Here is a 452798-nt window from a genome sequence, read left to right as displayed (position 1 = left end):
CCATAATCGCTGTCGTTGGCCATCGCCAGCGCCTCTTCAAGGGTATCAAACGCCACCACCGGTAGCACCGGACCGAATGTCTCTTCATGCACGATATCCATCTCCTGGCGCACGTCCAGCAGCAGCGTCGGCGGATAAAAATAGCCCCTGCCCGTCACCGCTTTCCCGCCAAGGGCGACGCGCGCGCCCTGGGCGACCGCTTTTGCCACCTTCTGCTCAACGCGCGCCAGCGCGGCGGCGTTAATCAACGGTCCCATTGCGATATCGTCGCGAGACGCCGGATCGCCAAACTGCACCGCCTTCAGCGCTTCGCCCAGACGGTTAACGAAGCGATCGTAAATGCCTTTTTGCACGTACACGCGCTCAACGCAGTTACACACCTGCCCGCTATTAATGACCCGAGAATCCACCACTGCCTTAACCGCCAGCTCAAGATCCGCATCGTCCATCACGATAGCGGGCGCTTTCCCGCCCAGCTCCAGACACACTTTGGTGATGTTTTTCGCCGCCGCGGCCATAATCTTCTCGCCCGCGGCAACGCTGCCGGTCATGCTGACCATCGCCACTTTCGGATTGCTCGCCAACTCCTGGCCCACGGTTTCGCCGCGCCCCAGCACCAGGTTAAAGACCCCTTTCGGCAGGCCGATATCATGGACGATTTGCGCAAAAGCGATGGCGTTATTCGGCGTAAATTCACTCGGTTTAATCACGATGGTATTACCGGTAATGAGCGCCGGCGCCAGCTTGCGGGCAATCAGGAAGAACGGAAAATTCCACGGCAGGATGCCGGTCGTCACACCCAGCGCGCGCTTAAATACCAGAATGTTCTCCCCCGTGCGGTCGCTCTGCACAATTTCACCTTCATAACGGCGCGCCCACTCGGCCATATAATCAAGATAATCGGCGGTAAAAGAGACCTCCACCGCCGCCAGCTGCTGGATTTTTCCGCCCTCAGCGACGATCAGCGCGGCGATCTCTTCCGCACGTTCGCGGATACCGGCGGCGATTTTGCGCAGCCATCTCGCGCGCTCAATCGCTGGCAGGGCCTCCCAGCCCGGCTGCGCGCGCTCGGCGGCGAGAATCGCGCGCCGCGCATCCTCCGCGCTGCCGTCGGGGATCCGCGAAAGCAGCGCTTCCGTTGCCGGGTTGATCACATCAATCCACGCATCACCGCGGCCGGGTTCAAACTGGCCGTCAATATACATAGGGTGTTGAACGGGTGCTGTCATGGTCTGCTCCTCAGGATTATTGTTTTTAACAGGTGAACTAGATGTTAAAAATTATCGTCCGTCAGGCAAAGAGACAGCATGAGGGCTTGTTTTTGTGAGATATTTCATAAAAAGAGACGAAGCTAACGCGCAAAAAATCACAATTCAATAACACGAGCTGCCCGTTTGCGATACCGCCAACGCAAACGGGCAAATTTCCCGACGCGACGACCAGGCCATGCGTCCAGAGAAGGGAGAAACGCGGAGCGGCAGCGATGAAAAGCGCTTTATGGTTACCTAAGCCAGCTGCCGCGCGCTTAGCGCATCGGAGAGCAGGCGGTCGTCGCGCAGCGTCTGCCACGCCTGAGCAATGTGCGGCGGAATATCCACATGGGCGATAAAACCCTTGCCCAACGGGCCGTAACCCTGCGGGTTATCCGCCAGCCGCGGCGGCTCGCCGAGGATCAGCGCCAGATAGCGCCCCACCGGCCACAGCCCACTATCTTCCCCGCAAAACGTGACACCGTCACGCCCGTTGCACAATACTGGCGCGCACCCCGGCGTGCTGTACCACGTCGGCGCTCGCGGGGCGTCTTGCCAGACGCGGGCAAACGTCGCCATCGTTCTGCGCTGCATGGTCGGATCCTGAATCACCACGCCCGTACGATGGGCAATGCCCCTCTCCTCAAGCATTTGCCGGGTAAAGTGCGCGTTCTCTCCGCAGTTGGTGGAGCGATCCTCCACCACGATGTGTTCGCGCGGAATAGCCCAGAACTGATGGGCGATGTCGGCCAGGATATGCGCTTCGGCGCGATCCCTTACCGCAATGGCGCGGTAGCGCGGGTCGTTCAACACCGACTGGTATAAAAACGAAGTGGAGTGACCGATACCGCCGCTGATCAGCAGCGGAACCGCGTGCCGCGCCGCCAGCCGGCAGGCGAAATCGATGGTCGGGATCACCGCGTTGCCAGCCAGCACCACCACCTCTATTTGCGGGTCACGGGGCAAATCATCCTGCGCCAGCCAGGCGCCCAGCTGGTTCGCCGCGGCCAGTACCGCCTCGGGTAGCGATGGAAAATGTTCTGACATGTTCTCTCCTGTTAACACTCTCAGCCGTAGATTAGCGGCCACCATCTTAGACGCTGGCGCGAACTTTGGGTAATAAAGCGCAAATAGCGCACCCACGCCTCTTAAGCAACAAAGTCAACACATCTGAATAGCGTTTTATTCACTTTTTGAAGAGGGTCAAGAATCTAATAAATAGGGAGAAAGGGTTACAACTACGGCTTTAATGCACAAACATGCATATTCATCCATGAAGAGCCTTGTTTTGCGTTTTTTTATTCATAAAAAGCTGAATCCCAGCCGCAACAACAGCATATTCTGCATTTTTGCCAAATACCGCCCCATTAAATTGGTGATAACATTCTCGTTACAGAGTTTATAGCTGTACCTTTCCACGGTTAACAAAATAATTATCACTGCGAAACAGGACTCTTATGGAAAAGTTATCTTACGCTTCTGAAAGTAGTACATCTCCATGGACCACCTACCTGCGTCAAATCGATCGCGTCGCGCCCTACCTCGGCGATCTCGCTTTCTGGATTGAAACCCTGCGCCATCCGAAACGCGCGCTCATCGTTGATATCCCGGTGCAAATGGACGATGGTACTATCCGCCACTTCGAAGGCTATCGCGTTCAGCACAACCTCTCGCGCGGACCGGGTAAAGGCGGCGTGCGCTACCATCCTGATGTTGATCTGAATGAAGTGATGGCGCTTTCAGCCTGGATGACCATCAAGTGTGCGGCAGTTAATATTCCCTACGGCGGCGCCAAAGGCGGCATCCGCGTCGACCCGTTCTCATTGTCGGAAGGTGAACTGGAGCGTTTGACCCGTCGCTATACCAGCGAGATCGGCATTATTATCGGGCCGCAAAAAGATATTCCGGCGCCGGACGTCGGCACCAACGGCAAAGTGATGGCCTGGATGATGGATACCTACTCCATGAACCACGGCACTACCATCACCGGCGTGGTCACCGGCAAGCCGATTCACCTCGGCGGTTCGCTGGGCCGTGAAAAAGCCACCGGCCGCGGCGTATTCGTCACCGGTCGCGAAGTGGCTCGCCGCAGCGGTATCGAAATCGAGGGTGCCAAAGTCGCGCTACAGGGTTTTGGTAACGTGGGTAGCGAAGCGGCCCGCCTGTTTGCAGGCGTCGGCGCGCGGATTGTGGTGATTCAGGACCACACCGCCACCCTGTATAACGAGGGCGGTATTGATATGGCCGCGCTGACCGCATGGCAGGCCGAGAACAAGCAAATCGCCGGTTTCCCTGGCGCCCGCGAAATTGCCAAAGAAGCGTTCTGGACGACGCCGATGGATATTCTGATCCCGGCGGCGCTGGAAGGCCAGATTACGCGCGAGCGCGCCGAAACCCTCAGCTGCAAACTGGTGCTCGAAGGCGCTAACGGCCCGACCTATCCGGAAGCGGACGACGTGCTGGCCGAGCGCGGCATCGTGGTGGTGCCTGACGTTATCTGTAACGCCGGCGGCGTCACCGTGAGCTACTTCGAATGGGTGCAGGATATGGCCAGCTTCTTCTGGAGCGAAGAAGAGATCAACGCCAAAATGGACCGCATCATGACCGATGCGATCGTTCACGTTTACGAAAAAGCAGTGGAAAAAGCGTGCTCTTTACGCACCGCCGCCTATATCGTGGCCTGTGAGCGGATCCTGATGGCGCGTAAAGATCGCGGTATATATCCGGGATAATCCCCCCTTCTCAGCCCGGTGAATGCCGGGCTTGAGACCAGGCTCCTCCTTTCCCTTCCCAAGGCTTCTTCCACAATAAACGCACATACCGTTAACCTGTTTTTATCAAACGGGCTTGAATTCTCGTTTTTGCCAGGCAAAAATCATTAGAGTTCTAACGATATTGCAGATTGACCTATGGATAGCCGACAGCTTAACTTTTCCCATCTTTTGTATCTCACCGCCCACCATTGGCGGCTGGCGGTCAACCGCCGGCTTAAGGGCCTCGGCATGAGCCAGGCCAGTTGGGTCGCCGTTTCCGCCATCGCGCGCCACGAACAGCCGCTATCGCAAAGCGAGCTGGCCCAGGAGCTGGGCGTCGAAAGCGCAACTCTCGTGCCGCTGCTCAACCGTCTGGTCGATGTTGGCCTGGTCGAGCGGATTAAAACCGAGCGCGATAAACGCAAACGGCTGCTGATCGCCACCGCTAAAGGCCTTGAGGTGTATCAGCAGGTGAAAACGGTGGCCGATGATTTACGTGAGGAGATCCTCACCGCCATCACCCCCGAGGAACAGCGGCAGACGCAGCGGGTCCTGGAGAAGCTGCTGCGCGAGGTCGAAAAAAAATAATGCCTCGCCGTAAAGACAATCCCTATGTGCCCCACGATTGGGCCCCGCACGAAAAACCGGCGATCCTCGGTTCGCCGTCCACCCCGATCCACAGTACGCCAAAACGGATTGCCTACGGGATCGTCGGGCTGCTGGTCTGCCTGACCGGCGCGCTGGGCAACGCGGTGGTGACCGCCAATCTACAGCTGTTGCAGGGGACCTTTGCTGCCTGGTCGACGGAGATTGCCTGGCTCCCGGCGGTCTACGTAATGACCAACGTCTCCATCAACCTGCTGCTGGTGAAGTTCCGCCAGCAGTTCGGCCTGCGCGCTTTTACCGAAGGTTTTCTCGTCCTCTACGTGCTGGTGACCTTCTTCCACCTGTTCGTCAACGACCTCAGTTCCGCGCTGATGGTGCGCGCCGCCCACGGCATGGTGGCCGCGGCGCTAAGCTCGCTGGGGATTTATTATCAAGTGCAGGCCTGGCCCGCCCGCCATCGGCTCAAAGCGCTGACCATCGGCATCACCGGTTCATCGCTGGCGATCCCGCTGGCGCGCCTGTTTTCAACCGAGCTGCTGCAAATTGACGAGTGGCGCGGGCTGTACTTCTTTGAACTGGGGCTGGCGCTGGTGTCGCTGGCCTGCGTAATCGCCCTCAAGCTGCCGCCAAGCGATCGGAAAAAGGTGTTTGAGAAAAAAGACTTCATCACCTTCTTCCTGCTGGCGCCGGGGATGGCGCTGGTCACCGCGGTACTGTCGCTGGGACGGCTGGACTGGTGGTTCGAAGCGCCGTGGATCGGCTGGGCGCTGGCGGGGGCGGTGGTGCTGATTGTCTCCGCGATTGCCTTTGAGCATAACCGCAGCAACCCGCTGCTCAATATCAAATGGCTCTCCAGCGGCAGTATTCTGCGCCTCGGGCTGATTATGCTGCTGATCCGTATCGTGCTGGCGGAGCAGAATACCGGCGTCATCGGCTGGCTGCAGTACGTCGGCCTGCAGAATGAACAGATGACCAACCTGGCGTGGTCGATTTTCGCCGGGATCCTCTGCGGCATCGTCGCCAGCTGCCTGACGCTCAACCCGCAGCGTCTCTACTGGCCTACCGCCACAGCGCTGGCGTTAATTATGGTTGGATCGCTGCTCGACAGCCAGTCGACGATCCTCACCCGCCCGGAGCAGCTGATGTTCAGCCAGTTTCTGCTGGGCTTCGGCAGCGCCTTCTTCCTCGCCCCGGCGATGCTGGCGGGGATTGGCGGGGTCATTGCCGACCAGCGCAACCTGGTGAGCTTCTCGGTGCTGTTCGGCATGAGCCAGAATATCGGCGGCCTGCTGGGCTCCGCCATTCTCGGTACTTTCCAGACCTGGCGGGAAAAGTTTCACTCCAGCCAGCTCGCCGACCAGCTCACCACGCTCAATCCGCTGATTACCGAGCGTTTGCAGCAGTACAGCCAGATGTATCAAAGCCAGATTGGCGACAGCACCCTGCTCAACGTTCAGGCCACCACGCTGCTGCAAAACGCCGCCACGCTGCAGGCTAATATTCTGGCTTACAATGATACCTATCTGCTGACGGCGGCGATTTCAGCCGCCACGCTGGTATGGGTTTTCTGGCGCTTAATAAGATTACGTATTACCGCCCGCATCGCGCTGAAACGCGCGACGGGTAGCAAATAAAATTTACTCTGGAGTCATTATGAGTCAGCAGGATGCGGCCAAACAGCAGGCCAACACCCGAAATAATATTCGCATCGTCTCGATTTTCACCGCCGCCGCCATTGGCATCGTTGGCGTACTGGTTATTCTCTACGCCTGGCAGCTGCCGCCGTTTACCCGTGAAAGCCAGTTTACCGATAACGCCTACGTTCGCGGACAAACCACGTTTATCAGCCCGCAGGTCAACGGTTATATCACCGAGGTGAAGGTTCAGGATTTTAATCAGGTTAAAGCCGGCGACGTGCTGTTCCAGATTGACGAGCGCATCTATAAGCAGCGCGTCCATCAGGCACAAGCAACGCTGGCGATGAAAGAGGCGGCGCTGAAGAACAATCAGCAGCAGCGCAGAAGCGCCGAGGCGGTTATCGCACGTAACGAAGCGGCGCTGCAGAACGCCCGCGCGCAGAATCTGAAAACCCAGGCCGATTTAAAACGCGTTCAGGAGCTGACCGCCGACGGCTCGCTATCGATTCGCGAACGCGATTCCGCCCGCGCCAGCGCGGCGCAGGGCACCGCGGATATCGAGCAGGCCAAAGCGACGCTGGAAATGTCGCGCCAGGATCTGCAATCCACCATCGTTAACCGCGATTCGCTGCTCGCCGACGTCGCCAGCGCAAAAGCGGCGCTGGAGCTGGCGCAGATCGACCTGCAAAACACCCGGATTATCGCGCCGACGGATGGACAGCTCGGGCAAATCTCCGTCCGCCTTGGCGCTTACGTCACCGCCGGGACGCATCTCACCTCGCTGGTGCCGCCGCAGCACTGGCTGATCGCGAATCTGAAAGAGACCCAGCTGGCGCAGGTGCGCGTCGGACAGCGAGTAACTTTTACCGTTGATGCGCTGAACAGCGAGAAATTCACCGGCACGGTGCAGAGCATCTCGCCGGCGACCGGCGTCGAGTTCAGCGCCATTTCCCCGGATAACGCCACCGGTAACTTTGTCAAAATCGCCCAGCGCATTCCGGTACGCATCGCCGTTGATGAGGGGCAGAAGAACGGCCAGCGTCTGCGGCCGGGGATGTCGGTGCAGGTCACCATCGATACCCGCGCGGAGAAACAGCAATGATCCGCCCGCTCGCTCTCGCCGTTATCCTTGCGCTGGCCGGCTGCCAGTCCGCCGACGTTCAGCAGGCCGCGCCCGGTCTACAGATCCCCGCCGCCTGGCGGGCGGATGTCGGACCCTCCAGCCCCGTTGAGGGCGTGTGGTGGCGCAACTTCCACGACAGTACGCTCAATCTCTACGTTGACCAGGCGCTGCGCTACAACAGCGACGTGCTGATGGCTCGCGAACGAGTCAATGAGTACCAGGCCCGGGCCTACGCCGCCGATAGCAGCCTGTTTCCCTCGCTTGACGCCGGACTGACCGGCACCCGCGCGCGGTCTCAGTCGGCCGCTACCGGCCTGCCCGTTCACAGTACGGTGTATAAAGGCGCGCTGACCGCCAGCTACGATGTCGATATCTGGGGCGCCAACCGCAGCGCCTCCAGCGCGGCGCAGGCCAGCCTGGAAGCGCAAAAAGCCGCGGCCGCCGCGGCGAACCTGACCGTCGCCTCTTCGGTGGCGGTCGGCTACATCACCCTGCTGTCGCTGGATGAACAGCTGCGGGTGACGCAGCAAACGCTAAAATCGCGCGAAGATGCATTCAATCTGGCGAAGCGCCAGTTTGAGACGGGCTATACCTCACGCCTGGAGCTGATGCAGGCGGACTCCGAACTGCGCTCCACGCGCGCGCAAATCCCGCCGTTGCGCCATCAAATCGCCCAGCAGGAAAATGCGCTCAGCCTTTTGCTCGGCGCCAATCCTGGCGCCGTTAAGCGCAACGCGTTCGCGCAGCTTTCGCCGCTATCGCTACCGTCCCAACTGCCGTCAACCCTGCTCAACCGCCGACCGGATATCGTTCAGGCCCAGCGTCAGCTGGTGGCCGCCGACGCCACCCTGGCGTCATCGCAGGCGCAGCTGCTGCCGTCCATCAACCTTACCGCCACCGGCAGCCTGCAGGATCGCACCCTGCCGGACCTACTGGATAATCCGCTACGCTTATGGAGCCTCGGCGGCAGCATTCTGGCGCCGCTGCTTAACCGCCAGGCGCTGAATGCCCAGGTCGACGTATCGATGGCCCAGCGCAATCAGGCGCTGTATAGCTATGAAAAAACGGTGCGCGGCGCGCTTAAAGAGGTCAATGACAGTCTCGATGCGATTGGCCGCTACGGCGAGCAGCTCTCGGAGCTGCAGGCGCAGGAGAAGGTGGCCCAGGAGACGCTGCGCATCGCGCAAAACCGCTATCGCAACGGTTATTCATCCTATCTGGACGTACTCGACGCCCAGCGTACGCTGTTTTCCACCCAGCTCAGCGTGGTACAGGTGAAAAACAACCTGCTGCTGGCGCAAGTCGATTTGTACCGGTCGCTGGGAGGCGGCTGGTCTGATTCATCAGGGACGTAAGACGGGAAATCTGACATGCAACAACAGTGGTCGGCAGTAGATAATTATCTCGTGGAAGCGTTAATTCCCAACGATCCGCTCCTCAGCCAGGTCCTGGAGAATAACCAGCGCGCCGGTCTTCCGGCGATCGACGTCGCCGCCAATCAGGGGCAGTTCCTGGCCCTGCTGGTGCGCATGACGGGCGCCAAACGCATCCTGGAGATCGGCACGCTCGGCGGCTACAGCACTATCTGGATGGCCCGGGAGTTGCCCGCCGATGGTGAATTGCTCACCCTGGAGGCCGACGCGCATCATGCCGCCGTCGCGCGCGAGAACCTCCGTCTGGCGGGCGTGGACGATCGCGTTGCGGTGCTGGAAGGCCCGGCGCTGACCAGCCTCGAAAAACTGGGCGATCGCCCGCCGTTCGATCTCATTTTTATCGACGCGGATAAGCCGAATAACCCCAACTATCTGCGCTGGGCGTTGCGCTATTCCCGCCCGGGGACAGTGATTGTGGGCGATAACGTAGTGCGCGACGGCGAAGTGACGAACCCGGATAGCGCGGACGACCGGGTGCAGGGGGTCAGAGCGTTTATCGACATGATGGGCAGCGACCCACGGCTAACGGTCACGGCCCTGCAAACGGTGGGCAGCAAAGGCTGGGACGGGTTCACCCTCGCGTGGGTGAACGCCTGACGTGACTCGCTGACCACGGCAGCCCGCGCCACCGGGGTCAGTGACGGCTTAGGCCGCGATCTGCTCCATCGCCTGCAGCACCCGCTTATCGGAAATCGGATACGGCGTGCCGAGCTGCTGGGCGAACAGGCTGACGCGCAGCTCTTCAATCATCCAGCGGATCTCCTGCACATCGTCATCCTGACGGCGCTGAGGCGGTAGCTTATTCAACCACTGCTGCCACCTCTGCTGGAGGCTCTCCACTTTGAGCATCTGCGCGCGATCGCGGTGCGGATCGATCGCCATTTTCTCCAGCCGCTTTTCAATCGCCTGCAGATAGCGCAGCGTATCACCCAGGCGGCGGAAGCCGTTGCCGGTGACGAAGCCGCGATACACCAGACCGCTCATCTGCGATTTGATATCCGACAGCCCCAGCGCCATGGTCATATCCACGCGGCCTTTCAGGCGTTTATTGATGTTAAACACCGCGGTCAGGATCTGCTCAACCTGTTTGGCGATTTCCACCACCGTCTCGTTGAGTTCAGCGCGCACCTTTTCATGCAGCGCGGCAAAGCCCTCTTCGCTCCATACCGGCCCGCCCGCTTCGTCAATCAGCTTATCCACGCCGCAGGAGATACAGTCATCGATCAGATCCAGCACTTTGCCGTAGGGGTTGAAATAGAGCCCCAGCTTGGCTTTATTCGGCAGCTTCTCGTGCAGGTATTTAATCGGCGACGGGATATTCAGCAGCAGCAGGCGGCGCAGGCCGCGCCACATCTCCTGCTGCTGCTCGAGGGGATTATCAAACAGCTTGATCGCCACGCTGTCGCGTTCGTCCACCAGCGCCGGCCAGGCCTTAACTTTATAGTTGCCGCGCTTCTGCTCGTAGCTCTCCGGTAGCCGGCCAAAGCTCCAGATATGCAGCCCGCTCAGCTCGATACCGTCATCGGCGACCGCGGACAGCGTCTCCTGTACCTTGCCTTTCAGGGCATCTTTCAGATCCTGCAGCGAGCGCCCTTCATGTAGCTTCTTGTTTTTGTCGTCCACCACCCGGAAAGTGATTTTCAGGTAATCGGGCACCTGCTCCCACTGCCAGGCCTCGCGGTCGATAGTCACGCCGGTCATCCGCCGCAGTTCGCGCTCCAGAGAATCCAGCAGCGGCAGCTCCAGCGGCGTCGCGCGGCCTAAAAACGCCTCCGCGTAGTTCGGCGCAGGAACGAAGTTACGCCGTACCGGCTTCGGCAGCGATTTAATCAGGGCGATAATTAGCTCACGGCGCAGCCCCGGGATCTGCCACTCAAATCCGGCTTCTTCCACCTGGTTGAGCAGCGGCAGCGGAATATGCACCGTTACGCCGTCGGCGTCGGCGCCCGGTTCAAACTGATAGGTGAGACGCAGCTTCAGGTTGCCCTGGTGCCAGAAGTTCGGATAGTCGAGCTTGCTGACCTGCTCCGCGCCTTCCTTAATCAGCATGCTCTTTTCAAAGTTGAGCAGATCCGGCGTCTCGCGGCTGGCCTGCTTCCACCATTTATCGAAGTGGCGCGCGGAGATGACGTCATGGCTGATGCGCTGGTCGTAGAACTCAAACAGCGTTTCGTCATCGACGAGAATGTCGCGGCGGCGCGATTTATGCTCCAGCTCTTCAATCTCGTTACGCAGCTTGAGGTTTTCGCGGAAGAAGGCGTGGCGAGTCTGCCAGTCGCCCTCCACCAGCGCGTGGCGGATAAACAGTTCGCGGCACAGCGCCGGGTCAATCTGGCTGTAGTTGACCTTGCGGGCCGCGACAATCGGCAGGCCGTAAACGGTCACCTTCTCCGTCGCCATCACCGCGCCCTGCCCGCGCTCCCAGTGGGGTTCGCTGTACGAGCGTTTGATCAGATGCTGCGCCACCGGCTCGACCCACTCCGGCTCAATGCGCGCGGCGATGCGCCCCCACAGGCGGCTGGTTTCCACCAGTTCGGCGACCATCGTCCATTTCGGCGGCTTTTTGAACAACCCGGAGCCGGGGAAGATGGAGAAGCGAGCGTTACGCGCGCCGGTAAACTCCTGCTTGTCGGCGTCTTTCATACCGATGTGCGACAGCAGGCCGGTCAGCAGCGCGGTGTGAATTTCGCGATACTCCGCCGGCTCGCTTTTCACCGGCAGGCCGAGCTCTTTGACCACCTGACGCAGCTGAGTGTAGATATCCTGCCACTCGCGCACGCGCAGGTAGTTGAGAAAATCGACCCGGCACTGGCGGCGGAACTGGTTCGAGGAGAGCGCTTTTTGCTGCTCGCCAAGGTAGTTCCACAAATTCACAAAGGCAAGGAAGTCGGACTCTTTATCGTGGAAACGACGATGCTTCTCGTCAGAGGCCTGCTGCTTGTCCATCGGCCGCTCGCGCGGATCCTGAATCGAGAGCGCCGAGGTGATGATCATCGCCTCGCGCACGCAGCCGTGTTTTTGCGCCTCCAGTACCATCCGCGCCAGACGCGGGTCAACCGGTAGCTGGCTGAGCTGGCGGCCCATCGGCGTCAGCTTATAGGCGGTCTGCTGTTCGTCGGTGGTAATCGCCCCCAGTTCCTCCAGCAGGCGTACGCCGTCCTGAATATTGCGCTTATCCGGCGCTTCAACAAACGGGAACGCGGCAATATCGCCCAGGCCCAGCGCGGTCATTTGCAGAATAACCGACGCCAGGTTGGTGCGCAGAATTTCCGGGTCGGTAAACGCCGGGCGCGACAGGAAGTCGTCTTCCGAATAGAGACGAATACAGATCCCTTCGGAGACGCGGCCGCAGCGGCCCTTACGCTGGTTAGCCGACGCCTGGGAAACAGGCTCAATAGGCAGGCGCTGTACTTTAGTCCGGAAGCTATAGCGGCTGATACGCGCGGTACCGGGATCGATAACGTACTTGATGCCCGGCACGGTCAGCGAGGTTTCCGCGACGTTGGTGGCCAGCACGATCCGCCGCCCGCTGTGGGCCTGGAACACACGGTTCTGCTCACTGTTGGACAACCGCGCGTACAGCGGCAGCACTTCGGTATGGCGCAGATTCAGCTTATTGAGCGCATCGGCGGTATCGCGGATTTCGCGCTCGCCGCTCATAAAAATAAGGATATCGCCGGGGCTTTCGCGCCCGAGCTCATCAACGGCGTCAAATATCGCCTGCAGCTGATCGCGCTCGGTGTCGTCGGCGTCTTCAACGATGGGTCGATAGCGCACTTCTACCGGGTAGGTGCGCCCGGACACTTCGATAATCGGCGCGTTGTTAAAGTGGCGCGAGAAGCGTTCCGGGTCGATGGTCGCCGAGGTGATAATAATTTTCAGATCCGGGCGACGGGGCAGCAGTTCCCGCAAATAGCCAAGCAGGAAGTCGATGTTGAGGCTGCGTTCGTGCGCTTCATCGATAATAATGGTGTCGTACTGCATCAGCAGCCGATCCTGCTGGATTTCCGCCAGCAGAATACCGTCGGTCATCAGCTTAACCATGGTGTTATCGCTGACGTGATCGCTAAAGCGGACTTTATAGCCGATGCAGCCGCCCGGTTCCGTTTGTAGCTCTTCGGCAATACGGTTGGCGACGGTACGCGCGGCCAGACGGCGCGGCTGCGTATGGCCGATTAACCCTTTAACGCCGCGTCCCAGCTCCATACAGATTTTCGGCAGTTGGGTGGTTTTGCCCGAGCCGGTCTCCCCCGCCACAATCACCACCTGGTGGTCGCGCACGGCGTCGAGGATCTCCTGCTTTTTCTGGCTGACCGGCAGGTTTTCCGGGTAGGTTATCGCCGGTCGAGCGGCTTCGCGCAGCAGGACTCTCCCTGCCGCCTGTTCAATTTCTTGCGCCATCTCCTGAAGGATGGCCTGCTGGGCATCAGGATTTTTAACCTTCTTCACGCCGTGCAGGCGACGGGCGAAGCGCGACTTATCGCGCAGCATCAGGCCATCAAGCCGTGTAACGAGCTGAGAGAAGGTTATTTTTTGTTGTTCTGTCATAGCGTTATCGGGCAGCGCACTGCCGGGAAAAATCTCTTTTGATGTATTGCGTTAGAGTACCACATCCGCGCAATTCGTGCCTTGTTCAAAAAAACTGAATACAGAGTTCGATTTATTGCGCTTTCTCTGCGGCATGATTGTGAATAGAGTGTCAACAAGCACCAGGGCAACGGCCCGTCAATCACATTAAAAAAGGAAACACCCATGAGCAAAGTATTAGTTCTGAAATCCAGTATTCTGGCAGGGTACTCGCAATCTGGTCAGCTGTCCGACTATTTTGTTGAACAATGGCGTGAAAAGCACGCGCAAGACGTTATCACCGTGCGCGACCTGGCTGCAAACCCAATCCCGGTACTGGACGGGGAACTGGTTGGCGCTCTGCGTCCGAGCGATGCGCCGCTGACGCCGCGTCAGCAGGAAGCGCTGGCGCTTTCCGACGAACTGATCGCTGAACTGCAGGCGAACGATGTGATTGTTATCGCGGCGCCGATGTACAACTTCAACATCCCGACCCAGCTGAAAAACTACTTCGACCTGGTGGCGCGCGCTGGCGTGACCTTCCGCTACACCGAGAAAGGGCCGGAAGGTCTGGTGAAAGGTAAACGCGCGGTCGTCGTCACCAGCCGCGGCGGTATCCATAAAGATACCCCGACTGACCTGGTAACGCCGTACCTGTCTACTTTCCTTGGCTTTATCGGCATCACCGACGTGAACTTCGTGTTCGCTGAAGGCATCGCCTACGGCCCGGAAGTTGCAGCGAAAGCGCAGACCGATGCGAAAGCCGCTATCGACAGCGTTGTTGCCGCATAAGATTTGCCTCCTCCCGCCCCGGCGGGAGGAGTGTTTCACTTTTTCTCGTAGCGCAAATACCCCACCACGCCACCGCCGCCGTCTTTTGGATGATTCACGCCGTCGTTGACCTCCACGCAGGGAAAGTCAAAAGGCGACACGCCGTCAATGCAGGCCACATTCACGCCATACTGCTGCGGGTTTGAACGCCGTTGATGAAAAGTATAGATCCCACACACTGAGCAGAAAAAGTGCACGGCTTGACCGGTATTAAAACGATACTCCGTGAGCTTATCCCGTCCGCGGATAACATCGATTCCTGAAAGCGGCGCGGAGACCGCGACCGCCCCACGCATCCGGCAATATGAACAGTTACAGCGGCGAACGGTGTTGAAGCCATCGCTAAGCTCAACGGTAAACGCCACCGCGCCGCAGTGGCACTGAGCGGATAATTTCTCTGCCATGATTTTCCCCCTCAGGATGAAGATTTCGGCCGTAAATTCTCATCAAACGCCAGCCGCTTTCTGTCCGGCTCTGCCTCTTTGAGCGGTTCCACCTGATGCAGCGTCTGTTTGCAGCGCTCCACCAGCATCTGATACTCCCGCGTCCCCTGCTTCTTCCAGGCCAGCTCCTGTTCGCTTAATGTACGAATGGCTTTCGCCGGACTGCCGACAATCAGATGGTTGGCGGGCATTTCGGCGTTGGCTTTGACAAAGGCCGAAGCGCCGACGATGCTGTTTTCACCAATGCTGGCCCCGTCGATGATCACCGCGCTCATGCCTACCAGCGCGTTGCGCCCGATGGTGCAGCCGTGCAGAATCGCGCCGTGGCCGATATGCCCCTCTTCTTCCACGACCGTATCCTGGCCGGGAAAGCCGTGCATCACGCAGTTATCCTGGATGTTGGCGCCATCTTTCACCACGATGCGGCCAAAATCGCCGCGCAGGCTGGCGTTAGGGCCAACGTAGACCCCTTTGCCGAGGATCACGTCGCCAATCAGCACCGCGGTGGGATGAACGTAGCTCTCATCCGGTACCACCGGCGTCATACCGTCAATTTGATAAATGGGCATAGCCTCTCCTTATACGCCTGCGAGTCCGCCAAAGCGCTGGAAATAGAGCGGTCCCGGCGCGGGAAGTTCCCCCACCGAGCTTTCGCCCTTCTCGCCGACAAACGCCAGCGCGCCGGGGGCAACGCGTTGATAAATATTGATGCACAGCTGGCGCGCGGTTTGCCCGGCCCAGTGCGCGGGGAGCAGCTCTTCGGGCAGCAGCGGGTCTTTCAGCACTACCCGGCGATAGAAGTGAATCAGTAGGAGTTGAATCTGGAAACTGCGTTCGGGCGTCAGCTCCGCGGGCTCGCAGTCGCGAAGCAGCGGCAGCAGCGGTCGAAACAGGGTGATAAATGTTTCATACATCGCGTTCTGATCGGTAAGATGCCAGCACTCTTCAACGCGAGCGCGCAGCGCCGCCCGGGAGAGCGCCAGCGGGGAATGCGCTTCGAAACAGATAACGTTTTCCGCCACGCCCGCTTCGTGCAGCAGAGACTGTACGTCCGCCAGCTTTTGCGACGGCGAAGCCAGCAGGCTCGGCGCCAGCGCGCCAAATCCCTGCCACAGCAGCTGTTTTTTGACTTCCGCCAGGGTGCTTTTTTCCAGCCCTTCCGACAGCAGCAGCAGCCAGGTGCCATCCCACTCCGGCGCGCTGGCGCGATAGATTTTATGCTCCGCCCGGCGGGTCAGCCGCAGGCCTTTGTCGCTGAGGCGGTAGAAGCTGCGGCGACCAATGCGCACCACATCGAGCCACTCTTCTTTATTCAGGCGGAACAGCGCGGTACGCACGAATCGTTCGCCGAATCCAAGCCCTTCCAGCAGCGCCGCCACGCTGCCAAGCCAGACCTCTCCGCCGCGCTGGAGCAAGGCGTCGCCGTATAAAGAAGCAATAAGCGAGGTCCCGCTGATGGGCATCGCGGTGACGGCCTGCTGAATAAAGGTGTCGAGTTTACTCATCTGATTCATTCTGTTGTGATTTTTATCCTTTTTGAATCATAGCACAGGAAATCCCGGAGGCGGTGCTGGCGCACCTGTCCGGGCTACCGGCCCGCAGACGGCGATGAACACGTAGCCCGGCTAAGCGCAGCGCGAGCCGGGAAGAGGCCGAGCTGGTACATCAACCCCCGCACACTCCCCGGGTCGCGGCGTAAACGCCTTACCCGGGCTGCGGGAGTTGTGTCGTCGGGTAGCCCGGACAGGCGCAATGCGCCGCCTCCGGGAGAACACGTTATCCGTTAGCGGCAGCCTTGCGCAGGTCGAACACGCGGCAGGCCTTACCCTCGGAGCGCGGAATGCTGCCGCAGTTAACAATGCTGATATCGGTCGAAATCCCCACCATCGATTTGATCCGGTGGCGCAGCTGATGACAAATCTGACAGCGCTGCTCGTGGTTCAGCGCCAGACCGCTCTCTTTTAGCTCCACGCGCACCGAAAGTGAATCAAGATGGCCCCGGCGGTTAACCTCCAGCTGATAGTGCGGCGCCAGATGTTCGAACTTGAGGATCTCCTCCTCTAGCTGCGATGGGAAAACGTTCACGCCGCGGATAATCAGCATATCGTCGCTGCGCCCGCTGATGCGATCCATCCGGCGCATCGTGCGGGCAGTACCCGGCAGCAGACGGGTCAGGTCGCGGGTGCGGTAGCGGATCACCGGTAGCGCTTCTTTGGTCAGGGTGGTGAACAGCAGCTCGCCGTGTTCACCGTCCGTCAGCGGCGTGCCGTTGTCCGGATTCACCACTTCAGGGTAGAAGTGATCTTCCCAAATCGTCGGACCGTCGGCGGTTTCCAGGCACTCCATCGCCACCCCCGGCCCCATCACCTCCGACAGGCCGTAGATATCCAGCGCCGAAATCCCCAGCCGACGCTCGATTTCCGTACGCATCGCGCGGGTCCACGGCTCCGCGCCGAACACTCCCACCCGCAGGGAGCAGCCGCTGGCGTCGCCGCCCATCTGGCGCTCCAGCTCTTCAATCAGGTTCAGGCAGTAGGACGGCGTCACCATAATCATATCCGGCTTAAAATCGCGGATCAGCTGGGCCTGCTTTTCGGTCTGGCCGCCGGACATTGGTATCACCGTCGCGCCTAAACGCTCCGCGCCGTAGTGGGCGCCCAGTCCGCCGGTAAACAGGCCATAGCCGTAGGCGACATGGATTTTGTCTTTCGCCGTGCCGCCCGCCGCGCGCAGGGAGCGGGCGACAATATTGGCCCAGTTATCAATATCGTTTTGCGTATAGCCCACCACCGTCGGCTTGCCGGTAGTCCCCGAGGACGCGTGGATGCGCACCACCTGCTCCATCGGCACCGCAAAGGTATCAAAGGGGTAGTTGTCGCGCAGATCCTGCTTGGTGGTGCAGGGAAACTTGCTCAGATCGCTCAGTTCGTGGAAATCGTCAGGATGAACGCCCGCCGCGTCGAATTTACGGCGATACATCGGCACATTGTCGTAGGCGTGCTTCAGGGTCCACTTCAGACGCTGGGTTTGCAGGGCCTGCAGCTCGTCGCGCGATGCGCTTTCAATCGGGTCTAATTGCGTTATCGTTGTCATTTTGTAGGGTACTCGCAGGTAGATTCGCTCACACTCGCTCAAGGATCATGGCAATGCCCTGACCCACGCCAATACACATCGTACACAGCGCATAGCGCCCGCTGCGGCGCTGCAGCTCCAGGCTGGCGCTCAATGCCAGCCGGGCGCCGCTCATCCCCAACGGATGGCCTAAGGCGATGGCGCCGCCGTTGGGGTTAACATGCGGGGCGTCATCCGCCAGCCCCAGCTGTCTGAGCACGCCCAGCGCCTGGGCGGCGAAGGCTTCATTCAGCTCAATCAGATCCATATCTTTTATGCTCAGTCCGGCGCGCTCCAGCACTTTACGTACCGCCGGCACCGGCCCGAGTCCCATCAGCTTCGGCTCGACGCCCGCCGTCGCCATGGCCACAATACGCGCCCGCGGCGTTAGCCCCTGGGCGATGGCCTGCTGCGAGCTGGCGATAATCAGCGCCGCGGCGCCGTCGTTGACGCCGGAGGCGTTTCCCGCGGTCACCACGCCCCCTTTGCGGAACGGCGTTTTCAGCCGCGAAAGCTGTTCAAGGGTGGTCTCCGCCCGCGGATGCTCGTCCTCATACACGGTGCTCACCGCCCCCTTGCCGCCGATAATCGGTACCGGCACGATCTCCTGCGCCAGAATGCCGTCGCGCTGGGCCCGGGCCGAACGCTGCTGGCTGCGGTACGCAAAAGCGTCCTGATCGGCGCGGCTGATATTTAACAATTCAGCTACATTCTCCGCCGTTTCCGGCATGCTGTCAGTGCCAAATCGCTGCTGCATGAGCGGGTTCACAAAACGCCAGCCGATAGTGGTATCAAACAGCTCGGCCTGGCGCTGATACGCGGCGCTGGCTTTGCCCATCACAAACGGCGCGCGCGACATCGACTCGACGCCGCCGGCGATCATCAGATCCGCCTCTCCGGCTTTGATGGCGCGGGCGGCGAAGCCGATAGCGTCGAGACCGGAGCCGCACAGGCGGTTAACGGTAGTGCCGGGTACGGTGTGCGGATAGCCCGCCAGCAGCGTCGCCATATGGGCCACGTTACGGTTGTCTTCGCCGGCCTGGTTGGCGCAGCCGAGAATTACATCGTCAATTGATGCCGGATCGAACTTCGGGTTACGGCTCAGCAGCTCGCGCAACGGGATAGCGGCCAGGTCGTCAGCGCGCATGCTGGCCAGCGCCCCGCCGTAGCGGCCAATCGGCGTGCGGATCCCGTCACAAATAAAGGCGTCGCGCATCAGACTTCTCCTGTGATTGCGCCGCCGATGCGGTGCGATTTACCGCGAAACAGGGCGACCACTTTTTGCTGTTGGTTAACGATCTCAATGTCATAGACCCCGGTCAGTTTGCCCTGCTGCTTGACCCTCGCCGTGGCGGTCAGCAGCTCGCCGACAAAGGCCGGACGGAGAAAATCGATGCTCGCCGCCGAGGCGACCGCCGCCAGCCCCTGGCTGTTGCAGGCGTAAGCGAAGGCGGTATCGGCGAGCGAAAACAGCTGTCCACCGTGGCAGGAGTGGTGGCCGTTGAGCATGTTCGGGGTGACCGCCATGGTCATCTGCGCGTAGCCGTCATCCATCTCGATAATCTTGATCCCCAGCGCTTGCGCACAGTTATCGTTCTCATACATCGCGCGGGCGTTGCGCCAGGCTTCATTGCTCATGATGTTTCTCCATCAGCGCCTTCTGACGCAGCAGGGAGCAGGGCCGATAGCGCTCTTCACCATAGTGCCGCTGCAGGTTTTCCAGCAGGCGCAGCACCCGGCCCCAGCCAAGTGACTCTCCCCACGCCAGCGGGCCGCGCGGGTAGTTAACGCCCAGGCGCATGGCGGTATCGATATCCTCCGCGCTGGCGACCCCTTTTTGCAGCGCGTCCAGCGCTTCGTTAACCAGCATCGCCACCGTACGCCACACCAGCAGGCCGGGATAGTCAGCGATCTGCAGCACTTTTTTGCCCTGCTGTTGAAAATAGAAAGTTGCTTTATCGGTCGCCGCCTGTGACGTGGTTTCCGCGCTGGCCAGCACCACCGTATCACCCGCGCAGTGGTCGTAGACCACTACCGGTCGGCCGTGCTGAAGGCTTAACGCCAGGGCGGTTTCACCGGTCGTTTCCAGCAGCAATATCTCGTCCAACTCAGTGACAACGTCACGTTTTATGCGTTTTGCTGCGCGTTCTGCTGATACGGCGGCCAGCGCCCGCTCGGGTTGGGCCTCAGCAGGCCAGCGGTAGACCCCCTGCCCGCTCTTTTTCCCCAACCGCCCAGCCAGCGCCAGCTCCTGCTGCAGCAGCGACGGCTGATAGCGACGGTCCTGCCAGCAGGCGTTAAACACCGAACAGGTCACCGCAAAGTTGACGTCCTGACCTATCAGGTCGGTCAACGCCAGCGGGCCCATGGGGAAACCGCCGCCGTCGCGCAGGGCGGCGTCAATCACCTCCGGCGCGGCAACCTGCTCTTCCAGCGCTCGCCACGCTTCGGCATAAAAAGGCCGCGCCACGCGGTTGACGATAAAACCGGGCGTTGAGCGGCAGCGAACCGGCTGTTTTCCCCAGTCGCTAACCCACTGACAAAGCTGTTCGACGACTTCCGTCGAGGTGGCCAGGCCACTGACCACTTCCACCAGCTTCATCACCGGGGCCGGGTTAAAGAAGTGCAGCCCGGCGACCCGTTCCGGGTGTTTTATCCCGGCGGCGATGGCGGTGATCGATATCGACGAGGTGTTGCTAACCAGCAACGTCGACGGGGAGCAGATCGCCGCCAACTGTTCGAACAGCGCCTTTTTGACCTCCAGACGTTCGGAGGCCGCTTCGATAATCAGCTGCGCGTCAGCCAGGTTGCTCAACTCCGCCGCGGGAACCAGACGCGCCAGCAGCGCATCGGCCTGTTCCGTCGCCAGCTTGCCGCGGCTGACGCGGGAGGCCAGCCGCTGGCGAATCCCGTCGATGGCGCGAACCACCGCCTCAGGGGCGATGTCGAAAATCAGTACCGGATGCCCGGCGGCGGCGGCCACTTCGGCAATCCCGGCGCCCATGGTGCCGCTGCCTATCACCGCAACGGTAGGTAACGTTTTGCTCATCGGCTATTTCCCGCTGAATTGAGGTGGACGCTTCGCGAGGAAGGCGCTGACGCCTTCGCGATAGTCGGCGCTGCGTCCGGCCAGGCGCTGATAATCGCGCTCAAGATCGAGCTGCTGATCCAGGGTCTGGGTTTCCGCAAGCTGAAGCGCCTTCTTAATCAGACCGAGGCCATAGGTCGGCTGGGCGGCCAGGTGCCGCGCCAGCGCCAGGCCGGTATCTTTCAGCTCGGCATCGTCCACCACCTGCCAGATCATCCCCCACTGCGCGGCCTGCTCTGCGCTCAGGCTATCGCCCAGCAGCGCCAGCCCCATCGCCCTCGCTCGACCCGCCACCCGCGGCAGAAACCAGCTGCCGCCGCAGTCAGGCACCAGGCCGAGCTTGCTGAACGCCATGACGAACTTCGCCGAACGCGCCGCCAGAACGATATCGCAGCCCAGCGCCAGCGTGGCCCCCGCTCCCGCCGCGACGCCGTTTACCGCGCAAATCACTGGTTTCGGCAGCGCCGCCAGACGGCGCACCAGCGGGTTATAGAAACGCTCAACCGACAGGCCGAGATCCGGCGCAGGACCGCTGGGGTCGACGTTGCGGTCATTTAAATCCTGCCCGGCGCAAAAGCCGCGCCCGGCGCCGGTCAGCAGTAAACAGCGCACATCGTCATCACGTTCCGCCTGCTTCAGGCACGCCGCCAGCTGCTGGTGCATCAGGTCGTTAAAACTGTTCAGGCGGTCCGGGCGATTAAGGGTAATCGTCATCACGCCCTGTTCCACTTCGCTGAGAATGAAAGCTTCCACGATTAGCGTCCTTTAAATTCCGCAGTACGTTTATGTAAAAAGGCGTCAATACCTTCGCGGCGATCTTCGGTCGCGCTCAGTAAGGTAAACAGCTGACGCTCCTGCTGAAGCCCGGCCTGCAGACTCACCTCCTGCGACAGCCGCAAGGACTGTTTAGCCGCGCGCAGCGCCAGCGGCGAGTGGCGAGCCACGGTTGCCGCCAGGCTAAGCGCGTATTCATCGGTAAGCGCTGGCGGATACACCTCGCTCACCAGCCCCGCCCGCAGCGCCTGATGGGCATCGATGCTTTCGCCGCTCAAGACCATCCGGCTGGCCAGCGCCTTACCGACGCTGCGGATCAGACGCTGGGTGCCGCCCGCGCCCGGCATCATGCCGAGGGTGATTTCCGGCAGGCCGAAGCGGGCGTTATCGCCGGCGACAATCAGATCGCAGATCAGCGCCAGCTCGCATCCGGCGCCGAGGGCATAGCCGTTAACCGAAGCGATCAGCGGTTTGCTGAAGGCGTCGATACGCGCCCACAGCCGCGGGCGAATATCATCGAGCGTGGCGGGCAGATCGTTTTCCGCCATTTCGTTCAGGTCGGCCCCTGCGGCAAAGAAGCGTTCGTTACCGCTGATGACGCAGACGCCAACCGTCGGGTCCAGCGCCGCCGCGTCGAGCACATCGGCGATCTGCATCAGCAGCGCGTTATTGAGCGCGTTGCGCGCCTGCGGGCGATTGAGCGTCAGCTGCAGTACGCGCGCGTGGCGGGCAATAAACAGTTCACTCATGCCATCCCCCGCGCGTCGAAGTCGACGATCACATCGCCGCTGGTGGGGAGCGCCTGGCAGCTCAGCACGTAGCCTGCCGCCACCTCGTCGGCTTCAAGGCTGTAGTTCGCGGCCATCGCCACCTCGCCGCGCAGCACTTTGCATTTACAGGTGGCGCAGACGCCGCCCTTGCAGGCAAACGGCAGGTCCGCCCCCTGGCGTAGCGCGGCGTCAAGAATGCTGTCGTCCTCGGCGCTCAGGGCTATGGTGCGGTCGCGGCCATCCTGACGAATCGTGACCGAGCGGCCCTCCGCCTGGACGCCGGCAGCCCGCCTGGCGCCGCTGCCCGGCGTATTGAAACGTTCCAGATGGATGGCTTTCTCCGGGACGCCCAGCTCGCGCAGGGTCATTTCCGCTTCATCCATCATCGCCGCCGGGCCGCAAATAAAGGCATGGTCAAAGCGGCTGAAGTCCAGCAGATGGCCGGCCAGTTCGCGCAGCTTGTCGCCATCGATGCGCCCCTGCAGCAGGTCGCTGTCCATCGCCTCCTGGCTGAACAGATGCACCACCTGCAGGCGCTGCGGATAGCGGTCTTTCAGGTCGGCCAGCGCCTGGCGGAACATCATGCTGTGGCTGCTGCGGTTGCCGTAAATCAGCGTGAAGCGGCTGTCGGTTTCGCAGGCGAGAGTGGCGTCAACGATCGCCATCATCGGCGTAATCCCGGAGCCGGCGGCAATCGCCAGGTAGTCGGCCCGACGCCCGGCCCGCGGCTGGTAGCCAAAGTGGCCCTGCGGCACCATCACCTCCAGCGCCATCCCCGGTTGAATGTCGCTCTGGGCATAGCGCGAGAAGCGCCCGCCGTCGATAGCTTTAACCGCCACGCTGATTTCACCCGGCGCGCGGCTGCGGCAAATGGAGTAGCAGCGCCTAAGCTCTTCGCCGCCGAGGCGGGCCTTCAGCGTCAGATGCTGGCCCGGACGAAAGGCATAGGCGTCGCGCAGCGCGTCGGGTATGGCAAAGGTGATGGTGACCGCGTCGCGGGTTTCCGGTTCCACTTTCGCCACGGTAAGCGAATGAAATGTCGTCATCGCAACCTCAAATACATTTAAAGTAATCAAAGGGTTCCCGGCAGCTGTCGCAGCGATACAGCGCTTTGCAGGCCGTGGAACCGAATTCGCTAATTAGCGAGGTGTGGCGGCTACCGCAGCGCGGGCACACCACCTCGTCTGGCATATGGGCATGGCAGGCATGATCCTGCGGCGGACTGATGCCGTACTGGCGCAGACGTTCGCGGGCCTCCGGCCCCATCCAGTCGGTGGTCCACGGCGGGTCAAGCTGCAGCACGATATGCACCGGCGCGAAGCCGTTTGCCGTCATCACCGCGCGGATCTCCCCCAGCAGATGTTCGGTGGCCGGGCAGCCGGAGTAGGTTGGCGTGAAGCCAATGACCCACCCCTCGCCGCGGCGCTCCACGCTGCGCACCATGCCGAGGTCGGTAATGGTCAGCACCGGGACTTCCGGGTCGGGAATCGCGCTTAACACGCCCCACACCGCGTGGATCTCCGGAGGAGCGATATCAACCAGACGTTGCATAATCCCCTCCTGCTACCAACGCTGACCGGGATAGGCGCGCTGTAAATACTGCATCTCCGCCAGCAGCGGCCCGAGATGCTCGCTGTGCAGCCCCTGCTTGCCGCCGTGGCGAAACGGCGCTTCCTCGGGGATCTGCAAACCGGCATCGCTCAGCGCGGCGCGGACCGTCGCCTGCCATTCAGCCTGCAACTCGCGCGGGTCGACGGCGATGCCCTGCGCGCTTAGCTCAATCTCCAGCGCATCGGCCTGGAACAGCTCGCCGGTAAAGCGCCACAGGTTATCGACCGCGTCCTGCATTCTCTGCGCGGAAAGCGCCGTGCCGTTGCCGAGGCGTTCCAGCCAGCCGCGGCTAAAGCGCTGATGGTAGCGCACCTCTTTCAGCGCCTTGGCGGCGATGGCGGCGAGCTGCGTATCGCGACTGCTGACCAGGCGGCCATAGAGCGCCACGTGCCAGACATCGATAAAAAACTGGCGAGCAAGAGTGTCGGCAAAGTTGCCGTTTGGCTGCTCCGCCAGCAGTAAATTGCAAAACTGGCGTTCGTTGCGGCCAAAGGCCAGAGTGTCTTCATCGCCGCTGCCGGCCAGTTCGGCGGCGTAGCTAAGAAAATTGCGCGCCTGCCCCAGCAGGTCGAGGCCGATATTGGCCAGCGCCAGATCGATCTCCAGCTCCGGCGCGTGGCCGCACCACTCGCCCAGACGCTGGGCCAGCACCAGGCCGTTATCGCCAAGGCGCAGGGCATAAGCTGCAACGGGGTTGTCGTTGTTCATCGCCGCCTCACATATGTTCCATGCCGTCGGGCACGGTGTAGAAGGTCGGATGGCGGTAGATTTTGCTCTCCGCCGGATCGAAAAATTCACCGCGCTCTTCAGGCTGCGAGGCGACAATTTCGCGGGCCTTCACCACCCAGATTGAGCAGCCTTCGCTGCGGCGGGTATAGGCATCGCGGGCGTTTTCCAGCGCCATCTGATCATCGGCGGCGTGCAGGCTGCCGACGTGGCGGTGCGACAGCCCCTGCTTGCTGCGAACGAACACTTCATATAACGGCCAGTCGTTTTTGCTCATCTTCCTTCTCCTTACGCGGCGTCGCGGGCCCGTTGTTTTTGCGCGTGCGCCAGCGCGGCTTCCCGCACCCACGCGCCCTCTTCCCATGCCTTGCGTTTAGCGGCCAGGCGTTCGTGGTTGCAGATCCCGCGCCCGGCGATCGTCTCGTTAAATTCCTGCCAGTCGATGGCGCCAAAGCGGTAGTGGCCGGTGGTTTCATCCAGCCGCAGATCCGGGTCCGGCACGGTCATGCCGAGGATCTCCACCTGCGGAATGGTGTTATCAACAAAGCGCTGGCGCAGTTCGTCGTTCGAGTGGAGCTTGATTTTCCACGCCATGCTGCGGGCGCTGTTTGGCGAGTTATCGTCGTTTGGACCGAACATCATCAGCGCCGGCCACCAGAAGCGGTTGATGGCGTCCTGCAGCATCTGCCGCTGCGCGTCGCTGCCCTGCGCCAGCGCCATGCAGGCTTCAAACCCCTGACGCTGGTGAAAGCTCTCCTCTTTGCAGATCTTGACCATGGCCCGGGCGTAGGGTCCGTAGGAGGTCCGGCACAGCGCCACCTGATTGACGATGGCCGCGCCGTCCACCAGCCAGCCGATCACGCCGATATCCGCCCAGCTCAGGGTCGGGTAGTTGAAAATGGAGGAGTACTTCATCTTGCCGTCGAGCATTTTCTGATACAGGTCTTCGCGGGCGCAGCCGAGGGTTTCCGCCGCGCTGTAGAGGTACAGACCATGCCCGGCTTCATCCTGCACTTTCGCCAGCAGAATCGCTTTGCGCCTAAGGGTCGGCGCGCGAGCGATCCAGTTGCCTTCCGGCAGCATGCCGACAATTTCCGAGTGCGCGTGCTGGCCTATCTGGCGGATCAGCGTTTTACGGTAGGCTTCCGGCATCCAGTCCAGCGGTTCGATGGCCGTCTCCTGTGCAATGCGCTGCTCAAAGCGTTGTTCTTCTGTCACGTCATCACCTTTATGATTCCAACAAATTCGGTTTAAATTAATTTATGAATCACTTTGTTTTATAAAAGTTACATTCAGGTTAAATAAAACCACAAATTTTGTTTGCCTTTTCTGTGACGCCCACCGCAAAAGCTTTTGTAAAATGCATTAATAACAACCAATTAAGTAAATCGCGCAGATCGATAGCGATCGCATTGTTAATAAATTATTAAATTGGAACTTGATTTTTATGATTCATCAAAGAACTATCTATAGATATTTCACGTAACACATCTGGAGATGAACCATGCAGCAGTTAGCCAGCTACTTGTCCGGCACGTGGCAGACCGGCCGGGGCCACGCGCGCACCATCCATCATGCCATCAGCGGCGACGCGCTCTGGGAAGTCACCAGCGCGGGTCTGGATATGGCGCAGGCGCGGCGCTTCGCGATTGAGCGCGGCGGCAAAGCGCTACAGGCGATGACCTTTATTGAGCGCAGCGCGATGCTCAAAGCGGTCGCCAGACATCTGCTGGAACAGAAGGCGGCGCTGTACGCCATCTCCGCCGAAACCGGCGCCACCCGCAGCGATAGCTGGGTGGATATCGAAGGGGGCATTGGCACCCTTTTCACCTACGCCGGTCTCGGCAGCCGCGAACTGCCGGACGATACCCTGTGGCCCGAAGATGAGCTGATCCCGCTGTCAAAACAGGGAGGCTTCGCCGCCCGCCACGTTCTGACCTCGAAGTCCGGCGTGGCGGTGCATATCAACGCCTTTAACTTTCCCTGCTGGGGCATGCTAGAAAAACTGGCGCCAACCTGGCTTGCCGGCATGCCCGCCATCATCAAACCGGCTACCGCCACCGCGCAGCTGACGCAGGCGATGGTCAAAATGATTGTCGACAGCGGGCTGGTGCCGGAGGGCGCAATCAGCCTGATCTGCGGCGGCGCGGGCGATCTGCTCGACCATCTCGATAGCCAGGATGTCGTCACCTTTACCGGCTCGGCTCGTACCGGACAGCAGCTGCGGGTGCACCCCAACCTGGTCGCAAAGTCCATTCCCTTCACCATGGAAGCGGATTCGCTGAACTGCTGCGTGCTCGGTGACGACGTCACGCCTGAGCAGCCGGAGTTCGCGCTGTTCATTCGCGAAGTGGTACGAGAGATGACGGCGAAAGCCGGGCAAAAATGTACCGCCATCCGGCGGATTATCGTGCCGCAAGCGCAGGTGAAAGCGGTGAGCGATGCGCTGATTGCGCGTCTGCAAAACGTGGTGGTCGGCGACCCGGCGCAGGAAGGCGTAAAAATGGGCGCGCTGGTGAACTACGAGCAGCGTCAGGACGTACAGGATAATGTCAACCGTCTGGTAGCCGCCGGATGCGACGTGCTGCTGGGGGGCCAGGCCGATCTCCGCGCCGCCGGGGCCTTCTTCCCGCCAACGCTGCTGTTCTGCCCGCAGCCGGATGAAACCCCGGCGGTACACGCCATTGAAGCGTTTGGTCCCGTCGCAACCTTGATGCCCTATCAGAATATTGAGCACGCCATGAGCCTGGCGCGGGCCGGTGAAGGTAGCCTGGCCGGTACCCTGGTGACCGCTAGCGGCGAACTGGCGCGGGCGTTTATTCTCGGCGCCGCCCGCACCCACGGGCGTATTCAGATACTGAACGAATCCTCTTCCGCAGAATCGACCGGCCACGGCTCCCCGCTGCCGCAGCTGGTTCACGGCGGCCCGGGGCGCGCCGGCGGCGGCGAAGAGCTGGGCGGCCTGCGGGCGGTGAAGCACTATATGCAGCGCACCGCGATTCAGGGCAGCCCGACGATGCTCGCGGCAATTGGTCAGCAGTGGGTACGCGGCGCGGAGGTGGTGGAAGACCGCATTCACCCGTTCCGTAAATATTTCGAAGAGATCCAACCGGGCGACAGCCTGCTGACTCCGCGCCGCACGCTGACCGAGGCGGATATCGTCAACTTCGCCTGCCTGAGCGGCGATCACTTCTACGCCCATATGGATAAGATTGCCGCCGCGGAGTCGATTTTCGGCGAGCGCGTGGTGCACGGCTATTTCCTGATTTCCGCCGCTGCCGGGCTGTTTGTTGACGCCGGAGTCGGTCCGGTGATCGCCAACTACGGGATGGAAAATCTGCGCTTTATCGAGCCGGTGAAGCCGGGCGATACCATCCAGGTACGCCTGACCTGCAAGCGCAAAACGGTGAAACGCCAGCGCAGCGCGGAGGAGAAAGCGACCGGCGTCGTCGAGTGGGCGGTAGAGATTTTTAACCAGCACCAGCAGGCGGTAGCGCTCTACTCCATCCTGACTCTGGTGGCCCGCCAACAGGGGGATTTTGCGGGGTAAATGTTAGAAATTCGCCCATCTTTATCGCCATCTTCATGCCTCTGCGGAGGCATTTTTTATAACTGGCAAAACTGACAAACAACCTGGCAAAAGCAGGCAAACGCCTGGGCGCTGAGCGCTGTTAGGTTAAGGATACACAAGCCGACATTCGCAGCGGCACTGCACAACACAACAATAAGGTGAGGTCTCAATGGCGATTCTTTCCCCCCGCAAGACGGCTCTGGCGTTGGCTGTCGCCCTGTTTTGCGCCTGGCAAAGCCCGGCTTTCGCCCACGGCGGCGAAGCCCATATGGTCCCGATGGATAAAACCCTGCAGGACTTTGGCGTGGACGTTCAGTGGGATGACTACGCGCAGATGTTTACCCTGATTAAAGACGGCGCTTACGTGAAGGTAAAACCGGGGGCGAAAACGGCCATCGTCAATGGAAAAACCCTGGAGCTGCAGGTGCCGGTAGTGATGAAAGACGGCAAAGCGTGGGTTTCTGATACCTTTATCAACGACGTGTTTCAGTCCGGTCTTGACCAGACTTTCCAGGTGGAAAAACGCCCTCACCCGCTGAACTCGCTGTCAGCGGCGGAAATCAGCGCCGCGGTCGCCATCGTTAAAGCCGCGGCGGATTTCAAGCCCAATACCCGATTCACCGAGATCTCCCTGCGCGAGCCGGATAAAAAAGCGGTGTGGGATTTTGCCCTCAACGGCACGCCGGTCAACGCCCCGCGCACCGCCGACGTGATCATGCTCGACGGCAAGCACGTTATTGAGGCGGTGGTGGATTTACAGAATAAAAAGGTCCTTTCATGGACGCCGATTAAAGACGCCCACGGCATGGTACTGCTGGATGATTTCGCCAGCGTGCAGAACATCATCAACGCCAGCAGCGAGTTTGCCGAAGTGTTGAAAAAACACGGCATCGACGACCCGAGCAAGGTGATTACCACCCCGCTGACCGTCGGCTACTTCGACGGTAAAGATGGCCTCAAGCAGGACGCGCGGCTGCTCAAAGTAGTGAGCTATCTTGACGTTGGCGACGGGAACTACTGGGCGCACCCGATTGAAAACCTGGTGGCGGTGGTCGACCTCGAGCAGAAGAAGATCATCAAAATCGAAGAGGGGCCGACGATCCCGGTGCCGATGGCGGCCCGCCCCTATGACGGCCGCGACCGCGTTGCGCCAACGGTGAAACCGCTGGAGATCATTGAGCCAGAGGGCAAAAACTACACCATCACCGGCGATATGATCCACTGGCGTAACTGGGATTTCCATCTGCGGATGAACTCCCGCGTCGGGCCGATTTTGTCTACCGTGACCTGGAACGACAACGGTAAAAAGCGCCAGGTGATGTATGAAGGATCGCTCGGCGGGATGATCGTCCCCTACGGCGACCCGGACGTGGGCTGGTATTTTAAAGCCTATCTGGATTCCGGCGACTACGGCATGGGCACCCTGACCTCGCCTATCGTCCGCGGGAAAGACGCGCCGTCCAACGCGGTGCTGCTGGATGAAACCATCGCCGACTATACCGGCACGCCAACCACTATCCCGCGCGCGATCGCCATCTTCGAACGCTACGCCGGGCCGGAGTATAAGCACCTGGAGATGGGCAAACCGAACGTCAGCACCGAGCGCCGCGAGCTGGTGGTGCGCTGGATCAGCACCGTCGGCAACTACGACTACATCTTTGACTGGGTATTCCACGAAAACGGCACCATCGGCATTGATGCCGGGGCGACCGGCATCGAAGCGGTCAAAGGCGTACAGGCGAAGACCATGCACGACCCGAGCGCCAAAGAGGATACCCGCTACGGCACGCTGATCGACCATAATATTGTCGGCACCACCCACCAGCATATCTACAACTTCCGCCTCGATCTTGACGTCGACGGCGAGAACAACACGCTGGTGGCCATGGACCCGGAAGTGAAGCCGAATACCGCCGGCGGCCCGCGCACCAGCACCATGCAGATCAATCAGTACACTATTGCTAGCGAGCAGAAAGCGGCGCAGAAATTTGATCCAGGCACCATTCGTCTGCTGAGCAATACCACCAAAGAAAACCGGATGGGTAACCCAGTGTCGTATCAGATTATCCCCTACGCGGGCGGCACGCATCCGGTCGCCACCGGGGCGAAATTCGCCCCTGATGAGTGGATTTACCATCGTTTGAGCTTTATGGATAAACAGCTGTGGGTCACCCGCTACCACCCCACCGAGCGCTTCCCGGAAGGCAAGTACCCTAACCGTTCGATTCACGACACCGGCCTCGGCCAGTACGCGAAAGATGACGAGTCGCTGGACAACCATGATGACGTGGTGTGGATCACCACCGGCACCACCCACGTGGCCCGCGCCGAGGAGTGGCCGATTATGCCTACCGAGTGGGCGCATGCGCTGCTGAAGCCGTGGAACTTCTTTGACGAGACGCCGACGCTGGGCGAGAAGAAACAGTAACCACATCACGGCCTCAGCGATGGGGCCGTTTTTATTTATCCGCGACCAATGCACATGCAGCGGGCAGTAGGAGCGGTATAGCCTGTTTTTCAACTTCTTTTGCTATATATGTTAGAAGTCGACGATAAACTTATATGGCATAAAAGCCTGCAACGATTATCAATGAGAATGGCTTTATGTCGCTTTACGATCTCAAAACCGAAGCGCAGGCATTGCCGGAGTCCTGGCACTCCCGGATCCTGGGCCGCGTTGGGGCAACGAATCTCAAAGTCCTGCGCATGGATGCCCACTCAGTCGCTGAGGAGGTGCATGAATATGACGAGGGATTACTGGTTATTGACGGTCGTCTGGAACTGAGCGTACAGGAGAAAAAAATCTCCGTCGCGCCCGGCCAGCTTTATATAGCCAAAGCGGGCATTCCTCATACGGTGGAAGGCGGCAGCTTTGGCACCCTGGTGATTATAGATTTACCAGACAGCGGCTTCAGCGGCGTATCCCCTGCTGATTAAGTGAAATGCGCGTTTGGAGGATAAGCGAGTCATCATTTCATTTTGATTGACTAAGCCATTGCGCCCACGTTATAGCCAATGTCCGGGTATGCTCCTGTGGGGTTGAAGGTATTAGTCGCGGGATCGCCATAAACGTTGAAATCTTGCACGTGAAGCGCAGCGGCGCGAATGCGGGCCGGGCAGATAACACGCGCTATTTTTCATGATGCCCCTTTAATCACTGAGATCATCATGCTTGAACTTCGCCCTAATTGTGAATGCTGTGATAACGATCTGCCGCCAGAATCAGCGGATGCGTACATCTGTTCATTCGAATGCACCTTCTGCATTGACTGCGTGACCCAGCGGCTTCAAGGATGGTGCCCGAACTGCGGGGGCGAGCTGGTGCGCCGTCCAGTACGCCCCGAAGCTGCCCTCCTTCGCCACCCTGCCTCCAGCCAGCGCCGATATAAACAATAAGCCAGTTTGTCGCTTATCGCTGACGCTCCGGTTCGCCGCGAGCCCGCTCATCCTCGTTTACGTAGCGCGTTAAGTAGCGCCTGCGTTGCGCCGGAAGACGTCCCGGATGACGAACAAACCAGCCGAAACTCACGGTGTATGGCAGGCGTCACGGGTACCACGCACAGATTACGCAACGCCTCCGGCAGGGCTGATTCGGGTACAAGGGCGACGCCCATCCCTTCCGCAACCAGCTTACAGGCGCTAATCCAGTCACGTACCGTCACGCGGATATCAGAAAGTTGCAGACCCGCCTTTTCCATCAGGCTTTTTCCATTAACGACGCATCCGCCTGTCGCCAGAATAAAGGGCTGGTCTGCCAGCGCCTTTAGCGTTATGCCATACGTCCTGGCATGGTGTGCCAGCCGATGAGCGGCTGGCAGTACCGCTACCCATGCATCCTGCCCTAATACAACGTCTGCGCGCCCGGGGTCGGGATTCATGACCACCCCCAGCTCAACGGTATCTGCGGCCAGCCACTCCTCGACCTCCTCGTCCGAGCCTTCCAGGATGACGACCTCAATACCCGGATGCAGACGCTTAAAGTCGCGCAGCAGGCCGGGCAACAAGGTGGACGTCACTGATGGAAAGCTGGCCAGGCGAATGCGCCCGCGATTTAAACCCCGGCTCTCATCGGCCAGTTCGCGGATGGCATTCAGCTGCGAAAGCATGTTTCTTGCGTGTTCAACAACCTGCCCGCCCAGCGCGGTCACCCCGATATATCGTCGCTCACGCGTAAATACCGGAAATCCCAGTGCAGCCTCTAGCTGGGCGATGGCCTGGCTGGCGCCGGACTGAGTCATTCCTATCTCCTCTGCGGCACGCGAGATGTTGCCGGCATCCGCCACGGCCACCAGTAAGCGCCAATGTAAAAGATTCATCATGATTGTCAGTAGCTCAGCTAATAGTTAGTTTCTTTATCATTAATTTTACAGCGCATTCCGCGTCAAATACAGTGGATTCAGGACCTCCCCCGACGGCTTTTCACCTTTCACGGAGACAAAATGAAACTCTATTACGCCCCGGATACCTGTTCGTTATCGCCGCACATCGTGCTGTGCGAACTGCAACTTGAGTTTGAACTGGTTAGAGTCAACAACAGAAGCAAGATCACCGCTGATGGTCGCGACTTCCGCGCCATTAACCCTAAAGGGTATGTCGCCGCCCTTGAACTCGATGATGGGCAGATACTCACTGAGGGTCCGGCCATCGTGCAGTACCTCGCCGACCTAAAACCAGAATACGGCCTGGCGCCGCGCGCGGACAGTTGGGCTCGGGTGCGTCTGCAGGAATGGCTTAACTTTATCACCAGTGAAATACACGCTGGCTCGGCACCGTTGTTCAACCCCGCGCTGCCCGAAGAGGTCAGAGCGATTTTTCGTGAGAAGCTGTTCCGACAGTTCGATTTTCTTCAGGCGACTCTCAACGAAAAAATCTATCTGACTGGCCCCACTTTCAGCGTGGCTGATGCCTACCTCTTCACTGTGCTGGGCTGGTGTAAATTCTTCTCAATCCCACTGGATCGCTGGCCTGGGCTATTGGCGTACAGGGAAATGATCAATGCCCGTCCTGCGGTACAGGCTGCATTACTGGCCGAGGCGTCGCTTTAAGGTTGATGTGGGGATTTGGGTTCAGGCGTTACTGCGTAAAAACGTAGAGCCTTATGAACAGGCATTCATCAAAGAAGACCACGAAAAAGGGGTGGATAACACCGGGCAGATGATCAGCAACCGCTAAGGAAAGGTGGTGCTGAGGCCCGAGCGTTATGGCGGATAATTTTGTGCCACAGACGTACAAGGAGAAAACAGCCGGAGGCGGGCAGCTCCGGCTATCGACCTATCGCAGGACAAGATTGGCCTGTGGGGCGTTAAGCGCCGCGTTAAAGCTCTGCCTTGCTGGCCCTGCCAACCATTGTTCCAGCGTCATCATCATACCGAACTCCTGTTCAAGCGCCGGTATATCCGCCGAGCCTGCGACAATGCCATTGTCTACCAACGCCGTGAGCTGGCGAAGAAAAGTGTTCTGCGCTAACAGCTCGTCAGGAAAGCGGTGATAATGAACAGGATGACCGGCGGCATCTGAGAAAGCACGCTGCAAGTCTTCACCGGTCAACGCCTGGCTGGCCAGTTCCAGAGTCTGCCCCCGATAACGTTCAGGATTACAAAGAATCTGGGCATTAATGCGCCCCAGGTCTTGCAGCGCAATCATCTGCATCGCCTGATGGCGTTGCATGAAGAAGAAAAAATGGCCGCTGTTAAGTCCCATGCCGGGCAGCAGCATCATTTCCATAAAGCTTGCCGGGCGCGTGATGGTCGTGGAGAGCGGCAAGGCGCGAAGGTAATCTTCAATTGTCGATTTACTGTCAAAGTGCCCCATGCCGGTTGGGGCTTTTCCAGCCGCCCCGGACGAAGAATAGACGAGATGGCGGATACCAGCCGCCAGGGCGCTATCGGCAATGGCTTTTCCCTGCATAACCTCCTGCTCGTCGCTTATCTCGCCTGCCGGAGAACTGGTCTGAACGCTAAATACGCCCTGGATACCCGACATTGCACGGTCAATGGATGCGAGGTCGAACAAGTCGCCGATGGCGAGCGTGATTCCTTCTGTCGTCAGCGCTCTGGCCACTTCGCTATGCGGATTCCGTACGAAAGCGCGGACTTGACGTCCGGCCCGCCGTAACGCTCGGGCCACTGCGCCACCTTGCTGCCCGGTGGCGCCAAAGACGAGGAATTCTGCGGTATGTGTCATGGTGGTTCCTTAGTGTAACTATTGGCAGTCACAGTATGGAACCAGTGCTATTCTGTTCACAAGACGGCACATTTTTGGTCCTCAGTTACACAAAGATAACCATTAGGGATGTCCAGCGGAGAAAAATTATGGCGCGTGAGATTAATGGCAGACCCGTGTTCGAAACACCGGATGGACCAAAACTGACACCCTGTGCGCCGGGGAGTGTCCTGGCAAGACTGGGTGATAAATGGACAATCCTCGTTATCTCACTACTGGCACTTTCACAGGAGACGCCTATGCGCTTTAGCGCCATTCGGCGCGGCATTCCTGACATTTCGCAGCGTATGTTGACCCTGACTCTGCGTAATCTCGAAAGGGATGGCCTGGTTGCCCGGTATTATTACCCCGAGCTTCCACCACGGGTGGAATATCAACTGACTAACCGAGGCCGGTCGATGTTGGAGCCGCTGGCGGGGTTCACTGACTGGATCAGGGATACCTGGCAGGATATTGAGGCATCCCGGAAAGCCTTCGATGATTCAGAGGACAAACGGGCTGCCGCGTCCATGACCCGCTTGTAGTCGTAGGCTACCTTATGCCAGAAGAGAACCGTCAGCAAACCGAAGCAGGACATTTCGGAGGCTCGTATGGACAAATGAAATGTATAATCACATGTAAACTCAGGCGGGATTTTAACATTAAAGCAGTATCTTTCCCTGGAGAACCCTGATGTTTACTCATATGCGTATTGCTAAACCCGTCGCCAATCTCGAAAGATCATTTCTGATGTACAGCAAGGGGTTAGGTCTGCATAAGATTGCTGAATTCAACGATCATGACGGTTTCAATGGAATAATGTTAGGGAGGGGAGACTTAGACTGGCACATAGAATTCACTTTTTGCCGAAACCATCCCGTTCAACCTTTACACACAGAAGAGGATTTACTCGTTGTTTATTACTCTGAAGAAAAAGAATGGGATACGGCCTGTGAAAGAATGATCGGTGCTGGCTTTAGAATGACCACGTCATTCAATCCTTACTGGGATGCGAACGGAAGGACATTTGTTGACCTCGATGGATATAGGGTGGTTATACAAAACAAGGCGTGGGTATTGCCCCAATAAATATTGCAATGCTGCCGCCATCCTGCCGCAAGATAAACATTCGTTTCTCGCTCATAGCTGACCTCACGGCGCTTCAGACAGTCCGCTTGGTGCCAAAAGCGGCCCCTTATAATGCATGCCAGCCATAGCGCGACGCGAGAATTTTTGTCCCTGTTTAATGGCTAATCAGGACGTTCAGCGTCTTCTTCTTGTCGCGCATACACTACCAACCTCAAATGTCGGTCTTCATCCACAGTTAGTGATGTGAATTCAAAAGGCACAGGCTGTTCCTCTATCATTAAATGACGGATTCCATTGCATGGCGCGTGAACCTGATGTTGTCGCCACCAGACTTTGAACTCTGGCGAGACATGTTCCAACTCATTTACCAGTTCAGGTATATCCGTACTTTGGCTGGCTCGAGTGAAATCACGGCGAAAGCTTGACAGCATCAAGGGAGCCTGTTCATGCCAGGCAACGACACGTTTCTGAAGAGTGCAATCGGTGAAAAGTAGCCAGAGAAGGTTACGCCGCTCGGGTACATGACTACCAAAATTAAACAGTTCGTCGGCTAATGCATTAAAACCCAGAACGTCCCAGCGCAGATTGAGCACAAAAGCAGGGTGCGGAAGATCGTGCATCAGGCGCCGCACAAGGGGCGGCAGTACGCACCAGGTTTTCCCTGGTTCGGCCGGAGGACGCTCATGTGCGAGCATAAACAGGTGTCGGCGTTCAGCGGCATCCAGTTTCAGTACCCGTGCCAGATTATCCAGAAAGGTGGACGACACGCCAATATCCCGGCCCTGCTCAAGCCATGTGTACCAGGTAAGGCCGACGCCTGCAAGTGCCGCGACTTCTTCACGTCGAAGGCCTGGCGTCCGACGCCGGGTTCCGCTGGGAAGCCCTGCCTCGGCAGGTGAAAGGCGTTCCCGATGCGCCCGCAGGAAGGCTGCCAGGTCAGTACGTGATCGATTCAGGGTCCGCATCGTTTATCTCATTGCTTAAAGTAATAGTATAAACTGTTAAATTGTAATGGTTTAATGAAAAGAAGAGAATCTTTGCATACTTTCTTACATTGGATATGCAATATGAGTTCATCTCCCGGTCTTACCCTGTCTTCCAGACATGTTTCTTGTAAAACGCCTCCCTGGGCCGGTTTGTCCGTATTACTCCTTGCAGGATTCGTTACCATCTTTGATCTGTTTGTTGTTAACGTCGCCATCCCCAGTATCCAGACCGGGCTGGGCGCGAATTTTGCGCAGATTGGGTTTATTGTCGCCGGATATGAACTCGCCTTTGGCGTTTTGTTGATTACTGGTGGACGACTGGGGGACATGTTTGGTCGCCGTCGATTATTCATTGTTGGTATGGCTGGCTTTACGCTGGCCTCGGCTTTTTGTGGTCTGGCACCAGGGACAGATTATCTTATCTGCGCCCGGATTTTGCAGGGGCTGGCTGCAGCATTATTGTTCCCGCAGGTTTATGCCTCTATTCGCGTTAACTTTGAGGATAATGACCGGCGCAAAGCTTTTGGCTTGCTGGGGATGACGCTAGGGCTGGCCGCTATTGCCGGTCAGGTGCTGGGCGGATGGCTGGTACATGCTGACTTGTTCGGTCTTAGCTGGCGCATCATTTTTCTTATTAATCTGCCAGTTGGAGTCTTCGCCATTCTTGCAGCACGGTCAATTCCCGAATCCCGTGCCCCGCAGAGACCGCTACTGGACTGGACAGGCGTCCTGCTGGTCAGCTGCGGACTGGTGCTAGTATTGGTTCCGTTAATAGAAGGGCCAGTTCAGGGCTGGCCTGAATGGAGCCGCTGGGCACCAGGTCTAGCACTGGCTTTACTGGTGCTCTTTTATCGGCAACAGGAGCAACGTCGAAAGGCAGGCAAGTGGCCACTGGTAGATATGCGGCTGATGGCGAATGGCAATTTCTCGCTGGGAACAATGCTGGTGCTGTTGGTTTACTCTACCTCAAGTTCATTCTTTCTCTGTTTTGCTTTACTGGTACAGACGGGGATCGGTCTGGATGCCTTCGAGGCAGGAAGTATCTTTGCGCCCTGTAGCGTCGGTTTTGTTCTTGCATCCTTGGCTGCGCCACGACTGGTTGCTAGATGGGGAACATCTACGCTTTTTTTTGGCGCGTTAATCTATGCGGTCTTCATTGCAATAATGATTTTTCAGGTATGGACGTCAGGATCAGAATTGAAACCAGTGCAGTTAATTCCGGCACTTATTATGGTCGGTGCTGGCCAAGGTTATATTATGACGCCATTACTGAACCTGGTATTGGGTTTTGTTGAAGAAGCGAAATCTGGCATGGCAGCTGGAGTTATCTCAACAGTTCAGCAAATCGGGGCTGCCCTGGGCGTAGCCGTCGTTGGCATTCTGTTTAATGGTGCTCTTTCAAAAGCGACTGACCTGTCACAAGCTGGGCAGTATACTTCTGCGTTTGTTGCCGGGATGCTGTACAACCTCGCTGCGGCAGCATTAATCTGCCTGTTATTGATGATTTTAAAAAAAATGCAACGGACAGAAAATTGACCTGATTTCATCAGCGGCCTCCTGAGGCTGGCAGAAACGGATCGATTGGTCAGGTCTTCATAAGAATGATGTCCGCTTCACGCCCTGAGACATTTGACATGACCTACTCCCCGTTGATTGACACACGGTATTGTTAGCAAGATTCATGGCAACTCAATTACGAACGTCTGCTGATCGCTCATAAGGGACAACCATACTCAAATCTCCCACATTGCAGGAGATTTGAGTATGAACACGTCACCGTGGAACAAAGACCGTATCATCGGCCAAAAAAGACCACTTCAGATATCTCATATCTGGGGGATCCGAATCCGGCTTGAACTAGAAGGTAAAACGCGCGATTTGGCTCTCTTCAATATGGCCCTGGACAGTAAGCTACGAGGCTGTGATCTGGTCAAACTCAAAGTATCTGATGTTGCATATGGTAGCTCTGTTTCAAGCAGAGCTACGGTGTTGCAACAGAAAACCGGTAGCCCTGTGCAATTTGAGATAACCAAAGGGACAAGAGAAGCTGTTGCTGCATTGATAAAGCATGGCAATTTGCATAGTAAAGACTTCTTGTTTCGGTCTCGAGTCGGAACTAACCAGCCCATATCAACCCGGCAATACAACCGAATTTTTCATGGGTGGGTAGAAAAGCTTGGTCTCGATGATTCGCTTTATAGCACACATTCCATGAGAAGAACAAAACCTTACCTAATCTACAAGAAAACCAAGAATCTCCGGGTGATCCAACTTCTGTTGGGCCATAAGAAACTGGAAAGCACAGTCCGTTATCTGGGCATTGAAGTCGATGATGCATTAGAGATCTCTGAATCGATCGAAGTCTAAGGTTGTCAGGGCTGCAACAGCAGCCCTGTGCCAGGAGCGGAAGTTAACTACGGATAAAATTCAGCGCCCCACCCCCAGAGCCGCTGCATAACGGCAATAAGCTACACTTGTTCATTATTTCCAAAACAGGAAAGCCTTCCGCTGCTTCAACGGTGTGTGTTTGATATCGCGCAGTTGGGACATTTTGATCAACAACGAGCATGGCCAGCTAACGATGAAATTGATACTTGTTCGACACGCAGAAACAGAGTGGAATTTGGAAGGAATTATTCAGGGGCACAGCGATAGCTCCTTGACCTGTCGGGGTTTGCGTGAAACATCCGTCCTACTAGCAGCGTTTAGTGCAAGTGAGTATCAAATAGAGCGTGTTTACGCTTCTCCGCTTGGGCGTGCCTGGCAAATGGGGCAAAGCCTGGCTGAACACTTTCATTGTTCACTGACGGCTGAACCGGCCCTTAAAGAGCAGGCCTTTGGTCAGTTTGAAGGTATGCCGTTAGAACTACTCAGACAAAAACATCCAAACTATGCAAATGCGTTATTCAGGCTTGATGCAGAGTATTGTCCACCTGGGGGGGAGTCACTGGCGCATGCTTCTCAGCGAGTTATGCGTTTTTTACAAAACCTGGAAGATACCTCATCACATCAACAAACAATATGTATTGTGTCTCACGGGCATGTCAGTCAGGGCACTCTGGCAATTCTTAAAGAAGGGACTGTCAATAGTTTCCCTCGCTATGCTCACCCCCATGCAAGTTATTCTGTTATCGACCTGATTAATGGAAAATGTATCGGCCTAAAGTGGGGGATTGCTACACATTTACGTCACCTGAATTAGTGGCTACCTTCCAAGCATTGAAAACCCATCCTGCCAGAGTCATCATTATTTAAGCACAATGTCCGCTCCTCGCTCATAGCGGACCTTTCGCCCAGTTAGCTTGTCCGCTTCGTGCCAGAAGCGACCATGGCGCGTCTCTAGACTGTGATACGAGACATCTCAGTATTATCAATGCAGCCCAGGCCCTGTAACGTCGTATGGACGGCTACATCAAGTGGGGTATGAGGCTCAGCGCCTAAAAAATTCACCAGCTTCGTATTGTCCAGGCGGACCGACTGGCGCCACAGGTACCGCATCTCCAAAAGTTCGCGTAAGGTTGCGTTGAAAGGCGCAGCCAGGGACATAAACCACCACGGAAATGAGCGTATTTTGGCAACGCCGCCAAAGCGCGCCGCAGTGCGTTGAATCGCGCTGACCATTTCGCTGCCGTCGGCATCCCAATGGCCTTGCATATGGAAGCGCGCAAAGGGCTCAAGTTCCTCGCGTCGTTCCAGCAGCGCAGCTATCGTTTCCGCGACATCAGGTAAATAAGCCCACTGGTGACCGGTTGCAGGCGAACCAGGATTGGTAATGACGCCAGGCAGCTTGCCGGGTTTAATCAGACCTTTAGAAAACCAGTTATTACCGGCGCGTGGGCCAAAAAAATCCCCCGCGCGGACGATTAATACCCGCCCGCCCCGCTGCGAATAGGCCTCCAGTTCTTTCTCCATTTGTACCCTGATCGCTCCCTTCTTTGTGACCGGCATCTGCTGAGCATCTTCCCGTACTAGCGGAAAAGCGTCAGGACCATAGTTGTAAACGGTACCGGGAAGCACGACCAAGGCGCCGGCTCGTTCTGCTGCGCTAGTCGTGTTGCGCAGCATAGGCAGCACCAGATGCTCCCAGTTTCGGTAGCCGGGCGGATTGACGGCGTGAACGATCGCGCTACAGTCTGCTGCCGCAGCGGCGACCTGCTCCGGGTCGAGAGCGTCGCCGCCTATCCACTGGATGTCACCGCTTCGTTCACTGCCGTGAAATCCTCGTTTTAGCGCACGTACGTCCCATTTTTTCTGAATGAGCCGGCGAGCAGTTTCACCACCAATACCGCCGGTTGCGCCAAGTATTAAGACCCTGCCTCGGGTTACCATATTGTTTGCCTCTTTGCTGATTTGACCTTGACAGCGTACGTACAGGCAGAGCTAAATGGAATTGCATATCCTTATAGGGCAGCTATACAAATTTGTATGAACACATCTATCCCATGGGAGTGGTACCGAACATTTCTGGCTGTGCTCAGGGAAGGCTCGCTTTCCGGCGCATCGCGCCGGCTTTCGATGACGCAGCCCACGGCAGGACGGCATATCGCTGCGCTGGAGTCGGCTCTTGGCCAGGTATTGTTCACGCGTTCGCAAACGGGGTTGCTGGCGACTGAAACTGCGCTGGCGCTGAGGGTGCATGCCGAAGCGATGGAGAGCACGGCGAATACGCTAGCGCGCACAGCCTCCAACTTCAGTCATAACAGCGCGTCCATTCGCGGCGTCGTCCGCGTCTCCGCGAGTGACGTTATCGGCGTTGAGGTGCTACCGCCGCTTATTGCCAGGCTCCGGGAGTCTCACCCACAAATAACGATTGAATTAGTTCTGTCGAACCGGGTTCAGGATTTACTGCACAGGGAAGCTGATATTGCTGTACGCATGACGACGCCGGTACAGGAGCAGCTTATTGCGCGTCGTGTAGGCCGGATTGAACTTGGCCTACACGCATCGACTTCCTATCTGGCACGACATGGCACGCCTGAAAATAGCCAAGAACTGCTGAAACATGCGCTGGTTGGCTTTGATCAGAATACGCCTTTCATCCGTAAGGTACTGGAAAAATACCCTCAGTTAAGCCGGGATTCATTTTCCATGCGCACCGATAGCAATGTGGCTCAGCTTAATCTTATTCGCGCCGGTGCCGGCATTGGCATATGCCAGGTGCAGTTGGCCAATGGCTATATTCCACTGCAGAGGTTACTGCCGAATTTCTTTTCTTTATATCTTGATACCTGGATCGTCATGCACGAAGACCTGCGCAATAGTCTGTGCTGCAAACTGGTTTTCGATATTCTGGCAAAGGGATTAGAGGAATATATCTGCCAGAGGCAGGAACCGTGAATCGCCATGGAGAAAAGGCCGCTAGTTCGAACTCAGTCTGCTTACGCCGCCAATGAGATTGGCACCTCAGGGGGTCGCTGATCCTCACAATTCATCGTCGGCTGCCCTATAGCGACGCCCCCTGACGTCATAGCTGATTTTTCCTATGGCGAGTTTATTCATCGGTTAAAGCGTGCGCAATCCACCTGTGTGGTGTATGGATGGCTCGTGCCGGGTTTGTCGCCATTTTCTGTTTATCCGGGAGGATGCACCTACCCCTCTCCCGCGCGCCATCAGGTTCTGCACCTCAGGAACAGCATGGGGTATTGCCACACACCAGCTTCAACTCGAACGCCAGAACGCTTAACTTCATGTGCATCTCCGCCCTGCAAACAAGTGATACCATAGAAGGTATGAACCTGCTTCAGGAATGCTCATGAAACCGACCCTTAATCAGTTGATTAACTTTTGCACTGTTGCTGAAACCGGAAACATCGGCAAAGCCGCCGGTAAACTCAATATCTCGCAGCCTCCCTTAAGCCGGCAAATAGCCCAGCTGGAAACCATCCTCGGTGCAAAGCTGTTTAACCGGGCCGCTAAAGGTGTCAGTTTAACCCTTGCCGGAGAGCAATTTCTGGTGGACTGCCGCGCGGTGCTGGCAATGCTGGAGCTGGCCTGTAATAACGTACGGGCCGTAGAATCAGGGCAGAAAGGTGTGCTGAAATTAGGTGCAACAATGTATGCCAGCTATAGCGTTGTGCCTCATGTTGCCATGCAGCACCGGGAGACCTATTCTGATGTGGAATTGCATTTTCAGGAGATGGTCCCCTCTGATTTACACGCCGCATTAGAGGATGGCAGATTAGACGCGGCAATCAGCTTCTCCGAGACGGCCACTCCGGGAATTCATTCACTGGTACTCTTGCGTGAGCCGCTAATCGCCGCCCTTCCTGCTAATCACCCCCAGGTTCAAAGCGAGCATTTCAGACTTGAATCACTCTGTGATGACCCGTTCATCACTGTTCCGCGCCAGAGTGCACCGATGCTCTACGATTCCATCCTTCATCAGTGCCTCAAGGCCGGATTTAGCCCGCAAATAGGACTGGAAGCCTCCGTACAGCAGACTGTGATGAATTTTGTGGCCCGTGGCGTTGGCGTGGCGCTTATTCCCGCAAGTATGGAGAATGCCCAATTGCGTGGTGTGGTTTACCGTAGGCTGGAAAATCCGAATATGGTGGAGAATATGTTGATGTGGTCGACAAAGAACAAAAACCCGGCTTTACCGGGTTTTGTGAACCTGTGCCGCAGTATCAGGGATAAACTGGATGCAGCGCAGTCCGGACGGATTAACGATTAACTCTTACTGATGATGATTTCGATCACATTAGGTTTGCCACTCGCCAGTGCGGCCTCAACTGCCGGGGCGATATCTCCGGCACGGAGAACTTTTCTGGTTTCCAGTCCCATCGATGCACCCAGTGCCTGATAATCAACTGCCGGATTAATCAAATCCATTGCGATAAAGCGTTCTGTTTGCGCCGAAGTATAATCTGCCTGTGAACGCATGAAGTTTTTCAATACGTTATATTCCGTGTTATTCATTACAATAAAGGTTACCGGCAGTTTTTCATGTGCGGCCGTCCAGAGAGCCTGAGGGGAGTACATCGCAGCGCCGTCGCCCACAAAGCACACCACAGGCGCTCTTCCCAAACCGAGTGAATAGCCCACAGCGGCAGGCATCCCCCACCCCAGACCACCGCCGCGCAAAAAGGCATACTGATCCGCACGGCGACTGTTGAGTGATTTGCGAAGCGAGCCGCTGGTTGCAATCGCTTCGTCAACAATTGCCACATCTGGTCCGATCGCCCTTGCTGCCTCAAACGCAGCCACGAGTGGCGTAATTACCGTAGCAGATTGTTGTTCATTAACCTGCCCGAGCAGACTTTCTTTGCTCAATTCAAACTCATTAACCGCGTTTTCAAAACGACGTTGATAATCACTGCGATGGTTTGCCGTGGCTTTTTCCAGTTCGGGCAGTAGCACCCTTAACGATGATTTAATATCGCCTACCACTGAGAGTTCACTACTGTAGGTGCGTCCCAGGTCGCCCGCATCGGCTGATAACTGGAACACTTTACACTGGTCCGGTACTGCCTGACCTTCTGTATAAAGAATGGTGATAAGCGACTTACCGCCAAGTGCAAAAATAGCATCGTACTGGCCTAATGCTCTGTTAATTTCCGTCGCTTTAGTGGACAGATTACCCCGCCAGAGAGGGTGTGCTGTTGGGTAGGGGATCCGGTTTGGCCATGTTGAACCGTATACGTCAGCGGCAAGCATCTCAGCAAGAGCAACAACCTCGCTGGCCGCTTCACTTTGGTAAATTTCGTCGCCGGCAATCAGTGCGACTTTACCCGGAGTAAATGCCGCCAGCTTACTTGCCAGCAAAGGTAACGAACCTGCGACTGCATTGCGGTCAATAGTGGAAGGCGCCCCGATCCCGATACAGCTCATCGCCTCCATCACATCCATCGGAAGCGACAGGAAAACGGAGCCTTTCGGTGCAGCGTCTGAATCGTGGAAAGCCCGGCGAACTAATACCGGTAGCTGGTCAACGTGGGTAACCTCCTGTGACCATTTAGCGAACGTTTTCCCCATTCCGACCAGATCACCCAACAATAACGGATCGGTTGTCGTGTGGCGTAAATCCTGCTGCCCTGCTGTCACCACAAGTGGTGTCTGTGAACATTTTGCATTCAACAGGTTTCCCATGCCGTGGCCTAAACCACCGGCGGTATGCAGATTCAGAAATCCTGGTTTTTTTGCTGCCTGCGCATAACCGTCCGCCATGGCTACTGCACTCGCTTCCTGCAGAGCTAATACGTACTGAATTGACGGTTTTCTTAACAGCGCATCCATGAAGGGCAGTTCGGTTGTGCCTGGATTACCAAACACATATTCCACCCCTTCACTTTCCAGAACTTCTAACAATACATCACCGCCACGACGTGCATTGGCGTTTTGCACTTTAGTTATTGCGTTACTCATAGAATGATCACCTCTATCTGCGTATTCGTTCGCCCTGTCTGGCGGGTGATTCAATCTTAATAACAGGTATAACATCCTTTCCAATACTATAATGATGCCCAGCCATACCCTTCAAGGTATGGGAAGTCATTCGTTTTCCATTTGGTCAGTTTGAAGCATGACAGCAGCACCGTCCTGACGCGGCAATGATTGAAGAGGTAACAAACACGGCGCAATCAATAGCGCCGGACTATACAGGGCAATTTATCGCTTCGGGAAACCCTTCGAAGAAATGACTATTCCTTCAAAAATATCTAGCCTGAATATAGAGAACTCGATACCCTGTAATGCTTTGTGTTTTTTGTGAACAGGAAAAAGTATGCTTAATACGTTACCCGATTTACACAGAAGTTTTGCAGAGCACCTCAAGCTTCAATTTCAGTCTGACTCGCGGATTCACTCCCTTCTCGCCGGCGGCTCGATTATCCATGGCGGATTTGATAAATACTCCGATTTGGATTTTGTCGTTGTGGTCGATCCCCTCTACTATGACGAAATCATGGCCCAGCGTGTGGCGTTCGCCGGAACGCTGGGCCATCTCCTGCATGCTTTCAGCGGGGAACATGTCGGAGAGCCTCGCCTGCTGATATGCCTGTATGGTCCTGAACTCCTTCATGTCGATCTGAAATTTGTCACCCTGGAAATGCTCACTCAACGCGTTGAGGAGCCAGCCGTGTTATTTACCCGTGATAACCGTGCTCTGCAGCAACAACTGGCAAAATTCAGTGCTCACTGGCCTGATATGACGCCGGAGTGGTTCGAGTCCCGAGCCTGGATCTGGCTTCATTATGCGGTGGCTAAACTAGGAAGGGGCGAACTCTTTGAGGCGATTGGTATGCTGTCATTCTTCCGCGAGCAGGTACTGGGGCCAATGCTGCACCGCCGTGCAAATTTACCGCAACGTGGGGTTCGCCGCATTGAATCGCGCGGTATTGATCCTGACGGCCTGCTGACTTCCACGCTGGCAACGCACGATCGTGACTCCGTCAGCGTTGCTATCAGAATGGCCCTTGACGCTTATATCACTCTGCGAGCGGATGCTCTGCCTGAAAATATCGCAGACGATGCCGCGCAACGGGCGCTGTTGGCCATGCTGAAAGCGTATTCTGACAAAGTTTAATCCTGACTTCCGATCGCTTACATGGCCGGACAGGGGCAGCGAAAAACGCGTCTGACCGCATGGCAAAAAGCATAAATGCCCGGGAGGCATTTATGCTTTTACGATAATGACCACCATGCCGATATTCACAGGTCAGATATTCTTGCCGTCCTGAAAATACTCAGTGCATAAATAACGCGATTAAAATAATGATAGGGATTGGCACACCCAAAAAGAAAAGCAATATTGAACGCATAGGTTCCTCCCGCAGAATGTGTATTAGACGTTATAAATCACGCTGACGGCCGCCATAAGTTGCGCAGAGACTGGCAACAAAAGCGCCGATTAACAGAGAAATGAATGACCACAGGGTGACGTAGCTAGTGGTTTTTCTGGCGGCGTCTGCGGTCTGCTGCGCTTTATCTTTTGCCTCTTTTAAATTGGCCTGGGCTTTATCATAAACCGCCTGTACCCGCTGTTCGGCCTCTTTCTGACTGATGCCGGTATTCTGAGAAACCAGCTGCGCCACATACGTCAGATCGTCCTGGGGAAGCGCGCCAGAATTAATGCTATTAGCAAAAATACCCGTCACCTCGGCTAATTGAGCCGGTGACTCCGCCTTTGGCGGCACAGGATGATTCATTGCCATAACGTCATTGCCTGATGAATTTGCTGGCAGCCCGCTATTATCCGCCGGAGTGGCAGCGGTAGCCCTGAACAGTGAATGGGTAAAATATTCCATCGATGACTTCGATAACAGAGAGGCTCCGTCCCCCGCGTTATTCATGGCGGTTGCCGTCGCGCCGCCGGCAACGGAACCTATCACTTTTGCGCTACCGCCGATCAGCGAACTGATGGTGGTGGTCAACAGCACAGCGGAGACCAGCAGCGCCACGGCCCACGTCAGAAAGCCATGCGCCGTGTCGCGGAAATAGATTTCATTGGTATGAGTGTCTACCCATTTAGTCCGCAGCCGCCCGGCGAGGTATCCGCCCATGCCTGACGCCACTATTTGGGTAAACGTCAGCCATGCGATGGCGGCAATACCGACGGTTCCCGCCGCAAGTCCTTGATTTTCCCACGGGGAAATTGAGGTAAGGCCCAATCCGGCGCCAAGCATGAGCAGCATAAGCGCCAGCGACGCCGCGGCGGCGGCGCCTGCAAATATCGCCCCCCATGATACTGCGCTCGCGCTGTTAACCGCGGCCGCGGGTACCTGACTACTGATAGAGGTAGAGTCGTAGATATTCGTCATTTACGTTGTCCTTTGAAATAACTCATTAGCCCCGACGTCATTTGCTATAAACGTCCACTGCAGACATTAACCCGCCAGAACTACGGTAATATCGAGCGGGATAATTATCGCTCGCCGCTTAAATAGCGGGCGATTGACCAGGGACCAATTATCTAAATGAGTACAAATTGGTAGTGTATGAATTTAATCAACAATTTTATTTTAGTAGATGATTTTGTTTTAACCATTCTTTATCGCCAAAAATATTACCGCACAGCCGTAACCGACTGTAAATAAAGGGAATATTGGTGAAGATAGATTTTGCCGACAATATTTTTCGCGGAGCTATATTGCCCAGTTTTTATGGAATTATCTTAATTTTATACGGGTAATTCACTGAATGATCTTGGTTATTAAAAGTGGCGTACGTTTACGATTTGCATTATCGACGATTTAATACCACGGCCTGAACCGTAATACATTGCTGGTGGCCGATAGAAGTATATCAACTGAGCAAAAGGAACACGGGGAAGGTTTGCTTCCCTTCCCCGGTATATCGGCTTCGTATTCGTCTCGCCGTGGGCTAGCTCGCCCTTTTGCCTAATTAGCGAGCAGACAAAGCAAAGCGGTTCTCAAGCGCATGCGCTATTTCATCTTCTGTCAGCCACTGCTTCTCTACGCGGTCGGCGGTAATACTCTTAAGCATATTGCCGAGCAGAATAAAACGCCCCTCGGGCTGATGCTGTATCACCAGCAGCTTTTGTACAAAGACCGCATCGGGATGCGTGGAGTTAAGAAAATTGGCCGGAACAAAATCAATCCACTCCTGAGGTGACAGGTCAAAACCGTATTGATTGGCCCAGCTTCCCTCAACCCTCGCCTGCAGCAGATAGCTTCCGTTCGCATCACGCGTAAGCCGGAACGTATCAAAATCCTGGATGATGTCCGTATCAAGTTCGTCCAGGGCCAGCGGCGCGCGGATACCGTAGCTCCCAAAGCCAAGGTCGCAAAGCCACTGACGGCCATCAACTTCCGCGACCACCGCCATATGGGTTTTAGGCCTGCGCGCAGGATAGAACATGGGCCGCGCCGCGACAAACCTCCAGGCAATACCCAGCGCTTCCAGCGCCATCGTAAACAGCCCGTTGAGTTCATAGCAGTAGCCGCCCCGTCTCTGCCGTAAGAGCTTGTTGGCAATATCATCGGGCTCCATCGAAACGATTTTACCTGCCTGTACGTCCAGGTTCTCGAAGGGGATCGAAAAGAGCTGGTGGCGCATGAGCGCGTGCAGCGTCGCGGTATCGGCAGCCGCAGGCCCGCTATAGCCTATGCGGCGGAAGTAAAGGGAAAGGTCAAAACTGTCGCTGTGCATGTTATTTCCTTGGCTGGATTGTGTTGAGCCCACTATAGATGGCGCCCCGCAACGCCTGTATAGTCAGATTTATCAAAAATCAGACTATACAGATGACGATGTCCGACCCTCTCCCGCCGATTCCCCACTACCGCCGAATAGCCGATATGCTGCGGCTGACGCTTACTTCAGGCGCTTTGCGGGCAGGCGATCGCATTATCTCCGCGCGCAAACTGGCCGAGCGCGAGCAGGTCAGCCTTCCCACGGCGCTGGAAGCCCTGCGTCATCTTGAGGCGGAGGGGCTGATCGTCGCCCGACCGCGTTCAGGCTACTTTGTCCGCCAGATAAACACCGCCAAAGACGGACAGCGCGCAGCATCTTTATCCGGCCCGGTGCCGGTGACCATGTCCGCCATCGCCCGCTCGTTGTTCGGTAGCGCTGAAGCGCGTCTGGTGCCGCTTGGCGCCGCGCTACCCGATCCCGCCTGGCTTCCCGTCGAGGCTTTGCAGCGGGCGTTGCACACTGCCGGTCGTCGGCTTGATGCGCGCGGGCAGAGCTACAGCCTGCCCCCGGGAAGAGCGGACCTGCGCAGAAAGATTGCCGCCCGCGCGGCGCAGTGGGGCGCCCTTTTTGGCGCCGATGACCTTATCATCACCGCAGGCGCAACCCAGGCGCTACGCCTGGCGCTCCGCGCGGTATGCCAGCCGGGCGATGCGGTGGCGATTGAGCAGCCCGCCTATTTCGGCACGCTTCTGCTGCTGGAAGATCTGGGGCTGAAGGCGTTACAGATCCCCACGGACCCGATTAAAGGGTTATTACTGCCGCCGCTTAAAGAGGCCATTAAGCACCACCGTCCGGCAGCCGTTCTGGCCTCACCCACGGTGCAAAATCCGCTGGGCGCCAGCATGCCCGTCGCGCGTAAGCAGGCGCTGGTGGCCCTGCTTGCCGATCAGGGCATCCCTTTAATTGAGGACGATGTCTACGGCGATCTGGCCGGTGGCGCGCAGCGTCCGCCCGCGTGTAAAGCCTTCGACAAGGGCGGAAATGTGATTTATTGCAGTTCTCTGTCGAAAACCCTGGCGCCGGGCTGGCGAATTGGCTGGATTGCCGCCGGACGCTATTACCCGGCAGTGTTGCAGGCCCGCATGGCCGGGGAATGGGCGGGCGCGCCGCTGATAGAGGCCGCGGCGAACGAGATCCTCGCCAGCGGAAATTATGACCGGCACCTGCGGCACCTGAAGCTGCGGATTGCGGAAGGTATGCGGGCCATTATCGCCAGGGTTGACGCCTGCTTCCCACCGGGCACGCGCGTAGCGGCGCCCGAAGCCGGCTTTCTGATTTGGGTCAAACTGCCGTCCGGGATCGACGCCCTGGAAGTCCATCGTCGCGCCCTCGCCCTGGGTATTGGCGTCAGTCCGGGGCCGCTGTTTTCCCCGGGCGCAGCTGAACTGCAAAACTACCTGCGCCTGAACGGTGCGAACGAACCCACGTCCGCGCTTTTGCAGGCCGTGGAGCAGCTCGGTAGCTTATGCCATGAACTGGTCGGGGGCCGTTGACGCCGGACATTTCCGTCGAATTATCAACGCTGACAGGCGAGCATCTGGCTGGCTGTATGCTATTCATGGCGATATTTCCCCCGGGTTTTCCCGGCGCCCTGCCGCTCTCTGGCTGAGCAAGCCTCTGGTCAACGCCCTTCGCCCTGGCCAATCGGTTCTGTTGACTTATTCTGTAAAAAGATTACTTTTCAGGACATGAAGAAGATACTTATTATTGTCCCCGATGGCGGCATGCTGTTTGAATCCGCCGGTATTGCCGACATTCTGATGCAGGCTAACCGCCTGCACCCGGAAGGCGCTAAGGGCAACGGTTACCAGGTGCAGCTCGCGACAACCCAGCCGCATCAGGTGATCCATGGTCAGTCCGGTTTAAATCTGCTGGCCGATCATCGCCTGCATGAGATAGACCCCCGCGAGCCGCTTGATACCATCATGATTACCGGCAGAGGCCAAAACCCGCAGGAAGGGATCGCGGTCGTTGACTGGCTGCGGCTGGCTGCTCCCCATGCCCGCCGCATTGCGTCCATATGCGGCGGCGCGATGCTGCTGGCGCAAACCGGGTTATTGGACGGCAGACGCGCCACTACCCACTGGAAGCTGCTGGAAACCCTGCAGGCGGAATTCCCTCAGGTGCGCGTGGAAGGCGGCCCGCTCTATATTCAGGACGAGCATATCTGGACCTCCGGCGGGGTCAGTTCCGGCTTTGACCTGACGCTAGCGCTGGTTGAGGAGGACTACGGCTTCAGCCTGGCGCGCGATATCGCCCAGGACTTCGTCATGTACCTGCGCCGTCCCGGAGGCCAGCTGCAGTTTAGCCGCTACAACCTACAGCAGACCAGTACCCTGGGCCCCATAAACGATCTGCTGGCCTGGGTGCTTGAGAACCTCACCGCCGACCTCTGTGTGGAAAAACTGGCGGAAAAAGTGGCCATGAGCCCACGTAATTTCACCCGCGTATTTACCCGGGAAACCGGCGCGTCGCCGGCGCGCTACGTCGCCGAAGCCCGCCTGGCCGCGGCCCGGCAGCGTCTGGAGCAGACAGCCGAGACGCTGGATCGTATCGCCGAACAAACGGGATTTGGCAGCAGCATTAACCTGCGACGGCAGTTTGAAAAACAGCTTCACCTGACGCCGGGTGAATACCGCCAGCGTTTTCATTGCCGTAAAATGGCGTAAAGTGATCCTTTTCCGTCATTTACGCCAACCAGCGACCGGCCTACATTAACTTCAGAGACAACAACTAAGGAGTTGATCATGGTAAAGGTCGGTATTAATGGTTTTGGCCGTATCGGTCGCAACGTACTGCGTGCTGCCCAGGGTAACCCGGAGATTCAGATTGTGGCCATCAACGATCTGACCGACAGTAAAACGCTGGCCCATCTGCTGAAATACGACTCGCTGCTCGGTAAACTCGACGCCGACGTCACCGCCGGTGAGGGGCAGCTTGTGGTTGACGGAAAAACCATTACCGTCTTCAGCGAACGCGACCCAGCGAGCATCCCGTGGCGTCAGAGCGAGGTGGATATTGTCATTGAGGCCACAGGCTTCTTTACTGACCGCGACAAGGCGGCGGTACACATCCACAGCGGTGGCGCCAGGCGCGTGATTATCTCCGCTCCCGGTAAAAATGAGGATTTAACCATCGTGATGGGTGTTAACGATGGCCTCTATTCACCGGATAAGCACTACGTGGTCAGCAACGGTAGCTGCACCACCAACGGCCTGGCGCCTGCCGCGCAGGTGCTGCACCAGCATTTCGGTATTAAACATGGCCTGATGAACACCACCCACGCCTACACCAACAGCCAGGCGCTGCACGACCAGCCGGAAAAAGATCTCCGTGGCGCCCGCGCCGCCGCTCTGTCGATTGTGCCCTACTCCAGCGGTGCCGCGAAGGCGCTTGGCAAAGTTATCCCTGAGCTGGACGGCCGCTTAACCGGTTACTCGCTGCGCGTACCGGTTCCGGTGGTGTCGATTGTCGATCTGACCGTAACGCTCGAGCGGGATGTCACGGCTGAAGAGGTCAATAACGCGTTTCGTGAAGCCGCCGCGACGGGGCCGCTGAAAGGTATCCTCGGCTATAGCGATGAGCCGCTGGTCTCAAGCGACTACCGGGGCGATCCGCGTTCCTCCATTATCGATGGTCTGTCAACGCTGGTGATTGGCGGCAATATGGTCAAAATTCTGGCGTGGTACGACAATGAGTGGGGATTCTCCAATCGCCTCGTCGACCTTTCGCTGCTGATGGCAAAGCGTGAAGGCTAGCTCCTTGCCCACACGTCCCCTCTAAAATCCACGCCCGGCGTGGATTTTTTAGCGCTATCGCCGGTCCCATTCCGAAGAGCGCCGGAGAAGGCGGAAACTTAACCCGGCGCCCGCGGCAAGGCAGAGCGACATCGCCGCCAGCGCGACGATAAAAGCCTGGGTGATATTCGCCGCGCTTTTCCCGTTGTCCAACATGCTGTAAAAAAGGCCGCCAATCACCGCGACGCTCAGCGCCGTGCTGAGCTGCAGCGCCGAGCTGGTCACGCCGGCAATCATTCCCGAAAACGCCGGCGCAACGCGGCCGGTTACCATTCTGACCAGCGTTGGCATCGCCAGCCCCTGGCCGAGACCGGTAACAAAAAGCAATAGGGCGAGCGGCAACGCGGCGGGAGAACTGCCCGTCGGCGTATTGGCAATGACCCCTGCAAGACCTGCCAGCCCTAAGGTCTCGCATCCCATCCCGATTGCGCTCAGGTAATTGCCAACCAAGCGCCTGAGATAAGGCGTCAGCAACGGTCCGATCAGAAAGCCGACGCCAAAGGGCAGAAAAATCAGGCCCGCGGTCAGGGCGTTCAAATGCAACGCGCCTTGTAGATAAATGGAAAATAAAAGAAAGAAGGCGCCGATGGAATAAAACAGCAATACGATCGCCAGTCCCTGGCCCAGTCCCGGCGCGCGCAACACGGCAGGATTAAGTAGCGGCGAACCGCCATGCTGGCTAAGCCGATCCTCATAGCGCCATAACAATCGGGCCAGCAGTGGGAAAGCAAGCAATGACAGCCACGTCCACCACGGCCACCCTGCCTCTCGGCCTTCAGTCAACGGCACAATCACCGCGCTCAGCATCACGGTTGTCAGCAGCGTGCCGACGGGGTCCAGCCGCTGTGCAGATTGCGCCCGCGTCTCTTTCAGCAGCGGCACGCCAAAGAGGATGACCAGCAGCGCCACCGGCAGGTTAACGAGAAAAATAGTCCGCCATCCCAGGCCAAACAGGTTCGCTGAGATCAGAATGCCGCCTGATACCTGGCCGATAACGGAGGCCAGGCCAAACACTGCGCCATACAGACTCAGCGCGAACGGTTTTTCCGCTTCCGGGAAAATGGCCTGCACGGAAGCCAGCGCCTGGGGGGCCATAATCGCAGCCGTGGCACCCTGTAAAATGCGTCCGATAATCAGCACCCACGGTGACCAGGCTAAACCGCACAATAACGATGCAGCAGCAAAACCGATAAGCCCAAGGAAAAACATCCTGCCGCGGCCATAAATATCGCCCAGGCGGCCTCCGGTAATGAGGGTGACAGCATACACAGCCGCATAGGATGAAATGACCAGCTGTTCGGCGGAGAAAGAGGCGCCCAGCTCGCTCTGGATGGCAGGCAGCGCAACATTGACGATAAAAAAATCGAGCGGCGGCAAAAACGCGCCGACCAGCAAAATGACGAACATGGCCCAGCGGCGCGGCTCAGCTTGCGTGATGCGATGGGTCGACATAGAACACTCCATAGGGTTAGGTCGAGGAGGCAATAGTGATACCTACAAAGTTGTTTTGGAACTGACACTTTTGTATATTTGATGTTCATTTTTGAACGGTGAGACCATGAAATGGAATGGGGAGACGTCCGGGTATTTCTTGCAGTCCTTCGTCAAGGCTCCTTCGGTGAGGCAGCGCGAAGCCTTGGCGTGAGTCATCCGACGGTAGGACGCAGGATAAAAGCGCTGGAAGATGAAGCCCAGCAGGCGCTGTTCCGCCGTACAAGGGAGGGTCTGGTGCTAACGGACGCCGGCGACAGAGTTCTTAAGCTGGCTGAGGCGATGGAAAACTCCGCGCTGGCAATGGAACGACGCCTGGCGGGGAATCATGAACGTCTTGAAGGGATATTAAGGATATCTTCAGCAGAATGGTTCGCTAACTATGTTCTGGCCCCGGTGCTTGTCGAACTGACGCGCCGCCACCCGGCCATTGTGCCGGAAGTCATTGCAAGCTACCGCTTGCTCAATTTGTCGCGCCGCGATGCCGACATCGCGTTTCGCATCGTCCCGTTTACCGAACCGGATATTGTCCAGCGCCGCCTGATGAGTATGCCCTATGCGCTGTATGGAACAGCGGAAACCGCGCAGACGGTGCAGCACGATCCGGCCGCCGTGGGGCTTATTTTGATGAATACGGCACAATCTCACTTTTCTGATGTTGCCTGGCTGCTTGACGGCTTCCCCCTGTCGCGGCGGGTGTTCACCAGTACCAGTCGGGCCGTTCAGGCGCAGATGTGTCAGCGGGGAATGGGGATGGCCGTGCTACCGCAGCCTCTTGGCGATGCCCTCTCCGGATTGCAGCGCATTGGCACGCCGACGCCACCGCCATCTAAAGATATATGGGTCGGGTATCACTCTGATCTCCGACATATGGATCGCCTGCGGGCAATGCTGGATATTGTCGATGCCATGCTTGCCGATCCTGTTGCGGCCGGCACCTGAACAGCACCACGTTCGGTTCGCATCATACCCCTCTTCCCTCTTCATTATTTACCGCCTTGGCCGGGACAGGAAGGAGGCGACGCCAACCTCCAGTACAGGTCGGAAACGCTTTTTTAAGTCGCAGGCATAGCGCAGATTGCTTCAAAAAAATTACCGTATTTGGTATATTGTTTGTTTATTGCTTACTCACCTCTGCGGTGCCAAAAAGAACAAGATTCACCGCTACCCAGGATAAGAAAATGTTAGATTACCGCTTCCCGACAGCTTTGCAGATGGTTCTCAGCGTAGCAATGGCGGAGCAGTTGGGTGAACGCTCAACGAGTGCGATTCTGGCCTACGGTCTGGAAGCGAACCCGAGCTTTATCCGCAAACTCATGGTTCCTCTCACCCGTGACGGCATTATCGTCTCTACCCTTGGCCGCAACGGCTCTATTCATCTTGGCCGCCCGGCGGAAGAGATCACCCTGCGCGATATCTACGTCTCCGTCATCGAAGATAAAAAGCTGTGGGCGTCGCGTCCTGACGTCCCTGCCCGCTGCGTGGTCAGCGCGAACGCATGCTGGTACTTCAAATCTATCGCCGATGAAGCGGAGCAGGCTTCACTACAGGTACTGGCGCGCCACACCGTGGCAAGCGCGCTGGAAGAAGTGAAAAAAGCCGATACCAGCGGGTGCGATCCGGTGCCTGAACTTATCGCCAAGTATAAAGAAGCTCATTAATTTTCCTTCAGCGCAAAAAAAAACCGCCTTCACTGTGAAGGCGGTTTTTTGTTATCTGCCGCTCCCTACGCTGGCGAAACGTCCTTTACCGCTTTGCCGCGTGTGACGAATTTACGCAGCGTCACATAGAACACCGGGGTCAGGAACAGACCAAACAGCGTCACGCCCAGCATCCCCGAGAACACCGTGATCCCGGTGACGCCGCGGACCTCCGCGCCCGCGCCGTGGCCGAGGATCAGCGGGATGGTCCCGGCGATAAAGGCGATGGAGGTCATCACGATCGGGCGTAAACGCAGACGGCACGCTTCCAGCGCCGCTTCCATGATCCCTTTCCCCTGCATTTCCAGCTCGCGGGCAAACTCGACGATCAGAATCGCGTTTTTACAGGCCAGCCCCATCAGCACCACCAGCCCCACCTGCACGAACACGTTGTTATCGCCGCCGGTCAGCCAGACGCCAAACAGCGCGGAGAGCATCGTCATCGGTACGATAAGGATCACCGCCAGCGGCAGCGTCCAGCTTTCATACAGCGCCGCCAGCACCAGGAATGCCAGCAGTACCGCCACCGGGAAGACGATCAGCGCCGTATTGCCCTGGGTGGCCTGCTGGAAGCTCAGGTCCGTCCATTCAATATTCATCCCGTTCGGCAGTATCTGTTTAGACATCTCGTCAAGCTGCGTCATCGCCTGCGAGGAAGAAAGTACGCGAGGGTCGGCGTCGCCGATCAGATCCGCCGCCGGATAACCATTGTAGCGAATCACCGGGTCCGGTCCGTAGGTGGTGCTGATATTCACCATACTGCCGATCGGCACCATTTCGCCCTGATTATTGCGGGTGCGCAAATTGGCAATATCTTCCACGCTTTCGCGGAACGGCCCGTCGGCCTGCGCCATCACGCGCCAGGTACGCCCGAACTGGTTAAAGTCATTGACATAAGAGGAGCCCAGATAGGTTTGCAGCGTACCGAACAGATCGGTCAGCGACACGCCCTGCGCTTTCGCCTTATCCCTGTCGACCTGCACATCCAGCTGCGGAACGTTAGCCTGGTAGGTTGAGATCGGGAAATGCATCCCCGGCTTCTGCATAATCGTACCGGACATCGCGTTCACCGCGCTTTGCAGCGCGCCGTAGCCAAGGCCGGCGCGGTCCTGAATATACAGCGAATAGCCGGAACCCTGACCCAGTCCTAAAATCGGCGGCGGCAAAATCGAGAAGCCAAAGCCCTGCTGGATTTGCGCGATTTTGGCGTTAATCTCGGCGTTAATTTCCGCCGCCGAATGATGACGCTGGTCGAACGGCTTCAGGCCAAAGAAGACCGTCCCGGTATTCGGCGTGTTGGTGAACTGCAGCGCGTTGAGCCCCGGGAACGCGACCGCATAGTCCACGCCTTCGGTATTCATCCCGATTTCGCTCATTTTGCGGATCACCGCATCGGTGCGCGCCAGCGAAGAACCTTCCGGCATTTTCACGCCGCCGATTAAGTACAGCTTATCCTGGGTCGGAATAAACCCGCCGGGGACGATTTTAAACATGACGCCCGCGGCGCAGAGCAGCAGCAGATACACCGCAAACACCGCTCCGCGTCGTCCAAGCGTTTTGCCCACCAACCCCTGATAGCCGTTCGAGCTGCGGTGGAAAAAGCGGTTAAACGGACGGAAAATCCAGCCGAACAGACGATCGATAAGCCGGGTCGGGAAGTCCTTCGGCGCGCCGTGCGGCTTCAACAGCAGCGCGGCCAGCGCCGGAGAGAGCGTCAGCGAGTTGATGGCCGAAATCACCGTGGAAATCGCGATCGTTACCGCAAACTGTTTGTAGAACTGACCGGTCACGCCCGAGAGAAACGCCATCGGCACGAACACCGCGCACAGCACCAGCGCAATGGCGATGATCGGCCCGGACACTTCACGCATCGCCTGATGCGCCGCGGCAAGCGGAGCCAGCCCCTCCTCGATATTTCGCTCGACGTTTTCCACCACGACGATGGCGTCATCCACCACGATGCCGATAGCCAGTACCAGCCCGAACAGGCTCAGGGTGTTCAACGAGAAGCCCAGCAGATAAAGAATGCTGAAGGTCCCCACCACCGAGACCGGCACCGCGATCAGCGGAATAATCGACGCGCGCCAGGTTTGCAGGAACAGGATCACCACCAGCACCACCAGCACCACCGCTTCCAGCAGCGTTTGCACGACCGCGCGAATGGAGTCGCGAACAAACACCGTCGGATCGTAAGGCGCCGCCCATTGCATATCCTGCGGGAAACGCTTCGACAGCTCGTCCATTTTGGCGCGCACCGCGTTCGAGAGATCGATCGCGTTCGCCCCCGGCGACTGGAAGATACCAATCCCGACCGCGTCTTTATTGTTCAACTGGGAACGCAGCGCATAGCTGCCGGAGCCCATTTCGATACGCGCCACGTCGCGCAGGCGCACCAGCGAGCCGTCCTGCGCCGTTTTGAGAATAATATTGCCAAACTCTTCTTCGGTGTGCAGGCGCCCCTGGGCGTTAATGGAGATCAGGAAATCGCTCTCTTTCGGCAGCGGCTCGGCGCCAAGCTGCCCGGCGGAAACCTGGACGTTTTGCTCCTGCATCGCCGTCACCACATCCGAGGCGGTCAGCCCGCGCGCCGCCACTTTATTGGGATCGAGCCAGACGCGCATCGCGTATTCGCCCGAGCCAAAAATCTGAATTTGGCCGACGCCGGGCAGGCGCGCCAGCTCATCTTTCACTTTTAGCGTGGCGTAGTTACGCATATACAGAGAGTCGTATTTACCGCCGGGCGAAAACAGATGCACCACCAGCGTCAGCGTCGGCGACTGCTTCTGGGTGGTAATCCCTAAACGCCGCACATCTTCCGGCAGACGCGCTTCGGCCTGCGATACCCGGTTTTGCACCTGGACCTGCGCCTGATCCGGGTCGGTACCCGGACGGAAGGTGACGGTGGTTACCAGCACGCCGTCGGAGCCAGCGACGGATTTCATGTACATCATGTTTTCAACGCCGTTGATCGCCTCTTCCAGCGGCGTCGCCACGGTCTCAGCGATCACTTTCGGGTTGGCGCCAGGATACTCCGCGCGCACCTGCACGCTGGGCGGCACGACGTCAGGATATTCGCTGACCGGCAGCAGCGGGATGGCGATTAATCCGGTGATAAAAATCAGAATCGACAGCACCGCGGCGAAAATCGGCCTGTCGATAAAAAAGCGGGAAAAGTCCATGGGTCGGATTCTCAGATAAGGGATCAGTTAAGGGCGGTGCTGGCGGTCATGGCCACGGTTTTCGCGTTAACCGGCATCCCCGGCATAAACACTTTTTGTAAACCATCGACGATGACTTTATCGCCAGGTTTCAGCCCCTGCTGCACGATACGCAGACCGTCCGCCAGACGCCCCGGCGTAATATCGCGACGCTGCGCTTTACCCTCTTTATCAACGACATAAACATATTTACGATCCTGATCGGTCAACACCGCTTTGTCATCGATAAGCGTGGCGTTGAACTCGGCACTGCCCGGCAGGCGGACGCGGGCAAAAAGCCCCGGCGTGAACTGACGCTGGGCGTTATCCAGCAGCGCGCGCATCCGGATCGTACCGGTGCTCGGCGTTAACTGATTATCCAGAAAATCCACTTTACCCTGATGGGGGTAGCCCTCTTCGCCAACAAGGCCAATCTCCACCGGGAGCGCCAGGTGATTGCTCGACGCGCCCTGCCCGCTGCGGGCGAGATTTTGATAGTGAAGGTAGGTCGACTCGTCCACGTCAAAGTAGACGTAAACCGTCTTCTGCGATACCAGCGTGGTCAGTACGCTGGCGCTGTCGCCGGCGGTGACCAGGTTACCGCTGGTGATCAACGCGCGGCTGGCGCGGCCATCGATAGGCGCGGTCACTTTGGTGAAATCCAGGTTAAGCTGCGCGGCGTCGACCGCCGCCTGCGCGGCGCGGATGTCGGCCTGCGCCTGGGTGGCCGCCGCACGGCGCTGCTCCCACTCTTCGCGGGAAACCAGGTTGGTATTGACTAATTTATCGGTACGGTTAGCCTCGCTTCGCGCCAGGCTGGCCTGGGTTTTGGCTCTCGCCAGCGTCGCCTGCGCCTGTTCCAGCGCGGCGCGATAGGTTCTGTCATCGATAGTGAACAGCACCTCGCCCTTTTTCACCTCCTGACCGTCGGTGTAATTCACTTTATCAATGTAGCCGGAGACGCGGGGACGGAGCTGAACGCTTTCCACCGCTTCAATCCGACCGTTAAAGCTATCCCACTGACTGATGGATTTAACGACCACGTCAGCGGCGCTGACCGCGGGCGCTTGCGGCGCGGCGTTTTGCGCGACTCCCTCATCGCATCCGACGAGGAGCGCGGAGAGTAACATCACGCCCGGCACAGTCAGATGAAAGTTACCCCAGGTTTTTTGCAGGCTCATTATTTTTATTCCGGTATTGGTAGCCGCCGGGCAAGACGCAGCGGAAGACGCCGCGCCACTTCCTTTGTCCGGGCTGGCTTAAGGCCATTTGTGACGTTCATCGCCACAAAACTGTAACAATTGCGAATACACTATCGCGGCGATTGTAGGAAGGCGCTAAATTTAGTGCAAGAATAATTGTTGCACTTTATGTGCTATTCCTGGCACTGGAAAAAGGCGCGTTTTCACCGGGGATTTAAATGCAACAATAAAACTTGCAATTAATTCAAAAACGGGCCACCTTTAAATGCAACAGATAAAGATGCTCTTTAAGACGCTGCGTGGAGGAGACAAGATGAACACTGGCGCATTCATTCACGATTTACTCGGCTGGATCGACAACAATCTTGATAGCCGTCTGGACATTGACACCGTCTCCAGGCGAGCCGGCTATTCCAAATGGCACCTGCAGCGGATATTCAAAGAGCATACCGGCTATCCTCTCGCCGAGTATATTCGCGCGCAAAAGCTGCAAAAATCGGTTGAGCGTTTAGCCCAAAGCGACGAACCGATTTTGAACGTGGCGATTGCCCTGGGCTTTGACTCCCAGCAGTCCTTCAACCGCAGCTTCAAGCGTCAGTTTGGCCAGGCGCCCGGCGCATGGCGTCGCAGCATCGGCTGCGCGCAAACGCAGGGGTTACGCCAGCAATCAGCGCCCTTATCGGATAAAGGTTTACGCTCGCAGCGTTAACTCCGTTGCAGTCCCTACCCCGAACATTTTGGCTGGCGGCTTACTGCCAGCTTTGCCTCACGCCTTATCAAAGATGGGCGTCACTGCGGGCTCTGCCGCTCTTCGACCGGCAAAGTAGTGCGCGGGCGTGCTGCCCATCGTTTTTCTGAACATAGTGATAAACGCGTTGACCGACTCATAGCCCAGATTAGCCGCCACGTTTTGCACCGATACCCCGCTTGCCAGCTCCCGAAGGGCAATAATCAAATGCAGCTGCTGACGCCATCGCCCGAAGGTCAGCCCGGTTTCACGCAGCATCAGGCGGGCTAATGAGCGCTCGCTGAGCGCCAGCCGTTTTGCCCAAACTTTAAAGGTGCTGCGATCCTCTGGGTGGCTGACCAGCGCATCCGCCATGGCGCGGATCTTAGGGTGCGCCGAAACCGGCAGGCTTAATTTCTGCTGCGGCATGGCGGCAAGTTCATCGAGCGTCACTCTGATCAATCGGCCGACGTGGCTCTCCGCCGGGTAATAAACCTCCTCATTCGTTAAGCGGTCGACGAGCTCTTTAATCAGCGGCGAAATCGCCAGGGTGCAGCATTTCTCCGGCAGCGCGGCGGCGCCGGGTTCAATAAACAAATAGTTGAGATGCGCATTCCAGGTCGCTTTGGCGCTATGCGGGATCCCGCCGGGGATCCACACCGCGCAGTCTGGCGGCACTATCCAGATATCATTTTCCGCGCGACAAATCACCGCCCCGTACAGGGCCACGATCAGCTGGCCTTTGCGGTGAGTATGAACCGGCACTTCTGCCGCGTAATCAACGAAATCGATATGCCGCGCGACGGCCGGGCTCGGCGTACTATCGGGATCAAACAGGGTATGGGCGAGTCTGGATGGCATCTCATTGGCAACATTTAGGTATTTTTTGACAGAATAGGGTATTTAAGGACGTACGCAAAGCGGGAATAATTCCCGCCATGAATAAATTAACTTCCCCTCACAGCCATTTTTTGCACGCGATAAGCCGTTGGCCAGGCCGCATGGCCACACCCGCGCTGCTAAGCGACGCCCATGCCCTGCTCTATTCGGTCAGGAGTTTTGCCGCCGCGATGCTCGCCTATTACCTCGCCCTGGCGATTGGCCTTGAACGCCCCTCGTGGGCCATCATTACCGTCTATATCGTGTCGCAAACCTCGGTGGGCGCCTCCCTGAGCAGGAGCCTCTATCGCCTGGCGGGTACCGTGGCCGGCGCGGGGGCCACGGTGTTGATTGTGCCCACGTTTGTGAATACGCCGATTTTATGCAGCGTGATGCTGACAGGCTGGATCACCTTCTGCCTCTATTTGTCCCTGCTTGAACGCACGCCTCGCGCCTATGCTTTTGTGCTGGCCGGTTACACCGCAAGCCTGATTGGTTTTCCCGCCGTCGCCGACCCAGGCACGGTGTTTAACATCGCCATCATCCGGGTACAGGAGATCGCGATCGGTATCGTCTGCGCCGCGCTGATTCACCGCTACATTCTGCCTACCCGGATATCAGGGGTGTTCAACAGCAAATTAGCGCAGACGCTTGGGGCCGCGCGGCAGCGGATTGCCGACACGCTGGCAGGCAAGTCCGACGCACAGTCAGAACCGCTGCATCTGGCGCTGGCGCTGCAGTTTCTGCAGGGCATCAGCCACCACATCCCGTATGATTTCGCTCTTTCGGTACCGGTCCGCCAGGCCAGGAAAGCGCTCCATGACCGGCTGGCGCGGTTAGTCATTGTCAATGTTGAATTACGCGATCGTTTGCAGGCGATCGCGCTGATGCCCGCTGATACGCGGACGTTGCTGAATGATGTTCAGGCCTGGCTGACCTGCGACGATAGCGGAAAATGCAACAGCGCAGCAGATGCGCTACAGCAACGCGGCGCGCGGTTAGCGCAGCGGTACGCCGCGCAGGCGCTGACCTTTGAAGATGCGCTGCAGGTGAATTTCTTACGCTACCTCGCTGAGTCGATTGCCCTCCTGCAGCAGTGTGGGCGGCTTTCGGAGGCCATCCATCACGCCAGACCCGCAACAATGCAGGCGGAAGACCGTGCGGCGAAAGGGTACGTTTTCCATCGCGATCCCCTCAGTGCCGCCCGAACGGCGCTGGGCGCGTTTGTCATCATCCTGAGCGGCTGTCTGGCATGGATTTATTCCGCCTGGCCGGATGGCGGCACGGCGGTGTCGATTCTGGGGGTTTGCTGCACGCTGTTTGGCAGTTTCGACACCCCGGCTCCGCATATTGTGAAATACATTATCGGCTCTTTCTGGGGCGTCGTAATAAGCCTGCTCTATAGCTTCGCCCTGCTTCCTCCGCTCAGCGACTTCCCCGTACTGGCGGCGGTGCTTGCCCCGGCCTATCTGCTTGCCGGATCGCTACAGGCGCGGCCCCCCACCACCTTTATGGCGATGGGGATCACCCTGACGCTACCTGTGCTCTGCGAGCTGGGCGCGCGCTACAGCGGCGACTTTGCCGAGGCGGCCAACACCGCGATCGCCCTGTTTTTGGCAACCGGCTTTGCGGTTATCGGCATGAGTCTGCTGCAAACCGTGCAGGCGGACGCGGCGATAAACCGTCTGCTGAAACTGTGCCAACGCGATATTCGCCGCAGCGTGAACGACGCGTTTAGAGGCGATGAAACGCACTGGACCAATCTGATGATCGACCGGGCCGCCTTGCTGCTGCCGCGCTTGCCGCGCAGCGGGCGGTCATCCGCGCGGGCGCTTGAACACCTGCTGCGCTTTCTGCGCCTTGGCCTCTGCGTAATGCGCCTGCGCCGCTGCGAAACGCCCGCCGGCAGCGATATCCACGAGGTGCTTTATCCTCTTACCCGCACAACGGAGACCGAAGCCTTACGCAAGCGCATTGCCGCCATGACGGAGCGCTGCTTGCCCGCGACGGATGAACATTCACGCCAGTTTATCGACAGGCTGGTCGATCTGCACTGCGCGTTACGGACGCAGAACGAGGAACCGACGCATGATCAATGACATCAATATCGGAGGGGTTTTTATCCCCGGACTGCTGCTGACCGCGCTCATTGCCCTGGTCTGTACGCTGTTACTCGTGCCGCTTTTCTCTGTCAGCAGGCTGTACCGCCGCCTGCCCTTACGCCCGCTGCTTGATGTCTCAACCTATATCGTGACCTTTTTCCTGCTGTTGCAGGGCCTGACCACACTGGGGTTATTCGCATGAAATCTTTACTCTCTTTGCTCGGCCGTTACGCGCTGACGTTAATCGCAGTGGCGGTGGCGGCTTTCGTGGCGTTTATTTTCTGGAAACAGTATGCGCAGACGCCCTGGACGCGCGATGGCCGCGTTCGGGCAGATGTGGTGCAGATTGCGCCGGACGTTTCCGGGCCGGTAAGCAGCGTGGCGGTGCGGGATAATCAGTGGGTTAACCGTGGCGATGTACTTTACGCCATCGACCCGCGCTGGCTAAAGCTGGCAGTGCTCAGCGCGCAGGCCGACGTCGAGGCAAAGCGTCATGAGATGGTGATGCGCCAGGATGCGGCCAGGCGACGCGCCCTTATCAAAGGGGTCATTTCCAGCGAGGACATCCAGCAAACAGGCAGCGCAGCGCGCGTCGCGGCGGCCAATTACCAGGGGGCGCTGGCGGCGCTGGAACTGGCGCAGCTGAATTTATCCCATGCGACGGTGCGCGCATCGGTTGCCGGCTACGTCACGCATCTTCGGCTTCGCCCCGGCGATTACGCCACGGCGGGAGAGACAAAGGTCGCCGTGGTCGATGCGCACAGTTTCTGGGTGGTGGGCTATTTTGAAGAGACCAAGCTGCGTCATATTCGCATCGGCAGCGCCGCGCGCATTTCGCTGATGGGGTTTGACCCGCTCATTACCGGGCATGTGGAGAGTATCGGCCGGGGGATCGACGATAACAATGACGCGACGGGCGGGCTGGGACTGCCGGATGTCAATCCCACCTTCAGCTGGGTGCGGCTTGCGCAGCGTGTCCCCGTCCGTATCCAGCTAGATAAGATACCAGAGGGGATTGAGCTGGTGGCAGGGTTATCCGCCAGCGTTTCCATTGTGCCTGAAAGCCCTGACGGCGGACATAGCGGAGGATCGGGCTACGTGGATCAGGCTATCCACCCATGATGCGTTCGGACAGCGCGGCGGAGGCTGCCTTCACTTCTTCAGTCACTTCCACGGGCAGCCAGGCAACCGGTTCAGTGACGACCGTGCTCTGTGATACCTGGTATTCGTCCCATATCTGGCGGAGACGTGTCGGATTGCCGCCGGTTACCGAGCTGGGACTGGCGCGTATTGCGTCACCAGACTTCCCCAGTATTATTGCTAACTATGCCAACCAGTTTGCGGATGACCGGCCGGTAAAGAGCACCTCCATCGGCATTAAAGACAGCAGTGATAAATATGTCGCCGCCCTGTGCCTGAATGTGGATATGACGCTATTTCCGGGAATACAGCGTGCTCTGGCGCAGTTCACGGAGATTGAAAGCAGTGCGGTGGTCGAACATCTTGAGCCGGCTACCGGTTCCGAAGCCATTCGCTAGCGAATCGACAGCTATGCGGCAAAGCACGCGACCACGGCCAGAGCGCTCAACGTTGCTGACCACAAAGCCTTAATTCAGGCATTACGTCAGGAAGGGCTGCTGGAGGTACGTAAGTCTATGGACACCGTGGCCCAGCATCCGGGCATCTCCCGGGCGACGGCGTATCTGTATGCCCGCCAGGAGAACGGTTAAGCGCGCGTTCCCTGCGCTGACCGATACCGCTGTGATTGGTCCGGCGGCGAATCACTGCCAGAAGGGCCGACGGCCGACGGGCTTATCGCAGACGATTCTGGTCGCCGCCTGCACCCCGCCCATCGGTATATATACCAGTACCAGCGCGCCGATAACCAGTAACCCAGCCATAAACCACAAGCCGGCATTAAAATTCCCGGTCATATCATGCATTACCCCAATCAGCAGTGGGCTAAGCCCGGAGCCAATATTGCCCGCGCCGCTGATAGTCGCCAGCACAACCGCCTGAGCGCCGACGCTGATCGCCCGATCGGGCGTAGTCCAGAACAGCGTCATGGCGGTGAATGCTCCGGCTGAGGCCATTATCAGACCCGACAACTGAATCAGCGGATGAGCGGTCAGCGATGTCAGCAGCCAGCCAGCGGCGGAAAACAGGTAAGGGTAGATGGTATGACGCTTACGTTCTTTGAGGCGATCGGAACGTTTGCTCCACCACATCATCACCACGATGGTGCAAAACTGGGGGATCGCCGCCAACAGACCGACGGTAATATTGCTGCTGGAGGCATTAAAGCTTTTGAGGATTTGCGGCGTCCAGATATTGATGGCGCTGAGACTATTAGTGAGGCAGAAGTAGGCGAGAATATAGAGTACTACTACCGGGGTAAAAACTTCGCGCCACAGCGAAACGGGCCGGCGGGTCAACATCTTCCGGTTGACGCTGCGATCGCTTTCCATCATCCGTTGAAGAGTCTGTTTTTCATCAGCGTTCAGCCATTTTGCATCCGCCGGTTTATCATCAAGATAAAACCAGGTCACTACGCCAAGGATCACCGACGGCAGCCCTTCCAGCAGGAATAACCATTGCCAGCCCCTGAGGTTCATCACCCCGTCCAGCGCCAGAATATAGCCGGAAAGCATCGATCCGAACATCATCGTCAGCGGCATAGCGATCATAAATAGCGCGTTGGCGCGGGCCCGATACCAGGACGGAAACCACCAGGTGAGATACAGCAGAATACCCGGCACAAAGCCAGCCTCAGCAACACCGACAATCATACGTAGCGCATACAGCGTACCGGCGCTGGTGGCAAAAAGGGTACAGGTAGACGCCACGCCCCAGACCACCATAATGACGGCGATCCAGCGCCGCGCCCCAACCCGGCTGAGCATAATATTGCTCGGCACTCCGAACAGCACGTAGGTGACGTAAAACAGCGTCGCGGCAAGGCCAAACATCGTGGAGGTCAGCCCCAGATCCTGGCTCATGGTCAACCCGGCAAAACCGATATTGATGCGGTCCAGGAAGGAGAATACAAATAAAACGAACAGGAACGCCACCAGGCGGCGGAACAGCTTACTCATTACCCGCTGTTCATCGGCCGTCGCGTGATTCTCCTGCGCAGATTGAGCTAACGTTGACATACTTCTCTCCTTGACCGTTACAGGCTGTTGCCGAGCCGGAAACCTTCCAGAACATCGTCTTTACGGGTGTAAGAGAAACCATCGGCACCGATAGTGACCGCCATTTCGCTCGGCTCGCTGCGCTCTGTGACCGGCTGGGGGTTGCCATCCAGATCGAGAACCAGTGAGCCTTCGGTATACCAGCTCGCGGCCACCGGATTACCCCACCAGTCGCGGCGCTGGTTGTCGTCAACATCCCAGCTCATCACCGGGTTGTCCGGATCGCCGGTGTAATAGTCCTGGGTGTAGATCTCAATACGATGGCCGTCAGGATCGCGCAGGTAGAGATAGAAGGCATTAGAAACCCCGTGCCGGCCGGGACCGCGCTCAATCAGGTCTGATTTACGCAGCGCGCCGGGGGTATGGAGATCATAGCGCCATGTCAGGCGTTCAACATTTTGAACATCGTGGAAAAACTCATGGGGGAAGCCGAGCGGATCTTCAACGCGTACGGAATCGCCTATCCCGCGGGTGAATCCTTCTTTCCGGCATCCCCGGGCCCGGAACCAGGCCTCAGCCCTGTCGACATCTTCCCGACTACGCATCCGGAAAGAGAAGGCCGTCATGGCGGCAATAGGCCCCTGGCGCAGAACGAGGTTATGGTGAATAAACTCCTCGATGGAGCGCAGGTAAATATGCTGGTCGTCCTCTGCGGTGACCGTCAGGCCGAGAATATCGACATAGAATTCGCGGGCGGCCCGCAGGTCGGTAACCTGTATCTCCATATAAGCACAGCGCAAAATATCCGGTGCCGGTACAGTGGCTATTACATTTTCAATCGTCATTGTAGGGTCTCTCAGGGTTATCGATGTGCATATCAGCGCAATTTGCACCACGGCGACAGGCCACAGCCAGCCGCGGACACTTGCCCATGGGTTTATTATGCATTTATTAATATGTTAACGTTTTATTTATTTAAGCCTTTATCCAGGCGATATCAAGCAGTTTATTTTAAATTAATCCGGGCAAGGCTAAGGGGTACAAAGATAAAATAATGTTTAATTTCATTGTATTAGAAACATATCTAATAAATGTGTAAAAAGACAAATTCTCTGATTTGTGATCCAGACCAGATTATTAATATGTTAATAGTGTTGGCCTGCGATAAAAATGAGGACATTGTGGTTTAACTAATGATAAGCGAAAGCGAGAAACGCATGAATTCACTGTTTTCCTCATTGAGTATTATCCAGTTGAAAACCCTGCTGGTTATTCTTGAACAGCGCAACCTGACCCACGCTGCCGCGACCATGGGCAGCAGCCAGTCGGCCCTCAGTCGCCAGTTAGCCCATTATCGTGCCGCCTTTGATGATCCGTTGCTGGTTCGTCAGGGGAAACAGTTTCTGTTAACGGATAAAGCCAGTGCGCTGCTCGCCCCGCTGAGCCAGATATTACAAAATCTCGACTCGCTGGCGCAGCCGTTGATCTTCGATCCCGGGAGTTGTACCCGCCGGTTCTCCATTGCGGCCTCCGATTATGTCGCCACACACATTCTGCCGGACTTAATCCGTCACCTGGGGCAAGTCGCGCCACGGGTTTGCATTGATTATCTGACCTGGCAACCCAATCGTTACGACTGGCTGTCCAGCGGTAAGGTGGACCTCGCCACCACGCTGGTTGAAGATGCACCGCCGGAATTTCATGGCCGAATCATCGGCGATGATATTCCGGTCTGTTGTTTACGTAGCGATCACTCACTTGCCAGCGCGGAAAAAATTACCCTTAGCGATTATCTTAACTGGTCGCATATTAAAATTAGCGGCGGCGGCGATAAAGACGGTTTTATTGATAATTACCTGAAACGGCAACAGGTCAGCAGGGTAATTCGTCTGTCGGTTCCGTTTTTCTCCGCTGCGCTGGACGTGGCCGCGCAATCGGACAACCTGTTAACCATCCCCCGATATTTACTGGAGCACAGTGTTGGAACACGGCCATTAATCTGGCGGCCACTGGATTTCGCCACCTGGCGTTTTCGCTATTGGGTTGTCTGGCACCGCCGAACTCATAACTCCCCGGAACATCAGTGGTTTCGGCAATTTGTCTATCAGCACTGTCAGGCGTCGGCGTCGTTAAATCCCGGGAGTCAAAACATGTCATATTGACATGGCAACTATTCCCGGGCCGACATGTTCGCCGGTGCCGATGACTGCTAACGTAATAACAGATATCCGGAGGAGTATTTTTTACCACATCACTAGCGCCGCAAATTAATTATCAAAAGGACATCAGGAAGCCTGATTATTTATTTAATAACGGAGTTTACTCATCAGTCAGAGAGCATATGGAAGTGCATTACGCGCCATTCACCAGCCGCTAATCATGAATGAGGATCTTAATATGAATAATGACCAGAATACGCCGCAGCATATGACGGGCGGAGATGCTATCGTTAATGGCCTGAAACACCACCATGTGGATACTGTGTTTGCCTTACCCGGCGCGCAAATTTATGGACTGACCGATGCCTTAGCGCGCCACAGAGAAGCAATTCGCACGATTGGCGCCCGGCATGAACAAACCAGCGCCTATATGGCCTACGGCTATGCCCGATCCACCGGACAACCCGGGGTATGCGCCGTGGTCCCGGGGCCTGGGATTCTTAACGCCAGTGCGGCACTGTTAACCGCCCACGGCTGTAATGCGCCGGTACTGGCTCTGACCGGCGATGTCGAATCGGCTTACAAAGACCGTGGGCGCGGTCAGCTACATGAGCTACCACGTCAGCTTGATATCCTCGGTCATATCGGAAAATGGAGTGCCCACATTGAGCAGCCCTGCGACGCGCCGTGGCTGGTTGCCCGCGCGTTTCAGGAGATGACATCCGGCAGACAAGGGATGGTGGCGCTACAGGCGGGATGGGATTTCTTCACCCGTACGGCGCGGGTGGATGGTGTTGCGCCGCTGGCGCGGAAACCGAAACCGCCGGTAGATACTGATGCCATCGACGCGGCAGCGAAACTTCTCCAGAACTGCCGGGCGCCGATGATATTTGTCGGCAGCGGTGCTTCAGATGCAGCGCCGGAAGTGAGGGAGCTGGCCGAAACTCTTGGCGCGCCGGTGGTCAGTTTCCGCGGCGGCCGTGGGATTATGGCTGACGATCATCCGCTGGGGTTCAACGTGGTTTCCGGGGCGCGTCTCTGGCCGCAGACCGATGTGGCGATTGTGATCGGTTCACGCTTTGAGCTGCTGGATATTCGCTGGAATTACCGTCCTCAGGGACTGAAAATTATTCGCATTGATATTGATGCCGGCGAAGTGCGACGCCTGAAGGCGGATATCAATATCATCAGCGATGCGTCTGACGGCGCCCGGGCATTGATTAGCGCCGTTAGCGCAACCGGGACACCGCCGCGACGCGACCAGACGCTGGCGGAAACCAAAGAAATCGCCGCCGCATCCATTAAGAAAATCCAGCCGCAGGTCAGTTATTTACAGGCAATTCGCGAAGTACTGCCGCGCGATGGGATCTTCATTGACGAGGTATCACAGGTCGGATTTACCGCTATCTTTGGTTTACCGATCTACCAGCCGCGCACTTTTATTTCCTCCGGCCATCAGGGAACTCTCGGTTACGGCTTCCCGACGGCGCTGGGGGTTAAAGTAGCCAATCCCGGCATAGCGGTATTGTCTATCTGCGGCGATGGCGGTTTTATGTTTGCCGCTCAGGAGCTGGCAACGGCAGTGCAGTACAACATTAATCTGGTCACCGTGGTATTCAATAACCAGTCTTATGGCAATGTTTACCGCGATCAGCAGCAGAGCTTCGCCGGCCGTTTTATTGGTTCTGAGTTGGTAAATCCGGATTTCGTGAAGTTCGCTGAAGCTTTCGGCGTGCAGGGGATACGCGTCACTACGCCGCAAATGCTGCGCCAGGCGCTGGAACAAGCATTCGCCGCTGATAAACCGGTGTTAATTGAAGTAGCGGTAGCGCGCGGCAGCGACAGCAGCCCGTGGAAATTTCTCCACCCGCAGTTTAATGATTGACGAGAGACAAGGGCAAGGAAGCCTGAATATGCTACTTAATATATTCTGGCATTATTAAGCATGTTTACTGTTTTCTTGAGATTCCGGGAAAAGCAGGAAATGGCAGCCCGTACAAGCCTGGACCACGATACGGCGACCGCGCAGCACCGCCGCTCCAGGCTTCCGGCCACTCACGTATGATGGACGAGCCTATGCAGGTAGTGGGCGTTGTCTCTGACCAGGCCGACGCATTTGCACAAAGCTTGGAACAAGGGAAAATTATCACGACGTTAAGCGCCGATACGATGGCCGATGGCCTTGCCTGTCGTATGCCTCTGGCGGAATCATTTGCCATGATTCAGCGCGGTGCAGAACGCATTATAAGGGTCACAGATGATGAAGTTTGCCATGCCATTCGCATCTATCATGAAAGTGGCAGTGATACTGAGCGGAGCAAATATTGTTCACTATCTCCATGCCAGTATTTTGCAACAGCAGATCCCCACCCCATAGGGGACTGGGATAAGCCCTCGCGCATTCACGATATATACATGATCCATGTTGTCAGCTAACCCTGACTTATTCAACAAAGCCTGTTCACTAATATAAAGCATTACGGATAAAACTTTCTATCCCGCTCATGGAAGAGGTTTGTGATTGAGATATGGGTTTCCGGCTTTATCAATAATTTAAAACTGAAGACCAGTCAAAATCAGCAGACTTTTCTAAAGAACTGGGCCAGCCAGATAAATACCCAGGGGTTATGGGATTTTCGACACGATCTAAACTGGGAATGTAAGGTTTAATATCTATAACTGGACTACCATTTTCCGCATCAATCCAGGATACAATGAGCAATCCAGCGTTTAAATCAACATGCAATATTTCTGTTGTTGTAAACGCTATTGTATTCGGTCTTTGCGGAGAGCGAGTGGCAAATACTCCCATTTCATCTTCAGTATAAGGAGTTGATGTAATAACAGTCTGACGAGACGATTTATCATCGTAACCATCACACCACCATAATAGAGTAACATGACTATAGCCTTCTATTCCTTTTAATCCAGATCGGTAAGGAGGATGCAGAATGATTTTTACTTTATCATCAGCCAAAGTAATTCCACCTATTGCGTACAGATTAATTTCTTTCATATGAAATTCCTTTGCGTCAATATTTCACCATTTTATATACATAGTAGCCGTCGACGACAAAAACCATCCTGAATTAACTATTAAATAGATGCAACAGAAAAATAATGCTTTCAAGGTAAATGTTATTAACCGAGTGAAACGAGCTCTTCCGTAACTTGTAGTTCCCACTTTTCTGACGCCAGATCTTCAAGAATGCTGCTTGCAGCGCTTGCACTCTTGCAGATAGCCATAGTGCAAGATGAACTGCCCAGGTGCCGACAGTCAGCGCTCTGCACCACTACGTGCCGGATCTTCATCGTAAGATACTTCTGGCCACGCTCTGGAATACCGGCGCCCGGATTAACGAAGCGCAGGCGCTGTTTCACGGGCGCCGCCCTGTCCTTTTGTTCAACTGACCACGCTGAAACACCACACGGAAAAAGCAAGCACAACGGAGGGGAAATCACCGACCGGAACGTCCGCACCTGACTGAATGAAACTGTTGCTGCAGCCGCCGCTGAGCCTGCAGAGACAGAAATCGATCAGCTCGACGGAGATCTATACGAAAGTGTTTCCATTCGATGTCACTGCACACCAAAAAGTGCAGTTCGCGGTGCCGGAATCGGATGTGATATGCCCTGAGCATTTCGCAGCACCGAGACATATCAGCAATAAAGACTTCTACTTCAGCCATGCTGATGTTCTCCTTATTCCGGAAGTGATTTTTAGCTGTGAAAGAGATAAAAATCGCTGATGCTATATGAAACATTTTAATAATGACGAAATCGGATGTTATTCGTAATGACCTTTAATTTGAGATGAGATATAACGTGTTTCGAAGAAAATTAACATTTTAATAACGTAATTAAGGTTAAGCAAATGAAGCAGGTTGGCATTGTAGGTTGGCGAGGAATGGTCGGTTCTGTTTTGCTACAGCGAATGATCGAAGAGAACGACTTCGACAATATATCAGCGCATTTTTTCAGCACCTCCAGTGCGGGAGCCGCCGGCCCTGTCATTGATGGCATCAGCTACACACTTAAAGATGCTAATTCCGTGAGTGCGCTGGCCGAAATGGACATCATCATAACCTGCCAGGGTGGGGATTATACCAAAGCAATATACCCTAATTTGCTTAACCATGGCTGGGGAGGCTACTGGATTGACGCGGCCTCAGCGCTGCGGATGGATGAGAAAGCCTGCATTATTCTCGACCCCGTCAACCGCAACAATATCGATCGTGCAATTAAAGAAGGTATTAAACTTTTTGTCGGCGGCAACTGTTCCATTACGCTGAGTCTTATGGGGCTGGCTGGGTTGATAAAGGCTGACTTGATCGAATGGATGAGTGTGATGACCTACCAGTCCGCATCGGGTGCTGGTGCACAGTATGTACGGGAACTCATTGCGCAAAGTGCTTACATAAGCCGCCATTTATCTCCGGATGAGCTGGCATCCTCAGGTTCAGTGCTCCCGTTAGTTAATAAGGTCAGTGAATTGATTAACAGCGCTGATATGCCGACCCAGAACTTCGGTGCACCTTTGATGGGCAGCATCATTCCCTGGATTGACAGCGATTTAGGGGATGGCAACAGCCGTGAAGAATGGAAAGGTGAGGCTGAAACCAACAAAATTTTAGGCCTGTCTCCCGGTACGATCCCGGTAAACGGCTTATGCATACGCGTCGGCGTGATCCGCTGCCACAGCGCTGCTATAACCCTTAAGCTCAAGCGTGAAGTCAACGAAGAGGAATTTGCAGAATTAGTGATGAATTCCCACCCCTGGGTTAACTATGTGCCCAATAACAAGGAAGAGAGTGTCAGTACCCTGACACCAGCCCATATCAGCGGTTCGCTTAAGGTTGGTATTGGCCGTTACAAGAAAATGTCGCTAAACAATGAACCTATCTACTCGGTCCTGACGGTCGGCGATCAGCTATTGTGGGGAGCAGCGGAACCATTGCGCCGCATGTTGAATATTCTGTCTGGCAAAGCGTGAATCATATTATGTGGACAACACACCTCCCCCTAAACTCAACGGCATAAATACAAGCTGTATACGGAGCACTTGATGGTCACCACACATGTTTTTATCGCGGTCAGCCTTGATGGTTATATCGCCCGACAGGATGACGATATCGACTGGCTGTTGCAGCGCGATGACCCGACAGAAGATCACGGCTATGCCGCATTCATCGCGGACAAAGATTGGATCGTTATGGGTCGGGGCAGCTATGAGAAGGCGCTGACCTTTGACCAGTGGCCTTACGATCGCCCCGTGCTAGTTCTCTCCCGACAGCTAACCGCGACCGCCGTGCCCGAGGCGTTGAAGGACAAAGTGCAGTTCTCAAGCCGCACGCCAGGGGAAGTGCTTGCTGACCTGACGGTACAGAACGCGCATCGCGTCTATATAGATGGCGGGAAAGTAATACAGTCGTTCCTGCGCGAAGGGCTGGTCGCCGATATGATTATCACTACCGTTCCTGTCCTGCTCGGTTCGGGAAAACCGCTGTTCGGTTCCCTGACCAGGGATATCGATTTGACTCTGTTATCAAGCCGTAGCTTTCCTTCGGGACTGGTGCAGTCGCACTATCGGCTGACGTCATAAACTGTATATCAACATAGCGGCGACCGCTCTCAATCTGGCAGTGACTTTAATAGAAAAACTGACACCCAGAGAGAATGTTGAAAAAATAAAAGAGGGAATGGGCTTCAATCCCCTCAGTCAGTGAGTGAAAACCGCTATCCGCAACGTGGTCTGGGCCCGCTACCGCGGCCAGACCAGCGGAAACTCATCGGCGACAAGCGGCTCTCCGTCGCGAAGCTTAAGCCCCGGAAACGGCGGCGAGGTCACGCCGCCGCGGTCGGCGAATGTCGCATCATCCCCTACCCAACGGGCGGAAAATACCCGCCGCGCGCGGGTGCTTGAATTACCCCTGGCGCCATGCAGCGTGCGGAAATGAAAAGCGACTGCATCGCCCGGTTCCAGCGCCCAGCTAACGATATCGTAATCCTCCTGATGGGCATCGATATCCGGCAGCTCTTTAAAACGCGAGTGGGAATAGAGCTTTGAACCGTTAAACCGCGTTGGGCTGAACTCATCGTCCCAGCGATGGGAACCGCGAATGCAGCGCAGCGAAATCTCCTCCGCTACCGGATCGAGCGGGATCCACAGGCTCACGTTCTGCCGCCCTTCCACGCAGTAATAGGGCTGATCGTGGTGCCATGGCGTCACCGTACTGCCGCCGGGCTGTTTCACCAGCGTGTGCTCGTGGAAAAACTTCGCCGTCTGCGACCCCATCAGCACCGCGGCGATCTCCGCCGCCGGCGACTGAAAAACGAAATCGCGAAATTCCGGGATTCGTTGCCAGTTGCAATAGTCCTGAAAAAACGGCGCCGAACCGTCTTCCGGGATTACCGTTCGCGCATGGCCATATTCGCTGGGGTTCGCCATCAGCGCGGAGACGCCGCGCGACAGGCTGTCTATCCACGGCGTGAACACGCCTTTGAGTAGCACGACGCCGTCGGTCTGCCAGCGGTCGACGGTCTGTTGATCAATAAGCGAGGAATTCGGGTTTTGCATAGTCGCCATCCTGTGTTGATAAATCAGCGAAGTGAATCGGAGGGATCGGCGCGCATCCAGGCGCAAAGGTTATCCAGCATGGCCAGACAGCGTTCCGTCTGGGGGATGCTGATATATTCGTCCGCCCTATGGCCCTGCGCCATGCTGCCCGGCCCGCAGATAAGCGTCGCGACGCCCGCCTCGTCAAACAGGCCGCCTTCGGTGCCGTAGGCGACGGTGGTGAAATCATCGCTGCCGCACCACTGCGCCAGCCAGCGGGCGAACGCTGACTGCGGGTCGCTCAGCAGACCTGGATAGTGGCTCAGCGTCTGGAAATGAATGTCGCTGCACTGCGCCACCTTGCGCATCGCCGGAAGCAGCTGCTCGCGGGCATAATCGCCCAGGGCGTCGGTGACCGCCTGCGGACGGGTACCGGGTAAATAGCGAATTTCAAAGTCGAACCAGCAGGATTGCGGAACGATATTCAGCGCCTCGCCGCCGCGGATCGTCCCCACCTGCAGCGTGCCTGACGGCGGCGAGAACCGGCGGTCCAGGTGTTGCGAAAAGCTTTCGCCCAGCGCATCCAGCCGGTAAATCAGCTTCGCCGCGTAGCTAATCGCGTTAACCCCTTGCGGGGCGTAGGCCGAATGGCAGGCGTGGCCTTCCACGCGACAGCGCACCGCGAGCTTGCCTTTATGCCCATAGACTGGGCGCATGTCGGTCGGCTCGCCGATAATACACAGCGCCGGTTTCTCGGCGGAGGCGCGGAGAAAATCCACCAGGCTGCGCACGCCCAGACAGCCAACTTCCTCATCATAAGAGAATGCCAGATGCAGCGGCATCCGCAGCGGCGCGGCCAGAAACGCCTCCAGCGACGCCAGCACGCAGGCGATAAATCCTTTCATATCCGCGCTGCCGCGACCGTAGTAACGCCCGTCGCGTTCGGTAAGGGCGAACGGCGGCACCGTCCACGCCTGGCCATCCACCGGCACCACGTCAGTATGACCGGAGAGCATCACCCCGCCGGGGCCGGATGGCCCAAGGCGGGCATAGAGGTTCGCCTTGCGACCTTCGTCGTCATAAAACAGCTGCGACGTCACGCCGCGCGCGCGCAGAAAGTCGCCGATCCAGGCAATCAGCGCCAGATTCGACTCGCGGCTGGTGGTATCAAACGCCAGCAGCTGCCCGAGGATCTCACGCAGGCGGTTACTCATCGCCCGGCACTCCGTAGGTCGGCGCTTCGCGCGGGTCCAGCGCGCGGGTGATGTACGCTTCCATCTGCGGTTCATAGGCCAGCCACAGCGCTTCCAGCGCCGCTACCGGGCGATCCTCAGCCCAGTCGACGCGTAAATCCACCACCGGCCAGGCGTAATCCTCCACCACTTTCAGCGCCGCCGAGTGCTCCGGCCCGGCTTCGCCGCCCGCATCGATGCCCGCCTGCAGAGCCGCAATCAGGCGGCTGGCCAGTTCGCCGGTGGCGGCTTCGAACGCCGTCGTCATGGCGGTAATCACCTGCGGGTTGGCCAGCATATTCCCCGCCGCCACGCAGTTCTCACCCTGCGCCACCCGCCCGATGCCGAGCGTATGTTCGCCGCTGAACACGGCGCTCTCGCCGCTGGCGTCGATGACCGCCACCTGGCGATAATCGCTAAACCGGTCTTCGCCCAGCGCCTGCGTCAGGGCCTGCTGCGGCGTGAGCCCCGCCTCAAGCCCGGCAAGGATCTGCGGTCCGAGCGCGGGCAGCGTGATGTTCTGGCTGGACACCGCGCCAACGCCCGCCAGCAGCCACGGGCAGCGGGCGCCGACCGCAATGCTGGATGAGCTAATCGCAATGCCCAGTTGACCCGACTCCGGGCACAGGGCGGAAATTGAAAGGGTCATGGTGCCTCCTGCGCATGCCAGTCGTCAGGGATCACCGCCGTGACGTCAATTTCCATCAGCCACTGCGGCTGCGCGAGGGCCGACACCACCACGCCGGTCGAAATGGGAAACACGCCTTTGAGCCATTTCCCCACTTCCTGGTACACCGGTTCGCGGTAGCGCGGGTCGATCAGATAGGTCGTCGTTTTCACGATATGCGTCAGATCGCTGCCGGCCTCTTCCAGCAGCTGTTTAACGTTCTTCATCGCCTGTTCCGCCTGGGCGCGCGGGTCGCCCAGGCCGATCAAATTACCGTCAAAATCGGTACCCACCTGGCCGCGAACGTACACGGTATTTCCCGCGCGCACCGCCTGGCACAGATCGTTATTGAGCGTCTGATTGGGATAGGTTTCTTTGGTGTTAAACATCCGAATACGGGTATGGGTTGGCATAGGTCGCGTCCTCAAATCAGGCGTTAGCAGGAAGGTTGGTAGCGTTGATACTGGCGCTGAATGGCAATCTGATCGGCAATATATTTCGCATCGTGCCAGACGCCCCAGATAAAGGTTGAGCCACGGCGGGAGAGCCAAGGCAGGCCAAGGAAATAGACGCCCGGTTCGCTGGAAACGCCGCGATGATGCTGCGGGCGCTGCTGTCCATTAAAGGCGTTAACCTTCAGCCAGCGGTAATCGGTGGTGTAGCCGGTGGCCCAGATAATGCTGCGCACGCCCGCTTTTGCCAGGTCGAGTTCAGCGAGCGGCTGGGTCAGGCAATCGGGGTCAGGCAGAAAGAAGCGCGCTTCCGGCTCTTCCGGCAGGGTCAGTCCGTTGCGGGCAATGTACTCATCCGCAGCGTCGAGCAGCGCCAGATAGGAGGCGTCGCCGAGACGAATGTTGTCCGCCAGATCGTCGCGGAACACCGCCTTACCCTCGGTAAAGCCGTGCGTTTGCCCGACCAGGGTAATCCCCTGGTGCGCCAGCTGGCGAAAGTCAACGGTATGACCGCCGCGCGCGCCGCTAACCGCAATCGTCACGTGCTCTTTACCGGGCTGGTTGGCCGCCGCGTCCCACAAGCCTAATACCCCCAGCCACCAGCAAAAATCGCGCTGGCGGTAGCGGCGCGGCGGGCGATCGTGGGCGCCGACGGAGAGCCACACCGCGCGCCCCGCCCGGCGGAGTTCTTCGGCGATTTGTACGCCGGACGATCCCGCACCAACCACCAGCACGCCGCCTTCCGCAAGCTGCTGCGGGTTGAAATAGTGCGCGGAATGGATTTGCTCCACTGCGCTATCCTGCGGCGCGATGGCCGGTATCACCGGGCGCTGGAACGGCCCGGTGGCGGCGACAATACGCTGCGCCTCAAACACGCCCAGCGAGGTTTCCACGCGAAACCCCGGACGGCCGTTTAAGCGCTCTGCGCTAAAGACCTCAACGCCGGTTTTGATCGGTGCATTAAAGGTTTTGGCATACGCGGCGAAGTAGTCGGCAATCTGCTCTTTGGCGACAAAGCTGTCGGCGTCGCAGCCGGGAAAGGTCATGCCGGGAAACCGATCGTGCCAGGCCGGGCCGTTGGCCACCAGCGAATCCCAGCGGCCGCTGCGCCAGGCCTCAGCGATGCGCTTTTTTTCCAGCACCAGGTGGGGAATGCCGTGATGCGTCAGATGCTCGCTCATCGCGACGCCCGCCTGCCCCGCGCCCACCACCAGGGTATCGATCTCTGTAATCTGCTCTGTCATGTCTGTGTCCTTCAAGCACGGTTGTCCGGCTTATCCGCCGGGATTGACAGAGCTCAGGTTAAGTAAGTGTGATGAAATGGTAAATTATTATAAAACGATCGTCTGAATAGAAATTTACGAGGCTGGATAACGCAGCGGGAAAATAACGCTTGCGGCCGCGTTAATTACATTACGCGTGCTGATGGGGCGTTAATTCTATGCTGCGGCAATAATCCATAAACAGCTGCGTCGGGCGCGTGGGTTCATTATTGGCAAGGTGCGCCATAATTAATGTCGACGCGGGCATCTCGTCGGCAATATCCAGCTGCACCAGCTTTTCACCGTCATAGGTCATATCGCATAGCGGACGAGTCACGAGGACCGAAAAGCCTAATCCCTGCCCGACCATACAGCGCACCATTTCAATAGAGGGTGAACTGTAGGCCACTTCCGGGTGATAACCTTTCTCTTTAAATATTGAGACAAAATAGTTTTTGCTGGGAACCGCATCGAGCAAAATCATCGGCTCACGACTTAACTCTTGCAGCGTGACGCTTTTTTTCTGCGCCAGCGGATGAGAGGCAGGCAGTAAAGCATAGGGCTTGTGCGGAGCGTTCAGCAGCTCTTTATGAATGGAATGACCCAGTTCCAGATCGTAGACCAGCGCCAGATCGAAACGCCCGCGATGCAGGCCGTGCATCAGCTCATGTTGTTCGCCGTCGTAGAGCTGGAGAGTGATTTCGGGATACATTTTTTTAAATCCCGCCACCAGTTTTGGCATATACAGCGGCGCCACGGATTCAAAGCAGCCGACGGAAATCGTCCCGGATACCAGCTCTTTATCCGCCCGCGAGTTCTGCTCAAACTCGTACGACAGCCGCAGCAGCTCTTTAGCTTTATCGTAGAAGCGCCGCCCGCTTGAGGTCAGGGATACGCCCTGCGCGTGGTGGCGAATAAACAGCTGCTGGTCGAAGGTGCTTTCCAGGTTTTTGATAGCAATGGAGATCGACGGCTGGGCAATATGCAGCTGGCGGGAAGCCTCGGCGATACTCTCCGTTTCCACCACCGTCACGAAATACTTAAGCTGTTTGAGGGTAAATCGGTTCATCGCGTCACCATTGATAAAATATTGTCTTATTGCGAACGGGCTTAGTTTTACAATAAGCAGCCTGCAAGCATCGTGCCATACCGTTTGCGCTGTATATCGTCGGCAAATAACCGCCGCCTCTATTTAATTACCCGCCCTCTTTTTTGCCTGATTTCGCGTTTTGCACCATAAAGCATCGCCCTGCACCTTATTTGCCCGCGGCACGCCCCAATATTGCACAAATTACCGCTTTGCCAAAAATCAGGTTTAAAAATAACGGCGATTGTTTTTAAGTTGTTTCAATGCTGTTTCTCATTAATTGCGTTAAATTCCTTGGGGTTAATATAGCTGTATAGTTTTTTTAAACTTAAAGGCCAAAAATTTACTAATTGCCACCGGTCGAACAGTGCCAGCATAGTGTCAGGGCAAGATGAACGCCGGCGGCTCCCCATTTTAGAACAGGGGAATCGCCTTAATTTCCGTTAATTATGGCGAGTGAAATAGCCCATGACGTTTAACTGGAACTATATGTTAAGCCTGCTCAGCGATGTCGATTTCTGGCAGGCCACCTGGACCGTCATCAAATTAAGTTTGCTGACCTGGGCTTTCAGCATTGTGCTGGGATTTATTCTGGCGCTGGCCAAACAGTCGCCGCGCAAGCTGTTTAACGCGCCTGCCCGCCTCTATATCTGGCTGTTTCGCAGCATGCCGCTGCTGGTGCTGCTGATTTTTGTCTACAACATGCCGCAGGCGCTGCCCTCCTTCGCGCCGGTGCTGAACGACCCGTTCTGGGCCGGGCTGCTGGCGATGGTGCTGAGCGAAGCCGCCTATATTGCTGAAATTCATCGCGGCGGGCTGCTGTCGATTCCGAAAGGACAGAGCGAAGCCGCCCGCGCGCTCGGGTTGCGCTATGCCGGCACCCAGTGGCGCGTGGTGATCCCGCAGGCGCTGCGCGTCGCCCTACCGGCGCTGGCCAATGAGTATATCGCCATCGTCAAGCTCAGCTCGCTGGTGTCGGTTATCTCCCTGACCGAGATCTTAATGGTCGGCCAGCGCCTCTATTCGCAGAATTTCCTCGTCATGGAGACCATGGCGGCGGTGGCGTTTTACTACATCCTGATCGTCACGGTGTTTGATTTCCTGCTTAAGCGCCTCGAGACCTGGCTCGACGTCACGCAACGTAAAACCACGCGTCCGGTGGATGAAGAAATGCAGCAAATGGCCACGGCGCGACGTCCGGCAATGGCCCGCAGCGTTAGCGTCGCGCAGGAGCCGGCGCTGCAGGCGTCTAAGCTGCATAAAGCCTATAACAATGTCGAAGTGCTGGGCGCGGTCAGCCTGCAAATTCAGCCCGGCGAAGTCGTCTCCGTCATTGGCCCATCCGGCTCCGGTAAGACCACGCTGATCCGCCTGCTGAACGGCCTTGAGCAGATCGATAACGGCGAGATCAAAATCAACGGTCAACCATTTATTCACCTCAACCGCCAGGGGCAGCAGAAGCCGCGTTTTATGGAGAACAGCGAGCATCGCCAGAATATCGGCATGGTCTTCCAGAGCTTCAACCTGTTTCCCCACCTGACTGTGTTCGGCAACCTGCTGCTGGCGCCTCGCTATCACCATCTCGCCAGCGAAGGCGAGCTTAAGCAGCACGCCTGCGAACTGCTGCATAAAGTCGGGATGCTGGAACACGCGTGGAAATATCCGCATCAGCTTTCCGGCGGCCAGCAGCAGCGGGTAGCGATTGCCCGCGCCCTGATGATGCGCCCACAAATTATGCTGTTCGATGAACCCACCTCGGCGCTGGATCCGGAAAAGGTTAACGAGGTTCTGCAGGTTATCGAATCGCTGGCCCATGAAGGTATCACCATGGTGATCGTCACCCATGAGATGAACTTCGCCTTTAAGGTTTCCGACCGAATTGTGTTTATGGAAAAAGGACGCGTGGTCTGCGACGACACGCCTCAGGCAATGCGCGACGGCCAGCATCCGCGCGTGGACGCCTTCCTGAAAGATGTCTCTTTGGCTTAACGCCTCCGTTCCCGAAAGGAGAAAAATATGATCACGCAGTGGCAAATCGAACAGTTTCATCAGCAGGGTTTTCTGGTTGTTGAAGAGGTGCTCTCCGCCGAGGAGGTGGCTCTGCTGCAGACCGATTTTGACGCCTGGGTCGAAGAGAGCCGCCAGCATAGCGAGGCGTGGGGCGAAACCCTGGACGGCCGTCCGCGCTTCGACCTCGAAAGCGATCACGCGCCGCATCACCCCTCGCTGCGCCGGGTGAGTTCGCCCACCGAGATTTCCGCCGCCTACCGCCGCGCCGCCCTTGATTCGCGGATGGCGGCGATTGCCGGCCAGCTCATCGGCGGCAGCGGGACCCGTTTTCATCACAGCAAAATCAACTCCAAGCTGCCGCACACCGCTACGCAGGTGAAATGGCATCAGGATTTTCTGTTCACCCCCCACAGCAACGACGACATTATCACCGCCCTGCTGATGGTTAGCGAAGTGACGCCGGAAAACGGTCCGCTCAACGTGGTCCCGGGAAGCCACCAGGGGCCGCTGTGGTCCCACTGGCAAAACGCGCGTTTTACCGGCGCCGTGGACCCGCAGGTCGAAGAAGCCCACTGCCAGCAGCCGCAGGCCTGTTTCGGCCCGGCGGGTTCAGTGTGCTTTATGCATACCCGCCTGCTTCACGCCTCCAGCCCTAATGAAACCGACCTCCCGCGCACGCTGTTTATCAGCGTCTACGCAGCGGAAGATGCCCTGCCGTTCGGCGAAAATCCGCTGCCCAGCCTTCACGCCGGGCAGATGGTTGCCGGCGAAGAGAGCGGCCTGGTGCGTAGTACCGTTAATCATTTACGTCTGCCGCAAAAACCGCGCGGCGCATCCTTTTTCGTCCAGCAGGCCGGTACCGATCGCGCCAGCATGTAATTTGCCCACTCTTTGGAGGTTCTATGAAACGTATTAATGCTTTGCGCCCTGCTGTCCTGCTCCTTTGCGCCGCCGGCGCCCTGTCGTCCTTTAGCGCCCTGGCCTTCCAGCAGCCGGGGAAAATCACCGCCGGTTCGGATATGACCTTTTTCCCGTATGAATATATGGAAAACAACAAGCCCGCCGGGTTCGATATCGAGTTTCTCGCCGGGCTGGCGAAAACCATGGGCCGCGAGGCGGTGAATATTGATACCCGGTTTCCGAATTTGATTCCGGGTCTGCAGGGCGGACGCTTCGATATCACCAACTCGTCGATGTACATCACCGCCGAGCGTTTGAAGGTTATCGATATGGTGCCCTATCTGAAAAGCGGCGAAGCGATCCTCGCGCTGAAAGGCAGCGACTATCAGCCGAAAACGCCGGAAGAGTTTTGCGGTCATAAAATTGGCTCTATGGGCGCGACCTCATGGCTGGCGCAGCTGCAAAAGCTCTCCGCCGACTACTGCGTGAAAAAGGGCCTGAAGCCGATAGCGCTTAGCGAATATACCACCGACCCGCAAACCACCCAGGCGCTGCTGTCGCGGGCGGTTGAGGCGCAAATCACCGATGCGGCGGTGGCGCGCGGCGTGATTGATAAGCTTGGCGATCGGGTGACGATCTCTTCCGAAACCTTGATTTATCCGGTGCTCAACGGCTTTGGGGTGAAAAAAGGCAATAGCGAAGTGAAAACCGCGCTGGAGGAAGGGCTGAAGAGATACAGCGCGACGCCGGAATACGCCGCGCTGCTGAAGAAATATAACTTCCAGGCACCGACGCCGGAGGACCTGCAAACCCTGATGCCAAAAGCGGAGTAACGACATGGCCCGGTCTTATGAAGAACAGACCCGCATCGACCTGGCGGCGACCTTTCGTATCATCGCCCATCTCGGAATGCACGAGGCGGTGGCCAACCACTTTAGCGCGGCCCTCTCGGCGGACGGCAAAAAATTCCTGCTGAACCCGAAATGGAAACACTTTTCGCGCCTCCGCGCCAGCGACCTGCTGCTGCTGGACGCCGATGATGAAGCCTGCGCCCGGCGATCTGACGTCGACGCCACGGCGTGGGCGATTCACGGGCAAATCCACCAGCGCCTGCCGGAGGTGCGGGTGGTGCTGCACCTGCATCCGGTGTATACCACCAGCGTCGCTTGCCTCGAGACGCCGCATATCCCGCCGATCGATCAGAATACGGCGCGCTATTTTAATCGGCTGGCCGTCGATACGTTATACGGCGGTATGGCGGATACCACGGCGGAAGGCGCGCGTCTGGCGGCGCTGCTGGCCGATAAGCGCCGGCTGCTGATGGGCAATCACGGCGTGCTGGTGACCGCGCCGTCGATTGGCGAGGCTTTCGATGATATCTGGACCCTGGAGCGCGCCTGTCAGATTCTGGTGACCGCCTGGTCAACGGGGCAGCCGCTGAAGGTGCTCTCCGCTGCGGTAGCGGAGAAAACCGCGCAGGATTGGGAGGGGATCGCCGACTTTTCACGCCAGCATTTTGAAGAGATGAAGCAGATGATGATCGACGCCGACCCGTCATTGCTGGACTGACGGCTTACTCCCGGAGAAAAACGCCCGGTGGCGGCTGGCGCCTTACCGGGCCTGCAGGGTCGTGCCGGATTCAAGGCGCCGAGCAGCTTGTAGCCCCGGTAAGACATCAGCCGCCGCCGGGGAACAGGCGGCTAGTAACGCACGCAAACCGACTTCGTTTCGCACCAGTCGTCCAGCCAGTCGGGGCCGAAATCGCGGCCGGTACCGGACTGCTTCATGCCGCCGAACGGCAGATTGGCGTCGATCAGCGTATGGCTGTTGACCCACACCGTCCCCGCCTGCAGGCGGTCGGTGTAGCTCAGCGCCTGAGTCAAATCGCGGGTCCAGACGCTGGCGGTCAGGCCAAAATCGCTGTCGTTGGCCAGGAGCAGCGCCTCTTCGCCATCGGCCACGCGTACCAGATTCACCACCGGGCCGAACACCTCTTCCCGGCACAGGCGCAGCCCGGCGTCGGGGTTAATCACCAGCGTCGGGGCAATATAGTAGCCCTGCGCATCCGGCCCCGCGTGACCGCTAATTAGCTCAGCCTTCTGCTGACGGGCTTCATCAAGATAGGCGGCCACTTTGGCGCAGTGCGCCTGCGACACCACCGGGTTAATCTGGCTGCTCTCGAGCATTCCGGGTCCGACCTGTAGCGACTTCACCGCCTGCTCAAAGCCGCTCACTAGCGTATCGAACAGCGGCGCTTCGATATAAATTCGCGAACTGGCGGCGCACACCTGCCCTTGATTCAGGAAGCTGCCGGTCATTAAGCCCTCAATCACCCACTGCGGATCGGCATCTTTCAGCACGATAGCCGGGTTCTTGCCGCCCAGCTCCAGCGTGACCCGGGTCAGGCGATCGGCGGCCACGCGGGCAATCTGTTTACCGGTAGCGGTCGATCCGGTAAAGCTCACCTTGGCGACCAGCGGATGCGAGGTCAGCGCCGCGCCGCATCCGGCCCCGCTGCCGGTCACTACGTTAAAGACGCCGTCCGGCACGCCCGCCTCGGTTGCCAGTTCCGCCACCCGCAGCAGGGTCAGCGGGGTGGTCTCCGACGGCTTAATGACGATTGAACAGCCAGCCGCCAGCGCGGGCATCACTTTCCACATGCCGATCATCAGCGGGAAGTTCCACGGCACGATCCCGGCCACAACGCCCACCGGCTCCTTTTTGGTCCACGCCTGATAGCGCCCGCCCGCCGGGAAGGGAATCGATACGTCTAGGGTGCGGCCGCTGATTTTGGTGGTCAGCCCGGCGGTATAGCGCATCCAGTTCAGGGTGCAGCCCACTTCAAAGGCGCGGGAAATGTTAATCGATTTCCCCTGTTCAAGGGTCTCCAGCTGCGCCAGCTCCTCGCCGTGCTGCTCCACCAGATCGGCGAAGCGCAGCAGGATCCGTTCGCGGTCGGCGGGGGTCCGCCCTGCCCAGCTGCGGGAAACGAAAGCGCGCCAGGCGGACATTACCGCCCGATCGACATCCGCGGCGTTAGCGTCCGCGGTGCTGGCGATAGCCTGACCGGTGGCCGGGTTCCAGACGGTTAAACGCTGTTCACTCTCTGCCGCCTGCTGCGTACCGTCGAGGTACAAACCATGCTGTCTGTCTAAAAACTGCTGCACGCTGGCGAGTAGCGCGACCTGTGATGTGGACATACCCCTTCCTTATTGTTCGCGGATAGTGGTATCAGTCTATGCCGGGGTCGCGATTCACGCTTTTTTCTCTGTGACATTCGTTTTTGCCGCTGTGACAGCCGCCGCAATTAAGTCGATGACGCGGACAGAAAATGTGCAGCAGGTAATAGTTCTTTCATATACTCCGTCTTCTGCCCTTGCCTCCAGCATCATAAATGCAACAATGCAAAAACATTATTATTACAAAGGATGCGCGATGAATACGGCAAATCGTGGGCAGAATTACCAGCATTGGTTAGCAAAAATCAATCAGGTCTGCGGGCAGTTCGCCGCCCGTCCGCTGGATGATCATTTCCACGGTGAGATCGACGCCAGCTATGCCGGCGACCTGAAAGTCAGCACGGTGACCGCCCGCGGCATCAACCTCTACCGTACCCGACAAGAGATCCAGCGCGATAATGACGCCTGGTTTTATACCGTCTTCCAGCTCGCGGGCCAGGCGACGATCGAGCAGGATGGCCGCCAGGCGATGCTGGAGAGCGGCGATATCACCCTGATTGATGCGTCTCGTCCATGCTCGATTATCTGGCAGCAAACCTCGCGCCAGGCCTCCCTGCTGCTGCCAAGATCGCTGCTGGAGCAGCAGCTGCGCGGCAGTGAAATCAGCATCGCTACGCGGCTGGCGAAAAGCCTGCCGATGGTCCAGCTCAGCCAGCGCCTGCTACATGAAAGCATGAACAGCCCTGAACTCTCGGCCAGCGAAAGCAAAGCGGCGCTGGAGGCCATCGTCTGCCTGCTGCGTCCGATGCTGCATCATCAGGAAGCCCAGCCGTCCCGGCGCGATAAGCAGTTTCAGAAAATCATGGCGTTAATCGATGAGTCGATTCAGGCGGAACATCTGCGCCCGGAGTGGCTGGCCAGCGAAACCGGCATGTCGGTGCGCAGTCTTTACCGGCTGTTTGCTGAAAAAGGGCTGGTGGTGGCGCAATATATTAAGAATCGTCGGCTCGATTTGTGCGCCCGCGCGCTGCAAAGCGCCCATGATGATGAAAAGCTCGCGGGGATTGGCTACAGCTGGGGGTTCAGCGATCATAGCCATTTCTCCACCGCCTTTAAGCAGCGTTTCGGCGTCTCGCCGGGAGAGTATCGCAAGCGCTGCCGATAGCTATTTTTTCAGCCATTTGCCGTTAAGGCCCTTCACGTACTCGCCCGGCTGCGCCCTGGCGACCAGCTTCTGCCCGGCCATTTTCGCCACCTGATCCACCGGTAGATTATTGTCATCCGCCAGTTGCTGATAGCTGTCGCTGCGGGCGGCGTTGATCTGCTTCACCAGTTCAAGGGTTTCTTTATCCTGACGCAGCGGTTCAAGATAGCCATTGAGGGTTTCGCCGACCCGCCCCTGCTGGCGAGCTTCATTGAGGGTCAGGGCCAGCGCCTGAGCGCTGAACAGCACCAGCGCCAGCGTCGTGGTTATCAGTCGTATTCTCATCATCGCCTCAGAACAGATCGCTACGCGATTTGAGCAAATTCTCAACGTCTTTATCCAGCTTGATATGAATTTCATGCTCAATTTTGACATTCATATTGATGGTGATCGGCTCTTTCGATGCCGCGATTTCAATACGCGGCGTACAGCCCGCCAGCAGCGCGGTGGCCAGAAAAGCGGCGAATAGTTTGATCATTATTGTTGTTCCTTACAGGTATGACTGTCCTGACAGCGCGGCGCGGGCAGCCTGGCGTTCTGCTCCAGCCACGCCTGCAGATTGTCACCGAAACGCAAGCTGCGCCACAGGTCAAAAATATTCTCTTCATGGGAGTAGTTTAAGTGCACCGTATTACTTTTGCCCTCTACCCGGCTGGTACCGCTAATCGTTGCCTTCAGCGTCAGTACGCCGAGGTTATCGAGGTTGATCCGCGTCCACGATCTGGCCACCTCCATATAGCGCAGCCAGTTAATGGCCGCCCCGGCGGAGACGTTGTCGGCCACCAGCGCGTCCGCGGTGTCTTTATCGAGGCGCATCGTCATCGGCCCCGGATTGCTGAACCAGCCGTCTTTGATTATCCATTTATCGTTATCCAGCCACAGCGGCAGCGCGCCGTTAAACGGGCCAGAGACGGCGAACTGCTTCACTTTAATCGCGCTCACTAATTCGCTGCTGGAGATGTTTTGCAGACGCAGCAGCGCCGGGTCATGCTGCGGCATCCTCAACTGGTGCATGGTCAGCTTGCCGCCGAGAATATCGACGCTGACGTTGCTCAACTGTAAAGGCGCGTCGTCACTCCAGGGCCAGGCGCCCTGGAGATCCGCCGTCAGATTGCGCGCGGTGAACTGGTTGACGACTTCCCCAATGCGCAACGATACCGGATGGCGAGTGCCAAGCTGCCAGGTGCCGTCGCTAAAGCGGAACGGCAGCACAAAATCGACGCCGTTGATCTGGTTATCCGGCATCCAGGCGCTGCCGCCCTTGAGCACACCGTGACCGCCCGCCTCGAAGCCCTGCCCGGCTGCGGCGGAGAATGCCACCTGCGCGTAAAGCGTTCCCTCACGCAGGTTCATCTTCCACTCCGGCGGCAACAGCGGCTGGAAAACGGTCAGCGACTGTTTTGGCCACCATGCCTCGCCGCGCAGACGTTCGCCGTCCCAGCGCCCGGTAACGCGCACGGGGCCAATTTTTTGCGCATGCAGGGAGCCGTTGAACTGGAACCAGGTCGGATCGCGGCCGTCGATATTAAATTTCAGCGTCGACGGCGGCAGTTCGCTGCCGCCGCTGAAGGTGGTTTTCCCGGCATCCAGCGATAGCGCGCCGGTCAGTTTGGGATGCTGCTCATCGCGCAGCCAGTGGATCGGTTTTTCCAGGGTCAGACGCGGCGCGCTCACCAGCATGGAACCGTACTGCAGCTTATCGAACCCGGTCGACAGGCTGTTGAGCACGATGGTGCTGTCGGCCCATTCGCCCGCGCCTTTCACATCCCAGCGCGCCTGCATTGGGGTGAAATGGCCCTCGCCCCAGTAGCGCCACTGCCAGCGGCCATGGTCGGGCATAAAGTTGTCGGCCTGGCCGTCAAGATGCAGGGTAAAATCGCCCATCTCCTGTTCATGGGCGCGTAAAATAGCCTGCAGGCGGCCATCAACGCCCTGCTGCGTCACTTTGACGCCCGCCAGCGGCCAGCGGATTTCATCGATATTCAACGAATCGATGACCCGCCCGCGCGAACGCAGCAGCGCGCCGGGATGAAAGTTGAGCACCGGCGCGGTAAGCGGCCCGCTCAGCTGCGCGGGCAGTTTGGCGTAAAAAATCAGATCGCCGAGCTTAGCCTCGCCGGTCAGCTGTAGCGGCATGTGGCTGCTGTCCGTGCTCAGCTTGCCGGGGCCGATATTCAGCACGGCGTTGCCCTTCCCGGCCTGGCCCTGAGTGAGCACGTTAAGTCGCCCGCTGACCTGCATCTGCTCGGTGCCCTGCTGCCAGTTGCCCAGCGAAAGCGCGACGCGGCCGCTCAACGCGTTGCCCGCGTATTCGGTGTGCCAGCGGCCATCGCTGATGGTGATACGATCCGGAGCGATTTCCCACGGCAGGTCAAGCATCGGCTCCACCTCACCGCGCGGCGTGACCAGCAGTTGCCCGCGGTTCTCTTGCCACTCCAGTTCGGCATCGACCAGGCCGGGAGTTTGTGGAAATTCAAAGGTGCTGAACAGGTGGCCATCGACCGGCAAGCCGTCCGGCACCAGCGGCATCTGAAACTCGCCCACCAGCTTCACCGGCGCCTGATCTTCCACCAGACGCGCGGAGAAGTCGCTGACCGTCAGCGCCTGGCCGCGCAGTCGCGCCTGGAAGGTGACCTCTTTCCCGGCATAGCCGATATCCTGCTGCTGCGGCGTGAGCGACATCACCAGCCGCCCCTGCCATTTATCCCACGGCGACAGGCGCAGGTTGTCAATCGTCAGCCAGCTATAAGGGAGCATTGATTGCCATTCGGCGAGGGTTTTCGGCGCCCCCGGCGCGGCTTCGCTCTCCGGCAGCTTGTTCAGACAGGCGCTGTTAATATCCAGCTCGCCGATATGTAAACGCCAGCGGCTGGGACGCGAGAGCGAGGCATTGGTGACGCGCGCGATTTCGCAGTCGCCGACCAGGTAGCGGAGATCCGGAATGCGCAGCGCAGAGCGCGTCAGGCGCGGGCTTTCATTGAGGGAGATTCGGGTTCCCGTAGGTAGCCAGATACCTGCCAGCGTGGGCACCCAGTGGGTGAGCGTCAATAGCAAAGCCAGCGGTAGCAGCACGAGGGCTAATAATAGCGCGATGGCGGCTTTATATTTACCCTTCATGGGCAGCTAATATCCTGATTCGAAATGAGTAAAAGCCGAGAGGCCGTTATTGTGGCACGTTCGACCTGTGAGTTAAAGTTTCCATCCCGTTTAAGCGTAGTCGTCGCCATGTGATTCTCCAGCGGGTCATTTAGCCGGGGTTTAGTTTTCTCCTGCGACACTGCTTTATACCTGCGAACGTAAACGGATGAGGCTGTGGACTTAATTATCTCGCTGATGGAATACGCTCAGGGCCGCTATTCATTGGTTTTGCTGATGGTTTTCCTGCTGACGTTCGCTAAATCCTGCGCCGTCATCTCGCTGCTGATCCCGGGCACCTCGGGGCTGCTGCTGTTCGGCGCGCTGGCATCGGCCAGCCCGGGGCATTTCCTGTTAATGTGGATGAGCGCCAGCCTCGGCGCTATCGGCGGATTCTGGCTCTCATGGCTGACGGGCCGCCGCTATCGGCGCCATCTGTATCGTATCCGCTGGCTCAATGCCGAGCGCCTCGCTCGCGGCCAGCTGTTTCTGTGCCGCCACGGCGCGTGGGCGCTCTTTTTTAGCCGCTTTCTTTCTCCGCTGCGCGCCACCGTGCCGCTGGTAACCGGCGCCAGCGGCACCTCTTTCTGGCATTTTCAGCTCGCCAACGTCAGCTCCGGGCTGCTCTGGCCGCTGATCCTGCTGGCGCCAGGGGCGTTAAGCCTCAGCTTTTGATGAAAGGTATTGTCTTTTAAAGAGATTTCTTAACACCGCGATATGCTCTAGAATTATTACTATAACCTGCTGATTAAACTAGTTTTTAACATTTGTAAGATTATTTTAATTATGCTACCGTGACGGTATTATCACTGGAGAAAAGTCTTATGAAAATCGCTGTGTATAGTACAAAACAGTACGACAAGAAGTATCTGCAGCATGTTAATGATGCATATGGCTTTGAACTGGAATTTTTTGATTTCCTGCTAACCGAAAAGACCGCCAAAACCGCCAACGGCTGCGAAGCGGTATGCATTTTCGTGAACGATGACGGTAGCCGCCCGGTACTTGAAGAACTGAAAGCCCACGGCGTGAAGTACATCGCGCTGCGCTGCGCCGGGTTCAACAACGTTGACCTCGATGCCGCCAAAGAGCTGGGCCTGCGCGTGGTGCGCGTCCCGGCCTACTCGCCGGAAGCGGTCGCCGAACACGCTATCGGCATGATGATGTCGCTGAACCGCCGCATTCACCGCGCCTATCAGCGTACCCGCGACGCTAACTTCTCTCTGGAAGGGCTGACCGGTTTCACCATGCACGGCAAAACCGCCGGCGTTATCGGCACCGGGAAAATCGGCGTCGCCGCGCTGCGCATTCTTAAAGGCTTCGGTATGCGCCTGCTGGCGTTTGATCCTTACCCAAGCGCCGCCGCGCTGGATATGGGCGTGGAGTATGTCGATCTTGAAACGCTGTACAGAGAGTCCGATGTTATCTCCCTGCACTGTCCGCTGACCGATGAAAACTACCATTTGCTGAACCATGCCGCGTTCGAGCGAATGAAAGACGGGGTGATGATCATCAATACCAGCCGTGGCGCGCTCATCGATTCGCAGGCGGCGATCGACGCCCTGAAGCACCAGAAAATTGGCGCGCTGGGGATGGACGTGTATGAGAACGAACGCGATCTTTTCTTTGAAGACAAGTCTAATGACGTGATTCAGGATGATGTGTTCCGTCGCCTCTCCGCCTGCCACAACGTCCTGTTTACCGGTCACCAGGCGTTTCTGACCGCGGAAGCGTTGATCAGCATTTCGCAAACCACCCTCGACAATCTGCGTCAGGTGGCTGCTGGCGACGCCTGCCCTAACGCGCTGGTCTGATATTCCTTTCCCTTTTGTGCTCCCCCATGGCGGGGGGCACATTCAGATAATCCTCACAGAAATCGCCTGCGATAAAGTTACAATCCCCTTCATTTATTAATACGATAAATATTCATGGAGATTAAATGAACAAGTATGCTGCGCTGCTGGCGGTGGGAATGTTGCTATCGGGCTGCGTTTATAACAGCAAGGTTTCGACCAGGGCGGAACAGCTTCAGCACCATCGGTTTGTGCTGACCAGCGTTAACGGGCAGCCGCTGAATGCCGCGGACAAGCCGCAGGAGCTGAGCTTCGGCGAAAAGATGCCTATTACGGGCAAGATGTATGTTTCAGGCAATATGTGCAACCGCTTCAGCGGCACGGGCAAAGTTTCCGACGGCGAGCTGAAGGTTGAAGAGCTGGCGATGACCCGCATGCTCTGCACGGACCCGCAGCTGAATACGCTGGACGCCACGCTGAGCAAAATGCTGCGCGAAGGCGCGCAGGTCGACCTGACGGAAACGCAGCTGACGCTGGCGACCGCCGACCAGACGCTGGTATATAAGCTCGCCGACCTGATGAATTAATAGTTACCGCAGCTTCCGCCTGCCAGCGCCTGCTCGCTGCAGCGCTTGCCGTTCGGTAAGGCGCACATGCCGATAGCGGAGCCATCAAGCTGGCGGGCAACCGATAACGAGCCGCCAACCATGGCGCAGTTTGCCTGGCCGGAGCTGCTCATCGCGGCGCGCATCCCGGGCGACACGTGCGCCGCCGTCGCCTGCTGAACAGGCTCATCATGACTACTACACGCCGACAGTAACAGCGCAGCACATCCCACTAAAAACGCAGCTCGCATCTTCTCTCCCCCTCAGATACATCTTAAAATGAACAAGCCTAAGGATAATAGGCAGCTCAGCGCGCCGCGTCGAGAGGCGAAGTACGTATTTATGCGCTGTATTAACATTTATTAGCAAATTTTTTTGGCGTCAGAAGCCTCTCAGCATAAGCACATTCATCTCTGTACGACTGAAAAGCATCATAATGAGGCAATAGTTGCCCGACAGTAAAAGATGTAGTGCTTTGTTGTGCAAGAAGATTTCCTCCGCGATAGCACTATTCATAAAGCAGGGGCCGATATTTTTATGAATTGCATATCTTCATCCTTAGTTAAAATTAACGACCTGCGTTATTTTGATGGATTAATCAACGATAATATTAATCACCTGTTTTATCAAAATGCTGAAATGTCTTATCAGAATATTTGATATGAATCAGTTGCTTATTAATACTATTTGGTAAATACTACCTCAGTGACCACTAGTTGTTATGGCAACGCTATATAATATGTTCTGCTAATAGATGTTTTATTTCGTATCAAGAAATCCATTCGGCCCAGCCACACAGGCAATCAGAAATAGCCATTGCGGATGTGTACGCTTTTTTCTCAAGGTTTAGAGACCGGTGCCCATCCTGTATGCCGGTAATAAATCCCCACCTGCTTTCAGCCCTGCCCCAATTCTAATGGTATGACATAAATGGAAGATGCTGCAGAGGTGCCAGCGAAGAGCGCCAGGTTGCTTTATTATCGAATTCAGTGACCGCCTGAACGGCCACTGCTAAGAAAAGGCAGTTACACAGAACGTATGTACAGCCCCGTATATAACCAAATCTAGCTTTTAACAGCAATATCAACGGCTTCCCTGATTGACTTCAGCAATCCTGCTTTATCACGAAGTCCTATAAATTTTCTGTATACAGGCGCCTCCCAATTGCTCCCACATATCACGTTGACACTTAAATTATTTGAACCTTCGTGGAATGACACATCTACTGAAAAATCATTTGGATACTCAACTAATAATATATCTTCATCAATATAGCCTACTGGACCATCGAAATCCGTGATAAATAATGTATCATCAGTCACCACTCCACCTTTGAAATCTATATCTATACGATTGATACTCATTTCATGTACTCCTTGGCTTTTTGCTCCGATATTGGATGAGAGTGAACAACCCCCTGAGACTCTTTAACAACAACCCACTGGGTTTCTTTTCCAGCATAAGCACCAATTACATGATCATATTTTTTCACCTTCCATGTTGGGTGTTTGGCTGTCATTTGCCCATTTTTCCATGCGTCGATATCGATTTCAGCAATATTAACATCTGGTTTGAATTTAGCACTCCCTCCATTAGCTGTTGCATTAACAATATCCTTCCAGGATACACCTTTAGGGGGATAATGCTTGTGCTTATGATTAACTGATTTTGGCAGGCTACTTAACATAACATAAATCGGCTCAACGCCGGTTCCTGTCGCATCAGGTTGCCAGTAGATGAAGTCCTGCAGCGGCGGAACATCGGCTACTGGCAGTGAGGTGGTGACAATACTGTCCGCCTGTTTTACTTCCGTGCCGGTGTGAACCGGCGTCACTGGCACTGGCGTGCTGTTGCCGGTATGGGATGGCGCAGCGGGACCAAATGGTACAGGGTTGATCAGAATGCTCAGTGACGGAGCCCCGTCCACCGCCGGTACCATGATTTTATCAAGTCCGGAGGCCTTGTCGCGTACGCCACTCAGTACCGGTACAGTGGCAGATATGCCGCCTGTGCCAGTTTTCACCAGTTTCAGAGACTGGCGCCCATCCATTTCCATGGTGATAAATCCACGCACCGGCAGGTCAACGCTTTTCATCCCCGGATCGATGATCAGTTTACCAGCTGTAAACAGGCGGGCCTGGGCGGCCATTATCTCAATATCACGCCCGGGAACCTTACTGTCGTTACCGCCACCGGCACGGGGCGAGAAGAATATCGTCGATGCAGCAGCTACCATGGCACCAGCCGTTGTGGCAGTGGCGGCTCCTGCCACGCCCACAACACCCCGCCAGAGGGCTGATGAAATCCAGCCGGAGAATTCAGCGGTAGCCGTTATAACGGCACTGGCTACACCGGGAAGGGCAGCCGGTGCCCGTACCGCCACGGCGGCCATCTGTATCATTCCCGGCGCCCGGTTTAGCAATATTACCCCCGGTTTTAACATCAGAACGGAGACAGCTTTTACCATCTCCTGGGTGTAAACCGGGGTGCCCTGAATACCCACCTTCGCAAAAAGAGCCTTTGGCGCCTCCTCAGCCTTCAGTCGTTCAGCTTCCTCTTTCTCCGCCGCAACCCTGTCAGCTTCAGCCTTTGCTTTTGCAGCGGCCTCATGCGCCCTGGCTTCCTTGAGTTCCCGCTCAACTTCTGCCTGCTGGCGCTGCGCTTCTTCCTGCGCCAGCAGTGCGGCCTGATAAGTTTCCTCAGCCTTTTTAGCTTCCCTCTCCGCCTTTTTTCTGGCTTCGTTCAGTGCTTTTTGACGGCCAATTTGCTCCCCAAGCGCCGCAAGTTCCTGGTTGTTCTGATGTGCAAGGTCGGTGACGCTCGGCCCGGACCTGGCTTTTTGAAGAGCTTTGTCCGTCACGTCTTTCAACTGCTGCATGAGTCTGTCAAGGGATGCCTTTGCTGACTGCTGAGCTGCCGTAGCGGCACGGATTCTTTCCGCCTGCGCCGCCATCGTTTTTTCCAGATTTTCGGTTGACCATTTTGCGGTGGCTTCAATGGCCGCCGAGCATTCAGCCTGAAGACGGGAAAGCGTCTTCTTGCGCTGGTCAGCCAGTATACTGCCGCTACCAGGAACAATATTTGCGTGCCCGCCAGAAAAGCCTGCGCCGCCATCCCCGCCAATCACGGTCATCACCTCTTCACCGTCGGCATTAACGCCGAGGGAAACCATTCCTGGAGGAGCTGGTGTTAGCGGTGCCGGTTGATTTTCAGCCATCATTCTGTCTCCTGTCCGTCGCGGAGCTCCAGATCGGCCAGACGCTGGTCAATATCTGTTCGCGATTCCTGTTCTTGCAGCATCAGAGCTTTGTCTTCCAGACGAGCCTGACGTTCTTCCTTCAGAGCCTCAATAAGAAGTGCTACTACCCCGTTAATATTTAGGCTGAGGGCATCCTTCAGCACACGGCCATCGTTTAAAATCACTTCAGTCCGAGAGACGGTTTGAGGTAGAACAGCCTCCACCTCTTGCGCGATAACGCCAGCTTCGCTAACCCCCTGCTTCAGGTAGGTGTAACCACTGATGCGATTCAGTTTTTCAAACGCATTATCGATTTTTTCAACCTGGGTTTTCATGCGTGCGTCAGAACTGCTGTGCCAGGCGCCATTAGTATAGGCATGACCATCATTACGGAACTCGTACCAGCCCTGCGCGCCACCGTTGGCCACATGTAGGCCGAGAAAATGATGCTGGCCAATACGTTCCGAGTGATAGAGGTCTGCGGATAAATCTCCTGCCCCCTGAATGCATAAACCGTTCGTTATTCTGGCTGCGTTGTTATCTATCTGGCGATAACCTTTCGCGACAAACCATCCGTCTGAATTGCGTTTAACATACTGACCCGCATCAAGTTCATTGTTAGGACGGACGCGAAGCTCATTCCACTTTCCATGCCAGTCACGGTATGAAAGTAATCCGTAATCATCATGACCGGCGTTAACCCGAGCCCCCATAAGCATTCTTGTAACGACGCTGCCAGTCTTGAAATCGGTATACATAGGGGCAGAGTCATAGGTTTGACCGTTAATAAGCGCATCTGGCCCGGTCAATGTGGTAAAAACTCCCGCATTGTGAGAAACCATAGCCCCACCTGAAATATCCACGCCATTACGAAGAGCAACGCGCCCGGTTTTGAGGTTAAAGGATAATGGGCGAAGGGTATTCCATTGCCCGTCTTGCGCCTGCCCTTCAGGGGTGACGAGGGTGTGAAAATCATTCCCGTCATTGCGCAAGACGACTCCCGTTTTGCTACCTGCCAGGCGGAACGCGTTCTGCGATTTAGAAACGACTTCACCATCTGTCACCACACGTTTACGCAATGTGGTCAATGATTTCATTTCTGAAATATCGTCGTTAACGCCATTTAAAACTTGCGCATTACTTTTTTGGTCAACCATTTCTATATTCCTTATCGATGATTTAATTACTTACGGTATGAATAGCTGAATATATTTATCCAGCACTTCCACTTGGATTACTCCATTAACACCTAATTGCAATTCATTTAACTTAATTACCCGTCACGCTCATTCCAGAAAGCATTGAGAGGGTTAAATCATTAGATGTATACATATTCAATTTCTCCAGATTTCGATTACTGAAATGATTAAATTAATAAAACAGAAACTACATAGATACTCGCGTTCGCAACCAGCCATAGATAAACGATTCATTGGCATCATTTCTTTCAGCCAGCTCCAGATAATACTGCCCTTGACTACAGTTTAATGCCCGTAACAGTACAAGCTCTCCTTCGTTTCCTCTGCGAATAAGATAATGGCTCAAGGCATTTAAAGTTCTCGGCCCCATTACACCATCGGTCATAAGATCCGGATAAAGTGCCCCACGATGATTAAACGCATTTAACCAGCGTTGAAGCCATTTACCGGGTAGAACAGGCCCCATATTAACCCCGGCATCACACAGTTTTTCAGCGATCGCGGTAGATATTTCAGCAACATGATCGAACCGGGGCGCAATCCAGTAGTCAGCGTTGAGAATATCCAGCGCCTGCTGGCGCGTCAGTTTTTGCATATCGCCATCATAACCATGAGCCCGCGCGGTGACTTGAGTAATCCCCCAGTTTGTCGGCCCACCTCTATCATCAGCATGATTTACATAACCGCCCTCCTTTTCCAGAATGGCATTAAAAATCTCATCTTTATTCATCTATTCCTCATTTATCGATTAAATGCGCGATATTCCCTCTCACCAGGAGCACGGCAATAAAGACAAAAAAATTCACGGTAACAACCAACCAGTGGGTCGAGGTATACAAGCCGAAGAGATAACGAAACGGTATGCTGGCATAAGTGATGACCAGCAAATATGCCGTATACGATATCCATGGTCGATATCTTCGGTGCCGGACGCGCCGATAAAACATCAAGCTTAGGGTAATAAAAGCGCAGAGCGTTGCGTTTACCAGCGCGGGAAGATCATTTTCCATTCGGGCGCCCACTGTTGTTGCGGGTGAGTATTTTATACAGGTCGCTGAGATCCTGATTATTCAGAAAGGTAAGTATCTTAATAATCAGCGCCGATATCAGTACGGCACCTAACGCATCTAACGGTCTATCACTATATCCTGTCCAGATAGCCAACTTTGTCCCAATTAGCCCGGCGCCCAGGACACCAACAATGAAGGACGTCATAAAATAGGCCACTAGTCTAAAACGCGTTATATTAACCGCCGTCGCCACATAAAATACCGCGCCAGCAAACGCGCCAAATACAACGCCATAATCAATACCTGTCACCAGGCCAAACATACCGGCGCCCATTAATCCACCCGCAACAATTATCGACGTACCGGAAACAGGATCGGACATATACCCTCCCTTCTTTCACTATGAATAATGATGGTAAATAACGAAGCGCAGGGTCATTTTTCCTGGCACTGAGGCGTTACCTCGCCGTTACTTTCTTTCTTCTTTGCAAACCAAGCGCATAAATTGCCCTCTGACAGAGATAGCTGCCTGGTTCTATATAATCGTGTGCAAACTCGTGCTGATAAATAACGGTCGCTCGCACAATCTGTCGTTTATATTCCTCGCGCTGCCAGAAAATATCCTGCGCAACAAATTTAATCGGCAAAGCATCCTCAATACGGCTGGGCGTGTGGTGTCCTCCCTTTGCCTGAATCTGAGCGCGGGAAGGCGTGGGCCGGTGGATGAGATCGGAACTGAGGGTTTGCGGATTTTGTAAGTGGGCTCGCTGCGCGCGGCGTCGGCCGGCGGCGGAGCCATTAAACGCGGTTTTACGGGACATTGCGGTCTCCTTTAATGAGCTTTGGCGGTATGTACCCTTAATGGCTATACCCCAAAGCACATTGCGTCATGGCGCTGGCCTTTCAGCCACGTAGATTCCGTACGGAATCGTTGTATTTCATCATCAAGATGGTGCTGTACATCAGGTTGATGAAAAAAGAACACCTTAAGGTAACTTAAAAATAAATACCCATGGGTATACTTTATGGCGAATAAATCGCAATCCATTGAAAAATGAGAGATATTTTTTAACCTGTTGCCCAGCGACACCATTAAGAGCCGGAAAGGCCGAGGGAGCGCGCTGAACAGGGTGTGGCAGGGTTATGCGGGAAAAGACGCAGGTATGCCCGGCTTACACGCGGCATACCGGGTTAAAACTTATCGGCTGAACTCAGTACGAATGGCGACCTGCGTGGCAATGCACGCCTTTAAACGAAGCGTTTAACGCTGTGGCTATAAATCACGCGACCAATGATCTTCAGATACTGTTCATGGCTTTCGCCAATCGTCCAGTCTGCATATTTACTGTTATCCGAGTGAACAAGCAGGCCATCCGCCGTGAACTGAAGGCGCTTCACCAGCACCGCGCCTTTAAAGGAAAAGACGTAAATGCCGTCGCCTTCAAAGTAGTCTTTCGAGACATCGACAAAAATGTAGTCACCGGTCTCAATGGTGCCGGACATGCTATCGCCGGATACGGTGATCACCTTGATATGCTCTGCGGGCCTGTTACCAAAAAGCCGCAGCGCGCCGGCAGAGTTATAGGTGATACTGCTGACCGTTTCATCAACCTCGCTGGAGACAATGCAGCCCGGCCCGGCGCTGGCCTGGGCATCCAGAACCTCAATGACATATGGCATCTGTGGCGAATCCTCTACCGGTTCTCGCTCAATATCAATATTCCCGGTGATACCGTCCATCCATCCGCGGGGAAGATTGAACGAAGATTCAATAAGTTCGACCATCTCGTCAGCTATCCTTTTCTTTTGCTTTTTGCCTTCGGGGTAGAGCATTCTTGAGACGTAAGAAGGCTCCCGGCCAAGGGTTCGGGCCACATCAACGGCTTTGCCGCCGCATAAATTATCGCGGATATAGAGCAAGCGCTGCCGTCTGATTTCGTATTTATCCATCGCAAAGATTCTAACGCCATTTACCATCAGGTATCTAAAATATAGCAAAACCCAATTAAATTACCTATAGGTAATAAAAAACGGTCTGCTGCGGCTCCTTCGTCGCAGCGGAACCGCAACACTGCTACTTATGGAAAAATGACGCCATTGATTTTGGTGTAGGGTGTCGTTCATACGTGGACACCTATGTAATACGTTGAATTAATTTATCTGAACTATGGATTTTGTCGCTACTGGAGATCAAAAAATCATGTTCCTCCGGGGTCTATACTTAGACAGTAATTCGCAAACCCGGTCCCCCTGCCGGTAACCATGCAGGGAGAAACGAACTTTTACGCTACCGGTGAAATCGCGCCGATAGCGGTTGCGCAGAATGCAGAATAGATAAGCGAGTGCTCAGAAGGTATCAATGGGCATAAAAACATTTTTATCAAACATTTAGCAATGTGAGTATTGATATGATCACTATCGACGGTAATGGCGCGGTTGCTTCAGTCGCGTTTCGCACCAGTGAAGTTATCGCCATCTACCCGATTACGCCCAGCTCCACCATGGCGGAGCAGGCGGACGCCTGGGCCGGCAACGGGCTGAAGAACGTCTGGGGCGATGTTCCCCGCGTCGTCGAAATGCAGTCGGAAGCCGGGGCCATTGGCGCCGTACACGGCGCGCTGCAAACCGGCGCTCTCTCGACCTCTTTTACTTCATCGCAGGGTTTACTGCTGATGATCCCGACGCTGTACAAACTCGCCGGTCAGCTGATGCCGTTTGTGCTGCACGTCGCCGCACGCACCGTGGCAACCCACGCGCTCTCTATCTTTGGCGATCACTCGGACGTCATGGCCGTGCGCCAGACCGGCTGCGCGATGCTCTGCGCCAGCAGCGTCCAGGAAGCCCAGGATTTTGCGCTGATTTCGCATATCGCTACGCTGCAAAGCCGGGTGCCATTTATACATTTCTTCGATGGTTTCCGCACCTCGCACGAAATCAACAAAATCGCCCCGCTGGCGGACGATACCCTTCTCAGCCTGCTGCCGCAGGATAAAATCGATGAACATCGCCAGCGCGCCCTGAATCCCGAACATCCGGTAATCCGCGGAACCTCAGCTAATCCGGACACCTACTTCCAGTCGCGTGAAGCGACTAACCCATGGTACGACGCGGTTTACGAACACGTTGAAACGGCGATGAACGATTTTGCCGCCGCCACCGGGCGTCAGTACAAACCGTTTGAGTTCTACGGACATCCGCAGGCCGAGCGCGTTATCGTGATTATGGGCTCCGCAATCGGCACCTGTGAGGAAGTGGTTGATGAACTGCTGAGCCGCGGAGAAAAAGTCGGCGTGCTGAAAGTTCGCCTTTACCGGCCCTTCTCCGCCGCGCACCTGCTGGACGTTCTGCCGGAAAGCGCCCGCGCCGTGGCGGTCCTCGATCGCACCAAAGAACCGGGCGCCCTGGCTGAACCGCTGTATCTCGACGTGATGACCGCGATGGCGGAAGCCTTTAACCGCGGCGAGCGGGAAACGCTGCCGCGTACCATTGGCGGCCGCTACGGTCTCTCATCAAAAGAGTTCGGACCGGAGTGCGTGCTGGCGATTTTCAACGAACTGAGCGCAGCCAAACCCAAGCCGCGCTTTACCGTTGGCATCTACGATGACGTCACCAACCTTTCCCTGCCGCTGGTAGAAAATACCCTACCGTCGGAGGCGAAGCTGGAAGCCCTGTTCTACGGCCTCGGCAGCGACGGCAGCGTCTCGGCCACCAAAAACAATATCAAGATTATCGGTAACTCGACGCCATGGTTCTCGCAGGGCTATTTCGTCTATGACTCGAAAAAAGCCGGCGGCCTGACGGTCTCTCACCTGCGCGTCAGCGAGAAGCCGATTCGTTCTTCCTATCTTATTTCGCAGGCCGATTTCGTCGGCTGCCACCAGCTACAGTTTATCGACAAGTATCAGATGGTTGAGCGCCTGAAGCCCGGCGGTATTTTCCTGCTCAATACCCCATACAGCGCCGAAGAAGTCTGGTCGCGCCTGCCGCAGGAAGTCCAGGCCACGCTGAATCAGAAAAAAGCGCGGTTTTATATCGTTAACGCGGCCAAAATCGCCCGCGAGTGCAGCCTTGGCGCGCGCATCAACACCGTTATGCAGATGGCGTTTTTCCATCTGACGCAGATCCTGCCGGGCGATAGCGCGCTGGCGGAACTGCAGGGCGCGATTGCGAAAAGCTACAGCAGTAAAGGCCAGGAACTGGTCGAACGCAACTGGCAGGCGCTGGCCCTGGCCCGCGAGTCGCTGGCGGAAGTGCCGTTACAGCAGGTCGATGCCAACAGCCCGAACCGCCCGCCGGTCGTCTCCGACGCCGCGCCGGATTTCGTCAAAACCGTGACCGCCGCCATGCTGGCCGGACTCGGCGATGCGCTGCCGGTTTCCGCCCTGCCGCCGGACGGTACCTGGCCAATGGGCACCACCCGCTGGGAAAAACGCAATATCGCTGAAGAGATCCCTATCTGGAAGGAAGAGCTTTGCACCCAGTGCAACCACTGCGTTGCCGCCTGCCCGCACTCGGCAATCCGCGCGAAAGTGGTCTCCCCGGACGCGATGGAAAGCGCCCCCTCCAGTCTGCACTCCCTGGACGTTAAATCCCGCGATATGCGCGGCCAGAAATACGTTCTGCAGGTCGCGCCGGAAGATTGCACCGGCTGCAATCTATGCGTCGAGGTGTGTCCGGCAAAAGATCGGCAGAACCCGGAGATCAAGGCCATCAATATGATGTCGCGCCTTGAACATGTCGAAGAAGAGAAAGTGAACTATGACTACTTCCTCAATCTGCCGGAAATGGACCGTAGCAAGCTGGAACGTATCGATATCCGCACTTCGCAGCTGATCAGTCCGCTGTTCGAATACTCCGGCGCCTGCTCCGGCTGCGGCGAAACGCCGTATATCAAGCTACTGACTCAGCTCTACGGCGACCGGATGCTGATCGCCAACGCCACCGGCTGTTCATCGATTTACGGCGGCAATCTCCCTTCCACGCCGTACACCACCGATGCCAACGGCCGCGGGCCGGCGTGGGCCAACTCGCTGTTCGAGGATAATGCCGAATTTGGCCTTGGCTTCCGCCTTACCGTCGATCAGCATCGTCAGCGCGTCATGCGTCTGCTATCGCAGTTCGCCGATAAACTTCCGCCCGAACTTAACGATGCGCTGCACGCGGAGGCAACGCCTGAGGTACGCCGCCAACAGGTAGCCGAGCTGCGCAAGGTGCTGGCAAATGAAGAAGGTGCGAAGGAACTGTTAATCGACGCCGACGCGCTGGTCGAGAAATCTATCTGGCTGATCGGCGGCGACGGCTGGGCCTACGATATCGGCTTCGGCGGTCTCGACCACGTGCTGAGCCTGACCGAAAACGTCAATATTCTGGTGCTCGATACCCAGTGTTATTCCAACACCGGCGGCCAGGCATCGAAGGCTACCCCGCTGGGTGCGGTGACTAAATTTGGCGAGCACGGCAAGCGCAAGGCGCGCAAAGACCTTGGGGTCAGCATGATGATGTACGGTCATGTTTATGTGGCGCAGATTTCCCTTGGCGCGCAGCTCAACCAAACGGTAAAAGCGATTCAGGAAGCGGAAGCGTATCCGGGGCCGTCGCTGATTATTGCCTACAGTCCTTGCGAAGAACACGGTTACGATCTGGCGCTAAGCCACGATCAGATGCGCCAGCTGACCGCGACCGGGTTCTGGCCGCTGTATCGCTTTGACCCGCGTCGTGCCGATGAAGGTAAACTTCCGCTGGCGCTGGACTCCCGTCCGCCGTCAGACGCGCTGGCGGAAACGCTCCTGAACGAACAGCGCTTCCGTCGCCTGAACGCGCAGCAGCCGGAAGTTGCGGAGCAGCTATGGAAAGATGCGACCGCGGATCTACAAAAACGCTATGACTTCCTGGCGCAGCTGGCCGGTAAGGCGGAAAAACCCACCAGCGAAAGCTAATTCGCTGCCGTTTTTATCAGCGCATAAAAAAAGCCCGAATATTCATTCGGGCTTGTCGCTTTACCGCTCAATAAAAACCATTCTCAGGAACGGAGGGTAATATAAATTCTTGAATGACAATAAAAGGCATATAACGAGCGGATAATACGATACTAAAATCGATATGTATAATTTTTATTTTGTATATTTCCCACCAAATCATTCATTATAATTATCATCATTTCATCTGAATTATTTATTTTAGATTTTACTCATATCGTAACAATTGATACTTACCATATCTCTATTTGCTCCTTTAGCATGAGTTCACTTCCCAGGAGGAAGCTAAAACAAAAACCGTTAAAGGATTGTCCAAATGAAAAGAAAAGTACTGGCCCTCGTTATTCCAGCATTATTAGCTGCTGGCGCTGCTCATTCTGCTGAAATTTATAATAAAGACGGAAATAAACTGGATCTCTATGGCAAGGTAGACGGTCTGCATTATTTCTCCGATGATTCATCGAAAGATGGCGATCAATCCTACGTCCGTCTTGGCTTCAAAGGCGAAACCCAGATTAACGATCAGCTGACCGGCTACGGTCAGTGGGAATATAACGTTCAGGCGAACAATACCGAAGGCTCTGACAACCAGGCCTGGACCCGTCTGGCATTTGCTGGTCTGAAATTCGCTAACTACGGTTCATTCGACTATGGCCGTAATTACGGCGTACTGTACGACGTAGAAGGCTGGACCGATATGCTGCCAGAATTCGGCGGCGACTCCTACACCCAGGCCGATAACTTTATGACCGGCCGCGCTAACGGCGTTGCAACCTACCGTAACAATGACTTCTTCGGTCTGGTTAACGGCCTGAACTTCGCCCTGCAGTATCAGGGTAAAAATGAAAATCAGTCCGGTGATGAAAATCAAGAAGGCACCGCCAACAATAATGGTCGCAACGTCAAAAACTCTAACGGTGACGGATTTGGCCTCTCCTCCTCCTACGATCTGGGTATGGGCGTGAGCATCGCAGCGGCCTATAGTTCTTCCGACCGTACCAATGAGCAGACCCATTATTCTACAGCCGGCGGCGATAAAGCCGATGCCTGGACCGCAGGTTTGAAATATGATGCCAACAATATCTACCTGGCAACCATGTATTCAGAAACCCGTAATATGACCCCATATGGTAATAACAGCGATACTATTGCCAACAAAACGCAAAACTTTGAAGTGACGGCTCAATACCAGTTCGATTTCGGTCTGCGTCCGGCTATCTCCTACCTGCAGTCTAAGGGTAAGGATTTGGTTATGCAGGGCAATGCTGCTAACCCGGCAGGAAATACCGGTGACAAAGATCTGGTTAAATATGTCGACATTGGCGCGACTTATTACTTCAACCGTAATATGTCTACCTACGTTGATTACAAAATCAACCTGCTGGATGAAGACGATAGCTTCTATTCTAACAACGGCATCTCTACGGATGACGTCGTCGCGTTAGGTCTGGTTTACCAGTTCTAATGTCCGGGCCCGCTGGCAACGGCGGGCTTTGTCTTCCCCTCCCGGCGATCGACTGCATTCAAAGCAAAACAATATATCGATTACCTTAAAATAATCGTCCGTTAAATGATATATTGCTCCCTGGAATTGCCGTAGCCGTAAGAGGACGCCCGCCATGCACCATCACCCCGTAACATCATCCCGAATCACCTCCGTCGCCTATGATGAATCCGCCGGCATTCTTGAAATCCGCTTTCGCGATAACCAAACGCTGCAGTATATCGGTGTCCCGCCGCGCATTTTCCGCGACTTTCTGCTGGTGGTTTCTAAAGGCCGTTTTTACGATGGCGTCATTAAAGGAAAATTTACCGAACGCCGCTGCGCCTGATGACGAAAGTGTGATTGCGCGCAATGTACAATAATCGCCTGGATGACCTACACTTTAAGTGGTTACTTAAACAGGAGGTTTTATGAACAGAATGATTCTTGTGCCCATCGATATTTCTGATACAGAATTAACCGATCGCGTTATCAAGCATGTTGAAGCTGAAGCCAGAATCGATGATGCCGAGGTGCATTTCCTGACCGTCATTCCCTCCCTTCCCTATTACGCTTCGCTGGGAATGGCCTACACCGCAGAGCTGCCGGCGATGGATGACCTCAAAGCCGAATCGGAATCGCGGCTCAAAGAGATTGTGAAAAAGTTTAATATCCCCGAAGACCGTATCCATTTTCACGTTTCAGAGGGCTCGCCGAAAGATAAAATCCTTGCTATGGCGAAGTCTCTCCCCGCGGACCTGGTGATTATCTCTTCACACCGTCCCGATATCACCACCTACCTGCTGGGCTCTAACGCCGCCGCCGTTGTCCGTCATGCGGAATGTTCGGTGCTGGTTGTGCGTTAAACCGACTCTGCCCGCCGCCGTGCGGGCTTTTTGTCTTTTCCCCCGCCGGGCTTATTTAACCTTAAATGTGCTGACATTCCCTTCGCTAATCCGTACCATACACGCCACATGCTACGCACCAGCAGAATGCCACAATCATGCTGGCAGAACGCGTGCGCTTCTGATGCCACACTATGAATTGAGCCATTATTAAATGCTGCAGAATCAAGAAATTAGCAAGAAAGAAAAATACAACCTCGACAAATTGCAGAAGCGCCTGCGCCGTAACGTCGGCGAGGCGATCGCCGATTTTAATATGATTGAAGAAGGCGACCGCATCATGGTTTGCCTCTCCGGCGGTAAAGATAGCTACACCATGCTGGAGATTTTGCGCAATTTGCAAAAAAGCGCGCCAATCTCTTTCTCGCTGGTGGCGGTCAACCTCGATCAAAAACAGCCGGGCTTCCCGGAGCATATTCTGCCGGAATATCTTGAGCAGCTGGGCGTGGAATATAAGATTGTTGAAGAAAATACCTACGGCATCGTTAAAGAAAAAATTCCGGAAGGTAAAACCACCTGCTCGCTCTGCTCCCGTCTGCGCCGCGGCATTCTTTACCGCACCGCTTCTGAACTGGGCGCAACCAAAATCGCCCTGGGCCACCACCGCGACGATATCCTGCAGACCCTGTTCCTGAACATGTTCTACGGCGGGAAGATGAAAGGTATGCCGCCGAAGCTGATGAGCGACGACGGTAAACATATCGTGATTCGTCCACTGGCCTACTGCCGGGAAAAAGATATTGAGCGCTTCTCCCAGGCGAAAGGTTTTCCGATCATTCCGTGCAACCTGTGCGGTTCGCAGCCCAACCTCCAGCGCCAGGTGATTGCCGATATGCTACGCGACTGGGATAAACGCTATCCTGGGCGCATCGAAACCATGTTTAGCGCGATGCAGAACGTGGTGCCTTCCCATCTTAGCGACGTTAACCTGTTCGATTTTAAGGGCATTCATCACGGTTCTGCGGTGATTGACGGCGGCGACCTGGCGTTCGATCGTGAAGAGATCCCGATGCAGCCGGCCGGCTGGCAGCCGGAAGAGGATGACGCGCAGCTGGATGAACTGCGCCTGAACGTGGTGGAAGTAAAATAACGTCTTGCGTCTCAGGCGCGCGCCTGAGACGCCTTTGTCGCGCTTATTTCAGCAAACGAACCCGGCAGGCCTTACCTTTAATCTTCCCGTTTTGCAGCTGCTTAAACGCTTTATGCGCTACGCCCTGGCGCACGGCTACGTAGACATGCGCCGGATGAACGGCAATCTTGCCGATGTCCGCGCCATCAAGGCCGATATCACCGGTCAACGCCCCCAGCACATCGCCCGCGCGCATCTTCGCTTTTTTACCGCCATCAATGCACAGCGTGGCCATCTCTGCCTGCAGCGGCACAACAGTGCTATTCGTCGGCCCGTTCATCCAGTTGAGCTTCATTTGCAGCATTTCGGCAAGAATATTCGCGCGCTGCGCCTCTTCCGGCGCGCAGAGGCTAATCGCCAGACCGCTTTCACCGGCGCGAGCGGTACGACCAATGCGGTGCACGTGAACCTCCGGGTCCCAGGCCAGCTCATAGTTCACCACCAGCTCGAGCGACTTGATATCTAACCCGCGGGCGGCAACGTCGGTCGCCACCAGCACGCGCGAACTCCCGTTAGCAAAGCGCACCAGCGTCTGGTCGCGGTCGCGCTGTTCAAGATCGCCGTGCAGCGACAGAGCGCTCTGTCCGGCGGCGTTTAGCGAATCGCAGACGGCCTGACAATCCTTTTTGGTATTGCAGAACACCACGCAGGAAGCGGGCTGATGCTGGCTCAGCAGCTTTTGCAACAGCGTGATTTTACCGTGTTGCGAAGTTTCAAAAAACTGCTGTTCGATAGCCGGCAGCGCATCAACAGCATCAATTTCAATGGTCTGCGGGTTGTTCTGCACGCGGCCGCTAATCGCCGCGATCGCTTCCGGCCAGGTGGCGGAAAACAGCAGCGTCTGGCGCGAAGCCGGCGCAAAGCGGATCACTTCATCAATGGCGTCGCTAAACCCCATATCCAGCATGCGGTCCGCTTCGTCCATCACCAGGGTTTGTAGCGCGTCCAACGACACGGTGCCCTTTTGCAGGTGATCGAGCAAGCGCCCCGGCGTGGCGACGATAATATGCGGCGCGTGCTGTAGCGAGTCGCGCTGGGCGCCAAAAGGCTGGCCGCCGCAGAGGGTTAAAATTTTAATATTTGCCAGAAAGCGCGCCAGGCGACGCAGCTCACCGGCGACCTGATCCGCCAGTTCGCGGGTCGGACACAGCACCAGCGACTGCGTCTGGAACAGCGAGGCGTCAACGTGCTGGAGCAACCCGAGGCCGAATGCCGCCGTTTTACCGCTGCCGGTTTTTGCCTGCACGCGGACATCTTTACCCGCAAGAATCGCCGGCAAAGCCGCCGCCTGAACTGGGGTCATCGAAAGATACCCTAGTTCATTCAGGTTAGTGAGCTGGGCGGCGGGCAAAACATTCAGAGTTGAAAAAGCGGTCACAATTATTTCTCGCATTACATTTAGGGGCGGACAATCTGCTGGCGCGTATCGTCGCAGATCTCCGCTCCCGATGCGACAATTTAATCGGCTCATCGTCAGGCGGTGGGTCGGGTAACGGACGCGGGCGGGGTTTGGGATCGTGGACCGGTACAGGATCGTTGGGTTCCGGCGGAATGGGGATTGAGTTCAGCGGATGAATAGGCATATTGACTCCCGGTTATGGGCGGGTACACCAGTTAAGCGTAGAAGCTGAGAAACAGAGCGCAAAAAAAAGCCGACTCATTAAAGTCGGCGTCGTACGAATCAATTGTGCTATGCAGTAATTCAAAAAAGGAAGTAAGACAATATGGAGCGCAACGCCCATCGCTTGACGTTGCATTCACCTGCGAGAGAGATATTGCCCTGAATGGGTAGACGGTTTATTGATTTCGCTCAAACATTGCCGGGTTTTCATCATCATCACCGCGCCAAAAGGCGATTCTTTACAACCATTTACTACGATGCAACCACCATGTAACACCCCCAATGAGAACGACTAACATTATGCAGAAAATAGAAAAACCCATATGCCAGCTATTGCCGGGAATGCCGCCGAGGTTGACGCCAAAGAGTCCGGTTAAAAAAGTGCTGGGTAGAAAAACCATGGCCATCAGCGACATCGTATAGGTTCTACGTGATAGCGACTCCTGCATAATTTGCGCGATTTCATCGCTCATAATCGCCGTGCGGGCGATGCAGCTATCAATCTCATCCAGACCTCGCCCCAGACGTTCGGCAATATCCTGCATCCGTCGCCGATGGTCGTCCGTCATCCACGGCAGACGCTCGCTGGCAAGCCTTGCATACACATCACGCTGCGGCGCCATATAGCGGCGCATGACGATAAGCTGTTTACGTAACAGCGCGAGGAAACCGCGCGGTGGGACCTGCTGATCCAATAAATCATCTTCCAGATCGATAATCCGGTCGTGAAGCTGCTCGATAAACTCGCTGGCGTGATCGGTTAGCGCATCGCAAACATCCACCAGCCAGCCGCCGCCGTCAATCGGGCCGTTGCCCTCACGCAAATCGCCGAGCACATCATCCAGCGCCAGGACTTTGCGCTGCCGGGTGGAGACAATCAAACGCTCGTCCATATAAAGACGCATCGCGACCAGCTGGTCCGGGCGCTCATCGGTACTGCCGTTAATACAGCGCAGCGTGATTAATGCCCCATCGCCAATTCTCGTCACTCGCGGGCGAGTGCTCTCGCCGGCCAGCGCATCGCGCACGTTATTGGGCAGCAGCGGCGTTGATGCCAGCCATTCCGCGCTATCAACATGGGTATAGTTGAGATGCAGCCAGCAAGGATGCTCTTTATCAATGGTGTCACTATCGACCAACGGCTTTACGCCGCCCTGCCCGTCGAACACCCATGCAAAAACGGCATCCGGCACGTTCAGTTCCGATCCCTTAATGGCGTCCACTGGACCTCCGTTAACTCATGCACATTTCCGTAGTCTAGCCTTACGCGACGGTTACGCAAGAGCTAATCAGGGCATGCTGCTGAATTCACTGGCGAAAAGCGAGGAGCCTGAAAAAAAGAACCCGCCGGCGGCGGGTTGTGGATGTACTTTGCAATACTGTGTCTAACCTGCATTATTAGCCGCCGCCAGACGCTGGGCTGACGGGAAGGCAGGCTAGCAGGAGCCGTTCATTTTTTCTCTTCTGCGTATTGACGAGCGTTGTCATGCAAATGGGTACACATACTTTTTTCCTCCATTTTAGTAAGCAAAATAAGAATAGAGTGATATTGCCGCTTTGCAAGTTTAACCGTGACCTTTAGCGCTATTCAGATAGCGCAGCAATAGCAGCAGGTCTAAATCGTTGCGTAGATGAAATTTAGACATAATCTGGCGCTTGTGTGCAAAAACCGTTTTATTGCAAAGCGAAAGTTTTCGGGCAATCGCGTTCACCGTTAACCCCTGATAGATTGCCGCCGCGATAATTCGCTGCTGTGGGGATAGTTTCCTCTGCGGGCAACGCTCGCATCGCAACACCGATTTTTCTTCCGCTGACGGTGGGGGCAGAATCCATGAGAGTTTAATTTTCGCCATAACCTGAGAGATTTTCTCATCGCGCCCAACAAAGACGATCTCTTTCAGACAGAGCGGCAAAGCGGCTCTTCCCCGTCGATTTTGCCTGGCAACCAAACCAATCAGCAATCCCGGTTTCCGATTTAACAACTCGGGATGACATACGAATTCTGCTCCGCGACATAAATCCAGCACGACCACATCAGCATCCTGCACGATCCGTTGATTAAGCGATGCGGCACATTGCGTAGATAATGCGTACTCCGGGAAGAGGCCCTGTAATATAAAGTGCAATCCTAAATTAAAAAACTGATTATTATTTTTAATGACGATATTCAACATCGACTTAGCCTGCTGAAGAAAGTAAATCAAGTATTATCCAGACAGCTAACGATACGCAAAGTACCGCTATCGTCGATTTACAAAACACGATATAAATAAACATTATTTTTCGACCTGAGAACTGGCGCCCCACGAAATTTAAGCAGAAATAGCGTTCTGGCGCGGCGAATCAGCCCCGGCTAATTAAAATCGACCCGCCCCGTTGTGGATTACCCTCCCTCGCCTTGACTAAAAAAGAGATATTGCAAAAACGTTATATCATTCACATGGATATATTTATGCTCGCCGGAGCGTCGCCACTAAGGCTGGCTTACGATCAAGCATCGTAAAAACCCACGCTATTATGGCTGAAGTGAATTTTCATCTAAACACACTCATTAACTCAAGTTATTTTTCGGTGTCATTTTAGACTATTCATAGCTTGCCTTGTTGCTCCTCTCAACGGTTATTGGCTGGCAGAGGGGCGGACTCCCCGGCGGGGAAATGGGAGAGTGACAAACCATCCCGCGAAAGCATTCAACAAAACGTCACCTTCTGTGGGGCATCACGTTCGGCGCATTTCTTTTTGCGCAAAATGCTGTATTATGCGATTTATTGCAGCATTTTGCGGGTTTAGATTATGCACAAAACGGCCAGACAGAAATATCTAATTGATATTCTTAGCGAAAAAGGCCAGGTCACGATCAGTGAGCTGGTCGATAACCTGCAAGTTTCTGCAGATACGCTGCGCCGCGATCTCAGCGACCTCGAGAAACAGGGGCTGGCCCAGAAAAACCACGGCGGCGCTATCGCGCTCAATCTCTCCATCATGAATCGCCAGAACAGGAATACGCTGCTACCGGATATCAAGCAGCGCTTAGGTAAAATGGTGGCGGAGAAAATCCCCAGCGGATCCACGCTGTTCCTTGACGCGGGGAGTACCGTGTTGGCCGTCGCCGCTCAAATACAGGGCCCAATGACGGTTATCACCACCTCTTTGGATATCGCCCAGCACTTCAGCGCGCGTCCGGATATTCAGCTTATTTTGCTGGGGGGAAAATGGGATATGCAGCAGCGCCTGTTTGCCGGTAGCGCTACGGTTTCGCTGCTGGAACGCTATCGGGCGGATATCGCTATTCTCGGCGCCTGCGCGCTCCATGCCGATCTCGGCCTCAGCGCCAGCCAGGAAGCGGACGCCGAAGTTAAGCGCGCCATGCTGGCGGCCAGCGCGGAACATTGGTTGGTGGCCGATCATATGAAACTCAACCACTGCGAGCCCTGGCTGGTTGCCGGACTCGCCGACATCCATCAGCTCTTTCTTGACCGGCCATGGGAAGAACTGAAGGATAATGGCTCAATACAACTCACTATCGCTGATGCTTAAGAACGCGGAGATGCTTATGACTAACGGTAAGAACATTAATATTGCCCTGATTGGCTACGGCTTCGTCGGCAAAACTTTTCATGCTCCGCTGCTCCAGTCCGTCGACGGCCTGAATCTGGCGATTGTCGCCTCGCGCGATGAAGAGAAAGTGAAACGTGACCTGCCAAACGTCACCGTCATCGCATCGCCTGAAGAGGCCATCCAGCATCCGGATATCGATCTGGTGGTCATCGCCTCTCCTAACGCAACCCATGCTCCGCTTGCCCGTCTGGCCTTAAACGCCGGTAAGCACGTCGTCGTCGACAAACCCTTTACTCTTGATATGCAGGAAGCCCGCGAACTGATTGCGCTCGCGCAAGAGAAACAGCGGGTGCTGTCGGTGTTCCATAACCGCCGCTGGGACAGCGATTATCTGGCAGTGAAGCAGGTTATCGAACAGGGGCTCATCGGCAACGTGAAACATTTTGAATCCCATTTTGACCGCTTCCGCCCGGAAGTACGCGTCCGCTGGCGGGAGCAGAACGTACCGGGCAGCGGCCTGTGGTTTGATTTAGGCCCGCATCTGATCGACCAGGCGCTGCAGCTGTTCGGCCTGCCGCAGTCGGTGCAGGGAAACATCGCCACTCTGCGTGAAGGCGCGGAGATCAACGACTGGGCGCACGTGGTGCTGAACTATCCGCAGCACAAAGTGATTTTGCACTGCAGCATGCTGGTCGCGGGTGGCGTATCGCGCTTTACCGTCCATGGCGATAAAGGCAGCGCCGTCAAACAACGCGCTGACCAGCAGGAGAGCCAACTGCTGGCGGGCGTGGTTCCGGGCAGCGAAAGCTGGGGCGCGGACGACGATAGCCTGGTGGTGTTTGACGCAGACCTGCGCGCCAGTGAAATCAGCGCGCCACGAGGCGATCAGCGCCAGTACTATATTCACGTCCGCGACGCGCTGACCGGCAAAATCAACAATCCGGTATCGCCATTAGAGGCGCTCGCCGTGATGGCGGTGCTGGAAGCGGCAGCGCAATCCGCCGAGAGCGGTACAACGCAAACGCTCGCGCTGACCGCAGATGAACTGGCGGGTCTGCAATAAGCGCCGCGCAATATGTCTGAGGGGTTGTCGCCCCCTTTAATGCCAGCCTACAGTTTCACCCGCAGCAAATCGCTGAGCCGGGTGGTGTAGGCTGGCGACAGCATCTGCCGCTTCATCTCCCAGCTGCGCTCTATCCCCTGCCCGGCAAACCAGAGCCGGCCTTTTTCACGTCGGTTAACAGAATCAAGAACCGTCATCAGCCGTTCGCTATTCGCGCGCGGCCGATAGTCGTCAAACAGGCCTAACTGCGCCACCCCCTGGCTAAAGAAATCGCCCAGCATCACGCCGCACTTTTGATATCGGTATCCCTCTCGCCAGATGGCGTCCAGGCATTTTAGCGCCGCCGCGATGATATCCCGGCTATCCTGGGTCGGGATGTGGATTTCCGTGCCGGCATCATTGCCGTAATAGACTTCATTACCCGCAAACGGACTGGTCTTCACAAAAACGGAAACATAGCGGCAGAACTGATGCTCCGCGCGCAGCTTCTCGGCGGCACGGACCGCATGGCTGCATACGGCTTCGCGCATCGACTCGTATTCGCTCACCTTCTGACTGAATGAACGCGAGCAGATAATTTGCTGTTTAGTCGGCATATACTCTTCCTGCTCAAGGCAGGGCTCGCCTCTCAGCTCCCGCACGGTGCGCTCCATCACGACGCTGAAATGTTTTCGGATAAGCGAAGCGGGCGTCTCGGCCAGCTGAAGCGCCGTGTTGATCCCCATCTCATTGAGCTTTTTCGCGATGCGGCGCCCTACTCCCCAGACCTCGCCGACGACCACCTTCTCCAGCAGCTTTTTCTGCCTGACCGGTGAGGAGAGATCGACCACGCCCTCGAATTTTGGCCACCTTTTGGCCGCATAATTAGCCAGCTTAGCCAGCGTTTTCGTCGGCCCGATCCCCACCCCCACCGTCAGGCCGGTACACTGGAGTAATGTACTACGCACATGGCGACCAAATGACTCAAGCTCCTCAGAACGATGGATCCCGGTCAAATTCACGAACGCTTCATCAATAGAATATTGATAAACCGCGGGGGCCAGCTCTTCGAGAATCGTCATGACCCGACGGGACATATCGCCATATAGGGCATAGTTGCTGCTAAACACCGCCACCTGATGGCGCTCAAACTGTGATTTCACTTTGAAATAGGGTGCGCCCATTGGAATCTCCAGCCGTTTAGCCTCGTGATTCCTGGCGATGACGCAGCCATCGTTGTTGCTCAACACCACCACCGGACGCCCGCGTAAATCAGGGCGAAAGGCCGTTTCACAGCTGGCATAAAATGAATTCACATCGACCAGGGCAAACATCAGCGGAGCCTGTTGATACTGAAAGTAACGACACCAAAAATCTCCAGCGCCTCACCGTCGTTGTGCAGCACAATGGGTGGAAAATCCGGATTCATCGGCAAGAGTTGCATGATGGGGTGCGTACAGAGGCGTTTAACCGTGTACTCGCCGCCGACGGAGGCGATGATGATATCACCATGCTTCGCTTTCAGGCCGCGGTCCACCACCAGCAGCGTGCCTTCATAAATGCCGGCATCAACCATTGACGTGCCCGTCGCCATGACAAAATAGGTCGCCGCGGGATGGCTGATACAAAGCTCATTGAGATCGATCCCCTTCTCAATGTAATCCTGCGCGGGGCTGGGAAAGCCGCAGGGAACAAGGTCGCTAAACAGCGGAATCGACACGATCTTTCGCCATTCAACCGGTTGATAAAACATCATATTAGATTCACCCGTGATAATACTGTATTTATATACAGTATCAATAGTTCATCCGAGTTTTTCAAGTCGCCCGTCAGAGATTGATGCGAAGACGTTGAAGTTGCGCTGAATTTTGCATCCGGGTTTGCATAGGGCGCCTTCCCCGTACGTATTACAGATGGTTTTGTACTGCATGCTGGAAATTTCCGCTAATTGGGAGGAGGATAGAATCCGTTGATGCGTACTATGCTTATAGCCTGTTGTGGTCCACCCGACATACTGAACCGGAGATTCATATGTATTACACGTTAGGAGACAAAACTCTCCACTTTTATCGCTATCAGTGCCACTTTTATGTCGCTCATTGGGACGGAGGGCACGTGATGACGGAGAAGTTCAAGCCGTTTATTGCCTCAATCACCGAGAAAACCGGCATTGAGGCAAAGAACGTTGAGGCGGCGGCGCGGGACTACTTCAATAACGTCGACTGATATTGTACGCCATACCATCGCTATCAGCTTATTCGCATAGCGATGGTAACGATGGGCGATCGGCAGAAAGCGCAAAAAAGCCGTGTCACGCGATCGTAAAACAAAGCCTGTAGGATAAGCCCGGACGCCACCAGCGCTAAAACGAGGTGAAGAGATGGGAACAGTTAAAGCCAGCAATCTGGAACAGGCAAAGCAGCTTCTGCAGTCCGGCGACGCCATTAAACTCGAACTGGATTTCGAGCTCGACTCTGATGAATTTTTTAATTTTGCTATCGAGTACTGTACGAATGGAGCGAAGCTTACGCGAGCCGGCGATCGCTTCCTGATTTCACGTAAAAAAAAGTAGCCTGAGCGTTATCCCCGCCATTCACAGCATCACAGGGGCATTCGTTTTTAGCGCCTGTGATGCTCGCCAGCAGAATAAAAATATCCGCATAAATTAACCTGGAATATTGATACATCGCGCATTTTCGTTGCCGAGGGAGGAATAATGTAGCTGCGGTATCTTACCGAGGGTTAAACCGTGAAAAAACTATTAATATGCTGTTTGTTTGGCGAAACGGCAGGGATTATTGCTCGTAGAATGCAAAAAATTGCTGACGATCGGCAACTGGATTTATTAATCAGCGCCGTTGGGGTTGAAAACTTCTTTAGCGTCGCTCCGGCTTATGATGCCGTGCTGGTTGCCCCGCATATCCAGTATAAGGTCGAGCAGTTCACTCGCGCACCGCATGCACCACAAGACATTGCCGTTATTGAAAGCTTGCCCTATGCCTCATTTGATGGTGAGAAGATCCTTAACTTCGCCCTGAATACGCTGCTGTAATCTCTTTGCTGCCCGGCCAAAAGAACCCGCGACAGCACGGGTTCTTTGGAGATGAATTATCTGAACGGCGCGTCAAGAGGTACTTCGGCGTCAGGTTCATGGGTAATGCGGTTACGAAGATCGCGACGAATCATCTCAATGGCCCAGAACCAAAAAATATGCCCCAGCAATTCCGAAATATACTCATCGGCAGGAATATTCAATAAAGAAGGCGTCAGCCCCAGTAGCGGAAATGAGATCCAGTGAACGGCGATGGTGGCGACAATCCCCGCCCATGCTCCCTGCCATAATTTCACTTTCGGAAAGACTTCCGCGACGACACAATAACCAACGGCAAACACCAGCGAGAATATAATATGTGTGACCATCACCGGATTGATGATGTGTTCGGAGAAAGTATATACCGTATGCGTTGGGTCAATTCCCAGATAGTCGCGTAAGAAAAGATAAGGCGGGTTAAACTCATCTCTGCCGCCGGAGAAAGTACGCGGCGGTAATGGAACTTCAGCCCCCCATTTAACAAACGCCGACATAATTCCGGCAATCACCCCGACAAATAGCGCTACGCCATAACGACGTCGGGCTGGTGTTGTTTGTATAAAGAAATCCTTAATCGCCATAAAAATCACCATTAATTTATTACATTTATTTTCCCTGTGTCATATTTAAGGGCATTGGCGATTATCAACATTGATCGCGATCACACTTTTCTCAGGTGCCATGACGACCCATTATATACTGTCATTATGACCATAGGTCTACTACCAGCAGATAAAGAGCCCCTTTTATTCAAAGGAGGCTCCTTCCGGGACGATGCTTTTATTGCCCAAAACGGTAACTGATGCCCGCCATCATGGAGCTAACGTCGCTGCTCACGCCAATTTGATTTTCGTTACCCACATTGTTGACCCACTGGTACTCCAGACGTCCCGACCATCTGTCATTAAAGGCATATTCGGTACCGAAAGCCAGTACCGGGCGCACGCCGGTATCAAATCGATTTTTTCCATTCACATCGGATTCCGCGCGATAGCCCATCAGCCCTGCCCGGCCGTAAAGATCCCAGTCGCTGGTCAGGCTATAGCTGGCCTTCAACGAAAGCTGTAGCCCCTGACTTTTCATTTGCGAACCGGATGCGCCATGGCGACCATTGATGCCCATATTGCCTAAATAGTCATAGCCACCTTCAACCGCCAGCCAGGGGTTAATCTGATAGCCGGTAAACACACCGCCGCCGACGTTATCGCGGTCAACATCGACTTGCCGATCGGTGCTGGAATCGCCGTAGTGCGACCAGCCAAATTTAGATCCCGCGTACCAGGTTCCTGTCTCCGCAGCAGCAAAAGCGGCCGTCGCCGTAAAAGCATGAGCAATAATTAACGTAATAAGCGTCTTTTTCATAATCATCTCGTTGTCGACCCGTTGTCGAATAAATGTCATCGTCAAAAATTAAGTGGGCCTACAATAAAATATTAACGCCGCGCTGATAATCGTTTTCTTATTTAATTTTGGACAACCCGCCAGACTTAAAACCGCTCGGGTAATTTATTCACGCCAATCAAATACCCCCCGCGTTTAAACGTAATATAGTTACCACTTTTTAACGCCGATAATACGTTTAATACACTGCTACGTGATAAGTGTGTACGCTCCTGAATATAATCCAGAATAGATATGCGCATCCGCGTCTCTTCGGGAAGCTGCCCCATCTCCTGCAAATGGTTGCGAATAACGGCGTAGGTCCGCTGCTGGACGACTAATGCATCACGATAGAAAAGATAAGCCGTGTGGTACGACAACAATGAGGCGACATCTTCCCAGACGCCATGCTGGCGAAAGGTTTCCATCGCCTTTTGCGCATCAACGCGCAGTATTGTCGACTCGGTTTCCGCCCGCAGCTGATGGCCGCGTACCGGCTGGATCATCTCGGCAATACCAAACAGATGCGGGTGGTAAACCGTGACAATCAGCAGACCGTCCGAGGCTCTGAGGATAGAAAGCTCTCCGTTGAGGAAAAGGTACAGCTGCGGTTGATTTTTATGCGTCCAGGTCATACGTTTTCGCGGCACGACGATCATTTTTTCGGCTATTGGCGTCAGGAGCGCCGTTAAACGCTGGATACTCTCTTCCGGGCGGACGGGCGGTAGGATATGCATAGAAATACCTGATTAGTTCTGGTTTAAAAATTATAGAACGCAACAAGATTTCCGTAAGAATTGCGTGACTACGCATTTACTCACACCTGCAAAGACAAGAAAAGTCCGGCCTGATTTAAATTTAAACAAACTAAAAAGCTGCCCGCAGGCAGCCCGATCGAAATTGTAATAACACTTACGATTCAGATATCAAAGGCCCTTTTCGAGGGCCCGATCTTACTTCCGTAACTCAAGCGATGCTGAGTTTCTGGAAATATGCGCTGCGATATTATCGAATGTAATCATCGCGGATTTACAAAAAATGCATTTCGCGCCAAACGGATTTTTTTCAGAAACATCGTAGGTGGATGTTCTGTACTGCGACCCATGACAGCATGGGCATCTGAAATGAATGTGGTCAATCATGATGTTAGCCTCTTTTTGCTACAACATTCTCTACCGCAGGGACATTTAGCCATATTTCACAGAAAACGCCTTCCCGGCTTTTCTGTAACAGCGTGAAAACGCTGCTCTGAATGGTTGAGAATAACAATGACATCATTGTCATTACTGCTTATAGATACCTCTGAAGCGCACTTCAGACTGAATTCTATTACTGCACCAGCGATTTTTTAATGTTGTTCGTTTCTTAGTTTGCCCTAGGGCACGTAATGTTCGGTAGATTTCAATAAAATAATCTTGTGCTATTGGGATAACGCTATCTCTTATGCACTTTTGCACGCTAAACGGAAGATTCCGGGCCTACCCCTTCTCTATCGCCGTTTGCCGGTTTGTGAACCTGTCTACTCGGGTTTAGACCGTCATCGTTGTCGCAGGTTCAAAAAACTTTAAAATTATTCGCTTCACAGAGCTTAATTAATCACGATAGGGAGAGTCTAAAGAAGGATTATCTATGGATAACGCTTGAGATGAGAACTGCTTCACTAAACCGTTTATTACTGGATCTGTGTAGTAAATCGACCTGCTATTAATCACATAGATGACGATCGATAGCAAGCTTTATTTTCAGCGCTACCGCGAACGGATGGTCATAGCATAAAGACGTTTCCGCGGCCCTCGCCGGCTGGGCGCAGATAAAAAAGCCATGCCGCGAAATTAGGCCTCCTCGGCCGCCTGCTGCAAAACCACTTTGCTCCAGGCATAAAACGCGCGAACCGCAGGAGGAAGGTACCTATTTTGCGGATAAACCAGCGAAAGCGGTAAAGCACAAGAGACGTTATCCAGACAGGCAACCAGCTCGCCGCTGCGCAGGTACGGCCTGGCCAGATAGCTGGCGACGCGGATTAACCCAAGTCCTTGTATTGCGGCCTGTATGTAGGCGTCCGTATCATCGACGACCAGGGTCTCTTTCATGCGGATCGCGTAATCCTCCTCAGCAAGCGTGAAAAACCACTCGATGGTTCTGCCGGTGCGGTGATCCAGATAGCCAACAGCGCGATGCCTTTCCAGATCACCGAGCGTTTCCGGCTGACCATAAGCGGCAATATAGGCCGGAGAGGCCAGAACCCGCCATGAAAAGTTGGCGAGCGGCCGGGCAACCAGGGTCGTTGAATCGTCGATCCTGCCCGCGCGGATCGCGCAGTCATACCCTTCCTGAATGATGTCCTCCACGCTATCGCTTGAGCAAAGTATCAGCTCCAGACCAGGATGCTGCTGCAGAAAGGCCGGGAGCCTGGGGATAATACTCTGCCGCGCAAGGGACTGCGGCATGCCGACTTTGAAACGGCCTCTGGGCCGCGCGGACCGCCCGGGGAAAGAGGACTCCAGCGTGGCGATCTCAGCCAGAAGCCTTTTGCACTCGGCATAATAGTGGCGGCCGTCAGGCGTAACGCTAAGCTTGCGGGTCGTACGTTGTAAAAGCTGAATCCCCAGGTATGCTTCAAGCGTCTTAATCACCCGCGACACCGTAGAGCGCGGCAGCCCAAGCGCCTCCGCCGCTCTGGCGAAACTATGCGTATCCACCACACACATATAGACCTGCATTGATTCCAGCTTATCCATCTTTCCCCGTAAGGCATCTCGTGATTATTCCATTTCTACGAACAGTCTAACTTATCCCCGCGTACTTGTCGAATCAGGCTCGTCGGCCTAAGCTTCACCCAAAGCTCGTAATACCTTGATTAAATGAATAAGGAGTCAAAATGGAAGAGCATAATGTCGCTACAGATGAAAAAGTATTAGTGCTGGGATCGGGACAACTCGGGGCCGCCGTGCTCGACTCGCTGGTGCCGGCGGTCATTCAACGGAATGGCGCTATCAGCGTTATCGTGTCGCCCGGCTCGTGGGATGCGCGGGGAAAACTGCGCTCCGCGGCTCATCAAAAACTGGCCGACAGGGGGGCGGAATTTATCGCCGTCGACGTTGCATCCAGTACGCCAGCCTCGCTAAAAGACCTCTTTGCGAATTTTGCTACCATCATCAACTGTATGGGATTTGTCGCTGGGGCGGGTACGCAGATAAAAATTACCCGGGCGGCGCTGGAGGCCAGGGTGAAACGCTATTTTCCCTGGCAATTTGGGGTGAATTACGATGCGGTCGGAAAAGGTAGCGGCCAACCCGTGTGGGACGAGCAGTATGACGTCAGAACGTTATTACGCGCTCAGACCGCCACGGAATGGGTGATTATTTCAACCGGCATGTTTACCAGTTTTCTTTTCGAGCCGGCGTTCGATGTGGTCAATTTATCCCAAAATACCCTCAATGCGCTCGGGAGATGGGATACGCAAATCACCGTGACGTCACCTGCGGATATTGGCCGCCTGACCACCGCCATTTATTTGTTTGAACCCCGATTAATCAATGAAGTGGTCTTTGTCGCCGGAGAAACGACCTCTTATGGAAAACTGGCGGACACCGTTGAGCGCGTAACAAAGCGAACCTTTACCCGGCAGGTATTTACCCTGCCCACGCTACTGGAACAGCTGCGTATGAAGCCGGACGATCGGATGCTTCGCTATCGCGTCGCCTTCGCACGCGGAGATGGGATGTGGTGGCCGATGAGTGAAACCTGGAATGTACAAAATAATATTCCAACCCAGGATATTGAATCCTGGCTTAGAAGCGTTATTTAACCCATTTTCTTTCACAGGACATCTTGCGATGAGAATGGCTATCATCAGCACATAAGCCATCCTCATAGTATTAAGTGCGAGCGAGGCTCTTTTGCCCCGCTCTCAGTCCACGGTTAAGGCATCGACCACTTCTGCTACGCTTTTGACGCTGTGGATGTTGCCGATCCCCGTGCCGAGCGAGATATAGCCTTCATCAGCGTTGCCTTCCAGCATGCCGATACGCAAACCGCGTAATCCCCCCATGGCTTCGCCGAGCGCCTCGCGGCTGGCGCCGGCTTTATCCATCGACACCAGTTTTTCGGCCAGCCTGCCCGGCAGCGAGCGATAGTAATGCGGCAGCGTGCGGAAAAGCCGCAAATCAAGGCCATTGGCGGCAATAATTCTATTTTTGACCGAGGCTGGCACTCTGCTTTCTTCCGTCGCGATAAAAACCGAACCGGCAAATATCCCTTCCGCGCCGAGCGCGTGCGCTGCTCTGGCGGTACGATGGTCGGTAATACCGCCCGCGGCCATCACCGGAATGCGCTTCACCGCATCGGCAATCAGCGGCACAATTGAAAAGGTTCCCAGCGCGGTGCCCGGCAATGTCCCTCCTTCATCAAAGCCGGTCGCGACGATGATATCGGCGCCAGCGGCTTCAGCAAGGCGGGTATTTTCAGGCGTCGGATTGATATCACGGTAAATAACAGCAATACCCGCCTCTTTTAATTCGTTGAACAGCGCCGGTATGAGCGCCCCTTCGCCGTAACCGGTATACACCACGGCCCTGACGCCCTCTTCTTTTATCACCTGCAGAATAGGCGGGGTCCAGATATCATTTTCAGGCGTTGGGATCAGGTTCACGCCGAAAGGCTTTTCGGTCAGCCGTTTGGTTTTGCGGATCTCTTCGCGCATTTTTTCAGCGGTTTCTTCCGGCGTGGAAACCGCGGTCTCAGCGGTTAAACCGGCATTGGGCCCCAGCACGCCAAGCCCGCCGGCATTGCTGACGGCGGCGACTAAACGGGCATCGGTCAGCCACGATAGCGGCCCCTGAATCACCGGTTTTTCTATATTCAGGATCTGACAGATACGGTTATTTTTCATGGTGCAATATCCTTCACAATAGCGCTATGGCGCGGTTCATTTTCTTCGTGGAAGGAGTGTAGGCCGTTACATTATTTAGAAAAATAGCCAAAAAATTTCATCACTATTATAAAATCAGTAACAATAAAATCTCCCGATGTGGGCAAAAGAAGCCAGCTATGCAAATAAATCTCTTTGAATCGATTCGCATTTTTATTGAAATTGTCGAGGCGGGCAGTTTTACTCAGGCGGCGGAGCACCTGCAGATTCATCGTCCCGCCGTTACGAAAGCCTTGCAGCTGCTTGAGCAGCACTGCGGCACGCGTTTGCTGCAGCGAACAACGCGTCGTATTAACCTGACGCCTGACGGGGAAGCGTTTTACCGTCAGAGCAAACCTTTGCTCTCCCAGGCGGATGCGTTGCTGGAATCGTTTAGTACAGACCGGGTATTGCACGGCCAGCTGCGAGTCGACATGCCTGTCGCTTTTGCGACGTTATTGGTCGTTCCCCATCTGCCTGATTTTTATCGTCAGCATCCTGGCGTCGAAATCATCCTCAGTAGCTCAGACCGTCGTCAGGATATGCTGCGCGATGGGCTTGACTGCCTGCTGCGGGTGGGAGAACTGGACGACGGGGACTATATCGCCCGCAAGTTGGGCAGCATCAAAATGACGACCTGCGCCAGCCCGGCCTATATTGCGAGCCACGGCGCGCCGCAAACGCTGGAGGATTTGCAGGATCATCAGGCTATCAACTGGGTTAACAGCAGCAGCCGGCAAATTATGCCGTGGACCTTTGCGACGCCAGAAGGTATCGCCGAAATGACGCTTCCCGGTAAGCTGGTCATCGATAACTCTGAAACCTATTTATCGGCAGGCCTGGCGGGGCTGGGATTAGTCCAGGGGATGAACCTGTTTTTACAGCCTTATCTCGACCGCGGCCTTTTGGTGGAAGTCTTACCCGACAATCCCTCCCCCGATCGCAAACTGTCACTCTTGTACCCGCACCGCCATCTCTCACGCAAAGTGCGGGCGTTTACCGAGTGGCTAGAGAGCTTATTACAAAAGGCGCGATGCGACGTTAAACAGTAACGGTAGCGCCTGTCATCAACCAGAACGTGCCCCCGGAGAAGGTTACGCCCCTCAGGATTGACGGCTTAAATTCTCAGGGTATCAATCACCGCCCGCAGCGCGGGCGACACGTTGCGATGGGGATAATAGAGAAAAGAGCCTTCCAGCCGCTGGCTGTAGCGTTGCAAAACTCTGATAAGCGCGCCTCGCTCTAAGTCGTCGGCGACCAGCTCCTGCGGGACATAAGCCAGACCCAGACCCAACCTGGCGGCTTTTGCCTCCATATAGCTATCAGCAAAGGCCCACTGCCCCTGCGGACGGTGGGTGATTTTTTTACCGTCCTGATCGAGCTCCCAGGCGTACAGGCTGCCGTCGCCAAACTGATAGGCGATGCAGGGATGAATCACTAAATCCGCGGGCGTTTGCGGAAAGCCGTAGCGGCGAAAATGCTCGGGCGTGCCGACAACAACCATCTCCATATCGGGCGAAATGCGCACCGCCACCATGCCGCCGCCGACTTCCGGCCCCAGACGCACCCCGGCATCAAACCGCTCCGCGATAATATCGACAAACCGGCTTTCGCTGATCAGTTCCAGGCGGATATCAGGATAGCGTTGTTTAAAGACCGCCAGCTTCGGCAGCAGCACTTTATCAATGGCGTGCTGGCTGGCATTGATGCGGACGGTACCGGACGGGGTATGGCGATAATACGCCAGCGTGGATAGCCCCGAGTCTAACGCATCAAAGCCGGATTCGACGGTTCGATAGAGCTGCTCGCCCGCCTGGGTGAGCGAAAGTTTGCGGGTGGTACGCACCAGAAGCTGCACGCCCAGCCGCTCTTCCAGTTCACGAACGGAACGGCTGACGCCGGATTGCGCCAGTCCAAGCCGCTGCGCCGCGGCGGTAAAACTGCCCTCCCGCACCACCAGCATAAACAGGTACAGATCGTTATAGTTTTCCCGTTTCGCCATCGTTTCCTTCCCGCCATTCATAACAATATGATATCAATCTTAGCATTATTCACCCTCTAATCAGCACCATTACTGCTAACTATAATCGGCGCATGGCAACAAAACACCGCAGCGTTGCCCGTATGCAACCTGTACCTGGAACCTGTTTTAGGGGAAATATTGATGAAAGCATTCGCCAGAAAACTGACGGCCGCCATGCCTGCCATGCTGCTATGCGCATCATTCAGTGGAGTCACTACCATGAGCTATGCCGATACCATTCATCCAAACGCGCCCGTTTCGATGGTCGAAAAATGGGACAAAACCTTCGCGGAAAGCGCGAAAGTCGATCACCGTAAGGTGAGCTTCCCGAACCGCTACGGAATCACCCTGGTCGGCGATCTCTACATTCCAAAAGATCGCGGCGAGCGTAAGCTGGCGGCGATCGCAGTCAGCGGTCCCTTCGGCGCGGTGAAAGAGCAGTCCAGCGGCCTCTATGCGCAGATCCTGGCGGAACAGGGTTTTGTCACCCTGGCCTTCGATCCTTCTTATACGGGCGAAAGCGGCGGCTATCCGCGTAACGTTGCCTCTGCGGATATCAACACCGAAGATTTCAGCGCGGCGGTCGATTTCTTAGGTCTGCAAAGCGAGGTGGACCGCAACCGTATCGGGCTGCTCGGCATTTGCGGCTGGGGCGGCATGGCGCTAAACGACGCCGCGATGGATACCCGCGTGAAAGCGGTGGCCACCAGCGTCATGTACGACATGAGCCGCGCGATGGGCCATGGCGTTGGCGACGGTAAAGATCGCTATACCACCGCCGATCGCCGCGCCGTACTGCGCTACCTCAACGAACAGCGCTGGAAGGATGCGGAAAACGGCGCCTACGCGCCGGGCGGACATGATATTTACGTCGATGAGAAAGGCAACGCCAGCGCGGGCGATCGTATCTTGCCAGAAACCTTACCCGCCAACCCGAACCCGGTTTTGAAAGAGTTTTTTGACTATTACCGGATGCCGCGCGGTTTCCACGCCCGCTCCGTCAACTCAACCGGCGCGTGGAATGCGACCATGCCGCTGTCGTTTATGAATATGCCGCTGCTGAGCTATGCCAGTGAAGTCACCATCCCGACGCTGATCGTGACCGGCGAAAAAGCGCATTCCCGCTATTTTGCCGAAGACGCCTTTAAGGCCATCGGCAGCAAAGAGAAAGAGCTGATAATCGTCCCCGGCGCGAACCATGTCGATCTCTATGACAATGCGGCCGGTAAAATTCCGTTTGCCAAATTTGAACAGTTTTTCAAAACCAGCCTGAGATAACGACCGAAAGCCGTTCGAAATTCGCGGGCGGCGTTCCATCGCCCGCGCTTTACCTTTATCCACGTTTTCATCAATAGCGTCTGATCCGGCCGCGCCTGAAGCGGGCCGGGAAAATATTCCGGGATGCAGATCATGTCCACACTGAGCCGTACTACCCCCCCCACGCCAGCACACGCCCACTGGGGCGGCGTATTTGCCATGACGCTGTGCGTTTTTGTCCTCATCGCTTCCGAATTTATGCCGGTCAGCCTGCTGACGCCGATTGCCAGAGATTTAAACGTCACCGAGGGGCTGGCAGGCCAGGGCATTGCGATTTCCGGCGCCCTGGCGGTCCTGACCAGCCTGACTATCGCCAACCTTGCCGGGAGCCTGAATCGTAAATATCTCCTGCTGGGGCTGACGGTTCTGATGGCGGCGTCGGGTTTGATTGTCGCGCTGGCGTCCAGCTATGCGGTTTATATGGCGGGAAGGGCCCTGATTGGTATCGTCATCGGTGGATTCTGGTCGATGTCGGCGGCCACCGCCATCAGGCTGGTGCCGCAGCGCCAGGTTCCCCGCGCGCTGGCGATTTTCAATGGCGGTAACGCGCTGGCGACCGTCGTGGCGGCGCCGCTGGGCAGCTACCTGGGGTCAACCGTCGGCTGGCGCGGCGCCTTTTTATGCCTGGCGCCGCTGGCGATAGCCGCCTTCATCTGGCAGTGCGTCAGCCTGCCCGCGATGGCAAGCGATAACGCGAGCCGGCCGCGCGGCTCCGCGCTTCGCCTGTTCAGAACGCCCATCATCGCTATCGGCCTGCTGGCCTGCGGACTCTTCTTTATGGGGCAGTTTACCCTCTTTACCTACGTGCGGCCGTTTCTGGAAACGGTAACCGGCGTCAGCGCCTCTGGCCTGTCCCTGATTTTGCTCGCGATAGGCATCGCGGGTTTTATCGGCACCCTGGGCGTTTCACCACTCCTCACTGCCCGATTTTATCAGACCTTAATCACCCTCCCCTTACTGATGGCCGCGATTGCCGGAACGTTGCTGCTGGCAGGACACCACGCCTGGGCCGTAGCCATTCTGTTAAGCCTGTGGGGAATGCTGGCGACGGCGGCGCCAACCGGCTGGTGGACGTGGATAGCGCGGACGCTGCCCGACGACGCGGAAGCGGGTGGCGGATTGATGGTCGCCGTGATTCAGCTGTCGATTGCGCTGGGTTCGACGGCAGGAGGCGTGGTATTTGACCGCATGGGGTGGCAAAGCGCTTTTGGATTAAGTGGAATATTGCTGCTTGCCGCGGTCGGAATAACGGCGCTCACCGGCCGCCAGGCGAGGAAGTAGGCTAAGGCCGCGGGTTTTTCTCGCCGCGGGTCGTGCGTATAATGCGGTTTCAATACTCGCTGAAAAACTGCGGCTAAAAATATGAATCTCAATCGGTGTTGTTATTTGCTCCTGATCGCTGCGGCGATCGGCAGCATTTTTACGTCCTGGCCCTTTGCTATTTGGCTCCTGCTGGTCAACGTCCTGACGCTAGCGATTTACGGCGTGGATAAAATGGCGGCGCGCAGGGCCTGGCACAGGGTACCGGAGTCCACGTTGCTGGTGTTTGGGTTCGTGGGCGGCTGGGCTGGCGCAATAGCGGGTCAGCAGCTGTTCCGCCACAAAACGCAAAAGCAGCCGTTCAGGACCTGGTTCATCATCAGCGCGATCGCCAGTCTCGCAGGGATGGCGGCGATTTATGTGTTCTCTCCTTTTTCTTTTCACTAAGTTTTGGCGAGGCTAACGGCTTGCAAAAGCGCGGGAATGCACTCAACCCGCCGCTATTCGTAGTATATTGAGAGTATTGTTGATTATCAGGTGTCCCTTATGACCTACTCCATCGGTGAATTTGCGCAGCTTTGCGGCATTAACGCGACGACGCTCCGCGCCTGGCAGCGTCGCTACGGCCTCCTTAAGCCACAGCGCACCGATGGCGGCCATCGCCTGTACAACGATGACGATATCCAGCAGGCGCTTAAAATTCTCGACTGGGTCAAAAAAGGGGTTCCCGTCAGCCAGGTGAAACCCCTGCTGGCGCGTCCCGGCGCGCGGCGGACGAATAACTGGCTCACCTTGCAGGAGAACATGCTCCAGCGCCTGAAAGAGGGGAAAATCGAATCCCTGCGCCAGCTGATTTACGACGCCGGGCGCGAATCCCCTCGCCCCGAGCTGGTCACCGAGGTGCTGCGCCCGCTGCGCAGCCAGGTCTCCGCCAATGTACCGGCAATTATGACGCTGCGCGAAATCCTCGACGGTATCATCATCGCCTACACCTCCTTCTGCCTCGAAGGGGACAAAAAGGCGCCCGGCGATAACTATTTGATCACCGGCTGGCACCTGACAGACGCCTGCGAAATCTGGCTTGAAGCGCTCAAACGCACCGGACAGGGCCACCGCATCGACGTCCTTCCGGCGCCCCCCGCAACCCTGGCGCCGGAGATCCTGCCGGAGCGCAAATGGCTGCTGGTGACGACCGGTAAACTCTCTCCTGCTCGCCAGAAGCAGGTCGAACGCTGGCAGCAGCAGGTGGTCTCTCTGGAGATTGTCGCGCTGTAATTTAGTGCACCGCGGCTAACACGTCCTTCGTCATATCCCCCGTAAACCGATCCTCTGTACGTAAAATGCGCCCCCCTGTCCGCGTAAGGCGCGGCGGACATACCCTTTCGCCTCTCGCTAAAGCCTCAAAACCTGCGCTGCAAAGATAAAAATAACCATCTGATTTTTAATAAAAATAAAAAATACTCCAACCAAAACTTGGACAAATATTATTAATTGTGTAAGTTTTAAATACGCTATATTGATTCACTCTGGATGTGAGCCATGAGTCCTTCGCCCTCCGTTCTCAGTCGTTTTACTGAGTACTACGCCATGCTGGATACCCAGCCGCCCTCGGCGCTGGCCGCGCTCTATCATGCGAATGCCGTACTGATCGATCCGTTTGGCCAGCATCGGGGGCTGTCCGCGATCCAGGGGTATTTTTCCCATCTGTTAGCCAACGTGGCGCGGTGCCGTTTCGACATCGATACGCCGGTCTGCAACGCTCAGCGGTTTGCCGTCGCCTGGACCATGCACTGGTCGCATCCGCGCCTGGCCGGCGGGAAGGCGTTAGAACTTGCGGGCTGCTCGATGGTTACGGTTGAAGAGGAGCGGATTATTCACCAGCGCGACTACTACGACGCCGGGGAGATGCTGTACGAACATCTTCCCCTGCTGGGCTGGGCGGTACGCGGCGTCAAGCGGAGGGTGCGGACATGATGACGGTGCTTATCACCGGCGCCAGCTCCGGGATTGGCGCCGGACTCGCCAAATCCTTCGCCGCGGACGGCCACCCCGTCATCGCCTGCGGTCGCGATCCGTCGCGTCTGGCAGCGCTACAGCGGCACAGCCCCAACATCAGCCTCCGCTCATTTGATATGACAGACAGGGAGTCCTGTCGCCAGGCGCTCGCGGAGTGCCGGGCCGATCTGATCATTCTCTGCGCCGGGACCTGCGAATACCTCGACCACGGAACGGTAGATGCCGCGCTGGTGGAACGGACGATCGCCACCAACTTTCTCGGGCCGGTGAACTGCCTGGAGGCGCTTCAGCCGCAGCTGTCTGTCGGCAATCGCGTGGTGCTGGTAAGTTCAATGGCGCACTGGCTGCCCTTTCCTCGCGCCGAGGCGTATGGCGCCTCCAAAGCGGCGTTAACCTGGTTTGCCAACAGCCTGCGCCTGGACTGGGAGCCGAAAGGCATTGCCATCACGGTGGTCTCGCCGGGATTCGTCGATACCCCGCTGACGCGCAAAAACGATTTTTCCATGCCCGGCCAGGTGAGCGTGGAGCACGCGGTAAAGGCGATTCGCCGCGGTCTGGCGAAAGGTAAAAATCATATCGTCTTCCCGACAGGCTTTGGCATGCTCCTGCGCCTGCTGGCAGGGCTTCCCGAAGGTCTGCAACGCCTACTGTTGCGCAGGATGGTACGCTCATGAATATCGCGATTATTGGCAGCGGCATTGCCGGTCTGACCTGCGCCTGGCGCCTTGCCGGACAACACCAGGTCACCCTGTTCGAAGCGGCATCCACGCCGGGGGGACACACCGCCACGGTGGATATCGCCACGCCGCAGGGCACATGGGCCATCGATACCGGGTTCATCGTTTACAACGATCGCACCTATCCGCGCTTTATGGGGCTGCTCAGCGAGCTGGGACTCAGCGGTCAAAAAACGCAAATGAGCTTCTCGGTACACAACCCGCAGAGCGGGCTGGAGTATAACGGCCACAGCCTGAGCTCGCTTTTCGCCCAGCGGCGCAACCTGGTAAAGCCGGCCTTCTGGGGATTGCTGACGGAGATCGTCCGCTTTAATCGTCAGGCGAAACAGGCTCTGGCGGGGGCGTTCGACCCGGGCGCCACGCTACAGACCTTCCTTGAGCGGCACCGCTTTAGCCCCTTTTTCGCTCGCCATTACATTCTGCCGATGGGCGCCGCTATCTGGTCTTCATCGCTGCAGGAGATGCGCCGCTTCCCGCTGGCGCTGTTTCTGCGCTTTTTTGAAAACCACGGCCTGCTCGATATCCGCCAGCGTCCGCAATGGTACGTGGTGCCCGGCGGCTCGCGCGAATACGTGCGCGCCCTGCTGGCTCAGCGTGGCGATCGCCTGCGCCTTCGCCTCAATGCGCCGGTGCAAAACGTTATCCGTCGCCAGGAGGGCGTCACGCTCCAGCTGGCATCGGGGGAGCAGCATTTCGATCAGGCGATCTTCGCCTGCCACTCGGCCCAGGCGCTGGCCATGCTGGCGGACCCGACCTCCGCCGAACGCGAGATTCTGGGAGATATCGGCTGGCAGCAAAATGAAGTGGTCCTGCATAGCGATCCCCGCTGGCTGCCGACGCGCAAGCGCGCCTGGGCCAGCTGGAACTATCGCCTGAGCGAGCAGGATCAGGCCAGCGCCTGCGTCACCTATAACATGAATATTCTTCAGGGCCTGCCCGCCGACGCCCCGCTGTTCTGCGTCACCCTCAATCCGCCAACGCCGGTGGACCCGCGCTTCGTCTGGAAGCGCATGGTCTATGAACATCCGCTGTTTAATCCGCAAAGCTGGTCCGCCCAGATGCGCCGCGAGGAGATTAACGGCCGCCAGCGGAGCTGGTTCTGCGGCGCGTACTGGTATAACGGTTTTCATGAAGATGGCGTGCGCAGCGCCCTCGATGTGGTCAACGGCATCGCGGCGGCGGAGAACTTCTGAAATGAACAGCTGCCTCTATGAGGGCGTATTACGCCACCGCCGTCTCCAGCCGAAGGCGCACCACTTTCGCTATCGCATCTTTATGGCCTGGCTCGACCTGGACGAACTGGATGCGCTCGCGGCCGTCGGCATCCGCCGCAATCGGTTTGCCGCCGCCGCCTTTTACGATGCGGATTATCCGCTGGGCACGCCGTTAAAACAGCAGGTTCTGAACCGCCTGGAAAGTCTGACCGGCTGCCGCCCGGAGGGCCGCGTCATGCTGCTGACCCAGCTGCGCTACCTGGGCTTTCATTTTAATCCGGTCAACTTTTACTACTGCTATGACGGCGCCGGCGCCCTGCGCTGGGTGCTGGCCGAAGTACGCAACACGCCGTGGAATGAGCGTCATTACTACGCGGTAGACGGTCAACGGGCGCACCCGCTGGCGAAAGCGTTTCACGTCTCCCCGTTTAACCCGATGGACATGGTCTACTGCTGGCGCTTTAACAGCCCGGGTAAAACGCTGCACATGCATATTGAGAACCATCAGACCGCCAAAATCTTCGACGCCACGCTGGCCCTGAGCCGCGTGCCTTTGACGCGCGCCAGCCTGCGCGGGCTGCTGCTGCGCATTCCGTTGATGACGCTGAAAACCGTCCTCGCGATCTACTGGCAGGCGCTGCGGCTGTGGCTCAAGCGCGTGCCGCTGTATAACCATCCTGTCAGCAGGAGTGAACGCTCATGACCGATCCCGTCTTTGCGCTTGAACCCGATATTCCGCGCAACGTGCGTATCGCGCGCTGGTTGCTCTTTCGTCTGTTGAGCGGCATTCGCGAAGGTTCGCTCACCGTGCGCGAAGGGGCGCAGACCTTTCATTTTGGCGACCCCGCCGCCGCGCTGCGCGCCGAGGCGCGGGTGCTTTCCGCGGACGTCTACTGGCGCTTATTGACCGGCGGCAGCCTCGCTGCCGCGGAGGCGTGGATGGACGGCGACTGGGAGAGCCAGCAGTTGACGCAGCTGCTGCAGATCCTGGCGCGTAATGGCCAGGTGCTGGGACGACTGGAGCGCGGCTTCCGCCTGCTCGGCAAACCCGTGGCGCGGCTACGCCACTGGACGCGCCGCAACTCGCGCGCGCAGGCGCGGGAGAACATTGCCGCCCATTACGATTTGGGTAACGACTTTTACGCCCACTTTCTTGACGACGAACTGCTCTACTCCAGCGCGCTGTTTACCGACGACGGCCAGGATCTGACCCAGGCTCAGCGGGCCAAAATGGCGCGCCTGTGCGATCGCCTGGCGCTTACGCCCGGCGATCGTCTGCTGGAGATTGGCACCGGCTGGGGAGCGATGGCCGAATACGCCGCCCGCCACTACGGCTGCCGGGTCACCACCACCACCCTGTCACAGGAACAGTTCCAGTGGGCCAAAGCGCGAATTGCCCGCGCCGGGCTGGAGGATCGCGTCGAGGTGCTGCTCTGCGATTACCGCGATCTCACCGGCCAGTATGACAAGCTGCTGTCGGTGGAGATGATTGAAGCCGTGGGACAGCGCTATCTGCCGGCTTTCTTTCGCACCTGCCAGGCGCTCCTGCGTCCGGGGGGAAGAATGGCGATCCAGGCCATCACCATCCAGGATCAGCGCTATCGCGATTACAGCAAAAGCGTCGATTTTATTCAGCGCTACATCTTCCCCGGCGGCTTTCTGCCCAGCATCACCGTAATGAACGAACTGATGACGCGGCATACCGATTTTGTGGTGCGCGATCTGTTTGATATGGGACCGGACTACGCCCGCACCCTGGCCCACTGGCGCCAGCGTTTTACCCACGCCTGGCAGGACATTGAGAAGCTCGGCTTTGATGACCGCTTCCGCCGCATGTGGCTCTACTACTTCGGCTACTGCGAAGCCGGGTTTAACGCCCGCACCATCAGCGTTGTACAGCTCACCGCGGAGCGGGTATGAATCGCCCGGCGTCGCTCCTGCTGACGGCCATCGCGTTCGACCTCTACTGGACGCTGGTGGTGCTGTTTCGCGAGCGCGGTCTGTTCATCTGGCTGGCGCTGGCAATCCTCTGCTGGCTACGGCTACCGCCAGAATACCGTGCGTCTGCGCTGCTGCTGGCCGCCGCGGGCTGCGGGCTGGATACGATCTGGGCGCTATCGGGACTGGTCGATTTTAACGGCGATACCCTGCTGCCCCTGTGGATGGCCGCGCTGTGGCTGATGTTCGCCGTCGTCTGGATCCGCCTGACCTGTGCCGCGACGTTGCCAGGATGGCTGCTGGCCCTGGCGGCGGCCTTTGGCGGCCCGACGGCATACCTGCTCGGCGCCTATCTGGGAGCGATGACTTTGCTGGCGCCGACGGCGGCTGTCTTCGGTGCGATGGCCTGCGGCTGGCTGGCAATGATGCTCGTGTTCCATATGGTGATGGGGAGGCGGCAATGAGAACGGCTTTATTACTGCTGTGGCTGGCGGCATTCTCTCCAGTTGCTCACGCAGCCGACTGGCTGGAGTGGCCCCGCGTTGGCGAAGCGACCCTCAGTTGGGGGCCCTTCACCGTCTATACCTCGCAGCTACGCACGCCGGACGGCCGGTATGACGGCCCGCATCAGGATCGGGCGCTGATTATCACCTATCAGCGCAGCATCGATCGCGACGAGCTGGTCGAGGCTACCCGCGACCAGTGGCGGGCGCAGGGCATTCTGCAACAGGAGCCGCAAAGCGAGGCCTGGCTGCGCATGCTGCGAGGACTCTGGCCGGACGTCGCATCGGGCACGCAGCTGGCGTTCGTGGTGAGCGGCGGCGAGGGCCAGTTCTGGTATCGCGCCAGCGCCGCGCAGCCCACGTTTACTGCGCTGGGGCCGCGCCAGTCGGCAGCGTTCAGTACGCGCTTTCTCGCTATCTGGCTCGATCCCGGCACCACCTATCCCAAACTGCGTCAGCAGTTGATCGGAGGTACACCATGAAACGCATTCTGACCCTTGGCCTCGCGCTGCTGATGCTGGCGCTGGCGGGCTGCAGCGCTGAAGTCGCCGACTATCGGCAGCAGCAGCCGGCACTGGACATTTTCCGTTACTTTCAGGGCAAAACGGAAGCCTGGGGGATGGTTCAGGATCGCAACGGCAAGCAGCTGCGCCGCTTCCACGTGGCGATTGACGGCGACGTGGTTGGCGACACGTTGACGCTTCACGAGCGCTTTGTCTATGACGATGGCGAAAAGCAGCAGCGGGTATGGCGCATTCGCCGTATCGGCGCCGACCGTTATGAAGGCACCGCGGGCGACATCGCCGGGGTGGCGACCGGCCAGGCGGCGGGCAACGCTTTTCACTGGCGCTACAGCATGAACGTGACGGCCAGCGGAAGCACCTGGCTGCTGCACTTCGACGACTGGATGTTCCTGCAGGACGATGCGCATCTGTTCAACAAAACCGAGATGAAGAAATTCGGCATTACCGTCGCCACGGTGACCCTTTTCTTCACCCGAGCGGTACATTAAAAGAGGACAACGCCATGAACACGCAACCTGTCATTGGGATCAGCGGATGTTTAACCGGTTCAGCCGTGCGATTCGACGGCGGGCACAAGCGAATGGGCTTTGTAATGGATGAGCTCGCGCAGTGGGTGGCGTTTAAACCCATCTGCCCGGAGATGGCTATCGGCCTGCCCGTTCCGCGCCCGGCGCTGCGGCTGGTGCAGACGACCGAGGGGGAGCTTCGTATGCGCTTTAGCCATGCCCCGCACGACGACGTGACGGAGAAGATGGCCGATTTTGCCAACGCCCATCTCTCCACGCTGGGCGAACTGTCGGGATTTATCGTCTGCGCCAAATCGCCCAGCTGCGGCATGGAGCGCGTGCGTCTGTACGATGAAAAGGGCAACCGCGGGCGTAAAGAAGGCACAGGATTGTTTACCGCCGCGCTGATGGAGAAATACCCCTGGCTACCGGTTGAGGAGGATGGTCGCCTGCACGATCCTGCGCTGCGTGAAAACTTCGTCGAGCGGGTCTTCGCCCTGCACGAGCTGAATAGCCTGCGCAAAAATGGCCTGACGCGTCGTGCGCTGCTGGATTTTCATAGTCGCTATAAACTTCAGCTGCTGGCCCATCATCAGCCGGGGTATCGCGAGATTGGTCCGTTCGTTGCGTCGCTCCACGAGTGGCAGGATCTGGAGGCTTTCTTTGCGGTGTACCGCGATAAACTGATGGCGATCCTCAAGCAGCCCGCCTCGCGTAAAAACCACACCAACGTGCTGATGCATATCCAGGGCTACTTTCGTAACCAGCTGAACAGCCGCCAGCGCGGCGAGCTGCGGGAGGTGATCCTCAACTATCGCTCCGGGCTGCTGCCCATCCTTGCGCCGATAACGCTGCTTAAGCACTATCTGGCCGAATATCCGGATCGTTACCTACAGGCGCAGAACTACTTTGACCCCTACCCGCAGGACCTGGCCCTGCGCCTGACGGTGCATTGAGAGGGCTGAGCGAGCGGACAGGCTGGCGCGCCAGCCTGTTTCCCCTGGTGAATCCGTCAGCTTTTAGAACCACGCTTCAAACATGCCGCCGACGTTCAGCGAATCCAGCTGTTCGTCTTTGGTGCCGTTGACCTTCGCGGTGCGCTTGTTATCCACCTGGCCGCCGGTCACGTAGAAACGCAGCATCGGGCGGAACTCCGGCCCCATTCCGATGGCGATGTTCTGCGACAGCGTCAGCTTCCAGCCGTGGTTATCGCCGCCCTGGTCATAGTCGACGCGCTGGTAGCCCGCTTCCAGCCAGGTGGAGTGCACATCGTTCCAGAAGTACATCGGACGGACGATGGCGCCGTAGTTTTTACGGTTGTCGGTGTTGTCCTTGCCGTTGTCATAGTCGTGGAAGGCCAGCAGATATTCGATCTGCGCCTGCCGGGTGAATTTATGCAGCCCTTCAAAGCTGGCGTAGATAGCGGTCAGGTCATCGGTTTTGTTGTAGACGCTGTTATCCGAGTTATCGGAGTAGCGCAGGATCACTTTATTGACGCCGCTGTCGTTGGTGTGGCTCAGCACCAGCCCGCCCTGCCAGGCGTCGAGACGTTCGTCGCTGTCCACCGCTTTCGAATCGAAGCCGTAGTTGGCGTATACCTCAACGTCGATCGGCCCGGCCTTGATGTTGTGGGTTTTGGTGGTCAGGGCGTAGTGGCCGTTATCGCCGGTACCGGAGCCGCCGGTACAGGTGATGCGCGACGGGTTGGCCTCATCGGCCATCACTTCCGGGCTACAGGACTCCACCTGCGACACCCCCGCCACGTCAAACTGCACGCCGCCGATATCAAAGTTTTTCACCCCGGCGCCCTGGCCATCGTGGTTCATCCAGAAGTAGTCGTTGATCCCCTGCTGCGGACGCTGATGGAAGTCGCGGCCGGCCCAGATATAAGCGTTGGGGTTAGATTCCAGCACGTTGGTGACGCCGACGTAGGCTTTTTTCAGGTTAACTTCATCGCTCCAGTGGTCAAACATGACGTTGATATCCCAGATCGCGCCTTTACTGCTTTTGAAGGCTTTGGTTATCTGGAATTCGCCGCCGTTGCCTTCGTTGCCTAAACGACCGATCGCCGAGGCGCCGTTATAGGAGCCATCCACGCCGACAAACTTCTGATCGCCGGTCTGGAACTGCGCGCCGTAGCGGGCGTAGCCGCTGAACTTGAGGCCGAAGGGGATCGCCATATCCGGCGAGGCCGCGGTGGTCTGCGGGTTGGTAATGACATCCACTTTTTTATCGGCGGCAGCGTCGATTTTCGCCTGGCGCTCGGCGAGGGCTTTATCGACGGCCTTCGCCACAATGGCGTCGATCTGTTCCTGCGTGAACTCTTGGGCTATTGCAGAGGTAAACGGGAAAAAGGCGGCGATAACCGCCACGGGTAATGGAAGTTTTTTTATCATTGTCAAAATTATCTCAATATAGGTTAATTTTATTCAGATAATAACAATCCCATTCTGGGTAGACAGAATATCTCGCTATCATAAGAACATTATTTTAATTTTATACATCTACAGAGGCTTTACGCTATTAGGGTTATCCGACCTCCTCGCGCGTTGTTTAATAATGAGCTGCCCCCGGATAAATTATCATTTTGGATAATTTACGGGCCAGCAGCGGTGGTATTGATTGCGCCGGGCATGCGCCATAATTAACGTCGTTGTTTCAGCAGCTGGCGACGCCCTCCGTCCTCACGGTACCACCTTTTACCCCCAGGCGGCGGACAGCGTTGATGACGCCAGCGACCTGCGCTATTACCGTGGGAAACAGGAACGGCGCGGCGTTGGCCGCCGCCCCGGCACCGTCGAGTGGATGAATAAAACCGCTGGCTGCGCCCCGCTCAGCATAAGATTGCATGATGAACCCCATAATTTATGAAGCCAAAATTTAACAACTGTGACACATCCTCTATTCTCCCGGCCGGTTGCTCAATTACGTTATTTCACTCAGCGATTAAGAAAATGCTCAAATGTGAGCCATCTCGCAAATATTAGCGTCATTTACTCAACGCCTGGAGAACCATGTAAAGTACATTTTTTCGGGTGATGAAGAGAGAAACAATAAAATAAAAAATGATTTTTTCGCGCCCTGAATCTATCGGGATATAGCTGCTAAATCGTTAGTCAACAAGAGAGACAAGATAGTCTTGATGGGTATTTGCTTCGATGATCACAGAAGTAAAAAAACATAATAAATTAATTTAAAAACGTAATGGATTCTTCGAGATCATTTATGTCAGAAATTGTTACACATCCACACAACACACCGGAGTCTGCTCAGAATGAGTAAAAACATAATGCAAAGCCGCCATGACGAATATCATAAATTAACGCGCGGGGAACGTATTGGTTATGGAATGGGCGACTTCGCTCAAAACCTGGTTTTTGGCACAATAGGCGGCTTTCTGGCTCTTCACATGCTGACGGTAAATACCATCAGCACGGCAACGGCTGGGTTTATATTTCTTTTTGTCCGAATCATCAATGTCTTTTGGGATCCGATGGTCGGCACGTATGTTGACAAAAGAACGTCAAAAGCAGGCAAATACCGTCCCTGGCTGATAAGAGCCGGCGTGCCGCTGGTGATCCTTTCCGCGTTACTTTTTGCTCCCATTCCTGGCGTCCGAGGTTCAGTCCCTTTTGCTTTTATCGTCTATTTGGCTCTGGATTTAGTTTATTCGGTGGTGAATATTCCTTATGGTTCTCTTAACGCGTCCCTGACCCGGGATCCGGAATCGATTGATAAACTCACCAGTACCCGCATGATGCTGGCCAATAGCGCGAACCTTCTTGTCTATACCCTGTTCCCGATGTTTGTACAAATGGCCTCGCCAAAAGATCGTAGCCTTAAGGACACCGGTTTTTTTGGCATTGAGCTCAATCTGGGAAACTATACCGATCCATCAGCGAACTACGCCTGGTTCGGCGTTTACTCCGTTTATATGCTAATCGGCGCTGCGGCGCTTTTCATCTGCTATAAATTCACCAAAGAACGCGTTGTTGCGACGGCAGAACAGACTGCCAACGTCAAAACGACCGATCTGTTCCTTGAACTTAAACATAATCGTCCGCTGGTTATTCTCGGGCTGTTTTTCATGCTGGCGTTTACCTTCATGTTTTTCATGAACACGGTTAACGGCTTTTTCAATCAGTACGTTGTGGGTCATTCAGAGTGGATGGGGGCCGTCGGCCTTGTCGCCTCGATTCCGGGCATTGCCTTCCCTATTTTCTGGCCCAAACTCAAGAAAATTTTTGGTAAAAAAGGATTCTTCCACATTTTTCTGGCCATGTTTATTGTCGGTGAATTACTGACTTACGTCTGGTCACGGGAGGGTATGCATGATGCGCTTTGGCTTGCTTACATCGCGACCTTCATTAAACAGTGGGGCTTAACCTCGGCGACCGGCTTTATGTGGGCGCTGGTTCCCGAAGTCATCGCGTACGGCGAATTAAAATCTGGCAAACGGAATGCGGCGATCATTAACGCGATTATGGGGCTGTTTTTCAAGATTGGTTTTACTATCGGCGGCGCTATCCCGCTGTGGCTGCTGGCCGTCTATGGATTCAATGAAACCGGCGCCCAGCAAAGCGCCAGCGCTATCGACGGGATCATTATGACCGCGGTGTGGATCCCTATCGCGTTAGCCATTATATCGATGATCATCATTCAGGTTTATCCCATCTCTGACAAAAACGTTAACGATATCAACCGTCAGCTTGATGAGATACGCGTGTAGCTAAAAATTATAAATCCAGCCATTAAGTCACTTTTCATTTTAAAAAGGTGTAATGATATGTCTCTTATTCAAAACCCTATTTTACGTGGGTTTAATGCCGACCCCAGTATTATCCGCGTGAAGGATACCTACTATATCGCCAACTCGACGTTCGAGTGGTTCCCGGGCGTTCGTTTACATGAGTCAAAAGACCTGGAGCACTGGAATCTTCTCCCTTCGCCATTGTCAACAACCACCCTGCTGAATATGAAAGGCAATCCTTCATCAGGCGGGATTTGGGCACCGGCGCTCTCTTATGCGGATGGTCAATTTTGGTTGGTGTATACCGACGTCAAAGTCACCGAAGGCGCCTTTAAAGACATGACCAACTATCTGACCACCGCAACCGATATTCGCGGCCCATGGACGGATCCCATCAAGCTCAACGGCGTAGGTTTTGATGCTTCACTTTTCCATGACGATGATGGGCGTAAATATATCGTGCAGCAAACCTGGGATCATCGTGAGTATCGCCATCCCTTTGACGGCATCACCTTAACCGAACTGGATACCAGGACCCTAAAATTAAGACCAGAAACCGCGCGTACTATTTACCGCGGCACTGCCGTTGCGCTCGTTGAGGGCCCGCATCTGTATAAACTGAACGGCTATTATTATCTTTTTGCCGCCCAGGGCGGCACCGTATTTACGCACCAGGAAGTGGTTGCGCGTTCTAAAACCTTAGACGCCAACAGCTTTGAAACCGAGCCTGGTGAGGTCTTCTTAACCAACGTCGATACGCCAGACAGCTATATCCAAAAGCAAGGACACGGTGCCTTAGTTTCTACCCCAAGTGGGGAGTGGTACTACGCCTCGCTCTGCGCGCGTCCGTGGAATCGCCCGGGTGAGTCGGTCTACGATCCTCGCGGTTGGTCAACGCTGGGCAGAGAAACGGCTATTCAAAAAGTGTATTGGGATGAAGATGGCTGGCCGCGTATTGAAGGAGGGCATGGCGGGAAAACGTTTGTTGAGGGTCCAAAAGATGCCATTTATACCGAAAGCCCGGAAAACCATAGCCAGCACGACGACTTTACAACGGCGACGCTCGATCGCAACTGGAATACCCTGCGGGTGCCGTTCACAGAAAAAATGGGTACCACAGGCGATGGCAAGCTAACGTTAATTGGCCAGGGCTCTTTAGCGAATACCCACGACCTGTCGCTGATTGCCCGCCGCTGGCAGGCCTTCTATTTTGACGCGAAAGTTAAAGTCAAATTTAATCCATTTAACTACCAGCAAATGGCAGGATTAACAAACTACTATAACGATCGTCACTGGAGCTTTGTGTTCATTACCTGGAATGAAATTAACGGCAAGGTCATTGAATTAGGTGAGAATAACCGCGGGAAATATACATCATATTTAAAAGATGATGCTATCAAGGTCCCGGACCATGTTGAAGAAGTCTGGTTCCGCACGAAGGTCAGGAAAGAAACGTATAGCTATGAATATAGCTTTAATGGGGTTGAATTCACTGAAATCCCCGTCAGGTTAGATGCCGCGATCCTTTCGGATGATTATGTTCTGCAAAGCTACGGCGGGTTCTTTACCGGGGCGTTTGTTGGCCTTGCGGCAGTCGACTACTCCGGTTATGACGCCAGCGCTGAGTTTTATCATTTCGATTACCAGGAGCTGGGCGATACGTTAATCGCCAGTGACGCTTACAGCTGGGAAGCCAGTGAGTTACGTGGTTATTAGATAGCCCTGACCAGAGATGTGAAATGAGGAACTGGCGCGACAGGCCGCGCCGGTTCCGGGTATTGCGGGGGTGTTCTGGCCGCAGAATGGATATCCCGGATACCTTTTCGTCGATTATCTGTGGAAAAGAATATCACGGTGGATGCGATCCCAAGGTTATTCCGCCGTTTTTTGTTTCAACGCGGCGTAGCGGCGCTCGTTTGCGACGCGGTCTCCTCTTTATTTTCGCTGTCTTCCAGCCGCACCGCCGCGTTGTGCATCAGGGTATACAAGGCATCGAGCTGGCTGACATGTTTGAGTTCCAGGCGCTGCAGCACATCATCCAGCGCCGTCAGGTGCGCTTCGGCCTGGTAAAGCTGGCTCAGATCGTTAATAGACAATAATGATCTTTGCCCATTAATCTCTTCCCAGCGCCTGATTGCTGGCGCCGGGCAACGCGAGTTTACTGGCTAAACGCCCAAGTAGCAGAGGTTGCCAGCGCCCTTCGAAAGCAGCGCGCCCGCTTCCCGCCAGCCAGGTCGCAAAGGATTGCAGCTGCGGATTCATTGTTTTGTTGTCCTGAGCCGAGTTGCGGTTCGCATTCCCTCTCCCGCCAGGCTATATCTTAGACACTTTAATTCATACAGGAGTGAATATGATGGGCAAAAAGATTCTGATGCTGGTGGGCGATTACGCCGAAGATTACGAGACCATGGTGCCGTTCCAGGCACTACAAATGATTGGACATCAGGTTGCTGCTGTCTGTCCTGACAAAACCAAAGGCGACTACATTATGACCGCCATCCATGACTTTGACGGCGCCCAGACCTACAGCGAGAAACCCGGCCATCGCTTTGTTCTCAACGCCGATTTTACAAGCGTGAAAGAGGCGGATTATGACGCGCTGTTGATCCCCGGCGGGCGGGCGCCAGAATATCTGCGCCTGAATGCGGAAGTACTTAAACTGGTGCAAGCGTTTGACGCGGCGCGTAAACCGATTGCCGCCGTTTGCCATGGCCCTCAGCTATTGGCCGCGGCAGGCATATTAAAAGGCCGCACCTGCAGCGCCTATCCGGCCTGTGCGCCGGAAGTGCGGCTCAGCGGCGGACATTTTGCCGACATTGGTATCGATCAGGCGCATATTGACGGCAATCTGGTTACCGCCCCCGCCTGGCCCGCCCATCCGCAATGGTTGGCGAAATTTGCCGAATTGCTGCGGTAGAAAAACAACCGGATAACAGCCTCCATGAAGACCGTCTGAAGGAGGCGCTGGCGCTAAAATCGCGCCAGCTCCGGGCTAAATACCAGGACCCATCAGTGCTTCACGATATACATTGTGCGGCTATAGGCCACGTCCTCCGGATTGGCTATCGGATACCCTTTCAGCCACGGTTTAATCAGACGCCCGTTGGTGTACTGATATATCGGCGCGATGGGCGCTTTCGCCATAATGATTTTTTCCGCCGCGTTGTAATCGTCATTGCGCGCTTTTTCCGACGTTTCCAGCGCCGCCTGGGTCAGAATTTTGTCGTAGGCCGGATCGTTGAAACGGGAGATATTGCCGCTATGGGTTGAGGTCAGCAGCGACAGAAACGTCGACGGCTCGTTGTAATCCCCCACCCACGAGGCGCGGATCACATCGAAATTGCCGGTATTGCGGCTATCGATATAGGTTTTCCACTCCTGGTTTTGTAGCTTCACGTCGACGCCCAGATTTTTCTTCCACATTGACGCCACCGCGATCGCGATCTTCTGGTGGTTCTCCGAGGTATTGTACAGCAGCGTCAGCTTCAGCGGACGGTTTGGACCGTAGCCCGCCGCCTGCAGCAGCGCTTTCGCCTGGGCATTCAGTTCGGCCTGGCTCATGCTTTCGATTTGCGTCGGCTGCGGAGTAAAGCCTGCGGTCACGTCCGGAGTAAAGCGCCAGGCCGGTTTCTCGCCGGTACCCAGAATTTTCTCCGCCATCAGACGACGATCGATAGTCATGCTGAGCGCCAGGCGGACGCGCTCATCGGCGGTTGGCCCTTTCTGAGTGTTAAAGGCGTAATAATAAGTTCCCAGCTGCGGCGGAGTATAAACCTGCCCCGGAATATCCTTCAGCAGCTTCTGATACAGATTTTTCGGGAACGACTCGGTGATATCGATATCGCCGGCCAGATAACGTTTGGTGGCCGCTGACTCCTGGTTAATGGGCGTAAATGTGACCTGCTGGATCACCGTTTTGCCGTTATCCCAGTAGTGCGTATTGGGGACCACCACCAGCTTTTCATTCACTACGCGATCTTTTAAGACATACGCGCCGTTGCCAACCAGGCTTCCCGGACGCGTCCAGTTGTCGCCGCTCTCCACGTTAGCCTTCTGCACCGGATAGAAAGCAAAGCTGGCCGTCAGATTACTGAACCACGGCAGCGGTTTATCCAGCTGCACGCGCAAGGTACGCGCGTCCACGGCGGTGACGCCGAGGGTGTCCGGCGCGGCTTTACCATCAATAATATTTTGCGCATTGGCGATTCCGGCCAGCGCAGCAAACCAGGCAAACGGGGACGTGGTTTTAGGATCAACCAGCCGCCGCCAGCTATAAACAAAATCCTCTGCCGTTACCGGCGTGCCGTCGGACCAGCGGGCGTTATCGCGCAGGGTAAATGTCCAGACGCGATTATCATTGCTCTGCCAGCGAGTCGCCACGCCCGGGATCAGGTTGCCTTTCTCGTCCTGATTGACTAAACCTTCAAAAAGATCGCGGATAACCTGAATTTCAGGCAGACCGACGGCTTTCGCGGGATCTAAGGAGGCGGGCTCGTCTTTAATGTGCCGCACCAGCACCTGGTTTTCGGCTAAAACGGTGCCCGGCGGGACATCGGCTGCCCAGGCAAGAGAAGAGACGCTGGCTAACCACAGCGCGCCGCATGTCAATGTGACAGGATACTTCATAAGATCCCCTTTAAAATAAAAAACCAGAGCTGGCAGTGCGATAATTATTTGTTTCATCACCTGAAATTGCAAACGGCTTGTGAAAGAAAGTTGACGTCTATGCTGATTTCACCATTGCTGGAAACTATTTGATTCCGGGACGGTTTTACACAACACTGCTGAAAAATAATCGGATAACAGGATGCCCTATGCCCGTTTCTCGTCCTCGCCCCCAGCGCGGTGATTTTCCGCCAGGAACACAACGCTACGGCCAGTCTCACCTTGGCGCGCCGCTGCTGTGGTTCCCGGCGCCGCTGGCCGATAGCCGCAGCGGCCTGATTCTTGCCGGAACCCACGGCGATGAAGGTTCATCCATAGTCACGCTTTCCTGCGCGCTACGTACGCTCAAACCCGAGCTGCGCCGCCACCACGTGGTGCTGGCGGTCAACCCGGACGGCTGCCAGTTGGGGCTGCGCGCCAACGCGCGCGGCATCGACCTGAACCGGAATTTTCCGGCGGCGAACTGGAAAGAAGGCGAAACGGTTTATCGCTGGAACAGCGCGGCGGAGCAGCGCGATGTAGTCCTGCTCACCGGCGAAAAACCCGGTTCAGAACCGGAAACCCAGGCGCTGTGCCAGCTGATCCACCAGATCCACCCCGCGTGGGTGGTCTCGTTTCACGATCCGCTGGCCTGTATTGAAGATCCCGGCCACAGCGAACTGGGCCAGTGGCTAGCCGATGCGTTTAGCCTGCCGCTGGTGGGCAGCGTCGGCTATGAAACGCCCGGCTCCTTTGGCAGCTGGTGCGCGGATATCGGCCTGCCCTGCATTACCGCCGAATTCCCGCCGATATCCGCCGACGAAGCGACGGATAAATACCTGGCGGCCATGACGGACCTGCTGCACTGGCGCTCTCAAAGATGAAGCACGCCGGTGCTGAAATGCAGCGCCGGCTCGACGTCCACCGCCAGCCAGGTCGGGCCATCGAGGTCGGCAAAACGGGCAAGCGGCGCCAGCGGCAGCGCCGCGCTGATGGCTCTTGAGGTACACAGCATGCAGCCCAGCATCCGCGCAAATCCCAGGCGCTCCGCCTCCTGCGCCAACAGCAGCGCTTCGGTCAGGCCGCCAGTCTTATCAAGCTTGATATTGACCATCTCATAGCGGCCGCGCAGCGCCGCCAGGCTGTCGCGAGTATGGCAACTCTCATCGGCGCAAATGGGCAGCGGGTGGATAAAATTCTCCAGCGCCTCATCGGCCCCAGCCGGGAGCGGCTGTTCCAGCATCGCCACGCCGATATCCGCCAGCAGCTGGCAGCGCTCGGCCAGGCCATCGCCGCGCCAGGCTTCGTTAGCATCCACGATGAGCGTGGCCTGCGGAACCGCCTCGCGAATGGCAATCAACCGCTCGCTGATCAGATGGTCGTCGAGCTTCACTTTCAGCAACGTGGCCCCTTTCTCCCACAGCGCCGCCGCGCTGGCCGCCATCTGCTCCGGCGTGCCGATAACCACCGTCTGCGCCGTGACCATCCGCACCGGCAGGGCCACGCCTAAAAGCTGCGCGATGCTCTTACCCGCGCTGCGCGCCTGCCAGTCCCAAAGCGCGCAGTCCACGGCATTACGCGCGGCTCCTGGCGGCAGCAGGCGCTGGATCTCCTCACGGGAGACGCCGCGCTCAATCTGTTCGCCAATCGCCATAATCTGCGCCATCACCGAAGCAATACTCTCCCCGTAACGAGGATAGGGCGTGCACTCACCTGTGCCCTTGACGCCATTCTCTTCAATTTCCACCACCACGACTTTTGCCTCGCTGCGGCTGCCGCGGGCGATCACAAACGGGGTATGTAGCGGCCAGGCTTCTTCATAGACTCGCAGATTTCGCATTCCCTGAACCTCGCAGGTAAGTATTAAAAGGATTTGCCGTGCCGATGACGGATGTCATACACTAGCCGCGACGTTAACTATATGTAAACAGGAAGATAACCATGTCACAAACCGTGCATTTCCAGGGCAACCCCGTTTCTGTTCAAGGCACCATTCCGCAGGCAGGCGCTAAAGCGCAGCCGTTTACGCTGGTGGCCAAAGATCTCTCTGACGTCGCGCTGAGCCAGTTCGCAGGCTCCCGTAAAGTGCTGAACATTTTCCCAAGCATCGATACCGGCGTTTGCGCGGCATCGGTACGTAAATTTAACCAGCTGGCGTCTGAACTGAACAACACCGTGGTGCTGTGCATTTCCGCTGACCTGCCGTTCGCGCAGTCTCGCTTCTGCGGCGCGGAAGGCCTGAACAACGTTGTCACTCTGTCTACCCTGCGCGGCGCGCAGTTCCTGGCCGACTACGGCGTCGCTATCTCCGCGGGCCCGCTGGCCGGCCTGGCGGCGCGCGCTGTGGTCGTGATTGATGAAAACGACCAGGTTGTTTACAGCCAACTGGTGAATGAAATCACCGAAGAGCCGGACTACGACGCCGCCCTGGCCGCGCTGAAAGCGCAATAACGCCGCCAGGCCACGTAAGCCCTCGTTAACCGGGGGCTTTTTTATTCCCGCGCCGCATAGCGGGAGATAAAGCGCGCAATCGCCGGCCCGGTCAGTAAGATGGTGAACAGGCGCAGCGTCTGCATCGCCATAATAAACGACATATCCGCCCGCGTACCGGCGGCGATAATCGCCACCGTGTCCAGACCGCCCGGACTGGTCGCCAGGTAGGCGGTCATAAAGTCCAGCGGCAAAACCTGCGTCAGCCCAAAAGCCATCAGCGCGCACAGCAGGATCAGGCCAATAATCGATGCGAGGATCTGCGGCAGGGTTTTGAGCGCCAGCAGGAAAATCTGTTTATTAAACTTTAGACCAACGCTCCAGCCAACGGCGGCATAAGCCAGCGCCAGCAGCCACTCGGGAAGTTCAAGCTGCAGCCAACCTTCCCCCTGCGCCAGCGCCCCGATCAGCATTGGAAAGAGCATCGCGCCGGATGGAAAGCGCAGCCGTAGCCCCAACCACCCCGCTACCGCCGTCAGCAGCAGCGTGAGCGGTAACTGCCAGCTCACCGGAGGAAACCAGGCGACCTGCTGAGTCATCTCCTGCGCTTCACCGCCGAGCGCGACGCGAACGACGAGCGCCGCCGCCCCCGCAACAAACAGCACCCGCAGATACTGCATCAGCGCCACCAGCCGGACATCGGCGCCGTACTCCTGGGCCATAATCACCATCGCCGAGGCGCCGCCCGGCGAGCTCCCCCACGCCCCGGTGGCGCCGGGCAGGTCGCTGTAGCGCACCAGCAGCCATCCCGCCAGCGCGCTGATAGCGAGTGTAGAAAAGAGAATCAACAGCACCAGCGCCCAGTTCGCCAGCAGAACGCCGAAAATGGATGGCGTCAGGCTGCGGGCGATCATGCAGCCGATAATCGCCTGGGCGGCAATAAAAAAGGGACGGGGTACGCGAATTTCCGCGCCGCGCAGGCTGAGGATGATTCCGGCAATCATCGGCCCCAGCAGCAGCGCGGCGGGAAGGTGAAACCAGAACAATACAAAAGAGAGCGCGCTGGAGAGTACCAGCAGTTTCATCCATTGAAAAAAATCACTACGCCAGATCCGCATGCGTATTCCTGCCAAAAAGAGGGTAAAGACGAAGTATATACAGAATCATTCTACACCTGGACCCCGCCCTTTTCTGGAAATACCAACCGCCTGCCCGGGCAGGCGGTTGGTGAGCATTACTCGTCGCCTTTTTTCTGGCTCAGGCCATATTCGCGCAGCTTATTGGCGATCGCGGTGTGCGAGACGCCAAGACGCTTGGCCAGTTTACGCGTGCTGGGGAAGCTGCGATAAAGCTGGGTGAGCACCGAGCGTTCGAAACGGCGGGTAATATCATCCAGAGACCCCTCCATCGCTTCTTCGCCAACCGCCAGCGACGAGACGTCGTGATCCGGCAGCAGGATATCCTGAGGACGCAGCTCAAACCCGTCCAGCTGAGTCAGCGCGCGATAGATCGCGTTTTTCAGCTGACGCACGTTGCCCGGCCAGCTGTAGCGCGTCAGCACGCTATTTAAATCGGCTGAGAGTTTCGGCCGCGGAATGCCCTGCTCATCGGCAAAGCGCGCCACGAACAGTTCGGTCAGCGGCATGATGTCCTGCGGGCAGTCGCGCAGCGGCGGCAGATACAGCGTCAGCACATTCAGGCGATAATAGAGATCTTCGCGGAACAGCCCCTTTTGCACCAGCTCCACCAGGTTTTTCTGGGTCGCGCAGATCACCCGCACATCAACGTGGACCTCATGATCTTCACCGACGCGGCGGAAGGTGCCGTCGTTGAGAAAGCGCAGCAGTTTGGTCTGCATGCGCGGCGACATTTCGCCAATTTCATCCAGCAAAACCGAGCCGCCGTTAGCTTGCTCGAAGAAGCCCTTTTTCCCCTGGATGGCGTCGCCGAACAGCTCGCTTTCCACCGCGTCTTCCGGGATGGAGCCGCAGTTCAGCGCCAGATAAGGTTTCCCTGCGCGCGGACTCGCCAGGTGGCAGGCGTGGGCCAGCAAATCTTTCCCTGTGCCGGTATCCCCGACGATTAGCAGCGGCGCGCTGAGCATGGCCAGCTTGCGGGCCTGCTCGACGACATGGCGCATTTTCGGACCAACGGCGAGGATCTGGCTAAAGGCGCTGGTATCCTGAATGGTCATGGTTTGCAGCTGGCGCCCCATGCGGACCGTCGAACGCAGCATCGCTACCGCGCCGGTTAGCACCTTCTCGCCGTGCTCGCCTTCCAGGTAGACCGGGGTGATCTCCAGCAGAAAGTTCTGCCCGTTGACCACCACGTGTTCCGCATGCGACTCCTGAGGATCGTTTTCCAGCCAGCGCTGGACGTTAAAATCGGTAATCAGCTGCGCGACCGGATGGCTGCGCAGCTTATCCTGACTCTGGCCAAACAGCTGGCAGCTGGCCGGGTTAGCCAGTTCGACTTTTCCTTTGGTATCCAGAGACAGCACCGGTTCCGGCATCGCCACCAGCAGCGCGCTGAGCGCCAGGTGCTCCCGCTCTGACGGCATCCACGCCACGGTGCGCACGTCGGTGACGCCGGCGATACGACGAATTTCCGCCATCAGGCTGCTGAAGCTAGCGAACTCCAGCTCGGCGAAATTGAGATAAATTCGGCCAATAGGGTCAATGTCGATACCCCGCAGGTCGATACCGCGCAGCACCAGTAAATCAAGTAATTCACGAGTCAGACCAAGACGGTCTTCACAAAAGACTTCAAGACGCATAGGAGTTTTCACCCTAAAGAGGCCAATGACGGATGAATAATAGGACAGTTATGTGCTGGCGTGAAGCCAGCTGTCAACAATTATTGACAGTATGGCGGAAAAATGGCCTTTCTGCCGTAAAGTTATGCGCTACAGGGAGAATTCCCGGCTTGCGGCGCGAACGCCTTAGCCGGGCTACCAACTTATCAGGGCAACCGGCCATAGCCCGGCTAAGCGTAGCGCGAGCCGGGAATGCCCAAAAACGCTATTTCTCCGGCGCGTTTTTGCTCTTCTGCAGGGTATCTTTTAGCTGACCGATCAGCTCGCGACGAAAATCCCCCAGCCGCGGTTTATCGTCGGCGATCCACGGCAGCGGGCGGCAGAGTTCCATCGCCTTAATACCCAGCCGCGCGGTCAGCAGCCCGGCGCCAATCCCCTGCGCCGCGCGCGCCGATAGCCTGGCCGCCAGATCCTGCGACATCCAGTCCATCCCGACTTCCCGCACCAGCTCGCTGGCGCCGGCAAAAGCGATATTCAGCAGCACCAGACGGAACAGGCGCAGGCGGCTGTAGTAGCCCAGCTCAATACCGTAGAGGGTGGCGATGCGGTTGATCAGCCGTAAATTGCGCCAGGCGATAAACGCCATATCCACCAGCGCCAGCGGACTGACGGCGATCATCAGCGTCGACTCCGCCGCCGAACGGCTGATTTCACGCCGCGCCTGCGCATCCAGTACTGGCTGTACGATCTGCGCGTACAGGCTCACCACTTCACGATCGTTCTGCGTTTCGTGGATTGCCGCATACCAGCGCTGCAGGGCCGGGTGGGATTGATCGAGCCCCGCCTGCAGGGCCAGCTTCTCGCAAAAGGCGCGCCCTTTGCCGACCGCATGGCTGTGCATCAGATCCCGCACCTCATCTCGCTCGTGGGCACGCTGGCGTAGCCGCCACAGCCGGCGCCACTCGGTGGCCACCGAACCGACGCCCGCGCCGACGATCAAGGCGCCGGCAGCACAGCCGCCGAGGGCGATCCAGTCCTGCGTTTGCCAGGCGGTCATCGTCCACTGCACGCCCTGCGCCACCACGCTGACGCCAAAGATAGCCAGCCCGGCGCTAACCATTTTTCGCCACAGGCTGCGCTTAGGCCGCAGCGCAGACTCCACTACCGCTTCCGCCGCGCCCTCTTCATCTTGCAGAACGTCAAGCCGCGCGGGAGCGAATTTCGCCGCGTCGGCGCCGTCAAACGCGCGCGCGGACTTGAGAATTTGCGCCTTTTCCTCCTCCAGCGGGCCGTCGAAATCGATACGCGGTTTTAAGGGTTCGGTCATCGCAATTTATCTCCGATCAAAAATTCCAGCGCCGCATCGAGGCGAATATGCGGCAGCGGTTTATCAACGTCCATCACCTGAGGGCGGAAGTTTTCAAACTGAAAGCCCTGCTGTTCCCAGAAGGCCTGGCCCGGCAGACGGGCGGGCACCTCGCCGGGGTAGACGGTCAGCGGCTGGCCGTCGCTCAGCCTGTGGCCTCGCAGCGCAGGGATCTTTTCGCCGTTCACCTCAATAAGCCCGCTCTGCGTCGCCTGAATCGACGCCAGTCCCAGGCAATCCATACTGATGCCTTCAAACGCCGCGTTCTGCCAGGCGTCCTGTATCAGTTGCTGCAGCAGCGACACCATATTGCTGTGCTGATCGACGGTCACGTGATCGGCTTTAGTCGCGGCGAACAGCAGCTTATCGATAACCGGTGAGAACAAGCGACGAAACAGCGTGCGCTGGCCATAGTGAAAACTTTGCATCAGCTGCGTCAGCGCCAGGCGCATATCGTTAAACGCCTGCGGCCCGCTGTTCAACGGCTGCAGGCAGTCCACCAGCACGATTTGCCGATCGAAGCGCAGGAAATGATCTTTATAGAAGCCCTTTACCACTTTCTCGCAGTAGTATTTAAAACGCTCGCGCAGCATTCCGGCATTGGTCTGTTTGTCCGCCTGCGCCAGCTTAGCCTCACCGGCGGCATCCACATCCGGCCAGGGAAAAAACTGCAGCGCCGGGGCGCCGGCCATTTCACCGGGCAGCACAAAGCGCCCTGGCTGAATAAAGTGCATCCCTTCGCGCTTACAGGTATGCAGATAATCGGTCCACGCCGCGGCGATCTCCGCCAGACGGGTTTCATCGGCGGACGCCAGCGGATCCAGACCTTCGCATAGCTGTCGCCAGCGCGCCGACCACTCCGCCCTCTGCCCCTGCAGTAGTCCGGTCATCTGCCGTGACCAGGTCAGATAATCCTGGGCCAGCATCGGCAGATCCAGCAGCCACTCGCCGGGATAATCGACAATCTCCAGATACAGGGTTGAGGTCTCTTTAAAATGGCGCAGCAGCGAATCGTTAGAGCGATAGCGCAGAGCAAGGCGGATTTCGCTGACGCCGCGGGTGGGCGTCGGCCAGACCGGCGGCTGACCATAGAGCTGGGCCAGCCCTTCATCATAGGTGAAGCGCGGAATACCAAAATCCCGCTGCGGTACGCGCTTGACGCCCAGCAGGCGCTCTTCTCTGGCCGCGCTAAGCAGCGGTAGCCGCGCGCCGGCGTGAATATTCAGCAGTTGATTGACCAGCGCGGTGATAAAGGCGGTCTTGCCGCTGCGGCTAAGGCCGGTGACGGCCAGACGAAGATGCCGATCAACCCCACGGTTGATCAGCGCGTTAAATTCTGTTTTGAGTCGCTTCATCGCCATCCTGTTGAGCCTGAAGAACGAGGGAAATAGACATGAGGGCTAAAGAGATAATTATCAATAGATTGCATTAGCCCCGCTGCGACGGGGCCAACGATTATTTGCTGGCGCTTTTCGGCCTGGCTATCTCACTGAGGCCGCCGGCGTTAACCACCTGCGTGTAGCCCATTTCGCTCAGCAGCTGCTGAGCCTGGCCCGATTGCCGGCCAACGTTGCAATAAACGTGAATGGTATCGTTTTTATCCGGTACTTCCGCCGCAATCCGCGTTTTTAAATCCGCCAGTGGGATATTCACCGCCCCGACGACGTGCTCTTTTTGATACTGCTGCGGGACGCGGACATCGATCCAGTGCTCTGCCGCGAAGGCGGGTAAGGCCATCGCCAGCGCTAAACCCAGAAGGAGTTTTCGCATTTTATCATCCTGATAGTGTGAGTGTTTAGGCACTCATAACATACGCCATCCGCGACGTTTAGAAAACCGCTGCGCCGCCCGGCTGAGCATGGGTTCCAGAACAAGCATCAGCAGCATTTTCAGCGGCCGACGCGCGACGGATTTTACCGCCCAGCCAGCGACGCCCGCCGGGCCGTAGCGCAGCGCGGTGAGCAGCACCAGTTTGCCTGCGATTTTCAGACCCGGTTTGACTTTTTGCCCGGCCTGCTGCCATTTCATGTTCATCATTAACCTCAACTTTCAGTTATAGCTGGCGGAAACGACTGCGCAGCGAAAAGGTATCAGAGGTGACGTAGCGCTCCATTTCGCGCAGACGACGCTCCCCCGCTGCCAGTTCCTTATCCGCGGCGGCCAACAGCTCTCCGCTGCTCGGCGTTTTTTCACCATACAGCTCGCTTTCCGGCATCGGATCCAGCGCAAACGAGAGAATGATGTAGGCCACCACCACAAACAGGAACAGGCCAAAAATCATTGCCAGTACGGTAATCAGGCGCACCAGCTTTACCGGCACGTCCAGATACTGCGCAATACCGGCGCAAACCCCTTTCACCATGCCCTGCTGCGGAATGCGACACAGTTTTTTACTCAGATCCAGTCCGCCCATTATTTCTCTCTCCAGTTCGGGTGCTCAGCGTCAAGAATCGCCTCCAGCGCCTGAATACGCTCGCGCATGCGCTTCGCGTCATCGGTCAGCTGCAGCAGACGCTGCTGTTCATTCTGCGATAGGCTGCCGCTGGCGGTACGGTTGTTGTAATGCAGCCAGAGCCAGACCGGCAACACAAACAGCACAAACAACGTCAATGGGATGGCGAGAAAAAGCATGCTCATATGAACTCCTTGCAGATGGCGGCGGCACGTCTTGGTGCCGCCCGAATACGATTACTGATTATTTTGATTCATTTTGGCTTTTAACGCCGCCAGCTGCTCGCTGATTTCATCGTCCGCTTTCAGATCGGCGAACTGCTGATCCAACGACTTATCTTTGCCGAAGCGGTGGCTTTCCGCTTCTGCTTCCATATGGTCGATACGACGTTCAAATGATTCAAAACGCGCCATCGCCTCGTCAATCTTGCCGCTGTCCAGCTGACGACGAACGTCGCGGGAGGAGCTTGCGGCCTGATGACGCAGCATCAGCGCCTGCTGGCGGGCGCGGGTTTCGCTGAGTTTGTTTTCCAGCTCGCCAATCTCTTTTTTCATCCGCGCCAGCGTTTCATCAACTAGCTGCGCTTCGTTTTCCAGGCTAGCGATCAGGTCGGTCAGCTTTTGCTTTTCAATCAGCGCCGCACGGGCCAGATCCTCTTTCTCTTTGCGCAGCGCCAGTTCGGCTTTTTCCTGCCATTCCGCCTGCTGGGCAACGGCCTGTTCAATACGACGGCTCAGCTGTTTCTTTTCAGCCAACGCTCGCGCGGAGGTCGAACGCACTTCAACCAGCGTGTCTTCCATCTCCTGAATCATCAGTCGAACCAGCTTCTGCGGATCTTCTGCTTTCTCCAGCAGGGAGTTGATGTTGGCGTTCACGATGTCGGCAAAACGAGAAAAAATACCCATAATTTCAATCCTCATAGTTCTGGTGTCAGGCACCGGCCTGTGCCATGACTAATACAATTGCCGTGCCAAGTTTTTATCTTATTGATTTTAATGGAAGTGGTTGTTATCTGGCCAGCGCATTGCTAAAGTGACCTGGTGAATCACACTACTAAATGGCGAAATTCATCATGGCGGATTACAAGGACAACCTGCTCGGCGAGGCCAATAGCTTTCTTGAGGTGCTTGAGCAGGTCTCAAGACTGGCGCCGCTCGATAAACCGGTGCTGGTGATTGGCGAGCGCGGAACCGGCAAGGAGCTGATCGCCAGCCGTCTGCACTTCCTCTCTTCCCGCTGGCAGGGGCCATTTATCTCGCTCAACTGCGCGGCGCTCAATGAAAACCTGCTCGATTCGGAGCTGTTCGGGCATGAGGCCGGCGCCTTTACGGGGGCCAGTAAACGTCACCCGGGGCGCTTCGAGCGCGCCGACGGCGGTACCCTGTTTCTCGATGAGCTGGCCACCGCACCGATGCTGGTACAGGAAAAGCTGTTGCGCGTGATTGAGTATGGCGAACTCGAGCGCGTCGGCGGCAGCCAGCCGCTGCAGGTTAACGTCCGCCTGGTGTGCGCGACCAACGCCGACCTGCCGCAAATGGTGGAAGACGGGCTTTTTCGCGCCGACCTTCTCGACCGTCTGGCCTTTGATGTGGTGCAGCTGCCGCCGCTGCGCGAGCGCCAGAGCGATATCATGCTGCTCGCCACCCAGTTTGCCATCCAGATGTGCCGCGAGCTCGGATTACCACTGTTTCCCGGCTTTAGCGAACGCGCCGCCGAGACGCTGCAAAACTACCGCTGGCCGGGAAATATCCGTGAATTAAAAAACGTGGTTGAACGTTCGGTCTACCGCCACGGCAGCAGCGAACGCGAGCTGGATAATATTATTATTAACCCCTTCCGCCAGCAGCACACGGCGACGCCCGTCGAAGTGGAGAAGACGCCTGGCCCCACGCTGCCGCTCGATTTACGCGCTTTCCAGCAGGAGCAAGAAAAAAGCCTGCTCGAGAGAAGCCTCGAACAGGCGAAGTACAATCAAAAGCAGGCGGCCGAACTACTGGGCCTCACCTACCACCAGCTGCGGGCGCTGCTGAAAAAGCATCAGCTTTGACCTGTACGCGGAAGCAGCAGCGCGCTCAGCGCCATTGACCCAAGACAGAGCGCGGCGTTAAACCACAGCGCGTACTGCGCCGCGCTGGCCATCCCCAACGGTAAGAACAGCGCAAAAAGTGACGCTGTCACCGCTATCCCCATCGCCCCGCCGAGCGAACTCCCCATCTTATAGATCCCCGAGGCCACGCCGACCTTATTCTCAGGAGCGTTGACCACCGCGGTATCCGTTGACGGGGTGGCGTAGCAGCCCAGCCCAAAGCCAAACAGCACGTTGCTGAAAAAGACCGTGACGATATAGGTCGATTTATCGAGAAAGGTACAGGAGATAAGCAGAATGCCAACGGCGGTAAAGACCGGGCCGATCATCATCGGCAGACGCGCGCCGTAGCGTTGCAATAGCTTCTCGCCGACGCGGATCATCGCCAGCACGGTGACCAGGTAGCCAAGCGTCATCATGCCGCTCTCCAGCGGGCTCAGATGATGCCCCTGCTGGAGCCAGATACTGGCAATCATCATGGTACCGATGGCGCCGTTGAGCATAAAGTTTGACAGCACCGCCGCGCTGTAGGCCCGGTTGCGAAACAGCGCGAAATCAATCAGCGCCGCGTCGCCCTTACGCTGGCCGTTGCGGATAAAAAACAGCCCCGAGGCCAGCGCGCCGGCCAGCATCGCCAGCGAGGTTGCGCTGGTCCAGCCCCAGCCGTGGCCTTTGCTGATAAACAGATTTAACAGCACCAGCGCAAGGATCAGGCTAATCAGGCCGCTGATGTCCAGCTTATGCTGCTGCGCGCTGGCGCTACGGCTTTCCGGCGTACCGCGCAGCAACAACAGCGCCGCCAGCGCTACCGCGATGGAGAAAACAAAAATCCAACGCCAGCCCAGTCCGGTAGCAATCGCCCCGCCGACAAACGAGCACAGCCCGCTGCCGCCCCAGGAGCCGATGACCCAAAAGCTGACCGCCCGCTGGCGCGCTTTGCCCTCGTACCAGGTTTTAATTAACGCCAGCGTCGCCGGCATGATGCAGGCGGCCGACAGCCCCTGTAAAACGCGCCCGGCCAGGAACAGCGCGGGCCCCTGCGACAGCACCAGCATCGCGCTGCCGACAATGCTGAGGATCAGGCCGAACGAGGTCATACGCATGCGGCCGAATTTATCCGCCAGACCGCCGCTGGCGACCACGAAGCAGCCACTGAATAAGGCGCTCAGGCTCACCGCCAGGGTCAGGGTTTCCAGCGAAATATCGAGGCTGCTTTTCATCGCCGGAACCACGTTAATCACCGACTGGGCAAACAGCCAGAAGGTCAGAACGCTCAATACAATACCCGCCAGCAGACGATCGGTGCCGACGAACTGCGCTTCGCTTAGCGATACAGAACTCATAGCAGGGTCCTCTTCGTTGCGGACATTAACGCAAGTAGTGTTCCGTCAGGGCGCACCACAGCGCGGCGCCTTTCAGCAACAGCGCATCGTTGAAGTCGTATCCGGGGTTATGCACCATGCAGCGATCCGCTTCGTCCCCGGCCCCGAGGGTGAAATAGCAGCCGTTCGGATTGCGCTCAAGCATAAAAGCAAAGTCTTCGCTGCCCATAAACGGTTTCACCTCGCCGACCTGCGCCTCGCCAAACAGCGCGGTCGCCACCGTGCGTACCATCTCATTGGCTACCGGATCGTTCCTTAAAACCGGGCTACCGTTTACGTGGGTTAAGGCGGCGCTGGCGTTAAAGCTCTCGGCCTGAGCGACGGCGATATCGTGGATGCGCTGCAGGACGGTCTCGCGAACCTGTTCGTTCAAGGTGCGAACCGTGAGCTTCATTAACACCTTGTCGTTGATAATGTTCGGCGCGTGCCCGGCCTGAATGCTGCCCACGGTCACCACCGCCGGTTCAAACGGCGTGATGTTGCGGGAAACAATCGATTGCAGCGCCAGAGTGATATGACAGGCCACCAGCGTGGCGTCGACGGTATGCTCCGGCACCGCGCCGTGGCCGCCCACCCCTTTGACTTCAATATGGAGAGTGTCCGAGGAGGCCATCATCGCTCCATCGCGCAGGCCAACTCTACCTAACGGCTGCCCCGGCATATTATGCAGGCCAAAAATGGCATCGCAGGGAAACTGCTCAAACAGGCCGTCTTCGAGCATGACCCGACCGCCGTAGAGCAGCTCTTCGGCGGGCTGAAAAATAAGCTGTAGCGTGCCGTTAAACTGTCGGGTACGCGCCAGATATTCCGCGGCGTACAATAGCGTGGTGGTATGGCCGTCGTGGCCGCAGCCGTGAAAACGTCCATCGACCCGGCTGGCCCACGCCTTGCCGCTCATCTCCTGCATCGGCAGCGCGTCCATATCCGCCCTTAGCCCCAGGCGTTTTTTGCCGTCGCCCGCGCTTAAGGTAGCGACCACGCCGGTGCCCGCCAGACCGCGGTGAACCTGATAGCCCCATTCGCCGAGCAGGCGGGCAACCTCTTCGCTGGTTTTATGCTCTTCAAAACCGATTTCCGGCTGCTGATGGAAACGGCGGCGAAGCGCGACAAACTGCGCCTCGTTAACCTGTAATGCCTCAATAATCGGGTGTGTCATTTTTATTATTCCTGTGTTGTGTTTGCACGACACTTTCGAGTTTATGCATCCCTGACGGCTTTAAAATGCGCTTTTTTGTTTTATAGTGACGGATTATTAATGAGTGTTTTTCATACAAAACGGTTATGACAAAAAATGACGTGCTGTTTTTTGTCTCCAGGAGGCGACGGTGGACCATCATTCAGGCGACTTTCAGGTAGCGGTTCGTGATATCCGTCAGTGTCGCGAAGAGGAAACCGATGCGCTGACGTTGATATGGCTGCTGGAGGGCAGCGCCGAGCTCCACAATGAAGAGACGGGTCGATACCTTCAGCAGGATGAGCTGGCGATAGTCAACCGCAGCCACCGCTGGCGCCTGAGCAGCAAGACGGCGAATGTAGTGATGACGCTGTCGCTCAGCGCCGGGTGGCTAACGCGCCTTGATGGCGATTTTTTTGCGGCCGGCTACCAGATCAGCAGCGAAACGCGCGATGCCGAGGACACGCTACGTTATCTGATGCGCCAGCTGCTGGTCCTCGGCCTGGTCAATCCGCAGGCCCACTATCGGCTGGAGGCCAACCGCTGGCTTAGCGAAATCGCCCTTCTGCTGGCGTCACGCTTCAGCCGTCCTCTGACCGCCCAGGCGCCTCGCGGCGCCGAACGCTGGAGTCAGCGAATTAACCGAGTGGTGGCGCGAATCGACGCCAACTATCAACGGCGCCTGTCGCTGCAGGAGATTGCCGCCGCGGAGTTTGTTTCCGAGGCCTGGCTGTCGCGTCTGTTCCGCAAAGAGGTAGGCATCAGCTTTATGCAGTACATTACCGGGCTGCGCCTGCGCAAGGCCGCCGAGCAGCTGACGGCCACGCGCAGGTCGGTGCAGCAGATCGCCCAGCAGCATGGCTTCGCCAGCAGCCGGGTGATGAGCGACCTGTTTAAACGCGAGCACGGCCTGACGCCGCGCCAGTTCCGCCAGCAGCACCCGCAGAAGCCGGTCGAATCTCCCCGCCCGCACCTACAGCAGACCGAGCGATGGCAGCCGGTGTCAATCGATCGGCTGTACGCCCGGCTCAATGCGCCGCAAACCAACGGCCTGGATAGCCCGCCGCTGCGGCTCAATCCCCAGCAAACCCGCCATCTTGATGTGCGTGAACTGCCGGCGCGCGCCACGCCGCTGCGTCACACCCGCATGGTCGTGACCGTTCGTGAACTGGACGATCTGCTGCGCGAGGATGTCCGCCGCGAGCTGGAACAGCTGCACGGCGCGCTGCCGATATTCGCCATCGATATTCACGATCCGTTTCTCAGCAGCCGTCTGTTCAGCACCGGCTGGGACGATCCGCAAATGGCCGGCTACGCCTGCTGGTATAATCTGCAGCGCATATTTAGCTGGCTGGCGACAATGGGCTGGGCGGTCATACTGCATACCGGGCTCACCACCCGCGGCGATCTGCTGCAACGCTTTCTGCGGCTCTCCGCCAACCATTTTCCGCCGACAACCCTGGCCAGCTGGCGCTTCGTCTGGCACTGGTCCCCCCAGGCCAGCGACGAGGCGCGCCAGCACGCCTGGCGGCAACAAAAAGCGATCCTGCAGAGGCTATCGCCGCAGTCGGCGCTGGGGATCTGGCACCGTTTTCCCCAACAGGTAGAGGACGATCCCCTTCTGCGCTCACCGCTGCTGGCCGAGGCGGATTTTCTTGCCTGCCAGGCCGATGCCAACGAACTGCTGGATCTGGCGCAGATTGACAGCCAGAAGCTGGCCGCCAGCGAAAACTATCCGGTACACAAATTACGCAAGCTCCATAGCGCCCTACGCCAGCGGCATCTCCTGCTGCCGCTTTGGCTGCTCTCGTGGAATACCCTCACCGGCGATACCCGCGATACCAACGGCCGTTTCTTTCGCGGTGCGCTGCTGATGGACAATCTGCTGGGACTGGCGGATCGGGTTTGGCTGGCAGGGTTCTGGCTGAATTCCGGATTGCAGGGAGAAGCCCGGGCTAACGGCAAGCTGGATACCTCCAGTCTGGCGCTGCACTATCTCCACGGTCTGCCGCGACCGGTCTACTGGGTATTGTGGCTATGGCGCAGACTGCGGGGCGAGGTGTTGATCAACGACAAGAACTTGCTGCTGTTGCGCCATCACGGCCATTATCAGCTGCTGCTGCGCAACACGGTGGTGTTCAACCCCTGGCTCTCCAGCGAGGAGGCGTTTACCCAGCGCTTCAGTCAGCCCTGGAGCGTGCGGCTCCTCGGCCTTGAGGGGCGCTGGCGAATCAAACAGCATCTGTTCGATCAGCACCATGGCGCGCTCTTCCCGCTATTCGAGGCCTTTCGCAGCCAAAGCGGGCCGGACGAGGAGGACTATCGCTGGCTGATGCACCGGGCGCGCCCGGCGCTGCGCGTCAGCGAAGAGACGCCGGATAGCGACCGCTGGCAGCTTGTCGACACGCTGGAGAGCAACGCGCTGGCGCTTTATGAATTCACGCCGCTCACGGACTAAAAGTGACAGCGTCACATTGAGATTTCTTCCCGCAAGCGACCTGTGCCGTGGAAAATGGCGTTTGACTGCGCGGGAGCCGGTTCCCATGTAGTTAAAAAATTGTAACTAGCAAGATATCTTCATGTGAACTATCATCGGCGCATCATGACTCAATGGACTGAAAATAAAGATGATTCCGGTTAATCCTTCTACGCTTGGCCGCTATGCGGCGCACGTCAGCCTGGTCCATACCATGAAAAGCCACCGCGCGCCGGCGCTTTCGGTCATGATGATCTTTTCGGACCTGCTTATCCGCTCAACCGAAGATTCATATCGTCAACAGGGCTGGACAATTACGCCGCAGAACAGCGGCCTGGTCCTGCGTACCTATGTCGCCATCCATCACGATGGTGGAAAGCTGGAAATAAATCCCAAAGATTATATCGCCCGCTATAACCGCCTCCTTCCCCTCTAACGCCTCAACATCCAGCGAGCCGTGCGGATACGGCTCGCTGGAGAAACCGCAAATAAAAAGATACCATGTGGCGAATATCGGGGCTGCGACGCAAATAAGCGCCATGCTCAATACCCATAGCATCCTCAAGCCGTGCAGCAGATGAATCGAAAATACGCGTTGCTCAACCCCTTGCTTGCCTGATGCCAAACGTCGGGTGATTTACGAGGTATACTCGAAGTTAATAAGCGGTATGAACTTGAATCCGTTGGTCAAATAACCGACGCAACCATCGCTTATATTATCTCCATAAGCAATAAGGTGGTGGTAAATGTTATTTAATATTAATAAGATAGAGCCTTGCTCTATAATCAAAAAGAAACTATGCGCCTGAAATTGTCTTCTCTCCTGGCAGCGGTATCTATGCTGTGCGGGCAAGCTTTTGCCGCGCCCGCGCTGCCTGCGCACGCCGACATTCGCGATAGCGGCTTTGTGTATTGCGTCAGCGGTCAGGTCAACACCTTTAACCCACAAAAAGTCAGCAGCGGCCTGATCGTCGATACCCTGGCCGCCCAGCTCTACGACCGCCTGCTTGATGTCGATCCTTATACCTATCGTCTGGTCCCCGAACTGGCTGAAAGCTGGGAGGTGCTGGACAACGGCGCAACTTACCGCTTCCATCTGCGCAACAACGTGCCTTTCCAGACCACCGCCTGGTTCAAACCGACCCGCAATTTTAATGCCGATGACGTGATTTTCACCTTTGGCCGCATTTTTAATCGCGACCACCCGTGGCACAACGTTAACGGCAGCAGCTTCCCCTATTTCGATAGCTTACAGTTTGCCGACAGCGTGGAAAGCGTGCGGAAGCTGGATAGTCATAGCGTGGAGTTTCGCCTCAAACGCCCGGACGCCTCGTTCCTCTGGCACCTGGCCACCCACTACGCCTCGGTGATGTCGGCAGAGTATGCCGCGAAGCTGGCGCAGAGCGATCGTCAGGAAATGATCGATCGGCAACCGGTCGGCACCGGTCCGTTCCAGCTGGCGGAGTACCGCAGCGGTCAGTACATCCGCCTGCAGCGCCATCCGGCCTACTGGCGCGGTAAACCGCTGATGCCGCAGGTGGTGGTCGATCTCGGCTCCGGCGGCACCGGTCGCTTGTCGAAACTGCTGACCGGCGAGTGCGACGTGCTGGCCTGGCCCGCCGCAAGCCAGCTCTCTATTCTGCGCGATGACCCGCGCCTGCGCCTGACCCTGCGTCCGGGAATGAATATCGCCTGGCTGGCGTTTAACACCGCTAAGCCGCCGCTCGATAACCCGGAGGTACGCCACGCGCTGGCGCTGGCCATCAACAACCAGCGCCTGATGCAGTCGATCTACTACGGCACGGCGGAAACCGCGGCGTCCATGCTGCCTCGCGCTTCATGGGCCTACGATAACGAAGCCAGGATCACCGAATATAACCCCACCGAAGCCCGCGCCCGGCTGAAAGCCCTGGGGCTGGAAAAGCTCACGCTTAAGCTGTGGGTGCCCACCAGCTCGCAGGCCTGGAACCCCAGCCCGCTAAAAACCGCCGAGCTTATCCAGGCGGATATGGCGCAAATTGGCGTGAAGGTGATTATTATGCCGGTCGAAGGCCGTTTTCAGGAGGCCAGATTAATGGATATGAACCACGACCTGACGCTTTCCGGCTGGGCAACGGACAGTAACGATCCGGACAGTTTTTTCCGTCCGCTCTTGAGCTGCGCGGCGATTGCCTCGCAAACCAACTATGCTCACTGGTGTCATCGCGAATTCGACGAGGTGCTGCAAAAGGCGCTCACTTCGCAGCAGCTGGCCTCGCGCATCGAAGCCTATAAAGAGGCGCAGCGCATTCTTGCCGATGAACTACCGGTGCTGCCGCTGGCCTCCTCCCTGCGTTTACAGGCCTATCGTTACGATATGAAAGGCCTGGTGCTGAGCCCGTTTGGCAACGCCTCTTTTGCAGGCGTCTCGCGGGAAAAAGAAGACGAGGTGAAAAAACCATGATTATTTTTACCCTGCGTCGCCTGCTGCTGCTGCTGATTACCCTCTTCCTGCTGACCTTTGTCGGTTTTAGCCTGAGCTACTTTACGCCCCACGCGCCGCTACAGGGCGCCTCCCTGTGGAACGCCTGGCTCTTCTGGTTTGAGGGGGTGCTGCACTGGGATTTCGGCGTTTCCAGCATCAACGGACAGCTGATTTCCGAGCAGCTTAAAGAGGTCTTTCCCGCTACCATGGAGCTCTGTATCCTCGCCTTCGGTTTTGCGCTGGTGATCGGGATCCCCGTCGGTATGCTGGCGGGGATCATGCGCAATAAGTGGCCAGATACCCTGATCAGCGCCCTGGCGCTGCTGGGCTTTTCGATTCCCGTCTTCTGGCTAGCGCTGCTGCTGACCCTGTTCTTCTCCCTCACCCTGGGCTGGTTTCCGGTTTCCGGGCGCTTCGACCTTCTCTATGAAGTGAAATCGGTCACCGGCTTTGCGCTGATCGACGCATGGCTCTCTGATTCGCCGTGGCGTCATGAAATGATCGTCAGCGCGGCGCGGCACATGGTGCTGCCGGTACTGACCCTGGCGGTGGCGCCGACGACGGAAGTGATCCGTCTGATGCGCATCAGCACCAGCGAAGTGTACGACACCAACTATGTCAAAGCCGCCGCCACCCGCGGCGTATCGCGGCGGACAATTTTACACCGCCACGTCCTGCACAACGCCCTACCGCCGGTGATCCCACGCCTGGGGCTGCAGTTCTCCACCATGCTAACGCTGGCGATGATTACCGAAATGGTCTTTAGCTGGCCGGGGCTCGGCCGCTGGCTCATCAACGCCATTCGTCAACAGGACTACGCCGCGATCTCGGCGGGCGTGATGGTCATCGGCGCGCTGGTGATTATTGTGAACGTGATATCCGATATTTTGGGTGCGATGGCAAACCCACTGAAACATAAGGAATGGTATGCCCTACGATAGCACCTACAAAACAAAATTATTTATCAATTAAAAACAATAAATTAAACTTAAAAATTGTGTGACCATCCTGATTTTAATACACAATTTTGTACACATTATTTTTGACGACAGCTCCGACAGTCATCAGTTAGATGGCTGTCGGAGTTCCCTTCCTACGTTTCCTCCACACCTTCTATACTTTCAGTCCGAAGACTGGAGGTAACCATGTGCGGACGATTTGCCCAATCACAGACACGCGAAGAATATCTGGCTTACCTTGCTGAAGAGGCCGAGCTGGATATCGCCTTTGACCCCGAACCGATCGGCTGTTACAACGTCGCACCTGGTACCAAAGTTCTGTTACTGAGCGAACGTAACGAACAGCTGCACCTCGGTCCAGTTCACTGGGGTTACGCTCCAGGGTGGTGGGATAAGCCAGCGCTCATTAACGCTGCGTCGAAACCTCCGCGACAAGTTGGATGTTTCGGTCTCTATAGCAACATGGCTCGCTGTTTGCTATACCGACGACAGGTGTAAGTGAGTAAAATTAACCGGTAGACTTACTCTTTCCCGTTTTAAAAGGTCAAGAAATTATTTACGTATCGTGTGTAAAAAACATTCTATGGTGATGACTTGATACCAAATCCTTCATGAAAATTGCGGACATTTTATCCTTCGTAGTATGTTAAAAAATTTTATAATTTTCTCGAATTTCAGTTCATAAGTCTGCTAATCTCTTTTTAAACACCACAGCGAGAACTGAGATGCTTACAACTATCATTTACCGCAGCCATGCCCATAGTAGCATTTCAAGAACCTCAATCATGGAAATGGTTGAGCTCGCAAATGCACATAACATCAAAAGTGATGTTACAGGGATTTTGGTTTTCAATGGGATTCACTTTCTACAATTGTTGGAAGGACCTCAGCCCCAAGTCAATGAAATTTACAATAAAATCTGTAGCGATACTCGTCACTTTAATATTGTTGAACTCTTGAATGACGTTGCACCTTTCAGGCGATTTGGTAATGCGGGCATGGAATTAATTGATATTGATTTACATAGCCATGAAGACTGCCTGAAAGCAATTCTGAACAGAGGGACTACACAACACCAACTGCTTTATAATGATAGAGCATTGCGTTTTTTTCGGACATTCATAGAGTCCCAACAACAAGAAAAATACTATGAATTGCCGTCAGTTGCAGAATGGCAATTTTCCAGGGAATCTTTACTCCCTGAAAACCCTAGCGTTGTTAGTTCCTTTCTAATAAATCCCGTAGTAGACCCTCTAGCGAGAAAAGTCCATTCGTTCCAGTTCAGTAATCCCAAGACAACTGGTTTAGATGGAATAGATTTATTACAGTATGATTTGGAATCAAAACGACTTGCTCTTCTTGAGGCAGGTAGTTTTCTTCATTCTGGACAAAGGGTTTCTATAAGCCTGTCACCATTTACTATAATCAAGATTAGTGATGCCCCTTGCTCGCTGCTCAAGTATATTCAACAAAGCGGCCTTATTCCTGAGCAAATTATCATTGAGTTTTTAGAAAAGGACCTTTTCGCCAATATTGATGGCTTTTTATATGCAGTGCGAATACTTAAAAGTGCTGGTATAAGCGTTGCCATTAATGACTTTGGGTCAGGACATGCAGGCTTACTCCTCCTAACAAAATTCCAGCCTGAGAAAATTAAGATTCATAGTGAGCTAATTAGAAATATTCACAAAGATGGCGCAAAACAAGCTGTAGTTCAAAGCATAATAAATTGTTGTGATACTCTCGAGATAAGAATATGTGCTACTGGAATCGAGAAAGCTGAAGAATGGATGTGGCTTGAATCAGCAGGTATCACTTACTTTCAGGGAGAGCTTTTTTCAGGATACTCTGCTGATGGCTTGCCATTTGTATGTTGGCCGGACCCTACGGATATCTAGCAATAGCGGAAAGTTGTGATGAATTTAAAGGCGTTTACGGTCGTGAGCTTGAGACAAATAAACGCCTGACTGATTTTGACCACCTATACCCGCGAGTCCAGGACCGTAGCAACACGGGAATAAATGAGGCAAAATGCAAGGGTCAAAAGCCGAAAGGATTTCTACGGATAGCTCAGCGTCAGTAGACCCTTTCACTTGGCACCTGGTTTCCCGCGCGGTAGGTAATGTGAAGAGTCGGGAGCCAGAATTGATTGAGGCTACCAAAAACCTATAGCTTTGATAACGTCCCGCTTGATTAAGGATAGCGTTACATCGCCCCGTTGAACTCACAGTCAGAAGTGGACGCTGCTAACTCTGTACTGCTCAGCGGTGATGGCGTTATGGTGACAGGTAATGCCACTGTCCAGCAGGCAAAAGCGACCAATTCGCCACTCCTGGGGATAAACTGATTGAAGCTCTCGCGCAAAATCACTTATTCTTTTGCGTTGATATAATGTAGGAGATGAGTCATGACAGGCGAAAATCGTGGACGGGGAAGACCGCGAAAGACAGAAAGTACCTATGCAGATACTCGTAATGACTTGATCCGTAGCGGACTTGAACTGCTTACGCAGAATGGTTTTCTTACGACGGGAGTCGATGCCATCGTTAAAAACGCCAATGTTCCTAAAGGCTCATTTTATTACTACTTCAAGAGTAAAGAGGAATATGCACAGACCGTTCTGAATGCCTATAACAGTTTCTTCGAGCATAAACTCAAAAAACATCTACATGAATCATCCTGCACACCAATGGTACGTCTGGATAATTTCATCAATGATGCCTGCGAGGGGATTAAAAAATACAATTTCACCCGCGGCTGCCTGGTTGGAAATATGATGCAGGAGAGTCCGGGGCTTCCACAATCCTTTATTAAATTGCTACAGAATATTCTTGAGAGCTGGCAGGCACTTGTTGCGGCCTGTCTTTCCGACGCGTTATCTTTGGGCGAAATAAGTTCAAATATGAATGAAACACAACTGGCGGCTATTTTCTGGAGTGGCTGGGAAGGTGCCGTAATGCGTGCCAAACTATATTGTTCAACTCAACCTGTATGTGACTTCTGGAGCTATTTCAAAGCTTCAGTACACTATCTGCCCTCTCAGGAAGCCACAGCTGAACAGTAAAAAGGGGCCGCGGCCCCTAAAAAAGTAATAAACCCAAGCTGAGCCTGGTATCCATCTGATTAACTACATTGAATTACTGCCCGGCCACGAATTCCGCCACTCAGTAGTTTTTCGGCCACATTGATGGCTTCACTCAGCGGGTATACTGTAGTGAGGCTATCCAGTCTGGACTCTGGTAAATACTTGACCGCCCGCTGCCAGATCTCCGCTCTTTTTTCTTTCGCAAACATGACACTGTCAATCCCTTTAAGCGTGACGCCACGCAGGATAAACGGAGCCACATTCCCCATCAGCTCCATACCCTGTGCCATGCCGCAGGCCGCTACAATACCACCATACCGCACCCCGGCGCAGGCATTGCAAAGCGTGTGGCTGCCGACTGTATCAATGGCGGCAGCCCAGCGTTCTTTCTGTAACGGTTTTCCAGGGGAGGAAAGCTCGGAACGGTTAATAATCTCCTCTACACCGACCGTTTTATAAAGCCAGGCAGCTTCTTCCGGGCGACCGGTAGACGCAGTCACGCGGTAACCCATCGACGCCAGGATCATGGCCGCAATACTCCCGACACCTCCGCTGGCACCGGTAACAAGTACCGGACCATCTTCAGGCTTAATACCATGACTCAATAATGCGTCGACACACAGCATCGCGGTAAAACCAGCTGTTCCGATTGCCATAACATGTTTGCTGTTTGCGCCAGCCGGGAGCGGCGTCAGCCAGTCGCCATTTACCCGCGCTTTTTCGGAAAGTCCGCCCCAGTGTTTTTCTCCTACCCCCCAGCCGGTCAGAAGAACCTTATCTCCAGTCTGGTAATCTGGATGTGAACTGGCGGACACCGTACCGGAAAAATCAATGCCAGGCACCATTGGAAAGTGCCGGACGATTGGGCCACGGCCCGTGATGGCCAGAGCATCTTTATAGTTGATGGATGAATAGTCAACATTGACCTCCACATCCCCCTGCGGCAGCTCACTTTCAGCGATTTCAGCAAGTTGCGCGCTGTAGCGTTCATCTGCTTTGTTGATTAATAAAGATTTAAACACTATTACCTCGTCTTTCTGGCCGAAGGCCGTTTAGTTATAAAGTAGTCAATTAATAATATTGACCGATCGTCTAATAATCAACACTACTATCCCAGTGTTTTGTCATCACACAAGAATTATCATTCTTTTCATCAGGTTAAATCTGTCTTTTTTGATTAATATCAAGCCAGGTTCGGTTTTAAATTATAATGGCGGCAATGTTAGCGGTCCTGCAAGATACACAGTCGACGCTTCAGGGCGTAGCCTGAGGATGAGATAAAACAAGCAGGCTTAGAGAAGTTGGTCAGCTATTCGCTCACAGCTGACATTAAGCTCTTTAGTTTGACATTCCCGTATCAGAAACGAGGCTTTATCTCTCAGGCTGCACCAGACTATCCATTAGGATGTACTGAGCAGCTTTACGCGCATATTGATCAATCAGAGGTACTAGCCGAGTGAAATGCTCGCTGGCGCAGTGCGCATCAAGTGCCGTATGGTCAGGCCACTCTTCAATGAAAATAAAATGCCCCGGATCCTTTTCATCCCGGTACAAATCATAAGCAATACACAGAGGCTCTTGCTTCGTTGCCGCGATAAGCTCGCGGTATAAAGGGAGAACGGTGTCGACGCACTCAGTTTTGATAAAATCTTCGGCAATAACCTTTAGCATGTGAACTCCTTCATTAAAAATGGCCAGGGCTTTTGAGGGATAGTGCCAGTGTGAATAGCTATTTCATACAAAAGGTCCGCTTCTCGCTCTAAGCGGACTGTAGTAGCAGCATAACCACTACCGTTAATGGCCGAATCATCTAACTTTGAGCAGGTCACGGAACCTCGTTGTATAGCGCGGGGATAGCATTTCTCTCTTCATCTGCCATGCAGTCTGGATCCCCTGCCCTGCAAAATACAGAGTTCCCCGTCCGTCTTTCGCATTGATATGATCGAGAACTTCCATCAGTTTCTCGCTGTTCTGACGTGGTGCGTTATCATCAAACAGATTCAGCTGTGCCACACCCTGGCTGTAGAAATCGCCCAGCATCACCCCTGCTTTCTGATAACGATGTCCGTCTCGCCAGATTGCATCGAAGCATTTAGTCGCCGCGGTGATTATGTCCCGGCTGTCCTGGGTCGGGGTCAGCAGCTTTACTGATGCGCTGTTGCCGTAATATGGCTCGTTGAGCGCAAAGGGGCTGGTTTTGACAAAAGCGGAGATAAACCGGCAATACTGATGCTCGCCGCGAAGTTTCTCGGCTGCGCGCGATGCATAGCTGCATATCGCCTGTCGCATTTCATGATATTCAGTGATGCGGCCACCGAAAGAACGGCTGCACACAATTTCCTGCTTCACCGGCGCGAATTCCTCCAGACCGAGACAAGGCTCCCCGCGTAACTCTCGTACTGTTCGCTCCAGCACCACATTAAAATGCTTCCGGATAAAACGGATATCCGTATCGGCTAACTTAAGCACCGTGTCTATCCCCATAGACTCAAGTTTTTTACTGATGCGGCGCCCAACCCCCCATACTTCATCAACCGGCAATAGAGCCATTAACTTTCTCTGCCGTTCCAGGTTCGACAAATCAACCACGCCTCCGGTCTGCCGCTGCCACTGTTTCGCTGCGTGATTTGCCAGCTTAGCCAGGGTTTTAGTCTGTGCTATGCCGACGCCGACCGTGAGGTGCGTCCGGCGCAGAACCGTCTCGCGAATTTCCCGGCCAAAGTCGGTAAGGTCGCGACAGTTACGAACTCCTGTCAGATCGCAAAATGCCTCATCGATACTGTAAATTTCGCAGCGCGGAGACAGTTCTTCCAGCGTGGTCATCACACGATTGGACATATCGGCATAGAGCTCATAGTTGCTACTAAACGCGATAATGCCGTGCCGGCGAAACATGTCCTTTTGTTTGAAGTACGGCTCCCCCATTTTGACGAAGGGCTTCGCCTCAGCGGAACGAGCAATCACACACCCGTCGTTATTGGAAAGGACGACTACTGGCCGCCCTTTCAGGTCAGGACGAAACACCGTCTCGCACGATGCGTAAAATGAATTCACATCGCAAAGCGCAAACATCTTAGCCCGCTGATTTAATGATGTAAGTAACGACCCCGAACACGTCGAGAGTATCCTCGCTTCCGACAACTATCGGCGAATATGCAGGATTCATTGGGTTAAGCTGAACGCGTGGATGTAGTTGCAACTTCTTAACGGTGAATTCCCCGTCCACAGCGGCAATCACGATATCACCATGAACTGCGGTTCTTGAGCTATCCACGACCAGAAGATCCCCCTCCCCGATCCCGGCGTCCTTCATGCTGTCGCCCGCAGCTTTGACAAAATATGTCGCGCAGGGGTGGTTAACCAGCAGCTCGTTAAGGTCGATGCGTTGCTCAACATAATCCTGCGCAGGACTTGGAAAACCACACTGAACAAGGTCGCTGTACAACGGGATCAGGATGATTTTGCGTAACTCAACGGGCGTGTAGAACTGCATGATAGACTCGCTCACATAAACACTGTTTATATATACAGTAGATTTAGCTCAGCGACATATCAATATAGTTTCCGCCTATCAATTTCCGTCATTGGCGTAACCTATTGATGTAATAAGTACGGTAAGTCTTAAAATGTTTTCAGTGCTTAACTGTTTGATGATTTTGCGAACAGTGCGACGATAAAATTTTGCAGCTATGGCACCGCCTCCATAGCAAATTGCTCATCTGCGGGCTCTTGCATACGGTTACCAGGTAGGGCTCTGAAGTGCCTGATAGCAAAACTTCATTGTTTTGTAAAGATCAGCAACTATTTTTATGTAGTGGTGTCTTATATGTAATCAATAAAACACAGGCTCTTAAATGACTACTTTACTCGTTGCCGCAACACTCTTTACTGTCTCAGGACTCATGATGTTTGGGCTTTTACAACTGTGGGAAGGCATATCAAATAATCACGAAAAGTTTTGATAGCCATTAGGCTTAAAGCTCATCCCGTTACTGGCAGATATTTATAGATAGTCTTCACCCCTACACCTATCACATCGGCTATCTGCTGGCGTGTAGCTCCGTTCTCCAGCATCCGGCGGCAGCGTTCCACAACTTCGGTGGTCATTATCCGGCGGCGGCCACCGATGCGCCCCTGCTCCCTTGCCGCTGCTAAACCGGCGCGGGTACGCTCGACGATCAGCTCTCTTTCCATTTCCGCCAGTGCACTCATGACGTGGAAGAAAAAACGTCCTGCTGGCGTACTGGTATCAATGCTGTCAGTCAGGCTTCGGAAATTTACCCCGCGCGCCTGCAGCTCCGATACCAGAGTGATCAGGTCACGCACGCTTCGCCCCAGCCGATCCAGTTTCCAGACTACCAGCACATCACCCGGTCGCAGCCGCCGCAGCGCACGCTTTAACCCTGGTCGTCTGGCATTCTTTCCGCTGGCCGTATCTTCGAAAACCTGTTCACATTCTGCGCGTAACAGCGCGTTTTTCTGTAAATCGAGGTTTTGATCCCCGGTTGATACCCTCGCATAACCAATCAGCATGATGTAACCCTTTGAAATAGCTGATTGTAAAAAGCTCCAGTCTTTCGCTCAAACCCTCGTTTGCGCGAAGCCTCTTTTTGGAGCAAAAAACATGGCCTTTGATCCGCCACTTGGGAGCACGTCGCCCGCTGTGCTGCTCGACAACGCCACTCGCCTGGACGAACTCGTTAACGGGCCAGCGGGCACCGTTCCCGACCGTGCCGGGCAACCGCTGGACTCCTGGCGCCTGATGCTGCAAACCTTCGCTGCTATTGTCGAAAATACTCGCCAGAACCTGATCCCACTTGGCAAGCAATACCAGAGTGTTGAAAAGGCTCAGGCTGATATTGCCAGTATTCCAGAAGGCGCCACCACCTATGCACGCAGTCCGAATGATTCCGCTCTGGCGATCGAATACCGAAATGTCGCCGGGACACTGACGGCAACCGGGCGCAGAATGCCCTCTCAGGGCTCTGTCGATGCAATTATCCAGTTTATCGATAAGTTTATTGCCACCGGCACCGTCAGCGGTGACTTCTTCCCCTTCTTTGTCGATGGGGCCGGAAACGTGCCTGTGTACTGGGATAATGGTTTTGCGGCTTCCCGTATTGCCACATCGTTGTATCAGATGATCTATGAGGATGTTCATGCGCGGCTGGGGGATGCGCTGAATGCACCAGTGACAGGGGTTTCCCCAGGCTTTTTTCCGTTATTCATGGACCGCGCGGGAAATGTACCGGTGTACTGGAATGGCGGGCTGGATGCGTCGGCAATTGCGACGGGGCTGCTGGAAAAAATATGGGCTTATATCAACGGTATCATCGCCAGCGCGCTTAACCAGAATGTCCCTCTGGTATCCCCTGGCTTTGTACCGGGGATGATGGATGCCGCCGGGAACGTCCCGTTCTGGTTCCATGATGGAAAGCTTGATGCCAGTGGGGTCGGGCCGAACATTCGCGGGGATATGGTCAGCTGGTTTCAGGGGCGGATGTACACCGCCGCCTACAATATCCCGCTCCATACTGATGGCCGGACGCTCTGGCGCTGGAAAGCGAAGAAAGCACAGCTCAAAGCAGGCCTGGCAGTCCGTCCACATTTCATGCTGACGGGGGACAGCTGGACGCAGAATAACGAACTGGCCACAGCTATCGCCGGGCTGCTGCACAATGATTACGGTGATGCGGGTCTGGGCTGGAGAACGGTTAACTACGGGGCCGCGCGCGACGGTTCGGGAATATATCGATCAGAGGGATGGGATTTGTATGACTCGTCACCGACGAGCGGAGCGCCGCTTTATGGCTGTGGTATTGACGGCCAGTCAATCAATACCACAACGAGCACGGCCTATTTCAGGGTGACGAATGTCCGCTGCACTGACTGCCGGATTTACTACCAGGACCTGAACGGTAAGTTTCAGTACGGCTACGACGTTGGCGGGGTCACTCAGTGGACTGAGGTTGTCTGCGGGAATACCGGCGCGACAAAATCGGTGTTGCTGACAGGCATGGCCGACGAGGCCAGGACAATTTACGTCAAAACTGATGGCAATACCGGGCGTGTGGCCATCCACGGTTTTTACCTCTTGCGCGCCGGTGTGGCTGGCTGCGTGATGAGCAAGGCGGGTAACTCCGGGATTCTGGCCGATCAGTTTCTGCTGTTCTCCGACAAAATCTCTGAGTACCTCAGCACGATGCAGCCGGACGTCATTTGTATCGTCATCGGCAACAATGATTACCGTAATTCTGACGGGACACAGGTATTTAAAACCGCATTGCAGACGTACATCGCCGCCTGCCGCGCGGTGTTGCCAGACGTTGGTTTTATCCTGATGGCACCACCCCGCACGAACGGAACGGCGGTAACGCCGCTCGTTAATTTCCGTGACGTAATGCACGACATCTCGCAGACGCTGAATGTCGAGTTCTTCAGCATCTATGACCTGTTTGACACCTGGACAGAAATGAACAGCCTGGGCTGTTTCCTCGATAATCTTCATCCGAATGCTACAGGCAGTAATCTGGTCGCATCATCACTCAATAACGCACTGATTAAAGGCTAATTTATTATGAATACTGTTTATATCCCAAAACTCGGTGATGTCGTGATCCCCGGTACACATCCGAAAAAAGGTCATTTCATGCAGCCAGACCTTCCTGTAACAGCGGGGCTTAAAGGATTGTACATTCAGGGAGGAACAGCAGACCTGAGCATGAGGAATCGCGCCGACAATTCCGCCCCGCTGACAAAAATCGGAACCCCGACAATCCTCTCCGAATTTGGGGCGATTTGTAGTTTTGGAAACTGTTTTGATACCGGGAAGGTCTCAACCAAAAACCAGACGCATATCGTGATCTGTAAGCCGGTAAAGCCGACAGCGGCCACCGAAACGCAGCAGGCATTCATGATGGGGAACTACAGCTATTCCGGCGCACCGGCTGTCTACCGCGGCGACGGGCTTGCATTTCTGTTTTCCGGGCAAAGCCTTTACGGAGCGTTTGTTGAGGATAACGGTGCTACGCCGTTGAACATGATCAACTATTACAGCGCAGCGTACGACAGCGCCAGATGGGCCGCGTTTGTTGAGCTGGTTGACGGTGATAATAATGTGGCGAGGATTGCAGCCCGGCAGGGAGGCGCCCTGAACTGGCAGAACTCCAAAAACCTGACCAGCCGCACAGCTTATACCGACCGTACGATCCGCATCGGGTCGCATCATGCACCAGCTGCTTATCCAGCAGGGGCAAATATTACGATGGGGATGGAGTTGATTTTTGAAACAGCGCTGACTCAGGCTCAGGTCGCTTCAGTCCTAGATAGTGTAAGTGCATATCTTAATTCCGCCTGGGGGATTACAGATCTCTAATAGATGACGGCTATCATAATTGATAGCCGCTAATCACTTATATAACCTGCTCGTAAACCGACATATATGCCTGAGAGCATTGGTTACGCCGCCCACTGCTCTTTATGGAATCATTACGCCTTTTGTATTCATAAAGCCTCTCATGTTGTTTATTTGCTGAGTCATCTCAGCCACAGATAGCGCCTTACTGTACAATGCCAGCCCACCGATCGTTCCGGCTACCCCATTCGTGATTTGACTCCCAGTTGGTGCACCGTTGATAACAATGTTGTTTGAACTCACTGATCGGGATGGCGTGATAGTTGCACTGCTCGTTGCGCCACTACCGCGAACATACTCGATTTTTGTCGCAGAAATGCTCACCGCGAAGGCTGTCCATCCACCAGTAATCCCTCCCATATCCAACAGAGTACTGGTAGGAGACGCCACCCCTGATGCGACAAGGATAACTCCAGTTCCTGATGTTGACTGTGTCAAACGTAGGCCAGTGAACGGAGCCAGTGCCGGTGTTACCATTGAAAGAATGTTTGCTGCTCCTCCGACCGGGGTCGCCGGAATGTTTATCGCTATAACAAATGATAGCGCTGCGGTTTCTGCAACTGGCATGGTTGCAGATGAACCAGTTGGGGTACAAACCATACCTTGCGAATTAAATGCGGCCGCAGTAGTAAGGTTGTTACCAAGGCCACTAAAGTCCATGGCGTTTGCCATAGAATATGTTCCTGTACTGTCCTGTGTATTCATTGTCATGACAGGAAAGGCCAATGGGTAAATTTCATCATAGTTTGTGTTTTCTATTTGAAGTGGCATATTTATAGTCCAGTAGTATCGGTTATTGTGAGAACACCCATTTGTGCGAGAGAAACAGAACCACTTTGCGCTTGTACAATAATTGTCATTTGCGTAATGCCAGACGGAATTACAGACTCAAAATAGTAATAACCCCAATCAGTTGTTAAACGCCAGCCACGAATCCCTCCGAAATAAACATCACCTGCTGAGTCAGTCAGCGAATTGCCAGATTTCGCGTAGCAAGACATCCAGCTTGGTACCGCACCAGTGCCAGATATTTTCACCATGAATCCGAAACCGTATTTCTTGCCTGGTTCAACAGTGACCGTGCGGAAATAACGCGGATATGGTGAAGCGCTGCCGGTAACAGTCCAGACATTACCCTTAATGTTGTTTTCTTGCGTAATGGATATGCCCCCGGCGACATCAGCAGACCAGTCAGAAGGGAGTCCAGCAGATGAGTCGACAAATAACGGATTAGTTAAAATGTTGTTGCTGCTGGCCGGGGTTGTTACTGACTCTGCTTTTTGCGGTGTTGTAGGCGCCTGCCATTCTGCCATTGCGGTGGCTACGGCATTACCCATAGCTTTTGCACCTAGCGGTGTTGGATGCGAAACATCCTGGTTATAACCCGCAATCCATCCGCCAGTCAGCGGATCGGTAGTGGCCGCATGAAGGTCTACAAACGGGAGTCCATACTTCGCTGCATACTGACGACAGAAGTCGTTAATTTTGTAACGTGCCAAATTTTGCGCGTCAGTATTACCGCTTTGTGCTGACATTGAACATACAACAGGAATGATACCTGCGAACCTTAGTTGCCTGAATATATTGGTCATAGCCGGGAGTGTTTCAGACTCAATATCAATCCCTTTCACCACATCGTTACGACCGCACATTACAAGGCAGAAAGACGGTTTTGCTGCGATTGCTTTCGGTACATGAGTGGCTAACACTTGCGCGGCTGTAAACCCAGGTGTTGCTGATGTTCCGACATAACTATATCGTCCATTTGTCATCAACATAGCCCACGTAACCCAACTTTGAGCGTTGGTAAGTGGAGGATATAAAGTACCAGTAGCATTTGGCTGAGAGGATGATATCCCGTATGCGGGTATGGAGTCGCCAATTGTAAACACGTCATTCGGAAGTGCCCCGCGCTGGGTTGTCAACGGAACGCCATGTAAATCAACAGTCCTGCGGTCAGTGCGTAAGCCAAAAGCGATCCGGTAATTCTTACCTCCCCAGCCGTTAACGTAGGCAGAGCCATCTGATGGAATAGTTTGTGTATTCCCCATATCCATAGACTCCGTAACTGTCAGTGCGTTTGCCTTCGTTTTTCCGTAGAGAACCTTGTCGCCATTTAATTCTATAGCCATGGATTGACGTGAATTAATATCAGCCCAGACAAATCTGCCATCCCCGTAATTAACAACTTTGACTCCCGACGTTCTTCTTTCGGTTCCAGAAGCAATTTTATTAACATCATCAACAGATTCTTGCGATGGCATCTTCCTGCCAGTAGCTGTTAGTGTGCCGCCAGTATTCATTACCTCAATAGCAAGCGCGCTGTCATCTGGGCTGCGGTAATACGTGGTCGATCCATCAGGGATATTCGCGATATCCGCTTGCGCCGCTGCCAGCGTCATGTACTGGCGACTAAGTGGGATCAGGTTCTGCCTGACCTCATCATTTTTCGCCATGAATCCGCGCCAGGTATCCAGATCAACGCCCGCGCGATCTGGCACGGTGAGAGCATCCGAATTCACCAGGTTATCCAGGCGCTCGGCGTTATTGAGCAGCACTGCGGGAGACGTGCTCCCCAGCTCCGGGTTAAAGGCCATGTTTTTTTGCTCCAAAAAAGGCGTTCGCGCAAACGAGGGTTTGAGCGAAAAGAGTTAATAAGGGGGTTTTTATGGGGTATTACGCGACGTCGCCGGGGTATGTGGCGTCGTCGTAGGCGTAGAACGATTCAAGATATTCGTTGGCGGTCACCTGACAGGTGCCGTCAGACTGTGGGGCAATTCTGCCACCAGCGCATCATAGACATGCCGCGTTTGAGCCGCAGAACACCAGCCGGATCGCTCAATGGTTGCAGACGATAAATTGATTTTCAGCAGGTCATCAAACTCACTCAGATGCGGGACCGAAAGTTGATAATCCCCTACTCTGGTCGCCACCATCAGCCCGGAGGCCGAGCCATCCAGGTAACGGACCAGCGCGCGAGGGTTTTCAAAAGACCAGTCCAGCGGCTCCGTGACGGTGAAGGTCGTCACACCGCCAGTCGTTTTCATCTCCTCAACAAGACAGGAAATCGTGTTATTCCCCGGTATATCGTCGGTCAGCACAATACGATCGCCAACGTTGTAGCAGAGCGCGTCCAGTTCGGTTGTCGTCCGGAACGTTACCCGCTGCTGCAGGTATTTCATCAGGCGCCGCATCCCAATCTGGTAGGCATGATCCTGACTCAATACCCCGTCGAGTTTGTAATCCTCGATTTTCACCGGAGTAGGGTTATCGGGAGTGCGGCATTTAACCGTCTCTTCCGCCCAGGTGGTTCCGTTGATGTACGTTACGTCAACGCCGTCGTAATCATCGTCAGATGGAGCAGTGAAACCACTTTGCAGCTCTTCGACCATCTCATGCGGGGTGATCACACCTGTCCAGGGCTTAACCCCTTCCCTGTTTACGGTAGCCAGGCCATCACTTAGCAGAAAACGTGACTTCCCGGCGTTGGCGACCTTTTGCAGCATTTCCAGTGCCGAGATACTGTCGCCAGTAGCGAAATCAAAATATTCGCTACGCGGCGTCCAGTACGCAGACTCCAGCGCATTGATGGTATCGACATCCATCTCCAGCCCCAGCGAAATTCCCGACATGCAGCAGCGCGCCAGAAATGGTTCTGGCCGTTTCCGGTTTCATAGGCACGCGTCCCCACAACGTTTACGCGGCGGTCAGACTGCGCCGCCAGTTTACCGCCCGTTCTCGACGGTCACCGCCATCAGCGACACTCCGGGATAGGATGAAGGACGCGTCAGCAGGCGCCCGCGCAGTGCCTGCCAGTACATCGAATCCCTGGCATTATTGGAGCCCTGCTCGTTGCACCGTCGGCAGCGAACCTCTACAAGCCCCGGAGAACCGAGTGTGATCCGCTCAGTAAAGCCCAGACCGTTAACGTTTTCAGCGCATACTCGCCCTGTTTACTGACCCACCCTGAGCCGGAGCCGTAAATCCCGGTACTGAATTTCCCACTCAACATGCCGGAGTCGCTTTTTTGCCCTTGCCGTCAAAACCGCAGATGCCGTTCGGAAAGGAAAAATTCACTTCGAAACATATCCACCACTTCATTTTCAGGGCATACCAGGAACGGCCCCAGCCAGCTCAGCGTGTCGTTAAGGCCAGTGGCCTCATAGTCGATCATCGTCCTGGCGGTGAATCCCGGCCATGACTCATCAACTGCACCGTTAACCAGACGCGCCACCGTCGCCGTCGTGCCATCAGCGGACACAATCCTGTACTCATTCCGCGGTGAGCAAGTGAAAGCCGTTGCATCCCCTCCGGCAATCCCGGAGAATGCGGTGCCCGTGGCGCTGTTATAGGCGAGCGTCACGTTTTGCCGTTACCGCAGGGCTGCCGCCGGTTGACGCCGTGCCGGAGGTATAAACCGGAGCATCACCGAAAACAGTAGCTGGCAGCGAAGATGATGTGATTGCTCCTCCCGCGAACGGACTGGCCGCCTCGGTTATCAGTACGGTGCCGCCGTTATCCTGCGCGACCAGGCCGGAGCCAGTCAGCCCTTCGATGATGGCCGCCAGAAGTCCAGACATCGACACATAGTTCGCCACCAGCGACACCGCGTAAGCGATCCCCTGCCACGTGATCGTGAACGTGCTGGAGCTGGTCGAAAAGTCGTAGGTGGTAGGTGCTGCGCTGGCCTGAACTTTTGCCGCACTTCCCCCGGTGCCCGGCACCGCAGCCCTGGCCAAGGGTATATGACGCGATTAAACAGATCGTAATCGACGCTATTGAAACTGAGCGTCACCGGCATACTGACTACTGGCGCGATCTCCGTCAGCAGCGGACTCGCGATAACGCTGTACCCGGCCGCCGTTGATATCTGGTAGTTGGCGGGAGCCTTTATCTCAACAATCGCGCCTTCTACCCAGCTATCCGGCAGAGAATTGTCGTTATCGTCGTCATCATCGCTATCATCCGTGTCCAGCCCGGTAAACGTTACGTCGGCTCCGGCCACGGTCATGCTGTCTGCAATAATGTCGTCCGCATCCGGCGACGTCTGGGCCATGTCCAGCCCGGTGCCGGATGACGTCCCGCCGACCTCCGTACTGTTGAACCAGTTTTTCACTGCGCTCATCGCCAGAAACGTCTGCACCAGGGGGATAATGCGTGCTGCTGAATCCCCGCAGGGTCGATGCAGGCGTACTGCCAACGCGGATATCGCCATTGGTATAATCCAGAGTTCCGACACCAAGGCACAGCAGCATCTGTACGCGCATTTTCGTTGGATCGGCAGCATCAAAACCGGGTAACAGGCTGCACAACATAATCCGGATAAATACGCACGCGCCCAAAAAATTTCACGAATCGCATCACCCAGTTTCGCGCTGTTTGCTTTCGCGGGGTTCAGGTCGAGGCTTCGCCCTGAGGAAGACGTGTAGCCACCAGCATCAATATTACCCATCATGAACAGTGAGTAGGCCGCCGTTGCCACGGCAATACCGACACCTATCCATGCGATTGTTGCTACTTCAAGCCCGAAAGGAACCGGGTACATACAGACATCGTTTTCTGGCCGGATGATGCGAAACGCCCATTCGCCAGGTGGTACCGGCTGGCCATCCAGCTCAATGGCCAGCGGTGGAACATCCCGATCCTCATAGTCTTCGAGATTGGCAACCAGCCAGCTGCGAATGCTGGTAACGCCATGCTCATGAGTTTCGAGCGGTTCACCGGGCAGCCGCGACGGATAAAAACGAATGGTCATTGCCAGAACTCCACTTTGACAAATCGCCGCTTAAATCGCGGCAAAGGCAGAAATGTGACGTTCGTTCCCGGATTGCATTCCGCCACGTGCAGCAGGCCACCGATATTGACGACGATACCGACGTGGGTGACGGTTGAACCGGAATAGCAGGCAACCCCGGCACCTTCACAAGGTTCGCAACGTTCCAGTGAAAGCATCATCCGGCGCGCTTCGCGGTCGAGCCCGCCGTCGTCTTTGGTCACCCCGGCGAACTCAGGCCAGAGAGGCAGTCCAAGGTCCGCCCGTATTTCGTTCACGATCCCGAAGCAGTCGAGCTGCGGATACACTCTGCCGCCCTTCAGCCAGGTGACTGAAAGGTTACTTTTCAGGATGAAAACATGTAAATTACCTCGTTGATGCGAAATCAATACACTGTTGTTGCTTCCAGGTTTTCCGATGCTGCTGATTGGTGTACGCTTTTCAGAGCACAGCGATACCTCTAAAAGGAACAATAAATGTCAATCAGCTCAAACAGGACAGCGATAAGCAGGATTCAAAGAGGAATTGGCTGATCTGCGAAAAAAAATAGCGGATGAAAGCAAAAAGGAAGCACAACTACTAAGCAGTATTAATCAGTTACAGAGAAGTATCACCAGTTCAACTTCCCCATCGACTGTTTCCTCCAAAATGTCTCAAATATCCCGATATACAAGCGACATATCCAAATGCAATGCAAAAAAACGCCGAGTTATCAAAAAAAATTGCTGATAAAACTGCTGAACTTCATCGTTATGAGACACAATTGACTAAAGATGAAGAGTCCGAGCGCAAAAAGCTGGAAATGGCGCAAAAAAAAACGTGAAAAAGAACAACAGGATTTACACAAAAAACTTAAAGAAAAAATGGACTCGCAAATACGGACCCTTCATAGTCGTATGTTCTCCAGTAAAACTGGTATCCACGATGCCATTAATGATGAAGATGAATCTCCGCAATATGATGTTTTTATTTCTCACGCCAGTGAAGATAAAGACTTGTTCGTAAGGCCATTTGCGGAGTACCTGAAATCTCAGGGCGTGAAGGTCTGGTACGACGAATTCTCTCTCGCATGGGGCGACAGCCTCAGAAAGAAAATCGACAAAGGACTCGCGAATTCACGTTTCGGAATAGTTGTTATATCTAAAAATTTCATTAAAAAGCAATGGACAGAATATGAACTAAACGGATTAATCGCATCTGAAATTGAAGGAACAAAAAGGGTATTGCCAATCTGGCACGAAATATCTAAATCAGAAGTCATAAAATTTAGTCCATCTTTAGCTGATAAGGTAGCAATGAATACCGCAATACAGACATATGAGGAAATAGCGGATCAGTTAGTGACCCTCCTCCGATAAAACCCCAATTTTACAAAGTAATTCGAGCAGACGACACATATCGTATCCCTCACCATAGGGTGAGGGTCTTAGCCCCTCAGAATAGGCAATATCTTTCGCAAGTAGAGCCCATACCGGAGTTTTATCTGGAATAAGTAGTTTTTTTATTACGGCAAGTTCATAGCGAACTTGTAATAGTTCAGATTCAAGTCTTTTTATTCTTTCTTCAGTCATACCACCTCCGGTTAAGACGAATAACGCAGACCGGGGAATAAAGGGAGCGTATAGCGGTACCGCGGCCAGGCTGTATCGAGGACATTCATATAGCCCGCGGTGATCTGCACTTCTGTCGCCGTCCAGTATCCTGATTTAATCTGCAGCGTGTACGGTATCGCCGCAGGCGCCGCTAAATCTGTGGAGATATAACTCCGGTAAGTCAGCGACGCAGAAAGGCGGTTCGCCAGCGCATTGCGGATCGCCGTGGACACAACGCCGTCGATATTACACAGAGCAAACTTCAGGTCCTGCGTTCCGTCCTCGTTACGCGCCGGCAGCGCAATGTCAATCGCGCAGGCGGTAAATGTGATGCTGTCGCCGTTCTCCGTCGTTGCCGTAATATCCTCGTAACCCTGGCAGAGGTAGTGAACATCAGAACCGATAGTTATCTGCAGCGTTTCAATGATCACCTCCGGTCCGCTGCTGGCATAAAGGCGGTTAATCTGCGTCATGCTTTGGCCACTCCTTATTCAGCGCGATATCGAGCAGCGAGCTACCGACAATCCATTCCGGATAATTCCCCCACGGAGCCGGAATAAGCGGACGCTCCCATAACTCCAGAGTCGCTGAATACTTCCAGTAAATTGGCGCAACCAGCTCCGGCCCTTGATAAATATCCGTGAACCGGCACTTATAAAACTTAATACCCGCCGGCGTCTGCAGCTTCATCAGGAACCAGGCCGCACCATCAGATAATGCATCGCGGAACCAGGATTCAAACGCCAGTCCCTGAGCATCGCTTTCCATGAACCAGGAGATGCTGGCCTGCGTCGGCGTTGACGTATAAGCTCGCCTTTGCCGCGCGCGGCCGGTGGTTAGCTGGGTTCGTTTTAAAGGGCTTACAGGCTGGAATCCGTATCCTTCCTGTAATGGCATAGGGAGGCTGTCATGTGGATAATAGATATCAGCCATCAACTCATCCCCCTGCCAGGATATTTACTTCGCATCGCGTTACCCACCTTCCCGTCCCCCTTCAGCACTTGCGCTGCAACCTGATTAAGCGCATCTGTTGTCGCCCGCTTCTGCGTTTGTGCCATGGAGATAGCCATCTGATCAGGGGTTACACCAGCAGGTGAATGGAAATGCTGTTCTATCGGTGCGTGAATAGTGGTTTTCCTGCTGTTATCACTATTCACGTTCTGCACCCCGGTCCCAAAACCCGGTTTGCTGAGCGTCGCGTCCAGTCCGTTTTTGCGTAGGTTCTCAAGCGTGGAGTCCAGTCTTGCCGATGTATCAGCAGTCATGACCCGTTCCCCTTTTTCCAGCAACCATGTCCCAGTGGATGGAACGGAGTCAATGCCGTTGTGAGCCATACCTGTTAGTCCACCGCCGGCGGCCATAGCTGCTGAAATTGCCGTCACTGATGCTATCAGGGGAGTAGTTGCGGCCAAAGCAGCCGCCATAGCTGCTGGAGCCATAGCCCATCCAGTAACAGGTATAGCTGCTGCTGATGCGTATGCATTAATACCTGCCATTTGTGACATGGCAGTAGCTTGAGCAACCATAGATGCAGCTGCACTCACTGCCGCAGTTTTCCCGACAAGTAACTGCACAGCCTGATAAACCAGCCATTGCGCCGCCATTTTAGTTAATGCATCAATAACCGCCTGCCCCATCCCGGCCGCCATATTTTTAAATCCATTGCTCAGGCTTTCGGTTCCTTGCAACATCGCGGATAGATTCGAAGAGATCGCAGATTCAGTTGAACTAAAAATTGAAGTGGTCGCCGCTGTCACTGACTCATACAGCGTAGGAACGCTGTTAAGATATGACTGCATTCCGTTTTGGACGCCAAGCTGCCAGTTGCTATTAAGTTGATCAATCTGAGTGTAATAGGCGTGTTGCATGGCACGCCGCTGATCTAACGCTTGCTGCAAAGCTGCCGTCTCCTGGTCGTACAGATTTTGCGAGATCTGCCCTGTAGTTCTCTGATTAGTTAACTCAACCTGTTTCTTTTGGTAATCGCTGGCAATCTTTGCCAACTCTTGCAGGCGTTTCTGCTCCTGCGACAAAACAGTATTACTGTTCAGGCTGTTTTGTAGCCCGGTAGCATCATTTTGCAAACCAGATGAAAGCGTGTTTTTGTACGCTGTGAGCTTATCGGCATCCTTGCGTAAGGCGATTTCTTTTTCTAATGCGGCATTCTTTTCATACTGGTCAGTAATAGTCCGCTGGTTAGCTAACAGAGACTTCTGATCTGCCGTGAGGGTCTTTTTGATCTTGATATCAGCAAGTTGCCGCTCCCATTTAATAAGCGACTGCTGCGCAGTGCCAATCTTCTCCGTCGTGTCATACTGAGATTGCAGGGTGGCATATTGCTGATTGAGTTGGGCGAGTAGTCTGGTGGTGGCGTCCTCGGTGTAAGCCTTTTCTTTTTTGGGCTTATTCTTCTTAGCCGCAGCGTCTTCGGCATCTTTCAGGTTTTTTGCCAATTGCGCCCTTCTGGTAGCGTATGCCGCCCCCCCTTCCCACTGCGTTCCAGCATCTTTGCTACGGTATTCGTTATCAAACGCCTGTAGAGCTTTTTTCGCTCTCGTTACCGCATCAGCGCCAGCATCCGCCTGCACCTGAAGTTGCTTGAGATAGGATTTATTGGCTTGCTGCTCAGAAGCCTTATCCATCTCAGTGATAGCCTGAGTGTAATCCTTAATGGCCTGGGAGCCTTTAAGGCGTGACTGGTAGCTATCTTCATCGCGCTGTGTCCACGTCCCTGCATTTTGCCTCTGAGTTCGTTCCTGCGTTCTCCTTTGATACCAGCGAACATCTGCGTTATCAAAATAATCCCCACCAACGATCTCTTTAACGGTATCCCATGAACCAGAAGCACCCCGCCCAACGGAAGCCCAAAAGTTATCCCACCCGTTAGCCCCTTGATGGAGTTTTTTGGTTAATTCATCCATCTGACCGGATAGTGCTGCAAACGCAATCCTTTGGGCCTCAGCAATATTGCCGCTGGCAGCAGCTTCGTCGGCCTGCTTTCGTTGCGCTGCTGTCAGGAAACCCAATTTATCATCAAGATCGTCAATAGATTGGATTCCACCCGTGGATAATTTCTGGTACATAGCCAAAACGTCGCTAATGTCCTGTCCGCTTGCTTTGGCGTATTCGCTGGATGACTGGATTATTTTTGGGTACATCGCTGTGTTCTGGCTGATCGCCTGGGTCAGCAACCCGACAGCGTCAACGGAATCACTATAGGTGACTCCCAGACCAGAAACACCACGAGCAAGCGCGGTGGTCTGCGTTAAATTCAAGCCGCTGACATTGGTTAGAACATTTGTTGATTTATTTAAAGCTGATGCTTGTTTCTCGGCGCTATATAACGCCGCACCAAGAGCACCGACCGCCGCAACTGCCAGAGTAAAGGGGTTAATCAGACCAGCCACATAGCCGCCAACACCTTTAATCGCCGGCCCAATGCCGCCGAACATATCCTTAAGCTGACCGCCCTGCTGCATGAGCACCATAAACGGAGATTGCCCGGTAGAAAGCCCAACAACTATATCCGTCATCTGAGCGGGGATCATGCGCATTGCAAAAGCGGTTTGTCTGGCTGACATTCCCGTTTTTCCAAGCTGGGCCTGAGTGAGTTCAAGCTCGCCCCGCATTTGCTTTAATTTTCCGGAAAGCGAGTCATATTGCTCTGTTGAGAGCATTCCTTTGGATTTTGCGTTATCCAATAATTTCTGGTTGGTAGCAATCTTACGGAAACCATCAGATATAGGATCAAGTTGCGCAGCCAGTCGCTGTAATGCAGCCTTTTGCTCATCAGCGGCCTTAGCTGCGTCACGTTCTGCTTTAGCAACCCCAGTTAACTCGTTGGTGGCAGCATCAAGGCTTTTCGCTAACGTGCGATACTCCTCAAGATCAATCTGACCACGGTCAAAATATCCTTTAAGTTCGGAGTATTTTTTGCCGATTCTGTCTATGGCAGCACCCACTGGGTCAATCTGATCTCGGAGTTTACGAAATGCCTCTCGCTGCTCCTCAGTGAATTTTGTCGCTCTTCCTGTTGCGGCTGCGCCATCCCTCAGGCGTGAGTTGAGATTTTTAGTTGACCCCTCTAGATCGTCGGCGGCTCTTTCAGCCTCTTCACCTGCGCGTGTCATTTTTACCAAGGCTACTGCCAGGCTATCAGCTTGCTTCTCGGCCCCGGAACTGTCCAGGCGTATCGCTAGCCTTGATTCTTGTTCTGCCATTTACCTTTCTCCGGGTAATAAAAAACCCGCCGATTTAGCGGGTTACGAAATGTTTAAACAATAATAAAAAGCCCACCTGAGTGGGCTCTCGCGTCACAGAGACGTTTTCATGTTCATAGTTGGATTTAGAGGGGATTTGGTATACGCATAATTGACAACCACGCCATCCTTCAAAAGGATATCAAGTGTTGTCATCTCAGCGCTTGATGTTGTTTTCATGGTAAACGCCTGAGCTGAAGCTGACACCGCATTGTGTGTGTAAATCCACTTGGCCTCAGTCGCACTGATTACTGCCTTAGAAAAAGGCTGTCCAAACATACCGATCAACTCAGCCTCTGTTGTTTTACCCTTAACAATCCGGTTCACATTTTCAACAGATATTTGAGACCCACTTTCATATTGGTTTGTATAGGTGCATCCAAGCATTACCAGACAGAGCAAAGGAATCAATATAGCAAACTTATTCATTATAACTCCTATATTAAAAATAACTAATATCAACCCATACACCCTGTGGACGTAAGGAGACAGTTACACCTAGATATTTGGCAATATCATCAAGGATATCTGATATCACCTCAAACTCATCAATCGATTTCCATCTTCCATAATTTTCGAAAATAGAGGCATTCGCAGAATTTAATCTTTCAATGTAGGGAGTAAGCCATGAGAACTCAGACATGTCATCCTCATTACCATCCTTGTAATTAATTCCTTTTGCTGCAGCATCCCCTAAAAAATATGCTGCGAGTTTCAAAGTTATTTCAATCTCGGAATAAACTTCATTTAATGTTCTGTCTACGCTTTGATGAAACTGATAGTCAAATATAGAATCCCTTGCTTTATCATATAGTTTAGAAGCTTGTCTGAAAAAAGACGTTTTAAACATCTTGCTCTGATCTTCACCAATTTGCGCACTCAATCTAGTTGCGCAATATTCCTCCATCACAGATAACCAACACTCCCCTCTCAATTGCTCATGGATGTCTTTATAACGGTAACTCATCATCCGCCCCGGAAAACATTTGTTTAAGGCATTGCTATTTGAGACATGAGCACATTCATGCGAAATGATTCCAATAGCAGTTAGCCACTCCGGCGAATTGACTGGAGATACAACCCCCTCAATGTGAAGAGCATTAAAAACGATATGACATTTGGGCTCACCATCACGCATAACTCGAACAACCATAGCGACACCTACAACATCGCCATCAGATGGAGTTAAAGTATTTGAAGTCTCAATCCCTCTGTCAACTGAGTCTAATGCATATTGGTAATCATAATTTATTGAAATTCCAACTAAGGATGTAAGATCGATATACTTGCAGAGTATTTTAATGAATTGGCTTACAGCATTTCCAACTTCCTTTGCCGTTTCTTCATCTTTGTAACCACCAAGGCTAATGCCAAAATTGACATTTCCGATATCTTCGCTCAAAGCCCTATCCCCATCATTAACATTTGCACACAGGTTAGCACAGGAAAAGAAGGAGACATTGATATGACTACTTCACTTTTGCCTGTCTTTTCTGCTCTTCTTTGCCTGTCTTTTCTGCTCTTCTGCCCATGCATCCCGCCAAGCATCGTCGAGGGCAAGTATCGCAGCATCAAACTCGGTTCGGTCAATCAGTATGGAACGTGAGGCCAGATAGCGCTCGATATCACTCAGGGACAACGGGAGCGGCACGCCAGCCATTCCTGCATACTGCCTGCCGCGAGAAATCATAGCGTAAGCGTTGAGGATCTCCCCAGTTACAGCGTCAATCTCCGGCTCAGGGATTGGCGGGAGGTTTAATTTCTCCCGCCGCCACTTTGCTTTTTCGCCCTGCGCCCCCCCGAACTCCTTAAGCCACTTCTGCGCCTCTAAGGCTTTTTTACGGTTTCCTGAGTCTGTTGCTCTTTACCCTGAGCAATGTTCGCGGCCTCGGCCAGTATCAGCCAGTACAGCTCCGGGTGCTGTTTCAGCATTGCGGTCCCGAGTTCTGGGGTATAGTCGAGAGCAACCTCTGTACCATCTACCAACTGGCCCACACCTTCCCAGCCTTTCAGCAGGAACCGCGCTACGTTATCGATCAGCAGGTCATCAACAGAGTCGATATCGCCCACGCTGGCGAGATTAAATTCTTTGGTTCCTACCTTATAGCCTGCGTCCATCTTATCGATGTGGCGGCGCACCAGCGCGTTACGAGAGCGATATTGTGAATTCTCGCTACTGGCCACCAGCAGGCGAAGTTTGAACAACGATTCTTCTTCCGGTGAAAATTCCTTTTTGCTGTCTTCTGGCTTTTTGTAAGGGTAAAACCAGCGCTCGCCGTCTAAATCAATTTTTGGGGTAACAATCAGCATAAAAACTCCATGAAAAAACCCTCCGAAGAGGGCTAGTGTTAATCATCACCGCCAGTAGTGGCAGGAACGCGGGTAATGGTTGGCGGAGTATTGGCCGCGGTGATATCGAGCTGAACCTGGACAATATCGGTGCTGCCCGCATCGGGCCAGTCACCGGAAATCTGCACTTCCGGGAATTCGAAGATATAGGCACCTTCAGCATTCTCCAGGGTGAAACTAAACGGCACCGTTTCACCGGTGAACGTCTTCTTATAGATTTCCCAGGCTGCTTTTGACCAGGACAAAGTGACCTGACCTGACGGCGTAAACGTGGTCGGAATGTTAGCGCCGGCGAACGCCGAACCGGTTCCGATACAGCGCTGAGTCTGCATGTTGTTATCGAACTGGATGTTGAAGGTATCTACACAGAAACCATTGCCACCAGCAACACCATTCAGGCTAAGGGCTGTAACCTCTTTGAACGAATAGCGTAGCGCCCCGGCATTATCGACCGGCGCAGTAAAAAAGCTGGTATCGTCGCCTTTCGTTTCCCAGTCCAGTCCAGCAAAAGTGACCGTGGCGGTAATATCGCCATCATTCGGGATTTCAACCTGAAGCGTGGATACCTGGCATCCGCGGGCAATCTGCGCAATCCCCACGTCTTCAGCGTAGGAAGCCACGGAGAACGTAATGCGCCCGTTGCCCATCGTCAGCACGTTGTTTACCCATTCCGCACCAAAGCAGCTCGCCAGAAAAGCATCGTGCTGATTCCAGCGAAATTTGGTACCGACATCTCCGCCAACATCAATCGTGCCGCGCGATACGCCCTGGGCCATTCGGTTGCCGGCGATTTCGTCGTTATCGTTGGTATTCTGGGTCGGTGCAAGGCCATATGATGCACGCCTTAACAGATTCCACGCCCCAGTTGTGGGTGTAACACCCGGAGTGGTTTCGCGTATAAACGCGGTTACTACTTTTGCGCCTGAACTCACAGGAGCCTCCTGTTATTGTGCGCTACAGAGCGCGATATGGAATTTGGAGATTAAGCTGCGACCAGCCGTCGGCCTCGCCCGCCGGGACCACCGATACTGCGAAGTAACTCAGTCGTCCGTCATTCTGGAATTCGAAGTGCTGCGTTAGCTGGTCTGCGGTTTGAGTAATCAGAATCGTGCCGGTATAGATCGGAACAAATAGCTGAATGATGATGACGCCGGTTCGATGGACTACCGGCCCGGCCCCGATTTCGTTGGCTCCCGCCTGTCCTGAAATATTGGTGAAGCGTGCCCAGATATCGCGGCCACTCGGATCAAATATCGGCCCGTTGGGATAGTCCACCGCATCAGAAGCAATAGCGGTCTGCGCCGTCATTCGGGAAATGACAGCGTTTCTGATTTCTGTAAGGGTCATTTGTAGGCCTGAACGACACCGTTAAATGAAACTGCATAGACGCCCGCCGGGGCCTGCGTTGAGTGACCATTCTCCAGCGGCACGGAATAAGGCAGGTTCGACTGGATGTAAATCACTGAATAGGCTGGTGCCTGGTTGATGATGTTTTTGCCATTGAGAAAGGTCATCGTTCCACGCGGGTCTGGCTCAGACGGTACTGAGTGATCTGGTTCGCCAATACTGACAAAGTGGGATGCCCGGAACGTACCCGCACGGTATTCTGCCGGGCGCCGGATATCCATGCTGTCGTTAACACGGACTTTCTTCCTGAGTCGCCCGGTTTTGGTCAGATTTGCGGGGTCGGCATAAAGAGATTCGTTCCACTCACCTACCGCTTTGTTGTACTGAACCGCGGTGGCGTTGATAGCCCATAGCTCCGGGTTGCCAACAGGTGAGCGCTGGACGATTTCATTAAGCAGCTGTGTTGCGATGGTTCGCTGGCGCAATCTCACATCATCAGCCACCAGCCCGGCGAATGCCGTCGGGTCGATACTCCATCCCTTCGCCATATCACGCCCTCCGTAGCTGGATGGAGTACGCAGCACCGGCAGAATCAGCAGCGGCAGTGATGACCTCATAACGCTGAAGTACGCCAGTTATCGGATCCGGCGCCGTGACAAAGTGCCCAACCGCTGGCTTATCGGTTACTTCGTTAACCAGGGCGGTTAATTTCAGGTCACCATGCAGGATGTTAACGCCATCGATACGCCGGAGTTTGGAACGGGCCAACACTCCGCGCCCCGAATACGTCACCTGCGTTTCGCTGCCAGTTTCCGTTACCGGGTCCCAATCACCTCGAACGGTGTATGTTCCAGTGAAATCCTTAACAGCATCCTTCAGGTCGGTATCGAAGGCTGCGGCGACTTCGGTTTGCAGCTCGTCACGAATGCCCATATCACCCCCTCACCAGCCGCACCAGGGACTGATTGACACCGTATGGCTTAAGCATGGCCAACGCCAGTTGCAGGTCAGAATCAAACAGCGCTGTGCTGTTGGTGGCAAGCTCGGCAAACGTCTTTGACACAGAGACATCGTCAGCATCGACCGTCTTACTCAGTAACACCCCAGAATCAGTTTTCTGCTGATACAGCCCGCCATTTGCCGCCGACAGCGCCGTATAAGCGCCAGCCTGTTTCATATCGTCAGGAATAATGGTTTCGTGAGTTGCCTTATTGCATGGCAGTTTCAGGTTAAGTCCATTCATCCAGGTATTCGCCATCAGCACAGATTTGGCTTTTTTGCTTTCATCCGTCCAGGTGGCGCCCAAAATGGAATTAACGTCTTCAACAGTTATGAAGGTGAGCATCTATTACTCCGTTTCTTTCCAGCCGAGTGCCTTCCAGTTTTCAACCTCTTCAGGGTGGACATCTGCGGTTATCGGTGCGCCGGGGAATGCAGGATAATCCGTGACCATTACTACCAAGTGCTGCTCCTGCTGAGAATTGTTCGGCTCAGCCAGCTCGGCAGCAAATTTTTCCGCCGCTCGTTGAGCTCGCTGCTCTTTGGTTAATCCAGCCATACGACCTCCATTAAAAAAGGGGCCGAAGCCCCTGTTTATCAGCCCAGCAACAACGCTGAGTGCGCCGACTTAACTGCCGCTACGCCCCATGACAGGCCAACTTCGTAACGCACCTGGCGGTACTGACGGTACAGCGCCACCTGATAAGTAATGCCCGATACCGGGTCGGTAACGTTCATCACATCATCTGCAGTATCGCCACCCTGCGGCATTGCCGGAGTTCGGGATGCCAACAGGAAAGCATTACGATCAAACGCCATGTTTGCGGTGTAGGCACCACCAGCAGTAATAGCGGTATTATCGGCCAGCGCCTGACGTAAGCCCGGAGAAGCCAGAGTAATGGTCGTGGCAGTCGCCGCAGCAACCAGGTAGTTATTGTTATCCCCGTCAAACGTCACGATGTCGCCCGCTGCAAAAGCACCTGTGCCGGTATCAATGGCAATCAGAATATCGCCTTCAGCTTTTGCTCCATTCACCAGGTATCCGGCAGCCGGAGATGCAGCGCGTTTCTTAACATGCGCGGATTCGTGGATGTTGAATCCTTCCAGTCGCCCCACAATACCTTCGCGCAGAAGCGCATCAGTACCGGACTCGTTTACTTTGAACAGAACAGACTGTTTACCGCGGAGGTTTGCGATAGCCGAAGAACCGAGAACCATCTGCAGATCAGTTGTCGGCGAACCGTTGTCAGAGAGAACCTGGCGCGCATTTGCCGCATCCGACAAATCACCTGCAATACCGAAAGGAGCGGTGCCGGCCGTACCAACAGCACGAGAGGATGCGAAATACAGAGCCGCAAGATCTGCATCCATCTCATTAGCCAGCGCGCGAAAAGCCTGCTTAAACTGATCAGCAAGAATGGTGTTGTATGTCCCTGCGGGCCCCAGCGCCAGTTGTTCCTCACCGTTCCATTTGACCGGGGCCATTTTGGATTTGGTGATTTTGACATCAACGGTGCCGATCGTCTGGTCGCCGTCATTTGGCGCAGTAGCCCCCGGGGTAATATCAACAGTGGTTGCCGGTGGCGCAACCGGCGCAGTAACAGTCTGGTCCTTCGCCGCCGCATCAGCTTTAGCATTACGCGATACAGCCGGGATAAAACCGACCTGTTCGCGAGATACGGTATCCAGAGCCGTGAAGATAGTCGGGATCAACCCGGTAAGCGTATTAGCCATGTGTATGGATTCCTTGAAGATTAAAATATAGGGTTGGTTGAGCTATCCAGCTCCGGCACCAGCAGCCATCCGGCGGCTGGCAAAGAATTAATCGACGATGGTGATACCGTCTTTGAGAGTTGATTGCTGATCTGTCGGGCTCAAACTGGTAAAAGCACCGCGTTTCATCGTTTTCTGCCCGAGTGAATGCTGAGACTGGCGAGAGCCGCCTCCCTGGTTGCCGCTGGCCTTCAGAATGTGGTCTTTCTGTGGGTACTGCTCCACCAGGAACTCCAGCGCCTCATCAAATGCCGCCAGTTCGCCCGGCTTCGAGCGGGAATAAATTTTGTTGCCGGAGCCGTCATAGGCAACGACTTTCCCGTCCTCAACTTTGAAGGACTGACCGAACCGCGCCTGAAGCATATCTGCCGGGATTGCCACTTTATCTGCGATGAATTTCGAGCCAGAGAACCGGCCGCCGATCATTTCCTGATAAAGCTGGCCTTCAAGGGTCGTCGCACGCTGAGTAGCTTCATCAAGCTGGGCCTGGAATGATTTGGTGATATCCGCTTTAACCTGATCAACGGCGCCAGCGTCGATCAGTTTTTTCTGGTCGATTTTAGTCATCATCTCCAGCGCTTCGAGCGCCTTTGCCGGATCGCCGATTTTGGCAAACTTAGCCAGACCGGCTTCAGCGGCTTCTTTGGCTTCACGATGAGATTTTGCCTCGCCATTCAGAGAGGAGATTTTCCCAACGGCCTGCACAGCATCAAAACCAACTTCCTGGCCGTCATCGTGGACGTAGACGGGTAAACCGCTGGAATCGACTTCTGCATAGCTTTTGCCGTTAACTTCGACTGTTTTCAGTTTCATGTGGTTACCTTTTCGGTGGTCATCCGACCGTTGCACCGCTCACCATCCGGATCACGGCAATAAAAAAGGCCGCCCGGAGGCAGCCTGATTGAAGACTTAAAAAGTTTTAAAGTCTGGCGTTGCTGAACGCCTGAGCATCCAGGTTACGCAGTTGCTCCAGAGTCAGCCATTCGCCCTTGTCGTTGTAGAAGTCATCGGGCGACATGCCGCCGTCACGAATCAGCCGGGACCGGGTTACGCCAACGATCTGGGACTGTCGCGTGAACGACTGGCGCGAGAACCAGCCCTGATAATCGGTATCCAAAGGCACCTGCCCGTCCATGCTGGCGCGCGAGCTATCTGATATTTGCCCTACAGCAATACCCAGCTCATCAGACGATTTCAGGATGTAGGTTTCGACGCTGCGACAACAGAAATGGATTTTCCCGGGTCCCTGCAGATACGGCACCTTATGGCCGATCGGCTTGTTATCCAGTGTGTACTTGAGGCGGTCACGAATCCGACAGTCTTTAGATGTCCGGTTATCCAAAGTGGATAACCACTGTTTACCCTTCAAAATGTCATCGTTCGCATCTGCGAAGCTTTTCCTGGCCGTCGAAGCAAGATGGCCCACAGCCGTTTTTGCAATACTGCCGGCATTGGTGCGGCTCATCTGCAGCGTGCCATCCTGATAACCACGGTTAGCATGACCACGGACCTTTCTGGCGATTTGCTCATGCGTATCGCCAAGGAGAAAACCCTGCCGCACTGTATTGGATATTCTTGCCATCCTGTCAGCTTCAAGGTTATCTGCCCACTCCGAAAGCAGGCGCCCCTGAAACGGCTGTGCCATCGCTGCTGAGTAAACGGCATCCGGTGAAATGCCCACCAGTGGATGAAGCGAAAGAACATCATCGGGGATCGCAAACTGAAACAGGCTCAGCTGAAAGCCTGCTTCGTGCTGAGCGAGCAGCTGCAATTCTTCAGATAGTCCCGCGTACATTGACTGCACAGCCTCGCGATTGAGAGCCCTGACACTAACGAGCAGCGCTTCCAGTCGCGACACGGTAAAGCTGTCAGCATCCAGGCTATCCATCGCCACCAGCAATCTTGCGGTCAGCTCAGCGTCACTGTCATTCAGGATTTTTATCATCCTGTTTGCAACTCTGGTGCTGTACCGCGCTATCCATATCGCATGCGCTATCGATTCATCCTGAAGCTTGTCATTCGCCGTTGCCATTTGCACCACCCGGGTTACTCAGTCCGCCGGCCAGCGTGACCTGCTGATTTCGCAGCTCGTCGATTACCTCTTCGGGCTTCGCATCCGGATCGATAAATTTGAGGGCCTGCAAAACGCGAACAGCATCGACCTGACGTATATCACCACCCTGACGTAGCGACTGAACAGCTGTTGCAGCTGCGGCATCAAACGTCTGGGCTGAAACATCCAGTTCGGTACGTACATCGACATTGCCACCCTCTTTCTCACCCAGCCATTCCGCCATAATCTGCAGGATATTATCGAGCGCATCCTCAAGTGAACTTGCCATGGTGTAGAGAGGTGAATTCTCCTGCATCCGCTCTTCGTGAGTCTGGTCTAAGGATTTAGTCGATGTGTTTTCCGCGCGCAGCAGTTTTGCGCCGGCCTGACGCATCTGGTTTTCCAGATCCTCAAGGGAAATCTTACCGGCTTCAATCGCAGCCCCGGTATGCTCGACATATTCCAGTCCCTGCCGCTGGCGGTCATCGAAACGAGTCGCAGAAGAAGCACCTATCGTCAACGTTTCGCCATCAGCCAGACCGTAAGCCACCAGCAACGGCACACGAGCGACATGAAGGATGTTGTCCTGTTCACTCTGACTCTGCCAGTGCTTGATATTCAGTAAGGCGAGATTAAGCAGTGGCGGTGAGCCGCGCATAAAGCCTGTGCGTTTCGTGTAAAGCGTCACCAGGGGAATATCATCGCGACTGGTTTCCCACTCGTCGTGAATCTGCCACTGGCTTTCGCCGTTATCACCTTTATTTCGGCGATAAATTTCAACCTTGCCCGGCATGATATGGCGTATTTGCTCAACTTTCGTTTGCCCATAATCATCGCCATCAATAATGATGACCTCTCTGATACGCAGATCGGTCAGCACCACTTTCCCTTTAACCACTTTCGATTTCCAGCCGATGACCTGGCGAGGATTAAGCATCGTGGCATACGGGCGGGATCCCGCGGCTTTTTCGTCGGCTTTAGTTTTTACTGTCTCCGGGTCAATTTTCGGGAAATCCACCAGCGCATGTACCAGACCATACTGGAATCCAATGCTGAAAAATTGCTGTGCCCAAACATCGAGCCGGTTTCCTTCCATATCAATATCAGGCGACAGCTCCCGTATTTGTTCAGGAGAGTCCTCACTCAATACCGTCGGCTCAGCAAACACTCGCCCGATGTTTTGTTTAATGGCCTCTTCATAGGCAGGAAGTAACGTTGCCGAAGCTAAACGCTCCTTATAACTTTCAGGATCTTCGTTCGGCCATTTCGGGAGATACTTCTTGCCCTGCCGGCGCATTTCCAGCGTGCCGCCCATCAGCGCATCATTAATATCCCATGCCTCAACCATGTCGTTATAGTCGAGGTTGGGCGTTGAAATATCAGGCATGGTTTTACATCCGCAGTTGGGTGACTTTTCCAGTCGGTTTGATGATCGGGAATTGCTTCACAATGAAATACCCACCGGCATCGTTGGGGTGATCGTTATCCGCCGTTTTATCCGGCTCACCGTTTTCGCCCCAAACCTGTTGCTCAAGCGATTCTGTGTACACCGGGCACCGCTTTACATTCACTTTGTAGCGACGTTCACCGTTACCATTGCAGAACATGGCATTCATCGCGTTGATGCGGTCTTTCACTGGCGGGTTTGATGCATTAACAACCACATTGAAGCCGGCCTGCTTAAGCTGAGCGATATCCGTGGCGCTGGCATTGCTGGATTTGCGGGAATCGCCGGAAGCGTCCGGGTAAATATAGATTTCCCGCACCTTGCGATAATCGTTGCCGTCGTACAGCCAGAACCGTTCTTTGATGATGCGAATAATGTCCGGTGTGTCGTAAGCCTTAATGATTTCCGTAACTGCACAGGGAAGCCCAAGGCGCAGCACATGAACAATTCCGGCCATTTTCCCGACGTTAAAGTCCATACCGATGTACAGAGGTTCGCCGGGCTGCTCTTCCTCCTGGCAATTGTTCAGCTGACGGTCAAACTGATGGTAAATAGTCCCGCTGGTCAGGTTGGTAAACTGGCCGCGCAGATAAGCCTTAATCAGCTCCGGCGGATAAGACTCCATCAGGGATGGAATGTAGTCTGCCGGCAGGTTCTTTTCGTTGTCGAAGGTTGAGGCCTGAACCAGCCCGTATAGCGTTGAGAGCGAAGGTTTATCGCGTACAGCCTTTGCGAACTGTTGATAAACAAACTTAAACCCTTCTGGCGTCGTGGTGACGTCTATTCCATTACGCAAACCGGGCACGTTGTAACGCATACGCGCAATGATTTTCCGCCAGGCTAACTGCGCCTTTTTGGCGGGCATCACGTCGAGCTCATCTATCAGGGCATTACCAATTTTGAAACCAACGATGGTATGTGGCTTTTCCATCGAGCGGCATATCGTCGTACCGCGGAACTGCTTCCCGGCGTAGAAATGGACCTCTTTGTTTCCCTCATTGATTTTGACATTCAGCCCCCAGTCATAGGCCACCTCTTCAACCGTGGGATAAAAGATGTCGCGGATCTGCGGATACGTTGGTGCAAAGTAGCCCTGGTTGATTTTAGGGTGTTCCCACATCCCCTTGCAGATACCGCCGCAACCAACCCATGTCTTACCGCTGTTATGATGAATCGCCCCGTCAGCAGTAACGTAGCAGTTATTGTCGAGCACCTGGAGGTCAAAATATGGCTCAGCTTTCGACAGCCGTGATACACTCAATATGTTGCAGGTTTCGATTAAGGAGTTTAATTTTGACGCCTCTAGACCATGTAATTTGCGATTTGGCACATCCAGACCGCACTGTTTCAGAAGTGGCTGCGTTAGCTGGTTGTGACCGCAGCCATGTTTACCGCTGTATATCTCGGTACGGACTAACCCTGAAACAGCGTCAGAAGCCAGCCCCGCGGGAAAGCGCGAAAGACAAAATTCTTGCTCTTGCTGATGGCTGCAGAACGTCAGCAGAGATCGCAGAGAAGGTTGGTTGCACGGAAAAGCACGTTCAAAACGTTCTCCGGGTTCACAATGCTGAGCGCCTACCTCAAGGTGCCCGAAGCGGGGAGCAAAATCACGGCTTTCGCGGCGGCCGTATTGTTGATCTGGATGGGTATGCCATTGTTCAAGCGCCAGCGAAGCATCCACATGCGCGCCGTACCGGTCTGATATCAGAGCATCGTATGATTGCTGAGAAGAAACTCGGGCGTTATCTGCTGCCGACAGAAGTAGTTGACCATATCGACGGGCTTCATCTGCATAACGCCCCAAGCAATCTGCGAGTTTTTGATTCAAACGCTGATCACCTGCGTGCAACGATCTCGGGACAGAGGCCAAACTGGTCAGCAGAAGGCTTTGCGAAGATGCAAATACCTTCACCGATTCGTCCAAACTATCCACAGATCGATAGCTACCGTCAGCGCAGAGAATGCGGTGATGTCCGCTTGCTACAAATTCTCCTCGCTGCGTCACAATTCGGTATAGATTCGCCACACCTTTTGGGTACGCACCACCACTTAGCGAAAGCTCAAATCGATTATTCTCAGCCGACCATGATAAAACTCGCATTGGCCGAGTTATTTCCTGAATGGGCATAATCCCAAATTCTGTAACTATAGGAGTACTTCCCCGCAAGCATCCAAACCCGGCCACGTAAGCCTTAAACTTGTGCTGCATCGCAAGGAATTTGGCCTGAGGGATGTTAAGCGTCGGTGCTATCGCCATCCTCTTCCCTCACTCGTGCGTCGACTACGTTGATATTGATTGCAACTGGCGTTGGTTCGTCATCCTCCGGGTCAGCAGCCAGCTCTTTGCGTAATTTTTCGACCTCCAGCTGCCGGCGCTCAATTTCAATCTGCTGCAGACGCTGGGCGAATTCACTATCAGCCAGGCCGAGACGCTTCATCACCGCCTCGTACATTCGTTCTCGGCTGATGGCGGTTATCTCTACGCCATTTTTACCGAGCTTCACGCCGGAATAGGCAAGCGCAGCATCAGATGGCAACTTCGTGGTATCGGCAAAGAAGGGTTGCCCGATACCGTCACCATTACACCGGGGGCAATGAGGGTTGGGCTCGCGCTTGTGGTTGTAGCCGTAGCCGCCATCATCCAAAGGCTCACGACGTTTACGCTCAAGCGCTTCGAGTCGCTTTTCTTCGTACTCCACGGCATCTCGCCATTGGTACTGGTGACCAAAGCCCCAGCAGTAACGGCAGCTCCCGCGACGATACTGTGATAGCTGGTTTGCATCGAAGGTGGCCAGGCGCCACATCTGCTCAAGCACCTCATCAGCGCTGCCAAGCGTGCGCACAATGGATGCTTTCTGCTGCTGCGCAATGGCCTGCGCAACGTTAGGATTCGTCAGGAGCTGACGGCCATAGTTCGGGTCGCTGTAGCCTGCTCGCTCAGCGGCGGCCGTAGCGTTCTGGTCCTTGAGGTATTCGGCAATGAAGCGCTTTACCTTTGGACTCAGTTTGCTGTCCACCAGCTCTTCTGCGCACATTTCCTTTTGCGCAGTGCGCAATTTCTTCTGCGCAGTTTTTTGCGCAGTTTGCGCAGTGGGTTTCTTTATGTATCGGCGTGCTGTAGCGTAATTCAGTCCCTGCGCTTCACACCAATCCTTCGGTGATACGCCGGTTGCGGCATGTTCGGACAGGAACCGTTGCTGAAGCTCGCCCCAGTCCGGTTTTGCCATAGATTACTCCGTATTCTTTCGCACTGGTTCCGCCTTCAATATCTGGCTGATGCCATATTTAGTGATGAGTGCGGCTGTCTTTTCGTAATCAGGTTCGCGCTGGAACATCAGGCAGAATAAAGTCAGTGTCTTGAGGTAGAACGGCAGCCACCAGCGGCTTTTTACCTCTACTGAAATTGTGTATACCGGCATAGGCTCCCCTCTATTCGATATCCAATAAAAAAACCACCAGCAAATGCCAGTGGCTTAGGGGTGAAGTGATGGTCGGTGCTGCCACGGCGTACGCTAAAACGTCCGGCGGGGATTCACTGAAGTGAATCTAGTTTCCGACTTGCCCGTTTTTCACGGGACGCTTCTAGGGCGCGCAGGTCAGCATCCTGCATTCATCACAATTCGACATTATCACAGGCACTCAGTGAATGCCTGTGATAATGCCTTAGCTCGCTTGCTCTGCGATGGTATCAAACAGAGCCAACGCTTCCGTCGACTCCTGAACCGCTTTAATGGTCCGCGCCACCGCTTCTGATTCAGTTGTTACGCGACTGTATTGCTGGATAAATAGCTGATACTTGAGCGGTCTGTCCTGAACAAACTCTACAGCGACTTTTGCGGCGGCAGTGTCATAGTTCAGGATTGAAAGCAGGTTCAGGCGAATCTGCTGGGCGTCGGTAATTTCTGCCATACAAAACCTCTTTAAATAACATTTTCAATAAATGAGGTTAAACCAAGAATTTTCTGAATAATTACCGCTTACGCTTTTCGGGATTCTGCTGGTTTCTATACTCAAACCGACTTTGCTTCTCACGGAGCGAGGTCACTACCCGAAAGGCTCACGGATGAGCCAATCCTCTTAATCAGCTATAGATGTTACCTTGCAAAATTTGCTTACAGACCTGAGTAATGTCGGTATTATCAAGCTCATTAGCTGTTAGTTCAGCGCCCCGTCGCATTCTTGGATTTCCCTCTTCGGGGTTTTTTATCAGGTTCAAACCGATATTTCGGTTTAGCATTATCGAAGCTCTTCATTGAAGAGCTTCTGTAATACCTACTGCAGGGTCGTGTGTTCGTGACGGGGAATCGTCTTGCCGTTGGCGTTTATCGCATACGCCACTTCACCCTACTCCTGGTAACAGAAAAGGCCGCCGCGGCGACCTTTTTAACGTTTATATCAGCTTGATTTTTACTTCGTATCCATCAAGCCCATTCATTGTCTCAACTGGAATAAACTCGATTTCAGAAACCTCTTTACCAGTTTTTTTCCTGATTTCAGCGATCTTTTTCTTAATGAGCGCAGAAATCTCATCTTCGACTTTACGTTCAAATTCTTCATTTTTCATTCAAACACTCCTTAAGTGATCCCAACCTATTATAAATAATAGGTTATCTTCCCCGAGGATGCTTAGGGATCATCATGCCAGCCAGATATGTTACCTCCCTGCACATGCACAGAGAAGACCTGCGCCGGGCTTGGCAGGTCAATAAATGAGCAATCCATTAATTACGGGAGTATACTAAGTACCCACACATCCACCAGGTAATATTTATGACTATCTTTGATGATCTTAAGATGTACATGGATAAACAGGTGAAGGTGACTTGCCCCCACTGCTCTCACATCATGGAGCAAAGTTCCAGCAAAATACGTAAAAACATCACGTGTATTTGCCCTAAATGTGGATACTTTTTCCTTCCGGAGGAAGGGTGAAAGACATTAAAAAATTTCCTTCTTTGCTTTTTAAGCCATATCGCTTAGGACTTTCAGCTGCAAATGAAGAATCCTATCAAATGACAGATATCGAGCTTAAGGACTATCTGTTCACACTTACATGCATCATTATTTCAGGAATGGCGCTCAGCAGTAATTATCTTCCTGTAAGTCAAACGAACCAGTTCAGATTGCTCTATCAGCTCCTGGACGAAGAATATAGAAAAAAGATATAAATCATTTTTCTCAACTTAAAAAAGTAAGGTCAACTATGTCATACAATGTGTTTTCTGGCGGCAGAACGAAAGAGTCTGTTGCTTATGATCTGGCTTTAGCGCTAGCAGCTAAAGAACCTTCATCCTCAACACCAGGGGCACTAATAGAACGTATTGCAGATCTGCTGCCTGAATGTCGCTCAGTCGCAGAAAGCAAGTTCAATGCCGAGGTGCTAAGCCCCTTCACTTTAACAATTAGTTGCTAATGCTATTAGTTGTAAATGTTTGTTCAGCCTGTATTTTCAGGTTATACAGCTATTATCACTATTCGGTAATTGCAGTGTAATAGGCCTGCCAACGGTATTTATCTAACCTGAGCCGGCGAAGACATTGGGCGGTTTCTATATCTGCCTGCTCTTGCCCTGCTGATGCTGTTGCCATCCTTCATTACGGTGCATCTCGCAGTAGCCTGAGCGGTCGGTGGTTGTACCTGCGCATCCACGCTTACGGCAGGCACGGGGAATTAGTGCAGGCATGATTAAGTCCTTATGAGATTTGCATTATCACAGGCACTCATTAAATAGCTGCTGTAATGCCTTAGCCGAACTGTTCAGCAGTGGTATCAAAGAGCGGCAGCGCTTCAGTTGCTTCCTGCACTGCTTTCATCGTCTTTGCAACTACCTCAGTCTCTGATGTGACACGGCTGTATTGCTGGATGAATAACTGGTATTTAAGCGGACTGTCCTGAACAAATTCTACGGCGATTTTTGCTGCTGCTGTGTCGTAGTTCAGGGTTGAAAGCAGGTTGAGACGAATCTGCTGAGCGTCGGTGATTTCTACCATGTCTTACCTCTGTGCGATGTGGGGAGCATTATCGAAGCAACTATCCAAAGTGTCTTCTGTAATACCATGAAAAAAGCCACCCGGAGGTGGCCTTTGTGATGGCTATGAAAAAGGCCGCAAAAGATATGCGGCCTTTTGTCATGCACAGTTATCGATTAAATAAACTCTCAGGAGCCATCCGGGAGAGCATCACTTAAACGAGTAATTGACCCCCGACAGACTGGTGTTGGGACGGAGGTGCAATGAGAGTAGTGTGTTTCATTTTTTTTCATACCAGCAACCACACAATAATGGCAGTTCTTCTTGTTAATCGATAACTGCTATTCAATTAGTCTGGCCAGACGGATGATTATCCTGCCAGGGGTCATCACACTCACACGATGAAAATCTTTAAAATAAAACATTAGCCGGTTCACTCGCCTTCGAACAGGTGCAATGGCCTTGCACTGACGAAATTAGATTTAATCGTTCGTTGCCATCTTCCGTACAAACAAAATAGTCACAAAAAAATAAAGGTTAAAAAGTGAGCTATTTACTGTCCTGTGGTGTATGGTTAGCAATCACTCACGAGGATAAAACCATGTCTATGCTCAAAGACAAGATACGTACACTCAGGCCTGTAAAAAGCACCTGTCCTCACTGCTCTCGCCAGTCCACATATAGCCTGTCAAGGATTAAAAACGATATAACATTGATCTGCCCATACTGCGGAAATATTTTCCTCCCCTCAGAAAGTAAACCTATCAAGTAACTGATCGACTACTTTTCTGAAGCTTAAGTACACTCTTAGGCTTCAGAAATCGAAACGGCTCAGCAATCAGCATCAGGACGCGCTAAAGCTCGGCAAGCCCACATACAGGCTTCCTGCATTTTGGTGCGAGCAATATCAAGGCAACGTAACGCCTCATTACGCTCGGACTCTTCTTTAGTGAATATCCCTACCACTCCATCCATAGTGGAGTTGTGCTCTGTATCCAGCAGATTGCAAAAGTGACGACTCACATCTTTCAGGCGATTCATCCGCTCAATGTCGCCCGTGGTTAATGTGCGGTAGCACTTTACGGTACTGCCGACCTGCGGTTTAGCTTCGCTCATTTCGTAGCCTTTTCGGTTGGTTGCGGGCAGTTAGCCTGCACTGATTTGTTGTACGCCAGAATGTCGCGCTTGGTCTGCTTATCTAGCACGTCGATATCGTGGTCAGTCAGGTAGATGATCCGCACCCAGCTGCAGGCGGTATCAACCACTACCGGGGCGGGTAAACTTTTCGCGCAGCTCGCGATCAACATCGTCATCAGGCATATGGCTAACAGTCTGCTGTACATTGCTGGCCTCTCTGGTGGCTTCCTCTTTCCGTTCTGCCGCGGCGACGGTAGCAGCAGCGTTCTCTTCGGTTCGCTGCTGACTGACTTTCGCTTCTGCTTTACTTGTGCCGCGAGCATGGCCAATGCCGAACGCTCCAGCGATGGCGCCAAGAATGACAACCACCAGCCCCGTGATAGCTTCTATTCCCATGATCATCCCACCAGTACCGATTTTGCTTTCAGGAATCGGGCGCGTCGGTCATCAATTCCGTTTTGACCTCCGTTGATAATCTGGGACACGCGCACTAAATCACCGGGGTATTTCAAACACCCGTTTGAGGTATAAAACCAGGCTGCGCTGCGGGCCGCATTAATATCTTTCTCCAACAATTCAGGATTGCTGACTAAATCCAGTTTCAGTGCATTACCGCACTTTATGTAATTATCGAGGAAGGTGATCCCGATAATTCCACGTCCACGGTATTTCCAGCCATCGCCCGCAGCCTTATTGCCAAAGCGATTGCAATAGACCAGATTTGCGATCGCTCGTTGACGTTCGATCGGTAAAACCTTTTCGTAAGTTTTACGCCCCAGGGTGTTCGCCTGGTCCTGCGTGATGCGCTTTGCCTTCACAAAACCAGCCAGGCCGGCAACGCTATAGTTAAAACTTTCGACCATCTGGGTAAATGACGTGCTTTCGTGTCCACACTGCGCTATGAACATCGCCCGATCGAGTGGACTAGTGATGCTGAATTCGTTCATTGCAGTATCAAGGTGCGGAAACCAGCGCGCAGCTAACCCGGCGCTAATTCCAGCCGCCCTTTGAAATTGTGATTGGTTCATCAGTGCCTCAGTGCATCAGTGCATCAACCAGTCGCGCCACATTCCCCCTGAACCAGAGAACCGCGCCGCAGATAAGAATGTTAGCCAGCACTACCAGCCAGTGGGAAGAATCGTACAGGCCAAACAAGAAACGGAATGGGATGCTGGCATAAACCAGCACCATGAGATAAGCCAGAACGGATATGCCCGGACGGTGTCTCGCACTACCTCGTTGGTAGAACATCAATGCCAGCACAATGACGGCGCAAATGACTGCATTGGCCAGCGCTGAAGGATCATTTACCACTTGAACCTCCTCCCCGGAACCGGGTCAGCATATTGAACAAGCTATTTAGATCCTGGCTGTTGAGAAACGTCAGAACTTTGATGATAAGCGCTGATATTAATACGGCTCCCAACGCATCAAGCGGACGGTCGCTGTAACCAGTCCAGCTTGAAAGCTTGGAACCCACCAGACCAGCGCCCAGAACACCAACAATAAATGACGTCATAAAGTATGCCACCAGCTTACCGCGCGATATGTTAGCTGCCGTGGCCACGTAAAAAACCGCCCCGGCGAATGCACCAAATACCACGCCGTAATCTATTCCGGTAGCCAGACCGAACATGCTGGCCCCCATCAGGCCGCCGGCCGCAACTGAAGTACCAGAGACAGGATCGGACATTTAGCCCCCTCTATTGCTGTGAGTCCTCTCATGAACGAGGGGAATAAAAAAAGCCCGCTATGAGAGCGGGCTGAAAAAGTTGGCTTTCGAGGAGTAACGATAAAGAAAGGTTCCTGATAGTCCGAGCTACCGATTTACCAGAAAAGCATTTCCTTTTATGTCGTTACTGTAATTAACCATAGTCTGCCAAAGAGAATGAGTAAACCCAACAAGATGTTCGGTTTACTTACTTGCGATTAGATGTGGTGCCGGGTGCCTCCCGGTGAGCATGCCCCAACAGACATCACTCGCGTGGTATTCACAGGGCTTTCGCTCTATTAGTTGGACGCCCCTCCGCATAGGGGGATTCACCACAACAATACATTAGCCAGGCAACATTCACATAGTCAATACCCTGCAACAATGGGTACACACGCTTGATGAAACTTTTCAGCCATTCAGAACACGATTAATTAATGCATATGAAATCATTACGGCATTAATGATAAATACTCATACAAAACAATAAATTTAAAAGGAATTATCCGTTAGGATTTTTCCTACGCTAATTGCAAACTACGTTTTATAAAAACAAGAATGTCCATACTCTTTCCAGAGGTTAACTCACATGACAGCCATACTGATGATAGCGATAGCTGTAGTTCTTCTTTTAGTTGCTGTGGGATTTCTGATTTCTTACATCAAAGAAAGGCGTAGATATAAAAACACTTTCAAAAAAAGGTATTAATAATTATCCACTTTTTCAGAAGCAGGGGTAGTGATACCTGGGGATTGCCCCTGTGTTCTTACTGCAACCTTTCGACACAAAGTCCTGCCTTACAGTATCAATGCTCTCACCAGTTGTGTTCCGCTTACTGATAAGAAGTGCTTTACCTGCTTAGCAGGATCAGAAATCTGTTCAGGACTCTCGCGTATGAGCTTCAACGTGTAGTGCGGCACGCATTCACTCAAGAGCCCTGACCGGATTGCACAACCACACTCTCGCAGTGGTCCGCGCTCATGCCCTTGAGTCCCTGCCGCATCATCGCCGCTTATAACCGGTTCGCGTCTGGCACTCGCGCTGCTTTACCGGAGCTTCTTTTGATATAAGAACCTTGACCCGTCGCTACACAGGCTCGCTCAATGGCGACTCAGGGGAACATCACGACTGCTCCATTGCCTTTCGGCTGCGGACTTACCGTTTATTTATGCATTTTTTCACCCTCCAGAAACGACAAAGCCCCGACGTTTCCGCCAGGGCTCTTTTTATTCTTCATGCCGCCACTTAAAGTTAAGGCAGCATATCAAAGTAGACTCAAATATGACGCATTTAATCCAGTTTTGCAAGACTTGAGTCTAAATTTGTCGCCTTTTGTTGTGAACGTGATCGCGTAACCTGCAAAAGAGAATCGCTATCAAGGCGCAGCAAGGTCCTTTTCATCTCCTCCCACCGCTCCGTAAACGTTTCTGACCAGTTCTTAGGGGTCACGCCGACCAGGGAAGCAAGCTTTTGGTATTCATAAGTCTCCCGGCCTGCCAGCTCGGCTTTGACGTCCTGCGCCGCCAGCCAGATAAGCTGACGCAGTCGCTCTACCGTTTTCTTAGCAATGCGCACTCCGACCAGTTGCTGACTAAATTGCTCCCATGCCCACCGGATGATTGTCTCCTGATATTCCCACCTGGTGTTTTCACTGTAGTTCCAAAGAAGCCAGGCTTTTTGATGCTCATCCAGTGACAGTAGCGCACGGCGCCATGATGCGGTTGCGTACTCCACCGGCTGCACCAAAGGGATATGTGAGCCTTTGGCGTGTGATTGCTTTCCAGGGATCGGAGGGTTGTTCAGCGTCATCCACTTTTCCGTTTCCTCATCCCATACGCGCTGTTTTTTGCGTGGGAATGTGTTCGTATCGAACTGAGCATTCTCCAGCCAGGCCATGAGCTGACCTTTTGTCGCTCCGCTCAGATCGGCAGTGGCCACTATCAGTTGCTGGCGAATGTAAGATAAGTTTTTCATTAATCTCCCCCTGCTTTCTGATTGCGGATTTGGTTTCTGAGGATGCGATATGCCACCGGGAACGAGCCGCGATAGCGGACGATGTTCAACCGTAACCAGCGCTGGCGAATACATTCAGTTGTCTTCATGTTCATGCTTTTACCAGCCCTTCTTTTTTCCATACGGCCAGCGTTCTGAGCACACCTTCTGCATGCATCAGGCGCAGTTCGTCATAGGTGTAATCGGTTGTTTTCTTCCGTCCGTCGATCAAGTCGTGGCAACAGTTGCAGGCGATAGCCGCCTGAGTATCGTCAGGCTTGTATCCTGTGCCGCACGTACCCGCCAGCCGGTAATGCGCCAGTACGCTGGTTTCCGGGTTGCCGTTGCAGTAACCGGGGATCCTGACTGTACATTCGCGGCCGCGCGCCTCTTTACGTAGATTCGCCATACTCACCCCCACATCCGATTTCGGGTGCGAGAAGCCGGACGCGGAGGATTTTTGTCCTCCACCAGCTGCGCACTGACGGTCCATGTGATTAAATCCTGATTCAGGCTGCGCTCGACCCTTACGCCCCGCTGGCGATATTTCGCCATAAGCTCATCAGCTTGCTGAGTTGTGCAGTCATGATGGTGAAACCATGAATATTTCATCGGCATCACCCCGCGAAGCTTAAAAGCTGGTTTGCGGCGTTCTCGACTTCCAGCTGGCTGTTGAATGAACGGGAGAGGATCCACCGCCAGAGAACATCAAGCGATGCTTTGTACAATTCCTGAAATTCGCATTCGTCCATGCTGGCGAAAGAAATGCTGCGAGGGTGTTTTTTCAGCGTGCCGTCCGGCAGCTGTATGGCGTCATAGTGGCCAGCTTCGACAATGACCCACGCCCGGTAGGCATCGAAAGATTTGCAGAGGCTGATACTGCCGGCGCGCTTCTCGGCTATACGGTCGAGGTATTGCTCGGCGGCATCAAGCAATGCCGATTCACTCCCGCCATATGCCGCCAGGTATTTGGCGTAACCTGTTATAAGCCTGCGCTCGTTAGACGAGATCGCTCCGCCGGAAGGCTCCCAGTATTCAAAGCCGAGATTGAGTAAAGCGAAATAGCGGCGATGAAACGCCGGGTTGCGGACAAGCTTATAGTCAGCTTCCAGAACGGCGCCGAGCTTGCATTTTGATTGCAGGAAATCGCTGGTCTCCTGCGTTGCAGGGATCAGAATTCCTTGAGACTGTTTTATCAGGTGTAATTGTTGCGCCATGGGTTTCACTCCGTGGCGCTGTGATGCTCCGTTGCCGTTGTTCAGGCGGCAGCTAAATTATTGCAGCTTACTCTCGGTTTCGTCAATGCAACCAGCATCTTTAGACAGTTCTTTAAATTCTTCAATTGTCAGCAAAAACTGGTTTTTCCTTACCTTTTCGAGCCCGGTAATTTTTCCTTCCTCACTCGAAATTAAAAACTTCCCGCCTTGCCTGATTATGTCTACCACTTCGGCGATATCGAGCTCCACTTCATCCCCCTGAGCGACATACAGACGCAAAAATATAGTCCGGCGACAGCATCAAAGGGACACGCTTATTGCGATACTTTGGGAAATGCCAGTCACCAAAAAGGTCTATCAATAAAACCAGTCGTCGGCGCTTTCCCAGGTCTCCTGTAAAATTTCTGCAATGGTTTCTTTGTCACCATCTATGCCACCGAAAACACTGAGCCCATCAGCGCCTGCGCGACGAATAGATAATTTACAGTCATCATATTTTTGATTTAGTCGCCGTAGGAATTCGGCCTCTAACGCTGGTTCAGCACCGTTAGGTAGTTTTTTAGCTTTCTCGATGGTTACTTCGATTCTCATAGTATCACCCCATTCGATATACTGTATAAATAAACAGTACACCTAACTTACTGAATGTTCAATATCTTAAGAGCACAAACTGTTAATTTTTGTCAGTAATGTCACAAGAAAAACTGCCACATGATATTGAATTAAAAGATTATTTTTTCCTAAGCCTGACCGCCTTGAAGTAACGCGGAAAAGATACCCGCAACAACTGGACGTTTTGCTCTCGGAAAAACCGCACTCATTCCACTTTCCTTACCTTCAGTTTACTGATGTCATTACGATGTTTTAGCTTCGTTTTCCTCATTTTATGCCAATCCCAGTGCGGGGAAGACTATTCGCATGCCACTGCTCTGCCTAACTGCCGCATCGTAGTAAGGTAACTATCGTCTTGAGTCTAAACCATTAAGGCGCGTCATATCACCGCAGGTAGCACCCAGTGAAGGTTACGTATCCTAAAAAAAACATAAGGGTAGTTTTTTTGTTTTGAAGATAGCAAAATAGGTATCAAGTCCGTTTGTGGCAAGAAAAACAAGATATATCTACACATGATAAGGAGAGAGAAATGATAAAAGAAATAGAAATATCAAACTTTAAGAGCATAAAAAACATAAAGTTAGAAAAGTTGAAGAGAGTTAACTTTATTGCTGGGAAAAACGGAAGGGGGAAAACCTCAATTCTTGATGCAATATTTATAACAAATGATTTAACATCTCCTGATTGCCTTGTTAAACCTGTAGTATTTAGAGGTGGCACACCAAACCTTACAGCAGGTGAGTTATGGTATTCATACTTTAGAAACCTTAACAAAGAGAATAAAATTAAGATAGCAATTAACGACTATAATGGGGCTAAAGAGGAAACAATAATATCTATAGAAAGAAAAACTAAAGGCTTTCAAAATATAGGTCTCGTAACTAGTGATAGTATAGACAAAAACAACGTATCACCGACTTCCTTCCAAGGAGGTGAATCTCTAAAAATTAAAAAACACGATAGGACAAAAAACGAAAACTCATCTCTAAGAATAGATGTAACCCAACAGATTAACGGCTCGCAAATATCATCAAATGTTGTTAACCATGGAGGACCAATAGAACTAAAACCGACAACATACATTACAACCTCAAATGCAATAAACAATGCTAATACAATATTGGTCGTGGGCAATCTAATAAGAAACAAAGATATAAAAGAGATTGTCATAGATATGAAAAAAATAAATAAAAAAATAATAGATATACAAATTGGAATATTAGAAAATACTGCAGAAATACTTTTTGACACTGGTGAGAATAAGCTTGTTAGCCTTTCATCAATGGGAGAGGGAACCGGAAAGCTTCTAACACTTCTCGCAATTTCATATAGCACAAAAAATGGTGTAATCCTGATAGATGAAATTGAAAATGGCATACACTACTCATTAATGCCATCAATAATAAAAATACTTACTGAACAATCAATTAAAAACCAAAATCAAATATTTATCACAACCCATAGCCTTGATGTGATAAATACAATAAGTAACTTATACGCAAACAAAGAGATTTCGGATGAAATCCTTTCTTTTTCTAGAATAGGTTTCTCAGAAGCAAAAGATGAGACATTATTAAGTACATTCTCACTTCCGGAAATAAAATTATCCTCTGATGAAAATTGGGAGATAAGGTAATGGAAGATTTAAAACAAAAAAAAGAAATCATTTCAAAAAGAAAAATACTATTTGTTGAAGGCCGGGATGAGGTTTTATTCTTCTCTGCATTATCTAAAAAGATAGGATTGCACAGTGAAATCCAAGTCATAGATTTCCAAGGCAAGGCAAATATGAAGAACTTCATTTCCATGGCCTCTAAAACTGAGGGTTTCATTGAAACTGTAATATCGTTTGCAATAATTCGTGACGCTGACAAAAACTTCAAAAACACAGAAACCGAAGTTTCAGATGCAATAAAAAGCATATTCTACATTGAAAACACAAAAAATGGGGAAATGATACAGGGTAAGAATATCAAAGCTGGCTTTTTTATTATGCCCGGAAATGAAATGACTGGAGAGTTAGAGGATTTAGTTTTATCCTCCTTTAAGGGGAATAAAGTATCAGATAAAATTGAGAACTATCTTGATGAATTAAAATCAATCACGAAACCAGACGACGAAAGCTCACCATTTATTTTCCCAAAAAAATCATCCAAAGCAAAAATACAAATTTATTTCTCGAGCATGGAAGAATCAGATGCAAGAATGGGAATTTCAGCGGAAAGGAAATATGTTGACTTTGATCATGCATCCTTTGTTGATATTATAAAATTCATTCAATCTATGTGAATTAAATTATTGAAGAGGCATTTTATTTCATTATAAAATGCCTTCATTTAGTATATTTATTATACAAAGGAGGCAGCATATCATTGCCCACTAAAAAATCATAAGTATTCACTTATGAAGAGTGTATTTCCTTATTATTATTTATCGGTCAAGTAAAGAAAACATCTCTATCACAGCCAGACTTCCAATCTACTGTGAGTAACAAAACCCGGCACTAATTGCCGGGTTTTATATTCTTTTCCAAGTGCTTATGCGGCCTCCCTCGCCCTACACATCTCGGGCAAGTTAGCCCTCACCAGCGCCTCAGCAAACGGCGGCGGGACGGCATTACCACAGCGCGCGACCTGCTTATCCTTCGCATACTTCACGCCACGGTAATCCTGGTCAATGATATACCACTCGGGGAAGCCCTGCGCCCGGTAAAGCTCATGCGGCTGTAGCATACGCATTCCAATGTCGACGATGCGGTAAGTCACTCCGCCGATATCCACCAGCCCGTTGCTATCCTCACCGCAGTATTGCTGCAGGAACGCCAGCACCTGCTGCGCGCGCTCTTCGTCATAGTCCTCGATCGCCAGAGTCGTTTTAACCTCCCCTACGTGCTGGCCGCCGGCAGTGATAGTCAGCATCGGCGCATCAGTTCGCTGACCATCGCGGCAGGTTCCACGCAGCTTAACCAAGTGAGAAGCAACCACCGCATGATGGTCCACCGTCGTCACCGAGTGCGTGGGCTCATCCAGACCCACGCCGGCGCCCTGGTAGTTTCCGCCGTAGTGTTTAGCCAGAAATGCGCTCACCGTCGCGAACTTATTTCCACCTGCTGTAACGGTTCCCAGCGGATTCCCCAGTTGCAGCACCCGCGGCTCCTGACCGGGGCGCTCACCGTACCCCATTTGAATGAGCGTCGGCACAACCAGTTGCGATTTACCGCCGCCACCGGCAGTGATAATTGCGCTGGGCTCATCCACCCGGTGCCCGACGCTGGCGCCAAACTGACGCGCGATAACCGGAGCAACGACACAGGCGCGCGACTCTTTCAAGATGGTGTGAGCAGGTTTATCAAGCGGCCGTGGTTTCGCCTGGTACTCGCTGCCGCCATTTCCGGCCAGGAACGGAGCCAGAGCAGCTTCTACGATGCCCAAAGCGTGACCGTTGCCTCTAGGGCGTTTCGACGTACCAGCGGTCACCGTCGGTACCGGGTCGGTAACGGGCTGACCGGTGGCGCCGGTGCGGAATTTGGTCAGATGCGGTACTGCTAATGCGTAGCCGTGGGTTTTCGTAATCGTCTGCAGCGGTTCGTCCAGCGACTGGCCCCGGAAACAGTCATATTTTCCTTTGGTCGTCGTGTGGTTGCACTTCACGATGAACGGCGACGCGCTATCGATAACAAAGCGCTGTATGCCGCGGGCAATACGTTTCAGGGTATTAACAGCCAGCGGCTTTTTGCGATCGAAGATGCTCGGCGCGGGGATAGACCAGTCTATGCATTCCGCAGCTGTTCGCCACGGTGCCAGCTTGCCAACTAGCACCGCCGGTGATTTCGGATCTCCATGAGTGGCTTCCGGCCATACAATCGGCTTCCCATCGCAGCGCATCACCATGAAGAACCGCTTACGGATGGTCGGCGCGCCATAATCGCAAGCGCGCAGTTCGCGATACTCAACGATATATCCCAGACCTTTTACCAACCGTGCTGCATCCTCGCTATCAAGCGAAATATTCAGAAACTCGCAGCATTCGGCCAGCGCTGGATGGTTCGCCGGGATTCCGGTTGTCAGCATACCGACAAATGCCCGGAATGTTTCGCCGACGCGGTCTGGATCCGGGCGCATTTCTGCCGCGAGTAACGGACCCCACGTTTTAAACTCTTCGACGTTTTCCAGCATCATCACCCGAGGGTCAACATCTAGCCCCCAGCGCAGAACAATCCAAGCCAGCCCACGAATCGCCTTTTCTACCGGCTTGGCCCCTTTCGCCTTTGAAAAGTGACGGCAGTCTGGTGAAAACCATGCCAGCCCAACCCGGCGGCCGGCGGTCGCAACTTTCGGACGAACCGAATAAACCGACTCGCAGTAATGCAGCGTGTCGGGGTGATTAGTGGTGTGCATCGCGACAGCATTGAGATCGTGGTTTATAGCAATATCCACGCTGCGCACTATCGCCAGCTCGATTCCCGTTGAGGCGCCGCCGCCGCCAGCAAAGTTATCAACGATGATTTCGCTCTCTCTCACGCGTATTTCTCCATGGCGCAGGCCAGCGAACGAGCCGCGGCGATAATTGACGGTACCGGCATTTTTTCCAGCCACATCCGGTTGATGTGGTGCTGCAGGCGGCGCTGGTGGTGTGCCGGGAGTTCCCCGGCGTTTTCTACTTCTGACAGGACCATCGCTACTTCAGCGGGCCACACAGTTTCAGGCACGTCCACCAGCAGAAGGCTTTCAAGTTCCTGAATGCGTTTGCAGGCATATCCCAGTGAAGTTTCCACTACTTCTCCTCCGGCTTAATGATGTGCGCAGTAATATTCCGACCACAGTCGCAGCAGTAGAATGCTGTCCCGCCGCGAATGCCATTGGTATGCTGGCCCTCGAGAAATGAACCATCCCAAGAATAAAACTGTTTGAAATCCACAATTTCTTTCGTGTGGAATCCGTTATCACCTCCACAGTGCGGGCATGATGTTGGGTTGGCTCTAGCCATCTACTCCGCCTCCTCTGGTGAAGAAACCATTTCAATCTGGCAACCTGCTGCGCATTTCAGCGTTTCGCCACAAACGAACCATAGAGTGACGTCGTGATCATCAAAGTCGGTTTCCTTCCCCTCATACACCAAGGCTCTGAATTTCACGAAGTCGGCGCCATCGATATTTTCGTTCTGTTTAAACATACTTCACCCCGATAGGCTTGATGGTGTCCAGCAGCAGCCGGCGGCGCGTATTTTCTGCAAAGTGACGGCGCCCGATTTCTTTGTGGTAAAACTCGTTTTTGCCGACGACCCACATCCGCTCTGTCTGGTGCAGTTTTTTTACCTGCGGACCGTCTTTGGTGATCACGGTGCCGGTAAGGGTTTTTACGCTTGTCATACAGCCTCCCCGAGCACCCAGCGGAGAGCATCGGCGTATTCACCGCTGGCACCTTCAAGGGCTTCCGTGATTTCTTTGCGTGATTTTAGACGTGGCTTAGTTTCGCCAAGCACGGCGCGCTGACGCCTGGCTTTTTCATGGCCGGTAGTCCCAGCGGTCGCAGATTCAATCTCTTTCACTTTTTCCCGCTGCTCTTCCGGGGGAAGTGTGCCAAGCTGACGTGCCTGGGTAACGGTAACAGTACCAGACTCCACCGCTTCCCGGACGGCCTGGGTGGCATCGAGAAGGGACAGCGTTGCACGAACGGTCTGAACGCTGCAGCCAAACAACACTGCAATGTCGTCCTCATCGAGCCCGCGGTCGAGCGCGTCTGACATTTTTTTAGCCCGGCCAAGCGGTGTATCAGGTCGGCGAATTTCGTTTTCGCTGACCATGTATTTAGCCATCTGATTTGCTGATCCGCGCTTAACGACTCCGGGAACAAGCAGTGGATCTTTGCCTTCTTTCAGACGTAGTTTATTTGCCTCCAGGGTATGTTTAACTCGCTGACGGCCAACAACTACGCAGGTGAGCCCCGTTTCAGGGTCTTTCCAGACGATGATCGGCTCCAGTACACCCAGTTCCGCAATGTTCAGTACCATCCCTTCCTCGATCGGCAGGTGTACACGCTCATCGTAAAGTGGGTGGGTCTTATCGGTGACCAGGTGCAGGTTTTCAGGCTCGAAATTGAGCACGTTTGTTTTGCCGCTGGCACCGTATACGTCGATTGAATTTTTAGCCATGCATAGCCTCCTGCACATCCAAAAAACGCTGAAAAACGGGACTGCCCAGCAAGTTGTAATTCATCCCGATCGCTGCCTTTGGCGCTAGTCCATACCGTTTCATGTCAAAGTCGATAATGGCGCGCTGGTCGCGGAATAACCCTGATCGCCCGTGGCGAACAACCTCGCCGCTGGCCGCCGCTTCGCGGAAATACTTCAGGACGGTATCGCGGCTCAGGCCCAGTTTTTTCATTGCTTCGGTGGTCGTCAGGCGCCCCTGATGCTTAGTGATACGAATCACGGCACTGACGTACTCACGGCGCTCTGCTGTTGATAATGATCTAGCCATGGTTACGCCCTCTCCCAAGGCCAAACTTCGCGCGGATTTCAGCGATTTTGTTTAAGCCCTGCTCTTGTGTTAATGGTCTTCCGCCAAGCTTCTGGATCTGCTTAACCGGTTCCGGAATAACTTCACCCGCGTTCACCCGACGAACCATGCGCAACAGTTCCTCTGATGCTTTTCGGCGTAATTCGGAGTCGCTTAATCCCTTTGCGCGCATATCGGTATACAGACCGGTCACCATCCAGTAGCAGGCTTTGTGTTTCAGCGTTATCGGTTCGATTTTGTGTTCAGGCCATGGGTACGACTCAGCGTCCGGATACTGACCGCGAGTCCGGCAATACTGGTAAACCATATCAACCAGCTCACTCGCGTCTGGCAGGCCTACCGTTACCGCCTCCTCAGAACGGCACCAGGCAACAAACTGACCTGGTGATGGCATGAATGGTTTTTCCTGCTTGCGAGCAACCCGCATTCCGGCGTTAATCTGCTCTACCGTGGTGATCTCGTTCTCCTTGAACGCCAGGAGCCACTGGCGACGCATCTCGTTGAGGTCTTCCGCTGATTTGTTGGCCAGCGCCGGGAATACGGCGAGCAGTTGGCGAAACAGTTCGTTGAATACTTCAGCCGTCTTTGTCGCCTGATGTGCAAAGCTCTGCGCATCCCGCATTTCAGGCATGCTGGCGGCGATACGTTGGAAGTTCTTCCGATCGAAGTTATGCATGCTTTCTGCGATAGATTTCATTCGAGTACCCCGTCGATCCAGTCGGTATTGTCCAGCGCACTGGCGCCTGATGTGGTTTTTGATAGGCCAGGGCTGCGCAGGCGCTTAGTTGTCAGTTGATCCCACTGCTTGCGTAGTTTTGAAGGGCTGAGAATGTTTTTTTGCCAGAAATCGTCTTCATTGGCCCACTTGAACAGTTCGCAGATTTCGTAATGGCTGCGTTTGTCCTGCATGCGCATCAGACGGATGGTATTTGCCCATTCAACCCAGTTCGGTTCTGAGAGTGAGGCATTCACGGTGAGGGCTTTATCGAAAATCCATCGCGCGGCTTTGAGGTCGTCAGCTGTTCCCCAGGATTTTCCCGCAGGGGTATAAATCCCATAGGCCGCTTCTGGATGACGAGAGAGAAACTTCAAAGTTTCCTCGTTTCGGGATTCTTTAGAATTCCGAGACGAAGAAGATCTTTTACTATTGTTCTTGTTCTTGTATTGGGTGTCTCCCGTTTCCGGGAAAGGTTTTCCCGTTTTCGGTAACACTTTTCCCGATTCCGGGAAGAGTTTTCCCGTTTTCGGTTTGTCTAAAATCCACTCAGATAGCTCAGTATTTATACCGACAATTTTCATCACTCCCTGCTTATGAGCGAAGATAATTTTCCGCTCCGCGAGAGATTTGATTGTGTCGGAAATGTGCGACTCTCCGAGGTCTGTCAGCTCAGCAATCACCGTGTTTGTTACTCGGTCCTGCTTCTTGTTCCATCCATAGGTAAGCCAGATTACAGCCTCAAGACACTGCCACTCACGACCAGACATCCGCAGACGCGGCTTGAGCTTCTGTATCTCGTTTGCGATCTTGGTGTACCCGTTAGCCAGGTCGGCCATTTGACCTCCCGAACGCTCGGTTTTAATCGGAAAATTGATAACTTCAGCGGTATTTGACATACTTAATCCCGTGAATTGACCCAATTGATTCACCCGAAGACCGCCTGTGTTCGAGCACAACGGTCTTCCCCCTTTCAGAACAACCCAGCCTGATTGCTGCCCTTTCGCACGGAGCGCTTTGCTTCCCGGCGTGCGGCTGCGCTTGTCTGCTTCTCAGCCCATAACTTTGCGTGTCGCATAACATCGTCAAACATTCCCCCTTTTCGGCTTGCCTGTGACATCCGCTTGTACATATCGACCGCCTGGTATGCCCCCCCCCTGAGCCACTGCCTGCGTGAAGCCTTGGCGAAGCAGTTCCTCGCGGACGTTTTTCTCTATGAAGTTTTCCCAACTCATAACGCCTCCAGATTCGGACAAAATTTGCCATATTCATTTTTTCTGAATTCAGCAGCTACCTTTGCTGCCTCTAATTTGTCCTCGAAATATCCAAGACTAATGAGCTTTCCATCTTTAAATCCGCTCGCTTGCCATTTGCCGTATGGCTTATTCCAATAAACCCCTCTTTGTCCGCTTATATTTTTCTGGTTACGCCTGTTTCTCGAGTTCTCAACCCGTGTCGCAACCCGAAGATTTGATATTCTGTTGTCAGCTCTGTCACCATTGATATGGTCAATAAATGAGCCGCCAACCTCGCCATTCACTGCAATCCATGCCAGTCGGTGAGCGCCAAAGGCTTTCCCTTCGATACGAATTTTTATGTAGCCGGTTAATTCCAGACATCCGGCCAACTGACCAACTTTAATTCTTCCGTTCGAACTAACTTTCCAACGAAATTCACCTGAGTCCGGATCGTATTGGAGATATTCGAGTACTTTCTGCTGACTGATATGATTCATGGATACCCCGCTTACATCACGCCCAGCATTGAGCTCACGATTGTCATCAGCGTTCCTGTCTGCTCAGGCATCAGCCTGAATAGCGAAGCTATCCCCTCGCTTACCTCCTTCAATTTCTGGTGCTCTGGCGCATTCAGCATCACTGCCTGCTTTGCTTCGGCGCACTCCTTAATTGCTGAAGACAGGCGCGATAAAACATCGTCATGAGGAACTAGACGGTTGCGGTATTCCAGCGGGAGAACGGCCATGATTGCCGGCGAAAGAAGACGCACATACTCGCGGTATTTATCCGATTCGACCTGGTTATCCAGATAGCGGAATAATTTCTGCCGGGCACGGCTAAGGTCTTCGGGAAATTCGATCCCGTCACCGCCTTGCTGGCGCCACTCTTCGATGATGTATGCGGAAACAACATCCTGACCTGCAACTGATGCCCAGGCGCGAACGGCGGAACGAATGCCTTCATGGTCTATCACTCGCGGCTGATTTCGCTTTATCAGAGCGCCGGGGTTGAATCCGGTATTTTGTTGAAAGGGAAGTGTTTGCATAGTTATACCCTCTGATCCTGCGGCAAACCGTCGGTAGGGTTCGGGTACAAATCGGGGCGCAATTCGTGTGGCGTCACTCCGGTTGCTTTGAAGATAGTGAGAACGCGGCTTTGCGGTACCACGCCGTAATTTCTATTTTTCCAGTGACTAACCGTCATAGCTGAAACATCTAAACTTTCAGCTAGCTTGCTGGCATTCCCTGCAATATTTATGGCTTTGTCGAGAGCTTTCATAGGTGACTCCTGTGAAGAAACACGACAATTAAACAACAGGTTTAAATAACAGTCAAAGAAATTTCAACATATAGTTTATTTCGGGTGTTAAACGATTTGTTTATAATCTTGATATGAGAGAAAAAAACATCAAACCGCCAATGCTTTCTGATCGCCTTACCAAGGTGCTTAAAACCAGGAAGATGAGTAAGTCAGAATTAGCTAGAAGGGTTGGCGTGACTCCGCAAGCTGTGAATAACTGGTTCTCCAGGGGAGAGCTGGGGAGAGAGTCTGCTCAGCAGATTGCGGACGTCCTCAAAATCTCTATCGACTGGCTTTTGAATGGTGATCCGAATGACATTTTGACTATTGAACAAGTCAGAATGAAAAGGCTGAAACAATATATCGAGAACGGCTCGCTTAAGATAGAAGATGACCCATTCTTTGAAGAAATCCTTTCTGGAAAGAAATCAATCAATGACAATGTCGCAAGGCGTATTGAACGCGATTTCAGTCTCCCTTTCGGCTCTCTTGATTACGATCCAGAGCGAGCACCATCTAGTATAGTTGGGGACTTATCTTCAACTGAGATCGAACTTGTACATCTTTTCCGTCAGATGCCAAAATCGGCGCAAAAGGAAATGCTGCTACTTTTTAACAGCAGAGTGAGTGAGTACTCGTCTCTTTTTAGAGAGTTACTTGAACTGAAAGAACAGAAGTAGACCTAGCCCATTGCGTAGAAGCAGAAACCGGCACTAGCCGGTTTTTTTTGTGCCCATCGATCAAAATTAAACTACAAGTTGAAAATAGACTTGACGCAAATTTAAACCTGTTGTTTAATTTACTCCATCAACAACGCGCTGCGTTGCTCCGATAAACGTTCCGCTGGCCGGCGACAAGGCAGAGGTTGAAATGAGTAAGCAAGGCATCAGAGCCCTGATCATTTCGGCAGTTATAGGGTTCACCTTCTGGGTTTTATTCATCATATGCATTGCGGGGGTTATCTATGGCTAATCCAGTTCCAAACAGCGGTCGCGCAATACCAATGCGTAATCCGCGCACCGGCGCGCCCTGGTCTGTTTCATACGACCATGTTCGCAAAACCTATTTCCATGAACCGCAGGGAAATCTGCGCTTTATCCGTCAGCCCTTTTACTCAAGAGATCTTGCGCCCTATCTCGTTCCGGCAGGTACCCACTGATGAGCACAATGTTCGCACTGGTGATAACCGTCGGCATGCTAATTGGCGGTAATCAGGATGTTTTGCTGGGTGTATATGACAGCGAGCAAGCATGTCAGGAAGCTGCTATTGAACAAGGTGTAAAGGGCGAATGCCTGCCGTTGAAAGGCGTTCTGGCTGAACACCCCGCCGGATTCACCGCACAGATGTAGGAGGCGTTATGCAGAAACGATGTGGCGAATACGACGCCATGGCCAACGAGGCCTAACGTAAAACCCGCCGAAGCGGGCTGTACGTCCGGTGCCACCGACCAAAGTTACACCGGAAATTACCAAAACCAATGAACACCCGATGGGCGCTATCAATGGCCCGGGGATTCTAACACCCAAAATTGAGGCTATCACATGGAATATTTTTATCTGATAAAGGCAACTCAAAAATCGGGTAAAGCCGATGCCATTATCTGGCGTTCCGCAAAATCTGAAGCTCGCGCACAGCTGCAGTTAGACGTTGATCTGGAAGATGCAGAAATCGAAACCGGGCGCGGCAAAGACTACCTGAAACCAATCCGGACCGATTTCCCGGTATTTAATGACCTTCCCGCTGAAGGTGTTCTGGATTTTGAATGGTGCAAGCGCTATCAGCTCGGCGACGACCAGCGCACCTGGCAGGTTACTCCGGGGGCTGTTGCTGATTCAACCACCGTTGTTGAAGATGAGATCGTTAATGGTGATTCAGACGATAAGTTTTCAGGCGATGAAAACTCCCTCTACAACCTCGCAGAAATGCCATTCCGCATTCAGCTACTGGCACAGTACATGGCAGAAGAAGGCCATGTTTACCATATCAGCATCCCGCATCGCGGGCGGCTTTCCGCCATGGAATTGGATACAGATAATTCGGCAGTTCAGGATCTCATTCTTGCCGCTGAAAGTATTCCTGAAATAAAGAAATACGACATGCCGGCTTTGTGGAAATTTACGAGCGCAAATAAAAAGGTCTTCCCTGAAGGGAAGCGCCACGAACTTGGCAAGCGTATTCAGTTTGCGAAATTGTGGTTCGAAACTAATGCTATCGATCGCGGCATCCTTACCAGGGAATGGTCAGTTGGCAATCAGATTTCAGCAGTTCCCCATGCTGACCCTCACGCTACACCCGAACGCTATAAACGCGCCGTAACGCAGAATATCGCGAATCTGGCTATTGAGATCGCTATTGCTCAACTGTACCCGGATGCAGAGCCGGGAAAAATCAGCCGCCCTCAACTCATCGGCGCCAAAGACCTGGTAGACAGGAAAGAGGATGTCCATGTTAAGGCGCTCAAAATTATGAGCAAAACTACAGATATTCTCGATTATGACGCAAATAGCATTTTCGGCGTTACCCGTGCCATTAAATGGAATGGCGAAGAAAGCACGTCAGAACTGCGGGCAACGGTTCGTAACTGGCTCGCGGCAAATGGCATTTATGAAAACGGCGAGCGCTCAAAAGGCTATCCGGAGTGGGAAGAGGATCCGCGCGCGGGCCGTCAATCAAATGTCGTTGAACAACCTAACGAAGATCCGGCAGAAACCAAAAAACCTGAAATTGCCAAAGTCAGCGCTGGCCTGTACGCCGTTGAAGGCCTTATGGCCTCTCCTGCCCCAAAAAACGACAACAAAGAGGCCACCAGCGATGTGCAGATGGAAGAGGCTCAGCAGGTCAAAGACGAAGCTGATAATCCGGTACCGGCAGGCGAAAGCGCTAATGCAGATGCTGAAAAAACAGATGCCGTAAACGCACGCAAAATTTTAACTGAGCGCTGTCCTGAACTGGCCGCTGCGGTTCTGCAGGACCAGGAACCAACAATCACGCCTGAAGATTCCGCCGAAGAACCAGACCAGGAACTTACAGCGACAGTATGGCCAGAATACTTCGAGCCTGGCCGATATGAAGGTGTACCGAACGAGGTTTATCACACCGCCAACGGTATCAGCTCCACGATGGTTAAAGATGCCCGGGTATCGCTGATGTATTTCGAAGCGCGCCATGTCTCAAAAACTATCAATAAGGAACGCTCGCCGGTTCTGGATATGGGCAACCTGGTGCATGCGCTGGCACTGCAGCCGGAAGACATGGATAAAGAGTTCAGCGTCGAGCCCGAAATCCCGGAAGGTGCATTCACCACCACCGCTACGATCCGCGCCTTTATCGACGAGCACAACGCCAGCCTGCCGCCGCTGTTGAGCGCCGACGATATCAAAGCATTACTGGATGCACATAACGCCACCCTGCCCGCATCGTTCCCGCTTGGGGCATCCGTTGACGAATCCTATGCGTCATATGAGCAACTCCCGGAGGAGTTCCAGCGCATCGAGAATGGGACTAAGCATACCGCTACGGCAATGAAGGCCTGCATCAAAGAATACAACGCCACCCTGCCCGCGCCGGTTAAAACCAGCGGCAGCCGCGATGCATTGCTGGAACAGCTGGCAATCATTAATCCTGACCTGGTCGCGCAAGAAGCCCAGAAGGAGCAGCCGCTGAAAGTGTCGGGAACCAAAGTGGACCTGATGCAGGTCGTGAAATCCGTTAATCCTGACGCGGTATTCTCCGACGAACTACTGGATGCCTGGCGCGAGAACCCGGAAGGAAAAGTGCTGGTTACCCGTCAGCAGCTTAGTACTGCGCTGGCCATTCAGAAAGCACTCCTGAATCACCCGACCGCCGGGAAGCTACTGACCCACCCGAGCCGCGCTGTCGAGGTGAGCTATTTCGGTATTGATGAAGAAACCGGGCTGGAAATCCGCGTGCGTCCTGACCTTGAGATAGACATGGGCGGCCTGCGCATTGGTGCCGACCTGAAAACCATCAGCATGTGGAACATCAAGCAGGAAGGCCTGCGCGCGAAACTGCATCGGGAAATCATCGAGCGCGATTACCACCTGAGCGCGGCTATGTACTGCGAAACCGCAGCGCTGGATCAGTTCTTCTGGATTTTCGTCAACAAAGACGAGAACTACCACTGGATCGCCATCATCGAGGCATCCGAAGAGCTGCTGGAACTCGGCATGCTGGAATACCGCAAAGCAATGCGCGCCATCGCTAACGGTTTCGACACTGGCGAATGGCCAGCACCGATTACCGAAGACTACGCCGAAGAACTTAACGATTTTGATGTGCGCCGTCTCGAAGCGCTGCGCGTACAGGCATAAGGGGGATATGACGATGGAAAACACCAATATTGTTACCACTGAGCAACAGGCTCCAAATACCATTTCTGCAAGTAACGCCATCTTCAACGTGCAGGCGCTCGGCCAGCTAACGGCATTTGCAAACCTGATGGCAGATTCACAGGTGACGGTGCCAGCACATCTTGCGGGTAAACCAGCCGATTGCATGGCGATCGTTATGCAGGCGATGCAATGGGGCATGAATCCCTACGCAGTAGCGCAAAAAACACATCTGGTAAACGGTGTGCTTGGGTATGAAGCCCAGTTAGTCAATGCGGTAATCGCCAGCTCAAGCGCCATTCATGGCCGCTTTCACTATCGTTACGGTGGCGACTGGGAGCGCTGCACCAGGACTCAAGAAATCACCCGGGAAAAGCACGGCAAAAACGGAAAATACAATGTCACCGAGCGTTTACGAGGCTGGACAGATGAGGACGAAATCGGGTTGTTCGTCCAGGTCGGCGCGATTCTGCGCGGTGAATCAGAAATCACCTGGGGGGAGCCACTTTATCTCTCTGGAGTCGTCACGCGTAATTCTCCTTTGTGGGTTTCTAACCCGAAACAGCAAATCGCTTATCTGGGCGTCAAATACTGGGCGCGGCTGTATTGCCCGGAAGTCATCCTGGGCGTTTACAGCCCGGATGAAGTTGAACAAAGACCCGAGCGAGAAATAAACCCGGCGCCGGCGCAAAGAATGTCTGTGGCAGAGATCACCAGCGGAACAGACATCACCACCAGCGCGCAGGATTCAGCTCTCAATATTGATTCCCTGGCAGATGATTTCCGTGACCGCATTGAGCGCGCCGAATCGGTCGATGCAGCAAAAGCCATCAGGGCGGATCTGGATAAAGAGAAAGCTGTGTTGGGTACTGTTCTTTTCACCGAGCTGAAAGGTAAAGCCGTGCAGCGTTATTTCATGGTAGACGCCCGAAACAAAGTTGAGGCCGCCATAAATTCACTCCCTAACCCGGGGGATCAGGAAGCCGAAACTTTATTCGCGAAGGCAGAAAGCACCCTGACCTCATCGCGCCGCCACCTCGGTGATGAACTGTATGACCAGTTCCGCATCACCCTGGATGACATGAAACCGGAATACGTGGGCTAAGGGAGGCGGGAGGGTTCGCCCTCCCGGTAATGATATGAGCAAATCACTTAACGCACGATGCATACGCCGCTGGGAAGTTGAGTTCAAAGGGCACTGCGATTCAAAAGTTAACCCCTACTGGTGCAAGCGTGACCTGCGTGGGTATATCCGTGAGGCGGCACTGACTACGGCGTATTGCATGGTTGATAGCTTGGCCTACAACAACGCAATGCATGCTTTTTTCGCAGATGTAGGTGATAGGCATGACTGGTCGCCAGAGTTCTCAGCATGGTACGACGGGCGCCGGGAGCTTTATCTCAAAGAAGCTCGCGACTACCTGAATGAAGAAGCCACCATCGACGAGATCGACGAAGAAATACAGAACGAGCTGGAGGCCTGGAATGACTGAGCGCGGAATGATTTTTAACGGGGAGATGGTGCGCGCCATTCTGGACGGTCGTAAGACGCAGACTCGGCGCATTGTGAAGCCGCAGCCGGAAATTTCTTCTAAAGATAATCTTTCCGGAATTTGGTTGGACAAACCACTTAATGGGCTATTGCTACCAAAAATCCAAGATATCGCGATTCATTGCCCTTTCGGTATGTCAGGCGATCGGATTTGGGTTCGCGAGACGTGGGCGACTCTGGGCAACGAAGACGGCTGTTATGTCGACTGGGAAGAGAATCTTTGCAAAGGAGATGAGCGCTCAGCTGCGAGGATTTACCGCGCCAGCTGCGAACAAAGACCAGGCGATTATGGGCTGTGGTCTATCCCCGATGACGACTACTGGAAACCACATACCAAAGATCACAAGTTCGAAGGTGCATGGCGACCATCAATTCTCATGCCACGCTGGGCCAGCCGCATTCTGCTGGAAATCACTAATGTGCGTGTGGAGCAATTGAACGTTATCAGCGAGCGCGATGCTCAGGCCGAAGGAGTGGCAAAGCTACAAGGGGGATTCTGGCAGCACTATCAGCCAGGCTGGACGCAGCATCAATTGAGCGCTCGCGGCTCATTCGTAACCCTCTGGAAATCTATCTACGGCGAAGAATCATGGAATTCCAACCCGTGGGTTTGGGTCATCGAGTTCAAACGTCTTGAGGAGCGCGCAGCATGAGCCTAAAACACCGTTTACCCCAACTCGAAGCCAGTATTGACCCGGCGGCATTGCGCGCGGCTGCCGACGAATATTCGGATCTGCTTCTGACTTTATGCTTGTGCATGAAGATGGCTGGCCCCACTAGGGCGAATGTGCGCGCCTGCGCCACTGAACTGAAGAAGCGCCTGACGACCTGGCATAGCCAGAAGGAGCTCAACGCGATTCTGTCCAGTTGGGATCCCGTTGGTTATGTTCTCGGCCTCCGCCGTGAAGCTAACGACAACGCGCGTGCAGCTGGCGATCCGGTTGATGTATTTGTGTGAGGTGGATATGCGACTGATAAACCGAAGCAAGCAATCACCGCTGGGCCGCCAGGCTTGTGATGCCGCACTGGCAAAACACGTTGAGCTTTATGGCGATTATGGTCGGCAGAAAACAAAGCGAACCTACACCGTGATCGTCCAGAGTTCAAAAATCACTGTAGAGATTGTTAATCGTAAATCCAGTTATGTGGCTACCGCCATGAACTGCGCGCGCAGGTTGCGTCATTTGCCTGGGCAGTATAGCTAAGGAGTTTTTATGAAAAATACATCGCACGCGCATGATGAAATTTTGATAACCGATGACGTTTTGGCAAGGTATAAAATTTCACGAAGCACGCTTTATTTCTGGAGTACCCCCTCCCGAATGCCAGCATACTTTTCTCAGCCGTTCCCGAAACCAAAAATTAATGGTAGCCCTAAGAGGTGGCGGATGTCTGATCTGCTGGCCTGGGAAGATAATGTGGGTATCAAACCAAAGGCTGACCAATCAGACTTTCAAGGTGACTCTGCCATACCCCAAGCCAATGGCGCTGATCATCAAGGTAATCATGCAGGTTATATCTCGCCATGACGCCGGACATATGATGGCCGAGCAATTTTTCTATCACATGTGGCGGCGCGCCGAGCTCAGATAGGCGTGTCGCTATTGTTCTTCTCAGGTCATGGAGCGACCATGTTTTCATTCCCGTTCTGGCTACGATTTGAGCTGAAAACGAGGCGACATTAGGTTGAAGCGGAGGGCGATCATCTTCCGGCCCCTTATATCGTGACAGTGTCACAACGTGATTTGATAATGATGTTTCCTTTTCCGCCTTCATCATTCTTACTACCGCTTCAGGAAGCGCTCTCCTTACCGACTTTCCTGTTTTATAATCGCTTGCTGGTATTGTCCATGCCTCCTCCTGGAAATCGAACCATTCCCATTTAGCTGTTCTGATCTCAGTACTTCGGCAACCGGTCATTATGAGAAACTTCATGATCAGCTGCTGCCTGTGCTTCATCTCCGGCAGCACATTCCATACAGCTTTGATTTCCTCATCACTCAACCAACGATCTTTTACCGCAGCTGTCAGCCCAACATCAGAACGTCTTAAGCTTTCTATGGGGTTAAAGTTAATTACCCCTCGATTGGAGCAGAAACGGAATGTGCGCTGCATTAAACCCAGCATCTGGCCGGTAACAACCCTTCTCCCCATACCATCAAAAAGGTTTAGCCAGTGCGCCTTCGTTGTCTGGTCAACAATCATGTCACCGAGCACGGGCGCGATGTGATTATTGAAGTCCCGGCGGTTAACTTTTATTTTTACCAAGCCTTCAGGTATGCAGTAAAACTTTTCCCAGTAGTCGAACGCTTCTTTAACTGTCAGCGCTTCTGTTTTTTTCTGTTTCTCAAGCACCGTTTGCCGTCTCGGATCAAGTCCTTCCGTTAACCACGCCCTCAACTGCTGCCGGCGCTCTCGGGCCTGAGATAATGATATGGTTGGATAATCGCCAATCGTCAGCTGTACGGCCTTCCCGTTCCATCTGTAGCGGTAAAAGAATGTTATACTGCCGGAAGTAGACAACCTGACATTCAAGCCGTGAGCGTCTGAAATGACCTCGATTTTGTCTCTTTTTTTGGAAAGAGCTTTTCTTAATTTTGTGTCGGTAAGCAATGTGTACACTCCGGGAGAGGATATACACACCAGTGTACACATTATACGTAAATTGATAACCTTCGAATTAATGCAAAATAAAGAATCATAAAGCACAAACTGGCAGCAAAGCGGCGCTAGCGTTGGAAAATTTAAAAAGACATCAATCATGATTAACAAACATAAAACAGGTTCATATGCCCTACGATAGCGTCTATCTGGAGAAGCGCCCGCCTGGCGCGCTGCGCACCGTATGGCGAAAATTCTACGGCGATACGACCGCGATGATCGGCCTGTACGGCTGCGCGGCGCTGGCGCTACTGTGCGTTTTCGGCGGCTGGTTCGCCCCTTACGGCATCGACCAGCAGTTCCTCGGCTATCAGCTGCTGCCGCCGTCATGGTCGCGGTACGGCGAAGTGTCGTTCTTTCTCGGTACTGACGATCTCGGTCGCGATGTCCTGAGCCGACTGCTGAGCGGCGCGGCGCCAACGGTCGGCGGCGCATTTGTGGTAACGCTCGGCGCCGCCCTGCTGGGGCTGGTGCTCGGCGTGATTGCCGGGTCCACTCACGGCCTGCGGTCGGCGGTGATGAACCATATTCTTGACACGCTGCTGTCGATCCCGTCCCTGCTGCTGGCCATTATCGTGGTCGCCTTCGCCGGGCCGCACCTCAGCCACGCGATGTTCGCCGTCTGGCTGGCGCTTCTGCCGCGGATGGTGCGTTCGGTTTACAGCATGGTGCATGACGAACTGGAAAAAGAGTACGTTATCGCCGCCCGCCTTGACGGAGCCTCGACGCTAAATATTTTATGGTTCGCGGTGCTGCCGAACATTACCTCTGGCCTGGTCACTGAGATCACCCGCGCGCTGTCGATGGCGATCCTCGATATCGCCGCGCTGGGCTTCCTCGACCTCGGCGCGCAGCTTCCTTCTCCCGAATGGGGAGCGATGCTCGGCGACGCGCTGGAGCTGATTTACGTGGCGCCGTGGACGGTGATGCTGCCGGGCGCGGCAATCATGATAAGCGTCCTGCTGGTTAATCTGCTGGGCGACGGGATCCGCCGCGCCATCATCGCCGGGGTGGAATAATGCCGTTACTCGACATCCGAAATTTAACTATTGAGTTCAAGACCAGCGAAGGCTGGGTAAAAGCCGTCGATCGCGTCAGCCTGACTCTCGCCGAGGGGGAAATACGCGGCCTCGTCGGGGAGTCCGGCTCGGGTAAAAGCCTTATAGCTAAAGCGATTTGCGGCGTCACCAAGGACAACTGGCGGGTGACCGCCGACCGCATGCGCTTCGATGATATCGATCTGCTGCGTCTGTCGGTGCGCGAGCGGCGTAAGCTGGTAGGCCACAACGTCTCAATGATTTTTCAGGAGCCGCAATCCTGTCTCGACCCTTCCGAACGTATCGGCCAGCAGCTGACGCAGAATATCCCCGGCTGGACCTTTAAAGGACGCTGGTGGCAGCGCCTGGGCTGGCGCAAGCGGCGCGCCATCGAGCTTCTGCACCGCGTGGGGATTAAAGACCATAAAGATGCGATGCGCAGCTTCCCCTATGAGCTGACGGACGGAGAGTGCCAAAAGGTCATGATCGCCATCGCGCTGGCTAACCAGCCGCGGCTGCTGATCGCCGACGAGCCGACCAACGCCATGGAGCCGACAACGCAGGCGCAAATTATCCGCCTGCTAACGCGGTTAAACCAAAACAACAACACCACCATTTTGCTGATCAGTCACGATATGCAGATGCTCAGTAAATGGGCGGACAAAATCAACGTGATGTACTGCGGGCAGACGGTGGAAACCGCACCGAGCGAAGAGCTGGTGACGATTCCTCATCACCCCTACACCCAGGCGCTGATTCGGGCGATTCCCGATTTCGGTAGCGCCATGCCGCACAAGAGTCGGCTCAATACCCTGCCGGGGGCGATCCCACTGCTCGAACAGCTGCCCATCGGCTGCCGGCTCGGGCCGCGTTGCCCTTATGCCCAGCGCGAATGTATCGAAACGCCCCGGCTGGTAGGCGCACGTAACCACCTCTATGCCTGTCATTTCCCGCTGAACATGGAGAAAGAGTGAAATGGTCGAAACATTGCTTGAAGTGCGCAATCTGAGTAAGACCTTTCGCTACCGCACCGGCTGGTTTCATCGGCAAACGGTGGAAGCGGTCAAGCCACTAAGCTTTACCCTGCGCGAGCGCCAGACCCTGGCGATTATCGGCGAGAACGGTTCCGGCAAGTCAACGCTGGCGAAAATGCTCGCCGGAATGGTCGAACCCAGCACCGGCGAACTGCTGATTGACGATCGCCCGCTGGCGTTTGGCGATTACTCTTTTCGCAGCCAGAAGATTCGCATGATCTTTCAGGATCCGTCGACCTCGCTCAATCCCCGGCAGCGTATTTCGCAAATCCTCGATTTTCCGCTGCGCCTGAATACCGACCTCGAACCCGAAGCGCGGCAGAAGCAGATTATCGAAACGTTGCGCATGGTCGGCCTGCTGCCGGACCACGTCAGCTACTACCCGCATATGCTGGCGCCGGGACAGAAACAACGTCTAGGCCTGGCGCGCGCGCTGATCCTGCGCCCGAAGGTCATCGTCTGCGATGAAGCGCTGGCGTCGCTGGATATGTCAATGCGCTCGCAGCTGATTAACCTGATGCTGGAGCTGCAGGAAAAACAGGGTATCTCCTATATTTACGTGACTCAGCATCTGGGCATGATGAAGCACATCAGCGATCAGGTGCTGGTGATGCATCAAGGGGAAGTGGTCGAACGCGGCAGTACCGCGGACGTGCTGGCCTCTCCGCTGCACGACCTGACGAAACGCCTGATTGCCGGCCATTTCGGCGAGGCGCTCACTGCCGATGCCTGGCGTAAAGACGGCAAATAATCTGAGGCGTAAACTTCGATGATTTTTCCGGTTCAATTTTCTACCCTGCCCGTGACGCCGTGGAAAAATGGCCGCGGGGAAACGCGCGAAATCGTCAGCATTGCCTCGCCGGACGCGCCGTTTCTCTGGCGCGCCAGTATCGCCACGCTGGAAAACGACGGTCCGTTCTCCCCTTTTCCCGGTGTTGACCGGGTCATCACCCTGCTTGAGGGACAGCCGCTGTGGCTACGGGGCGATGATATCGCCCAGCGCCTTGAGCTCTGGCAACCGTGGGCGTTTGCCGGCGAGTGGCCTATTGCCAGCGAAGGCATCAGCGGACGCGGTCTGGACTTCAATATTATGACCCAGCGCACGCGCGCCGCGGCGCGCGTGAACGTCATCGCGGAAGGACAGCGGCCCGCCGCGGAGGGCATCGCATGGATTCTCCAGGGTAGCTGGCGGCTGGCTGACGCGGTTTATCAGGCCGGCTTCGGGATCTGGTGGCAGGACGAATCGCCAGGCGAGCTGTTACCGCAGTCTGCGGACGCCCGACTTTTACTGGCGGAAATCGTTCGCCGCTAGCGCCGCGTCGCCGCAATTTCAGATGGTATACTCTTGTATACACGGTAGCCAAAGCGCGATATGACGTGGCGAATGGCAGAAAAATATCGTGACACAAGGGGTCGTCAGTGGGATATAATTCCCGGCTAAATTTGAGTTATTTTGAAATGACAACGCTAACTTAATGATTGTTAAAGTAAAAATACGCAATAACGATAAGGATTAAAAGCTATGGGTTTTCTTTCCGGTAAGCGCATTCTGTTGACTGGCCTTGCCAGCAAACTGTCCATCGCCTACGGCATCGCGCAAGCCATGCACCGTGAAGGGGCTGAACTGGCGTTCACCTATCAGAACGACAAACTGAAAGGTCGTGTGGAAGAATTTGCCGCCGCGCTGGGCTCTAATATCGTCCTGCCGTGCGATGTCGCGGAAGATGAGAGCATCGAGTCTCTGTTCACCGAACTGGCAAAAGTATGGCCGAAGTTCGACGGTTTCGTTCACTCCATCGGCTTTGCGCCGGCAGACCAACTGGACGGCGACTACGTTAACGCGGTGACCCGTGAAGGTTTCAAAATCGCTCACGATATCAGCGCCTACAGCTTTGTGGCGATGGCGAAAGCCTGCCGCGGTATGCTGAACCCGGGCTCCGCCCTGCTGACGCTCTCCTACCTGGGCGCAGAGCGCGCCATCCCGAACTACAACGTGATGGGCCTGGCGAAAGCCTCTCTTGAAGCTAACGTGCGCTACATGGCGAACGCCATGGGCCCGGAAGGCGTTCGCGTCAACGCTATCTCCGCCGGTCCGATCCGTACCCTGGCGGCATCCGGTATTAAAGATTTCCGTAAGATGCTGGCGCACTGCGAAGCGGTCACCCCGATCCGTCGCACCGTCACCACTGAAGACGTCGGCAACAGCGCAGCCTTCCTGTGCTCCGACCTGTCTGCCGGCATCTCCGGCGAAGTCGTTCACGTTGACGGCGGCTTCAGCATCGCCGCGATGAACGAGCTGGAACTGAAATAAGTTCTTCACCCTCCTCGCATCCGTGAGGAGGGTTCTTTCCCCCGCGCTTTCCTGCTGTTATTCCAATCCGCTATTTGTTAGCACGTATCAATATTTTCTCCCGCTCCAGGGTTAAGCCAGGATAGTTCCGCATAGCATGACCGCGAAACGGCGGTTTGCCACATACCGAACAAGGAACGCCCATGGAGCAACGCCGCGTTTACGGCAAAAACCACTGGTATCATGAGACCCAGTCAACAATCTGCCCGGTGGATGTATTGCCGCTCGTCCCAGAAGCCGCCCACGTCGAAGATCGTTTTCTACTCGATCTGACGCTCCCCGAAGAGCTGCTCGAGGCGCATGCGCGCTGGCTTACGCCCGCCCGGCGGCTGGCAGATGCCCTCTTCCCCACGTCAGTGACGGTTAATCGTCTGCAGACGTTTAGCGCCTACGATCGGCTGAGTACGGCGCTGACCGTCGCCCAGGTTTATGGCGTACAGCGCCTGTGCAATCACTACGCCGCCCGGCTGGCGCCGCTTCCCGGTCCGGACTCCTCGCGCGAGAGCAACCGTCGCCTGGCGCAGATTACCCAGTACGCACGCCAGCTCGCGAGCTCTCCTTCGCTGATTAACGCACTCTCCCGCAGCCAGCTAGATGAAGTTGGGCTGACCAGTCGCGATATTATCCTCATCAATCAGATCATTGGCTTTATCAGCTTCCAGGCTCGCGCTATCGCCGCATTCCATGCCGCGCTGGGCTACCCGGTGCGCTGGATCCCCGGCATGCCGCAGCAGGAAGATGCTCCAGAAGCGCTTTTCGACACGAGGGGGAGTGATTGGCAGCCAGGGCTTGACGATTCCGACTTGCGCTATGCCGACGATGATCGCCAGTCTCTTTTAGCGAACTGGCAAAAACATCCGGGCCTTTTCGAACTGGCTCCGCTGCTGGCGGCCCAGGAACCTCCGCTGGCGCTACAGGAACAGCTTCTGACCCATCTTAGCGGCCAACAGCCGTTCGCCGCGCAGGTGGCGCTGATAGCCGCGCGGATTAATGGCAGCGTCAGCTGCTTTAACGCCTGGGCTTCGCGATGTCCAGATTTGGCCGATCTCACGGACGCTTTGCGCGGTAATGAATCCGGCGTCCAGGCATGGGGAGACACCCCGTCAATTGAGCGCCAGCTTTTACAATCCGTACAGCTTTTGACCCGCGCGCCCGACCGCTTCAGCGCCGCCCAGCTAACTCCCCTCACTGAATACGGGCTTTCCCGCAGCGCGGCTATCGATCTTCTCGCCTGGTGCGGGCTGTGCGGTTGGATGAATCGGCTGAAAATCGCCCTCGGCAATGTAGGTCAGGAGACGTAAATTGCTGAAACAGCGCTTGCTGCGGCAGGCATATTCGCGTAAAAATGTCAGCCGCTCTTTTAGCCACGAAAATACGAAATTATGTTTCAGGACAACCCGCTGCTAGCGCAGCTTAAACAGCAACTGCATTCCCAGACTCCGCGCGTTGAAGGGGTCGTTAAGGGGACGGAAAAAGGGTTTGGCTTCCTCGAAGTCGACTCGCAGAAAAGCTATTTCATTCCGCCGCCGCAAATGAAAAAAGTGATGCATGGCGATCGTATTATCGCCGTGGTCAATACTGAAAAAGAACGCGAAAGCGCTGAACCGGAAGAACTGGTTGAGCCGTTCCTGACGCGTTTTGTCGGCAAAGTTCATAAAAAAGACGATCGTCTTTCTATCGTTCCTGACCATCCGCTGCTGAAAGATGCCATTCCCTGCCGCGCCGCGCGCGGCGTAGAGCATGATTTTAAAGAGGGTGACTGGGGCGTTGCCGAAATGCGCCGTCATCCTCTGAAAGGCGACCGTGGTTTCTACGCTGAGCTCACCCAGTACATTACCTACGGCGACGATCATTTCGTACCATGGTGGGTCACCCTGGCGCGTCACAATCTGGAAAAAGAAGCGCCGGACGGCGTGGCGACCGAGATGCTTGATGAAGGTCTGGAACGCCGCGATTTAACGGAACTGGCTTTCGTGACCATCGATAGCGCCAGCACCGAAGATATGGACGATGCGCTGTACGTCGAGCAGAACGCTGACGGTAAACTGCACCTGACCGTCGCTATCGCCGATCCGACCGCCTGGATTGCCGAAGGCAGCAAGCTGGACAACACGGCGAAAATTCGCGCCTTTACCAACTATCTGCCTGGCTTCAACATTCCGATGCTGCCGCGCGAGCTCTCGGACGACCTCTGCTCTCTGCGCCCCAACGCGGTTCGCCCAGTGCTGGCCTGCCGCATGATCCTCGCTGATGACGGAGCCATCGAAGACGATATTCAGTTCTTCGCGGCGACCATCGAGTCGAAAGCGAAGCTGGCCTACGATGATGTTTCCGACTGGCTGGAAAACAACGGCAGCTGGCAGCCGGACAGCGAGACCGTCGCCCGGCAAATTAAACTGCTGCAGGAGGTCTGCCTGCGTCGTAGCGAATGGCGTAAAAACCACGCGCTGGTGTTCAAAGACCGCCCGGATTATCGCTTTGTGTTGGGCGAAAAAGGCGAAGTGCTGGATATCGTTGCCGAACCGCGCCGCATCGCTAACCGTATCGTTGAAGAGTCAATGATCGCCGCCAACATCTGCGCCGCCCGCGTGCTGCGCGATAAGCTCGGTTTCGGCGTTTATAACGTGCATACCGGATTCGATCCGGCCAACACCGAACAGCTCGCGGCCTTACTGAAGACGCACGACGTGCACGTTGACCCGGTGGAAGTGCTGACGCTGGAAGGCTTCTGCAAGCTGCGTCGCGAGCTGGACGCGCAGCCGTCCGGTTTCCTCGACAGCCGTATTCGCCGCTTCCAGTCGTTTGCGGAAATTAGCACCGAGCCGGGCCCGCACTTCGGCCTCGGTCTTGAGGCCTATGCGACCTGGACCTCCCCGATCCGTAAGTACGGCGATATGATCAACCATCGTCTGCTGAAAGCGATTATTAAAGGGGAAGCGATCTCCCGTCCGCAGGATGATGTTGCGATACAAATGGCTGAACGCCGCCGCCTCAACCGCATGGCGGAGCGCGATGTCGGAGACTGGCTGTACGCCCGCTATCTGAATCCGCAGGCCGGTACCACTACCCGCTTTGCGGCTGAGATTATTGATGTCAGCCGCGGCGGCATGCGCGTGCGCCTGGTTGATAACGGCGCGGTTGCCTTTATCCCGGCGCCGTTCCTTCACGCCGTGCGCGATGAGCTGGTGTGCAGCCAGGAAAACGGCACCGTGCAGATTAAAGGCGAAGTCGTCTACAAAGTCACGGATGTTATCGATGTGACGATTGCCGAAGTCCGTATGGAAACCCGTAGCGTGATTGCGCGTCCCGCCGCCTGATAACTGCCCTGTGCGGCTCCCTTAAACGGAGCCGCATTTTTATCCCTTCCAGCTGTTTTTCTGCGCGTTGCCTACGAATCATCGTAGATGGATTAGTTTGTGCGTTTTTTTCGCTTCTCTTTTTCATCCGTTTTTAGCATCATTGATTTTATTCATATTTGTAACCAGGATAACGCCATGTCAGATCTGAATGCCCGCCTGCTCGCCCAACGAATCGATACCGTGCTGGATATTCTGGTTGCCGGGGATTATCACTCCGCGATCCATAATCTGGAAATCCTCAAAGCTGAGCTGCAGGCGCTTTCCAGCGACGAACAGGAAAATAAACCCGGTCAGCCTAAAGCCCCGTGGGAAATTTGATAATCTCCATCGCCGCAATCGGCCACCCAGGGCCGATCGCTCGCCCAAATAGCCCTTAACTGCGAAGTTGCTATGAACGCCCGACAACAAAGTATTTTGCAAATGGTCATCGACAAAGGCCGTATGAGCGTGGCCGATCTCGCGAAGATGACCGGTGTCTCTGAAGTCACCATTCGCCAGGATTTGAATTCACTCGAGAAGCAGAGCTATCTGCGCCGTACTCACGGCTTCGCCGTTCCGCTGGATAGCGAAGATGTGGAAACCCGCATGATGACTAACTTCGCCATTAAGCGAGAGCTGGCTGCGCGGGCCGCAACGCGCGTTTCGTCCGGAGAAACGGTGTTTATCGAGAACGGGAGCTGCAACGCCCTGCTCGCCCGTACGCTTGCCGAGCGCGGTGATATCACCATCATCACCGTCAGCAGCTATATTGCGCATCTGCTGAAAGAGACGCCCGGAGAAGTGATCCTGCTGGGCGGGATTTATCAAAAGCGCAGCGAAAGTATGGTTGGCCCACTGACCCGCCAGTTTATTCAGCAGGTCCACTTCAGCAAGGCCTTTATCGGCATTGACGGCTGGCAGGCTGAAACCGGATTTACCGGACGGGATATGATGCGCGCCGACGTGGTTAACGCGGTGCTGGAAAAGGGCTGTGAGGCGATTGTGCTGAGCGATAGCTCTAAATTTAACGTGGTTCATCCCTATCCGCTCGGGCCGATAGAACGGTTTAACCGTATTATCACCGACGATAATCTCAATGATGTCGTGCGCAGCCAGTTAATCGAATGCGGTTTAGCCGTCGATATCGTTAACCACCCCTGATCCTGCCCTCACTTTGCCGGGGCTGCCCGGCATCGCTATCGTCTGAGACTTTTCTGACACCTGAATTCAGACTTTTTACCTGCCTGAAAAATTTATAGAAAGTAGAATTAATGTTAGCGATATAACAGGGAGTAACTATCACCTGCGTGATTAGAGTAACACCTGCGCAACTAAAGCTTCATGGAATAACCCCTGAGCAAGAGTAACAAGCTATGCTTAAGGGAAGTTGTATCCATGAATAGATTATTCAGGAGAAAAAAAATGATGACTTCAATGAACAAAAAAATGGCCGCGGTAGTTCTGGCCGTCACTGTTGCAATGTCTCTGAGCGCTTGTTCTAACTGGTCTAAACGCGACCGCAACACCGCTATCGGCGCAGGCGCCGGTGCGCTGGGCGGTGCGGTATTAACTGACGGTAGCACCCTGGGCACCCTGGGCGGCGCGGCAGTCGGCGGTATTATCGGCCACCAGGTGGGTAAATAATATTAACCACGAACAATAATATGAAAGTTTATATTAGCTGACGAGTACACCAGCACAAAAATGAAGGCCACGATATTTATCGTGGCCTTATTATTAATTAACCGCCTGCCAGCTTAACTTTCATGCCTTTGGCTTCCAGAAGCGATTTGAGCAAGTCACGCTTATCGCCCTGAATCTCAATCACGCCATCCTTAACCGCTCCGCCGCAGCCGCATTTCTTTTTCAGCTCGGCAGCAAGCTTCGCCAGCGCGTCGTCACTTTCATCAATACCGCTAATCAGGCATACGCCCTTACCCTTACGCCCGCTGGTCTGCCGCTGTATACGTACGATACCGTCCCCTTTCGGGCGCGCTTGCGCCGGTTTGGGTTCATCAATACGGCCGCTGTCTGTTGAATACACCAGACGGCTGTTGGAATCGTTCATCATGCCCCCGTGTTCAACGATGCGTTAATGCCGCGCAGGGTGGCGGCAGGATCGGCAGACTGCGTTACCGGACGACCAATCACCATGTAATCAACCCCCGCCGCCTGCGCCTGTTCCGGCGTCATAATGCGCCGCTGGTCACCCGCATCGCTACCTTGTGGTCGAATGCCGGGCGTCACCAGCCTGAACGCCTGGCCCAGCTCTTGCTTAAAGCGAACCGCTTCCTGCGCCGAGCAGACTACGCCATCCAGTCCGCAGCGCTGGGTCAGCGCCGCCAGCTTCGCGGCGTAGTCAGCCGGAGTAAGCGTAATCCCCAGATCCTGCAGATCGCTGGCTTCCATGCTGGTTAATACCGTGACCGCAATCAGCAGCGGCGCCTCTTTTCCGAATGGCTGCAGGGCTTCACGCGCGGCGGTCATCATACGCGCGCCGCCGGAGGCATGAACGTTGACCATCCAGACGCCCAGCTCTGCCGCAGCGGCGACCGCACGCGCCGTGGTATTCGGGATATCGTGGAACTTCAGATCGAGGAAAACCTCAAAACCGCGCTGGTGCAGGTCGCGAACAAACTGCGGCCCCAGCAGGGTAAACATCTCTTTGCCCACCTTCAGGCGGCAGTCGCGCGGGTCGATACGGTCGACAAACGCCAGCGCTTTATCACGGTTATCATAATCGAGAGCAACGACGATGGGAGAGGATGTGACAACGCGGGAAGAAGATGAAGCAGTAGACGTCATGACCGGACCTTAATTGTTGATGAGCGCCGGTTCGGCGCAAAAAAGGTAAACGGGCAGCATTCTACCTGCGATAAGCCGAAAATAACAGGCTGCATTTCCCTTCCTGCCGGACGACGTGTGCGCCATAGCTGGAGGAGATGACGCAAATACCCCCAAGTATGTTGTAACTAAAGTGCGGTTTTTTTTTAAATTTACTGCCCGTCCAGTCCGCGAATGGGCTTAATCGTTGACCACGACCGGCAGGACGGACAGTGCCAGTACAGCGTATGAGCGGTAAAACCACACTTCTGGCAGCGGTAGCGCGGTTTGCTGCGGACCTGCTCGCCCACCATATGGCGCAGAACGCCCAGGCTCTCCTTCGCGCGCCCCTCTTCAGCTTCATTGATATGGTAGTCGATGAGCTTATGGAACACGCGCATCGTCGGATGGCGCTCCAGCTGGCGAGTCACGTAGTTTTGCGCGGACTCGGCACCTTCCCGCTGTTCAAGGATCTGCGCCAGCATCAAGTCCGCTGTCGCGCCGGTATTTTCCTCTGCGCAGCGGCGTAAAAAGGCTTCCCACTCGTCGATTTTACCCAACTGCTGGTAGCAGGTTTGCAGCATCTCCAGGGTTTCACCCACCAGCTCTTTATCCTGCTCAATCACCCGCTCAAGGCTCTCTACGGCTTTCGCATAGTCGCCCTTTTCCATCCAGACCCGGCCCATCATGATCGAGACGCGAGCGCTATTGCGGTCCGCGGCGGCGCCCTTCCTCAGCAGCGCCATCGCTTTGTCGAGATCGTTACCCGCCATTTGCTGCAGCGCCAGTTCACACCAGAAATTGGCGATTTCACCGCGATGCTTATCTTTGCCCAGCTTAACCAGACGTTCGGCCACTTCTATCGCCGACTGCCAGTCGCTGGTCGCCTGATAAATTTGCAGCAGCTGCTGCAGCGCGCTCAGGCGAAAATCCGTCTCGTCTACCAGCTGTTTAAACATCCCCTCAGCCCGGTCATAGAGCCCGGCGGCCATATAATCTCGCCCCAGCTGCTGGACGGCCAGCAGGCGCTGGTCGTAGGTTAACGAGGCGCTTTCCATTAAGCTCTGATGGATGCGAATAGCGCGGTCAACCTCACCGCGCGAGCGGAAGAGATTGCCCAGCGTAAGGTGGGCTTCGACGGTGCCGGTGTCCTCTTTCAGCATATCGAGGAACAGATCGACGGCTTTATCCTGCTGATTGCTCAGCAGGAAGTTAACCCCTGTTACGTAATCACGCGACAGACGGCTCGCATCGTCCTGTTTGGACTGTTGTGCACTTCTGCGCCCCATATACCAGCCATAGGCTGCGGCCACGGGCAAAAGCAGAAACAACAACTCCAGCATAAATGATTATTCCTTCACCGCAGGAACGCCGGCTTCGGCAGGCGTTGCGCTGGCTGGCGCGATCTGGTGCTCCAGACGTTTAATTTTACGCTCGGCGCGCGCCAGAGAGACGCGAACGCGCAGCCAGAAAAGGCCGCATATCAGCCAGCCGATAGCAAAACCGGCAGCAAAAAGCACGGCCAGCAGCGTCGAAATACGGAACTCACCCTGCGCGAGGAGATAGTTGAACGTGACCAACTGGTCATTCTGCGCGCCCAGGGTCACCGAAATGACGAAGATGGCTAACACCAGTAAGAAAATAAGAAAATATTTCACATGACTTCCCGTTCTGTGGGTTGCGCGAAAAAATCCCGCGTTCAGCCCTATAAAGTATCATTTTCGCCGCAGCGGTGAAATGGAAATGCATGACACCCGTAAAGGATATGCGGCCTGATACGGCTAATATCAACATTATTCCGGCGCTGCCGCCCTTTTTTTAATATCCTGCGCCTCTTCTCCCGGCGGCGATAGCGGCCCGCAGAACCGCTGGGCAAGCCAGGTCGCCAGGGTCACCAGCAGCCAGGAGATCAGCGTCGCGACGATCAGGTCCTGCGGCCAGTGCATGCCCAGCGCCAGGCGGCTTCCCATCACCGCCGTCGCCCACGTCAGCAGCAGCGCAATGGTGACCCAGCGACGGCGCGGCCACAGTAAGCCCACGCCGAGCAGCGCCCAGCTGGCGGCGAACATCGTATGGCCAGAAGGGAAAGCGAAGCCGGTCTCTTTTTGCCAGTGCTTACGCAAAAATTTAGGAATCTGCTGCTCTTGCGCCAGCTGTTCATGCACCAGTTTAGCGCGATCTTTGCGTTTCAACGCGTAGAATTGCGTGACCGGCACCTGCCGCGTCTGTTCCAGCCAGATAACAAAGGGACGAGGCTCCTGTACGCGGTCTTTGAGCCACGACTTCATACCCTGCCCAACCAGTATCGCTGCGGCCAAAATGAGAAACAGCACTATCGCCGCTCGCAGACGAAAACGCAGGCACCACAGAAACCAGGCACATAAGATAACGTGCGTGATAATCCCCCAGGGTTGCGTCACCGTTTCAGTTATCCAGTACAGCAGCTTCATCGCCCCTGCCGACAGCCCCGGATGCCATTTCCAGCCGGTAATCCAAATCACAGCGGGCATGATTAATAACAGGGCCGCGCCAACGGCGGTTCGTCTGGCAATCAACAGCATCTCGTCTCCTTTTCATTGACCTCAATATCATAACGGAAAGTAGTTCGTTTGTGCGCTTTGCGCGCAGGTAACCCTACGCAATTAGGAGAACGTCGCGCCATTGTGGCAAAATAGCGGCAAACAGAAGCACAGTCAGGTGCTGATAGAATCTGGAGAATCACATGCAGCTTAAACGTGTGGCAGAAGCCAAACTGCCAACCCCATGGGGCGATTTTCTCATGGTGGGTTTTGAAGAACTGGCAACCGGGCAGGATCACGTCGCGCTGGTCTTTGGCGATATTTCGGGGCAATCCCCGGTTCTGGCTCGCGTACACTCTGAGTGTTTAACGGGCGACGCCCTTTTTAGCCTGCGCTGTGATTGCGGATTTCAACTGGAAGCGGCGCTGTCGCATATTGCCGAAGAGGGACGCGGCATCCTGCTGTACCACCGTCAGGAAGGGCGCAATATCGGCCTGCTGAACAAAATCCGCGCCTACGCTTTACAGGATCAAGGCTATGACACCGTTGAAGCCAACCATCAGCTGGGCTTTGCCGCCGATGAGCGCGATTTCACGCTGTGCGCAGATATGTTTAAGCTGCTCAACGTCGACCAGGTACGCCTGCTGACCAACAACCCGAAGAAGGTCGAGATCCTCACTGAAGCGGGAATCAATATTGTGGAGCGCGTGCCGCTGATTGTGGGGCGCAACCCGAAAAATGCCCACTATCTGGACACCAAGGCCGCCAAAATGGGGCACCTGCTGAGTCAGTAATGCCGTTGAAAATGAAGGGCCAGCCTGTGCTGGCCCTTTTTATATCAGACGCGACTTTACAGCATATTGCGGATCACATAGTGCAAAATACCGTCGTTCTGATAGTAGGTCAGCTCCGTCGCGGTATCGATACGGCAGCGGCAATCAATCACTTCCTGCCGACCATCCGCGCGGGTCAGCGTGACCGGCACCGTCATACCTGGCTGCAAAGCCTGCAGGTTGCTGATATCTATCCGCTCCTCGCCGTTTAGCCCCAGCGTTTTGCGCGTCATCCCCTGCGGAAACTCCAGCGGCAGGATCCCCATGCCAATCAGGTTGGAGCGGTGGATACGCTCGAAGGACTCGGCAATCACCACCCTGACGCCGAGCAGACGCGGTCCTTTAGCCGCCCAGTCGCGGCTGGAGCCGGAACCGTACTCTTTGCCTGCGATCACCGCCAGCGGCGTCCCCTCTTCTTTGTAGAGCATGGCGGCATCGTAAATAGCGATCGGCTGAGTATCCGGAAGATGACGAGTCATCCCCCCTTCCACGCCGGGGACCATTTCGTTACGAATACGAATATTGGCAAACGTCCCGCGCATCATGACTTCGTGGTTGCCGCGACGGGAGCCGTAGGAGTTAAAATCAATACGTTCGACGCCGTGATTTTGCAGATAACGGCCCGCAGGGCTATCGGCTTTAATGCTGCCCGCCGGGGAGATATGGTCGGTGGTAACCGAGTCGCCCAACATGGCGAGAATGCGCGCGCCGTGAATATCCTCTACCGGTTTAGGCTCAACGCCCATTTCATCAAAGAATGGCGACAGGCGGATGTAGGTGGAATCATTCTGCCAGTCGTAGGTATCAGAGCGATCCACTTTTATCGCCTTCCACTCGGCGGTCCCTTCAAACACTTCGGCATACTCTTTGCGGAACATCTCCGTTGATACCTGCTCAACCGCTTGCGCCACTTCGATTCCGCTCGGCCAGATATCTTTCAGATACACCGGCTGGCCGTCTTTCCCCGTGCCTAACGGCTCACGGGTCAGGTCGAGATTCATATTCCCCGCCAGGGCGTAGGCGACCACCAGCGGCGGCGAAGCCAGCCAGTTGGTTTTTACCAGCGGATGAATGCGTCCCTCAAAGTTACGGTTCCCGGAGAGCACCGCCCCGACGGTCAGATCGCCCTGCTTGATGGCACGCTCAATCGGGTCAGGTAATGGGCCTGAGTTACCGATACAGGTGGTACAGCCATAACCGACCAGGTTAAAGCCCAGCTCATCCAGCCAGGGCGTCAGCTTTGCGTGGGCCAGATAGTCGGAAACGACCTTCGATCCGGGCGCCAGCGACGCTTTCACCCACGGCTGCGGTTTCAGACCCCGCTCAACGGCTTTTTTGGCCAGCAAGCCGGCGGCCATCAGGACGCTGGGGTTTGACGTGTTAGTACAGGAGGTGATAGCGGCAATCACCACCGCCCCGTCAGGCAGCGAATACTGCTGTCCGTTGAGCGTATAGTCGATTGGCCGTTTATCTTTCTGCGCGTGGTTGACTTCAAGCTCGGAGCTGGCGGCAAAGGCCTGGGGAACATCGCCGAGCGCTACGCGGTCCTGCGGGCGCTTCGGTCCGGCCAGGCTCGCTTCGACGGTTCCCATATCCAGCGCCAGGGTGCTGGTGAATACCGGCTCATCTCCGGGCTGACGCCACATACCCTGCGCTTTCGCATAGGCCTCCACCAGCGCCACCTGCTCTTCGCTGCGCCCGGTAAGGCGCATATAGTCAAGCGTAACCGCGTCAATCGGAAAGAAGCCGCAGGTCGCGCCATACTCCGGCGACATATTGGCGATCGTCGCGCGGTCCGCCAGCGGCAGCGAATCAAGGCCGTCGCCGTAGAATTCAACAAACTTACCAACGACGCCGTGTTTGCGCAGCATCTGGGTCACCGTCAGGACCAGGTCAGTCGCGGTAATGCCTTCACGAAGCTTGCCGCTCAGTTTAAAGCCGACGACGTCCGGTATTAGCATGGATACCGGCTGCCCCAGCATCGCGGCTTCTGCTTCAATACCGCCGACGCCCCAGCCCAGGACGCCTAAACCGTTAATCATCGTGGTATGGGAATCGGTGCCGACCAGGGTGTCGGGAAAAGCCACCCACTCGCCGTTTTGCTGTTCGCTCCACACCGCCCGTCCAAGGTATTCGAGGTTTACCTGGTGGCAAATACCGGTACCCGGCGGTACCACGCTGAAGCGGCTAAATGCCTGCTGCCCCCAGCGCAAAAAGACGTAGCGCTCATGGTTGCGCTCCATCTCCAGTCGGACGTTCTCTTCAAAAGCATCATCGTCGCCAAAGCGGTCGACGGTGACCGAGTGGTCAATCACCAGGTCGACGGGCGAAAGCGGGTTCACTTTAGCGGTATCGCCGCCCAGGCGTTTGACCGCTTCGCGCATCGCCGCCAGGTCCACCACGGCGGGAACCCCGGTAAAGTCCTGCATCAGAACGCGCGCCGGACGGTAGGCGATCTCCCTGTCAGCATGGGCATGCTTCAGCCATCCGGCCAGGGCATGAATATCTTCGGCGGTCACGGAATCACCGTCTTGCCAGCGCAGCAGGTTTTCCAGTAGCACTTTGAGCGATTTGGGCAAGCGCGAGAGATCGCCCAGTTGTTTGGCGGCCAGCGGTAAGCTGTAGTAATGCCAGGTTTTATCTTTAACCTGTAGCGTATCCTTGCTGGCTGCTCGTAGGGTTGACGACATAGCTCCTCCTTTACCTTAGGGATAGCATCCCCTGATCCTCCTCAGGGTCATTATTAAAGATAACACATCTTTGATGTAACATTTTGATAACAACCCAAATTGCTAAAATAGGCTTAACGCATAAAGACAGGAAATTTGAATAATGAGGGCGGATATATTGAGAAGGATTGAAGAAGACAGGTGTGTATCGGCGACCGTGGCGTATTAGTACACAAGTACAAAGAAGAACTAATCGCCATTATTCTGGCGATTAGTTCAATAGCGTAAATTTATCGAGCGAGTGTAAAAAGGGAAAAATTATATCCTCCTTATTGCCGCTATTTTATCCGATGGAATATTACTCAATATTTCACTTGTCATAAAAATGACACAACCATTTTGACTGGAAGGTGCTCTAGCTTAGAAACCAAACGTTGCAGACAACCAGAGCAATGACGCTCCAGAACATCGCAAGCCCAAGGATAACGGCGCTCCAGGCCTTACTTCTCAAAACCGGATCTATCTCAGTCTTGTCACGTTCCTGTGACATCGCAAACTTCATATAATCGATATCACTAATCATTTTTTCACCACCAATCGCTAAGAATTTCTAACCACAGATAAATCTTAATTATGGATTGGCTATTAATCCAGTGAATTCGCTTCCCGGAAGATATCTTTGCTCATTAATTTGATCGCGGCAGGTATATTTGCAAATGTGGTACGAGGAGTTAACGAAAATTGTGATTCAGACGAGGTTTAGATATTCATTTTCAGGTCATTATAGGTTTTGGCATCCCCGAGAGGATGCCATTATTTTTTCTGCGGTTATTTTTCCGGTAATTTAATATCTTTGAACATCGCTTCGATATCTTCATTTGAGCGCAAAGCGACAGCGGTATCGACTACATCCCGCGTCAGATGCGGCGCAAATCGTTGAATAAAATCATACATATAGCTTCGCAAGAAGGTGCTGCGCCGGAAACCTATTTTCGTGGTGCTGTGGCTGAAAATACCGTTGGCGTCGAGCTTGACCAGGTCCGGGTCGGAAACCGGATCCACCGCCATACTGGCAATCACCCCTACCCCAAGGCCCAGACGCACGTAGGTTTTAATCACATCGGCGTCGGTGGCGGTGAAAACGATGCGCGGCGTTAAGCCAGCGCGATTAAAGGCGGTATCCAGCTCGGAACGACCGGTGAAGCCGAAGGTGTAAGTCACCAACGGATACTGCGCCAGCTCCTCAATCGATACCGACTCGCGCGAGGCCAGCGGGTGCTCTGGCGTGACGACCACGGAGCGGTTCCAGTGATAGCACGGCAGCATGACCAAATCATCATAGAGATGGAGCGCTTCGGTCGCGATAGCGAAGTCGGCATTGCCTTTCGACACCGCCTCGGCGATTTGCGTTGGCGACCCCTGATGCATGTGCAAGGAGACGCGGGGGTAGCGTTCGATAAAGCCTTTAATCACGCCCGGCAACGCGTAGCGGGCCTGAGTGTGGGTAGTCGCAACGTACAGGGAGCCCTTGTCTGGCCAGGTATGCTCACCCGCCACCGACTTGATCGCATCCACCTTCGATAAGACCTCGCGAGCGATGCGTATGATCTCCTGGCCTGCGGGAGTCACCTGGGTGAGATGTTTGCCGCTGCGGGCGAAAATCTGAATGCCCAGCTCATCCTCCAGCATGCGAACCTGCTTGCTGATGCCCGGCTGTGAGGTATACAGACCTTCGGCAGTCGAGGAGACGTTCAGATTATGGTTAACAACCTCAACGATATAGCGGAGCTGCTGTAGTTTCATGGCTGATATCCGATAGCACGTAAAATAAACCCGCTTAATACATTTTACGCTCAGGTCACTTGCCGGCGGGCGGATTGCCCCCCCAAGCCTGCGACTCGCCGTGTCGGCGCCACAACGTATCCTGAAGACGATGATGTATAAGACGATAAGATAATAAAAAAGAGATTAGCTATAACCACTATATCATTTATATCTACAGTGTATAGATACTAACAAAAAATAATAAGTCGGTTATAAGGCGAGAGACGATACAGAATAAATCTTGGATATCAGCAACATGCAGTGTTAAAAAAGGGCCGCGACGCGGCCCTTATTTCCGGTGATAGCAGTTACTTCTTCGCTTCAGTCCATTTGCCGTCAATATAGAAAGCTGACCAGCCGGTGGCTTTACCCTCTTTCTCTGACGCAACGTACTGCTGCTTAGTTTTACGACTAAAACGCACCATCGTTTTGTTGCCTTCCGGATCCTGCTGCGGCGCATCGGCCAGATAGCGCAGCTTCTCGGCCAGGCGGTCGCGGAAGCGGTACAGCTCTTCCACGAGCGGCGCGCGGGTTTCGCGCGATTTCGGGAAGGTGTTCGCGGCCAGGAAAACGCCTGCCGCGCCATCGCGCAGAACAAAGTAGGCGTCCGATTTCTCGCACGGCAGCTCCGGCAGCGGCACAGGATCTTCTTTCGGCGGCGCCACTTCCCCGTTACGCAGGATCTTACGGGTGTTTTTACACTCGTCGTTGGTGCAGGCCATATACTTACCAAAACGCCCCATCTTCAGGTGCATTTCAGAGCCACATTTCTCACACTCAACGATCGGGCCATCATAGCCCTTAATGCGGAACTCGCCCTCTTCAATCTCGTAGCCATCGCAGGTCGGGTTATTACCGCAGACGTGCAGCTTGCGCTTAGGATCGATGAGATAGCTGTCCATCGCCGTGCCGCATTTTTTACAGCGGCGTTTGGCGCGCAGCGCGTTGGTTTCAGCGTCCTCGCCTTCCAGCACGTTGAGAACTTCGTTTTCCGGCACCAGGTTAATGGTAGTTTTGCAGCGCTCTTTTGGCGACAGCGCATAGCCCGAACAGCCGAGGAAGACGCCGGTGCTGGCGGTGCGGATCCCCATCTTGCGCCCGCAGGTTGGGCAGTCGATGGTGGTCAGAACCATTGGGTTCGGCTGCATGCCGCCCTCTTCTGGATCTTTCTCCGCCGTTTGCAGCTGCGAGGTGAAGTCTCCGAAGAAGTTATCGAGAACCTGTTTCCATTCGGCCTGATGGTTGGCCACCTGGTCGAGGCGGTCTTCCATCTGCGCGGTGAAATCGTAGTTCATTAGATCGCGGAAGTTCTCTTCCAGACGATCGGTGACGATCTCGCCCATTTTTTCCGCATAAAAACGACGGTTTTCCACCCGCACATAGCCGCGATCCTGAATGGTCGAAATGATCGACGCATAGGTGGACGGGCGGCCGATGCCGCGTTTTTCCAGCTCTTTAACCAGCGAGGCTTCGCTAAAACGCGCCGGCGGCTTGGTAAAGTGCTGCGCGGGCGTCAGCTCGACCAGGCTCAGGCTTTCGCCCTTGTTGACCAGCGGTAAAGTACGATCTTCATCGCCTTTACGCAGGGCTGGCATCACTTTGGTCCAGCCGTCAAAGCGCAGCGTACGACCGCGCGCTTTCAGTTTGAAATCGCCGGCTTTCACTGTCAGGGTGGTGGAGTCGTACTGCGCTGGCGTCATCTGACAGGCGACAAACTGGCGCCAGATCAGCTGATACAGTTTCTGCGCATCAGATTCCATATCTTTTAACGTTTCGGCCAGCACGTTGACATCGGAAGGACGAATCGCTTCGTGCGCTTCCTGGGAGTTTTCTTTGCTGGCGTACTGGTTAGCGCTCTCCGGCAGATATTTCTTACCGAAGTTATCGCCAATATAGCCGCGCACCATATTCAGCGCGTCCTGGCTCAGGTTCGTGGAATCGGTACGCATATAGGTAATATGCCCCGCTTCGTAGAGGCGCTGCGCCATCATCATGGTTTTCTTCACGCCGAAGCCAAGACGCGTGCTGGCGGCCTGCTGGAGCGTGGAGGTGATAAACGGCGCGCCCGGCTTGCTGCTGGTCGGCTTGTCTTCACGCTCCAGCACGCTGTAGCTGGCTTTCTCAAGCAGCGCAACCGCTGCCATGGTTTCATCACGGCTCACCGGACGGAACGGCTTATCGCCGCTGTGGGTCACCTGCAGCGGTAACGCATCGCCGCCTGGCGTCGTAGTGCTGGCGTCAACTTCCCAGTACTCTTCCGGAACAAACGCCTTAATCTCACGCTCGCGTTCAACCACCAGACGTACGGCAACCGACTGGACGCGGCCTGCGGACAGACCACGGGCAATTTTTTTCCACAGCAGCGGAGAAACCATGTAACCCACCACGCGGTCCATAAAACGGCGCGCCTGCTGAGCGTTAACACGGTCAATATTCAGTTCGCCCGGCTTTTCGAAAGCCTGACGGATAGCATTCTTGGTGATCTCATTGAACACTACGCGGCTATAGCGCTGTTCATCACCGCCGATAACTTCCCGCAGGTGCCATGCGATGGCCTCCCCTTCGCGGTCAAGGTCGGTTGCGAGATAGATGTGGTCAGCTTTTTCCGCCAACTGTTTGAGTTCGGAAACAACCTTTTCTTTACCCGGGAGTATTTCATAGTGCGCATCCCAGTCATGCCATGGGTCCACGCCCATACGGTTGACCAGAGCGCCGCGTTCATCCTTCTTAGGCTTTTTAGCCCCTTTGGTGGAGGTAGAGTCGGCGCTCTTTTTGGAAGCTGAGCCACTGGTCGGCAAATCGCGGATATGACCAACGCTGGACTTAACCACGTAGTCATTACCCAGATACTTATTGATCGTTTTGGCTTTTGCCGGGGACTCAACGATAACGAGAGCTTTACCCATATTCACCTTTACCTAATTTGATTCATCCAGGAATACATCGCACATTGATTCACCATCCACTGGCGACACGTCACAACCTATGTTGCGTCGTTATCGATGGATATCAACCCTTTGCACCGGTTTCAGGTCCATAAAACCAGATAGCTGAGTTTGCTGGCTTTTTCTTGCCAGGCGACATAGCACGAATAATTTTTGGCCGAATGTCAAGCAAATCTGTTGCCAGATCGCTGAAAGCGTCACACTGTACCTGATAAAATTCGTTACGCAACTTTATTAGCATGCAAAAGCAAATCCCGCCACTAAACTGATGTTTATTAAGCTCCTGCGATTACCCTCGTAAGATCCATGGAAAATTTGCCCCTCGTCGCCGTGCGGCGTAGACTAGCCGCGAAGAATCACAGGAGGCATTTATGCAAGGTACAACCCAACCCATCGATCGCCAGACGCTTCTGGAAAAAGCCAACAAACTCATTCGCAAACATGAAGATACGTTAGCCGGGATCGAGGCCACCGACGTCGTTCAGCGTAACGGCGTGCTGGTGTTCAGCGGCGAGTTTTATCTTGATGAGCAGGGTCTGCCAACGGCGAAGAGTACGGCGGTATTCAATATGTTTAAATATCTCGCGCACGAGCTGTCTGATAAGTATCACCTGGCGGATTAACCGCCGCGCGCAGGGCCAATACGACAACGCGAGGCCCATGCCTCGCGTTGTTTTGTTTACATCAGCGGCTTTTGCCCGCGCTGCCACCAGCGCAGCAGCAGTTTATCGGCGCTTTCTGCCGCGCTGCCGGTAAACCGGTCGAGCATTTTCTTACGCTGCTGGTAGCGCACGCTGATAACCTCATGCTTGTCCATCAGGCCCAGCAGAAGTTCATCGCTGGTTTCCACCGCGTCAACAAGGCCTTTTTCCAGCGCCTGAACGCCATACCAGTGTTCACCCGTCGCTACCTGCTCGATATCCAGCTCAGGGCGCATCCGGTGGACAAAGTCTTTGAAGAGTCGATGGGTATCGTTGAGATCTTCGCGGAATTTCTGGCGCCCTTCTTCGGTATTTTCGCCCAGCATCGTCAGGGTACGTTTGTACTGCCCGGCCGTATGCAGCTCAATGTCGATGTCCTTGTTCTTAAGAAAACGATTGATGTTGGGGATCTGCGCCACAACGCCAATAGAGCCAAGGATAGCGAACGGCGCGCTGACGATTCTGTTCGCCACGCAGGCCATCATATAGCCGCCGCTGGCCGCAACTTTATCTACCGCGACCGTTAACGGGATTTGTTTGTCGCGCAGACGCTGCAGTTGTGAAGCGGCAAGGCCGTAGCCGTGGACCACGCCGCCGGGGCTTTCAAGGCGAATCACCACCTGGTCGCGCGCTTTTGCCGCCGCCAGAACGGCGGTGATCTCTTCGCGCAGGCTGCTGACTTCGTGGGCATCCATACTGCCTTTAAAATCCAGCACCCAGGCGCGCGGTTTAGCGTCCGGCTCGGGAGTTCCCAGCTTTGCCCGCGCCTTTGCCGCTTTTGCTTCCTGCTTGAGCTTTTTCTTTTGCGCTTTATGCCACAGCTTCTGCTGCGGCCCATCGAGCAACGAAGCCGCCAGCTCTTCCTTCATCTCCTTATATTGCTCGCTAAGATTGGTTACCCGCAGCTCGCCGCGCTGTTTTTTGCGCTGAGTCAGGTTAACAATAATGGCGACGATAACCGCAATTGCGACAACGATGGTCGCGATTTTGGCCAAAAACAGGCCATATTGAGCAAGTAATTCCACGTTTTCACCTTGTGTAAACCGCTGACGTTGGCGCACAGTGTACATCAGCCGTCGGCGAGAAGTCTTTGTGCTTTGTGTCGCGCGCGAGGCGCCTTCCTGTTTTTTTCAGCGACGATGAAATCGTTGCAAGATATTAATTCCGCGAAGAGTTTCCGTTTCGCCGATTGCAATAGCGGGCGCTTTCAGGCATAAAGCGCAAAAGTGAAATACCGAATAGCAAGCGCGATCGCCTGCCGATCGCCCGAGGAGTCGCCGTGCACTATCAACCGCAACGTCACCTGTTACAGGATCGCATCATCCTGGTTACCGGCGCCAGCGATGGCATAGGCCGTGAAGCCGCCCTGACCTATTCCCGCTATAGCGCCAGCGTTATCCTGGTCGGCCGTAATGAAGAGAAGCTGCGCAGCGTTGCGCACGAGATTCAGCAAGCGGGCGGCATTCCCGCCCGCTGGTTCACTCTCGACCTGTTAACCTGCACGCCGCAGGAGTGCCAACAGCTGGCGCAGAAGATCGCCATCCACTATCCGCGCCTCGACGGGGTGCTGCACAACGCGGGTCTGTTGGGCGACGTGTGCCCAATGGATCGGCAAAAGCCGGAAGTATGGCAGCAGGTCATGCAGGTAAACGTGAACGGCACCTTTATGCTCACCCAGGCGCTGCTTCCTTTATTACTTAAATCCGAATCGGGTTCGCTGGTCTTTACCTCCTCCAGCGTCGGCCGTCAGGGGCGCGCCAACTGGGGCGCTTATGCCGCATCTAAATTCGCCACCGAAGGCATGATGCAGGTGCTGGCCGAAGAGTATCAGAGCCGTCATCTGCGGGTTAACTGCATCAACCCCGGCGGCACGCGCACCAAAATGCGCGCCAATGCCTTCCCAACGGAAGATCCGCAAAAATTGAAAACCCCCGCTGATATCATGCCGGTTTACCTGTGGCTGATGGGCGACGACAGCCGCCGTAAGACGGGAATGACTTTTGACGCCCAGCCGGGCCGCAAACCAGGAATCGCACAATGAGTGATGAACGCCACCGCGAACGCCAGCAGCGGGTAAAAGAGAAAGTTGACGCTCGCGTCGCCGCCGCGCAGGAAGAACGCGGCATCGTGATCGTGTTTACCGGTAACGGTAAAGGCAAAACCACCGCCGCTTTTGGCACCGTTACCCGCGCCGTCGGGCACGGTAAAAAGGCCGGCGTCGTGCAGTTTATAAAAGGCACCTGGCCAAACGGCGAGCGCAACCTGCTCGAGCCGCACGGCGTCGAATTTCAGGTGATGGCGACCGGTTTTACCTGGAATACGCAGGATCGCGAAAGCGACACCGCCGCCTGCCTTTCAGTCTGGGAGCACGGGCGCCGAATGCTGGCCGATGAAAGCCTCGACCTCGTTTTGCTGGACGAGCTCACCTATATGGTGGCCTACGACTACCTGCCTCTGGAAGAGGTGCTTACCGCGCTGCGCAACCGCCCGGCGCACCAGACGGTCATTATCACCGGCCGCGGCTGCCACCGTGAAATTACCGAACTGGCCGATACCGTTAGCGAACTGCGTCCGGTTAAGCACGCCTTCGATGCCGGGATCAAGGCGCAGATAGGGATCGACTACTAGCCGCCAGCCGCTCGAGCAGCCCATGATTGAGCGGCAGGCACAGGCAATCCTCCCCCAGCGCCAGCTCGCTTTCGGGAATATTTTGCCGCGAGACGAAGCGCTTACGGTATTCGGTTGGCGTGACGCCGCAGTATTTATTAAAGGCGGCAATTAGAGACTTGTGCTCCTGAAAGCCGCAGCTGTGGCTGATCTCAGTGATTGGCGTGCGCGTATCGCGCAGCAGAGTGCGGGCTTTGTTTAGCCGCACCAGCGTCAGGTACTCTTTAAAATTATAGCGGCTCACTTTTTTGAACAACCGCGAAAACCAGGAGTAGCTCATCCCGCTATGGCAGGCGACCTCGCTCAGGGTCAGCGGCTGATCAAAGTGTTGATTGATAAAATCAATGCCTTTTTTGATCATCGCCTCGTCGCGCAGCGAGCTTTCGCCGCGCCGCGTCGGCTTTCCGGCGCAGACGACCGCATCCAGCAGCAGATAAATCGCCGCGATGCGCTGAAACGGCGCGTGGTTATCGATTAGCTGTTCCAGTAGCCTCGCCAGCCGGAGGTGCACCTCACTGTCTGCCGTAGAGTAAGATCGTCCGCAGGTATTCCAGTCCAGCTGCGGCGAGGGATGAAGCTCATCAAACAGGCCGGGTGAAAACTGGACGGTGACCAGCTGGCTGCCCGCCTCCTCCGCGCTAAGCGAATGGACCTCTTCGGCATTGATGTACAGCATATCCCCCTGCGTAAGCTCCAGGCTCTGCTGGCCGACAGAGAGCGTAAATCGCCCCGCCAGCACGGTAATCAGCTCCGGAGCCGGATGCCAGTGAGGCTCGCAGTAGCGAACCTCCGCGGCAAACACGTTCAGCTTCTCCGCATCAAAGGCAATCAGCTCGTAGCCGCTGTTCACCGTCTGTCGGCCGGTCTGGCTGACCGAACGAGGATGAGTCACTGAAAAAGGGAACATGCGCACTCTCCTGTCATTAGCAATGATGAGCGCCCGCCAGCACCGCGTTAAGCTCGTCGCGCTCAATATCCAGCGCCAGGAACTCGGTCAGCGCAATCAGCAGTCCGCAGAACAGATCCGGCGCCAGGCGAATCAATTTTTCACGCACCTGCTCCGCTGGTATCTGACTCTTATCGGCAATCAGCGTCACGACGCGGGCAAAGGCCTCCGGCTGCTGGATCAGCTGTTGCAGAGAGTTATCATCGCGCAGCGGGACGTACCGCTGCGGGCAATCTACCTCCATTTCCGCCGTTAACGGCAGATCGCGGGATGAGGCGCCGACGCGGATCTGCCAGATGCCCGGCGTCACCATCCAGTCGCCAAGACCCGGATGGTAGCAGGCTAGTTCGGCAATGGGCAGCTGCAGGCTTACGCGCCGGGATTCTCCGGCGGCCAGCGCCACTTTGCTGAACGCTTTTAATGACTGTACTTCGCGAATCAGCTCCCCCTTCGGCGCGCTGACGTACAGTTGGACGATCTCTTTACCCGCATACTCCCCGCAGTTGGTCAGGTCGAACGACACCGTAAGCGTCTCGTCTGCGCCTAATCGGGAGGCTGACAGCGCGATATTATCGTAGGCAAACCGGGTATAGCTTAAGCCAAAACCAAACGGAAACTGAGGCATCAGGCGACGTTTGTCATAATAGCGATAGCCGACAAAAAGCCCTTCTCCGTAGTAGTGGCGCAGGTTTTCGCCCGGATAGTGTAGCCAGGCCGGGGTTTCCTCCAGGGAATTAGGCACCGTTACCGTCAGCTTGCCGCAGGGGTTACGCTTGCCGAAGAGGATTTCCGCCACCGCGCGCCCCATCCCCTGACCGGCAAAAAACGTTTCCAGCAGCGCTTTGCATTCGCCAAGCCACGGCATCACCACCGCATCGCTATTCGCCAGCACCACCACGATATTTGGCTGGACCGCGGCGACTTCACGAATCAACCGCTCGTGCACCGGCAGAATATGCAGATCCTGACGATCGCCGTTTTCGCCATCTTCGCCTACGGCGGTACTGACGAAGAGTACCGCCACGTCAGCCTCTTGTGCCACGCTGCAGGCCTGCGCCAGCGCCTGTTCATCATCGCGCAGATCGTCCGGCGCGCCTACGGCCCAGGTAACGCTAAAATCGTCCCCGGCGAGGTCGAAAATTTCATCCAGCGGGCGATCGAGAAGATACGGTACCGTGGTCGCGCATCCGGATCCCTGAATCACCGGCTCCTGCGCCGGTTTACCCAGCACCGCGATGCGCGGTGTTTTCTCCGAACGCAGCGGCAGCAGAGCCTCTTCATTTTTCAGCAGGACGATAGATTCACCGGCAAGCCGCTGCGCCAGCGCGTGGTGCGCCGTAAAATCGGCTCGCGTTTGCGGGCGGCGATGGCGCTGAACCTTGTCGAGCAGTTCCAGCATGCGTAGACACGCGCGATCCACCACCGCCATCGGCACCTCTTCGGCTTCGATAGCCGCCAGCAGAGTTTGTTTATCGCGGCGGGTTTCCGGCATCGCCAGGTCGTTGCCCGCCATCAACGAAGCGGGACGATCTTTAATGCCGTACCAGTCGGACATCACCAGGCCGTCATATCCCCACTCATCGCGCAATACCTGAGTGAGTAAAAACGGATCCTGCGAAGTTTGTACGCCGTTAAGACGATTGTAGGAGGACATCACCGTCCACGGCCGGGATTTTGCAATCGCCCGCTGGAAACCCGCCAGGTAAATTTCCCGCAGCGCCCGCTCTTCAATGATCGAATCCATCTCCGTGCGGCGAAATTCCGAGTTATTGGCCGCAAAATGCTTCAGGCTGGCGCCGACGCCCTCCTGCTGCAGACCGTTGATCAACGCTGCGGCAATGTCACCGCTGACCACCGGGTCTTCGGCGTAATATTCATAGCCGCGCCCGGCCAGCGGCGTGCGGCGAATATTAATGCCGGGCCCGAGCAGGATCCCGACGCCCATTTGCTGACACTCTCGCCCCAGCGCTTGCCCCATCTGATGCACCAGTTCCACGTCCCAACTGCAGGCCAGGCTGGAGCCGTTTGGAAAGCAGGTCGCCGGTAGCGAAGTGCTGAACAGCGCTTCACTGCCCCCTTTCGCGGCGGGCTCTGCCACGCTGGCCTGGTCTGCGGTTTGGGTGATGACCGAGATAAAATCATCCATGCTCCACTTTTCCCGGCCATCAATCTGCGCGCTGCTGTAGCGCACGCCATAAGTGCCGTCGGTCATAATGATATCTTCGATACCGTGCTGCGGCAGCGAGGCGGTGCGCCAAAGGCCGCTGCCGGTCAACAGCGCCACTTTCTCTTCCGCGCTCATCGCGGCAAGGGTGGTGTTAAAATCGTTACTCATCTCTCTGGCTCCCTGAGGTTAAAGCGCGTTCTGTTTACGCAGGCTGATCTTTTGCACAATATCGCGATAGGTTTTTTCATCCAGCGAATAGCAGGCGACAAACAGGGCGCTGAGGGCAAACATCGCGCCGGGAAATAGCGTCATCAGTACGTTAATGCCGTTAATCGCGCTGGCGGTGATATTGCCCGCGTCATAGTGATAATAGTCCAGCATCCATCCCGCGCAGCCGCCGCCGATGGCCATCGCTATTTTAGTGATGAAATTAAAAAAGCCGTAAATTGCGCCTTCGGTACGCACCCCATGGTGCCACTCGGCATATTCCACGGTATCGGCAATCATTGACCACATTGAAACGAAACCCATCCCCAGCGTAATACTGTACAGACACACGCCGGTCATGATCAGCCAGATATTGTCGCCGGCGATAAAATATTGCATCAGTACGCCCACCACACCGATTAACAGGGCCACCAGCGTCATTTTCTTTTTACCTATCAACGCAATAATTTTTTCCGAAATAACGGTACCGACAATATAAGCCGCCGACTGAATCATAAAGAAGGTGGAGGTAAAACCTTCGCTACCAATGATATATTTGATAAAGTAAATAGCGATCGCCATCCACACGGTATAGGCAATATAAAAAAAGACGGTGAACATGGAGAGGTTAATTAGCGGCGCGTTCCCTGCCACCGCCTTCAACATTTCCCGCAGCGTCGGCGCCGGAGTCTGTTCCTCTTCTTCGCCAACGCGCTCTTTGGTCATCCCGAAACAGGCAAGGAACAAAAACGTCGCCAGCAGCGCAAAGCAAGAGACGGCGAAGACATAGCCCAGCTGTTTATCGCTAAACGGGGAAATCAGCCTATCCGCGGTGGTGGACACAATCAGATAGCCAACAATCGCCAGTACAAACCGGTATACCGACAGCGATGAACGGGAGGCTTCATGCTGGGTTAAACGGTTGGTCAGCGCCGAGTAAGGCGTATTCACCGCCGTATAGGCCAGGCAATAAATAGTATATGAAATCAGTGCGAAGTAGAATTTGGCCTCACCGCCGAAAGGCACAAAGCAGAGCACCGTCAGAAAGCCCAGCGGAATGGAACCATACAATAACCATGGACGAAGTTTACCGTAACGGCTGTGGGTTTTATCGATAGCAAAACCAATCACAATATTAAAGGCCGCATCAACCACGCGGGCAATAACAAAGATCAGGCTCGCCTGTACGGCGCTAATCCCGTAAATATTGGTATAGAAAAAAAGTAAGAATAGAGAAACAAAGCCGAAGGATAAATTAGAGGCGAAATCGCCAAATCCATAGCCTATTTTTTCTTTAACGCCGATAACCACATAGCTTGCCGATAGTTTTCCTGCTGTTTCCATTTTAGGCTACCTGTTAATGTAATCAGTGGCGTCAGTATATGGCGTAGCCAGGCGCATCGCTTTGCGTTATTTGTCCGGGGATTTCCCGTTTTTTGTCTTTATGCAGAAGTGTGAAAGGAGTCACAAGAGAGAAAATTCCGGCGGCGACCGCCGGAACTGGAATAATTAACCGTTACCGTTATTACGGCTGCTGGAACGACGGTTGTTATTATTATTGCTCACCTGGCTGTGGCGCTTAACCGCGCGGCGAATCTGATTTGCCTTCATGCGACGGCGATCTTTTTCGACGGCGACCTTAGAGGTGGTTTCCGGCGTAAGCTCGACCAGCTCACGCAGGTAGTTGGTTTGCGCCAGGTCCAGCTCGGTGTAGCCGCCGCGCGGCAGGCCTTTCGGCAGCAGAATATCGCCGTAGCGCACGCGGATCAGGCGGCTGACCTGTACGCCAACGGCTTCCCACAGGCGACGGACTTCGCGGTTACGCCCTTCGGTCAGCGTGACGTTGTACCACTGGTTAATCCCTTCACCACCGGTAAACTTGATGGTTTTGAACGCCGCCGGGCCGTCTTCCAGCTGCACGCCGCGTGAAAGCTGGCGCAGCTTGTCATCGTCAATCTGGCCAAACACGCGCACCGCGTATTCACGTTCCACTTCGCGGCTCGGGTGCATCAGGCGGTTCGCCAGTTCACCGTCGGTGGTAAACAGCAGCAGGCCGCAGGTGTTCACGTCCAGACGACCAACGGCAATCCAGCGCGCGCCGCGCAGCTTTGGCAGACGATCGAACACCGTCGGACGCCCTTCCGGGTCGTTGCGGGTACAGAGTTCGCCTTCCGGCTTGTAGTAGGCCAGCACGCGGCAAATCTGTTCCGCAGACTCTTTCACCGAAATCAGGTGGCCGTCGATACGAATTTTTAAACCCGGGACAATTTCAACGCGATCGCCAAGGGTGGCGATTTTGCCATCGACGCTGACGCGGCCAGCTTCGATTTTGGCTTCGATTTCACGGCGGGAGCCGTGGCCAGCGCGGGCCAGCACTTTTTGTAATTTCTCGCTCATTGAGCTTCCTTAAGGTGTCGCCTTCCCAGGCGTCTGGTATACTTCGAAAAACAGGGCGTTAGCAAAATAATATTCTAACACCATGTTCTGTATATATATTTTGCATCAAGGCGTATCATGTTTTGCGCCATTTTAGCGACCACAGTAGAGACACGTCTTCTCGCGTGGGCGAACATGGTACACGAACTTTAAGATCAATGCTTCTTCGCATTACGAGGATAGCACAACTTACCATCCGCCTCCGCCGCCGCCTCCTGCTCCGCCGCCGGAAAATCCCCCGCCGCTGCCGCCGAGACCAAAAGCGCTGGCGGATCCACTATTCAGATGCGCCTGCAAGGTCAAAAACGCCCCGGATCGGGCTATCTCCGGCGCCTTAATCGCCGCCGCCAGGGATGGAGCCAGGCGATTGGCCCACGCCTTACCCAACCCTGCGGCTACCGCCCAGCTAAGCAATGAAATATCCAGGTAACGGGATTCGCCTTTGCGCCGTGGGCCGCTGTGCGTTGCTGCCTCCAGCCGTCCAAGATAACGGATGACCCCTTCAGCTCTGGCAAAGCGCTGCTGGCCCAATTGCGTAAGCTGCGGGAGCAGGCAAAAGCCCAGCGCGGTGATATAACCGGACAGGCACCAGGCGCTGAAGTATCCGGCGGGCATATACCATTGAAAGAGCGAAAAACCCATTTTCGCCCATAGAAACAGAAAAATCAGGCCGCCGCCGATAAGCGGCCACAACACCGTCGCCATTAGACGCTTGCGAATTGGTTTGCCGGGATCGCTATCGCTCAGTAAAAACACGCTGCTAAAGAGAAGCGGAATAACGAAGAAAAGACCCGCAAACCAATCCGCAGTTAAGGTTCTGGCCGTCCAGCCCAGACTCTGCGCATTAGCGAGAATCTGAGTCGCAAACATCGCCACAATACCGCATAACAGGAAGCTCAAAGGCCGATAGCCCGCGCCCTTATGCTGCTGACGATAGTATTTATCCATTCGCTTAAACGCTTTGCGCAGCGTTCTGTTGTAGCGCCCCTTGAGCTCCACTTTATCGCTCTTATGAAACAGCAGATCCATCAATAGCTGCTCTTCCTGGGTCGGAATATCGCCTGTGTGAATTGCGCCAGAACGTACCCGAACCAACGAGCATAGCATTTCATCGCCCGGCACATTCTCCAGCGCCACCCGCCCCTTCACAATCAGGTTGGTCACATCGGCGCAAAAACCTTTATCGTCGTACGTTTGCTTCGCCGCCATACGCAAATAGCCTGGAGAAAATTCCGTAGACATTGACGTCAGCACCGGCACGTCAACCGGAGTAAAACGCGGCCTGCGCAGCCATAAAAACAAGAAATAACCCGCCATTAATCCACAGGGGATCCACACGCTTAAAGACGATAACGTGGGGATAAAAAGATGCGGGAGTAGATGAGTCGCCTGCGGCTCTGCGGCATCAGGCAACAGCGCACGAGGCCAGCGATAGAGTACGGTAAAATCCTGCTGGTAGAAGGGTTCGCGGGACTCAATGCGCCCATCCGGCAGAAGGTGGCCATTTTTTAACCTTTCGCCATCATCGCCGGTAAAAAAGTCGATCTGCCTGAACGGGTCCCCTTGCGCATCCGCTAGTTGCAGCGCGAAGCGAACCTGGAATATTTCGAACGACCAGCTGGCGCCGGTGACATTCCAGATAAGCACATCATCTTCGTCATCGCGGATAAACGCGTTGCTGACCTGATAGTGCACCTGGTAGCGATAATCGCCTTCCGGCAGAAAAGTTTGCTCATCGCCGACTACGATCCTCATCGTCCCCCGGTGCCAGAGCAGATGCCAGGGCTCGGGTTTGCCATCGCGGGTCACGCCGATCACATGGTACGTCAGCAGGGCCGCGTTGCCGTCCGGCCGCACCCACATACGCGGAAGATCGCGAAAGAAACCGTGTTTGATCTGCCTGTTGCGCACCTGGAAGTGAAGGTTTTCTCGCACGTCCAGCACGCCGTCCTGGCGCATGGTAGCCTGAACGTCAAACAGAGCGATAGCTTCTTGCCAGGGGGATAAAACCTCAGAATGCGCAGGGCTGAACGGCACGCTGAACAGCCACAGCAGAAGAAAAAAGCGACAGATTAATGTCCATTTCACGACGATTCCTTCCTTGGAATAAAAAACAATTACAGGAACGGCGTCACGTCCCCGACGCCTTCACGCACTACGATCGGCGCGTCTTCGGTAAGATCGATAACCGTGGTCGGCTGCTGGCCCAGATAGCCGCCGTGAATAATCAGGTCCACCTGCTTCTCCAGACGATCCTTAATCTCTTCCGGATCGGATTCGGTAAAGTCGCTTCCCGGCAGCATCAAGGAAGTGGAAAGCATCGGCTCACCCAATGTTTCCAGCAGCATTTGCGCAATCGGGTTCGACGGCACGCGCATCCCGATAGTCTTACGCTTCTCCTGCAACAGGCGGCGCGGGACTTCTTTGGTGCCCTTGAGGATAAAGGTATAGTTACCCGGCGTATTGTTTTTAATCAGACGAAAGGCCACGTTATCGACGAATGAATAGGTCGACAGCTCGGACAGATCGCGGCACATCAGGGTAAAGTTGTGGCCGTTTGGCAAATTACGGATCCGGCAAATCCGCTCCATCGCGCCTTTATCTTCAATTTTACAGCCTAAGGCGTAACCGGAGTCGGTCGGATAGACGATGACTCCGCCTTTACGCACAATGTCCACCGCCTGGTTAATTAACCGCGCCTGGGGGTTTTCCGGATGGATATAAAAAAACTGGCTCATACTTCCCTCTCAATTTTGTTCTACGGCCACTTCCCAACTGCGCCAGATCCCTTCAACGCCCGCGGGCAGCCAAAGTTTGCGGCCCAGTTCGATCCATGGGCAGGGCTGATGAAAATCAGACCCCTGCGAGGCATCCAGGCCATACTGCACGGCGTAAGCGGCAAGCTGAGCGCGCTCGTGCGGCGCCTGTTGACACTGCGCCACCTCCATCGCATCGCCGCCCTGTTCGCTAAAGTGGGCCAACAGACGTTTTAACCACTTGGCGGAAAGGTCATAGCGCCCGGGATGGGCAATGACCGCCTTACCGCCAGAATGATGAATGACATCAATCGCTTGTTTTATTGTACACCACTGAGGCGGAACGTAACCGGTTTTCCCGCGCGCCAGATACTTCTTAAAGACGTCAGCCATATTGTTGGCATAGCCGGCCTCCACCAGAAAACGGGCAAAATGGCCGCGCGTCACCGCACCGCCGTCCGCCAGCTTCAGCGCCCCTTCCCAGGCCCCCGGGATCCGCGCTTTTTCCAGCCGTTCAGCAATCTGCTGGCCCCGCATCTGGCGACGCGCTTTCTGTTCATCGAGCAGCGCGATCATTGCCGGATGGCCGATATCGATATTCAGTCCGACAATGTGAATTTCATGATTTTCCCACAGCGTGGAAATCTCCACCCCGGTAATCAGCGCCAGCGGTAAACCGGCGCGTTCAATTTCAGCCTGAGCCGCGGGAATCGCCGCCACGGTATCGTGATCGGTAATCGCCAGGGTGCCGACGCGCATCTGGTGCGCGCGATGGACAAGTTCTTCTGGAGTCAGTCGCCCGTCAGAGGCAATGGTATGGCTGTGCAGGTCGTAAATCACTGCGTAATTGGTGTTGCTCAAGATGACTCCTGCTGGACATGAACCTGTACCCGTCATACTTTAAGTCACAGGCAGATTGACTGTGATTCTGCAGCTTAAGTGATTAAGGATATCAATAAGCGCATCATCATACCGACAGAGAGAGAAAATCTGCAAACAGGGGTTGACATTAATCTCTCGGACTAGTTAACTAGTACGCAAGTTCACATGAAGGGGTATCAACGATGAAAACGCAATTTATCACTCTGCACGGCTGGTGGCGCACCTCCTGTTATCGGGCGGCGTGATCGCGTTTTGCACTCAGCATACAGATACCCGGCCCGCCAATGAGCGGGCTTTTTATTGGACAAATTATTATAGCGAACAGGCGACAACAATAATGCAAACATCAAAACCGGCACTCGAGCTTCTCACCAGCGACGCCATCTATCGGGAAAACCCCACCGCATTGTTCCACCAGATCTGCGGCGCGCGTCCAGCCACCCTGCTGCTGGAATCCGCTGATATTGACAGCAAGGATGATTTAAAGAGCCTGCTGCTGGTGGATAGCGCCCTGCGCATTACCGCACTTGGTGACACCGTCACTATTCACGCATTGTCCGCCAACGGTACGGCGCTGCTGGAACTGTTGGATAGCGCCCTGCCCTCCGGCATCAATAATCAGCGTCAGCCCAATAGCCGGGTATTAACCTTTCCCCCGGTCAGCGCGCTGCTAGATGAAGACGCCCGCCTGTGTTCACTCTCGGTATTCGACGCTTTTCGCCTGCTGCAGGAACTGGTTACCGTTCCGCAGGACGAGCGCGAAGCCATGTTCTTCGGCGGCCTGTTCGCCTATGACCTGGTCGCCGGTTTTGAAGACCTGCCATCGCTGGAAAGCGACACCGCCTGCCCGGATTACTGCTTCTATCTGGCGGAAACGCTGCTGGTTATCGATCATCAGACCAAAAACACCCGTATCCAGGCGAGCCTGTTTACGCCGCTGGAAAGCGAAAAGCAGCGTCTGCTGCAGCGCATCGCTCAGCTTCGCCAGCAGCTGAACGAGCCGCCGCTGCCGCTGCCGGTAACCACGGTAGCCGAGATGCGCTGCGACTGCGACCAGAGCGACGAAGAGTATGGCGCCGTGGTGCGTAAAATGCAGCGCGCCATTCGCGCGGGCGAGATTTTCCAGGTCGTGCCGTCGCGCCGCTTCTCGCTGCCCTGCCCATCGCCGCTCGCCGCTTATGATGTGCTGAAGAAGAGCAACCCGAGCCCGTACATGTTCTTTATGCAGGACAACGATTTCACCCTGTTCGGCGCGTCGCCGGAGAGCTCTCTCAAGTATGATGCCACCAATCGCCAGATTGAAATCTACCCGATCGCCGGTACCCGACCGCGCGGCCGCCGCGCGGATGGTTCGCTGGATCGCGATCTCGACAGCCGCATTGAGCTGGAGATGCGCACCGACCATAAAGAGCTTTCCGAGCATCTGATGCTGGTCGACCTTGCGCGTAACGACCTCGCGCGCATCTGTACGCCGGGCAGCCGCTACGTCGCCGACCTGACCAAAGTCGACCGCTACTCCTTTGTGATGCACCTCGTCTCCCGCGTGGTTGGCGAGCTGCGCCGCGATCTTGACGTGCTGCATGCCTACCGCGCCTGTATGAATATGGGCACCCTCAGCGGGGCGCCGAAAGTGCGCGCCATGCAGCTTATCGCCGCCGCTGAAGGCAAGCGTCGCGGCAGCTACGGCGGCGCGGTGGGCTATTTTACCGCCCACGGCGACCTCGATACCTGCATCGTTATCCGTTCCGCCTACGTGCAGGATGGCGTCGCCACCGTCCAGGCGGGCGCCGGTATCGTGCTCGACTCCGTTCCCCAGTCAGAAGCGGATGAAACCCGTAATAAAGCTCGCGCGGTGCTGCGCGCTATCGCCCAGGCCCACCACGCGAAGGAGATTTTCTAATGGCCGACATTCTGCTGCTCGATAATATCGATTCTTTTACCTATAACCTGGCAGACCAGCTGCGTTCGAACGGCCATAACGTGGTGATTTACCGCAACTCCGTCCCGGCGCAGGCGCTGATTGAGCGCATCGGCACGATGAAAAACCCGGTACTGATGCTCTCTCCAGGGCCGGGGACGCCGAGCGAAGCGGGCTGCATGCCGGAGCTGCTGATCCGCATGCGCGGCAAACTGCCGATTATCGGTATCTGCCTCGGACACCAGGCGATTGTCGAAGCCTACGGCGGCTACGTCGGCCAGGCCGGCGAAATCCTCCACGGTAAGGCTTCGAGTATTGAACATGACGGACAGGCGATGTTTGCCGGTCTGAGCAACCCGCTGCCGGTGGCCCGCTACCACTCGCTGGTGGGTAGCAACATTCCGGCGGGGCTGACCATCAATGCCCACTTCAACGGCATGGTCATGGCGGTGCGTCACGATGCGGATCGCGTCTGCGGCTTCCAGTTCCACCCGGAGTCGATTCTGACCACGCAGGGCGCGCGCCTGCTAGAGCAAACCCTGGCCTGGGCGTTGCAGAAGCTGGAGCAGACCAACACCCTCCAGCCAATTCTGGAAAAACTGTATCAGGCCGAAACCCTGAGCCAGCAGGAGAGCCATCAGCTGTTCTCAGCGGTGGTGCGCGGGGAAGTGAAACCCGAGCAGCTGGCCGCCGCGCTGGTGAGCATGAAGGTGCGCGGTGAGCATCCGCAGGAAATCGCCGGCGCCGCCACCGCGCTGCTGGAAAACGCCGCGCCGTTCCCGCGCCCTGATTATCTGTTTGCCGATATCGTCGGTACCGGCGGCGACGGCAGCAACAGTATCAATATTTCGACCGCCAGCGCGTTTGTGGCCGCCGCCTGCGGCCTGAAGGTCGCGAAACACGGCAACCGCAGCGTATCGAGTAAATCAGGATCTTCCGACCTGCTGGCGGCGTTTGGTATCAATCTGGATATGAATGCCGATAAATCTCGCCAGGCGCTGGATGAACTGGGCGTTTGCTTCCTGTTCGCCCCGAAGTATCACACCGGTTTCCGCCACGCGATGCCGGTCCGTCAGCAGCTGAAAACTCGCACCCTGTTTAACGTGCTTGGGCCGCTGATCAACCCGGCCCACCCGCCTCTGGCGCTGATTGGCGTTTATAGCCCGGAGCTGGTGCTGCCGATTGCGGAAACCCTGCGCGTGCTGGGCTACCAGCGCGCCGCGGTGGTGCATAGCGGCGGAATGGACGAGGTGTCGCTGCACGCGCCGACGGTGGTCGCGGAGCTGAACAATGGCGAAATAAAGAGCTACCAGCTGACCGCCGCCGACTTTGGCCTGACGCCTTACCATCAGGAGCAGCTGGCAGGCGGCACGCCGGAAGAAAACCGTGACATTCTTACGCGCTTACTACAAGGTAAAGGCGAGGCCGCTCACGAAGCCGCCGTTGCCGCCAACGTCGCCATGCTGATGCGTTTACATGGATACGAAGATCTGAAGGCCAACGCGCAGCAGGTCATCGATGTGCTGCACAGCGGAGCGGCCTATGACAGAGTGACCGCATTAGCGGCAAGAGGGTAAATAATGCAGACCGTTTTAGCAAAAATCGTGGCCGACAAAGCGATTTGGGTAGAAGCCCGCAAACAACAACAACCGTTAGCCAGTTTTCAAAATGAAGTGGTACCGACGCAGCGCAATTTTTACGACGCCCTCGCCGGAACCCGCACCGCGTTTATTCTCGAGTGCAAAAAGGCCTCGCCATCAAAGGGGCTGATCCGCGATGATTTTGACCCGGCGGCCATCGCCGGCGTCTACAAGCACTACGCCTCGGCGATCTCGGTACTGTGCGATGAGAAATATTTCCAGGGCAGCTTCGACTTTCTGCCGATCGTCAGCAAGGTCGCGCCGCAGCCGATTTTGTGTAAGGACTTCACCATCGATCCTTACCAGATTTATCTGGCGCGCTACTACCAGGCCGACGCCTGCCTGCTAATGCTTTCGGTGCTGGATGACGAACAGTATCGCCAGCTCTCCGCCGTCGCGCATAGCCTGAACATGGGCGTGCTGACCGAAGTGAGCAATGAAGAGGAGCTGGAGCGCGCGATTGCGCTGAAGGCGAAAGTGGTCGGCATCAACAACCGCGATCTGCGCGATATGTCGATTGACCTCAACCGTACCCGCACCCTGGCGCCTAAGCTCGGTCATGAGGTCACGGTGATCAGCGAGTCCGGTATCCATACCTACGCAGAAGTGCGTGAACTAAGCCACTTCGCCAACGGTTTCCTGATTGGCTCGGCGCTGATGGAGCACGCCGATCTGAACGCCGCCGTGAAACGCGTGCTGCTCGGCGAGAATAAGGTCTGCGGCCTGACCCGCCCCCAGGATGCCCAGGTGGCGTATGAATCCGGCGCGATCTACGGCGGCCTGATTTTTGTCCCGACGTCGCCGCGAGCGGTGAATGACGCTCAGGCGAAAGCCGTCATCGATAGCGCGCCGCTGAGCTACGTCGGCGTGTTCCGCAATACGCCGGTGGCGGAAGTGGTCGCCCGCGTGGAAAATCTGAGCTTAGCCGCGGTGCAGCTGCACGGCAGCGAAGACCAGGCCTATATTGATACCCTGCGCGCCGAACTTCCGGCGACGGTGCAAATCTGGAAGGCCCTCAGCGTCGGCGAAACCCTACCGCAGCGCAATCTGCATCACGTCGATAAATATGTATTCGACAACGGTCAAGGCGGCACCGGCCAGCGTTTCGACTGGTCGCTGCTGCAAGGTCAGGACCTGCGTAACGTTCTGCTGGCAGGCGGCCTCGGCGCCGATAACTGTGTGGAAGCCGCCAAAAGCGGCTGTGCCGGACTCGATTTTAATTCAGGCGTAGAGTCGCAGCCGGGTATTAAAGATGCCAGCAAGCTGTCCTCTGTATTTCAAACGCTGCGCGCATATTAAGGAGCAATAATGAGTACTTTACTGAACCCCTACTTTGGCGAATTCGGCGGGATGTACGTTCCGCAGATCCTGATGCCCGCCCTGCGCCAGCTGGAAGAAGCGTTCGTCAGCGCGCAGAAAGACCCGGCATTCCAGGCTGAATTTACCGACCTGCTGAAAAACTACGCCGGTCGCCCGACGGCGCTGACCAAATGCCGTAACCTTACCGAAGGCACCCGTACCACGCTGTATCTCAAGCGTGAAGACCTGCTGCACGGCGGCGCGCATAAAACCAACCAGGTGCTCGGCCAGGCGCTGCTGGCGAAACGGATGGGCAAAACGGAAATTATCGCCGAAACCGGCGCCGGCCAGCACGGCGTGGCCTCTGCGCTCGCCAGCGCCCTGCTCGGCCTGAAGTGCCGTATCTATATGGGCGCTAAGGACATCGAACGCCAGTCGCCGAACGTTTTCCGCATGCGCCTGATGGGTGCGGAAGTAATCCCGGTACATAGCGGTTCTTCTACCCTGAAAGACGCCTGCAATGAAGCCCTGCGCGACTGGTCCGGCAGCTACGAAACAGCCCACTATATGCTCGGCACCGCTGCCGGTCCGCACCCGTTCCCGACCATCGTGCGTGAATTCCAGCGCATGATTGGCGAAGAGACCAAAGCGCAGATTCTGGAGAAAGAAGGTCGTCTGCCGGATGCGGTTATCGCCTGCGTCGGCGGCGGATCGAACGCCATCGGCATGTTCGCCGACTTTATCGACGAAACCACCGTTGGCCTGATTGGCGTGGAGCCCGCGGGTCACGGTATTGAGTCCGGCGAGCACGGCGCGCCGCTGAAGCACGGTCGGGTGGGTATCTACTTCGGTATGAAATCGCCGATGATGCAAACGGAAGAGGGACAGATTGAGGAGTCCTACTCCATCTCCGCCGGGCTGGACTTCCCGTCAGTGGGGCCGCAGCATGCGTATCTGAACAGCATTGGCCGCGCCGATTATGTGTCGATTACCGATGACGAAGCGCTGGATGCCTTTAAAGAACTCTCCCGCCATGAGGGGATTATCCCGGCGCTGGAGTCCTCCCATGCCCTGGCGCACGCGCTGAAGATGATGCGTGAAAACCCGGAAAAAGAGCAGCTGCTGGTGGTTAACCTCTCCGGCCGCGGCGATAAAGACATCTTCACCGTACACGATATTTTAAAAGCGCGAGGGGAAATCTGATGGAACGTTATGAGACGCTGTTTGCACAACTTAAAGCTCGCCGGGAAGGCGCGTTTGTTCCCTTCGTCACCCTCGGCGATCCGAATCCGGAACAGTCGCTGAAAATTATCGATACCCTGATTGAAGCGGGCGCCGACGCGCTGGAGCTGGGCATCCCCTTCTCCGACCCGCTGGCTGACGGCCCGACGATTCAGGACGCCACCCTGCGCGCTTTTGCCGCAGGCGTCACGCCCGCCCAGTGCTTTGAAATGCTGACGGCGATTCGTCAAAAGCATCCGACCATCCCAATCGGCCTGCTGATGTATGCCAACCTGGTCTTCAGCCCGGGCATTGATGAATTCTACGCCGCGTGCGAACGCGCGGGCGTCGATTCAGTGCTGGTCGCCGATGTCCCCGTGGAAGAGTCCGCGCCGTTCCGCCAGGCCGCGTTGCGCCATAACATCGCGCCGATTTTCATCTGTCCGCCGAATGCCGATGACGATCTGCTGCGCCAGATCGCCTCTTACGGTCGCGGTTATACCTACCTGCTGTCGCGGGCGGGCGTGACCGGCGCGGAGAACCGCGCTGCGCTGCCGCTGCATCATCTGATTGAAAAGCTGGCCGAGTACCACGCCGCGCCGCCGCTGCAGGGTTTTGGCATCTCGGCGCCGGAGCAGGTGACCGCGGCGATTGACGCAGGCGCGGCCGGCGCGATTTCCGGCTCTGCCATCGTCAAAATCATTGAGCGTAACGTGAACGACCCGCAGGCTATGCTCGCCGAACTGAAAGCCTTTGCCCAAAGTCTGAAGGCCGCCACCAAAGCCGCCTAAGCGCGTCCGCCGCCCGGTCCCGCGCCGGGCGGCTATTTCTGCTGCAAGCTGTCGGCATATTTGCGCGTCAGACGAAACAGCGCCAGCACATCATCTTGCGACCACCCTGCCAGCACCTCATTCATCAGCCGCGTTCTTGCTTGCGCAATGCGTGTAATCATCGCCTGGCCCGCTTCGCTGAGCGTCACTTCGCTAATCCGCCGGTCTTTCGCATTGGGCTGCTTTCGCGCCAACTCTTGGGCTTCCAGCTTCTTCACCTGCCTGCTGACGGTGGTGTAGTCGCGCCCAAGGCTGTCCGCCAGTTCAACGACCCCGACGGGTCCCCTGCGCCCGACGGCCACCAGTAGCGGAAAGAGAGTCCGATCGAGCTGGACCTCGGCCGCCTGCAGTATCTGCTCATCGCGCATCGGTTGGTTCATCACGCTGATGATATCGAGCAGCGCGCCGTGGAAGTCGCTAATGTCGTAATTATTAGGTGCATCTTGCATATATTAGTTAACCGAGTATAGTGCCGTTAGCTGATATGTGCATTTTACACATAACTATCCCAGAGGGGGAGAAGACAATGAAAGCAGCCGTGGTTTTTGACCTGCAGCAGGGGCCGGTTTGGTCCGATTTTAGCGATCCGCGCGCCGGTGAGAGTGAGGCGTTAGTCAAGGTTCGCGCCGCCGCCATCAGTCATGTGGTGAAAGGCCGGGCCTCCGGCAAACATTATAGTTTCGATGGTCGTCTGCCTTTTGTCCCGGGTATTGATGGCGCCGGCGTACTACCCGACGGGCGGCGCGTCTATTTCGCCTTCCCCGCCGCGCCCTGGGGCAGTATGGCGCAGTGGGCTCCCGTCGCCCTAAACCACTGTCTGCCGCTGCCGGATGAACTGGACGATATCACTGCCGCCGCAATGGCTAATCCGGGTATGTCGGCCTGGGCGGCGCTGGTCAAGCGCGGCGGGTTGAAAGCGGGCGAAACCGTATTGATCAACGGCGCCACGGGCAGCGCCGGTCAGCTGGCGTTGCAAGTCGCCCGCTTTCTGGGCGCCAGAAAAGTGATAGCCTGCGGGCGAAACGGGGAGAAACTGGCCGCGCTCGAAGCCGATGCGATCGTGAACTTAAGTCAGGATGAGGCGAGCCTGCGGGCGCAGTTTGCCGAACTGGCGGCGCAGCAGATTGATGTCGTCGTCGATTATCTGTGGGGACGTAGCGCCGAACTTTTGCTGCCAGCGCTGGCAAAGCACAGCCCGGGAAATACGCCGGTACGTTTTATTCAGGTCGGTTCCCTTTCCGCCGCCGATATCGCGCTCAGCGGCGCGGTACTGCGCTCCGCGCCGCTGCAGCTGATGGGCAGCGGTATTGGCAGCCTTTCAGTGTCCCAGCTGCTGGCCGCTACCGGGGAAATGCTGCAGGCTGCCGTTACTGGCGGGTTTACCATCGCCACCACTCCCCGGCCGCTTCGCGAGGTCGCCGCGGCATGGCCGCAGGATAACAGCCAGAAGCGCACCGTTTTTATCGTCGATTAAAAAAAACGCTTCCGCACAAAAGTTGGGGTTGATATCTTAAATGAGAAATATTATCTTTCTCATTACCGAGTAGTTGAGTAAACAACTCAGGTATTCGGTACGACATTGCTCACATTGCTTCCAGTATTTTTGCCCGCACTTGTGCGGGCTTTTTTTATGGCTGCCGACACTCTCTGCGCACCAGCTGCCTTAGCCAGCGATGCGCTAATTCATGCTCCTGGCGAGGATGCCACATTTGTGACACCGTTATCTCCGGCGTGCTCACCGGGAGGGGAAAACCGATCATCTCTTTTCCCGCCGCGCTCTGCAGGCAGGAGGCCGGGACAACGGCGATAAGTTCAGCATCCCGGGCAACGGCCAGCGCGGCGGAAAACGCAGGCACCACCGCGGCAATTCTGCGGCTCATTCCATATGCCGCCAGCGCTTCATCAACCGGCCCGCGGATCGCCCCGCGACGGGAGGCTATGACGTGCCCTACGGAAACAAATTGTTCTCGCGACAGTTCGGCAAAGGCGGCTAACGGGTGGTTTTTTGCCAGTGCGGCGACAAAGCGATCGCGAAACAGCGCCTGCAGGCGGATCTCAGGCCCCATATTTTCCAGTACGCCAATTTCCAGGTCCACCCGCCCCTCGCGTAAAAATCGAGCATCTTTCTCCGGCTTCGCGACAAACTCGAGCGTCACGCCCGGCGCTTCTCGTGCGACAGCGTTCACCAGCGCCGGGCCAAAAACGTCTATAAATCCCTCATTGGTACGTAACGTAAATCGCTTCTCAAGGGTCGATAAACTCAGCGGCGCAGGCGAAGCGTTGAGCACCGCGCGCATCTCAGTGACGACGTTTTTTGCCCGCGCCTGCAGACTTTCCGCATGGGGAGTCAGCACCATTTTTCGCCCGGCCCTGACCAGTAGCGGGTCGCCGGTTACCTGCCGTAAGCGCGCCAGCGTGCGGCTCATCGCCGACGCGCTAAGCTCAAGCCGCTTTGCCGCCCCGGCAACGCTCTTCTCGCTCAACAGTACATCCAGCGCAGTCAGTAAATTAAAATCGGGATCGGTCATCTTTTCTCCACTCCGGGATAGGGCGTCTGATGCACTTTATTATTGCAAATGCTGCGCCTTCCGCCTGCTACAGCACCGGCCTATATTTATCCCATCATTTATTTACGCCGGAGTGATGCCAATGGCCGCTTCCACTAAAACAGTATTGATCGCGGGCGCTTCACGCGGGCTTGGGCACGCCATGGCTGAACAGTTTCTGCTGCATGGCTGGCAGGTCATCGGCACCGTGCGCGATCTCTCGCAAACCACGCCGCTGCATCATCTGGCCCGGGCGTATCCTGGACGGGTTCGTATTGAGGCGCTGGATATTTGTGATAATGACGGAATCGCGGCGCTGCGCGAAACGCTTAGCGATAACGTACTGGATATGCTGTTCGTCAACGCGGGCACCACCAACCGCGATCCGACACAAACCATCGGCGAAATCGCGACGGAAGAGTTTATTCATGTCATGTTGACCAACGCGCTCGCGCCGATGCGGGTAATAGAAAGTCTGCAAGATGTCGTGTTGCCGCAGGGGCTGATTGGCGTTATGTCTTCAGGACAAGGCAGTTTGAGCAATAATACCGGCGGACAGCGCGAGCTGTATCGCGGGAGTAAAGCCGCGCTGAATATGTTTATGCGCAGTTTTGCCGCCCGCCCTGCCTGCGTATCGCATCCCCTGGTGGTCATGGCGCCGGGCTGGATCCGCACGGCCCTCGGCGGCGAGAATGCCCCACTCACCATTGCCGAGACCATCCCCTCGCTGGTGAACGTCCTGCTGGAAAAACAAAACCGCCCCGGATTAGAGTATCTGGATTATCGAGGATGTCGGGTACCGTGGTAATAGTTTTATGCGTATTAATGGCGTGCTGACGGGTTCAGGGCAGTCAATTTTGGCTTTTTACGCTATTACTCCCGATGACGGGGAGTTTCCGCGCCCGTTGCGTATGGTGTGGGCTCGGCATGCGTTTTTCTGGTCGTTCCTGAGCTAAAGCCAGGCAGGAGTGATATTATTCAGGCCAGAAAATGCAGGCACAACGTCAATCGGGGAGCGATTTATGCACGAGGAAGTACCACTGAAATATTACGACATTGCGGATGAGTATTCGACCGAGTCCGCTGAGCCCGTCAGCGAGTCGGAACGCGATCCTCTGGCGCGCTATTTCCAGCTGTTGATTACTCGCCTGATGAATAACGAAGAAATCAGCGAGCAAGCGCAGGGAGAGATGGCCGTACAAGCGGGCATCGATCGCCAGCGCATTGATGATATCGCGGTATTTCTGAATAAATGGGGTAATGAGTAGCCGTTACTGCAGCCGCTCCGGGGGAGGCTTAAGCAAATCCGCCACGCGTCAGAAAGCGTAATAAAGCTGGTCATTGCGACCAGCTTTATCCGGGACTTTAGAACCGGTATCCCGCGGAGAACATAAACACCCACGGATCCAGACGAATACTGTCGTGCTGCTGCGCGCCCGCCAGCTTATAGTTGGCGGTGGTGTCGATATCCATGTACCACACCGACATGTTAATCAGCCAGTCGCGGTTAATCAGATAGTCCATCCCCACCTGCCCTGCCGCTCCCCAGGAGTCTTTCAGGCTCAGGTCAGAGATACCGGTTTTTTTACCCGTATCGTTCACGCTCTCATCGAAGAAGGTCGTGTAGTTGATACCCGCGCCAATGTAAGGACGCAGTTTGCTGCTCGAATCGCCAAAGTACCACTGCGCCATTAACGTCGGCGGTAAATGGTGAACGGTCGCAATATTGCCGGTTGCCGCGGTCCCGACTTTATGCCGGAACGGCGTGGCGGCCAGCAGTTCAACGCCTATGTTATCGGTTGCCATATAGGTGAATGTCAGACCCAGTTGCGTATTGTTGCTGACGTTAAAGCCCCCCAGGCTGCCTAACGTACCGCCCGCGCCTTCGGTCGGCCTGACCGTGGCCGAACCCGCGCGAATAAAAAATTCACCGGCTTCATGCGCCCAGACGCTGCTGCCGGAAAGACTGCTCAGAATAACAACCGCCGCTGCTAACTTTTTCATACCCACTTCCTCATTATGGTTATTCAGCGCAAGAATATACATACAAAGAGGTATGTTTGATCCAACATAGATCACATTAAGTCGGCAAATTTAACATTTATTGATCCAGATTAATTTTCACTTTCTCAATACAATCAGTGATAAGCGTGTGGTATCAAGTTTCTTCCATTATGGTCCTCCAGACAGCGCTTCGCTGATTTCCTCTTCTATTTACAAAGATATACTTAGCGCGCAGCAGCAGAGACTGCTACCCAGCCGCGATTTGCGGTACAATCGCCGGCTAGTTAACACCTGCAATACTCAAGGAGAATGCATGTCTATCACGGCAAAGTCCGTCTACCGTGACACCGGGAACTTTTTCCGCACTCAGTTCGTTACTATCCTACTGATTGCGCTGCTATGCGCGTTCATTACGGTAGTACTTGGCCATGCCTTTTCACCCAGTGAAGAACAGCTGTCGATATTAAGCCAGGGCGATAGCCTGGCGGGTAGCGGCGGGCTGTTTGAACTGGTTCAGAGCATGACGCCTGAGCAGCAGCAAATCCTGCTGCGAGCCTCCGCGGCCTCCACTTTCTCCGGTCTTGTAGGCAACGCCATCCTTGCCGGCGGCGTTCTGCTCATGATTCAAATGATCTCCGCCGGTCAGCGGGTCAGCGCCCTTCGCGCGATCGGCGCTTCCGCGCCGGTGCTGCCAAAGCTGCTGCTGCTGATCCTGCTGACGACGTTTATCGTGCAGATGGGGATGATGCTGGTGGTGGTGCCTGGCGTCCTGCTGGCTATCGTGCTCTCTTTCGCACCGGTTATGCTGGTGCAGGATAAAATCGGCATTTTCAGCGCCATGCGTGGCAGTATGCGTCTGGCCTGGGCCAACGTGCGTCTGGTGGCGCCGGCGATTATCGGCTGGCTGCTGGCGAAAACGCTGCTGCTGCTGTTTGCATCGAGCTTCGCGGTCCTGACGCCGAACGTTGGCGCGGTGGTAATAAATACCCTCAGTAATCTGATCTCTGCATTGTTGCTGATCTATTTATTCCGCTTGTATATGCTTATTCGCAACTAACTTAATCCGGGGCGGGCTATTTCTGCCCCGATCTGAACGACGGAATCGATGTATGAAGCAGTTTCTGGATTTTTTACCGCTAGTAGTCTTCTTCGCATTCTACAAGCTATATGATATTTACGCCGCGACAACCGCGCTGATTATCGCCACCGCCATCGTGCTGATCTACAGCTGGGTACGCTATCGCAAAGTCGAAAAAATGGCGCTCATTACCTTCGTCCTGGTCGCCGTATTCGGCGGATTGACTATCTTCTTCCATAACGACGAGTTTATTAAATGGAAGGTAACGGTTATCTACGTGCTGTTCGCCAGCGCGCTGCTGTTTAGCCAGTGGGTGATGAAAAAACCGCTGATCCAGCGCATGCTGGGGAAAGAGCTGACGCTGCCGCAGCAGGTGTGGTCGCGGCTCAATCTGGCCTGGGCGGTATTTTTTATTCTTTGCGGGCTGGCGAATATCTACATCGCTTTCTGGCTGCCGCAGAATATCTGGGTCAACTTCAAGGTCTTCGGCCTGACCGCGCTGACGCTGGTCTTCACCCTGCTGAGCGGCGTTTATATCTATCGCCATATGCCGCAGGACGACAATCATTAAGCTGCCATTCTCCCGGCACGCAGCTCTGCGTGCCGTCTTCCCCCTTGATCTACTGTTATGCTCTCTGAACAGGATTAAAAAACCGTTTTCTTCATGATATCTGCCGGATCACGGAAAGTTGCGGCAAATGTGAGGATTTTGTGGAGATTAACGCAGTGTTATTGTAATGATAATTATTATCATTGATATTCTCGATCTCAATTTCACCCGCTTTTATAGGGATATTTATCATGAGACCGCAGAAACAGCACATAACCACTCCCCTCGCTCTGGCCATCGCAGGCTTGTTCAGTCCGGCTGGCTTTGCCGAAGAAGTGGAGCAGGATACCGAAACCATGGTGGTACGGGGAACCGCCGAAGAGGCGCTGAAGCAGCAGCCGGGCGTCTCGATCATCACCGCGGAAGATATCGCCAAAGATCCGCCGGTTAACGACCTCTCAGAAATTATTCGTAAAATGCCCGGCGTAAACCTGACCGGCAACAGCGCCAGCGGCAGCCGCGGCAACAATCGTCAAATAGATATTCGCGGTATGGGGCCGGAAAACACGCTGATCCTTATTGATGGCGTGCCCGTCACTTCCCGCAATTCTGTGCGCTATAGCTGGCGCGGCGAGCGCGATACCCGCGGCGACAGCAACTGGGTGCCGCCGGAAATGGTGGAACGCATTGAAGTTCTGCGCGGCCCTGCCGCAGCGCGCTACGGCTCAGGCGCCGCGGGCGGCGTGGTCAATATCATCACCAAACGCCCCACCAACGACTGGCACGGCTCGCTCTCGCTCTATACCAATCAGCCGGAAAATAACAAAGAAGGCTCCACTAACCGGGCTAATTTTAACCTCAACGGACCGCTGGCCGGGGATGCCCTGACCATGCGTTTATACGGCAACATTAACAAAACCGAACCCGACGCCTGGGATATTAACCGCGCGCAAAATGGATCTTATGCCGCGGGCCGCGAAGGTGTGCGCAACAAAGATATTAACGCCCTGCTGTCGTGGAAAGTCACGCCGCAGCAGATTATCGATTTTAGCTACGCCTATAGCCGGCAGGGCAATATCTATGCCGGCGATACCCAGTATAGCAACAGTAATATGAGCCCCAATGGCCTGGTGGATACCCTCTACGGTCAGGAAACAAACCGGATGTATCGACAGACCTGGGGGCTGACCTATAACGGGATCTGGGACTGGGGCCAGTCGAAGGCGGGCGTCTACTACGAAAAAACCAACAATACCCGTCTGCAGGAGGGTACTACCGGTCGCGTGGAAGGGATGATCAATAGCGATGTTTATGACACCAGCCGCCTGGAGTCGTGGCGCTCAACCGCCGAGGTGAATCTCCCCTTCAACTGGCTCGCTGAACAGACCCTGACGCTGGGCATGGAGTGGAATCGCGATGAGCTCAACGATCCGGCGTCCATGCAGGCCACCACCACCACGGATGCGCTCCCCGGGGTGTCCGGCGATCCTTCACAACGCAGCCCCAAGAACAGCGCCACGCTGACCGGTATTTATCTCGAAGACAATATTGAGGCAACGCCGGGCACCAATATTATCCCGGGTCTGCGCTTCGACTACCATAACGACTTCGGCAGCAACTGGAGCCCGAGTCTGAACCTGTCGCAGGATCTGGGGGATATGTTTAAGGTCAAAGCAGGTATTGCCCGCGAGTTTAAAGCGCCGAATCTGTATCAGTCGAGCGAAGGCTACCTGCTTTCCACGCGCGGAAACGGCTGCCCGATAAGTATTGCCGATGGCAACTGCTATCTTTTGGGTAACCCGGATCTCGACCCGGAAATCAGCATCAATAAAGAGATTGGTCTTGAGTTTAATCTCAACGGTTACAACGCTGGCGTCACCTGGTTCCGCAACGATTACAAAAACAAGATTGTCTCCGGCACCGAGGTGCTGGGTAATACCGCCAGCGGAGCGAATATCCTGCAGTGGGAGAATGGCGGGAAAGCGGTCGTCGAAGGCCTTGAAGGCACGCTGCTGGTTCCGGTTATTGCCGATACGCTCAGCTGGCGCACCAACGCCACTTATATGATCAAATCGGAAAACAAAGATACCGGAAACCCGCTGTCCGTAATTCCGAAATACACCATCAATACCCTGCTTGACTGGCAGGTGACCAGTAAGTTTTCGGCGAACGTCAACTGGACCCTGTACGGTCGGCAGAAACCGCGCGAATATGCGGAAATTCGTAATGAAAACGGGGTGCTGGCCACCAATGAAGTCGGTTCTTATTCCGTGGTGGGTATCGGCGGCAACTATCAGCTAATGAAAGACCTGCGCCTGAACGCCGGGATTAGCAACCTGTTTGATAAGCAAATTTATCGTGAAAACGAAGGCGCTTCGACCTATAACGAACCGGGCCGCGCCTACTACGCTGGCGTCACGATCTCCTTCTGACCCTTCACGCCCGCTATCGCGGGCGTATTCCCTATTCTCTCGACGCCATTTTCATAGTAGCATCGCGCCTGATCATCTTTGACTAGTACAGAGTATAGAATGACAACAACAGATCTTGCGCCGAAGGGCGAATTGGTTTTACGCACCCTGGCGATGCCGGCGGACACCAACGCTAACGGCGATATTTTCGGCGGCTGGCTGATGTCGCAGATGGATATTGGCGGCGCCATTATGGCCAAAGAGATTGCCCACGGCCGCGTCGTGACCGTCCGGGTCGACGGCATGACCTTTTTACGCCCGGTGGCGGTTGGCGATGTCGTATGCTGCTACGCCAACTGCGTGAAACGCGGCAACACGTCGATAACCATTAATATGGAAGTGTGGGTCAAGAAAGTATCGTCTGAGCCTATCGGCCAGCGCTATAAAGCGACCGAAGCGCTGTTTATCTACGTCGCGGTGGATAATCAGGGCAAGCCTCGCGCCCTGCCCGCCCTGTAATGCAGCCGGCCCGGCACAACCGGGCCGATCGTTTACAGAAAACCGAGTAAAGAGAAGAAGAAGTAGCCCAGTACAATAATGACCACCGGCAAAACGTAAAGCGGAAAATACTGCACCAGGATGGTATGACGCGGCACCACCACGCGTTCGGAGATTTGCTCACGCGTCAGCCCTTCGGCCCCTTTCGCCTGCTCCAGAATCAGCTGATCCTCCACGCCTTCGCGCAGAAATTTCGCCTGGCGCCCCATCCGCGCCCCGGACGCCTGCAGCGCCATGCCGACAAACACCAGAATATAGATGATCCAGAAGCCAATGTTCATACCGTGCTTAAAGTCCGGCAGCGGCGAGTTGTACCAGAAGAAATTGAGGAACGGCGTATTAAAACGCATCATCTCAATCATCACATGAGCGAAGTCCATCATCACCGCGTCAATGCCCGGTTTTTTCTCACTGTGCTCGTACATAAACTTCAGCACGGAAATCAGCGTCGAGATAACCGCCGGGATAAATACCACCCACCCCAAAATACGTTTAAGTACTGCAACGCGTCCAGCTTGTTGATACGTCATGGGTTCCCCTTGTTAAGACGCCTATCCACTCTAAGTCTACCTTCGTCGGCGAATTTCGCCCAATAATGCGCGGTATGATATACCATGAGTGCCGATTCGTTATCTATTTACGCTACAAGGAGAGGGACTTATGTCAGCCAGGCGCCAGATTCACGCCGCGATTTTTGATATGGATGGTTTACTGATTGATTCCGAGCCGCTGTGGGATAAAGCAGAGCTGGAGGTGATGGCAAGCCTGGGGGTGGATATCAGCCGCCGCCATGAAATGCCGGATATTCTGGGGCTGCGCATCGATTTAGTCGTCGACCTGTGGTTTGCCCAGCAGCCGTGGAAAGGCCCGGATCGCGCGGAAGTCACCGCGCGGATCATCAATCGCGCCATCCAGCTGGTGGAAGAAGCGCGTCCGCTTCTCCCCGGCGCGCGCCAGGCGGTGGCATTGTGCAAAGCCCAGGGGCTAAAAATCGGCCTCGCGTCGGCATCGCCGCTGCGGATGCTGGAAAAAGTCCTCACCATGTTTGAACTGCGCGACCAGTTTGACGCCCTCGCTTCCGCCGAAATGCTGCCGTTCAGCAAACCGCATCCGCAGGTGTATCTGAACTGCGCCGCCAGTCTTGGCGTCAGCCCAATGAACTGCGTGGCGCTGGAAGACTCGGTCAACGGCATGATTGCCAGCAAAGCAGCGCGGATGCGGTCTATCGTGGTACCGGAAGCGGAAAACAGCCGCGACCCGCGCTTCGTGCTGGCTGACGTGAAGCTTGCTACGCTTGAGTCCCTCACGCCGGGCGACCTGCTCGGTTAATCCTGCCGGTGATGATGGGAGAGCGGCATCATCCCATCATCACAAAAATAAAACACCGTTTCATTTTTAATTGTTTTTTCCTCTTCCGCCCTCTATGCTTATCTCAACGGCGTTATTTGACGCATGAAATCAGCATACAGAGGTGCATATGGTACTGAACGCCTTTGACCTTGCGGGCAAGGTCGCCATCGTGACGGGTTGTGATACCGGGCTGGGCCAGGGAATGACGTTAGGCCTTGCGCAGGCCGGGTGCGATATCGTCGGCGTGAATCGCCGGATCCCCCATGAAACCGCAGAAAAGGTCCAGGCGCTGGGCCGCCGCTTTACCGCTATCCAGGCCGATCTGAGCCGGCAGGATGAGATTGAAGACATAGTGACTCAGGCCGTGGCCGCCATGGGCCGGATCGATATTCTGGTCAACAATGCGGGAACCATCCGTCGCGCCGATGCGCTCTCCTTTAGCGAAAAGGACTGGGACGACGTGATGAATCTGAATCTGAAGTCGGTGTTCTTCCTTTCGCAGGCGGTCGCCCGGCAGTTTATCCAGCAGGGTGACGGCGGGAAAATCGTGAACATTGCCTCAATGCTCTCGTTTCAGGGCGGTATTCGGGTGCCATCCTACACCGCGTCAAAAAGCGGCGTACTGGGCATTACCCGCCTGATGGCCAACGAATGGGCCGGGCATCGCATCAACGTTAACGCGATTGCGCCGGGGTATATGGCGACCAATAATACCCAACAGCTGCGCGATGACGCCGAGCGTAGCAAAGCGATCCTCGACCGTATTCCGGCCGGGCGCTGGGGGGTTGCGGATGATCTCCAGGGGCCGGTCGTCTTCCTCGCCTCCAGGGCGGCGGATTACATCAGCGGCTATACCCTGGCGGTGGATGGCGGCTGGCTGGCGCGCTGATGATTTTGTGACAAAGAGTTACACCGTCACCTCTTTCGCACACTGTATAAAAACCCTATACTGTATGAATTGACAGTTTAGGGTTTTTATCATGACGGCGGAAGGCCACCTCCTCTTTTCTATCGCCTGCGCGGTATTTGCGAAAAATGCGGAATTAACGCCCGTGCTGGCCCAGGGCGACTGGTGGCATATTGTTCCTTCCGCCATCCTGACCTGTCTGCTGCCGGATATCGATCACCCGAAGTCATTTCTCGGCCAGCGCTTAAGCTGGATATCAAAACCGATAGCGCGCGCCTTCGGCCATCGCGGCTTCACCCATAGCCTGCTGGTGGTTTTTGGCGCGGTCGCGATTTTCTCATTGAAAGTGCCGGAAAGCTGGATAGTTCCGGCAGATGCGGTTCAGGGTCTGGTTCTGGGCTATCTCAGCCATATTCTCGCCGACATGCTCACCCCAGCGGGCGTTCCGCTGCTCTGGCCCTGCCGCTGGCGTTTTCGTCTGCCCCTCCTCGCGCCGCGCAAGGGCAACCAGCTGGAGCGCGCGCTGTGCATGGCGCTGTTCATCTATGCCGTGTGGATGCCGCAAAACGTTGCCGAAAACAGCGCCGTTCGCTGGTCATCGGATATGATTAATTCGCTGCAAACTACCTTTAATCGCTTTATTAGCCACCAGTCTGGGCGATAAACCAGCGAATTAATCAATTAGTTATAATCAATTCCATTTGAATATAAGTAACGAATTACGCCTTCTGCTACCCTTGCCGTCATAAGAGTTGGTTATTGACCAACCCGGTTATAAAAGTTATCAGGAGAACGGGGATGAACTTTCCATTAATAGCGAACGTTGTCGTGTTCGCGGTTTTACTGTTGGCGCTGGCCCAAACCCGGCATAAACAGTGGAGCCTCGCTAAAAAAGTGCTGGTCGGTCTGGTTATCGGCGTGGTTTTCGGCCTGGCGCTACAGCTTATCTATGGTTCCGACAGCCAGGTGCTGAAGGACTCTATCCAGTGGTTCAATATCGTCGGTAACGGCTATGTTCAGCTGCTACAGATGATCGTCATGCCGCTGGTTTTCGCCTCGATTTTGAGCGCGGTGGCCCGTCTGCACAATGCTTCGCAGCTGGGTAAAATCAGCTTCCTCAGCATCGGTACCCTGCTGTTCACTACGCTGATTGCGGCGCTGGTCGGGGTACTGGTGACCAATATGTTTGGCCTCACCGCCGAAGGTCTGGTTCAGGGCAGCGCGGAAACCGCCCGCCTCAACGCCATTCAGAGCAACTACGCCGGTAAAGTCGCGGACCTGAGCGTCCCGCAGCTGATCCTCTCTTTTGTGCCGAAAAACCCGTTTGCCGATCTGACCGGCGCGAACCCGACATCGATTATCAGCGTCGTTATCTTCGCTGCGTTCCTCGGCGTCGCGGCGCTGAAGCTGCTGAAAGATGACGTAGCGAAAGGCCAGCGCGTACTCACCGCCATCGACACGCTGCAGAGCTGGGTGATGAAGCTGGTACGCCTGGTGATGCAGTTAACGCCGTACGGCGTACTAGCGCTGATGACCAAGGTGGTTGCGGGCTCTAACCTGCAGGACATCATCAAGCTCGGCAGCTTCGTTATCGCCTCTTATATTGGTCTGGGCATCATGTTCGTGGTGCACGGTCTGCTGCTGGCGGTGAACGGCGTGAGCCCGCTGAAGTACTTCCGTAAAGTCTGGCCGGTGCTGACCTTCGCCTTTACCAGCCGCTCCAGCGCCGCGTCGATTCCGCTGAACGTGGAAGCGCAAACGCGTCGTCTGGGCGTGCCGGAGTCTATCGCCAGCTTCTCCGCCTCGTTCGGCGCCACCATCGGCCAGAACGGCTGCGCGGGTCTTTATCCGGCGATGCTGGCGGTAATGGTCGCGCCAACCGTCGGTATCAACCCGCTCGATCCGCTGTGGATTGCAACGCTGGTAGGCATCGTGACCGTCAGCTCCGCCGGCGTCGCGGGCGTAGGCGGCGGCGCGACCTTTGCCGCCCTGATCGTCCTGCCAGCGATGGGCTTGCCTGTCACGCTGGTGGCGCTGCTGATCTCGGTGGAGCCGCTCATCGATATGGGCCGTACCGCGCTGAACGTGAGCGGGTCTATGACCGCCGGTACCCTGACCAGCCAGTGGCTGCGTCAAACCGATAAAACTATTCTCGATAGCGAAGAAGATGCCGAGCTGGCGCACCGCTAAGCTGATGCCATCTTCAGGTTATCAAAACAAAAAACCGCTGAAATATCAGCGGTTTTTTTATTTCCCCTGCAGCCTCAGCCGTCAATTTCGCCTTCCTGCCTCATTTGCGTCGCCCAGCGCTGCGCCGCTTCCGGCACGTTAAACGGTGGGGAACGGCGAAAGTGTTCATCGATCAGCACAAAGGCAACGTACTTACCCCGCAGAGCCCAGACGTCGCGAAAACCATCCATTTTGACGGCGTGTTCCGGCGGCGCAGGCTCCACTCGAGGCACGTAGCTAATGACCTGACGATTTTGTTGGCGAAGTGGTTTCATCACAAATAGATTCACTAAACACAGCGGGAAACGGAAACCCTTATCATAGCCGAAAGCGCCCCCCTTCGTCGCCCCCTGCTTGCGGCCCTTTAGTAGCAAAACTCTTATAAAAATATGTTCTTGAAATGATGTTCTACAATTAGAAGGGTTTTGGTTTAGCAATGACCATTTTCAGTAATGAAAGCAGGAGCACGCAATGTCTGATAAACACCCTAACCCACAACCCCATCAATCACCGGTTCACGATGACCGGGAAGCAAAACCTGGTCTGGATGCCCTGGCCCCCGAAGACCAGAACTGGCGGCCCACGCCGCATCCCACTGCTCCAGGCGAAGAGCCGACCGCGCCGGGCAGTATGAAAGCCCCGGATACGCACAGCGAAAAGCTTGATGCCCTCGAAAAACATCGCAAAGGCGGTGAGGATTTTGCCCTCACCACCAACCAGGGCGTTCGCATCGCTGACGATCAAAACTCGCTGCGCGCGGGTAAACGCGGCCCCACGCTGCTGGAAGATTTTATCCTGCGTGAAAAAATCACCCACTTCGACCACGAGCGCATTCCGGAAAGGATCGTCCATGCCCGCGGCTCCGCTGCGCACGGCTATTTCCAGGCGTACAGCGATTTAAGCGACATCACCAAAGCCGATTTCCTCTCCAGCCCCGAGAAAAAAACGCCGGTCTTCGTCCGCTTTTCAACCGTTCAGGGCGGCGCAGGCTCCGCCGATACGGTCCGCGACATCCGCGGTTTTGCCACCAAGTTTTATACCGACGAAGGGATTTTCGACCTGGTCGGCAACAATACGCCGATCTTTTTTATCCAGGATGCGCTCAAATTCCCTGATTTTGTTCATGCGGTGAAACCTGAGCCACACTGGGCCGTCCCGCAGGGGCAAAGCGCGCACGACACGTTCTGGGATTATGTCTCGCTACAGCCGGAAACGCTGCATAACGTGATGTGGGCGATGTCCGACCGCGGACTGCCCCGCAGCTACCGCACGATGGAGGGCTTCGGCATCCACACCTTCCGCCTGATTAACGCGCAAGGCAAAGCCACCTTCGTACGTTTTCACTGGAAGCCCGTGGCAGGCAAAGCGTCTCTGGTTTGGGACGAGTCGCAAAAGCTGACCGGTCGCGATCCTGATTTCCACCGCCGTGATTTATGGGAAGCAATTGAAGCCGGCGATTATCCTGAGTACGAACTGGGCTTACAGCTGATCCCGGAAGAGGACGAGTTTGCTTTTGATTTCGATCTGTTGGATCCCACCAAGCTGATTCCGGAAGCGCTGGTCCCGGTGCAGCGCGTCGGTAAGATGGTCCTCAATCGCAACCCGGATAACTTTTTTGCCGAAAACGAACAGGCGGCGTTCCATCCTGGGCATATCGTTCCGGGGATAGACTTCAGCAACGACCCGCTGCTTCAGGGCCGACTCTTCTCCTATACCGATACGCAGATTAGCCGCCTCGGCGGGCCGAATTTCCATGAAATCCCGATCAATAAGCCCACCTGCCCGTACCATAACTTCCAGCGCGACGGCATGCACCGGATGGATATTGATACCAATCCGGCAAACTACGAGCCCAACTCCATTAACGATAACTGGCCGCGGGAGACGCCGCCAGCCGCTAAACGCGGCGGCTTTGAATCCTATGCCGAGCGGGTTGACGGAGAAAAAATTCGCCAGCGCAGCCCCTCGTTTGGCGAGTACTACTCTCATCCCCTGCTGTTCTGGCGTAGCCAGACGCCTATTGAGCAGCAGCATATTATCGACGGCTTTAGTTTCGAACTGAGCAAGGTCGTCAGGGAGTGGATCCGCGAGCGGGTGGTCGATCAGCTGGCGCATATCGACCTGCAGCTGGCTCAGGCGGTGGGCAAAAATCTGGGGATTGAGCTCACCGACGAGCAGCGCAGCATCACCCCGCCGCCGGATGTTAACGGCCTGAAGAAAGATCCGACCTTAAGCCTGTACGCCATTCCCAGCGGCGACGTTAAAGGCCGGGTGGTAGCGGTACTGCTTAACGATCGGCCGGTCGCGAAAGAGCTGCTGGCGCTGCTGAAGACGCTGAAGGCGCACGGAGTACATGCCAAACTGCTCTATTCCCGAATGGGTAAAGTGAAGGCCGATGACGGTAGCGAGCTTCCGGTGGCCGGAACCTTTGCCGGGTCGCCCTCGTTAACCGTCGATGCGGTTATCGTTCCCGGCGGCGATCTGCAAAGCCTGAGCAACAACGGCGATTTCCACTATTACCTGCTGGAAGCCTACAAACACCTGAAACCGATTCTTCTGGCAGGCGATGCCCGGCAGTGCAAAGCGCCACTGCAGATTGCCAGCCAGGGTGAAGAAGGCGTTGTTGAGACGGATGCCATTGATAGCCAGGCGCTGGATGAACTGATTACCCTGATGGCGGCGCATCGGGTGTGGTCAAGAAACGCCAAAATCGCCGCGATCCCGGCATAAAAAAGATGCCCGGCAGAAATGCCGGGCTTTTGACTTGCCTTTATACATCGCGATAGGTTCCGAGCCGGTAACCGCGCTCGGTAATCGCCGATTTTAGCGACTCGCTCGTCAGCACATCCAGCTCGGTCAGACGCGGATAGCAATAGGCGCTGCCCATAATCGTGTTATCCACGAACGCCGGATGGCACATTACCTCCAGCGACGTCTCACCGCGGCGGATAGAGGCATCCAGGGTTTGCAGAAACAGCGCTTCCGAAACCCCTTCCCCGTAAAACTCGCTGGCGAACCCTTCGCTGCTGCGCGCCGCATCCTGCGCCAGGCCTGACAGCGTCGCCAGCTGGCGGTCGATCCGCAGCGCCACGCCCTTCTCGCGGGCGAACGCCGCGACGATGGGGTAGATCTGCGCGATCATATGCACATGGTGATGGCTGTCGATATGCGTCGGTTCATGGCCAAACAGCTCGACAAAGCGCTGATACTGCTGCTCCAGTTCGTGGGCGATTTCGTCCAGCGGCAGGCTGTCCTCTTCCGCCATCTGCCAAATCCACTTACCGAGACGCCCTTCGCGGGTTAGCCCCGGCATCGCCGATAGCGGTTCGCCCAGCGTCAGGACAAAATGCATCCCCACCGCCAGTTCGGGGACGCAGCGGCTAAGCTGGGCAGCGTGGCTAATCGCCGCGCCGTTGACCAGCGCCGTCGTGGAGGTGACCACACCGTTCTTGCAAGCTTCGATAATGCCGTAGTTTTGCCCCCTGCTGAGGCCAAAATCATCAGCATTGACGATTAACACGCGTTCCATGAGCCGCTCCCGTTACTGTTTCAGTTTTTCGATAGTCGCCGCAAAGTTTGGCAGCCACTGCTCGTGCGCGAGGATCATCTCCCGCGCCAGCTTTTCAGCATCGCGATCGGAGTGGATCAGCGGGCTTAGATTAAGCGCCAGCAGCACATCGTCCAGTTTACCGCTGATAGCCGCTTCGCTTGCCGCGACTTCAAAACCTTTAATGGTGTAAATCAGACCCAGCACCTTCTCATCGAAGTGCGTAATGCGCGGCGTCGGTTTGGCGCCATCGCGACCCAGCGTACAGGTCATCTCTACCGCCCAGTCGGCCGGGATATTATCGACGTGGCCGTGATGCGGCACGTTAACGTAATGCTCGGCCTGCTTATCATTGTAAATGGCGTTAATCACTTCACAGGCGGCGTCGGAGTAATAGGCCCCGCCGCGCTGCTCCAGCTCTTTCGGTTTCACGTTCAGATCCGGATCCTTATAGAGCTCGAAAAGCTGTTTCTCAACTTTCTGCACTACCTGCGCGCGCGCGCCGCCTTTGTAGTACTCGCCCATTTCAATCGCCAGCATCTCTTTTGGCTTAAAGTAGTAGAGCAGATAGGAGCAAGGGATCAGGCGCAGCGACCGGAGCAGCCCTTCGCTAAACGGCAAATCAAAGATATTTTTCACCGAGTTTGCGCTCAATCGACCCGATGCTACGCCGTCAAGCAGCTCGTCAAAGCGTGAAACGCCGTTGACCAGCACATCGCGAACAAACACCAGATGGTTGAGACCAAACAGATCGATATTGAGCTCATCGCTCGGAGCCAGCTTCAGCACGTCGGTGATAAACATCTTCATGCCGATAGGAATATTGCACACGCCGATAAAGCGCTTAAAGCCGGTATGCCGATAAACCGCTTCGGTTACCATGCCCGCCGGGTTGGTAAAGTTAATCACCCAGGCGTTCGGACAGACTTCCTGAACATCTTTCACAATGTCAAAAATGACCGGAATGGTGCGCAGACCTTTAAACAATCCGCCCGCGCCGTTGGTTTCCTGGCCTAAATAGCCGTGGCTCAGCGGGATACGCTCGTCCTTCTCGCGCGCCTTAAGCTGGCCAACGCGCAGCTGGGTGGTGACGAAATCGGCGCCTTCCAGCGCCGCGCGGCGATCCAGGGTCTTGTAGACTTTCATCGGAACGCCGGCTTTTTCCACCATGCGCTGGCACAGCGCGTGGATAATATCGAGCTTTTCCTGCCCTTCAGCGACATCCACCAGCCACAGTTCGCTAATTGGCAGTTCATGATAACGCTTCAGGAATCCTTCCAGTAATTCCGGGGTATAGCTGCTGCCGCCGCCGATTGTCACTACTTTCAATTTCTGGCTCATTATTTTCTCCCTTGCGGATAGCGCATATGCGGCACCCGCTCTCCACGTAAATACGGACAGTTAATTTGAATATTTAGACCGCGCGGACTATTCCGCGCCCGGTTAATTAATACTGGTGAGGTGTTTCCGATAGCTGCTGGGGGTAAAGGAAGTCAGCTTCTTGAATGTTTTAATAAACAGACTTGGGCTACTGTACCCCGACTCATAGGCGATATCGGTCACCGAGTAGTTGGTTATCTCTAACTGTTTCTTCGCGAAGTTGATGCGAATATCGTTAATCATCTGCATCGGCGTTTTGCCATAATATCGCTGGGTTGCGCGGGTTAAGTACTCCTGCGTTTTACCGGAAAGCTCAACCATATTTTCCAGCGCCCCCTCGCCAAATTTAAGCTTATCGTGCATACCCTCGACGGTATTTTTCAACCACTGCGGAATAACATCTTCGGTAGGCTCTTCACGATAGTGCCGCAAACGATTCAGGGTGTAAAAAGACACCAGTTCGATAAATTCGTCAAATTCAGTTTCGCGAAAATTCAGTGATGCAATAACCGACTCAATATAACTGAGAAAAGTACTTTTAACGGCATAGACCTGAGAGGCGACGAGACCAAACGGCAGCAGCGGCAGATAGTGTTTCTCAAAGAAACTTTTGCTGATACCGACGTTAAGAATGCGCGTCGCGCCAAATTCATAAAAACTCTGGTGATGCGACCCCATTGGGATAAAGACAAAATCCCCGCGCTCCAGCAGCACCCGCTTGCCATTAATAACCTGATAATAGCGCCCGGTTAAAACGATGGTGTATTCGTAGTAATCATGCTGGTGAAGCCCGCTTACGCTCTCCGTTTTGTTGTAGATGACCACATGAAAGTTCTTGCCGTTAAAGAGTTGTTGCTCCCGGGCGGTACTGATTTCAGTGGTCATCATCTTTGGCTGCCTCATCGTGTCGATGACCTATTGTACCTTCTCGTGCAGCTCAATCAATTCGGCAACCAGCTCACGAGCCAGCATTGAGGTCATCAGATGATCCTGCGCATGAACCAGCACCAAACTCACCTTCATTTTGCCCTCGCCCTCATCGCTCTCAATCAGCTGCGTCTGCACAAGGTGCGCTTCGCTCAACGCCATGCGCGACTGTTCCATCATCGCTTTGGCCGCCGCGAAATCTCCCTGCTTTGCCTGCTTCAGCGCGGCATAAGCCAGGCTACGCGCTTGTCCGGAGTTGATAATCAGCCCCATCACCACCTCTTCGAGGTCGTTTACCGCGCTCTCTTCTGCTGCGATGTTATCCAGATCAAACATAATGACTCCCTTATTTCCTGGACGGTACGGGAAACCTCCCGTACCGCTTAATATTAGAATTTCAGTGCGTTAGCGATATCTTCTTCGCTCTCTTCCTGCTCAATAACGCCCTGCGCTTTGTTAGAGATCACCACAAACGGCAGGTAGACCAGGGTGGATACGGCAAGGTTGAACAGGGCCAGCAGCAGGGCCGCGACGCTACCGTTGGTGTTAAAGAAGGCGCCTAAACCGGTCGGCATGGTCCACGGCGCGATATTGGTAATCGGCGGGATGATGCCCAGGGTGTAAGCCGTCATGGTGATGGCCGCCAGCAGAGGCTGAATCAGAATGAACGGGATAAACATCACCGGGTTCATAATAATCGGCAGGCCGAACAGGATGGGTTCGTTAATCTGGAAGATGCCTGACGGCAGCGCCAGTTTGGCCACCTGACGATGATCCTCACGACGTGAAGCGATAAAGATGGCGATGATTAAGCCCAGAGTCGCGCCGGTACCACCAAGGAAGATGTAGGAATCAAGCATCGGCTTGGCCCACATATGGAAGCTCTTACCCGCGGCCAGCGCGGCCTCGACGGAACCGTACTGCTGGTAGGTTGCGATATTTTCCAGCGCCCACGGCGTCATGATCCCGCTATCCAGCGCCGACAGCGCCAGCGACCCGTGTACGCCGAAGAACCACAGCAGCGAGGTGAAAATAACGTATGCCCAGCCTACGACGGCGCCCATTGAGGCCAGCGGCGTGGAGATCGTGTCCATGATGATCTGGTGGAAGTTAGTCCCCCAGTGGGTCAACGCCCAGGAGATAATCCCCATTATCGAGAGGATAATGAATGCCGGGATAACCGCCGAGAATGAACGGGAAACCGAAGCCGGCACGCTGGACGGCAGCGTAATCACCCAATTGCGATGTACGATAAAGGTGAACATCTCGGCAACGACCAGACCGATCACAATACCGGAAATAATATTGGCGCCGCCTAACCAGTTAGCGCCAACGGCGTAGGCTTCACCGACGCTATAAGGCGTGACGGTCATAAATGCCGCCACGGCCAATAAACCGGCGGCCATCGGGTCCACTTTACGCTCTTCAGCTAACGCAGAACCGATGAAGAAAGGCGCCATTAGCGACATAATGCCGAGCGTACCGTTATAAACGTTACCGCCAATAGCTTTAAAACCGTTGAGCGTTTCTATGGTGGAGGCATCCAGACGGATACCCATTGAATAAAAGAAGGAGCCGTCGCCGAAACTCAAAAATACGTTGTTAATTAAAACAAACATTGCCCCAGCTAGCGTCAATGGCATTAACTTAATAAAGCCGTTTTTAATTGCGTTGACGTGGGGCTGCCTTCCTATTTTGACGGCAAAAGGAAGGAGTACCTTTTCAAGCGAGTCAATCACTTTACTCATAATAAATACCCTTTAAGGCCGCAATATAATCATTGCGGCAATGATAGATGAAATTACTCTTTGACGGGAAAATAAACTCTGGGTATTTCGGACAGCAAACAGCTAAAACACACCCTCACGAAATTTTAACCGCTGCTATCCGAAATATGTCGAGTTTTAAAATAAAAATTATTGTGCAGCAGCTTTCTTAATGGCCGCAACGGCCGCTTTCAGAACACCTAATCCATCGATCTTACCGTACAAAACAGAATCAATGACTTCTACGGGTTTATTGGGTAGTAAACGCTGAATATCCGGCAACATATAGGAAATTTGTGGGCCTAATAATACGACATCGGCATCAGGACCTTTTTCACCGGCCAGGGTCTCCGGAAATGCTTCAATAATCACCGGCACTTCATACTTCTCGGCCTGGGCGCGCATTTTCGATACCAGCAGTGATGTCGACATCCCAGCAGAACAGAACAGGTAGATATGTTTCTTTTCCATGAACGCTTCCTCAATTTGTGTGACCCGGTCCTCCCGGTATCATGGATGCCTGAGAGGCGGTAAGAGATGTTTCTTTGAATTAGTATTGTTTATGCATTGAGTATACGGCATCGTTCAGCGCCAGGATAATTCCTCCTTGAACAGAATTGTCTCTCATTGACCTCGCGTTTTGACTGCCTTCACATTTCCCTCAAATAATTCGCGCAATTAAATAAGCATCAGAGTTCACAAAAAAGCCCGACCAATGGTCGGGCTTACGTAGAAATCAGCGTTACGGCTGGGGTATTACTTACTGTTGCGCGGGTCGGTATCGTACTCGGCGCAGGTCTGATAACCGGAATTTATCACGTGGCCAGTATCGTCCAGGGCGACAAAGTAGGTTTCAATTTTACCATCGCGTTGACCCAGGATGTATGTCTGGCAGGTACCGCGCGCGTGGATCATGGTAACTTCTGATGAAGGCTTACCGGCAATCTGCGCAACCTGGGCGCGGCTCATGCCTTTTTTAACGTCTTTGACCACCGGCTGAGTGAACTGATCTTTGGTACGGTCATAGGCCGTACAGCCTGCCAGCATGGTCAATACAGCTGCTGCGCCCAGAAATCCTGCAAAATGCTTGTTCATGTTCCGTCCTCTTTTTTTTGGCGTGTTAATAAGCCTGGAATAAATATCGTTATTTTTCAAGCCGAAGGTGGAAATGAAACGAAATTAAGAGCTTTCCAATAATAAATCCCCTCTTGTTGCGGTTGCCTGCTTTTGCTTCACTCAAAATTGTGATCCTTGTCGTTTTACCGGCAAAGAGGTAGGTTAAACCTCTGCTGATTGGCAAACAGATTTACTTCCCGGAGGGCGCAATGACGCTACAACAAGAGATTATTCAGGCGCTGGGCGCAAAACCCCAGATCGATGTCGAAGCCGAGATACGCCGCAGCGTAGATTTTTTGAAGTCCTACCTGCAAAAATACCCCTTTATTAAATCGCTGGTCCTCGGCATCAGCGGCGGCCAGGACTCTACGCTCACCGGTAAATTGTGTCAGTTGGCCATCAACGAACTGCGCGCCGAAACCGGCGACAGCAGCCTGCAGTTTATTGCCGTGCGCCTCCCGTACGGCGTGCAGGCGGATGAACAGGACTGCCAGGACGCTATCGCATTTATTCAGCCGGATCGCGTATTAACGGTCAATATTAAGGGCGCCGTGCTGGCCAGCGAGCAGGCGCTGCGCGAGGCCGGGATCGAACTTAGCGACTTTGTTCGCGGTAATGAAAAAGCCCGCGAACGCATGAAGGCGCAGTACAGCATCGCCGGAATGACCCATGGCGTAGTGGTAGGCACCGACCATGCGGCGGAAGCGATCACCGGGTTCTTCACCAAATACGGCGACGGCGGTACCGATATTAACCCCATCTTTCGCCTCAACAAACGCCAGGGCAAACAGCTGCTGGCCCATTTAGGCTGTCCGGAGCATCTGTATAAAAAGCTGCCGACCGCCGATCTGGAGGACGACCGCCCTTCACTGCCCGACGAAGTGGCGCTGGGCGTGACCTACGAAAATATCGATGACTATCTGGAAGGCAAAACGCTGGACGAGAAAATCGCGAAAACGATTGAGGGCTGGTATCTGAAAACCGAACATAAACGCAGACCGCCGATTACCGTCTTCGACGACTTCTGGAAAAAGTAATCCCCCTCTCCCCTCGCCCCGACGCCTCGGGGCGATTTTTTATCCTTTTCGCCTCTCCCTCCGGCTGCTATACTGGATAAATAAACAGCACCAGGAGCAAAAGTGGCAAGAAGGCAATCCGCCCCGCGTCTCGAATTTGAAGCGGCGGCAATTTATGCGTATCCCGAACATCTGCGTCCGTGGCTTGAGGCGCTGCCTAAACAGCCGGGCGTCTATCTCTTCCACGGCGAAAGCGACACCCTGCCGCTGTATATTGGTAAAAGCGTAAACATCCGCAGCCGTGTGCTGTCGCATCTGCGCACGCCCGACGAAGCGGCCATGCTGCGCCAGGCGCGGCGTATTACCTGGCAGCGGACGGCTGGCGAACTCGGCGCGCTGTTATTAGAAGCGCAGCTGATTAAAGAACAGCAGCCGCTATTCAATAAACGACTGCGGCAAAACAGGCAGCTGTGCTCATTACGCCTTGCTGACGACCGTCCTCAGGTGGTTTACGCCAGCGAGCTGGATTTCTCACAGCAAAGCGATCTCTATGGCCTGTTTGCAAATCGCCGCGCGGCGCTGCAGGCGCTGCAAAAAATCGCCGATGAGCATCGCCTTTGTTACGGATTAATGGGCCTTGAACCGCTCAACCGCGGGCGCGCCTGCTTTCGCTCCGCCCTGGGCCGCTGCGCGGGGGCCTGCTGCGGGAAAGAGAGCGTTGAAACGCACCATCAGCGGCTGCGCGAGAACATGCAAAAGATGCAGCTAGTGTGCTGGCCGTGGGCCGGAGCGATCGCGCTGGAAGAGAGCAGCGATGATATGACGCAATACCACATTATTCAAAACTGGCTGTGGCTCGGCGCGGTAGCGTCCCTGTCACAGGCATCATCGCTCACGCGCCTGTCGGCCAAATTTGACCATGACGGTTATAAAATATTGTGCAAGCCGCTGCTCAGCGGCCGCTATAAGCTCCATCCCCTGTGAAGCGAATGTAAGCCCCGATTCGCTATCGGGGCAATTACCAGCCGCCCCCGCCGCCCCCGCCCGAGCCGCCTCCGGATGAACCACCTCCAGAGGAACCGGATCCGCTATAACCTGAACCTGATGATGAACCGCTCCCTGAACCGCTATCCGGCGTTGACATAGAGGCGGTTCGGCAGGCTTCGCTGAAGTGTTCGACGCTTCCCCAATCGGCGGCGGCAAACGCATGCGACATGGCGCCTGTACTACTCAGGTAGTGGGCAAAGGTATTTGCCCATGTTTTCCCTACGTCCAGCGCCAGGGCAACCGGCAGCAGCGCTTCAAAATGGGAAATCATCTGCTCAGGCGGATAGATAATCTGATAACGATGCTTTTCGGCGGTGCCCAGATAGAGCATCAATCCTTTCGCGATAGCCAGTTCATCAAGCCCGTGCTGCGTATAGCGAGGCGTTTTCCAGGCAACGAAAACGCACAGCGCGAACGCGGCCATAAGCGCGCCAATGTATCCTGACGGAAGCTGGGTGATGGGCAGTATACCAAAGAGAAAAATCCCGCCTCCCAGCGTCGCGAAGGGGCCGAAGAACGCCAATAAAAAGAGCGGTACCGGCCCCCAGGCACGCCACATTTCCCGTGGGCGGCATATAAAGCGCAGCAAACAGGTGAGCATCGCTCCGCCAATCAGCATAAAAACCGCGGCCGGTATCGTCAGCAGCGCGGCCTGCGTATTAACCCAAATGCCGCAAACCACCGGCACCAGCAGCGCGATATAGATGCAGCGCCGCAGCGGCTGCCCCCACTTGCGAAACACCTTAGTCCGCTGCGCCACACAACGTTTCTCCAGCTGTTCACGCGCATTTTGCATGGGGCGTTGATGGGCCTTGCTGAGATCGATATTCTTTTGTTTATCTTTAAAAAGCGTGCTTAACAGCTTCAGGTCATCACTGTTTAATCGCCTGTTTCCCTCAACGGGCAAACGGGTTAACCGCTGTTTTACGCCGGAGTCAGCAAGCCACGGGTTATGAGTGTGATGACTGTCCCCGCTGACCGCCATTCCGCGTTTAGCCACCAGCGCTAATAAATCGCTACTAAAAGCCACATCATCATATTTACGCCGGGTGATAAAACGCAGGTATCCCGGAGACATGCCGGGGGGCAGCGAATAAAGCGCAACGACCGGCGGCATTTTTAGCCCGGCTTTGGTGACGTTTTTTCGCCACCACATCAGGTAATAAGCGGCCATAAGCAGCAAAGGTAGCCAGACCACGCCGGTTTTTAAGGTGGGGATAAGGAGATGTACCAGCGGCAAAGCGGCCTCCGGCGCCGGAGCGTCGGCAAGGATCGACCGAGGCCAGGTATAGACCACGGTCAGCCCCTCCCCCCGCGCCAGAGGCCGCAGGGTGCGGACGCTACCGTCAGGAAGAACTTGCGCATTGTGTTCTTTCGCCCCTGCGACACCGGTATAAACATCAAGCGATCGCAGTCTGGCGTCCTTAGCGTCAGCGTTGAGATTTCCAACGGCGTCCGGGAGTTCAAGATGAAAGCTGGCCTTGCTGATAGGCCACGCCCAGTCGTTGCCCGTCACGTTCCAGTAAAGCTCATCCCACTCGGGGAAGCGGCTGAAATGGTTGCTGATTTGATAGCGAATTTCGTAGTTATAGATCCCGGGTTTCAGGACCCGTTCGCCGCTGCCAATGCGTACCGTCAGTTTTTTTTCTGCTTCGTCAAGGCTAAAAGGCTCAGGCACGCCATCGCGCGACACCGACTCGATCGCGTAATACACGCGAAAGATCTTGCCGTCCTGACGGTTCCAGGTCAGCGGCAGCGTACGGAAAATCCCCCGCCGAATCTGCCTGCCCAGAGAAAGTACTTTGATATTTTCTCGCATCTCCATACTACCGTCCGGGTTAAAGCGCGCCCGAGCATCGAAAGAGAGGATATGTTCATACGCTGGAATAGCGTCAGCGGGAAGCTGGGAGGCATCCTTGATGATGATCATGTCGTCGGCGGCAAAAGCCGCACTGATGTTCAAAAGCAGCAGCAGGACGAGGGTGCGCCCCCCCTGAAAAAGTAAATTCGCCATTTAATCACGCCATCCGTGGTGATTTAGCTTCTTCCGGTGAGTCCAGTTCAAAGAAAGCTTCTGCTTTAAAATTAAATAACCGCGCCAGCAGCAGGCTAGGGAAAGACTCGACCAGAATATTGAAATCGCGCACCGTGCCGTTGAAGTAGCGGCGAGCCATCTGCAGCTGCTCTTCTATTTCATTGAGCGATTGTTGTAAGGCAAGGTAGTTTTCGCTGGCTTTAAGTTCCGGGTACGCTTCGCCAAGCGCGAAAACGCGCCCTAGCGTGCCAGAGTACTGGCGCTCGTTGTCGGCGATCTGTCGGGTACTGCCGACCAGTTCGCCACGCTGGCGGGAAATCTCTTCCAGCAGTTCTTTTTCATGCTGCGCGTAGCGTTTCACCAGGCTCAGCAGATTCGGCGCCAGGTCGTGGCGACGCTTAAGCTGTACGGCAATGCCGCTCCAGGCTTCGTCTTTGAAACGTCGCAGGGAGATAAAGCGGTTATAGGTCATTACGACCCAGATGAGGACGACAACGAGGACGGCGAGGCCGATATACATTTCCATATGCAAGATCCATGAGCAGAATAGGCTTTACACCAGGACACTTGAGTCCGTGGCGATCGTTAAGGCATTCATACTGGCACATTCGCCCCTGCCGGGTAAATCAGGTTTCACGATGGATTTTTAGCAGACAAAGAAAAAACCGCCGGCCCTGCCCAAAGCCTGTTGGCGTTATTGGGCAAGACCGGCGGTCTTAAGTCAGCGCGCTGAGTTATTCAGCTGGTGCAGGCATTTTACCTTCCGGCGCTTTACGATCTGTCAGATGCTTCTCAAAATTCGCATTGAACTGTTTTTTCTGTTCCGGCGTCAGGATGTTGTAAATCTTGTTCTGGGTTTCCAGACGCGCCAGCGCCATCTCTTTATGCTGGGCCTCCATCTTATCAATCTGCGCTTCCGCTTTCGCCTTATCGAAGGTATCGCTGGCTACCAGTTCATGCATCGCGCGGCGCTCATCCAGGGATGGACGTTTCATATTGTCGCGCTGGCTCTTCATGATGTCGCGGATTTGCGTTTTCTGCGCCTCGGTCAGGTTCAGACCTTTAAACATCATTTCGTGTGGGCCGCCAGGTCCGCGCTTATGATGCATCATCGGAGCGTTATCGGTTGGGGTAGCCGTAGCGTCAGCCGCGTGGGCCAGGTTAGCCGCGCCCAGAGCCAGAGTAGAGGCAACAAACAGTGCTGTAATCTTCTTCATCGTTCAATCCTTACTTTGCGTTATTCTTACGGCGCGTTGCCGTGTTGACGAGATTAACTTTACGACGTTTATCGTCAATTAATCAGAGCAAGCGTAAAACATTGAAAGTGTAAAAAACAATTTCTCGCCAATTATGGAGAAAATAAGGAAAATGAGAAGATAAATGCAAGGAAAAATAAATAAGCAACTGTTTTAGCGGGAAATTATGAAGATTATAAATCAGCAGAGATTAAAAACAAAGCATTTAACCAGGAATAATCTGCAATCAAAGAACAGAGCACGAAAAAATAAGATGGCAGCGGAAAAATAAACGCCGAAATAAACGCCGCCGCCCGGACGGGCGACGGATTCACTGGAAGCGCTGCAGCATCAGCCCGGCGCGCTGGCCGAAAGCGACGCTGGGATTGGGAAACAAAACGTACTCTTGCTCCCCTTCCACCACGTAGCGGGTGTCGCCATCCTCGGCAAGCAACGTTCCGAACGAAAACAGCGTAAAGTTCAGCGTCTGCGCCGACATATGCAGCTGGAACCTGTCGCTGCTGCGGGTGATTTGCTGTACCACCCTGTAGCGCAGCGGCGTGTGCTCATCCTCCAGCGTCAACTCCCCCGCCAGCAGCAGCGACAGCGCGCGTTGGGTGGCCGCAAACAGGCGCAGATCGTTATCGCCAAAAGGTAGCGCCTTGCCGAGCTCCAGCGTACAGGAGAGCGCGCCGAAACGTTCGCTGCTGAAATGGGTAAAGGTCCCGCCAGGCTGCTGATGAAACACCAGCGCTTCCAGCCCTGCCGCCCCCAGCCAACGCAAAAAACCTTCATCCCATGGTTTTTCTCTCGCCGGAAGAACACCAAAGCGGGTATGCAGCGAACCGCGTATGGCGGTATGTAAATCCAGGTGCCAGCGCTCGCCAGCCGTCGCGGCATAAAACCGCGCCAGGGCATGCTCCAGCTGCCGGGCGCGAACGGTTTCATCGCTGGCGCTAAAGGCCCGCCAGCGCTCGCCAAACATCCGGTTGATATCGCTATGCAGATAACGCTTGTTGGCCCTTAACGCCTGAGGGTTACCGAAGATAACCAGCAGCCGCCAGCGGAGCGGCGTTTCCCCACGAAACAGCTGACGCAGCAGGAGATCGGTGATTTCGACCGGCGCGGTTTCATTGCCGTGAAGCCCGGATGACAAAACCAGCGACCGATCGCAGGGCTCATGGGGAACGAGCTGCAGAATGCCGCAGTCAATCCAGTGCCAGCGGAACTGCGCGGTTTGGCCATGAAAATGGTGGGGCAAACGCCCCGCCAGAGTGAGTGCCAGAAAGTCGTCCACGACGCCTCCTTATTATTGCTGGAACGGATACACTGAGCCCAGGCGCAAGATCTGCGTTAAACGGTCGAGCGCTTCGCGGCCTTCGCGCAGCAGCTGCGGATCCGCGAGATCGGCCTGGGTCAGGCGATCGCGGTAGTAGCGGCCCACCCAGTCATTCAGGGTGGCGAACAGCGCATCGTTCATCATTACCGCCGGATTCACCGCCTGTCGCTCGTCCTCAGTCAGCACCACCCGCAGACGCAGGCAGGCCGGTCCGCCGCCGTTGGCCATGCTTTCGCGCAGATCGTAAACCTGCAGCTCATCGATCGGGTTATCGCCTTCCACCAGCCGGTTCAGGTAGCGCCAGACGCCCGGATGCTCCTGCGCCTCCAGCGGCAGAATCAGCCGCATCCCGCCCTCCCGTTTGCTCAACAGCTGACTGTTGAACAGATAGGTCGCCACTGCGTCTTCTACCGAAACCTGGCTTGCCGGTACGACGAGCGGCGTAAATCCGGGAACCTGCTGCGCCAGCTGCTGCAGGAGCTGCGGCTGGTCAACAAACGCCTGCTCGTGACAAAACAGCACCTGCTGATTACTTACCGCAATGACATCGTTATGAAACACGCCTTTATCAATCACCGCCGGGTTTTGACGGGCGAAAATCACCTGCCGGGGATTGACCTGATTTAGCCGGGCGACCGCCTGGCTGGCCTCCAGCGTCTGCCGCGCCGGGTAGCGCTGCGGGTTATCCTCGCCTCCCTGCTGGCGACCGTAAATAAACAGCTGCACGCCAGGGGCGCCGTAGTCGCCGCCGAGACGGTTATGGTTTGCCGCCCCTTCGTCGCCGAACAGCGATACCTGGGGCAGCGCGCCGTGGACGGCAAACCGCTGCGCATCGGGGAAAATCGCCTTCAGCAGCGCTTCAGTGGTCGGCGCTTCGCTGGCGCGGTGGAATTTATCGTTCAGGTTGGCGACGGTCAGATGCACCCGGCCGTCCAGCGAATCCGCCGATGGCGAGACTGTAGCGGCGTTGGCCACCCACATTGATGAGGCTGAACTGGCCGCCGAGAGGAGCTCCGGCGCCTGGCGCGCCGCCTTTTCCAGTACCTGCTCATCGCTGCCGTCAAAACCAATCTGGCGCAACAGCGGAATGTTTGGCCGCTCCTGCGGCGGGATCAGCGCCTGCGGATAGCCCGCATCCGCCAGGGCTTTCATTTTCTTCAGCCCCTGCTTTGCCGCCAGCTGCGGGTTCGACACCCGATAGCGGTGTTTTGTCGAGGCTTCGTTGCCGAAGGATAATCCCGCATAGTGGTGGGTCAGGCCCGGCAGCCCGTCAAAGTTCACTTCCCAGGCTTTCATTGGGATGTCTCCTGACGAAAATTCAGCCCCGGGCTGAGGGTAGCCGGTAGCGACAGCTCCGGCGATTCCAGGCTGGCCATCGGCCAGGCGCAATAGTCCGCGGCGTACCAGGCCCCCGGGCGATGGTTGCCGGAAGCGCCGGTACCGCCGAACGGCGCGGTGCTGGCGGCGCCGGTCAACGGTTTATTCCAGTTAACGATACCGGCCCGCGCCTCCAGCAGCAGCTGGTCGAACTTATCGCGTTCGGCGGAGATCAGCCCGCAGGACAGTCCGAAACGGGTCGCGTTAGCGAGGGCAATCGCCTCATCGAAATGGTCATAGCGCCAGACGCAGAGCAGCGGGCCGAAGACCTCTTCGTCAGCCACCTGCGCCACCGCGCTCATCTCGATAATGCCCGGCGTCAGCAGCGAGGTTCCGGCCTGCAGCAGGCGCGGCTCCAGCAGCGTTTTGCCGCCGCTGGCCACGTGGGCCAGCCAGGCCTGATGCACCTTTTGCGCGGCCTGCGCTGAAATTAACCCACCGATGAACGGCTGAGGCTCAGCGTCCCACGCCGCGGGAATCAGCGTTTGTGACACCGTCACAAGACGTTGAAGAAAGGCATCGCCCGCCTCGCCCCGTTTTACCAGCAGCCGGCGCGCGCAGGTACAGCGCTGTCCGGCGGTAATAAAGGCCGACTGAATTGTCAGATGCACGGCGGCATCAATATCCTGAGGATCATCAACGATCAGCGGGTTGTTGCCGCCCATCTCGAGGGCGAGAATTTTTTCCGGCTGCCCGGCAAGCTGACGATGTAGCTGAAAACCGGTGGCAGAGCTGCCGGTAAACAGCAGGCCGTCGATATCCGCCTGGCCGCTCAGCGCCTCGCCGGTTTCCCGCCCGCCCTGGAGCAGGTTAAGCACGCCCGGCGGCAGGCCGGCTTCGGCCCATAGCTTCACTACCGCCTCGCCGCTTTGCGGCGTCAGCTCGCTGGGTTTGAATACCACGGTATTCCCCGCCAGCAGCGCCGGAACGATATGACCGTTAGGCAGGTGCCCGGGAAAATTGTAGGGACCAAATACCGCCAGCACGCCGTGCGGCCGGTGGCGTAGCGTCGCCTCACCGTCCGCCATCGCGGTCTGCGCTTCTCCGGTACGACTATGGTAAGCGTTCACCGAAATGGCGATTTTATTGATCATCGCGGTAATTTCCGTTGCCGCTTCCCAGCGCGGTTTGCCGGTCTCCCGGGCGATAACCGCGGTTAATTCGCTTTTGTTCGCTTCCAGTAAAGAAGCAAACTTTTCCGCGATCGCTTTCCGGGCGGCAAACGGCTGACGCGCCCAGGCGGGAAACGCCGCGCGCGCCGCGCTGACCGCCAGCGCAACCTGATCGGCATCGGCATCGTTGCCCTGCCACAGCAGCGTCTGGCTTACCGGGTTATGTTTACTCCGGGCCGGTCCGCGACCGCTTTGCCAGTCGCCGTTAATCCATAAACTCATGATTTTTTCTCCTCGGGGCACAGGCGCACCAGGCGGATTTGGTCGCCGGGGTGGCATTTCAGGGCATCCAGCTCGCGCGCGCTTAACACCAGGCGGTCGCTCTCCGGGTCGGCGTGAACGAGCATGGCGCGAAACTGCTGGTACTGCTCATTGGCAACCAGGCACGCCGGCCACTCGCCCTGGACGGGCTGGCCTTCGGCGACGGTGACCAGCCGGCTTTTGCGAATAGCCCGCACCCGGTCAATTTCGCACTCCAGCGTCGGGCCGCCGTCAAAAATATCGACGTAGTTGAGATAGCGGAACCCCTCTTTCTCCAGCACCGCGCGGGCCGGGGCGGTTTGCGGATGGACCTCGCCAATGACCGCTCGCGCCTCGTCGCTTAAAAAGTCGATATACAGCGGATGCTTCGGCATCAGGGCGGCGATAAACGCTTTTTGCCCGGTACCGCACAGATAGTCGGCGCGGGAGAACTCCATCGCGAAAAAGCGTTTCCCGAGACTCTCCCAGAACGGCGAGTAGCCGTGTTCGTCAATGACGCCGCGCATTTCCGCCACCACCTTTTCGTTGAAACGTTCGCGAAAGGCGGCCATAAACAGAAAGCGCGACTTCGACAGCAGATAGCCGTTGCCCTCTTTACGCCATTTCGGATCGAGGAACAGCGTGCATAGCTCGCTGCTGCCGGTATGATCGTTACTCAGGAACAGCGTCGGCAGGGCGTTGTAGACGTTAAGCTCTTTCGACGCGTGTACCTGGGTACCAACGCGATAGTTGTACCAGGGGTCGTTAAGCCCCACGGCCACCTCAATGGCGCATATTCCCGCCACCGCGCCGCTGGCGCAGTCTTCAAGCACGAACACATACCCCTGCTCGCTTTTCGGCAGCTCGCCGCGCCAGGTCATCTGCGAACGTTCAATGCGCGCGGCCAGCGTGGCTTCATCGGCCGGCAACGACGTCAGGCCGCCGCCGGTCTCGCCCGCCAGGGTCAGTAGCCCCGGCAGATCGCCTTTTTCTACCGGACGGATCACCATCATGATGAGACCCCCGCGAGAAAGCGTTTGCAGGCCAGCTCGAAGCGATCCAGGCCGCTGTTGACCTCGTCTTCGCTGATAATCAGCGCCGGAGCGAAGCGCACCACGTTGGCGCCGGCAATCAAAATCATCAGTCCCTCTTCCGCCGCCTGATTGCTGATAGCCTTAGCCTTGCCAGCATATTCATCCTTCAGCACGCAGCCAATGAGCAGCCCCAGGCCGCGGATCTCTTTAAACAGGCCGTACCGGGCGTTGATCGCGTTGAGCCGTTCGCAGAACCACTGATGGCGCTGCTTAACGCCGTTGAGAACCTCGCGGGTGTTGATGGTGGCAAACACTTCCCCCGCCACCGCGCAGGCCAGCGGGTTACCGCCGTAGGTGGTGCCGTGGGTACCGACGGTCATCACGCTGGCGCAGCGCTCGCTTGCCAGCAGCGCGCCGATCGGGAAACCGCCGCCCAGCGCTTTGGCGGTGGAAAGCAGGTCTGGCGTCACGCCGTAGTGCATATAGGCGTACAGCTCGCCGGTACGGCCGACGCCGGTCTGGACTTCGTCGAAAATCAGCAGCGCGTTGTGCGCATCGCACAGTTCGCGCAGGCCGCGCAGGAAGTCCGCATCCGCAGGCACCACGCCGCCTTCACCCTGCATCGGTTCCACGATCACCGCGCAGGTATTGTCGTCGATCAGCGCTTTTGCCGAGTCGAGATCGTTATAGATAGCATGCTGAATCTGCGGCGGCAGCGGCGCAAAATCCTGCGAATAGGCCGGCTGGCCGCCCGCGGAAACGGTAAACAGCGTGCGGCCGTGGAAGGCATTCTTGAACGCCACGATGCCGCTTTTCTCACTGCCGAAACGATCGTGGGCATATTTGCGCGCCAGTTTTAGCGCCGCTTCGTTGGCTTCCGCTCCCGAGTTACAGAAAAAGACCCGGTCAGCGAAAGTGGCGTCAATCAGTTGCTTCGCCAGACGCAGTACCGGTTCGTTGGTGTAGCCGTTGCCGGTATGCCAGAATTTCCCCGCCTGTTCGGTCAGCGCCTTAACCAGCCGCGGGTGCGCATGGCCGAGGGCGTTCACCGCTATGCCCCCCGCAAAGTCGATATACTCTTTTCCCTGCTGATCCCACAGGCGTGAACCCTCGCCGCGTACCGGAATAAAAGCCGCTGGCGCGTATACAGGCATCATCCATTCATCAAAGTTGCTACGCGTAATTGACTGAGACATATCGACCTCTTCCGGTAAATAAAAAGTTTAAATAATGTTAATGAATATGGTTATTACGCTGTAAATGTAGATTGCACGGTTCGTGCCAGCCAGAGGTAAAAATGCATAAATCGAGGTCGATAACGAAATATCAATAAGTTACGAAATCCCACTATTCACATGAAATGCATAGAAAGTGAATAAAAACGCTAAAAGCGGCTTTGGCAGTCGAATAAAAAGAAAGGTTATGCAGAGGTAAGATATAATTCTGTAATTGTGATCCTTGACGAAATTTATCGGTAATAAGCGCCCTTTTTTGGCGCAGCGCGTTGCATAATGGTGCACAGTTTGTGCAAACAGGCTACCAACCGCTGCAATCGGCAGAATAAACCGCCTTACCGCAGCCAGCCCGGCGAATTTCTGCTACCATCCCTGCACTATTCACCTTGCACAGTGGCAGCGACTATGAAATTTGTCTCTTTTAATATCAACGGCCTGCGTGCCCGCCCGCATCAGCTGGCCGCCATCATCGATAAACACCAGCCCGACGTCATCGGCCTACAGGAAACCAAAGTCCACGACGACATGTTTCCCCTCGAAGAGGTGGCGAAGCTGGGCTATAACGTCTTTTATCACGGGCAGAAAGGCCACTACGGCGTCGCGCTGCTGACCAAAGAGACGCCGATCGCCGTGCGTCGCGGTTTCCCGAACGATGGGGAAGAGGCCCAGCGCCGCATCATTATGGCGGAAATCCCTTCTCCGTTTGGCAACCTGACGGTGATTAACGGCTATTTCCCGCAGGGCGAAAGCCGCGATCATGAAACCAAATTCCCGGCGAAGGCGGCGTTTTACCAGAACCTGCAAAACTACCTCGAGACCGAACTGAATAAAGAGAATCCGGTGCTGATCATGGGCGACATGAATATCAGCCCCACCGACCTTGATATCGGCATCGGCGAAGAGAACCGCAAGCGCTGGCTGCGTACCGGCAAATGCTCATTCCTGCCGGAAGAGCGCGAATGGATGGAGCGCCTGCTGGGCTGGGGCCTGGTGGATACTTACCGCCATGCGAACCCGCAGGATAACGAGCATTTCTCGTGGTTCGATTATCGTTCTAAGGGCTTTGACGATAACCGCGGGCTGCGCATCGACCTGCTGCTGGCAAGCCCCCCGCTGGCGCAGCGCTGCGTCGAAACCGGCATCGACTACGAAATTCGTGGAATGGAAAAACCCTCCGACCACGCGCCGGTATGGGCGAGCTTTAAGGCCTAAACCGCCCCGCCATCAGGCTCTCTGGCCCGCAGAGCCTGAGCCATATCAAAAAAGCCGCCGTCAGAGATTGTGAACGGCGGCAAACTATTATACTGTCGCGCGCACTTTTGACCGCCGCGCAATACAGGAGAACCCAATGCAAAAGAAGCCGTCATAAAGCAGAGTATAAGCTGCTTTTTGTTGTCGTCGTATTGAGCATTGTCGCCTGTATTATTCAGCAGTCGGGTTTTGCCGAGCTGGTTACCCATTTTGATCGTCTGCGCGAGGCCATCCGCCAGAGCGGCACCTTCGGCTATACGCTCTATATTCTGCTGTTTATTGTCGCCACCCTGTTTTTAATACCGGGCTCTATTTTGGTGATTGCCGGCGGCGTCATTTTTGGTCCGCTCGCGGGGACCTTGCTGTCGTTGCTGGCGGCGACGTTCGCCTCTTCCCTGTCGTTTCTGTTCGCCCGCTGGCTGGGCCGCGAGCTGCTGATCAAATACGTCGGGCAGACGGCGATATTTCAGACTATTGAACACGGTATCGCCCGTAGCGGCAGCGATTTTTTAATTCTGACCCGGCTCATCCCGCTGTTTCCCTATAATATCCAGAATTACGACTATGGCCTGACGGCGATTCCGTTCTGGACGTTTACCTTTATTTCCGCCCTCACCACCTTACCCGGCATATTTATTTACACGCTGCTGGCCAGTGAGCTTATTCGCGACGGGATCACCTCTCTGTTTATGCTCAAGCTGACGCTCGCGGGGCTGGCCTTATTTGCCCTGATTCAGGCGGCGAAAAGATATGCCCGCTATCGGCGGATCGCGACGCCACGGTTACTGTCTAACGATGAAAAATAGCCACGCGCGCTCGCGGATAGCCATTGGCATTACGCTGCTTGCGCTTTTGCTGGCATGGTGGCTGATACCCGGCGTACATGGGTTTATGCAGCGCAGCCTCGCGGCCTTCGCTACGCTCGATCAGCAGGCTGTTGAGCGTTTTATCGATTCCTGGGGCCCGCAGGCGGCGCTGGTCTCCTTCGCGCTGATGATTCTGCAGGCGATTATCGCCCCGCTTCCCGCCTTTTTGATCACCTTTGCCAACGCCTCCCTGTTCGGGGCTTTCTGGGGCGGCGCGCTGTCGTGGGTAAGCGCCATGGCCGGGGCGGCGCTGTGCTTTTTTATCGCCAGAGCGCTCGGCCGAGACGCGGTGGAAAAACTCACCGGCAAAAGCGTATTGCAGAGTATGGATGGCTTTTTTACCCGCTACGGCAAACACACCCTATTAATCTGCCGCCTGCTGCCCTTCGTGCCATTCGATCCGGTGAGCTACGCCGCCGGACTGACGTCAATGCGCTTTCGCCACTTTATGCTGGCCACCGGCCTCGGCCAGCTGCCGGCGACGATAGTCTATTCGTGGACCGGCAGCCTGCTGACCGGCGGCACCTTCTGGCTGGTCACCGGTTTATCGATCCTGTTTGCGCTGGCCATTGTGGTGGCGGTCGCGAAAGCGCTCTATCTTGAACAACAAAAGAGGCGTTCACGATGAGTTTACCCCCTCTGAAGTCCATTCCGCTGATTCTTCGCCCGCAGGCCTGGCTGCATCGCCGCCACTACGGCGAGGTGCTCAGCCCTATCCGCTGGTGGGGGCGTATTCCGCTGGTGTTTTACCTGGTGTCGATGTTCGTCGGCTATCTGGAACGCAAGCGTTCGCCCCTCGATCCGGTGCTGCGCTCGCTGGTCAGCGCCCGCGTCGCGCAGCTGTGCTTATGCGAGTTTTGCATTGATATCACCAATATGAAGCTGGCGGAACGCAGCGGCGGCAGCGATAAGCTACTGGCGGTCGCCGAATGGCGGGACAGCGCGTTATTCAGCGAACGCGAGCGGCTGGCGCTGGAGTATGCCGAAGCGGCCAGCATGACGCCGCCGGTGGTCGACGACGCGCTGCGCGACAGGCTGGCAGGTCAGTTTGACGCCCGCGCGCTCACCGAACTCACGGCGCTGATCGGTTTACAAAACCTGTCGGCGCGCTTTAATTCAGCCATGGCGATCCCCGCCCAGGGATTGTGCCGGATCCCAACCGATTCAAAACCATAAGGAGCGGTTATGCGCAGTATGTTGGTCTTCGCTTTACTGCTGCTCTCCCCGCTGGCCGCCAGCGCGGGATGGCAATCCACGCAACAAGAAGCCCGCGACCAGACGGTGTGGTTCAACGCCTGGGGCGGCGACCCGGCGGTTAACCGCTATCTCGACTGGGTCAGCGACGAGGTGAAGCGCGACTACGCTATCGACCTGCGCATCGTGCATATTGCCGATGCCGCCGATGCGGTCAAGCGCATCCAGAGCGAAGCCCGCGCCGGACGCAGTCAAGGTGGTTCCATCGACCTGCTGTGGGTGAACGGCGAAAACTTCCGCACCCTGAAAAACGCCAGGCTGCTGCAAACCCGCTGGGCGGAAACCCTGCCTAACTGGCGCTTCGTCGATACGCAAAAGCCGGTGCGCGAGGATTTCTCCCTTCCGACCGACGGCGCGGAGTCTCCGTGGGGCGGCGCGCAGCTCACCTTTATCGCCCGTCGTTCACAAACGCCCGACGCGCCGCAAAATCCGCAGGCGCTGCTGGCTTTCGCCGCCGCGCATCCCGGCAGCGTCACCTATCCGCGTCCGCCGGATTTTACCGGTACCGCGTTTCTTGAACAGCTGCTGCTGACGCTGACCCCGCAGCCCGACGCCCTGCGCCAGCCGCCTGAGGAGGCCACCTTCGCCGCCGTGACCGCGCCGCTGTGGCGCTATCTTGACCAGCTTCACCCTCTGCTGTGGCGACAGGGCCGCGACTTCCCGGCTTCGCCCGCCCGCATGGATGCCATGCTGAAGAGTGGAACCCTCAGGCTTTCCATCACCTTTAATCCATTGCACGCGCAGCAAAAAGCGGCCAGCGGCGAGCTGCCGAAAGACAGCTACGGCTTCGGCTTCAGCGAGGGGATGCTCGGCAACGTCCATTTTGTGGCGATCCCGGCCAATGCCCGGGCGACGGCGGGAGCGAAAGTCGTCGCTAATTTCCTGCTCTCGCCGCAGGCCCAGCTGCGCAAGGCCGACCCGACGGTATGGGGCGACCCCAGCGTGCTGGATCCGGCGAAATTAACGGAGAAGGAGCGGCAGGCCTTTAATGCCGTTGTGCCGCAGGATATACCGCCGATGCTGGGTGAACCGCACGCGGCCTGGGTTGACGCGCTGGAGCAGGAATGGCTGCGCCGCTACGGCACGCACTAAGGCTGCTGACCTGGGCCGCCGTCGCGCTGATCTATCTGCCGCTGCTGCCGGCCGCGGCGCTGATGGCGCTTCCGGCTCTTCGCCTCTCCCTCTGGCAATCGCTATTTGCCGACCCGCAGTTTGGCCAGGCGCTGGCGGCGACTCTCGTCTCAACCCTGCTGTCGGTGGGCGGCGCGCTGATCATCACGCTCACCGTCGTGGCCGCGCTCTGGCCGTCGGGCGGCTGGCGACGGCTGGCGGCCAGGCTTCCGCTGCTGCTGGCGGTGCCCCACGTGGCCTTCGCTACCGCCGCTCTGCTGCTGTTTGCCGAAAGCGGCTGGCTCTCTCGCCTTTTCCCACTCTTTTCCCCGCCGATCGACCGCTACGGCATCGGCCTGGGCCTGACTATGGCGATGAAGGAGAGCGCGTTCCTGCTGTGGGTGGTTTACGGTCTGCTGGGTGAAAAACGCCTGGCCGAACAGGCAACGGTATTAAAAAGCCTCGGCTACGGACGCTGGCAGTGCCTGACGTGGTTGGTGTTACCCACCCTGCTTCCGGCGCTGTCGGTAGTGCTGCTGGCGACTGCCGCCTGGAGCCTTTCGGCGGTCGACGTCGCGCTGGTGATCGGGCCCGGCAACCCGCCGACCCTGGCGGTGCTGGCCTGGCAATGGTTAAGCCAGGGCGATGAGCGCCAGCAGGCGAAAGGCGCCCTCGCCAGTCTGATACTGCTGCTGGCCCTCGCCATGATGGCGCTGGCGGCATGGGGAGTCTGGCGTCTCTGGCGACGACGGATCCCGCCGGTTGAGGGGATCCGTCGCCCGCAGCCGCGGGCGCTCGCCGGGAAAAGCTTCGCCCTTCTTCTGCCGCTGTGCGGGGTGGCCTGCGCCCTGCTGCTTGCCGCGGCGGCGCAGAATAGCCAGCCGGTCCACGATAGCGTCGGCAACAGCCTGTGGCTTGGGCTATGCTCAGCAGCGATCGGCGCGGTCATCTGTCTGCTATGGCTGGCGCTGGGCCCCTCCCGCTTCGGCGAATGGATCTGGCTGCCGCTGATTTTACCGGCGCTGCCGCTGGTGGACGGCCAATATCAGCTGGCGCTGTATACGTGGCTGGACGGCGAGCGGCTCACCGTTTTATGGGGGCATCTGCTGTGGGTCGTACCGTGGATGCTGTTTATTCTGCGTCCCGCGTGGCGCGCTCGCGATCCGCGCGCGGAGCTGGTCGCCCGCACCCTCGGCTGGCAACGAGGCCGCATCTTCTGGCTGGTCACCTTACCTGCCCTGACCCGTCCGCTGCTGACGGCGCTGGCGGTGGGCTTTTCGGTAAGCATCGCACAATATCTGCCGACGTTATGGCTGGGAGGCGGACGGGTTGCGACCCTGACCAGCGAAGCGGTGGCGCTGAGCAGCGGCGGCGATACCTCCACCCTCGCCGCGCAGGCGCTGTGGCAGCTGCTGTTACCGGCGCTGTTTTTTGCCGCCACCGCGCTGCTGGCCTGGCTGATCGGCCACTATCGACAAGGATTACGCTAATGTTGATCGTCAAAAAACTCACCCTGCGCCTCAACGGAGAGCCGCTGCTGCGCAACGTCGATTTTTCCGTTGCTCCCGGCGAGGTCCTGACCCTGATGGGGCCATCCGGTAGCGGCAAATCAACGCTCTTCTCCTGGATGGTCGGTGCGCTGGAAGAGAGCTTCTGCGCCGCCGGCGAGCTGTGGCTGGATAACCAGCGCTGCGACAGTTTACCCACCGAGCGGCGGCGTATCGGCATTCTGTTGCAGGACGCGCTGCTGTTCGACCACTTCAGCGTCGGGCAAAATCTGCTGCTGGCGCTGCCCGCTGACGTCCAGCGTTCCCAGCGTAAACCCCGGGTAGAACAGGCGCTGGAGCGTGCCGGGTTAGCGGGGTTCTACAGGCGAGATCCGGCAACCCTTTCCGGCGGCCAGCGGGCGCGAGTCAGCCTGCTGCGCGCCCTGCTGGCCCGGCCGCGGGCGCTGCTGCTGGATGAGCCGTTTAATCGCCTCGACGTGGCGCTGCGCGCCGATTTTCGCCGCTGGGTGTTCAACGAACTGGCGCGGCAGGCGATCCCCGCGGTGCTGGTTACGCATGATGACCAGGATACGCCCGTCGGAGGGCGCTGCTTGCATATGAGGCTCTGGCAATGAAAGCCTGCGCTATCGCAAAGAATTATCCGCTAATAACGCGGAGAATTGCCGCTCAATTTTCTACTGCCGGGCATTTCGATGAAACGTGTTTCTCAACTGACCGCACTCGCCCTGCTGATGGGGCTTGCTGCCGCTGCCACCTCCGCCGCTGACGCCATGCCGACGCTAACGCTCTCCACGCTGCAACAGCACAACGGCGTCGCCATTGATACGCGTCTTAGCGCTTTCTATAACGGTTGGCCGCAAGGCGCCAACGGCCCTCAGGGCCATGAACCGCAGGCGCTCAACCTCGCCGCCGGCTGGCTTGGCGCGATGACCGACGAACAGCTGGGCGCCTGGGCTAAGCTGCACAATCTGCAGGCCTCAACGCCGATTGCGCTGTACGGCGACGCCGACGACAACGCGAAAGTCGCGGCGCGCCTTAAGGCCGCAGGTTTCACTCATCTCAGCTCGCTTGGCGATGCCCTGAGCCAGGCGGAGCGCCTGCAGAAGCTGCCGCATTTTGAGCAGCTGGTGTATCCGCAGTGGTTGCACGATCTTCAGCAAGGTAAAGCGGTGGCCGCCGCCCCTGCCGGGAAATGGAAAGTGTTTGAAGCCGCCTGGGGCGCGCCGAAGCTGTATCTGCTGAGCCATATTCCGGGCGCCGGGTATATCGATACCAACGAGGTGGAGAGCGAGCCGCTGTGGAATAAAGTCTCCGACGCGCAGCTTAAAGCGATGCTGGCAAAACACGGTATTCGCCACGATACCACGGTGATTTTGTACGGTCGCGACGTGTATGCCGCCGCCCGCGTGGCGCAGATCATGCTTTACGCCGGAGTGAAGGATGTGCGCCTGCTCGACGGCGGCTGGAAAACCTGGTCCGCCGCCGGACTGCCGGTCGAGCGCGGAACGCCGCCGAAGCAAAAACCCGAGCCGGAGTTCGGCGCGGCGATCCCGGGCCAGCCGCAGCTGATGCTCAATACCGAGCAGGCTCGCGCCCTGCTGCACCGTCAGGACGCCTCGCTGGTGAGCATTCGTTCCTGGCCGGAGTTTATCGGCACCACCAGCGGCTACAGCTATATCAAGCCGATGGGGGAAATTGCCGGCGCCCGCTGGGGCCATGCCGGAAGCGACTCCACCCATATGGAAGATTTCCATAATCCGGACGGCACCATGCGCAGCGCAGATGATATCGCCACGATGTGGAAATCATGGAATATTCTGCCGAGCCAGCAGGTCGCTTTCTACTGCGGTACCGGCTGGCGCGCTTCAGAAACCTTTATGTACGCCCGGGCGATGGGCTGGAACAACGTCTCGGTCTACGACGGCGGCTGGTACGAGTGGAGCAGCAACCCGAAAAACCCGGTCTCTCGTGGCGAACGCGGCCCGGAGAGCAGCAAGTAATTCGCTAATTGGCAACATGCGCTACGTGGAAGCATCAGGCCCGGCGCGTTTCCCGGAGGCGGCGCGCGGGCTACCGTTCCGCAGACGGCTGTGACCCAGTAGCCCGGCTAAGCGCAGCGCGAGCCGGGAAAACCGGCTCATCAATCTCTGACCTGCTTCAGGGTCAGATATCCGCTCCACACCCGTGTAAAGGTCGTCAGCCAGCACAGCGCGCCAAACATCCACGCCAGCCACGCAAAGCACGCCGGGAACAGACAGCTCAGCACAAACAGCGCGATAGTTTCCGTCCCTTCCGTCAGCCCGCCAAGGTAATAAAACGATTTGTGGGCGTAGCCCGGGTTATCGATCTGATGCTTTGCCGCCAGCGCGGCAAAGGCAAGAAAGCTGCTGCCGGTGCCGATAAAAGCGAACAGCAGCCAACCGCCCGCCAGCGCGTTGTGGGCCGGATCGGCTAGAATAAAACCAAACGGCACCAGGGCGTAAAACAGGAAATCGAGCGAAATATCGAGAAAACCGCCCGCATCGGTCAATCCGCGTCGCCGGGCCAGCGCGCCGTCTAAGCCGTCCAGCAGGCGATTGAGCACAATCGCCGCCAGGGCCGCCTGATACCAGCCCAGGGCTAAAAACGGCAGCGCCAGCACGCCAATCGCAAAGCCAAATAGCGTCAGGCCGTCGGGGGAAATAGCCGGACGATCCAGCAGGGCGGCGGCGGCGTTGAGGACAGGTTTTAGACGAGGATGCAAATGACGGTCAAGCACAAAGTCTCTCCAGCGGATTGAGGGTTGTTTGACGGGGACAAGGACGGTGATAATAGGCCATTATCCCGTACAGAACGATGATTCACATGCTAAAAACCCTTGATGTTGTTGCCGCCATTATCGAACGCGATGGGCACATTCTGCTGGCGCAGCGGCCGCCCCACGCGGATCAGCCGGGAATGTGGGAGTTTGCCGGCGGAAAAGTCGAACCTGGCGAAACCCAGGCCCAGGCGCTGGCGCGTGAGCTGCAGGAGGAGCTGGCGATCAACGCCCGGCCGGAATGCTACATCGCCAGCCACCTGCGCGAAGTGTCCGCCCGCCTGATTCATCTTCACGCCTGGTGGGTTCCACATTTTCACGGCGAACCCATCGCCCGCTACCACAGCCAGCTGCGCTGGTGTTCACCCCAGGAGGCGTTTACCTTCAACCTTGCGCCAGCCGATATTCCCCTGCTCGAAGCCTTTATCGCCCGGCGCGCCGCTCTCCCTTCCCGCTAATTTTGTCTGGCGGCAGTCATCGCTTTTGATTATGAGCACCGCCTGATTATAAATTTTGCTTTCTGAACAATTTTTCCTTGCTTAACTAACGATTTCCGATGGTATAGTCGGAAAATCGGCTTTTTCAAGGGCCGAATCATAATAAATAGACGCAACCACAACCATAAGGGGAACTTATATCTATGGATCAGACGTGCACTCTGGAAGGTTTTCTCGCCCGCGTTCAACAGCGCGATCCAAATCAAACTGAATTTGCTCAGGCGGTCCGCGAGGTGATGACCACCCTGTGGCCATTTCTTGAGGAAAATCCGCGCTATCGTCAGATGAATTTGCTGGAACGTCTGGTTGAACCGGAGCGTGCTATCCAGTTCCGCGTCGTTTGGGTTGATGACCGCAATCAGGTTCAGGTTAACCGCGCCTGGCGCGTGCAGTTCAACTCCGCCATCGGCCCTTATAAGGGCGGTATGCGTTTCCACCCCTCCGTAAACCTGTCGATTCTGAAATTCCTCGGTTTTGAACAAACCTTCAAAAACGCCCTGACCACCCTGCCAATGGGCGGCGGTAAAGGCGGCAGCGACTTCGATCCTAAAGGCAAAAGCGATGGCGAAGTGATGCGTTTCTGCCAGGCGCTGATGACCGAACTGTATCGCCACCTCGGCCCGGATACCGACGTGCCGGCCGGTGATATCGGCGTGGGCGGGCGTGAGGTGGGCTTTATGGCCGGGATGATGCGTAAGCTCTCCAACAACAGCGCCTGCGTATTCACCGGTAAAGGCCTCTCCTTCGGCGGCAGCCTGATTCGTCCGGAAGCCACCGGTTACGGTCTGATTTACTTCACCGAAGCGATGCTTAAGCGCCACGGTTTAGGCTTTGAAGGGGCTCGCGTCGCGGTGTCCGGCTCGGGCAACGTGGCGCAGTACGCGATTGAAAAAGCTATGGAGCTCGGCGCGCGGGTGATTACGGCTTCCGACTCCAACGGTACCGTGGTTGACGAAGCCGGCTTCACCAAAGAAAAACTGGCGCGCCTGATCGACATTAAAGAGCGCAGCCACGGCCGCGTGGCGGATTACGCGCGCGAGTTCGGCCTGACCTATCTTGAAGGCAAACAGCCGTGGTCCGTGCCGGTGGATATCGCGCTGCCGTGCGCCACGCAAAACGAGTTGGACGTCGACGCTGCCCGTCAGCTTATCGCCAACGGCGTGAAGGCCGTCGCCGAAGGCGCCAATATGCCAACTACTATCGCAGCGACCGATCTGTTCCTCGAAGCGGGCGTGCTTTTTGCGCCGGGTAAAGCGGCAAACGCCGGCGGCGTAGCCACCTCGGGCCTGGAAATGGCGCAGAACGCCGCGCGCATGGGCTGGAAAGCGGAGAAAGTGGACGCTCGTCTGCACCACATCATGCTAGATATCCACCACGCCTGTGTTGAGTACGGCGGCGAAGCGAAGCAGACCAACTACGTACGCGGCGCGAACATCGCCGGTTTCGTGAAGGTCGCCGACGCGATGCTGGCGCAGGGCGTGATTTAAGACGGATATTTCTTCGAACCTGGCGCAGGTTCGGATGATATCGAGATAAACCCCGGTTTCCCGGGGTTTTTTATTGCGGGCTTTCCGCTGCGGGGCCGGAGGCGGATTTTTTATCTTTCGCTTTGGCTCGGCCTTTCCCCTTACTAAAGCTTTTCTTGCCGTCGCCCGGCGCCACAATTCCGCGGAAGCGGCGTACCGGCGTGCTCCTGGCCTGGTCGATAAGCTGGAACAGGGTACCGACCAGCGGCTGCATAAAGTCCTGATAGCGGCACTGCTTCTCGCTGATTTGCGTCAGAATCGACTCCCAGTGGGCGGTCATATCCGGGCGCGTCGCCATTTCAGGCAGCGAATGGAACAGCGCCTTCCCGGCGTCGGTTGAGTGGATATAGCGCCCTTTCTTGGTTAAGAAGCCGCGCTTGAACAGCAATTCAATAATGCCGGCGCGGGTCGCCTCCGTACCGAGGCCGTCCGTTGCGCGCAGGATCTTCTTCAGGTCTTTATCCTGCACAAAGCGGGCGATGCCGGTCATCGCCGACAGCAGCGTGGCGTCGGTAAAGTGACGCGGCGGCTGGGTCTGCCGCTCCACCACTTCGCCTTTTTCGCACAGCAGCTCGTCATCTTTTGCCACCACCGGCAGCGGCATGCCGTCGTTCTCTTCGTCGCGCTCTTTATTGCCCAGCAGGGTTCGCCAGCCCGCTTCCGCCAGAAAACGCGCTTTGGCAACGAACTTGCCGTTGGCGATGTCGAGATCGATCTGACATTTGCGGAACACCGCATCCGGGCAGAACTGCATCAGATACTGGCGGGCAATCAGGCCGTAAACCTTCTCTTCGTTGTCACTGAGCTTCACCTGCGAGCTGCGGGCGGTCGGAATAATCGCGTGGTGGGCATCGACCTTTTTATCGTCCCAGCAGCGGTTGCGGATCTCCGGATCCACCACCGGCTGCGGCAGCAGATCCGCCGCGTGCACGCTGATGGCGTTCAGCACCGCATGGCGCCCGGCAAAATGCTCTTCCGGCAGGTAGCGGCTATCCGAACGCGGATAGGTAATCAGTTTATGGGTTTCATACAGCTTCTGGCAGATATCCAGCACGTTCTGCGCGCTAAAGCCGAAGCGCTTCGCGGCTTCAATCTGCAGCGCCGAGAGGGAGAACGGCAGCGGCGCTGGCTCAGAGTCCCGCTTATCGTTATAAGCGGTGACCGTCGCCGGCTGGCCCTCAATGCGCTTGACGACGTGCTCGGCAAGCGAGCGATGCAGCAACCGTCCCTCTTCATCCTGATACGGTTCACAGGCCTCGCTGGGCACCCAGGTGGCGACAAAACGTTCATCCTTGGGGGTAACGATATGCGCCTTTACGTCGAAGAAATCTTTAGCGACGAAGTTTTCAATCTCTTCATCGCGGCGTACCACCAGCCCCAGCACCGGCGTTTGCACGCGTCCGACCGATAGCACCCCTTGATAACCGGCGTTACGGCCAAGGATGGTGTACGCGCGGGTCATATTGATCCCGTACAACCAGTCGGCGCGGGCGCGGGCCAGCGCCGAGACGCACAGGGGTACAAATTCGCTGTTGGCGCGCAGGCGGTTAATCGCCCGCTCCACCGCCTGCGGGTTAAGATCGTTGATCAGACAGCGCTGCACCTGCTGACGCTTTTCCGGCGCCAGCTGCAGATAGTCAAGTACCTCATCCACCAGCAGTTGACCCTCTCTGTCCGGGTCACCGGCATGAATGACTTCCTGCGCATCGCCGAGCAGACGCTTAATCACGTTAAGCTGTTTGGTCACCGATGGCTTAGGCTGGAGCTGCCACTTTTCCGGCACGATCGGCAGGTCGAGCAGGTTCCAGCGCGCATAGCGCGCATCATAGACATCGGGCTGGGCCTGCTCCAGCAGGTGACCGATGCACCAGGTGACCACCTGCCCGTTACCGCACTCAATATAGCCGTCGCCTTTGCGATGCGGTTTTGGCAGCACCTCGGCGATGGCGCGGCCGAGACTCGGTTTTTCTGCAATAAACAGCCGCATGAAATCAACGGATCTCAATCATGGGGCGTCCGCCGCGGGCGGTTACCAGCTCGCCGATAGCGCTAAGCGTGATACCAAACTCAGCGGCGGCTGCCTGCACCTCAGCCTCGGCTTCCGGCGCTACCGCCAGCAGCAGACCGCCGGAAGTTTGCGGATCGCACAGCAGATCGCGCCACTCTGGCGGCATATCGCCCATCAGATGACCGTAGCTGGCGAAATTACGCCCGGTACCGCCCGGCACCGCGCCCGCCGCGATGTAGGCTTCCACGCCGGGCAATTTCGGGATATCTGCATAGGTAAGCTGCGCCTGTACGCCCGCGCCGCGGCACACTTCGCTGAGATGGCCCAGCAGCCCGAAGCCGGTCACATCAGTCATCGCCTTCACGCCGTCGATATGGGCAAATGCCGAGCCAACGAGGTTCATCTGGCACATGGTTTCCGTCGCCAGCCCCTGGTGCTCTGGCTTCAGCAGCGACTTTTTCTCCGCGGTGGTCAGCACGCCAATACCCAGCGGTTTAGTGAGATACAGCTTGCAGCCGGCCTGCGCGGTGCTGTTTTTCTTCACCCGCTCGGTCGGAACCACGCCGGTCACCGCAAGACCGAAGATGGGTTCAGGCGCATCAATCGAGTGGCCCCCGGCCAGCGCGATCCCCGCCTGCTGGCAGGCAAAACGACCGCCCTCAACCACCTGACGGGCAATTTCCGGCGCCAGGGTATTGATGGGCCAGCCGAGAATAGCGATCGCCATAATCGGCTTACCGCCCATGGCGAAAATATCGCTGATGGCGTTGGTCGCCGCGATGCGCCCAAAGTCGAACGGATTGTCGACGATCGGCATAAAAAAGTCGGTGGTGCTGACGATCGACGTACCGTTGCCGAGATCGTAGACGGCGGCATCATCGCTGGTTTCGTTGCCCACCAGCAGATTTGGGTCGATAAATTTGGCCTGGTCGCTTTGCAGGATAGTTTCCAGCACTTTAGGGGAAATTTTACACCCGCAACCGGCTCCGTGGCTGTATTGCGTTAAACGAATGGTTTGCTCGCTCATGGACATCTCCTGTCATTGCAATCCCGCTATGGTAGCGCCCAAACGGCGGAGTGGTAAGTGCGACAGTCCGAAATCGCGTATGGTTGCTCATTAAGCAGACAAAAAACCGATTTTGCGATGCGGGCCCGCTTTTTCAACGTGATTTTACCCTTTACTAAAAAATGACAGAAATATGACAAGCATAAATTCTGTTTTCTCTGGACATATAACAACGTAAGGAAATTTTAATGAAAAAGCGTGTTCTCGCCGTTTGCCTGGCCAGTTTCTTCTCCATCAACGCTTTCGCCCTGGTTCCCGCCGGTAACGACGTCACCACCAAGCCCGATCTCTACTATCTGACCAATGCGCAGGCTATCGACAGCCTCGCGCTGCTACCGCCGCCGCCGGAGGTGGGCAGTATCGCGTTTTTAAACGATCAGGCAATGTATGAGAAAGGACGCCTGCTGCGCGGCACCGAGCGCGGCAAACTGGCGGCGGAAGACGCAAACCTGAGCGGCGGCGGCGTCGCCAACGCCTTCTCCGGTGCCTTCGGCTCGCCTATTACCGCCAAAGATGCGCCGGAGCTGCACAAGCTGCTCACCAACATGATTGAAGATGCCGGCGACCTGGCAACGCGAGGAGCGAAGGAGAAATACATGCGCATTCGCCCCTTTGCGTTTTATGGCGTCGCCACCTGTAACACCAAGGAACAGGATACGCTATCGAAAAACGGCTCCTACCCCTCCGGCCACACCTCTATCGGCTGGGCCACCGCGCTGGTGCTGGCTGAGATTAATCCCCAGCGGCAAAACGAAATCCTTAAGCGCGGCTTTGAGCTGGGCGAAAGCCGGGTGATCTGCGGCTATCACTGGCAGAGCGACGTCGACGCGGCGCGTATCGTCGGTTCGGCGGTCGTCGCCACGCTGCATACCAACCCGGCCTTCCAGCAGCAGCTGCAGAAAGCGAAAGACGAATTCGCGAAACGACAGAAGTAACGTCGTCCGCGGTTTGGTAGCCCGGACAGGCGCGCCAGCACCGCCTCCGGGAAAGGCGTCGAGTCTGATACGCTGGCACTACTTCCAGCCGGCTCGCGCCGCGCTTAGCCGGGCTACAACCCGAGGCGGCGATGAGCCGGGCCCGTCCGGCATAAAGAACGAACTCAGAAGCGCGTCACGAACGGCGCGGTATCCGGCAAAGCGATCGTTGTTGAAGCTTTGAGCTGCGGGGTCCCCAGATAGAGAAATCCCACGATTTTATCCTGCTCGCGGCAGGCAAACCCTTCGCGTATAACCGGGCTTTCGGTTAACGCGCCGCTGCGCCAGATGCCGTTATACCCCTGCGCCACGGCCGCCATCTGCATGGCCATCACCGCGCAGCCTGCCGACATCTCCTGTTCCCATTTGGGTACTTTCGGATGTTCTTCACAGCGCGCCACCACCGCAATGATCAGCGGCGCGCGAAACGGCGCGCTGCGGGCTTTTTCAATCGCTTTTTCATCTCCGCCTGCCGCCACCGCGCCTTTTTCCAGCAGCTGGCTGAAGCGCTCGCGCCCTTCATCAGCGATAATGAAGAAGCGCCACGGCTGTAGCGTCCCGTGGTCCGGCGCACGCAGGCCGGCGCGCAGGATGTTTTCCAGCTGTTCGCCCGCCGGCGCCGGGTCGGTCAGACGTGAAGCGCTGCGGCGATTAACCAGTAGTTCGAGAGCATCCATCTGTATAACTCCTGTGATGTGATTTTTCACAAAATTAACATGAGCAAGGATTTTGTTACAGCCCAACGGGTGATTCCTGCTGACAACCGACGGCACTCTCATTAGGATAGCCAGACGCGGCGGCCCCTGCGGCTCGCCCATTTTTGATTATGGTTAGGGAGAATACATGCGAACTCTTTGGCGACTGCTCGCCGGATTTTTTAAATGGACATGGCGCGTGCTCAATTTCATTCGCCAGCTCGCACTGAACGTGGTTTTCCTGGTGCTGGTGCTGGCCTGCGTCGGCATCTGGGCCCAGTTCAGCAGCACAACGACAGAGCACAGTACCCGCGGCGCGCTGCTGCTGGATATCACCGGCGTGGTGGTCGATAAACCCTCGGCCAGCAGCAAGCTTGGCGTAATTGGCCGCCAGCTGTTTGGCGCCAGCTCCGATCGCCTGCAGGAAAACTCGCTGTTCGATATTGTGCAGACCATTCGCCAGGCGAAAGACGACCGCAATATCACCGGTATCGTGCTGGATCTGAAGAACTTTGCCGGCGGCGATCAGCCATCGATGCAGTATATCGGTAAAGCGCTGCGCGAATTCCGCGATAGCGGCAAGCCGGTATATGCCATCGGCAGCAGCTACAGCCAGGGTCAGTACTATCTCGCCAGCTTCGCTAATAAGATCTGGCTTTCGCCGCAGGGCGAAGTAGACCTGCACGGCTTCGCGACCAACGGCCTGTACTATAAATCGCTGCTCGACAAGCTCAAGGTATCGACCCATGTGTTCCGCGTCGGCACCTATAAGTCAGCGGTAGAACCGTTTATCCGCGACGATATGTCCCCGGCGGCGCGCGAAGCGGATAGCCGCTGGATCGGCGAGCTGTGGCAAAACTACCTCAACACCATTGCCGCCAACCGCCAGATCACCGCACAGCAGCTGTTCCCCGGCGCTCAGGGCGTGATTGACGGCCTGCGTAAAGTCGATGGCGACACGGCTAAATACGCGCTGGATAACAAGCTGGTTGACGAGCTGGGCACCTCCACCGAGGTCGAGAAAGCGCTGACTAAGCAGTTTGGCTGGAGTAAAGCGGATAACAACTACAGCGCGATCAGCTATTACGATTACAGCGTCAAAACGCCTGCCGACCAGGGTTCCGCGATTGCGGTTATCTTTGCTAACGGCGCGATTATGGATGGCGAAGAAACGCCGGGTAACGTCGGCGGCGACACCACCGCCGCGCAGATCCGCGACGCGCGCCTCGATCCGAAAGTGAAAGCGATCGTGCTGCGGGTAAACAGCCCGGGCGGCAGCGTCAGCGCCTCAGAAATGATTCGCGAAGAGCTGGCGGCAGCGAAAGCGGCCGGAAAACCGGTTGTGGTATCGATGGGCGGCATGGCGGCCTCCGGCGGTTACTGGATCTCCACCCCGGCGAATTATATCGTCGCGAACCCCAGCACCCTTACCGGCTCTATCGGTATCTTTGGGGTGATCAATACCGTCGAAAATACCCTCGGCTCGATTGGCGTCCATACCGACGGCGTGGCCACCTCGCCGCTGGCCGATGTCTCCACCACCAAAGCACTACCGCCGGAAGTGCAGCAGCTGATGCAGCTCAGCATCGAAAACGGCTACAAGCGCTTTATCACCCTGGTGGCGAACGCGCGTAAGAGCACGCCGGAGAAAGTCGACCAAATCGCTCAGGGCCACGTCTGGACCGGTGAAGATGCGAAAGCGAACGGCCTGGTCGACAGCCTTGGCGACTTTGACGACGCGGTGGCAAAAGCCGCCGAGCTGGCGAAGCTGAAACAGTGGCATATCAACTACTATCAGGAAGAGCCGACTTTCTTCTCGATGGTCGTCGATAGCCTGACGGGTTCCGTCCGCGCGGCGCTGCCGGCAGCGGTCCAGGCGTATCTGCCCGCACCGGTCGCCGCGGCGGCCAATGCGGTGAAAACCGAGAGCGATAAGCTGGCGGCATTCAACGATCCGCAGAACCGCTACGCGTTCTGCTTAACCTGCGCCAATATTCGTTAATCCTCTGCCGCCCCATCCCGTGGGGCGGCATTTACTTTATTTTTTCTTCCGCCCCTCTATACTGCGCCTGTCTACGTTTAACCTAAGCGATGCTATGCAGAAGAAATCTATTTACGTTGCCTATACCGGCGGCACCATTGGTATGCAGCGTTCTGAACACGGCTATATCCCCGTTTCCGGCCATTTACAGCGCCAGCTGGCGTTGATGCCCGAGTTTCACCGCCCGGAGATGCCGGACTTCACCATTCATGAATACGCCCCGTTAATGGACTCTTCCGATATGACGCCGGAAGACTGGCAGCATATCGCCGACGATATTCGCGATCATTATGACCAGTACGACGGTTTCGTGATCCTCCACGGCACGGATACCATGGCGTTTACCGCCTCGGCGCTCTCCTTCATGCTGGAAAATCTGGGGAAACCGGTTATTGTGACAGGGTCACAAATTCCGCTCGCCGAGCTGCGCTCTGATGGCCAGATTAACCTGCTCAACGCGCTGTACGTCGCCGCCAACTACCCGATTAACGAAGTGTCGCTGTTCTTCAATAACCGCCTCTACCGCGGCAACCGCACGACGAAGGCCCATGCCGATGGCTTTAACGCCTTCGCCTCGCCCAACCTGGCGCCGCTGCTGGAAGCCGGCATCCACATTCGCCGGCTCGGCACGCCTCCCGCTCCGCACGGTAGCGGCGAACTGGTGGTTCATCCCATTACGCCGCAGCCGATTGGCGTAGTGACGATTTATCCCGGCATTTCCGCCGACGTGGTGCGCAACTTCCTGCGCCAGCCGGTCAAAGCGCTGATCCTGCGCTCCTATGGCGTCGGCAACGCGCCGCAGAACGGCGAGTTTATTCAGGTCCTGACCGAGGCCAGCCAGCGCGGTATCGTGGTGGTTAATTTGACCCAGTGTATGTCTGGCAAGGTCAATATGGGCGGCTACGCCACCGGTAACGCGCTGGCGCAGGCTGGCGTAATTAGCGGTTTTGACATGACCGTCGAAGCCACGCTGACCAAGCTACACTATTTGCTGAGCCAGGATCTGGACGTGGCGGCTATCCGTCACGCCATGCAGGAGAATCTGCGCGGCGAACTGACACCCGATGAGTAAGGAGAAGCACATGACCCAGCGCGCGCTGCTACTGGTCGACTTACAAAATGATTTTTGCGCCGGCGGCGCACTTGCCGTCCCGCAGGGCGACAGTACGGTGGATGTCGCCAACCGGCTTATCGACTGGAGCCTGCAACGAGGCGAAACGGTGGTTGCCAGCCAGGACTGGCATCCGGCGAATCACGGCAGCTTTGCCAGCCAGCATCAGGTTGAGCCCTATACCCAGGGCGAGCTTGACGGCCTGAAGCAAACGTTCTGGCCGGATCACTGCGTGCAAAATAGCGAAGGCGCGGCGCTGCATCCGCTGCTCAAACAGCAAGATATTGCCGCCGTATTCCATAAAGGCGAAAATCCGTCCATTGACAGCTACAGCGCCTTTTTCGATAACGGTCACCGGCAGAAAACGCGGCTCGATGCGTGGCTGCGCGAGCGCGGCATTAACGAGCTAACGGTGCTGGGGCTCGCCACCGACTACTGCGTCAAGTTTACCGTGCTCGACGCCCTCAATCTGGGCTATACCGTCAACGTGATTACCGACGGCTGCCGCGGGGTGAATATTCAGCCGCAGGATAGCAATCTGGCGTTTATGGAGATGGCCGCCGCGGGGGCAACGCTGTATACGTTGGCGGACTGGGAAGAAACCCAGGTGTAAAATCCGCCGACAGGACGCCGTGCGGTCTTCCTCCCTGGGCGGCATAAAACGCCTTGCCCGGGCGACAGGTCCGCGCGGTTTCGTATCCTGGACAGACGCGCAGCATCGCCTCCGGGACTCCGCAAAAGCATCACCCAAGGCTTGAAATCTCTTCCAGCGAAACTTTGCGCGTTTCGATGCCAAAGCAAAACAGAATCAGCGCGCAAAGTACCAGCATGACGCCCAGGACGATAAAAACTCGAATCGAACCGTAGCGCGTCAGCAGGAGCGCGACGCCGTAAGGGGTAAATACCGCGACAATTCTTCCTATCGCGTTAACAAATCCCGAACCGCGTAGCCTGAGGTGCGTTGGCCACAGCTCCGGTACATACACCGCGGAAGCAAAGCAGACGTACATATACAGGAAAAAGATCATCACCAGACCATAGCTTAGAATGGCCCACTCCGCGGTCTGAATAGAGTAGACGTAACCGAGCAGTGCGATAATCATCAGCAGTGAGGAGCCAAATAATCGGCGCGGAAAACGATCGATAATCAGCGCGGCGATAAATATCCCCACCGGCGCGCCAATCATAATAATCGCGGTCATCAAGATAGATTTTGTCACGTCGATCCCCGAGTTGACGAAAATCGTTGGGATCCACACCGTGATGGTATAGAGCGAAATGTTCATAGCGATAAGGACCGTGATCGCCACCAGCGTCCGCCGCAGCATCTGGCCTTTAAAAAGTAGCCAGAACGAACCGCTCTCCGCGCACGGCTCCGCCGGGCCAGCCCCCTGCCAGGGCGGTAAGGTGATGCTTTTCTCTTTCTCGATTTGCAACTCCACCTGCAGGAGATGTTTTTCAGCGGCGTTTCGTTGCCCCTTGCCTGCGAGCCAGCGGGGCGACTCAATAAAATATTTCCCCGACAGATACCATGCCAGCAGCATTGCCGCGCCGCCGAGCAGAAACATCATCCGCCAGCTTAAAAAGGCGATCACCACGACGCCGATGGCCGCCGACAGCATGGGCGACCAGTTGCCGACAAACGACAGCCGGGCGGACCATTTTCCGCGCACCGCGGGCGGAATAAATTCGGTAAATGAGGCATAGCCCACCATGATCAGCGCTCCCATTCCGCAGCCCATCAGACAGCGGAAAAAGATAAGCCAGTACATGTTGGGGACAAATGTCGCCGCACAGGCAGAGATTCCAACGATAAGTAAATTCACGCGAAAGGCTTTGCGACGGCCAAGATAATCGCCCATAAAACCGCCGGTCAGCGATCCGATGAAGTAGCCAAACATCAGCGCTGAGGTGAATGTCGCATTCAGGTAATTATTTGACCAGCCGTTACTGACTAATTTTGCCAATACTATGTTGCCGGAATAGCTGAGAAAACCGGTGATTAATAAGCTGAAACTAATAATGCCGAAAATACGAAAATGAAATCGTGATAAGGGTAAGCGATCTAATCTTGCGCCGATAGGGTCACATTGTTCCATCTGGATGCCTCAAATTCAGCTAAAATTATTAAGTATGGCGTTCGCGGCAGAGTTAATTTTGCCGCGCGATCCATCATCATTAATTTTTTATGGCATTGCCCAGGTGCAAACTAAAACAATATCGACACGACCAACGGTGACGTTAATAAACGAGTTGAATATTATTTTCTTTACAGAATGCAATCCACTGTGCACCCGGCGCCTTATTGGTAATAAGGTAATTAATATGACTAAAATCCACGAGCTGGACGAAAGCTTTACGATCGAACTTTGAATGGTCGACCAGCAGCGCCACTTCCGTTGCCTGGCGGATCATGGTTTTCTTGATTTCCGCTTCCGCTTCGTTAGAGTCCAGCGCCCCGCTTTGCATATCGAGACCCTTGCAGCTCATCACCATAATATCAACATGATAACGACTGATAATTTCCTTGGTGATCCGCCCCTGCAGCGACAGCGTATTTTTATTCAGCTCTCCGCCGGTGGAAACAACGTTTATTTCCGACTGCGCCAGTTCATGGAAGGCTTCCGCGGAATTGGTCAGCAGCGTGAGATCATTTCTTTCCTTCAGCAGTTTTAATAACTCCATCGCGGTACTGCTGGAATCAGCGGCCATAGTGGTCTTATTTTTAATAAACGGCAAGGCGTTACGGGCAATGACCTGTTTCTCTTCAAAATGAGACTTTGCGCGTTTATAAAAATGAACATTATCGGACAACGCGCTGGTATTTAATACTGCGCCGCCGTACGTGCGAGTCAAAAAACCTTCATCTTCAAGCTTTTCCAGATCGCGGCGAATCGTTTCCTCTGTGACCTGAAAAATTGCGCTTAAATTAGAAACCGCTACTTTCTTATCATTAGCCACCATTTGCTTAATGGCCTGAATTCTGTCTTTTGCCGCCACGGTAACACCTCTGTTTCCTGCAAAGTCATAATAAACCCCTGGTATCCGCCAGGTCATGTTTGTTTTAAAAATAACATGTCCGAATCACAGATTCCAATATTCTTTTACACAGAAACAGAGGTCAGTCACGCCGCGCTTATTGGGTCTCCAGCGCTTGCGCCATTTGTCTCATCAGTAATGAATCATCATCCGTCAGAGCGATGGTCAGCGCGTCGATATTCTCGCGCACCTGTTCGGGCGCCGTAGCGCCGCTAAGTAAGGTGATTAAATCGCTTTGCTTTAGGATCCACGCCAGCGCCAGGGCGGGGATGGCGCAGCGATATTTCTCGCACAGCGGCTGCCACTGCTCGAGCATATCAATCACGCGTAGCATATTTTCCCGCTGGAACCAGACTTTGTTGGCCCGCGCGCCGCCGGGAACATAATCCCGTGTGATAGTACCGGACAGCAGCCCCTGCTCGAGCGGCGAATAGACCTGCACCACGATGCCGTTCTGCTGGCACAACGGCAGCAGCTCGGCTTCCAGCGCCCGGTCAAGGATGCTGTATTTGGCCTGCACGATATCCAACTCGCCGTGTTTGAGATATTCCCTGATATGTCCGGCATCGACGTTCGCTGCGCCGATAGCGCGGATCTTTCCCTCTTTCTTTAGCGCGTTCAGCGTCGCTACGGTCTCCGCAATTGGCGTAAAGCAGGGTTCGACTGACTGCCAGTGGGTCATATAGATATCAATGGTGTCGATACCCAGCCTTTGCAGGCTGGCATCCACCTCTTCGCGAATCGACTCGGGCGTCAGGTTTTTATACAGCTGGCGATCCCCCACTTTATTAAACAGGCTTCCCGTCCGCTCCCAGACGATGCCGCATTTGGTCTCAACCACTATATCGCGGCGCGGCAGCTGCTTTAGCGCCTGACCAACAATCACTTCGCTATTGCCGAAGTTGTAGCCCGGCGCGGTATCAATCAGATTAATTCCGCAGCGATGCGCCTCAATAATGGTGTCGATGCAAATCCGCAGGTCGAGATCACCGTTCCATGCCGGGCCGCCGCCGATGGCCCATGTTCCTAATCCCATGCGGGAAAGCCTAATATCCGTACTGCCTAAAGGAATCATTTTCATCTGTCGCTATTACCCTTCGTATTCATCAAGAAGTTGTTCAACCAGCTTTCTGTTTTTTACGCCCGTCGTGGCGCCCACGCTGAGGACCGATATCGCCGCCGTGGCGTTTGCAAACAGCGCGCATTCGCGCAGCGGCTTGCCTTCAAGCAGCGCGGAGATAAATCCCGCGGCAAAATTATCCCCGGCGCCGATGGTATCGATGGCGGTAATCCCTGAAACCGCCGGAACCGCCATCTTCATATCGGCCCGCTTAATAAAACAGCCCCTCTTGCCGGTCTTAATGACGACCGTTTTCACGCCGCAGTTCAGGAAACTATCGGCAATCTCATCCAGCGTCTCTTTCCCGGTGAGCAGTTTTGCCTCGGCAAAATTGGGAAACAGATAATCGACATAGCCCAGCGCCTCACGAATATCCTCCAGGGTTTCGTTAAGCCGCGGCTTAATCATATCGGCGCAAATCATCAGCCCGTACGCTTGCGCCTGAGAGAAAATCTCCACTAACGCTTTGCCGTCGAGCAGCGGACTATTAAAAATACTCGCCAGCGACAGCAGTCTTGCCTGTGAGAAGCGCTTAAAATCGACATCGTTAATATTCAACTGCCACAGGCTGCCGTTGCGATTAGTGACGAAAGTACGTTCGCCATCAGCGGTCACTAAACCTACGTTGATGGAGGTATCTGTATTGGCATCCTGCTTCAGGCTCAGAATATCAATCTTCTCTCGACGACAGTGGTCGAGAATAAAATGACCCGCCGCGTCATTCCCTACCCGACTGATTAATGCCGTCCGATGTCCAAGGCGAGAAATAATCGTCGCCTCATTAATTGCATCCCCCCCAGTGGTCATCGCAATGCGTTCTAATGGATAAGAGTCGACATCAAAGATATTTTTACTCACCGGCTGCAGGGGAATATCCACGATGGCCGCCCCCAGACAAATAACCTCGATATTATCCATAGTGTCATTCCGCTTTCCCGTCAGAGCCAAACAGTTTGATTTTCTCCAGCGCGCGGGCTTTTACCGCATTGCGGACTTCACGCTCAACGTGCAGGAACGGCTGATTCTGGTTCTCCTGGACCGCCGCCATCGCCGCCTGGCACAGTTCGGTGTGGATATTGATTTTCGCAATGCCTAATGAAATGGCCTTCTTGATATCCGCATCGCTAATGCCGGACGCGCCGTGCAGCACCAGCGGAACGGCCACCGCCTCGCGCACGCGCTTAACCACGTCAAAATTCAGTTTCGGTTCTGAGGTATAGACACCATGCTGGTTGCCAATCGCCACCGCCAGCGAATCACAGCCGGTACGTTCGACGAATTCCGCCGCCTGATCCGGATCGGTATAGTGATAGTCGGCCAGCGCTTCTTCGTAGACCGTTTCGTTCCCCACGTGCCCCAGCTCCGCCTCAACCGGAATACCCAGCGGATGGAAGAAATCCACCGCCTCTTTGGTCAGGCGAATATTCTCTTCGAAGTCAAAGGCCGAGGCGTCGCGCATCAGCGAATTCATGCCGTGGACCCAGGCGTTATGGATAATCTCCATGCTGCGGCCATGATCCCAGTGAGCAATCACCGGTACCGATGCCTTTTTCGCCATCGAAACCATCATATGCGAAAAATCTTCAAACGAGGTATTGCCCACAAATCCGGTACCGAAAGAGATAATCACCGGCGACTTAGCCTCTTCCGCCGCATCAATCACCCCCATTAACATTTCCGCATTCCACACGTTAAAGTGGGCAATCGCATAATGTTTATTCCGGGCATCATTTTCCCAATATTCAATATCTGCCAGCATGGTTGTTTCTCCCTTTGCAATAAATTAATGGTTAACTTTAATAACGCCTTTAATGATTTCACGTTTGTTATTAACGGATTCGTCAAACGCGCGCTGAACATCCTCAAAATCGTAAATATGCGTCACCATCGACTTCACATCGAAACGCCCGGAGGAAATAGCTTCAATGGTGACCGGATAGCGGTTGGCATAGCGGAAAACGGTCTGAATCGACACTTCGCGGTTAATCTTGAGGAAATTGATCGCTGAATCCCCGGGAACCGTACCGACGATCATGATTTTCCCTCCGCGCATGACCAGATACGGAGCCTGCTTAACGGTGACGGCCGAACCGGCGGTTTCGAATACGATATCGGCCCCCATATCACCGGAGAACTGCTGGCAGCGCGCGACGGTGTCCTCTTTCGCGCCGTTGATAACGACGTTGGCGCCAAGCTTCCCGGCCATGGCAAGGCGTTTTTCCAGCACATCCACCACAGCAATGTTGGTTGCCCCCAGGCAAAGGCATGCCTGCAGGGTCATTAAACCAATACAGCCTGCGCCAAGAATGACGATTTTCTTGCCCGGCTTGACGTCCGCCAGCATCGCGGCATGCATGCCGACCGCCGCAGGCTCCACCAGCACGCCTTCCATCGTGTCCATATTGTCGGGCAGCTTATAGGTGAAGCTCTCCGGATGGCACAGGTAGTGGGTTAACGCGCCGCGATAATTTGGCTGCGTGGCCATGAAATCAACGTCAGGACAGATATTGTATTTTCCCTCCAGGCAGTAGCGGCAGTGGCCGCACGGCACGCCGGGCTCAATATTCACCCGGTCGCCGGGTTTAAATTTGCTCACGCGGTTGCCCACCGCCACCACCGTACCGGCGCATTCGTGCCCCAGACCAATTTCCTGATTGGGATCTTTCGGCGGAATAAAGGGGCCCGATTCAAAACCGTGGACGTCTGAGCCGCAAATACCGACGTATTCAATTTTTATCAGCACTTCATGCTCTTTCGGCACCGGGATATCGGCGGCAATAATTTTCATCGTGCCCGGCGTTTTTAATATCGCTTTTACATTCTTCATATTATTTCCCGTCAATATTATTTGCTGGTAACGGCATCAATACCGAGGCTTTCGACAGAGACGCCTTTAGTTTCAATTCCGATTGTGGCAATAGCGACCGCAACAATAATGGAGACGGCCCCCAGCAGCACAAATACCCCAGTCACGCCGTAACCGTTAAGCAGTACCGCCACCGCATAAGGCGCGGCGATGCCGCTGATGCGCCCCACCGCGTTCGCCAGGCCTGAACCGCGAAGCTTCGCTTCGGTCGGCCAGATTTCCGGCACATATACCGCTGAGGCATAGCACACGTACATATAGACAAACGTAATCAGGAAGAAGCCAATTAAGGTAATCAGCAGCATGCTGGTTTGCAGCGAATAGATATATCCCAGTACGGCAATTAACACTAACAGGCCTACGCCCATCGTCTTTCTGGGAATTTTATCCATCACCAGCATGGCGATAAAAATCCCGAACGGCGCGCCGAACATACTCATGGTATTTAAAACAATCGAGTCTTTCAGATTAATTCCCTGGGTCATAAATATCGTCGGCAGCCAGTTAATTAAGGTGTACTGGACGACATTCATGGCTATCAGCACGAATGAGCCTAAAATTACCCGCTTCAGTAATACACCCGTTAATAACGCTGAATAGGGCACGGCGCGCGGCGCTTTACCATCATCTTCTATTACCACTGGCGGCAATGGCTTACCGGTTTGCAGCACGACTCTCTCTTCAATGGCCCGCATCACCTCTTCGGCTTCCTCATAGCGTCCACGAGACTCCAGCCAGCGGGGCGATTCAGGGAAACTGCGCCAGGCAATCACGGTGGCTATCAGCGACAACACGGCGGGGATCAGCAGTTGAACGCGCCAGTTCCATTCCGCACTAATTAACGGTGTTAATCCCATCGCGATCAGCGAACAGAGCGGATAGGACCAGTTGCCGATAAACGAGACCCGGCTGGACCAGGTGCCGCGATTTCTGCCGGGCATATATTCGGTAAAACCGGCGAATAAGGTGACCAGCAGCGCGCCTAATCCGACCCCCATGACAAAACGACTGGCGATAAGGAAGGTCATGTTCGGGGAAAATGCCCCGACGACCATGGCAACGATATGAATCGCTTCATACAGAATGAAGGCGTTTTTACGCCCAATTTTATCGCCGATGATGCCGCCGCCGAGCGCGCCAAGAAACATACCCGCCGTGGTAATGGCGGAGAACGTGGCGGTGGTCGAATTATCGGTCCAGCCGAGCACCTTCAACTGCGCGAGAATTAACCCGCCAACGGCATTGCTCCAGCAGACCAGTAACCCGAAAGCGACCATGGCAAACATTGCCGAGTGCCAGCGGCAGTCAGGCAGGCGATCCAGCCTGGCGCCGCAGTGCGGTTTTGCTATCTGTTCCATCGGATAACGTTCCTTTCATAAAGGGGTTATTCATCAAAGTCGTAAGTCATAATGACTTTGATCGCGGTTTTATCGACCATGGCGTCAAACCCTTCGCGCCATTGCGACAGGCCAATGCGGTGCGTGATCATCGGTTTGACTTTGATCGCGCCGCTGGCGAGCAGGCGAATGGCGTTACGCCAGGAAGTGGAGTCATAGGCCATATGCCCGATGATGCTTTTATTCCACGTGGTGATATCGTTGATGGAAAAGTCCAGCGGTTGGAATCCCATGCCCACGCGCACCACTTCACCGTTGGGACGCAGCATTTCGATGGATTGTTTGAGGGCGATATTGGCGCCAGAACATTCGATAACCAGCCCCAGATTATCTTTGCCGCAAATCGCCTGGCAGCGGGCGACCACATCCTCAGTAGAAGCGTTGACTACCGCCGTTGCGCCGAGCGCTTTGGCAATAGGGAAACGTACCGCGACATCCTCTTCCAGCCCGACCATGACGATATTCACGGCCCCCATAATGCGCGCCATCTGTACGGAAAAGAGCCCAAGTGGACCGGTACCGAAAACCACGACGTCCTGACCGGGAAGAAATTTGGATTGTTGAGCGAGCGACTTATAGGCATTACAGATAGGATCCAACACCGCCGCGTCTTCGTAATCAACGCCCGGCGGAATCTCCCACAGCGCATGACGATGGATTTTGAGGATCTCTCCCGGTACCAGGCAGTATTTTGAAAATCCGCCGCCCCAGGTATTGTTGTCCAGACCCAAATTCACTTTTTCTGCACAACACAGAAAATCGCCCTGTTCGCAGGCCGGACAAACGCCGCAGACGTGCCCGCTATTATCCGAGACTACCCGCTGGCCGACTTTCCAGTCCTTGACCTTGTCACCCACCCGAACAATGGCACCGGCAAATTCATGGCCGCGTATGGAGTTAAATTGATCGGAACCGCTGTCGACATTGTAGTGTTTCATATCCGCGCCGCAGATGGCGGCGGCTTTGATTTCAATCACCACGTCATCCGGGCCGCACACCGGTTCCGGAACGTCAATCATCTTATAGCCGCCAAAGGCCTTACCAAATCTTGCCAGTGCTTTCATTGCGTCTTCCTTTGTTTAATGGTTTTGCTTCAGTGGAGGCAATACTTAACCACAAAATCTTTGAGGTCAATATTAAATCTTTAAAACACAGATATTGATCTGCATTTCACAACTCAGATCACAAATACGGCAACATTCGTCGAGGGAGGTGATTGAAGTGAAGACATGGCGTGGTCACGCGACCGCTTCGCTAATGCAGCCGTGAACCGCTTCGCATTTTTGCGCAGCGGAAGATGCTAGGCTGCACGAGCTGTTTTTTTCGCCACGCCATTTCCGTGGCGTGTTTGCTTTTCAATGTCACTTTTAAGTCAAAGAGGATCCGCTATGAAACTTTTGCCTTTACTGGCAGCTTTACCCCTGCTCTGCGCGAGCGTTGTTTCCGCTAACTCACTGATGTCCGTCGGCTACTTTAACGGCGGCGGCGACGTCACTGCCGGTCCAGGCGGCGATATTGATAAACTGGACGTACGCCAGATTACCCATCTCAACTACTCGTTTGGTCTGGTCTATAACGACGAGAAAGACGAAACCAACGCGGCCCTGAAAGACCCGAGCAAGCTGCATCAGATTTGGCTGTCGCCGAAAGTACAGGCGGATTTGCAGAAAATCCCCAGCTTGCGCCAGCAGAACCCAAGCCTGAAAGTGTTGCTTTCCGTCGGCGGCTGGGGGGCGCGCGGATTCTCCGGCGCAGCGGCGACGAAAGAGACCCGGGCGGTGTTTATCCAGTCGGCGCTGGCGATTATTGAAAAATATGGCCTCGATGGCATCGACCTCGACAGGGAGTATCCGGTCAACGGCGCGTGGGGGCTGGTCGCCAGCCAACCGGCCGATCGCGATAATTTTACCGCCCTGCTGAAAGAGCTGCGCGCGGCGGTAGGGAACAAAAAACTGGTGACCATCGCCGTAGGCGCAAACGCGGAGAGCCCAAAAAGCTGGGTTGACGTCAAAGCGATAGCGCCATCGCTCGACTACATCAACCTGATGACCTATGACCTGGCCTACGGCACCCAGTACTTCAATTCCAACCTGTATGATTCAACCCGCTGGCCGACGGTCGCTGAAGCAGATAAGTACAGCGCGGACTTTGTGGTGAACAACTACCTTGCCGCCGGTCTAAAGCCGAGCCAGATGAACCTGGGGATTGGTTTCTATGGCCGGATACCAAAACGCGCCGTCGAACCGGGTATTGACTGGAGCCAGCCGGACGCGCAGAAAAACCCGGCCACCCGTCCCTACTTTGCGGCTCAACAGATTGAGCTGTTCGAATCGCTGGGCGTCGATCTGACCAAAGACACCTATGTGAAATATAACGATATCGTGGCGAAGTTAATCAACGATCCGCAGAAGCGCTTTACTCAGCATTGGGATGATGAAGCGAAGGTGCCGTGGCTATCGGTGCAGTCCGCCGACGGTCAAGCCCTCTTTGCGCTTTCCTATGAAAACCCGCGCTCGGTGGCCATCAAGGCCGACTATATCAAGAGCAAGGGTCTGGCGGGCGCGATGTTCTGGGAGTACGGCGCGGATGACCAGAACCAGTTGGCGAAACAGCTGGCCGAGTCATTAGAGATCAAACGCTGAACTGCGCGGTGTCAGCGCATGCACAATAGGTTATGATAACTGCATTCCGCTGCGCCAGCTCAGGCGCAGCTTTTCATTTGCAACAGAAGGCATGGGTATTATGGCTTATATCCCGAAAAACTACGCCCGTCTGGAAGTCGGTTACCGCGAAAAAGCGCTGAAGCTCTTCCCCTGGGTCTGCGGACGCTGCTCGCGTGAGTTTGTCTATTCAAACCTGCGTGAGCTGACGGTGCACCATATCGATCACGACCACTCCAATAACCCGGAAGATGGTAGCAACTGGGAGATGCTGTGCCTGTACTGTCACGATCATGAGCACTCAAAATACACCGAAGCCGATCTGTACGGCTCGACGGTGGTCGCCGGCGAAGATGCGCAGAAAAGCGTTGGCGAAGCGAAATATAACCCCTTCGCCGATCTTAAGGCGATGATGAACAAGAAATAACGCTGTGACGCATCAAAGCCCGGCGCACACCTGGCCGGGCTGACGCAGGCCTTTTCAGGCTCAGGATTTAAAGGTCGCGATAGGCTGCGGCGTAATGCCGAAGTCAACTTTCAGCTGCTGTTTACTTTTCATCACCATCTGCCCGTTGGTATCGATGGTCATATGCTGCGCGTCAACGTTGTAGCGCGCCTGCCAAAGCATCACCAGCTGCAGGCAGTTCTCTTTCTGTTCGTCAGTCAACGCCACGCCGTCCGGCCATTTACCCAACTCCACCGCCGTGGCCAGGCGCTGATAAACTTCCGGCGTCATACCGTCAATAATCCGATCGATTTCCATCTTCCGATATCCCCGTTTGGAATAATTTGCTGAATCGTTTTTTCAACCCTTAATTTGCTCACCGTTTTCGTCATTGGTGAAGCTTAACGAGGCCGAATTAACGCAAAAACGTTCTCCGGTGGGCTGAGGGCCATCCGGGAATACGTGCCCAAGGTGAGCATCGCAGTTTCCGCAGCGAATTTCCGTGCGCTGCATACCGTGGGAGTAATCATCAAGGTAGCGAATTGCGTCATCGCTGACGGGCTCATAAAAGCTCGGCCAGCCGCAGCCGGAATCATACTTGGTTTGCGAGTGAAACAGCGCGGCATCGCACACCAGGCAGTGGTAGACGCCATCGCGTTTGTTGTGCAGCAACCGCCCGGTGAACGGCGGCTCAGTACCGTGATTCTGCGTCACGTAAAACTGCATCTCGCTCAAATTTTTTTTGAGCTCGTCCGAAGAGGGTTTATTCGACATTGACTTGCTTCTCGCTGTGAAAGGACAACTTTTCACGTCAATTCTAACAAAATATTAACAATGAAGCGTGCACTTTTGTTCTAAACTTAGGCGACGCCAAAAGGCAGCCACACAATTGTGATGAATATCACATTTTTATCTTCAATGACCTTTAAAATTCCGGGCGCAGCCCCCATATGGAATTGGGCTCAAAGGGAAAGTGGGATAAATCGACCGCGCAAAGGCATGCTCTGGATTGATTTGTCGCAATGATTGACACGATTCCGCTTGACGCTGCGTAAGGTTTTTGTAATTTTACAGGCAACCTTTTATTCACTAACAAATAGCTGGTGGAATATATGACTATCAAAGTAGGTATCAACGGTTTTGGCCGTATCGGTCGCATTGTTTTCCGTGCTGCTCAGGAACGTTCTGACATCGAGATCGTTGCAATCAACGACCTGTTAGACGCTGACTACATGGCTTACATGCTGAAGTATGACTCCACTCACGGCCGTTTCAACGGTACCGTTGAAGTGAAAGACGGTCATCTGATCGTTAACGGTAAAAAAATCCGTGTTACCGCTGAGCGTGACCCGGCTAACCTGAAGTGGGACGAAGTGGGTGTTGACGTTGTTGCTGAAGCAACCGGTATCTTCCTGACCGACGAAACCGCTCGTAAACACATCACCGCTGGCGCGAAAAAAGTCGTACTGACTGGCCCGTCCAAAGACAACACCCCGATGTTTGTTAAAGGCGCTAACTTTGACAAATACGAAGGCCAGGACATCGTTTCCAACGCATCCTGCACCACCAACTGCCTGGCTCCGCTGGCAAAAGTTATCAACGACAACTTCGGCATCATCGAAGGTCTGATGACTACCGTTCACGCAACCACCGCAACTCAGAAAACCGTTGATGGCCCGTCTCACAAAGACTGGCGCGGCGGCCGCGGCGCAGCTCAGAACATCATCCCGTCTTCTACCGGCGCTGCTAAAGCTGTAGGTAAAGTCCTGCCAGAACTGAATGGCAAACTGACCGGTATGGCGTTCCGCGTTCCGACTCCGAACGTATCCGTTGTTGACCTGACCGTTCGTCTGGAAAAAGCTGCTTCTTATGAAGAAATTAAGAAAGCAATCAAAGCTGCTTCTGAAGGCGCAATGAAAGGCGTTCTGGGCTACACCGAAGACGACGTTGTATCCACCGATTTCAACGGTGAAATCTGCACTTCCGTATTCGACGCCAAAGCGGGTATCGCTCTGAACGACAACTTTGTGAAACTGGTTTCCTGGTACGATAACGAAACTGGTTACTCCAACAAGGTTCTGGACCTGATTGCTCACATCTCCAAATAAGTTGAGATGAGACAGTAATCTGTAAGAGCGACTTCGGTCGCTCTTTTTTTTGTCTGAAGATAAAGGATTGCGTAATGATTAATAAAATTTTTGCCCTCCCGGTTATCGAACAACTTACCCCTGTCCTTTCCCGCCGCCAGCTTGATGACCTCGAGCTGATCGTCGTTGACCATCCGCAGGTGAAAGCCTCCGTGGCTTTGCAGGGCGCTCACCTGCTCTCCTGGAAGCCCGCGGGCGAAGAAGAAGTCCTGTGGCTCAGCGGCAATACGCCGTTTAAAAACGGCGTTGCCCTGCGCGGCGGCGTGCCGATTTGCTGGCCGTGGTTCGGCCCTTCTGCGCAGCCGGGTCTGCCCTCCCACGGCTTCGCCCGCAATCTGCCCTGGGCTCTGAAAGGGCACGATGAAGATGACAAAGGCGCGGTGCTGACCTTTGAACTGAAAAGCAGCGAGGCTACCCGCCAGTACTGGCCGCACGAGTTCACCCTGCTGGCGCGTTTCAAGCTGGGCAAAACCTGCGAAATTGAGCTGGAAGCGCACGGCGAATTTGAAACCACTTCCGCCCTGCACACCTATTTCAACGTCGGCGACATTGCGGCTGTGAAGGTCAGCGGTCTGGGGGAGCGTTATATTGATAAAGTGAAAAACGCGGAAGAAGGCGTTTTGAGCAATGGCACAGAGACCTTTCCCGATCGTACCGACCGCGTGTATCTGAATGCCGAAACCTGCAGCGTGATTCACGACGATGCGCTGAACCGCAATATCGACGTTACGCATCATCACAACAGCAACGTGGTGGCCTGGAACCCGGGTCCGGCGCTTTCCGTCAGCATGGGCGACATGCCGGATGATGGCTACAAAACCTTCGTCTGCGTAGAAACCTGCTGCGTGACCGAAACCCAGAAGGCCAGCGAAGAGAAACCTTCGCGCCTGGCGCAAACCCTCCGCGTGGTGAAACGCTAACGCAAAGCAGGATGGCGCGCGGGTTAACATCGTTCTGCCGGGCGGCGGCTTACGCCTTGCCCGGCCTACTCGACTGATTGTACGCGTATTTTGCCGATCGCAGAGTTGGGCTTTGCTTTACACCATATCCAGCGGCGTTTTTCTGGCCGGCGCCGGGTAAGCTTTATCGAGAAGCGCAAGCTCCTCATCGTTCAGCACAATATCCAGCGCCGCGGCATTCTGCGCGACATGCTCAATGCTCGACGCCTTCGGGATCGCCAGTACCTCCCGGTGGCTAATCACCCACGCCAGCAGAATCTGCGCCGCGGTCACGCCCCGCTCCTGCGCAATATTTTTCACAACGGTATGATTTAAAAGTCCATTGCGCAGGCGACCGGCCTGAGCCAGCGGACAATAGGCCATTACCGGCAGCCGCCGCTGCTGGCACCACGGCAGCAGGTCATACTCAATGCCGCGGGAAGCCAGATGATAGAGCACCTGATTGGTCGCGCACCGTTCGCCGCCCTCCACCTGCCAGAGCTGTTGCATATCATCCTCATCGAGATTCGACACGCCCCAGCGGCGAATTTTACCCTGCGCAACCAGCGCTTCCATGCCGGCAACCGTCTCCTGTAGAGAATAATCTCCGCGCCAGTGCAGCAGATAAAGATCCAGATAGTCGGTATTGAGGCGGCGCAGGCTGGCCTCGCAGGCGCGGGCTATTTTGCGTCCACCGGCATTCCATGGATAGACTTTAGACACCAGCACCACCCGATCGCGTTGCCCGCGAATCGCCTCGCCGACGACCTCTTCAGCGCCGCCGTCAGCATACATTTCCGCCGTATCGATAACCGTCAGGCCAAGATCGATGCCCGCGCGCAGTGCAGCCGCCTCCTGCGCGCGCAGCGCCGGGTTTTCACCCATATACCAGGTCCCCTGCCCGATAACGGGAACCGCCGGATGCTCGCCAAAACGAATGGTCCTTTCTGCCATCGCTACCTCCTGCAAATGATTGCACCACCATAATGCAAAACAGGGCGAGACGCCCTGTTTTGATGCACAAAATGCCCTGTAATAAAGCACTATCAGAAGGAGTAAGTGACCCCGGTAGAAATCAGGCCGCTCCAGGATTTGTCCACCATCGGGCTATCGGTGATTTCATCGGACAGGCGGGTATAGCGCGCCACGCCGTATACGCTCCAGTCGCCGAGGAAACGATAGTTTGCCGACAGCTCGAGGTACGGGTTCCAGCTGCTGTCCGGATCGTAGCTGCGCATGCCGCTGCGATTCGACTCATGTTTCGAAACACCATAGTAGTACTCGTTCTGGTTGTCGCTGTTCCACTCCACGCCAATACCCGGCGTAAGCGTCAGGTTGCCGTTGGTATAGCGATACAGCCAGGCCAGATCCCATACGATACCGTTGCTGTTATCCAGGGTGTCCCCTGACAGCGCGGTGCGCAGGAAGCCGTACTGCGTATAATGTTCGTAGGAGAGCCCCGCCATCACCGTGGACTTACGCTTATCCAGGCGACGCATCTGCTGGCTATCGCTGTCGCCAGGCTTAAAGTACATCGGCGACCAGTACGCGGTCACAGAGAGCTTATCGTTGGTATCATTCCACAGGTAGTAACCACCACCCAAGCCGCGAAACCAGAAGTTATCGCTCTCATAATTAATAACGGGCACCGGGTAAACATCAGCATCATATTGCTTGTAGGGATGTTCGACCACACCCACACCCGCCCCTAAAGTGAACTTCCCTTCAGCGTGTACGGCGGATGCTGAACTCGCAATCAACACACCAAGTGCCAGAAGTTTGATTTTAGTCACGATCCATATTCCTGTTGTCAAATAATCAGCGCAGGCAGTTTAACGTTGTATACGTCATGCCTCAAATTCTTTACCAGTCATTACACTGAACTCATCATTTTCTCATCGTCAGATGACCACAAGCTGACACCTGAATGACAGCGCCATGACGCCGCAGGACAAGAGGTGCAAAAAAGAGACCGTTTTCCGGATGAGTTATTGATATGTCATTGAAATTGATTTTCTACGCCATGCAAGTTTTCCAAATGCATCTACGCTTAAATTTAGAAGAAGTAAATGCGGGGCACGTTATCCCGATACTTCGCCAACCTGGCATAAGGGTTGCTGGAGTATCAGAGAGCGCTATGCAGCTTACCTCTTCCGGGGGCTCCCACTATTCATATGAACGGCTCTCAACCTGTGCTAAAAACGAAAGGACGGCATGCCATGAATATATTCGATCACTATCGCCAGCGCTATGAAGCTGCCAAGGACGAAGAGTTCACACTGCAGGAGTTTCTTACCATCTGTCGGCAAGATCGCAGTGCTTATGCTAACGCAGCAGAAAGATTGCTGATGGCCATCGGTGAGCCGGTCATGGTCGATACGGCCCTCGAACCCAGGCTATCCCGTCTCTTTTCAAACCGGGTTGTCGCACGCTATCCGGCCTTTGAAGAGTTTTACGGGATGGAAGATGCCATTGAGCAAATTGTTTCTTACCTGAAGCACGCCGCTCAAGGGCTGGAAGAGAAGAAACAGATTCTGTATCTGCTGGGGCCCGTGGGCGGCGGTAAATCATCGCTTGCCGAACGCCTGAAGTCCTTAATGCAGCGCGTCCCTATCTATGTGCTCAGCGCAAACGGAGAGCGCAGCCCGGTCAACGACCATCCGCTGTGTCTGTTCAACCCGCAGGAGGATGCGCAAATCCTCGAAAAAGAGTACGGCATTCCAAACCGCTATCTGGGGACGATTATGTCGCCGTGGGCGGCCAAGCGTCTGCATGAATTCGGCGGCGACATCACTAAGTTCCGCGTGGTGAAAGTGTGGCCATCAATTCTGGCGCAGATCGCCATCGCCAAAACCGAGCCCGGCGACGAGAACAACCAGGACATCTCGGCGCTGGTCGGTAAAGTGGATATTCGTAAACTGGAGCACTACGCGCAGAATGATCCGGATGCCTACGGCTACTCCGGCGCCCTGTGCCGCGCCAACCAGGGGCTGATGGAATTCGTCGAGATGTTTAAAGCGCCTATCAAGGTGCTGCACCCGCTGCTGACCGCGACGCAGGAAGGCAACTATAACGGTACCGAAGGGATCTCCGCCCTGCCGTTCAACGGGATCATCCTCGCCCACTCCAACGAATCGGAATGGGTGACCTTCCGGAATAACAAAAACAATGAGGCCTTCCTCGACCGCGTGTATATCGTCAAGGTGCCTTATTGCCTGCGTATCTCGGAAGAGATCCGCATCTATGAAAAACTGCTTAATAACAGCGAACTGACCCATGCGCCGTGCGCGCCGGGCACGCTGGAAACGCTGTCGCGCTTCTCGATTCTGTCGCGGCTGAAAGAGCCGGAAAACTCGAGCATTTACTCAAAAATGCGCGTCTATGACGGCGAAAGCCTGAAAGACACCGACCCGAAAGCGAAATCCTATCAGGAGTATCGCGATTATGCCGGCGTTGATGAAGGGATGAACGGCCTGTCTACCCGCTTCGCGTTCAAAATCCTGTCGCGGGTATTTAACTTTGACCATGCCGAAGTCGCCGCCAACCCGGTGCATCTGTTCTACGTCCTCGAGCAGCAGATCGAGCGCGAGCAGTTCCCGCAGGAGCAGTCAGAGCGTTATCTTGAGTTCCTCAAAGGCTATTTGATCCCGAAATACGCCGAGTTTATCGGCAAAGAGATCCAGACCGCCTACCTTGAATCCTACTCTGAGTACGGGCAGAACATTTTTGACCGTTATGTCACCTACGCCGACTTCTGGATTCAGGATCAGGAATACCGCGACCCGGATACCGGCCAGCTGTTTGACCGCGAGTCGCTGAATGCGGAACTGGAGAAAATCGAGAAGCCCGCCGGGATCAGTAACCCGAAAGACTTCCGCAACGAGATAGTCAACTTCGTGCTGCGCGCCAGAGCGCACAACAGCGGGCGTAATCCAAACTGGACCAGCTACGAGAAACTGCGCACGGTTATCGAGAAGAAAATGTTCTCCAATACCGAAGAGCTGTTGCCGGTGATTTCCTTCAACACCAAAACGTCAACCGATGAGCAGAAAAAACACGATGACTTTGTCGACCGCATGATGGAGAAAGGCTATACCCGTAAGCAGGTTCGTCTGCTGTGCGAATGGTATCTGCGGGTACGTAAATCATCCTGATAGACCGGCCCGGCAGCTCACCGCTGTCGGGTTAATAATAACTGCGAAGACCCAATAACATTCAGCGATGGGCTGTTTTCCGCGCCTGAATGGCCGGGGCATAGTTGGCAAATGCAGTACAGGAGGGCATATGACCTGGTTCATAGACCGACGCCTGAACGGGAAAAATAAAAGCGCCGTCAACCGGCAGCGCTTTCTGCGCCGCTATAAAGCGCAGATAAAGCAGTCGATCTCCGAGGCCATCAACAAGCGCTCGGTGACCGATATTCAGAGCGGAGAGTCCGTCTCCATCCCAACGGACGATATTAACGAACCGATGTTTCATCAGGGACGCGGCGGCCTGCGCAATCGCGTACACCCCGGTAACGATCACTTTGTACAAAATGACCGTATCGAACGCCCTCAGGGCGGCGGTGGCGGTGGAGGCAGCGGTCAGGGGCAAGCCAGCGCCGACGGCGAAGGCCAGGACGAGTTTGTCTTTCAGATTTCGAAAGACGAATATCTCGATCTATTGTTCGAGGATCTCGCCCTGCCAAATTTGAAGAAAAACCAGCAGCGCCAGCTGACGGAGTATAAAACCCATCGCGCGGGCTATACCGCTAACGGCGTTCCCGCCAATATCAGCGTCGTTCGCTCGTTGCAAAACTCGCTGGCGCGGCGCACGGCGATGACCGCCGGTAAACGCCGGGAACTGCACGCGCTGGAAGAAGACCTTGATACCATTAGCAAAAGCGAACCGGCACAGCTGCTGGAAGAGGAGCGGCTGCGCAAAGAGATAGCCGAACTGCGGGCGAAAATCGACCGCGTCCCGTTTATTGATACTTTCGATCTACGTTACAAGAACTACGAAAAACGGCCAGAACCGTCAAGCCAGGCAGTCATGTTCTGCCTGATGGACGTCTCGGGCTCCATGGACCAGGCGACCAAGGACATGGCAAAACGCTTTTACATCCTGCTGTATCTGTTCCTCAGCCGGACCTATAAAAACGTCGATGTCGTTTATATCCGCCACCATACGCAGGCTAAAGAGGTCGACGAACACGAATTCTTTTATTCGCAGGAAACCGGCGGCACGATTGTCTCCAGCGCCCTGAAGCTGATGGATGAAGTGGTCAAAGAGCGCTACGACCCGGCGCAGTGGAATATCTACGCCGCGCAGGCCTCGGATGGGGATAACTGGGCGGACGACTCACCGCTGTGTCATGAACTGCTGGCGAAGAAGATCCTGCCCGTGGTGCGCTACTATAGCTATATTGAGATAACCCGTCGGGCGCACCAGACGCTGTGGCGGGAGTATGAACACCTGCAGTCGACCTTCGAAAACTTTGCTATGCAGCATATTCGCGACCCGGAAGATATTTATCCGGTATTTCGCGAACTGTTTCACAAGCAGACCTCAAAAGCGGACGGTTAAACTTTTCCCGACAGCCAGCACAGACGCTGGCTGTTTTTTATCCCGCCTTACCCGGCCCGCCCCCGTTGCAAAGTACCGGGATCAATCTCCGACATAATCAGGTCGGGCAAGCTCTCCAGCTGGTGCACCTTGCCGCACTTAACGATGATCTGCCGCGCCTTGTCGTATCCCGGCGCCCAGAGTCGATTATTCATCCGCACATCTTTGTAGACCGCGATAAGCGGTTTTTTCCACGCCGCCGCCATATGGACCACCGAAGTATCCGGTGAGATAACTAAATCGGCCTGGGCAATAAGCGCCATGCAGTGATGCAGCGTTTTAAACGGATTCACGCAGACCTTTTCCGCCAGGGGAATGCGGATTTCATCGCGGTGATCGAGCAGGATGATGTTGACGTCGGGATAATCCTGACACAGCCTGGCGATAAGCGCAGCCAGCTGCGTCTGCGACATACTACGGTCCTGATGCCCGGCAAAAATATTAATCACCACGTTACGCCCGTTCAGCGCCGCCAGATATTCACGAACCTGATGATTAACATCCTGCGGGATATGCAGGTCATAAGAGTGCAGATATTTCTTATCCAGCTGCAGATAATCAGCGATGATCGAAAATGTCTTGCTGACGTGCCAGTTTTCACAGTCAAAATCAAAAGACCGGGTATAGTGATTGATGGAAGGCCATTTATTAAATCCCAGTACCGACCTGGGTTTTATCTGCCGTAAAAGCAGCATGCGGTGAACCGGAATATCAAACAGCGACGGGTCAATTACAATATCGTACTTATTATTCGCAAGCTCATTAATAACGGAGCGAGGAACGTTATGGGTAAATTTACGCAGATAAGCCGCCGAGTCGACATTCTCAGCTTCATAAATATGGCGAATATGTGGATTATCACGCATGACCTGACTGTTTGATTTCGTTAACAGAAAATCAACGGTCATACCTGCCTTATGGAGGCATTTAACCAGCGCTGAATCTACTACCACGTCGCCGATCGCCCCTTCATTACGCATTAGCAACACCGTTTTAACAGAGGTTAAATCAGCTTCGCGGCGCACGCGACTATCCCAGAACGCTTTAGCGATATAGACTCGAATGACATTGCGTATTTTCTTAAATAAATAATTACGACGCCTGTTTAGCTCCCTTATTTTTTTAAACTTTCGGGGGGATGCCTGCACCGCTGCGTTTTCCATCATCATAACCTCATTACCGCTATCAATAGTACCGCCTGTTACCCTGCTAAGGACTGGTGAAAATAAGAAAAGTTCGCTTGATAATTAACATTATTTCATTTTTAGCGGCGGCAGGATAGCCGCAGCGCGGTTATTGCAGCATATTTTATTGAGAACAAAATGAGTGAAAAATGAATTTAGTCGAATATTTACGATAGCCACATAACTTAGCGTCCTTATATTTAATCAGCTATTTATCTTCATTGCCGTTCGGTGATGACGCATGGCGATGCTGGACAGACGACCAGTATGCTTATCATCGGTCGTGGCGCCACCGGGCCGCCCATGGTAGAATCATCTTAATCGTGCTGGCGAAATTATCATCATGAAATTACAGAATAAATTACTCCGTTATTTCATTTCTGCGGGGGTGGTTGTCCTGACATCTTCGTTTCTGGTGTATGAATTAGTCGCCAGCCATCGGGATATGTCAGAATACATGCGATATATCATCGAAAAGGGCGAATCCGCCTTTCTGTACGATAAATATCAAAATCAGCTCGTGATCTCCCAGGTCGCGCGAAAGCTGGATACGCATCCGACTGCCGAAAAAGCCCAACAGGCCTGCGCCAGCGTCGAGAACAAGGGTAAAGTCTTCGGCCTGAATATCGCCGGGCATACCTTCCCCGGGCTTCACGGTACGCTCAGTACCACGCAGGCGTCGTGCGGGCCATGGATCAACGCTCTCCCGGCGCTGCAGGCATTTGATGCCGCTATCGCCCAAAGCGATATGAACTCAGCGCTGAATGCGGCAACATTCAAATCAGACAAACGTTTCCGCTACTATCTTGATTTAGATAATAAGTATGCCTATTTCTATTCACCAATTGAGATAAAAAGCAATCTAGTCGCCAACTGGGACTTTCTTCACGACAGCAAACTAGGCATCACTCAGAACAGCCTCAACGGTTTACTTCGTGGCCGCACGCTGATTTCCAGCATCTATGCTGATGCGTTAACCGGGCAGAATATTTTGTCATTTTTAACCCCGGTCTATCATCGGGATCGGCTGAAGGGCATCGTGATGGTGGATGTCACTCGCCATGATATTGAGAAACTTCTTTACACCGCCGACCGCCCTTTGGTCTGGCGCTATCTCGACATCACGTTAACGGACTCCGACTCAACATCTGAAATCCGCGTACACCGCAGCAACACGCATTTTTTCAGCTATGCCCACCATAGCCAGAAGGTAGCGGAAAACCTGCATATTGCGCTGTCGCTGGATATGACCTATTTTCTGCTTAGCTCCTGGAAGCTATTCCTGTTTTACCTGATATCTACCGGCGTTTTACTGCATCTGGTACGCATGCACTTTCGTCTGTATATCGACGTTTTCAAAGAGAACATTAGTGATTCTTTAACCGGTCTTTACAACCGTAAAATTCTCTCCTCGCTGCTGGAATCCCGCATGCAAAAGCTTACCGAGCAGGGGGTGAATATCGTGTTTATGGCGCTGGACTGCGACCGGCTTAAATACCTTAATGATACCTGGGGGCACGACGAAGGCGACCGCGCGATTGTGCTGCTCGCGCAATCCATTTCCGCCGCCATCCGTAAAAGCGATTACGGCATCCGTCTGGGCGGCGATGAGTTCTTCCTGATCCTGATCGATTATGAGGAACAAGAGGCGCAAAATATCCCCGAGCGTATTCGCCAGCACCTGAGGGCAATTGACATTAACCGGCGCGTTAATTTCTCATGGGGCGCCTACAGCATGGCGCCGGGGGATAGCCTGGCCGATGTAATGAAAATCGCCGATGCCCGGCTGTACGAAAATAAAAAGCAAAAAAAGTATCCTTACCCGGGGCGAGAAGAAGAATCTTGAGGTTTTATTGTGAAGGAAAAAATCGACATGAACGCGCCTGTAAGAATCAGTATTCATCAGCAGCTGCTAGCGCTGCTTAACCGCTCCCACGCCCGCTATCGGGTCGTTGAACATGAGGCCGTCGGGAAATGTGAAGCCGTGTCGAAGATTCGCGGCACCGCGCTGGGCCAGGGAGCCAAGGCGCTGGTGTGTAAAGTGAAAGGGCATGGCGTTAATCAGCACGTTCTGGCTATCCTCGCCGCCGATCTTCAGGCGGATTTAGGCCGGTTGGCCGAATACATCGGCGGCAGTAAAGCCTCGCTGGCCAGCCCGGCGGAAGTGGACGCCCTGACCGCCTGCGCGTTTGGCGCCATTCCCCCCTTCACTTTCCATCCGGACCTGCGGCTGGTCGCCGATCCGCTGCTGTTTGCGCGTTTCCCGGAAATCGCCTTCAACGCCGGGCAGCTTGATAAGTCCATCATCCTTGATACCGCCGACTATCTGCGCATTGCCCGTCCGGAACTGACCGCGTTTCATCGCCTGGCCTGATTGCCCCCCTGCTACGCTAAGGCCGCGGGTAGCAATCGATCGTGCAGATGCCTCAAATCGCGAGTCTGCGATAAAAAACCTGTTTACTTACGCGATTATGCGTAGAGTAAACGGGTTTTTCTTTTTTTATTTTTTGGCAAGGACCTCTGCACATGCTCGACACCACCCTGTTAATACTGCTGGGCCTGGCGGCGCTCGGCTTTATTAGCCACAACACCACCGTTGCTATTTCAATCCTGGTTTTAATTATCGTCCGCGTCACCCCGCTCAACGCTTTCTTTCCATGGATTGAAAAGCAGGGGCTGACCATCGGTATTATTATCCTCACCATCGGCGTGATGGCCCCCATTGCCAGCGGTACGCTGCCGCCCTCAACGCTGCTGCACTCCTTTGTGAACTGGAAGTCGCTGCTGGCGATTGCCGTGGGGGTATTTGTTTCCTGGCTTGGCGGACGCGGCGTGGCGCTGATGGGCTCGCAGCCGCAGCTGGTGGCCGGACTGCTGGTCGGCACCGTCCTCGGCGTCGCCCTCTTCCGCGGCGTTCCGGTTGGCCCGCTGATCGCCGCCGGGATCATTTCGCTGTTTATTGGGAAGTCGTAGCCAGGCTGGCAAGATAGCGGCCCGGCGTTTGCCCGAGGCCCTTTTTAAACATGGTAATAAAGGCGGTGGTAGAGTCATAGCCCAGGCTCTGCGCCGTCTGCTGTACCGTCTGCCCGCGGACCAGCATCTGCAGGGAGAGGATCAGCTGCAGCTGATGTCGCCAGCGGCGAAAGCTTAAGCCCGTCTCACGCACCACCAGCCGCGCCAGATTGCGTTCGCTCATGGCGAATTCCGCCGCCCACTGCGCCAACGTTTGCCAGCGGGCCGGGTCGACGGCCATCGTGTCCACCATCTGACGAATTTTTGGATGCCCGGAGACCGGCAGCTGCAGGTGCTCCTGCGGCTGCTGCGGGAGTTCATCGAACAGCACCTGCACCAGGCGGTTCATTGCCGGTTTAGCGAGTTCTGCCCTGCCGCGCTCGGCCATGACGAGGATAAGCTCGCGCACCAGCGGTGAAATTTTTAACGTACAGCAGAAAGCCGGCATCGCCGCCGCGTCGGGTTCAATAAACAAAAAGCAGACCTGCGCCTCCGGCGTCGCCCGATTGCTGTGCGACACCTGTCCCGGCACCCACACCGCGTACTGCGGCGGCACCATCCACATCGCGTTCTCCACTTCGCAGGTCAGCGCCCCGTGAAGCGCGAGAATAAGCTGCCCTTTGCGGTGCTGATGGCGCGGAATGTACTGCTCGTCCGCGACAACCTGAATACGAAAAGCCGCCGCCGCTTCGTGACCGCTGTCCGGGTCGTAGCCGTCAAGGCCCAGTCCGATCATAAAAATGTCCGATTTTAGCGATAATCTGTCATTTTAGCTTGATTTAAACAGAGGACAAACAGGCTATTGTAACCGCCTCGTATTCTAGTTTGAGATAGCCATGAATTCTGCTTCACCTTCTGCCGATCGCCGTCATCTTGTATTGATTGCCGGTATTCTGCTTATCGCCACCACCTTACGCGTGGCTTTTACCGGCGCCGCGCCGCTGCTTGATGCCATTCGCAGCGAATATGGCCTCACCACCGCGCAAACCGGTCTGTTAACCACTCTGCCGCTGCTGGCCTTTGGCCTGGTCTCGCCGCTGGCGGCGGCTGTCGCCCGCCGCTTCGGCATTGAACGAAGCCTGCTGCTGGCGCTGATCCTGATTTGCCTCGGTATTGCTCTGCGCTCCCTGCCCGTGGTCACGCTGCTGTTTATCGGCACCGCGATTATCGGCTGCGGCATCGCGCTGGGGAACGTTCTGCTACCAGGACTCATTAAGCGTGACTTCCCGCAGCACGTCGCCAAAATGACCGGCGCTTACTCTCTCACCATGGGGGGCGCGGCGGCGCTGGGTTCGGCAATGGTCGTTCCCTTGGCCTTCGCCGGGCTGAGCTGGCGCGGCGCGCTGTTGATGCTGATGGTATTTCCGCTGCTGGCGCTGTTTGTCTGGCTGCCGCAGTCGCGCAGGCAAGCCGCCGCGCCGCTGACCGGGTCCGGCGCCATCCACAACCGCGGGATCTGGCGATCGGCGCTGGCCTGGCAGGTGACGCTGTTTCTCGGGATTAACTCGCTGGTCTACTACGTCATCATCGGCTGGCTGCCCGCCATTCTGCAAAGCATTGGCTACAGCGAAGCGCAGGCGGGCTCCCTGCACGGGCTGCTCCAGCTGGCAACCGCCGCGCCGGGGCTGGCGATACCGTTAATACTTCATCGGCTGAAAGATCAGCGCGGTATCGCAGTTCTGGTCGCCCTGATGTGCGCAGTCAGCGCGCTCGGATTATGGTTTTTACCCGGTCAGGCGGTGCTATGGACGCTTATCTTCGGCTTCGGGTCCGGCGCGACCATGATTCTCGGCTTGACCTTTATCGGTCTGCGGGCCAGCTCAGCGCACCAGGCCGCCGCGCTGTCCGGCATGGCGCAGACGGTGGGCTATCTGCTGGCCGCCTGCGGGCCGCCGGTGATGGGGAAAATTCATGATGCCAACGGCGACTGGCATATCCCGCTGATCGCCGTGGCGTTGATCTCAATTGCGATGGCGGTATTTGGCGCGCTGGCCGGGCGCGATCGGGAGATTAACGGCTAGCGCTAGCGATGCCCGGCGACCGCCGCCGGGCGTTCGCTCACTGACTTGCCGCGCGTAAAAACGCGTGAACCAGCGGCGCAGGTCTGCCTTCCAGCGCGTTGCGCTCGTGCTGGAATAACGTGGCGACAAAGAACGGATGGGTCACCAGTTCTACCGCCCGAATCTCGCCGTCATCATCCCAGCCAGTGACCCGCAGGTCGCCCTGCTCCAGTTCGCGGGCAAAATCGTCGGCAATCCCGTAGCTGCAGTGATAACCCTCTTCAATGCTGTCGCGGCCATAGGCGCGGGAGATAAGCGTATGGGCGCGCAGTTCAATATTGTCCGACTTTTCCACCAGCGAGCAGCTTAACGGCGCAATCACCATCCGCCCTTCGGTATCGGTTTCGGCATGCGCGGCATCCTGCCAGCCCATAACGTTGCGCGCGTATTCAATAATCGCGTGCTGGAAGCCGCCGCAGGTGCCAAGGAACGGAATACCGTTTTCCCGGGCGTGGCGAATGGCGATAAAGGCGCCTTCGGCATTTTTATAGGGGCTGGCGGGAACCACCCAGATAGCATCGTAATCGGCGAGGTCATCAGCGGATTTTATCTCACTGGTGGACAGCCAGTCATAGCGCAGCGGCAGTTCCAGTACGGCAGCGGCATCATCAATCGCCAGCGGAATCGCTTTATGGGCAACGACGTCGGGGTTGTAATCACCGACCAGAGCAATACGCAGGGGGGAGTTCATAGCAGGATCCTTATGTCATAGCGATTATCAGGCAACACAAGGAGTCTCAGGTTAGCGATCTCCACGGCAGAACACAATCCTTATTTTGTCTGCCCTTGAACGCGGGTAATTTACTCTAACTGGCGTTATGGTATTGGGCAAACAAACGGCTATGGATGCACGATGAAGGACAAAATTCTGGTTAGCGCCTGCCTGATGGGCTTTCAGGTTCGCTATAACGGCAGTCACAAAGCCCAACTGGCTAACGCGCTGTCTCGCTGGCAGAGCGAGGGGCGGCTGGTCACCCACTGCCCGGAGCTGGCTGCGGGGTTGCCCATCCCCAGACTACCGGCGGAGATCCTGGACGCACAGGGAGCGGACGTTATGCGAAATCGTGCTCAAATTGTCGAAAGCGACGGCCAGGACGTCACCGCGCACTATCAGCTGGCCGCCTGGCTGGCACTAAAAGCCGCGCAGGAGGAAGGCTGTACCGCGGCGCTGCTCACCGACGGCAGCCCAACCTGCGGCAGTCAGTTTATCTATGATGGTACCTTTAACGGACGGCGCAAACCCGGAGCCGGCGTTGCCGCCGCCCTGCTTCGCGAGAACGGGATTACGGTATTTTCCGAACAGCAACTGCCGCAGCTGCTTGCCTGGATGAAACAAAGGGAGAGTGACGATGATTCAATGTAAACGCGTTTATGACCCGCAGGAAGAGAGCGACGGCTACCGTATACTGGTAGACCGCCTGTGGCCGCGAGGAATAAAAAAAGAGGCACTCAATTACGCTGAGTGGTGCAAAACCCTGGCGCCATCGACAGATTTACGCAAGGCTTTTCACGGCGAGACGCTCGATTTTGCCCACTTTAGCCAACGCTATCGCCAGGAGCTTGAGGCCCATCGTGATGAAGGCGAGCGCCTGGCCGCGCTGGCCCACCGGCAGACGCTGACGCTGCTCTACGCGGCGAAAAACACCCGGCATAACCATGCCCAGGTGCTGGCTGACTGGCTGAAAGCGCTATGACTTAGCCGGATGATCGCGGCGCCAGAGCTCCCATTCATCTAACGTTTCACCACCGGGTAGCTTGCACTCGGTGCGCACGCCCTGCGGGCTTTGAATGGGAACCTGTTTCCCGCCCAGCTGCTGACAGTAAACCGAAGCCGGGTTAGCCATCCCTACCGGATGTGCTTGCTGTGTCGGCTGAGTCTGCGCGCATCCGGCAAGCGCCAGTGGCAGCATCAGTATCATCCCCTTCATTTCTGCTCCTTAATTGATGAAAACGGTCTTTGGTCCCGAATCTCCACGGTTTCTCCATTTTAGCTGCACTTTTGCGTCGTAGAGTACCCCTGTTCTCGAACTGACCAGAGAACAGATCATTCCATAATCAATGAGTTTTTCCCCGTCGCCCCCGACGGGGCTTTTTTTCCCGCCGCGGATGCAGGTATTCTCCTAACAGATGTGTTAAATTTTGTGTATCTATGTTAATTCTGCGCTGATTGTTGTTTAGCATAACTTGCTGGTAGTTATGATTAGCGTTCGGGAGCCGTATTCCTCATGTCCGATTTTATTCTCGCGCGCGTGACGCAAACGCTAGCCAATGAACACTCCCTCGAAACATTGGTGCGACAGCTGCTTGAGATGCTGGAGCTTGTTACCCGAATGGAATCCACCTACCTGACGCGTATTGACTTCGACGCGCAGCGACAGCTGATTATGTATGCGCATAACAGCAGCGAAATGCAGATCCCAGAAGGGTTCTCCGTCCCATGGAACGACTCGCTATGTAAACGTGCGCTCGACGAGCGTTGCCTTTTCAGTAACGATGTCGCCGAACGCTGGCGTTCGTGTATCGCCGCGCAGGATTTGGGCATCACCACCTTTTTTAGCATTCCTGTGCGCCTGACCGACGGCTCATTATTCGGCACGCTGTGCGCCACCAGCCGGGTAAGACAACCCTATAACCTTGAGGGTGAGCAGGTCATGAATTTATTCGCGAACCTCATCGCCCACTACGTTGAAAAAGAGACGCTAGTGCAGCAGCTTCGCTCGGCCAACGTCGCGCTTGAAATGCACTCATACACTGATGAGCTTACCGGTTTACCGAATCGCCGCTCGCTGTTTAAGTATCTTGCCGCGCAGTTTCCGCGGGCCCGCGAGCAGCGGCGCAGCATGCTGCTGATTTTTATCGATCTCGACGATTTTAAAGCAATAAATGATCGATTCGGCCATCCGTGCGGCGATAACTTTCTGATTCAGGTTGGCGAACGTCTGGCGGCTCACGTACGCAGCGGTGATATTGTCGGCCGTCTCGGCGGCGATGAATTTTTAATTGTCGGACCGGGCCCCGAATTAGCCGACCAGCAGGAGTATATCGCCGCGTTACGTCAAGCGCTGACGGGGATCTATTTCCTTGGCGAGCACCGGATTAACTACCCGGGGGCAAGCTTTGGCGTTATTGAGGCCGACCCGCAGCAGATTGACGTAGAACAGGCGCTACGCGCCGCCGACGACGCGATGTATCTGGATAAGCAGTCTCGTCGTCAGGGAAGATTTTTTCATATTGACTAATCTACGGTGAAATCCCGTATGATATTCGCCACGACTTGCACTTACAGGGGCTCAATAATGAGGCTGGGTATTCTATTTCCGGTGGCTATTTTCATCGTCGCCGTTGTTTTTCTGGGCTGGTTTTTTGTCGGCGGCTATGCGGCGCCAGGCGGAGCGTAATGAAAAAAAGCACCATTATTATGCTTATTGTCGCCATCGTCGCCCTGGCGGGGACGCAATTGGGTTGGTGGTAAATCCAGGAATATTCGCGCCGCTCTTCGGCAAAGATTGCAGAATTATCTCATCTACTCAATAACTTAAAAGAATACACTCACATCATCAGCCGATACCGCATGGCCGTTTCTGCGGACGGATTTAACTGGAGAAGTGAGAAATGAAAAAACCGATCGTGTTGCCGTTGATTCTCGCGCTTTGCACGCTGTTATCGGGATGTATTGTCGACCCAGGCTATCACCACCATCGCCACCATCATCATCATGACGACAGAGACTGGCGATAAAGCGGACAACATCATAAGGCGAACTTCGGTTCGCCTTATTGCATGGGATCAGTCCCGACGGTCGGAACCTAAAAAGAGGAAACCCAGCGGGATAGAGAACAGCAGCGTAAACACAATGCTATAAACCGTCACCATCGCCCCCTGCAGGAAGAACATTGACGTCGTCCACTCTGAGTAAGGCATATTGTATTCGCTCACCACGCCGCCGAAGGTCGCACGCCCAACCACGATAAGCGCGATGGCGAATATCGCCGCTATCGACAAAAAGAACTTCTTGCTATTTTTATTGCTGGTGAGTTTCTGCAGAATCATCCGGGTTCCCTTTTTTCTGAACGATAATCGGCTGTATATGTAACACCAATGCAATCAAAATTGAAGGAGTTTTGTTACAAGAAAGAGCCAATCGCTATCGGGCCGGTCGCACGTCCCGGCCGCAACGATTACGACTGCAGCGTCGCCAGACGGGCGGCAAAACCAACAAATACAAGGCCTATCAGACTGTTGCCGATTTTCGCCAGTTTCTTTTTCGTCTTCACGTAACGCGTAACGAACGAGCCGGAGAGGATCAGAAAGCTCATATAGATGAAGCTAATAATCTCCAGGGTCAACGCCAGGATAAAGAACGCCAGCCCGGGCGTTTTGGCGCTGACGTCAATAAACTGCACGAAGAATGAGACATAAAAAAGAATGGCCTTTGGATTCGTCAGGCTGAGGGTCAGCGAACGTTTAAGAATCGCGCTCCCCGGCTCGGAATCAGCAGACGAATGACCGTCACGCTGGGTTAACACCGCGTAGAGCATCTTACCGCCCATCCACAGCAGATAAATCGCCCCCAGGTATCGAACGATATTGAACAGTACCGGCGTGGTCTTGATAAGCGTCGCAACCCCGGCAAAAGCCAGGAACATCAGCACCGCATCACCGATAAATATGCCAGCGGCCGCCAGATACCCTTTCCTGACGCCATGGGCGACGCCGGTCTTGAGGACAAAAAAGGTATTCGGGCCGGGAACCAGGATGATAAAGATAGCCCCAACCAGGTAGGTCAGGTAATTCAGTACACCAAACTCAGCGAACACAACGCACTCCTTCGCTTACAACAAAATATGATCCCGCGCACGTTAACGCAACCGGGACCATTTTGAAAGCGCCGCGAGTGCGGATGCCTTAATAGAGCGAAGTTTCACCCAGCGGACGGGTTTTAAAGCGGCGGTGAACCCATAGATACTGCTCCGGCGCGCGCAGGATTTCTTTCTCAATAACCTTATTAATATAGCTTGCCGCATCCTGTTTATCTTCGCCAGGATAGTCGCTCATTACGTCGCTGATGTGCAGGCTATAACCCCGGCGATCCGCTTTACGCACCATGCTGATGGTGAGCATTTTCGCGCCCGATAAACGAGAGAGCACGTAGGTGCCGTTGGTCGTTGCGGCCTGCTGTACCGAGAAGAACGGGGCAAATACGCTCCCCTTCGGACCGTAGTCCTGATCCGGCGCAAACCACACCGCTTCACCCGACTTTAGGGCATGCACCAGACCGGATAAATTACGACGGTCGATCATCGCCTTGTTCGAGCGCAAACGACCGCGCGTCTGCACCCACTCCATTAACGGGCTATTGTGCGGACGGTAGGTCGCCATCATCGGACGACACAGCCCCATCGTACGGCCGCCCAGCTCAAGAGACATAAAGTGGACGCCGACAACCATCACGCCTTTTTGTTCGCTCAGGGCATTGTTGAGATTAACCATGCCTTCGACGTCAAACCATTTCTTGACGCGTTCATCGCTCCAGAACCATGCCATTCCCGTTTCGATCAGGCCCATCCCTAGTGACATGAAGTTCTGCTCAATAAGCTTTTCGCGCGCCGCGGGCGACATCGTGGGGAAGCAAAGTTCGAGATTACGTCTGGCGATATGCTCACGACGCTTAAGGAAGCGCCGGGATGCGCGACCGGCGCTGGTACCGATAAGGTGCAATACGGGATAAGGGAGCTGGACGATAAGCCAGAGCACACCCAGGCCAAACCAGGTCCCCCAATTACGGGGATGAAGCAGTTTTTTATTAAAAGCGTAAGACATGTTTTTTCCTGTAAACATTAGAACATGAGGTAACGCTTAAGGAAAAAACGAGTCCCTTCATCTGTCATTAGGCGGTACGTGTAGCAGTTCAGACAATAATAATCCTGGTAAATTCACTCCGGCAAGTAAAAAAAGAGCCCAGTAGCAAAAAACACAATACCAGCACACTTGTAACAAAATGTAAAATAAAAAATGAAGAATAGTCAACAAATATCCATCACAAGAATGATTAACACGCTAATCATTCAACATGAAGCGGCGTGCCAGCAGACCAGAACGCGGCGGCTTCAGCCCCGCTAAGCGCCGCTGAAACCGTACCGCGCGGCACCTGGGACCCGGCGAGATCGGGGTAGGCTTTCCTCTCCGTTATCCATTTAACAACGTTTGCCGATACGCTATTCCTTTATGTTCTATAAGTCTCACTGACATAAAAGAGAAATATTTAAAAGGAATCCAGGGGTAAAGCCTAAAATAAGAATCAGCTTATTTTAGTTTCCTGACAATAATTAATATTTATCGACAATTATCCATATTGCCGCAGCTTATTTCAGACTTTTTACCTCCGTTGCTTTAACAGAACAGCAGGCAATAAAGTTAAGGTGCCTTTTCTGGCGTTGAAAAAAGCGCATCATACTTACAAATCCCGGACGTTTCTCGCTCTTCAACACCCCGTTGCAAACAATTTTAAGCGCCTCTGTGCATTCAGCCTGATTTGAAGCCAATTCCGCGATCGGCATAAAAATCTATTCAATATTTAACAATAACTTATCGTTACTATTGTGCGGTATCGCGCCGTGACGATCGCGCTTCAATTGAAATGATAACCATTCTCATATTAATATATGCCGTATTGATCAACTTTTCTGAACCTGGCTATGTCCCCTTCTTCCGCCATCGCCTCTCCGCTGACGCTTGCCTCGCTGTATAGCGACCATCACGGCTGGCTGAAAAAATGGCTTACCCATAAGCTGAAATCCGTTTATGACGCCGACGACGTAGCGCAGGATACCTTTGTCCGAATTATGGCCGGCGGGTCGCTGTCGACCATTCGCGACCCAAAATCTTTTCTTTGCACAATTGCCAATCGGGTGATGATCGATCTGTTCCGCCGAAATGCGCTGGAGCGCGCATGGCTCGAGATGCTCTCTCAGCTACCGGAAGAACTCTCCCCTTCCCCGGAACAGCGACAAAGCCAGCTAGAATTGTTACAGCAGATTGACGCCATGCTGGACGGGCTTAACGTCAAAGCCCGGGAGGCCTTTTTACTCTCGCAGCTTGAAGGATTGACCTACGCCGACATCGCCAGCCGCCTGGCGGTTTCCGTCAGTTCGGTTAAGAAATATATCGCGAAAGCCACCGAGCACTGCCTGCTGTTTCGTCTGGAGAATGGCCTGTGAAACCAATGCTAAGCGACTCCCGCCGTCAGGCGCTGCGTTCCGCTTCGCACTGGTACGCGGTCCTCAGCGACGGGCGCGTGAGCCCGCAGCAGGAGGCCCGCTGGCAGCAGTGGTATGAACAAAACAACGAAAATCAGTGGGCGTGGCAGCAGGTAGAAAACCTGCGCCAGCAGATGGGGCAGTTGCCGGGCGGGCTGGCCAGCCGTGCCCTTCACGATAGCCGCCTGGCGCGTCGTCACGTGCTGAAAGGGCTGCTGCTTTTACTGGTCGCCGGCGGCGGCTGGCGGCTCTGGGAGTCCGAGCTGGCGGAGGGGCTGCGCGCCGACTACCGAACGGCGAAGGGTATGCCGCGCCAGCAGCGGCTTGCCGACGGTACGCTGTTAACCCTGAATAGCGAAAGTGCCGCCGATGTCCGTTTTGACGCCCGGCAGCGGATGGTGCATTTACGCTATGGCGAAATCGCCATCACCACCGCTCAAGACAGCCGGCGGCGGCCATTCCGGGTGCAAACCCGCGAAGGCACCCTCACCGCGCTCGGCACCGAATTCACCGTCCGTCAGTTTGCCGGCGGCACCCGGCTGGCGGTACAGCAGCATGCCGTAGAAGCCGTTTTACCGTCCGGCGGCGCCCAAATCGTTAACGCCGGCGAAAGCCTGTGGTTTACCCGCGATCGTTTCGCCGCTCTGGTGAAGCTCAACGGCGGCGAGGATAGCTGGACCCGAGGCGTGCTGACCTTTCGCGATACCGCGCTGAGCGAGGTGGTCGCCACCCTCGCCCGCTATCGCACCGGAGTGCTGCGCTGCGATCCCGCCGTGGCTGATTTACGCCTGAGCGGCACCTTTCCGCTGGGCGATCCGGACGCCATCCTGCAGGTCATCGCGCAAACGCTGCCGATTAAATTGCGGTTTGTCACCCGCTACTGGGTCACGCTCGCCGCGGCCTGAGAAAAAAACGAAAAAATTCTCATTCTCCTTTGTCCCTTTTCCCCTGCTCGTTCGACTTATTAGGTGAACACAACCAAAAACGATCGTGGAGAAAACATGACGCCCTTACGCGTTTTACGCAAACCGATGCCTCTGGTGATGGTCATCCGTTTAAGCCTGCTGCCGTTCGCGGCGCTGGCTGCCGCGCCGGCATTTGCCGCCGCGCAGTTTGATATTGCCGCCGGAGATTTAGATACCGTACTAAACCAGTACGCCGCCCGCAGCGGTATCACGCTCTCTGCCGACGCCAGCCTGACGCGCGGCAAGCATAGCCCGGGCCTGCACGGCAGCTTTGAAACCGAAGAGGGCCTGCATACGTTGCTGAACGGCAGCGGATTACGGCTAAAGCCGCTGGGCAAGAATGTCTGGACCCTGGAGCCCGTGCCCGTTAGTTCAGAATCCACCCTCACCGTCGTCGGGGACTGGCTCGGCGACGCGCGCGAAAACGATGTCTTTGAACACGCCGGCGCCCGCGACGTTATCCGTCGGGGGGATTTCGGCAAAACCGGCGCCGCCACGATGCGCGAAGTGCTGAACCGGATCCCCGGCGTTAACGCGCCGGAAAATACCGGTACCGGCAGTCACGATCTGGCGATGAACTTTGGTATTCGCGGCCTCAATCCGCGCCTTGCCAGCCGTTCCACGGTGCTGATGGACGGTATTCCGGTTCCCTTCGCCCCCTACGGCCAGCCGCAGCTTTCTTTGGCGCCGGTCTCGCTCGGCAATATGGACGCCATCGATGTCGTGCGCGGCGGCGGCGCGGTGCGCTACGGGCCGCAGAGCGTCGGCGGCGTGGTGAACTTCGTCACCCGCGCAATCCCCGAGAATTTTGGCATTGAGGGCGGCGTTGAAGGACAGCTCAGCCCCACCTCGTCGCAAAACAACCCGAAAGAGACGCATAACTTCGCGATCGGCGGCACGGCGGAAAACGGTTTCGGCTCCGCTCTGCTCTATTCTGGCACCCGCGGCAGCGACTGGCGCGAACGCAGCGCGACGCGGATTGATGATGTGATGCTGAAAAGCAAATACGCGCCCAACGAAGTGCATACTTTTAACAGCCTGCTGCAATACTACGACGGCGAAGCCGATATGCCCGGCGGCCTCTCTCGCGCCGACTATAACGCCGACCGCTGGCAGTCGACCCGACCTTACGACCGCTTCTGGGGGCGTCGTCAGCTCGCCAGCCTCGGCTACCAGTTTCAGCCGGATGCGCAGCATAAGTTTAATATTCAGGGGTTCTATACGCACACCCTGCGCAGCGGCTACCTGGAACAGGGCAAGCGCATTACCCTCTCCCCGCGCGAATACTGGGTCCGCGGCATCGAACCGCGCTACAGCCAAAGCTTTATGATCGGCCCATCCGCCCACGAAGTCGGCGTCGGCTATCGCTACGTCAACGAATCGACCCACGAAATGCGTTACTACACCGCTACCACCAGCGGCGAGCTGCCCAGCTCCGCCAGCCCGTACGATCGCGATACCCGCTCCGGCACCGAAGCGCACGCCTGGTATATCGACGATCGTGTGGATATCGGCAACTGGACGATTACGCCAGGGATGCGCTTCGAGCACATTGCGTCTTATCAGGACAACGCTCTGCTGGGCACCCGCGAACGGGTCAGCTATAACGCCCCGCTCCCGGCGCTGAACGTTCTCTATCACCTCACCGACAGCTGGAATCTTTATGCCAATACAGAAGGTTCATTCGGCACCGTACAGTACAGCCAGATTGGCAAGGCTGTGCAAAGCGGCAATGTGGAACCGGAAAAAGCGCGCACCTGGGAAGTCGGCACCCGCTACGACGACGGGGCGCTGACCGCCGAAATGGGGCTGTTCCTGATCAACTTCAATAATCAGTACGACTCCAACCAGACCAATGACACGGTGACCGCCCGGGGTAAAACGCGTCATAGCGGCCTGGAAGCGCAAACCCGTTACTCTCTCGGCGAGCTTTCACCCGCCCTTGATAATCTCTCGCTCTACGCCAGCTATGCGTACGTCAACGCTGAAATCCGCGAAAAGGGCGATACCTACGGCAATCAGGTTCCCTTCTCGCCGAAACACAAAGGCAGCTTTGGCGTCGATTACAAGCCCGGCAGCTGGACGTTTAACCTCAACAGCGACTTCCAGTCCAGCCAGTTTGCCGATAACGCCAATACCGTTGCCGAAAGCGCCGATGGCAGCACCGGCCGTATTCCCGGCTATATGCTGTGGGGCGCTCGGGTGGCCTACGACTTTGGCCCGCAGATGGCCAATCTCAATCTCGCGCTGGGGGTGAAAAACATCTTCGATCATGAGTACTACACCCGCTCATACGACGATAACAACAAAGGGCTTTACGCCGGCCAGCCGCGCACGCTGTACCTGCAAGGGTCGATGAAGTTCTGATGAGAATGGATTGCCGGACAGCGGTATTAGCGCCCTGTCCGGAAAACGGGAGTTGATTATGTTTAGCCTTGTTCGCCTGTGTATTTTCAGCCTGCTGTTTCTGGCAGGCCCGGTATTCGCCGTCACCGTGCAGGATGAGCACGGTCGCTTTACGCTTGATAAAACGCCGCAGCGCATCGTCGTGCTTGAGCTCTCCTTCGTCGACGCGCTGGCGGCGGTCAACGTCAGCCCGATTGGCGTGGCCGATGACAACGATCCGTCGCGTATTCTGTCGGACGTACGCGCGTGCCTGAAGCCCTGGCAGTCGGTGGGCACCCGCGCTCAGCCTTCGCTGGAAGCAATTAGCGCGCTGCATCCCGACCTGATCGTTGCCGATAGCAGCCGCCATGCCGGGATCTACGCCGCCCTGCGGCAGATTGCCCCGGTACTGCTATTGAAATCGCGCAATGAAACCTGGGAAGAGAACCTGCAGTCCGCGGCGATTATCGGCAAAGTCGTGGGTCAGGACGAGGAGATGCAGCGGCGTCTGGCGCAGCACCGGCAAAAAATGGCGGCGTTTTCCCGTCAGCTGCCGGCTGGCGCCAGCGTGCTGTTTGGCACCTCGCGCGAACAGCAGTTTAATCTTCATTCATCGCAAACCTATACCGGCAGCGTGCTGGCGGCCCTTGGCCTGAAGGTTCCGCTGCCGAACGGCGGCGCGCCGATGGCGGCGATAAATCTCGAACAGCTGCTGGCGCTAAATCCGCAATGGCTGCTGGTCGCCCACTACCGCGCTGAAAGCATCGTCACAAAATGGCAGCAGGACGCGCTGTGGCCAATTCTGCAGGCCGAGCAAAAACAGCAGGTCGCCGCCGTCGATAGCGACAGCTGGGCGCGGATGCGCGGGATCGTTGCCGCCGAGCGTATCGCCAGCGATATGGTGAAAATCGTCCACCACCAGGCCGTCGATATCGCGCCATGAAACTCTTCCATCGCGCGCGCTTTATCTGGGGATTGCCGCTGCTGGCGCTCACCGGCCTGTTCTGGTTGAGCCTGTTCTGCTATTCGCCGATCCCGATTTCGCCGTTAAACGCGCTTCACGCCCTGCTGGCGCCAGATACGCCTGCGCTTGCGGAGGCGCTGGTGCTTAACCTGCGCCTGCCCCGCAGCCTGGTAGCGATAATGCTCGGCGCCTCGCTGGCAATGTCCGGGGCCTTATTGCAAACGCTCACCCATAACCCGCTGGCGTCGCCTTCGCTGCTGGGCATTAATAGCGGCGCGGCGCTGGCGATAGCGCTGACCAGCGCCTTCAGTCCGGCGCCGCTGGCAGGCTTTTCGCTGGCGTTGATAGCCGCCTGCGGCGGCGGACTAAGCTGGTTGCTGGTGATGACCGCCGGCGGCGGCTGGCGCCAGCAGCTGGATCGCCATCGGCTGATCCTCGCCGGTATTGCTCTTTCGGCGCTATGCATGGCTCTGAGCAGAATGACCCTGCTGCTGGCGGAAGATCGCGCCTGGGGCATTCTGACCTGGCTTGCGGGCGGCGTTTCTCACGTGCGCTGGGCCGAGTTCTGGCAGCTTTTCCCTTTTTTCGCGCTCATTGCTCCCGGCGTATTCCTGCTGGCCAACGCGCTTAATCTGCTCAACGTCGGCGATACCGCGGCCCATTCGCTGGGAGTGAATTTGCCGCGCCTGCGCCTGCTTATCAACGCGGCCGTGTTGCTGCTTACCGGCGCCAGCGTCAGCGTCGCCGGGCCGGTGGCCTTTATTGGCCTGCTGGTTCCGCATCTGGCGCGCTTTTGCGCAGGTCACGATCATCGTTTTCTTCTACCCATGAGCGCGGTGTTGGGCGCCCTGCTTATGCTGCTGGCCGATATTCTCGCCAGAGCGCTGGCCTGGCCAGGTGAACTGCCGGCGGGCGCGGTGCTGGCGCTGGTCGGGGCGCCTTGTTTTGTCTGGCTGGTCAGGAGGCGGGGATGAGACGACGCATCGTTTTTTTACTGCTCGCGCTGACGCTGTTAACCCTCTTCTCGCTGCGGATGGGCGCGATCCCGCTGCCGTGGCAAGTGCTGCTCAGCGGATGGCATGCGGACAGCGAGTATCACTATGTCCTTATGCAATATCGCCTGCCGCGCGTCGTGCTGGCGCTGATTATTGGCGCCGCGCTGGCCGTTTCCGGGGCGCTGGTTCAGGGTGTGGTGCATAATCCGCTGGCCTCGCCGGACATTCTGGGAATTAACCACGGGGCGAGCCTGGCCTCGGTGGCCGCATTGTGGTTTTTGCCGTCCCTGCCCCTGCCGTGGTTGCCGCTGCTGGCCTTTATCGGCGGGATGTCGGCGATGACGATCGCGATCGCGCTTGCCGGGTTTTCCCATCCAATGCGCCTGGCGCTCACCGGCATCGCGCTGTCGGCCTGCTGGGCCAGCGTGACCGATTACCTCTTACTTTCCCGGCCGCAGGAGATCAATAACGCGCTGCTGTGGCTGACCGGCAGCCTGTGGGCCAGGGACGGTTCGTTCGTCGTTATCGCCCTGCCCCTGCTGGCGATTTTGCTGCCCTTAAGCTTCGCCCTCAGCCGCGATCTTGACCTACTGGCGTTAGGCCGCGACCGCGCGGGAACCCTCGGCGTCAACGTGCGCCGGCTTAACGGCTACGCGTTGACGCTGGCGGTCGCCCTCGCGTCGATCGGCGTGGCGGTTTGCGGCCCCATCGCCTTTATCAGCCTCGTGGTGCCGCATCTTGTGCGTCGCCTGTTCGGCGGTCGCCACCGCTATTTATTGCCCCTGTCCGCGCTGACGGGCGGGCTGGTTCTGCTACTCGCCGATCTGCTGGCGCGAACGCTGCATCCGCCGCTTGAGCTGCCGGCAGGCGTATTGACGGCGATTATCGGCGCGCCCTGGTTTATCTGGCTGCTTGTGAGAATGCGTTAAATGGAACTGCAAACCCAAAAGCTCACCGCCGGCTATGGCGGCAAACACGTTATCAATCATCTCGACCTGACGCTGCCCGGCGGCAAAATCACCGCGCTGCTGGGGCCAAACGGCTGCGGTAAATCAACGCTGCTGAAGTGTTTCTCCCGCCTGCTAACGCCGCTCGCCGGCGAGATCTGGCTCGGTGATGTCGCCTTAACGCGCCTCTCCGTGCGTCAGCTGGCGCGCCGACTGGCGCTGTTGCCGCAGCAGCATCACGTTCCGGAAGGCGTCAGCGTACGCGAGCTGGTCGGCTATGGCCGCAGTCCGTGGCTACCGCTATGGGGTCGGCTTACAGAGCACGATCGACAGCTGGTCGACAGCGCGCTACAGCGCACCGGCATCGCTGCGCTGGCGGAACAGCCGCTGACCGCCCTTTCCGGCGGCCAGCGGCAGCGGGCTTTTCTGGCGCTGCTGCTGGCGCAGGATACGCCGCTGGTGCTGCTCGATGAGCCAACGACCTGGCTGGATATTAATCATCAGGTGGAACTGATGACGCTGATGCGCGAGCTGCAGCGGATGGGAAAAACCGTGGTTACCGTGCTGCACGATCTCAACCAGGCCAGCCGCTACTGCGATCATCTGGTGGTGCTTGAAGGGGGGCAGGTGCGGGCTCAAGGTTCAGCGGAAACGGTGCTGACGCCGGAGATGCTGCGGGAGATCTTTCACCTGGAAGCGGAAATTCACCCGGAGCCGGTGTCGCAGCGCCCGATGTGCGTGGTGAAATAACCCGGGTAAGGCGCCCTGCGCCCTACCCGAAGTTAATCAGTAGGTGTGGAAGTACTGCTGGATCACCTGCGGATTTTTCGTTTGCGTCAGCGCCGTCATCAGCAGGATGCGCGCTTTTGCCGGGTTGAGCGAATCGGATACCAGCCCCGGCTGGCCATCATCAACCGGCACGACGCCGCTGCCGGTGCGCGAGGCGCGAACCACCACGATACCGGCTTTTTCCGCTTTTTCGATCCCCGCCGCGCTGCGTACGGAGACCGATCCCGCGCCGGTGCCCGCATAGATAATGCCGTCTACATGGTGCGCGATCGCCGCGTCATACATATATTCAGGGTCATCCTGATAGCCATAAATAATGACTACCTTCGGTAGCGCGTTAAGCTGGCGGACGTCAAAAACCGAGCGCACGGTATGAATTTTATCCACGCGCGTTTCGAACTGCGGTTTGCCGCTCACGATAACGCCCAGATAGCCCTCTTCCGGCGCCTTGAAGGTATCCAGCGTTGTGGCATTGGTCTTCGTAACGAAACGCGCGGCGCCAATGCGATCATTGAGGACCACCATCACGCCGCGGCCTTTCGCTTGCGGATCGGCCGCCACGGTCACCGCTTCCAGCAGGTTCATCGGGCCGTCGGCGCTGATGGCCGTGGCCGGACGCATCGCCGCCGTGAAGACCACCGGTTTATTGCTTTTTACCGTCAGGTTGAGGAAGTAAGGCGTCTCGTCCAGAGTATCGGTGCCGTGGGTAATCACCACGCCGTCGACATCATCGCGGGCCAGCAGCTCATTGACGCGTTTTGACAGCTTGAGAATAATGTCGCTGGTCATATTTTCGCTGCCGATATTGGCAACCTGTTCGCCGTCAACGCGGGCGACTTTGCTCATCTCAGGCACGGCATTAATCAGCGTCTGGACGCCAATCGCGCCGGCTTTGTACCCGGTAGTCTGGGTATTGCTGGCTGCCGAACCGGCAATCGTTCCTCCGGTCGCCAGGATAACGATATGCGGCAGACGCGTATCACTAAATGCAAAAGCGCTTATCGTCAGTAACGTAATTGCCAGTAATGCTCTAAAATTCATCATGACTCATCCCAAAATAGATATTAAATATATTCGCGCAGAGAGAATGCAAACGGCTTGCCAGGATTTAATATATTTTACCTGTTAAAAGTGATTAACTATCAGACAAAAAAGGATTTTTACTTCGTCCTGAGCGCTACTTTGGTGCAGGAACGCGCTAAAAACGGGCATGACATAAAAGCGAAATCAGAATCAACTTATTCAATCTATTTTGTCGTGTCGGCATCGCTATCAACGAAATAGACCAACACGATGCGGGTAATGCGATGGAGAAAACGATGCGTATCGCCTTAAAATCAGCATTGATGCTTACCTCCCGCGTCATACAAGTAATTAATCCCGAATTACACCTGCATATGCAACGCACGGCGCTGATTGCGCTGGAGCTTGCGCAGGCATCGGGCCTATCGCGCCGGCAGCAGCAAACTATCTTTTGCGCCGCGCTGCTGCACGACATTGGCGTGCTGGGGGATAAAAGGGCGTTTTCGTCGCTGAACGCCATCGATAACCTCAATGACCCACATCAGCATCGGGGAGCCGAAATGCTGGCCGGGTTAGCCACCCTGGCCCCCATCCTGCCGATTATCCGCGATCACCATTTTAGCCCAAACCACAGAGGCAGCCTCGAACAGCATATTGTCTATTTTGCCGACGTTTTTGAACGCCAGCTCCCTGGCGATAAGAGCGCGACCACCTATCAAACCGATATGAGTATTGATAACTTCCGCGCGCTTTACCAGGCGATCGACCCGCCGCTGTGTCAGACCTTGTGCCAGCTCGCAGAAAAAGAGCATTTTTGGCTGCATCTTAATCCCGGACATATTCAGCGAATGCTGGAAATCATCGGCCCCATCAACGATGTGTATATCGATATCGACGGTCTGAAAGATATCTGTCTACTTATTGCCAAAATTGTCGATACCTACAGCAGCTTTACCGCCAGCCACAGTCTGAAGGTTGGTCAAATTTCGCGCGACCTCGCCGCTTATATGAGTCTGCCGGATCTGGAGTGCAGGAAGATTGAGATTGCCGGTTATTTGCACGATATCGGCAAAGTGTATATTCCGCTGGCAATCCTCGAGAAACAGGGTGAGCTGAACGACGAAGAGTTGCTTCAGGTTCGCGAGCATAGCTATATGACCGGCGAAATTCTTAGCACCTTCAGCGAACTCGGCGAGATAATTAACTGGGCCGCAAACCATCATGAAAAACTGGATGGCAGCGGTTATCCACTTCATCTCAATGGGGATTACCTGCAACTACCGGATCGGATTATCGCCATCGCGGATATATTCACCGCGCTGACCGAAGACCGCCCCTATCGCCCCGGAATGCGTCGTCAGCAAGCGTTACAGCTGATAGAGAGTGATGTTATAAATGGCGCGTTGGATAAAGATGTGTATCGCATTTTGCATCAGCATGCCGAAGCGCTGCACGCTATTATTACTCACACGCTGCCCCCTTAATCACCGGTTTTTTCTGGTGAAGCCGGTGCGCAACGATAAAAACAAAATAATTCATCTGCACGCAAGGAATATTCGGTGAGAATCGCCACCATGACCAACTGGGCCTACGGGATCACCGTCGCCCTGACCCTCGCCTCAGGCATCGCAATGCTGATGGCTTCAAGTGCGGATAATGCCGAACGCCGCGCCGTCGAACAACGCCAGGTGTTCGACCAGCTAAGCGAAGAAGTGGAAAGCGGCGCCTGGGAGCTTTCCGATCTCGCGCGACTTTACATCATCAAAAAAAATCAGGATGTGCTGCAGGAGTACCGGCAGCAAACTCAGGCCATCACCGCCATTGAACGCCGGCTAGTAAAGCTGAAAGACAATGGCGCAACCGCTGAAGAGCTGGCGCTGCTGCGCGAGGGGTTACAGATGGCCGATGAACTCCAGGACGAGCAGCGGACGGCGCTGGCGCAGGTTGCCAGGGGCGAGGAAAAAGAGGCGGTCAACCTGCTTTATGGCACCGCCTATGAGCAGGAGCTCGAGCGGGTCCAGACGCAGCTTGACCACTTTCGCCTGATGCTCGAAGGCCGGGTGAATAAAACCATTGCCGAGGCGACGGAGAAATCGCGGATCTGGCGTACGCTCTCTGAGGTCATGGTTGGACTCACGGCGCTGATGTTCCTGTTTGTGCTGGGCTTTATTCTTAAGCGGCGGGTGCTGTATCCCGTCGTCCGTCTGAGCGATGTCGTGCAGCGGCTGGCCTCGCAGGATTACGCGGTTGAAACGCCGCAGTTTACCCAGATTGATGAAATTGGCGATATGGCCCAGGCCATTCGCATCTTTCGCGAGAACGGGCTGGCGCGCCAGCGGCTGGAACAAGAGCGCGACGCCGATTGGGCGGTCCGCGAGCTGCTGGCGCGGATGACCCAGCGTTTACAGGGCTGCGAATCCTTCGAGGACGTGATCAAGGTTGCCGAACTGTTCGCGCCGAATATCGCCCCGGCGATCCCGGGGCGACTGTATATTCTTGATACCGATCCCTGGCAGATGCGCTGCGTGGCGCAGTGGCTTTCTCCGCCGCTTGAAGCGGACGTCTTTCATCCGGATAACTGCTGGGCCGTGCGGCGCGGGCTGAGCCATCCGCCGGTCAACGGTGAGCCGGATATCGCCTGTTATCACCTGTCGGAATCGCAGGCTAATCAGTCGCTATGCGTGCCGCTGATTGCGCAGGGAGAAGCGATTGGCCTGCTATCCTTCAGCAACGTTACTTCCGCGACTGCCCCTTCCCGCGCCTATCTTGAACTGATGGCCGAAGCGCTGGGTCTGGCGCTGGCGAATCAGCGTTTGCGCAACGCGCTGCTGGAAAAGGCGCTGTTTGATTCATTAACCGGCCTGCGTAACCGCCACCACCTGGATGACGCTCTGCATACCCAAATGAATCTGGCGGTTCGCAACGGCACGCCGCTGAGCTGCCTGATGATCGATATCGATCACTTTAAGGCGATTAATGATAGTTACGGTCACGAGGCGGGCGACCTGGTGATCAAAAGCGTCGCCGCGATTATTCAACGCGCGGTGCGCGATATCGGCATGGCCTTCCGCTATGGCGGCGAAGAGTTCCTGGTGCTGCTGGGTGGAACCGATGAACAGTCCGCGATGGTCTGCGCGAACGATATCTATAACAGCGTGCACCTGTTGACCCTACGCTACGGCCTCGCTGAGATTGGCCAGATCGATGTCTCCATCGGCATCGCCAGCTACCCCCAGCATACGCAAAGCGACAGCCTGCTGCGCGCGGCCGATGCAGCGCTCTACCGGGCCAAAGAGCTGGGGCGGTCGAGAATTGTGAGTTTTGGGATGTTAAAGGCGGATTGAGCCTCGTTCCAGAAGGCGAAGATGCCCTATTCACCCATGCTAATGAAAGCCGACGCGCGGGTGAATAACGCTCACATCACGCTTAATAGCGCGTCTTCCATCAGTTGCCCCAACAGCGCCCGCGCTCCGTGAACCCCGTCGTTCCCCTGGCCGTGCGTCAGCGTAATACCGAGATTCCCCGGCGATGGCAGCAGGCTTCCCGCCACGCGCAGGTTGCCGGGCATGCCGATGCGCGTACGTACGGTAATGCCCAGTCCGGCCTGCACCGCCGCCCAGATGCCGCTCAGACTATGGCTGATAAACACCACCTGCCAGGCGATGTTGGCCCGGTCCAGACAGTCGATGGCGCGGGAACGCATCAGGCACGGGCTGTCCAGCATCACCAACGGCAACGGCTTGCCCTCCGCCAGCAGCGCGGCAATATCCAGCTGCGGATGGGTTATCCACTCCAGCCGGCTCTGGCCGATCGGTTTGCCTTCACGCTGCGCGCTCTCCGGCTGCCACAGCAGCGCCATATCAAGCATATTGTCATTGAGGGCGTTGAGCAGCGCCCGATTGCGATCGACACGGGCAATAATTCGCATTCCTGGATGGTGACGTTTGAACTCGCCAAGAATGCCGGGCATAAGCGACTCGCCAAAATCCTCCTGCATGCCAATGCGTATTTCTCCCTGCAAAAGTTCGCCCTGCAGGACTCGCTGCGCTTCATCGTTCAGCGCCAGCAGACGCCGGGCATAGCCCATAATTATCTCGCCATTCTGCGTCAGCGCCAGGTGGCGGCCTCTCTTCTCCACCAGAGCGGTGCCGCACTGCTGCTCCAGCTTTTTCAGCTGAGCGCTCACCGCCGAGGTTGAACGGCAGAGGCGACCTGCCGCCTGCGCAAAGCTACCGCATTCAATACCGGTGACAAAACTGCGCAGCGCGTCGAGATCGAACGTGAGTGGGAGCTTATTCATGATTGTCCTGATAAACGGGATGAACGGTCTAATATAATTCAATTTTCAGGATTGAAACAGCGCGCCAGAATGACGTTATTGTCAATACGGAGAGATAACGATGGCCAACCCCCTCGATCGTGAAACCCTGGCTCGCATCGCGCCGAAGCTAGCCGAGCTGAGTCAGAATGTACTTTTTAATGATATCTGGACGCGTGAACCGCTTTCTCCCCGCGAGCGCAGCCTGGTGACGCTCGGCGCGCTGACGGCGCTGGGCCGCGTTCAGCAGCTCCCCTGGCATATCCGCTTCGCCCAGCAAAATGGCCTGACCCGTGAAGAAATCGTTGAGGTTTTCACCCATCTGGCATTCTACGCCGGCTGGCCCGCGGCGGTTTCCGCCCTCGAATGCCTGCAAGAGGAGTAACGCCGATGCCCTTTACCCGCATTAGCCTCCATCAGAGTTATAACGATACGCAAATCATGCAGATTTCCGACATTCTGCAACAGAGCCTTGAAACAGAATTTGCCGTCCCGCCCCACGATCGCTTTCAGGTTTTCGAACGGCTGCCGGCGAACCAGCATGTGTTCGACCGCCGCTATAAAAGCGCTGGCCGCAGCGACAGTTTTATTCAGTTCCATCTTCTGGCAGGTAAGCCTCGTTCAGTGGAGCAGAAGAGGAACTTCTGCCGTACCCTGTGCCAGCGGCTGCAGACGAAACTGCATATTAGTCCGGATGATGTGATGGTGATGATGCAGTTCAATACCGCCGATGAGTGGAGTTTCAGCCACGGACTGCTGCTCTCTGAGGAGGCGTGATGATGGTGATGCCGTATCGTTTTACCTGGCGGGGCCGACTCCCCAGGACTCTCACTGACCGACGCATTGAGCAAAACGGCGCCAGGCTTATCATTCAGGTGTAATAAAAAAACGGGAGCCCATCGGCTCCCGTTTTTGTCTAACCCAGAGACGGGATTACATGTTCGCGATGATCGCGTCGCCAAACTCTGAACATTTCAGCAGCTTAGCGCCTTCCATCAGACGCTCAAAGTCATAGGTCACGGTCTTGGCAGCAATTGCGCCTTCAGTGCCTTTAACAATCAGGTCTGCGGCTTCGAACCACTGCATGTGGCGCAGCATCATCTCAGCGGACAGAATAATAGAACCTGGGTTCACTTTATCCTGGCCGGCATATTTCGGCGCAGTACCGTGGGTCGCTTCAAACAGCGCGCACTCGTCGCCGATGTTCGCACCCGGGGCAATACCGATACCGCCAACCTGCGCCGCCAGGGCGTCAGAGATATAGTCGCCGTTCAGGTTCATACAGGCGATAACATCGTATTCCGCCGGACGCAGCAGGATCTGCTGCAGGAAGGCGTCGGCGATAACGTCTTTCACGACGATCTCTTTCCCGGTGTTCGGGTTTTTGATCTTCAGCCACGGGCCGCCGTCAATCAGCTCACCGCCGAACTCTTCGCGTGCCAGCTGGTAGCCCCAGTCTTTGAACGCGCCTTCGGTGAATTTCATGATGTTGCCTTTGTGCACCAGAGTCAGTGAATCGCGATCGTTGGTGATGGCGTATTCAATGGCGGCGCGAACCAGGCGTTTGGTACCTTCTTCAGAGCACGGCTTGATGCCGATACCGCAATGTTCCGGGAAGCGAATTTTCTTCACGCCCATTTCATCGCGCAGGAATTTGATCACTTTATCCGCTTCGGCAGAATCGGCTTTCCACTCGATACCGGCGTAGATGTCTTCGGAGTTTTCGCGGAAGATAACCATATCGGTCAGTTCAGGATGTTTAACCGGGCTCGGAGTACCCTGATAATAACGAACCGGGCGCAGGCAAACGTAGAGGTCCAGTTCCTGACGCAGGGCAACGTTCAGAGAACGAATGCCGCCGCCGACTGGCGTAGTCAGAGGGCCTTTGATAGCAACACGATATTCACGAATCAGATCAAGAGTTTCGGCAGGCAGCCAGACATCCTGGCCATAAACCTGGGTCGATTTTTCACCGGTGTAAACTTCCATCCAGGAAATTTTACGCTCGCCCTTATAGGCTTTCTCAACGGCAGCATCAACCACTTTCAGCATCGCCGGAGTGACGTCAACACCGATACCATCGCCTTCGATGAACGGGATAATCGGGTTATTAGGGACGTTCAGCTTGCCGTTTTGCAGGGTGATTTTTTGACCTTCCGCCGGAACTACTACTTTGCTTTCCATTAACCTCTCCTTCGAGCGCTTCTGGTTCTGCTCTTCCCTCTTCACGCTAGCCGGGCGTTGGCTTTATTCGCCCACTCCCGTCATCGGAATATCCCGCTAACCGGAGATTTCGCGTCCGTGTCGCCTTCCTGTAATGCGAATCGGTTTGAGCAACCTTTTTGTTAATAAGTTGTAATGAGCATGTCAATACTACCTGAATGTTTGCGTCCATGAAAGGCATTCGTAATTAGGCTATAATGCGGCAATTGATTGAGTCTGAAAATACCATGCAAAAAACTTCATTTAGAAAACATCGCGTTGAGCGATTCAGCACGCAACAAGTCACCAGACAACGCAAAGAACGCCAGCCAAAAACTGTGATCTTGTTCAATAAACCATATGATGTATTGCCGCAATTTACCGATGAAGCCGGACGCAGCACGCTTAAAGATTTTATTCCGGTTGCCGGCGTCTACGCTGCCGGTCGGCTGGACCGCGATAGCGAAGGCCTGCTGGTGCTGACTAACGACGGCGCGCTGCAGGCGGCCCTCACCCAGCCGGGCAAGCGCACCGGAAAGATTTATTATGTCCAGGTGGAAGGCGAACCCACGGCGGACGCGCTGGCCGCCCTTCGCGACGGCGTCACGCTGAATGACGGCCCCACCCTGCCTGCGGGAGTCGAGCGGGTGGCGGAGCCAGAGTGGCTATGGCCGCGAAATCCGCCCATTCGCGAGCGCAAATCCATCCCTACCAGCTGGCTTAAAATCACCCTCTATGAAGGGCGCAACCGCCAGGTGCGGCGGATGACCGCCCACGTCGGCTTTCCGACGCTACGTCTGATTCGCTACGCGATGGGCGGCTATACGCTGGATGGCCTGGCCAACGGCGAATGGCGCAAAATTGATTAACAGTAGCCTAAGGAAAATCAATGTTTAAACCGCACGTCACCGTCGCCTGCGTGGTTCACGCGAAAGGCAAATTCCTCGTTGTTGAAGAGACGATCAACGGAAAAGTGCTGTGGAACCAGCCTGCGGGCCACCTCGAAGCCGATGAAACGCTGGTTCAGGCCGCAGAGCGCGAGCTCTGGGAAGAGACCGGCATTCGCGCCACGCCGCAGCACTTTCTTCGCCTGCATCAGTGGATAGCCCCGGATCGCACCCCATTTTTGCGCTTCCTCTTTACTATCGAGCTTAACGATACGTGCGCCACCGAGCCCCATGATAGTGATATCGATCGCTGCCTGTGGCTTAGCGCTGAGGAAATTCTTAACGCGACAAACCTGCGTTCTCAACTGGTTGCTGAGAGCATTCGCAGCTATCAGCAGGATCCGCGCTACCCGCTGTCGCTCATCGGTGAATTTAACTGGCCGTTTACAGGGGGTGCCTCAACCGAGGACGCGTGCTAGAATACGCCGCCTCGAAGTTCAATGTAATGAGTATTCCAATGTCAGAAAGCCAGAAAAAAGTGATCGTCGGCATGTCCGGCGGGGTTGATTCCTCAGTTTCCGCCTACCTGCTGCTCCAGCAAGGGTATAAGGTGGAAGGCCTGTTCATGAAGAACTGGGAAGAAGACGACGGCGAGGAATACTGCACCGCAGCGGCGGATCTTGCCGACGCGCAGGCCGTTTGCGATAAGCTGGGAATTGAACTTCATACCGTTAACTTTGCCGCAGAATACTGGGACAACGTATTCGAACTGTTCCTTGAAGAATACAAAGCCGGACGCACGCCGAACCCGGATATTCTGTGTAACAAAGAAATTAAATTTAAAGCTTTCCTCGAATTTGCCGCAGAAGACCTCGGCGCCGACTACATCGCTACCGGACACTACGTGCGCCGCGCCGACGTTAACGGCAAGAGCCAGCTGCTGCGCGGCCTCGACGGTAACAAAGACCAGAGCTACTTCCTTTATACCCTAAGCCACGAACAGATCGCGCAAAGCCTGTTCCCGGTGGGGGAGCTGGAAAAGCCGCAGGTGCGTAAAATCGCCGAAGAGTTGGATCTCATTACCGCGAAGAAAAAAGACTCGACCGGTATCTGTTTTATCGGCGAACGCAAATTCCGTGAGTTCCTTGGCCGCTACCTGCCCGCTCAGCCGGGAAAAATTATCAGCGTTGACGGCGACGAAGTTGGCGAGCATCAGGGCCTGATGTACCACACCCTTGGGCAGCGTAAAGGCCTTGGCATCGGCGGTATCAAAGACGGCGGCGAAGACCCGTGGTACGTGGTCGACAAAGACGTCGAAAACAATATTCTGGTTGTCGCCCAGGGCCACGACCATCCGCGTCTGATGTCCGTTGGGCTGATTGCCCAACAGCTGCACTGGGTCGATCGCGAGCCGGTTACGGGCACGCTGCGCTGCACGGTGAAAACCCGCTACCGTCAGACCGATATCCCCTGCAGCGTTAAAGCGCTGGATGACGACCGCATTGAAGTCATCTTTGATGAGCCGGTTGCCGCCGTGACGCCGGGCCAGTCTGCGGTCTTCTACCGCGGCGAAGTCTGCCTCGGCGGCGGGATTATCGAACAGCGCTTGCCGCTGCCGGCTTGACAGACATTTCAGCCGCTGAATGCGCCGCTCGGGCATTTGGCGGTTTATAAGGAGAATGTGTGGCGAAGAATTATTATGACATTACGCTGGCGCTGGCCGGCGTTTGCCAGGCCGCGCGTCTGGTTCAGGAACTGGCGCACCAGGGGCACTGCGATAGCGATGCTCTGCATGTGTCGCTGAACAGCATCATCGACCTCGATCCGGATTCAACGCTGGCGGTGTTCGGTGGTAGCGAAGCCAATCTTCGCCTCGGGCTGGAGACCCTTATTGGCGTGCTGAATACCAGCAGCCGCCAGGGGCTGAACGCCGAACTTACCCGCTATACTTTAAGCCTGATGGTGCTGGAGCGTAAGCTTGCCGCCAGCAAGGGAGCCATGGATACCCTCGGCAACCGTATCGGTGGCCTGCGCCGTCAGCTTGAACATTTCGATCTGCAATCCGAGACGCTGCTCAGCGCGATGGCCGGCATCTATGTTGATGTCATTAGCCCGCTGGGCCCGCGGATTCAGGTGACCGGCTCTCCCGCCGTGCTGCAAAGCCCTCAGGTTCAGGCGAAGGTTCGCTCTGCCCTGCTGGCCGGAATTCGCTCCGCGGTGCTCTGGCACCAGGTCGGCGGCGGGCGCCTGCAGCTGATGTTTTCTCGTCATCGTCTGGTTAACCAGGCAAAACAAATTCTTGCTCATTTAACCCCGGAGTTGTGATCTATGGAATTATCCTCACTGACCGCCGTTTCCCCAGTCGACGGCCGCTACGGCGACAAAGTCAGCGCGCTGCGCGGTATCTTCAGCGAATTCGGTTTGCTGAAATTCCGCGTTCAGGTAGAAGTGCGTTGGTTGCAAAAACTGGCCGCGCACGCAGCGATCAAGGAAGTTCCTGCTTTTGCTGCCGACGCAAACGGTTACCTTGATAAAATCGTCGCTGATTTCAGCGTAGAAGATGCAGAGCGCATCAAAACCATCGAGCGCACCACCAACCACGACGTCAAAGCGGTTGAGTATTTCCTTAAGGAAAAAGTCGCCGATGTCGCTGAACTGCACGCGGTCTCCGAGTTTATCCACTTTGCCTGCACCTCCGAGGACATCAACAATCTGTCCCACGCGCTGATGCTGAAAACCGCTCGCGACGAAGTGATCCTGCCCTACTGGCGCAAGCTGATCGACGCGGTGAAAGACCTGGCGGTGCAATATCGCGATATCCCGCTGCTTTCCCGCACTCACGGCCAGCCGGCCACGCCGTCCACCATGGGGAAAGAGATGGCGAACGTCGCTTACCGTATGGAGCGCCAGTATCGTCAGCTGAATCAGATTGAAATCCTTGGCAAAATCAACGGCGCGGTGGGTAACTATAACGCCCATATCGCCGCCTACCCGGAAGTCGACTGGCACCAGTTCAGCGAAGAGTTCGTCACCTCGCTGGGTATCCAGTGGAACCCGTACACTACCCAGATTGAACCGCACGACTATATTGCCGAATTGTTCGACTGCGTCGCGCGCTTTAACACCATCCTGATTGATTTCGATCGTGACGTCTGGGGCTATATCGCGCTCAACCATTTCAAGCAGAAGACGATTGCCGGCGAAATCGGCTCTTCCACCATGCCGCATAAAGTGAACCCGATCGACTTCGAGAACTCCGAAGGCAACCTCGGTCTGGCCAACGCGGTGATGCAGCATCTGGCGAGCAAACTGCCGGTTTCCCGCTGGCAGCGCGACCTGACCGACTCCACCGTCCTGCGTAACCTCGGCGTCGGCATCGGCTATGCGCTGATCGCGTATCAATCCACTCTGAAAGGCGTGAGCAAGCTGGAGCTGAATCAGGACCGTCTGCTGGATGAACTAGACCACAACTGGGAAGTACTGGCCGAGCCGATCCAGACCGTTATGCGCCGCTACGGCATCGAGAAGCCTTACGAGAAGCTGAAAGAGCTGACCCGCGGCAAGCGCGTGGACGCCGAAGGCATGCAGCAGTTCATCGACAGCCTGGCGCTGCCGGAAGCGGAAAAAGTTCGCCTGAAGGCCATGACGCCGGCCAACTATATCGGCCGCGCGACCACCATGGTTGACGAACTGAAGTAAACCTTTCCACCCTCTTTCCGCTCTGGGAAGAGGGTTTCCCTGCCCCCGCGATCGTTAAATCCAGACGTCGTTCACCGCGGTCCGATCTCCGCCCTCATGCCCGGTATTCAGGACGCCGCGCGGCTCGATCAGCATAAGTTTGGTTTCGGTTTCCGCCGAGGTTTTATGCTCAACGCCCCGAGGCACCACGATCATTTCGCCGGCCTGGAGCAACAGATGCTTATCGCGAAAATCCAGACGCAGCACGCCCTCCAGCACAATCAGGGTTTCATCCGTTTCCGGATGGCTATGCCAGATAAAGTCGCCGAAGATCCTGACCACCTTGAACTGATAATCATTCATTTCGGCCACCACCTTCGGCTGCCATTGCTCGGTAAAGAGAGTGAATTTCTGCGCAATATTAATCGATTGATACATGAGCTGACTCCTTGTGATAAAGGCTGTCAGCATAGATAACTCCCCACCGCAGAGATTGAACGATTGTGCAACTCACGGCGCGTCAGGGGCGGACAAACTTCAGCCAGCGGCCGGGAGAGAGGCCAAAGCGGCTGATGAACTGGCGCGTCATATGGCTTTGACCGGCAAAGCCCGCGTGGGCTGCGATATCCGCCAGATTATCCCCTGCCAGCATCCGCTGGCGGCAAAATTCGAGGCGCCTCATCATCACATAACGCCAGGGGCTGGCGCCAAACAGCGCCCTGAAATCGCGGCTCAGGCTCCAGCGGTCTCTGCCGCTGACGTTCGCCAGAGTGTCGAGGGTGATGTTCTGCGCAAAACAGGCGTGGATATACTCCCGGGCCCTTTCCGCGGCGGGGTAATCGAAGGCCCGGCGTCGAAAGCGCTGGCCGCCGACGGCGGCCAGGGTCTGCGCCAGATCGTACAGCGCGTCCTCCTCCTCCAGAGGCGCGAAGTGGGCATTGACGTCTTTCAGCAACGGCAGCGCGGCGTGCAGCAAGCGCGGATCGCTGGATATTCCCCCGGGGATAAAGGGCAACGGCCTGCCGCCAAGGATCTTTTGAATCAGCGCGGGCTCAATGTACACCATCCGGTAGCGAAACCCCTCCTCGGTCCCTGCCTCGCCGTCATGGACCTCATCGGGGTGCAAAACCATCGTCCCACCGGGGAGGCTGTGCTGGAGGCCGCCGCGATAGTGAAAGCGCTGCACGCCGGAGAGCGTCTGGCCAATGGCGTAAGTATCATGCCGGTGAGGCTCATAACCGTGGCCGCCGAAAAAGGCTTCGATACGCTCAATATGCGCGGGCGACTGGGCCAGGCGGACCCAATCCGCACGTTTCTGTTGTGACATGTGATTTACGCTCCCGCGCGCCATTAAAAACGACATCCGCTATTCCGCTATATTACACAAAAAATTAACATCGCCGCTCGTTCTCCGCTACCCTTCACCACCGTTATGGTTGGTCATCACGCCCCGAGTCATCAACCAGAACAGCAGCGCCAGCAGACTGACCGATGCCCCCAGCAGGCAAACGCCCTGCCATCCCGCGCGCGCATATACCGCGGTCGTACTAACCGCCCCCAAACCGCTGCCAAGCGCATAAAACAGCATATACAGACCGACCAGCCTGCTGTGCGCTTCGGGTCGGGTACGGAAAATCATGCTTTGATTAGTGACATGCAGCGCCTGACCGCCGAGATCCAGCAGCACAATGCCAGCCAACAGCGCCGCTGGCGACCATGCCATCAGCGATAATGGCCACCAGGCCACCAGCAACATGACCAGGGCCACGGCGCTGGTGCGCTGCCCGTATCCGCGATCGGCCCATTTACCGGCTCGCCCCGCCGCCAGGGCGCCGATAGCCCCCACCAGGCCCAGGGCGCCGATCTCCGTATGCGAAAAGCCGAAGGGCGGAGCGCTCAAGGGCAAAACCAGCGCGCTCCAGAAGATATTGAAGGCGGCAAACATCAGTAACGCCAGCACGCCGCGCACCTGAAGCACTTTTTCCTGACGCAGCAGAGTCAGCATCGATGCCAACAGGCGCGGGTAGCTCAGGGGGGTCGACGCTACCGCTAACACCGGCAGCCGACGCCACAGCGGCAGCGCAATGCCCAGCATCAGTAAAGCGGCAAAGATGTATACCCCGCGCCAGCCGAAGAGATCGCTTACGCCCCCTGAAAATACCCGCGCCAGCAGCAGCCCGATAAAGACTCCGCTCTGCGCGGCGCCCACCACGCGTCCCTGTTCATGGGGCGAAGCGGCGCTGGCGGCATAGGCGATCAACCCCTGGGTCATTGCGGTACCCAGCAGGCCAACGGCAAGCATGCCGCCCAACAGCATCACGGTGGTGGACGCCAGACTCACCGCCGTCAGCGCAGCGATCAACAGAAAAACCTGCGTCGCTATCAGGCGGCGGCGATTGACTCTGTCGCCCAGCGGTACCAGCAAGAGCAACGCCATCGCGCAGCCAATCTGAGTCGCCGCAATCACCCCGCCAATCGCGGCGTCGCTGATGGCAAAATCTCGCGCCAGCGCGTCGAGCAGCGGTTGTGCGTAATAAACGTTCGCCACGCTCAACCCGCTGGCGAGAGCAAACAGCCACACCAGGCTACGCGGCATAACCGTTTCCGGGTCTATTAGCGATGGGGATAACATTGACGCTTTCATGATTCCAGCCTTAATAATCTAGTTTCAAAATAAAACCAGTTGTAGGCTAGAACAGGGAGTTTTAAAATGCAACTAGTTTACCCGACCGTTTGGAGAGCCCATGCCTGCGCGTGAAAAAATGAAAAACGAAACCTGCCCCGTCGCCCGAAGCGTGGATATTATCGGCGATCGCTGGTCCTTGTTGATTGTGCGCGACGCCTTCGATGGTATGCGCCGCTTTAGCGATTTCCAGCGAAGCCTCGGTATGGCGCGTAATATTCTCTCTGACCGTCTGCACAAACTGGTAAATTCAGGTATCCTCACGACGCAAGCCGCCTCGGACGGCACGGCTTATCAGGAATACGTACTGACGGCAAAGGGGGAGCGTTTGTTCCCTGTGGTGGTTGCGCTACGCCAGTGGGGAGAGCAGCATCTGTTTGCCCCTGACGAACCCCATTCCGTCCTGATCGATAAACGTACGCTGCGCCCGGTTCCCATGATGTCGCCCGCGGCCGAAGACGGACTCGTCCTGACGCCTCACGAAACTGAGGTACAAAAAATCAAATAAAATTCTTTATTTAACAGCTGTTTATGTTAAAGGTGTATAATAAGCGCTAAACTATTCAAATCATAAATAAAATGGAGAACGGGCATGCGCGTACTCGTGGTTGAGGATAACGCTCTCCTGCGCCATCACCTGAAAGTTCAGCTGCAGGAGCTGGGACATCAGGTCGATGCGGCGGAAGACGCAAAGGAAGCGGATTACTATCTGGGTGAACATGTTCCGGACATCGCCATCGTCGACCTTGGCCTGCCGGATGAAGACGGCCTTTCGCTGATTCGTCGCTGGCGCAGCCACGACGTGTCGGTGCCGGTGCTGGTGCTGACCGCGCGCGAAGGCTGGCAGGATAAAGTCGAGGTGCTGAGCGCCGGCGCGGATGATTACGTCACTAAGCCGTTCCATATCGAAGAGGTCGCGGCCCGCATGCAGGCGCTGCTGCGGCGTAACAGCGGCCTGGCGTCACAGGTCATCTCCATACCGCCTTTCCAGGTGGATTTATCGCGTCGCGAGCTGTCGGTCAACGACCAGCCCATCAAGCTGACGGCATTTGAATACACCATTATGGAAACCCTGATCCGCAACCGGGGCAAAGTGGTCAGCAAAGATTCGCTGATGCTGCAGCTCTATCCCGACGCCGAGCTGCGCGAAAGCCATACTATCGATGTGCTGATGGGACGACTGCGCAAAAAAATACAGGCTGAGTATCCGCAGGATGTGATTACCACCGTGCGCGGCCAGGGCTATCTGTTCGAACTGCGCGGATGAAAGGGCTACTGCGGCATATTCTGCCGCTGTCGTTGCGCGTCCGCTTTCTGCTGGCAACGGCCGCCGTGGTGCTGGTGCTATCGCTTTCCTATGGCATGGTCGCGCTGGTGGGATATAGCGTTAGCTTCGATAAAACCACCTTCCGCCTGCTGCGCGGCGAGAGCAACCTGTTCTATATGCTGGCGAAGTGGGAAAACAACACCATCGAAGTTGATATTCCCGATAACCTCAATATGCAGAGCCCCACGGTAACGCTGATTTACGACGCTCACGGCCAGCTGTTGTGGGCGCAGCGCGATGTTCCGTGGCTCGTCAAGCGTATTCAACCTGACTGGCTCAAAAATAACGGCTTTCATGAGATTGAGGCCGACGTAGACAGCAGCAGTATGCTGCAGCACAACAATCATGAGATTCAGCAACAGCTGGACGCCATCCGGGAAGAGGACGACGGCTCCGAGATGACCCACTCGGTGGCGATCAACATCTATCCGGCCACCAGCACCATGCCGCAGCTCAGTATCGTGGTTGTCGACACCATTCCGGTGGAGCTGAAGCGCTCCTATATGGTGTGGAGCTGGTTTATTTACGTCCTGGCAGCCAACCTGCTGCTGGTGATCCCGCTATTGTGGGTCGCGGCGTGGTGGAGCCTGCGCCCTATCGAATCGCTGGCCAAAGAGGTGCGCGAACTGGAGGAGCATCACCGCGAGATGCTCAACCCGAACACCACCCGGGAGCTTACGCGGCTGGTCAGCAATCTCAACCGCCTGCTGAAAAGCGAACGCGAACGCTATGATAAATACCGCACGACGCTGACCGACCTCACCCACAGCCTGAAAACCCCTCTCGCGGTGATGCAGAGCACGCTGCGTTCCATGCGCGGCGAGAAGCTGAGCGTCAACGAAGCAGAACCGGTGATGCTGGAGCAGATTAGCCGCATCTCGCAGCAGATTGGCTACTATCTGCATCGCGCCAGCATGCGCAGCGGCGGTTCGCTGCTCAGCCGCGAACTGCACCCCATCGCTCCGCTGCTCGACAGCCTGACCTCGGCGCTGAACAAAGTCTATCAGCGCAAAGGCGTGAACATTACCCTGGATATCTCGCCGGAAATTAGCTTTGTCGGCGAAAAGAACGATTTTATGGAAGTCATGGGCAACGTTCTCGATAACGCCTGCAAATATTGCCTGGAGTTTGTGGAAGTCTCCGTTCGTCAGACCAACGACAATCATCTGCATATTCTGGTTGAAGATGATGGCCCGGGGATCCCGGCAACGATGCGCAGCGCGGTGTTCGATCGCGGCCAGCGCGCCGATACGCTGCGCCCCGGGCAGGGCGTGGGCCTCTCGGTTGCCCGCGATATCGTTGCCCAGTACGACGGCCGTATCCTGGCCGAGGACAGCCTTCTCGGCGGCGCCTGCATGGAAGTGATTTTTGGCCGTCAGACCCTCGAAGATAAAGAGAGCTAAAACAGTCGGTTTTTTAACGGCGCCTGCATCATGCTGGTGCCGCATCCGTTATAATCCCTATCAGACACCTGCTGTGGAATATAAATATGGATTATCAATTAACGCTTAACTGGCCCGACTTTATCGAACGCTACTGGCAAAAACGCCCTGTAGTGCTAAAACGGGGCTTTGCTAATTTCGTCGATCCGTTAAGCCCGGACGAGCTGGCCGGACTGGCGATGGAGAGCGAAGTCGATAGCCGCCTGGTCAGTCATCAGGACGGTAAATGGCAGGTTAGCCACGGCCCCTTCGAGAGCTACGATCACCTGAGCGAGAATAACTGGTCGCTGCTGGTACAGGCGGTTAATAACTGGCACCAGCCAACGGCGGCGCTGATGCATCCGTTCCGCGCTCTGCCCGACTGGCGCATCGACGATCTGATGATCTCGTTTTCCGTCCCGGGCGGCGGCGTCGGTCCGCATCTCGACCAGTACGATGTGTTCATCATTCAGGGGACCGGCCGCCGCCGCTGGCGCGTGGGCGAAAAAGTGCCGATGAAACAGCACTGTCCGCATCCTGACCTGCTGCAGGTCGATCCGTTTGAAGCCATTATTGATGAAGAGATGGAGCCGGGCGATATTCTGTATATTCCGCCGGGATTCCCGCATGAAGGCTACTCGCTGGAAAATTCGCTTAACTATTCGGTCGGCTATCGCGCGCCAAATGCCCGTGAGCTGTTCAGCGGCTTTGCCGATTACGTTTTGCAGCGCGAACTGGGCAGCCAGCGCTACGCCGATCCGGACGTACCGTCTCGCGACCATCCTGCCGACATTTTGCCGGTTGAACTGGATCGTCTGCGCGAGATGATGCTGGGGCTGATTAACCAGCCGGAGCACTTTAAGCAGTGGTTTGGCGAGTTTATCACCCAGTCCCGCCACGAACTGGATGTCGCGCCGCCGGAGCCACCATATCAGCCGGATGAAATTTACGATGCGCTGCAGCAGGGGGACAAGCTGTCGCGGCTCGGCGGTCTGCGCGTGCTGCGGATTGATGGCGAGGTATTCGTCAACGGCGAGAAAATCAACTCACCGCACCGGCCGGCGCTGGATGCCCTGGCTACTCATCTGACGCTAAACGCAGAGCATCTCGGCGATGCGCTGGAAGATCCCTCCTTCCTCGCCCTGCTGGCCGCGCTAGTCAACAGCGGCTACTGGTTCTTTGAGGACTGAGTCATCTGTTTGCCCGGTGGCGGCTGGCGCCTCACCGGGCCTACGGGATGGCATTCTACATTTGCCTACCGCACCGTCAGTTTCACCACCTCACCGGGCCGTAGCTTATAGAACCTTTATGCGCCGCGTTTCGCCGTCAGCTCGGCAATGCGTACAATCACCTGCACCGCCTTCTCCATGCCTTCAAGCGTCACAAACTCATGCTTCCCGTGGTAGTTATAGCCGCCGGTAAACAGGTTCGGGCACGGCAGGCCCATAAACGAGAGCTGCGCGCCGTCGGTACCGCCGCGAATCGGCTTTAACTGCGGTTCAATATCGCAATCTACCATCGCCTGGCGGGCGATATCGACCACGTGCGGGTGCGCCATCACCTTCTCATGCATATTGTAATAGCTGTCCTCAATGACCAGCTCGATATAGCAATCCGGATGAAGCCCCTTGCCGACCTTTTTGGCGATCTCCATCATCTTGCGCTTGCGGGCCTCAAACTGCTTCCGGTCAAAATCGCGGATGATGTAGTGCATATCTGCCCGATCGACGGTGCCTTTGATGCTGGCCAGATGGTAGAAACCCTCGTAGCCTTCGGTGGTCTCGGGCGCTTCGTCCGCTGGCACCTCGGCATGAATGCGCGCCGCCAGCGATAGGGCGTTCACCATCACCCCTTTCGCCGTGCCGGGATGAACGTTATTACCCACGATCTTAATCGTCACCGAGGCGGCGTTAAAGTTCTCGAACTCCAGTTCACCCACGCCGCCGCCGTCGACGGTGTAAGCCCAGCGCGCATCGAATGCCGCGACATCAAAATGCTTCGCCCCTTTACCCACCTCTTCATCCGGCGTAAAGGCGACGCGGATATCGCCGTGGGGAATATTCTTCGCTTTTAGCGTCGCCAGCGCGGTCATGATCTCCGCGATGCCCGCTTTGTCATCCGCGCCGAGCAGCGTTTTGCCATCGGTGGTAATCAGCGTCTGCCCGAGCAGCTGGTGCAGTACCGGGAACATCACCGGGGAGAGAACCTCGTCGCCAATACCGAGAGCGATATCACCGCCGCGGTAGTTTTCGACGATCTGCGGATTAACATTCTTACCGCTGAAGTCAGGCGACGTATCGACATGGGAAATAAAACCAACGGCCGGAATATCACCCTCAACGTTAGCCGGCAGGGTGCCCATGACCGTCCCTTTCTCACTCAGCGTCACGTTCACCAGTCCCATTTCTTGCAGCTGCGCCTGAAGCAGACGTAACAGCTTCCACTGACCTTCCGTGCTCGGTACCTGACGCACGCCAGGCTTCGACTGCGTGTCTAAAGAAACGTACTGCAAAAAACGCTCAAGCAATTTATCCATGTAGCCACCCTCTTCTTTTGTGACAACATTATTGATAAGCCGGAAAAGACAAATATTGCGTCAGGTCATTTTTAGCCCGGCAAATGAGAATTTAATCCATTTCGCACGATAATGTTGTAAAGGTAGCTCATCATGGCGCATCAATCATTGGCGATTACAATCGTTTGCCGTAGAATGCTCGGCCTTATTATTTTATGTGTCAAACCAAAGGTGGTTAACCACAAACCCCGCATCGGTAAGCTTTCCGCTGCGCCTACATGGGACAGAGTCAAAAATTGAATACACAACCGCGTTCGCGTTCTCCGCTGGTTCAGCTGGCGGGAATTCGCAAAAGCTTTGATGGTAAAACGGTAATATCCGACCTCAATCTGACCATCAACAACGGTGAGTTTCTCACCCTGCTTGGCCCCTCCGGCTGCGGTAAAACAACCGTTCTTCGTCTTATCGCCGGCCTGGAAAGCGTCGATAGCGGCCGAATCCATCTCGAAGATCACGATATCACCCATATCCCGGCGGAAAACCGCCACGTTAACACCGTCTTTCAAAGCTATGCGCTGTTTCCGCACATGACGGTGTTTGAAAACGTCGCCTTTGGCCTGCGTATGCAGAAAACCCCGGCCGCGGAAATTACCCCCCGCGTCCACGACGCCCTGCGTATGGTGCAGCTTGACGCGTTTGCCCAGCGTAAACCGCATCAGCTCTCCGGCGGCCAGCAGCAGCGCGTCGCCATCGCCCGCGCGGTAGTCAACAAACCGCGCCTGCTGCTGCTTGATGAATCTCTCTCCGCACTTGATTATAAACTGCGCAAGCAGATGCAGAATGAGCTGAAGGCGCTTCAGCGTAAGCTCGGCATCACCTTCGTCTTCGTGACCCACGATCAGGAGGAGGCGCTGACCATGTCCGACCGCATCGTGGTCATGCGCGAGGGTAAAATTGAGCAGGACGGCACGCCGCGCGAGATCTACGAAGAGCCAAAAAACCTGTTTGTCGCCAGCTTTATCGGCGAAATCAACATCTTCGATGCCACAGTCATCGAGCGGATCGACGAGCAGCGGGTGCGCGCCAGCGTCGAAGGCCGCGAATGCAATATTTACGTCAGCTTCGCCGTTGAAAAAGGCCAGCGGCTTAACGTTCTGCTGCGTCCGGAAGATCTGCGCGTGGATGAGATCCACCACAGTAACGATGCCGATGGCTTGATAGGCTATATCCGCGAACGCAACTATAAAGGCATGACGCTGGAATCGGTGGTTGAACTGGAAAACGGCAAAATGGTCATGGTCAGCGAATTCTTTAATGAAGACGATCCTGATTTTGACCACTCTCTCGACCAGAAAATGGCCATTAACTGGGTAGAAAGCTGGGAGGTTGTGCTGGCCGATGAAGAACACAAGTAAATTCCAGAATGTGGTGATCGCCACCATCGTGGGCTGGCTTGTGCTGTTCGTCTTTTTGCCCAACCTGATGATCATCGCTACCAGCTTCCTGACCCGCGACGATACCAACTTCGTTAAGCTGGTCTTTACGCTGGATAACTACGCGCGCCTGCTCGACCCGCTCTACTACGACGTGCTGTTGCATTCGTTGAATATGGCGCTGCTGGCGACGCTGGCCTGCCTGGCGCTCGGCTACCCTTTCGCCTGGTTCCTGGCAAGGCTGCCGGAAAAGGTGCGCCCGCTGATGCTGTTTCTGCTGATCGTGCCGTTCTGGACCAACTCGCTGATTCGTATCTACGGGCTGAAGATTTTCCTCAGCACCAAGGGCTACCTCAACGAATTTTTGCTGTGGCTGGGGGTCATCGATACGCCGCTGCGCATCATGTACACCCCCTCGGCGGTCATTATCGGCCTGGTCTATATTCTGCTGCCGTTTATGGTGATGCCGCTCTACTCCAGCATCGAGAAGCTCGACCGCCCGCTGCTGGAAGCGGCGAGAGATCTTGGCGCCAGTAAGCTGCAAACCTTTATCCGCATCATCATTCCACTGACCATGCCGGGCATTATCGCCGGCTGCCTGCTGGTGATGCTTCCGGCGATGGGGCTGTTCTACGTTTCCGACCTGATGGGCGGCGCGAAGAACCTGCTGATCGGCAACGTGATAAAGAGCCAGTTCCTCAACATTCGCGACTGGCCGTTCGGCGCGGCGACCAGCATCACGCTGACGCTGGTGATGGGCCTGATGCTGCTGATTTACTGGCGCGCGGCGCGCTTACTGAATAAAAAGGTGGAGCTGGAATGATTGGTCGACTGCTGCGCGGCGGCTTTATGACCGCCATTTACGCGTATCTCTACATCCCCATTATTATTCTGATCGTGAATTCGTTTAACAGTTCGCGCTTTGGCATCAACTGGCAGGGTTTCACCACCAACTGGTATAGCCTGCTGATGAATAACGACAGCCTGCTGCAGGCGGCGCAGCACTCGCTGACCATGGCGGTGCTGTCGGCCACCTTCGCCACCCTTATCGGCTCGTTGACCGCCGTAGCGCTCTACCGCTATCGCTTTCGCGGCAAGCCATTCGTCAGCGGGATGCTGTTCGTGGTGATGATGTCGCCGGATATCGTGATGGCGATTTCGCTGCTGGTGCTGTTTATGCTGATCGGCATTCAGCTGGGATTCTGGTCGCTGCTGTTTTCGCATATCACTTTCTGCCTCCCCTTCGTGGTGGTCACGGTGTTTTCGCGCCTGAAAGGCTTCGATGTACGCATGCTGGAAGCCGCAAAAGATCTCGGCGCCAGCGAACTGACCATTCTGCGAAAAATCATTTTGCCGCTGGCGCTGCCCGCGGTGGCCGCGGGGTGGCTGCTGAGCTTTACCCTGTCGATGGATGATGTGGTGGTTTCTTCGTTCGTCACCGGGCCGGGTTATGAGATCCTGCCGCTGAAGATTTATTCGATGGTTAAAGTGGGGGTATCGCCAGAGGTTAACGCGCTGGCGACCATTCTGTTGGTTCTGTCGCTGGTGATGGTTATTGCCAGCCAGTTAATTGCACGTGATAAAACTCAGGGGACGTTAAAATGAAAAAATGGTCACGCCACCTGCTCGCTGCGGGCGCTCTGGCAGTCGGGATGAGCGCCGCGCATGCGGACGATAGCAAAACGCTCTATTTCTACAACTGGACCGAGTATGTCCCGCCGGGACTGCTGGAGCAGTTCACCAAAGAGACCGGCATCAAGGTTATCTATTCGACCTACGAATCGAATGAAACCATGTACGCCAAGCTCAAAACCTATAAAGACGGCGCCTACGACCTGGTGGTGCCGTCCACCTACTTCGTCGACAAAATGCGCAAAGAGGGCATGCTGCAGAAGATCGATAAGAGCAAGCTGAGCAACTTCGGCAACCTCGATCCTGAAATGCTCAACAAACCGTTCGACCCGAACAACGACTACTCGATTCCGTACATCTGGGGCGCGACGGCCATTGGCATCAACAGCGACGAGATCGATCCCAAAACCGTCACCAGCTGGGCGGATCTGTGGAAGCCAGAGTATAAGAGCAGCCTGCTGCTCACCGACGACGCGCGCGAAGTGTTCCAGGTAGCGCTGCGTAAGCTGGGTTACTCCGGCAATACCACCGATCCCAAAGAGATCGAGGCGGCCTATAACGAGCTGAAAAAGCTAATGCCGAACGTGGCGGCGTTCAACTCGGATAACCCGGCGAACCCGTATATGGAAGGCGAAGTAAACCTCGGCATGGTATGGAACGGCTCCGCGTGGGTCGCGCGTCAGGCCGGTACGCCGCTGGAAGTGGTGTGGCCGAAAGAAGGCGGCATCTTCTGGATGGATAGCCTGTCGATTCCGGCAAACGCCAAAAACGTCGACGGCGCGCTGAAGCTGATCAACTTCCTGCTGCGCCCGGAAATCGCCAAACAGGTAGCGGAAACCATCGGCTACCCGACGCCAAACCTGGCCGCGCGTAAGATGCTGAGCCCGGAAGTCGCCAATGATAAATCGCTCTACCCGGACGCCGCGACGATTCAGAAAGGCGAATGGCAGAACGATGTCGGCAGCGCCAGCACCCTGTATGAAGAGTATTATCAGAAACTGAAAGCGGGTCGTTAATTTCGCCATACTGCCGGGCTTCGGCCCGGCAGTATGCGCTTATCCCGGTAGGCGTTATTGGCGCACGAATAACGCACAGAAGCCGGACGTACACGCAGCACGTGAGGATTGTCTCGCTACGCTCGCCCTCCGGGCCGCCCTGAAGGGCGTTCAAAATACTTCCGTATTGTGTCAAGCTCTGCCCAAGTCCAAAATGGCCAGTGAAAGAGTCCTGATGGGATAGGCTCTAAGATATGTTACAAGGGTTAGTTATCCTGTTGTTCTGTCTTTCAATCTGTCACCAGGCTTTCGCCAGCCTGGGTGAGAGTGAATTATGGCGGCGGCTTTTTTACGACCCGCCAGAGGCCTACTCTTTGCGCTTTCCCTTACGTTTATTTGCGGCGTCGGTGACATAGTTCAGCGGCTTCCAGAGCGCTGCTATCGTAATAAGCGTACCGAACGCGGCGATATCGCCCTGTGCGCTCTGGCCGACCAACAGCAGATAGAGCAGATGAAACAAACATGAAGCGGCGGATCCGATACCGAGAAAAAAACAAATAATAAACAGGATATTTCGGCTATCGGAAAGACGGGGCAGGCAATACTGACTCCACAGCCCAACCCCAACTGCGGCAATAAAAATAATGAAAGATATCACTAACGGGCTATCCATAGCCGCTCCTGTTTTCCATTGCGATTTATCAAAGACGTGGCGTCGACCTGGCGACCTCATGCAGCAATTTTTCCACAAACCTCGGTACTTCTTCGCTTGCCAGGCCATAGTGCTTTTCAGCAAATTCGCTGCCCACCTGGCTTGGTTCGAGGTTTAGCTCAACCGTATGGGCGCCCTGCAGCCGCGCTTCGTGGACAAAGCCGGCCGCCGGATAAACGTGCCCGGAAGTGCCGATGGCGATAAAGATATCGCACTCGGCCAGCGCCAGGTAGATTTCATCCATATCCAGCGGCATCTCGCCGAACCACACCACGTGCGGGCGCAGCGGCGCGGGAAACTGGCAGCAGTGGCATTTATCCTCCGTGGTCACATCGCCGGTCCACTCCAGCACCTGCCCACTCCACGAGCAGCGCACCTTCAGCAGTTCGCCGTGCATGTGTATTATCCGCCGGTTACCCGCGCGTTCGTGTAGATTATCGATATTCTGGGTCACCAGCAGGAAATGGTCGCCCAGCGCCTCTTCCAGCCGCGCCAGCGCCTGATGCGCCGCATTGGGCGCGATGTCAGGGCTTTGCAGCTGGCGGCGGCGGTCGTTGTAAAACGCCTGTACCAGCGCCGGGTCGCGGGCGAAACCTTCCGGCGTCGCCACGTCTTCCACCCGATGCTCTTCCCACAGACCATCTGCGGCGCGGAAGGTTTTAATTCCCGACTCCGCCGAAATGCCCGCGCCGGTTAGCACCACGACTCTTGGTTTTTCCATCGTTTCAGGTGTCTCCTTATCTTCGCCGAAGAAAATCCGCTGGCGCAAACGGTCTCGTAACCGGCGCTTGTTGCGGCGAAATCGGCTTAATCGGTGTAAGCGGCGCGACTGCATAGCTACCTCTGTCGTTATTGAGTCAGATGAAGGAAGGCCGCACCGCGCATACCTCCGGCATCGCCATGACGCGCGCGCTCAATACGCGGCACGCTGGCAACGGGAAGCAGATGTCGCGGCAGGCGCTGCGCCAGCCCTTCGGTTATTGCAGTAAAGTTAGACAATCCTCCGCCAAGCACCAGCAGATCGGGGTCGACAATCGTTAAAATATTGCCCAGACACACCGCCAGCAGATCGAGATAGCGCTCAACGTGCTCGCGCGCCTTCGCGTCTCCCTGTTGCCAGAGCGCGACGATCTCGGGTGAGGTTAAGGATTGTTGATAAAAGTGTTGGTATAACCAGGCGAAACCGCGCCCGGAAAGATAGTTTTCAATACAGCCCAGCTGACCGCAGCCGCAGCGGGTCAGAGGAAAATCACGCCCTACCACTTCCAGCGCATCCACCGGCAGGCGGATATGGCCGAATTCGCCGGTAATATAGCGATGCCCGGTAATCGATTTACCGTTAAGCACCAGACCGCCGCCAACCCCGGTGCCGAGGATCAGCCCCATCACCAGCGGATATTGCGTAAATTCATCGTCCCACGCTTCGGAGAGGGCAAAACAGTTGGCATCGTTATCAAGGCGCACGTCGCGCCCCAGACGCTCGCTCAGATCGGCCCGCAGCCGTCTGCCGCTGGCGGCGGGAACGTTGGCGGCGTACAGCGTGCCGTCTTCAGTTTCCGGCATGCCCGGAATACCAATGCCCACCGAGCCCTGGCAGCCGAAGCGCTGGTCAGCTTCCTGTACCAGCGCTTCTACCGCCTGCAAAAATGCTTCGTAGCTCTCTTTCGGCGTGGCGACGCGTTTTTCCCACTGCAGCCGCCGCGCTTTATCAAATATGCCCAGCGCTATCTTGCTGCCGCCAATGTCAAATCCATAGTACATTTCAGCAATTCCTCTTTACTGGTCAGCAAAGCCGACCATGACGATAAATTACTGGCCACTCAGCACCCTCGCCGGGTCAATGCGGCTGGCGCGGCGGGCGGGATACCAGCTGGCCAGCAAACTCAGCAACAGTGCCGTCACCAGCACGTAAACGACGTCCAGCCAGTGCAGTTCAGACGGCAGGAAGTCAATAAAATAGATGTCGCCGGAGAGGAATTTATGCCCGATCAGGTTCTCAATACCGTTAATGATTGCGGTCAGCTTGAAGGCGCAGATAACGCCAATCGCCACCCCAATCAGGCTCCCTACCGAACCGGCAAGTAAACCATACCATACGAAAATCGCGCGGATCAGCCCGTCTTTTGCGCCAAGCGTGCGCAGCACCGCAATATCGCCGCTTTTATCCTTCACCGCCATCACCAGGGTCGAGACGATGTTAAAGCAGGCCACGCCGATCACCAGCACCATCGCGAGGTACATAATGGCGCGGATCATCTGGATGTCGCGGTACATATAGCCATAGGTGCCTATCCAACTCTTAATGTATACGTAGCTGTTGGTCACTTCGCCGGCATCGCGCACCAGGGTGTTCGCGTGGAACACATCGGTGACTTTAATGGCGATACCGGTCACGCTGCTGCCCATTTCAAGGTACTGCTGCGCATCCTGTATGGGGATCATGGCAAAACTATGATCGAGCTGGCCGCTGAGCTGCAAAATACCGGTAACGTGGAGCCTGACGCGCTTTGGCTGCAGCAGCTGGTGGTCGGCATCCGAGTTGGGGATCATGATTGACACCCAGTCGCCCTGCTTAACGTGCAGCGCATCGGCGACGCCTTTACCGAGGATCACCTGCTGCTCTCCGGCTTTAAAGCTGGCCCACGCGTTGTTCTGCACAAAGTTGGGTAGCGAACTGAGGCGGCTCTCCTGCTGCGGATCGACGCCCTTTACCTGGATGGCGCGCATGTTGCTGCCGCTCTCCACCAGCCCGGTGAAGTTAATGTAAGGCGCCGCGGCAACGATGCCTTTGACCTTTTCAACCTTCGCCAGCGCTTCGTTCCAGTTGTTCCACGGCTGGTTCACCGGCTCAATTTCACCGTGCGGCACCACCGCCAGAATGCGGTTGTTGAGCTCGCGCTCGAAGCCGTTCATGGCGCTCAGGCCAACGATCAGCACCGCCACGCCTAGCGCAATGCCGATGGTCGAGATAACTGAAATCAGCGAAACCATCCCTCCGCGCCGCCGTCCGCGGCTAAAGCGCAGGGCAATCAATAATGATAACGGAGAAGCCATTACTCAGCCCCCATCAGGGAGAGTTCGGCGGTCAGGCGCCCGTCGCGCATCTCCAGCTGGCGGCTCATCCGTTTTGCCAGCTGCAGGTCGTGGGTCACCACCAGAAAGGCGGTGCGCTGCGCCACGTTCAGTTCGCCAAGCAGCTGAAAAATGCTGTCGGCGTTGCGGGCATCAAGGTTACCGGTAGGTTCATCCGCCAGCACCAGCCGCGGTTTATTGACCAGCGCGCGGGCAATCGCTACGCGCTGACGCTCGCCGCCGGAGAGCTCCGACGGGCGGTGGTCGCTGCGGTGCTCAAGCCCGACGGCGCGCAGCATCGCTTTCGCCTGACGCTCAATATCCGCCGCCTTCTGTTTACCGATTAACAGCGGCATCGCCACGTTTTCCAGCGCGGTGAAATCCGGCAGCAGGTGGTGAAACTGATAAATAAAGCCCAGCTCGCGGTTGCGCAGATCGGCGCGCGCGGCGGCTGAGAGTCGGCTCATCGACTGACCGGAAAAGATAACGTCGCCGGAGGTCGGCGTATCCAGCCCGCCAAGCAGATGCAGCAGCGTACTTTTGCCGGAACCGGAGGTGCCGACAATCGCCATCATCTCGCCCTCTTCAATGCTGAAGCTGACATCATGCAACACGTCGGTTTGCACGCTGCCTTCCTGATAGCGTTTGCACAGGTTGTCGCATTGCAGCAGGATCTTATTCATAACGTAAAGCCTCAGCGGGTTGAGTGGCGGCAGCGCGCCATGAAGGATACAACGTAGAGAGTAATGCCAGCGCCATTGCCACCAGGGCAATCACGATCACCTGTAGCGGCTCAATGGCTACCGGCAGCGCGGCGCCGTCGAGGAACGCGCCGATAATCGGCATCAAATTATTCAGCTGGCTGGCAAGCAGCGCGCCCAGTCCGGCGCCAAGCAGCGCGCCGACGATCCCGGCGCTCGCGCCCTGGACCATAAAGACCAGCATGATCTGCCGCGGCGTCAGGCCGAGAGTCTGGAGGATCGCCACCTCGCCCTGCTTTTCCATGACCATCATGCCTAGCGAGGTAATGATGTTAAAAGCGGCGACGGCGACGATCAGGCTCAACAGCAGGCCCATCATATTTTTTTCCATCCGCACGGCCTGGAACAGCTCGCCTTTACGTTCGCGCCAGTCCTGCCATTTGGTCCCTTCCGGTAGCGTCTGCTGGCTGAGGGTATCCACCTGTAAAGGCTGATTCAGCCACAGCCGCCAGCCGGTAATATTCCCCTGCGGATAGCGCATCAGGCGCGAAGCGTCGTCGATGTTGGTCAACATCTGATAGCCATCGACTTCGCTGTTGGCGGCAAAGGTGCCGATCACGTTAAACAGACGCTGGCTGGGAACCCGCCCCATCGGGGTGAACTGGCTGGCGGAGGGCACCATCACGCGGATCTGGTCGCCGCGATTGACGCCCAACTGCCCTGCCAGCTGCTCGCCCAGGATGACGTTATACTTTCCGGCCTGCAGATCGCTCTGCTTGACGTTAACCAGATAAGGCGTCAGGGGATCTTTTTGCGCCGGGTCGATGCCGAGCATTACGCCAACCGCCACGCTGCGGGCGCTTTGCAGCACCACATCGCCGGTGGTCAGCGGCGCCACGCGGGTGACGCCCTGTAATCTGGCCGCGCTTTCCGGCAGCTGTTGCGGGTTTATGGACCCCTGCTTGGCGCTAAGGATGGCCTGCGGCATCAGCCCCAGGATGTTATTTTGCAGCTCGCGCTCAAAGCCGTTCATCACCGACAGAACGGTAACCAGCGCCATGACGCCAAGCGTAATGCCAATGGTCGAGAGCCAGGAGACGAAACGACCGAAGCGGTCGGCTGCGCGCCCACGCATATAGCGAAGGCCGATAAAGAGTGCGGCAGGTTGATACATGTCATCCATCTGATTGCTGATAGCCGATGCCCGAGTATATAAGCGATTATGAGCAGCGTAAATGACTGATACCTGTAGATTTTATTGGCAATAATAACAAAAATTCAATATAAACAACAAGATAGATGAGCAAGTCGTTATTTAACTTTACGCTTATCGGAGTTCGTTACATTTCTGGCCAAAACATGACCTTTGCGATACGGGTTGGCGAATCCGGGTCAATCGCGGATAATCTCACTATTGAATATCAGCGAGTTGCCCTCCATATCGGCAGAGCGAATACCCAAGAGATCATGATACCGTCTATGCCTGAACAATACCGATACTCTCTGCCGGTTAAAGCCGGCGATCAGCGCCAGCTTGGCGAACTTACCGGCGCGGCCTGCGCCACTCTGGTGGCGGAAATGGCCGAGCGCCACGGCGGCCCGGTGGTACTGATTGCCCCCGATATGCAAAACGCCCTGCGTCTGAACGATGAAATCAGGCAGTTTACCGATAGCATGGTGGCGGGCCTCGCGGACTGGGAAACGCTCCCCTACGATAGCTTCTCCCCGCACCAGGACATTATCTCTTCGCGTCTCGCTACCTTATACCAGCTCCCGACGATGGAACGCGGCGTATTAATCATTCCGGTCAGCACCCTGATGCAGCGCGTCTGTCCGCATAATTTCCTCCACGGCCACGCGCTGGTGATGAAAAAAGGCCAGCGGCTGTCGCGGGATGCGCTGCGCGCCCAGTTGGATAGCGCCGGCTATCGTCACGTCGACCAGGTGATGGAGCACGGCGAGTACGCCACCCGCGGCGCATTGCTTGACCTGTTCCCTATGGGCAGCGAGCAGCCCTATCGTCTCGATTTTTTTGATGATGAGATAGATAGCCTGCGTCTGTTCGACGTCGACAGCCAGCGTACGCTGGAGGAAGTCGCCAGCATCAACCTGCTTCCGGCGCACGAATTCCCGACGGATCAGGCCGCCATCGAGCTGTTCCGCAGCCAGTGGCGCGACCGCTTTGAGGTCAAACGCGACGCCGAGCATATTTATCAGCAGGTCAGTAAAGGCACGCTGCCTGCGGGGATCGAATACTGGCAGCCGCTGTTCTTTAACGAGCCGCTGCCGCCGCTGTTCAGCTATTTCCCGGCGAAAACGCTGATCGTTAACACCGGCGATCTGGAAGCCAGCGCCGAACGTTTCCAGAACGAAACGCGCGCCCGCTTTGAAAACCGCGGCGTCGATCCGATGCGCCCGCTTTTGCCGACGGAGCAGCTGTGGCTACGCAGTGATGAACTGTTTAGCGAGCTGAAAAAATGGCCGCGCGTGCAGCTCAAAACCGAGCGTCTGGCGGAAAAAGCCGCCAATACCAACCTCGGCTACCAGAAACTACACGAGCTGGCGATCCAGGCGCAGAACAAAGCGCCGCTGGATAATCTGCGTCGCTTCCTCGAGTCCTTCAGCGGGCCGGTGATTTTCTCGGTCGAGAGCGAGGGGCGTCGCGAGGCGCTCGGCGAAATGCTGGCGCGCATTAAAATCGCGCCAAAGCATATCCTGCGTCTTGAAGAGGCGACGGCTAACGGCCGCTATCTGATGATTGGCGCGGCAGAGCATGGCTTTATCGATAGCCAGCGGAATCTGGCGCTGATTTGCGAAAGCGATCTGCTGGGCGAGCGCGTCGCCCGCCGTCGTCAGGATTCACGCCGCACCATCAATCCGGACACCTTAATCCGTAACCTGGCGGAGCTGCATATCGGCCAACCGGTGGTGCATCTTGAGCATGGGGTTGGGCGCTACGCCGGCATGACCACGCTTGAGGCGGGCGGGATTAACGGCGAATACCTGATGCTGACCTACGCGAACGACGCCAAACTGTACGTGCCGGTATCGTCGCTGCATCTGATTAGCCGCTACGCCGGCGGCGCGGAAGAGAATGCGCCGCTGCACAAGCTGGGCGGCGATGCGTGGGCGCGAGCGCGGCAAAAAGCCGCCGAAAAGGTGCGCGACGTGGCCGCCGAGCTGCTGGATATCTACGCCCAGCGCGCGGCGAAAGCGGGCTACGCATTTAAACATGATAAAGAGCAGTATCAGCTGTTCTGCGACGGCTTCCCGTTCGAAACCACGCCCGATCAGGCGCAGGCCATCAACGCCGTACTGAGCGATATGTGCCAGCCGCTGGCGATGGACCGCCTGGTGTGCGGCGACGTTGGCTTCGGCAAGACGGAAGTGGCGATGCGCGCCGCGTTTCTGGCGGTGGAAAACCATAAGCAGGTGGCGGTGCTGGTGCCTACCACCCTCCTCGCCCAGCAGCACTTCGATAACTTCCGCGATCGCTTCGCCAACTGGCCGGTGCGCATTGAGATGCTATCGCGCTTTCGGAGCGCTAAAGAGCAGGCGCAGATCCTTGAGCAGGTCGCGGAGGGGAAAATCGATATTCTTATCGGCACCCATAAGCTGCTGCAGCCGGACGTTAAGCTGCGCGATCTCGGCCTGCTGATTGTCGATGAAGAGCACCGCTTTGGCGTACGCCACAAAGAGCGCATTAAGGCAATGCGCGCCGACGTCGATATCCTGACCCTGACCGCGACGCCGATTCCGCGAACGCTGAATATGGCAATGAGCGGTATGCGCGACCTCTCGATCATCGCCACGCCCCCCGCACGGCGTCTGGCGGTCAAAACCTTCGTTCGCGAATATGACGCGCTGGTGGTACGCGAGGCGATCCTGCGTGAGGTGCTGCGCGGCGGCCAGGTCTACTATCTCTATAATGACGTCGAGAATATTCAAAAAGCGGCGGAAAGACTCGCGGAGCTGGTGCCGGAAGCGCGTATCGCCATTGGCCACGGGCAGATGCGCGAACGCGAACTCGAACGGGTGATGAACGATTTCCACCACCAGCGTTTTAACGTGCTAGTATGTACCACCATTATCGAGACCGGGATCGACATTCCGACGGCGAACACCATTATTATCGAGCGCGCCGATCACTTCGGGCTGGCTCAGCTGCACCAGCTGCGCGGCCGGGTCGGGCGTTCGCATCATCAGGCCTACGCATGGCTGTTGACGCCGCATCCAAAAGCGATGACCACCGATGCGCAAAAACGCCTTGAGGCTATCGCGTCGCTGGAAGATCTCGGCGCCGGATTCGCGCTGGCCACCCACGACCTCGAAATTCGCGGCGCGGGTGAACTGCTGGGCGAAGATCAGAGCGGCTCTATGGAAACCATCGGTTTCTCTCTCTACATGGAGCTGCTGGAAAATGCCGTTGACGCGCTAAAAGCCGGACGCGAGCCCTCGCTGGAGGATCTCACCAGCCAGCAGACCGAAGTTGAGCTACGGATGCCGTCGCTGCTGCCGGACGACTTCATCCCCGACGTCAATACGCGCCTGTCGTTCTACAAACGCGTTGCCAGCGCGAAGAACGAGAATGAGCTGGAGGAGATCAAAGTCGAGCTTATCGATCGCTTTGGCCTGCTGCCGGATCCGGCAAGAAACCTGCTCGACATCGCCCGACTGCGCCAGCAGGCGCAGAAGCTGGGGATCCGTAAGCTGGAGAGCAACGAAAAAGGCGGCACCATTGAGTTTAACGAGAAGAATAACGTTAACCCGGTGTGGCTGATTAGTCTGTTGCAGAAGCAGCCCCAGCACTATCGCCTGGACGGCCCGACGCGTCTGAAGTTTATGCAGGATCTCGCCGAGCGTAAAACGCGGATGGAGTGGGTGCGCCAGTTTATGCGCCAGCTGGAAGAGAACGCCACCGCCTGATAGCATTCGGGATACGGTCCGCGCGCCGTATCCCGCCCCTCCCCGCCTGTGCGGCAAAATTTACAAACATTTTGCAATCCCTCTGAACTTCCAGACACTCGTTTCACCATAATCTCAGGGACTTTTCGTATAAAAATAACCACTTACTTATTATGGAAATTAGAGTGATGAAAAGCTTTTCGCGAATTTCTCTCTGGCTGGGGATGATAGCTATCGCCACCGCGCTGGCGCTGCCCGCTCGCGCCAATACCTGGCCCCTGCCGCCGCCGGGCAGCCGTCTGGTCGGGCAAAACCAGTTCCACGTGGTCGAGAATAACGGCGGCTCGCTCGAAGCGATCGCTAAAAAGTATAACGTCGGTTTTCTGGCCCTGCTCCAGGCGAACCCCGGCGTGGACCCTTATGTTCCGCGAGCCGGTAGCGTGCTGACGATTCCGCTGCAAACTCTGCTGCCTGACGCGCCGCGAGAAGGGTTAGTCCTTAACCTCGCCGAACTTCGCCTCTATTACTATCCGCCAGGAAGAAGTGAAGTGACCGTGTATCCTATCGGCATCGGTCAGCTCGGCGGTGATACCATCACGCCGACAATGGTCACCACCGTCTCCGACAAACGCGCCAACCCGACCTGGACGCCAACGGCCAATATTCGCGCCCGCTATAAAGCCATGGGCATCGATCTGCCCGCCGTGATGCCCGCCGGCCCGGATAACCCGATGGGGCACCACGCCATTCGCCTGGCGGCGTACGGCGGCGTGTACCTGCTGCACGGTACTAATGCCGATTTCGGCATCGGCATGCGCGTCAGCTCCGGCTGTATTCGCCTGCGCGATGACGACATCAAAGCGTTGTACAACGAAATAACCCCGGGAACGAAGGTGACGATTATCAATACGCCAATCAAGGTTTCCGTTGAGCCGAACGGCGCCCGCCTGGTGGAGGTGCATCAGCCGCTGTCGAAGCATATCGATGACGATCCGCAGACGCTACCGATCGTCCTCAATGACATCATGCAAGCGTTCAAACAGGCGCAGCTGACCGATACCGAGGTAATGGAACGCGCAATGACGCTGCGTTCGGGTATGCCAATTGATGTCACCCGCCACCATCGCGTCACGGAGCAGTCGCTATAGTTTCCTGAATCGTTGACGAAAAAAAACCGCCTACAGTTCACTGGGGCGGTTTTTTTATGGCAATAATCAAACAGGGTACTGCTTTTTTGCGGGTTGCGGCGCCAGATAAGGGGTGGGCGCCGCTTCGCGTCAGAGACAACGCTTTCTTACTTCACGCGGACTGCTGAAGGGGGTCAGATCCGCGCGTGGTCAGTGGCATAACAGGAGTAGTGTGACAATTATTTGTAAATAACCGCAGTCCCGTGAAGGGTGTTAGGACCTGTGACTGACGTAATACGGTAAGAGGTTGCGCCCATCTCTTCCGCCTTTTGCGCCAGCTGATCTTCCAGCGAACCGAGGTTGGTCCCGGCTGAGGCGGAAACGGTACCGATTTTATGCTGACCCGCCGGCGTTGACTGGACTTCGACAGCGGCAAAGCTGGCGAATGAGAGTGAGCTAAGAACCGCGGCGATGGCAAGCGTTTTAACGTTTTTCATGATTGTTATACCTGTGCAGATGAATGTTATTGTAGGGGCGAACGCATTTAATTAACGATCGATAGGGAAATGATAGTGTGATCCACATCACACGTCAAACGATTTTTATAACGACCGTTTAACTATTTATAAACAGCATAAAATTCATACATATATGAATTATTTATTTTTAGACCGACATCGCTGGCAGCACGTAAGGTTTATTTTTATAATGGCCTTTCAACAAACCAACATAGGTACAGCGGCACCATGACAACTGACGTTCAAAGTTGCACGAAAAAAAGCCGTGGCCGACCTAAAGTGTTCGACAGGGAAGCGGCGCTGGATAAGGCCATGACACTCTTCTGGCAGCACGGCTATGAAGCCACCTCTCTCGCCGATTTAGTGGAAGCAACGGGCGCCAAAGCGCCTACGCTCTACGCAGAATTTGTGAATAAAGAGGGGTTGTTTCGCGCGGTGCTGGATCGCTATATCTCCCGCTTTGCCGCCAAACACGAAGCGCTTCTTTTTGACGAGGAAAAAAGCGTCGATCGGGCGTTACGCGATTATTTCACCGCCGTCGCGGCCTGCTTCACCAGTAAAGAGACGCCGGCAGGCTGTTTTATGATCAATACCTCCGCGGCGCTGGCGGCGGCGTCAACCGACATCGCCAATACCGTTAAGTCGCGGCACGCGATGCAGGAACAGACCCTTACGCAGTTTCTGCAGCAGCGTCAGTTGCGCGGCGAACTCCCGGCAGAGGGCGATGTGCGTCAGTTGGCCCAGTTCCTTAACTGCATATTACAAGGCATGTCGATCGGCGCGCGCGAAGGCGCCGATTTCACTAAAATCATGCAAATCGCCGAGACCACGCTGCGCCTGTGGCCCCAGGTTCTTCAGCGCTAAGGACTCGTTCACCGGTGGGCTCCCACCGGTTCCCTCCCCCTTAATCCCTACATAACGTCATGTTTTCAGTGATTTATTTTGTGCATTTCACGAGAATGATATTGATAACAATAATCAATACGGGCAAAATTCAGCTTTAAACATTTCTGTTTATTTCACCGTGTAACAACCGGTACGCCCGTATCGGAAAACTAAAACAACGATATCGTAAGCCCTTAATAATTCGAGTTGCAGGACAAGGCACGTGTGCCTTGAACTGCGCTAGCGCTGGCCCCGTAGGGGCGAGGCCGCGGGCCGAGTAACGCGCCTGCGACTTGAAGAATGACGGGTATAAACTCATAAAAGGAATGAGCATGAACAAGCGTCTCTGGGTACTAAACCCACTGCTGCTGGCAACCGCCCTGCCCGCCTGGGCGGCTGATGACAACATGATCGTCAGCGCTAACCGAACGCACCGTACCGTCGCAGAAATGGCCCAGACCACCTGGGTTATTGAAGGCCAGGAAATTGAACAGCAGGTTCAGGGCGGTAAAGAATTCAAAGACGTGCTGGCGCAGCTGATCCCCGGCATCGACGTCAGCAGCCAGGGACGCACCAACTACGGCATGAATATGCGCGGCCGCGCGATCGTCGTCCTGATAGACGGCGTTCGCCTTAACTCCTCCCGTACCGACAGCCGCCAGTTAGACTCTATCGATCCGTTTAACATTGAACACATCGAGGTGATCTCCGGCGCAACATCCCTGTACGGCGGCGGCAGTACCGGCGGCCTGATTAATATCGTCACCAAAAAGGGCCAACAGGAGCGCCAGGTCGATCTGGAGCTGGGGGGTAAATCCGGTTTTGCCAACAGCAACGACCATGATGAACGCGTGGCGGCCGCGGTAAGCGGCGGCACAGACCACGCATCCGGTCGTTTATCGGTCGCTTATCAGCGTTTTGGCGGCTGGTATGACGGTAACCACGATGCGCTGCTCCTGGATAATACCCAAACCGGGCTTCAGCATTCCGATCGTCTGGATGTGATGGGAACGGGAACCATTGAGATTGACGAGAACCGCCAGCTGCAGCTGGTGACGCAGTACTATAAAAGCCAGGGCGACGATTACGGCCTGTACCTGGGGAAAAATATGTCGGCGGTGACCGGCGATGGCAAAGCTTTTACCACCGACGGTCTGAACTCCGACCGCGTCCCCGGTACCGAACGCCACCTGATTAGCCTGCAGTACTCCGATGCCGATTTCCTCGGGCAGAACCTGGTCAGTCAGGTCTATTATCGCGATGAATCCCTGACCTTTTATCCTTTCCCGACGCTCAGCAAAGGCCAGGTCAGCAGCTTCTCGTCTTCAAAGCAGGATACCGATCAGTACGGCGCGAAAATCACCCTGAATAGCCAGCCGCTGGACGGCTGGGACCTGACCTGGGGAGTCGACGCCGACCATGAAACCTTCAACGCCAATCAGATGTTCTTCGATTTGGGCCAGTCGATGTCTTCCGGCGGCCTGAACAATCAGGCCATCTTCACCACCGGCCGTTACCCGGGCTACAGCATCACCAACCTGGCACCGTTCCTGCAGTCCAGCTATGACCTGAACGATATCTTCACTATCAGCGGCGGCGTGCGTTATCAGTGGACGGAAAACCGGGTCGATGATTTTGTCGGCTATGCCCAGCAGCAGGATGTCGCCAGCGGCAAGGTTAGCTCGGCGGATGCCATTCCGGGCGGAAAAACCGATTACGATAACTTCCTGTTTAATGCCGGGATTGTGGCGCATCTCACCGACCGTCAGCAGACCTGGTTTAACTTCTCCCAGGGCGTTGAGCTGCCGGATCCGGGCAAATACTACGGCATCGGTAAATACGGCGCGGCGGTCAACGGCCATCTTCCGCTTCTCTCAAGCGTCAACGTTGGCGATTCGCCGCTGCAGGGGATTAAAGTTAACTCCTACGAACTGGGCTGGCGCTACACCGGCGATAATTTGCGTACCCAGCTGGCGGCTTACTACTCGACCTCCGATAAAACCATCGTCGTTAACCGTACCGATATGACCATCGATGTGCAGTCCGATAAGCGCCGTATTTATGGCGTAGAGGGCGCGGTGGATTACTACTTCCCGAACAGCGACTGGAGCGCCGGGGCTAACTTTAACGTTTTGAAATCACAGGTGAAGAGCGATGGCAGCTGGCAGAAGTGGGACGTCACTCTCGCCTCGCCGTCAAAGGCCACCGCCTGGGTTGGCTGGGCGCCGGAACCGTGGTCGCTGCGGGTGCAGAGCCAGCAGGTGTTTGATATAAGCGATGCCAGCGGCAATAAGCTCGATGGCTACAATACCGTCGACTTTATCGGCAGCTACGCGCTCCCTGTCGGCAAGCTGACCTTCAGCATCGAGAACCTGCTCAATGAAGATTACGTCACCGTATGGGGCCAGCGCGCGCCGCTGCTTTACAGCCCGACCTACGGCAGCAGTTCTCTATACGAGTACAAAGGTCGCGGTCGTACCTTCGGCCTGAACTACGCTCTGAGCTTCTGATAAAAAAAGCCCCTCGGCCAGAGAGCCTGAGGGGCTAATAAAGATAAACATCTTTTTTACGCTTTGTTAGTCAGAATCAGCTGGCCATTGCTGTCCAGCGGGATTTGCGTACCGGGGTCGCGATCCATACGGATTTTGCCCTGCTGATCGCCGATTTTGTAAGTGACGTCATAGCCGAGCATTTTCTCTGATTTGTCGTACACCGTTTTACAGCGCTGCTGCGTCGTGGTGTAGGTATCCCCTTCCTGCATAGAGCCCTGAATCTGGTTACCGGCATAGCCGCCGCCCAGCGCGCCCACGACGGTGGCAACGTCGCGGCCGCGTCCGCCGCCGAACTGATGACCAATAACCCCACCGGCCACCGCGCCTAAGACGGAACCGGCGATGCGGTTTTCATCCTGCACAGGTCGACGATGGGTTACGGTGACGTTACGGCACTCCTGACGCGGGGTTTTGACGCTCTCTTTTATCGGCGTACTGGACACTACCTGGGCATACTGCGGGCCGCGGTCTAACACGTTAAGACCGGCAACGGCTGCGACGCCCAGCGCGGCAGCCACGCCAATTCCTATACCCGCCAACATTGATTTATTCACGGGACTTCCTCCTTCGTTGCTATTGCCTGTAATTTTGCAACCCAGCCATCAGGCTTGCAAATAAGAAAGCGGATGAAAAGTGCGTGAACGTACGGCAAATCAATGGGATTCGGAGGAATCCGAGAGGGTTTTCCGGGAAGGACAGGAGGATATTCTGTCGATTGTTCTCATCATTCGACAGGAAAACGGGCGGTCAAAACCTTCTGGCTTTACCGCCCATAGACATTAATGCAGCTTCAGGCGCGGACGAATAATGCGGTTGATACGTCCAACCAGCATCATCAGGCCGGTTTTAAAGTAACCGTGCAGCGCAATCTGGTGCATGCGATACAGAGAGATATAGACGAAACGCGCAATACGCCCTTCGATCATCATTGAACCGCGCATCAGGTTGCCCATCAGACTGCCAACGGTGGAATAGTTAGAGAGCGACACCAGCGAGCCGTGATCTTTATAGGTATAAGCTTTCAGCGGTTTACCTTTCATCTGCGCCACAATATTGTACAGAGCGCAGGTCGCCATCTGGTGCGCGGCCTGAGCGCGCGGCGGGACAAAACCGCCTTCCGGGCGGGCGCAGGACGCGCAGTCGCCGATAGCGTAGATATCCGCGTCGCGAGTCGTTTGCAGGGTCGGCTCAACTACCAGCTGGTTGATACGGTTGGTTTCCAGACCGCCAATCTCTTTCATAAAGTCCGGCGCTTTAATCCCCGCCGCCCAGACCATCAGGTCAGCGTGGATAAATTCGCCTTCTTTCGTATGCAGGCCGTTAGCATCGGCGCTGGTGACCATGGTTTTGGTCAGTACGCGAACGCCAAGCTTGGTCAGCTCGCTGTGCGCGGCGCCGGAAATGCGCGGCGGCAGCGCGGGCAGAATGCGCTCGCCGGCTTCAACCAGCGTGACGTTCAGGGCTTCATTGGTCAGCCCTTTATAGCCGTAGCTGTGCAGCTGCTTCACCGCGTTATGCAGTTCGGCCGACAGCTCGACACCGGTCGCGCCACCGCCAACGATAGCGATATTCACCTTGCCGTTCGCCCCGAGATTCGCCGAATACTTGAGGAACAGGTCCAGCATTTCCTGGTGGAAACGACGCGCCTGATGCGGATTGTCGAGGAAAATGCAGTTCTCTTTCACGCCTGGCGTGTTGAAGTCGTTCGAGGTACTTCCCAGCGCCATCACCAGCGTGTCGTAAGGCAGCTTACGCTCGGGCACCAGCAGCTCGCCCTTCTCGTTATGCAGCTCGGCAAGGGTGATCGTTTTGGTTTCGCGGTTAATATCCACCACCGACCCCAGCTGGAACTGGAAGTCGTGGTTACGGGCGTGAGCAAGGTAGCTCAGCGCGTCTACACCTTCATCAAGTGAACCGGTCGCCACTTCATGCAGCAGCGGTTTCCACAGGTGGCTGTGGTTACGATCGACCAGCGTAATTTTGGCCTTTTTATTACGGCCCAGCTTTTTCCCCAACTGGGTAGCCAGCTCCAGCCCACCGGCACCACCACCCACAATCACTATTTTTTTCAATGGTGTAGTCACGCGACCCCCTAAAATTATTAACCAATTGTTAATTAAAAGTTATACATATAACCTTTAGTTAACAACAGGTTACGGCAGTGAAACCATTCAGCGGGATCGAGAATAACATGAACGGTGCATTGGTCATACCAAAATTGATATGCATCAAGTTTTACTGCATATTTTTTGAGCGTGAAATCGCAAAATCGATAAAAAAAGCCCGCGATGTTGGCACATCGCGGGCCGGGAGGAGATCAGCCGAGGGTTTTAAAGGCCTTTATTCGCTGCAGATGCGGGGAGATGTTTTTAAATTTGTGGGTCTGCTCTTCATCCCAGATTATCTCATAGTAATGGTGCAGCAGCTCCGCCGAACGCTGGCTATTCAGCGCTTCGTCCTGGCGTGACAGCACCACCAGGCAACGGTCGCGGTTTTTTTCGCGGAAATTGTTAACGCACTTGGTAGCGATATCCGCATACTCTTCCGGCCGATCAATCCTCCCTTCCATGTTTTCATTGGGAAACAGGTTTGGATTAAAAATGGCCTGGCGGATATCGCAAAGAAAGCCAATTCGCTCCGCCCAGAAACCGCCGAGACCCACGCCGCAAATCAGCGGCCGATCGTCGGCGCTCAGCTGCAGCATCTTATCGACCTCTTTTAATAAGTGCTGCATATCATGTTTGGGATGCCGCGTGCTGTAGCTAATCAACCGAACATCGGGGTCAATAAACTGAAGCTGAAGCACCTTCTCATGGTTACCGGGGCTGTTTGAGTCAAAACCATGTAAATAGATAATCATCGCATCCTCACCAGACAACAACGCCTTTCAGGTTTATTACGCGGATTTCGCCTCTTGCCAGCGCGCGTGAAGCTGCTCAAGCTGCGTGCTGATCGTCTTCCAGCGGGCGGAATCCCTTAACGCCTGACGGCTAAAGGAACCTTTATGATACAATTTCGTAACACGCTCTGCTTTGATCGGCGACAGGTTATCCAGCACGCTGACCGCACCCTTACGATTATTGCAGACGAGGATCATATCGCAACCCGCATCCAGCGATGCCTGGCCGCGCTCGGCGTAGCTGCCCATAATCGCCGCCCCTTCCATCGAGAGATCGTCAGAGAAGATGACCCCATCGAAGCCCAGCTCGCCGCGCAGGACCGTTTTTAACCAATGCGCGGAGCCGCTGGCCGGGCGCGGGTCGACGTCGCTGTAGATAACGTGGGCGGGCATAATGGCGTCCAGCCGCTGCTCGCCGATCAGCGTACGGAAGATGGACATATCTCTGGCGCGAATTTCCGCTTCCGCGCGCGGATCGCGCGGCGTCTCTTTATGGGAATCGGCCGTCACCGCTCCGTGTCCCGGAAAGTGCTTACCGGTGGTTTTCATGCCCGCAGCGTGCATGCCGTCAATAAAATGACGAGCTATCGCCAGGGCTTTGTCAGGATCGTCGTGATAAGAACGCTCGCCAATAGCGGCGCTGATATGCCCAACGTCCAGCACCGGCGCAAAGCTGATATCAATATCCATGGCGATCATTTCGCTGGCCATCAGCCAGCCGGCCTCTGCGGCCAGCTTACCGCCCTCCTCCATGCCGAGCAGCGCAGCGAAGGACTGCGCTGCGGGAAGACGGGTAAAACCCTCACGGAAACGCTGCACGCGCCCGCCTTCCTGGTCTACCGCCACCACCAGATGGTTGCGCGAAGCCTCGCGGATCTGGCGAACCAACTCGCGCAGCTGCGCCGGATCGTGATAGTTGCGGGTAAACAAGATCAGCCCGCCAACCAAAGGATGCGCCAGAATCTCACGCTCTTCCGCATCCAGTTCAAAACCTTCGACATCCAACATTACCGGACCCACACCCACCTCTCTTATCCTTTTACTTTTTGTCTAACTGGCGCCATATCTCATCCGCCAGCGCAATAAACTGCCGGTCGCCGGTTTGCTGCCAGCGCCGCTCGTACCAGCCCGCCATCAGCAGCCGCACCCATGGACGCCAGCGCTGAATTTGCCGCCAGAGCTGATGCTCATCGATGCTCGCCTGTCTCGCGTATTCTGCGGCTAGCCGACGATGCGCGGCGGGATTGATCCACACCGCCGCCAGCTCCAGCGCGATATCGCCATCGCCCGCATATTCCCAGTCAATCAGCCGCAGCCCCGCCTCGCCGTGAACGATGTTGCCCGCATGGACATCCATATGTAACGGGGCGAGGCGCAGCGGCCGAGGCTCGCCGCGACGCAGCAGGCGTTTATGCCAGCGCAGCCACCTTGGCGTACGCCGCGCGGGGCTGCACTGTTGCCAGTACAGCTCAAGCAGCGGCCGCAGCGCGATACGCCAGCCAAAGCGCGGCTGCCGGTGCAGATGATACAGTAACCCTGCGAGCGCCGGACACTCCGGTAACGCGTTGACCACGTCGCCAGCGCAGTATTCCACCACCATCCAGGCGGGAGAATAAAAAACCGGCGCGGGCGCTAAGGAATCGGGAAGGCGTGACAGGACATGATACTGACGGCGAAAATCGCAGGCTGGCGCATGCGGATCGTGCGGCTGGCGCAGCACCCGCCTTTGCCGACCATCGCTGAGAATGCAGCTGCCGCCGCTCAGCCCGTTTTGGGACAGCGCGGCGACAGGCCTATAGCGCGGGAAAAAGCGCGACAGCACCTCGTCGCGCGTAAGCTTATTGTTGCTGAACTGCACCTTTACCTGACCAGATAATTTCGCCGGTCTGTACCAGCATCAGCTGCATTTTCAGCTCAGGTGAATTGACGTTGCCGGTCGCGTTGGAATAGAGCACATATTGTGCGCCAACGGTACGCGCAATGCCCATCGCTTTGCTGCGGCTGCCAAGGCTATCCTGCGGCGACAGGCCGAGCTGCTGTTTGGCTACGCCCAGCTGCTGCTGCGAGACCAGGGTGAATTTTCCGTTGCCTTCCAGCGCGTTGCGCAGCGCCGTGGTGGCCTCACCGGCATTCAGGGTGCCGTTGGTGCGGTTATTGACGCTGTCGACCAGCAAAATACTCCCCGCATTCACGCCGCTGGCCTGCAGCATCTGCCCGATCATCGGCTGCACCGCGGAACTCCAGTCAAAGTGACGTACGCGCGGCGCGGGCTGAGCTGGCTGCTCGCCGTGTTCAATCGGCCCCGGCTGCGTAGGGATCGCGGGAATAGTCGGCACAGTCGGCTGCGGCTGAACCGGCTGCTGCGGCTTCGGCTGCGCTTCCTCAACGGGAGCGGGTTCCTGACGTTGCCCCACGCATCCGGCAAGGAATATCGCCAGTGCGGTAACTAATGCATAGCGACATAGTTTAATCATTACGATTACCTCTTACAGATAAAGATAAAGTCGGGCTTTGTGCGCCCCCAGAATATTGGCGCTGCCATACAGCGTAACGGAAGAGTGCGCCGGAACCGTTATACTGCGCGCCGGATCCAGCGGATGCATTTCCAGCCCCCTGGCGTCATACCAAAAAAAGCGATAATGCACGGTCACCGGCACCTGGCGTTCATTAAACAATCTGGTGGTCGCCGTCGCTTGAATCTCGGATGCGGTCACCGTCGGTACTTCAGCGCTAATTCCCGCCGCCAGTACGTTTGATTCCATCACCAGACTTTGCCGATCGCTGACCGGAATTTCCGGATGCGAACCGCACCCGGCCAGTAACGTCACGGCCAGAAGTGCGCCGAAATGGGCTGCGCGCATGGATGTTAACCTTTATGAGCCAGCATCGGGCCTAATGGACGACCGCCCAGCAGGTGCATATGGATATGGTAGACCTCCTGGCCCCCGTGGCGATTGCAGTTGACGATCAGGCGATAGCCATCGTCGGCAAGCCCCTCGTCGCGGGCGATTTTCGCCGCAACGGTCATCATGCGTCCCAGGGCAAGCTCATGCTCTGCGGTCACATCGTTGACGGTGGGAATCAGGATATTGGGAACGATTAGAATATGGGTTGGCGCCTGCGGAGAGATGTCGCGAAAAGCGGTAACGAGCTCATCCTGATAAACCACATCCGACGGGATCTCCCGGCGAATGATTTTGCTGAAAATCGTTTCTTCTGCCATGACTGATTCCTTAATAATTTTTATACCGTGCTCTGGCCTGCCTCTGCAGGTAAACGCGGATGCACAGGATTCCCCTAAGAGTATGAGCGAGTTACTCCCCCTCTTTCAACCTGAATGCGTTTTTTCTTACGCGACTAAGCGCTTAGCTGCTGACGGATTAAGCGTTTCTCAGCAGCATGCGGTGCCGCGCTCGCGAAAGCGGCCTGCGGACCGCTATTTTTACCCTTGTTTACACATTAAATATTAATGCGTATATTTCTCATTTGTATTCACAATAAAAGCAGTGCGCTGACAATCGACCGCGGCCATAGCGCCGCAGCGAATAACAACTATTGAATGATCAAGGGTTTATGATGTCTCTCTCCACCAATTCCCGGGATGGGCGAACCGCGCCGTCCCTGCTTGCTGTAGGCATAGCGCTGGCGCTGTTTCCAAACCTTAGCCAGGCAGCCGGCGCCGCCGAAGACACTATCATTGTAGAAGGTTCCTCAGATAGCGCGTCGGATACACAAGAACAGGACTACAGCGTCAGAACCACCTCAGCCGGGACCAAAATGGAGATGGCCCAGCGCGATATTCCGCAGTCGGTCAGCATCATCACCGGGCAGCGGATGCAGGATCAACAGCTACAAACCCTGGGCGATGTGATGGAGCATACCATGGGGATCAGCGGCAGCCAGGCGGATTCCGACCGCACCAGTTACTACTCCCGCGGTTTTGAGATAGACAACTATATGGTCGATGGCATTCCGACCTGGTTTGAATCCCGCTGGAATCTGGGCGATGCGCTTTCCGATATGGCTCTCTTCGAACGGGTTGAGGTCGTGCGCGGCGCTAACGGCCTGCTAACCGGTACCGGCAATCCTGCTGCGTCGATCAATATGATCCGCAAGCACGCGACCAGCCGGGAGTTCAAGGGAGAGGTCTCGGCGGAGTACGGCAGCTGGGATAAGCAGCGCTACGTTGCGGATATGCAAAGCCCGCTGACTGACGATGGCAGCGTAAGGGCGCGCATGATCGCGGGTTATCAAAACAATGACTCGTGGCTGGATCGCTACAACAGCGAAAAAACGTTCTTCTCCGGCATTCTTGATGCCGATCTCGGTACATCGACCGCTTTATCCGCCGGCTACGAGTATCAGCGTATCGACGTGAATAGCCCGACATGGGGCGGTCTGCCGCGCTGGAATACCGATGGCAGCAGCAACCGCTATGACCGCGCTCGCAGCACCGCCCCGGATTGGGCCTATAACGATAAAGAGATCAACAAAGTCTTCGTCACGCTGAAACAGCGCTTTGCCGAGACCTGGCAGGCGACGATGAATGCCACCCATTCCGAGGTCAAATTCGACAGCAAAATGATGTACGTGGACGCGTACGTCAATAAAGCGACCGGAATGCTGGTGGGTCCTTATAGCAGCTACGGTCCGGGCTATGATTACGTCGGCGGTACCGGCTGGAACAGCGGCAAGCGTAAGGTCGACGCCGTTGACCTGTTCGCCGACGGCGGCTACGACCTGTTTGGTCGCCAGCACAACCTGATGATCGGCGCCAGCTACAGCAAGCAAAATAACCGCTATTTCAGCGCCTGGGCCAACGTGTTCCCCGATGAGATTGGCAGCTTCAATAACTTTAATAGCAGTAGTTTCCCTGAGACCAGTTGGGGCCCGCAGAGCCTGGCACAGGACGATACCACGCGAATGAAATCGGTATATGCCGCGACGCGTTTTTCCCTGCTTGACACGCTGCATCTGATCGTTGGCGTCCGCTATAACAACTGGAGTATCGAGACGCTGACCTACAACATGGAGAAAAACCATACCACCCCCTACGCCGGGCTGGTTTACGACATCAACGACAACTGGTCGGCCTACACCAGCTATACCTCCGTGTTCCAGCCGCAGAACAAGCGCGATAGTTCCGGTAAATACCTGACCCCGATTACCGGAAACAACTATGAAGTGGGCCTGAAGTCCGACTGGATGGACAGCCGTTTAACGACGACTCTCGCCCTCTTCCGTATTGAGCAGGATAATCTTGGCCAGGCGACCGGCGGGCAAATCCCGGGCAGCAACGGCGAAGCCGCCTATAAAACCGTCGACGGTACCGTGAGCAAAGGGGTGGAGTTTGAAATCAACGGCGCGCTCACCGATAACTGGCAGATGACCTTCGGGGCGACGCGTTTTGTCGCTGAAGACAATGAAGGCAATGCGGTGAACCCTAACCTGCCGCGTACCAGCGTCAAGCTGTTTACCCGCTACCGTCTGCCGGTAATGCCTGAGCTGACCATCGGCGGCGGCGTAAACTGGCAGAACCGGGTATATAAAGACACTGCTACGCCGTACGGCACCTTCCGTGCGGAACAGGGCAGCTATGCGCTGGTTGATTTGTTCACTCGCTACCAGGTCACTAAAAATTTTGCTGTGCAGGGTAACGTCAATAACCTGTTCGACAAAACCTACGACACCAACATCGATGGTTCAATTGTCTACGGCGAACCGCGCAACTTCAGCATAACGGCCAGCTATCAATTCTGATAAGCAGTCAACGTCACGGGAGCCGCCGGGCTCCCTTTTTGATGCCGGATGCCCATTAAAAAAGGCAGCCAGTTGGCTGCCTTAGTCTCCCCATATCACAACTTAGTTGCTGCGGATGTATTCATCCATTTCAGTTTTCAGGTTATCGGATTTGGTACCGAAAATAGCCTGAACGCCTGAACCTGCAACAACCACGCCTGCGGCACCCAGTTTTTTCAGGCCAGCCTGATCAACTTTCGCCACATCCGCCACGCTGACGCGCAGACGGGTGATACATGCGTCAAGGTTAGTAATGTTCTCTTTACCGCCGAAAGCGGCAATCAGTGCCGGGGCCATTTCGCTGGTAGCGCCAGCTTTGCTGTCTTCGGTTGCATCTTCACGACCCGGGGTTTTCAGATCCAGCGCTTTGATCAGCACGCGGAACACCACGTAGTAAACGATCGCATAGCAGATGCCGACTATCGGGAACAGCCACAGTTTGCTGCTGTTGCCGGACAGAACGATAAAGTCGATCAGACCGTGAGAGAACGAAGTACCGTCACGCATACCCAGCAGGATACAGATCGGGAAGGCCAGGCCTGCCAGAATCGCATGGATAATGTACAGGATCGGCGCAACGAACATGAAGGAGAACTCGATCGGCTCGGTGATACCGGTCAGGAACGAGGTCAGCGCTGCGGAGATCATGATACCGCCCACTTTCGCGCGGTTTTCTGGTTTAGCAGAGTGCCAGATAGCGATAGCAGCGGCCGGCAGACCGTACATTTTGAACAGGAAGCCGCCGGACAGTTTGCCCGCGGTCGGGTCGCCTGCCATGTAGCGCGGAATATCGCCGTGGAAGACCTGACCGGCTGCGTTGGTGTATTCACCAATCTGCATCTGGAAAGGAACGTTCCAGATGTGGTGCAGACCAAACGGCACCAGGCAGCGTTCAATGAAGCCGTAGATACCGAACGCCACAACCGGGTTCTGGTAAGCAGCCCACTGGGAGAAAGTCTGGATTGCGGTACCGATCGGCGGCCAGATAAAGGACAGGATCACGCCAGTGAAGATCGCTGCCAGGCCGGAGATGATTGGCACAAAACGCTTGCCCGCAAAGAAGCCCAGATACTCAGGCAGCTTGATGCGGTAGAAGCGGTTGAACATGTACGCTGCGATGGCACCGGAGATAATACCGCCGAGTACGCCGGTATCCGCCAGGTGTTTAGCCGCAATCTCTTCAGCAGGTAAATGCAGGACCAGAGGTGCAACCACGGACATGGTTTTTACCATGATGCCGTAAGCGACGACCGATGCCAGAGCGGATACGCCGTCGTTGTTGGTGAAGCCAAGTGCGACACCGATAGCAAAGATCAGCGGCATGTTAGCGAAGACCGAACCGCCCGCTTCCGCCATGACGTGGGAAACTACGGCTGGCAGCCAGCTGAAGTTTGCGGAACCGACGCCCAGCAGGATACCTGCGATAGGCAGTACGGATACCGGCAGCATCAGCGATTTACCGACCTTCTGCAGGTTAGCAAATGCATTCTTAAACATAATTGAGAGTGCTCCTGAGTATTTGGTGCTTTTTTACGTTTTCACGCATTGGCTCGGGGGGAGAACCGCGCCGTGGACAGGACATCTAAGCGCCCTTTATTTATTACACAGAGTAAAATAATTACCGGGATGATTGTTTGACGGCTATCACGTTTCAATCAGACATCCATTAAAAACTTACATTGGTTTACATAACTCGTGTCTGAATGTTGCCAAAAAACCTTCACCGCCCCATTTGTGGCGGTGAACTTTACTCGCTTTGGCTATTAATTACGAGCCTTAAAATAATAAGCAATATCAGAGAGGTTGCAGCCGGGAGGGGTCGATATGAAAAAGCGTAGCGAAATTTTCCGTGGTCTGTTGCGCCAGCTGCTCCAGCGATACGCCCTTAAGCACCGCCATATACTCGGCGACGTCCCTGACCATGGCCGGCTGGTTCTCTTTACCGCGATGCGGTACCGGCGCCAGATACGGCGAATCGGTCTCTACCAGCAGGCGATCGAGAGGGACATAGCGCGCAGCATCGCGAAGCTGCTCCGCATTTCGGAACGTCACAATGCCGGAAAACGAGATGTAGAACCCCATATCCAGCAGCTTACCCGCGGTCTCCCTATCCTCAGTGAAACAGTGTAGTACGCCACCGCAATCCGTCACTTTTTCTTCGCGTAAAATTTCCAGCGTATCGGCGCGGGCATCGCGGGTATGCACGATAACCGGTTTATTCATCTCCCGACCTATACGGATATGGTCGCGAAAGGACGCCTGCTGACGCGCTTTCGTTTCCGGCGTGTAGAAATAATCGAGCCCGGTTTCGCCCATCGCGACCACGCCGTCCTCTGCGGCGAGCTGGCGCAGCTCTTCAACGTCATACTCTTCATCCTGGTTTAACGGATGCACGCCGCAGGAGAAAACGACGTCGCGACGCTGGCCCACCAGTTCGCGCATACCGCGGTATCCCGGCAGCGTCGTGGCAACCGCCAGGCAAAATTTCACATCGCGTGCGGCGGCCTTTGCCAGCACATCGTCCACATCTTTATGCAGCGCTTGATAATCCAGGCCATCGAGATGGCAATGGGAGTCGACTAAAAACATGATGTCTCTCTCAGAGATGGGATACGGGAAGGACCGCCCCGGGTTGCAGGTAATGTTCCCAGCGCAGAAGGCGCTCGGTTAGCAGCAGTTCGCGATTAATGCCGACCACGCTCAGCAGCTGCTCGCGGCAGGCGCTGACGTCGCGCGCGATCGCCTGCAGGCGCGCCGCCGGCAGCGCAGCGGCCAGCTGATTGACCAGAGGCCAGACATCAGGATTGCTGATAAGGGTAATCCCCTGCTGCCTTTTTTGCGCGTCGACCAGCAGCGATGCCAGCCAGTGCAGGCGAATCGCGGCCTGTTCATGGTTCAACATCGGCAACAGCGTCAGCCAGTCGCCGTGGGTTAAAATATTTCCGAGAATCTGGCAAAGCTGCTGGCGCGGTGCCCAGTGAGCTTCCTGAAGCAGATCCAGCGCCGCCGCTGGCGCGTTGGCGCTCAGCCGCAGCGCCGCGAGCAGCGCGTCCTGTGACATTGTCACTTCACGCTCTAACCACGCCAGCGCGTAGCGTTCTGAAGGCGGAGCGAGGTGAAATAACCGACAGCGGCTGCGCAGCGTCGCCAGCAGGCGCGCGGGTTCCTGACAGGCCAGGAAGAACCAGGTATTCTCCGGCGGCTCCTCCAGCGTTTTTAGCAGCGCGTTTGCCGCCGCGTCGGTCAGCATGGCGGCATCGCCGATCCACACCACCTTCGCGCCGCCCAGCCGGGCGTGTTCATAGAGCTTTTCGCTCACTTCGCGCACGGCATCGATGCCGAGCGAGCTCTTCCCCTTTTCCGGGGTCAACGCATAATAATCTGGATGGGTGCTGGCCTGCATCAGCTGGCAGCTATGGCAATGACCGCAGCTTTTATGCCCTTCCGGCTGGCGGCACATCAGAAAGCGACAAAGCGCATAAATCAGCGCATCGCTACCCATGCCCGGCAGGGCCTGAACCATTAGCGCATGGTGGCCGCGCCCCGCCTGATAGCTGGCAACCAGCTGTTCAAAGGGCGGGCGTAACCACGAATACCATTTCATGCGCCTTGCTCCGCGACCCACTGATTCACTACCGCCCGAATGTCGCGCTTCACGGCCTCCAGCGGCTGGGTAGCGTCAACGGTGCGTATAGTGGGATCCTGCGCCGCCAGTTCAAGGTAGCGCGCGCGGGTACGATTAAAGAAATCCAGCGACTCCTGCTCGATTCGGTCAAGTTCACCGCGGGCGCGGGCGCGCTTCAGGCCGACTTCCGGAGTCACGTCAAGGTAAAGCGTCAGATGGGGACGAAAGTCTCCCAGTACCGCGTCACGCAGGGTCGCCAGCATCGTCTGATCAATTCCGCGACCGCCGCCCTGATAAGCCTGGGTTGAGAGATCGTGACGATCGCCGATGACCCACTGACCGCGCGCCAGAGCGGGTTTGATAACCGTCTCCACCAGCTGTACGCGCGCCGCGTAAAACATCAGCACTTCCGCTTTATCATTAATCACTTCATCGCCGGTGGACTGAATATCCAGCACCAGGCTGCGCAGCTTCTCGGCCAGAATGGTGCCGCCCGGTTCGCGGGTAAACACCATATCGCTAACGCCCAGCTGTTTTAGCGTCTCTACCACACAATCACGCGCGGTGGTTTTCCCTGCGCCTTCCAGGCCCTCGATGACGATATAGTTACTGCGCATTTTTTTCCTTAAGTACTTTCAAATAGTCCTGGACCGAGCGGTTATGGCTGGCCAGGTTAGTGTTAAACGTATGTCCGCCCTTCCCGTCCGCGACAAAATAAAGGTACGGCGTTTTCGCCGGATGCGCGGCGGCGTTTAGCGAGGCCTCGCCCGGTGCGGCGATCGGTCCCGGCGGCATGCCGTTTATGACGTAGGTATTGTAAGCGGTTGGGGTTTCCAGGTCTTTACGCGTCAACTTGCCATTATAACTCTCACCCATCCCGTAAATCACGGTCGGATCGGTTTGCAGGCGCATACCGATCCGTAAACGGTTGATAAATACCGATGCGACGCGGTCGCGCTCGTCCGATACCGCCGTCTCTTTTTCGATAATCGAGGCCATTGTCAGCAGCTGGTTCTTATCGTGATACGGCAGATTCTCCATCCGCCCTTCCCAGGCTTTATCGACCGCGGCAACCATCTTCTGATGCGCCCGCTTAAGGATCGCCACATCGCTGGTATTGGCGGTATACATCCAGGTATCCGGCCAGAACCAGCCTTCGACCCAGTCAGGATGCTCGAGATCAAGGGCCTTCGCGACGGTTTCATAGCTATCATCCGCCAGCGTATGCTTGACGTAAGGCGCATCGCGCAGCTGGCGCAGGTAATCGCTCACCCGCATCCCTTCAACGAAGCGCAGCGGAAACTGCGCCTCTTTGCCGCTGGCCAGCAGCTGCAGCATCTGGCGGACCGTCATATCAGGCGTGAAGCGATAGGTTCCGGCTTTAAAATGGGAGAGCTCAGGCTCTATGCGCAGCAGCCACTGGAAAACCCGCGGTCGGTTAATGACTTTATCGCTATACAGCTGTTGCCCAAGCGCCAGGCGCCCCGTTCCGGTGGCAAGAGTAAAGATAGTCTCTTCTTTAATCAGCAACTTGCTGTCCGCCAGCTGGCGAACTTTCCACATACCGATGCCCGCGGCAATGCCCAGCACCACCACCAACAGCAGGATGAAACGTAACATTTTCTTCATGACTAATCAGACAGCTCACACAAAGGGGCTAAAAAATGGTAAAGCTCGCGGGCGGACCAACATTTATCGTTCCAGCGGCGAACAGGCACTAGCGGCATTAAGGCGTTACAGACCACGACCTCATCGGCTTCGCGTAACGCCTCGGGACGCATGGTGGCTTCGACAACGCGAAACGGCGATGGTGCCAGCTTAGCGAGAATGTACTGGCGCATAATACCGTTGACCCCCGCCTGATCGAGGCGCGGGGTAAAGACGTCGGATCCTTTACGCCAGAATACGTTCGCGGCACAGCATTCCGTAAGCCACCCGTCGCTGTCAAGGACCAGCGCCTCATCGGCGTCCGTCTGCTCAAGATGAGAACGAATCAGCACCTGCTCCAGCCGGTTAAGGTGCTTGAGTCCGGCGAGTGAAGAGTTGCGTCCCAGCCTGACAGGGCTCAGCGACAGGGAAATCCCCTCCTCGCGCCAGCGCAGATAGTGGGCCGGCCTGAGCGACACGCTGAGAATTCTTGTGGGATTGACGCAGCCCGCGGCGCTATAGCCGCGGCCGCCCGCTCCGCGAGTGATGATGACCTTCAGCACGCCATCCTGATGAGGCTGCGCCAGACGCGCCATCTCCTGCGCTAATAGCGCCCAGTCGTCATAGGGGATAAAGAGCTTTTCACAAGTCGTCTGCAGGCGGGCCAGATGGGCTGACAGCAGTTGAACCTGGCCTCTGAGGATGCGCGCAGTGGTAAAGCAGCCATCGCCGAACTGCACGCCGCGATCGTTCACCGCGAGCGTTTCACTTTCAGCGCCATTGATTAAAAACATAAAAGACTCCTTATCGCTGGCCGGTTAGTTTCACAGGAGGAGAGACATTGAACAAGCGGAGAAAACCGAATAAAAAAGGCCCGACAAGCGGGCCAATTTTCGATGGGCATTGACGTCAACCGAGATGTTACGTCAGGCGCGCATCACACCTTTTTAAAGATTAACGAGCCGTTAGTGCCGCCGAAGCCGAAGGAGTTACACAGGGTATACTCCAGACCGCTTACCTGACGCGCTTCGTGTGGGACGAAGTCCAGATCGCAACCTTCATCCGGGTTATCCAGGTTGATGGTTGGCGGAACGGCGCTATCGCGCAGCGCGAGGATGGAGTAGATAGACTCTACTGCGCCCGCTGCACCGAGCAGGTGGCCGGTCATTGACTTAGTCGAGCTCACCATTACGCGGCTGGCAGCGTCGCCGAAGACAGATTTCACCGCCTGCGCTTCTGCTTTATCGCCCGCCGGCGTAGAGGTACCGTGGGCGTTGACGTAGCCAATCTGGCTTGCGTCAATACCCGCGTCGCGAATGGCGTTCACCATCGCCAGCGCTGCTCCAGCGCCATCTTCCGGCGGTGAAGTCATATGGTAGGCATCGCTGCTCATACCAAAACCGACGATTTCAGCATAGATTTTCGCACCGCGTTTCTTCGCGTGCTCGTACTCTTCCAACACGACCATGCCGGCGCCGTCGCCCAGCACGAAACCATCACGCTCTTTATCCCACGGACGGCTTGCCGCCTGCGGGTTGTCATTGCGAGTGGACAGCGCGCGCGCTGCACCAAAGCCGCCTACGCCCAGCGGGGTACTGGCTTTTTCCGCACCACCGGCGACCATTGCGTCAGCATCGCCATAGGCGATAACGCGCGCGGCGTGACCAATGTTGTGTACGCCAGAAGTACATGCGGTTGCGATGGAAATGCTTGGTCCACGCAGACCAAACATGATGGTCAGATGCCCGGCCACCATGTTAACGATTGTGGAAGGAACAAAGAATGGGCTGATCTTACGCGGTCCGCCTTTTACCAGCGAACTGTGGTTTTCTTCGATCAGGCCAAGCCCGCCAATACCGGAACCAATAGCGGCGCCGATGCGGGTAGCATTCTCTTCCGTCACTTCGAGGCCAGAATCCTGCATGGCCTGAATGCCAGCGACAATTCCATATTGAATGAAGGCATCCATCTTGCGCTGCTCTTTGCGCGAGATGAAGTCATCACAGTTAAAATCCTTTACTAAGCCAGCAAATTTCGTTGCATAGGCGCTAGTATCGAAATGGTCGATCAGGCTGATGCCACTCTGACCGGCAAGGAGAGCTTTCCAGGTAGACTCTACGGTATTGCCGACAGGAGACAACATGCCCAGTCCGGTCACAACTACACGACGCTTAGACACGGTTGTCCTCCAGGGAGGGAAAATAGATTCTTGTGGGACAAAATGTAGATAAAACTCAGGCGGTCGAATGACCGCCTGGAGATGTTCACTTACGCCTGGTGGCCGTTGATGTAATCAATGGCAGCCTGAACAGTAGTGATTTTCTCAGCTTCTTCGTCCGGAATCTCAGTATCAAACTCTTCTTCCAGAGCCATTACCAGCTCAACGGTGTCAAGAGAATCAGCGCCCAGGTCTTCAACGAAGGAAGCATTGTTGGTAACTTCTTCCTGCTTAACGCCCAGCTGTTCGCCGATAATTTTCTTAACGCGTTCTTCGATAGTGCTCATACTCTTAAATTTCCTATCAAAACTCGCTTTCGCGATGGTTTTCGTAGTGTATAAAATGTTGAAAAATTTGCAACTAAATCCCGGCAGGTCTTACCACGATTTTACGCTATTTTGCGGCTGTTTGCCCTCATAACGCAAATCATTTTGTACAAAACATTACAGTGAACCGCACAGACTGCGCGGTTCCTGAGCGTTTTGCGCAAATCTCGGTCAGACCATATACATTCCGCCATTGACGTGCAGAGTTTCACCGGTGATGTAACTCGCTTCGTCAGAGGCTAAAAATGCCACCGCACTGGCGATTTCATTTGGAGAGCCGAGGCGCCCCGCAGGAACTGCCGCCAGCGTACCCGCACGCTGCTCATCGGTCAGCGCACGCGTCATGTCCGTTTCAATAAAGCCCGGAGCAACAACGTTTACAGTAATACCGCGGGACGCAACTTCGCGAGCCAGTGATTTACTGAAGCCAATCAGACCCGCTTTCGCCGCAGCGTAGTTGGCCTGACCCGCATTTCCCATGGTACCAACCACAGAACCGATAGTGATAATACGTCCATGACGCTTTTTCATCATAGCGCGCATTACCGCTTTTGACAGACGGAAAACAGATGACAGGTTGGTTTCGATAATATCGTTCCACTCATCATCTTTCATGCGCATTAACAGGTTATCACGAGTGATCCCGGCATTGTTCACCAGGATATCAACTTCACCAAATTCTGCGCGAATATTTCCCAGAACAGATTCAATAGATGCAGGATCGGTCACATTCAGCAGCAGACCTTTACCGTTAGCACCTAAATAATCGCTGATCGCCTGCGCGCCGCTTTCGCTGGTCGCAGTCCCGATAACTTTCGCGCCACGGGCAACGAGCGTTTCAGCGATTGCGCGGCCAATCCCGCGACTTGCACCGGTAACCAGCGCGATTTTTCCTTCAAAACTCATGGTTTTCCTCTTTTATTGCTCAAGCGCCGCAGACATCGCCGCCGGCTCGTTAAGCGCGGAAGCGGTCAGGGTGTCAACAATACGTTTAGTCAGGCCGGTGAGGACTTTACCCGGGCCTACTTCATACAGATGCTCTACGCCCTGTGAAGCCATAAACTCAACGGTTTTGGTCCACTGAACTGGGCTATACAGCTGACGGATCAGGGCATCACGAATAGCATCAGGCGCCGTTTCACTTTGCACGTCGACGTTATTCACTACCGGAATCGTCGGCGCGTTAAAGGTGATTTTCTGCAGCTCAACGGCCAGTTTTTCCGCCGCAGGCTTCATCAGCGCGCAGTGGGACGGTACGCTGACCGGCAGCGGCAGCGCACGTTTAGCGCCCGCAGCCTTACAGGCTGCGCCAGCGCGCTCTACGGCTTCTTTGTTACCGGCAATAACAACCTGCCCTGGCGAGTTAAAGTTCACCGGAGAGACGACCTGCCCTTCGGCAGACTCTTCGCAGGCTTTCGCAATCGCCGCGTCGTCAAGCCCGATGATCGCGGACATCGCGCCGGTACCTTCCGGTACCGCTTCCTGCATAAACTTGCCGCGCATCTCAACCAGGCGTACGGCATCGGCAAAATCGATAACGCCTGCGCATACCAGCGCAGAATATTCGCCGAGGCTGTGGCCCGCCAGCAGAACAGGCGTTTTACCGCCCTGCTGCTGCCAGACGCGATACAGCGCAACGGAAGCGGTCAGCAGCGCCGGCTGAGTCTGCCAGGTTTTGTTCAATTCTTCCGCCGGGCCTTGCTGCGCAAGCGCCCACAGATCGTAACCCAACGCCGCAGAGGCTTCACGGAACGTCTCTTCAATTACCGGGTAAGCGGCCGCCATATCTGACAGCATCCCGACACTCTGAGAGCCCTGTCCCGGGAACACAAAAGCAAATTGCGTCATGTTTAAATCCTTATCCTAAAAACGAACCAGCGCGGAACCCCAGGTGAACCCGCCACCAAAGGCTTCCAGCAGAATAAGCTGACCACGTTGAATGCGGCCATCGCGAACGGCTTCATCCAGCGCACAAGGAACGGAAGCCGCCGAGGTATTGCCGTGTCGGTCGAGCGTGACGACGACATTATCCATCGACATTCCCAGCTTCTTCGCCGTGGCGCTGATAATGCGCAGGTTGGCCTGATGCGGCACCAGCCAGTCCAGCGCCGAACGCTCGAGATTATTCGCGGCTAAAGTCTCGTCCACTATATGCGCCAGTTCGGTCACCGCAACCTTAAAGACTTCATTACCCGCCATCGTCAGATAGATCGGGTTTTCCGGTTCGACGCGATCGGCGTTCGGCAGCGTCAGCAGTTCGCCGTAGCTCCCATCCGCATGCAGATGCGTAGAGATAATGCCCGGCTCTTCAGAAGCGCCCAGCACAACGGCGCCAGCGCCATCGCCAAAAATAATGATGGTTCCGCGATCGGCAGGATCGCAGGTGCGCGCCAGCACGTCAGCGCCAATCACCAGAGCGTAATCAACCGCGCCGTTTTTCACGTATTGATCGGCAACGCTGAGCGCGTAGGTGAAACCCGCGCAGGCCGCAGCAACGTCAAACGCCGGGCAGCCTTTGATACCCAGCATTGATTGAATCTGGCAAGCCGAGCTAGGAAACGCATGGGTACCGGAGGTGGTCGCAACAATAATCAGACCAATTTGCTCCGGCTTGACGCCCGCCATATCCAGCGCATTCTTAGCGGCTTCAAGGCCCATCGTAGCAACTGTTTCATTCGGTGCGGCAATACGACGCTCGCGGATACCGGTACGAGTAACAATCCACTCGTCAGACGTATCAACCATATTTTCCAGTTCAGCGTTCGTACGCACGTGCTCAGGCAGATAGCTGCCGGTACCAATAATCTTCGTATACATGTACGCTCAGTCACTCTTGGGTAATATACCGGGTTAACTCAAACTGCGAGGCGTCAGTCGTTTCCGGTCATCCGGGTTTGAGGCCTGGAACTTCCGCTTCTGCCGCCTTCAGGCAATTCGAAACCTGCAGGGTATAAAGATTCCAGGCGAGCGGCAATTCGCTGAGGAACCTGCCGCTGCACAGCCTGCACTGCCTGCTCTATCGCGACGCAAAAAGCGCGCTGATTGGCAGCCCCATGACTTTTAATCACGGAACCGCGTAATCCTAACAGACAGGCACCATTATACTGGTCGGGGTTGAGGTGACTGAATCGCCTCGACAGGCTTTTTTGTAACCAACGCTTTAATAAAAGCAGCCACCACGACCTTTTTTTCCCCTCTCCCTGTGATTTCAACAGTGAAAGGAACATTCTGACAACACCTTCCATCGTTTTTAATGTGACGTTGCCCGTGAATCCATCACAAACTAAAACATCCGTTTTGCCCGTCAACAATTCGTTGGCTTCCAGATACCCAATATAGTTGAGGGTTGGCAGGGTTTTCAAAACTGCCGCCGCGTCACGAATGCTGCTGAGACCTTTCATCTCTTCTTCGCCGATATTCAGAAGCGCAACCCGGGGATCCTTAATACCGATAACTTCTTCGGCAAGAACCGCCCCCATAACGGCAAACTGCACCAGCATCGTGCTATCGCAATCGACGTTAGCGCCTAAATCCAGCACCACCGTTTTGCCCTTCAACTGATGCGGTAGCATGGTGACCAGCGCGGGGCGCTCAATTCCCTCAATGGGCTTAAGCAGCAGCTTCGCCAACCCCATCAGCGCGCCGGTGTTACCCGCGCTGACGCAGGCCTGCGCCCGCCCTTCTTTTACTAACTCCAGCGCGATGCGCATTGAGCTGCCGCGACTGGCGCGAATGGCCTGCGCGGGTCGAGCATCACTGGCAATAACCGACTGCGCAGGGATAACCTGCAGACGCGAACGTTGTTCAAAATCAGCTTTGGCAAGTAATGGCGCGATAGCGTCGGGATCGCCGACTAAAAGAAGTGTGAGTTGTGAATTAGAGTTCAGTGCCTGCAATGCTGCAGGCACTGTCACGGAAGGGCCAAAATCCCCGCCCATGACATCTAACGCCAGGGTTAGACGTGTCAAGGTATCGTCGCTGCCCGGTTCGGTTATTCCCCAGTTACCCGGGGAAATCCTCACTAAGCTTCATCACGCTTTCGCGTGATTACTTAGCGATAACCTTGCGACCGCGGTAGAAACCGTCGGCAGTGATGTGGTGACGCAGGTGTTTTTCACCAGAAGCTTTGTCTACAGACAGGCTGGTGACTGCGGTCAGCGCGTCATGGGAACGACGCATGCCACGTTTGGAACGGGTTGGTTTATTCTGTTGTACGGCCATGGACCTTACTCCTCAATTACTTATGCTTTAAGCTGGCTAATACGGCAAATGGATTTGGTTTTTGTGCCTCTTCAGGCAGTTCACCAAAGACCATGTCCGCGTCGGACACTTCACAGTGTTCAGAATCATGCACCGGAACTACGGGCAAGGCGAGGATGATTTCATCTTCAACCAGCGCCAGCAGATCGATTTCACCGAATTCGTTAACCTCAATCGGCTCATACGCTTCCGGCAGTGCCTCGGCCTGTTCGTCATTTCTGACGGGGCTGAAACAATACGTTGTGTGGACATGATGGGGGAACGGTTTCCCGCAACGCTGACATTCGAGGGTTACCGACACCGTCGCATCGCCGTTTAACACGGCAAGACGTTGGTTATCGATAGCGAACGACATGCTGCATTCCACATCGCTGTCCACGCTGACAACAGAATCAGCGACACGCACAGCCTGATCACGGGTATAGATACCTTGGTAATCTAAGCGTTTTTGAGCCGTGCGAACCGGATCGAGAGTCAGGGGTAATTTTACCTTTTGCATAGGGCGCGCATATTAACTTTGTAACGTCATAGAGTCAAAGAAAAAGGCAGCCTCAGGTTGCCTTTTGCCATTTATTCGCACACATTGCGGCGCATAGTTTAAAATGATGCTCTGCGAAGCGCTATATGTGGATGAAAAAATATGTCTGAACTAATCCTCGCGTCAACCTCGCCCTGGCGGCGAATGCTGCTGGAAAAACTGTCGGTGCCTTTTGAATGCGCGGCGCCGGAAGTTGATGAGACCCCGCTGCCCGGCGAACCCGCCCGCCAGCTGGTGCTGCGTCTGGCGCAGGCGAAGGCGCAGGCCCTTGCCGCGCGCTACCCTCAGCACCTCATTATAGGCTCCGATCAGGTTTGCGTCCTGGACGGTGAAATTACCGGCAAACCGCACACGGAAGAAAACGCCCATCGCCAGTTGAGAAAGGCCAGCGGCACCATCGTCACGTTCTATACCGGCCTGGCGCTGTACAATTCCGCCAACGGTCACCTGCAAACCGAATGCGAACCTTTCGACGTTCATTTCCGCCGTTTAAGCGACCAGGAAATTGAGAGCTATATCCGCAAGGAAAACCCGCTGCAGTGCGCCGGAAGCTTTAAAAGCGAAGGGTTAGGCATCACGCTGTTCGACCGCCTCGAGGGACGCGATCCTAACGCGCTGGTCGGTTTGCCGCTCATTGCCCTCTGCCAGATGCTGCGCCGGGAGGAGTGTAACCCTCTGCTCACCTGAACGCGATTTCATGTGGTCTCTTTATGAGGCCGTCAGCCGCCTTTAAGCAACGTTTTAGCCGCTGACCGGCGGCGCGGAGCCTGTTTTACTCCAACTTAATTAATGCATCGCCTGTCACAGTTTATTTTTCCAGCGCCACTACAATCCAATTAAATAATGAAACGATGTTTTATTTTTAAATGGAGCTATTATGCCTACCCGCGCTACGGTTTTGTCCCTCGCCCTGCTGGCCGCCGCCAGCGCCAACGCCAATGACTGGCAGCGCCAGGGCATCGTAGAGGGCAATCTACCCGCCTCGTGGCAGCAGTTGAAAGCGCAGATGACCTACCCGGACTCGTGGCTCTCTGGCCACTCTCATAATTTTAATCAATGGCGACAGCAGGCTCGTATGCTGCTTCGGCAGTCTCTGCTGACCCCGGCGTCGACAATCCCCTTCGCGCCGCAAACGCTCATGAGAGAAGACCGGGGAACCTATATCGCCGAGAAGCTGGCCTTCAACGTAACCGACGATAACAGGATTGCCGCGCTGATGTTGACGCCAAAATCACCCGGCCCTCACCCGGCTATTGTCCTGTTACACGATCATGGCTCAAAGTTTGACATTGGTAAGGAGAAGCTGATCCGCCCCTGGAGTGACGCCGCGCGGCTAGCCAGCGCCCAGGCGTGGGCGGATAAATTTTTCAGCGGCCGGTTCATCGGCGATGAACTGGCGCAGCGTGGTTACGTCGTGATAGCCATCGATAGCCCAGGCTGGGGAGATCGAGGGCCTATGGTCTACGAGCAGCAGCAGGCCCTGGCCAGTAACTACTTTAACCTTGGACGTTCGCTGGCAGGTGAAGTCGCCTATGAAGATCTGCGTACCGTTGATTTCGTCAGTACTTTAACAGCGGTGGATAATACACGCATCGGGGTATTGGGTTTCTCAATGGGGGGCTTTCGCGCCTGGCAACTGGCCGCCCTGTCTGACAAAGTGGCCGCGACTGCCGTTATCTCCTGGTTTGGTACCTGGCGCGGCCTGATGCACCCGGGCAACAACGTCCTGCGCGGGCAATCGGCCTTTTATATGCTTCATCCAGGCTTATCCGGCCGTCTCGACATTCCCGATATCGCCAGCATCGCCGCGCCAAAACCGATGCTCATTTATAACGGCGGCAAGGATAAGCTGTTCCCGGCAGAAGCCGTTAACGATGCCTTCGCAAAATTGCATACAGTGTGGGGGTCGCAAAACGCGCAGGATAAGCTGGAAACGAAGACGTGGCCGGAACTGGGCCACGTCTTTTATAAAGAACAGCAGGATGAGGTTTTCCCCTGGCTTGCCCGGTGGCTCAAGCCCTGAGCCTGATGGCGGTTATTTGGCGCTACGCAAAACCTGCAGGCAGCGCTTAAGCTGATTATCCAGAGGCGCTTCAACGCGCATTATCTCGCCGCTCCCCGGATGGGTAAACTTCAGCGCCGCCGCATGGAGAAACAGTCGGTTAAGGCCGGTGCCTGCCAGCTGCTTATCAAATTCACGGTCGCCGTAACGATCGTCGAAAGCGATGGGATGGCCGGCATATTGCGTATGCACGCGGATTTGATGCGTACGACCGGTTACCGGGCTGCAGCGCACCAGCGTCGCATGGGTAAAACGCTCTTCGACTTTAAAACGCGTCTCAGAAGGTTTCCCCTCCTGGTTAACCCGCACAATACGCTCACCGCTCTGCAGAATATTTTTCAGCAGCGGGGCCTGCACCACTTTAGTATGCGATTGCCACTGCCCGCGCACCAGCGCCAGGTAATCCTTCTGCATGCCTTTGTCGCGCAGCTGCTCATGCAGGGAACGCAGCGCTGAGCGCTTTTTGGCGACCAGCAGAACGCCAGAGGTGTCGCGGTCAAGGCGATGCACCAGTTCCAGGAAACGCGCTTCCGGGCGCAGCGCGCGCAAACCTTCGATCACGCCAAAGCTCAGCCCGCTGCCGCCGTGGACCGCAGTGCCTGAAGGCTTGTTAAGCACCAGAATATGATCGTCTTCATATAAAATCACATCGGCCAGCGCGGCCACTTTTTGCAGGTGCGGAGAGACCGCCTCTTCTTCTTTCTCAGATACGCGGACCGGCGGGATGCGCACTTCGTCGCCGGCTTCCAGCTTATATTCCGGCTTCACGCGCTTTTTGTTAACCCGCACCTCGCCTTTACGCAAGATGCGATAAATCATGCTCTTCGGTACGCCCTTCAGCTGCGTACGCAAAAAGTTGTCGATACGTTGCCCGGCTTCATCATCAGCAATGGCAACCATTTTTACGCTTGGGATCTCAGTTTTCATGGTGCGCGATTTTAAATAGCCCGACGCATTAGCGCCACTCATTTTTATATGCTTATATTTATCATCATCCGGATTTCACCGTATGCTTCATCATCGTTTTGTTTGTTATTAGAACAATCTGTATACGCGGGTGAAAAAACTGTGAGTAACCGGGTGATAAAAGGTGAAAGTCAACTTGCTATAACAAGCTTAGCAATGGAATAATGATGCAGTATTCCGTACTGAAACTTGTTAGAACAAGAAATTAGCGGAATGACCAATTTTGTCTGACCGATCATCAACGCAGCAATGGCGTAAGACGTATTGATCTTTCAGACAGTTAGCGGGCTGCGGGTTGCAGTCCTTACCGGTACAGGCTCTATGGATTTCACGGCGCAGGAAGGCGTTCACACTGGGATATCCCGGCGCTCATCTGGATCAAATGATTAAGATGAGCAGGTTAAGCCGCCACGCCGGCTACGTGAAAAACGATGGGTATAAATGGAATCTTCTCTGGTGATACATCCCAGGCAGTTCCCCTGATAATTGCGCTGTGTTTCCGTTTGAAATACAGGCGACCGACACTCTGCGCCTCTTAAGCGCGCGACAACCGTGAGGTTGGCGACGTGAAACAGACACGAGGCCATCGGTTTCCCCCGGTAAGGCGTTACTCTGCCCGTAGCTTAGTCGTCAATGTAAGAATAATGAGTAAGTTACGATGAAAAGAATGTTAATCAACGCAACTCAGCAGGAAGAGTTGCGCGTCGCCCTTGTTGATGGGCAGCGCCTGTACGACCTGGATATCGAAAGCCCCGGGCACGAACAGAAAAAAGCGAACATCTACAAAGGCAAAATCACTCGTATAGAACCTAGCCTCGAAGCCGCGTTTGTTGATTATGGTGCCGAGCGTCATGGTTTCCTCCCTCTTAAAGAAATCGCCCGCGAATACTTCCCTGCCAATTACAATTCTCATGGTCGTCCGAACATCAAGGACGTGCTGCGTGAAGGTCAGGAAGTTATTGTCCAGATTGATAAAGAAGAGCGTGGCAATAAAGGCGCCGCGCTGACGACCTTTATTAGCCTGGCGGGCAGCTATCTGGTGCTGATGCCGAATAACCCACGCGCTGGCGGTATTTCACGCCGCATCGAGGGTGACGATCGCACCGAACTTAAAGAAGCGCTGGCCAGCCTTGAGCTGCCGGACGGCATGGGACTTATCGTTCGCACCGCCGGCGTCGGCAAGTCCGCCGAAGCGCTGCAGTGGGACTTAAGCTTCCGCCTGAAGCATTGGGAAGCCATCCAGAAAGCCGCAGAAAATCGCCCTGCTCCGTTCCTGATCCATCAGGAAAGCAACGTGATTGTGCGCGCGTTCCGCGACTATCTGCGCCAGGATATCGGCGAAATTCTGATTGATAACCCGAAAGTGCTTGAGCTGGCTCGCCAGCACATCGCGGCGCTGGGTCGTCCGGATTTCAGCAGCAAAATTAAGCTGTACACCGGGGAAATCCCGCTGTTCAGCCACTATCAAATCGAATCGCAGATTGAATCCGCTTTCCAGCGTGAAGTGCGTCTGCCTTCCGGCGGTTCTATCGTTATCGACAGCACCGAAGCGCTGACCGCTATCGATATCAACTCCGCACGCGCCACCCGCGGCGGCGACATCGAAGAAACGGCGTTTAACACCAACCTGGAAGCGGCAGATGAAATCGCTCGTCAGCTGCGTCTGCGCGACCTTGGCGGCCTGATCGTTATCGACTTCATCGATATGACCCCGGTTCGCCATCAGCGTGCGGTGGAAAACCGCCTGCGCGAAGCCGTCCGTCAGGACCGAGCGCGGATCCAGATCAGCCATATTTCACGCTTTGGACTGCTGGAGATGTCGCGCCAGCGCCTGAGCCCGTCGCTCGGCGAGTCCAGCCATCATGTCTGCCCGCGCTGTAGCGGAACGGGTACCGTGCGCGATAACGAATCGCTGTCGCTTTCCATTCTGCGTTTGATTGAAGAAGAAGCGCTGAAAGAGAACACCAAAGAAGTTCACGCTATCGTGCCGGTGCCGATTGCCTCTTACCTGCTGAACGAAAAACGTGCTGCGGTAAGCGCGATTGAAACCCGTCAGACCGATGTGCGCGTCATTATCGTGCCAAACGACCAGATGGAAACGCCGCACTACTCCGTTCTGCGCGTGCGTAAAGGCGAAGAAACCTCCACGCTGAGCTATCTGCTGCCGAAACTGCACGAAGAAGAGATGGCCATGCCTTCTGATGAAGAGCCGGCCGAGCGTAAGCTTCCGGAACAACCGGCGCTGGCCGCTTTTGTCATGCCTGAAGCCCCTCCGGCTCCGGCACAGGAAGAGCCGACGAGGGCAACAGCTACCGTTACGCCTGCCGCATCCGCACCGAAGGCCGCAGCGCCGGCCCAGCCTGGTCTGATTGCCCGCTTCTTCAGCGCCCTGAAAAATATGTTCTCTGGCGCGGAAGAGACTAAACCGGCAGAAGTTCAGGTTGAGAAAAAAGCGGAAGAGAAATCCGAACGTCAGCAGGAGCGTCGTAAACCGCGTTCTAACAACCGCCGCGATCGCAATGACCGTCGTGACAACCGGGATAATCGCGATAGTCGTGATAACCGTGATAGTCGTGCCGAGAATAGCGAAGGCCGGGAGTCTCGCGAAGAAAACCGCCGTAACCGTCGTGAGAAGCAGCAGAACGCCGAGCCGCGCGAAATTCGCCAGACCACGGTAGAAGATAGCGAAAAAGGCAAAGCTCGCGACGAGCAGCAGCCGCGCCGCGAACGTAATCGTCGTCGTAACGATGATAAACGTCAGGTTCCGCAGGAAGCCAAAACGCAAACCCGTGAAGAGCCAATCGTACAGGATAGCGAGCAGGAAGAACGCGTCCAGACTATGCCGCGTCGTAAACCGCGTCAGCTGGCGCAGAAGGTTCGTTTCGAATCGGCTGCCGCTGAGCAGGTTGTCGAGCCGGTAGCCGCAGCGCAGGTAACCGAAGCGCCTGTCGTCCAGCCGGAAACCGTTGCTCCACGTACTGAACTGGCAAAAGTCGATCTGCCGGCGGTCGTTGAGACAGCTGCGGAACATGACGACAACGGTGAAGCACGCGAATCTAACGGCATGCCGCGCCGTTCGCGTCGCTCGCCTCGTCACCTGCGCGTAAGCGGCCAGCGCCGTCGTCGCTACCGTGATGAGCGTTACCCGACGCAATCCCCGATGCCGCTGACCGTTGCCTGCGCATCGCCGGAAATGGCGTCTGGTAAAGTGTGGATCCGCTATCCGGTGGTTCGTCCGCAGGACCAGCAGCAGGAAGACGCTCCGGTTCAGGAGTTCTCCGTCGCTGCGGCTGAGCCGATCATTACGCCAGCGGCTGCCGCCGAGCCGGTTGTTTCTGAAGTCATTGCGCCAGCAGCAGCCGAAGATAGCGCAGCCATCTCCGAACCTGTGGCGGTGATTAACGAACCGGAAGTCCCGGTCGTTGAAACTACCCATCCGGAAGCTATCGCCACCCCGGTTGATGAACAGCCGCAGCTGATTGCAAAAGCCGATGAAGCCGTAGTCGAAGACGTTGTCGCAGAAGCCGTCGAAGTTGATGCGAAAGACGCCGTCGAGCCGGAAGCAACGGCCCCTGTGTCTGAACCCGTTGTAGCCGAACCTGCTGCAGCCGAAGAAGCGCCTGAGGTTGTTGAAGAAGCGCCTGTCGTTTCCGCGCCAGCGCCAGTAGCGGAGCCGGTGGTTGAGGCTAAGCCAGCTCTCGAAGCCGCGCCGGTAGTTAAGGTCGCCAATCGTCACGCGACGGCGCCGATGACGCGTGCGCCTGCACCAGACTACGTGCCCGAAGCGCCGCGTCAAAGCGATTGGGTTCGCCCGAACTTTGATTTTGACGGTAAAGGCTCTGCTGGCGGCCATAGCGCCACGCATAAAGCCACTGCCGGACCTACCCGTCCGCAGTCCGTGGAGTAACCTCTACAAGACCGGCCCTGGCGGCCGGTCTTTTTTTATTCCCCTTCCGGCCGCTGCATCCCCGCCACCTGAGGCATGACCTCGCGCATCAGATCGAGAAACTTACGCAACCGCGTCGGATAGTAGCGCGCCCAGGGATAGACGAGGTGTACCGGCAGCGGCGAGGCTCGCCACTGCGGGAACAGCTCCACCAAACGCCCGGCGGCGATATCCTCCACGACCGCCCAGCTCGATACGATCGCCGCGCCCAGCCCCGCCAGCGCGGTATTACGCGCGACATGCACGCTATCGGTACTCAGGCACGGCGCGATACCGAAGGCGACGATCTGTTCATCCGTCTGAGACCGCAGCGTCACCTCATGCTGATAAAACGTGCTGATGGCTATCCACGGCAGCGTCGACATCTCCTGCGGCGCGCTTAACGGCGGCGAGTTCGCCAGCAGCGTCGGAGACGCGACTACGCTGCGTGGAACCTCGGCCAGCAATACCGATACCGTAGCCGGATCCACCTCCGCTCCCACGCGAATCGCGCAGTCGATACCCTCGCTCAGGAAATCAACCGTCTTATCGTTCAGCATCCATTCCACCGACAGCTGGGGATAGCGCTGCAAAAAATCCACCAGCGGACCCAGCAGCTGCTGCTGGCCGAACGCATGCGGCGCCCGCACTCGTAATATTCCCACGGGCCGATCATCGGTGATCCGCAGGTCGTCCTCGAGCGCCAGCCAGGCATCGACGACCTGGCGGGCGTGCTGATAGCAGCGCTCACCATCATCGGTCAGCTTCATCGCGTGGGTGGTACGCAGAATCAGCTTTGCGCCAAGCAGCGCCTCCAGTGACTGAAGCCGTCGGCTTACCGTCGCCTGGGTTGTATTCATCTGCGCCGCCGCGGCGGAGAGAGAACCGGCCTCGACAATACGAATAAAGGTACGCATCAGTTCGATACGATCTATACGCTCTTGCCTCTTCATTTTTATTTTGCCTATACGTTAAACGTATAACCGTTTTACCACCGGGCTATCTACCGCGCCAGCGCGATTAGGGGAAAAATAGCGCCATCGCTTCTAAGAGGAATCCATCATGACACCAGTTCCACTCACCGCCCGCGCCGCCGGGTGGGTTATTTTCATCCTCGCGCTGGGCGCGGGCTTCAGCGTCGCCTCAATCTATTACGCGCAACCGCTGCTACCCCTGATGGGGGCTAACCTGCATTTGAGCGTTGAGGGCATGGGTCTGGTTCCGACTCTGACCCAGGCCGGCTACGCGCTGGGCATACTGTTTCTTCTCCCGCTTGGCGACCGTCACGACCGCAGGAAACTGATCCTGATGAAAAGCGCCGCGCTGGCCGTCCTTCTGCTACTTTGCAGCCTCACCGGTCAGCTGACCTCCCTGCTGATTGTCAGCCTGCTTATCGGTATGGCCGCGACCATGGCGCAGGATATCGTACCGGCAGCCGCGATTCTGGCTCCTGCGGGCAAGCAAGGGAAAATGGTGGGGACGGTGATGACCGGCCTGCTGCTGGGGATCCTGCTGTCGCGTACCGTCAGCGGACTGGTGGGCGCCCTATTCGGCTGGAGGGTGATGTATCAGGCGGCGGCGGTCAGCATCGCGCTGATTGGGCTGGTGATGTGGCGCGTCCTGCCGCGCTTTGAGATTCACTCAACCCTGAGCTATCCGCAGCTGATGAAATCGATGGCCCATCTGTGGAAACGCTATCCGGCCCTGCGTCGAGCCGCATTCGCTCAGGGATTCCTCTCTATCGCCTTCAGCGCTTTCTGGTCAACGCTTGCGGTCATGTTGCTGGCGCACTATCAGATGGGCAGCGCGGTAGCCGGCGGTTTTGGTATAGCGGGTGCCGCCGGGGCGCTCGCCGCGCCGCTGGCCGGTGGCCTGGCCGACAAGTTCGGCGCGGAAAAAGTCACGCAAATGGGGGCCGCGCTGGTTACCGTTTCGTTTGCCCTGATGTTTCTGCTGCCTGCACTGCCGCCGCATGGTCAGCTGATCCTGATTGCCATTTCGGCCGTCGGTTTTGATCTTGGACTGCAATCCAGCCTCGTGGCTCACCAGAATCTGGTGTATGGCCTGGAACCTCAGGCGCGCGGTCGTCTCAATGCGCTGCTGTTCACCGGCGTCTTTATTGGCATGTCGCTGGGTTCAGTGCTGGGAAGCAAACTGTATGTGGTGGCCGGCTGGAGCGGTGTGGTGACGCTGGCCGTCATCACCGGCGCGATTGCCCTCGGGATCCGCCTGCTGGAAAGCGCCAGGGTCGTATCCGCGCAGCGAACCGTCAGATAAAAAAAGCCGCTCTGCAGCAACTGCAGAGCGGCTTTTACTGCGTTCAGTCAGCTCAGGCCGTACGGCGAGCAAACTCTTTCACGCGAAATCCCAGCAGCAGCAGCGTGGCGAAATAGGCGACAACACCCGCGACTACGACCACCATTAAACGCAGCAGGCGGAACGGCATCGTCCCCTGCGACCACTCCGGCATCAGGTACATCACGCCCAACAGCGCCGCTGACATGATAATCACCGCAATCACCAGGCGCAGCAGGAACAGGAACCAGCCCGGCTGAGGCGTAAAAATTTTCTGTTTCCGCAGCTGCCAGTAGAGCAGCGCGGCGTTCAGGCAGGCCGCCAGACCAATGGACAACGACAGACCAGCGTGCTTCAGTGGGCCAATAAAGGCGAGGTTCATCACCTGCGTCATGATCAGCGTGACGATAGCAATTTTCACCGGCGTTTTAATGTCCTGGCGCGAATAGAATCCGGGTGCCAGCACTTTCACCACAATAAGCCCCATCAGCCCGACAGAATACGCCACCAGCGCACGCTGGGTCATCGCGGCATCAAAAGCGGTAAATTTCCCGTACTGGAATAGCGCGACCGTCAGCGGTTTGGCCAGGATCCCTAACGCCACCGCGCTCGGTAGCGCAAGCAGGAAGCACAGGCGCAGTCCCCAGTCCATCAAACGGCAGTATTCATCGTGATTGCCGCTGGCGAAGCTTTTTGATAGCGACGGCAGCAGAATGGTCCCCAGCGCCACGCCCAGCACGCCGGACGGAAACTCCATCAGACGATCGGCGTAGTACATCCACGACACGGAGCCGGAAACGAGGAATGAGGCAAAGATAGTGTTAATGATCAGTGATATCTGGCTGACTGAGACGCCGAGAATCGCTGGCCCCATCTGTTTCACCACCCGCACCGCGCCAGCATCTTTAAGGTTGACCCGCGGCAGCACCAGCATGCCGATTTTTTTCAGATGCGGCAGTTGCCAGGCAAGCTGCAAAATACCACCAACCGTTACCGCCCACGCCATTGCCAGCATCGGCGGATTAAAATAGGGGGCCGCAAACAGCGCAAAGCCAATCATGCTGACGTTAAGGAAGGTCGGGGCAAAAGCGGGAACCGAAAAGCGGTTCCAGGTATTCAGGATAGCGCCAACTAACGACGCCAGGGAGATCAGCAGAATATAGGGAAAAGTGATGCGCAAGAGCTGAGTGGTCAGGGCGAACTTTTCCGGCGTATCGGCAAACCCCGGCGCGGTGACGGTAATCACCCACGGCGCCGCCAGCATACCGGCAACGGTGACCAGCGCCAGCACCAGCGTCAGCAATCCGGATACATAAGCGACGAAAACGCGGGTCGCATCCTCGCCCTGCTTGCTTTTATATTCAGCAAGAATCGGCACAAAAGCCTGAGAAAATGCGCCCTCAGCAAAAATACGTCGTAAAAGGTTCGGGAGTTTGAAAGCAACGAAGAAGGCGTCGGTGGCCATCCCCGCGCCAAAAATACGTGCGACAATCGCATCGCGCGCAAAGCCCAGCACGCGCGAAAACATGGTCATCGAACTGACGGCCGCCAGTGATTTTAATAGATTCATTAACGTGTTATTCCACAACCCTGAAGTAGAACGCCCGCAAATGCGGGCGCGGGAAAGTGGCGATAGTCTACCGGGTTCATACTGAATTACTACTGCCAGTTGTTACAACGGATTATTCGCTCATCGCTTCGCGCCAGAGTTTATCCACCACCCGCTGAGCCAGCAGCGCCTGCTCCCCGGACGTTTCAGGAACCGTCTGATTTTGCACGCATTCGATAAAATGCCGCGCGCAGCCGGTGAAGCCTCGCTGCTCAAGGGTGGTCTGCCAGCCGGGAATTGGGCGCTGTATCACTCCGCGTCCCCGCTCCTCCTGCCACTCTCGCATATCGCGGACTTCATATAAGCCGCCGTCGGTCACCGCCTGAACCCACTCCCGCTGGCTTCCGGCGCGGCGGTGCATACTGGTTGTGATCTGTATCATCCCGGACGTGAAATGATGTTCGGCATACAGCATCTCACCTTGAGCCGTGGTGTGCAGCGATCCGCCGCTTAAACGCGCCTTATCGCCCGCCAGCCATAAGGCCGTATCCACCACGTGCAGATAGTCATCCAGCAGCGTGAAGCGCAGATCGTGGCCGACGCTGTCGCTGCGGTGTTTGTCCATCCGCAGCGAGGCTGCGTTTCCGAGCTGCGCCTTCAACTCGCGATAGAGCGGAGCAAAACGGCGATTAAACCCGACCATGAGCGTGAGATGACGGCGGGCGGCCAGCTCAACCAGCGTCTCCGCATCGCTGAGCTTATCCGCCAGCGGTTTATCAACGCAGACATGAACGCCGGCATTGAGCAACCGACAAACCACTTCATAATGTGAAGCCGTGGAAGTATGCACGAACACGGCGTCACACTGCGCCGCCAGTTGCTCCAGAGAATCCGCATAGGGAATCCGCCAGGTTTCGCAGATACGCAGCGCTTTCTCTTTGCCCGGCGACCACGCCGCCTGTAGCGTCCAGCCATCGGCGGCCCCCAGCACCGGTAGCCACGCCTTTTGCGCAATACCGCCCAGGCCAACCACTCCTATACGTAGTTTTGCCGACATGCTTAATCTCCCAAGTGAGCCAGCAGTGAATCCAGGCGCGCTTTCAGCTCGGCGACTTCCGCTTCCAGCGCCTCTACGCGCATCTGCAGATCGTCGCCAGCGGGCGACACGGCCTCAACGACGGTTATCAGTGAATCCATATCATCGCAGAACAGATGCATATAGCGGCTTTCACGCTTGCCAGGCTCCCGCGGCAGACGCGCGACATAGGGGCCATCTTCCCGCTTCGCCAGGTTTTCGAGGACGCTTTCAACCTCCGCCATATCGCTGAATTCATGCATCCGCTGCGCGCGACCGCGCAGTTCACCGGGCGTCTGCGCCCCGCGCAGCAGCAAGGTGGTAATAATAGCGACTTCCGCCGGGGATAATTTCAGATCGCCAAATTCAGAGTTGCAGAAGCGCTGTTCATATTTGGTCACCCGATTGCCGAAACCGCTGACCGTTCGCAAATAATGGCGCTTCACTAAGGTATCGAGCAGATCCTGGACATCGCTTTCGCTGAGCGACATCACCGGTTCACGGTTCGTTTTCTGGTTACAGGCGGTGACCACCGCGTTAACCGATAGAGGGTACTGCTCCGGCGTGGTGACCTGCTTTTCCAGCAGGCAGCCAATGACCCGCGCTTCATGCGCGGTTAACTGATATTTCATGATGTCTCCTTAGCGACCCGGGGTCCAGTCCGGTGTCGTCAACGCCGTCAGTACGTGATCGCGCCACTGCCCATCAATAAGCAGGTAATCTTTGGCGTAACCCTCTTTTTCAAAGCCCAGACGCGCCAGCAAATCGCCGCTGCGCTGATTATGCGGCATATAGTTTGCCATTATGCGATGGATATGCTGCGTGCGCTGCATATAGCGAATCGCCGAGGTCAGCGCTTCATACATTAGCCCCTGCCCCTGCCATTTCTCACCGATGGAGTAGCCGAGATAGCAGGCATGAAACGAACCGCGCACCACGTTCGAAAAATTCGCCACGCCGATGATCTCTTTTTCCTCCGGGTCAAGCAGGGCAAAATAGAACGCCGAGCCCTGCTTATGGAACTCAGAAATCATCGATAAACGCGCCTGCCAGCCGGAAGGATAACAGTGGCTGTCGTCGCGCACCGGCTCCCAGGGTTTTAAGAACCCTTTATTTTCCGCGTAATAATCGGCCAGACGCCAGGCGTCACGATCGTGCACCAGCCGTACCACCAGCCGGTCCGTCGTCAAACGCACCTTCGGTACGTTACTGCGATAGCCAAACATTCCCCTCTCCTGTTCCCCAGACGCAATACTTGCTGACTTTACTATACCTGTCCTGCGCGGTTGAGTGAAAACAGCAACATACCATTTTCTGCACCACCTCTGCTTTTCGATGAATAGGCTCTATCGTTCTTGCATTTTGATAAAAAAATATTGTCGCAAGTTAGCTGGGAAAATAGCCATTATCCCCGCAGAATATCAGCGCTTATCCTTATTTTTCCCGGGAGGGGAAATGTCCCGCGTATCGCAGGCAAGGAGCCTGGGTAAATATTTCCTGTTAGTCGATAACATGCTGGTCGTACTTGGCTTTTTCGTCGTATTCCCGCTTATCTCGATTCGCTTTGTCGACCAGATGGGCTGGGCTGCGCTGATGGTCGGGATTGCGCTCGGACTGCGTCAGCTGGTGCAGCAAGGTTTAGGGATATTTGGCGGCGCCATTGCCGACCGTTTTGGCGCCAAACCGATGATCGTCACCGGTATGCTGATGCGTGCGGCCGGTTTCGCGGCGATGGCCGTCGCCCATGAGCCATGGGTGCTGTGGCTCTCCTGCATTCTCTCAGGTCTTGGCGGCACGCTGTTCGATCCGCCGCGGGCGGCGCTGGTGGTCAAGCTGGTACGCCCGCACCAGCGCGGACGTTTCTTTTCTATCCTGATGATGCAGGACAGCGCAGGGGCGGTGATCGGCGCGCTGCTGGGTAGCTGGCTGCTGCAATATGATTTTCGTCTGGTGTGCAGCGCCGGGGCGGCCCTGTTTATCGCCTGCGCGGCATTCAACGCCTGGTATCTTCCGGCCTGGAAGCTGTCGACGGTCAAAACGCCGGTTCGTGAAGGGCTGGGACGCGTGCTGCGCGACAAACGCTTTGTCACCTACGTATTGACGCTAACCGGATATTACATGCTGGCGGTGCAGGTGATGCTAATGCTGCCGATCATGGTTAACGATATTGCGGGTTCTCCGGCGGCGGTAAAATGGATGTACGCCATTGAAGCGACCATTTCGCTGACGCTGCTGTACCCGATTGCCCGTTGGAGCGAAAAGCGCTTCCGCCTTGAGCATCGCCTGATGGCCGGCCTGCTGATCATGACCTTCGCGATGATGCCGATTGGCCTGAGCAGCAATCTGCAGCAGCTGTTTACGCTGATCTGCGTGTTTTATATAGGTTCAATTATCGCTGAACCCGCACGCGAGACGCTGGGCGCTTCGCTGGCGGATGCCAGAGCGCGCGGCAGCTATATGGGCTTTAGCCGTTTAGGATTAGCCTTCGGCGGCGCTTTCGGCTACGCAGGCGGCGGCTGGCTGTTCGACGCCGGTAAGGCCGCAGGTCAGCCGGAGCTGCCATGGCTGATGCTGGGCGTTATCGGCCTCGCGACGTTTATCGCACTGTGGTGGCAGTTCAGTCCAAAACGTTCGGCCTCCGGAATGCTGGAGCCGCGTACCTGATTTGCCGGGCCTTCGTTTCTCCTCCATACTGAATTGAGGATGTTCAGTAACAATGGAGGAGAAACGTGAAGTTATATATCTACGATCACTGCCCGTTCTGCCTTAAAGCCCGCATGATTTTCGGCCTGAAAAATATCCCCGTCGAACTGATCGCGCTCCTGAACGATGATGAAGTAACCCCAACCCGAATGATCGGCCAGAAGATGGCGCCAATCCTGCAAAAAGACGATAGCCGCTATATGCCGGAAAGCATGGATATCGTGCACTACGTCGATAAGCTGGACGGCAAACCGCTGCTTACCGGCAAGCGTAATCCGGCGATTGAAACCTGGCTCAGGAAGGTCAACGGCTACGCTAACCGCTTGCTCATCCCTCGCTTTGCCAAATCCGCGTTTGATGAATTCGCAACGCCAGAGGCGCGCGCCTATTTCGTAAAAAAGAAAGAGGCGGCTATCGGCAGCTTTGCCGACCATCTCGCCCATTCCCCCGGTCTGGTTAAGAACATCAGCGACGATCTGCGGGCGCTGGATAAATCGATCGTCCAGCCTAACGCCGTTAACGGAGAGCTCTCTGAAGATGATATTCATCTCTTCCCTCTGCTGAGGAATCTGACGCTGGTTGCCGGAGTGAACTGGCCGAGCCGGGTGGCCGCCTATCGTGACAACATGGCCAAACAGACGCAGATCAACCTGCTTTCCTCAATGGCTATTTAACCTGAAGGCAGCGGAAGGGTTGGCCCTTCGCTGCCATACGCCTCTTTTTCAGTCTTTTCCGCTAGCACCTCCTGCGCTGGCGAGCCATGCTGCTTTGTGTCAGGATGAACCCATGGCATGACATTAAGGAATCCAATGAAAAAGATGTTTATCGCGGCCGTGCTTATTGTTAGCGGCCTGCTCAGCGCCTGTAACCAGCTCACGCAATATTCCGTGAGCGAGCAGGAAATTAATCAGGCGCTGCAGAAACGTAATCACTTCGCTAAGGATATTGGCCTGCCAGGCGTAGCGGATGCCCATATTGAGCTGCAAAATCTTACCAGCGCTATTGGCCGTGAAGAACCAAACAAAGTGACGTTAAGCGGCGTGGCTAATTTAGATCTGAATTCACTCTTCGGGAACCAGAAAGCGACCATCGATCTGAAGCTCAAAGCGCTGCCGGCGTTTAATAAAGAAAAGGGAGCCATTTTCCTGCAGGAGATGGAGGTCGTCGATGCCAAAGTTCAGCCGGAAAAACTCCAGTCTGTGGTACAGACGCTGATCCCTTATCTGAATCAATCCCTGCGTAGCTACTTCAATCAGCAGCCTGCCTACGTGCTGCGCGAAGATGCCAGCACCGGTGAAGCGCTGGCGAAAAAGTATGCTAAAGGTATTGAGGTGAAGCCCGGAGAAATTATTATCCCGTTCACAAACTAATATCTCGGGCGCTGAAGCGCCCGATTTTTTACGGAAGTTGATGCAAAGGAAAACGTTTACGCTTATCCTTAGTGCCCGGCAAAAACAGCCCTGATGACTGAACCTATTAGCCGGAGCCCTCCATGACAGCACAATCCCAGGTATTGAAAATCCGCCGCCCTGACGACTGGCATATCCATCTGCGCGATGACGATATGTTAAAAACCGTCGTGCCTTATACCAGTGAATTTTATGGCCGGGCGATCGTGATGCCAAACCTGGTCCCCCCTGTCACCACCGTCGACGCCGCCCTCGCCTATCGCCAGCGTATCGTTGACGCAATCCCTGCGGGCCATGATTTTACGCCGCTGATGACCTGCTATCTGACGGATACGCTCGACCCGGCGGAGCTGGAGCGCGGATTTAACGAAGGCGTATTCACCGCCGCCAAACTCTACCCGGCCAATGCCACAACCAACTCGAGCCACGGCGTCACCAGCACGGATGCCATCATGCCGGTGCTTGCGCGCATGGAAAAGCTGGGTATGCCCCTGCTGGTTCACGGTGAAGTCACCCATCCTGATATCGATATTTTTGACCGGGAAGCGCGATTTATCGAAACGGTCATGGAGCCGCTGCGCCAGCGCCTGCCTGGCCTGAAGGTGGTCTTCGAACACATCACGACTAAAGATGCCGCTGAATACGTGCGCGACGGTAACGATCTGCTGGCGGCCACCATCACCCCGCAGCACCTGATGTTCAACCGCAATCATATGCTGGTTGGCGGCGTGCGCCCCCACCTTTACTGTCTGCCGATTCTGAAACGCAATATTCACCAGCAGGCGCTGCGCGAACTGGTGGCCAGCGGTTTTGAGCGCGCTTTCCTCGGCACGGACTCCGCTCCCCATGCCCGCCATCGTAAGGAAGCCAGCTGCGGATGCGCAGGGTGTTTTAACGCGCCGACCGCGCTGGGCGGCTACGCAACGGTGTTTGAGGAGATGAATGCCCTACAGCACTTTGAAGCCTTCTGCTCGCTGAACGGCCCGCGCTTCTATGGCCTGCCGGTCAATGAGGGCTACGTTGAGCTGGTGCGCGAAGAGAGCCAGGTGGTCGAGAGTATCGCCCTGCCCGGCGACGCGCTGGTGCCGTTCCTTGCCGGGGAAACCGTGCGCTGGACGATGAAAAAATAAATCGCACGCCCCCTGTTGAAAACGATCGCCAAAGACTGTATAAATAAACAGTACATTATCCAGGGGGCAATTATGCGTATTGAAGTCTCTATCGCCAAATCAACAGCCTTACCCAACGGCGCCTTAGATGCGCTGAACAATGAACTCTCTCGTCGTATTGAACAGCAGTTTCCCTCTACATCAAGCCAGGTAACGGTTCGATACGCGGCTAATAACAATCTGTCGGTTATCGGCGGCCTGAAAGAAGACAAAGACCGGATTAGCGAAATCCTGCAAGAAACCTGGGAAAGCGCTGACGACTGGTTTGTCCGCGACTAGTCAATTAAATTTGCTCCCTCATTGTGCTTTTTTTGCCGGGTCGCCCCGGCTTTTTTATTTTTTTCACACTCAGACTGTCCCCTATTGCTTTTACTTAGCACCTTCATAAATAACAAATAACCCACTCTCTCCTGCCTAAAAAACCAGCAAACGCGCGCGTATGTATCTCTATTTCATTTAATTTCTCGAGTTTATTCTTGACTACTGATATAATTAAATTGCTTCAAAAAACATGCATTAAACCTCGAGAACTGTTGTCTTTTAACATATGAATAAGGGGTTATGATGGAAAAGAATAATGAAGTCATCCAGACCCATCCCCTCGTCGGATGGGACATCAGCACCGTTGATAGTTACGATGCGCTGATGTTGCGCCTGCACTACCAAAACCCCGCTCAAGAAAGCAGTAAAGACGCAGAAATTGGCCAGACGCTATGGCTAACGACGGACGTCGCACGTCAGTTTATTTCTATTCTGGAAGCAGGTATTGCGAAGATTGAATCTGGCGAATACCAGGCAAATGAGTATCGAAGGCATTAATATTTAGCGCTAATGTCTGAATATTCACCTAACAGGCACCTCCGGGTGCCTGAATTATTTTCGGGCTTGTATAACAGCAGGTTGTTATTTACCCTGCTAACAAAGCAATAACCTGGAACCCACCATGCAATACGATCTTATCATTATCGGTAGCGGCTCGGTCGGCGCTGCCGCAGGCTATTATGCGCGGCAGGCAGGGCTTAACGTGCTGATGATTGATGCTCATCAGCCGCCGCATCAGGAAGGCAGCCATCACGGCAGCACTCGCCTGATTCGTCACGCCTACGGCGAAGGCGAAAGATATGTTCCCCTGGTACTGCGCGCGCAACAGCTGTGGGATGAGTTTGCCGCCGCCAGCGGTGAAGCCGTCTTTGAACGTACCGGGGTAATTAACCTAGGGCCTGCCGATTCCGACTTTCTGCGCAATGTTGCCAGCAGCGCGCGCGAGTTCCGGCTGAATATTGAAGAGATGGACGCGCAGACGGTAATGACTCGCTGGCCGGAAATTCGTGTACCTGATGATTATCGGGCGATATTTGAACCCGCATCCGGCATACTGCGCAGCGAGCTGGCCGTTGAAACCTGGATCCGTCTGGCGCGCGAAGCGGGCGCCGCCCAGCTGTTCAACTGTCCGGTGTCAGCCATTCACCACCAGCCGGACGGCGTCACCGTCGAGACCCTGGATGGCGAGTACAGCGGTAAAAAACTCCTGATCAGCGCCGGAACCTGGGTCACACGCCTGTTGCCAGAACTTCCGGTCCAGCCGATACGGAAGATTTTTGCCTGGTTTCAGGCTGATGGTCGCTACAGCAGCAAAAATAACTTCCCGGCGTTTACCGGCGAGTTACCGAATGGCGATCAGTTTTACGGTTTTCCCGCAGAAGATAATGAATTGAAAATCGGTAAGCACAACGGCGGGCAGCTCATTTCCACCCCGGAGGAGCGCAAACCGTTCGGTGCGGTGGCAACGGACGGCGCCGAGTCTTTCAGCTTCCTGCGTAACGTGTTGCCCGGTATTGGCGGCTGTCTGCATGGCGCTTCCTGCACCTATGACAACACCGCGGACGAGGACTTTATCATTGATACGCTACCCGGCCACCCTGATACGCTGTTGATTACCGGCCTGAGTGGGCACGGCTTTAAGTTTGCTCCGGTATTAGGCGAACTGGCCACACGATTCGCGCTTGCAAAGCCGTTTGAGTTTGATCTGTCGCCTTTTTCGCTGGCGCGGTTTAAACCATAATAGCCCGCCGTACGGTTTACAGCCGAGCTAAAAAAACGGCCTCGCTTGAGACCGTTATTGATTGAGAGAGATTATGCGTCGCCTGTTCGAATTACTGGTCAACAACGTCCGCGAACATTTTATGATTTATCTGGCGCTGTGGCTTCTGCTGGCGTTCATCGATCTTATCTGGTTATGGTTTTTCTGAAGGTTCAGGATCCGGGATCCCCAGCTTCGTATTCAGACGACCGCGAGATTTATTAAAGATCTTATTGCCATTTTCGCGTCCTGCGCGCAGTTTTCTCTGCTCCTCTTCCGGCAGCTTATGCTCTTCCATGCAGGCTTCGCTACAGCAGCCGGCGAATTTCTCCGCGCAGGAAGGGCACTGAATAAACAGCAGGTGGCAACCATCGTTCAGGCAATTAGTATGGCTGTCGCAGGGTGCGCCGCACTGATGGCAATGGGCGATAACATCATCAGAGATACGCTCTCCCATACGCTCATCGAAAACAAAGTTCTTTCCGACAAAGCGAACCGGCAGTCCCTGTTCGCGCGCGCGCCGCGCGTACTCGATAATCCCACCCTCAATATGCGAGACTTTAGTGAAACCATTGTGCTTCATCCAGGCGCTGGCTTTTTCACAGCGGATACCGCCGGTGCAGTACATGACGATATTTTTATCTTTATGTTCCTGCATCATCTCAACGGCCTTCGGCAACTGATCGCGAAAAGTATCTGCCGGGATCTCCAGCGCGTTCTCGAAATGGCCGACCTCATACTCGTAATGGTTGCGCATATCAATAAAGACCGCGTCCGGGTCGTCCAGCATCGCGTTAACTTCAGCGGCCTTCAGATAATCCCCCACGTCTGACGCATCGAACGTCGGATCGTCAATCCCATCCGCGACGATACGATCGCGCACCTTGAGACGCAGAACCCAGAAGGATTTCCCGTCATCATCCAGGGCGATATTCAGGCGCAGCCCGTTCAGAGCGGGGTCAAAACCGTATAAGAATTCGCGCAGCGCATCGACCCGGCTTTGCGGGACGCTAATTTGCGCGTTAATTCCTTCGTGAGCCAGATAAATTCGGCCAAAGACGTTCAGCTTAGTCAACGCAATCCACAGCGCATCGCGCGTGGCTTTTGGGTCGATAATAGTGAAATATTTGTAAAACGAGATCGTCGTGCGCGGCTCGGTCTCAGCCAACATTTGCGCCTTTAACGTCTCATTTGAAATGCGGTTATGTAACACTGGCATGGTGTACCTGCTCGGCATAGTCAATGAGTAAAATAAACGGCGGGCATCATATAGCAAACAGGCTTAATTTACATCCCCACATTTTACGCTACATTTTTCTCACCCAAATTTGCTCGCATTAACATTAAATGCCATCGACAGCCGGTATTTTGGCTGAAGCATAAAAAAATGCGATAATAGAACACGTTGCTTAATTGAACAGGTATGAGATGACCCATTTACCTAAATTTTCCGCAGCGTTGCTGCACCCGCGTTATTGGTTGCTTTGGTTCGGAATCGGTCTGCTCTGGTTAGTTGTACAGCTTCCTTATCCGGTGATTTACCGGCTCGGAACCGGTCTTGGCCACCTTGCAAGACGGCTGATGAAGCGGCGGGCAAAAATAGCTTATCGTAATCTGGAACTCTGTTTTCCTGATAAGAGCGAGCAAGAGCGTCACCGGATGGTGGTGGCAAACTTTGAATCCGTCGGCATGGGGTTGTTGGAAACCGGTATGGCCTGGTTCTGGCCAACAAAGCGTATTGCACGCTGGACTGACTCTATTGGCGTCGAGCATATCCGGGACGTACAGGCGCAAAAGCGCGGTATTTTACTGATTGGCATTCATTTCCTGACGCTGGAGATGGGCGCGCGCATGTTCGGTATCAATGAACCGGGCATTGGCGTCTATCGCCCAAACGATAACCCGGTTATCGACTGGCTGCAGACCTGGGGACGCCTGCGCTCCAACAAAGACATGATCGATCGTAAGGATCTCAAAGGCATGATCCGCGCGCTGAAAAAGGGCGAAGTGATCTGGTACGCGCCGGACCATGACTATGGCCCCTCCGCCAGCGTATTTGTACCGTTTTTCGCCGTTGACCAGGCCGCGACAACTTCGGGCACCTGGATGCTGGCAAAGATGTCTAAAGCCTGCGTTGTGCCGTTCGTGCCCCGCCGTAAACCCGACGGAAAAGGCTATGAGCTGATTATCCTGCCGCCGGAGTGCGATCCGCCGCTGGACGATGCGGAGACGACCGCCGTCTGGATGAATAAAGTGGTCGAGAAGTGCATATTAATGGCGCCGGAACAGTATATGTGGATGCATCGCCGCTTTAAAACGCGTCCTGAAGGCATTCCTTCTCGTTACTAGCGCTCTCTCCGCGCTCAGTCGCGCGGCGATCCCGCATTCGAATACGGATGCGGGGTCAATTCCCTTCCTTTAGCTTTAAAAGCTCCCCTGCATTGCGGCAATCATTTCTCAGGCGCATAATTAGTGTGCTCATATTTTCAATTATTTGACCTGCGCTGCAGGCCAGTGGAATCCTATGCCGTCTGCTGATACCCCCATTAACTGGAAACGCAATCTTACCGTCACCTGGCTCGGCTGTTTTTTAACCGGCGCCGCCTTTAGCCTGGTGATGCCGTTTCTCCCGCTTTACGTCGAACAACTCGGCGTAACCGGCCATAGCGCCCTCAATATGTGGTCAGGTCTGGTTTTCAGCGTCACTTTTTTATTTTCAGCCGTCGCCTCCCCCTTCTGGGGCGGCCTTGCCGATCGTAAAGGGCGTAAAATTATGCTATTGCGCTCGGCCCTTGGTATGGCAATCGTCATGCTGCTAATGGGCCTGGCGCAGAATATCTGGCAATTTCTGATCCTGCGCGCGCTGTTAGGCCTGCTCGGCGGATTTATTCCCAACGCCAATGCCCTGATAGCGACGCAAATCCCCCGCCATAAGAGCGGCTGGGCGCTGGGGACGCTGTCTACGGGGGCCGTCAGCGGCGCGCTGCTGGGGCCGCTGGCCGGCGGCTTCCTGGCCGATCACTGGGGATTGCGTACCGTCTTCTTTATGACCGCAAGCGTCCTGTTTATTTGTTTCTTATTTACCCTTTTTCTCATCCGCGAGAATTTTGTCGCGGTCAGTAAAAAAGAGATGCTCAGCGCGAAAGACGTTTTCTCGTCGCTTAAAAATCCGAAGCTGGTGCTGAGCCTGTTTGTCACTTCATTGATTATTCAGGTTGCGACCGGCTCGATTGCTCCAATTCTAACGCTATACGTGCGCGATCTGGCAGGCAACGTGAGTGATATTGCGTTCATCAGCGGCATGATCGCTTCAGTCCCTGGTATTGCCGCTCTGCTTAGCGCGCCTCGTCTCGGGAAACTCGGCGACCGCATCGGCCCGGAAAAAATCCTCATCGTCGCGCTGGTGATTTCCGTCTTGCTTCTGATACCGATGTCGTTCGTCCAGACGCCGCTGCAGCTGGGGATCCTGCGCTTCCTGTTAGGCGCCGCCGACGGCGCGCTGCTGCCCGCCGTACAAACCCTGTTGGTGTATAACTCCACCAGCCAAATCTCGGGCAGAATCTTCAGCTATAACCAGTCGTTCCGCGATATCGGCAACGTTACGGGACCGCTTATCGGCGCGTCGGTTTCCGCCAACTACGGCTTCCGGGCGGTCTTTCTAGTCACCGCCGGTGTGGTCCTGTTCAACGCGGTCTACTCGACCCTGACCCTTGGCCGTTCTCGCCGCCCTCAAGCAACCGACAATACGGGTTCCGGCACGCATTCGGTAAATTAATGCCCCATCCTTGACGCATCGCCAACCGCCTTCTATAGATTGAATCGTGTTCATTTCTATTCATCTTAGGAGGTTAGCCATGCCAAAGGATTCGATGTTCTATGCCACGCTTGAAGAAGCAATCGATGCCGCCCGCGAGGAGTTTCTGGCTAATAATCCCGATAGCGACGAAGAGAGCGCCAGCATCGAGCAATTAAATATTCAGAAGTATGTACTCCAGGACGGCGATATTGCCTGGCAGGCAGAATTTTTTGCCGACGAGGATGAACAGGGCGAATGCCTGCCTGTCCTCAGCGGTCAGGCAGCGCAAAGCGTGTTTGATGGCGATTATGATGAGATTGAGCTTCGCCAGGAGTGGCTGGAAGAAAATACGCTGCACGAATGGGATGAAGGCGAATTTCAGCTTGAACCCTCTCTTGATACCGAAGAGGGCCAGGCCGCAGCCGATGAATGGGATGAACGCTAATTAGTTATAAGGGCCATGACTGGCGTCAAGCGGCAGCAGTAGCGTATCAAACACCAGTGAAAAGGGCAGGTCGAGAATGGTGATATAGCGCCATGAGGAATCGCGGACATCCCACTGAACGCCGGGATAGTACTGGTTTCCATGCCCCTGCCCAGGCACCGTGCGACTGATAATACTACCGCAGCCGCTGATAAGCAGCGTCATTGCGATAACCAGTAAAACTCTCATCAACAACCTCGATTCTCAGATAAAAAAATACCGGCGCCATTGCCGGTATTTTCCTTTACCTACGGCTTACTTCGTTTTTAACGCCAGCGGATTCAGCGTCAACTGCTGATAGGCGCCTACCCACGAAGAGTATTTCTCCGGCGCGGCCCACACGCGATAGTGCAACCGTGACATGGTGACCGGGTCGCTCAGCAATACCAGACGACGGTCGCGGTTGAGCTTATCCGGCGTCTCGTTCAGCGCCTGTTCAACGTGGCGCTCGCGTGCGATATCCAGAATATGCCCATGGCGGTGACGCGCGGTAGCCATCGCCGTTGCCAGCGCGTTAAACGACGGATTAAATACCGCATGCATAAAACCGTCTTCCAGAGAACGCTGACGGTTGAGCGTCAGGTAAGCATCGGTATCTTTAAGCACCTGCGGCGGCGAATACTCTTCCGGGATCAGGAACAGCTTCCAGCGCTTGGTGCGCAGGCCAATGGTCGCGCGGCTGGAAATGGCCGACACGAACGGAGACAGAATCAGCGAGACCACGATCGGCGCCAGCCAGAACAGGAAACGCAGATCCAGCCACGCCATGCCCACCGCCCAAACCAGCCCCAACAGCATCTGCGAGCCGTGACGCATGAACGCTTCGCCCCACGGCGTAGAGTCGTCATCACGCTGCGGCGAGTTCCACACCACTTCCCAGCCGAGGAACGCGCTGACCACAAATACGGTGTGGAACAGCATGCGTACCGGCGCCAGCAGCACCGAAAAGAGCACCTCCAGCAGCAGAGAAAGGGTCACACGGATAAAGCCGCCGTACTCTTTTGGCCCTTTACACCACACCAGAATAATACTCAGCAGCTTCGGCAGGAACAGCAGCACCATGGTTGAAGCGAACAGGGCGATAGCCAGCTCCGGGCGCCACTGCGGCCAGACCGGGAACAGCTGACGCGGCTGCAAAAAGTACTGCGGCTCGGTCAACGCATGCACCACCTGCAGGGCAGTTGAGAGCGCCAGGAACATGAACCACAGCGGCGCCGACAGGTATGACATCACGCCGGTCAGGAATACCGCGCGGTGAACCGGGTGCATCCCTTTGACCAGGAACAGGCGGAAGTTCATCAGGTTCCCCTGACACCAGCGACGATCGCGCTTCAGCTCGTCAAGCAGGTTCGGCGGCAGCTCTTCATAAGAACCAGGGAGATCGTAAGCAATCCACACCCCCCATCCGGCGCGGCGCATCAATGCCGCTTCCACGAAGTCATGCGACAGGATGGAACCTGCGAAGTTACCCTCACCCGGCAGCGGCGCGAGAGCACAGTGCTCAATAAACGGTTTGACCCGGATAATGGCGTTGTGTCCCCAGTAGTGCGACTCGCCCAGCTGCCAGAAATGCAGACCGGCGGTAAACAGCGGACCATAGACGCGGGTGGCAAACTGCTGACAGCGCGCATAAAGCGTATCCATGCCCGATGCGCGCGGCGATGACTGGATGATGCCGGCATTCGGGTTCGCTTCCATCAGGCGCACCAGGCCGCTCAGGCACTCACCGCTCATCACGGAGTCGGCATCCAGCACCACCATATAGCTATACTGGCTACCCCAACGACGGCAGAAGTCATCAATGTTGCCGCTTTTGCGCTTCACGCGGCGGCGGCGCCGGCGATAGAAGATCTGCCCTTCGCCCTGAACTTCGGCAATCAGCTCCATCCACGCTTTTTGCTCCGCGACGCAGATGTCCGGGTTGTAGCTATCGCTCAGGATATAGACATCAAAGTGCTCGGCGTTGCCGCTGGCCTTTACCGATTCCCAGGTCGCACGCAGACCCGCGAATACGCGGTCAACGTCTTCGTTGCAGATCGGCATAATCAGCGCCGTGCGATGCTCCGGATTCAACGGCTCATCACCGACGGTCGAGGCTGAGATACTGTACTTGTCGCGCCCGATCAGCAGCTGCAGGAAGCCCATCAGCGCGGTCCAGAATCCCGCGGAAACCCAGCAAAAAAGTACGGCGAACAGAATCAGGATCCCCGACTGCAGCACATACGGCAGCAGTTGCATAAAGGATACCCATAGATTCTGCCCCACCATATCGGCAGGGTTAATCAGCGCCCAGCCCTGGTAGGGCAAAATGGTTTTCATGTACCAGGTCGCCACAACGGTCTGCGCCAGCGTCAGCAGCAGCAGAATATAGCGGCGGATAGAGCCGACGGTACGCCATTTTTGCTCACTCTCCTGCTCTTCTTTGCTCAGGCGAGAAAGATAGCGCGGAGTCACATCGCGTCCGCGCAGCCGATCCCAGAAACGACCGACAGGGTTGGTACGCCAGGGGTCAGGAAACATAGAGGAGCGTTTTGCTTTCGGCATGGCGTTCAGCTGAGTGCGCCCTTCGTCATCCTTAACCAGTTGGTTACCGGCCAGTGAATCAGGCCAGCTATGCTCCAGCCGCGATTTCACCGACCCCAGCGGGGCGTCGTCTTCGCGTTTAAAAACGTGATGTTCAGCGTCCAGTGCTTCATGTACGGCCTGCAGGCTTGCGTCAGGTAACGCGCTTTTTTCTGCATCCGACAGCGGCAATGCGTCGATGTACTTCGTTATCTTATTCATTGGCAGGCAGCTGATAGCTCCAGGTTTCGCTCAGCGTCTGGTCGGTGTTGACCAGCGCAGCGCGCATATCCGTGGTTTTCTTAGGATCTTTCACTTTGACGCGCAGGATCATACGCCAGCCCTTAGTTACCGGGTTGTAGCGCACGGTATTTTCGACGATTTCAGCGTTATCACCGATGCTTGCCTGCGCGGTTACCGGAGTATCTGCGGGCAGCTTTTTCATCTCAGCGCCGGTGAAATCAACAATAAAGGCAATGGTGCCATCAGGCTGGCGAATCAGGTTCGATTGTTTGACATCGCCGGTAGAGCGGCGGGTCTGCATCACGTAGGCGTTATCCGGCGCATGCAGCTTGTCTTCGTCACGGCTGAAAGTGATGGTGTATTTGAAGTTCATCTCTTTGCCGGGTTCCGGCAGCTGATCCGGCGTCCAGTAGGTCACGATGTTATCGTTGGTTTCATCGTTGGTCGGGATTTCAACCAGTTCGATTTTCCCTTTACCCCAATCCCCTTTCGGCGTAATCCACGCGCTTGGGCGCAGATCGTAGCGGTCGTCGAGATCTTCAAAACGCGAGAACTGGCGGCCGCGCTGCAGCAGGCCAAACCCCTGCGGGTTTTCCATTGCGTAGCTGCTGACGGCGAGGTGTTTCGGGTTATTCAGCGGACGCCAGATCCACTCGCCGTTACCGGCAAGGATCGAAAGCCCGTTGGAATCGTGCAGCGCTGGACGATAGTTGGTGGTCGGAGACGGCTGATGCGGCCCAAACAGGAACATACTGGTCAACGGAGCCACGCCCAGCTTACCGACTTTGTCACGCAGATAGACCTTAGACTGCACGTCCACCACGGTATCGCGGCCGGGCATGATCACAAAACGATAGGCGCCGGTTGCGCGCGGGGAATCAAGCAGCGCATAAATCGTCAGACGTTTATCGGTAGCTTTAGGACGCTCAATCCAGAATTCACGAAAACGCGGGAACTCTTCTCCGGACGGCAGTGCGGTATCAATCGCCAGCCCACGGGCAGAAAGCCCGTATACCTGACCCTGGCCGAGCACGCGGAAGTAGCTGGCTCCGAGCATGCTGACAATCTCATCGTTCTTATCTTTGCTGTTGATCGGATACAGGACCTTGAAGCCCGCAAAGCCGAGGTCTTTAACCGTGTCTTTATCGTGCTGCACGTTGCCAAAATTAAAATAGTCCGGGTTGTATTTAATTTTACGTACGCTGGTTGCCGTCACTTCATTAATGGTGACCGGCGTATCGAAATACATCCCCTGGTGATAAAACTCGAGCTTGAACGGGCTTTTCAGATTATTCCAATAAGCTTTGTCGTGATTAAACTGAATTTGCTGATAGTCCGCATACTTCATGTCGCGGAAGGCAGAGGGCAGGTTACTTTTAGGCGCTTCAAAGCCTTTGCCGGCTAACGTTTGTGCCTCTTTTGCGACGTCATCAATGCTGAATGCCCATGCAGATGAAGTACACAGGGACAACATTACGGCTGCGCTTAACCAACGCATTTTCATCATCTGTGGTTTATGTTTCATATAAGTAAGCACTTCCCCCTTTGTGTGCTTAAATCGATCCGATCTATTTTAATGGAAACTCAGGCATTCCGACAACATAATCCCTGCATTGTTCGGCATTGCGGCACAGGGAATACACAGTTCACTGGCCCGATTGCACTTTGCGTGCTTATCCTGGAGACAGTTAACCAGAGTTCATGTAGGGTTGCAGAGAATTTAAACGTTATCACGTTGAGTGATAAGACGAATTGTCTGAGAATGTAGTGATATTGTATGAATAATACTCCGGTACAGCGTGAATATTTTTTCGATAGCATCCGCGCCTGGCTGATGCTATTGGGTATCCCTTTTCACATTTCGCTCATTTACTCCAGCCATAGCTGGCATGTGAACAGCGCCGAGCCCTCCTGGTGGCTGACGTTGTTTAACGACTTCATCCATGCCTTTCGCATGCAGGTCTTCTTTGTGATTTCCGGCTATTTTTCCTACATGCTTTTTCTGCGCTATCCGCTGAAGAAGTGGTGGAAAGTCCGCGTTGAGCGCGTCGGTATTCCCATGTTAACCGCGATCCCCCTCCTGACCCTACCGCAGTTTATTATGCTGCAGTACGTCAACGGTAAGGCGGATAACTGGCACACCCTTTCCGGCTATGACAAATTCAACACCCTCGCCTGGGAGCTGATTTCCCATCTGTGGTTTTTATTAGTGCTGGTGGTTCTGACGTCGCTGGGCGTAGTAATGTTTAAATGGCTGACGCGCCCGCGTTCTGCCGCTGCGCCAACCTTTGGTGACACCGTCACATTAGGCCAGCTGTCGATGATTTTTCTCGCGCTGGGCGTGCTGTATGCGGTTATTCGCCGCACCATTTTTATCCTCTACCCACCCATTCTGAGCAATGGCCTGTTCAACTTTATCGTGATGCAGACGCTGTTCTATCTGCCTTTCTTTATCCTCGGTGCCCAGACGTTTATTAACGCGCGGCTGAAAACGATGTTTACGACCCCATCGCCATGGTGCTTTGCGGCGGCTTTACTCGGATTTATCGCCTACCGGTTGAATCAGCAGTACGGCTCTGGCGACGGCTGGATGTATGAGACGGAGTATGTGATTACCATGGTGTTGGGGCTATGGATGGTCAACGTGGTCTTTTCGCTTGGTCACCGTTTGTTGAATTTCCAGTCAGCGCGGGTGACCTATTTCGTCAACGCATCGCTATTTATCTACCTGGTGCACCACCCGCTGACCCTGCTCTACGGAGCGTGGATAGCACCGGTCATTAAATCGAATACCCTTGGGTTTATAACCGGGCTGGTTTTTGTGGTCGGGATTGCTCTGGTGCTGTATGAAATCCATCTGCGGATACCGCTGTTGCGCTTTCTTTTCTCCGGAAAATTCCAGCAAAAGACGGCTAAGCCGCAAATATCCGCCAGTTAAAACAGCAAGCTGCTGTGTGGAACGCACATAGCAGCGCTATTTTTGTGTAAACAGCAGCTGAAAAACATCGCGGTACAGGTTTTCCATCGCCGCTTTATCTACCGTCGGAGTCGTCGCAAAGTCGCAACGATAGGCCGATCCTTCGGTTAATATCGCGATAAATTCGCAGGCGAGGCTAATTTTCTCTGCGGACATCTCAGGGTGATAGTGCCGGGTTAGTCGCCCGCCCTCCTCTTTCAGGCGGCGATCGGCCTGGTTCATAATTTCACGCAGGCGCGGATTTCGGGACGCCTCGGCGTTAATTTCCATCAGCAGATAATTATCGCTTTTTGTAGAGCCGGTCACTGGGATCGCGCCGGCTAATACGGACGCCATACGGGCTAAATCATGATTCCCGGCAACGATTTCGCCCACTCTGGCATTCACGATCTCACTGACGATGACTTCAACGATCTCTTCTTTGCTGGCGAAGATGCGATATAGCTGGCCTACGCTAAGACCAGCCTGACGCGCAATATCCGCTACGGAGGCGCCGTGCAGGCCCTTTTCCGCAAAACATTTCTGCGCCGCGGCAACGATTTCCATCCGCCGAAGCCGTTGTTTTTGTAGAACCTTCCCTTCAGCCACCGATAACTCTCCCGTTATGATAATTTCCAGCGTTCCCAGGAAACTATCATATCTTATTCTGATGGCCGAGTTGCGCGCGACTTGCCTCAAGTAATCGCGTATAGATGCCGGCGGTTTCGGCATCAAAGCAAACGAAACACACGCGTTCCAGCGGGTTATAGCGCGTGAGGAAGGCATTTACCGTCCGTACGGCTATCTCCGCGGCGGCCTCTTTAGGGTAGCCATAAACACCGGTGCTGATAGCAGGAAATGCAATAGAACGATAATTGTTTGCCGAAGCCAGCAGCAGGCTATTTTTATAGGCGTCAGCCAGCAACTCCGCCTCTTGTCTGTCACCGCCGTGCCAGATGGGTCCAACGGCGTGAATAACCGCGCTGGCGGGCAAATTTCCTGCCGCCGTAATCACTGCATGACCGGGCGGACACTCACCCTGCTGTTGCCGCACCACTTTACAGGCAGCCAGCAGTTCTGGTCCTGCCGCGCGGTGAATCGCGCCGTCCACGCCGCCACCGCCAAGCAGCGACGGGTTTGCCGCATTGACGATAACGTCGACCGCAAGCGTTGTAATATCGCCGAGAACAACCTCAGGTTGAACAGCCATTTCTCCTCCTGTCGGCATACGTCTTCAA

At 55.5% G+C, this 452798-nt stretch carries 449 protein-coding genes, 9 pseudogenes and 1 other annotated feature (1 of these 459 cut by a window edge); of the genes and pseudogenes, 211 read left to right on the top strand and 247 right to left on the bottom strand.

The window, feature by feature from the left end; translation table 11 throughout:
- Together aldA and BWI76_RS13205 are read right to left on the bottom strand one after the other, a co-directional pair.
- Positions 1–1229, bottom strand: partial view of an aldehyde dehydrogenase gene (gene aldA, locus BWI76_RS13210; RefSeq protein ID WP_004138991.1) — the 5' portion only. Its footprint begins 211 nt before the window's first position; the window shows 1229 of its 1440 coding nt (coding positions 1–1229); it begins with the start codon at positions 1227–1229; the stop codon falls past the left edge of the window.
- A 276-nt stretch (positions 1230–1505) separates the two neighbouring features.
- The gene (locus BWI76_RS13205; protein ID WP_004138993.1) at positions 1506–2297 is read right to left on the bottom strand and encodes a YdcF family protein; all 792 of its coding nucleotides are present in this window, start codon (positions 2295–2297) and stop codon (positions 1506–1508) included.
- A 410-nt stretch (positions 2298–2707) separates the two neighbouring features.
- On the opposite strand from BWI76_RS13205, the gene BWI76_RS13195 reads away from it, so the two are divergent.
- The 6 genes from BWI76_RS13195 to BWI76_RS13170 all read left to right on the top strand — a co-directional run bounded on the left by BWI76_RS13195 (position 2708) and on the right by BWI76_RS13170 (position 9399).
- A complete protein-coding gene (locus BWI76_RS13195) occupies positions 2708–3982 on the top strand; it encodes a Glu/Leu/Phe/Val family dehydrogenase (protein WP_004120918.1) in 1275 nt (424 codons plus the stop codon).
- A 177-nt stretch (positions 3983–4159) separates the two neighbouring features.
- The gene (locus BWI76_RS13190) at positions 4160–4591 is read left to right on the top strand and encodes a MarR family winged helix-turn-helix transcriptional regulator (protein WP_004138995.1); all 432 of its coding nucleotides are present in this window, start codon (positions 4160–4162) and stop codon (positions 4589–4591) included.
- A complete protein-coding gene (locus BWI76_RS13185) occupies positions 4591–6243 on the top strand; it encodes an MFS transporter (protein WP_024358294.1) in 1653 nt (550 codons plus the stop codon). Before BWI76_RS13190 ends, BWI76_RS13185 begins: the two co-directional genes overlap by 1 nt.
- Before the next feature lie 19 nt (positions 6244–6262).
- Positions 6263–7348 carry an HlyD family secretion protein gene (locus tag BWI76_RS13180; RefSeq protein WP_004138997.1) on the top strand — a complete coding sequence of 362 codons (1086 nt, stop codon included), beginning with the start codon at positions 6263–6265 and terminating at the stop codon, positions 7346–7348.
- Positions 7345–8724: an efflux transporter outer membrane subunit gene (locus tag BWI76_RS13175; protein ID WP_004138998.1), complete on the top strand. Its 1380-nt coding sequence runs from the start codon at positions 7345–7347 to the stop codon at positions 8722–8724. The genes BWI76_RS13180 and BWI76_RS13175 overlap by 4 nt, the downstream gene beginning before the upstream one ends.
- Positions 8725–8739: 15 nt before the next feature.
- A complete protein-coding gene (locus BWI76_RS13170; protein WP_024358296.1) occupies positions 8740–9399 on the top strand; it encodes an O-methyltransferase in 660 nt (219 codons plus the stop codon).
- A 48-nt stretch (positions 9400–9447) separates the two neighbouring features.
- Here BWI76_RS13170 and hrpA read toward each other — a convergent pair whose 3' ends face one another.
- On the bottom strand, positions 9448–13350 hold the full coding sequence (gene hrpA, locus BWI76_RS13165; protein WP_064371730.1) for an ATP-dependent RNA helicase HrpA: 3903 nt from the start codon (positions 13348–13350) through the stop codon (positions 9448–9450).
- 204 nt (positions 13351–13554) lie between these two features.
- Here hrpA and azoR point away from each other — a divergent pair, with 204 nt between their 5' ends.
- Positions 13555–14160: an FMN-dependent NADH-azoreductase gene (azoR, locus tag BWI76_RS13160; protein ID WP_004120936.1), complete on the top strand. Its 606-nt coding sequence runs from the start codon at positions 13555–13557 to the stop codon at positions 14158–14160.
- 35 nt (positions 14161–14195) lie between these two features.
- Here the strand turns inward: azoR and BWI76_RS13155 are convergent, their stop codons facing one another.
- From BWI76_RS13155 to paaA, 14 genes are all read right to left on the bottom strand, one after another.
- Entirely contained in the window at positions 14196–14606 is a 411-nt protein-coding gene (locus tag BWI76_RS13155) for a GFA family protein (protein ID WP_029669679.1), read from the bottom strand.
- Positions 14607–14614: 8 nt separating this feature from the next.
- Positions 14615–15211: a phenylacetic acid degradation protein PaaY gene (gene paaY, locus BWI76_RS13150; protein ID WP_049131065.1), complete on the bottom strand. Its 597-nt coding sequence runs from the start codon at positions 15209–15211 to the stop codon at positions 14615–14617.
- Positions 15212–15220: 9 nt separating this feature from the next.
- Positions 15221–16147 (bottom strand): phenylacetic acid degradation operon negative regulatory protein PaaX, encoded by a 927-nt coding sequence (paaX, locus tag BWI76_RS13145; protein ID WP_024358299.1) that lies wholly within the window; start codon positions 16145–16147, stop codon positions 15221–15223.
- 271 nt (positions 16148–16418) lie between these two features.
- Positions 16419–17735 (bottom strand): phenylacetate--CoA ligase PaaK, encoded by a 1317-nt coding sequence (gene paaK, locus BWI76_RS13140; protein WP_024358300.1) that lies wholly within the window; start codon positions 17733–17735, stop codon positions 16419–16421.
- Positions 17736–17763: 28 nt separating this feature from the next.
- Complete coding sequence (pcaF, locus tag BWI76_RS13135; protein ID WP_064371728.1) at positions 17764–18969, bottom strand: 3-oxoadipyl-CoA thiolase; 1206 nt, start codon at positions 18967–18969, stop codon at positions 17764–17766.
- Positions 18969–19391, bottom strand: coding sequence for a hydroxyphenylacetyl-CoA thioesterase PaaI (gene paaI / locus BWI76_RS13130; RefSeq protein WP_004139010.1), 423 nt, complete (start codon positions 19389–19391; stop codon positions 18969–18971). The genes pcaF and paaI overlap by 1 nt, the downstream gene beginning before the upstream one ends.
- Positions 19381–20802 carry a 3-hydroxyacyl-CoA dehydrogenase gene (locus tag BWI76_RS13125; protein ID WP_064371727.1) on the bottom strand — a complete coding sequence of 474 codons (1422 nt, stop codon included), beginning with the start codon at positions 20800–20802 and terminating at the stop codon, positions 19381–19383. The genes paaI and BWI76_RS13125 overlap by 11 nt, the downstream gene beginning before the upstream one ends.
- A 3-nt stretch (positions 20803–20805) precedes the next feature.
- The gene (paaG, locus tag BWI76_RS13120; RefSeq protein WP_004139014.1) at positions 20806–21594 is read right to left on the bottom strand and encodes a 2-(1,2-epoxy-1,2-dihydrophenyl)acetyl-CoA isomerase PaaG; all 789 of its coding nucleotides are present in this window, start codon (positions 21592–21594) and stop codon (positions 20806–20808) included.
- Positions 21595–21596: 2 nt separating this feature from the next.
- Positions 21597–22364, bottom strand: coding sequence for a 2,3-dehydroadipyl-CoA hydratase PaaF (gene paaF, locus BWI76_RS13115; protein ID WP_004139016.1), 768 nt, complete (start codon positions 22362–22364; stop codon positions 21597–21599).
- The gene (paaE, locus tag BWI76_RS13110; protein ID WP_064342586.1) at positions 22361–23431 is read right to left on the bottom strand and encodes a 1,2-phenylacetyl-CoA epoxidase subunit PaaE; all 1071 of its coding nucleotides are present in this window, start codon (positions 23429–23431) and stop codon (positions 22361–22363) included. Before paaE ends, paaF begins: the two co-directional genes overlap by 4 nt.
- 7 nt (positions 23432–23438) lie before the next feature.
- On the bottom strand, positions 23439–23936 hold the full coding sequence (gene paaD / locus BWI76_RS13105) for a 1,2-phenylacetyl-CoA epoxidase subunit PaaD (RefSeq protein WP_024358306.1): 498 nt from the start codon (positions 23934–23936) through the stop codon (positions 23439–23441).
- 12 nt (positions 23937–23948) lie between these two features.
- Entirely contained in the window at positions 23949–24704 is a 756-nt protein-coding gene (gene paaC, locus BWI76_RS13100; RefSeq protein WP_024358307.1) for a 1,2-phenylacetyl-CoA epoxidase subunit PaaC, read from the bottom strand.
- Between the two features lie 7 nt (positions 24705–24711).
- Entirely contained in the window at positions 24712–24999 is a 288-nt protein-coding gene (gene paaB / locus BWI76_RS13095) for a 1,2-phenylacetyl-CoA epoxidase subunit PaaB (RefSeq protein WP_024358308.1), read from the bottom strand.
- An 11-nt stretch (positions 25000–25010) separates the two neighbouring features.
- The gene (gene paaA, locus BWI76_RS13090) at positions 25011–25940 is read right to left on the bottom strand and encodes a 1,2-phenylacetyl-CoA epoxidase subunit PaaA (RefSeq protein WP_004139023.1); all 930 of its coding nucleotides are present in this window, start codon (positions 25938–25940) and stop codon (positions 25011–25013) included.
- 286 nt (positions 25941–26226) lie between these two features.
- Between paaA and paaZ the strand changes: the two genes are divergently transcribed.
- From paaZ to BWI76_RS13070, 4 genes are all read left to right on the top strand, one after another.
- Complete coding sequence (paaZ, locus tag BWI76_RS13085) at positions 26227–28272, top strand: phenylacetic acid degradation bifunctional protein PaaZ (protein ID WP_064371726.1); 2046 nt, start codon at positions 26227–26229, stop codon at positions 28270–28272.
- Between the two features lie 190 nt (positions 28273–28462).
- Positions 28463–30721 carry a primary-amine oxidase gene (tynA, locus tag BWI76_RS13080; protein WP_004139025.1) on the top strand — a complete coding sequence of 753 codons (2259 nt, stop codon included), beginning with the start codon at positions 28463–28465 and terminating at the stop codon, positions 30719–30721.
- 176 nt (positions 30722–30897) lie between these two features.
- The gene (locus BWI76_RS13075) at positions 30898–31230 is read left to right on the top strand and encodes a cupin domain-containing protein (protein WP_004139027.1); all 333 of its coding nucleotides are present in this window, start codon (positions 30898–30900) and stop codon (positions 31228–31230) included.
- A gap of 231 nt (positions 31231–31461) precedes the next feature.
- Positions 31462–31689 carry a DUF1272 domain-containing protein gene (locus tag BWI76_RS13070; RefSeq protein WP_071830717.1) on the top strand — a complete coding sequence of 76 codons (228 nt, stop codon included), beginning with the start codon at positions 31462–31464 and terminating at the stop codon, positions 31687–31689.
- 47 nt (positions 31690–31736) lie between these two features.
- Here BWI76_RS13070 and BWI76_RS13065 read toward each other — a convergent pair whose 3' ends face one another.
- Entirely contained in the window at positions 31737–32612 is an 876-nt protein-coding gene (locus tag BWI76_RS13065; RefSeq protein WP_049085177.1) for a LysR family transcriptional regulator, read from the bottom strand.
- A gap of 120 nt (positions 32613–32732) precedes the next feature.
- On the opposite strand from BWI76_RS13065, the gene gstA reads away from it, so the two are divergent.
- Entirely contained in the window at positions 32733–33338 is a 606-nt protein-coding gene (gstA, locus tag BWI76_RS13060) for a glutathione transferase GstA (RefSeq protein ID WP_004139035.1), read from the top strand.
- A gap of 226 nt (positions 33339–33564) precedes the next feature.
- Here gstA and BWI76_RS13055 read toward each other — a convergent pair whose 3' ends face one another.
- Positions 33565–34476: an NmrA/HSCARG family protein gene (locus tag BWI76_RS13055; RefSeq protein WP_004139051.1), complete on the bottom strand. Its 912-nt coding sequence runs from the start codon at positions 34474–34476 to the stop codon at positions 33565–33567.
- 35 nt (positions 34477–34511) lie between these two features.
- Between BWI76_RS13055 and BWI76_RS13050 the strand changes: the two genes are divergently transcribed.
- Together BWI76_RS13050 and BWI76_RS13045 are read left to right on the top strand one after the other, a co-directional pair.
- Positions 34512–35039 (top strand): winged helix-turn-helix transcriptional regulator, encoded by a 528-nt coding sequence (locus BWI76_RS13050; protein ID WP_319823247.1) that lies wholly within the window; start codon positions 34512–34514, stop codon positions 35037–35039.
- 148 nt (positions 35040–35187) lie between these two features.
- The gene (locus BWI76_RS13045; protein ID WP_004139057.1) at positions 35188–35583 is read left to right on the top strand and encodes a VOC family protein; all 396 of its coding nucleotides are present in this window, start codon (positions 35188–35190) and stop codon (positions 35581–35583) included.
- A gap of 161 nt (positions 35584–35744) precedes the next feature.
- On the opposite strand, the gene BWI76_RS13040 is transcribed toward BWI76_RS13045, so the two are convergent.
- Positions 35745–36548 (bottom strand): helix-turn-helix transcriptional regulator, encoded by an 804-nt coding sequence (locus BWI76_RS13040; RefSeq protein ID WP_004139060.1) that lies wholly within the window; start codon positions 36546–36548, stop codon positions 35745–35747.
- Positions 36549–36650: 102 nt separating this feature from the next.
- On the opposite strand from BWI76_RS13040, the gene BWI76_RS13035 reads away from it, so the two are divergent.
- From BWI76_RS13035 to BWI76_RS13025, 3 genes are all read left to right on the top strand, one after another.
- Positions 36651–38105, top strand: coding sequence for an MFS transporter (locus BWI76_RS13035; RefSeq protein ID WP_064371724.1), 1455 nt, complete (start codon positions 36651–36653; stop codon positions 38103–38105).
- A gap of 228 nt (positions 38106–38333) precedes the next feature.
- Positions 38334–38936, top strand: a complete 603-nt coding sequence (locus BWI76_RS13030) for a site-specific integrase (protein WP_004139064.1) — start codon at positions 38334–38336, stop codon at positions 38934–38936.
- 214 nt (positions 38937–39150) lie between these two features.
- Positions 39151–39771, top strand: coding sequence for a histidine phosphatase family protein (locus BWI76_RS13025; protein WP_074168756.1), 621 nt, complete (start codon positions 39151–39153; stop codon positions 39769–39771).
- 137 nt (positions 39772–39908) lie between these two features.
- On the opposite strand, the gene BWI76_RS13020 is transcribed toward BWI76_RS13025, so the two are convergent.
- A complete protein-coding gene (locus tag BWI76_RS13020; RefSeq protein WP_004139068.1) occupies positions 39909–40898 on the bottom strand; it encodes an NAD-dependent epimerase/dehydratase family protein in 990 nt (329 codons plus the stop codon).
- A 96-nt stretch (positions 40899–40994) separates the two neighbouring features.
- Between BWI76_RS13020 and BWI76_RS13015 the strand changes: the two genes are divergently transcribed.
- Together BWI76_RS13015 and BWI76_RS13010 are read left to right on the top strand one after the other, a co-directional pair.
- Positions 40995–41906, top strand: a complete 912-nt coding sequence (locus BWI76_RS13015; protein ID WP_049090318.1) for a LysR family transcriptional regulator — start codon at positions 40995–40997, stop codon at positions 41904–41906.
- Between the two features lie 415 nt (positions 41907–42321).
- The gene (locus BWI76_RS13010) at positions 42322–43242 is read left to right on the top strand and encodes a LysR family transcriptional regulator (protein WP_004139072.1); all 921 of its coding nucleotides are present in this window, start codon (positions 42322–42324) and stop codon (positions 43240–43242) included.
- Here BWI76_RS13010 and BWI76_RS13005 read toward each other — a convergent pair.
- Complete coding sequence (locus BWI76_RS13005; protein ID WP_004139074.1) at positions 43239–44933, bottom strand: thiamine pyrophosphate-binding protein; 1695 nt, start codon at positions 44931–44933, stop codon at positions 43239–43241. The genes BWI76_RS13010 and BWI76_RS13005 overlap by 4 nt on opposite strands.
- 358 nt (positions 44934–45291) lie before the next feature.
- Between BWI76_RS13005 and BWI76_RS13000 the strand changes: the two genes are divergently transcribed.
- Entirely contained in the window at positions 45292–46092 is an 801-nt protein-coding gene (locus tag BWI76_RS13000; RefSeq protein WP_024358317.1) for a hypothetical protein, read from the top strand.
- Positions 46093–46357: 265 nt separating this feature from the next.
- Here BWI76_RS13000 and BWI76_RS12995 read toward each other — a convergent pair whose 3' ends face one another.
- Positions 46358–47326: a hypothetical protein gene (locus tag BWI76_RS12995; RefSeq protein ID WP_064371723.1), complete on the bottom strand. Its 969-nt coding sequence runs from the start codon at positions 47324–47326 to the stop codon at positions 46358–46360.
- Between the two features lie 583 nt (positions 47327–47909).
- Positions 47910–48677, bottom strand: coding sequence for an arylamine N-acetyltransferase family protein (locus BWI76_RS12990; RefSeq protein WP_004139077.1), 768 nt, complete (start codon positions 48675–48677; stop codon positions 47910–47912).
- A gap of 38 nt (positions 48678–48715) precedes the next feature.
- On the opposite strand from BWI76_RS12990, the gene BWI76_RS12985 reads away from it, so the two are divergent.
- From BWI76_RS12985 to gap, 3 genes are all read left to right on the top strand, one after another.
- On the top strand, positions 48716–50212 hold the full coding sequence (locus tag BWI76_RS12985; protein WP_064371722.1) for a PLP-dependent aminotransferase family protein: 1497 nt from the start codon (positions 48716–48718) through the stop codon (positions 50210–50212).
- A gap of 195 nt (positions 50213–50407) precedes the next feature.
- Entirely contained in the window at positions 50408–51388 is a 981-nt protein-coding gene (locus tag BWI76_RS12980; protein ID WP_004139086.1) for a GlxA family transcriptional regulator, read from the top strand.
- Positions 51389–51466: 78 nt separating this feature from the next.
- Entirely contained in the window at positions 51467–52477 is a 1011-nt protein-coding gene (gene gap, locus BWI76_RS12975; protein ID WP_004139087.1) for a type I glyceraldehyde-3-phosphate dehydrogenase, read from the top strand.
- A gap of 54 nt (positions 52478–52531) precedes the next feature.
- On the opposite strand, the gene BWI76_RS12970 is transcribed toward gap, so the two are convergent.
- Positions 52532–53968, bottom strand: coding sequence for an MFS transporter (locus BWI76_RS12970; protein ID WP_004139089.1), 1437 nt, complete (start codon positions 53966–53968; stop codon positions 52532–52534).
- A gap of 111 nt (positions 53969–54079) precedes the next feature.
- Here BWI76_RS12970 and BWI76_RS12965 point away from each other — a divergent pair, with 111 nt between their 5' ends.
- Positions 54080–54949 carry a LysR family transcriptional regulator gene (locus BWI76_RS12965; RefSeq protein WP_049131852.1) on the top strand — a complete coding sequence of 290 codons (870 nt, stop codon included), beginning with the start codon at positions 54080–54082 and terminating at the stop codon, positions 54947–54949.
- 239 nt (positions 54950–55188) lie between these two features.
- On the top strand, positions 55189–55668 hold the full coding sequence (locus BWI76_RS12960) for an RrF2 family transcriptional regulator (RefSeq protein ID WP_004121015.1): 480 nt from the start codon (positions 55189–55191) through the stop codon (positions 55666–55668).
- A 65-nt stretch (positions 55669–55733) separates the two neighbouring features.
- Here BWI76_RS12960 and oqxB read toward each other — a convergent pair whose 3' ends face one another.
- On the bottom strand, positions 55734–58886 hold the full coding sequence (gene oqxB / locus BWI76_RS12955) for a multidrug efflux RND transporter permease subunit OqxB (RefSeq protein ID WP_064371721.1): 3153 nt from the start codon (positions 58884–58886) through the stop codon (positions 55734–55736).
- Between the two features lie 23 nt (positions 58887–58909).
- Positions 58910–60085 carry an efflux RND transporter periplasmic adaptor subunit gene (locus BWI76_RS12950; RefSeq protein WP_049086395.1) on the bottom strand — a complete coding sequence of 392 codons (1176 nt, stop codon included), beginning with the start codon at positions 60083–60085 and terminating at the stop codon, positions 58910–58912.
- Between the two features lie 334 nt (positions 60086–60419).
- On the opposite strand from BWI76_RS12950, the gene BWI76_RS12945 reads away from it, so the two are divergent.
- Positions 60420–60815 (top strand): helix-turn-helix domain-containing protein, encoded by a 396-nt coding sequence (locus tag BWI76_RS12945; protein ID WP_004139095.1) that lies wholly within the window; start codon positions 60420–60422, stop codon positions 60813–60815.
- A 57-nt stretch (positions 60816–60872) separates the two neighbouring features.
- Here BWI76_RS12945 and BWI76_RS12940 read toward each other — a convergent pair whose 3' ends face one another.
- Entirely contained in the window at positions 60873–61694 is an 822-nt protein-coding gene (locus tag BWI76_RS12940; RefSeq protein WP_004139097.1) for an AraC family transcriptional regulator, read from the bottom strand.
- Between the two features lie 77 nt (positions 61695–61771).
- On the opposite strand from BWI76_RS12940, the gene BWI76_RS12935 reads away from it, so the two are divergent.
- Genes BWI76_RS12935 through BWI76_RS12925 form a run of 3 tightly spaced genes read left to right on the top strand, consistent with a single transcriptional unit; the run spans position 61772 to position 64936 of the window.
- Positions 61772–63811: an FUSC family protein gene (locus BWI76_RS12935; protein WP_064371720.1), complete on the top strand. Its 2040-nt coding sequence runs from the start codon at positions 61772–61774 to the stop codon at positions 63809–63811.
- Positions 63801–64016, top strand: a complete 216-nt coding sequence (locus BWI76_RS12930; RefSeq protein WP_004121021.1) for a DUF1656 domain-containing protein — start codon at positions 63801–63803, stop codon at positions 64014–64016. Before BWI76_RS12935 ends, BWI76_RS12930 begins: the two co-directional genes overlap by 11 nt.
- Positions 64013–64936, top strand: coding sequence for an HlyD family secretion protein (locus BWI76_RS12925; RefSeq protein ID WP_064371719.1), 924 nt, complete (start codon positions 64013–64015; stop codon positions 64934–64936). The genes BWI76_RS12930 and BWI76_RS12925 overlap by 4 nt, the downstream gene beginning before the upstream one ends.
- Here the strand turns inward: BWI76_RS12925 and BWI76_RS28505 are convergent.
- Positions 64935–65132 (bottom strand): annotated as a pseudogene (locus tag BWI76_RS28505) (kfra protein); the annotation flags it as partial. The gene BWI76_RS12925 and the pseudogene BWI76_RS28505 sit on opposite strands and share 2 nt — an antisense overlap.
- Between BWI76_RS28505 and BWI76_RS12920 the strand changes: the two are divergent.
- A pseudogene (locus BWI76_RS12920) lies at positions 65077–65544 on the top strand (transcriptional regulator); the annotation flags it as partial. The pseudogenes BWI76_RS28505 and BWI76_RS12920 overlap by 56 nt on opposite strands.
- 51 nt (positions 65545–65595) lie before the next feature.
- Here BWI76_RS12920 and hpaX read toward each other — a convergent pair.
- Positions 65596–66969: a 4-hydroxyphenylacetate permease gene (hpaX, locus tag BWI76_RS12915; RefSeq protein WP_004139105.1), complete on the bottom strand. Its 1374-nt coding sequence runs from the start codon at positions 66967–66969 to the stop codon at positions 65596–65598.
- A gap of 17 nt (positions 66970–66986) precedes the next feature.
- Positions 66987–67793 (bottom strand): VOC family protein, encoded by an 807-nt coding sequence (locus BWI76_RS12910; protein WP_077265777.1) that lies wholly within the window; start codon positions 67791–67793, stop codon positions 66987–66989.
- Positions 67794–68165: 372 nt separating this feature from the next.
- Here BWI76_RS12910 and BWI76_RS12905 point away from each other — a divergent pair, with 372 nt between their 5' ends.
- From BWI76_RS12905 to BWI76_RS12895, 3 genes are all read left to right on the top strand, one after another.
- Complete coding sequence (locus BWI76_RS12905) at positions 68166–69110, top strand: LysR family transcriptional regulator (protein ID WP_064371833.1); 945 nt, start codon at positions 68166–68168, stop codon at positions 69108–69110.
- Positions 69111–69345: 235 nt separating this feature from the next.
- Positions 69346–70992 carry a thiamine pyrophosphate-dependent enzyme gene (locus BWI76_RS12900; RefSeq protein WP_198169616.1) on the top strand — a complete coding sequence of 549 codons (1647 nt, stop codon included), beginning with the start codon at positions 69346–69348 and terminating at the stop codon, positions 70990–70992.
- A gap of 191 nt (positions 70993–71183) precedes the next feature.
- Positions 71184–71543 (top strand): pyridoxal-phosphate dependent enzyme, encoded by a 360-nt coding sequence (locus BWI76_RS12895; protein WP_198169615.1) that lies wholly within the window; start codon positions 71184–71186, stop codon positions 71541–71543.
- A 109-nt stretch (positions 71544–71652) separates the two neighbouring features.
- On the opposite strand, the gene tsaA is transcribed toward BWI76_RS12895, so the two are convergent.
- Complete coding sequence (tsaA, locus tag BWI76_RS12890) at positions 71653–72123, bottom strand: tRNA (N6-threonylcarbamoyladenosine(37)-N6)-methyltransferase TrmO (protein WP_074168740.1); 471 nt, start codon at positions 72121–72123, stop codon at positions 71653–71655.
- A gap of 192 nt (positions 72124–72315) precedes the next feature.
- Between tsaA and BWI76_RS12885 the strand changes: the two are divergent.
- The 3 genes and pseudogenes from BWI76_RS12885 to BWI76_RS12875 all read left to right on the top strand — a co-directional run bounded on the left by BWI76_RS12885 (position 72316) and on the right by BWI76_RS12875 (position 74709).
- A pseudogene (locus BWI76_RS12885) lies at positions 72316–72856 on the top strand (hypothetical protein).
- Positions 72857–72981: 125 nt separating this feature from the next.
- On the top strand, positions 72982–74100 hold the full coding sequence (gene asd / locus BWI76_RS12880) for an aspartate-semialdehyde dehydrogenase (RefSeq protein ID WP_004139120.1): 1119 nt from the start codon (positions 72982–72984) through the stop codon (positions 74098–74100).
- Between the two features lie 72 nt (positions 74101–74172).
- Positions 74173–74709, top strand: coding sequence for a dihydrofolate reductase family protein (locus tag BWI76_RS12875; protein WP_004139122.1), 537 nt, complete (start codon positions 74173–74175; stop codon positions 74707–74709).
- 159 nt (positions 74710–74868) lie between these two features.
- On the opposite strand, the gene BWI76_RS12870 is transcribed toward BWI76_RS12875, so the two are convergent.
- The 6 genes from BWI76_RS12870 to BWI76_RS12845 form a co-directional block, all read right to left on the bottom strand.
- Entirely contained in the window at positions 74869–75684 is an 816-nt protein-coding gene (locus tag BWI76_RS12870) for a phytanoyl-CoA dioxygenase family protein (RefSeq protein WP_004139123.1), read from the bottom strand.
- 23 nt (positions 75685–75707) lie between these two features.
- Positions 75708–76877: an acetylornithine deacetylase gene (gene argE, locus BWI76_RS12865; RefSeq protein ID WP_004139126.1), complete on the bottom strand. Its 1170-nt coding sequence runs from the start codon at positions 76875–76877 to the stop codon at positions 75708–75710.
- Positions 76870–77544 (bottom strand): DUF1028 domain-containing protein, encoded by a 675-nt coding sequence (locus BWI76_RS12860; protein ID WP_004139127.1) that lies wholly within the window; start codon positions 77542–77544, stop codon positions 76870–76872. Before BWI76_RS12860 ends, argE begins: the two co-directional genes overlap by 8 nt.
- Positions 77541–77975, bottom strand: coding sequence for a RidA family protein (locus BWI76_RS12855; RefSeq protein ID WP_004139129.1), 435 nt, complete (start codon positions 77973–77975; stop codon positions 77541–77543). Before BWI76_RS12855 ends, BWI76_RS12860 begins: the two co-directional genes overlap by 4 nt.
- Before the next feature lie 23 nt (positions 77976–77998).
- Positions 77999–79258, bottom strand: coding sequence for a flavin-containing monooxygenase (locus BWI76_RS12850; RefSeq protein WP_004139131.1), 1260 nt, complete (start codon positions 79256–79258; stop codon positions 77999–78001).
- Positions 79259–79427: 169 nt separating this feature from the next.
- Entirely contained in the window at positions 79428–80345 is a 918-nt protein-coding gene (locus BWI76_RS12845; protein WP_004139133.1) for a LysR family transcriptional regulator, read from the bottom strand.
- Between the two features lie 486 nt (positions 80346–80831).
- Between BWI76_RS12845 and BWI76_RS12840 the strand changes: the two genes are divergently transcribed.
- The 4 genes from BWI76_RS12840 to BWI76_RS12825 are packed head-to-tail and all read left to right on the top strand — an operon-like array spanning position 80832 to position 84842.
- A complete protein-coding gene (locus tag BWI76_RS12840) occupies positions 80832–82352 on the top strand; it encodes an amino acid ABC transporter permease/ATP-binding protein (RefSeq protein WP_064371718.1) in 1521 nt (506 codons plus the stop codon).
- 27 nt (positions 82353–82379) lie between these two features.
- Positions 82380–83252, top strand: coding sequence for a phytanoyl-CoA dioxygenase family protein (locus BWI76_RS12835; RefSeq protein WP_064371717.1), 873 nt, complete (start codon positions 82380–82382; stop codon positions 83250–83252).
- A 23-nt stretch (positions 83253–83275) separates the two neighbouring features.
- Positions 83276–84106, top strand: a complete 831-nt coding sequence (locus BWI76_RS12830) for an ABC transporter substrate-binding protein (protein WP_064371716.1) — start codon at positions 83276–83278, stop codon at positions 84104–84106.
- Positions 84107–84110: 4 nt separating this feature from the next.
- On the top strand, positions 84111–84842 hold the full coding sequence (locus BWI76_RS12825) for a class II aldolase and adducin N-terminal domain-containing protein (RefSeq protein WP_049090307.1): 732 nt from the start codon (positions 84111–84113) through the stop codon (positions 84840–84842).
- A gap of 131 nt (positions 84843–84973) precedes the next feature.
- On the opposite strand, the gene BWI76_RS12820 is transcribed toward BWI76_RS12825, so the two are convergent.
- On the bottom strand, positions 84974–86473 hold the full coding sequence (locus BWI76_RS12820; RefSeq protein WP_064371715.1) for an aldehyde dehydrogenase family protein: 1500 nt from the start codon (positions 86471–86473) through the stop codon (positions 84974–84976).
- 235 nt (positions 86474–86708) lie between these two features.
- Here BWI76_RS12820 and feaR point away from each other — a divergent pair, with 235 nt between their 5' ends.
- Complete coding sequence (feaR, locus tag BWI76_RS12815; protein ID WP_024358350.1) at positions 86709–87617, top strand: transcriptional regulator FeaR; 909 nt, start codon at positions 86709–86711, stop codon at positions 87615–87617.
- Here feaR and BWI76_RS12810 read toward each other — a convergent pair whose 3' ends face one another.
- From BWI76_RS12810 to BWI76_RS12800, 3 genes are read right to left on the bottom strand one after another with little or no spacing between them, the layout of a single operon-like run.
- Positions 87618–87941: a YdbL family protein gene (locus tag BWI76_RS12810; RefSeq protein WP_004121062.1), complete on the bottom strand. Its 324-nt coding sequence runs from the start codon at positions 87939–87941 to the stop codon at positions 87618–87620. It abuts the gene before it with no gap.
- 7 nt (positions 87942–87948) lie between these two features.
- Complete coding sequence (locus tag BWI76_RS12805; RefSeq protein WP_004121063.1) at positions 87949–88134, bottom strand: YnbE family lipoprotein; 186 nt, start codon at positions 88132–88134, stop codon at positions 87949–87951.
- Complete coding sequence (locus BWI76_RS12800; protein WP_004139153.1) at positions 88134–90773, bottom strand: YdbH family protein; 2640 nt, start codon at positions 90771–90773, stop codon at positions 88134–88136. The genes BWI76_RS12805 and BWI76_RS12800 overlap by 1 nt, the downstream gene beginning before the upstream one ends.
- Before the next feature lie 195 nt (positions 90774–90968).
- On the opposite strand from BWI76_RS12800, the gene BWI76_RS12795 reads away from it, so the two are divergent.
- The 3 genes from BWI76_RS12795 (at position 90969) to hslJ (ending at position 93171) form a co-directional block, all read left to right on the top strand.
- Positions 90969–91466: a DedA family protein gene (locus BWI76_RS12795; protein WP_004139154.1), complete on the top strand. Its 498-nt coding sequence runs from the start codon at positions 90969–90971 to the stop codon at positions 91464–91466.
- Positions 91467–91615: 149 nt separating this feature from the next.
- Positions 91616–92605: a 2-hydroxyacid dehydrogenase gene (locus BWI76_RS12790; protein ID WP_004139156.1), complete on the top strand. Its 990-nt coding sequence runs from the start codon at positions 91616–91618 to the stop codon at positions 92603–92605.
- Between the two features lie 125 nt (positions 92606–92730).
- The gene (hslJ, locus tag BWI76_RS12785) at positions 92731–93171 is read left to right on the top strand and encodes a heat shock protein HslJ (protein ID WP_004139159.1); all 441 of its coding nucleotides are present in this window, start codon (positions 92731–92733) and stop codon (positions 93169–93171) included.
- Here the strand turns inward: hslJ and BWI76_RS12780 are convergent.
- The 9 genes from BWI76_RS12780 to BWI76_RS12735 form a co-directional block, all read right to left on the bottom strand.
- Positions 93168–93440 (bottom strand): DUF333 domain-containing protein, encoded by a 273-nt coding sequence (locus BWI76_RS12780; RefSeq protein ID WP_024358353.1) that lies wholly within the window; start codon positions 93438–93440, stop codon positions 93168–93170. The two genes, hslJ and BWI76_RS12780, sit on opposite strands and share 4 nt — an antisense overlap.
- 813 nt (positions 93441–94253) lie before the next feature.
- Positions 94254–94553, bottom strand: a complete 300-nt coding sequence (locus BWI76_RS12770) for a hypothetical protein (RefSeq protein ID WP_004139169.1) — start codon at positions 94551–94553, stop codon at positions 94254–94256.
- Positions 94550–96409 carry an S-type pyocin domain-containing protein gene (locus BWI76_RS28500; RefSeq protein ID WP_064371714.1) on the bottom strand — a complete coding sequence of 620 codons (1860 nt, stop codon included), beginning with the start codon at positions 96407–96409 and terminating at the stop codon, positions 94550–94552. The genes BWI76_RS12770 and BWI76_RS28500 overlap by 4 nt, the downstream gene beginning before the upstream one ends.
- Positions 96406–97584 carry a tail fiber domain-containing protein gene (locus BWI76_RS12760; protein ID WP_004139172.1) on the bottom strand — a complete coding sequence of 393 codons (1179 nt, stop codon included), beginning with the start codon at positions 97582–97584 and terminating at the stop codon, positions 96406–96408. The genes BWI76_RS28500 and BWI76_RS12760 overlap by 4 nt, the downstream gene beginning before the upstream one ends.
- A gap of 229 nt (positions 97585–97813) precedes the next feature.
- The gene (locus BWI76_RS12755) at positions 97814–98356 is read right to left on the bottom strand and encodes a glycoside hydrolase family 108 protein (protein ID WP_004139174.1); all 543 of its coding nucleotides are present in this window, start codon (positions 98354–98356) and stop codon (positions 97814–97816) included.
- A 7-nt stretch (positions 98357–98363) separates the two neighbouring features.
- A complete protein-coding gene (locus BWI76_RS12750; RefSeq protein WP_004139176.1) occupies positions 98364–98636 on the bottom strand; it encodes a phage holin family protein in 273 nt (90 codons plus the stop codon).
- Entirely contained in the window at positions 98626–99018 is a 393-nt protein-coding gene (locus tag BWI76_RS12745; RefSeq protein ID WP_004139178.1) for a phage holin family protein, read from the bottom strand. The genes BWI76_RS12750 and BWI76_RS12745 overlap by 11 nt, the downstream gene beginning before the upstream one ends.
- A gap of 76 nt (positions 99019–99094) precedes the next feature.
- Positions 99095–99457: a hypothetical protein gene (locus BWI76_RS12740; protein WP_004139179.1), complete on the bottom strand. Its 363-nt coding sequence runs from the start codon at positions 99455–99457 to the stop codon at positions 99095–99097.
- 427 nt (positions 99458–99884) lie between these two features.
- Positions 99885–100586, bottom strand: a complete 702-nt coding sequence (locus BWI76_RS12735; RefSeq protein WP_004139182.1) for a helix-turn-helix transcriptional regulator — start codon at positions 100584–100586, stop codon at positions 99885–99887.
- Positions 100587–101044: 458 nt separating this feature from the next.
- On the opposite strand from BWI76_RS12735, the gene nifJ reads away from it, so the two are divergent.
- The 5 genes from nifJ to ttcA all read left to right on the top strand — a co-directional run bounded on the left by nifJ (position 101045) and on the right by ttcA (position 108089).
- Complete coding sequence (gene nifJ, locus BWI76_RS12730; RefSeq protein WP_004139184.1) at positions 101045–104572, top strand: pyruvate:ferredoxin (flavodoxin) oxidoreductase; 3528 nt, start codon at positions 101045–101047, stop codon at positions 104570–104572.
- Between the two features lie 355 nt (positions 104573–104927).
- Positions 104928–106076: a porin OmpC gene (gene ompC, locus BWI76_RS12725; protein WP_004139187.1), complete on the top strand. Its 1149-nt coding sequence runs from the start codon at positions 104928–104930 to the stop codon at positions 106074–106076.
- A gap of 154 nt (positions 106077–106230) precedes the next feature.
- On the top strand, positions 106231–106443 hold the full coding sequence (locus BWI76_RS12720) for a KTSC domain-containing protein (protein ID WP_004139189.1): 213 nt from the start codon (positions 106231–106233) through the stop codon (positions 106441–106443).
- 82 nt (positions 106444–106525) lie between these two features.
- Entirely contained in the window at positions 106526–106960 is a 435-nt protein-coding gene (gene uspF / locus BWI76_RS12715; protein WP_004121089.1) for a universal stress protein UspF, read from the top strand.
- A gap of 193 nt (positions 106961–107153) precedes the next feature.
- On the top strand, positions 107154–108089 hold the full coding sequence (ttcA, locus tag BWI76_RS12710) for a tRNA 2-thiocytidine(32) synthetase TtcA (RefSeq protein WP_004139190.1): 936 nt from the start codon (positions 107154–107156) through the stop codon (positions 108087–108089).
- 43 nt (positions 108090–108132) lie between these two features.
- Here the strand turns inward: ttcA and dbpA are convergent, their stop codons facing one another.
- The 4 genes and pseudogenes from dbpA to BWI76_RS12690 form a co-directional block, all read right to left on the bottom strand.
- A complete protein-coding gene (dbpA, locus tag BWI76_RS12705; RefSeq protein WP_004139192.1) occupies positions 108133–109506 on the bottom strand; it encodes an ATP-dependent RNA helicase DbpA in 1374 nt (457 codons plus the stop codon).
- Positions 109507–109546: 40 nt separating this feature from the next.
- Positions 109547–109711 (bottom strand): annotated as a pseudogene (locus BWI76_RS28685) (hypothetical protein); the annotation flags it as partial.
- Positions 109712–109988: 277 nt separating this feature from the next.
- Positions 109989–110972: a zinc transporter ZntB gene (gene zntB / locus BWI76_RS12695; RefSeq protein ID WP_004139195.1), complete on the bottom strand. Its 984-nt coding sequence runs from the start codon at positions 110970–110972 to the stop codon at positions 109989–109991.
- A 342-nt stretch (positions 110973–111314) separates the two neighbouring features.
- Entirely contained in the window at positions 111315–111923 is a 609-nt protein-coding gene (locus tag BWI76_RS12690; protein ID WP_064342565.1) for a helix-turn-helix transcriptional regulator, read from the bottom strand.
- 619 nt (positions 111924–112542) lie between these two features.
- Between BWI76_RS12690 and BWI76_RS12685 the strand changes: the two genes are divergently transcribed.
- Together BWI76_RS12685 and BWI76_RS12680 are read left to right on the top strand one after the other, a co-directional pair.
- Positions 112543–113286, top strand: a complete 744-nt coding sequence (locus tag BWI76_RS12685) for a DeoR/GlpR family DNA-binding transcription regulator (protein WP_004139198.1) — start codon at positions 112543–112545, stop codon at positions 113284–113286.
- Positions 113252–114370 carry an oxidoreductase gene (locus BWI76_RS12680; protein ID WP_162685324.1) on the top strand — a complete coding sequence of 373 codons (1119 nt, stop codon included), beginning with the start codon at positions 113252–113254 and terminating at the stop codon, positions 114368–114370. The genes BWI76_RS12685 and BWI76_RS12680 overlap by 35 nt, the downstream gene beginning before the upstream one ends.
- 47 nt (positions 114371–114417) lie before the next feature.
- On the opposite strand, the gene umuC is transcribed toward BWI76_RS12680, so the two are convergent.
- Together umuC and umuD are read right to left on the bottom strand one after the other, a co-directional pair.
- Entirely contained in the window at positions 114418–115683 is a 1266-nt protein-coding gene (gene umuC / locus BWI76_RS12675; RefSeq protein ID WP_004139201.1) for a translesion error-prone DNA polymerase V subunit UmuC, read from the bottom strand.
- Positions 115683–116105, bottom strand: a complete 423-nt coding sequence (umuD, locus tag BWI76_RS12670) for a translesion error-prone DNA polymerase V autoproteolytic subunit (protein ID WP_004139203.1) — start codon at positions 116103–116105, stop codon at positions 115683–115685. The genes umuC and umuD overlap by 1 nt, the downstream gene beginning before the upstream one ends.
- Positions 116106–116380: 275 nt before the next feature.
- Here umuD and BWI76_RS12665 point away from each other — a divergent pair, with 275 nt between their 5' ends.
- From BWI76_RS12665 to BWI76_RS12655, 3 genes are all read left to right on the top strand, one after another.
- Positions 116381–116575: a hypothetical protein gene (locus BWI76_RS12665; protein ID WP_004139205.1), complete on the top strand. Its 195-nt coding sequence runs from the start codon at positions 116381–116383 to the stop codon at positions 116573–116575.
- A gap of 154 nt (positions 116576–116729) precedes the next feature.
- Positions 116730–116921: a hypothetical protein gene (locus tag BWI76_RS12660; RefSeq protein ID WP_004139207.1), complete on the top strand. Its 192-nt coding sequence runs from the start codon at positions 116730–116732 to the stop codon at positions 116919–116921.
- A gap of 177 nt (positions 116922–117098) precedes the next feature.
- A complete protein-coding gene (locus tag BWI76_RS12655) occupies positions 117099–117401 on the top strand; it encodes a PTS sugar transporter subunit IIB (protein WP_024358369.1) in 303 nt (100 codons plus the stop codon).
- Positions 117402–117457: 56 nt separating this feature from the next.
- On the opposite strand, the gene BWI76_RS12650 is transcribed toward BWI76_RS12655, so the two are convergent.
- The 5 genes from BWI76_RS12650 to BWI76_RS12630 form a co-directional block, all read right to left on the bottom strand.
- Positions 117458–118021: a YagU family protein gene (locus tag BWI76_RS12650; RefSeq protein WP_024358370.1), complete on the bottom strand. Its 564-nt coding sequence runs from the start codon at positions 118019–118021 to the stop codon at positions 117458–117460.
- A gap of 199 nt (positions 118022–118220) precedes the next feature.
- Positions 118221–118802, bottom strand: coding sequence for an outer membrane beta-barrel protein (locus BWI76_RS12645; protein ID WP_024358371.1), 582 nt, complete (start codon positions 118800–118802; stop codon positions 118221–118223).
- Between the two features lie 125 nt (positions 118803–118927).
- Positions 118928–119557, bottom strand: a complete 630-nt coding sequence (locus BWI76_RS12640; RefSeq protein ID WP_004139219.1) for a winged helix-turn-helix transcriptional regulator — start codon at positions 119555–119557, stop codon at positions 118928–118930.
- A gap of 216 nt (positions 119558–119773) precedes the next feature.
- Positions 119774–119962, bottom strand: a complete 189-nt coding sequence (locus BWI76_RS12635) for a cold-shock protein (protein ID WP_071830654.1) — start codon at positions 119960–119962, stop codon at positions 119774–119776.
- 690 nt (positions 119963–120652) lie between these two features.
- On the bottom strand, positions 120653–121558 hold the full coding sequence (locus tag BWI76_RS12630; protein ID WP_004139221.1) for a LysR family transcriptional regulator: 906 nt from the start codon (positions 121556–121558) through the stop codon (positions 120653–120655).
- Between the two features lie 140 nt (positions 121559–121698).
- Here BWI76_RS12630 and BWI76_RS12625 point away from each other — a divergent pair, with 140 nt between their 5' ends.
- The gene (locus BWI76_RS12625; RefSeq protein WP_004139224.1) at positions 121699–122628 is read left to right on the top strand and encodes an aromatic alcohol reductase; all 930 of its coding nucleotides are present in this window, start codon (positions 121699–121701) and stop codon (positions 122626–122628) included.
- A gap of 102 nt (positions 122629–122730) precedes the next feature.
- Here the strand turns inward: BWI76_RS12625 and BWI76_RS12620 are convergent, their stop codons facing one another.
- On the bottom strand, positions 122731–123711 hold the full coding sequence (locus tag BWI76_RS12620; protein ID WP_004139226.1) for an NAD(P)H-dependent flavin oxidoreductase: 981 nt from the start codon (positions 123709–123711) through the stop codon (positions 122731–122733).
- Between the two features lie 158 nt (positions 123712–123869).
- On the opposite strand from BWI76_RS12620, the gene BWI76_RS12615 reads away from it, so the two are divergent.
- Positions 123870–124781 carry a LysR family transcriptional regulator gene (locus BWI76_RS12615; RefSeq protein ID WP_004139229.1) on the top strand — a complete coding sequence of 304 codons (912 nt, stop codon included), beginning with the start codon at positions 123870–123872 and terminating at the stop codon, positions 124779–124781.
- Between the two features lie 65 nt (positions 124782–124846).
- Here BWI76_RS12615 and BWI76_RS12610 read toward each other — a convergent pair whose 3' ends face one another.
- Positions 124847–125731 carry a LysR family transcriptional regulator gene (locus tag BWI76_RS12610; RefSeq protein WP_004139230.1) on the bottom strand — a complete coding sequence of 295 codons (885 nt, stop codon included), beginning with the start codon at positions 125729–125731 and terminating at the stop codon, positions 124847–124849.
- Between the two features lie 162 nt (positions 125732–125893).
- Here BWI76_RS12610 and BWI76_RS12605 point away from each other — a divergent pair, with 162 nt between their 5' ends.
- The 13 genes from BWI76_RS12605 (at position 125894) to BWI76_RS12545 (ending at position 136723) form a co-directional block, all read left to right on the top strand.
- Positions 125894–127030 (top strand): alpha/beta hydrolase, encoded by a 1137-nt coding sequence (locus BWI76_RS12605; RefSeq protein ID WP_004139232.1) that lies wholly within the window; start codon positions 125894–125896, stop codon positions 127028–127030.
- A gap of 132 nt (positions 127031–127162) precedes the next feature.
- Complete coding sequence (locus tag BWI76_RS12600; protein ID WP_024358377.1) at positions 127163–128350, top strand: MFS transporter; 1188 nt, start codon at positions 127163–127165, stop codon at positions 128348–128350.
- 81 nt (positions 128351–128431) lie between these two features.
- Positions 128432–128776 (top strand): DUF1294 domain-containing protein, encoded by a 345-nt coding sequence (locus BWI76_RS12595; protein WP_004139238.1) that lies wholly within the window; start codon positions 128432–128434, stop codon positions 128774–128776.
- A gap of 99 nt (positions 128777–128875) precedes the next feature.
- Positions 128876–129604: a MerR family transcriptional regulator gene (locus tag BWI76_RS12590; protein ID WP_004139240.1), complete on the top strand. Its 729-nt coding sequence runs from the start codon at positions 128876–128878 to the stop codon at positions 129602–129604.
- 264 nt (positions 129605–129868) lie between these two features.
- Positions 129869–130303, top strand: coding sequence for a nuclear transport factor 2 family protein (locus tag BWI76_RS12585; protein WP_049099291.1), 435 nt, complete (start codon positions 129869–129871; stop codon positions 130301–130303).
- A complete protein-coding gene (locus BWI76_RS12580) occupies positions 130300–131019 on the top strand; it encodes an SDR family NAD(P)-dependent oxidoreductase (RefSeq protein WP_004139251.1) in 720 nt (239 codons plus the stop codon). The genes BWI76_RS12585 and BWI76_RS12580 overlap by 4 nt, the downstream gene beginning before the upstream one ends.
- Positions 131016–132275 carry an NAD(P)/FAD-dependent oxidoreductase gene (locus BWI76_RS12575; RefSeq protein WP_049086786.1) on the top strand — a complete coding sequence of 420 codons (1260 nt, stop codon included), beginning with the start codon at positions 131016–131018 and terminating at the stop codon, positions 132273–132275. Before BWI76_RS12580 ends, BWI76_RS12575 begins: the two co-directional genes overlap by 4 nt.
- Position 132276: 1 nt before the next feature.
- Positions 132277–132999 carry a DUF1365 domain-containing protein gene (locus BWI76_RS12570; RefSeq protein WP_004139254.1) on the top strand — a complete coding sequence of 241 codons (723 nt, stop codon included), beginning with the start codon at positions 132277–132279 and terminating at the stop codon, positions 132997–132999.
- Positions 132996–134216, top strand: coding sequence for an SAM-dependent methyltransferase (locus tag BWI76_RS12565; RefSeq protein ID WP_004139258.1), 1221 nt, complete (start codon positions 132996–132998; stop codon positions 134214–134216). The genes BWI76_RS12570 and BWI76_RS12565 overlap by 4 nt, the downstream gene beginning before the upstream one ends.
- Entirely contained in the window at positions 134213–134698 is a 486-nt protein-coding gene (locus BWI76_RS12560; RefSeq protein WP_004139259.1) for a DUF2878 domain-containing protein, read from the top strand. The genes BWI76_RS12565 and BWI76_RS12560 overlap by 4 nt, the downstream gene beginning before the upstream one ends.
- Complete coding sequence (locus BWI76_RS12555) at positions 134695–135219, top strand: hypothetical protein (RefSeq protein WP_004139261.1); 525 nt, start codon at positions 134695–134697, stop codon at positions 135217–135219. The genes BWI76_RS12560 and BWI76_RS12555 overlap by 4 nt, the downstream gene beginning before the upstream one ends.
- On the top strand, positions 135216–135749 hold the full coding sequence (locus tag BWI76_RS12550) for a DUF3833 domain-containing protein (RefSeq protein WP_004139263.1): 534 nt from the start codon (positions 135216–135218) through the stop codon (positions 135747–135749). The genes BWI76_RS12555 and BWI76_RS12550 overlap by 4 nt, the downstream gene beginning before the upstream one ends.
- A gap of 14 nt (positions 135750–135763) precedes the next feature.
- On the top strand, positions 135764–136723 hold the full coding sequence (locus BWI76_RS12545; protein WP_004139265.1) for a YbgA family protein: 960 nt from the start codon (positions 135764–135766) through the stop codon (positions 136721–136723).
- Between the two features lie 63 nt (positions 136724–136786).
- Here the strand turns inward: BWI76_RS12545 and BWI76_RS12540 are convergent, their stop codons facing one another.
- Together BWI76_RS12540 and BWI76_RS12535 are read right to left on the bottom strand one after the other, a co-directional pair.
- Positions 136787–138169, bottom strand: a complete 1383-nt coding sequence (locus tag BWI76_RS12540) for a carbohydrate porin (protein WP_031446334.1) — start codon at positions 138167–138169, stop codon at positions 136787–136789.
- Between the two features lie 256 nt (positions 138170–138425).
- Positions 138426–138617: a hypothetical protein gene (locus BWI76_RS12535; protein WP_004139267.1), complete on the bottom strand. Its 192-nt coding sequence runs from the start codon at positions 138615–138617 to the stop codon at positions 138426–138428.
- 439 nt (positions 138618–139056) lie between these two features.
- Between BWI76_RS12535 and BWI76_RS12530 the strand changes: the two genes are divergently transcribed.
- Complete coding sequence (locus BWI76_RS12530; RefSeq protein WP_162685345.1) at positions 139057–140496, top strand: MFS transporter; 1440 nt, start codon at positions 139057–139059, stop codon at positions 140494–140496.
- 57 nt (positions 140497–140553) lie between these two features.
- Entirely contained in the window at positions 140554–142233 is a 1680-nt protein-coding gene (locus BWI76_RS12525; RefSeq protein WP_004139271.1) for a glycoside hydrolase family 43 protein, read from the top strand.
- Between the two features lie 182 nt (positions 142234–142415).
- On the opposite strand, the pseudogene BWI76_RS12520 reads toward BWI76_RS12525, so the two are convergent.
- A pseudogene (locus tag BWI76_RS12520) lies at positions 142416–142601 on the bottom strand (hypothetical protein); the annotation flags it as partial.
- A gap of 28 nt (positions 142602–142629) precedes the next feature.
- On the bottom strand, positions 142630–142779 hold the full coding sequence (locus tag BWI76_RS28105) for a hypothetical protein (protein ID WP_157130118.1): 150 nt from the start codon (positions 142777–142779) through the stop codon (positions 142630–142632).
- Positions 142780–142870: 91 nt separating this feature from the next.
- Between BWI76_RS28105 and BWI76_RS12515 the strand changes: the two genes are divergently transcribed.
- Positions 142871–143434: a DJ-1/PfpI family protein gene (locus BWI76_RS12515; protein ID WP_074168755.1), complete on the top strand. Its 564-nt coding sequence runs from the start codon at positions 142871–142873 to the stop codon at positions 143432–143434.
- A gap of 92 nt (positions 143435–143526) precedes the next feature.
- On the opposite strand, the gene BWI76_RS12510 is transcribed toward BWI76_RS12515, so the two are convergent.
- The gene (locus tag BWI76_RS12510; protein ID WP_049085751.1) at positions 143527–145143 is read right to left on the bottom strand and encodes a peptide ABC transporter substrate-binding protein; all 1617 of its coding nucleotides are present in this window, start codon (positions 145141–145143) and stop codon (positions 143527–143529) included.
- A gap of 188 nt (positions 145144–145331) precedes the next feature.
- Between BWI76_RS12510 and mpaA the strand changes: the two genes are divergently transcribed.
- Positions 145332–146045, top strand: coding sequence for a murein tripeptide amidase MpaA (gene mpaA / locus BWI76_RS12505; RefSeq protein ID WP_004139281.1), 714 nt, complete (start codon positions 145332–145334; stop codon positions 146043–146045).
- On the opposite strand, the gene ycjG is transcribed toward mpaA, so the two are convergent.
- The gene (gene ycjG / locus BWI76_RS12500; protein WP_004139282.1) at positions 146036–147001 is read right to left on the bottom strand and encodes an L-Ala-D/L-Glu epimerase; all 966 of its coding nucleotides are present in this window, start codon (positions 146999–147001) and stop codon (positions 146036–146038) included. The two genes, mpaA and ycjG, sit on opposite strands and share 10 nt — an antisense overlap.
- Before the next feature lie 101 nt (positions 147002–147102).
- Between ycjG and tpx the strand changes: the two genes are divergently transcribed.
- Positions 147103–147612, top strand: coding sequence for a thiol peroxidase (gene tpx, locus BWI76_RS12495; protein WP_049086788.1), 510 nt, complete (start codon positions 147103–147105; stop codon positions 147610–147612).
- Between the two features lie 41 nt (positions 147613–147653).
- Here tpx and BWI76_RS12490 read toward each other — a convergent pair whose 3' ends face one another.
- The 9 genes from BWI76_RS12490 to pspA all read right to left on the bottom strand — a co-directional run bounded on the left by BWI76_RS12490 (position 147654) and on the right by pspA (position 155069).
- Positions 147654–148709, bottom strand: coding sequence for an AbrB family transcriptional regulator (locus BWI76_RS12490; protein WP_049090013.1), 1056 nt, complete (start codon positions 148707–148709; stop codon positions 147654–147656).
- A 116-nt stretch (positions 148710–148825) separates the two neighbouring features.
- The gene (tyrR, locus tag BWI76_RS12485) at positions 148826–150367 is read right to left on the bottom strand and encodes a transcriptional regulator TyrR (protein ID WP_004121199.1); all 1542 of its coding nucleotides are present in this window, start codon (positions 150365–150367) and stop codon (positions 148826–148828) included.
- 244 nt (positions 150368–150611) lie between these two features.
- Positions 150612–151673 carry a YcjF family protein gene (locus tag BWI76_RS12480; RefSeq protein ID WP_004139289.1) on the bottom strand — a complete coding sequence of 354 codons (1062 nt, stop codon included), beginning with the start codon at positions 151671–151673 and terminating at the stop codon, positions 150612–150614.
- Entirely contained in the window at positions 151670–153067 is a 1398-nt protein-coding gene (locus BWI76_RS12475) for a YcjX family protein (protein WP_004139291.1), read from the bottom strand. The genes BWI76_RS12480 and BWI76_RS12475 overlap by 4 nt, the downstream gene beginning before the upstream one ends.
- Positions 153068–153167: 100 nt before the next feature.
- On the bottom strand, positions 153168–153482 hold the full coding sequence (pspE, locus tag BWI76_RS12470; protein WP_064342514.1) for a thiosulfate sulfurtransferase PspE: 315 nt from the start codon (positions 153480–153482) through the stop codon (positions 153168–153170).
- Between the two features lie 33 nt (positions 153483–153515).
- Positions 153516–153746, bottom strand: a complete 231-nt coding sequence (gene pspD, locus BWI76_RS12465; protein ID WP_004101464.1) for a phage shock protein PspD — start codon at positions 153744–153746, stop codon at positions 153516–153518.
- 19 nt (positions 153747–153765) lie between these two features.
- Positions 153766–154125, bottom strand: a complete 360-nt coding sequence (gene pspC, locus BWI76_RS12460; protein ID WP_004139296.1) for an envelope stress response membrane protein PspC — start codon at positions 154123–154125, stop codon at positions 153766–153768.
- Positions 154125–154349: an envelope stress response membrane protein PspB gene (gene pspB / locus BWI76_RS12455; protein ID WP_004101459.1), complete on the bottom strand. Its 225-nt coding sequence runs from the start codon at positions 154347–154349 to the stop codon at positions 154125–154127. The genes pspC and pspB overlap by 1 nt, the downstream gene beginning before the upstream one ends.
- 51 nt (positions 154350–154400) lie before the next feature.
- Positions 154401–155069, bottom strand: a complete 669-nt coding sequence (gene pspA / locus BWI76_RS12450) for a phage shock protein PspA (protein WP_004139297.1) — start codon at positions 155067–155069, stop codon at positions 154401–154403.
- Between the two features lie 152 nt (positions 155070–155221).
- On the opposite strand from pspA, the gene pspF reads away from it, so the two are divergent.
- The gene (gene pspF, locus BWI76_RS12445; protein ID WP_024360673.1) at positions 155222–156211 is read left to right on the top strand and encodes a phage shock protein operon transcriptional activator; all 990 of its coding nucleotides are present in this window, start codon (positions 155222–155224) and stop codon (positions 156209–156211) included.
- Here pspF and BWI76_RS12440 read toward each other — a convergent pair.
- Both BWI76_RS12440 and BWI76_RS12435 read right to left on the bottom strand, forming a co-directional pair.
- Positions 156202–157593 (bottom strand): MFS transporter, encoded by a 1392-nt coding sequence (locus tag BWI76_RS12440; protein WP_004139300.1) that lies wholly within the window; start codon positions 157591–157593, stop codon positions 156202–156204. The genes pspF and BWI76_RS12440 overlap by 10 nt on opposite strands.
- A gap of 25 nt (positions 157594–157618) precedes the next feature.
- Positions 157619–158788, bottom strand: a complete 1170-nt coding sequence (locus BWI76_RS12435) for a M20 aminoacylase family protein (protein ID WP_004139301.1) — start codon at positions 158786–158788, stop codon at positions 157619–157621.
- A 169-nt stretch (positions 158789–158957) separates the two neighbouring features.
- Between BWI76_RS12435 and BWI76_RS12430 the strand changes: the two genes are divergently transcribed.
- From BWI76_RS12430 to BWI76_RS12400, 7 genes are all read left to right on the top strand, one after another.
- Complete coding sequence (locus BWI76_RS12430) at positions 158958–161264, top strand: helix-turn-helix domain-containing protein (RefSeq protein WP_004139303.1); 2307 nt, start codon at positions 158958–158960, stop codon at positions 161262–161264.
- Between the two features lie 169 nt (positions 161265–161433).
- Positions 161434–161718 (top strand): hypothetical protein, encoded by a 285-nt coding sequence (locus BWI76_RS12425; protein ID WP_004139305.1) that lies wholly within the window; start codon positions 161434–161436, stop codon positions 161716–161718.
- A 363-nt stretch (positions 161719–162081) separates the two neighbouring features.
- On the top strand, positions 162082–163725 hold the full coding sequence (sapA, locus tag BWI76_RS12420) for an ABC transporter substrate-binding protein SapA (protein ID WP_004139307.1): 1644 nt from the start codon (positions 162082–162084) through the stop codon (positions 163723–163725).
- A complete protein-coding gene (gene sapB, locus BWI76_RS12415; RefSeq protein WP_004121215.1) occupies positions 163722–164687 on the top strand; it encodes a putrescine export ABC transporter permease SapB in 966 nt (321 codons plus the stop codon). The genes sapA and sapB overlap by 4 nt, the downstream gene beginning before the upstream one ends.
- 204 nt (positions 164688–164891) lie before the next feature.
- Complete coding sequence (locus BWI76_RS12410) at positions 164892–165203, top strand: SOS response-associated peptidase family protein (RefSeq protein WP_004139309.1); 312 nt, start codon at positions 164892–164894, stop codon at positions 165201–165203.
- A gap of 227 nt (positions 165204–165430) precedes the next feature.
- Positions 165431–166603: a diguanylate phosphodiesterase gene (locus BWI76_RS12405; protein ID WP_064371712.1), complete on the top strand. Its 1173-nt coding sequence runs from the start codon at positions 165431–165433 to the stop codon at positions 166601–166603.
- Positions 166604–167112: 509 nt separating this feature from the next.
- Positions 167113–167769 carry a TetR/AcrR family transcriptional regulator gene (locus BWI76_RS12400; protein WP_004139312.1) on the top strand — a complete coding sequence of 219 codons (657 nt, stop codon included), beginning with the start codon at positions 167113–167115 and terminating at the stop codon, positions 167767–167769.
- Positions 167770–167828: 59 nt separating this feature from the next.
- Here the strand turns inward: BWI76_RS12400 and BWI76_RS12395 are convergent, their stop codons facing one another.
- From BWI76_RS12395 to BWI76_RS12380, 4 genes are all read right to left on the bottom strand, one after another.
- Entirely contained in the window at positions 167829–168812 is a 984-nt protein-coding gene (locus tag BWI76_RS12395) for an MDR family oxidoreductase (protein WP_004139314.1), read from the bottom strand.
- 349 nt (positions 168813–169161) lie between these two features.
- Entirely contained in the window at positions 169162–169461 is a 300-nt protein-coding gene (locus BWI76_RS12390) for a putative quinol monooxygenase (protein WP_004139317.1), read from the bottom strand.
- Positions 169462–169596: 135 nt separating this feature from the next.
- Entirely contained in the window at positions 169597–170862 is a 1266-nt protein-coding gene (locus tag BWI76_RS12385; protein WP_004139318.1) for a Y-family DNA polymerase, read from the bottom strand.
- A gap of 1 nt (position 170863) precedes the next feature.
- Positions 170864–171283, bottom strand: coding sequence for a translesion error-prone DNA polymerase V autoproteolytic subunit (locus BWI76_RS12380; RefSeq protein WP_004139320.1), 420 nt, complete (start codon positions 171281–171283; stop codon positions 170864–170866).
- A gap of 361 nt (positions 171284–171644) precedes the next feature.
- Here BWI76_RS12380 and BWI76_RS28775 point away from each other — a divergent pair, with 361 nt between their 5' ends.
- Entirely contained in the window at positions 171645–171752 is a 108-nt protein-coding gene (locus BWI76_RS28775) for a YnaM/YnfT family protein (protein WP_350066352.1), read from the top strand.
- 19 nt (positions 171753–171771) lie between these two features.
- Here BWI76_RS28775 and BWI76_RS12375 read toward each other — a convergent pair whose 3' ends face one another.
- Entirely contained in the window at positions 171772–172323 is a 552-nt protein-coding gene (locus BWI76_RS12375) for a recombinase family protein (protein ID WP_004139322.1), read from the bottom strand.
- Between the two features lie 91 nt (positions 172324–172414).
- Here BWI76_RS12375 and BWI76_RS12370 point away from each other — a divergent pair, with 91 nt between their 5' ends.
- Both BWI76_RS12370 and BWI76_RS12365 read left to right on the top strand, forming a co-directional pair.
- A complete protein-coding gene (locus BWI76_RS12370) occupies positions 172415–174361 on the top strand; it encodes an SGNH/GDSL hydrolase family protein (RefSeq protein WP_004139324.1) in 1947 nt (648 codons plus the stop codon).
- Positions 174362–174367: 6 nt separating this feature from the next.
- Complete coding sequence (locus BWI76_RS12365; RefSeq protein WP_004139326.1) at positions 174368–175165, top strand: hypothetical protein; 798 nt, start codon at positions 174368–174370, stop codon at positions 175163–175165.
- A 102-nt stretch (positions 175166–175267) separates the two neighbouring features.
- Here the strand turns inward: BWI76_RS12365 and BWI76_RS12360 are convergent, their stop codons facing one another.
- From BWI76_RS12360 to BWI76_RS12345, 4 genes and pseudogenes are all read right to left on the bottom strand, one after another.
- On the bottom strand, positions 175268–175975 hold the full coding sequence (locus tag BWI76_RS12360) for a LamG domain-containing protein (protein WP_145977450.1): 708 nt from the start codon (positions 175973–175975) through the stop codon (positions 175268–175270).
- A 563-nt stretch (positions 175976–176538) separates the two neighbouring features.
- Positions 176539–177801: pseudogene (locus tag BWI76_RS28320) on the bottom strand (SGNH/GDSL hydrolase family protein); the annotation flags it as partial.
- A 79-nt stretch (positions 177802–177880) separates the two neighbouring features.
- A pseudogene (locus BWI76_RS12350) lies at positions 177881–180959 on the bottom strand (host specificity factor TipJ family phage tail protein).
- Entirely contained in the window at positions 180956–181330 is a 375-nt protein-coding gene (locus BWI76_RS12345; RefSeq protein WP_084402821.1) for a nitrite transporter, read from the bottom strand. Before BWI76_RS12345 ends, BWI76_RS12350 begins: the two are co-directional and overlap by 4 nt.
- A 420-nt stretch (positions 181331–181750) precedes the next feature.
- Here BWI76_RS12345 and BWI76_RS12340 point away from each other — a divergent pair, with 420 nt between their 5' ends.
- The gene (locus BWI76_RS12340) at positions 181751–182335 is read left to right on the top strand and encodes a toll/interleukin-1 receptor domain-containing protein (protein ID WP_227516867.1); all 585 of its coding nucleotides are present in this window, start codon (positions 181751–181753) and stop codon (positions 182333–182335) included.
- Here the strand turns inward: BWI76_RS12340 and BWI76_RS28100 are convergent.
- The 6 genes from BWI76_RS28100 to BWI76_RS28095 all read right to left on the bottom strand — a co-directional run bounded on the left by BWI76_RS28100 (position 182315) and on the right by BWI76_RS28095 (position 188230).
- Entirely contained in the window at positions 182315–182548 is a 234-nt protein-coding gene (locus tag BWI76_RS28100) for a hypothetical protein (RefSeq protein WP_142470855.1), read from the bottom strand. The genes BWI76_RS12340 and BWI76_RS28100 overlap by 21 nt on opposite strands.
- 11 nt (positions 182549–182559) lie before the next feature.
- The gene (locus BWI76_RS12335) at positions 182560–183042 is read right to left on the bottom strand and encodes a DUF1833 family protein (RefSeq protein WP_004139341.1); all 483 of its coding nucleotides are present in this window, start codon (positions 183040–183042) and stop codon (positions 182560–182562) included.
- A complete protein-coding gene (locus BWI76_RS12330; RefSeq protein ID WP_004121520.1) occupies positions 183029–183502 on the bottom strand; it encodes a hypothetical protein in 474 nt (157 codons plus the stop codon). The genes BWI76_RS12335 and BWI76_RS12330 overlap by 14 nt, the downstream gene beginning before the upstream one ends.
- The gene (locus tag BWI76_RS12325; protein ID WP_004139342.1) at positions 183502–186789 is read right to left on the bottom strand and encodes a phage tail length tape measure family protein; all 3288 of its coding nucleotides are present in this window, start codon (positions 186787–186789) and stop codon (positions 183502–183504) included. Before BWI76_RS12325 ends, BWI76_RS12330 begins: the two co-directional genes overlap by 1 nt.
- A 93-nt stretch (positions 186790–186882) precedes the next feature.
- Positions 186883–187257 (bottom strand): hypothetical protein, encoded by a 375-nt coding sequence (locus tag BWI76_RS12320; protein WP_004139344.1) that lies wholly within the window; start codon positions 187255–187257, stop codon positions 186883–186885.
- A 13-nt stretch (positions 187258–187270) separates the two neighbouring features.
- Entirely contained in the window at positions 187271–188230 is a 960-nt protein-coding gene (locus BWI76_RS28095) for a hypothetical protein (protein ID WP_004139346.1), read from the bottom strand.
- A 63-nt stretch (positions 188231–188293) separates the two neighbouring features.
- On the opposite strand from BWI76_RS28095, the gene BWI76_RS28090 reads away from it, so the two are divergent.
- Positions 188294–188434 carry a hypothetical protein gene (locus BWI76_RS28090; RefSeq protein ID WP_157130117.1) on the top strand — a complete coding sequence of 47 codons (141 nt, stop codon included), beginning with the start codon at positions 188294–188296 and terminating at the stop codon, positions 188432–188434.
- A gap of 221 nt (positions 188435–188655) precedes the next feature.
- On the opposite strand, the gene BWI76_RS12305 is transcribed toward BWI76_RS28090, so the two are convergent.
- From BWI76_RS12305 to BWI76_RS12250, 12 genes and pseudogenes are all read right to left on the bottom strand, one after another.
- Complete coding sequence (locus tag BWI76_RS12305) at positions 188656–189138, bottom strand: hypothetical protein (RefSeq protein WP_004139349.1); 483 nt, start codon at positions 189136–189138, stop codon at positions 188656–188658.
- Positions 189139–189176: 38 nt separating this feature from the next.
- The gene (locus tag BWI76_RS12300; protein ID WP_064371710.1) at positions 189177–190109 is read right to left on the bottom strand and encodes a phage tail tube protein; all 933 of its coding nucleotides are present in this window, start codon (positions 190107–190109) and stop codon (positions 189177–189179) included.
- Positions 190110–190131: 22 nt separating this feature from the next.
- Entirely contained in the window at positions 190132–190524 is a 393-nt protein-coding gene (locus BWI76_RS12295; RefSeq protein WP_004139353.1) for a phage tail terminator-like protein, read from the bottom strand.
- On the bottom strand, positions 190521–191072 hold the full coding sequence (locus BWI76_RS12290) for a hypothetical protein (protein ID WP_004139355.1): 552 nt from the start codon (positions 191070–191072) through the stop codon (positions 190521–190523). Before BWI76_RS12290 ends, BWI76_RS12295 begins: the two co-directional genes overlap by 4 nt.
- A 1-nt stretch (position 191073) precedes the next feature.
- Positions 191074–191457: a hypothetical protein gene (locus tag BWI76_RS12285; protein ID WP_004139357.1), complete on the bottom strand. Its 384-nt coding sequence runs from the start codon at positions 191455–191457 to the stop codon at positions 191074–191076.
- Position 191458: 1 nt separating this feature from the next.
- Complete coding sequence (locus tag BWI76_RS12280; protein ID WP_004139360.1) at positions 191459–191869, bottom strand: hypothetical protein; 411 nt, start codon at positions 191867–191869, stop codon at positions 191459–191461.
- A gap of 3 nt (positions 191870–191872) precedes the next feature.
- Positions 191873–192082 carry a hypothetical protein gene (locus BWI76_RS12275; protein WP_004139362.1) on the bottom strand — a complete coding sequence of 70 codons (210 nt, stop codon included), beginning with the start codon at positions 192080–192082 and terminating at the stop codon, positions 191873–191875.
- Positions 192083–192120: 38 nt separating this feature from the next.
- On the bottom strand, positions 192121–193257 hold the full coding sequence (locus BWI76_RS12270; protein WP_004139364.1) for a P22 phage major capsid protein family protein: 1137 nt from the start codon (positions 193255–193257) through the stop codon (positions 192121–192123).
- 87 nt (positions 193258–193344) lie between these two features.
- Positions 193345–194109 carry a DUF6651 domain-containing protein gene (locus BWI76_RS12265; RefSeq protein ID WP_004139367.1) on the bottom strand — a complete coding sequence of 255 codons (765 nt, stop codon included), beginning with the start codon at positions 194107–194109 and terminating at the stop codon, positions 193345–193347.
- 106 nt (positions 194110–194215) lie between these two features.
- A complete protein-coding gene (locus BWI76_RS12260; RefSeq protein WP_004139370.1) occupies positions 194216–195328 on the bottom strand; it encodes a phage minor head protein in 1113 nt (370 codons plus the stop codon).
- Entirely contained in the window at positions 195312–196736 is a 1425-nt protein-coding gene (locus BWI76_RS12255; RefSeq protein ID WP_004139372.1) for a DUF4055 domain-containing protein, read from the bottom strand. The genes BWI76_RS12260 and BWI76_RS12255 overlap by 17 nt, the downstream gene beginning before the upstream one ends.
- A 4-nt stretch (positions 196737–196740) precedes the next feature.
- Positions 196741–197958, bottom strand: a pseudogene (locus tag BWI76_RS12250) (terminase large subunit domain-containing protein); the annotation flags it as partial.
- Between the two features lie 554 nt (positions 197959–198512).
- Between BWI76_RS12250 and BWI76_RS28660 the strand changes: the two are divergent.
- A complete protein-coding gene (locus BWI76_RS28660) occupies positions 198513–198926 on the top strand; it encodes an HNH endonuclease (protein ID WP_004139387.1) in 414 nt (137 codons plus the stop codon).
- 104 nt (positions 198927–199030) lie between these two features.
- Here BWI76_RS28660 and BWI76_RS12240 read toward each other — a convergent pair whose 3' ends face one another.
- The 4 genes from BWI76_RS12240 to BWI76_RS12225 form a co-directional block, all read right to left on the bottom strand.
- Complete coding sequence (locus BWI76_RS12240; RefSeq protein WP_004139390.1) at positions 199031–200023, bottom strand: terminase small subunit; 993 nt, start codon at positions 200021–200023, stop codon at positions 199031–199033.
- Positions 200024–200026: 3 nt separating this feature from the next.
- Entirely contained in the window at positions 200027–200215 is a 189-nt protein-coding gene (locus BWI76_RS12235; RefSeq protein ID WP_004139391.1) for a hypothetical protein, read from the bottom strand.
- Positions 200216–200459: 244 nt separating this feature from the next.
- Positions 200460–200705 carry a DUF2560 family protein gene (locus BWI76_RS12230; protein ID WP_004139393.1) on the bottom strand — a complete coding sequence of 82 codons (246 nt, stop codon included), beginning with the start codon at positions 200703–200705 and terminating at the stop codon, positions 200460–200462.
- Positions 200706–201186: 481 nt separating this feature from the next.
- On the bottom strand, positions 201187–201360 hold the full coding sequence (locus tag BWI76_RS12225; RefSeq protein ID WP_004139395.1) for a GnsA/GnsB family addiction module toxin: 174 nt from the start codon (positions 201358–201360) through the stop codon (positions 201187–201189).
- 206 nt (positions 201361–201566) lie between these two features.
- Here BWI76_RS12225 and BWI76_RS28490 point away from each other — a divergent pair, with 206 nt between their 5' ends.
- Both BWI76_RS28490 and BWI76_RS12220 read left to right on the top strand, forming a co-directional pair.
- Positions 201567–201728 carry a YnfU family zinc-binding protein gene (locus BWI76_RS28490; RefSeq protein WP_004139397.1) on the top strand — a complete coding sequence of 54 codons (162 nt, stop codon included), beginning with the start codon at positions 201567–201569 and terminating at the stop codon, positions 201726–201728.
- Positions 201725–201964, top strand: a complete 240-nt coding sequence (locus tag BWI76_RS12220; protein WP_004139399.1) for a hypothetical protein — start codon at positions 201725–201727, stop codon at positions 201962–201964. The genes BWI76_RS28490 and BWI76_RS12220 overlap by 4 nt, the downstream gene beginning before the upstream one ends.
- 389 nt (positions 201965–202353) lie before the next feature.
- On the opposite strand, the pseudogene BWI76_RS28485 reads toward BWI76_RS12220, so the two are convergent.
- Together BWI76_RS28485 and BWI76_RS12210 are read right to left on the bottom strand one after the other, a co-directional pair.
- Positions 202354–202479 (bottom strand): annotated as a pseudogene (locus BWI76_RS28485) (HNH endonuclease); the annotation flags it as partial.
- Between the two features lie 61 nt (positions 202480–202540).
- Entirely contained in the window at positions 202541–202786 is a 246-nt protein-coding gene (locus BWI76_RS12210; RefSeq protein ID WP_004849293.1) for a DUF2560 family protein, read from the bottom strand.
- Between the two features lie 580 nt (positions 202787–203366).
- On the opposite strand from BWI76_RS12210, the gene BWI76_RS28770 reads away from it, so the two are divergent.
- Positions 203367–203537, top strand: coding sequence for a YnfU family zinc-binding protein (locus BWI76_RS28770; RefSeq protein ID WP_218569387.1), 171 nt, complete (start codon positions 203367–203369; stop codon positions 203535–203537).
- Between the two features lie 59 nt (positions 203538–203596).
- Here the strand turns inward: BWI76_RS28770 and BWI76_RS12205 are convergent, their stop codons facing one another.
- Genes BWI76_RS12205 through BWI76_RS12180 form a run of 6 tightly spaced genes read right to left on the bottom strand, consistent with a single transcriptional unit; the run spans position 203597 to position 205595 of the window.
- On the bottom strand, positions 203597–203881 hold the full coding sequence (locus BWI76_RS12205) for a hypothetical protein (protein WP_004139409.1): 285 nt from the start codon (positions 203879–203881) through the stop codon (positions 203597–203599).
- Entirely contained in the window at positions 203878–204072 is a 195-nt protein-coding gene (locus BWI76_RS28475) for a hypothetical protein (RefSeq protein ID WP_064371708.1), read from the bottom strand. Before BWI76_RS28475 ends, BWI76_RS12205 begins: the two co-directional genes overlap by 4 nt.
- The gene (locus BWI76_RS12195) at positions 204023–204298 is read right to left on the bottom strand and encodes a hypothetical protein (RefSeq protein WP_064371707.1); all 276 of its coding nucleotides are present in this window, start codon (positions 204296–204298) and stop codon (positions 204023–204025) included. The genes BWI76_RS28475 and BWI76_RS12195 overlap by 50 nt, the downstream gene beginning before the upstream one ends.
- A gap of 2 nt (positions 204299–204300) precedes the next feature.
- Complete coding sequence (locus tag BWI76_RS12190) at positions 204301–204930, bottom strand: glycoside hydrolase family 19 protein (protein WP_004139415.1); 630 nt, start codon at positions 204928–204930, stop codon at positions 204301–204303.
- Positions 204931–204937: 7 nt separating this feature from the next.
- Complete coding sequence (locus BWI76_RS12185) at positions 204938–205216, bottom strand: phage holin family protein (protein WP_004139417.1); 279 nt, start codon at positions 205214–205216, stop codon at positions 204938–204940.
- On the bottom strand, positions 205206–205595 hold the full coding sequence (locus BWI76_RS12180; protein ID WP_004139418.1) for a phage holin family protein: 390 nt from the start codon (positions 205593–205595) through the stop codon (positions 205206–205208). Before BWI76_RS12180 ends, BWI76_RS12185 begins: the two co-directional genes overlap by 11 nt.
- Positions 205596–206202: 607 nt before the next feature.
- Here BWI76_RS12180 and BWI76_RS28765 point away from each other — a divergent pair.
- Positions 206203–206322, top strand: coding sequence for a small membrane protein (locus tag BWI76_RS28765; RefSeq protein ID WP_142467661.1), 120 nt, complete (start codon positions 206203–206205; stop codon positions 206320–206322).
- A 582-nt stretch (positions 206323–206904) separates the two neighbouring features.
- Here the strand turns inward: BWI76_RS28765 and BWI76_RS12175 are convergent.
- The 7 genes from BWI76_RS12175 to BWI76_RS12150 all read right to left on the bottom strand — a co-directional run bounded on the left by BWI76_RS12175 (position 206905) and on the right by BWI76_RS12150 (position 209414).
- Positions 206905–207588, bottom strand: coding sequence for a bacteriophage antitermination protein Q (locus tag BWI76_RS12175; RefSeq protein WP_004139419.1), 684 nt, complete (start codon positions 207586–207588; stop codon positions 206905–206907).
- Complete coding sequence (locus tag BWI76_RS28080) at positions 207588–207716, bottom strand: YlcG family protein (protein ID WP_227516868.1); 129 nt, start codon at positions 207714–207716, stop codon at positions 207588–207590. Before BWI76_RS28080 ends, BWI76_RS12175 begins: the two co-directional genes overlap by 1 nt.
- Positions 207717–207718: 2 nt before the next feature.
- Positions 207719–208015 carry a DUF1364 domain-containing protein gene (locus BWI76_RS12170; protein WP_004139422.1) on the bottom strand — a complete coding sequence of 99 codons (297 nt, stop codon included), beginning with the start codon at positions 208013–208015 and terminating at the stop codon, positions 207719–207721.
- Between the two features lie 2 nt (positions 208016–208017).
- Positions 208018–208224 (bottom strand): hypothetical protein, encoded by a 207-nt coding sequence (locus BWI76_RS28470; RefSeq protein ID WP_047720763.1) that lies wholly within the window; start codon positions 208222–208224, stop codon positions 208018–208020.
- The gene (locus BWI76_RS12160; RefSeq protein ID WP_004139424.1) at positions 208224–208823 is read right to left on the bottom strand and encodes a DUF1367 family protein; all 600 of its coding nucleotides are present in this window, start codon (positions 208821–208823) and stop codon (positions 208224–208226) included. The genes BWI76_RS28470 and BWI76_RS12160 overlap by 1 nt, the downstream gene beginning before the upstream one ends.
- A gap of 57 nt (positions 208824–208880) precedes the next feature.
- Positions 208881–209072 carry a hypothetical protein gene (locus BWI76_RS12155; RefSeq protein ID WP_227493325.1) on the bottom strand — a complete coding sequence of 64 codons (192 nt, stop codon included), beginning with the start codon at positions 209070–209072 and terminating at the stop codon, positions 208881–208883.
- 108 nt (positions 209073–209180) lie between these two features.
- Entirely contained in the window at positions 209181–209414 is a 234-nt protein-coding gene (locus BWI76_RS12150) for a DinI-like family protein (RefSeq protein ID WP_004139426.1), read from the bottom strand.
- Between the two features lie 550 nt (positions 209415–209964).
- Here BWI76_RS12150 and BWI76_RS12145 point away from each other — a divergent pair.
- Both BWI76_RS12145 and BWI76_RS12140 read left to right on the top strand, forming a co-directional pair.
- Positions 209965–211071 (top strand): AAA family ATPase, encoded by a 1107-nt coding sequence (locus BWI76_RS12145; RefSeq protein ID WP_004139427.1) that lies wholly within the window; start codon positions 209965–209967, stop codon positions 211069–211071.
- The gene (locus tag BWI76_RS12140; protein ID WP_004139428.1) at positions 211071–211724 is read left to right on the top strand and encodes a DUF3226 domain-containing protein; all 654 of its coding nucleotides are present in this window, start codon (positions 211071–211073) and stop codon (positions 211722–211724) included. The genes BWI76_RS12145 and BWI76_RS12140 overlap by 1 nt, the downstream gene beginning before the upstream one ends.
- A gap of 248 nt (positions 211725–211972) precedes the next feature.
- Here the strand turns inward: BWI76_RS12140 and BWI76_RS12135 are convergent, their stop codons facing one another.
- From BWI76_RS12135 to BWI76_RS12080, 11 genes are all read right to left on the bottom strand, one after another.
- Complete coding sequence (locus tag BWI76_RS12135) at positions 211973–213955, bottom strand: DNA cytosine methyltransferase (protein WP_004139429.1); 1983 nt, start codon at positions 213953–213955, stop codon at positions 211973–211975.
- Entirely contained in the window at positions 213952–214209 is a 258-nt protein-coding gene (locus BWI76_RS12130) for a hypothetical protein (RefSeq protein ID WP_004139431.1), read from the bottom strand. Before BWI76_RS12130 ends, BWI76_RS12135 begins: the two co-directional genes overlap by 4 nt.
- A gap of 212 nt (positions 214210–214421) precedes the next feature.
- Positions 214422–214607, bottom strand: coding sequence for a hypothetical protein (locus BWI76_RS12120; RefSeq protein ID WP_004139436.1), 186 nt, complete (start codon positions 214605–214607; stop codon positions 214422–214424).
- Complete coding sequence (locus BWI76_RS12115; protein ID WP_004139438.1) at positions 214600–214803, bottom strand: hypothetical protein; 204 nt, start codon at positions 214801–214803, stop codon at positions 214600–214602. The genes BWI76_RS12120 and BWI76_RS12115 overlap by 8 nt, the downstream gene beginning before the upstream one ends.
- Complete coding sequence (locus tag BWI76_RS12110) at positions 214800–215585, bottom strand: ParB/RepB/Spo0J family partition protein (RefSeq protein WP_004139440.1); 786 nt, start codon at positions 215583–215585, stop codon at positions 214800–214802. Before BWI76_RS12110 ends, BWI76_RS12115 begins: the two co-directional genes overlap by 4 nt.
- The gene (locus BWI76_RS12105) at positions 215578–215913 is read right to left on the bottom strand and encodes a DUF977 family protein (protein WP_064371706.1); all 336 of its coding nucleotides are present in this window, start codon (positions 215911–215913) and stop codon (positions 215578–215580) included. The genes BWI76_RS12110 and BWI76_RS12105 overlap by 8 nt, the downstream gene beginning before the upstream one ends.
- Positions 215906–216649 (bottom strand): replication protein P, encoded by a 744-nt coding sequence (locus BWI76_RS12100; RefSeq protein ID WP_004139452.1) that lies wholly within the window; start codon positions 216647–216649, stop codon positions 215906–215908. The genes BWI76_RS12105 and BWI76_RS12100 overlap by 8 nt, the downstream gene beginning before the upstream one ends.
- Positions 216646–217566, bottom strand: coding sequence for a replication protein (locus BWI76_RS12095; protein ID WP_064371705.1), 921 nt, complete (start codon positions 217564–217566; stop codon positions 216646–216648). Before BWI76_RS12095 ends, BWI76_RS12100 begins: the two co-directional genes overlap by 4 nt.
- 332 nt (positions 217567–217898) lie before the next feature.
- Positions 217899–218402, bottom strand: a complete 504-nt coding sequence (locus BWI76_RS12090) for an HNH endonuclease signature motif containing protein (RefSeq protein ID WP_004139457.1) — start codon at positions 218400–218402, stop codon at positions 217899–217901.
- Between the two features lie 11 nt (positions 218403–218413).
- Positions 218414–218950 carry a toxin YdaT domain-containing protein gene (locus BWI76_RS12085; RefSeq protein WP_004139459.1) on the bottom strand — a complete coding sequence of 179 codons (537 nt, stop codon included), beginning with the start codon at positions 218948–218950 and terminating at the stop codon, positions 218414–218416.
- A 2-nt stretch (positions 218951–218952) separates the two neighbouring features.
- The gene (locus tag BWI76_RS12080; protein ID WP_004139461.1) at positions 218953–219183 is read right to left on the bottom strand and encodes a transcriptional regulator; all 231 of its coding nucleotides are present in this window, start codon (positions 219181–219183) and stop codon (positions 218953–218955) included.
- Positions 219184–219296: 113 nt separating this feature from the next.
- On the opposite strand from BWI76_RS12080, the gene BWI76_RS12075 reads away from it, so the two are divergent.
- The 8 genes from BWI76_RS12075 to BWI76_RS12035 all read left to right on the top strand — a co-directional run bounded on the left by BWI76_RS12075 (position 219297) and on the right by BWI76_RS12035 (position 226311).
- On the top strand, positions 219297–219884 hold the full coding sequence (locus BWI76_RS12075; RefSeq protein WP_227493326.1) for a helix-turn-helix domain-containing protein: 588 nt from the start codon (positions 219297–219299) through the stop codon (positions 219882–219884).
- Positions 219885–220362: 478 nt separating this feature from the next.
- The gene (locus BWI76_RS12065; RefSeq protein WP_004139465.1) at positions 220363–220554 is read left to right on the top strand and encodes a DUF1482 family protein; all 192 of its coding nucleotides are present in this window, start codon (positions 220363–220365) and stop codon (positions 220552–220554) included.
- Positions 220555–220746: 192 nt separating this feature from the next.
- On the top strand, positions 220747–223536 hold the full coding sequence (locus BWI76_RS12060; protein ID WP_004139467.1) for a RecE family exodeoxyribonuclease: 2790 nt from the start codon (positions 220747–220749) through the stop codon (positions 223534–223536).
- The gene (locus tag BWI76_RS12055; RefSeq protein ID WP_102136229.1) at positions 223499–224659 is read left to right on the top strand and encodes a RecT family recombinase; all 1161 of its coding nucleotides are present in this window, start codon (positions 223499–223501) and stop codon (positions 224657–224659) included. The genes BWI76_RS12060 and BWI76_RS12055 overlap by 38 nt, the downstream gene beginning before the upstream one ends.
- Before the next feature lie 34 nt (positions 224660–224693).
- Positions 224694–225047, top strand: a complete 354-nt coding sequence (locus tag BWI76_RS12050) for a hypothetical protein (protein WP_064371703.1) — start codon at positions 224694–224696, stop codon at positions 225045–225047.
- Positions 225040–225759 carry a hypothetical protein gene (locus BWI76_RS12045; RefSeq protein WP_064371702.1) on the top strand — a complete coding sequence of 240 codons (720 nt, stop codon included), beginning with the start codon at positions 225040–225042 and terminating at the stop codon, positions 225757–225759. Before BWI76_RS12050 ends, BWI76_RS12045 begins: the two co-directional genes overlap by 8 nt.
- Positions 225756–226064, top strand: a complete 309-nt coding sequence (locus BWI76_RS12040) for a hypothetical protein (protein WP_004139483.1) — start codon at positions 225756–225758, stop codon at positions 226062–226064. The genes BWI76_RS12045 and BWI76_RS12040 overlap by 4 nt, the downstream gene beginning before the upstream one ends.
- A 7-nt stretch (positions 226065–226071) precedes the next feature.
- On the top strand, positions 226072–226311 hold the full coding sequence (locus BWI76_RS12035) for a DUF4060 family protein (protein ID WP_074168754.1): 240 nt from the start codon (positions 226072–226074) through the stop codon (positions 226309–226311).
- A 220-nt stretch (positions 226312–226531) separates the two neighbouring features.
- On the opposite strand, the gene BWI76_RS12025 is transcribed toward BWI76_RS12035, so the two are convergent.
- Positions 226532–227761 (bottom strand): tyrosine-type recombinase/integrase, encoded by a 1230-nt coding sequence (locus BWI76_RS12025; protein WP_064371701.1) that lies wholly within the window; start codon positions 227759–227761, stop codon positions 226532–226534.
- A gap of 134 nt (positions 227762–227895) precedes the next feature.
- On the opposite strand from BWI76_RS12025, the gene sapC reads away from it, so the two are divergent.
- The 10 genes from sapC (at position 227896) to osmB (ending at position 237170) form a co-directional block, all read left to right on the top strand.
- Positions 227896–228786: a putrescine export ABC transporter permease SapC gene (gene sapC, locus BWI76_RS12020; RefSeq protein ID WP_004139490.1), complete on the top strand. Its 891-nt coding sequence runs from the start codon at positions 227896–227898 to the stop codon at positions 228784–228786.
- The gene (gene sapD, locus BWI76_RS12015; protein WP_004121219.1) at positions 228786–229778 is read left to right on the top strand and encodes a putrescine export ABC transporter ATP-binding protein SapD; all 993 of its coding nucleotides are present in this window, start codon (positions 228786–228788) and stop codon (positions 229776–229778) included. The genes sapC and sapD overlap by 1 nt, the downstream gene beginning before the upstream one ends.
- A 1-nt stretch (position 229779) precedes the next feature.
- A complete protein-coding gene (sapF, locus tag BWI76_RS12010; protein WP_004139492.1) occupies positions 229780–230589 on the top strand; it encodes a putrescine export ABC transporter ATP-binding protein SapF in 810 nt (269 codons plus the stop codon).
- 18 nt (positions 230590–230607) lie between these two features.
- Positions 230608–231150, top strand: a complete 543-nt coding sequence (locus BWI76_RS12005) for a HutD family protein (protein WP_004139493.1) — start codon at positions 230608–230610, stop codon at positions 231148–231150.
- A 210-nt stretch (positions 231151–231360) separates the two neighbouring features.
- Positions 231361–232149: an enoyl-ACP reductase FabI gene (fabI, locus tag BWI76_RS12000; RefSeq protein ID WP_004139494.1), complete on the top strand. Its 789-nt coding sequence runs from the start codon at positions 231361–231363 to the stop codon at positions 232147–232149.
- A gap of 182 nt (positions 232150–232331) precedes the next feature.
- Entirely contained in the window at positions 232332–233489 is a 1158-nt protein-coding gene (locus BWI76_RS11995) for a carboxymuconolactone decarboxylase family protein (RefSeq protein WP_064371699.1), read from the top strand.
- Between the two features lie 81 nt (positions 233490–233570).
- A complete protein-coding gene (locus BWI76_RS11990) occupies positions 233571–235505 on the top strand; it encodes an exoribonuclease II (protein WP_004139495.1) in 1935 nt (644 codons plus the stop codon).
- Between the two features lie 177 nt (positions 235506–235682).
- The gene (locus BWI76_RS11985) at positions 235683–235865 is read left to right on the top strand and encodes a hypothetical protein (protein WP_004121231.1); all 183 of its coding nucleotides are present in this window, start codon (positions 235683–235685) and stop codon (positions 235863–235865) included.
- Between the two features lie 72 nt (positions 235866–235937).
- Complete coding sequence (locus tag BWI76_RS11980) at positions 235938–236687, top strand: DNA-binding transcriptional regulator YciT (protein ID WP_049090008.1); 750 nt, start codon at positions 235938–235940, stop codon at positions 236685–236687.
- Positions 236688–236951: 264 nt separating this feature from the next.
- Positions 236952–237170 carry an osmotically-inducible lipoprotein OsmB gene (osmB, locus tag BWI76_RS11975; RefSeq protein ID WP_004139496.1) on the top strand — a complete coding sequence of 73 codons (219 nt, stop codon included), beginning with the start codon at positions 236952–236954 and terminating at the stop codon, positions 237168–237170.
- 97 nt (positions 237171–237267) lie between these two features.
- On the opposite strand, the gene yciH is transcribed toward osmB, so the two are convergent.
- The 5 genes from yciH to pgpB form a co-directional block, all read right to left on the bottom strand.
- Complete coding sequence (gene yciH, locus BWI76_RS11970) at positions 237268–237594, bottom strand: stress response translation initiation inhibitor YciH (protein WP_004139508.1); 327 nt, start codon at positions 237592–237594, stop codon at positions 237268–237270.
- Positions 237594–238331, bottom strand: a complete 738-nt coding sequence (pyrF, locus tag BWI76_RS11965) for an orotidine-5'-phosphate decarboxylase (protein WP_004139514.1) — start codon at positions 238329–238331, stop codon at positions 237594–237596. Before pyrF ends, yciH begins: the two co-directional genes overlap by 1 nt.
- A 191-nt stretch (positions 238332–238522) precedes the next feature.
- Complete coding sequence (lapB, locus tag BWI76_RS11960; protein WP_004139516.1) at positions 238523–239692, bottom strand: lipopolysaccharide assembly protein LapB; 1170 nt, start codon at positions 239690–239692, stop codon at positions 238523–238525.
- A gap of 6 nt (positions 239693–239698) precedes the next feature.
- On the bottom strand, positions 239699–240007 hold the full coding sequence (locus BWI76_RS11955) for a LapA family protein (RefSeq protein ID WP_004139517.1): 309 nt from the start codon (positions 240005–240007) through the stop codon (positions 239699–239701).
- A 135-nt stretch (positions 240008–240142) separates the two neighbouring features.
- Positions 240143–240910, bottom strand: a complete 768-nt coding sequence (gene pgpB / locus BWI76_RS11950) for a phosphatidylglycerophosphatase B (protein ID WP_049086276.1) — start codon at positions 240908–240910, stop codon at positions 240143–240145.
- A 161-nt stretch (positions 240911–241071) separates the two neighbouring features.
- On the opposite strand from pgpB, the gene ribA reads away from it, so the two are divergent.
- The gene (gene ribA / locus BWI76_RS11945) at positions 241072–241662 is read left to right on the top strand and encodes a GTP cyclohydrolase II (protein WP_004139521.1); all 591 of its coding nucleotides are present in this window, start codon (positions 241072–241074) and stop codon (positions 241660–241662) included.
- 56 nt (positions 241663–241718) lie between these two features.
- Here ribA and acnA read toward each other — a convergent pair whose 3' ends face one another.
- From acnA to topA, 4 genes are all read right to left on the bottom strand, one after another.
- On the bottom strand, positions 241719–244391 hold the full coding sequence (gene acnA / locus BWI76_RS11940; protein ID WP_064371698.1) for an aconitate hydratase AcnA: 2673 nt from the start codon (positions 244389–244391) through the stop codon (positions 241719–241721).
- A gap of 394 nt (positions 244392–244785) precedes the next feature.
- The gene (locus BWI76_RS11935) at positions 244786–244953 is read right to left on the bottom strand and encodes a YmiA family putative membrane protein (protein ID WP_004139526.1); all 168 of its coding nucleotides are present in this window, start codon (positions 244951–244953) and stop codon (positions 244786–244788) included.
- Between the two features lie 245 nt (positions 244954–245198).
- A complete protein-coding gene (cysB, locus tag BWI76_RS11930; protein ID WP_004121248.1) occupies positions 245199–246173 on the bottom strand; it encodes an HTH-type transcriptional regulator CysB in 975 nt (324 codons plus the stop codon).
- 329 nt (positions 246174–246502) lie between these two features.
- Positions 246503–249100, bottom strand: coding sequence for a type I DNA topoisomerase (gene topA / locus BWI76_RS11925; RefSeq protein ID WP_024359426.1), 2598 nt, complete (start codon positions 249098–249100; stop codon positions 246503–246505).
- Between the two features lie 410 nt (positions 249101–249510).
- Between topA and BWI76_RS11920 the strand changes: the two genes are divergently transcribed.
- Positions 249511–249762: a YciN family protein gene (locus BWI76_RS11920; protein WP_004139530.1), complete on the top strand. Its 252-nt coding sequence runs from the start codon at positions 249511–249513 to the stop codon at positions 249760–249762.
- A gap of 56 nt (positions 249763–249818) precedes the next feature.
- Here the strand turns inward: BWI76_RS11920 and sohB are convergent, their stop codons facing one another.
- Complete coding sequence (sohB, locus tag BWI76_RS11915) at positions 249819–250865, bottom strand: protease SohB (RefSeq protein ID WP_024359427.1); 1047 nt, start codon at positions 250863–250865, stop codon at positions 249819–249821.
- A 254-nt stretch (positions 250866–251119) separates the two neighbouring features.
- Between sohB and BWI76_RS11905 the strand changes: the two genes are divergently transcribed.
- Together BWI76_RS11905 and cobO are read left to right on the top strand one after the other, a co-directional pair.
- Positions 251120–251881, top strand: a complete 762-nt coding sequence (locus BWI76_RS11905; protein WP_004121257.1) for a YciK family oxidoreductase — start codon at positions 251120–251122, stop codon at positions 251879–251881.
- Positions 251878–252468, top strand: coding sequence for a cob(I)yrinic acid a,c-diamide adenosyltransferase (gene cobO, locus BWI76_RS11900; protein ID WP_049086326.1), 591 nt, complete (start codon positions 251878–251880; stop codon positions 252466–252468). Before BWI76_RS11905 ends, cobO begins: the two co-directional genes overlap by 4 nt.
- Here cobO and BWI76_RS11895 read toward each other — a convergent pair.
- From BWI76_RS11895 to rnm, 7 genes are all read right to left on the bottom strand, one after another.
- Positions 252440–253414 carry a helix-turn-helix transcriptional regulator gene (locus BWI76_RS11895; RefSeq protein ID WP_024359429.1) on the bottom strand — a complete coding sequence of 325 codons (975 nt, stop codon included), beginning with the start codon at positions 253412–253414 and terminating at the stop codon, positions 252440–252442. The two genes, cobO and BWI76_RS11895, sit on opposite strands and share 29 nt — an antisense overlap.
- 16 nt (positions 253415–253430) lie before the next feature.
- Positions 253431–255788 carry a beta-glucosidase gene (locus BWI76_RS11890; RefSeq protein ID WP_049090006.1) on the bottom strand — a complete coding sequence of 786 codons (2358 nt, stop codon included), beginning with the start codon at positions 255786–255788 and terminating at the stop codon, positions 253431–253433.
- 18 nt (positions 255789–255806) lie between these two features.
- A complete protein-coding gene (locus tag BWI76_RS11885) occupies positions 255807–257171 on the bottom strand; it encodes an MFS transporter (protein WP_004139545.1) in 1365 nt (454 codons plus the stop codon).
- A gap of 165 nt (positions 257172–257336) precedes the next feature.
- Positions 257337–258224: a 23S rRNA pseudouridine(2605) synthase RluB gene (gene rluB / locus BWI76_RS11880; protein ID WP_004121268.1), complete on the bottom strand. Its 888-nt coding sequence runs from the start codon at positions 258222–258224 to the stop codon at positions 257337–257339.
- Between the two features lie 228 nt (positions 258225–258452).
- Entirely contained in the window at positions 258453–260351 is a 1899-nt protein-coding gene (locus tag BWI76_RS11875; protein ID WP_004139549.1) for a DUF2207 domain-containing protein, read from the bottom strand.
- 29 nt (positions 260352–260380) lie between these two features.
- On the bottom strand, positions 260381–261001 hold the full coding sequence (locus tag BWI76_RS11870) for an L-threonylcarbamoyladenylate synthase (protein WP_049090005.1): 621 nt from the start codon (positions 260999–261001) through the stop codon (positions 260381–260383).
- Positions 261002–261010: 9 nt separating this feature from the next.
- Positions 261011–261880, bottom strand: a complete 870-nt coding sequence (gene rnm, locus BWI76_RS11865; RefSeq protein WP_004139551.1) for an RNase RNM — start codon at positions 261878–261880, stop codon at positions 261011–261013.
- Between the two features lie 227 nt (positions 261881–262107).
- Positions 262108–262203 (top strand) — a sequence feature (Trp leader region).
- Positions 262204–262238: 35 nt separating this feature from the next.
- On the opposite strand from rnm, the gene BWI76_RS11860 reads away from it, so the two are divergent.
- From BWI76_RS11860 to trpA, 5 genes are read left to right on the top strand one after another with little or no spacing between them, the layout of a single operon-like run.
- Positions 262239–263801, top strand: a complete 1563-nt coding sequence (locus BWI76_RS11860) for an anthranilate synthase component 1 (RefSeq protein WP_004139552.1) — start codon at positions 262239–262241, stop codon at positions 263799–263801.
- Complete coding sequence (trpD, locus tag BWI76_RS11855; RefSeq protein ID WP_024359433.1) at positions 263801–265396, top strand: bifunctional anthranilate synthase glutamate amidotransferase component TrpG/anthranilate phosphoribosyltransferase TrpD; 1596 nt, start codon at positions 263801–263803, stop codon at positions 265394–265396. The genes BWI76_RS11860 and trpD overlap by 1 nt, the downstream gene beginning before the upstream one ends.
- A 3-nt stretch (positions 265397–265399) precedes the next feature.
- On the top strand, positions 265400–266758 hold the full coding sequence (gene trpCF, locus BWI76_RS11850) for a bifunctional indole-3-glycerol-phosphate synthase TrpC/phosphoribosylanthranilate isomerase TrpF (protein ID WP_049085461.1): 1359 nt from the start codon (positions 265400–265402) through the stop codon (positions 266756–266758).
- A gap of 9 nt (positions 266759–266767) precedes the next feature.
- Complete coding sequence (trpB, locus tag BWI76_RS11845; protein ID WP_004139553.1) at positions 266768–267961, top strand: tryptophan synthase subunit beta; 1194 nt, start codon at positions 266768–266770, stop codon at positions 267959–267961.
- Complete coding sequence (trpA, locus tag BWI76_RS11840; protein WP_004121283.1) at positions 267961–268770, top strand: tryptophan synthase subunit alpha; 810 nt, start codon at positions 267961–267963, stop codon at positions 268768–268770. Before trpB ends, trpA begins: the two co-directional genes overlap by 1 nt.
- Positions 268771–268802: 32 nt before the next feature.
- Here the strand turns inward: trpA and BWI76_RS11835 are convergent, their stop codons facing one another.
- The gene (locus BWI76_RS11835; RefSeq protein ID WP_004139555.1) at positions 268803–269258 is read right to left on the bottom strand and encodes a MarR family winged helix-turn-helix transcriptional regulator; all 456 of its coding nucleotides are present in this window, start codon (positions 269256–269258) and stop codon (positions 268803–268805) included.
- A gap of 77 nt (positions 269259–269335) precedes the next feature.
- Here BWI76_RS11835 and BWI76_RS11830 point away from each other — a divergent pair, with 77 nt between their 5' ends.
- Positions 269336–270283 carry a quinone oxidoreductase family protein gene (locus BWI76_RS11830; RefSeq protein WP_004139557.1) on the top strand — a complete coding sequence of 316 codons (948 nt, stop codon included), beginning with the start codon at positions 269336–269338 and terminating at the stop codon, positions 270281–270283.
- A gap of 154 nt (positions 270284–270437) precedes the next feature.
- On the opposite strand, the gene BWI76_RS11825 is transcribed toward BWI76_RS11830, so the two are convergent.
- Complete coding sequence (locus tag BWI76_RS11825; RefSeq protein ID WP_049090004.1) at positions 270438–271337, bottom strand: LysR family transcriptional regulator; 900 nt, start codon at positions 271335–271337, stop codon at positions 270438–270440.
- A 121-nt stretch (positions 271338–271458) separates the two neighbouring features.
- On the opposite strand from BWI76_RS11825, the gene BWI76_RS11820 reads away from it, so the two are divergent.
- Together BWI76_RS11820 and BWI76_RS11815 are read left to right on the top strand one after the other, a co-directional pair.
- Positions 271459–272163, top strand: a complete 705-nt coding sequence (locus BWI76_RS11820) for an SDR family NAD(P)-dependent oxidoreductase (RefSeq protein ID WP_004139565.1) — start codon at positions 271459–271461, stop codon at positions 272161–272163.
- A gap of 214 nt (positions 272164–272377) precedes the next feature.
- Complete coding sequence (locus tag BWI76_RS11815) at positions 272378–272623, top strand: YmjA family protein (protein WP_004139568.1); 246 nt, start codon at positions 272378–272380, stop codon at positions 272621–272623.
- A gap of 97 nt (positions 272624–272720) precedes the next feature.
- Here the strand turns inward: BWI76_RS11815 and ompW are convergent, their stop codons facing one another.
- Positions 272721–273359 (bottom strand): outer membrane protein OmpW, encoded by a 639-nt coding sequence (ompW, locus tag BWI76_RS11810; protein WP_004121296.1) that lies wholly within the window; start codon positions 273357–273359, stop codon positions 272721–272723.
- Positions 273360–273672: 313 nt separating this feature from the next.
- On the opposite strand from ompW, the gene BWI76_RS11805 reads away from it, so the two are divergent.
- The 4 genes from BWI76_RS11805 (at position 273673) to yciA (ending at position 277917) form a co-directional block, all read left to right on the top strand.
- A complete protein-coding gene (locus tag BWI76_RS11805) occupies positions 273673–274416 on the top strand; it encodes a YciC family protein (RefSeq protein ID WP_064371697.1) in 744 nt (247 codons plus the stop codon).
- Positions 274417–274468: 52 nt separating this feature from the next.
- Entirely contained in the window at positions 274469–275008 is a 540-nt protein-coding gene (locus BWI76_RS11800) for a septation protein A (protein WP_004101360.1), read from the top strand.
- 230 nt (positions 275009–275238) lie between these two features.
- Positions 275239–277419: a TonB-dependent siderophore receptor gene (locus BWI76_RS11795; protein WP_004138183.1), complete on the top strand. Its 2181-nt coding sequence runs from the start codon at positions 275239–275241 to the stop codon at positions 277417–277419.
- Positions 277420–277518: 99 nt separating this feature from the next.
- Positions 277519–277917: an acyl-CoA thioester hydrolase YciA gene (gene yciA, locus BWI76_RS11790; protein WP_004121302.1), complete on the top strand. Its 399-nt coding sequence runs from the start codon at positions 277519–277521 to the stop codon at positions 277915–277917.
- Between the two features lie 32 nt (positions 277918–277949).
- Here yciA and BWI76_RS11785 read toward each other — a convergent pair whose 3' ends face one another.
- Positions 277950–278486, bottom strand: coding sequence for a YniB family protein (locus tag BWI76_RS11785; protein ID WP_004138185.1), 537 nt, complete (start codon positions 278484–278486; stop codon positions 277950–277952).
- Positions 278487–278616: 130 nt separating this feature from the next.
- Here BWI76_RS11785 and hxpB point away from each other — a divergent pair, with 130 nt between their 5' ends.
- The 4 genes from hxpB (at position 278617) to BWI76_RS11765 (ending at position 282403) form a co-directional block, all read left to right on the top strand.
- Positions 278617–279285: a hexitol phosphatase HxpB gene (gene hxpB, locus BWI76_RS11780; protein WP_024359438.1), complete on the top strand. Its 669-nt coding sequence runs from the start codon at positions 278617–278619 to the stop codon at positions 279283–279285.
- 148 nt (positions 279286–279433) lie between these two features.
- A complete protein-coding gene (gene kduD, locus BWI76_RS11775) occupies positions 279434–280195 on the top strand; it encodes a 2-dehydro-3-deoxy-D-gluconate 5-dehydrogenase KduD (RefSeq protein WP_024359439.1) in 762 nt (253 codons plus the stop codon).
- A gap of 91 nt (positions 280196–280286) precedes the next feature.
- On the top strand, positions 280287–280877 hold the full coding sequence (locus tag BWI76_RS11770) for a metal-dependent hydrolase (protein WP_004138197.1): 591 nt from the start codon (positions 280287–280289) through the stop codon (positions 280875–280877).
- Between the two features lie 134 nt (positions 280878–281011).
- Positions 281012–282403 (top strand): L-cystine transporter, encoded by a 1392-nt coding sequence (locus BWI76_RS11765; RefSeq protein WP_004138198.1) that lies wholly within the window; start codon positions 281012–281014, stop codon positions 282401–282403.
- A gap of 74 nt (positions 282404–282477) precedes the next feature.
- On the opposite strand, the gene cedA is transcribed toward BWI76_RS11765, so the two are convergent.
- The gene (gene cedA, locus BWI76_RS11760) at positions 282478–282717 is read right to left on the bottom strand and encodes a cell division activator CedA (protein WP_024359440.1); all 240 of its coding nucleotides are present in this window, start codon (positions 282715–282717) and stop codon (positions 282478–282480) included.
- 196 nt (positions 282718–282913) lie between these two features.
- On the opposite strand from cedA, the gene katE reads away from it, so the two are divergent.
- Positions 282914–285172, top strand: a complete 2259-nt coding sequence (gene katE / locus BWI76_RS11755; RefSeq protein ID WP_064371696.1) for a catalase HPII — start codon at positions 282914–282916, stop codon at positions 285170–285172.
- A 40-nt stretch (positions 285173–285212) separates the two neighbouring features.
- On the opposite strand, the gene chbG is transcribed toward katE, so the two are convergent.
- From chbG to osmE, 7 genes are all read right to left on the bottom strand, one after another.
- Positions 285213–285971 (bottom strand): chitin disaccharide deacetylase, encoded by a 759-nt coding sequence (chbG, locus tag BWI76_RS11750; RefSeq protein WP_004138201.1) that lies wholly within the window; start codon positions 285969–285971, stop codon positions 285213–285215.
- A gap of 12 nt (positions 285972–285983) precedes the next feature.
- A complete protein-coding gene (locus tag BWI76_RS11745) occupies positions 285984–287330 on the bottom strand; it encodes a 6-phospho-beta-glucosidase (RefSeq protein ID WP_004138202.1) in 1347 nt (448 codons plus the stop codon).
- Between the two features lie 102 nt (positions 287331–287432).
- The gene (gene chbR / locus BWI76_RS11740) at positions 287433–288272 is read right to left on the bottom strand and encodes a transcriptional regulator ChbR (protein ID WP_029669837.1); all 840 of its coding nucleotides are present in this window, start codon (positions 288270–288272) and stop codon (positions 287433–287435) included.
- A 12-nt stretch (positions 288273–288284) separates the two neighbouring features.
- Entirely contained in the window at positions 288285–288632 is a 348-nt protein-coding gene (gene chbA / locus BWI76_RS11735) for a PTS N,N'-diacetylchitobiose transporter subunit IIA (RefSeq protein ID WP_004138207.1), read from the bottom strand.
- 53 nt (positions 288633–288685) lie between these two features.
- Positions 288686–290044, bottom strand: coding sequence for a PTS N,N'-diacetylchitobiose transporter subunit IIC (gene chbC, locus BWI76_RS11730; protein WP_004121341.1), 1359 nt, complete (start codon positions 290042–290044; stop codon positions 288686–288688).
- 168 nt (positions 290045–290212) lie between these two features.
- Positions 290213–290533, bottom strand: a complete 321-nt coding sequence (chbB, locus tag BWI76_RS11725) for a PTS N,N'-diacetylchitobiose transporter subunit IIB (RefSeq protein WP_004101340.1) — start codon at positions 290531–290533, stop codon at positions 290213–290215.
- Between the two features lie 285 nt (positions 290534–290818).
- Positions 290819–291157 carry an osmotically-inducible lipoprotein OsmE gene (osmE, locus tag BWI76_RS11720; RefSeq protein WP_004121344.1) on the bottom strand — a complete coding sequence of 113 codons (339 nt, stop codon included), beginning with the start codon at positions 291155–291157 and terminating at the stop codon, positions 290819–290821.
- A gap of 230 nt (positions 291158–291387) precedes the next feature.
- Between osmE and nadE the strand changes: the two genes are divergently transcribed.
- Together nadE and cho are read left to right on the top strand one after the other, a co-directional pair.
- A complete protein-coding gene (nadE, locus tag BWI76_RS11715) occupies positions 291388–292215 on the top strand; it encodes an ammonia-dependent NAD(+) synthetase (protein ID WP_024359442.1) in 828 nt (275 codons plus the stop codon).
- Between the two features lie 102 nt (positions 292216–292317).
- Positions 292318–293178: an excinuclease Cho gene (gene cho / locus BWI76_RS11710; RefSeq protein ID WP_004138213.1), complete on the top strand. Its 861-nt coding sequence runs from the start codon at positions 292318–292320 to the stop codon at positions 293176–293178.
- A gap of 34 nt (positions 293179–293212) precedes the next feature.
- Here cho and BWI76_RS11705 read toward each other — a convergent pair whose 3' ends face one another.
- From BWI76_RS11705 to BWI76_RS11670, 8 genes are all read right to left on the bottom strand, one after another.
- Complete coding sequence (locus tag BWI76_RS11705) at positions 293213–295255, bottom strand: DUF2207 domain-containing protein (protein WP_004138214.1); 2043 nt, start codon at positions 295253–295255, stop codon at positions 293213–293215.
- A 4-nt stretch (positions 295256–295259) separates the two neighbouring features.
- Positions 295260–295802 carry a LemA family protein gene (locus BWI76_RS11700; protein WP_004138218.1) on the bottom strand — a complete coding sequence of 181 codons (543 nt, stop codon included), beginning with the start codon at positions 295800–295802 and terminating at the stop codon, positions 295260–295262.
- 208 nt (positions 295803–296010) lie between these two features.
- The gene (gene spy / locus BWI76_RS11695; protein WP_004138219.1) at positions 296011–296493 is read right to left on the bottom strand and encodes an ATP-independent periplasmic protein-refolding chaperone Spy; all 483 of its coding nucleotides are present in this window, start codon (positions 296491–296493) and stop codon (positions 296011–296013) included.
- A 349-nt stretch (positions 296494–296842) separates the two neighbouring features.
- A complete protein-coding gene (gene astE / locus BWI76_RS11690) occupies positions 296843–297808 on the bottom strand; it encodes a succinylglutamate desuccinylase (RefSeq protein ID WP_064371695.1) in 966 nt (321 codons plus the stop codon).
- A 12-nt stretch (positions 297809–297820) separates the two neighbouring features.
- Positions 297821–299146 carry an N-succinylarginine dihydrolase gene (gene astB / locus BWI76_RS11685; protein ID WP_004138221.1) on the bottom strand — a complete coding sequence of 442 codons (1326 nt, stop codon included), beginning with the start codon at positions 299144–299146 and terminating at the stop codon, positions 297821–297823.
- A complete protein-coding gene (astD, locus tag BWI76_RS11680; protein ID WP_049131825.1) occupies positions 299143–300621 on the bottom strand; it encodes a succinylglutamate-semialdehyde dehydrogenase in 1479 nt (492 codons plus the stop codon). The genes astB and astD overlap by 4 nt, the downstream gene beginning before the upstream one ends.
- A complete protein-coding gene (astA, locus tag BWI76_RS11675) occupies positions 300618–301652 on the bottom strand; it encodes an arginine N-succinyltransferase (protein ID WP_024359447.1) in 1035 nt (344 codons plus the stop codon). The genes astD and astA overlap by 4 nt, the downstream gene beginning before the upstream one ends.
- The gene (locus tag BWI76_RS11670; protein ID WP_049086182.1) at positions 301649–302869 is read right to left on the bottom strand and encodes an aspartate aminotransferase family protein; all 1221 of its coding nucleotides are present in this window, start codon (positions 302867–302869) and stop codon (positions 301649–301651) included. The genes astA and BWI76_RS11670 overlap by 4 nt, the downstream gene beginning before the upstream one ends.
- A 444-nt stretch (positions 302870–303313) precedes the next feature.
- On the opposite strand from BWI76_RS11670, the gene xthA reads away from it, so the two are divergent.
- From xthA to BWI76_RS11630, 8 genes are all read left to right on the top strand, one after another.
- Positions 303314–304120, top strand: a complete 807-nt coding sequence (gene xthA, locus BWI76_RS11665) for an exodeoxyribonuclease III (RefSeq protein ID WP_004138224.1) — start codon at positions 303314–303316, stop codon at positions 304118–304120.
- 191 nt (positions 304121–304311) lie between these two features.
- Positions 304312–304965 carry a TVP38/TMEM64 family protein gene (locus tag BWI76_RS11660; protein ID WP_004138226.1) on the top strand — a complete coding sequence of 218 codons (654 nt, stop codon included), beginning with the start codon at positions 304312–304314 and terminating at the stop codon, positions 304963–304965.
- Complete coding sequence (locus BWI76_RS11655) at positions 304955–305653, top strand: TVP38/TMEM64 family protein (protein WP_004138228.1); 699 nt, start codon at positions 304955–304957, stop codon at positions 305651–305653. The genes BWI76_RS11660 and BWI76_RS11655 overlap by 11 nt, the downstream gene beginning before the upstream one ends.
- Positions 305650–306201, top strand: coding sequence for a carboxymuconolactone decarboxylase family protein (locus tag BWI76_RS11650; RefSeq protein WP_004138231.1), 552 nt, complete (start codon positions 305650–305652; stop codon positions 306199–306201). Before BWI76_RS11655 ends, BWI76_RS11650 begins: the two co-directional genes overlap by 4 nt.
- 9 nt (positions 306202–306210) lie before the next feature.
- Complete coding sequence (locus BWI76_RS11645) at positions 306211–307371, top strand: ABC transporter substrate-binding protein (protein WP_004138232.1); 1161 nt, start codon at positions 306211–306213, stop codon at positions 307369–307371.
- Positions 307344–308879, top strand: coding sequence for an ABC transporter permease subunit (locus tag BWI76_RS11640; protein ID WP_004138234.1), 1536 nt, complete (start codon positions 307344–307346; stop codon positions 308877–308879). The genes BWI76_RS11645 and BWI76_RS11640 overlap by 28 nt, the downstream gene beginning before the upstream one ends.
- Complete coding sequence (locus tag BWI76_RS11635; protein ID WP_004138236.1) at positions 308879–309511, top strand: ATP-binding cassette domain-containing protein; 633 nt, start codon at positions 308879–308881, stop codon at positions 309509–309511. The genes BWI76_RS11640 and BWI76_RS11635 overlap by 1 nt, the downstream gene beginning before the upstream one ends.
- A 78-nt stretch (positions 309512–309589) precedes the next feature.
- Entirely contained in the window at positions 309590–310897 is a 1308-nt protein-coding gene (locus tag BWI76_RS11630; RefSeq protein WP_004138238.1) for a sulfurtransferase, read from the top strand.
- A 140-nt stretch (positions 310898–311037) separates the two neighbouring features.
- Here BWI76_RS11630 and BWI76_RS11625 read toward each other — a convergent pair whose 3' ends face one another.
- On the bottom strand, positions 311038–311655 hold the full coding sequence (locus BWI76_RS11625) for a CDP-alcohol phosphatidyltransferase family protein (RefSeq protein WP_049087346.1): 618 nt from the start codon (positions 311653–311655) through the stop codon (positions 311038–311040).
- Between the two features lie 86 nt (positions 311656–311741).
- Between BWI76_RS11625 and BWI76_RS11620 the strand changes: the two genes are divergently transcribed.
- Positions 311742–312152 (top strand): pyrimidine (deoxy)nucleoside triphosphate diphosphatase, encoded by a 411-nt coding sequence (locus tag BWI76_RS11620; protein WP_004138245.1) that lies wholly within the window; start codon positions 311742–311744, stop codon positions 312150–312152.
- Positions 312153–312334: 182 nt separating this feature from the next.
- On the top strand, positions 312335–313678 hold the full coding sequence (gene gdhA, locus BWI76_RS11610; protein WP_004138255.1) for an NADP-specific glutamate dehydrogenase: 1344 nt from the start codon (positions 312335–312337) through the stop codon (positions 313676–313678).
- A gap of 70 nt (positions 313679–313748) precedes the next feature.
- Here gdhA and BWI76_RS11605 read toward each other — a convergent pair whose 3' ends face one another.
- Positions 313749–315704, bottom strand: coding sequence for a DNA topoisomerase III (locus BWI76_RS11605; protein ID WP_004121401.1), 1956 nt, complete (start codon positions 315702–315704; stop codon positions 313749–313751).
- 4 nt (positions 315705–315708) lie between these two features.
- Positions 315709–316752 (bottom strand): selenide, water dikinase SelD, encoded by a 1044-nt coding sequence (gene selD, locus BWI76_RS11600; RefSeq protein ID WP_024359457.1) that lies wholly within the window; start codon positions 316750–316752, stop codon positions 315709–315711.
- Positions 316753–316979: 227 nt separating this feature from the next.
- On the opposite strand from selD, the gene phoC reads away from it, so the two are divergent.
- Complete coding sequence (gene phoC, locus BWI76_RS11595) at positions 316980–317726, top strand: acid phosphatase PhoC (RefSeq protein ID WP_004138262.1); 747 nt, start codon at positions 316980–316982, stop codon at positions 317724–317726.
- A 164-nt stretch (positions 317727–317890) separates the two neighbouring features.
- Here phoC and BWI76_RS11590 read toward each other — a convergent pair whose 3' ends face one another.
- Positions 317891–318442, bottom strand: a complete 552-nt coding sequence (locus BWI76_RS11590; protein WP_004138264.1) for an NAD(P)H nitroreductase — start codon at positions 318440–318442, stop codon at positions 317891–317893.
- A gap of 166 nt (positions 318443–318608) precedes the next feature.
- Between BWI76_RS11590 and sppA the strand changes: the two genes are divergently transcribed.
- The 3 genes from sppA to pncA all read left to right on the top strand — a co-directional run bounded on the left by sppA (position 318609) and on the right by pncA (position 322225).
- On the top strand, positions 318609–320462 hold the full coding sequence (gene sppA, locus BWI76_RS11585) for a signal peptide peptidase SppA (protein WP_064371693.1): 1854 nt from the start codon (positions 318609–318611) through the stop codon (positions 320460–320462).
- A gap of 94 nt (positions 320463–320556) precedes the next feature.
- A complete protein-coding gene (gene ansA, locus BWI76_RS11580) occupies positions 320557–321573 on the top strand; it encodes an asparaginase (protein WP_004138269.1) in 1017 nt (338 codons plus the stop codon).
- A 10-nt stretch (positions 321574–321583) separates the two neighbouring features.
- The gene (gene pncA, locus BWI76_RS11575; protein ID WP_004138271.1) at positions 321584–322225 is read left to right on the top strand and encodes a bifunctional nicotinamidase/pyrazinamidase; all 642 of its coding nucleotides are present in this window, start codon (positions 321584–321586) and stop codon (positions 322223–322225) included.
- 130 nt (positions 322226–322355) lie between these two features.
- On the opposite strand, the gene BWI76_RS11570 is transcribed toward pncA, so the two are convergent.
- The 8 genes from BWI76_RS11570 to BWI76_RS11535 all read right to left on the bottom strand — a co-directional run bounded on the left by BWI76_RS11570 (position 322356) and on the right by BWI76_RS11535 (position 331098).
- Complete coding sequence (locus tag BWI76_RS11570; RefSeq protein ID WP_004138273.1) at positions 322356–323711, bottom strand: MFS transporter; 1356 nt, start codon at positions 323709–323711, stop codon at positions 322356–322358.
- A 142-nt stretch (positions 323712–323853) separates the two neighbouring features.
- Positions 323854–324612 carry a DeoR/GlpR family DNA-binding transcription regulator gene (locus BWI76_RS11565; RefSeq protein ID WP_004138274.1) on the bottom strand — a complete coding sequence of 253 codons (759 nt, stop codon included), beginning with the start codon at positions 324610–324612 and terminating at the stop codon, positions 323854–323856.
- A 136-nt stretch (positions 324613–324748) separates the two neighbouring features.
- The gene (locus BWI76_RS11560; protein ID WP_004138276.1) at positions 324749–325732 is read right to left on the bottom strand and encodes an aldo/keto reductase; all 984 of its coding nucleotides are present in this window, start codon (positions 325730–325732) and stop codon (positions 324749–324751) included.
- A 9-nt stretch (positions 325733–325741) separates the two neighbouring features.
- Complete coding sequence (locus BWI76_RS11555; RefSeq protein WP_004138277.1) at positions 325742–326689, bottom strand: carbohydrate kinase family protein; 948 nt, start codon at positions 326687–326689, stop codon at positions 325742–325744.
- A gap of 4 nt (positions 326690–326693) precedes the next feature.
- Positions 326694–327530, bottom strand: coding sequence for a ketose-bisphosphate aldolase (locus BWI76_RS11550; RefSeq protein WP_004138279.1), 837 nt, complete (start codon positions 327528–327530; stop codon positions 326694–326696).
- Between the two features lie 24 nt (positions 327531–327554).
- Positions 327555–328598, bottom strand: a complete 1044-nt coding sequence (locus tag BWI76_RS11545) for an NAD(P)-dependent alcohol dehydrogenase (protein WP_064371692.1) — start codon at positions 328596–328598, stop codon at positions 327555–327557.
- A 17-nt stretch (positions 328599–328615) separates the two neighbouring features.
- Positions 328616–329995: an MFS transporter gene (locus tag BWI76_RS11540; protein ID WP_004138283.1), complete on the bottom strand. Its 1380-nt coding sequence runs from the start codon at positions 329993–329995 to the stop codon at positions 328616–328618.
- A gap of 26 nt (positions 329996–330021) precedes the next feature.
- Positions 330022–331098 (bottom strand): zinc-binding dehydrogenase, encoded by a 1077-nt coding sequence (locus BWI76_RS11535; protein WP_004138285.1) that lies wholly within the window; start codon positions 331096–331098, stop codon positions 330022–330024.
- A 324-nt stretch (positions 331099–331422) separates the two neighbouring features.
- Here BWI76_RS11535 and BWI76_RS11530 point away from each other — a divergent pair, with 324 nt between their 5' ends.
- Positions 331423–332676, top strand: coding sequence for a glycoside hydrolase family 18 protein (locus BWI76_RS11530; protein ID WP_004138288.1), 1254 nt, complete (start codon positions 331423–331425; stop codon positions 332674–332676).
- Between the two features lie 100 nt (positions 332677–332776).
- Positions 332777–333121 carry an HNH nuclease YajD gene (gene yajD, locus BWI76_RS11525; protein WP_004138290.1) on the top strand — a complete coding sequence of 115 codons (345 nt, stop codon included), beginning with the start codon at positions 332777–332779 and terminating at the stop codon, positions 333119–333121.
- A 60-nt stretch (positions 333122–333181) separates the two neighbouring features.
- On the opposite strand, the gene BWI76_RS11520 is transcribed toward yajD, so the two are convergent.
- Positions 333182–333457, bottom strand: coding sequence for a YeaC family protein (locus tag BWI76_RS11520; RefSeq protein WP_004138292.1), 276 nt, complete (start codon positions 333455–333457; stop codon positions 333182–333184).
- A gap of 42 nt (positions 333458–333499) precedes the next feature.
- Positions 333500–333913 (bottom strand): peptide-methionine (R)-S-oxide reductase MsrB, encoded by a 414-nt coding sequence (gene msrB, locus BWI76_RS11515; RefSeq protein WP_004138294.1) that lies wholly within the window; start codon positions 333911–333913, stop codon positions 333500–333502.
- A gap of 338 nt (positions 333914–334251) precedes the next feature.
- Here msrB and gapA point away from each other — a divergent pair, with 338 nt between their 5' ends.
- Together gapA and BWI76_RS11500 are read left to right on the top strand one after the other, a co-directional pair.
- Positions 334252–335247 (top strand): glyceraldehyde-3-phosphate dehydrogenase, encoded by a 996-nt coding sequence (gene gapA, locus BWI76_RS11505; RefSeq protein WP_004138295.1) that lies wholly within the window; start codon positions 334252–334254, stop codon positions 335245–335247.
- 74 nt (positions 335248–335321) lie between these two features.
- On the top strand, positions 335322–336206 hold the full coding sequence (locus BWI76_RS11500) for a D-hexose-6-phosphate mutarotase (protein WP_004138297.1): 885 nt from the start codon (positions 335322–335324) through the stop codon (positions 336204–336206).
- A gap of 117 nt (positions 336207–336323) precedes the next feature.
- Here the strand turns inward: BWI76_RS11500 and BWI76_RS11495 are convergent, their stop codons facing one another.
- Together BWI76_RS11495 and BWI76_RS11490 are read right to left on the bottom strand one after the other, a co-directional pair.
- A complete protein-coding gene (locus BWI76_RS11495; RefSeq protein WP_064371691.1) occupies positions 336324–337178 on the bottom strand; it encodes an aldo/keto reductase in 855 nt (284 codons plus the stop codon).
- A 92-nt stretch (positions 337179–337270) separates the two neighbouring features.
- Positions 337271–338017: a MipA/OmpV family protein gene (locus BWI76_RS11490; protein ID WP_004138300.1), complete on the bottom strand. Its 747-nt coding sequence runs from the start codon at positions 338015–338017 to the stop codon at positions 337271–337273.
- A 426-nt stretch (positions 338018–338443) separates the two neighbouring features.
- Between BWI76_RS11490 and yeaG the strand changes: the two genes are divergently transcribed.
- Together yeaG and BWI76_RS11480 are read left to right on the top strand one after the other, a co-directional pair.
- Complete coding sequence (gene yeaG / locus BWI76_RS11485; RefSeq protein WP_004121478.1) at positions 338444–340378, top strand: protein kinase YeaG; 1935 nt, start codon at positions 338444–338446, stop codon at positions 340376–340378.
- A 130-nt stretch (positions 340379–340508) separates the two neighbouring features.
- A complete protein-coding gene (locus BWI76_RS11480; protein ID WP_004138302.1) occupies positions 340509–341792 on the top strand; it encodes a YeaH/YhbH family protein in 1284 nt (427 codons plus the stop codon).
- A gap of 47 nt (positions 341793–341839) precedes the next feature.
- Here BWI76_RS11480 and BWI76_RS11475 read toward each other — a convergent pair whose 3' ends face one another.
- A complete protein-coding gene (locus tag BWI76_RS11475; protein WP_049090022.1) occupies positions 341840–342997 on the bottom strand; it encodes a glycosyltransferase family 9 protein in 1158 nt (385 codons plus the stop codon).
- A 361-nt stretch (positions 342998–343358) separates the two neighbouring features.
- Between BWI76_RS11475 and dgcJ the strand changes: the two genes are divergently transcribed.
- The 3 genes from dgcJ to BWI76_RS11460 all read left to right on the top strand — a co-directional run bounded on the left by dgcJ (position 343359) and on the right by BWI76_RS11460 (position 345988).
- On the top strand, positions 343359–344861 hold the full coding sequence (gene dgcJ, locus BWI76_RS11470; RefSeq protein ID WP_004138305.1) for a diguanylate cyclase DgcJ: 1503 nt from the start codon (positions 343359–343361) through the stop codon (positions 344859–344861).
- Positions 344862–344888: 27 nt separating this feature from the next.
- On the top strand, positions 344889–345389 hold the full coding sequence (locus BWI76_RS11465) for a YbaK/prolyl-tRNA synthetase associated domain-containing protein (protein ID WP_004138307.1): 501 nt from the start codon (positions 344889–344891) through the stop codon (positions 345387–345389).
- A 152-nt stretch (positions 345390–345541) separates the two neighbouring features.
- Complete coding sequence (locus tag BWI76_RS11460; protein WP_004138309.1) at positions 345542–345988, top strand: DUF441 domain-containing protein; 447 nt, start codon at positions 345542–345544, stop codon at positions 345986–345988.
- Here BWI76_RS11460 and BWI76_RS11455 read toward each other — a convergent pair.
- Positions 345972–346763: an AraC family transcriptional regulator gene (locus BWI76_RS11455; protein ID WP_004138311.1), complete on the bottom strand. Its 792-nt coding sequence runs from the start codon at positions 346761–346763 to the stop codon at positions 345972–345974. The genes BWI76_RS11460 and BWI76_RS11455 overlap by 17 nt on opposite strands.
- 100 nt (positions 346764–346863) lie before the next feature.
- Between BWI76_RS11455 and BWI76_RS11450 the strand changes: the two genes are divergently transcribed.
- A complete protein-coding gene (locus tag BWI76_RS11450) occupies positions 346864–348048 on the top strand; it encodes a CynX/NimT family MFS transporter (RefSeq protein ID WP_004138312.1) in 1185 nt (394 codons plus the stop codon).
- 37 nt (positions 348049–348085) lie between these two features.
- Here the strand turns inward: BWI76_RS11450 and BWI76_RS11445 are convergent, their stop codons facing one another.
- The gene (locus BWI76_RS11445; RefSeq protein WP_004138314.1) at positions 348086–348778 is read right to left on the bottom strand and encodes a CTP synthase; all 693 of its coding nucleotides are present in this window, start codon (positions 348776–348778) and stop codon (positions 348086–348088) included.
- Between the two features lie 162 nt (positions 348779–348940).
- Between BWI76_RS11445 and BWI76_RS11440 the strand changes: the two genes are divergently transcribed.
- Together BWI76_RS11440 and BWI76_RS11435 are read left to right on the top strand one after the other, a co-directional pair.
- Complete coding sequence (locus tag BWI76_RS11440; RefSeq protein ID WP_004138316.1) at positions 348941–349450, top strand: DUF523 domain-containing protein; 510 nt, start codon at positions 348941–348943, stop codon at positions 349448–349450.
- A complete protein-coding gene (locus BWI76_RS11435; RefSeq protein ID WP_004138318.1) occupies positions 349437–349781 on the top strand; it encodes a DUF488 domain-containing protein in 345 nt (114 codons plus the stop codon). The genes BWI76_RS11440 and BWI76_RS11435 overlap by 14 nt, the downstream gene beginning before the upstream one ends.
- On the opposite strand, the gene BWI76_RS11430 is transcribed toward BWI76_RS11435, so the two are convergent.
- A complete protein-coding gene (locus BWI76_RS11430) occupies positions 349776–350015 on the bottom strand; it encodes a DUF333 domain-containing protein (protein ID WP_004138321.1) in 240 nt (79 codons plus the stop codon). The genes BWI76_RS11435 and BWI76_RS11430 overlap by 6 nt on opposite strands.
- 297 nt (positions 350016–350312) lie before the next feature.
- On the opposite strand from BWI76_RS11430, the gene BWI76_RS11425 reads away from it, so the two are divergent.
- The 4 genes from BWI76_RS11425 (at position 350313) to BWI76_RS28065 (ending at position 351825) form a co-directional block, all read left to right on the top strand.
- A complete protein-coding gene (locus BWI76_RS11425) occupies positions 350313–351326 on the top strand; it encodes a sensor domain-containing diguanylate cyclase (protein ID WP_004138322.1) in 1014 nt (337 codons plus the stop codon).
- Between the two features lie 57 nt (positions 351327–351383).
- Positions 351384–351485, top strand: a complete 102-nt coding sequence (locus BWI76_RS28075; protein ID WP_004101234.1) for a YoaK family small membrane protein — start codon at positions 351384–351386, stop codon at positions 351483–351485.
- A complete protein-coding gene (gene yoaJ / locus BWI76_RS28760; RefSeq protein WP_049250439.1) occupies positions 351485–351559 on the top strand; it encodes a protein YoaJ in 75 nt (24 codons plus the stop codon). Before BWI76_RS28075 ends, yoaJ begins: the two co-directional genes overlap by 1 nt.
- Before the next feature lie 140 nt (positions 351560–351699).
- Positions 351700–351825, top strand: coding sequence for a hypothetical protein (locus BWI76_RS28065; protein ID WP_004138323.1), 126 nt, complete (start codon positions 351700–351702; stop codon positions 351823–351825).
- 48 nt (positions 351826–351873) lie between these two features.
- Here the strand turns inward: BWI76_RS28065 and BWI76_RS11415 are convergent, their stop codons facing one another.
- The 3 genes from BWI76_RS11415 to lpxP form a co-directional block, all read right to left on the bottom strand.
- On the bottom strand, positions 351874–352137 hold the full coding sequence (locus BWI76_RS11415) for a DUF2534 family protein (RefSeq protein WP_004131510.1): 264 nt from the start codon (positions 352135–352137) through the stop codon (positions 351874–351876).
- A 128-nt stretch (positions 352138–352265) separates the two neighbouring features.
- A complete protein-coding gene (gene leuE / locus BWI76_RS11410; RefSeq protein ID WP_004138324.1) occupies positions 352266–352904 on the bottom strand; it encodes a leucine efflux protein LeuE in 639 nt (212 codons plus the stop codon).
- Positions 352905–352992: 88 nt separating this feature from the next.
- On the bottom strand, positions 352993–353907 hold the full coding sequence (gene lpxP / locus BWI76_RS11405; RefSeq protein WP_004138325.1) for a kdo(2)-lipid IV(A) palmitoleoyltransferase: 915 nt from the start codon (positions 353905–353907) through the stop codon (positions 352993–352995).
- Between the two features lie 875 nt (positions 353908–354782).
- Here lpxP and fecI point away from each other — a divergent pair.
- The 7 genes from fecI to fecE all read left to right on the top strand — a co-directional run bounded on the left by fecI (position 354783) and on the right by fecE (position 362349).
- Complete coding sequence (gene fecI, locus BWI76_RS11395; RefSeq protein ID WP_004138326.1) at positions 354783–355304, top strand: ferric citrate uptake sigma factor FecI; 522 nt, start codon at positions 354783–354785, stop codon at positions 355302–355304.
- Positions 355301–356248, top strand: coding sequence for a ferric citrate uptake sigma factor regulator FecR (gene fecR, locus BWI76_RS11390; RefSeq protein ID WP_024359512.1), 948 nt, complete (start codon positions 355301–355303; stop codon positions 356246–356248). Before fecI ends, fecR begins: the two co-directional genes overlap by 4 nt.
- A 96-nt stretch (positions 356249–356344) precedes the next feature.
- On the top strand, positions 356345–358675 hold the full coding sequence (gene fecA, locus BWI76_RS11385; protein ID WP_084402788.1) for a TonB-dependent Fe(3+) dicitrate receptor FecA: 2331 nt from the start codon (positions 356345–356347) through the stop codon (positions 358673–358675).
- Positions 358676–358733: 58 nt separating this feature from the next.
- Positions 358734–359636 (top strand): Fe(3+) dicitrate ABC transporter substrate-binding protein FecB, encoded by a 903-nt coding sequence (locus tag BWI76_RS11380; RefSeq protein ID WP_064371689.1) that lies wholly within the window; start codon positions 358734–358736, stop codon positions 359634–359636.
- Entirely contained in the window at positions 359633–360631 is a 999-nt protein-coding gene (gene fecC, locus BWI76_RS11375; protein ID WP_024359515.1) for an iron-dicitrate ABC transporter permease FecC, read from the top strand. Before BWI76_RS11380 ends, fecC begins: the two co-directional genes overlap by 4 nt.
- The gene (gene fecD / locus BWI76_RS11370; RefSeq protein ID WP_064371688.1) at positions 360628–361581 is read left to right on the top strand and encodes a Fe(3+) dicitrate ABC transporter permease subunit FecD; all 954 of its coding nucleotides are present in this window, start codon (positions 360628–360630) and stop codon (positions 361579–361581) included. Before fecC ends, fecD begins: the two co-directional genes overlap by 4 nt.
- The gene (gene fecE / locus BWI76_RS11365; protein WP_064371687.1) at positions 361582–362349 is read left to right on the top strand and encodes a Fe(3+) dicitrate ABC transporter ATP-binding protein FecE; all 768 of its coding nucleotides are present in this window, start codon (positions 361582–361584) and stop codon (positions 362347–362349) included.
- A gap of 36 nt (positions 362350–362385) precedes the next feature.
- Here the strand turns inward: fecE and fraE are convergent, their stop codons facing one another.
- Positions 362386–363429, bottom strand: a complete 1044-nt coding sequence (fraE, locus tag BWI76_RS11360) for a fructose-asparagine asparaginase (protein WP_004138332.1) — start codon at positions 363427–363429, stop codon at positions 362386–362388.
- A gap of 278 nt (positions 363430–363707) precedes the next feature.
- On the opposite strand from fraE, the gene BWI76_RS11355 reads away from it, so the two are divergent.
- Together BWI76_RS11355 and BWI76_RS11350 are read left to right on the top strand one after the other, a co-directional pair.
- The gene (locus BWI76_RS11355; RefSeq protein ID WP_049086647.1) at positions 363708–364895 is read left to right on the top strand and encodes an HD-GYP domain-containing protein; all 1188 of its coding nucleotides are present in this window, start codon (positions 363708–363710) and stop codon (positions 364893–364895) included.
- A gap of 75 nt (positions 364896–364970) precedes the next feature.
- Complete coding sequence (locus BWI76_RS11350; protein ID WP_024359520.1) at positions 364971–366755, top strand: sensor domain-containing diguanylate cyclase; 1785 nt, start codon at positions 364971–364973, stop codon at positions 366753–366755.
- A gap of 71 nt (positions 366756–366826) precedes the next feature.
- On the opposite strand, the gene BWI76_RS11345 is transcribed toward BWI76_RS11350, so the two are convergent.
- Positions 366827–367711 (bottom strand): LysR substrate-binding domain-containing protein, encoded by an 885-nt coding sequence (locus BWI76_RS11345; RefSeq protein ID WP_024359521.1) that lies wholly within the window; start codon positions 367709–367711, stop codon positions 366827–366829.
- Between the two features lie 100 nt (positions 367712–367811).
- Between BWI76_RS11345 and BWI76_RS11340 the strand changes: the two genes are divergently transcribed.
- Together BWI76_RS11340 and BWI76_RS11335 are read left to right on the top strand one after the other, a co-directional pair.
- On the top strand, positions 367812–368114 hold the full coding sequence (locus tag BWI76_RS11340) for a carboxymuconolactone decarboxylase family protein (RefSeq protein ID WP_024359522.1): 303 nt from the start codon (positions 367812–367814) through the stop codon (positions 368112–368114).
- Positions 368115–368119: 5 nt separating this feature from the next.
- The gene (locus BWI76_RS11335) at positions 368120–368506 is read left to right on the top strand and encodes a tautomerase family protein (protein WP_004138337.1); all 387 of its coding nucleotides are present in this window, start codon (positions 368120–368122) and stop codon (positions 368504–368506) included.
- Between the two features lie 156 nt (positions 368507–368662).
- Here the strand turns inward: BWI76_RS11335 and icd are convergent, their stop codons facing one another.
- Complete coding sequence (gene icd, locus BWI76_RS11330; RefSeq protein WP_004131480.1) at positions 368663–369913, bottom strand: NADP-dependent isocitrate dehydrogenase; 1251 nt, start codon at positions 369911–369913, stop codon at positions 368663–368665.
- 236 nt (positions 369914–370149) lie between these two features.
- Here icd and rluE point away from each other — a divergent pair, with 236 nt between their 5' ends.
- Genes rluE through purB form a run of 5 tightly spaced genes read left to right on the top strand, consistent with a single transcriptional unit; the run spans position 370150 to position 374517 of the window.
- Entirely contained in the window at positions 370150–370800 is a 651-nt protein-coding gene (gene rluE, locus BWI76_RS11325; RefSeq protein ID WP_004138338.1) for a 23S rRNA pseudouridine(2457) synthase RluE, read from the top strand.
- 20 nt (positions 370801–370820) lie between these two features.
- Positions 370821–371297: an NUDIX hydrolase gene (locus BWI76_RS11320; RefSeq protein ID WP_004138340.1), complete on the top strand. Its 477-nt coding sequence runs from the start codon at positions 370821–370823 to the stop codon at positions 371295–371297.
- Between the two features lie 38 nt (positions 371298–371335).
- Positions 371336–372442, top strand: a complete 1107-nt coding sequence (gene mnmA / locus BWI76_RS11315) for a tRNA 2-thiouridine(34) synthase MnmA (protein ID WP_004138341.1) — start codon at positions 371336–371338, stop codon at positions 372440–372442.
- Between the two features lie 59 nt (positions 372443–372501).
- The gene (gene hflD / locus BWI76_RS11310) at positions 372502–373143 is read left to right on the top strand and encodes a high frequency lysogenization protein HflD (RefSeq protein ID WP_004138343.1); all 642 of its coding nucleotides are present in this window, start codon (positions 372502–372504) and stop codon (positions 373141–373143) included.
- A gap of 3 nt (positions 373144–373146) precedes the next feature.
- Positions 373147–374517: an adenylosuccinate lyase gene (gene purB, locus BWI76_RS11305; RefSeq protein WP_004131470.1), complete on the top strand. Its 1371-nt coding sequence runs from the start codon at positions 373147–373149 to the stop codon at positions 374515–374517.
- 54 nt (positions 374518–374571) lie between these two features.
- Here purB and BWI76_RS11300 read toward each other — a convergent pair whose 3' ends face one another.
- The 3 genes from BWI76_RS11300 to BWI76_RS11290 form a co-directional block, all read right to left on the bottom strand.
- Positions 374572–374934 (bottom strand): cupin domain-containing protein, encoded by a 363-nt coding sequence (locus BWI76_RS11300; RefSeq protein ID WP_004138345.1) that lies wholly within the window; start codon positions 374932–374934, stop codon positions 374572–374574.
- Between the two features lie 82 nt (positions 374935–375016).
- Entirely contained in the window at positions 375017–375823 is an 807-nt protein-coding gene (locus BWI76_RS11295; protein WP_064371831.1) for an AraC family transcriptional regulator, read from the bottom strand.
- 87 nt (positions 375824–375910) lie between these two features.
- Entirely contained in the window at positions 375911–377140 is a 1230-nt protein-coding gene (locus BWI76_RS11290; RefSeq protein WP_049085947.1) for an MFS transporter, read from the bottom strand.
- A 100-nt stretch (positions 377141–377240) separates the two neighbouring features.
- On the opposite strand from BWI76_RS11290, the gene BWI76_RS11285 reads away from it, so the two are divergent.
- From BWI76_RS11285 to BWI76_RS11270, 4 genes are all read left to right on the top strand, one after another.
- The gene (locus tag BWI76_RS11285) at positions 377241–377687 is read left to right on the top strand and encodes a winged helix-turn-helix transcriptional regulator (RefSeq protein ID WP_004138352.1); all 447 of its coding nucleotides are present in this window, start codon (positions 377241–377243) and stop codon (positions 377685–377687) included.
- An 84-nt stretch (positions 377688–377771) separates the two neighbouring features.
- Positions 377772–378446 (top strand): two-component system response regulator PhoP, encoded by a 675-nt coding sequence (phoP, locus tag BWI76_RS11280; protein ID WP_004101181.1) that lies wholly within the window; start codon positions 377772–377774, stop codon positions 378444–378446.
- Positions 378443–379909 (top strand): two-component system sensor histidine kinase PhoQ, encoded by a 1467-nt coding sequence (gene phoQ / locus BWI76_RS11275; RefSeq protein ID WP_024359527.1) that lies wholly within the window; start codon positions 378443–378445, stop codon positions 379907–379909. Before phoP ends, phoQ begins: the two co-directional genes overlap by 4 nt.
- An 86-nt stretch (positions 379910–379995) precedes the next feature.
- Positions 379996–381117, top strand: coding sequence for a cupin domain-containing protein (locus tag BWI76_RS11270; RefSeq protein WP_004131462.1), 1122 nt, complete (start codon positions 379996–379998; stop codon positions 381115–381117).
- A 116-nt stretch (positions 381118–381233) separates the two neighbouring features.
- On the opposite strand, the gene pepT is transcribed toward BWI76_RS11270, so the two are convergent.
- Entirely contained in the window at positions 381234–382463 is a 1230-nt protein-coding gene (gene pepT, locus BWI76_RS11265) for a peptidase T (protein ID WP_004138356.1), read from the bottom strand.
- Between the two features lie 257 nt (positions 382464–382720).
- Here pepT and potA point away from each other — a divergent pair, with 257 nt between their 5' ends.
- From potA to potD, 4 genes are read left to right on the top strand one after another with little or no spacing between them, the layout of a single operon-like run.
- On the top strand, positions 382721–383857 hold the full coding sequence (gene potA / locus BWI76_RS11255; RefSeq protein ID WP_004138358.1) for a spermidine/putrescine ABC transporter ATP-binding protein PotA: 1137 nt from the start codon (positions 382721–382723) through the stop codon (positions 383855–383857).
- Positions 383841–384698, top strand: coding sequence for a spermidine/putrescine ABC transporter permease PotB (gene potB, locus BWI76_RS11250; RefSeq protein WP_004131456.1), 858 nt, complete (start codon positions 383841–383843; stop codon positions 384696–384698). The genes potA and potB overlap by 17 nt, the downstream gene beginning before the upstream one ends.
- Positions 384695–385480 (top strand): spermidine/putrescine ABC transporter permease PotC, encoded by a 786-nt coding sequence (gene potC / locus BWI76_RS11245; protein WP_004138360.1) that lies wholly within the window; start codon positions 384695–384697, stop codon positions 385478–385480. The genes potB and potC overlap by 4 nt, the downstream gene beginning before the upstream one ends.
- Positions 385477–386523, top strand: coding sequence for a spermidine/putrescine ABC transporter substrate-binding protein PotD (potD, locus tag BWI76_RS11240; protein ID WP_024359528.1), 1047 nt, complete (start codon positions 385477–385479; stop codon positions 386521–386523). Before potC ends, potD begins: the two co-directional genes overlap by 4 nt.
- Before the next feature lie 346 nt (positions 386524–386869).
- On the opposite strand, the gene BWI76_RS11235 is transcribed toward potD, so the two are convergent.
- Genes BWI76_RS11235 through lolC form a run of 6 tightly spaced genes read right to left on the bottom strand, consistent with a single transcriptional unit; the run spans position 386870 to position 392161 of the window.
- Positions 386870–387175, bottom strand: a complete 306-nt coding sequence (locus BWI76_RS11235) for a hypothetical protein (RefSeq protein ID WP_004138364.1) — start codon at positions 387173–387175, stop codon at positions 386870–386872.
- Positions 387176–387203: 28 nt separating this feature from the next.
- Entirely contained in the window at positions 387204–388049 is an 846-nt protein-coding gene (cobB, locus tag BWI76_RS11230) for a Sir2 family NAD+-dependent deacetylase (protein ID WP_024359530.1), read from the bottom strand.
- Positions 388050–388063: 14 nt separating this feature from the next.
- Positions 388064–388975, bottom strand: a complete 912-nt coding sequence (gene nagK / locus BWI76_RS11225; protein WP_024359531.1) for an N-acetylglucosamine kinase — start codon at positions 388973–388975, stop codon at positions 388064–388066.
- A 48-nt stretch (positions 388976–389023) separates the two neighbouring features.
- On the bottom strand, positions 389024–390268 hold the full coding sequence (gene lolE / locus BWI76_RS11220; RefSeq protein WP_004138367.1) for a lipoprotein-releasing ABC transporter permease subunit LolE: 1245 nt from the start codon (positions 390266–390268) through the stop codon (positions 389024–389026).
- The gene (lolD, locus tag BWI76_RS11215) at positions 390268–390969 is read right to left on the bottom strand and encodes a lipoprotein-releasing ABC transporter ATP-binding protein LolD (RefSeq protein WP_004138368.1); all 702 of its coding nucleotides are present in this window, start codon (positions 390967–390969) and stop codon (positions 390268–390270) included. The genes lolE and lolD overlap by 1 nt, the downstream gene beginning before the upstream one ends.
- The gene (gene lolC, locus BWI76_RS11210; protein WP_004131430.1) at positions 390962–392161 is read right to left on the bottom strand and encodes a lipoprotein-releasing ABC transporter permease subunit LolC; all 1200 of its coding nucleotides are present in this window, start codon (positions 392159–392161) and stop codon (positions 390962–390964) included. Before lolC ends, lolD begins: the two co-directional genes overlap by 8 nt.
- 305 nt (positions 392162–392466) lie before the next feature.
- On the opposite strand from lolC, the gene mfd reads away from it, so the two are divergent.
- Both mfd and ldtC read left to right on the top strand, forming a co-directional pair.
- A complete protein-coding gene (mfd, locus tag BWI76_RS11205) occupies positions 392467–395913 on the top strand; it encodes a transcription-repair coupling factor (protein ID WP_049089981.1) in 3447 nt (1148 codons plus the stop codon).
- Between the two features lie 167 nt (positions 395914–396080).
- On the top strand, positions 396081–397040 hold the full coding sequence (gene ldtC / locus BWI76_RS11200) for a L,D-transpeptidase LdtC (RefSeq protein WP_004138369.1): 960 nt from the start codon (positions 396081–396083) through the stop codon (positions 397038–397040).
- Between the two features lie 218 nt (positions 397041–397258).
- On the opposite strand, the gene bhsA is transcribed toward ldtC, so the two are convergent.
- Positions 397259–397516 carry a multiple stress resistance protein BhsA gene (gene bhsA / locus BWI76_RS11195; RefSeq protein WP_004131427.1) on the bottom strand — a complete coding sequence of 86 codons (258 nt, stop codon included), beginning with the start codon at positions 397514–397516 and terminating at the stop codon, positions 397259–397261.
- Positions 397517–397640: 124 nt separating this feature from the next.
- Here bhsA and BWI76_RS28310 point away from each other — a divergent pair, with 124 nt between their 5' ends.
- The 3 genes from BWI76_RS28310 (at position 397641) to BWI76_RS11185 (ending at position 400932) form a co-directional block, all read left to right on the top strand.
- Positions 397641–397769, top strand: coding sequence for a hypothetical protein (locus BWI76_RS28310; RefSeq protein WP_162685316.1), 129 nt, complete (start codon positions 397641–397643; stop codon positions 397767–397769).
- A complete protein-coding gene (locus tag BWI76_RS11190) occupies positions 397766–398401 on the top strand; it encodes a TetR/AcrR family transcriptional regulator (protein WP_004138373.1) in 636 nt (211 codons plus the stop codon). Before BWI76_RS28310 ends, BWI76_RS11190 begins: the two co-directional genes overlap by 4 nt.
- A gap of 353 nt (positions 398402–398754) precedes the next feature.
- Positions 398755–400932 (top strand): TonB-dependent siderophore receptor, encoded by a 2178-nt coding sequence (locus BWI76_RS11185; RefSeq protein ID WP_049089979.1) that lies wholly within the window; start codon positions 398755–398757, stop codon positions 400930–400932.
- A gap of 56 nt (positions 400933–400988) precedes the next feature.
- On the opposite strand, the gene BWI76_RS11180 is transcribed toward BWI76_RS11185, so the two are convergent.
- The 8 genes from BWI76_RS11180 to hinT all read right to left on the bottom strand — a co-directional run bounded on the left by BWI76_RS11180 (position 400989) and on the right by hinT (position 407096).
- Positions 400989–401528, bottom strand: coding sequence for a glycine zipper 2TM domain-containing protein (locus tag BWI76_RS11180; protein ID WP_004131424.1), 540 nt, complete (start codon positions 401526–401528; stop codon positions 400989–400991).
- Between the two features lie 225 nt (positions 401529–401753).
- Positions 401754–403058 carry an NAD(P)/FAD-dependent oxidoreductase gene (locus BWI76_RS11175; protein ID WP_024359539.1) on the bottom strand — a complete coding sequence of 435 codons (1305 nt, stop codon included), beginning with the start codon at positions 403056–403058 and terminating at the stop codon, positions 401754–401756.
- A gap of 233 nt (positions 403059–403291) precedes the next feature.
- Positions 403292–403834, bottom strand: a complete 543-nt coding sequence (ycfP, locus tag BWI76_RS11170; protein ID WP_004132365.1) for an alpha/beta hydrolase YcfP — start codon at positions 403832–403834, stop codon at positions 403292–403294.
- 36 nt (positions 403835–403870) lie between these two features.
- Positions 403871–404881, bottom strand: coding sequence for a beta-N-acetylhexosaminidase (gene nagZ, locus BWI76_RS11165; RefSeq protein WP_186439789.1), 1011 nt, complete (start codon positions 404879–404881; stop codon positions 403871–403873).
- Positions 404882–404912: 31 nt separating this feature from the next.
- On the bottom strand, positions 404913–405731 hold the full coding sequence (gene thiK, locus BWI76_RS11160) for a thiamine kinase (protein ID WP_004132361.1): 819 nt from the start codon (positions 405729–405731) through the stop codon (positions 404913–404915).
- Positions 405712–406347 (bottom strand): penicillin-binding protein activator LpoB, encoded by a 636-nt coding sequence (lpoB, locus tag BWI76_RS11155; protein ID WP_004131417.1) that lies wholly within the window; start codon positions 406345–406347, stop codon positions 405712–405714. The genes thiK and lpoB overlap by 20 nt, the downstream gene beginning before the upstream one ends.
- A 12-nt stretch (positions 406348–406359) precedes the next feature.
- Complete coding sequence (locus BWI76_RS11150; RefSeq protein WP_004131416.1) at positions 406360–406734, bottom strand: YcfL family protein; 375 nt, start codon at positions 406732–406734, stop codon at positions 406360–406362.
- Positions 406735–406739: 5 nt separating this feature from the next.
- Positions 406740–407096: a purine nucleoside phosphoramidase gene (hinT, locus tag BWI76_RS11145; protein WP_004112181.1), complete on the bottom strand. Its 357-nt coding sequence runs from the start codon at positions 407094–407096 to the stop codon at positions 406740–406742.
- A 353-nt stretch (positions 407097–407449) separates the two neighbouring features.
- Between hinT and fhuE the strand changes: the two genes are divergently transcribed.
- A complete protein-coding gene (gene fhuE, locus BWI76_RS11135) occupies positions 407450–409633 on the top strand; it encodes a ferric-rhodotorulic acid/ferric-coprogen receptor FhuE (RefSeq protein WP_406565774.1) in 2184 nt (727 codons plus the stop codon).
- 102 nt (positions 409634–409735) lie between these two features.
- Here the strand turns inward: fhuE and ptsG are convergent, their stop codons facing one another.
- The 14 genes from ptsG to yceD all read right to left on the bottom strand — a co-directional run bounded on the left by ptsG (position 409736) and on the right by yceD (position 422247).
- A complete protein-coding gene (gene ptsG, locus BWI76_RS11130; RefSeq protein ID WP_004132359.1) occupies positions 409736–411169 on the bottom strand; it encodes a PTS glucose transporter subunit IIBC in 1434 nt (477 codons plus the stop codon).
- 297 nt (positions 411170–411466) lie between these two features.
- Entirely contained in the window at positions 411467–412261 is a 795-nt protein-coding gene (locus BWI76_RS11125) for a metal-dependent hydrolase (RefSeq protein ID WP_049089977.1), read from the bottom strand.
- Between the two features lie 10 nt (positions 412262–412271).
- Entirely contained in the window at positions 412272–413276 is a 1005-nt protein-coding gene (gene holB / locus BWI76_RS11120) for a DNA polymerase III subunit delta' (RefSeq protein ID WP_049089976.1), read from the bottom strand.
- Positions 413273–413914 carry a dTMP kinase gene (tmk, locus tag BWI76_RS11115; RefSeq protein ID WP_004132353.1) on the bottom strand — a complete coding sequence of 214 codons (642 nt, stop codon included), beginning with the start codon at positions 413912–413914 and terminating at the stop codon, positions 413273–413275. The genes holB and tmk overlap by 4 nt, the downstream gene beginning before the upstream one ends.
- On the bottom strand, positions 413904–414926 hold the full coding sequence (gene yceG / locus BWI76_RS11110; protein ID WP_004132351.1) for a cell division protein YceG: 1023 nt from the start codon (positions 414924–414926) through the stop codon (positions 413904–413906). The genes tmk and yceG overlap by 11 nt, the downstream gene beginning before the upstream one ends.
- A gap of 2 nt (positions 414927–414928) precedes the next feature.
- Entirely contained in the window at positions 414929–415738 is an 810-nt protein-coding gene (gene pabC / locus BWI76_RS11105) for an aminodeoxychorismate lyase (RefSeq protein WP_004132349.1), read from the bottom strand.
- A 143-nt stretch (positions 415739–415881) separates the two neighbouring features.
- Positions 415882–417123 carry a beta-ketoacyl-ACP synthase II gene (gene fabF, locus BWI76_RS11100; RefSeq protein WP_004132347.1) on the bottom strand — a complete coding sequence of 414 codons (1242 nt, stop codon included), beginning with the start codon at positions 417121–417123 and terminating at the stop codon, positions 415882–415884.
- Positions 417124–417212: 89 nt separating this feature from the next.
- Positions 417213–417449 carry an acyl carrier protein gene (gene acpP, locus BWI76_RS11095; protein ID WP_000103754.1) on the bottom strand — a complete coding sequence of 79 codons (237 nt, stop codon included), beginning with the start codon at positions 417447–417449 and terminating at the stop codon, positions 417213–417215.
- Between the two features lie 210 nt (positions 417450–417659).
- Positions 417660–418394, bottom strand: a complete 735-nt coding sequence (gene fabG / locus BWI76_RS11090; protein WP_004131399.1) for a 3-oxoacyl-ACP reductase FabG — start codon at positions 418392–418394, stop codon at positions 417660–417662.
- Between the two features lie 12 nt (positions 418395–418406).
- The gene (fabD, locus tag BWI76_RS11085) at positions 418407–419336 is read right to left on the bottom strand and encodes an ACP S-malonyltransferase (RefSeq protein ID WP_004132345.1); all 930 of its coding nucleotides are present in this window, start codon (positions 419334–419336) and stop codon (positions 418407–418409) included.
- 15 nt (positions 419337–419351) lie between these two features.
- On the bottom strand, positions 419352–420305 hold the full coding sequence (locus tag BWI76_RS11080; RefSeq protein WP_004131395.1) for a beta-ketoacyl-ACP synthase III: 954 nt from the start codon (positions 420303–420305) through the stop codon (positions 419352–419354).
- 53 nt (positions 420306–420358) lie between these two features.
- On the bottom strand, positions 420359–421456 hold the full coding sequence (plsX, locus tag BWI76_RS11075; RefSeq protein WP_071830712.1) for a phosphate acyltransferase PlsX: 1098 nt from the start codon (positions 421454–421456) through the stop codon (positions 420359–420361).
- Between the two features lie 79 nt (positions 421457–421535).
- Positions 421536–421709 (bottom strand): 50S ribosomal protein L32, encoded by a 174-nt coding sequence (rpmF, locus tag BWI76_RS11070; protein WP_004101077.1) that lies wholly within the window; start codon positions 421707–421709, stop codon positions 421536–421538.
- Positions 421710–421725: 16 nt separating this feature from the next.
- Positions 421726–422247 (bottom strand): 23S rRNA accumulation protein YceD, encoded by a 522-nt coding sequence (yceD, locus tag BWI76_RS11065; protein WP_004131393.1) that lies wholly within the window; start codon positions 422245–422247, stop codon positions 421726–421728.
- 141 nt (positions 422248–422388) lie between these two features.
- Here yceD and BWI76_RS11060 point away from each other — a divergent pair, with 141 nt between their 5' ends.
- Both BWI76_RS11060 and BWI76_RS11055 read left to right on the top strand, forming a co-directional pair.
- Positions 422389–422973 (top strand): Maf family protein, encoded by a 585-nt coding sequence (locus BWI76_RS11060; protein ID WP_004132337.1) that lies wholly within the window; start codon positions 422389–422391, stop codon positions 422971–422973.
- Positions 422974–423163: 190 nt separating this feature from the next.
- On the top strand, positions 423164–424309 hold the full coding sequence (locus tag BWI76_RS11055) for a dienelactone hydrolase family protein (RefSeq protein WP_064371682.1): 1146 nt from the start codon (positions 423164–423166) through the stop codon (positions 424307–424309).
- A 12-nt stretch (positions 424310–424321) separates the two neighbouring features.
- Here BWI76_RS11055 and rluC read toward each other — a convergent pair whose 3' ends face one another.
- Positions 424322–425275: a 23S rRNA pseudouridine(955/2504/2580) synthase RluC gene (gene rluC / locus BWI76_RS11050; RefSeq protein WP_004132333.1), complete on the bottom strand. Its 954-nt coding sequence runs from the start codon at positions 425273–425275 to the stop codon at positions 424322–424324.
- A 697-nt stretch (positions 425276–425972) separates the two neighbouring features.
- Between rluC and rne the strand changes: the two genes are divergently transcribed.
- Positions 425973–429221 carry a ribonuclease E gene (gene rne, locus BWI76_RS11040; protein ID WP_084402782.1) on the top strand — a complete coding sequence of 1083 codons (3249 nt, stop codon included), beginning with the start codon at positions 425973–425975 and terminating at the stop codon, positions 429219–429221.
- A 35-nt stretch (positions 429222–429256) separates the two neighbouring features.
- On the opposite strand, the gene BWI76_RS11035 is transcribed toward rne, so the two are convergent.
- Entirely contained in the window at positions 429257–430192 is a 936-nt protein-coding gene (locus BWI76_RS11035) for a LysR family transcriptional regulator (protein WP_004137223.1), read from the bottom strand.
- 109 nt (positions 430193–430301) lie between these two features.
- On the opposite strand from BWI76_RS11035, the gene BWI76_RS11030 reads away from it, so the two are divergent.
- The gene (locus BWI76_RS11030; protein ID WP_004137224.1) at positions 430302–431516 is read left to right on the top strand and encodes an MFS transporter; all 1215 of its coding nucleotides are present in this window, start codon (positions 430302–430304) and stop codon (positions 431514–431516) included.
- Positions 431517–431568: 52 nt separating this feature from the next.
- Here the strand turns inward: BWI76_RS11030 and murJ are convergent, their stop codons facing one another.
- The 4 genes from murJ to rimJ form a co-directional block, all read right to left on the bottom strand.
- A complete protein-coding gene (gene murJ, locus BWI76_RS11025; RefSeq protein ID WP_004137225.1) occupies positions 431569–433104 on the bottom strand; it encodes a murein biosynthesis integral membrane protein MurJ in 1536 nt (511 codons plus the stop codon).
- A 112-nt stretch (positions 433105–433216) separates the two neighbouring features.
- Positions 433217–434140, bottom strand: a complete 924-nt coding sequence (locus tag BWI76_RS11020) for a Gfo/Idh/MocA family protein (RefSeq protein ID WP_004137226.1) — start codon at positions 434138–434140, stop codon at positions 433217–433219.
- 2 nt (positions 434141–434142) lie between these two features.
- Entirely contained in the window at positions 434143–434790 is a 648-nt protein-coding gene (locus BWI76_RS11015) for a YceH family protein (RefSeq protein WP_004137227.1), read from the bottom strand.
- A gap of 9 nt (positions 434791–434799) precedes the next feature.
- Positions 434800–435384, bottom strand: a complete 585-nt coding sequence (gene rimJ / locus BWI76_RS11010; RefSeq protein WP_004131378.1) for a ribosomal protein S5-alanine N-acetyltransferase — start codon at positions 435382–435384, stop codon at positions 434800–434802.
- Between the two features lie 229 nt (positions 435385–435613).
- Here rimJ and mdtH point away from each other — a divergent pair, with 229 nt between their 5' ends.
- The 8 genes from mdtH to BWI76_RS10970 all read left to right on the top strand — a co-directional run bounded on the left by mdtH (position 435614) and on the right by BWI76_RS10970 (position 441688).
- Positions 435614–436822: a multidrug efflux MFS transporter MdtH gene (gene mdtH / locus BWI76_RS11005; RefSeq protein WP_024359554.1), complete on the top strand. Its 1209-nt coding sequence runs from the start codon at positions 435614–435616 to the stop codon at positions 436820–436822.
- A 65-nt stretch (positions 436823–436887) separates the two neighbouring features.
- Complete coding sequence (gene grxB / locus BWI76_RS11000; RefSeq protein WP_024359555.1) at positions 436888–437535, top strand: glutaredoxin 2; 648 nt, start codon at positions 436888–436890, stop codon at positions 437533–437535.
- A gap of 135 nt (positions 437536–437670) precedes the next feature.
- On the top strand, positions 437671–438231 hold the full coding sequence (locus tag BWI76_RS10995) for a lipoprotein (RefSeq protein WP_004131365.1): 561 nt from the start codon (positions 437671–437673) through the stop codon (positions 438229–438231).
- 122 nt (positions 438232–438353) lie between these two features.
- Positions 438354–439400, top strand: coding sequence for a dihydroorotase (gene pyrC / locus BWI76_RS10990; protein WP_004137230.1), 1047 nt, complete (start codon positions 438354–438356; stop codon positions 439398–439400).
- 72 nt (positions 439401–439472) lie between these two features.
- On the top strand, positions 439473–439718 hold the full coding sequence (dinI, locus tag BWI76_RS10985; RefSeq protein WP_004101040.1) for a DNA damage-inducible protein I: 246 nt from the start codon (positions 439473–439475) through the stop codon (positions 439716–439718).
- Between the two features lie 285 nt (positions 439719–440003).
- Entirely contained in the window at positions 440004–440258 is a 255-nt protein-coding gene (gene bssS / locus BWI76_RS10980) for a biofilm formation regulator BssS (RefSeq protein WP_004137231.1), read from the top strand.
- A gap of 124 nt (positions 440259–440382) precedes the next feature.
- Positions 440383–441501 (top strand): N-methyl-L-tryptophan oxidase, encoded by a 1119-nt coding sequence (solA, locus tag BWI76_RS10975; RefSeq protein ID WP_004137232.1) that lies wholly within the window; start codon positions 440383–440385, stop codon positions 441499–441501.
- A 73-nt stretch (positions 441502–441574) separates the two neighbouring features.
- Complete coding sequence (locus BWI76_RS10970; protein ID WP_004101037.1) at positions 441575–441688, top strand: YceO family protein; 114 nt, start codon at positions 441575–441577, stop codon at positions 441686–441688.
- Here BWI76_RS10970 and BWI76_RS10965 read toward each other — a convergent pair.
- Positions 441674–442738 (bottom strand): rhodanese-related sulfurtransferase, encoded by a 1065-nt coding sequence (locus BWI76_RS10965; protein ID WP_004137233.1) that lies wholly within the window; start codon positions 442736–442738, stop codon positions 441674–441676. The two genes, BWI76_RS10970 and BWI76_RS10965, sit on opposite strands and share 15 nt — an antisense overlap.
- Positions 442739–442947: 209 nt before the next feature.
- Here BWI76_RS10965 and BWI76_RS10960 point away from each other — a divergent pair, with 209 nt between their 5' ends.
- The 3 genes from BWI76_RS10960 to BWI76_RS10945 all read left to right on the top strand — a co-directional run bounded on the left by BWI76_RS10960 (position 442948) and on the right by BWI76_RS10945 (position 445760).
- Positions 442948–443868 carry a Kdo(2)-lipid IV(A) acyltransferase gene (locus BWI76_RS10960; protein ID WP_004137234.1) on the top strand — a complete coding sequence of 307 codons (921 nt, stop codon included), beginning with the start codon at positions 442948–442950 and terminating at the stop codon, positions 443866–443868.
- A 175-nt stretch (positions 443869–444043) separates the two neighbouring features.
- The gene (mdtG, locus tag BWI76_RS10950) at positions 444044–445294 is read left to right on the top strand and encodes a multidrug efflux MFS transporter MdtG (RefSeq protein ID WP_004137235.1); all 1251 of its coding nucleotides are present in this window, start codon (positions 444044–444046) and stop codon (positions 445292–445294) included.
- A 79-nt stretch (positions 445295–445373) separates the two neighbouring features.
- Entirely contained in the window at positions 445374–445760 is a 387-nt protein-coding gene (locus BWI76_RS10945; RefSeq protein WP_004137236.1) for a MysB family protein, read from the top strand.
- Here the strand turns inward: BWI76_RS10945 and BWI76_RS10940 are convergent, their stop codons facing one another.
- The 3 genes from BWI76_RS10940 to mdoG form a co-directional block, all read right to left on the bottom strand.
- Positions 445761–445988, bottom strand: coding sequence for a YceK/YidQ family lipoprotein (locus BWI76_RS10940; protein WP_004131344.1), 228 nt, complete (start codon positions 445986–445988; stop codon positions 445761–445763).
- A gap of 66 nt (positions 445989–446054) precedes the next feature.
- Entirely contained in the window at positions 446055–448583 is a 2529-nt protein-coding gene (gene mdoH / locus BWI76_RS10935) for a glucans biosynthesis glucosyltransferase MdoH (RefSeq protein ID WP_024359557.1), read from the bottom strand.
- On the bottom strand, positions 448576–450129 hold the full coding sequence (gene mdoG / locus BWI76_RS10930; RefSeq protein WP_024359558.1) for a glucans biosynthesis protein MdoG: 1554 nt from the start codon (positions 450127–450129) through the stop codon (positions 448576–448578). Before mdoG ends, mdoH begins: the two co-directional genes overlap by 8 nt.
- Positions 450130–450381: 252 nt before the next feature.
- Between mdoG and mdoC the strand changes: the two genes are divergently transcribed.
- The gene (mdoC, locus tag BWI76_RS10925) at positions 450382–451542 is read left to right on the top strand and encodes a glucans biosynthesis protein MdoC (RefSeq protein WP_004137241.1); all 1161 of its coding nucleotides are present in this window, start codon (positions 450382–450384) and stop codon (positions 451540–451542) included.
- A 36-nt stretch (positions 451543–451578) separates the two neighbouring features.
- Here mdoC and BWI76_RS10920 read toward each other — a convergent pair whose 3' ends face one another.
- Positions 451579–452169, bottom strand: a complete 591-nt coding sequence (locus BWI76_RS10920) for a TetR/AcrR family transcriptional regulator (protein WP_024359559.1) — start codon at positions 452167–452169, stop codon at positions 451579–451581.
- A 46-nt stretch (positions 452170–452215) separates the two neighbouring features.
- Entirely contained in the window at positions 452216–452770 is a 555-nt protein-coding gene (gene ymdB / locus BWI76_RS10915; protein WP_024359560.1) for an O-acetyl-ADP-ribose deacetylase, read from the bottom strand.
- Positions 452771–452798 lie beyond the last annotated feature (28 nt).

The organism is Klebsiella sp. M5al (assembly GCF_002090195.1).
Taxonomy (GTDB): domain Bacteria; phylum Pseudomonadota; class Gammaproteobacteria; order Enterobacterales; family Enterobacteriaceae; genus Klebsiella; species Klebsiella grimontii.
Note: the sequence above shows the minus strand (reverse complement) of the source record. Positions and strands in the feature narration are given on the sequence as shown.

What these genes read in the sequence shown, in the direction of transcription:
- holB (WP_049089976.1), bottom strand. Translation starts at nt 413,276, where the DNA reads ATGAAATGGTATTCGTGGTTACGCCCGCCCTTTGAACAGCTGGTTGCC.
- BWI76_RS11320 (WP_004138340.1), top strand. Translation starts at nt 370,821, where the DNA reads ATGTTTAAACCGCACGTCACCGTCGCCTGCGTGGTTCACGCGAAAGGC.
- rne (WP_084402782.1), top strand. Translation starts at nt 425,973, where the DNA reads ATGAAAAGAATGTTAATCAACGCAACTCAGCAGGAAGAGTTGCGCGTC.
- BWI76_RS12280 (WP_004139360.1), bottom strand. Translation starts at nt 191,869, where the DNA reads ATGCTCACCTTCATAACTGTTGAAGACGTTAATTCCATTTTGGGCGCC.
- BWI76_RS12680 (WP_162685324.1), top strand. Translation starts at nt 113,252, where the DNA reads ATGGCTCAATACAACTCACTATCGCTGATGCTTAAGAACGCGGAGATG.
- BWI76_RS28090 (WP_157130117.1), top strand. Translation starts at nt 188,294, where the DNA reads ATGACTACTTCACTTTTGCCTGTCTTTTCTGCTCTTCTTTGCCTGTCT.
- BWI76_RS12400 (WP_004139312.1), top strand. Translation starts at nt 167,113, where the DNA reads ATGACAGGCGAAAATCGTGGACGGGGAAGACCGCGAAAGACAGAAAGT.
- BWI76_RS12295 (WP_004139353.1), bottom strand. Translation starts at nt 190,524, where the DNA reads ATGACCCTTACAGAAATCAGAAACGCTGTCATTTCCCGAATGACGGCG.
- BWI76_RS12490 (WP_049090013.1), bottom strand. Translation starts at nt 148,709, where the DNA reads ATGCGGATCTGGCGTAGTGATTTTTTTCAATGGATGAAACTGCTGGTA.
- BWI76_RS12830 (WP_064371716.1), top strand. Translation starts at nt 83,276, where the DNA reads ATGAAACGTATTAATGCTTTGCGCCCTGCTGTCCTGCTCCTTTGCGCC.
- BWI76_RS28075 (WP_004101234.1), top strand. Translation starts at nt 351,384, where the DNA reads ATGAGGCTGGGTATTCTATTTCCGGTGGCTATTTTCATCGTCGCCGTT.
- BWI76_RS12555 (WP_004139261.1), top strand. Translation starts at nt 134,695, where the DNA reads ATGAGAACGGCTTTATTACTGCTGTGGCTGGCGGCATTCTCTCCAGTT.
- BWI76_RS28775 (WP_350066352.1), top strand. Translation starts at nt 171,645, where the DNA reads ATGACTACTTTACTCGTTGCCGCAACACTCTTTACTGTCTCAGGACTC.
- BWI76_RS11640 (WP_004138234.1), top strand. Translation starts at nt 307,344, where the DNA reads ATGGCTGCGCCGCTACGGCACGCACTAAGGCTGCTGACCTGGGCCGCC.
- BWI76_RS12985 (WP_064371722.1), top strand. Translation starts at nt 48,716, where the DNA reads ATGGCGCCCCGCAACGCCTGTATAGTCAGATTTATCAAAAATCAGACT.
- BWI76_RS12990 (WP_004139077.1), bottom strand. Translation starts at nt 48,677, where the DNA reads ATGCACAGCGACAGTTTTGACCTTTCCCTTTACTTCCGCCGCATAGGC.
- BWI76_RS12390 (WP_004139317.1), bottom strand. Translation starts at nt 169,461, where the DNA reads ATGCTAAAGGTTATTGCCGAAGATTTTATCAAAACTGAGTGCGTCGAC.
- BWI76_RS10945 (WP_004137236.1), top strand. Translation starts at nt 445,374, where the DNA reads ATGCCAAAGGATTCGATGTTCTATGCCACGCTTGAAGAAGCAATCGAT.
- BWI76_RS13055 (WP_004139051.1), bottom strand. Translation starts at nt 34,476, where the DNA reads ATGACACATACCGCAGAATTCCTCGTCTTTGGCGCCACCGGGCAGCAA.
- trpA (WP_004121283.1), top strand. Translation starts at nt 267,961, where the DNA reads ATGGAACGTTATGAGACGCTGTTTGCACAACTTAAAGCTCGCCGGGAA.
- BWI76_RS12275 (WP_004139362.1), bottom strand. Translation starts at nt 192,082, where the DNA reads ATGGCTGGATTAACCAAAGAGCAGCGAGCTCAACGAGCGGCGGAAAAA.
- cobO (WP_049086326.1), top strand. Translation starts at nt 251,878, where the DNA reads ATGAGTGATGAACGCCACCGCGAACGCCAGCAGCGGGTAAAAGAGAAA.
- cobB (WP_024359530.1), bottom strand. Translation starts at nt 388,049, where the DNA reads ATGCAGTCGCGCCGCTTACACCGATTAAGCCGATTTCGCCGCAACAAG.
- BWI76_RS13015 (WP_049090318.1), top strand. Translation starts at nt 40,995, where the DNA reads ATGAACACATCTATCCCATGGGAGTGGTACCGAACATTTCTGGCTGTG.
- BWI76_RS11465 (WP_004138307.1), top strand. Translation starts at nt 344,889, where the DNA reads ATGAACGCGCCTGTAAGAATCAGTATTCATCAGCAGCTGCTAGCGCTG.
- phoP (WP_004101181.1), top strand. Translation starts at nt 377,772, where the DNA reads ATGCGCGTACTCGTGGTTGAGGATAACGCTCTCCTGCGCCATCACCTG.
- BWI76_RS12115 (WP_004139438.1), bottom strand. Translation starts at nt 214,803, where the DNA reads ATGACAAGCGTAAAAACCCTTACCGGCACCGTGATCACCAAAGACGGT.
- BWI76_RS12525 (WP_004139271.1), top strand. Translation starts at nt 140,554, where the DNA reads ATGTCTCTTATTCAAAACCCTATTTTACGTGGGTTTAATGCCGACCCC.
- BWI76_RS11555 (WP_004138277.1), bottom strand. Translation starts at nt 326,689, where the DNA reads ATGGATAATATCGAGGTTATTTGTCTGGGGGCGGCCATCGTGGATATT.
- BWI76_RS12800 (WP_004139153.1), bottom strand. Translation starts at nt 90,773, where the DNA reads ATGAAGGGTAAATATAAAGCCGCCATCGCGCTATTATTAGCCCTCGTG.
- icd (WP_004131480.1), bottom strand. Translation starts at nt 369,913, where the DNA reads ATGGAAAGCAAAGTAGTAGTTCCGGCGGAAGGTCAAAAAATCACCCTG.
- BWI76_RS12860 (WP_004139127.1), bottom strand. Translation starts at nt 77,544, where the DNA reads ATGACCCTTTCAATTTCCGCCCTGTGCCCGGAGTCGGGTCAACTGGGC.
- BWI76_RS13010 (WP_004139072.1), top strand. Translation starts at nt 42,322, where the DNA reads ATGAAACCGACCCTTAATCAGTTGATTAACTTTTGCACTGTTGCTGAA.
- potC (WP_004138360.1), top strand. Translation starts at nt 384,695, where the DNA reads ATGATTGGTCGACTGCTGCGCGGCGGCTTTATGACCGCCATTTACGCG.
- BWI76_RS11830 (WP_004139557.1), top strand. Translation starts at nt 269,336, where the DNA reads ATGAAAGCAGCCGTGGTTTTTGACCTGCAGCAGGGGCCGGTTTGGTCC.
- BWI76_RS11055 (WP_064371682.1), top strand. Translation starts at nt 423,164, where the DNA reads ATGCCTACCCGCGCTACGGTTTTGTCCCTCGCCCTGCTGGCCGCCGCC.
- hinT (WP_004112181.1), bottom strand. Translation starts at nt 407,096, where the DNA reads ATGGCAGAAGAAACGATTTTCAGCAAAATCATTCGCCGGGAGATCCCG.
- astD (WP_049131825.1), bottom strand. Translation starts at nt 300,621, where the DNA reads ATGAGTTTATGGATTAACGGCGACTGGCAAAGCGGTCGCGGACCGGCC.
- BWI76_RS12560 (WP_004139259.1), top strand. Translation starts at nt 134,213, where the DNA reads ATGAATCGCCCGGCGTCGCTCCTGCTGACGGCCATCGCGTTCGACCTC.
- BWI76_RS11995 (WP_064371699.1), top strand. Translation starts at nt 232,332, where the DNA reads ATGGAGCAACGCCGCGTTTACGGCAAAAACCACTGGTATCATGAGACC.
- BWI76_RS12035 (WP_074168754.1), top strand. Translation starts at nt 226,072, where the DNA reads ATGCGACTGATAAACCGAAGCAAGCAATCACCGCTGGGCCGCCAGGCT.
- BWI76_RS12960 (WP_004121015.1), top strand. Translation starts at nt 55,189, where the DNA reads ATGTTAGATTACCGCTTCCCGACAGCTTTGCAGATGGTTCTCAGCGTA.
- pspE (WP_064342514.1), bottom strand. Translation starts at nt 153,482, where the DNA reads ATGCGAAAACTCCTTCTGGGTTTAGCGCTGGCGATGGCCTTACCCGCC.
- xthA (WP_004138224.1), top strand. Translation starts at nt 303,314, where the DNA reads ATGAAATTTGTCTCTTTTAATATCAACGGCCTGCGTGCCCGCCCGCAT.
- BWI76_RS12780 (WP_024358353.1), bottom strand. Translation starts at nt 93,440, where the DNA reads ATGCGAGCTGCGTTTTTAGTGGGATGTGCTGCGCTGTTACTGTCGGCG.
- chbA (WP_004138207.1), bottom strand. Translation starts at nt 288,632, where the DNA reads ATGTTTGATCTGGATAACATCGCAGCAGAAGAGAGCGCGGTAAACGAC.
- BWI76_RS12740 (WP_004139179.1), bottom strand. Translation starts at nt 99,457, where the DNA reads ATGTCCCGTAAAACCGCGTTTAATGGCTCCGCCGCCGGCCGACGCCGC.
- BWI76_RS11430 (WP_004138321.1), bottom strand. Translation starts at nt 350,015, where the DNA reads ATGAAGGGGATGATACTGATGCTGCCACTGGCGCTTGCCGGATGCGCG.
- BWI76_RS11895 (WP_024359429.1), bottom strand. Translation starts at nt 253,414, where the DNA reads ATGTTCCCTTTTTCAGTGACTCATCCTCGTTCGGTCAGCCAGACCGGC.
- gdhA (WP_004138255.1), top strand. Translation starts at nt 312,335, where the DNA reads ATGGATCAGACGTGCACTCTGGAAGGTTTTCTCGCCCGCGTTCAACAG.
- fecE (WP_064371687.1), top strand. Translation starts at nt 361,582, where the DNA reads ATGGAACTGCAAACCCAAAAGCTCACCGCCGGCTATGGCGGCAAACAC.
- katE (WP_064371696.1), top strand. Translation starts at nt 282,914, where the DNA reads ATGTCTGATAAACACCCTAACCCACAACCCCATCAATCACCGGTTCAC.
- BWI76_RS11150 (WP_004131416.1), bottom strand. Translation starts at nt 406,734, where the DNA reads ATGCGCGCAGCCCATTTCGGCGCACTTCTGGCCGTGACGTTACTGGCC.
- BWI76_RS12075 (WP_227493326.1), top strand. Translation starts at nt 219,297, where the DNA reads ATGAGAGAAAAAAACATCAAACCGCCAATGCTTTCTGATCGCCTTACC.
- BWI76_RS11380 (WP_064371689.1), top strand. Translation starts at nt 358,734, where the DNA reads ATGTTTAGCCTTGTTCGCCTGTGTATTTTCAGCCTGCTGTTTCTGGCA.
- lolE (WP_004138367.1), bottom strand. Translation starts at nt 390,268, where the DNA reads ATGGCTTCTCCGTTATCATTATTGATTGCCCTGCGCTTTAGCCGCGGA.
- BWI76_RS11080 (WP_004131395.1), bottom strand. Translation starts at nt 420,305, where the DNA reads ATGTATACGAAGATTATTGGTACCGGCAGCTATCTGCCTGAGCACGTG.
- BWI76_RS11435 (WP_004138318.1), top strand. Translation starts at nt 349,437, where the DNA reads ATGATTCAATGTAAACGCGTTTATGACCCGCAGGAAGAGAGCGACGGC.
- BWI76_RS12195 (WP_064371707.1), bottom strand. Translation starts at nt 204,298, where the DNA reads ATGGGAATAGAAGCTATCACGGGGCTGGTGGTTGTCATTCTTGGCGCC.
- BWI76_RS12080 (WP_004139461.1), bottom strand. Translation starts at nt 219,183, where the DNA reads ATGAAAGCTCTCGACAAAGCCATAAATATTGCAGGGAATGCCAGCAAG.
- BWI76_RS11270 (WP_004131462.1), top strand. Translation starts at nt 379,996, where the DNA reads ATGGATTATCAATTAACGCTTAACTGGCCCGACTTTATCGAACGCTAC.
- paaY (WP_049131065.1), bottom strand. Translation starts at nt 15,211, where the DNA reads ATGCCCATTTATCAAATTGACGGTATGACGCCGGTGGTACCGGATGAG.
- BWI76_RS12265 (WP_004139367.1), bottom strand. Translation starts at nt 194,109, where the DNA reads ATGAAACTGAAAACAGTCGAAGTTAACGGCAAAAGCTATGCAGAAGTC.
- fabI (WP_004139494.1), top strand. Translation starts at nt 231,361, where the DNA reads ATGGGTTTTCTTTCCGGTAAGCGCATTCTGTTGACTGGCCTTGCCAGC.
- BWI76_RS12790 (WP_004139156.1), top strand. Translation starts at nt 91,616, where the DNA reads ATGAAAATCGCTGTGTATAGTACAAAACAGTACGACAAGAAGTATCTG.
- BWI76_RS11520 (WP_004138292.1), bottom strand. Translation starts at nt 333,457, where the DNA reads ATGGAAATCGATCGGATTATTGACGGTATGACGCCGGAAGTTTATCAG.
- BWI76_RS10965 (WP_004137233.1), bottom strand. Translation starts at nt 442,738, where the DNA reads ATGCCAGTGTTACATAACCGCATTTCAAATGAGACGTTAAAGGCGCAA.
- BWI76_RS12330 (WP_004121520.1), bottom strand. Translation starts at nt 183,502, where the DNA reads ATGGCTGATATCTATTATCCACATGACAGCCTCCCTATGCCATTACAG.
- BWI76_RS12425 (WP_004139305.1), top strand. Translation starts at nt 161,434, where the DNA reads ATGATTCCGGTTAATCCTTCTACGCTTGGCCGCTATGCGGCGCACGTC.
- BWI76_RS28475 (WP_064371708.1), bottom strand. Translation starts at nt 204,072, where the DNA reads ATGTTGATCGCGAGCTGCGCGAAAAGTTTACCCGCCCCGGTAGTGGTT.
- BWI76_RS11570 (WP_004138273.1), bottom strand. Translation starts at nt 323,711, where the DNA reads ATGGAACAATGTGACCCTATCGGCGCAAGATTAGATCGCTTACCCTTA.
- BWI76_RS12040 (WP_004139483.1), top strand. Translation starts at nt 225,756, where the DNA reads ATGAGCCTAAAACACCGTTTACCCCAACTCGAAGCCAGTATTGACCCG.
- BWI76_RS12240 (WP_004139390.1), bottom strand. Translation starts at nt 200,023, where the DNA reads ATGGCAAAACCGGACTGGGGCGAGCTTCAGCAACGGTTCCTGTCCGAA.
- BWI76_RS12895 (WP_198169615.1), top strand. Translation starts at nt 71,184, where the DNA reads ATGCAGGTAGTGGGCGTTGTCTCTGACCAGGCCGACGCATTTGCACAA.
- gapA (WP_004138295.1), top strand. Translation starts at nt 334,252, where the DNA reads ATGACTATCAAAGTAGGTATCAACGGTTTTGGCCGTATCGGTCGCATT.
- dinI (WP_004101040.1), top strand. Translation starts at nt 439,473, where the DNA reads ATGCGTATTGAAGTCTCTATCGCCAAATCAACAGCCTTACCCAACGGC.
- BWI76_RS12825 (WP_049090307.1), top strand. Translation starts at nt 84,111, where the DNA reads ATGGCCCGGTCTTATGAAGAACAGACCCGCATCGACCTGGCGGCGACC.
- lolC (WP_004131430.1), bottom strand. Translation starts at nt 392,161, where the DNA reads ATGTATCAACCTGCCGCACTCTTTATCGGCCTTCGCTATATGCGTGGG.
- BWI76_RS12285 (WP_004139357.1), bottom strand. Translation starts at nt 191,457, where the DNA reads ATGGGCATTCGTGACGAGCTGCAAACCGAAGTCGCCGCAGCCTTCGAT.
- ttcA (WP_004139190.1), top strand. Translation starts at nt 107,154, where the DNA reads ATGCTGCAGAATCAAGAAATTAGCAAGAAAGAAAAATACAACCTCGAC.
- BWI76_RS11035 (WP_004137223.1), bottom strand. Translation starts at nt 430,192, where the DNA reads ATGAAGAGGCAAGAGCGTATAGATCGTATCGAACTGATGCGTACCTTT.
- ycjG (WP_004139282.1), bottom strand. Translation starts at nt 147,001, where the DNA reads ATGCGAAATCTGCGAGTCTATGAAGAAGCCTGGCCGCTACATACCCCG.
- oqxB (WP_064371721.1), bottom strand. Translation starts at nt 58,886, where the DNA reads ATGGACTTTTCCCGCTTTTTTATCGACAGGCCGATTTTCGCCGCGGTG.
- BWI76_RS12175 (WP_004139419.1), bottom strand. Translation starts at nt 207,588, where the DNA reads ATGAAAAACTTATCTTACATTCGCCAGCAACTGATAGTGGCCACTGCC.
- lpoB (WP_004131417.1), bottom strand. Translation starts at nt 406,347, where the DNA reads ATGATTAAACTATGTCGCTATGCATTAGTTACCGCACTGGCGATATTC.
- BWI76_RS12905 (WP_064371833.1), top strand. Translation starts at nt 68,166, where the DNA reads ATGAATTCACTGTTTTCCTCATTGAGTATTATCCAGTTGAAAACCCTG.
- BWI76_RS11885 (WP_004139545.1), bottom strand. Translation starts at nt 257,171, where the DNA reads ATGGAAACAGCAGGAAAACTATCGGCAAGCTATGTGGTTATCGGCGTT.
- BWI76_RS12645 (WP_024358371.1), bottom strand. Translation starts at nt 118,802, where the DNA reads ATGAAAAAGACGCTTATTACGTTAATTATTGCTCATGCTTTTACGGCG.
- BWI76_RS28080 (WP_227516868.1), bottom strand. Translation starts at nt 207,716, where the DNA reads ATGAAGACAACTGAATGTATTCGCCAGCGCTGGTTACGGTTGAACATC.
- rluB (WP_004121268.1), bottom strand. Translation starts at nt 258,224, where the DNA reads ATGAGCGAGAAATTACAAAAAGTGCTGGCCCGCGCTGGCCACGGCTCC.
- fhuE (WP_406565774.1), top strand. Translation starts at nt 407,450, where the DNA reads ATGTCTCTCTCCACCAATTCCCGGGATGGGCGAACCGCGCCGTCCCTG.
- ompC (WP_004139187.1), top strand. Translation starts at nt 104,928, where the DNA reads ATGAAAAGAAAAGTACTGGCCCTCGTTATTCCAGCATTATTAGCTGCT.
- BWI76_RS11460 (WP_004138309.1), top strand. Translation starts at nt 345,542, where the DNA reads ATGCTCGACACCACCCTGTTAATACTGCTGGGCCTGGCGGCGCTCGGC.
- ompW (WP_004121296.1), bottom strand. Translation starts at nt 273,359, where the DNA reads ATGAAAAAGTTAGCAGCGGCGGTTGTTATTCTGAGCAGTCTTTCCGGC.
- trpCF (WP_049085461.1), top strand. Translation starts at nt 265,400, where the DNA reads ATGCAGACCGTTTTAGCAAAAATCGTGGCCGACAAAGCGATTTGGGTA.
- BWI76_RS11800 (WP_004101360.1), top strand. Translation starts at nt 274,469, where the DNA reads ATGAAGCAGTTTCTGGATTTTTTACCGCTAGTAGTCTTCTTCGCATTC.
- mpaA (WP_004139281.1), top strand. Translation starts at nt 145,332, where the DNA reads ATGCCCGTTTCTCGTCCTCGCCCCCAGCGCGGTGATTTTCCGCCAGGA.
- BWI76_RS12290 (WP_004139355.1), bottom strand. Translation starts at nt 191,072, where the DNA reads ATGGCGAAGGGATGGAGTATCGACCCGACGGCATTCGCCGGGCTGGTG.
- BWI76_RS11920 (WP_004139530.1), top strand. Translation starts at nt 249,511, where the DNA reads ATGCAAGGTACAACCCAACCCATCGATCGCCAGACGCTTCTGGAAAAA.
- BWI76_RS11770 (WP_004138197.1), top strand. Translation starts at nt 280,287, where the DNA reads ATGACGGCGGAAGGCCACCTCCTCTTTTCTATCGCCTGCGCGGTATTT.
- BWI76_RS12925 (WP_064371719.1), top strand. Translation starts at nt 64,013, where the DNA reads ATGAAATCTTTACTCTCTTTGCTCGGCCGTTACGCGCTGACGTTAATC.
- ycfP (WP_004132365.1), bottom strand. Translation starts at nt 403,834, where the DNA reads ATGATTATCTATTTACATGGTTTTGACTCAAACAGCCCCGGTAACCAT.
- BWI76_RS12365 (WP_004139326.1), top strand. Translation starts at nt 174,368, where the DNA reads ATGAATACTGTTTATATCCCAAAACTCGGTGATGTCGTGATCCCCGGT.
- nagZ (WP_186439789.1), bottom strand. Translation starts at nt 404,881, where the DNA reads ATGTTGGATGTCGAAGGTTTTGAACTGGATGCGGAAGAGCGTGAGATT.
- BWI76_RS12255 (WP_004139372.1), bottom strand. Translation starts at nt 196,736, where the DNA reads ATGCCTGATATTTCAACGCCCAACCTCGACTATAACGACATGGTTGAG.
- BWI76_RS12580 (WP_004139251.1), top strand. Translation starts at nt 130,300, where the DNA reads ATGATGACGGTGCTTATCACCGGCGCCAGCTCCGGGATTGGCGCCGGA.
- gap (WP_004139087.1), top strand. Translation starts at nt 51,467, where the DNA reads ATGGTAAAGGTCGGTATTAATGGTTTTGGCCGTATCGGTCGCAACGTA.
- BWI76_RS11985 (WP_004121231.1), top strand. Translation starts at nt 235,683, where the DNA reads ATGTCAGATCTGAATGCCCGCCTGCTCGCCCAACGAATCGATACCGTG.
- BWI76_RS12205 (WP_004139409.1), bottom strand. Translation starts at nt 203,881, where the DNA reads ATGAGCGAAGCTAAACCGCAGGTCGGCAGTACCGTAAAGTGCTACCGC.
- BWI76_RS10960 (WP_004137234.1), top strand. Translation starts at nt 442,948, where the DNA reads ATGACCCATTTACCTAAATTTTCCGCAGCGTTGCTGCACCCGCGTTAT.
- BWI76_RS12120 (WP_004139436.1), bottom strand. Translation starts at nt 214,607, where the DNA reads ATGTTTAAACAGAACGAAAATATCGATGGCGCCGACTTCGTGAAATTC.
- BWI76_RS11335 (WP_004138337.1), top strand. Translation starts at nt 368,120, where the DNA reads ATGCCCTTTACCCGCATTAGCCTCCATCAGAGTTATAACGATACGCAA.
- BWI76_RS12335 (WP_004139341.1), bottom strand. Translation starts at nt 183,042, where the DNA reads ATGACGCAGATTAACCGCCTTTATGCCAGCAGCGGACCGGAGGTGATC.
- pyrC (WP_004137230.1), top strand. Translation starts at nt 438,354, where the DNA reads ATGACAGCACAATCCCAGGTATTGAAAATCCGCCGCCCTGACGACTGG.
- BWI76_RS28660 (WP_004139387.1), top strand. Translation starts at nt 198,513, where the DNA reads ATGATTGCTGAGAAGAAACTCGGGCGTTATCTGCTGCCGACAGAAGTA.
- BWI76_RS11620 (WP_004138245.1), top strand. Translation starts at nt 311,742, where the DNA reads ATGCTAAAAACCCTTGATGTTGTTGCCGCCATTATCGAACGCGATGGG.
- lapB (WP_004139516.1), bottom strand. Translation starts at nt 239,692, where the DNA reads ATGCTGGAGTTGTTGTTTCTGCTTTTGCCCGTGGCCGCAGCCTATGGC.
- BWI76_RS11825 (WP_049090004.1), bottom strand. Translation starts at nt 271,337, where the DNA reads ATGACCGATCCCGATTTTAATTTACTGACTGCGCTGGATGTACTGTTG.
- purB (WP_004131470.1), top strand. Translation starts at nt 373,147, where the DNA reads ATGGAATTATCCTCACTGACCGCCGTTTCCCCAGTCGACGGCCGCTAC.
- BWI76_RS11560 (WP_004138276.1), bottom strand. Translation starts at nt 325,732, where the DNA reads ATGAAAATGATTCCTTTAGGCAGTACGGATATTAGGCTTTCCCGCATG.
- BWI76_RS12875 (WP_004139122.1), top strand. Translation starts at nt 74,173, where the DNA reads ATGGTCACCACACATGTTTTTATCGCGGTCAGCCTTGATGGTTATATC.
- BWI76_RS12095 (WP_064371705.1), bottom strand. Translation starts at nt 217,566, where the DNA reads ATGTCAAATACCGCTGAAGTTATCAATTTTCCGATTAAAACCGAGCGT.
- BWI76_RS12635 (WP_071830654.1), bottom strand. Translation starts at nt 119,962, where the DNA reads ATGATTGACCACATTCATTTCAGATGCCCATGCTGTCATGGGTCGCAG.
- umuD (WP_004139203.1), bottom strand. Translation starts at nt 116,105, where the DNA reads ATGATGTTTTATCAACCGGTTGAATGGCGAAAGATCGTGTCGATTCCG.
- BWI76_RS11530 (WP_004138288.1), top strand. Translation starts at nt 331,423, where the DNA reads ATGAAACTTTTGCCTTTACTGGCAGCTTTACCCCTGCTCTGCGCGAGC.
- BWI76_RS12965 (WP_049131852.1), top strand. Translation starts at nt 54,080, where the DNA reads ATGGAATGGGGAGACGTCCGGGTATTTCTTGCAGTCCTTCGTCAAGGC.
- BWI76_RS11785 (WP_004138185.1), bottom strand. Translation starts at nt 278,486, where the DNA reads ATGACGTATCAACAAGCTGGACGCGTTGCAGTACTTAAACGTATTTTG.
- BWI76_RS11590 (WP_004138264.1), bottom strand. Translation starts at nt 318,442, where the DNA reads ATGGATGCTCTCGAACTACTGGTTAATCGCCGCAGCGCTTCACGTCTG.
- BWI76_RS12545 (WP_004139265.1), top strand. Translation starts at nt 135,764, where the DNA reads ATGAACACGCAACCTGTCATTGGGATCAGCGGATGTTTAACCGGTTCA.
- BWI76_RS13045 (WP_004139057.1), top strand. Translation starts at nt 35,188, where the DNA reads ATGTTTACTCATATGCGTATTGCTAAACCCGTCGCCAATCTCGAAAGA.
- BWI76_RS12405 (WP_064371712.1), top strand. Translation starts at nt 165,431, where the DNA reads ATGCTTACAACTATCATTTACCGCAGCCATGCCCATAGTAGCATTTCA.
- BWI76_RS28100 (WP_142470855.1), bottom strand. Translation starts at nt 182,548, where the DNA reads ATGACTGAAGAAAGAATAAAAAGACTTGAATCTGAACTATTACAAGTT.
- BWI76_RS12360 (WP_145977450.1), bottom strand. Translation starts at nt 175,975, where the DNA reads ATGCCACTTCAAATAGAAAACACAAACTATGATGAAATTTACCCATTG.
- BWI76_RS11340 (WP_024359522.1), top strand. Translation starts at nt 367,812, where the DNA reads ATGGCCAACCCCCTCGATCGTGAAACCCTGGCTCGCATCGCGCCGAAG.
- sapF (WP_004139492.1), top strand. Translation starts at nt 229,780, where the DNA reads ATGGTCGAAACATTGCTTGAAGTGCGCAATCTGAGTAAGACCTTTCGC.
- BWI76_RS13195 (WP_004120918.1), top strand. Translation starts at nt 2,708, where the DNA reads ATGGAAAAGTTATCTTACGCTTCTGAAAGTAGTACATCTCCATGGACC.
- yajD (WP_004138290.1), top strand. Translation starts at nt 332,777, where the DNA reads ATGGCTTATATCCCGAAAAACTACGCCCGTCTGGAAGTCGGTTACCGC.
- BWI76_RS12750 (WP_004139176.1), bottom strand. Translation starts at nt 98,636, where the DNA reads ATGGAAAATGATCTTCCCGCGCTGGTAAACGCAACGCTCTGCGCTTTT.
- fecD (WP_064371688.1), top strand. Translation starts at nt 360,628, where the DNA reads ATGAGACGACGCATCGTTTTTTTACTGCTCGCGCTGACGCTGTTAACC.
- ldtC (WP_004138369.1), top strand. Translation starts at nt 396,081, where the DNA reads ATGAAAAGCTTTTCGCGAATTTCTCTCTGGCTGGGGATGATAGCTATC.
- BWI76_RS12625 (WP_004139224.1), top strand. Translation starts at nt 121,699, where the DNA reads ATGGAAGAGCATAATGTCGCTACAGATGAAAAAGTATTAGTGCTGGGA.
- BWI76_RS11860 (WP_004139552.1), top strand. Translation starts at nt 262,239, where the DNA reads ATGCAAACATCAAAACCGGCACTCGAGCTTCTCACCAGCGACGCCATC.
- paaE (WP_064342586.1), bottom strand. Translation starts at nt 23,431, where the DNA reads ATGACGACATTTCATTCGCTTACCGTGGCGAAAGTGGAACCGGAAACC.
- mnmA (WP_004138341.1), top strand. Translation starts at nt 371,336, where the DNA reads ATGTCAGAAAGCCAGAAAAAAGTGATCGTCGGCATGTCCGGCGGGGTT.
- BWI76_RS12870 (WP_004139123.1), bottom strand. Translation starts at nt 75,684, where the DNA reads ATGCAAAACCCGAATTCCTCGCTTATTGATCAACAGACCGTCGACCGC.
- mdoH (WP_024359557.1), bottom strand. Translation starts at nt 448,583, where the DNA reads ATGAATAAGATAACGAAGTACATCGACGCATTGCCGCTGTCGGATGCA.
- ansA (WP_004138269.1), top strand. Translation starts at nt 320,557, where the DNA reads ATGCAGAAGAAATCTATTTACGTTGCCTATACCGGCGGCACCATTGGT.
- trpB (WP_004139553.1), top strand. Translation starts at nt 266,768, where the DNA reads ATGAGTACTTTACTGAACCCCTACTTTGGCGAATTCGGCGGGATGTAC.
- BWI76_RS12570 (WP_004139254.1), top strand. Translation starts at nt 132,277, where the DNA reads ATGAACAGCTGCCTCTATGAGGGCGTATTACGCCACCGCCGTCTCCAG.
- acpP (WP_000103754.1), bottom strand. Translation starts at nt 417,449, where the DNA reads ATGAGCACTATCGAAGAACGCGTTAAGAAAATTATCGGCGAACAGCTG.
- BWI76_RS12340 (WP_227516867.1), top strand. Translation starts at nt 181,751, where the DNA reads ATGAAGAGTCCGAGCGCAAAAAGCTGGAAATGGCGCAAAAAAAAACGT.
- paaD (WP_024358306.1), bottom strand. Translation starts at nt 23,936, where the DNA reads ATGCAACGTCTGGTTGATATCGCTCCTCCGGAGATCCACGCGGTGTGG.
- BWI76_RS12845 (WP_004139133.1), bottom strand. Translation starts at nt 80,345, where the DNA reads ATGAACCGATTTACCCTCAAACAGCTTAAGTATTTCGTGACGGTGGTG.
- BWI76_RS11540 (WP_004138283.1), bottom strand. Translation starts at nt 329,995, where the DNA reads ATGGAACAGATAGCAAAACCGCACTGCGGCGCCAGGCTGGATCGCCTG.
- BWI76_RS12210 (WP_004849293.1), bottom strand. Translation starts at nt 202,786, where the DNA reads ATGGTAGAAATCACCGACGCTCAGCAGATTCGTCTCAACCTGCTTTCA.
- azoR (WP_004120936.1), top strand. Translation starts at nt 13,555, where the DNA reads ATGAGCAAAGTATTAGTTCTGAAATCCAGTATTCTGGCAGGGTACTCG.
- BWI76_RS11235 (WP_004138364.1), bottom strand. Translation starts at nt 387,175, where the DNA reads ATGGATAGCCCGTTAGTGATATCTTTCATTATTTTTATTGCCGCAGTT.
- BWI76_RS13020 (WP_004139068.1), bottom strand. Translation starts at nt 40,898, where the DNA reads ATGGTAACCCGAGGCAGGGTCTTAATACTTGGCGCAACCGGCGGTATT.
- BWI76_RS12270 (WP_004139364.1), bottom strand. Translation starts at nt 193,257, where the DNA reads ATGGCTAATACGCTTACCGGGTTGATCCCGACTATCTTCACGGCTCTG.
- BWI76_RS12380 (WP_004139320.1), bottom strand. Translation starts at nt 171,283, where the DNA reads ATGCAGTTCTACACGCCCGTTGAGTTACGCAAAATCATCCTGATCCCG.
- BWI76_RS11440 (WP_004138316.1), top strand. Translation starts at nt 348,941, where the DNA reads ATGAAGGACAAAATTCTGGTTAGCGCCTGCCTGATGGGCTTTCAGGTT.
- BWI76_RS12535 (WP_004139267.1), bottom strand. Translation starts at nt 138,617, where the DNA reads ATGCAATCTTATGCTGAGCGGGGCGCAGCCAGCGGTTTTATTCATCCA.
- BWI76_RS12180 (WP_004139418.1), bottom strand. Translation starts at nt 205,595, where the DNA reads ATGTCCGATCCTGTCTCTGGTACTTCAGTTGCGGCCGGCGGCCTGATG.
- BWI76_RS12685 (WP_004139198.1), top strand. Translation starts at nt 112,543, where the DNA reads ATGCACAAAACGGCCAGACAGAAATATCTAATTGATATTCTTAGCGAA.
- sppA (WP_064371693.1), top strand. Translation starts at nt 318,609, where the DNA reads ATGCGAACTCTTTGGCGACTGCTCGCCGGATTTTTTAAATGGACATGG.
- pabC (WP_004132349.1), bottom strand. Translation starts at nt 415,738, where the DNA reads ATGTTTTTAATCAATGGCGCTGAAAGTGAAACGCTCGCGGTGAACGAT.
- BWI76_RS11545 (WP_064371692.1), bottom strand. Translation starts at nt 328,598, where the DNA reads ATGAAGAATGTAAAAGCGATATTAAAAACGCCGGGCACGATGAAAATT.
- BWI76_RS13035 (WP_064371724.1), top strand. Translation starts at nt 36,651, where the DNA reads ATGAGTTCATCTCCCGGTCTTACCCTGTCTTCCAGACATGTTTCTTGT.
- BWI76_RS11630 (WP_004138238.1), top strand. Translation starts at nt 309,590, where the DNA reads ATGAAACGTGTTTCTCAACTGACCGCACTCGCCCTGCTGATGGGGCTT.
- mdtH (WP_024359554.1), top strand. Translation starts at nt 435,614, where the DNA reads ATGTCCCGCGTATCGCAGGCAAGGAGCCTGGGTAAATATTTCCTGTTA.
- BWI76_RS12435 (WP_004139301.1), bottom strand. Translation starts at nt 158,788, where the DNA reads ATGACACACCCGATTATTGAGGCATTACAGGTTAACGAGGCGCAGTTT.
- yciH (WP_004139508.1), bottom strand. Translation starts at nt 237,594, where the DNA reads ATGAACGATTCCAACAGCCGTCTGGTGTATTCAACAGACAGCGGCCGT.
- fabD (WP_004132345.1), bottom strand. Translation starts at nt 419,336, where the DNA reads ATGACGCAATTTGCTTTTGTGTTCCCGGGACAGGGCTCTCAGAGTGTC.
- BWI76_RS12100 (WP_004139452.1), bottom strand. Translation starts at nt 216,649, where the DNA reads ATGAAATCTATCGCAGAAAGCATGCATAACTTCGATCGGAAGAACTTC.
- BWI76_RS11060 (WP_004132337.1), top strand. Translation starts at nt 422,389, where the DNA reads ATGTCTGAACTAATCCTCGCGTCAACCTCGCCCTGGCGGCGAATGCTG.
- BWI76_RS12720 (WP_004139189.1), top strand. Translation starts at nt 106,231, where the DNA reads ATGCACCATCACCCCGTAACATCATCCCGAATCACCTCCGTCGCCTAT.
- BWI76_RS11445 (WP_004138314.1), bottom strand. Translation starts at nt 348,778, where the DNA reads ATGAACTCCCCCCTGCGTATTGCTCTGGTCGGTGATTACAACCCCGAC.
- BWI76_RS12970 (WP_004139089.1), bottom strand. Translation starts at nt 53,968, where the DNA reads ATGTCGACCCATCGCATCACGCAAGCTGAGCCGCGCCGCTGGGCCATG.
- BWI76_RS12850 (WP_004139131.1), bottom strand. Translation starts at nt 79,258, where the DNA reads ATGACAGAGCAGATTACAGAGATCGATACCCTGGTGGTGGGCGCGGGG.
- pspA (WP_004139297.1), bottom strand. Translation starts at nt 155,069, where the DNA reads ATGGGTATTTTTTCTCGTTTTGCCGACATCGTGAACGCCAACATCAAC.
- BWI76_RS13180 (WP_004138997.1), top strand. Translation starts at nt 6,263, where the DNA reads ATGAGTCAGCAGGATGCGGCCAAACAGCAGGCCAACACCCGAAATAAT.
- tsaA (WP_074168740.1), bottom strand. Translation starts at nt 72,123, where the DNA reads ATGAAAGAAATTAATCTGTACGCAATAGGTGGAATTACTTTGGCTGAT.
- ribA (WP_004139521.1), top strand. Translation starts at nt 241,072, where the DNA reads ATGCAGCTTAAACGTGTGGCAGAAGCCAAACTGCCAACCCCATGGGGC.
- BWI76_RS12370 (WP_004139324.1), top strand. Translation starts at nt 172,415, where the DNA reads ATGGCCTTTGATCCGCCACTTGGGAGCACGTCGCCCGCTGTGCTGCTC.
- BWI76_RS11285 (WP_004138352.1), top strand. Translation starts at nt 377,241, where the DNA reads ATGCCTGCGCGTGAAAAAATGAAAAACGAAACCTGCCCCGTCGCCCGA.
- BWI76_RS12615 (WP_004139229.1), top strand. Translation starts at nt 123,870, where the DNA reads ATGCAAATAAATCTCTTTGAATCGATTCGCATTTTTATTGAAATTGTC.
- phoQ (WP_024359527.1), top strand. Translation starts at nt 378,443, where the DNA reads ATGAAAGGGCTACTGCGGCATATTCTGCCGCTGTCGTTGCGCGTCCGC.
- BWI76_RS12025 (WP_064371701.1), bottom strand. Translation starts at nt 227,761, where the DNA reads ATGTGTACACTGGTGTGTATATCCTCTCCCGGAGTGTACACATTGCTT.
- pspD (WP_004101464.1), bottom strand. Translation starts at nt 153,746, where the DNA reads ATGAACATGAAATGGCAGCAGGCCGGGCAAAAAGTCAAACCGGGTCTG.
- BWI76_RS11185 (WP_049089979.1), top strand. Translation starts at nt 398,755, where the DNA reads ATGAACAAGCGTCTCTGGGTACTAAACCCACTGCTGCTGGCAACCGCC.
- BWI76_RS11990 (WP_004139495.1), top strand. Translation starts at nt 233,571, where the DNA reads ATGTTTCAGGACAACCCGCTGCTAGCGCAGCTTAAACAGCAACTGCAT.
- BWI76_RS12170 (WP_004139422.1), bottom strand. Translation starts at nt 208,015, where the DNA reads ATGGCGAATCTACGTAAAGAGGCGCGCGGCCGCGAATGTACAGTCAGG.
- spy (WP_004138219.1), bottom strand. Translation starts at nt 296,493, where the DNA reads ATGAAGAAGATTACAGCACTGTTTGTTGCCTCTACTCTGGCTCTGGGC.
- BWI76_RS12840 (WP_064371718.1), top strand. Translation starts at nt 80,832, where the DNA reads ATGACGTTTAACTGGAACTATATGTTAAGCCTGCTCAGCGATGTCGAT.
- BWI76_RS12855 (WP_004139129.1), bottom strand. Translation starts at nt 77,975, where the DNA reads ATGCCAACCCATACCCGTATTCGGATGTTTAACACCAAAGAAACCTAT.
- BWI76_RS13040 (WP_004139060.1), bottom strand. Translation starts at nt 36,548, where the DNA reads ATGCGGACCCTGAATCGATCACGTACTGACCTGGCAGCCTTCCTGCGG.
- BWI76_RS12090 (WP_004139457.1), bottom strand. Translation starts at nt 218,402, where the DNA reads ATGAATCATATCAGTCAGCAGAAAGTACTCGAATATCTCCAATACGAT.
- tmk (WP_004132353.1), bottom strand. Translation starts at nt 413,914, where the DNA reads ATGCGCAGTAACTATATCGTCATCGAGGGCCTGGAAGGCGCAGGGAAA.
- BWI76_RS12630 (WP_004139221.1), bottom strand. Translation starts at nt 121,558, where the DNA reads ATGGATAAGCTGGAATCAATGCAGGTCTATATGTGTGTGGTGGATACG.
- paaB (WP_024358308.1), bottom strand. Translation starts at nt 24,999, where the DNA reads ATGAGCAAAAACGACTGGCCGTTATATGAAGTGTTCGTTCGCAGCAAG.
- BWI76_RS11295 (WP_064371831.1), bottom strand. Translation starts at nt 375,823, where the DNA reads ATGTCACAACAGAAACGTGCGGATTGGGTCCGCCTGGCCCAGTCGCCC.
- pepT (WP_004138356.1), bottom strand. Translation starts at nt 382,463, where the DNA reads ATGGATAAATTGCTTGAGCGTTTTTTGCAGTACGTTTCTTTAGACACG.
- BWI76_RS11475 (WP_049090022.1), bottom strand. Translation starts at nt 342,997, where the DNA reads ATGATGGAAAACGCAGCGGTGCAGGCATCCCCCCGAAAGTTTAAAAAA.
- mdoC (WP_004137241.1), top strand. Translation starts at nt 450,382, where the DNA reads ATGAATAATACTCCGGTACAGCGTGAATATTTTTTCGATAGCATCCGC.
- BWI76_RS12980 (WP_004139086.1), top strand. Translation starts at nt 50,408, where the DNA reads ATGAAGAAGATACTTATTATTGTCCCCGATGGCGGCATGCTGTTTGAA.
- astA (WP_024359447.1), bottom strand. Translation starts at nt 301,652, where the DNA reads ATGATGGTGATCCGTCCGGTAGAAAAAGGCGATCTGCCGGGGCTACTG.
- BWI76_RS12595 (WP_004139238.1), top strand. Translation starts at nt 128,432, where the DNA reads ATGAATCTCAATCGGTGTTGTTATTTGCTCCTGATCGCTGCGGCGATC.
- sapC (WP_004139490.1), top strand. Translation starts at nt 227,896, where the DNA reads ATGCCCTACGATAGCGTCTATCTGGAGAAGCGCCCGCCTGGCGCGCTG.
- BWI76_RS11820 (WP_004139565.1), top strand. Translation starts at nt 271,459, where the DNA reads ATGGCCGCTTCCACTAAAACAGTATTGATCGCGGGCGCTTCACGCGGG.
- BWI76_RS13050 (WP_319823247.1), top strand. Translation starts at nt 34,512, where the DNA reads ATGGAACCAGTGCTATTCTGTTCACAAGACGGCACATTTTTGGTCCTC.
- BWI76_RS12480 (WP_004139289.1), bottom strand. Translation starts at nt 151,673, where the DNA reads ATGACCGAACCCTTAAAACCGCGTATCGATTTCGACGGCCCGCTGGAG.
- BWI76_RS12440 (WP_004139300.1), bottom strand. Translation starts at nt 157,593, where the DNA reads ATGAGTTCTGTATCGCTAAGCGAAGCGCAGTTCGTCGGCACCGATCGT.
- chbR (WP_029669837.1), bottom strand. Translation starts at nt 288,272, where the DNA reads ATGAGGCAGCCAAAGATGATGACCACTGAAATCAGTACCGCCCGGGAG.
- osmB (WP_004139496.1), top strand. Translation starts at nt 236,952, where the DNA reads ATGACTTCAATGAACAAAAAAATGGCCGCGGTAGTTCTGGCCGTCACT.
- BWI76_RS10995 (WP_004131365.1), top strand. Translation starts at nt 437,671, where the DNA reads ATGAAAAAGATGTTTATCGCGGCCGTGCTTATTGTTAGCGGCCTGCTC.
- BWI76_RS12325 (WP_004139342.1), bottom strand. Translation starts at nt 186,789, where the DNA reads ATGGCAGAACAAGAATCAAGGCTAGCGATACGCCTGGACAGTTCCGGG.
- BWI76_RS11605 (WP_004121401.1), bottom strand. Translation starts at nt 315,704, where the DNA reads ATGCGGCTGTTTATTGCAGAAAAACCGAGTCTCGGCCGCGCCATCGCC.
- rpmF (WP_004101077.1), bottom strand. Translation starts at nt 421,709, where the DNA reads ATGGCCGTACAACAGAATAAACCAACCCGTTCCAAACGTGGCATGCGT.
- BWI76_RS28470 (WP_047720763.1), bottom strand. Translation starts at nt 208,224, where the DNA reads ATGCCGATGAAATATTCATGGTTTCACCATCATGACTGCACAACTCAG.
- chbB (WP_004101340.1), bottom strand. Translation starts at nt 290,533, where the DNA reads ATGGAAAAGAAACATATCTACCTGTTCTGTTCTGCTGGGATGTCGACA.
- tyrR (WP_004121199.1), bottom strand. Translation starts at nt 150,367, where the DNA reads ATGCGTCTTGAAGTCTTTTGTGAAGACCGTCTTGGTCTGACTCGTGAA.
- pcaF (WP_064371728.1), bottom strand. Translation starts at nt 18,969, where the DNA reads ATGCGCGACGCCTTTATTTGTGACGGGATCCGCACGCCGATTGGCCGC.
- pspC (WP_004139296.1), bottom strand. Translation starts at nt 154,125, where the DNA reads ATGGGCGGACTGGATCTGAGTAAAAAACTGTGTCGCATTCCGCAGCAG.
- potD (WP_024359528.1), top strand. Translation starts at nt 385,477, where the DNA reads ATGAAAAAATGGTCACGCCACCTGCTCGCTGCGGGCGCTCTGGCAGTC.
- BWI76_RS13125 (WP_064371727.1), bottom strand. Translation starts at nt 20,802, where the DNA reads ATGAGCAAAACGTTACCTACCGTTGCGGTGATAGGCAGCGGCACCATG.
- BWI76_RS11745 (WP_004138202.1), bottom strand. Translation starts at nt 287,330, where the DNA reads ATGAGCCAGAAATTGAAAGTAGTGACAATCGGCGGCGGCAGCAGCTAT.
- acnA (WP_064371698.1), bottom strand. Translation starts at nt 244,391, where the DNA reads ATGTCGTCAACCCTACGAGCAGCCAGCAAGGATACGCTACAGGTTAAA.
- BWI76_RS12835 (WP_064371717.1), top strand. Translation starts at nt 82,380, where the DNA reads ATGATCACGCAGTGGCAAATCGAACAGTTTCATCAGCAGGGTTTTCTG.
- BWI76_RS11290 (WP_049085947.1), bottom strand. Translation starts at nt 377,140, where the DNA reads ATGAAAGCGTCAATGTTATCCCCATCGCTAATAGACCCGGAAACGGTT.
- BWI76_RS11480 (WP_004138302.1), top strand. Translation starts at nt 340,509, where the DNA reads ATGACCTGGTTCATAGACCGACGCCTGAACGGGAAAAATAAAAGCGCC.
- BWI76_RS11700 (WP_004138218.1), bottom strand. Translation starts at nt 295,802, where the DNA reads ATGGAAATGTATATCGGCCTCGCCGTCCTCGTTGTCGTCCTCATCTGG.
- BWI76_RS11765 (WP_004138198.1), top strand. Translation starts at nt 281,012, where the DNA reads ATGAACTTTCCATTAATAGCGAACGTTGTCGTGTTCGCGGTTTTACTG.
- asd (WP_004139120.1), top strand. Translation starts at nt 72,982, where the DNA reads ATGAAGCAGGTTGGCATTGTAGGTTGGCGAGGAATGGTCGGTTCTGTT.
- BWI76_RS11935 (WP_004139526.1), bottom strand. Translation starts at nt 244,953, where the DNA reads ATGATTAGTGATATCGATTATATGAAGTTTGCGATGTCACAGGAACGT.
- gstA (WP_004139035.1), top strand. Translation starts at nt 32,733, where the DNA reads ATGAAACTCTATTACGCCCCGGATACCTGTTCGTTATCGCCGCACATC.
- feaR (WP_024358350.1), top strand. Translation starts at nt 86,709, where the DNA reads ATGAATACGGCAAATCGTGGGCAGAATTACCAGCATTGGTTAGCAAAA.
- BWI76_RS28105 (WP_157130118.1), bottom strand. Translation starts at nt 142,779, where the DNA reads ATGAATCCGCAGCTGCAATCCTTTGCGACCTGGCTGGCGGGAAGCGGG.
- BWI76_RS11030 (WP_004137224.1), top strand. Translation starts at nt 430,302, where the DNA reads ATGACACCAGTTCCACTCACCGCCCGCGCCGCCGGGTGGGTTATTTTC.
- BWI76_RS11670 (WP_049086182.1), bottom strand. Translation starts at nt 302,869, where the DNA reads ATGTCTCAGTCAATTACGCGTAGCAACTTTGATGAATGGATGATGCCT.
- topA (WP_024359426.1), bottom strand. Translation starts at nt 249,100, where the DNA reads ATGGGTAAAGCTCTCGTTATCGTTGAGTCCCCGGCAAAAGCCAAAACG.
- murJ (WP_004137225.1), bottom strand. Translation starts at nt 433,104, where the DNA reads ATGAATCTATTAAAATCACTGGCGGCCGTCAGTTCGATGACCATGTTT.
- BWI76_RS12190 (WP_004139415.1), bottom strand. Translation starts at nt 204,930, where the DNA reads ATGAACCAATCACAATTTCAAAGGGCGGCTGGAATTAGCGCCGGGTTA.
- chbC (WP_004121341.1), bottom strand. Translation starts at nt 290,044, where the DNA reads ATGAGTAAAGTGATTGACTCGCTTGAAAAGGTACTCCTTCCTTTTGCC.
- BWI76_RS12260 (WP_004139370.1), bottom strand. Translation starts at nt 195,328, where the DNA reads ATGGCAACGGCGAATGACAAGCTTCAGGATGAATCGATAGCGCATGCG.
- uspF (WP_004121089.1), top strand. Translation starts at nt 106,526, where the DNA reads ATGAACAGAATGATTCTTGTGCCCATCGATATTTCTGATACAGAATTA.
- BWI76_RS28500 (WP_064371714.1), bottom strand. Translation starts at nt 96,409, where the DNA reads ATGATGGCTGAAAATCAACCGGCACCGCTAACACCAGCTCCTCCAGGA.
- BWI76_RS12530 (WP_162685345.1), top strand. Translation starts at nt 139,057, where the DNA reads ATGCAAAGCCGCCATGACGAATATCATAAATTAACGCGCGGGGAACGT.
- selD (WP_024359457.1), bottom strand. Translation starts at nt 316,752, where the DNA reads ATGAGCGAGCAAACCATTCGTTTAACGCAATACAGCCACGGAGCCGGT.
- BWI76_RS13170 (WP_024358296.1), top strand. Translation starts at nt 8,740, where the DNA reads ATGCAACAACAGTGGTCGGCAGTAGATAATTATCTCGTGGAAGCGTTA.
- BWI76_RS12950 (WP_049086395.1), bottom strand. Translation starts at nt 60,085, where the DNA reads ATGAGCCTGCAAAAAACCTGGGGTAACTTTCATCTGACTGTGCCGGGC.
- paaF (WP_004139016.1), bottom strand. Translation starts at nt 22,364, where the DNA reads ATGAGTGAACTGTTTATTGCCCGCCACGCGCGCGTACTGCAGCTGACG.
- BWI76_RS13065 (WP_049085177.1), bottom strand. Translation starts at nt 32,612, where the DNA reads ATGATGAATCTTTTACATTGGCGCTTACTGGTGGCCGTGGCGGATGCC.
- BWI76_RS12940 (WP_004139097.1), bottom strand. Translation starts at nt 61,694, where the DNA reads ATGCCATCCAGACTCGCCCATACCCTGTTTGATCCCGATAGTACGCCG.
- BWI76_RS11355 (WP_049086647.1), top strand. Translation starts at nt 363,708, where the DNA reads ATGCGTATCGCCTTAAAATCAGCATTGATGCTTACCTCCCGCGTCATA.
- paaX (WP_024358299.1), bottom strand. Translation starts at nt 16,147, where the DNA reads ATGAGTAAACTCGACACCTTTATTCAGCAGGCCGTCACCGCGATGCCC.
- BWI76_RS12565 (WP_004139258.1), top strand. Translation starts at nt 132,996, where the DNA reads ATGACCGATCCCGTCTTTGCGCTTGAACCCGATATTCCGCGCAACGTG.
- argE (WP_004139126.1), bottom strand. Translation starts at nt 76,877, where the DNA reads ATGAGTAACCGCCTGCGTGAGATCCTCGGGCAGCTGCTGGCGTTTGAT.
- BWI76_RS13190 (WP_004138995.1), top strand. Translation starts at nt 4,160, where the DNA reads ATGGATAGCCGACAGCTTAACTTTTCCCATCTTTTGTATCTCACCGCC.
- BWI76_RS12225 (WP_004139395.1), bottom strand. Translation starts at nt 201,360, where the DNA reads ATGAAAAATGAAGAATTTGAACGTAAAGTCGAAGATGAGATTTCTGCG.
- BWI76_RS12105 (WP_064371706.1), bottom strand. Translation starts at nt 215,913, where the DNA reads ATGGCTAGATCATTATCAACAGCAGAGCGCCGTGAGTACGTCAGTGCC.
- BWI76_RS13075 (WP_004139027.1), top strand. Translation starts at nt 30,898, where the DNA reads ATGTCGCTTTACGATCTCAAAACCGAAGCGCAGGCATTGCCGGAGTCC.
- pncA (WP_004138271.1), top strand. Translation starts at nt 321,584, where the DNA reads ATGACCCAGCGCGCGCTGCTACTGGTCGACTTACAAAATGATTTTTGC.
- BWI76_RS11705 (WP_004138214.1), bottom strand. Translation starts at nt 295,255, where the DNA reads ATGGCGAATTTACTTTTTCAGGGGGGGCGCACCCTCGTCCTGCTGCTG.
- BWI76_RS12810 (WP_004121062.1), bottom strand. Translation starts at nt 87,941, where the DNA reads ATGAGAATACGACTGATAACCACGACGCTGGCGCTGGTGCTGTTCAGC.
- mdoG (WP_024359558.1), bottom strand. Translation starts at nt 450,129, where the DNA reads ATGAAACATAAACCACAGATGATGAAAATGCGTTGGTTAAGCGCAGCC.
- BWI76_RS11650 (WP_004138231.1), top strand. Translation starts at nt 305,650, where the DNA reads ATGAGTTTACCCCCTCTGAAGTCCATTCCGCTGATTCTTCGCCCGCAG.
- msrB (WP_004138294.1), bottom strand. Translation starts at nt 333,913, where the DNA reads ATGTCGAATAAACCCTCTTCGGACGAGCTCAAAAAAAATTTGAGCGAG.
- BWI76_RS11450 (WP_004138312.1), top strand. Translation starts at nt 346,864, where the DNA reads ATGAATTCTGCTTCACCTTCTGCCGATCGCCGTCATCTTGTATTGATT.
- BWI76_RS12590 (WP_004139240.1), top strand. Translation starts at nt 128,876, where the DNA reads ATGACCTACTCCATCGGTGAATTTGCGCAGCTTTGCGGCATTAACGCG.
- kduD (WP_024359439.1), top strand. Translation starts at nt 279,434, where the DNA reads ATGGTACTGAACGCCTTTGACCTTGCGGGCAAGGTCGCCATCGTGACG.
- potB (WP_004131456.1), top strand. Translation starts at nt 383,841, where the DNA reads ATGAAGAACACAAGTAAATTCCAGAATGTGGTGATCGCCACCATCGTG.
- BWI76_RS12045 (WP_064371702.1), top strand. Translation starts at nt 225,040, where the DNA reads ATGACTGAGCGCGGAATGATTTTTAACGGGGAGATGGTGCGCGCCATT.
- BWI76_RS11020 (WP_004137226.1), bottom strand. Translation starts at nt 434,140, where the DNA reads ATGTCGGCAAAACTACGTATAGGAGTGGTTGGCCTGGGCGGTATTGCG.
- BWI76_RS11835 (WP_004139555.1), bottom strand. Translation starts at nt 269,258, where the DNA reads ATGCAAGATGCACCTAATAATTACGACATTAGCGACTTCCACGGCGCG.
- yceG (WP_004132351.1), bottom strand. Translation starts at nt 414,926, where the DNA reads ATGAAGAAAATGTTACGTTTCATCCTGCTGTTGGTGGTGGTGCTGGGC.
- bssS (WP_004137231.1), top strand. Translation starts at nt 440,004, where the DNA reads ATGGAAAAGAATAATGAAGTCATCCAGACCCATCCCCTCGTCGGATGG.
- BWI76_RS11805 (WP_064371697.1), top strand. Translation starts at nt 273,673, where the DNA reads ATGTCTATCACGGCAAAGTCCGTCTACCGTGACACCGGGAACTTTTTC.
- BWI76_RS12735 (WP_004139182.1), bottom strand. Translation starts at nt 100,586, where the DNA reads ATGGATAAATACGAAATCAGACGGCAGCGCTTGCTCTATATCCGCGAT.
- BWI76_RS28770 (WP_218569387.1), top strand. Translation starts at nt 203,367, where the DNA reads ATGTCTATGCTCAAAGACAAGATACGTACACTCAGGCCTGTAAAAAGC.
- cedA (WP_024359440.1), bottom strand. Translation starts at nt 282,717, where the DNA reads ATGAAACCACTTCGCCAACAAAATCGTCAGGTCATTAGCTACGTGCCT.
- BWI76_RS11125 (WP_049089977.1), bottom strand. Translation starts at nt 412,261, where the DNA reads ATGTTTTTAGTCGACTCCCATTGCCATCTCGATGGCCTGGATTATCAA.
- BWI76_RS13030 (WP_004139064.1), top strand. Translation starts at nt 38,334, where the DNA reads ATGAACACGTCACCGTGGAACAAAGACCGTATCATCGGCCAAAAAAGA.
- BWI76_RS12650 (WP_024358370.1), bottom strand. Translation starts at nt 118,021, where the DNA reads ATGGCGATTAAGGATTTCTTTATACAAACAACACCAGCCCGACGTCGT.
- BWI76_RS11890 (WP_049090006.1), bottom strand. Translation starts at nt 255,788, where the DNA reads ATGAGTAACGATTTTAACACCACCCTTGCCGCGATGAGCGCGGAAGAG.
- BWI76_RS11500 (WP_004138297.1), top strand. Translation starts at nt 335,322, where the DNA reads ATGATTAATAAAATTTTTGCCCTCCCGGTTATCGAACAACTTACCCCT.
- BWI76_RS11635 (WP_004138236.1), top strand. Translation starts at nt 308,879, where the DNA reads ATGTTGATCGTCAAAAAACTCACCCTGCGCCTCAACGGAGAGCCGCTG.
- bhsA (WP_004131427.1), bottom strand. Translation starts at nt 397,516, where the DNA reads ATGAAAAACGTTAAAACGCTTGCCATCGCCGCGGTTCTTAGCTCACTC.
- BWI76_RS10970 (WP_004101037.1), top strand. Translation starts at nt 441,575, where the DNA reads ATGCGTCGCCTGTTCGAATTACTGGTCAACAACGTCCGCGAACATTTT.
- sapB (WP_004121215.1), top strand. Translation starts at nt 163,722, where the DNA reads ATGATTATTTTTACCCTGCGTCGCCTGCTGCTGCTGCTGATTACCCTC.
- BWI76_RS12620 (WP_004139226.1), bottom strand. Translation starts at nt 123,711, where the DNA reads ATGAAAAATAACCGTATCTGTCAGATCCTGAATATAGAAAAACCGGTG.
- BWI76_RS12055 (WP_102136229.1), top strand. Translation starts at nt 223,499, where the DNA reads ATGTGCGCCGTCTCGAAGCGCTGCGCGTACAGGCATAAGGGGGATATG.
- BWI76_RS11425 (WP_004138322.1), top strand. Translation starts at nt 350,313, where the DNA reads ATGTCCGATTTTATTCTCGCGCGCGTGACGCAAACGCTAGCCAATGAA.
- BWI76_RS12050 (WP_064371703.1), top strand. Translation starts at nt 224,694, where the DNA reads ATGAGCAAATCACTTAACGCACGATGCATACGCCGCTGGGAAGTTGAG.
- BWI76_RS12820 (WP_064371715.1), bottom strand. Translation starts at nt 86,473, where the DNA reads ATGTCCACATCACAGGTCGCGCTACTCGCCAGCGTGCAGCAGTTTTTA.
- paaZ (WP_064371726.1), top strand. Translation starts at nt 26,227, where the DNA reads ATGCAGCAGTTAGCCAGCTACTTGTCCGGCACGTGGCAGACCGGCCGG.
- BWI76_RS12945 (WP_004139095.1), top strand. Translation starts at nt 60,420, where the DNA reads ATGAACACTGGCGCATTCATTCACGATTTACTCGGCTGGATCGACAAC.
- mdtG (WP_004137235.1), top strand. Translation starts at nt 444,044, where the DNA reads ATGCCGTCTGCTGATACCCCCATTAACTGGAAACGCAATCTTACCGTC.
- fecI (WP_004138326.1), top strand. Translation starts at nt 354,783, where the DNA reads ATGTCCCCTTCTTCCGCCATCGCCTCTCCGCTGACGCTTGCCTCGCTG.
- BWI76_RS12755 (WP_004139174.1), bottom strand. Translation starts at nt 98,356, where the DNA reads ATGAATAAAGATGAGATTTTTAATGCCATTCTGGAAAAGGAGGGCGGT.
- BWI76_RS11190 (WP_004138373.1), top strand. Translation starts at nt 397,766, where the DNA reads ATGACAACTGACGTTCAAAGTTGCACGAAAAAAAGCCGTGGCCGACCT.
- BWI76_RS11455 (WP_004138311.1), bottom strand. Translation starts at nt 346,763, where the DNA reads ATGATCGGACTGGGCCTTGACGGCTACGACCCGGACAGCGGTCACGAA.
- BWI76_RS11345 (WP_024359521.1), bottom strand. Translation starts at nt 367,711, where the DNA reads ATGAATAAGCTCCCACTCACGTTCGATCTCGACGCGCTGCGCAGTTTT.
- BWI76_RS12060 (WP_004139467.1), top strand. Translation starts at nt 220,747, where the DNA reads ATGGAATATTTTTATCTGATAAAGGCAACTCAAAAATCGGGTAAAGCC.
- lolD (WP_004138368.1), bottom strand. Translation starts at nt 390,969, where the DNA reads ATGAATAAGATCCTGCTGCAATGCGACAACCTGTGCAAACGCTATCAG.
- BWI76_RS12235 (WP_004139391.1), bottom strand. Translation starts at nt 200,215, where the DNA reads ATGCCGGTATACACAATTTCAGTAGAGGTAAAAAGCCGCTGGTGGCTG.
- BWI76_RS12900 (WP_198169616.1), top strand. Translation starts at nt 69,346, where the DNA reads ATGAATAATGACCAGAATACGCCGCAGCATATGACGGGCGGAGATGCT.
- BWI76_RS11815 (WP_004139568.1), top strand. Translation starts at nt 272,378, where the DNA reads ATGCACGAGGAAGTACCACTGAAATATTACGACATTGCGGATGAGTAT.
- hslJ (WP_004139159.1), top strand. Translation starts at nt 92,731, where the DNA reads ATGAACAAGTATGCTGCGCTGCTGGCGGTGGGAATGTTGCTATCGGGC.
- solA (WP_004137232.1), top strand. Translation starts at nt 440,383, where the DNA reads ATGCAATACGATCTTATCATTATCGGTAGCGGCTCGGTCGGCGCTGCC.
- fecC (WP_024359515.1), top strand. Translation starts at nt 359,633, where the DNA reads ATGAAACTCTTCCATCGCGCGCGCTTTATCTGGGGATTGCCGCTGCTG.
- fraE (WP_004138332.1), bottom strand. Translation starts at nt 363,429, where the DNA reads ATGAATTTTAGAGCATTACTGGCAATTACGTTACTGACGATAAGCGCT.
- BWI76_RS12140 (WP_004139428.1), top strand. Translation starts at nt 211,071, where the DNA reads ATGGAAGATTTAAAACAAAAAAAAGAAATCATTTCAAAAAGAAAAATA.
- BWI76_RS28490 (WP_004139397.1), top strand. Translation starts at nt 201,567, where the DNA reads ATGACTATCTTTGATGATCTTAAGATGTACATGGATAAACAGGTGAAG.
- BWI76_RS12690 (WP_064342565.1), bottom strand. Translation starts at nt 111,923, where the DNA reads ATGTTGAATATCGTCATTAAAAATAATAATCAGTTTTTTAATTTAGGA.
- BWI76_RS13070 (WP_071830717.1), top strand. Translation starts at nt 31,462, where the DNA reads ATGCTTGAACTTCGCCCTAATTGTGAATGCTGTGATAACGATCTGCCG.
- BWI76_RS11015 (WP_004137227.1), bottom strand. Translation starts at nt 434,790, where the DNA reads ATGAAATATCAGTTAACCGCGCATGAAGCGCGGGTCATTGGCTGCCTG.
- BWI76_RS12665 (WP_004139205.1), top strand. Translation starts at nt 116,381, where the DNA reads ATGTATTACACGTTAGGAGACAAAACTCTCCACTTTTATCGCTATCAG.
- mfd (WP_049089981.1), top strand. Translation starts at nt 392,467, where the DNA reads ATGCCTGAACAATACCGATACTCTCTGCCGGTTAAAGCCGGCGATCAG.
- nagK (WP_024359531.1), bottom strand. Translation starts at nt 388,975, where the DNA reads ATGTACTATGGATTTGACATTGGCGGCAGCAAGATAGCGCTGGGCATA.
- rluE (WP_004138338.1), top strand. Translation starts at nt 370,150, where the DNA reads ATGCGGCAATTGATTGAGTCTGAAAATACCATGCAAAAAACTTCATTT.
- BWI76_RS13005 (WP_004139074.1), bottom strand. Translation starts at nt 44,933, where the DNA reads ATGAGTAACGCAATAACTAAAGTGCAAAACGCCAATGCACGTCGTGGC.
- BWI76_RS12930 (WP_004121021.1), top strand. Translation starts at nt 63,801, where the DNA reads ATGATCAATGACATCAATATCGGAGGGGTTTTTATCCCCGGACTGCTG.
- BWI76_RS12660 (WP_004139207.1), top strand. Translation starts at nt 116,730, where the DNA reads ATGGGAACAGTTAAAGCCAGCAATCTGGAACAGGCAAAGCAGCTTCTG.
- umuC (WP_004139201.1), bottom strand. Translation starts at nt 115,683, where the DNA reads ATGTTTGCCCTGGTCGATGTGAATTCATTTTATGCCAGCTGTGAAACG.
- BWI76_RS12160 (WP_004139424.1), bottom strand. Translation starts at nt 208,823, where the DNA reads ATGGCGCAACAATTACACCTGATAAAACAGTCTCAAGGAATTCTGATC.
- hrpA (WP_064371730.1), bottom strand. Translation starts at nt 13,350, where the DNA reads ATGACAGAACAACAAAAAATAACCTTCTCTCAGCTCGTTACACGGCTT.
- BWI76_RS10940 (WP_004131344.1), bottom strand. Translation starts at nt 445,988, where the DNA reads ATGAGAGTTTTACTGGTTATCGCAATGACGCTGCTTATCAGCGGCTGC.
- BWI76_RS11535 (WP_004138285.1), bottom strand. Translation starts at nt 331,098, where the DNA reads ATGAAAGCACTGGCAAGATTTGGTAAGGCCTTTGGCGGCTATAAGATG.
- BWI76_RS11655 (WP_004138228.1), top strand. Translation starts at nt 304,955, where the DNA reads ATGAAAAATAGCCACGCGCGCTCGCGGATAGCCATTGGCATTACGCTG.
- BWI76_RS12605 (WP_004139232.1), top strand. Translation starts at nt 125,894, where the DNA reads ATGAAAGCATTCGCCAGAAAACTGACGGCCGCCATGCCTGCCATGCTG.
- BWI76_RS12305 (WP_004139349.1), bottom strand. Translation starts at nt 189,138, where the DNA reads ATGCTGATTGTTACCCCAAAAATTGATTTAGACGGCGAGCGCTGGTTT.
- hxpB (WP_024359438.1), top strand. Translation starts at nt 278,617, where the DNA reads ATGTCAGCCAGGCGCCAGATTCACGCCGCGATTTTTGATATGGATGGT.
- BWI76_RS12375 (WP_004139322.1), bottom strand. Translation starts at nt 172,323, where the DNA reads ATGCTGATTGGTTATGCGAGGGTATCAACCGGGGATCAAAACCTCGAT.
- pyrF (WP_004139514.1), bottom strand. Translation starts at nt 238,331, where the DNA reads ATGACGTCTACTGCTTCATCTTCTTCCCGCGTTGTCACATCCTCTCCC.
- BWI76_RS11415 (WP_004131510.1), bottom strand. Translation starts at nt 352,137, where the DNA reads ATGATTCTGCAGAAACTCACCAGCAATAAAAATAGCAAGAAGTTCTTT.
- fabG (WP_004131399.1), bottom strand. Translation starts at nt 418,394, where the DNA reads ATGAGTTTTGAAGGAAAAATCGCGCTGGTTACCGGTGCAAGTCGCGGG.
- BWI76_RS13185 (WP_024358294.1), top strand. Translation starts at nt 4,591, where the DNA reads ATGCCTCGCCGTAAAGACAATCCCTATGTGCCCCACGATTGGGCCCCG.
- BWI76_RS12770 (WP_004139169.1), bottom strand. Translation starts at nt 94,553, where the DNA reads ATGAGTATCAATCGTATAGATATAGATTTCAAAGGTGGAGTGGTGACT.
- astB (WP_004138221.1), bottom strand. Translation starts at nt 299,146, where the DNA reads ATGAAAGCCTGGGAAGTGAACTTTGACGGGCTGCCGGGCCTGACCCAC.
- BWI76_RS28065 (WP_004138323.1), top strand. Translation starts at nt 351,700, where the DNA reads ATGAAAAAACCGATCGTGTTGCCGTTGATTCTCGCGCTTTGCACGCTG.
- BWI76_RS12475 (WP_004139291.1), bottom strand. Translation starts at nt 153,067, where the DNA reads ATGAAGCGACTCAAAACAGAATTTAACGCGCTGATCAACCGTGGGGTT.
- yeaG (WP_004121478.1), top strand. Translation starts at nt 338,444, where the DNA reads ATGAATATATTCGATCACTATCGCCAGCGCTATGAAGCTGCCAAGGAC.
- BWI76_RS12085 (WP_004139459.1), bottom strand. Translation starts at nt 218,950, where the DNA reads ATGCAAACACTTCCCTTTCAACAAAATACCGGATTCAACCCCGGCGCT.
- sapD (WP_004121219.1), top strand. Translation starts at nt 228,786, where the DNA reads ATGCCGTTACTCGACATCCGAAATTTAACTATTGAGTTCAAGACCAGC.
- rimJ (WP_004131378.1), bottom strand. Translation starts at nt 435,384, where the DNA reads ATGTTTGGCTATCGCAGTAACGTACCGAAGGTGCGTTTGACGACGGAC.
- ptsG (WP_004132359.1), bottom strand. Translation starts at nt 411,169, where the DNA reads ATGTTTAAGAATGCATTTGCTAACCTGCAGAAGGTCGGTAAATCGCTG.
- tpx (WP_049086788.1), top strand. Translation starts at nt 147,103, where the DNA reads ATGTCACAAACCGTGCATTTCCAGGGCAACCCCGTTTCTGTTCAAGGC.
- osmE (WP_004121344.1), bottom strand. Translation starts at nt 291,157, where the DNA reads ATGAACAAGCATTTTGCAGGATTTCTGGGCGCAGCAGCTGTATTGACC.
- BWI76_RS12640 (WP_004139219.1), bottom strand. Translation starts at nt 119,557, where the DNA reads ATGCATATCCTACCGCCCGTCCGCCCGGAAGAGAGTATCCAGCGTTTA.
- BWI76_RS12510 (WP_049085751.1), bottom strand. Translation starts at nt 145,143, where the DNA reads ATGAAGTATCCTGTCACATTGACATGCGGCGCGCTGTGGTTAGCCAGC.
- BWI76_RS12805 (WP_004121063.1), bottom strand. Translation starts at nt 88,134, where the DNA reads ATGATCAAACTATTCGCCGCTTTTCTGGCCACCGCGCTGCTGGCGGGC.
- BWI76_RS11870 (WP_049090005.1), bottom strand. Translation starts at nt 261,001, where the DNA reads ATGAGCCAGTTTTTTTATATCCATCCGGAAAACCCCCAGGCGCGGTTA.
- BWI76_RS13025 (WP_074168756.1), top strand. Translation starts at nt 39,151, where the DNA reads ATGAAATTGATACTTGTTCGACACGCAGAAACAGAGTGGAATTTGGAA.
- lpxP (WP_004138325.1), bottom strand. Translation starts at nt 353,907, where the DNA reads ATGTCTTACGCTTTTAATAAAAAACTGCTTCATCCCCGTAATTGGGGG.
- BWI76_RS12600 (WP_024358377.1), top strand. Translation starts at nt 127,163, where the DNA reads ATGTCCACACTGAGCCGTACTACCCCCCCCACGCCAGCACACGCCCAC.
- BWI76_RS12910 (WP_077265777.1), bottom strand. Translation starts at nt 67,793, where the DNA reads ATGACGATTGAAAATGTAATAGCCACTGTACCGGCACCGGATATTTTG.
- BWI76_RS28765 (WP_142467661.1), top strand. Translation starts at nt 206,203, where the DNA reads ATGACAGCCATACTGATGATAGCGATAGCTGTAGTTCTTCTTTTAGTT.
- paaK (WP_024358300.1), bottom strand. Translation starts at nt 17,735, where the DNA reads ATGACAACGATAACGCAATTAGACCCGATTGAAAGCGCATCGCGCGAC.
- BWI76_RS13000 (WP_024358317.1), top strand. Translation starts at nt 45,292, where the DNA reads ATGCTTAATACGTTACCCGATTTACACAGAAGTTTTGCAGAGCACCTC.
- phoC (WP_004138262.1), top strand. Translation starts at nt 316,980, where the DNA reads ATGAAAAAGCGTGTTCTCGCCGTTTGCCTGGCCAGTTTCTTCTCCATC.
- trpD (WP_024359433.1), top strand. Translation starts at nt 263,801, where the DNA reads ATGGCCGACATTCTGCTGCTCGATAATATCGATTCTTTTACCTATAAC.
- BWI76_RS12410 (WP_004139309.1), top strand. Translation starts at nt 164,892, where the DNA reads ATGTGCGGACGATTTGCCCAATCACAGACACGCGAAGAATATCTGGCT.
- BWI76_RS12585 (WP_049099291.1), top strand. Translation starts at nt 129,869, where the DNA reads ATGAGTCCTTCGCCCTCCGTTCTCAGTCGTTTTACTGAGTACTACGCC.
- BWI76_RS12550 (WP_004139263.1), top strand. Translation starts at nt 135,216, where the DNA reads ATGAAACGCATTCTGACCCTTGGCCTCGCGCTGCTGATGCTGGCGCTG.
- BWI76_RS13175 (WP_004138998.1), top strand. Translation starts at nt 7,345, where the DNA reads ATGATCCGCCCGCTCGCTCTCGCCGTTATCCTTGCGCTGGCCGGCTGC.
- pgpB (WP_049086276.1), bottom strand. Translation starts at nt 240,910, where the DNA reads ATGCTGTTGATTGCCAGACGAACCGCCGTTGGCGCGGCCCTGTTATTA.
- BWI76_RS12110 (WP_004139440.1), bottom strand. Translation starts at nt 215,585, where the DNA reads ATGGCTAAAAATTCAATCGACGTATACGGTGCCAGCGGCAAAACAAAC.
- BWI76_RS13205 (WP_004138993.1), bottom strand. Translation starts at nt 2,297, where the DNA reads ATGTCAGAACATTTTCCATCGCTACCCGAGGCGGTACTGGCCGCGGCG.
- tynA (WP_004139025.1), top strand. Translation starts at nt 28,463, where the DNA reads ATGGCGATTCTTTCCCCCCGCAAGACGGCTCTGGCGTTGGCTGTCGCC.
- BWI76_RS12065 (WP_004139465.1), top strand. Translation starts at nt 220,363, where the DNA reads ATGAGCACAATGTTCGCACTGGTGATAACCGTCGGCATGCTAATTGGC.
- nifJ (WP_004139184.1), top strand. Translation starts at nt 101,045, where the DNA reads ATGATCACTATCGACGGTAATGGCGCGGTTGCTTCAGTCGCGTTTCGC.
- paaI (WP_004139010.1), bottom strand. Translation starts at nt 19,391, where the DNA reads ATGAGCAATGAAGCCTGGCGCAACGCCCGCGCGATGTATGAGAACGAT.
- yceD (WP_004131393.1), bottom strand. Translation starts at nt 422,247, where the DNA reads ATGCAAAAGGTAAAATTACCCCTGACTCTCGATCCGGTTCGCACGGCT.
- BWI76_RS12610 (WP_004139230.1), bottom strand. Translation starts at nt 125,731, where the DNA reads ATGGCGAAACGGGAAAACTATAACGATCTGTACCTGTTTATGCTGGTG.
- BWI76_RS11300 (WP_004138345.1), bottom strand. Translation starts at nt 374,934, where the DNA reads ATGTATCAATCGATTAATATTGCGCAGAAATTCACTCTCTTTACCGAG.
- BWI76_RS11980 (WP_049090008.1), top strand. Translation starts at nt 235,938, where the DNA reads ATGAACGCCCGACAACAAAGTATTTTGCAAATGGTCATCGACAAAGGC.
- BWI76_RS12385 (WP_004139318.1), bottom strand. Translation starts at nt 170,862, where the DNA reads ATGTTTGCGCTTTGCGATGTGAATTCATTTTACGCATCGTGCGAGACG.
- fecA (WP_084402788.1), top strand. Translation starts at nt 356,345, where the DNA reads ATGACGCCCTTACGCGTTTTACGCAAACCGATGCCTCTGGTGATGGTC.
- BWI76_RS11795 (WP_004138183.1), top strand. Translation starts at nt 275,239, where the DNA reads ATGAGACCGCAGAAACAGCACATAACCACTCCCCTCGCTCTGGCCATC.
- BWI76_RS12145 (WP_004139427.1), top strand. Translation starts at nt 209,965, where the DNA reads ATGATAAAAGAAATAGAAATATCAAACTTTAAGAGCATAAAAAACATA.
- BWI76_RS12575 (WP_049086786.1), top strand. Translation starts at nt 131,016, where the DNA reads ATGAATATCGCGATTATTGGCAGCGGCATTGCCGGTCTGACCTGCGCC.
- BWI76_RS12320 (WP_004139344.1), bottom strand. Translation starts at nt 187,257, where the DNA reads ATGAATAAGTTTGCTATATTGATTCCTTTGCTCTGTCTGGTAATGCTT.
- chbG (WP_004138201.1), bottom strand. Translation starts at nt 285,971, where the DNA reads ATGGAACGCGTGTTAATCGTCAATGCTGATGATTTTGGCCTCAGCAGG.
- paaC (WP_024358307.1), bottom strand. Translation starts at nt 24,704, where the DNA reads ATGAACAACGACAACCCCGTTGCAGCTTATGCCCTGCGCCTTGGCGAT.
- nadE (WP_024359442.1), top strand. Translation starts at nt 291,388, where the DNA reads ATGACGCTACAACAAGAGATTATTCAGGCGCTGGGCGCAAAACCCCAG.
- cysB (WP_004121248.1), bottom strand. Translation starts at nt 246,173, where the DNA reads ATGAAACTACAGCAGCTCCGCTATATCGTTGAGGTTGTTAACCATAAT.
- potA (WP_004138358.1), top strand. Translation starts at nt 382,721, where the DNA reads ATGGGACAGAGTCAAAAATTGAATACACAACCGCGTTCGCGTTCTCCG.
- BWI76_RS12230 (WP_004139393.1), bottom strand. Translation starts at nt 200,705, where the DNA reads ATGGCAGAAATTACCGACGCCCAGCAGATTCGCCTGAACCTGCTTTCA.
- rluC (WP_004132333.1), bottom strand. Translation starts at nt 425,275, where the DNA reads ATGAAAACTGAGATCCCAAGCGTAAAAATGGTTGCCATTGCTGATGAT.
- BWI76_RS12005 (WP_004139493.1), top strand. Translation starts at nt 230,608, where the DNA reads ATGATTTTTCCGGTTCAATTTTCTACCCTGCCCGTGACGCCGTGGAAA.
- BWI76_RS11645 (WP_004138232.1), top strand. Translation starts at nt 306,211, where the DNA reads ATGCGCAGTATGTTGGTCTTCGCTTTACTGCTGCTCTCCCCGCTGGCC.
- BWI76_RS12995 (WP_064371723.1), bottom strand. Translation starts at nt 47,326, where the DNA reads ATGACGAATATCTACGACTCTACCTCTATCAGTAGTCAGGTACCCGCG.
- BWI76_RS12935 (WP_064371720.1), top strand. Translation starts at nt 61,772, where the DNA reads ATGAATAAATTAACTTCCCCTCACAGCCATTTTTTGCACGCGATAAGC.
- pspF (WP_024360673.1), top strand. Translation starts at nt 155,222, where the DNA reads ATGGCGAAATTCATCATGGCGGATTACAAGGACAACCTGCTCGGCGAG.
- BWI76_RS11495 (WP_064371691.1), bottom strand. Translation starts at nt 337,178, where the DNA reads ATGGCAGAAAGGACCATTCGTTTTGGCGAGCATCCGGCGGTTCCCGTT.
- pspB (WP_004101459.1), bottom strand. Translation starts at nt 154,349, where the DNA reads ATGAGCATGCTTTTTCTCGCCATCCCATTGACGTTGTTTGTGCTGTTT.
- BWI76_RS11550 (WP_004138279.1), bottom strand. Translation starts at nt 327,530, where the DNA reads ATGCTGGCAGATATTGAATATTGGGAAAATGATGCCCGGAATAAACAT.
- BWI76_RS12515 (WP_074168755.1), top strand. Translation starts at nt 142,871, where the DNA reads ATGGGCAAAAAGATTCTGATGCTGGTGGGCGATTACGCCGAAGATTAC.
- BWI76_RS12760 (WP_004139172.1), bottom strand. Translation starts at nt 97,584, where the DNA reads ATGGTTGACCAAAAAAGTAATGCGCAAGTTTTAAATGGCGTTAACGAC.
- sapA (WP_004139307.1), top strand. Translation starts at nt 162,082, where the DNA reads ATGCGCCTGAAATTGTCTTCTCTCCTGGCAGCGGTATCTATGCTGTGC.
- ymdB (WP_024359560.1), bottom strand. Translation starts at nt 452,770, where the DNA reads ATGGCTGTTCAACCTGAGGTTGTTCTCGGCGATATTACAACGCTTGCG.
- BWI76_RS12745 (WP_004139178.1), bottom strand. Translation starts at nt 99,018, where the DNA reads ATGTCCGATCCTGTTTCCGGTACGTCGATAATTGTTGCGGGTGGATTA.
- hpaX (WP_004139105.1), bottom strand. Translation starts at nt 66,969, where the DNA reads ATGTCAACGTTAGCTCAATCTGCGCAGGAGAATCACGCGACGGCCGAT.
- BWI76_RS12150 (WP_004139426.1), bottom strand. Translation starts at nt 209,414, where the DNA reads ATGAGAATCGAAGTAACCATCGAGAAAGCTAAAAAACTACCTAACGGT.
- yciA (WP_004121302.1), top strand. Translation starts at nt 277,519, where the DNA reads ATGACAACAACAGATCTTGCGCCGAAGGGCGAATTGGTTTTACGCACC.
- dgcJ (WP_004138305.1), top strand. Translation starts at nt 343,359, where the DNA reads ATGAAATTACAGAATAAATTACTCCGTTATTTCATTTCTGCGGGGGTG.